Origin of the sequence: Pantoea sp. paga, from assembly GCF_007558755.1 — a bacterium.
Classification (GTDB): Bacteria; Pseudomonadota; Gammaproteobacteria; order Enterobacterales; family Enterobacteriaceae; genus Pantoea; species Pantoea agglomerans.
Genome location: NZ_VLTF01000001.1, coordinates 285,877 through 747,249 on the forward strand (window position 1 = coordinate 285,877; position 461,373 = coordinate 747,249).

Genomic DNA, 461,373 nt, shown 5'->3' on the forward strand with positions numbered 1-461,373 from the left:
AGATTATTCATATTCATGCCGACGATCAGCTGGTCATCCGGGGTCTTTGCCTGGATTGACGCGCTGCCCGTCAGCATCAGCAGCGTGATCAGCCACGCGCCACATCGTTGTGTCAGGGTCATAGGTAAAGTCCAGCAGGTCAGAGGTTTTCCCGTTTACGACTCTGCCTGCTGCTGACCACCGGGATGGCAGGCAGCAGGCGGGCGACGGGGTTATTATTGTTTGCCGTTCTTCGGTAGTGCGATTTACCAGCGGTTCAGCGTGTGCGTCTCAATCCAGCTGAAGTTAATATCCTCCCCCAGCCCGCTGCGGGCGGGCAGGGTGACAAATCCCTGATCGTCCATCGGGTCGATCAGGCTGTTGAGGTAGGCGGGCGGTGTTTCATAATCCAGGAAGGGATGCAGCAGGCCGCGCTCATACCAGCGGCAGTTACGGATCGCCCCGACCACCGCCAGGCTGGCCGCACCGTTGCCGTGCACTTCGCAATCCATGCCAAAGGCTTCAGCCAGGTTCGCCACTTTCAGGGTGGGCGAGATGCCGCCTACGCCGTTGGCTCCGGCTCGCAGAATGTCGCAGGCTCCGGCACGCACCCAGTCGGCGCGGCTGTGATGTTTACCGCCCAGGCTCTCCGGACCAAGCACGTCAATAGAGAGGTTTTCCGCCAGCCAGGCATAAGAGGCCATGCTCTCTTCCTCCATCGGCTCCTCGAACCAGGCGAAATTAAGCTTTTCCAGCGCCTTTCCGATGGTCAGCGCGTCACTGCGGCTGTACCAGTGATAGCCGTCCAGCATCAGCGCGATATCGGGTCCCACCGCTTCACGCACCGCCGCGCAGGCTTTGATATCCATCGCCGGGCTGGGTGCGAAGGAGACCGGCGGCATCCAGGTGTGCAGCTTGATCGCCTGATACCCGCGCGCCACCAGCTTTTCCGCGAACTGCGCATACTCATCCGGCGTTGATAATCCACCGCTCAGCTCGTCACCACACATGGTGCTGCCGTAAGCCGGGATCTTCTCGCGATAGCCGCCCAGCAGTTTGTGGACAGGCTGTTTCAGCTTCCGTCCAATCAGATCCCACAATGCCTGCTCCACAGCGGAGAGCGCCCGCTCGGTGAGCTGATGGGCGCTGCCGCGCTGCCAGTGCACCAGATCCTGCCACAGACGCTCCCGGTCAAAGGCGTTCTGACCGATCAGCACTTTGCGGAAAAAGGCATTAACCACATGGGATCGCACCACTTCCGGCGGCGCAAAGGCGTAACCACAGTCGCCTTCCTCGCTGGTCAGGGTCAGTAGCGCCATCTGCGCATCATTTTCCGGGCCAGGGTGGGAGTGTCCGGCGCTGTCGGCGCAGCGTTGGGTGGGATAGGTAAAAAGGGTGACATCAATGGCGCTGATCTTCACGGTTAAGCTCCTGTGGCAGTCTGTCCTGATGAATTATTAAAACGCTGTTTCATTTTCAATCTAGCCTTCACAATTCATTAACGCATTAGCCAAAACGATACGATTAATGGCTAATATGTGTGCAACTGCCCAGGGTGTTGTGAACATATTCACGAAAGCTGACCGTTTTGTGAGCAGCGACACGCTGCGCTTTTTCCTCTTTAGAGGATCGCTATGAGCGCAACTCCGACAGTTAACCCCGCCGCAAAAAACATTTAACCGGATGACTTCCCCTGACCCCTGTTTTAGGTGATAGTAACGTCGCTTTACATTAATAATTCTCATTATCATTTGTGCGGGCTTTTACAATGAAAAAATGGTTTTTAGCGCTGGGGCTGCTCACGCTGGCAGGGACGGCTTCGGCCAAAATGATTACCGATGTCGCAGGCCGTCAGGTCGAGGTGCCGCAGGAGGCAAAACGCATCATTCTGGGTGAGGGCCGTCAGATGTATCTGCTGGCGGCATTTGATACTGATGCCCCATTTAAACGGGTGATTGGCTGGCGTGACGACTTCCCGAAAGCGGACTGGGACGGCTATCAGGCTTACGAAAAACGCTATCCGGAAATTAAAAAATTACCGACCTTTGGCGGTGCGAAAGATGGCACTTTCAACGTCGAGCAGGCGTTAACTCTGAAGCCCGATCTGGTGCTGATGAATCTGGAATCCAAAGCCGCCACCGATGAAGGCAAGCTGATTGAAAAACTGCAGGCAGTAGGCGTGCCGGTGGTGTTTATCGATTTCCGCGAAGCGCCGATGGTGAATGCTGAGAAAAGTATCCGCATCATGGGCGAACTGGTGAACAAACCGGCGCGTGCCCAGGAAATTATCACCTTCCGCCAGCAGCAGATTGACCTTGTCACCTCGCGTCTGAAGAACTTTACCGGCTACCGCCCGAAAGTGATGATTGACCGTGCAGGCGGCTACAGCGACGAGTGCTGCATGTCGTTTGGCAATGAAAACTTTGGCCAGATGGTCGAGATTGCGGGCGGTCGTAACATCGCTAAAGATCTCATCCCTGGCACCTTCGGCACCGTTAACCCGGAACAGATTATCGCCAGCCAGCCGGATGTGGTGGTGGTGACCGGCGCTAACTGGAAGAATTACAACACCGTGGGCAAATGGGTCGGCGTCGGTCCGGGTGCCAATGTCACCGAGGCTACCGCGCGTCTTAAGGGACTGATGATGCGCGATGCCTTTAAAACCCTGCCGGTGGCGCACAACGGCAATGTTCACGCCATCTGGCATCAGTTCTACGACAGCCCTTACCAGTTTGTGGCTATCCAGGCGCTGGCGAAATGGCTGCATCCCGATCTGTTTGCCGATCTGGATCCGGACGCCACCTTCCGCGCGTTCCACGAGAAGTTCCTGCCGCTGCCTTATCAGCCAGGATACTGGGTCACTTTACCCGCTGATAAGCCCTGACTGACCGGCGATGACAGGGACGTCATTCGCCTGATTTGCAATTCCTCCCGAATAAACCCTCTGTTTCTCTTCAGATTTACTAATCTTTTACAGGCGCGGGGTCGGTTGCTCTGAGCAGCGCGACGTCTGACCTGGTCCGCATTCACGTTAAAAATGGAGAGAAACATGCGCAATACCCTGGGAAGATCGGCCTTTGCCGTGACGCTGTACGCTCTGCTGGAGCCGGTGCCGCTGGGCTTTTTTGTCGCGGCCTGGCTGTTCGATATTCTCTATAGCCAGACCTTTGTGCTGTTCTGGACGGATGCCGCAGGCTGGCTGATTGCGCTGGGGCTGATACTGGCGATTGTGCCGCGACTCATCGCGCTGGTTTATCTGTTCCGCGGCAGTGACAGTGCGGAAAAAAGTCATTTCTGGCTCTGGCTGGTGGCAATTGTGATCGCTATCGTCAATGCGTTTATTCACAGCCGTGATGCCGCCGCTGTCATCCCGCTGGGCGTGACGCTTTCGACGCTGGTGGTAGCGCTGCTGCTGCTGGCGAATGTGCAACTTGCGTTACGTCAGCGTAGCGCTTAAGGAGGAGCCACCATGAAGATACCGCATAAAACGTTGCTCGCGCTTACCCTGACAGCACTGCTGGCAGGCTGTGATGATGGTGCGCTGGTCGATCCGCAAAAGCAGATCGGACCGAATCCCGAACTGCCGCAGGCACAGAACTTCTTTATGCCGCCGATGCAGGTGCCGGAAGGCACGCCGTGGAAAGCGGGCGAAATGCCAAAAGTGGCTGACGGGCTGAAAATCGAAAAGATCGCGGACAATCTGCAGCATCCGCGTCAGGTTTATGTGCTGCCGAATAATGATGTGCTGGTGGCAGAATCCAATGGCCCGGCCAAACCCACCACCCGGCCTAAACAGCTGATCATGGGCATTGTGCAGAAAGCGTCAGGTAAGGGCGGCGCTGGCGGCAACCGGATTACGCTGCTGCGCAACGTCAATGGCAAATGGGAGCAGCACCGCTTTATTGAGAATCTGCACTCGCCGTTTGGCATGCAGCTGATTGGCAATACCCTTTATGTCGCGAATGCTGACAGCCTGGTGAAGTTCCCCTATCGCGAAGGGGACACAGAGATCCGCACCGCGCCTGAAGAGGTGACGGAACTGCCGGGCGGGCCGATTAACCATCACTGGACCAAATCGCTGTTAGCCAGCCCCGATGGCAGCAAGCTCTATGTGGGTGTCGGTTCCAACAGTAACGTCACCGAGAACGGCATTGGCGCAGAGTATCGCCGTGCCGCGGTGCTGGAAGTGGACGCGGCCAGCGGTGCCAGCCGGATCTACGCCAGCGGGTTGCGCAATCCGACCGGCTTACAGTGGGAACCGCAGAGCGGAAAACTGTGGGCCATCGTCAATGAGCGTGATGAAATCGGCTCCGATCTGGTGCCTGACTACATGACCTCAGTGCAGGACAAAGGTTTCTACGGCTGGCCCTACAGCTACTTTGGTCAGCATGTGGATACCCGTGCCGAACCGCAGCGTCCCGATCTGGTTGAGAAGGCGATTAAGCCTGATTATGCCCTGAGTTCGCATGTCGCTCCGCTGGGGCTGCTGTTCTACGGCGCAGATAACATGCCGCAATACCAGGGCGGTGCGTTTATCAGTGAACATGGCAGCTGGAACCGTACGCCGCTGAATGGCTACAAAGTGGTGTGGGTGAAATTTGAAAACGGCAAGCCGGTGGGTCAGCCGCAGACGGTGGTCTCGGGCTTCCTGACGGACGACGAAAAGCAGGTGCGTGGATTACCGGTCGGTCTGGCCAGCGACAAACAGGGCGGTGTCCTGATTGCTGATGATGCGGGTAATACCGTCTGGCGAATCAGCGCCGCGAAGTAAGTATTGCGCTGCTTTTTTAAGCAGAAAGCAGGCATAAAAAAAGGATTTGGCATTTCGCCAAATCCTTTATTTTTTGTTCGCTACCCGGCTGGTAACCGCGCTGCGAACGAGGTGCTCAGCACTCTCCACAAACAAGATTGTAAAATGTGCGGCTAAGGATTTCAAGTTTCGCCAAAATGCTGTATGTTTATACAGGTGTTGAGTGTTGAGTATCGCCTCATTGTCGACTGGCCGCTCCCAGGGGCACGGTTTTAAAATCCCGGCAGGCATCAGGTGGTGCTGGCCTGTGGCTTTAACCATGAGTGCCGCTCAGCTCTCTCCACAAAGATGTGCTTAGGCGCCCGGCGGGTAGAGTCAAAGCCCTGGTTGCCGAACAGCGCGCTCCTGTAAAAGGAGAAGGAAAGTGATGGAACTGACTAAGCTGATTCTGGATCTTATCCGGGTCATCTTGCAGATCATCGTTGCCCTTATGCAACTGACCGGTCACGCAGGTTAACCGGAACTTGAAACAAGGCGGAGCTAACCACTCCGCCTTTTTTCTTTGTCAATTCTCTGTCATCGGACGCGGGTAAGGTGGTGCGGCAAAAGCACGCCGCCGGGGCGCTGCTTATCCAGACCGGGAGTATTATGTCCATTGCCGCCGTTATGCCCGCCCGATTAGCGCACACCTGGATTGATGAGAGTGTGAAGATGCGCGAAACCACTGTGGGTCAGCAGTGTGAGATCCTGGCGCACAGCTCGCTGGAGTATAGCGTGCTGGGTGACTTCTCCTATGTCGGCGAACACTGCTGCCTGGCCGATACCCAGGTGGGGCGCTTCTGCGCCATTGCTAATCAGGTGCGCATTGGCGCGCCGAATCATCCTATGGACCGCGCCTCCCAGCATCGTTTTACCTACTGCCCGGAGTATTACCACCCCGACGCCCGACGCGATCAGGGCTTCTTTTCCGCCCGTCGCGCCGATCGGGTGATAATCGGTCACGATGTGTGGATAGGTCACGGCGTGATTGTGCTGCCTGGCGTCACCATTGGTGATGGTGCGGTGCTGGCCGCGGGTGCAGTCGTGACGAAAAACGTCGCGCCCTACAGCGTAGTGGGCGGGGTTCCGGCCAGGCCACTGCGGGTGCGCTTTACTCCGGCTATCGCCGCCCGTCTCCAGCGCATTGCCTGGTGGAACTGGCCGCTGGAGAAACTGCTGGCGAATCTGCCCGATTTTCAGCACGGTGACATCGAAACGTTCTGCCAGCGGCACGGTGCATAGTCACCCCACGGCGCCGTCAGCCGGTTTGTACGCCGAAATAGCGCACAACCCGCTGCCCATAGAGCCCGACGGCCAGTCCGGCGACGATCAGCAGCAGCGCCGCGATTTTCTGAGGTGAAACCGTTTCGCCAAATATCGCCACTGAACCCAGGATGCCGAAAACCGGCACCAGCAGCGACAGTGGCGCGACCGTTGAAACCGGATAGTGTTTCAGCAGCCAGTTCCACACCCAGTAGCCCAGCAGGGTATTGGGATAGACCTGAAACAGTATCGACAACACCGCCTTCACATCCAGCTGGGTGAAGAGTGCGTGATAGCCCGCGCTGCCATTGACCAGTCCATCCAGCAGGAAGAGCGGAATGGGTGCAAAGGCGCTCGACCAGACCAGAAAAGCAAAAACCTGCCGGGTGCCCGCTTTTTTATTGATGATATTGGCAATACTCCATGCGACCGCGCCTGCCAGCACCAGCAGCATGCCGGAAAACGTCACAGAGCCATCGGTAATGAAAAAAATGCTCAGCAGACCGGTGCAGGCCAGCCCACACCCGGCGAGCTGATAGCGGCTGAGGCGCTCTTTAAATACCCAGCCACCGAGCAGCAGCGTGAAGAAGGCGCTGAACTGCAGCAGCAGCGAGGCGATGCCCGCCGACAGTCCGGTTTTAATCCCCAGATTCACCAGACCCCACAGGCCAATCCCGAAGACCAGGCCATAGCTGATCAGGTAGCGCCACGGCACGTCCGGTTTCTTAATAAAGAACAGCGCTGGCAGGGCGCAGAGCGTAAAGCGGATGCCTGCCAGGATAAACGGGTCGACCGCCTGCAGGCCGAGTTTGATAACCGAAAAGTTAACCCCCCAGATGGCGGTGATCATGACGGCGAGCAGCAGATGCGTTAATTTCATGAGTGACGTACTCCGGACCAGCAGAGAAAGGCAGAGGCACTGACCGCTGCACCGGCATAGCAGACAGCCTGCCATCCCCAGTGCGTATAAAGCTGAGTGGCGGCTATAGCCCCCAGCGCACTGCCCAGCGAGTAAAAGCACATATAGGCGCCGACCAGACGACTTGCCGCCTCAGGTCGGGCGGCCACGATCAGGCTCTGATTAATCACATGTACCGTCTGGACGGCGAAATCGAGCAGGATCACCCCGAAAATCAGCAACAGTAACGAGGTCTGAAGCGCGGCTATCGGCAGCCAGGAGAAGGTTAGCAACGCCAGTGCCAGGCCGGTGGCACGCTGCCCCAGGCCCAGGTCAGCCCATGCACCTGCCCTGGAGGCTGCCAGCGCACCGGCAAGGCCGGCCAGGCCGAACATCCCGGTCTGGGTGTGTGACAGTGACAGGGCGGTAAGTGGCAGTACCATCGAAGACCAGAGCATACTGAAGGCCGCAAAAATCAGCAGCGCCAGGATCCCGCGTCTGCGCAGCTGCGGTTCCGTGAGGAAGAGACGGAAAACAGACAATAAGAGGTGAGGATAAGATGTGCGCTGCGTCTGACCGGCTGTGGCGGGCAGCACTTTCGCCAGGATGAGCGAGATCAGAAGTAACAGGCAGGCAGCCGTCAGATAGACCGCCCGCCAGCCCGCCAGGTCAGCAATCATCCCGGAAACAAACCGCGCCAGCAGGATGCCGATCACGATGCCGCTGGTCACGCTGCCCACCACCTGTCCGCGCTGCTCTGGCGATGCCAGCATGGCGGCCCACGCCACCATCAGCTGCGTGACCACCGCCATTAATCCCACCAGCAGCATTGCGCAGAGCAGCGTCATCAGGTCTGGCGCAACCGCAGCAATGATTAACGCCAGCACGGAAAGCAGCAACTGGGTAATTACCAGTTTTTTGCGGTTCACGCAGTCGCCCAGTGGCACCAGAAAGATCAGCCCGAGGGCATAGCCGCTCTGCGTGGCCGTTACCACTGTGCCAATGGTACCAGGGGAAACCTGCAGGCTGGCGGCTATCGACTCCAGCAGAGGCTGTGCCGAGTAAACATTGGCGACCGCCAGCGCAGAGGTGAGTGAGAACAAAAAGATCATCCGGGACGAGAGCACCGGGATCGCGGCTGGGGGCGAATCGGCTTCAGGATCACGCGCCTTGCCAGTCGTACAGGTCATGTTGCTTTCCTTTCTGGTTTTTATTTGAAACTGGATTGGCGATATCTTTAACCGGGCTGGTTTTTTTTTGCAACTTCTTTTCGGAGTGGCTAAACTGCCATCATGAGACAGGTAGCGTGAGAGAAGAGCATGGCTAAGCAGGAATCCCTGAGAAGCAGCGAGTGTCCGGTCGCCAGAACCCTGGAGTCGATAGGTGAGCGCTGGTGCATGATGATCGTGCGTGAAGCCTTTGATGACGTCCGCAGATTCAGTGACTTCCAGCGGAATTTAGGGCTGGCAAAAAATATCCTGGCGTCACGCCTGAAGCAGCTGGTGGAGATAGGGGTGTTTGAGATTGCGCCAGCCTCCGATGGCAGCGCCTACAGCGAATATGTCCTGACCGAAAGAGGCCGTTCGCTGTTTCCGGTTGTGGTCGCGATGCGCCAGTGGGGCGAGCGTTACCTGTTTGAGAAGGGCGAAACCCACTCCGTGCTGCTGGATAATGCGGAAGGAAAGCCGCTGCCGCGCCTGGAGGTTATCTCCTCACAGGGGCAAAAACTGGAACCGGCCGACTGTCATCGTCAGCGGGTAGTGGCTGAAGGGTAACCGTCAGGGTATTTTCTCCTCCGCACACTCTGAGACTGGCAGGCCTGACATCGCACGCGTTACCCGATCATCGCTGCCGCCTGTGGCGGTGATCGAACAAAATGCCTCACTCCCGTTTTACGCCTCCATTATGGCGTTATCCCCGGAAACAGGTCCGCGCGCTCCCTCATCTTTTCCTGCCCCGCATCATGACAGGCCTGTCGATATCATCACATTTTCCAATGACCGGTTGCCTTGTAACTTCCCGATGCGCATGACAATATCGCTGCTTGTATAGACATGTACTCTCAACCATAGATTGAGCAAATCACGCTTTCAGTCAAACACGTCTCTCACTGTTCCAGCGAGGAATCTATGTCGGTCAAATCATCTGTATCAGATTATTCAGGCTCAGAGAAACAGGGCCTGTCAGAAACCCGCTCCATTGATTACATCCCGTTGGGTGAACGTCATGGTCATCCCTTTAACCAGTTCACGCTCTGGTTTGGTGGCAATCTGCAAATCACGGCTATTGTCACGGGTGCGCTGGCCGTGGTGCTCGGTGGAGACGTCGTGTGGTCTCTTATCGGCTTACTGGTGGGGCAGATTCTGGGTGCAGCGATCATGTCTTTGCATGCTATCCAGGGCCCGCGCCTGGGTTTACCGCAGATGATCACCAGCCGTATGCAGTTTGGCGTGTTTGGTGCTGTTATTCCTCTGGTGCTGGTGTGCATTATGTATGTGGGATTTTCAGCCAGCGGGACAGTATTAGCGGGGCAGGCACTGGCTAAACTTATCCATGTCAGCCATTCAACCGGGATGATCCTGTTCAGCACCCTCATCGTGATCATTGCGGTGCTGGGCTATCGCGTGATTCATCAACTGGGCAAGCTGGCGAGCGTGATTGGCGTTTTAGCCTTTGCTTATCTGTTTATCACGCTGTTCTCTGCGCATGACTTATCAGCCGTGTGGCAGAATCAACACTTTACACCGGCAAATTTCCTGCTGGCGGTCTCCCTGTCTTCATCCTGGCAAATTGCCTTCTGTCCTTATGTCTCTGACTATTCACGCTATCTGCCAGCTGATGTCTCCGCGAAGAAACTGTTCAGCTCGGTCTTTTTTGGCACCGTACTTGGCACGCAGGCTTCAATGACGCTGGGGGTGATTGTCGCTGCCATTGCCGGAAGTGCATTTGCAGGCAATGAGGTCGGTTACATCGTGAGCATGGGCAGCACGGCGACTATGGCCATGGTGATTTATTTCGCCATTTGCTTTGGAAAAATCACGTTTACCACGCTGAACGCCTACGGCAGTTTTATGTCACTGACCACCATTGTCTCTGGCTTTCGTCAGCAAACCACGCTGAGTCGGAGCGGGCGCATTCTGTTTGTGGTGCTTATGGTTACGCTGGCCTGCGTCATTGCTCTGCTCAGTGAACCGGCCTTTCTGAAATCCTTCACCCACTTCCTGCTGTTTCTGCTGGCTTTCTTTGTGCCCTGGAGCGCGATCAGCCTGACCGATTTCTATCTGATCACCAGGGGCAGGGTTGATGTCCCGGCACTGTCGCAGCCGGACGGACGCTATGGACGCTGGAACCTGGCCGGTATTACCGTCTATTTTCTGGGCGTGCTGGTGCAACTGCCGTTTATCGATAATCCGCTGCACCATGGATCGCTGACCTGGATTTTTGCCGGTAATGATGTCTCGTGGATCGTCGGCTGGTTTGCGACGGCACTATTATGGCTGATCGCCAGCCGCTGGGATCGCCGGGGCAACCCCGAACAGCCAATCTATCCCGCCCAATGACAAGGTCAGGCCGCCTGAGCGGCTGTCGTTCAGGGGCTGTCACTCTTCGCGGGTGTGTGATCACCCGCGTGTCAGGAAATCCTCTTTTAAGATCAGGCGGCAGAAACGTCCGCTGCGCCGGTCTGCGCCTCGGCCACCAGCGGCTTCTCCGGTTGCAGCAGCGTCATTGCCAGCATACTGCCAAAGGCGATCAGTGCGGTGACGGTAAACATTGCGTTGTAGCCGTAATATTCCGCCAGCCAGCCGCAGAGCATCGGAGAGATAATCGCTGCCAGATTGGCTATCGCCAGCGTCATGCCGCTATAGGTGCCCACTGACGCTTTAGGGGTGACATCAATCACCACCGACCAGTAGACATTGTTCACCAGCGCATTCAGCGCATTGCCCAGCGTCATCAGTGCAATAATCCCGGCAGCCGACTGCACATAGGGGATCGCCATAAAGCAGCAGGCGGTGCCGCACAGCGTGACGGCGGCAAACAGATTGCGCGCCAGACGCAGATTACGGAAGCGGGCCAGCAGCGCGTCGGCAATGCGGCCGCCCAGCAGCACCGTGATACAGGCGCCGCTCCACGGGATCATCGCGACGTACCACAGTGAGTGCAGGTCGTAATGGAAATTATCCTGCAGATATTTCGGCATCCAGGTCACCAGGGTAAAGGTGATGTAGAGGAATGAGAAGTAGCCCAGCGCGTTGCAGACCAGGGTGCGGCTGGTAAAGAAGCACCACCAGGGCAGTGGTACGCTGTCGCCCGCACTGCGGCGCTGACCGGTCTGGATAAGCTGACGTTCTGCGGCGTTGGTATGTGGACTTTTCTCCGGGCTGTCGCTGAAGGTGCGGGCAAACAGCGCCATCGCCAGCAGGGAGAAAACACCGAGCAGGATAAACATCATGCGCCAGTCATGGGTCAGCAGCAGCAGGCCCACCGCAATCGGGGCGGTCAGCAGCGCGCCAACCTGGGTCGAAAGCAGGCCGATGCCCAGCGCAAAGCCGCGCTCATTATCGGGCGCCCAGTGGGCAATCGCCTTGTTCATCAGCGCATAGGCCGGGCCTTCGGAAAAACCAAACATGATGCGCAGGGCAGCAAAGCCCATAATGGCGGATCCGCCAAACAGCGCCATGCCCAGTTCCCCCGCCCAGGCGGTGGCGATCTCCAGCAGTGACCAGAGCCCGCCTGCCAGCAGCCAGACCTTTTTTGTGCCGATACGGTCGGCAAGAAAGCCGCCACACAGTGAACCAAACAGATAGCCAAAGCCAAAGTAGCCCAGCACGGCTCCGAGCTGGACTTTGCTGAAGTGGTATTCCGCCGCAATAGCGTTGGCCGCAAACGACAGGGCACCGCGATCGATATAGTTGATCAGAGCGATCAGGAACAGCAGTGAAAATATGGTGTAACGGTAACGGCTGGTTGTCATCTCACTTCTCCTGATTAAATGTCTCAGGAGAGCAGAAGCAAAATTGATGCCGGAAAGGGCATTTATCCGGCAAACAGGGGACGGGCACAGGATAGGGGCCGCTGATCGCGCCCCTGTAGGGTTAACTGATCCCGCTAATAATTCGCCTGCGCATCAATGCGGTGCAGACGCTGCCTGACGGTGGTGAGGCTCAGGCGGCGTTATGATGATCAGGGCTGACGTGTGGCAGCGGGATAACCACGGCTTCCGTGACTGCTTCTGCATCAGCTCTCACGGCCTGTGGCATTTCGCCAACGTGTTGTAAAATCTGCTGCTGATAAGTTGCATCTGCCACCGTAGTCTGTTCACTCAGCAGCACGCCCGCCTCATTGACGTTTTTTCCGTCCACTTTTATTTTCGTGGTGGCACTGGCCAGCATCCACTCATATTCAATATCGACATGTCCGCTATCAATACAGCGGATACCGTGCTGACTTAAGTCATAAGCCAGCACGGTTGCGGTCGGCCCTAATGAAATCAAGACCAGGTCAAAGTTGACGGCATTCTCTAAAACGGTATCAAACAGACGCTCATAAACGGAAAAGGCATTACGGTTCAGCGTCGTAATACGTTTCACTTCGCTGGCTCCCTCCAGTAAATCATTGCCTAATCCCAGACGCGTTCCACTGCCTTCCACAATTAATACCCGGCGGCCCTGATAGAGCTGTTTGAATTTATCAAATATCGTCCGGGATAATTGCTTGCCTTTATAATCGTGATAGGGACGGGTCACCGAAGTGTTTCCATACTGGTACTGTTTATTCAGCAGAGCCTCATAATATTTAAAATAAAATGATTTATGGAAGAACCAGAACAGGGCCGATCCGCTCCGCATATTATGGGTGGTACGAAAGGCATCCGGCAGACAGATCAGACAGTTCGGGTTGGCTCCTGAATCCTGCTGCAGCAAGGCTTTGAGCCGTGCAGAGAGATTGGGGTCAAATGGCTGAAAGCCGATGTTTTTATACCAGGTCATTTCCAGTTCACCGTCGCCGTAACGGGCCAGGGATAATTGTGGGTTACGTAATAACAGATCGACAGTCTCTTCTATCGACATGACGGAATAACGCTTTACCCGTGCCTGCGCAGCAGGATAGCGAATGGCAGCATTAAGAAACTTAAAAGGGAAACGAAACTTGCGATAAATAGCGTGAAGTGCGGACATAGTTAACCTGCCTGGGTCATTGCTGCCAGAAAAATCCCGCCTGCTGGCCGGATAAAAGAATATAAGAGAGCTGATATATATCACAGATAAAATAAGCGTCATGCTACGGAATATCTGAAATGGTTTTCATCAGCAAAATTCCTTTTTTCATTAATCTATTCCCTGTTTTTTATTTTCCTGAAAATTAATAAAATCGCGACATGCCCGGCACCATTAAATGATTTTAAAATTCATCACACCGCGTCGGCATTGATGATTATCCTGATAGAAACAGCAGGGCAATTACTTTCCTGATTTCAGCATTAAGAGTTATTGCAGGGCAAGGCGAATAAACCATTATGATTATTTGACACTAAAAATCTTTCGTCGTGCACACTTAAGCCGGCGTTACAGAAGCGCGGCTTGTCTGATAATTGATCGCCTTTGAACAAAAGGTGCGGTCGTTAGCAGCCTATGGTTAATTTTTTGTGATGGATATCCCGTATTTAACCCTTCAGAAAGTAAAAAAAGCGGCCTGACCGCCTGAACCGGTGACATTTATAATAAATATTTCTAATGATTAACGCTTATACACGTTTTTACATATTTCGTGTGTAAGTTAAAATCTCGTTGAATTTATGTTTCCAGCTTAACCTTTCACTTGCCGCTAATGACCCGAGGATGGCTCATGATCAATAAAATAACCAGTATAATCATGGTGATATTCGCTATCGCCCTGATTTATATGGGAGGACAACTCCTGCTTGCAGGAGGCAGCGCGTTCTATGCGCTGATGGGCGTGGGCGTCCTGCTCAGCGCGATTCTGCTGTTGATGAACAAACGCAGTGCGCTGACGCTTTATGCGCTGCTGATGTGGATCACTCTGTTCTGGACTATCTGGGAAGTGGGCTTCGACAAATGGCAGTGGATCCCGCGCGGCGACCTGTTTGGTGTGCTGGGTCTCTGGCTGGCACTGCCGTGGGTGGTGCGTCCGCTCTATCAGGGGCAGCGTCGCTTCCATCCTTTCCTCGGGGGTTCCGTCGTCCTGATGGTACTGCTGGTCATCGGTCTCTGCTTCTACGATCCGCTGCCGCAACAGGGCACCATTAATACGCCGCGCAACGCCTCTGCGACCGGCGGTGCCGCTGAAGAGTGGAGCGCCTATGGCGGAACCACAGATGGCCAGCGCTTCTCGGCGCTGAAGCAGATCACCAAAGATAACGTGAAAGATCTGGAAGTGGCCTGGACCTATCACACCGGCGACCTGCGTCAGGGTGATGATGCGACCGAATACACTTTTGAAGCGACACCGCTGAAAGCCAACGGCATGCTCTACTTCTGTACGCCGCACAACGAAGTCCATGCCCTCGACCCGGAAACCGGTGCGGTGAAGTGGAAAACAGCGCCGGATAAAAACCGCTCCTATCTGCAGCAGCACCAGACCTGTCGTGGCGTGAGCTACTTCGATGCCGGTCAGCAGGCGCAGCAGCAGACGGGCGCATCGCCGGCCATCTGCCGCAAGCGTATTTTCAATGCCACCACCGATGCCCGCCTGCTGGCGCTGGATGCCGATACCGGCAAAGCCTGTGCTGACTTTGGTGACAACGGTGTGGTGGATCTGCGCGCCAACATGGGCGAGGTGCGTCCGCACGCGCTGATGCAGACTGCCGCGCCACTGGTGGCGGGCAACCTGGTGATTGTCGGCGGTTCGGTGATGGATAACGGCTTCAACAGCGGTAACCCATCAGGTGTGATCCGTGCCTATGATGCCGTCAGCGGTCGTCTGGTGTGGAACTTCGATCCGGCTAACCCGGATAACACCGCACCGGTCGCTGAAGGGGCAACCTATCCGCAGGATACCCCGGTCGCCTGGGCCACCCTGAGCGCCGATCTGAAAAACGGCCTGGTCTATGTGCCGTTTGGTAACGCCTCGCCGGATGAAGTGGGACTTGAACGCGATCCTGCCAGCAACACTGAAAAATTCCGTGATGCGCTGGTAGCACTGGATCTGAAAACCGGTGCGTTCAAATGGCGTTATCAGAGTTCGAACCACGACCTGTGGGATCGCGATAACCCGTCACAGCCGTCGCTGGTGGACATCAACTATCAGGGCAAACCGCAACCGGCGGTGATCCTGCCGACCAAAACCGGCAACCTGTTTGTGCTGAACCGCCTGACCGGCGAACCGGTTTATCCGGTAGAGCAGGTTAAGGTCTCCACGGATGGCATTAAAGGCGAGCAGTATGCGGCGACCCAGCCGGTCTCCAGCCTGAACTTCATTCCGCAGCCGCTGACAGAGAAGTCAATGTGGGGCATTACGCCGTTTGACCAGATGGCCTGCCGCACCACGTTCCGTGAGCTGCGCTATGACGGTAATCCGTGGACGCCGCCAACGGAGAAAGGCTCGCTGATCTTCCCGGGCAACATCGGGGTGTTTAACTGGGGTTCAGTAGCGGTTGATCCACAGCGTCAGATGCTGATTGCGGCACCGGTGCGCCTGGCTTACAAATACAACCTCATCAGACGCACGCCGGAAACCGAAACCCAGCGTACCTTCACCAAAGATGGTACGCCGTACTGGAATGAGAACTTCCACGGTGACTACGCTATCCACATCCAGCAGATGGCATCGGGTCTGGGTATTCCCTGCATCGCGCCACCGTGGGGACGGATGGTCGGTGTGGATCTGACCACCGGCAAAACCGAATGGCTGCGTCGCGTCGGCACCACCAAAAACCTCAAGACCAGCTTCCTGCCTGGCCGTTTCCCGCTCGGTTTCCCGATGGGCATGGTGGCGCACGGCGGACCGCTGCTGACGGCGGGTGATCTGGTGTTCCACGGCGCAACGGCAGATAACTTCTTCCGTGCTTACGACAGCACCACCGGCGAACTGCTGTGGCAGACTGAACTGAGCGCGGGTGCGCAGGCCACGCCATCCACCTTTATGGGCAAAGATGGTAAGCAGTATGTGGTGATTGCCGCGGGCGGCCACGGCTCACTCGGCACCACGGCGGGTGACAGCGTTGTCGCTTTCCGTCTGAAGTAATTTTTTAAAAAACCGACCCGCTGAGCGCCGCCCTGGCGCTCAGCTTTTTTCACACCTCTGCCTGCCAGATCTCACGCCCGGCTTTGCGCGACAACCTGTTGTATTTCATCTCAATTCTTTCATCTTCGCATTCTCATTATCTGATAACGCATCGAAACCATTTCGTGACAGCGCTCCCGGTTTAATGATTTCTCCTGCCTGACAGACTTGCGCATTAAGCCGCGAGGCGTAGATTAATATATGACTTCACAATTAATCGTGAATACGAAAAGTACTTCACAATACGCACTCTGAAGGATTGATGCTCATGTCGGAACTGAAATTTGCTACCCGTCTTAACTCTTTCGCCTCGGGGGCACACCTCTACTGGCCCGATCAGCAGGGCAAGCCCTCTGTGCTGCAGATGGTTGCCCGTGCAGGCAAGGTCAAAGGCTTAACGCATCTCGACCTCAACTTTCCGCAGCATCTCACCAGCGATATCCCCACACTGCGCCAGGCGATCAGTGATGCGGGTCTGGCCGTCAACGGCATGCAGATGCGCTGGGACGCGCCGCAGTTCAAAATCGGCGCGTTTACCCATCCCGACGCGAAAGTGCGTCGCGAAGCGATTGAGCTGACCAAACGGGGCATTGACGCGGGTCGGGAATTTGGTTCACGGCTGATGACGCTGTGGATGGGGCAGGACGGTTTCGATTACTGCTTCCAGGCGGACTATAAGAAGATCTGGGAGGATGCGGTCAGCGCCGTGCGTGAAGTGGCGGAGTATGCACCGGACGTTGACGTCAGCATCGAATATAAACCCAATGAGCCGCGCGCCTACAGCATCTTTCCCAACGCCACCACCTGTCTGCTGGCCGTGGAAGAGGCGGGCTGCACCAACCTGGGGATCACCCTGGATTTTGCTCATGTACTGTTTGCCAATGAGATCCCGGCTTACGCCGCCGCCATGGTGGCGCGCCGCTCACGGCTGCTGGGGCTGGACCTCAATGACGGCTGGGGCAAGCGTGATGATGGCCTGATGGTTGGCTCAGTTAACCCACGCGCCACGCTGGAGTTTCTCTGGCAGATGCAGCGTGATGGCTACCGCGGTGCCTACTACTTCGATACCTTCCCGGATGCCAGCGGTCTTGACCCGATCCGTGAAGCAGAAAGCAATATTGCGACCGTGACCCGTCTGCTGAGGCTGTGTGACCAGCTGCACGACAACGCGGCGTTACTGGCGGCCATTGAGCGTCAGGATGCGGTGGCTTCTCAGCAGATCGTCAATGACATCATGCTGGCGCGCTGACAGCCGATTAATCATAAAAACATCACACCTCTACCCAACACCCTGAGAATAAAAAATGAAAAAACGCCTGCTTGCTCTTATCGCCTCCTCACTGCTCTGCAGCACGGTTTATGCGGCAGAACTGGCACCGCTGCAATCCGATACTGAACCGGATCGCACCGACTGGACCCAGCTCGACACCAAATATGGCGCACTGCCAAAAGTCGATAAGTCGCTGAAGATTGGCGGAGTATCGAAAACCCTGACCAATGAGTACTGGCGCTCACTCGGCCAGGGCTACCAGAACGCGGCGAAAAAGTATGGTTTCACTGTCGCTTATCAGGCGGCGGCCAATGAAGACGATCAGCTTGGTCAGCTCTCCATTGCGGAAACCCTGATCTCGCAGGGCTTTAACGGCCTGCTGGTTTCGCCGCAGACCGATATCAACCTGGAGCCTGCACTGGAGAGTGCCAACAGTAAAAATATCCCGGTGGTGAACGTTAATGATGCGGTAATGCCGAATGCGCGCTACTACGTCGGCAATGTCCAGAAAGACAATGGCGTGCGGGTGGCGAAATGGTTTATTCAGCACCATCCGCAGGGCGGCAAAGTGGCGGTAATTGAAGGGCAGCCAGGGGTTTATGCCGCCGGACAGCGCACCCGTGGCTTTAAAGAGACGCTGGACAACGCCGGTAAGTTCACCATCGTGGCCAGCGTACCCGCTAACTGGAGTCGTGAGCAGGCCTTTAACGCCGCATCAACCATTCTGCAGCAGCATCCCGATCTGATCGGCTTCTACGCCAACAACGACACCATGGCGCTGGGTGTGGTGGAGGCGGTACGCGCGCAGAACAAAGCATCACAGGTGGCCATCTTTGGCACTGACGGTATTTCCGATGCCTACGCCTCGATTAAGCGCGGCGAGCTGACCGGCACGGTCGACAGTTTCCCGGTGCTGACCGGTGAAGTGGCGATGGACGTCATTATCCGTCTGATCAACGGACAGAAACTGTCGCGCGTTGTCTCGACACCCCAGGCGCTGATCACTAAAGAGAATGTCGAGGCGTTCTCAACCAAAGACAACAACCGGTTGCGTCAGCTGCTGGCTCAACAATAAGTCAGCGGGAGCGGGTATGGAACAGTTTCGCTTAATGATGCGTGGCATCAGCAAAAGTTACGGTAACGCCGCCGCGCTGCAGGATGTCGATTTCTCAGTGCGTCCCGGCGAGGTACACGCGCTGATTGGGGAAAACGGCGCGGGTAAGTCGACGCTGCTGAATATCCTCTCCGGCGTTCGCGGTGCGGACAGCGGGGAGATCAGCGTCAACGGAAACCGGGTGCAGATCCGCAGTCCGCTCAGCGCCCGTCAGGCCGGGATCGCGATGATCCACCAGGAGTTACAGCATGTGCCTGAGCTTTCCGTGGCGCAGAACATGTTTCTGGGTCGCCCGCTGACCCGCGCCGGGGGCTGGTGGGTGGATAAAAAGGCCCAGCTGGCGCGGGCTACCCTGATACTGAAGACGCTGGATCCCACTATCGATCCCGATACGCCGATCAGGAACCTCAAGGTATCGCAGCAGCAGATTGTTGAGATTGCCCGGGCGCTGCTGGACGACGCCAAAATCATCGCCATGGATGAGCCGACCTCCAGCCTGACACCACGCGAATTCGACCGGCTGGCAGAGCTGATTGGCGATCTGAAGTCGACCGGCGTCTCGCTGATCTATGTCTCGCACAAGATGAATGAAATTTTCCGGGTCTGCGACCGCGCCACCATTATGCGTGACGGAAAGCAGGTGGGGGTGGTCAACATCAGTGATGAGGATGAGGAGAGCATCGTCGCCAAAATGGTTGGACGGAAGATCGACAAGCTTGACCATCAGGCATTTGTCACCGATCGCGAAGTACTGCGGGTAGAGGATCTGACGCGTGGCAATGAGGTGGTGGCGGCAAACTTCAGCGTGCGTGCGGGCGAAGTGCTGGGAATTGCCGGGCTGGTCGGCGCGGGACGCACCGAACTGCTGAAGCTGATTGCCGGTATCGACAGGCGCACCCGTGGCACGGTGAGCGTCAACGGTGCCGCGGTGAAGAACCACAACGTGCGTGCGGCGATCAAGGCGGGCATTGGCCTGGTACCAGAAGACCGCAAGAAAGAGGGCATTATCAAAGAGCGGGCGGTGAAGATGAATATGGCGCTGCCGTCGATGCACCGCTTCACGTCGGCGGGGCTGATGAACCAGGCCCGGCTGGACCGCGAGGCGCTGAAGGTCATGGGTGACCTGAAACTGCGCCCGCTCGACATCGAGAAAACCATCGGCACGCTGAGCGGTGGCAATCAGCAAAAAGTGATCATTGGCCGCTGGGTTGCGGCGGATGCCAATGTGTTTCTGTTTGATGAGCCGACGCGCGGTATCGATATTGGTGCCAAGTCTGAAATCTATCACCTGATTGAAAAACTGGCCCAGGCGGGCAAAGCCATTGTGGTGGTGTCGTCAGAAATGACCGAGATCATGCGCATCTCCGATCGGGTGCTGGTGATGCGCGAGGGCCGGATCACCAAAGAGTTGACCGGCAGCGCGATCACCGAAGAGAACATTGCCCGTTATGCCATTAAAGATATCGACCAGACCGCCTGACCGCTTACCTGACACTATTTAAGGTTATAACTATGACAACTCAGACATCTACCGGGCCGGGTACCCGACCTGCGCTGCGGCTTAAATTTAATCTGCGTGATGCCGGTACCTTAATTGGCTTACTGATTATCGTGGTGACATTTTCGTTTCTGTCGCCGGTCTTTTTCACCCTGCCTAATCTGCTGAATATTATGCAGCAGTCCTCAATCAACGCCCTGATCGCACTGGGCATGACGCTGGTGATTATCTCCGGCGGGATTGACCTCTCGGTCGGCCCCACGGCGGCGCTCTCTGCGGTGCTGGGTGCAACCCTGATGGCATCGGGCGTGCCGGTGCCGCTGGCGATCCTCGCGACGCTGGGTGTGGGCGCGATGTGCGGGCTGTTCAGCGGCACGCTGATCGCCTATGCCGGACTGCAGCCGTTTATTGTCACGCTGGGCGGCCTGTCGCTGTTCCGGGCTATTGCGCTGATCTACACCGGTGGCAATCCCATCTTTGGTATTCCGCTGGAATTTCGCAGCCTGATCAACAGTACGCTTTTCGGTATCCCCACGCCGATTGTGATTGTGGCAGTGATTGCGCTGCTGCTGTGGACGGTGATGAATAAGACCCCGCTGGGGGAATATATTCTGGCGATTGGCGGCAATGAAGAGGCGGCGCGGGTCGCGGGTGTGCCGGTTAAGCGCACCAAGGTCACGGTCTATATCTTCTCCGGCCTACTGGCTTCACTGGCCTCGCTGATTCTGATTGGTCGTCTGGGGGCTGCCGAACCGACCATCGGCAACCTGTGGGAACTGGATGCGATTGCGGCGGCGGCCATTGGCGGTGCGTCGTTAATGGGCGGCAAGGGCAGTATCTTCGGGACGCTGATCGGCGTGGTTATCCTCGGTGCGTTACGTAATGGCTTGACCTTACTGAACATTCAGGCCTTTTACCAATTGCTCGCTACCGGCCTTATTATTATCATAGCGATGTTGATTGACCGGGCGACCCGAGGCAAGTAATGAAGCAAGATCCGCGAGCCATTGGCGCTCAGATTCGTATGCGTTTGCCCCAGCTGACGCCGTTAGAACGTCGGGTAGCTGAGGCGATAATTGCCCGAACCGACATTACCGAGCAATCCTCATTAAAGGAGATTGCGCGGGAGAATAATGTCTCTGAAGCGATGATCGTTAAGATTACCAAAAAACTTAACTTTACCGGCTTCAGGCATTTCAGAAGTGGCCTGATCTATTACAACCAGTCTGAAGTGGCAGGGCTGCATGCGGAAATTGAGCCGGATGATTCGTCGGAGCAGTTGCTGGCCAAAGTTTTCAGAACCTCTATCCAGGCGATTGAAGAGACCTTATCGATTCTGGATGTTTCTGAATTCAATCGTGCGGCGGATATTATCTTTAAAGCGCGTCATATCGATCTCTATGCCGTGGGCGGTTCTGCCGCTGTGGCGCGGGACCTGTCACACAAGATGCTGAAGATTGGCATCAAGTCGACTGCCTATGACGACGCCCACATCATGCTGATGTCAGCCGCCGTGTTATCTGATGACGATGTGGTTATCGCCATCAGCCATTCGGGTGCTACGCGTGCGGTGAACGATCCGGTGAAACTGGCAGGAAGGAATGGTGCGAAGGTTATCGCCATTACCAACTACGCCGAATCCCCGATCGCGCAGAGTGCGCATGTGGTCCTCAATTCAACCTCTCAGGGATCGCATCTGCTGGGTGAAAACGCCGCGTCACGCATCGCCCAGCTCAATATTCTGGATGCGCTGTTTGTCGCTATCGCCAAGAAAGATCTGAAGCGGGCGGAGAAGAACCTGATGAAAACCCAGCATGCGGTTCAGGATCTGCGGGAATTCTAGCTATGAGCAAAATTGCAGTCACCGGCAGTCTTCACTACGACATTATGCTGGATGCACACCATCGCCCGGAAAAAGGCGAAACGGTGATGGGCAGCGCCTGTCACTATAAGTTTGGTGGCAAGGGTGGTAATCAGGCCGTCGCAGCGGCACAAGCGGGCGCTGCCGTGCGCTTTGCCGGTTCAGTGGGGCGCGATCAGCAGGGGCAATTCCTGCTGGATCATCTGCAGCAGGCCGGGGTCGATTGCACCGCCGTCAGCATCATTGATGCACTTCCCTCCGGGATGAGCGTGGCGATTACCGATGCCGAAGGAGATTACGGTGCGGTGGTGGTCTCCAATGCCAATCAGCAGATCCCGCTGGAGACCTTTGAACAGCCTGGCTTCTGGCAGGAGGTGTCGCTGCTGGTGCTGCAAAATGAAGTTCCGGAAGTGGTGAACCTCTGTGCTGCCCGGGCGGCACAGCAGCGGGGGATTAGGGTCTGTGTCAATGCCGCGCCCGCCCGGCCGTTGTCAGCCGCGTTTGAAAACTGTATCGATCTGCTGGTGGTGAACGCCATTGAAGCGCGCGATATGTGCGGGATTAGCGTGCAGGATCTGACATCGGCGCGCTCAGCGGCGGAATCGCTGGCCAGCCGGTTTGCCAGAGTGGTAGTTACCGCTGGTGAACATGGTGTTGCTTACAGCGAGGCGGGAGAGACTCATACACTGGCGGCGCAGAAGGTGACGCTGGTGAGCACCCACGGTGCCGGGGATTGTTTTGTCGGCGTGTTATGTCAGCGGCTGAGTAGCGGGGCAACGCTGGCAGAAGCGGTGAGTGCGGCAAATCGTGCAGCTGCCGAACACGTTTCCCGGCAGCCGCACTGATTAATGGCGTGCCACGTCAGTGACGCGGCACGCTAACGTCATCAGGCGCCGACGTTCACCACGGTTTTACCGAAGTTTTTGCCATTAAGCATATCGATAAACGCCTGTGGCGCGTTCTCTAATCCTTCAATCATGTGCTCGCGATAGTGGATTTTTTTGTTCTCCACCAGCGGACGCATCGCCTCCAGGAACTCAGGGTAACGGTCACCATAATCCTGGAAGATGATAAAGCCCTGCATACGGATACGGCGTTTCAGAATGCCCGCCATGATAAGAGAAGTTCTGTCCGGGCCTTGCGGCAGCTCACGCTGGCTGTAAGCCGAGACCAGACCACAGACCGGCACGCGCGCAGCGGTGTTCAGCAGCGGGAACACGGCATCAAACACTTTGCCACCGACGTTTTCGAAGTAGATATCGATGCCATCCGGGCAGGCATTTTTCAGCTGCTCTTCAAAGTCGGCGCTGTGGTGATCGAGGCAGGCATCAAAACCTAGCGTATCCACCGCGTAACGGCATTTCTCTTCACCGCCCGCCACACCAACGACACGGCAGCCTTTCTGTTTACCCAACTGACCGACCGTTGCGCCCACCGGACCGGTTGCGGCGGCAACGACCAGGGTTTCACCCGCTTTCGGCTGACCGATATCCATCAGACCCATGTAGGCGGTAAAGCCTGGCATACCGAGAATACCCAGCGCCCATGAGGGATGAGGCAGATCGTTGCCCAGCTTCGCAATCTCTTTGCCATCGGAGACGGCATATTCCTGCCAGCCGCTCTGCGCCAGCACCCAGTCACCGGTCTTGAAGTCACTGTTTTTCGATTCGGCGACCTGACAGACGGTGCCGCCCACCATCGGCTGATCCAGCTCTGCCGGCGCGGCGTAGGATTTACCCTCGTCCATCCGCCCACGCATGTAGGGGTCAAGCGAGAGATAGATGGTCTTCAGCAGTACTTCACCCTCTTTAATTTCCGGGACGGGCTGCGCCACATGGCGGAAATTCTCTTTGGTCGGCTCACCGTGTGGGCGTGAAGCCAGTAACCAGGCGTGGTTCTGGGTTGCTTGTTCAGTCATATTGTCATCCTTTTATAGCCGGGCAATGCTCAGGGCATCACCCTATGAATACCAGGAAAGTGTAGATGACCACGGCGGGAATGCGTTTAGCGCTGTGAGCGGTAAGCTGATTTACGGATAACAGGGCATAGGGAGCTAACCACGGGGACATAGCGGATGCAGGACCATTCGCGTCATGGATTCAGGCTGACGGCTGTTCACATCCGCTTGCAAAAAACGGGCAGGCGAGTCATCAGCAGTGCGGCATGACACGCACCCAGGTCAGAGGGTGGCGACTATCATTACGCTTCACCACAAGGCTTACAGGGCCAGGGCATATTTTGCGATTGCAGAAACAGAGAAGCTAAAACGCTTCTATGACCGGGTTTTACAGCATCCGCCCCGTGATGTAATGTATGAAGTGAATACCGCCATAGGCGAAGGAGGAAGAGGTTATGTACTCAACACACGATATTTCAACCCTGAAGAAAATGACAGTTGCAGAGCGTAAAGCGGAAGCAATGCGTCAGCTCAAAGAATCTTTTGATCTTGCGGAGCGCTCAGGCACAGTGCGTTCACGCGAAGCAAAGGCTGGTTGACTGTCAGCTTCCTCCCAAACCCGCTAAGGCGGGTTTTTTTATGCCTTCAATCTGTATCAGGGTTTAACAAAAGCAACACCGAAAGAGTTAATGGCTCCATGGATGACAGAGGATTCCTGCATTGAATCCTTACTGGGACCAACGGGGCGTGACATTTATCGACAGGGATGGTTATCGTGTTGTTATCCAGCATGCAGCCTGGCAATCCGCAATCTGACCTGTACCGGAGTTCACCCTGAACATTCTTTGCTTTCACACCGCGGCCAGTAATATCGCGATATTTGATGATGCCGCCCGCGCACTGGCGCGTGACAATCCACCGCTGAATCATCTGGTGATGCCTGCGCTGCTGGCAGAAGCGGAACGCAGCGGCGGGATGACGACTGCGTTACGCCGCCGTATTGCCCAAATGATTGAAACGCTGCTGCCGCAGTTCGATGCGGTGCTGATCACCTGCTCGACGCTGGGGCCGGTTGCCGGTGATTTCAGCGCGCAGGATCGGGTTATGCGCACCGACGGAATGCTGGCAGAGGCGCTGCAGCGGCAGGCAGGGCGCGCAGTCGCGCTCTGTGCGGCAGAATCAACGCTGGCGGCGACGCGGACACTTTTCTGTCAGCCCGGCAGCCAGGTGGAGGTTGCGCTGGTGGAGGGAGCGTGGGCGGCGTTTAAAGCGGGGGAGACAACACGCTATTTTGCGCTGATTGCAGCAGCAGCAGAGCAGGCTTATCAGCAGGGAGCCGTTGCGGTGGCCCTGGCGCAAAGCTCAATGACGCCAGTAGCACAGCAGTTTCCTGACACACAGCGACCCTTGAGCGGTCCGCATCTTGCGCTGCAGGCCTGCTACGAACTCAGATGATCGTCACACCCTGCTGACTCAGCGCCTGTCGCAGCGCCTCGTCCGGCTGCGTTTCCACGACCAGCGTGCTGGACAGCGACAGGTCGCCAATGGCAAATGCCGAGGCGGAGTTCAGCTTTTCCGCTGACGCCAGCACCACGGTTTCCGCTGCGCGTCCTGCCAGCGCACGCTTGACCGTCGCCTCTTCAAAATTACCGGTGGTCAGGCCCGCAGCCGGATGCACGCCGGTGACGCCCATAAAAAAGAGATCGGCATTGATGCGGTTGATCGACTCCAGCATCGCTGCGCCCACCGTCACCACTGAATGTTTATAGAGCTGCCCGCCAATCAGTATGATCTCCACGAGTGGATGATCGGCTAACGCCAGCGCCACGCTGGGACTGTGCGTCACCGCGGTAAAGCTCAGCGTGGCGGGTAACCGTCGCACCAGTTCCGCGCTGGTGGTCCCGCCATCAATCAGTACGATCTGTCCCGGCTGGATCAGTGAAACCGCTTTTTGCGCAATAACCTGTTTGGAAGCAGTCTGCACGCTTTTGCGTGTTTCAAAGGTTGCCAGCGCAGCGGAAACCGGCAGCGCGCCGCCATGTACCCGCTGCAATAATCCTTCTGCCGCCAGTTCACGCAGATCGCGGCGGATAGAATCTTCGGAGAGGCCAAAACGCTGGCTGAGTTCGCGCGACTGCACCTGTTTTTCCTGGGCGAGAAGGGCAAGAATCGTCTGTTTTCGCTGGCTGGATAGCATAACTGACCTTTGCATGTTTTTTCTTGAAGTTGCACGATTGTGCATGATAGCGTGATGGCTGTCTACCTATCCTGGAGAGCATCATGCAGCAGAACCATCCCCGCGTGCGCATCATCAATGAGCAGTTGCTGTCAGACAACTGGTATACCCTGAAGAAATATACGTTCTCACTGCTGCGCCGTGACGGTCGCTGGCAGGAGCAGAGCCGTGAAGCCTATGACCGCGGTAACGGCGCAGTGATCCTGCTTTACAACCGTGACAAACGAACGGTGGTACTGACCCGTCAGTTTCGCTTTCCGATTTTCCTGAACGGGCATGATGGCTTTCTGATTGAAGCGGCCGCCGGTCTGCTGGATAACGCTTCGCCGGAAGCGCGTATTGTTGCCGAAGCTGAAGAGGAAACCGGTTTTCGCGTCAGCCATGTGCAGAAGGTTTTTGAAGCCTTTATGAGCCCCGGTTCGGTTACTGAAAAACTCTACTTTTTTATTGCCGAGTATGGCGATCAGCAGCGTAGCGGTGAAGGCGGCGGAATAGCGGAAGAGGGTGAAGATATTGAGGTGCTTGAGATCGGTTTCGACCAGGCGTTACAGGCGATTGACCAGGGTGAGATTGTGGATGCCAAGACCATTATGCTGCTGCAGCATCTGCGGCTGAAAGGCATTTTATAAGATAACGGGCAGACCGACGTTAATGCGGCCTGCCCATTAAAGCTTACTGATCCTGCGTCAGGATGCCTTTTACATCGTGCGGTTCGGAACGCAGATATTGTGGCGGAACCTGGACTTTACCATCCAGCGCAGCGGCTGCGTGCCACGGCCAGCGCGGATCGTAGAGAATACCGCGCGCCAGCGCCACCAGGTCAGCTTCACCCTGTTGCAGCAGATCTTCTGCCTGCTGCGGCTCAGTGATTAAGCCGACCGCAATCACCGGAATCGACACCTGCTCACGAATATCGCGGGCGAACGGCACCTGATAATTGGGTCCGACACTGATTTTCTGATCTTCCGACAAACCACCACTTGAGACATGAATATAGGCACTGTTCAGCGCTTCCAGCTCACGCGAGAAGGCGATTGACTGATTGATCTCCCAGCCGCCTTCAACCCAGTCAGTGGCGGAAATGCGCACGCCTACCGGCACGGAAGCGGGTACGGCATCGCGAACGGCTTTGAAGACTTCCAGTGGGAAGCGCATACGGTTTTCCAGCGAGCCGCCATATTCATCACTGCGCTGATTCGACAGCGGCGACAGGAACTGATGCAGCAGGTAGCCGTGTGCGGCATGCACTTCGATAAGCTGAATTCCCAGACGCACCGCACGCAGGGCGCTGTCGACAAAGGCCTGTTTTACCCGCGCCAGATCGTCAGTGTTCATGGCAACCGGTTTCACTTCATCCGCGCTGTAGCTCAGTGCGGACGGAGCCACGGTTTGCCAGCCGCCGGCTTCAGGTGCAATCTGCTTACCGCCTTCCCAGGGTACGACACACGATGCTTTGCGTCCCGCATGGCCCAGCTGAATACCAACCGGAATAGAGGAGTAGCGTCGGACATCTTCCAGAACCGTTTTCAGCGCAGCTTCATTATCATCATTCCACAAACCGAGATCGCCGGGGGAGATGCGACCAATATCCTCTACGGCAGTGGCTTCAATAATCATCAGACCTGCGCCGGAAAAGGCCAGCTGGCCAAGATGGATCCTGTGCCAGGCGGTCGCATTGCCCGCTTCAGCGGAGTACTGGCACATCGGCGCAATCACAATGCGGTTATCCAGCGTAAGTTCGCCCAGCGAGACAGTGGAAAAAAGTTGGCTCATGTTATCTCCATGGTTTTATGACTGATGTGACAGGCAATAACTATAGCCGGGGATTTGCCAGGTGGGTGTTTCTTCAACGTGACATTTTATGACGGCGTGCCGGATTCAGGTTACAGATCAACGTAGCCTGCTGTCTCAGACAGGGATTGATCCGTTAACGGTTCAGCCTGGCGCGCTTTGCTGCACACGCCCGGCGAACCGGGATTCTGCGTAACGGATAATGGCAATCACCCGGGTCTGATATTCAGCTACAGGGTGACTGTCAGACCTGTGCGATTCCGACATCGACAAACAGTTCTGCGGCATTGAGTTTGGTGTGCCCGCCTATCCTGATGAACTGCGCAACGGTCACCGGCTGGTGAGTTATCTCTCGCCGCAAACCAGCAAGCCATTTCCGCTTCGGTTCGAACATCAGAGAGATAAAATTGAGATCACCTGTGCGCATCGCATTGGCGTCAATGAAAGCAACGCGCATCTGGCCGCGGGACTTGCAGGGCCTGGGATCATGCAGACATTTGATTATTCGCTGTCGTCGATTCTGCGGCAGGGAGAAAGGGTTGAGATCCTGCACGAATGGCGTCCTGCGGGTTATCCGTTTCATCTGGTTTATCCGCAAAACCGGCACGTTACGCAACGGTTTCGGGTATTTATCGACTGGCTGGTGGAGTGCTTTCCGGCACGGGTAGCGGGAGAGGGGAAATCCGGCACCTGAGTGCCGGATCGGAATCAGTTGCCGCGATAGGTAGAGTAACCAAACGGGCTCAGCAGCAACGGGATGTGGTAGTGCTCACCGCTGGCTTCCATGTTGAACTCAACCGGGATCTCCGGGAAGAAGGTTTTCTGGTTGTTCTTTTTATAGAAGTCACCGGTTTTAAACACCACGCGGTAGCTTCCCGCGCTGGCCATTTTGTCCTGCGGGAACAGGGCGCTGATGCGACCATTGTTATCGGTGACGCCTGACGCCAGTTTCACCCAGTTTTCCTGCTGCTTCTGATCCAGTTCAACTTCGATGCCTGCTGTTGGCTGGCCGGTTTGCAGGTTAAGAACGTGCACGCTCAGTGGGTTTTTAGCGGTAGCAGGCTGAGCTGCGATAGCGGATGCGCCAGAGGTCATCAGTAATGTTGCGATCAAGGCATATGAAGTTTTCATCAATGTTTCCTTTATTGATTGTCTGAAGTCGGGTGACAGTGCAAAGAGAGTAATGTGCCTGAGGGCAAAGAGATATTTAGCCGCAGGAAATGTGAAATTTCTGAGAAGAAAGAACATTGCGTTATTTAGTTACATCATACAAAAGCACTTTCAACAATAAGTCAGCCTTTGTGCGGCTATTGCTTATCAGCAGGAAAAAAGGCGTCAGCTTCGCCGATACTCAATTCAGTCACAAAAGCAGGGCAGTTACCTGCTTAACTCTGCTTTATATGAATTAAGTCAATAAGTTACAGGATCAGCTAATGAAAATAGCCAGAGCGGCGCTGCATCATAAGCAGCGCTGCGCTTTTTTGTCATCACTGTGGTCCTGCTCTGGCATTGCATTGCAGCGCAGACGATCCCTTACAGGCGCTGCCGGGAAGGAACATCAGGCAGCCAGGCTTCAGAGTGATGACCTCACATTCAGGACGACAAGTAATGAGAATGAATAAACTGGCGCTGGCCATTATGTTACTGGCTGGCGCTAACGGCGTTTCAACTGCAATGGCGGCAGAGTTGTCAGCTTCTGATTCCGCAGACAAAAGCGTCGTAAACACCCAACATGAACCTGCAGCATCCGCTGTTTCACAGCCGGACACGAGCTCGCAACCGCCAGCCAGTTCTGGTTCGCCATCCGCGTCAGAGGCACCAACCGCTCCGGCACTGCAGCAACCCGCTGATTCCGTAGCAACAGCGTCATCCGGACCCACAGCAGCAGAGCAAGAGTCTGTCGCGACTGCGCCAGTCGCTGCATCCGGTTCGGCTCCGGCACCCCAGGAAGCCACGATAGGTGCGCCGGTTCAGTCACAATCTGACAGTAATAAACCTTCACCGGCTGTTAATCCGACAGCTGATGCACCTTCCGCGGCAGAAAAGAGTGAGCCGCATCCGGCGGCAATAGCAGAGCAGCACAAAACGGATGGGGATATCCCGCAGAAACCTGCTGAGACTGCAGCCACCGCCGATGAACCGCTGTTTACACCTGAACAGGAAGCCCGTATTGGCGAAATAGCGAAAGCCTTGCTACTGAAGCACCCGGAATTCCTGATTGAAGTCGATCAGAAACTGCAGAAAATTCAGTATGACGAGCAGATGAAAGCGATGACCACTGCGGCAATTCAACATCAGGATGAATTGCTGAATGATAAAACGGTGCCTGCCATTGGGCCTGAGAACGCTAAAGTCGCGGTTATAGAATTCTTCGATTATCAGTGCAGCGTCTGTGCCCGTCAGGCACCCGTCATTCAGTCATTGATGAAAAATAACCCTCAGGTGCGCTTTATTTTTAAAGAGTGGCCGATTTTTGGCTATCGCTGGAAACCCTCTTTTGAAGCAGCCGAAACAGGTTTAAGAATCTGGCAGCAAAAGGGCGGCGATACCTATATGAATTACCACAATGCACTGTTTGCCAGTGGTCATATTGAAGGGGCGCTGACACACAAAGATGTCACTAAGGCGGTTTCTGCAGCGGGTGCCGGTAAGTTAAAAAACAACGATATGCTCGGCACATTGTCGCGCACGGATATCCTGGCGAAAAATTCAGGCTTTCAGGGCACGCCGGGAATCATTGTGATGCCTGTAGCGGGTGCGACCGCAGAGACCGTAACGGTATTCCCTGGTGGCGCAATGGAATCGATGCTGCAGGATGCGATCGATAAAGCTCAGGGTCAGGCCGGTGACTAACAGCGGCATATACAGAATTATCTCGTCAGTTATCAACTGCCGGACATCTATCGACTCGCAGGCGGGCTGTTTTCCGGCGCGAATGGCGTGAGAAAGTGAATCCGGCACGCCTGATCAGCGAGCCGGATGCGTTCAAAAAATTTACCGCGACAGGTTGTAATAAAACCAGACGGACTCAGCAGCGGCAGCGGGATAGGGTATCGATCACCGTTGGCGTCCATGCTGAACTTAACCAGAAAAGTACCATGCTTTTAACTTTTTTAGTCGTTCAGGCGTCGTGCTTAATTGCTGAAAATCGATACAGATAGCAGCAAAGTAGTTTGTTAATGGCGAAAATAGTCAGAAGGAGTAAAGGCATCACATAAATAGCGTGCTATTTAGTAGTTTACAATAAAGATTTGCCGTGTCATTGTCGCGCCAACCAGATAGCACACTACTTAATAGCAAGTTAATTGGAGTCCTGTGATGAAAATGAAACTGATCGCCAGTGCATTATTGTTAGCCAGCCAGATGAGTACCGCGTTTGCTGCACCCACTGAAAACAGTCCGCAACCGACCGCAGGCGTGGCCGCTTTCCTGAAGGCGCTCAACAGCGGAAGTGGTAAACCGATTGAGCAACTCCCCGTCAAAGATGCCCGAGCAGTGTTGACGGGTGCGCAGAAGGGCGCAGAACTGCCGCCGGCACAGATTTCACAGAAGATCATCACTATACAGGGCAAGCCTCTGACGCTGACCATCGTTAAGCCCGGGCACGCCAGCAGCACCTTGCCGGTGTTTATGTTCTTCCACGGCGGTGGCTGGGTGCTGGGTGATTTTCCGACCCATGAGCGACTGGTACGTGACATGGTGAATGCATCCGGCGCTGCTGCGGTATTTGTCAATTATCAACCATCACCAGAAGCCCATTTCCCGGTGGCAATTACTCAGGCCTATGAAGCCACTAAATGGGTCGCCGAACATGGCGCTGAAATTGGCGTTGACGGAAAACGTCTGGCGCTGGTTGGTAATAGCGTCGGCGGTAACATGGTGGCAGCGGTAGCCTTGCAGGCGAAACAATTTAAAACGCCGGCCATTCGTTATGATGTGATGCTGTGGCCGGTTACCGATGCGCGTTTCGACACCGCGTCGTATGATCAATTTGCTGACGGTCATTTTCTGACGAAAAACATGATGAAGTGGTTCTGGGATAACTACGCCGTTTCGGAAAAAGATCGTAATAACATCCTGGCATCACCGCTGCGCGCCACGACTGAACAGCTGAAGGGGCTGCCGCCAACGCTGATTCAGACTGCGGAGCTGGATGTGTTACGTGATGAAGGTGAAGCGTTCGGTCGTAAGCTGGATGCAGCAGGCGTGCCGGTTACCGTGACGCGTTACAATGGCATGATTCATGATTACGGTTTGCTCAACGCGTTAAGTCAGGAACCCACGGTCAGAACAGCTATTAATCAGGCGGGTGAAGAGTTGCGTTCGCATCTCAAATAACTGACCGGTCATGAAACCAACCCCGGACCGAATCGTCGTCCGGGGTTGGTTTCAGGCAGTAAGTTTGAAGGAATCAGTTCGAAAGCGCAGGGCAGTGCCATTGGTGGAATACCAGGAAAGAACGGAGCAGAATCCATGGCGATAAATGCGCTGTTAATATCTTATTTAACATAATATACATTATGCGCATATTGATTATGATCGGGAGCGTGATGCTCTATTGTATGGTCTGCTCACCATTTTGGGCTGATCCTGACTGTTTTCCTCTGTACAGCAAAATCTGTCAGAAACGATCACAATGTCTGCCTGACCTTGTTACTGTCGCTTACTCTGTTCCGAAACTGAAATAATGTGATGCTACGTTATTCAGCATGGCTTTCCCTGCGGGACATCTTCTTCAGCGACTCTACACGCTATCCTCTCATCAACAAACAGCCGGACGATGCAATGACGATCTCGCCCTTTGCGGCTGGCTGGAATGCACTGCTGCGCATTCTGACCGTTTCTCTAATCACTTAAGCAGTGACGTCGCTACGTGAAAATTAGCGCATTCATCAGGGCTGTCGGCCACAAAAATGCTGTAGAGGCGTCTATGCATCACCGCTTATGTTCATCCTCGTTGTCTGCCGTGCGTACCACTAAATTGTCGTAAACGCGTCCCCGTGTAACTACGCTTTCTTTACTCCGTTCCTTGCCAGGTTAATCCTGTAATGATCAAGAAAGCCTGAGTCAGCTTTCTGCTGGCTGTCTGGTCAGCCGGACTCATACCGGCTATTCGCATTGCGATTGCACGGCTGTCACCGTAACGCAGTGATGCTTTTGCCCTGAGCCCTGAAAATAAGAGTCAGTGACATCCGGTCGTTTTCAGCACTATCAGCGACACACAAAATGAGGTGTAACGTCCCTGCTCTGTCCTGTCATCCATTAACTACCTTGTCTTTTATTATAATCTGACAAAAAAGCAGAACGTAAATTTCGCACAGCAAGAATGATTCTTCGCATACAAAATCTGAATAATAATGCCCGGGAAAGAAATAAATATAGATCTCTTTTCTTTTAATGACACTGCCCAAAATAGTGATGTTCCCATACACTAAATAACTGATTTAGATCAATATTTATAGGAAGAGTGTCAATTAACATCTTTGTTACCAAGATTTTTCTTAATTAAATGTTATATGAACTATAAATATCGTCGCTAATTTTTTATTAAACCTCTTTAAAATACACATCATTTCAATGGAATTAGGGAGTAAGTACTAATAGATTCAGTAAAGAAATAACTTATCAAAGCCATTACAGTGATTCTTAAATACAAGATTTATTGCTGATCAAAATTCACTCATATTTAGCTTTGAGTGCGGAATTTTTATTGATCAAAGTGGCGATATTTGCGAAATATTCCTAACGGACGTAAAAAAATCCTGGTCTCTCAGTGTTGCTGTGGGAGTCATCGTCTTTTTTGTCCCGAATTTTCAACAAATATTACTCCCGCCCGTGGAGGTGGCTCCTTAAGAAAAATCCGAATGAAGGAAATAGCGGATAATTTTCATCGCCTTGAAATGCGGAGATTTTTATCGATAAAATAATCACAACTCTCGCAACAACGCCAAAATATTATGATAAAGATAACCAGAGAGGAAATTCGCTGCGCCAGTTGTAAATATGGCTGTGATCTCACCCATCGCGCATCAGACATTTATAGCAGATGTCCATTGCAAAAAATCACCACATGGCCGGGAGGAAATCATTTTTTCTCTTCATCCATACTCAGCATGGTCGCTGGAAAATATGAGAGTCTCTTTTGCAGAGGTTGTGTATTCGTTGACTTCTCCAGAGAAAATGTCAGGTATTTTACCAATAGCAACTGGATTGAGTATTTAAAACATACGGGATTAATGCTGATAATCGTCAGTGATCGCCATATGGAACCGCTTGCGGCGTACTGGCAAAAAGAGGACCTGCGTATACAAACTGTGATTTATGCCGATTTGTCTCTGGAGGAGATAAACAGACAAATTCAGGGCTGTTATTTCGGTTTGAAAGGCGAGGTCAGGAAGAAAGTGAATGCACTTAAACAGGATGAAGTTCGGTTCCTTGATCTGGCGATGAACGGGCTTTCACTGCCGATAATTGCCAGAGAAATGGGGGTCGAAATCAAGCGTGTATATAACATCAAAGATGCCATTCGCCGGAAAATGGGCATCAGCCTCAATCAGTTATTTTCCGCATAATTATGATAAAGGAGTATTAAATGAACACCAAATTCAGAACGCTTAATCTTGCTGTGTTAATCAGTGCCGGGCTGGTGTCAGCCAGTGTGTTTGCAGCTTCAGATAACACCATCAACTTTCAGGGAGAAGTGACCACTGAAACCTGTTCTGTTTCCGTAAATGGCAACAATGCGTCCCCTGTCGTGCTGCTGCCAACGGTCAGTACTACGGACCTTGCTGCCTCTGGTGCAACTGCGGGTGATACCACCTTCACCGTAGGCGTTAGCGGCTGCGCCGGGGACAGTACCTCTGCCACCAAAATCTCGACGGTGTTTGTGGGGAATAACGTTAGCGCTGCCGGTAATTTATCTAACACCGGAACCGCAAAAAATGTTGAGGTACAAATCCTCGATCCGAAAGATGCGGTGGTTAATCTGACCAGTGGTTATACCGGCAGCGGTGATCTGACACTTAAGACCGGTGAAACTTCTGGCTCTGCCACCTACTCTGCCCGTTATTACGCATCAGGCACGCCAACGGCGGGTACCGTTACCGCATCACTGCAATATGCCGTGACTTACCAGTAATATTTTTCGTGCGTATCTGGATAGCCAGATACGCACGCCACGCTTGAGATATCCGACATGTATTCGCGCATTATGCTGTTCCCATTAAAAATGGTAATACTGATTTTTTTGATGACGTTTATTTCGGATAACGTCCAGGCAAGCGTCACTATTCTTGGCAGCCGAATTATTTATCCGGGTAATGCTCTCTCCGTCGATGTTCAGTTAAAGAACAACGATAATATTCCTTATGTCATTCAGGCCTGGCTTGATAATGGCAATATGGATTCGCAACCTGGCGATAAGAGTGACGTACCTTTCATTATCACGCCACCGCTGTTTCGGATCCAGCCCCTGACCGGCCAGGTTTTAAGAATCCGATTCATACCTAATGTCTCATTACCACAGGATCGCGAGACGATTTACTGGTTCAACTCCCTGCAGATCCCCCCTGGTAATATTCAGGCGGAATCAGGCCGTAACAGTATTGTTTTAATGTTACGTAACCGCATGAAACTCTTTTATCGTCCTAAAGCGATTGGTCAGCCGGTTAATGTTTTCGACGGTGTAAAAGTAACGATGCAAAAAGAGGGAGTTGAAATCAACAACACTCAACCCTGGTATCTCTCACTTACAGAGGTTTCAATAAAAACAGCAGGCAAAAAAATAGCCTGCGAAGCCGAAATGATTGCGCCCTTTGCCAAAAAAGTAGTCAGGTGTAAACCGGCAACGCACTCTTTATCAGCTAATAGCGTGATTTCTCTTTCAGCAATGAATGACCAGGGAGCTAAAGTCAGTGAAGACTATCCGATTGCAGGCAGGTAATATCCGCATCTTTTTTTTGCCTCTCTGTGCATCATTTACTTTTTCAACGTATGGACACGCTGATGAATACTATTTCGATCCTTCGCTTTTTAAAGGTTCCGCCTTTGGCCAGAATATTGATCAGTTTAACCATCAGACTATCGCCCCCGGCAACTATTATGTCGATATCTATGTTAACAATAAGCTGGTTAAAAGCGGCGTCACCCTGAACTTTCTGTCAGCAGAGAAAGGTCAGCCGATAGAACCTTGTCTCCCGCTGAAGGTGGCTGAATCATTAAGCCTTAAGTCACTGAATAAATCCTCAGCCAGCGAGGGCTGTCAGCCCTTGCGTCACTGGTCATCAGCGGCTCGCTGGCAATTTGATCAGGCTTCACTGCGGCTGCAGTTCACCATTCCGGATGCGGAGTTAATTCATCTGCCCAGGGGAAATATTCCCGTCGCCGAATGGGATAAAGGGATCTCCGCCCTTTTCATCCGGCATAACACCAATTATAGCTGGACGGAAAATACCGCTTCCGGTTACAGATACCAGTATCTCTGGAGTGGCATCACGGCGGGCACTAATATTGATAACTGGCAGCTGCGCCATCAGGGCAATCTGCGGTTTATCGACAATAACGTTACCGGCAGCGATGTTCGCTACACAACGGTCAGAACCTGGCTTCAGCGCCCCATTGAACCGCTGAACAGTCTGCTGACACTGGGCGACAGCTATACAGAAAGTTCGCAGTTTGGCAGCCTTTCTTATAATGGTATTAAGCTCACTACCGATGAAAGGATGCGTCCGCAAAGCCGGCGTGGTTATGCGCCCGAAATTCGCGGTGTGGCCTCCTCCAGTGCCCGGGTTATCGTCAGGCAACTGAATCGCGTTATTTATGAGACCAGCGTGGCGCCTGGTCCCTTCGTTATCAACGATTTGTACAATACCCGTAGCCAGGGCGATCTCGATGTTGAGATTATTGAAGCCAATGGCAAAACGTCCTCGTTTACCGTTCCTTATGCCTCCGTTCCTGATTCGGTCAGGCCGGGAAACTGGCATTACTCGGTTGCACTGGGTCGGGTACGGCAATTCTACTCAGTTAATAACACCTTCTTCGAAGGGCTGTTGCAGCGCGGTATCAGTAACCGACTGACGGCTACGGCAGGATCGCGGCTGGCTCAGGACTATCAGGCCTGGCTGCTTGGCGGTGTCTGGACTTCGGCAGTGGGCGCAGTGGGATTAAACACCACCTTTTCTGATGCAAAGGTCGCACAGAACAGAAATGCTTCGGGATGGCGCGCCGAGCTGAGCTACAGCAAAACCTTTGCAACCGGCACCAACCTGGTCCTGGCCGCCTATCGTTACTCAACCAGCGGTTATCGCGACCTGCAGGATGTGCTGGGCGTTCGGCGCCAGCAGGACAATGGCATCAGTTACTATTCAGATACGCTGCATCAGCGTAATAATTTTTCTGTGACCCTGAGTCAGTCAATGGCCGATTATGGCTTAATCAGCCTGAGCGGCAGCACGGCAGATTACTATAATAACCGGTCACGTATTACTCAGCTTCAGTTAGGTTACAGCAACAGCTGGAATAACATCAGTTACAGTCTCAACGTTGCCCGTCAGCGTACTACCTGGAATTATGATCGTTTCGGGCTGAACCTGGACGATGGTGATAACTCATACCGCGAGAAATATACCGAAAATACCGTTTCACTGAATGTCTCGGTTCCGCTGAACTGGGGCAATCACACTACCTCAGTGGCCTATAACTACAACCAGTCTAAAGAAACGCGCAATTCGACTCTCTCACTGACCGGTTCATCTGGCGAGAACAATCAGCGATCCTGGTCCCTGTATGGCGGAACCGAAAATACGCAAAGTAACAGCGGCCACCGTGTCTCGTTCGGCGGAAATATTCAGCAGAATACGCGCGCAGGCGCGGTCAGAGCGAATTATGGTCAGGGGGATAATTATCGCCAGGCTGGATTAGGGCTTTCTGGTACGTTGTTGATTCATCGCGGCGGCATTACCGCCGGACCTTATACCAGCGACACTTTTGCGCTGATCCATGCGGATGGTGCCCAGGGCGCCAGCGTACGCAATGGACAGGGTGCCGTCATTGATCATTTTGGTTACGCTATCCTGCCGTCGCTGACGCCATATCAGGCCAACACCGTCAGCCTTGATACACGCTATATGAATGCTGATGCCGAATTAAGCGGCGGAAGCCAGCGCGTTGTGCCCTATGCCGGTTCCGTTACCCGAATTAATTTTGCCACGCTGCAGGGTAAGGCCGTCTTAATCGCGCTCAAAAATGAAGATCATGAAATCCCGCCAATGGGCACCGAGGTCCGTGATGCTGATAATACCGTGATAGGTATTGTGGGCCAGGGTGGGCAATTATATGCACGTGTACCGCATGACTCTGGAACCTTAAAGGTAAACTGGGAATATAAGGGCAATAAAACATGTTTTGTTGATTATCAAATAACCGGTCGCGTGAATGAGAATATTGTTCGCCTGGATGCTGTCTGCCATAAGGGTTAAACGTGTGAGAATCGAAAAATATTTCCTGTATATCTTATTATTGCTGTTCAATGTACCCGTCTGGGCTAATTGCAGCGTTGTTACCGCCACGTCCTCGTTGTCTCAAAGCGCGATTGCAGCAGGCTATACCGCCGCAAACTGGACCGGCGCCTGCGACACCTGCTCAGGGAATGTGGGCCTGCCATCTGTGATCAGCATCAATAGCGGAAAGACCTTTCAGCCCTCTGGCACACTGCTGGCCAGTTCGGTAGGCAGCTTTCTGTCATCGGCCAGCAATGTTCCCTATTCAGCTAACCAGATTCTGTATCGCTGCGCCGTGGCAGATGCAGACAGTTTGTATGAGATGTATGCCACCAATGGCGACAGCCCCTATGCCGGTCAATATATTACCTCTGAAGTGGACGGCGCCTATTATGATGTCGCTGCAAATGTGGCCGTCAGGCTAACTAACCTTACAACTGGCGAATATTACAGTCGCTACTGGAAAGCCCGACAGCTGACAGCCAGTGACTGGTATTCTGATGGCACCTATATTTATATTCCGGCCAGTGCTTTCAGCAATGTGCTGTATGAAATGTTTAAAATAGACTCTACGCGCTATTACGCCAGCAATAGCAATCGCTATGTGGACAACTGGACACAACCTCGCGGATATATTGCTTTTAAAGGACCAGGCCTGGATACCAATAATCTGAAAGTGGGCCAGGATAGTCTCTCTTACTGGTATGGTTTTTATCGTAACTGGCCCGCCGCCTGGAGCACCTTCTCAAATGTCACCTATGTGCGTGGCGCGCTATGCGAAGTGCAGGATTATCCTTCGGTGGTGCTGCTGCCTACCGTAAGCGTGAATACTCTTGCCGCGGGCGGGAAAAGTCAGGCTCCTTTTAATATCACTATCCAGTGTGAGTCCGGTGCTATCTCCGGCATCAGTACATCGACGATCACGTCAGCAAATGTTGCTATGGGCTTTCTCGTTAACCAGTCAAATGCGGTGACGCAGGCAAGAAATCTGGGGCTGACGACGGCTGGCGGCGGGTTAACCTGGCTGCTGGATAGCCGCTATGGTAGCAGCGCTGCCGCCTCCGGCGTCGGTATAAAAATTTATGACAGTCATAATATGGCGCTCAACTTACTGCCTGACAGAACAGTGACGGGCACGGGCAACAGCCGTGGCTGGTATGCCTATAAAGATTTAACGTCGCAAATCTCCTCAGGAGGCGCTGATATTTACAGCGGTGATTTCACCGCCTCTCTTGAAGCGCTCAGCGGGCAAACTATTACAGCAGGAACAGTCAATGCGCAGTTACAGGTTGTGGTCAGTTTTCAGTAACGTCGTAGTGCTATCTGGCGTCCTGCTCTCATTCAGCGTCTGGGCGGTGGTCAATGTGGATAAAACCCGGATCGTTTTCAATCAATCGGATCTGACTCAGTCGGTTAACGTCGTCAACAGCGGCGAAAACGAAACGTATTTGCAAATCTGGACAGATGACGGTGATCTGACTCTCTCACCCGACGCCAGCATTACGCCTGTCATAGTCATACCGCCGGTTGTAAAAATGTTTCCAGGAGAAATGCGATCGTTGCGTCTGGTACTCACTTCACGTCAGGCGCTGCCCGCGGACAAAGAGAGCCTCTACTGGTTAAATATTTATCAGATCCCTGCGCTGAAAAAAGAGCTTAACGCGGCTGAACGTAAAGTGGTGTTACCGCTGCGAATCCGGCTAAAAATCTTTATACGGCCTGAGGGACTAAACGCCCCGCTGACCACCGATCCGGAAAAGCTCCGTTTCGCGGTAAAGGGGAATAAAATCGCCATAACCAACCCTACTCCCTGGTTCATGAGCATGAATGTCTATTCTGAAGGTCAGCAATCAATAAAAAATCTCACTCTTGCCCCACAATCTGATGCTTACATTGACAGTCACACTCCGCCTAAACCCGGTGAGTCAGTGAATTATGCGGTGATCAATGACCAGGGGGTTCCGGTTAATTACACGACAACCTTGAAGTAACAGGACGTGAGTGCCATCAGCTGACAGGCAGATGGCACTTAAACCGACCTTTTGCGGCAGTCCAGGGCGTCGCTACATGAATTCTGCGCATCTGATGGGGCTGGCAGTACGCAGAATTTACCTACGCATGGCGTTTTGAGAAGCTGAAGAGGCAGTTCCGCAAGACAATCCATTTTTGTCACGTTAAAGTTGCTGGCTTCCACTGTTTCAACGACGAGAAAAAATGAAACGCTTATTTGTCTATGGCACGCTCTGTCCGGGCCGTGAGAATGCCCATATCCTGGAAAATATTGGCGGAGAATGGCTGGCCGGTTCGGTGAACGGCACCTTCTATCAGCGCGGCTGGGGCGCAGCGGCTGATTTTCCGGGCATCGTTCTGGATGAGCATGGCCCCGACGTGCCGGGTTATCTGTTTCTCTCCGACCAGTTGGATGCCCACTGGCCGATGCTGGATGCATTTGAAGATGGCTATGATCGCGTCGAGGTTTGTGTTTCTGCCGAGGATAATCGGCAATACAGTGCGTGGATTTATCAGCTCCAGCCGCAGGAAAACAGCTGAGTTATTACCGTTGAACGTTTCCTGCATGCACCCTGCTTTCGTGCATTGAGATGCGCGTGCCCTGCTCTTATTGCAGACTTCTGGCGCATCGGGACGCGTTTATGACCTGTATCAACCAGGCGTGTCTGGCTAGAGAATTGAAAATGCAACAGTCTGAATTAAAAGCGGTATAATGCCTGCGCTTCACGCTCAGCCCATTGCTGGCCATTTTTACCAACCAGCCTTTCCACTCAGCTGATCTTATTTTCCTGTAAGACAGGATAAACAGGCACATTGTCTGACTTCTTATCTAAATAAGAGTTAATGTATGATGTAACTAAAAAACTGTCATCCGCTTTTGTCCCGCTTTACGCTATCTTATCCCCACCAGCCAGCCCTGTTATACCGGGTTAATCTGGCCAGCGCTGATGTGGAAACAGTGATACCCGAATATTAAACAGATGGATTAAGGGCGCAACAGCCACACTCTCCTGTCGGGCGATCGGCTCCAGTCTTAGCAGCAACAGATCCAGCTCTTCCAGCAGATCCTGATGTGGCGCTAACTGCAGCGACTTCATCTTGCGCTTCAGGTATAGCGCCAGCTCGTGAAACATCTGACCACTATCAATCTGATGACTCTCCAGCACCTCACGATAACGTGCGTAGAAGTCATAACAGTTGGCGCCCAGCCAGGTTTCAGTAATCAGATAGCCCCCCACCACGATATCCGGCACCGGATCGAGCCTTTTACGCGGCAGAATGATATTCACCCGGTCGAGCATCCGCGCAATAAATTGCTGCCGTGACAGTAGCGTAGCGGAATTGCGCTCCACCATTTTAATAAACCCTAACAGATCGCGCAGCCCCCGTTGCACCGCTCTTCTGGCGATCCATGACGGCCGTTTGTTGCGAATCAACGCCGTCAGCACCACCGCAAACATAATCCCCACCATCGAGGAGATGGCCGCATTCAGCGTGACGATCAGATTGGGGACATAGTGATGGCTTAAGCCGATAAAACCGGGGATCTGAATGGCGACACTCAGCCCCACCAGATTGGTCGCCGGATTAGCAATGACCAGGCTCAGCAGCATCAGACCGGGCAGCAGTATGATCATCAGCGCCTGTAAGGTATTGGCCTGCGGGATCAGAAAAGCGATGTAGAACAGGCTGACCACCAGCGCAATCATCACCCCTTTCACGAACAGCTTCATTGGCGTTACCGGGGAATCGACACCAGCAAAAAATGAACTGATGATCGCCGCCATTAGAGGTGCATTCGCCCCATCGGCCCAGCCGCTGCCGATCCAGAACAGGCTGGAGAGGAAGGTCGCCAGAAATGCCGTCAGCGCGGACAGGCGTAACAGTCCCTTATCAATATGCCGGTGTTCCCGGATATTGCGTATCGCCGCCCCATCCCCGTGGCTGTAGAGATCCCCTGCGCGCGCACTGACATTCTCATAAGCATCGGCAATGCGCACAAAGTTAGCCAGCCGCTCCAGCAGCCCGATCAGCAGCAGGCTCTCTTCGGTTGCCAGCAGCCCTGCCCGCCATTCGTGTTCCAGGGTTGCCTGACTGGCAGCAATCGCTTCACGCAGTCCGGCAATATCGTTAATCCGGTCGTGATGCAGCCACAACAGAAACTGCTGAAACACGTCGGTGACGCACGGCGGAAAACGAATATTCAGTTCGGCCAGCACACCCAGCCGTGACTCAATCGCGGTCAGTGTCGGCAGCAGATAAGTCAGATGCTGATACTGTACGCTGACCAGACGGATGACATTACGCGCCGCTTCGCCCTCATAGACGCAGTGGGTCAGCAGCGTTTCAACATTCAACGGATAACCCGCCATCTGAATCAGGATATCTTCCCGCTCCAGCGATTTGTTCTTGGCCATTCCGCTGATGAGTTCATCACAGAGTTTGCGCGCGTTCTGAAACCAGAGATTAACGCTCTGCCCCAGCAGATGATGCATCGAGACCGGAAACACCAGCCGGTGAACCAGCGTGCTGCAAAGGATGCCCAGCGTAATCTCCTCAATACGTGAAACTACGGTGTTGATGATTGCCGACGGTGACTCCACGTCAGGAAAGCCCATAATCGCCGCGCTGTAGCCGGCCAGCATAAAGATATAGCTCTTCGGCGTGCGGTCATGCAGAGAGAGCCAGAGGCAAACCGTTACCCACAGCGATACGCCCAGGCTGAATAACACTGGCGACTGCACCGTTTCGGGGTAGATCAGCAGAATAAAGATGCCGCCCAGCAGCGTGCCCAGCAGGCGAAACAGCGATTTCGAGACGGTCGATGCTGCATAGAGTTGCGAGGTGACAAACACCGTGGTCAGCGCCCAGGCGGGTTTTTCGAAGTTAAGAATGAGCGCCACAGAGAGTGCGATAAACGCGGCAAGGGAGGTTTTGCAGGCAAACAAAACCGCGTTTTTGGTAAACCATTTCATCGAATGAGAGCAACCAGGAACTTTCTGAGGCGCGTATCCTGACAGAAGCGCCTGCGTTTTACTCTCAGTTAAATTTTACAAATTATTACCGGCCGCCTCAGGCCGGTTAATCCCCTGCTGGCGCACCAGCGCACGGCGCTTATCCAGTAAAAAAGGGCGCAGATAGCCTACCGTGTTCGACAGCAAAATCACCTCTTCAGCAAGCTTAATCCTCAGCACGTCTGTCAGGTACGCTTTGCGCTGAGTCATTCGCTGCCAGAGATCGGGAAAACGACACGCCAGCTCATCACGCAATGCCGCATCCGCCAGACCGACCGTATCCTCGATACTGCAGCCGCCATAACCCGGCACCGACGGGATAATATCGATCTGCAGCAACATACCGCTTTTCAGTGTCACGGCTGAATCGGGATAGATGGGCGAGCTTAGCCACTCCTCGTCAGCCACCAGATGCCCCGGATTAAGATGCCAGCCATACTGCGCTTTCGGCAGCACCGTTTCGATAAGCGAATAGAGTTCGCCGCCAGCGATCCCGATCCGCAACTGCTCCAGCCAGCTGACCACCGCGTGATAATAGGGGATTGCCAGCCGGGTCAGCAAGTCAGAGACGTTACACTGTAACTCAGAAGCGTCACTGACCACGTAAGCCGAGCGGCTGGTCAGCCCGCCTTTGTAGCCGGTGGTAAGAGAAAGCTTGTCGCCTGTTGCAATCCGTTTATCAGACGGATAGAGCCGGGCCTGGGCGAAACGATCGCCGGTCGCGGCAATCGTCACCACCGTGTTTGGCTGCCCTTCTGCGTTCAGACGTGCACCTAACGCCTTTTCTGTGACACCCGGCGCTACGCTATCCAGCGCAGCCAGCATCGCGGTTGAAGCAAGATTGGCCCCCGCCTCATAAAACGCCACTTCATCGGCGCAGTTAACGCAGCGTGCACCGTTGTCAGGCGAGATAAACAATCCCGTGGCGTTTACCAGTTGCGCATCGCCGCCCGCTGCCTGCGCCGCCGCGGCATAGATGAACTGCGGCAGATCAAACATCCCTTGCTGCCTGCCGGTAAATAACTTCCAGCCCACCAGCCCGGTGCATTCTCCCGCCACAATTCCCGCCTCTGTTAACAGCTGAGCCAGGGGCTGCTCCCCGCGCATAGGCTGGTTGGGCAGAGAAAAGACCGCCGCATGCAGGCAGCATCCCGGATTGCGGGCAAACGGCACCAGCTTGAGGTTCTCATTACCCATGATATAGGTGAGTTTGCCCTGCTGAGTCACCACCAGCAGCGCCTCCTCGAAGCGCGGAATGAATCCCGCCAGATATTCAAAATTGCTGCCGTGCTCTTTGTCGGCATAGATAATCAGTTGCGCAATCTGCTGCTGCTGCATCCGCTCAATAATGGCGGCCAGACGGCGATGCAGTGTTTCATCAGACATCACAGGGCTGGCAGCACCGGGAAATACTGGCGGTGACGGGATTGTTTCCAGGACATAGCGATTGGCATCCATAACGCACTCCGGTGGCCAGATTGACGGGGTTTGTTTCCGTTCCCAGGGTAAACCTGAGGATTACCCTGTAGGGTGCCACAATCACACAACTTACTCGTTGCGTGTTATCAAAAGATGGACATCCCCCTGTAACGATTTCGCCTGCCTTGTGCAGGCTTTTTTATTTGCGCTTCGTCGCGCGGCGTACAGTGATAGCAGAAACCCGCGACGGAAAATGGCCGAGATACCGAAACCTATATCTTGCCGGCAGGTGAATAATCAGACCCGGTTTGCAGACAATCGGTGAGCAGAGACAAGAAAGCCCGCGCTAAGCGGGCTCTCTATGTTATTTGATGGGCACGCCTGCATTCTCCAGCGCTTCAGCCTTTTCGGGATATAACTCCGACGTTCCGGCATTCATAATCACCGCTCCACAGCGGATGCAGTGATCGCCCTTTACATCTGGCACAACGTCCTCCGGATTACCCGTATTTAGACTGACGTCGCGCGTGGCGTACACAAACGCCTCTCCTTCACATCCCGGACACTTCATACCATCACTCTCCTGTTAAGCCTGTCAGATAAGCATAGCCGACAGGCTTTTAGCCATACACAGAAGGAGAGGTTTTTCAGGATATTGCCAGCTCATAAGCGCCATCACTCTTTGTGCCGCAGCCGCTCCAGCATAATCAGTGAATGACTGAAAATGGCGTCGGCGATGTGCTGCGGGAAATCTGGCGGCAAAGCATCGCGCACCGAGACCACCGCCTGGGGAAAGGCCTTAATAAAGAAGTCGAAGATCTGCTGCAAACTGTCACGATCAAAACTGACGCTTTTTGCCGTGGCGATAAAATGGCGCGGGAAGATTTTGTCGATCTCTGTCTTCTTCCCCTTAGTGGCACGCAGACCCATCGCCAGTTTCAGCGCTCGCTTGTTCAGACCGGTGCCGCCCAGTACCGGGTAAGCGGAGATCACATCATAAAAGGGAGTCAGTCGATAACTGCCGCCGCGCTCAATAAACAGTGAGAAGTTCTTGGCGTGACCGTCGGTTGCGCCAATCAGCCACTGAAACACCTGGAACATCATAAAGCGATAGCGATCTTCGATGGCGTTGCTCGATCCCATCAGTATCTGCATGATCTCCGCAATGCCCGGCCCGCCATCCGACTCATATTTGGTTGAAGATGGCAGTCCCAGCGCCTGACAGAAATCCTCCTGCGGCAGGCGGATCAACCGGGTTTTATCGCGTGACCAGCGGCGGTCGAAACGTTCTACCGCCAGGGCGCGCATCTGTCCGGCACGGATAATCGTTGCCTGCGGCACGTCGATACCGAGTGCACGGGCCAGCGCCAGACAGAGATACTCATTCTCCACACTTTCGCGCATATCCAGCGTCGCGGCCGGCTGTTTAATCTCTCCGATCGGCAGCTTAATGATGTGCGAGGTGGGCGTGGCACCGGCAGGAATGCTCCAGCCTTCATCGGTCAGCAGCAGTGCAGTTTTCTCCTGCGCCCCCGCGACCGAGATGCGGAAATCGGTCTCTTCACGCAGCATCCCCAGCGGGATATCTGACTGATAGGCCGACAGCACGCTTTCAAGCCGGGTTTCATCCAGCACTTCATAGCGGGCCTGCAGTGCGGGCAGTGGCATATCGGGCGGCAGCAGCATGGTTGCCCCGACGCTGTCACGTCCCACTTCCTGCAACAGATCAAACGGCTGACGGGATTTAATCTGGTAACGCGCCACGATTCTGTCGCGAATCAATGGGCTATCCGGCAGCAGGTTATCGAAGAAGTTAATCACGGCGTGTGAGGTGATCGCTTTAACCTGCAACGGCATCGAAAGTGACAGCGGCCTGGAGAGCGGATTACTCAGCCAGGCGGTATCATACTGAAACTCATGAGCGCCGTTTCGCTGGCGGGTGAGTACGCCTACCCGCTCGCCGTTCATCCACGCAATCAGCCTTTGCATTACCACTCATCCTCATCATGCAGCTGAGGCGCACTGGCCTCCTCTTTCTCCTGAACTTCCAGACTCAGCTCCAGCGACTGTAACAGCTTAAACAGCGTTGCCAGCGAGGTGCTGTCAGGGGCATTTTCAAAGTGAGAGATGGTAGCCTGTTTCAGGCCGACCTTTTTCGCCAGCTCACTCTGGGTCCAGCCATTGCGCTGACGAATGAGCTTTAGCCGGTTTGCCAGCTGTAGCGGGCTGTATATCATGGGGTGACTCCTTCTGGATCACAGGCTGTAAGCATAGCGCAGGTATATTATCCTCGATAGGGTATAAAATACCATTTATCCCCTGCAAAGGATAATAACCACTTTATACCCTTTAGCGGATAATTTGGTAATTATCCTTTGAAGGGGATAAACCGGAACCACAATTAAAAGAGGACGAGGATGAGCACATTTACCCTTACCCATCAGGTCAACGACGACGATAGGGAAGAACTGCTGGCAGGACTGGGGGCTTACAACCGGCAATTTATCAGCCGCGATAACTGGGGACCGCTGTCGGTTTCTCACAGGGACGAACAGGGAATGTTGCGCGGGGGAGTGATCGCCGCACGCAAAGGAAACTGGCTCTGTATCGATTATCTCTGGGTGGACGAAACGCTCCGTGGCAGTGGTCTGGGGAGCGCACTGCTGGAAGCCGCAGAGCAGGAGGCGGAAAAGATGGGATGTCTCTATGCGCTGGTGGATACCTTTAGTTTTCAGGCCCTGCCGTTTTATCAGAAACAGGGTTATCAGCCGCAGATGTCCCTGCCCGATTTTCCGCAAACCGGTATGCAGCGTCACTATCTGACCAAAACGCTACGGCCTGAGGCATCACGCTGACCGCAGCGCAATCAGCGTGACAGCGTCACATAATTATAAACCGGCAATGCGCCGCAGATCCGCTTCGGCACCCGGTGCCACGGCCAGTACCTGCGCGCCTTTAGTGATGCGATCGCCTTCGGTGTTAAACGGGTGGTACCAGCCGCCCGCCTCTTTCACCAGGCAGTAACCCGCCAGGCAATCCCAGGCGTGCATATAGGGTTCGTAGTAACCCACAACCCGACCGGCGGCAACCCAGGCCAGCATCAGTGCGCCGGAACCAATACGGATAAAGTTACCGCCTGCCGTCAGCAGCGCTGCCACAATCTCGCCTACCTGCTGCGGGCTGACATAGCTGTTGGCACCAAAACCGGTAACGTGGTTTTGCAGCGTGCGTGTGGGATCGACCTGCAGACGATGACCGTTGAGCGTCGCGCCCTGCCCCAGTGCCGCCATGTAGCACTCCTGATAGGTCGGCGCGAAAATCACCCCGATGACGGGCACATCGCCGCGCAGCACCGCGACGGAAACACACCAGCTCGGCATCCCATTGAGAAACGGGCTGGTGCCATCGATCGGATCAACCACCCAGGTGTAGTCAGACTCTCCTGCCTGCAGGCCTGACTCCTCACCCAGAAAGCCATCATCGGGAAACGCATCCCGTATACGGCTGGCGATCAGCTGCTCCACTTCACGGTCGGCAATCGACACCACATCCTGCAAATCGTACTTGGTCTCCACCACCAGCGTCTCGCGACGGTTGAAGTAAGATAACGCCGTCGCACCACCTTCACGGGCAACGGCTTCCGCTAAAGCCAGACGCGCCATTATTTCATCATGCGATTCCATGCGAACTCCTTGAGTTAGTCAGATTAACGGGCAATCAGGGCAAGGCCCTGCGGCTTGAAGTTGACGCCGACTGTGGCGGCAAGCGGCAGACGTTGTTCCATCTGCGGATCGATAATGAACAGCGCGCCCAGTTCGGTGGCGACTTCATATTCGATATGGTCGCCCAGCCAGGTGCTGTGAATGATCTCCCCCTGCAGCGCCCCCTGACCGTCACCGGACAATGTAATAAACTGCGGTCGTACCGCCAGCTGAGCACTGCCGGTTTTCGCACCGGCACCTCTTACCCGGAAGCGCTGATTACCCAGGCGGACCAGCGCGTCATCCGCATCCGCCTCTTCCACTTCACAGGGCAGAATATTCGCCTCCCCCATAAAGTCCGCGATAAAGACCGAATTGGGTGAATGGTAAAGCGTCTCCGGCGCACCCTGCTGGGCAATATCCCCCTCTTTCATGACAATAATCTTATCGGATACCGCCAGCGCCTCCTCCTGGTCATGAGTCACATAAACCGCCGTAAACCCGAGCCGCTGCTGCAAATCGCGGATGTCGGTGCGCACCCGACGGCGCAGACGCTCATCAAGGTTCGACAGCGGCTCATCGAGTAGCAGCACCTGTGGTTCCAGCACCAGCGCACGGGCGACCGCAATACGCTGCTGCTGTCCGCCAGAGAGCTCCGACGGCAGCCGCTGCCCCTGACTCTCCAGACCCACCAGCCTCAGCCCCTCGCGCGCTCTGTCCTGCGCCTCGCGTTTGTTCATGCCCGAGGAGAGCAGCCCGTAGAGAATATTGTCGATGGCGTTCATATGGGGAAACAGCGCGTAGGACTGAAACACCATCGCCACGTCGCGCTCGTTGGCGGGCAGATGGGTGACATCTTTGCCGCCAATCAGAATCCGCCCCGCGGTGGGATGCTCCAGCCCGGCCAGCAGTCGCAGCGTGGTGGTCTTGCCGCAGCCGGACGGCCCGAGCAGTGTCACCAGCGTACCCGGCTCTACGGTGAGCGACAGATCCGGCACGGCAGTAAAACCGGCAAAACGCTTTGCGACATGTTCAAACACCACCGATCCGGCGTTAATGGTCGTCATACGGCTCTCTCCTGAGTCAGAGTGGATGCAGAGGGTGCGGCAATAATCACTGCCGGTTGTGTTGCACGACGCAGGCGACGTTCGCCCACCAGCAGCTGGAAGAGGCCAATGATCAGCAGCATCACCACTATCAATACCGAGGAGTAGGCAATCGCCACGCCATACTCACCGTTCTCCACCAGCCCGACAATGTACGAGGTCGCCATGTTGTACTGGGCGCTGACCAGAAAAATCACCGCACTGATAGAGGTAATGGCCCGCACAAAGGCGTAAACCAGCGCGGCGCTGATAGCCGGTTTCAGCAGCGGCAGCACCACTTTGCGCAGGGTGCGGAAACTGTTTGCGCCCAGCGTCAGTGAAGCTTCATCCAGGCTTTTATCCAGCTGGCTCATCGCCGCAATACCACCACGCACGCCGACCGGCATATTACGGAAGACAAAGCAGGCGATCAGGATCATCGCGGTACCGGTGATCTCCAGCGGCGGCAGGTTATACGCCATCACATAGCTCACACCAATCACCGTGCCGGGAATGGCAAAGCTCAGCATCAGCATGAATTCAAAGGTCTGACGACCGGCAAACTTCTGTCGCACAATCAGCCAGGCGGTCAGCAGTCCGACAATGGCCGTGAGCGGCGCGGCAATCAGGGCGATCTCCAGCGTGGTCCAGAAAGAGCTCCAGGCGACGCCGCTCCAGACCAGTTGCCCCTGATTAACGCTGACGCTAAAGGCGCGGATGTAGTGATCCAGCGTCAGGTTGTTATTCAGCCCCCAGGACTGCACAAAGCCGCCAATCATGATCATGCCGTAGATCACCAGGGTGAACAGACCCCAGGGTATCACCATGCCATAGACGCTGTAGCGCACCGGACGCGGCAGCATCACATGACGGCCGCCATCGCCTTTGCCGGTGACAGTGGCGAAGCTTTTGCCGGAGAGCCAGACGCGCTGCACCAGAAAAGCGGCCAGGGTGAAGCCCAGCAGAATCATCGCCAGCACCGCCGCGCGACTCGGGTCGTTCTGTGCGCCAACCACGGAGAAGAAGATCTCCGTCGACAGCACGCCGTGACTGCCGCCCAGCACCATCGGGTTACCGAAATCGGCCATGCTTTCGATAAAGCTGATTAAGAAGGCGTTGGCCAGCCCCGGCGCCATCAGCGGCAGCGAGATGCGGGAGAAGGTGCGCCAGCGGCTGGCGCGCAGGGTCTGTGACGCCTCCTCCAGTGACGGACTGACGCCCTCAACCACGCCAATCAGCACCAGAAAGGCGATGGGGGTAAAGGAGAGCACCTGCGCAATCCAGATGCCGGTCATGCCATAGAGCCAGCGGCCCGGCTCGATGCCGAACAGCGTCGCCAGCGATTCGGTGACCACGCCAGAGCGGCCAAACAGCAGGATCAGCGCCAGACCGATGACAAACGGCGGCGTGATAATCGGCAGAATGGTCAGCATCCGCAGCGCTTTTTTACACGGCAGCGAGGTGCGCGTCGCCGCCAGTGCAAACGCCAGTCCCAGCAGCGTAGCGCCACTGGCCGTCATCAGCGCCAGTCCCAGCGTGCGCCAGGCGGTGCCGCAGGTGCCACCGGTAAAACAGCCGAGGCTCCAGATGGCGGGATCCTGCATATTGGCAATCAGTCCGTCCGGTCTGAAGCTGCCATCAATATCCTGCACCGAGGCGACAAACAGACTCAGCACCGGATAGAGCACAAAGGTCGTGACCAGCGCCACCAGCAGTACAATCGATGCCACCACAAAGGCATCGCCTTTCAGCACGCCGCGCTCCGCCAGGGAAAAGGCGAAAATCAGCAAAAATATGGTCAGCAGCAGCAGCGCACCCGCGCCCATCGCCGGTTGTCCCTGCGCCAGCGGGCCGGCGAGGTTCTCCAGCCATAACCAGTTCCAGCCACTGAAACCGATGGCATGCCCTTCCAGCACCAGAAACAGAATGCCGCAGGAGCTGAACAGCAGCAGCAGCGTGCTGCGGGTGCGACCCGGGGGCAGAAAGACGCTGGCAGCAGAGAGCAGCCACAGCGCCACGGCGATGCCCAGCCAGCTGTGTAACGCGAGCTGCCCCAGCGCAGGCGCATTGGTCTCATCACCCCATAAGCTGAACAGCCAGTCACCCGAGAAGAAGCCCTGCTCCAGGCTATACCAGGGCAGCAGCGTCAGCGCGATGGCTCCCGCCAGCAGCGCGCCGGTTAAGCGACGATTGTGCGCATTCATAAATCACCTCGATCAGGAAGCGGACATCAGGCTTACGCCACCGCGGTCTGGCACAGACCCGGCCCAGGTGGCCGGGGTGCACCGCCGTTATTGTGCGCTGGCACCAATCTCTTTATCCCAGCGGCCCAGCAGCGCTTTGCGTTTTGCTGAGTCACCATAGGTTTTAAAGTCATAATCGATCAGCCTGATGTTCTCGAAGCGCGGTGCATATTCAGAGATCTCCGCCTTGCGGTTAGAGGGCAGCTGGAACGATTTCGCCTCTTTCATATGCGACTGAGCTTCAGCGCTGAGCGCCCAGTCATACCAGGCTTTGGCATTGGCCAGGTTTCGTGCCCCTTTGATGATCGACATCGAACCAATTTCATAGCCGGTGCCTTCACAGGGCGCGACGGGCTTAATCGGGAAGCCATCCACTTCCATCGCGACGGCATCATGCATAAAGACAATGCCGATGGTGGTTTCACCGCGCGCGGCGGCTTTGACCGGTGCCGAGCCGGACTTGGTATATTGCGAGATGTTGGCGTTGAGCTTCTTCAGGTAGTCAAAGGCTTTGTCTTCGCCCATGATCTGCACCAGAGTCGCCAGGGTGTTATAGGCCGTGCCGGAAGAGTTGGGATTGGCGATCTGAATCTCGCCTTTAAAGCCAGGGTCGAGCAAATCCGCCCAGCAGGCAGGCACTTTCTGCTTTTTCTCCGCCAGCAGTCTGGTGTTATAGCCCCAGCCCAGCGCACCGGCATAGACCCCCACGGTGCGATAACCGGAGATCTCCGCCACTTTTTGTGACCAGGGCTGTTGCTGATCAAGCAGTGGCGATTTATAGGCCTGGGTCAGCCCCTCTTCGGCGGCCTGCATATGCGGATCGCCGGTACCGGCCCACCAGATATCGGTACGGGGATTGCGTGCCTCGCTGCGGATACGGGCATAGGCTTCACCGGCAGAGAGCCGCACCATGCTGAGTTTAATATCGGGATGGGACTGGCTGAACAGCGTGGTCATCTGTTCGCACACCACCACATCGGCTGAGCAGATCATATTAAGATTGCCCGCCGCCGAGGCAGCAAACGGCACTATAGGGCAGACGATTACAGCAGCGAGCAGAGAGGAATAACGCATGATGTTCTCCTGGGCTGGATGACGCAGGCGCGCCAGCTTTTGCACATGTGTGCAAACATGTGTGCAGATTAGTACGGCGGCCATGCTGCAGTGTCAATTCAGTTGTTAAGCAATTGTCAGTCGCTGTCACAAATTTGAAACCTTTCGCCCGCCCTGTATTTTTTGCACAGCCTTGCAACTTCAGGCAAACTCAGTGCAGACAATGTCAGGCGAGGAGAGAACATGCAGCAGCTTAAGGCGGTGGTGAGTGCACAGGATGTGGCTGACCGGGCGGGCGTCTCCCGCTCAGCGGTCTCCCGCACCTTTACACCAGGGGCCAGCGTGTCAGATGCTACCCGTCAGCGGGTAATGAAAGCGGCGGAGGAACTGGGCTATCACGTCAATCATCTGGCGCGCGGCCTGGTGCGCAACCGCAGCGGCATCGTCTGCTTAATTGCCTCCGAGGTGGACACGCCCTACCGTGCCAGCCTGGTGCGCTGGATGACCCAGTATCTGCAGGAAGCAGGAAAAGTGGCGATGCTGATTAACACTGACCGATCCGATGCGCGCGTTTCCGCCGCGCTGCAGCAGGCGATTAATTTTCGCGCCGACGCTTCGATTATTCTCTCCGGCATGCCGGACAGCGGCATTACCCGGCTCTGCTACAAACATGGTCAGCATCTGGTGCTGATTAACCGCGACGAGTCCCTGCCCGGCACGCTCAGTATCAATCTCGACTCCCGCCCCGCCGCAGAAATGGCGGTTAACGCGTTTGTGCGGGCGGGATGCAGCCGCATCGCCTTTGTCAATTCACTGGCGGGAACGCCGAGTCTGCTGAAGCGCGAAGCGGATTTCCTGGCCGCCGCGCAGAAAGTGGGCGTCACGGTCCAGGTGGAGCAGTTCGGCACCACCTCTTACGAAAGCGGCCAGATTCTGGCCCAGCGTCTGCTGACGCGTAAAGTTCGCCCTGACGCGGTTTACTGTGCCACCGACCTGCTCGCCTGCGGCTTTATGGATGAGGCGCGTCACCGCTTTGCGCTGCGTATTCCGGACGATCTCTGCATCATCGGACACGATAATATCGCGCAGTCGGGCTGGGCCTCTTACAACCTCACGACCTTTGCGCAGCCGGTGGAACAGTTCGCCCGCGACGCCATTGCCTGGCTGGTGGAGACGGAAGCGCAACCGGAGACACTGATGCCCAAAAATGAACAGCAGCAGGAGCGCAGAATATATCCGGTAGATGTGGTCTGGCGCGGTTCGGTACGCGGCGGTTAACCACCCTGCTTTATTTTCTGCCGCTATGTGATTACGCCCTGAAATAATCCACAACCGTTCTTACGCTTCGCTTTAAATATCTCACCCCTGCACTGAAAAATAATCGGACGCTACTGCACAGTGTGCCGATTTTCTGTCTACGCTTTATCTGCATTATTAAGTTCTTCTGGTTTTAACTGCTCAATGAATCAGCAGTCAGATGTGACAAATATCACATTTGTGCCAGGCTTAATGTCTCAGATAACTCTGTTCAAGGAGCATACAATGGCTACACCAACTAACAAGACGCTCGATCTGGATCAATTTCCTAAACCTCCTTTTGAGGACCAGCCACAACAGGCGCCAGGCCTGGCCAGCAAAATGATCCCGGTTCCCGATCACGGTGAAACCAGCTATCGCGGTACGGGCCGACTGACCGGCCGCAAGGCGCTGATCACCGGCGGCGACTCCGGTATTGGCCGCGCGGTGGCTATCGCTTATGCCCGTGAAGGCGCAGATGTGGTGATTAACTACCTGCCGGAAGAACAGCCCGACGCCGATGAAGTGATTAAATTAATCGAAGCGGAAGGCCGTAAAGTTTTTGCTATTCCGGGCGACATTCGTTCTGAAGAATTCTGTCAGCAACTGGTTAAAGAGGCAGCCGATAAATTAGGTGGCCTGGATATTCTGGTTAATAACGCCGGTCGTCAGCAATTTAATGAGTCCATCCGAACCCTGAGTACGGAAGATTTTGACGCGACGTTTAAAACCAACGTTTATGCGATGTTCTGGATCACCAAAGCGGCGCTGGAATATCTGCCACGTGGTGCGTCTATTATTAATACCTCGTCCGTACAGGCGTTTAAACCCAGCGATATTCTGCTCGACTATGCGCAGACCAAAGCGGCCATCGTCGCCTTTACCAAGTCCCTGGCGAAGCAGCTGGGTGGCGACGGCATCCGGGTTAACGCCGTCGCGCCAGGGCCATACTGGACCGTGCTGCAGTCCAGCGGCGGACAGCCGATGGAGAAAGTGAAGCAGTTTGGCGCCGACTCACCGATGGGTCGTCCGGGCCAGCCGGTTGAGATCGCCCCGCTCTACGTTACCCTGGCCTCAACCGAGAGCAGTTACTCCTCCGGGCAGGTCTGGTGTTCTGATGGCGGCACCGGCACGCTGTAATCTCACTCAGGTGGCCGCATAACGCGGCCATTTTTTTGCCCCGCTTAAGAACCCTCGCCACCGTGATATAAGGAAGCAGATTATGGAAAACCCGATCTTTCATTCGCCGGTCAGAAAAGAGGGCTTTGCGGGCCTGGGTGATTATGCCGCCATTGGTGAAGGCCGTTCAGTCGCGCTGATTGCGCCGGACGGTTCAATTGACTGGTGGTGCGCGCCCAATCTCGACGCAAAGCCCCTGTTTGATCGCCTGCTTGATGCAGGACTCGGTGGCTACTTCCAGATTGTCCCGCGTGCGCCTTATCAGGTCTCACGCCGCTACCGCGATAACAGCAACGTGCTGGAGACCCGCTTCGAAACCCGCGACGGCACCGTGCTGCTGACCGAATCGATTAACAGCACGCTGGCGGGCCGTCTGCCCTGGTGCGAACTGGCTCGCCGCATAGAGGGCGTCAGCGGTGAAGTGGAATTAGCGATCACCCTGCGCTTCGGCACCGCCGCCGAAACCCGTTCACCGTGGGTGGCCGATAATGAGAAAGGCAAGGTGTTTCACATCGCGGAGATCATGGCGATGTTGCGCACCAGTGAAGATATTCAGATCACAGAGCTGGATGACGAGCAGGTCTGCGCCACGCTGCGCACCGCTGCCGGTTCCCGCTCGCTCTGCGCGCTGCTGATTACCGAGAAAGAGCCGCTGGCGGTGCCGCCGCTGGAGGCTATCGATCAGCGGATTGAAACCAGCCACACCGGCTGGACCAGCTGGGTGGAGAGCCTGAGTTATGAGGGCAGCTACCCGGCGCTGGTGAAGCGCTCTGCCCTGTCGCTGAAGTTTCTCTGGTACTCCCCGACCGGCGCGCTGGCTGCTGCTGCCACCACCTCGCTGCCGGAGGGGATCGGCGGCGAGAAAAATTATGACTACCGCTACGCCTGGGTGCGCGACGCCTGCCTGATCATTAAAGCCTTCGTCTATCTCGGAGCGCTGGAAGATTGTAAGGCGGCCTTTTCCTGGCTGTCGCAGACCATCATGCGCCACGGCGTCAGGCTGCGCGCCTGCTATGCCCTGAATGGTGATGAGGTCCCCGCCGAGCGTTATCCGCCGCTGAGCGGCTATCAGAACTCTCAGCCGGTGCGGGTCGGCAATAATGCCCGTGACCAGCTGCAGCTCAGTATGTATGGCGACATGCTGGTCACCGCGCAGCATTTTATCGAGGCGGGACACGTGCTGGATATCACCACCTCGCGCATGCTGGGCGAGCTGGCGAACTGCTGCGCCGATCACTGGCGGCAGAAGGATTGTGGCATCTGGGAACTGCCGGAGCTGCAACACTACACCCACTCCAAAATGGCCTGCTGGATGGCGCTGGATCGGGCGGTGGCGCTGGCAGAAAGCCAGCATATCGAACCGACCTGGCTGGGGCGCTGGCAGCGGGAACGTGACCGTATCCGCGACTGGATTGAGTCGCACTGCTGGTCAGAGCAACAGCAGGCTTATCTCTTTTACGCCGGCAGTGACGATCGCCTCGACGCATCGCTGGCGCTGGTTCATGGCTACGGCAATGCGGTCAACCCGCAGCGGATGCTGTCGACCTACCGTGCGATCCGGCAAAAACTGGGTGACGGCAGTGCCATGCTCTATCGCTACAGCGGGGTCAGAGAAGAAGAGAGTACCTTTCTCGCCTGCGCCTTCTGGCTGGTGGAAGCCTGGGCAGAGATGGGTGAGACGGATGAGGCAGAACAGGCGATGCAGGAGATCCTGGCTACGCTGAACGGCCACGGTAACGTCGATATCTTCAATGAGATGTATGACGTCCGCAGCCAGAGCTGGCGCGGCAATATGCCGCAGGGGCTGAGTCATCTGGCGCTGATCTGTGCAGCGCAGGCGCTATCGGAATCGCAGGCACCAGCGTGATGTGAGATGTTGCGGTAAGAAAAGTGGCGAATTCGCGTCCTACTGCAGCCGGAAACGCGGATCGAAGAAAAATGGCTCCACCACCACCTTACTGATGATGCCAGCCGCTGCCGGATGACGGGGATTGAACAGTGCATTCCACTCACCGGTCAGCGTGCTGGGTACCTTCAGCACCAGGCCGTTATCCGGGCTGGCAAGCCAGTCGTCACCAATCTGCCGCGTGGACGATGGTGCAGGATCGGCCTGCCAGTCATCGGGGAGTGCCTCCAGCGAGAGCTCGGTAATCAGCGATTCAGGTACGCTAATCGACAGCATTGAATAGTCGTGTGACAGATCCTGAATGGTGAGATGAACCAGCGCCTCAAGTACACAGAGCGCCCGGCTTGATCCCATATAGACACAGACCGTTCCCACGGAATTCCAGCGCCCCCCGTAAGTACGGGCACCAAAACCATCAAAGGCGCTCATCGCATACTCACTCTTCACCAGGCGAAAGAAACGTACCGCCATCAGGTAATCACGCCATGCTCAAGCTGGCCAATCAGGTTAATTACCGCTTCTGCCCCCGCCACCGTGGTGGTCATCTCCGCCGGTTTCTTACCGCCCAGCGCTTTGGCGGGCGTTTCCAGCCACTGCACCAGACGCTGCCTGTCGTCGCGAAACAGTTTGCTGGCGGCAGAGAGGACGCGGATCAGCATGTAGATTCGTCCGCTCTGATCGGGCGAAAAAGTCTGCTGCGGATCTTTGACTTTGCGGTTGTAGGTGGTGCGATCAATGCCCGCCAGACGGCACAGCCAGCCCTCGTCAAAGGTGGACAGCGACGCCGTGCGTTTCAGCACGCCGCTGCTGAACCCGACCGCAATACGCTGGTGCGCATCCGGCAGTGTTTCCGGCAGATTAAGGGCATGCAGCAGCGAATTGTCGCGACGATGCTGAGCGGGTGTGTAGATGGCGATAGACATAGCAGCCTCCTGTTCATTTGATTTTTATTTTAGCGCAAATGAACAGGCGGTGCCAGCTTTACCCCGTCGCTGAGCAAGCGTGATGCCTGTTACTCAGACCTCTCCTGCTGTAACGCCTGCAGAATCTGCCACGCCGCCTTTATACGCAGCGGATTAGGGTAATTCTTGTTGGCGAGTATCACGACGCCGCTGTTCCTCTCAGGAATAAAGGCGATATAGGCACCAAATCCATTGGTTGCACCGGTTTTATGCACCCAGCTGGCGCTCTGCGACGGCCCGACCGGATTGAGCAGCGTCGCCGGGCGGGGTTGCAGCGCAACACCATTATCGCTGTCGCCCATCAGCGTATCGGCAGTAACCGGCCAGTCGTAGATCTCCCAGCCCAGTCCCTGAAACAGAGTGCCGACTTTGAAGTAGCGCGCCTGCGCGGTGCGAATGGCATTACGCAGCACGGCATTCCCCGAAGAGAGGCGGTTAGGATCCACATTCGCCTGCATAAAGGTGAGCATGTCACGCGCGGTGGATTTAACGCCGTAGGCTTCTGCATCCAGCATGCCGGGTGAAACCCGTACCGGCTGGCCATTTTTATAGCCCCAGGCGTAGTCCAGCATCATTGAGGGCGGCACGGTGATATAGGTGCGCGTCAGACGCAGTGGCTGAAACACATTTCGCTCCATCGCCTGCTCATAATCACCCTTCACCATCAGCGAACCAAACAGACCGATGCTGGCGTTAGAGTACTGCCGGAGCGTGCCGGGCGCTGCTTCTGGCTGCCATTCCTGATAGAAACGCAGCAGCGAAGCCTGATCGGTGACGTCATCCGGCAACTGTAAAGGCAGGCCGCCCGCGGTATAGGTAGCCAGATGCAGCATCCGCACCGGGCGCCACTGCTCACCGGTCAGCTGCGGCCAGTACTTCTGCACCGGATCGTTAAGGCGTATTTCGCCGTTGCGGATCATGACGCCGGCCAGGGTACCGGTAAAGGTTTTGCTCACTGAACCCAGCTCAAACAGCGTGTTTTCCGTGACCCGGCGGCGTGATTCGAGATCTGCCACGCCGAAGTTCACAAACTGCGCCCGGCCTTTGTAAAGCACCGCCACCGACATGCCGGGGATCTCCTGCTGCTCCATCAGCGGTTCGATCGCGGCTTTAACCAGAGAAGTAACCTGCTGTGAAGAGAGATCGGCGGCGACACAGCTGGCAGAAAGTGAGAACAACGCGAGATAAAACAAAGACTTTTTCATTGGCAACTAAGGGATTCTTCACTGAATTAAATTATTTACACTGGTCGGCACAGGCCTGCACGCACATCTGAGCCTGAGAACTGCAGCCTCCGTTGTCCCGGGTGTTGCAGTGCGATTGTTCTGTGTAGCAGTTGGTCTGACAGGCGGAGACATCGCAGCGGGCAGCGACGGGCGTCAGCTGTGCCAGGGGCGCGCGGGCCGGAAAAAGCGGTGCGGGCTGAGCGAAGGCGCTGCTGCCCAGTAATCCGGACAGCAGCAGGCTGATGATCATTTTCATAAGAGTTCTCCAGAGGGACGCTGCACTAAGTATGGCCAGTCTGGCGCGCCCCGTCAGAGAAATCTAATCAAATTGAGACCACAGGGGGATGTTGAGTGACATTAATCACGCCACGGCTGTAGATATCGTTGAGCCGGGCAATGTAACGCTGGGTGTCATGCTGATCTTTGATGCGCAGAATCGCCGCCTCACCTTTCTCCTGCAGCATCTCAGGACGTTCGATAATAGCGAGCAGTATCGATTTCAGCCCCTCCACCAGCGACTGGCGTAGCTGCGTTTTCTGCTCTGGCGAGGTTATACTGTATTCACGGTCAGCGTTAAGCGGACTCGCAATCACCCAGCCTGCGCTGGCAGGATTAATCTCTGGCAACGCGCGCACGTTGCTGGTGATCACCGGACAGCCGTTAGCCTGCATCTCCAGTACCGAGAAACCGTACGTCTCCTGCCAGGTTGGTAGCAGTCCGGCATCGCTCTGGCGGAACAGCTGCATCAGGGCGCCGTTATCCATCTGTGAATGATGCGTGAAGCAGCGATAGCGTTTAATGCGATTCTCAATGCCACTACAGAACGTCTCATCATCCTGGAACTGCCGGTGCGCCACGTTACGACGCTTGGCGAGATCGCCAATCAGCTGCACATCCAGCTGCGACTCTTCCAGTTTACGCTCTTCAATCAGCTCACTGATCGCCAGCACGACTTCAGCCCCGCCTTTGCGGTAAAACTCGTTACCGGCAAAAGTCAGTTTCAGAATACCGGGCTGACGCGGCGCTTTCTGCTGGATAAACAGCTTCTGCGGCGGATGCAGCACCAGGGTTTTACGGCGGATTTGCTGGGCAATATCCGGCCTGAACAGTTTCATCTGAATGTTCAGGGTGGCATCTGAGATGGCAATCAGCCCCAGGCAGTTATCTTTTAACAGATAAGGAATGAGGCGTTTCAGCTCGGGGTTATCCTGCTTGGCGACGCCCGCCACCGGCAACACACGCGGCAGCTCCGTTTCAAACGACGCGACCCACTTCTGAGGGGTTATCGCAACTTCATTGAACAGATGCAGGATGTCAGCCCGCGATGCCCCTGAAAAAGGCACAGGCTGAAAGACAAAGGTTTTATTTTTTTTGAGCAATCGGGTTCGTAGCGGATTAATAAAGTAGAACAGATTGCTCTTTTTCAGATTGATATATTCGTTATCCGGATTAACTAAGATATTACGCTGCTCCGGATACTGGTTATTCGTGATTCCAATTTTCATGTTCGCCTTCCAGAGTCCTTGTGTCCGGAGTGATCTATATCACGTGATCGTGACTGTCGGGTCTGAGCAATATCCTAAAAGCCCGTAATGACGCGGTCTTAACGCTTTTGCTAATGATTGCGCACGGTGCTAAAACAGTCATAGTTGTGTCTGGTTATGAATTTTCATTTTCTATTAACAGGTGTGTTTAACTGTGTCAGGCTAACCCCTTATTGAATATAACGATTATTTTCCGGGAAATATTTGCGCCATTTGTTATGTAAATGTTTAATTAATTGTCAGGAATATTAACCAGGCGGCTGAGGGCTTTAGTTAATAACTTTTAAAGTAATAATAATGACCATGCTGAAAAGTGCCCGGCGCGTTCCACTGGCTGATGATTATCACGGACACAGACGGGCGATAATGAAACAAATGATGCAGCACGGTTATAGCCGCACCCTTTTTGCACGCCCGTTTGCCACAATTCAGTGCATCAGCTTAAGAGGCAGACGGGTGCCAGATGCCCCATCTACGAATTAAACATATGATTTATATTATTATTTAAATCATAAACCCTACAGCCACCTCTCTGGTACAAAAGTTGCAGGAACTGACGTATGCAGACAGGAGAGCAATATGAAAGCAATCGTGATTGGTGGCGGTATTGGCGGCATGAGTAGTGCCATTGCGCTGGAGAAATCCGGAATTGACGTTGAGGTCTTTGAAGCCGTAAAGGAGATGAAGCCCGTCGGCGCGGCGATTTCCATCTGGCCCAACGGTGTTAAATGCCTGAATGCGCTGGGCATGAAAACCGCGCTGCGTGAGCTGGGCGGGAACATGGCCTATATGGCCTATCACGATGGCAACACCGGCGCGCCCCTGACCCGCTTCAGTATGGCGCCGCTGGTGCAGCAGGTTGGCGAATATCCCTGTCCGGTGGCGCGGGCTGAACTGCAGGCGATGCTGATTGATACCTTCGGGCGTGAACGGGTGCAGTTTGGTAAGCGGGTGATCCAGGTCGAGCAGACCGGCAGTGGCGTGATTGCCACCTTTTCCGACAACACTCAGGCCACCGGCGATTTCCTGATTGCCGCCGATGGCACCCATTCGGTGATCCGCGAGTATGTGCTGGAGCAGAAGCTGGAACGACGTTACGCCGGTTACGTTAACTGGAATGGCCTGGTCACTATAGATGAGAGGATTGCGCCCGCCGATCAGTGGACCACCTTTGTCGGTGACGGCAAGCGGGTGTCGCTGATGCCGGTCAGCGGCAATCGATTCTACTTTTTCTTTGATGTGCCGCTGCAGAAGGGACTGCCGCAGGATCGCAGCACGGTGAAAGCGGACTTAACCGGCTATTTCCAGGGCTGGGCGGAGCCGGTACAGCAGCTTATCGCGGCAATCAATCCTGACACCACCAATCGGGTTGAGATCCACGACATCGAACCTTTCAGCCGCTTTGTTAAAGGGCGCGTGGCCCTGCTGGGCGATGCTGCTCATAGCACCACGCCCGATATCGGCCAGGGCGGCTGCGCGGCGATGGAAGATGCCGTGGTACTGGCCTCGACGCTGGCTTCTCATTCACTGGGTATTGAAGATGCACTGTTGCGCTATCAGGCGCGACGCGTTGAACGGGTAAAAGATCTGGTGCTGAAAGCGCGCAAACGCTGTGACGTCACCCATGCGCGCGATCCGGCGATCACGGCAGAATGGTATGACTCTCTGAAAAGCGAAACCGGTGAACGGGTGCTGGCCGGAATGTGCGAAACTATTGAAGGTGGCCCGCTGGGTTAACACGAATAAAGCCGGGCTGTCAGCGCGACCAGCGCGTGACAGCCCGTTGTGCTATGACTCCGCCAGACCGCGATTTTTCAGCATGGGCTCAAGCTGCGGAGGCCCGCCCCGCCAGCTTTCATACAGTGTTTTGAGATCGCTGCTGTTCCCCCGCGACAGAATTTTCTGTCGGAAGAGGTCGCCATTCTCACGCGTCAGTCCGCCCTGTTCCGCAAACCACTGGTAGCCATCGTCGGCGAGCATCTGCGTCCAGATATAGGCGTAATAACCTGCTGCATAGCCACCGCCCCAGATGTGCTGGAAATAGCTGGAACGATAGCGCGGCGGCACCGCCGTCAGCGCCAGATTATCGCTCTGTAACGCCTGCTGCTCGAATCCCTCCACGCTTTGCGGCGCGGAATCACGGTTAAGGCTGTGCCAGTGCAGATCCAGCAGCGCGGCAGCCAGCAGCTCGCTCATCTCATAGCCTTTGTTGAACGTGGCGGCCCGGACGATCTTTTCATGCAGCTCAGCGGGCATCAGCGCCTGAGTCTGATAGTGGCGGGCGTAGTTGCGGAACACCGCTGGCTCACTGGCCCAGTGCTCGTTGATCTGCGAAGGAAACTCAACGAAATCGCGCGGGGTTTCCGTTCCCGACAGGCTCGGATAGCGCTGGCTGGCAAACAGACCGTGCAGCGTGTGACCGAACTCGTGAAACATCGTGATAACGTCGTCCCAGCTCAGCAGCGCCGGTTCACCGGCTGGCGGTTTGGTGTAGTTACAGACGTTGTAGATCACCGGTTTGCTGTCGAGCAGCGTGGACTGGTTGACGAAGTTGCTCATCCAGGCACCGCCGCCTTTGCTGTCGCGCTTAAAGAAGTCGGTGTAAAACAGCGCCAGAGCGGTCTCATCAGCGTCAAAAATCTCATAGACCTGGACGTCGGGATGGTAAACCGGCAGATCCTGTCGCGGCGTGAAACGGATGCCATAAAGCTGCGTCGCTGCCCAGAACACGCCATTCTGCAGCACCGAGTTCAGTTCAAAATAGGGCTTAATCTGGCTCTCATCCAGATCGTAACGGGCACGCCGCACCTGTTCGGCATAAAAACGCCAGTCCCAGGCCTGCAGGGTAAAGTCGCCCTGCTGCTGGTCAATGGTCTGCTGAATAGCCGCCGCTTCACGCTCCGCGCGACCGCGTGCGGCAGGCACGATGTTATGCATAAACGCCAGCGCCGCCTTAGGCGTTTTGGCCATCTGATCCTGTAACTTCCACTCGGCATAGCTGGCAAATCCCAGCAGCCGCGCCTGCTCGGCCCTGACCTGCGCCAGACGTAATACCAGCTCGCGGGTGTCGTTCTCATCGCCTTTTTCAGTGCGCGTGACGCCCGCCTTAAACAGCGCCTCACGGGTTGCGCGATCGGCCAGGCTCTGAAGTGCGGGTTGCTGGGTGGTGTTTTGCAGCACGAGCAGCCAGCGCTTTTCCAGTCCGCGTGCCTGCGCTTCCGCCTGCGCCACCGCCAGATCGGCTGGTGAGAGTCCCGCCAGCTTCTGCAGATCATCGACGACCAGCCCGCCCGCTTTAGTGGCGGCCAGCAATTTATTGGTGAAGCGGGTACCGAGGCGGGCCGCTTCCTGATTCAGTGTCTTAAGCTGCTGTTTCTGCGCTTCCGGCAGATTGGCCCCCGCCAGCTGAAAGCGCTGCCAGATCACCTCGACCAGCCGTTTTGATTCGGCATCCAGTTTAGCGCGCTGCAGATAGACCGCATCGAGCCGCGAAAACAGCGGGCGGTTAAGCATGATGTCATCATTGAGCGCGGTGAGCTGAGGCGCAATCTCCTCATCCACCTGCTGCAGATATGGGCTGGTATGCGCCGAGGTCATGGCACTGAACACCAGATTCACCCGGTTGAGCAGCTGTCCGCTCCTCTCCAGCGCCTCATAAGTGTTGAAAAAGCTGGGCGCGTCGCTGTTCAGTGCGATCGCCTCGATCTCCTGACGCTTCTCCTCAATGCCCGCCTGCAGTGCGGGCAGGAAATCCTGCTCCTCAATCTGATCAAAAGGAGGTGTCTGGTAAGGCAGTGTGCTGACGCTAAAGAAGGGATTCTGACGGGCGTTCATGGTTCGCTCCTGGTGGGCATCGCAAAGTCTTATCCTGACAGGTTGCCGCGCAGGCGACAACTCAGGCGACGTGCTGCTGATAAACGCTGATGATTTCACCGGCAATCGCCACCGCAATCTCGGCGGGCAGCTTGCCTTTGACGTCCGGCAGGCCAATCGGACAGCGCAGGCGCGCCAGCGGTTCGCTCGCCACACCCTTGCCCGCCAGCCTGTAGCGGAAACGCTGGTTTTTCGTTTCAGAACCGATCACCCCGGCATAGCGGAAATCGCCGCGCTTCAGCACCGCCTCGCACAGTTCGAAGTCGAGGGGATGATGATGGGTCATGATGATGAAGTAGCTGCCTGCGGGTGCCTGTGCTACGCAGTCGAGCGGATCGTCCGGCTGCAGTGTCACCACGCCAGCCGGAACGTAGCTGAACTGCGCCGGGCGACTGTCGATCCAGTTTATGTGACAGGGTAACGTTGCCAGCAGATTGACCAGCGCCTGTCCCACATGGCCTGCGCCAAAAAGGTAGATCTCAGGCTGCGCCTGCAGCAGCGGCTCAAACAGCAGCGTGGTTTTGCCGCCGCAGCACTGGCCAAGCCGTGCGCCCAGGCTGAAATCCTCGGTGTGTGGCGCGGTCGCCCCGCTCTGCAACATCGCTCTGGCCTGGGCGATGCACTCAAACTCCAGATGACCGCCACCGATGGTGAGATAACTCTCCTGCTGCGTCACCACCATTTTGCTGCCGCTGTCGCGCGGCACTGAACCGTGCTCACTGAGCACGGTGATTAATACGCAGCTCTGACGTTTTTCACGCAACTGATGCAGCACGCCAATCCAGTCATGATAAATCATCAACCCCTCCCGTCAGGCGCTGCACGCCCCAGAAGATGCGCTCCGGCGTGGCGGGCGCGTCCAGCAGCGGGTGCTGCCGGTAGTCGGAGACGCTGGCGACCGCATCCTGCAGGGCACACCAGGCGGCGATGCCCAGCATAAACGGCGGTTCACCTACGGCCTTGGAGTGGAACACCGTGTCTTTAGGGTTTTTACGGTTCTCTACCAGCGTGACCCGCAGGTCCGCCGGAACGTCGCTGATGGCGGGAATTTTGTAGCTCGCCGGGCCATCGGTCAGCAGCTGGCCTTTATCACTCCACACCAGCTCTTCGCAGGTAAGCCAGCCGACGCCCTGTACAAAGCCTCCTTCAACCTGGCCGATGTCGATGGCCGGATTCAGCGAGGCGCCGACGTCATGCAGAATGTCGGCACGCAGCAGGCGGGATTCGCCGGTCAGAGTATCAATCACCACTTCACAGCAGGCTGCACCGTAAGCGTAGTAATAGAACGGCGTCCCGCGTCCCGCGACCCGGTCGTAATGAATCCCCGGCACGCGGTAGTAGCCGGTGGCGGAGAGCGGCACCTGATTCAGCCACGCCAGCTTCGCCACCTCGGCGAAGGTGTAATGTTTATCCCCGGCGCGCACCACCCCGTTACGGAAGCTCACCGCCGACGCGTCGCACTGGTGTAGCTCGCAGAGCATGGCGGTCATGCGGTCGCGCAGGATCTCAGCACCATTCTGCGCCGCTTTGCCATTGAGGTCAGCCCCGCTGGAGGCCGCGGTTGGCGAGGTGTTGGGCACTTTGCCGGTGTCGGTGGCAGTGATCTGAATTTTATCGATCTCAATCTGCAGCACTTCGGCGACAATCTGAATCACCTTGGTGTTCAGGCCCTGGCCCATCTCGGTGCCGCCGTGGTTAAGCTGCACCGTGCCGTCGGTGTAGATCAGGATCAGCGCCCCCGCCTGATTGAGAAAGCTGGAGGTAAAGGAGATGCCGAATTTCACCGGCGTCAGCGCCAGACCGCGTTTCAGCAGCGGACTGCGGGCATTAAACGCCTTAATCTCTGCGCGGCGAGCCTGGTAGTCGCTGCTCTGCTCCAGCTGTTCGGTAATCTCATCCAGCAGGTTATCCTCTACCTGCTGGTGGTAATGAGTGATGTTGCGATCCTGCTTGCCATAGTAGTTACGCTTGCGCAGAGCCAGCGGATCCAGCCCGCGCTCACGGGCGATGTGATCCATGATCTGTTCAATCGCCACCATGCCCTGTGGCCCGCCAAAACCCCGATAGGCGGTGTTTGAGGCGGTGTTAGTGCGGCAGCGATAGCCGGTTACCCGCGCATCCCCGAGGTAATAGGCGTTATCAGCGTGGAACATGGCACGATCGACAATCGATCCGCTAAGATCCAGCGAATAACCGCAATTTCCGGCCAGATCGATTTTGATGCCGCACAGACGCCCATCCTCTTCAACGCCCGCTTCGTAGCGCACAAAGAACGGATGGCGTTTGCCGGTGACGCGCATATCATCGCGGCGTGAAAGCCGCATCTTCGCCGCCCGGCCGGTCTGGCGCGCTACGATAGCGCAGAGACAGGCGACACCGGCCGCCTGCGTCTCTTTACCACCAAAGCCACCACCCATCCGGCGCATATCTATCGTCACCTGATTCAGGCTAATGCCCATCACTTCCGCCACCAGTTTCTGCACTTCGGTGGGGTTCTGGGTTGAGGAGAAGACCTGCAACTGCTGATCTTCTCCGGGAATGACCATTGCCGTCTGGGTTTCCAGATAGAAATGCTCCTGGCCGCCAATGTGAAACGCCCCGCTGACCCGGTGCGGCGCACGCGCCAGGGCCGCTTCCACATCACCGCGCTGGTGAATGTGAGGTTCCTGCACAAAGCTGCCCTGAGCCAGCGCCTGTTCCACATCCAGCAGCGGTTCCAGCACCTCATATTCAATTACCGCAGCGGCCGCGCCAAGGCGGGCAGCCTCGGGGGAATCCGCCGCCACCGCGATCACGATCTGTCCCAGATACTCCACTTTGTCATGGGCCAGCAGCGGGTCGCCCGGCTCCAGCGGCCCGACATCATTGATGCCCGGCACATCCTGCCAGGTCAGGACGCTGACGACGCCGGGAATGGCATAACAGGGCTGCACATCAATATGCAGGATGCGCGCATGAGCATACTCACTCAGACGCGGACAGAGATGCAGCAGACCCGGCAGCTCTGGCTTGTCATCGATAAAACGCGCCTCGCCGGAGACATGTTTTTCCGCGCTCTCATGGCGGTTACTGCGACCGACGCCGCTCTGTAAATCAGCGGCATACTGCGCCTTAATGACCTCTTCGTTGAGTTCAGGACGGTTATGAGACATAGCGGGCCACCTCGATACAGGTTATTTCGCCGTTGTGGCGATGCCAGTAGCGGCGCAGCAGGTTGCGCGCGACCTGCAGACGATAGTCACTGCTGGCGCGAAAATCGGAGAGCGGCTGGAAGTCCTCTGCCAGCGCTGCGGCTGCACGTGACACCGTCACGGCATTCAGTTGCTGACCAATGAGTGCCTGTTCACAGTGACGGGCACGCTGCGGTGTGGCCGCCATGCCGCCAAAGGCGATGCGGGCACTGCTGACCACGCCCTGTTCAATCTGCAGATTAAAGGCGGCGAACACGGCGGAGATATCATCGTCCAGCCGTTTGGACACTTTCCAGGCTACAAAATCAGGTGACACCGTCACCTTATCGATGCGAATAGCACGAATAAACTCCCCTTTTTCGAGCCGGGTCTGGCGATAGCCGGTAAAGAACTGATCCAGCGGCAGGCTGCGCTGCTGCTCACCGCGCTGTAACAACAGGCTGGCGTTAAGGGCCAGTAGCACCGGCGAGGCGTCGCCAATGGGAGAAGCGTTGCCGATGTTGCCGCCCAATGTGCCCTGCAGACGGATTTGCAGCGAGGCAAAGCGTTGCAGCATCTCGCTGACGCCGGGAATGCGGCTGGCAAGAAATTCGCTGACCTGCTGCAGCGAAGCCCCTGCGCCCAGCAGGTAGTGGTCATCAAATTCGCTGCAGACTTTGAGCGCGGCAACCTGCTCCAGCGCAATCAGCAACGGTATTCTTTTATGCTGCTGGGTAATCTGCAGGCTGAGATCGGTGCCACCGGCAATCAGCCTCGCCTCGGGATGTGCCAGATAGATCGCTGCCAGCTGAGCCGGGGTTTTAGGCAGGAAGCAGCGGCGTCCCTCACTCCCTAATTCCTGCATCTCCGGGGTTGCCAGCGCCTCAAGCCGCTGCACGGTTGCGGCGGCAGCGTGATCGAACTGGTCGGTCACCGGCTGCGAGCAGAGCTGTTCGGCGGCCGCCATAATCGGCCGGTAGCCGGTGCAACGGCAGAGGTTGCCTGCCAGCGCAGTTTCCGCCTGATGGCGATCCCAGCCCGAAGCGGTTTTTTGCAGGCTGAACAGCGACATCACAAAGCCTGGCGTGCAGAATCCGCATTGCGAACCATGGCAGTCTACCATCGCCTGTTGCGCCGGATGCAGTGCGCGGCCGTGACGCAGATCCTCAACCGTGATCAGCTGCTTACCCTGTAACGCGGAGACCAGCGTCAGGCAGCTGTTGACCGTTTCATACTGCATCGTTCCCCCGACGGCTTTGCCCAGGGTCACGCTACAGGCGCCACAGTCGCCAGATGCACAGCCCTCTTTGGTGCCAGGGCGTTGCTGACGGGTGCGCAGGTAGTTGAGCACCGTGAGGTTGGGATCGAGCGTGTCCTCGCTGACCAGCTGGTTGTTTAACAGAAACTGGATCATGCGGCTTGCTCCTGTGCGTCGCGCTGCCAGACCGGACGACCGGCAACCCAGGTCTGGGCAATATTGCGGTCGTCGCCGAGCGTCATTAATACAAACAGTTTTTCCCAGATATCTTTGCTATTGCCGATGCGCAGTTGCTGCAGGGCAGAAACTGCCGGGTCCAGCACCACAAAATCCGCTTCTTTACCAATGTTGAAATTTCCGATGACGTGGTCGAGATCCAGCGCACGCGCCCCGCCCAGCGTGGCGTGATAAAAGGCTTCGGCCGCGCTGAGCCGGTAGTGCTGCAGCTGGCCCACCTTGTAGGCTTCGCCCAGGGTCTGCAGCATATTAAAGGTAGTGCCCGCCCCGACATCGGTGCCGATCCCCACTTTTACCCCCTGCTGCCAGCTGCGTTTCAGGTTAAACAGGCCGCTACCGAGAAACAGGTTTGAGGTGGGACAGAAAGCAATGGACGAATCGGTATCGTGCAGACACTGCCATTCGTTCTCTTCCAGATGCAGACAGTGAGCAAAGACGCTGCGGCGGCCGGTCAGCTGGTGATGATGATAAACATCCAGATAGCCTTCACGCTCCGGGAACAGTTCTTTGACCCAGGCGACCTCCTGCGGGTTTTCGCTGAGATGGGTATGCAGCCAGGTATCCGGAAACTCCTGACGCAGCTGCTGCACTTTTTCCAGCAGCTGTGGGGATGAGGTCGGCGCAAAGCGCGGCGTCAGGGCGTAGCTCAGGCGTCCACGCAGGTGCCAGCGCTCAATCAGCGCCCGGGTCTGCTGGTAGCTTTGTTCCGGCGTTTCGGTCAGGTTGTCGGGCGCATTACGATCCATCATCACTTTCCCGGCAATCAGCCGCATGTTCAGCGCTTCGGCGGCGCTGAACAGTGCCTCCACCGATTGCGGATGGACGGTGCCAAACACCAGCGCGCTGGTGGTGCCGTTGGAAAGCAGCTGATGCAGGAAAAAAGCGGACATCCGCGCAGCATGATCGGGACAGTGATACTGCGCTTCAACCGGGAAGGTGTAGTGATTCAGCCACTCCAGCAGCTGTTCGCCAAATGCGCCAATCATCTCTGTCTGCGGATAGTGAATGTGGGTATCGACAAAGCCCGGCACGATCAGTCTGCCGCGCAGGTCGATGACCGGATGCCCAGCCAGCATCGCCTCGCTATTCTCCCAGCTATCCAGCCCCACTACGCATCCATCACGCAGCAGCAGCACCGCATCCTCAAGATAGCGGGCCTGGCCGGCCAGGTCGTCGGGACGATCCACCACGCCGGTAAAGTCAAAGAAGCTGGCGCGTATCGCCGTGTCGGTTGCTGAAAGCATGGGTAGTCCTTTCTGAAAGCGCGATTTAATATCTGCAGATGATTATCTGAATAATTCTTTGCAACCTGCGTGCCAGAATTGAAATAGAACAAATTCCTTAAATATCAGTTAAATAAGTAAAAAAAGGAGTTTGCGCAACAAAAATAGCCTCAGCTTGCTTAGCAACCGTTTGCGGAACGGATGCAAACGGTTGCTACTCAATATTGCGCACCCTGATCATTTTGAGTATGGCGGGTTACCCGCAAACCTGCCCTTTAACGGTGCAATCCGCCCTGAAAAGGCGCAGCCGGCTACCCGTTAAAATCCGTTTACAGGTCAGGCCGTTTTTCCACGCGCAGAAGCGGAAATGAAATGCTATGGTGAAGCCATCGACTCTGAAAATGGCATAAGGAACAGTGAGATGATTATTTTTGTCACCGGTGCAACCGCCGGTTTTGGTCAAAGCATCACCCGCCGCTTTATTGAGAATGGTCACAAAGTGATTGCCACTGGACGACGGGCTGAACGTTTAAAAGCGCTGAAGGATGAACTGGGCGAGAATATTTATACGGTACAGCTCGATGTGCGTAACCGTGCCGCCATCGAAGAGGCGGTGGCGCAGTTACCGGCGGAATGGCGCAATATCGACGTGCTGGTCAACAACGCCGGTCTGGCGCTGGGCGTCGAACCGGCGCACAAGGCCAACGTCGAAGACTGGGAAAACATGATCGACACCAACACTAAAGGCCTGGTCTATATGACCCGCGCCCTGCTGCCACAGATGGTGGAGCGTGATGTCGGTCATATCATCAATATCGGATCGATTGCCGGCAGCTGGCCCTATGCCGGTGGCAACGTCTATGGCGCCACCAAAGCTTTTGTGCGCCAGTTCAGCCTGAACCTGCGCACCGACTTACACGGCACCGCGCTGCGCGTGACCGACATTGAGCCGGGTCTGGTCGGCGGCACAGAGTTTTCCAACGTGCGCTTTAAGGGCGATGATGACAAAGCGGGTCAGGTCTACGAAGGGGCTACCGCCTTAACGCCGGAAGATGTGACAGAAGCCGTATACTGGGTGGCCACATTGCCTAAGCATGTCAACATCAATAGCCTTGAGATGATGCCGGTCAGCCAGACGCTGGCGGGGCTGAAAGTGCATAAACCTTAAATCCCTGCAGCGCCAGCCCTCACGGCTGGCGTTACCCGCGTCCCCAGCCCATTACGATAATCAGCATGCCGCTGAATGCGATCAGTGCCCCGCTCCAGTCCCACACACTTAACTTCACGCCATCCACCACCCGCAACCAGAGCAGCGCGGTAAGCACATAGACGCCACCGTAGGCGGCATAAACCCGGCCGCTGGCAGCGGGATGCAGCGTCAGCAGCCAGACAAATAGCGCCAGACTTGCTGCCGCAGGGAGTAGCAACCAGGCTGAGCCGCCTTTTTTCAGCCATAACCACGGCAGAAAGCAGCCGGTGATCTCCGCCAGCGCGGTAATAAAAAACAGCACGGCGGTTTTAATCAGCATCCTTACCTCTCCTTAACGTAAACAAACGACTCACTGCTGGTGAGCAAAGAAACGGCGATGATATACTAAGAGCCAGGCCCATCAGGCTGTTTTATTTGTCCGTCTGAACCCTGGCAGTGCTTACCCCTCCTCACGTACACCCTGTACGCGCCGGTTGTTATGCACTGTCTGTGTCCGGACTCTCTGCATCAATGACCCCTGATGAGCCAGGCTCTAAGCATGCCCGCTGCAACCGCTGTCGCGGATGGCGATGTTTGCGTTAACTAAAGGATAGTGTGATGAAAAAAATGATCCCTGCCGTGCTGATGGTTCTCCTCTCCACTGCGGCATTCACTGCCACTGCGAATACTAATCGTCTGATTATCGAAGATGGCAGTTCCGCGCTGAGCAATGAAGCGGCGCGCCAGGATAAAGAGCAATGGAATGACACGCGCATGCTGCGCAATAAAGTGAACACCCGGGTCGAAAAAGAGTTTGATAAAACCGATCGCGCGTTTGATACCCGCGACAAGTGCGAGCAGAGCCTCAATCTCAACGCCTACTGGGAGCCCAACACCCTGCGTTGTCTGGATCGCCGTTCCGGTCGCCCGGTAGCGCCGTAAATTTGAGCTATAGTAATGACGGACGACTAACATAAGGAAGACGTGATGAAGCTACAGAGGGTTTTGTTAAGCGCGGCGTTATTTGCTCTGCCGCTGATGGCGCAGGCATCCTGTGAATCGGTAAAAACCGAAATCAGCCAGAAAATTATTCAGAACGGTGTGCCTGAGTCGGGTTTTAGTCTCGACATCGTCGCCAACGATCAGGTTGATCAGGCGGGTGGTCAGGTCGTCGGACATTGTGAGAACGACACACAAAAAATTGTTTATAAGCGCTCAGGCAGTGACAACGAAGCCAGCGTACCTGCCAGTGCCGGCAGTTCGCAGGACTCACCTGCTCAGTAGTTCTGTTCAAATCAGGGCGACATCCTGTCGCCCTGCCTGTTAGTCCGCCTGTTCCGGCCGCTGACGCGGCATCATCCATGCCACACCCACCGCAAACAACGCAATCACCAGTGCCACCACGAACACCCAGTGCAGTGAGGCGGCAATGGCTGCTGTCATCTGCTGCAGGGTTTCCGGCTGCAACTGCTGACGACTGGGTTCGGACATAATCTTCTGCACCGGATCCTCGACCTGCGGCAAACGCCACTGCAGATTGAGATTCAGCACTGCGCCCATGATCGCCGTCCCTACCGCCGACCCGATCATCCGACTGAACATAATTGAAGCGGTACAGATGCCGCGAATCTGGTAATCCGCCTGGTTTTGCACTGAAACCAGGAACGTGGTGCTGGTCATCCCCATGCCGGTACCGATCAGAAACGCCGTAAAGCCCGCCTGATAGAGTGAGCTTGCGGGCTGTAAAAACAGCAGCAAGGCACTGCCGGTCACCAGCAACAGCGCCCCGAGCTGGGCGGTGAAGCGGTAGGAGGTGTGCAGCATCAGTCTGCCGCTGAGGGTGCTGGCCAGCGGCCAGCCAATCGACATCATCGCCAGCACACTGCCCGCCTGTAACGGTGAACCGCCGCTTATCCCCTGAATCCAGGTGGGCAGAAAGGCGCTGATGCCCATCATGGCTGCCCCGATGATGAGGTTGCCCGCATTGCCCGCCACGATAAGCCGGCTGCGCCAGATTATCAGCGGAAACAGCGGTGCCGCTGAATGCAGCTCGTGGCGTCTGAGCTGCCAGCCAGCGAACAGTGAGAAGAGCAGAAACGGCACCAGCCAGACGCCCAGCTGTTCCGCCTGCAACAGCGCAATCAGCAATGCCGTCACGCAGAGCATCAGCCAGCCGCTGCCCGCCAGGTTCAGCGGCTGCGATTTCTCCTCCTTCTGGTGCGACGGTAGCCAGCGCCACAGCATCAGCATGCTGATCAGGCCGATGGGCAGATTGACCCAGAAAATCACCGACCAGCTAAAGTGCTGTACCAGCCACGCGCCGGTCAGCGGCCCCACTATCGCCGCTACCCCCCAGACGCTGGAGAGCCAGCCCTGCACGCTGGCGCGTTCGCGCGGCGAATAGATATCCGCCACGATGGTGGAGCTGAGCGGCATGATCGCCCCCGCCCCCAGGCCCTGAAACGCCCGGAACAGGATCAGCCAGATCATGGTATGGGCAAAGCCACACAGCACCGACCCCACCAGAAAAATCGACGTGCCGACAAAAAACATCGTTTTGCGACCCACCATATCCGCCAGCCGCCCATAGAGCGGCACGCTGACCGCCTGGGCCAGCAGATAGATCGAGAAGACCCAGCCAAACTGCGAAAAACCGCCGAGATCAGCAATGATGGTGGGCATTGCGGTGGCCACAATAGTGACTTCAATGGCCGCCATAAACATCGCCAGCATGCAGGCGATTAAGATCCAGTGGCGATGTCCGGTCTGGAGTTGTGCGCTTTCAGTCATAGGGTTCCTTTTTTAATCTGCAAGGCTAGCTGAAAAACAGACCATGCAGTTTCCCGCGCGTGCGCATTTTCCGCGTCCTCTGTGACAGTGTCACCAGAATTCGATGAAAATTTTTTATTGTTGCATTAGCCCAGCGGCTACGCGGCTTTAACACCATTTTAACCTGTTTCTATCTCTCTGATTTGTGGCTTAAAAGCTGGCTTGTGCAATAAAGGGCTGCTATAGCATTACACCATCTTATTCAGTATTCACTGAAAAAGAGTGGGTAAACAGTCATTTTATCTACATTTTATCGCAGTTTCGGTATTGGGCGCGGCGGCAATTTTTGCCGTACCTGTCGGGCTGTTTATGGTTGTTATAACAATTGAGATCGTAATCAGGGAGATTCTCCGATGCAAAATGCTTCACTGGCCCGACGCGCCGGTCTGGCACTGCTTGCAGTGGTCACGGTGATCGCAGTGCTGATCTGGGGCCTTGGCTGGGATCAGCTGGTCGCACGTAAAGTCGATCTGCTCTATCTCGGGCAACAACACCTCTTCTTAGTCTTCTGGTCAATGCTGTTCGCTCTGCTGGTCGGTATCCCCAGCGGCATCCTGCTAAGTCGCCCGTTTGCACGTCGCTGGGCAGAGTACGTGATGCAGATTTTCAATGTCGGTAACACCCTGCCACCGCTGGCGGTACTGGCTCTGGCGATGGTTATTATCGGGATTGGCGACCGTCCGGCGCTGATTGCGCTGTTTCTGGCTTCGCTGCTGCCTATCGTCCGCAATACCTTCTCTGGTCTGAGCGCGGTTCCCCCGTCGCTGATTGAGGCGGCCAACGGCATCGGTATGACCAAATGGCAGCGTCTGCGTCAGGTGGAGCTGCCGAATGCCTTGCCGGTCATCCTCTCTGGCGTGCGCATCGCCACCGCCATCAATGTCGGCACCGCCCCACTGGCGTTCCTGATTGGCGCCAGCAGCTTTGGCGAGCTGATCTTCCCGGGCATCTATCTGAATGACTTTCCGACGCTGATACTCGGCGCCGTCGCCACCGCACTGGTGGCACTGGTACTGGATATGATGCTGGCCGCGCTGGGCCGCTTTCTGAGTCCGCACGCCGCGGCCTGACCACAAGGAGCTTTGCAATGCTAACGCGTTGGATTAAGAAAAGCGTTGTCGCGCTGACCGCGACGCTGCTGTTAAGCCAGACGGCACAGGCTGCTGCACCGCTGGTGATGGCGACCAAAAGTTTTACCGAGCAGCATATCCTGTCAGCAATGACGGTGCTCTGGCTGCAGAAGAAAGGCTTCGAGGTGGTGCCTAAACGCAATATCGCCACCACCATTGGCCGTAATGCGCTGCTGAATAAGCAGATTGATATGGTCTGGGAATATACCGGTACCTCACTGATCATCTTTAACCATATCAACCAGCCGATGTCTTCACAGCAGGCGTATGAGACGGTGAAAAAGCTGGATGCCAGACTGGGGCTGGTCTGGCTTAACCCGGCACCGATGAACAATACCTATGCCTTTGCCATGACCCGTGAACGGGCCGAAAAAGAGGGCATCAGCACCATGTCGCAGCTGGTTGCGAAGATTGAGCAGGTGCGTAAAACCGACCCGGATCATAACTGGCGACTGGGTCTGGACCTGGAGTTCTCGGGTCGTTCAGACGGCATGAAGCCGCTGCAGAAAACCTACAACCTGGCGCTGGATCGCCCGCAGATCCGCCAGATGGACCCGGGCCTCGTCTATAACGCGATTCGCGATGGATTCGTGGATGCCGGTCTGATCTACACCACCGATGGCCGGGTTAAGGGCTTCGACATGAAAGTACTGGAGGATGATAAGCACTTCTTCCCAAGCTACAACGTGACGCCGGTTGTGCGTCAGGATGTGCTGGCGAGTCATCCGGGGCTGGATACCGCGCTTAATCAGCTTTCTGCGCAGATCACCGATGAGGCGATAACGGAGCTGAACAAGCGGGTCGATATCGATCATCAGTCACCGGAAACCGTGGCGCGTGATTTCCTTAAATCCAAAAACATGCTGTAAGGAGGCACTGTGGATACCCTTCACTACATCATGGATAACTGGAGCACCCTGCTCACCCTGAGCTGGCAGCACAGCTGGCTGGTGCTGGTCGCGGTCGGACTGGCAATTGTGATTGGTGTGCCGCTTGGCATTCTGATCGTGCGTGTAAGATGGCTGGCAACGCCGATTCTCGGTATCGCCACCGTGGTGCTGACAATTCCCACCATTGCGCTGTTTGGTCTGATGATCCCGCTGTTTTCACTCATCGGTCAGGGCATTGGCGCGCTGCCGGCGATTACCGCCGTGTTCCTCTACTCGCTGCTGCCGATTGTGCGCAACACCCACACCGCGCTGGAGAATCTGCCGGACGGTCTGCGTGAAGCGGGTCGTGGCATCGGCATGACGTTCTGGCAGCGCCTGCGCTGGGTTGAAATCCCGATGGCGCTGCCGGTGATCTTCGGTGGCATCCGTACCGCCGTGGTGATGAACGTTGGCGTCATGGCAATTGCCGCCGTGATTGGCGCGGGCGGTCTGGGCCAGCTGCTGCTGGATGGTATCAGCGGCAGTGATATTCGTATGTTGATTGCCGGGGCATTGATGATCTGTCTGCTGGCTATTTTTCTTGACTGGCTGCTGCACCGTTTGCAGCAGGCGCTGACTCCAAAGGGGATTCGATAATGATTACGCTGGAAAACCTGACGAAAACCTTTACCCAGAAAAACGGCACGACCAATAAAGCCGTTGATAACGTCAGCCTGCACGTGCCAGCCGGTGAGATGTGCGTGCTGCTGGGCCCCTCGGGCTGCGGGAAAACCACCACGCTGAAGATGATTAACCGTCTGATTCCCGCCACCAGTGGCCGGATCCTGATTAATGGTGAAGATACCAGTACACAGGACACCACCACCCTGCGCCGCAACATTGGCTATGTTATCCAGCAGATTGGTCTGTTTCCCAACATGACCATCGAGGAGAACATTACCGTGGTGCCACGCATGCTGGGCTGGAACAAAAAGCAGTGCCACGAGCGGGCTACCGAGCTGATGAGCATGGTTGCGCTGGATCCCACCAAATTCCTGCATCGCTATCCGCGTGAGATGTCAGGCGGTCAGCAGCAGCGTATCGGGGTGATTCGTGCCCTGGCGGCGGATCCACCGGTGCTGCTGATGGATGAGCCGTTTGGCGCCGTTGACCCGATTAACCGCGAAGTGATCCAGAACGAGTTTCTCGACATGCAGCGTCAGCTGAAAAAAACCGTGATGCTGGTGAGCCACGATATTGACGAGGCACTGAAGCTCGGCGATCGCATTGCGGTATTTGGTCAGGGTAAAATCGTGCAGTGCGCCAGCCCGGATGAACTGCTGGCAACTCCTGCCAATGAGTTCGTCGGCTCGTTTGTGGGTCAGGACCGTACGCTTAAGCGCCTGTTACTGGTGCAGGCGGGCGATGTGACCGACCAGCAGCCGACCATCACCGTCCGCCGCTCTACTCCGCTGGAAGAAGCCTTTGGCACCATGGATGAGAACGATATGCGATCGATTACCGTGGTCGATGAGGATGGCAAACCGCTGGGCTTCGTGAAGCGTCGCGAGGCGCGTAACGTCAGTGGCCGCTGTGAAGAGCGACTGCACACCTTTAAGGTCACCGGTAAAGCGGAAGAGAACCTGCGCGTGGTGCTGTCAAAACTCTATGAGCACAACACGGTCTGGATGCCGATTGTCGATGAAGAGGGTCGCTACAGCGGTGAGATTTCGCAGGATTATATTGCGGATTACCTCAGTTCCGGTCGTACCCGCCGTCGTCTGAATCCATAATTTCGTCACCTAAATGGGTCTTACCGGCCCATTAAAACAGCAGATATAAGCAGATATACCCAAGCCTGGGTAAATCAGACAGCAACAAACAAGCTTAACGCGCAGGGAACCGGGTCAGAGGAGGAAAGCGTCCCGCGCCAGGGATGGCGCGGGCCGAGCAGTCAGGGACGACGGCTTTTGCGTCTTTCCGATCTGACCCGGTTCCCTGAGCAGGCTCGATCTTAAAGCCATTCTGGCTAAAGTTGGTCCACATTCTCAAACAATCGCATCGGCCCCGTACTCTGTCAGTAAAGCAGTCGCTCAGGGAACACCCGCCCTTCGCAAAGACACAAATTCCGCCATTCATGGCATGCTCAGCGCGTGCTATTACGCGCCTCATCCCAGTGGTGCGTCCGTAGCCGGGCCAACGGTTTGCGTTGTTCAAAACACTCCCGCCCTTTTTGTCCACGGCCGCGATGTTTTGCTACAGGCGTATGCTCCCATTGCTTTAAATTTCTGAGCCGTCTGTCAGAACAACTTCAGCCCTTGTGCGTTATTCAGCTTTCAGTCAGCGTTTCCGCCTCAACCTCTTCCACCACAGGCGCCTCGTCCGGCAGCACCATGTTCAGCACAATCGCCAGAATACCGCCGGTCGTCACCGCATGACCAAACAGACTGTTAATCAGCGGCGGGAACTGCTTCAGCACATCCGGCACCGCCTCCACGCCCAGACCAATACCAAAAGCGATCGCCACAATCAGCATCTCGCGGCGACCCAGCGGCGTCTGGGTCATCACCCGGATGCCCGCGGCAACCACGCTGCCAAACATCACGATTGTCGCCCCGCCCAGCACCGGCGGCGGGATCTGCTGCAACAGGGAGCCAATAAAGGGAAACAGCCCCAGCAGCGCCAGCATGATTCCCAGCAGCATACCGACGTAACGGCTGGCGACGCCGGTCATCTGGATAACGCCATTGTTCTGCGCAAACGTGGTGTTGGGAAAGGCGGAGAAAACCGCTGCCAGCACACAGCTCAGGCCGTCGGCGACAATGCCACCCTGCAGCCTCTGCTGAAAAGGTTTGCCGGTGATCGGCTGCTGTGAAATCAGGCAGTTAGCGGTAAGGTCGCCGACGGCTTCAATTACCGCGATCACTGACACCAGCGCGATCGGCAGGAAAATAGTCCAGTCAAAGGCAAAACCAAACCGGAAGAACGCGGGCAGCACCAGCCAGTTGCTCTCCGGCGCAACATTAAGTTGCAGATGTCCGGTCAAGGCCGCGGCAACGCATCCCACCGCGATTCCGGCCACCACCGCCACCAGCCGCGCCCAGCGATTTCGCGAGCGGTTCAGCGCCACGATCACCAGCAACGTCAGCGCCCCCAGCGCCAGATTTCCCGGCGATCCAAAATCTGTGGCGTTGTGCCCGCCCGCCCAGTCGGTAATGCTGACTTTTATCAGGCTGATGCCAATCAGGGTGATCACCGTGCCGGTCACCACCGGCGTCAGCACTTTGCGCAGCGAGCCGACGCAGCGGCTAATCAGAATCGGAATCAACGCCGCCACCAGGTTACAGCCAAACAGCATCGCCATAATCTCTTCCGGCGAACCACCGCGCCCTTTCACCATCAGACCACCTGAGAGGATTACCCCCAGAAATGCGAAGCTGGTGCCCTGCAGACAGATCATGCCCGCCCCGATGCCATAAAAGCGTCTGGCCTGCATAAATGTGCCTAAGCCGGAAACGAACAATGACATGCTGATCAGATAAGGAATATAGGCCTGCAACCCCAGAACGGAGCCAATAATCAGCGGCGGGGTGATGATTCCTACCACGCTGGCCAGCAGATGTTGCAGTGCGGCGAAAAACGCCGGGGCGGGGCCAATGCGGGCTTCAAGCCCATATAACAAACCTTTCTCGTGCGAGTGCGACATGATGGGGCTCCAGCTCAGTGTGATAAGCGGAGTTAATGCATTTTCTGCGCCATGACGCCACGATTTCGCGATATCCGAGCCAGGTCTTTCAATTCTAAATAGAAATAGTTAAAGACAGCCGACAACAAGCCTGAAACTTTAGGCTCACTGCCGACTCAGATGACTTGGTTTGTTTCATAATCAGGCGATCTTTGCACTCACAGCGTGCAGACTGTTCTGCTCCAGCAGAGAAATATCGATGTAAGGCGTCAGATCGCGCTGTTCCGCTCGTGGCAGATAAGGCAGCTCGCCCAGCAGCGGCGCTGTAATTTTTTCACGCAGAATCTCAATAATGTCGCTGTACTGCGCCAGTCCCGGATTAATGCGGTTGGCTACCCAGCCCACCAGTGGCAGTCCATCCTGCGCTATCGCTTCTGCTGTTAACAGGGCGTGACTGATACAACCCGACTGGATACCGACCACCAGCACCACCGGCAGTTGCTGCTCAACGACCCAGCAGGAGAGCGGACGTCCGTCGTTCATCAGGCTGCGCCAGCCGCCAGTGCCCTCCACGACCACGCGATCGGCCTGCTGCGTCAGGCTGCTTAAGCCCTGTGTCAGCAATGCGTAATCAATAATCTGGCTCGGATGGGTGCAGATCTCCTCTTCCTGAAAGGCCAGCGGATTGATCGCCTGATAGGGTAAATCGATGGATGAAGCGCTTTGCAGAACCTGTGCATCTTTGTTACGCAGGCCGTCAGCGGTTTTGACCGCGCAGCGCGCGACGGGCTTGTACCCGACGGCACTGAGCCTGGCCTGGATAAAACTTTGTAACAGGGCGCGTGACACCACCGTTTTGCCCACTGCGGTGTCAGTGCCGGTAACAAATAGTCTGTTCACTCAACTTCTCCTCTCGAACCGTTGCGGTTAATCGGTGATTAACCTTGCTGCGAACCGGCATTTTAAGGAATGGAGGATGAGAACAGATTGCGTTAGCGCAAGATTAGGCCCGCTTAACCTTGCAACAGTTTCACTAACAGGTGTCCGTTATAGAGCGCGTCTTTGATCAGCGCTGCGCCGCCTAACGTTCCCGGCTCGCTAAATTCGGTAGGTGCCAGCTGGATACTCGCGCTATAGGCAGGGAGCGATTGCTGCAGAATGGTGTTGCTCACGGCCGGAAACAGTACATCCGCGGCGGCATTCAGGGGGGAACCGATAAGAATATGTTGAGGATTGAAAATGTTGACCATCATCGCCAGAATCCGGCCAACATGGTGACCCACGCTGGCGATGGTGTCGCGCGCCAGACGGTCGCCAGACTGCGCCGCTGCGCACAGCGACTCCAGCGTCAGCGGCTGATTATTGAGCAGGCTGTCGGGCTGGGCCGGCAGACGCTGCGCCGCCAGCGCCAGCAGACTGCCGGTGCTGGCCACGGTCTCCAGACAGCCATGATTACCGCAGTAGCACTGCTGACCATACGGGTCGATCTGAGTATGCCCGATCTCGACCAGCGCTCTGCCACTTTTATGCAACAGCTGACCGCCACTGATCACCCCGGCTCCCACGGTTTCATCAATCACAATCTGAATTACATCCTGCGCACCACGTGAGGCACCAAACAGCGACTCCGCCAGCGTCCAGGCTGAAATGTCGTGCTGCACAAACACCGGTAAGCCGGTTCGCGCCGCCAGCGCATCGCCCAGCGGCATATCGCGCACCTCATAACCCGGTAGCCGATGCACCACACCTGACGCGGCGTTGATCAGCCCTGGCAATGTAATGGCAATGGCCGTAAGGCGTTCCAGCTTCTTCTGATGACGAATAAAGAAGGCATCAACCTGTTCAATCAGCGCGGTAAGTAACGGCTGAGCAGACTCATCAGGCAGCGGCAGGCTCTCCTCCACCAGTTCCTTGCTGCTGAGGTCGCGCAGCGTAAACGTCATGGCGCCGCGATGCAGGCGAATAGCCAGATAGTGCCAGGCGTCGGTATCCAGTATCAGGCCTATCGCCGGACGTCCACGACTGCCGGGATCCTGAAACTCGGTCTCCTGCACTAAATGTGCGTCCAGCATTTCACGCACAATTTTGGTAATGCTGGCCGGAGCAAGCTGGGCACGGCGGGAAAGTTCGATACGCGAAATGGGACCATAACGGTCAATTAATCGATATACGACACCTGCATTAGTCTGCTTGATCTGGTCAATGTGGCCAGGTTGACTGTCCGGATTCACAACCCTGCTCCCGGTTATTTTCGCGCTTCTAAATAAACATGCGCCATGGTGAGCCAGATCCGGCGACAGCGTCAAATATTTGATTAGAAATGTGATTTATCGCACAGATTGATGCGGTGTTACCCGCGCTTCAGGGCCGGTTTCGCCGCAGCAACGCCATCATGTTTTCCATCTGCGCATTTATTTCGCGTCCGGCTGACCAGACCAGCCACAGCTCTGAAATGGCATCCTCTTCCGTTAATGGCAACCAGACCAGATCGGCCAGCCGCGCCCGACGAAATGAGGCAGGCAGGATGGAGACGCCTAACCCGGTTGCCACCAGCCCCAGTATGGTCATCGCCTCACCCACTTCCTGCGTAATAAAGGGCTTGATATGGTAGCGGTGCAGCAGCGCCAGAATATCGCTATAGAGCGCGGTTCCGCCCTGAGGATCAAAGAAGACAAAAGGTTCCGCCGCCAGGGCGGTGACTGAGATTTTATCAGCGTCAGCCAGCGGATGCGCCTTATGCACCACGGCATAAAGCGGCTCACTCAGCAGCAGCTGATGACGCAGATCGGCGGGCAGCGGCGTGTTGCGCATCACGCCGAGATCGAGCCGTCCATCATGAAGCGGTGCCAGCTGCTGGCGGGTATTAATCTCCTGCATCTGAATATGTACCTGCGGCCAGCGCTGACGAAACCGGAATAGCGCGTCAGAGACCACGGCGGTAAACGGGGCCGAGGAGGTAAAGCCAATCCGCAGCTCCCCCTCTTCACCTCGATGCAGCCGGGCGGCGCGATCGGCCGCCTGCTCAACCTGCAAAAGAATCGCGCGGGCGTCACTCAGCAGTTGCTGTCCGGCAGCGGTAAGCTGCACGCTGCGGTTAGTGCGATTGAACAGCCTTGCGCCCGTTTCTGTTTCCAGCTGAATAATCTGCTGGCTGAGCGGCGGCTGAGAAATGTTCAGACGCTGGGCCGCCCGCCCGAAATGTAACTCTTCCGCCACCGCAACAAAGTAGCGCAGATGACGCAGTTCGATATTCATATCTTAAACGTCTCATTTGAGATTATTAATATATTAGACATCATAATGCCGCTTTCCTAAGCTGACGACAGGTTTTCTAAATTTGAGGAAAATGTGTGAGTCGCTCAATACAGGCTGTCACAGTGGATGAGAATGCGGTCTCTGCGCCGCCAGAGTCTGTTGCCGCTTCAGGTCATATCCGCCGGGATTCGCCACAGTTTATGCGCGTGACGCTGGCGCTTTTCTCCGCCGGGCTGGCGACCTTTGCCCTGCTCTACTGTGTACAGCCGATTCTGCCGGTGCTGTCACAGCAGTTCGGTATCTCTCCGGCAACCAGCAGCCTGTCGCTCTCCATCTCGACCGGCCTGATGGCGCTGGGCCTGCTGGTAACCGGGCCGCTCTCTGATGCTATCGGTCGTAAATCGGTGATGGTCACAGCCCTGATGCTGGCCGCCATCTGCACGCTGATCTCGGCTACCATGAACAGCTGGCACGGCATTCTGATTATGCGGGCGCTGATGGGGTTGTCGCTGAGTGGCGTGGCGGCGGTCGGCATGACCTACCTCAGCGAGGAGATGGATGCACGCGTCGTCGCCTTTTCCATGGGGTTATATATCAGCGGTAACTCGATAGGCGGGATGAGCGGTCGACTGCTGAGCGGTGTACTGACTGACCTCTTCTCATGGCGACTCGCCGTGGCGGTAATCGGCTGTTTTTCGCTGGCCTCGGCGCTGATGTTCTGGAAGATTCTGCCTGCGTCGCGCCATTTCCGGCCCATTACGCTGCGTCCGCGTAATCTGCTGATTAACTTCCGGCTGCACTGGCGCGATCCGGGCCTTCCCTGGCTGTTTGCCGAAGGATTCCTGCTGATGGGAGCCTTTGTCACCCTGTTTAACTATATTGGCTACCGTTTACTGGATGCGCCCTGGCATCTCAGCCAGGCCGTGGTCGGACTGTTATCAGTGGTCTACCTCACCGGCTCCTGGAGTTCGCCTAAAGCGGGCGCGCTGACCAACCGGTTGGGGCGGGGACCGGTGATGCTGGGTGCTACCGCCATCATGCTGCTGGGTTTGCTGATTACCGCCTTCAACTCCCTCTGGCTGATCCTGCCTGGGATGATGCTGTTCACCGCCGGTTTTTTTGCCGCCCATGCGGTTGCCAGCGGCTGGATTGGCCCCCGGGCGCGCCGGGCAAGAGGCCAGGCCTCTTCACTCTATCTGTTCAGCTACTACGTGGGTTCCAGCGTCGCGGGTACGCTGGGAGGCGTGTTCTGGCATAATTTTGGCTGGTTCGGGATTACGCTGTTTATCAGCGTCCTGCTGATCCTGGCGTTACTGGTTGCCTGGCGTCTGCACAGTAAAAAACTCTGAGAATGTCTTCTCTTGCCAGGCCTGACTTCTCCTGCGGGCCTGGCGGTTTATCACAATAAACGCGCTATTCAGAGCCACAGCAAACAAAATGCAGGTTTCCCGCTATAATCGTTTTTATTGTAATAATTCATCTGCTTTGCCTTTTAACACGGCAACAAGGAACGCCTGTGGCTCTCTACTACTACGTCAATAAACAATCAGGATATAACAATAATCATGTGGTTCATGCCGCAGGCTGCCCCCATCTTCCCGACATCGATAACCGGATGTTTCTGGGCAGTTTTTACCATGTGAATGCCGCCATCCTGCAGGCTAAAAAATATTATGCTGGCGCAATCGGCTGTGAAAACTGTTGTCCTCTCAAAAATGTTGACCAGCAGGCCACCCAGCTCAGCGTGGCCCTGAAGCACACCCCGTCTTCGCGTTAATCTGATCCACCTGGTAAGGTAAAAAAATTTTTCCCGCTGCGCTAATTTGTTAAGAATTAGCGCTGTTTTCCGTTATGTTAATCTTCCTGATTCTCTTTAATGGAATGCACAATGCGGGATAAGTTTGCGCGCGCTCAGATAGCCCTTCACTGGCTCACCTTTTTACTGGTGGTGACGGCCTACGCCACCATTGAACTGCGCGGTTTTGCACAGCGCGGATCCTGGCAGGGTTATGCCATGATCATTACCCATTTCAGCGCCGGCGCGACCATTCTGGTATTGATGCTTGTTCGCCTCTTTTTACGCACCCGGCATCGCACACCGCCCATTACTCCCGCTCCGCCGCGCTGGCAAACCGGGCTGGCACATCTGACTCATACCCTGCTCTATGCCCTGTTTATCACTCTGCCGATCCTCGGCCTGACATCGCGTTATCTTAAAGGTCGGGAATGGTGGCTGTTTGGCATCAGCATGCCGGTCGCGCCTGAACCTGACTTTGATATGGCGGATATGCTGATTGGCTGGCATGAAACTCTGGCACCGCTGGGTTACTGGCTGATCGGACTGCATGCTGCTGCCGCACTGTTCCATCACTATCTGCTTAAAGACAATACTCTGCTGCGAATGATGCCCGCCCGTCGTCGCGGTCAATAACCTCAGGCTATCGCCCTGTGATGGGGCGATAAAAAAATTTCAGCATTAAAAGGCGTTTATAAGGTTTCTCTTCCCGCTTTATTCACTACAATGGTCAGTAATTTGTGACGCAGGTCACTTTCGCTGGATGTTTCTGCCACATCCGATTCGCTGTACTGACTGACTTGACTCCTCATGCAACCAACTACTGTTTCACGTAAAACTGCCTGGCTACGCGTGGTATTGCTGGCCATCGCCGCCTTTGTGTTTAATACCACCGAATTTGTGCCGGTTGGCCTGTTATCCGACATCGCTGCTGACTTTTCAATGCAGACGGCTGACGTCGGGATCATGCTGACCATCTATGCCTGGGTGGTCGCACTGCTCTCATTGCCGCTGATGCTGCTGACCCGCAATATTGAGCGTCGACTGCTGCTGGGCGTGCTGTTCCTGATCTTTATCGTCAGCCACGTACTTTCTACCGTTGCCTGGGATTTCCGGTCGCTGATGGTGTCACGGGTGGGTATCGCCCTGTCTCACGCGGTGTTCTGGTCGATCACCGCCTCGCTGGCGATTCGCGTCGCTCCGGCCGGTAAGAAAACTCAGGCGCTGAGTATGCTGGCAACCGGTACCGCGCTGGCGATGGTGCTGGGCGTGCCGATTGGCCGTGTGGTGGGTCAGTATCTTGGCTGGCGTACGACCTTCGGCGCGATTGGCCTTTCGGCGCTGGTGCTGATGATTATGCTGGTACGTATCCTGCCGCGTCTGCCGAGTGAACATACCGGCTCGCTGAGCAGTGTGCCGATGCTGTTTCGCCGTCCGGCGCTGGTCAGCATGTATCTGCTGGTGACGCTGGTCGTTACCGCGCATTACACCGCTTACAGCTATATCGAACCCTTTATGCAAACCGTGGCCCATTCCAGTGGCAACTTCACCACCCTGCTACTGCTGCTGTTTGGCTCTGCGGGCATTGTGGGTAGCGTACTGTTCAGCACACTCGGTAATAAATTTCCCTCCGGATTGCTGATTGCGGCCATCGCGCTGATCACCCTGTGCATGGGCCTGCTGATTTTTGCTGCCGTTCGCCCTGCGGCTATTTCAACGCTATGCGTTGTCTGGGGAATGGCGATGATGATGATCGGACTGGGTATGCAGGTGCGGGTGCTGTCGCTGGCACCGGATGCCACGGATGTGGCGATGTCGCTGATGTCCGGTATCTACAATATCGGTATCGGCGCGGGTGCGCTGCTGGGTAATCAGGTCAGCCTGCATCTGAGCATGGCGGAAGTCGGCAATGTCGGCGGGATGATTGGCCTGGTGGCGTTACTCTGGTGTGTTTATATCTTCCGTCGTTATCCACAGTTACGCAGTAACGGATAATAAAAAAAGGCTTCAGATAAGCGGGTTATCTGAAGCCTGTTCAGGGTTATTTACCGCTCACTTTATCTATAAAGAACGGCTGTGCCATGCAGGTTGTTGCTGCCAGAGGTCGAAGTGATGCGGAAAGACTTTGCTCCTGCATCGCTGGCCTTTTCTGACAGTTGCTGCTCCAGCGAAAGCAGATTAGTACTGCCCGTTGCGCTGATGACACCGATTTTTTGCTGATCCAGCGGTGTGCTGCTGACCTGCTGGGCCGCTACGCTGGCAAATGACAGACCGCTTAGCACCGCCGCCACGACCATCATATTGATACTTTTCATAACGAACCCCTTCTCACTTATTCTGTTGAAAACCAAAATTACTGATAAATCACAGCCGTGCCGTGCAGTTTGTTCTGGCCGCTGGTTGAGGTGATGCGGAACGATTTCGCACCCGCTTCATCCGCTTTAGCACTCAGCTGCGCTTCAACAGAAGACAGATTGGTGCCGCCCAGTACAGAAATGGTGCCAACTGGCTGCTGATTAACAGGTTCGCTGGTCACCAGGTCAGCGGCAGATGCGCCAAAAGTCAGAGTAGTCAGTGCTAGTGCTGCCAGGGTGGTTTTGATGTTTTTCATAATAATCTCTCTATTCAATATTGAAATTCGGTTGGTCTGAATGGGTTGTCACTATTTAATTAATGACCGTTAAACAAATGATAGACCCCGATACGGTTTGTCGTCAACATTTATTTAATGAGCGTTATTTTATTCTCCAAGTGGCGTGATTATGGGCTTCAGCCTCATTTCTGACTTAACCTAAGGGGCTGTAATAATGCGCTGACGCACAAAATGGCAACCCCTGTCGTCGGCATCCACGCCAGGCCTTGCACATTTTTATAATGATCGGTAATTTAATAGGGTGTTTTACTGTCAGTGAGGGTGTATGAGTCAGGTTCAGGATTGCGATGTAAAGAAATGCCGCGGCCGACCAAAAGTGTTCGATCGCGAAGCAGCGCTCGATAAAGCACTGACCCTGTTCTGGACGCACGGTTACGAGGGAACTTCTCTGGCCGATCTGGTGGCCGCAACCGGCGCGAAAGCACCGACCCTCTACGCCGAGTTTGTCAATAAAGAGGGGTTGTTTCGCGCGGCGATGGAGCGCTATGTGGAGAAGTTTAGTGCATGGCGTGAAGCGGCATTGGGCGATGACCAGTTACCGGTGGATCGGGCTATTGAAGCCTATTTCCGCGCCACCGCGGCCTGTTTTACCGAACGTGACTCTCCCGGCGGCTGTTTCTTTATCTGCACCTCGACCGCCCTGTCGGCGGCTTCAGCAGAGATTGCCACCATGCTGCAACAGCAGCATCAGTCGCAGGAGCAAGTGTTAAAAGATTTTCTGCTGGCGCGTCAGCAGCGTGGCGAACTGAGTGCGTCAGTAAATATTCCCGCGCTGTCACGTTATCTGAGTTGTATGCTGCAGGGCATGTCGGTGCGGGCGCGTGAAGGCGTTGAGCGTGACGATCTGGAGAGCATTATTGATACGCTGATGGCGATGTGGCCGACACTGACCGGCTTGTGTCAGGCTAAGCGTTAAAAATATCAGGGCGGCGATGCCGCCCTTTTCATCTTTTATTCCCGATTTTATTCCAGAAAGAAAACCGGTTTTAATGGCTCACTGATCGGGCTGTTATCTGCATTCGACGGCATCAGATCTTTCATTGATGCCCACCAGCGCTGACAGACCTCTGTTTCCGCCACCGCGTTCCAGCGCTCCTCAGATTCAATCTCAACGCTGGCGAACAGCAGATGCCGCTCGGCGTCCAGCCAGATGGCATAGTTGTGCGCGCCGTGCGCTTTCAGGGTTTCGGCCAGTTCAGGCCAGATCGGTGAGTGCCGACGCTCATACTCTGCATGGCAATAAGGATTCACCTGCATCACAAAGGCTTTACGCAGCATTAGCAGGCCCTGCATCCAGCGCCGGTTGCCACGGCGTCACACCAAAGCGCTCACCCAATGCAACCAGCTGTTCTGTGGTGATACTCTGACGAATCCCGCCCATCGACAGCACTTTGACGATCACTTCTGAGGATTTCTCCGCCGTATCAATCAGACCAAAAGTCTCATCGAGTGTCGGGCCCGTGCCAAAGACACCGTGGAATGGCCACATCACCAGGGTATGTGACTGCATCTGCCCGGCGGTCGCGGTGCCGATTTCATCGGTGCCGGGCACCATCCAGGGTAAAACACCCACACCATCCGGGAACACCACCAGACATTCGGTACTCCCTTCCCACAGCAGGCGGGTAAAGCGGGCGGAATCCATCTCAACCACATAGCTTAAGGCCATAAAGTTGGTAGCGTGACAGTGCATGATCACCCGGTCTGCCCCCTTGCTGACCGCTTTACGCACCGCATGAGACTGAAAGTGTGACGCCAGTTCAGAGGTCGGCAAACCGCCATTCGACAGGCCCCAGTGAATATTATAAGAGAGCCCTTTGTCATCGACCTGCAGCAGTGCCAGACAATCCGCCGGATCCAGCTGGACATTACGCATGAATTTTCCTGACCCGGTCACCAGAAACCAGTCATTCGCCAGCGCTGGCGCGGGTTGTGTCAGCTCAATACAGCGCGGTTCATGGCAGAAATCAGCGGCAAAAGGTTTAACCTCCTCTTCCAGCAGACGCAGGCTGACATTACCGCCGTTACGTTCGTCCCAGCCCTTCAGCCACATATCGCTGGTAGCTTTGACCATTCCCTTAACAAACCCTGAAGAAAGAATGCTTTGCATAGTGAAATCCTTAACGTTGGCTCAAAATCTGTTGTTCATAATGGCGGACGTCGCCTAACCAGCTGGCATCAGCCGGGACGTCATGGCGCAGGCACCAGGCTTCCCATACCGCCTGCCACGGCAATGATTTTTGCTCTTCCAGCAGCGTCAGCCGTGCGGTGTAATCGCCCTCGTTTTCGGCCTGGCGCAGACGGTCGGTTGGCTCCAGCAGAGCACGCAGCAGCGCTTTTTTGGTGTTGCGGGTGCCGATAACCCAGGCAGCAATCCGGTTGATAGAGGCGTCGAAGAAATCGAGTCCGATATGCACTTTGTCGAACAGTTGATGGCGGACGATCTCACTGGCGATCGCCTGAGTTTCATCATCCAGCAGCACCACATGGTCGCTGTCCCAGCGCACCGGGCGGCTGACGTGCAGCAGCAGACGCGGCACATAGAGCATCGCGGCGGAAATTTTGTCGGAGATCACTTCGGTGGGATGGAAATGTCCTGCATCCAGGCATAGTGCCGTCTGGCGGCTGGCGGCGTAACCAAGATAAAACTCATTGGAGCCCACGGTGTAGCTCTCTGCGCCAATGCCAAACAGCTTGCTCTCAACCGCGTCGATATGGTGCTGCGGGTTCAGTTTTTCTGAGATGACCTCATCCAGTGCGCTCATCAGACGCTGACGCGGGGCCAGGCGATCCACGGTAATATCTTTCATACCGTCCGGCACCCAGATATTCATCACTGACGGCGTGCCAAGCTGCTCACCAAACGAAGCGGAGATTCGGCGACTCGCTTTGCAGTGATCGATCCAGAACTGACGCACGGTTTTATCACTGTGCGACAGCGTAAAACCGTCGGCACTCATCGGATGCGAGAAGCAGCTGGGGTTAAAATCCAGCCCTACCTTGTGCTCTTTCGCCCAGGCGACCCAATTGGCGAAATGGGCAGGTTCAATGGCATCCCGCTCTACTGGCTTGTCGCTTTCCAGATAGATAGCGTGCAGGTTCAGACGTTTTGCGCCTGGGATCAGAGACATCGCCTTGTCGATATCGCTGCGTAATTCACTGGCATTCCGTGCCCGCCCCGGATAGTTGCCGGTCGCCTGGATACCGCCTGTTAATGCGCCCTGTGGGTTCTCAAACCCCCGGACATCATCCCCCTGCCAGCAGTGCATCGAGACAGGAATGCTGTCCAGCTGGCGAATGGCCTGTTCAACATCAACTCCATTGTCAGCGTAGCGTTGTTTAGCCAGTTCAAAAGCCTGTTCAATCTGCTTAGTCATAAGCGGGTTCCTTAGCGGGTTGACTCAGCGTCGCAAAGCGTGCCTGACTGGCACTGAAGACGCTGTGAGTTTGCGGTTCGAATTTTTCCAGTGGGAAGTTGTTGATGACGCTGCAGCGGAAATCAGCCACATCGATCAGTTCGCCAAGTGCAATCAGCTGGCAACCAACGTTACCCAGCGTAGAGGCTTCAACCGGACCTGCCAGCACCGGAATCTGGCAGGCATCGGCACAGAGCTGGTTAAGAAAACGGTTCTGACTGCCGCCCCCTACCACGTGAAGCTGACTGAAAGGTTTGCCTCGCAGCTCTGCAAGTTCCTGGATCACCTCGCGATAGAGCAGTGCCAGGCTGTCAAATATGCAGCGGGCCAGCGCGGCGGCAGATTGTGGCACCGGCATTCCCTGCTCTGCGCAGGCGTTCTGAATCTCGTTAACCATGCTGTCGGGATTGATGAAGCGCGCATCGTTGGGACTAATCAGTGAAACACAGGCGGGCTGGCGGGCCGTCTGATCAATCAGTGCGCTGAGATCGTCAATCTGCAGTTCGCCGCAGATGCGCTGCAACAGCCATAAGCCCATGATGTTTTTCAGTACGCGGTAGCCTTCTGCGCCGCCCTCATTGGTGATATTGGCGCGTAACGCGGCATCGCAGGCATAAGGCTGCAAACTTTCAAAGCCCATCAGCGACCAGGTTCCGGAACTAAGATAGGCCGCATCGTCCTGCATCAGCGGCGTTGCCAGAACCGCGCTGGCGGTGTCGTGAGTGGCGACAGCAATCACCGGGACCGGCACACCCGCGCTATTGACCCAGTGGCCGACGGTGTTGCCCGGTGCCTGCGGCTGACCGAACCATTCAGGAGCAACCCCCGCCCAGGCGAGCAGATCACGATCCCATTCGCCGCTGTGTATATTGAGCATTTGCGTGGTGGTGGCGTTGGTGTATTCCCAGTTGAGATTGCCGGTCAGCCGATAATGCAGGTAGTCCGGCATCATCAGCGCATGCGCCACGCGGGCCTGCCAGTCGGGCTGCTGCTGATGCAGGGCACGCATCTGATAGAGCGTATTGAATGGCAGAAACTGAATGCCGGTTCGGGCGTAGATGGCACTGCGGCTCAGTTCGTGCTGCGCCTGCTCCATCAGGCCGTGGGTGCGCGCATCGCGGTAGCTGACCGCCTCACCCACCGGCTCGCCCTCTGCATCCAGCAGCACCATATCAACGCCCCAGGTGTCGATACCGATACTGTCTGGCACAATCTTCTCTTCATCTAACTGAGCCAGCCCGGCGCGTATCTCCTGCTCAAGCATCGTCAGATCCCAGCAGTCATAACCGGCACGACGCTGGCGCTTATTTTTAAAGCGCCGGACCTCACGAAGCGCGAGCTGGCGCTGCGCTGCATCCCAGCTTGCGAGCATGACGCGCCCGCTGGATGCTCCGAGATCAATAGCAACAATGTTTCTCCTGGTCATGGCGACTTTTCCCTGTGATTGAGTGGTCACAGAGTAAAAACCTGGCCGGTTAAAGACCTTCCCCGGAGTGCCAGCGGCTGATAAGCCCTGGCAGACTTGCAAAGAACTTCGTGAGAGAGATCACATAGGCGAAAGGCAGGAGGATGTGACCCCTGCCGCAAATCTGTTAACTGCTGAGGATTTCTTGAAAAATCAGCATGATTCCTGCTGAGTCAGGCTGAAAATTCAAGGTAAGGTTAGCGCGTGCTGATTAGACTGCGTTACGGTTTTGTTAAGCAGCGAGAGATGACCATGACCATATTGCACAGTGCGGATTTTTTCCCTGAAGGCGATTACGCCATTGCGATTGAACCCCGCATACCCCAGGCAGCCTTCCCGGAACATCATCATGATTTCCATGAAATTGTGCTGGTTGAGCAAGGCTCTGGCATTCATGTGTTTAATGGTCAGCCACAAACGCTATGCGCCGGTTGCGTCTGCTTTGTGCGCGATCACGATCGTCATCTCTACGAACAGACCGACAACCTTTGCCTGACCAACGTGCTTTATCGCAGCCCCGGCGCGTTTCGCTTTCTCTCCGGGTTACAGGCTTTACTGCCCTGCGATCAGGACGGGCAATATGCTTCCCACTGGCGCATCAATCAAAAGGTGATGACGCAGGCGCTGAGTGTGGCGGCGCAGATGCAGCCGGATGATACCTGGTCGATGGAAAAACAGGCGCGTCAGGAACAGCTCTTTTTACAGTTGCTGGTGCTGTTGCGTGAGGCGTGCATTGATGGACAGAGTCAGGATCAGGAGGCGCGGCTGCATCGTCTGCTCGACTGGCTGGGTGAGCATTACAGTGATGAGATTATCTGGGATGAACTGGCTGATCGCTTCTCCCTGTCGCTGCGTACCCTGCATCGGCAAATGAAGCAGCAAACCGGCAGCACGCCGCAGCGCTACCTGAACCGTGTGCGGCTGTTGCAGGCCCGTCATCTGCTGCGTCACAGTGATATGCGAATTACCGATATCGCCTTCCAGTGTGGATTTGGTGACAGCAACCATTTCTCAACCCTGTTCAGGCGCGAATTTGGCTGCGCACCGCGAGCGGAGCGCCAGCAGATGATGTAAAGGAGCCAATCATGGCGTTGATACTCAGTCGGGATGACTATTTTCCCGCCACTACTCTACCGGTGGCGGTCGCCGAAAGGATGCCACAACCCTCTTTCCCGCCGCACCGACACGAGTTCAGTGAAATCGTGATTGTCTGGCGCGGCAATGGCCTGCACGTACTCAACGATCGGCCCTGGCTGATTACCTGTGGCGACGTTTTTTATATCCGCGACAGTGACTGCCACAGCTACGACAGCGTTAACGATCTGGTGCTGGATAACATCCTCTACTGCCCTGACCGCTTTGGTCTTGCTCTTGACTGGAATCAACTGCTGCCGCAACAGGGGCCGGATTCGCCAGGCGGCTGGCGGCTGACCACGCGAGGGATGGCGCTGGCCCGGGGAGTGATCAGCCAGCTGGAGCGTGAAAGCCGAAAAAGCGATCCCCTGTCAGTTCAGCTCTCAGAGGCGCTGTTTTTACAGCTGGCGCTGATTCTGCGCCGCCACGGCTACGCGGCCGACCGCCCCTGGGCGTTGCCGGAGGGCGAACAGCTCGATCTGCTGATGTCAGCGTTACAGGGTGCGATTGCCCGCCCCTTTGATCTCGCAGAGTTTTGTCAGCTGAACCAGCTCAGCGAACGGGCGCTGAGGCAGCTTTTCCGTCAGCAGACCGGGATGACTATCGGTCATTACCTGCGTCAGCTGCAGCTCTGTCAGGCAAAATATCTGCTGCGCACCCAGGATTGTCTGATTAGCGAGGTTGCCGCCCGCTGCGGCTTTGATGACAGTAACTATTTTTCGGTGGTCTTCACCCGTGACACCGGTTTACCTCCCAGCGCCTGGCGACAGCAATTTATCGCGCCACGCCAGGCGCTGAAAAGTTCCACGTCTTAATAAAACGGGCCTTCATTGAACGCTGTCGAGCAATTTACTGCACAAAAGTAGCAATAAATCAGCTAAAAGGCGCAGGGAACACGCTCAGAAGAGGAAAGCGTCCCACACCATGGATAAAACGCCGGGAGCGTTTTTGAACAACGCAACGCATTGGCCCGGCTACGGGCGCACCTCAGGGAGGAGGTCCGTAATCGTGCGGGCCGGGCATGATATGGATGGCGGCTTTTACGTCTTTCCGATCTGACCGGGTTCCCTGAGCGGGCACGATCTGACCGCCATTCTGCTAACCGCTAAGGGCCTGCATAGCAGGCCCTTTCTGTATTAAGACAGCGTCTCTGTATTCGCAATCAGGCTGCCATACCCAGACCAACAATATTGGCGGCAATGATAATCACCACACAGCCGATTGATAACACGCTGACCGGTCGGCGCCCCGCAGACTTCCACTCCTTCATCAGCAGCCCCACCAGACCACCACACAGGACATAAAGACTCATGTGCAGCATCCAGCTGACATAGTCATACTGCGCCGGGATTCTGGCATGGCCCCAGGCATAGAAGAAGAACTGCAGATACCACATGGTGCCGCCGAGCACCGCAAACGCGGTATTAGCAATCAGCAGCGACTTCCCGACCGAGAAGTCTTTACGCACCGACAGCTCTGGCCGGGTGGCCAGCCGCCAGAAACAGAAGGCCAGATTAACCAGTGCCCCGCCACCCATAATGATCACGTAGCTGGGCAGAGCCACATACAGCGGATCGATGCCAAGATTAGCGGCGGCCTGATGCATGGGTTTAGCCGCATCCATGGCAAAGGACATACCCGCCGAGAAGATGCCGCACATCACCGCCAGCACCAGTCCTTTTCTGAGATTAAACTCTTCTGCGTTAATCCCCAGCGCCCGCTCTTTTAACAGCCCGGCACGCGACACAATTCCGACGCCAATCAGTGCCACCAGTACGCCCAGCAGGGTTAACCGGCCACCCGCCGACGCGAAGAGCTCACCAAAGCGCCCCTGCAGAAGCGGTGTCATCAGCGTGCCGACCACCAGGGTAATGCCAATCGCGATACCGATACCCATCGACATGCCGAGATAACGCATGGTCAGGCCGTAGTTGATATTGCCTATGCCCCACATCGCGCCAAACAGAAATACCGGTGTCAGCTGCGAAAGCGAGAAGCTGCTGTAATAGGCCATAAAATCTGGCAGTAAAATGGCACTTACCGCCCACGGCAGGATCAGCCACGACATCAGGCCACCGATCGACCACATGGTTTCCCATGACCATCTTTTCACCTGTTTAAAAGGCGCGTAGAAACACGCGGCGCTGGCAGCTCCGACAAAATGCCAGAAGATACCCGCAATAATGGCACTGTTCATTGTTATTCCCCGGTTAGGTTGAGGCCTGTCGGAAACCTGTCTGCTTCCGCTCAGCAGGCAGTCTACGTTCAGCAGGAATTCCTCAGCCTTTGGATAAATGCCGGAAGCCACAGTGAAGTGGCAATATTTACCCGTTGTGCCCATCAGGGATCACAATTTCACCGTTGTCAGAAAACCGGACGATCAGTTAAGTAAGTAACTTATTATTCAATGTTTTTTTCATTTTTGCTGTGTGGCGCAGCACAATTCTGATCTGACTGCCATTCATAAGGGAAGGTTGGCAAATGTGCAAAGAAGCCTTTCATTAACGCGGGCAAGGCCGTATAAACTGGGGAAAATTGATCGGATCAGGGAATGGGATGACGACGAAGTGGTTAACACTGTTTCTTTCGCAGTCAGTCAGCCAGGTAATGCTGGATGATCTGCGCGCGATATTACCTGCAGATGCGATAAAGGTGTTTGTGAATGGCCTGGATGAAACCCACTATGCCACCCTTGAGTGTGTGCAGGCGGATCAGCATTGCGCCCTGATCGCCTCAGCGATAGTGGTCTGGCGTCAGCTCGGGCATGTCCACCATATTCTCTATAAAAAAGGTGAGGTGTTGCGGGAGGAAAATGATGCAACGCAGTTCCAGCTGTTCACTCTGCTGAAAACCCACCGCGCCGTATTGCAGATCTCATGATAAGATCGCAGCCCCTGAAATCGCTGTTTGCAGCAGGTAAATTATGAGAATTGGAATTCTGTTTCCGATCGCCATCATTGTGGCGGGCGTGGGCTTTCTGGCGTGGTTTATTGGCAGTGGCCTGGCGATGCCAGGCTCCTGAGGATCAGCGCAACTGACTGTCTTTACTGCCCCGACGGTTATATAAACTGCTGGTCTGCTGTTGCTTGTCGATTTTTTCCTGACACGCCACACAATAATGCACGCCTTTAAGCGCCTGACGACGCGCTTCGGGGATCGGCTCGCCGCAGAGCTCACATTCGGTGGCGCTTTCGCCCTGTCCGATCGACTGTCTTACCCGCTCAATGCCGTCATTGACGGTGCTATCGATCTGTTCCTGTACTGCGCCTTCTGACGCCCATCCATTTGCCATGATTTAACCCCTTTATTACCACTTCACTCCTTTAAATCTACAACATATTGACGTTTTTGCCGCAGAACTCACCGATATCTGTGATTGGCTGCCAGCCGCTCCCGGCAGCTGGCAATCAGCTAAAGGTAGCCCTGAGCAATCTGTTTCACCCTGCCATCACATTACTGCAACGTATCGATAGCGGAGAGCTAAGCGAATGACAACACATCATCAACATTTCATTAATGGCGAATTTGTAGCCCATCAGGGTGACCGTTGGATTGAAGTGATCAATCCGTCCACGGAGGCGTTGCTGTCCCGTATTCCCCAGGGCAGTCGTCAGGATGCCAGCCTTGCCATCAGCGCCGCAGAAGTGGCTCAGCCTGGATGGGAAGCGCTGCCTGCAGTAGAGCGCGGCGTCTGGCTGCACAAAATTGCCACCGCCATCCGCCAGCGTGAGCCTGAACTGACGGCAACCATTGTGGCTGAGGGTGGAAAAACCCAGGGACTGGCGAAGACCGAAGTGATGTTCACTGCCGACTACCTCGACTACATGGCGGAGTGGGCGCGGCGCTATGAAGGTGAGATCATCAACAGTGACCGCCCCAACGAAAACATCTTTCTGTTTAAAAAAGCGATCGGCGTCACTACCGGAATACTGCCGTGGAATTTCCCCTTCTTCCTCATTGCCCGCAAAGCGGCACCGGCCCTGATCACCGGAAACACCATCGTGATCAAACCCAGTGAGCTGACACCGAATAATGCGGCACTTTTTGCCGACATCATACAAACGCTGGGCCTGCCTGCTGGCGTCATTAACTTTGTTTATGGTCTGGGACCGGAAGTAGGACAGGAGCTGGCGGCAAATCCCAGGGTCGGTCTGGTGAGTCTGACCGGAAGCGTCGGTGCGGGCATTGCCACCATGGAAGCCGCGGCTAAAAATGTCACCAAAGTGTCGCTGGAACTGGGTGGCAAAGCCCCCGCCATCGTGATGGATGATGCCGATCTCGAGCTGGCTGTGCGGGCGATCGTCAGCTCGCGGATCATTAACAGCGGTCAGGTCTGCAATTGTGTAGAGCGGCTCTATGTGCAGGAAGGCATTTACGATCGTTTTATCAGCGCGCTGACCGCCGCGTTTCAGCAGGTGACATTTGGCGATCCGGCCGAACGTAATGATATCGATATGGGTCCGCTGATTAATGCCGCAGCACGGGATCGGGTTGAGCAGAAAGTAGCAGAGGCCGTCGCCGCAGGGGCAAAAGTGGCGCTGGGCGGCAAGCGCGCCGGAGATAAAGGCTTCTTCTTTCAACCCACCTTGCTGACTGAGGTGCGCCAGGAGATGGCGATTATGCAGGAGGAGATTTTTGGCCCGGTTCTGCCGGTGATGAGTTTTAAAACGCTGGATGAGGCGATTACGCTGGCCAACGACTGCGAGTATGGGCTGACCTCCTCGATTTATACGCAGAATCTGAATACCACCATGACCGCGCTGCGAAAGCTGAAGTTCGGCGAAACCTATGTTAACCGTGAAAACTTCGAAGCGATGCAGGGTTTTCATGCCGGATGGCGTAAATCGGGTGTCGGCGGTGCCGATGGAAAACATGGTCTGGAGGAGTATCTGCAGACCCATGTTGCCTATTTACAGTTCAGTTAATCACTGGCTCGATCTTACCGCCTCCCGTACCTGACGTTGTCAGTACCAGAGTGGGCCAGTAATCGGCCCACTCTTTTATGCCACCCGCTTACTGCAGCGCAGCAGCGCGATGCCACTCAGCACCGCCACGGCCATCAGGTAGTATCCAGGCGCCAGACTGCTGCCGGTGGCGGCTATCAGCATGCTGCAAATCAGCGGTGCAAACCCGCCAAATACCGTCACGGCCACGTTATAGCTGATCGCCATGCCGCTGGCGCGCGTGGTCGCCGGGAAGAGATCGGCCATCACCGACGGCACCGTGGAGAAATAGACCGACTTGAGTAACGCCATCCACGCCACCAGCAGGATCAGCGTGGTGGGCGTAGTGTGATCGACCATCCATTTGAAGGCGGGATAGATCGTGACCATCAACAGCAGCAGCGATCCCCACATCAGCGGCAATCGGCCTATCCGCTCCGCCCACAATCCCATTATGGGCGTCACCACCGTCAGGATAATCCCTGCGACCAGCGTGGCGGTAAAGGCTACCGACCCCGGCAGATGCAGCGTTTTGGTGGCGTAGGTCGGAATGTAATTGAGCATGTAGTTGACGGCGGTCGAGATCACCATCACCCCAATCGCCAGAGTGATCAGCGCTTTCTGCCGCCCGAACAGCGTTTTCAGCGGTGCGGCTTCCTTCTCCTGCGTCGCAAAGCTGGCGGACTCCTGCACGTGACGGCGAATGTAGATCCCCAGCGGCCCAATGAGTAAGCCGAAGGCAAACGGGATACGCCAGCCCCACGCCTGAATCTCGCTTTCGCTCAGCCAGTGTGTCAGCCCCAGGCCGAACGCCGATGCCATCAGAGTACTGGCGCCCTGGGTGGCGAACTGCCAGCTGGCGATAAAGGCTTTGCGCTCGGGAAAATGCTCTACCAGGAAAGCGGTGGAACTGCCAAACTCGCCCCCGGCAGAGAAGCCCTGTATCAGACGCGCCAGAATAATCAGCAGCGGCGCTGCCAGACCAATAGTGGCGTAACCCGGCATAAAGGTAATGATCGCCCCGCCCAGCATCATCAGATTGATTGAGAGCAGCAGCGCTTTTTTACGGCCATGGCGGTCGGCATAGTTGCCCAGCACGATGGCACCCAGCGGACGGATCAGGAATGAGATGCCGAAGCTGCCGAAGGTCAGCAGTAGCGACACCGACGGATCGCTGACCGGAAAGAAGACGTGCGCGATGTAGCTGGCGAAGAAGCCATACACCGCGATGTCGAACCACTCCAGCGCGTTACCAATGCAGGTAGCGAACAGCGTTTTGTGCAGGCTCGGTTTCACCTGCGGAGTACTCTGCGCGATGCTGCTCATTGTTCACCTCTCCGCCACTGATGGTGGCGTGACATCAGTTGTTCGCCCTCTTCACCCAGTTGCCAGAAAAGGCGGGTCATGATCGCCAGCCCTTCACGTGCAACAGAGGTGAGCATGTGTTCGTTAACGCCGTGCTGGCCGCAGGCCGGATAGGAATGGGGCACCCACAGCGTCGGGAGGCCGAGGATATTGGCAAATACCTCATTGGGCAGTGAACCGCCGAGATTGGGCAACAGCGCCGGTTTTTTACCGCTGCTGCGGGCCAGCGTGTCCAGCGCCCAGGCCACCAGCGGATCCTGCGGATCGAGCCGCGTTGCAGGTGAACCGCGCATAAATTCCACTCTGACGTTATCGAAGCCGTGCTGACGCAGGTGACTTTCGACATGCCGGACCAGATTTTCCCAGTCGGTGCCGACCACAAATCGCAGCTGACACACCGCCGTGGCGCTGCCGGGAATGGCGTTCATCGGACGTGCTGGGTTACCGGTTTCAAACGCCAGCACCTCCAGCGTGTTCCAGCCATAAAGACGCTCCGCAGGCGTCAGGCCCGGTTCTCCCCAGCCGTCGGCCAGCGCCGGATCGCCCGGCATTCCGCCCACCTCGATATCACTGAGGATGGCGCGCACCGCATCGGTAAGGGAGTCCGGTTTCAGCGCGGCGACCTGCAATACACCCTGTGCATTCACCAGGCAGGCGAGCGCATTGGCCAGCTGGGTGCCGGGATTACTCAGCAGTCCGCCCCAGTTGCCGGAGTGATAGGCGTTGTCGCGCGCCCTGATAGTCAGACGAAAGTTCGCCGCGCCACGCGAACCCAGGAACAGTGTCGGCCGCACCGCGTTCAGTCGCGGGCCATCAGAGGCGATGAAGAGGTCTGCCTGTAACAGCGCCCGCTGCTGCTGGCAAATCTCCGCCAGCCCCGGTGAACTGATCTCTTCACCCATTTCAAACAAAATTTTGCAGTTGAAGCCCAGTGCGCCACCGCGTGCCTGCCACACCTGCTCCAGCGCCGCGAGATTGATGCAGTGCTGGCCTTTGTTGTCCGCGCTGCCGCGTCCATACAGGCGGTCATCTTCAGCCATGAGTCGCCACGGTGATAAACCGTCGCGCCAGTTCTCATCGTCGCCGAACACCACATCGCCGTGGCCATAGCAGAGCAGCGTCGGCCTGGAGGGATCTTCAATAAGCGTGGCAATCAGAAACGGCGGGCTGCCGGGCTGCGGATTCTCAAACGGGTGCAGCGTAAAGCCCATCGCCGCCAGTTGCGGGCCAATCTCCTGCTGCAGATAGTTCTCCAGCTCCGCCTGCCTGCTGGCGTGCTGGCTTTCGGTCACGCAGGAAATTCGTCGTGCCAGCTGTTGCTGAAACTCGCCACTGTCGAAATAGTGCATCGCCTGGTCAACGGTCTGTTGCTCTGTCATGTTTGCCCTGTCTGTTCTTTTTATCGTGCTTTATCTTTGACAAACTTCTCTCTTTGCCACAATTATTAATTTATCGAGTGAGCCTTGCTTTTAAAGCAAGCCATGCCTGCCCTTTTATGATGCGTTTTGCCGGAGTGACCATGTTAAGCAGTGAGATCCGCTATTTCCTGGCGGTCGTACAGTGCGGATCGCTCAGCGCCGCCAGCGAGCAACTCTTTGTGGCGGTGTCGGCGATTAGTCGCCAGATTCAGCGCCTGGAGACGCAGGTCGGTGTACCGCTGTTTGAGCGGCATGCACGCGGCATGGTATTGAACGAAGCGGGTGAAATATTCGCGCATCATGTGCGTAAGAGTCAGCTCGATATGGAATATGCGCTGGCGGAGATTAAGGGGCTGAAAGCAATACGGCGCAGCCTGATTCGCATCGCCTGCACCGACGGAATGGCGTTCAGTCTGCTGCCGGGTCTGCTGGCGGAGTTCCGTCAGGCCAATCCCGGCGTGCTGTTTGCGCTTAATGTGACGCACTCGCAGGGCGTGGCGGCATGCGTCAGAGCTGGGGAATGCGATGTTGCGCTGCAGTTCAGTCTGCAGCCGGAGCGCAGCGTTGAGGTGCTCGGCTCGTGGCCGGCGCCGGTGTTACTGGCGATGCATCAGTCGCATCCGCTGGCATCGCGTCAGGTGACGCTGGCCGATCTGCATGGCTGGCCGCTGGCGTTGCCAGGTCAGCATACTACCGTGCGGCAGTTGTTTGACCTCTCCTGTCAGATGAACGACTGCGTGGTCGAGCCGGTGCTGACCTGCGACTATTTCGCTACGCTCTACCACTTTTTGCTGCATACCCCGCAGGCAGTAACCATTTGCAGTGCGTTTACCCTGTTGTTTGAGCGCGACACGCAAAATCTGGTGTTGCGTTCGATGGGGGTGGATCAGCTGAGTCAGCGTACGTTGCAGCTTCAGACGGTGTCCGGCCGCCAGCGGAATGCGGCGCTGACGCTGTTTCTGCAGTTTTTGCAGCAGCGGCTGACGGAGATGGACCAGCAGGTGAGGATGGGATGAGGGGTACAGGCTTAAAGGAGTTTGGTTGTTAAAGTCTGCGCTGGATGGCTGTCAGATAGTGCTGGCTTAGGGAACACGACCCGATCGGAAAGTCGCAAAAGCCGCCCTCCATGGCATGCTCGACCCGCGCGATTACGCACCTCATCCCTGAGGTGCGCCCGTAGCCGGGCCAACGCGTTGCGTTGTTCAAAAACGCTCCCGGCGTTTTTGTCCATGGCGCGGGACGCTTTCCTCTTCGGGTCATGTTCCCTTCGCATTGAGCTTTATCATTGCGGTCATATAAACCCTGACATTAGTACAGCTTTATCATTGCGGTCATATAAACCCTGACATTAGTGCAGCTTTATCGTTGCGGTCATATAAACCCTGACTTTAGTGCATAAGCTTAGCCCCACTCGTAAGTGGGGCTCTGGCTTTAGCGGCAATCACTTACTGCTTAATATCAACCTGATAGAAGATATGTTTGCCGAACGGATCGACCTGATAGCCGCTGACCGATTTGCGCACCGGCTCAAAGATGGTGGAGTGCGCAATCATCACCGCAGGCATCTGGTCATGCATCATCTGCTGTGCCTGCAGATAGAGCGCGGTGCGTTTGCCCTGATCCGGCTCGGCGCGGGCTTCGGTGATTAACTTCTCAAATGGCTGATAGCACCATTTTGAGGAGTTGGAACCGCCCTGTGCCGAGGTACAGCTGTAAAGCGGGCCAAAGAAGTTGTCCGGATCGCCGGTGGCGGTGGTCCAGCCCATCAGTGCCGCCTGATGCTCGCCGCTGCGCACGCGTTTCAGGTATTCGCCCCACTCATAGCTGACGATATTGGCTTTGATGCCGACTTTAGCCCAGTCCGACTGAATCATCTCCGCCATGCGGCGCGCATTCGGATTGTAAGGCCGCTGAACCGGCATCGCCCAGAGCGCAATTTCGGTACCCGGTTTCACACCCGCCTGTTGCAGCAGGGCTTTGGCCTTCTCTGGGTCGTAGTCGTAATCTTTCAGATCTTTGTCGGCGCTCCATACGCCCGGTGGCAGGATATTTTTCGCGACCGTGCCGGTGCCTTTAAATATCGCATCGATGATCGCCGGTTTGTTGATCGCCATCGCCAGCGCCTGGCGCACTTTGACGTTATCGGTTGGCGCTTTGGTGGTGTTAAACGCCAGGAAGCCGGTATTCAGACCCGCCTTCTGTTCCAGGGTGATATCCGGGTTAGCGCGCATCTTTTCAAGATCGGCGGGATTAGGGAATGGCATTACCTGACACTCATTCTTCTCCAGCTTGGCATAGCGCACGGAGGCATCCGGCGTGATGCTGAACACCAGCCGATCGAGCTTCGCCTTGCCCTGCCAGTAGTCCGGGAACGCTTTGTAGAGAATGCGGGAATCTTTCTGATACTGCACCAGCTCAAACGGGCCGGTGCCGATCGGGTTCATATCGACCTTCTCCGGCGTCCCCGCTTTCAGCATCGCGTCTGCATATTCCGCCGCGTGGATCGAGGCGAAGTACCAGGCGAGATCGGCAAGGAACGGCGCTTCCGGATGGGACAGCGTAAAACGTACGGTGTGGTCATCGACCCGGTCGATACTTTTAATCAGCGTGGAGAGCTCCAGGCTTTCGAAGTTGGAATAGGTGCCGCCAGAGACATTGTGGTAGGGATTTTTCGGGTCCATCTGGCGCATAAACGAGAAGATCACATCGTCGGCGTTGAAGTCGCGGCTGGGTTTGAAGGCTTTATTGCTCTGAAACTTCACGTTCTTGCGCAGATAGAAGGTGTAAACCGTGCCATCCGGGCTGATTTCCCAGCGTTCCGCCAGGCTGGGCACCAGATTGGTGGTGCCGGGCGTAAAGTCCACCAGCCGGTTAAAGACCGGCACCGCACTGGCGTCAACGCTGGTCCCGGAGGTATAGAGCTGCGGGTTAAAGTTCTCTGGCGATCCCTCAGAACAGAAGACCAGCGTTTTGGCGTTAACGCTGCCAGCCAGCGCTATCCCAGCCGTAACAAGCGCTAAGGTGGCTATCTTGATTTTCATTATTATCCTCGCTTTGTATTGACTTCCGGTGATCACAATATCTAAATGAATCATTCAGATGCTTCATTGATAGCACGATTCGGCACCATAACGAACCCCGCCGGTGGCTGACTAATAAGGAATAGTGATGACAGACAAACTTGAGTCGCAGCTCACAGAACGTTTTTTCCGTTACCTCGCCATCAGCAGTCAGAGCGATGCCAAATCCACCACCCTGCCCAGCACGCCGAGCCAGCACGCCATGGCGGAACTGCTGGCGGATGAGCTGCGCGCATCAGGGCTGGATAAGGTGGTGATTGATGAACATGCCACGGTGACAGCGGTGAAACGCGGCAACCGTCCTGACGCGCCGCGCATCGGGTTTATTACGCATATCGATACCGTTGATGTCGGTTTGTCGCCCGATATCCACCCGCAGATCCTCACCTGGCAGGGCGAAGATCTCTGTCTGAATGCACAGCAGGATATCTGGCTGCGCCGCGATGAACATCCGGAGATCGCGCCCTACGTCGGTCAGCAGGTGATCTTCAGCGACGGCACCAGCGTGCTGGGCGCGGACAACAAAGCGGCGGTCACCGTGGTGATGACGCTGATGCAGAACCTTAACGGCGACCACGGCGACATCGTGGTGGCCTTTGTGCCTGACGAAGAGATTGGCCTGCGCGGCGCGAAAGCGCTGGATCTGGAAACGCGCTTTAATGTCGATTTCGCCTGGACCATCGACTGCTGCGAACTGGGCGAAGTGGTCTATGAAAACTTCAACGGTGCTGCAGCAGAAATTGTGTTTACCGGCGTACCGGCCCATCCGATGTCGGGCAAAGGGGTGCTTGTCAATCCGCTGCTGATGGCCCATGACTACATCAGCCTGTTTGATCGGCTGCAGACCCCGGAGCACACCGAAGGCCGTGAAGGCTATATCTGGTTCAATGAGATTCAGGCCAACGCCAGCAAGGCGACGCTGAAGGCCTCCATCCGTGATTTTGATCTGACCAGCTTTGCGGCGCGCAAGCAGCAGTTGCAGCAGGCGGCAGAGGATCTCGCGGCGCGTTACCCCACCGGCAAGGTGAGCGTGAGTATCAGCGATACCTACAGCAATATCAGTAACGCACTGGGTGAGGATCGTCGGGCGATTGACCTGATCTTCAGTGCTTTTGCCGCACTGGAGATTGAGCCGAAGGTGATTCCGATGCGTGGCGGTACAGACGGTGCCGCGCTGTCAGCCAAAGGCCTGCTGACGCCGAACTTCTTTACCGGCGCGCACAACTTCCATTCACGCTTCGAATTTCTGCCGGTAACGTCGTTTGTGAAGTCCTATCAGGTGGCGGAAAAACTCTGTTATCTGGCAGCGAAATAAGCGGAGGAATCGGGCGCAGAACGCGCCCGATTGCGATTATGGCTTCGCGCTGACATCAATGCCTGGGAAATATTTTTCAGCCAGCTTTTTGATGGTGCCATCGCCCTGCACTTTAGCAATCGCCGCATCCAGTGACTGCTTCAGCTGCGCGTCATCCTTGCGCAGGCCGTAGCCGATGCCTGAACCAAGAATCGCGTCATCTTCTACTGGCTTGCCAACAAAACCAAAGCCTTTGCCCTGCGGTTTATCGAGGAAGCCAGACTGACCGGCAGCGGACATCACCAGTGTGCCATCCAGGCGGCCCGCGACCATGTCGTTGTAAACCTGGTTCTGATCCTGATACGAGGTCACGGTCACACCCTGCGGCTCCCAATGCTTCTTCGCATAGGTTTCCTGAATGGATCCCTGCAACACCCCGATGTTCTTGCCCTTCAGACCTTCGGCGGTCGGTGCCAGATTTTCACCGGTCTTCGCCACTAACATGGTGGGAATACGGTAGATCGGCTGCGTAAACGCAATGCTTCTGGCGCGCGCTTCGGTGATGTTCATCGCCGAGTTAATGGCGTCGAACTTTTTCGCCTGCAGTGCCGGGATCAGCGCATCAAAACTGCTCTCAACCCAGTGGCAGCTGAAGTTGCCCGCCTTACAGATGGCATTGCCCAGCTCGATATCAAAGCCTTCCAGCTCCCCTTTAGCATTGCGACTTTCAAAAGGCGGATATTGTGACTCCACGCCGTAGCGTAAATCCTGTGCCAGTGCCTGTACCGATGTCATCATGCCCAGAGCGAGAAAAAGCGCGTTCAGTTTCTTCATTATGTTATTTACCCCGAAAAGTCCTGGTTACCTGTTCCCCGAGCTGACTCACGCGGTGGCGTGAATCAGCGAGAAAAAGCACATAGCGCAGCCGCGCCAGCCTCAAGTGTCGCCTCGTCTTTAGCAAAAGAGAGCCGAATCAGTTTGTTATCTGTGCCATCCATATAAAACGCCGACAGCGGTATGGTCGCCACACCATGATCGACGATAAGACGTTTTACCATTTCACTGTCCGGTTCGTCACTGAAATGTCCATAGCTGGCGAGCATAAAGAATGAACCAGCACTCGGCAGCAGCCGGAACGGGGAGTTCTGCATCAGGGCGATCAGCCGATCCCGCTTCTGCTGATAGAAGGCGCTGAGCGACAGATAGTTCTCTGGCGTCTGCAGATAGTGTGCGAAACCGACCTGCATCGGCGTATCGGCGGCGTACATCATAAACTGATGCACTTTCACCAGCTCAGTCATCAGCTCTGCCGGTGCCAGACAGTAGCCTACCCGCCAGCCGGTGACGTGGAAGGTTTTGCCAAACGAAGAGACAATGACGCTGCGGGCTGCCAGCTCCGGATGCGTCGCCATCCCACAATGCGGTCGGCCATCAAACAGAATATGCTCGTAAACCTCATCGGAGAGCACCACGATATCGGTGTTGCGGATTAAGGCTGCCAGCTGATTCAGGTCGTCGGGGGTCAGCACCTGCGCGCTGGGGTTGTGCGGCGTATTAATAATAATCATCCGGGTGCGCGGCGTGATTGCTGCCCGCAACTGATCCCAGTCGATAGCAAATGACGGCACCTGCAACTTCAGGCCAATCGGTTTACCGCCCTGCAACCGCACCACCGGCGCGTAGCTGTCAAACGCCGGTTCAAAGAAGATCACCTCATCGCCCTGATGGACCAGTGCGGTGATCGCCATATAGAGCCCCTGGCTGGCGCTGCCGGTGATCAGCACTTCACTGGCGGCATCATATTGTTGTCCATAGAGCGCCTGAACTTTGCTGGCAAGCGCGTCGCGTAAGGCGGGCAAGCCCATCATGGCGGCATACTGATTATGTCCTTCCTGCATCGCGCGGCTGACTGAGTCGACCAGCGCCGGATCACAGGGGAAATTGGGCGCGCCCTGCGACAGGTTAATCGCCTGATGCTGCGCCGAAAGCTGGCCAATCACGCTGAAAATAGTGGTGCCGACGTCCGGCAATTTTGAGTGGATAGCGACAGGCGTTTTCAGGGACATACTCTCTCCGTCAGGGGCATAACCGATCAGATGCGGTAAATAGCTATTCAACGGGCTGCGACTTGAGTCGGCAAGCGAAATGTCGTCATAATAGCCATGACAAAAATGCATAGCTGAGGTTCACCGTGTCACGCTTATCGCTGCCGCTTAATGGCATTCACGCCTTTCTGGTGACCGCCCGACATCTCAATCTGACCCACGCTGCCCGCGAACTTTGCCTGACGCAGGGCGCCGTCAGTCGTAAAATTGCCGCGCTGGAGCAGTGGCTGGGCGTGACGCTGTTTGACCGCCACGCGCGCGGTCTGCGCCTGACCCCTCAGGGCGCGGCGCTGCTGCCCGACTTACAGCAGGGTTTTGAGCTGATGGTTAAGGCCAGCGAGAAGGTCCGCCGTAGTCAGGTCAGCATTCGCCTGAAAGCGCCAACCTGTGCGATGCGCTGGCTGGTGCCCCGGCTGATGGCGCTGGAGCAGCATCGTCCTGAACTGCATGTGGCCCTGACCACCACGCTGGATCATGCCGCGCAGCTGGAGAACTTCGATGTGGCGATTGTCTATGGTAAGCCGCACCCTGACGGAATTTGCCTGTTCAGTGAGTCGCTGACGCCGGTGATGGCGGGTGATCAACCCCGCCCGGACTCCCTGGCGGCACTGCCCACAATGACCTTCTTGCATCCAACGGCAGATACGCGTGACTGGCAGTGCTGGCTGCAGGCGCAGCAGGTGACGCTGAGCATGAAGCGGAACCAGCATTTTGCCACCATGGACTTAGCGATCAGTGCAGCGATTCAGGGGTTTGGTGTGGCAATTGCCGACAGCAATCTGGTGGAGAGTGATATTGCCAGCGGCAGGCTGATTAAGCCGTTCGCTGGCGAGGTAAAAACCGGTGCGGTTTACAGTTTACTGCAACGGCCCGCGCAGGATGCGCCTCCGTTCCTGGCGGAACTGGTGGCGTGGCTGTGCAGGGATCAGAAGGTAACCCAGTCGCCGTTATCCGCCGGTTTAGCCTGAGCCGCACTCAGCACGGGCGCTTTCGGCGCGGTCGGTTTACTGCTGATGACCGGTGCGATCTGGCTGTTGCTGGAGAGACGGAACTTCGACACAGAAGCCTGTAACGCTTCCGTCTGCAGTGCCAGCGCGCTCGCCGCGGCCGAGACCTCTTCAACCAGTGAGGCGTTCTGCTGGGTCACGCTATCCATTTCAGTCACCGCGGCACCGACCTGAGAGATGCCTTTGCTCTGCTCTTCCGAGGCGGAAGCGATCTGTTTCATGATCGCATCAACATCCTGCACCGATTTCAGAATATTGTTCATGGTGCCGCCGGTGGTGCTGACCAGCTCAGCGCCTTTACCTACACGCTGAACCGAATCTTCAATCAGCGTCGCAATCTCTTTTGCGGCGTTGGCGCTGCGCTGTGCAAGGTTACGCACTTCAGAGGCAACCACTGCAAAACCCCGACCCTGTTCGCCGGCACGTGCCGCTTCGACGGCGGCGTTCAGCGCCAGAATATTGGTCTGGAAAGCGATGCCGTTGATCACGTTAGTGATTTCAGCGATTTTCTTCGAGCTGCCGGAGATGCCATCCATAGTGCTGACGACTTCACTGACCAGCTGACCGCCACGTTGTGCCGTGGTGGTGGCGGTTTCTGCCAGCAGGCTGGCCTGGCGGGCATTATCGGCGTTGAATTTTACCGTGGCCGTCAACTGCTCCATGCTGGCCGCAGTCTGTTCCAGCGCAGCGGCCTGCTCTTCAGTACGTGAAGAGAGGTCATTGTTACCGGCAGAAATCTCTGCGGCACCGCGCGATATATTCTCGGTGCCGCTGCGAATGGCGCTGACCGCTTCACGCAGGCTATCCTGCATGGCGCTCAGCAGTGGCACCAGTTTACCGACGCAGTTGCGACCGAAATCGGATACCGGCTGACTCAGGTCGCCCGTGGCAATGACCGCGAAGTGGGTACGGATACTTTCCAGCGGACGGACCAGCATCGCTACCAGATAGCGGTCGGTAAACAGCAGAATAAACAGGCCGATAATTACCGTGATGGTAATTATCGTTTTGGTCATCGCCGTGAGGTGATCCACTTCAACCCGGGTTGCATCGAGCTTTTCAGCTGCGCCCTGGCTGAATTTCTCTGCGCTGATGCCAAAGGCACGACTGAGTGGGGGCGTGACGTTATTAGCCTGCTGACGATAAGCATCAGGCGACGCCTGACGGGCCAACTGCAATTGTGGCGTGACGCCCGCATCCAGCAGCTTTTGCCAGCTCTGAATCACTCCATCCACGACATCCGGGTTCATCGGGCCAGGTGCCAGTTGTTTAAAGCGCGCCAGTTGCTGGGTCATGCTGTCCAGCGCCTGCTGCACCGGTGCATAAGCCTCATCGTTCAGGGTCTGACCTGCGGCTTTGCTTTCCATCACACGAGATAAGCGCGTGATGACACGAAAATATTGATCGTTGCCTTTGCTCAGCACCGTCATTTGCTCAACCAGATGACGGTCCACATCATTCCCTTCGCTGAGTGCGCCAAGAGAGTGAATGCTATACAGCCCGACGCCGCTCCACAGTAAACAAAACATTCCCAGAATAGAGAGCATCACTGCGCGAATGGTAAAATTTTTGAGCATTCCCATACCAAAATCCTATACACGTTGACCCGCAAGCGTCGGGCATAGGAGATTTATCGGCATGCGATTGTGAAGATGTAACTGTTTTGTTACCTAATATTTTACAGCGTCCCTAAGCCAAATTTCACTTTGTAGCCTTTTTATTCAGCAGGTTAACCTTTAAAAAGCAGAGTAATTCCATTCGCATAATTTAATGGTTAGCACGCTAACCATGGCCCGCCACTTAAAGCCTGACCATACGGGTCATTAATAGCCGGAAAAGCCGCATACGGGCGCGCATAAAGTTCCGCTTCAAAAGCAGCCCGCTCTTCCGATCATCACCAAGTGACATTGTCACATCAGAGCCTGGATGCCAGGCTGGCCACATGACCTCCCCCTCCAGCTGATGCTTATATTCCGTAGCATCACGGGCAAAGGTAAACCAGTACTCGCTGACACGCGCCGCAAATGCCCGATCGGCCTCACTGAAGGGTCGTTCTTCGTTGGGATCCGGCATCTGACTCAGCGTATTCAGCACATAAGGCACTTCGTTGCCGTGCCAGGTGCCGTGCGGATAGAGGTCACGGGCATGTTCAGAGACATAATCAAACCAGTAGCGCCAGCCTGGCATTCCGGCATTGTGCTGCGCCCGCATCACCAGCCACGGCACCAGACTGAAAGCCATATCACGCGCCACGGCACGTCCCAGCCGCTGATCGTCATGAATGTCATACATCCATTTCAGCGTCCGGTAAGTGAGACGATTTTTATCGCGTAACTGATGCAACACCGCGGTGGCATCCACGCCAAAATATTCCAGCACGCTGGCTTCATCGCTGTTACTGCCCGCCATCAGCGGCAGACGGTGCTGTTTTGCAGCCATAAAGGTTTTCAGCATCGGCTCAGGCAGGACAGCATCACCCGCAATCGGCACCGGCGGGATCGCCAGCGGCCCTTCCAGCGACCAGAAGGCATCGGCGGGCAGTGCGCGCAGGTCATCAGCACTGGCATCGGGCGGCAGACCGAAATGGCGGGCCACCGCCATGCCCTGCTGACGCGCTTTTTTCAGCGGCGTGTCAGGCAGGCTGTAGGCGCTCTGCACAATCCCTTTATGAAACAGCCCTTCAGCCAGCGGCGAACAGCAGAGTGACAGCACGCTGCGTGCGCCTGAGGATTCACCGAAAAGTGTCACATTGCGGCGGTCGCCGCCAAAGGCAGGAATGTTGCGCTGCACCCACTGCAGTGCGGCAATCTGATCCAGCAGGCCAAAATTGTTCACCGTGCTGGCAACAGGGTATTCAGCATCCAGGGCCGGATGAGAGAAGAAACCGAGATGGCCGAGCCGGTAGTTGAGCGTCACCACCACCGCGCCGCGTGAAGCCATCGGCTTGCCGTTGTAAGGTGCCAGCCCGCCAGCACCAATGGTGTAGCCACCACCGTGCAGCCATACCATCACCGGCAGGGGTTTCACGGGCGCGACATCGGGCGTCCAGACATTAAGGTAGAGGCAATCTTCACTGAACTCACCCGGATCGCCACCGCCTACGGCCTGGCAGTAGGTGCGGTTTTGCCAGCCGGAAGCCCCAAACGCGGTGGCGTCGCGCACCTGCAGCCAGGGCGTAACCGGCTGTGGCGGGCGCCAGCGCAGCGCGCCAAGTGGTGCCGCCGCATAAGGTATGCCTTTGAATACGAAAAGGTCATCGTCCATGCATCCACGCAACTCCCCCTCAGCAGTCATGATCCTCAGACCTGTTTCGTTTTTCATTCCTGTTTCCCTGTTCAAACGTCCCTCCATTATTTGCAGGCCCGCCAGCATTGTCCAGGTACGGAAGGGATTTGCAGAATATGCCGAAGCGTGAGGGGCAGGCGTGAACATGCTCATCAACAGGTTCAGAGAGTCAATTACCATTGTGATTCAACGTTGTTTATCTTTTCGCAGTGGGTCAATGGCGCTGCCAGCGCCGGAGTGGCGCGTCGTTGCTCTGTTATCAGGTGCGGTTTTGCTGCTGTTAATCAGTCAGCCTGCTAATAGATTAAGATACTCACGCAGGTAAACCTGCGCTGAGCGGTAAAGCGTTGTTTTCCCCCAGTCCTGTCAGCACATTACGCGCGTTGCTCCACTTCAGGTCCATTGGCCTTAACAGGGCGGGTGCGGAGAAAACGTTGCGGGCAATGCGCCTGTTGCCCGCAGAGGCGTCAGTCTGGCCGCAAGCCGCACTGCGCCAGCGAGCGCTGCTGGCGCTCTTTGTATAATGCCATCTCATCCAGCACGACAGCGCCCAGCGCGGCTTCAAATGCCTGGCGGCTCGCCTGTCCCGCCGAACGAACCTGCGTCCGATCGCCGAGGTTGGACTGGAAAATGCCCGCCGCGCTAACGGGCAGAAAATCTTCATAGATGATGGGATCTGCCAGCACACGACCTTCTTCGATGAGGGTCTCCAGCGATTCACCCTGAGCCGGCGGCGTCGCGATGCCCTTTTCACTCAGGCGATAATGGAACCAGGCCAGCTCCTGCTGGCGCAGCGTGGTTTCGTCGTCGGGGAAGTCACGGAAAATCGCCGCCAGATGTTGCTGATGCTGCAGATTATCCTGACCGCTGCCCGCCTCGCTGAGCAGCCGATCGTAGAGCGCACGGCCCTGAGGCGTCAGCGCCACGCCGCGCTGCTCAATTTCACCGAAGCGTGCAGTATGGGTTCCCTGATGCCCATCCTGAAAGATGATCGGCTCTTCCAGCGCTTTAAAGCTGGTCTGACGTAACAGGATCGGTACCTGACGACGCGGTGGTCCCTCGATCAGGGTTTTCGGATCGATACCGCGCGACGGCATCAGTTGCTGTACGCGGTCGATATCCAGCGTGCGCGGTGTGAGATGGTTGATGTGGCAGCCAGGGAAGCAGACCACGTCAGCGATCAGCCGATGCTGCTGGTTCAGCGCCTGATAGGTCTGACTGTCCACGCTGCTATGGGCGTGCCAGCGGAAGGTTTCCAGTGCTTCGGTAACAAACTCAGTGGCCTGCTCGTCAGTTAAACCGCCCTGCTGCTGATGCAGTTCCAAAAGCGCCCGGCAACGGGGGGTGAAAATGTCGCGCGCGGCAAGAATCTCCGCCGCCTTTTCACGCAGTGCGTGGTCGTCGATCAGTTCAGGGCGTAACAGCGAGGTAAAGACCCGAAAGGGATTGCGCCGCAGCGCCGCATCGGTGACCGGCCGGAACGCCGTGGAGTGCACCGGCACACCAGCCTGAGAAAGATCGTAATAGCCAACCGGGTACATTCCCATCACCGCAAACAGCTGCCGCAGTGTGGCTAATTCGTCTGCCGTGCCCACACGGATTGCACCGTGACGTTCCAGGTTGAGTCGGCCGATCTCATCGGCTGCGGTGAGACGATCTTTCAGCGCGATATCCGCTTCCAGCGCGCGGTCGTTGACGGTCGCCACCAGCTGCATCAGCGTGCCATATTGCGGCACTTCCTGCTGATACATAGCTGACATCGCCTGAGAGAAACGGGTGCGGATGAGATCCGCACTGAGAAAGTTGTCCATCTTATCCACCTGACACCGTTAGCGTTGCTGCTAATGTAATGCAACGCGCTGGCCTCAGCGGAAAAAATCACGAATCTGTGATCGGCTTAAAGCCGTAGCGGTTTTTTAACAGCAGCATCAGGGTAGTGATCACAGCTGGTATTGCCAGCAGCAGAAAGATTACGCTGAAAGACCACCCGAGAGACATCATCTCTGCGCCAACGAAGGCGCTTAAAATCGCGCCGATGCGGCCCACACCATGCATCCAGCTGGAACCGGTAGCGCGGGCGTGGGTAGGATAATAACTGGCGGATAAGGCATTCATACCGGTATTAGCCCCGTTAAAACAGAAGCCACTGCAAAAGGCAATCGCACTCATCATCCCCACTTCCGCAGGTGATAAGCCCAGCGCCACAATAAACAGCCCGCCGCAGCCGTAGATCGCCGCCAGCGCCAGGTTAGCGTTGAAGCGGTCCATCATCCAGCCCGCAAACAGGGAGCCCAGCGTCCCGCCCGCCTGATACATCGCGGTGATAATCGCCGCTTCGGTCACTGACATGCCCAGGGTGTTGACCAGCGACGGCAGCCAGCTGCCAATCAGGTAAACCATGAACAGCCCCATAAAGTAGCCGCCCCACAGCATAGTGCTGCCAAACAGATAGCGGCGTGAAAGTACCGTGCCTATCGCGCCGCTCACCGGCACGGTGGCCTCAGGCGCGTGAAACGCACAGTCGGGCGCGGTTTTGCCCGGCATCATCCGGTCGAGGATGGCGTGAATGCGGGCAGCCGGTGCGCCACGGCTGATAAGAAATCGCACCGACTCCGGCAGGCCGCGGATCAGTAATGGCAACACCAGCAGCGGCAGAATGCCGCCCAGCAGCAGCACGGAGTGCCAGTCATAGCGCGGTAGCAGCCAGGAAGCAGCAAATCCCCCGCTGGCGGCACCAAAGGTAAAGCCGCAGAACACCACCGTGATGATAAAAGCCCGTCGCCGCTCAGGTGCATATTCCGCCACCAGCGTGCCGACGTTGGGCATCGCTGCACCCAGTCCCAGCCCGGTCAGGAAACGGAACAGCATCATCTGCTCAATGTTCTGTGACAGCGCCGTTGCCAGCGTCCAGAGACCGAAAAAGAAGACGCTGAGGATAATCATCATGCGACGGCCATAGCGGTCAGCCAGCGGCCCTGCCACCATGGCACCCAGCGCCAGCCCGATTAACGCTGCGCTGATGACGACCCCGAGCTGATGATTGCTCACCCCCCACGCGGCTTTCAGTGTCGGCGCAATAAATCCCATGATCGCAATGTCCATGCCATCGAGTGCCACCACGATAAAACAGAGCGCAATGAGCCGCTTTTGCCAGTGGCTCAGCCCCTGCTGGTTGATAAGCTGGCGGACATCTACCGCCTCGACGCTGGTCAATGAACACTCCTCTGGAGTAACGAAATCTGACATCAGTTTAAGTAAAAAAAACGGCGCTAATGATAGCCGATCGTTAACCTTAAGCGGTCAGATTTTTATATGATATTGAGAATTATTCAACATTAAGCAGTTAAGTTATTGATATACCGTAGACAGAGGATGGCGTATTTCAGCGGTATACCAGGCCGAGCGCTTTTTTATCAGAGAGTTAAAGGGTAACGCGGTCATTTCGACTCGTTTGTTAAAATAAATTTGCAGCAAAGTTAACAGAATTCATTTTAAACAGTTGCCTGAAGCCGGTCATTCTCATTAAGTTTAGGATATGGAAAAAAATATCCTTTTCAATCAGCGCATTCGCTTGCGCCATCTACATACCTTTGTTGCGGTTGCGCAGCAAGGCACGCTGGGCCGGGCGGCAGAGACGCTTAGCCTCAGTCAGCCTGCCCTCTCCAAAACCCTGAATGAGCTGGAGGAGCTGACTGGCGTTCGTCTGTTTGAACGTGGCCGGCTGGGCGCGCAGCTGACCACCATGGGAGAGCAGTTTCTGACCCATGCGGTGCGGGTGCTCGACGCGCTGAACCATGCCGGACAGAGTTTTAATGAGCAGCCGGGGGATGCGCCGGTGATTATCCGGCTGGGAGCATTGACCACTGCCGCGATGGGGATGCTGCCACGCATCCTGGATCGTTTTCATCAGTTACAACCCAATACCACCATTCAGGTGGCGACACTCCACAATAATGTGTTGCTGGCAGGCCTGCGCGGCGGTGAGTTCGATATCGGCATTGGCCGGATGGCGGACAGCGCCATGATGACCGGGCTGACCTATGAATTGCTGTTTCTGGAGTCACTCAAGCTGGTAGTCAGGCCGGAACATCCGCTGTTAAGTGACAATGTCACGCTTTCGCGTGCGATGCAGTGGCCGGTAGTGATTTCGCCCGAGGGCACGGCTCCGCGCCGGATTGCACAGCAGATGCTGGATGAACAGGGCTGCACCCTTCCGCCTCACTGCATTGAGACCTCATCAACTTCACTGGCGCGCCAGCTGGCTCTTCGCTACGACTACATCTGGTTCGTCCCTTCCGGGGCGATTAAAGAGGATCTGAGCCACAATGCCGTTTGCGCACTGCCGATCGCCTCTTCCGGACCGGGCGAACCGGTGGGCATCATTACCCGCACCGGCGCAGAACTGAGCCTGAGTGCCGAGGTGCTGATGTCCACCATCCGTAAGTTTCACAGTTAGCGGCTGCGTTTCGCATGCCGCTCGCGGTTTTCAAGGCGTGCTTTATCGGTTTTGCGCAATCCCACATAAAGCGCCCCGGCCCCGCCATGCCGGGTCTGGGCTACGCAAAAGGTCTGTACGTCATCAAACTGCTTTAGCCAGCGCGCGAGATAGCTGCGCACAATGTTGGCATGCGATTCATCATCACGACCTTTGCCGTGGATGATTAGCAGATTGCGCAATCCCTGTTTGTGCGCCTGCATCATAAAGTTAAAGAGCGCCTGACGACAGGTTTCAACCGGTTGCCGCAACAGGTTGAGGCTGGCATCCAGCTGATACTCTCCTCTGCGCAGTTTATCCAGAATACCCTGCTGAATGCCGTCGGCTTTGTATTCCAGCGGGGTATTGAGTGGAACGATCTCCAGATCGCCCCGGGTCAGGAAGTTCTCCAGCTCAGATTCACCTGGCGGTTTTCGTGGCGCCTTCGTTGAGGGTGCTTTGAGCCACAAGGTTGTGGTGGTGTCTTTTAACGGCGTGACATCGCCCATGGCATCCCGAAAGAGATCATTATCATCAAGGTTCATGGTTTTCTCACACCTGGTTAAAATTGATGGAATGTGCAAATCACGCTTTACCCGTTAGCGTAGCAAAAGCTGGAATCATCGGCCCACCCCACTTTTTCGAATGTCACTGCCAGCACAGAAGCGTGTGACAGATCACATAAGCGGAAACTTTTCGTGACAGTCGACCCTGTCGGGATTCTGAGAAGCCCGTCACATCAGCGTTTGTCGTTGTGTGCTTCGTCCATAATGTTTGTAGGTGTAAAACTGCTCGGATGAGTTCCCTTCAGCACAAAAAATGTTAAAATTGACCCCAGTCAATAATCGTCGAGCAAACCATTATGATCCCTGAAAAACGCAGCATTCGTCGTATTCAGTCGGGCGGTTGTGCCATTCACTGCCAGGATTGCAGCATCAGTCAGCTCTGCATCCCCTTTACGCTAAATGAACATGAGCTGGATCAGCTCGACAATATCATTGAGCGTAAAAAACCGATTCAGAAAGGGCAAACGCTTTTCAAAGCAGGCGATGAACTCAAGTCTCTGTATGCGATTCGCTCCGGTACTATTAAAAGCTACACAATCACTGAACAGGGTGATGAGCAGATCACCGGTTTCCATCTGGCGGGCGATTTAGTCGGCTTTGACGCGATTATGGGCTCCAGCCACCCCAGCTTTGCGCAGGCGCTGGAAACGGCAATGGTATGTGAGATCCCTTTTGAAACGCTGGATGATCTGTCGGGCAAAATGCCGGCCCTGCGTCAGCAGATGATGCGTCTGATGAGCGGTGAAATCAAAGGCGATCAGGACATGATCCTGCTGCTGTCAAAGAAAAATGCTGAAGAGCGCCTGGCGGCGTTTATCTGGAACCTTTCCCGTCGTTTTGGCCAGCGCGGCTTTTCACAGCGCGAATTCCGCCTCACCATGACGCGTGGCGATATCGGTAATTACCTGGGCCTGACGGTTGAAACCATCAGCCGCTTGCTGGGGCGTTTTCAGAAGTCCGGTATGCTGGCGGTGAAAGGCAAATATATCACGATTGAAAATCACGCCCTGCTGGAAGAGCTCGCGGGTCAGAGCCACCAGGCTGCCTGATACTCAGCCGGATTAATAAATCTTATTTTGTTGATCCGGCAGTAACTTTTTCACTTCTTCCGCTGTGCAACATAGGCTATCTTTATTCCAGTCGCTCTGGTTTAAGGAGAACGCCTCATGTCCCAGTACCAAAATGTTCTGGTCGCCATTGATGCCCAGCAAGACGATCAGCCCGCGCTGCGACGTGCGGTCTATCTGAATCAACGTCTTGGCGGAAGAATTAAAGCCTTCCTGCCTATCTATGACTTCTCATATGAGATGACCACCCTGCTTTCGCCGGATGAGCGCGCGTCGATGCGCCAGGGCGTGATCAGCCAGCGTACCGAATGGATCCGCGAGCAGGCCCGCGCTTATCTTGATGCCGGTGTCGAAATTGACATCAAAGTCATCTGGCACAACCGTCCCTATGAAGCCATTATTCAGGAAGTGCTAGCCCATCAGCATGACCTGGTGCTGAAGATGGCGCATCAGCATGATCGCCTTGAGTCAGTGATTTTCACTCCAACTGACTGGCACCTGCTGCGTAAATGCCCGTGTCCGGTGTGGATGGTCAAAGATCAGCCGTGGCCGGAAGGCGGTAAAGCGATTGTCGCGGTCAATCTTGCCAGCGAAGAGCCGCATCACGATGGCCTGAATCAGAAGCTGATTCGTGAAACGGTGATCCTGGCGGAAAAGGTGAATCAGACCGAAGTGCATCTGGTCGGCGCCTACCCGATTACCCCAATCAATATTGCTATCGAACTGCCCGATTTCGATCCCAGCGTCTACAACGACGCGATCCGTGGTCAGCATCTGGTGGCAATGAAAGCGCTACGGCAGAAGTTCTCGATTGGTGAAGAGTTCACCCATGTGGCTAAGGGCCTGCCGGAAGAGGTCATCCCCGATCTGGCGGCGCATCTGGGAGCCGGTGTGGTGGTGCTGGGAACGATTGGACGCACCGGACTGTCGGCGGCATTCCTCGGCAATACGGCGGAACAGGTGATTGATCATCTGCGTTGCGATCTGCTGGCACTTAAGCCTGACGATTTCAAATCGCCGATTGACCTGGATGATGAAGAGGATGAGGAGGATTAATCCTTCTCAGAAACAGAGAGGGCGGCTGATTAGCCGCCCTTTTTTATTACAGCGCTTTGAGAATCGCTTCCACGCTGGCTTTGGCATCGCCAAACAGCATCTGGCTATTCTCTTTGAAGAACAGCGGATTCTGCACCCCGGCATAGCCAGTGTTCATTGAGCGTTTGAACACTATCACGTTGTGCGCCTTCCACACTTCCAGCACCGGCATGCCCGCAATCGGACTGCGGGGATCATCCTGCGCCGCCGGGTTGACCGTGTCGTTAGCACCAATGACCAGCACCGTGTCGGTGTCACTGAAATCGTCGTTGATCTCCTCCATCTCCAGCACCACGTCATAAGGCACTTTCGCCTCTGCCAGCAGCACATTCATGTGACCCGGCAGACGCCCCGCCACCGGATGGATACCGAAACGCACTTTGATACCAAGCGCACGCAGTCGGGCAGTCATTTCCGCGACCGGATACTGCGCCTGCGCTACCGCCATGCCGTAGCCTGGGGTGATAATCACCGAGCTGGAAGCCTTAAGCATCTCAGCGGTCTCTTCAGCCGTAATCTCACGATGCTCGCCCGCTTCCTGACTTTCATCGCCACTGCTGGCTTCAGTACCAAAGCCGCCCGCGATCACGCTGATAAACGAACGGTTCATCGCTTTGCACATGATGTAGGAGAGGATCGCACCGGATGACCCCACCAGCGCACCGGTCACAATCAGCAGATCGTTGCTTAACATGAAACCGGCAGCGGCGGCGGCCCAGCCTGAATAGGAGTTAAGCATCGATACCACGACCGGCATATCCGCGCCGCCGATCGACGCGACCAGATGCCAGCCAAACGCCAGCGCAATCACCGTCATCAGCAAGAGTGCAAACACCTGCACAGCCGTGCTGCTGGTGTTAACAAACCACAGCAGCAGCAGGAACGAAACCACCAGCGCCAGCAGATTCAGCTTGTGACGATGCGGTAACGCTAACGGCCGTGAAGAGATTTTGCCGCACAGTTTGCCAAACGCCACCAGCGAGCCGGTGAAGGTGACGGCACCGATAAAGATACCGATAAACACTTCGCTGAGATGGATATTCTCCATCACCGCTGGCAGGCCAGGCGCATGGTCGATATAGCTGTTGATGCCCACCAGCACCGCGGCCAGGCCAACAAAGCTGTGCAGAATCGCCACCAGTTCCGGCATTTCCGTCATTTCGACTTTCTTCGCCAGACGAATGCCGATAGCGCCGCCAATGACCATCGCCAGCAGGATCCAGACCACATTACCGCTGTCCGGGCCAAATATGGTGGCGATCAGCGCAATCGCCATGCCGCTGATACCGAAAATATTACCCCGCTTAGAGGTCTCATGACGCGAAAGACCAGCAAGGCTACAGATGAACAGAATCGCAGCCACAATATAGGCTGCAGTGACTAATCCGCCAGACATGTATTACCCCTTACGAAACATTTTCAGCATGCGCTGGGTGACGGTGAAGCCACCAAAGATATTGATGCTGGCAATCAGCACGGCAATAAAGGAGATAAAGGTGACCCAGCCACCGTGGCCCATCTGTAAGACCGCACCGATAACGATGATGCCGGAAATAGCATTGGTTACCGACATCAGCGGTGTATGCAGCGCATGACTGACGTTCCAGACCACGTAATACCCCACCACGCAGGCGAGCGCGAACACGGTAAAGTGGGAGAGGAAGTCGGCCGGTGCCACGTTTGCCAGGCAGCCAAACAGCACGATAGCCAGGGCGATCAGCAGATATTTACGCCATGGTGAAACGGGCTTCGCCTCAATTTTTTCTGACGGCTTCGCGGCGGCAGCGGCAGCCTGTGGCGTGGCGGAGACCTGAATCGGCGGGGCCGGCCAGGTCACTTCGCCATCGCGTACCACGGTGACGCCACGCACCACCACATCTTCGAAATCGACCTGGATTTCGCCATTTTTCTCTTTACACAGCAGCTTGATCAGATTGACCAGATTGGTGCCGTAGAGCTGGGAGGATTGTGTCGCCAGACGGCTGGGCAGATCGGTGTAACCGATGATTTTCACACCATTCGGCGTGACGGTAACCTGGTCAGCGACGGTCAGCGCACAGTTGCCGCCGGTCTGCGCCGCCAGATCAACAATGACGCTGCCCGGCTTCATGCTGGCGACCATCTCTTCGGTGATCAGTTTCGGAGCCGGTTTGCCTGGGATCAACGCCGTGGTGACAATGATGTCCACGTCTCTGGCCTGACTGGCAAACAGTGCCATCTCAGCTTTGATGAAAGCCTCGGACATGACTTTGGCATAGCCGTCGCCGCTACCCGCTTCCTCTTCAAAGTCGAGCTCAAGGAATTCGGCGCCCATACTCTGCACCTGCTCTTTGACTTCGGGACGGGTATCAAACGCCCGCACAATCGCGCCCAGGCTGCCCGCTGCGCCAATCGCGGCCAGCCCGGCAACACCGGCCCCAATCACCATCACTTTTGCCGGTGGCACTTTACCGGCTGCCGTGATCTGACCGGTAAAGAAGCGGCCAAATTCATGGGCGGCTTCGACAATGGCGCGATAACCGGCAATGTTCGCCATAGAGCTCAGGGCATCCAGCGACTGCGCCCGTGAGATACGCGGCACTGAATCCATGGCCATTACCGTAACCTGACGTGCGGCCAGCTTTGACAGCAGGTCTGGATTCTGTGCGGGCCAGATAAAACTGACCAGCGTGCTGCCCGCACGCGTCAGCGCAATCTCTTCGTCATCCGGCGCATTCACCTTCAGCACGATATCGGACTGCCAGACCTGCTCTCTGTCGCTGAGTGTGGCACCGGCTGCGATATAGCTTTCATCATCGAAGCTGGCGCGTTTACCGGCGTCATGCTCAAGGGTGACGCTGAAACCCAGCTTGATGAGTTGTTCCACGGTCTTAGGCGTGGCGGCCACGCGCGACTCGTTTGGCAACCTTTCCTTGGGTATTCCAATTAACATAGTGTTTCCTTTCATCGGTTAAAGGATGATGGCCCGAACCTGCACCACAAGAGCGCGACTAAAACGAGGTTTCAGCCGCTTTTGGACGAAACGCAGGTATTTCAAAGTGTTTATAACCTACTGAAAATGTGACGAGCGATCTACAGCGACTACGCAGAGTGATGACATTCACCCAATTATGCAGTGTTCTGTTAAGAAACCTGCGTTATCCCACTGCAAAATAGTCTCACAGGCAGATAATCTGCCAGAGATAATTGTACCAGGACGAATTAATCAACAACAAAAACCTTTATTTAACAATGCATTAACTGTTTTAGCGCTAATAGTTACCGCTTTTAGTGGTAACTGTCACTAAAACTGGCCATAACTGCGTTTGATGACAAACAAATGAAAAAATCATGGTTGAATAACGCGATCTGACACAAAAAATCGCTGCGACAGTCTGTTTATAACATGCAATAATCAGCGGCTATTCTGTTATACATCAAGAGTCCAGCACGTTTTCGTACTCATTTTTGCGTAAGGCGAAGGATTATTTTTATGAAGCTGAAGAACACTATTCTGGCGACTACTCTGTTGTCCCTGCTGGCAGCCAACGCATTCGCTGCGCAGGAACTTACGCCAGAAAAAGCGGCCGCGTTGAAGCCATTCGAACGTATTAATATCACCGGCCGTTTCAACGCAATTGGCGACGCTGCCGATGCGGTATCTAAGCGTGCAGATCAGATGGGCGCTGCCTCTTATTACATTCAGGCGATCAACGACAGCAACGGCAACAGCGGTAACTGGCGCGTTACGGCTGACCTCTATAAAGCCGATGCCCCGGCAGCCACAGAGTCAACGACCTACCGTCGTTTCAACGGCGTAAACGAACTGCCAAAAGCAGAAGCGTATAAACTCGAACCCTTCGATACCGTTTCGGTCAGCGGCTTCTTTGCCAGCCAGCCGGATGTAAACGACGCAATTTCGAAAGCCGCAAAACAGAAAGGCGCAGCCTCCTTCTTTATCGTTCGCCAGATCGATGCCAACAGCGGCGGCAATCAGTATGTCACCGCCTATGTCTATAAAGCGGATGCTAAAGAGCGCGCGGTGCAGACACCAAATGCGATTCCTGCCGATTCAGAAGCGGGTAAAGCCGCACTGGCAACCGGTGGCGCTGCGGCGGCTAACGTAGAGATTCCAGGCGTGGCCTCGTCTGAAACGCCAAGCAACAAAGTGGGCCGTTTCTTCGAAACCCAAAGCTCTACCGGCAAGCGCTATACCGTCAATCTGCCAAACGGCAAATCGGTGCAGGAAGTGAATGCCATTACTGCTGCGCAGATGCAGCCGTTCGATACCGTAACCTTCACCGGTCACTTCGGTACGCCAACTGAGATTTCAGAAGAAGTGGCGAAGCGTGCGGCGGACAAAGGTGCTAAGTTCTACCACGTCACCCGCCAGTGGCAGAACCAGAGTGGCGGTAACCTGACCGTCACGGCTGACCTGTTTAAGTAATCCTCCTCAGGGCGGCGCCTGCCGCCCTGCTGTTTGCATAATTCCTGCGCTGTTTTGCATAGTCACGCATTGCCATCCCCTGCCACACTCCGTAAAATCCCTCGCCTGTTTTACCGGATATTGTCCCTGTATTGTGCCTTTGGTGTGACATAACCCAGCGACAAAATCCGATTTACCCAGCCATATATGTTAGCGGGAAGGTTGTTTTGGAGAAAAAATTAGGTCTCGGTGCGCTGACGGCGCTGGTGCTCAGCTCTATGCTGGGCGCAGGCGTGTTCAGTCTGCCGCAAAATATGGCTGCAGTGGCCGGTCCGGCGGCGCTGCTGCTGGGCTGGCTGATTACCGGTGTCGGCATCATCTTTCTGTCGCTGGCGATGCTGCTGCTGACCCGCCTTAAACCCGAGCTGGATGGCGGCATCTTTACCTATGCCCGTGCCGGTTTCGGCGAGCTGATGGGCTTCTGCTCCGCGTGGGGCTACTGGCTGTGCGCCGTGATCGCCAACGTCTCCTATCTGGTGATTGTCTTCTCTGCCCTGAGCTTCTTCACCGATACGCCGGACCGGATTATCTTTGGAGAGGGCAACACCTGGCAGGCGATGCTGGGTGCCTCCGTGCTGTTGTGGCTGGTTCACTGGCTGGTGCTGCGCGGCGTTCAGACCGCTGCCAGCATTAATCTGATGGCGACGCTCGGCAAGCTGGTGCCGCTGCTGCTGTTTATTGTGCTGGCGGTGATGGCGTTCAACTATGATCGCTTCCGCTTTGACTTTTCCGGCGTCACGCTGGGACAACCGCTATGGGAGCAGGTCAAGCAGACCATGCTGATTACCCTGTGGGTCTTTATCGGCGTCGAGGGAGCGGTGGTGGTCTCTGCACGCGCGCGCCAGAAAAAGGATGTGGGCCGGGCTACATTATTCGCCGTGCTGGCAGCGCTGCTGGTCTATCTGCTGGTGACACTGCTGTCGCTTGGCGTGGTTCCACGCGCTGAACTGGCTGAGATGCGTAACCCTTCCATGGCGGGGTTGATGACCCGACTGATGGGCAACTGGGGCGATGCGGTGATTGCGGTGGGTTTGGTTATCTCTGTGTGCGGTGCCTATCTGAGCTGGACGATTATGGCCGCTGAAGTGCCGCTGATTGCCGCGCAACAGGGTGCATTTCCACGCAGTATCGCCCGGCAAAACCGCCATAACGCGCCAGCCGCCTCACTGTGGCTGACCAACGGCAGTATTCAGCTCTGCCTGATCCTGATTGCCCTGACCGGTGCGAACTACAACAACCTGCTGACTATTGCCTCTGAGATGATTCTGGTGCCCTATCTGCTGGTGGGGTTATATCTGATCAAAGTGGTACGCGGACAGCATAAGCCGCTGGCGATGGCGACCGGTATCGGTGCCAGCCTGTATGGCATCTGGCTGCTTTACGCCTCGGGGCCATTGCACCTGATGATGTCAGTGGTGCTCTATACACCGGGCCTGCTGCTGTTTCTGTTTGCACGACGCGGTGGCCGCGCAGAGTTTGCGCTGACCTCGCTGGAGCGGATTGCAATGGGATTGCTGATTGCCGCGACGCTGCCCGCCGTATGGCAACTGACGACTTAGCGCCTGGCCCGGCAGGCGTAATGGTTGCAGACGGACAGCGCGGAGCAACCAGGCGTACAGATAGTCCGTGAGGATGGTGAGCACTGCCCAGGTTCAGACTGAGAAATCAGATAGCCTGATGGGAAAGGCTCTTAGTGCGACTGCACAGGTATTGAGACACACAGCAGGTCATCCTGCTGTGTCAGATTCAGCGGCCTGGAATATTCATGATGGATCGCGTCCAGTTGCTCCGCCGAAAGCGGATAAGGAAGCTGAATATCGAAGCGACTAATCTGCTGTTGTTCCGCAAGGGTAATCAGGCGCGCGATATTAATTTCGTCGCTGACCTGAGTAGAAATGATTTGTAATGCTAATTCTTTTAACGGGTCGTCACTGCCCTGTAAGCGGTGTGCCGATTTACGTGTCACCATGCCAAATATCGGCATCACACCATAAATAGCATCGACGAAGCTCCAGCGCTTTTTGCAGGAAGCGGAGAGAAAGTCACTGTAATTGAAGCAGATGCGGTCGGGGTATATGGCTGATGCCAGCTCTTTATCAGACACACTAACGCTCCTCATGGTAATCATCAATATCCCAAACCTGGCGCAAAAAGGCCGCGCTAATGATTGCACATTTTGCCGGTTATATACCAGCAAGCCACGGATATTTCGTGCGGTAACGTAGAGCTCAGGACCAGGAAAAGATATGCTTCCGTCCATCCCTGTCTCTGCTTTGTGAACTATGAACAAAATTGTTTATGTAGAAGATGAACCCGAAGTGGGCTCACTGATTGCGGCTTATCTGGGTCGTCATGATATTGAGGTGATTGTCGAGATGCGCGGCGACCGTGCTGAAGCGGTCATTGCCGAACAGCAGCCCGATCTGGTGATGCTGGATATCATGTTACCAGGCAAAGATGGCATGACTATCTGCCGTGACCTGCGGGCCAACTGGCAGGGGCCGATCGTGTTGCTCACCTCACTGGACAGTGACATGAACCATATTCTGGCCCTGGAGATGGGTGCGCAGGATTACATTCTGAAAACCACGCCGCCGGCGGTACTGCTGGCCCGCCTGCGCCTTCATCTGCGTCAGTCGCAGCAGGGACAGCCGGACGATGCGCCCAGCGCACCCGCCGCCAACCGTATGCTGCGTTTTGGCTCGCTGACCATCGATGCGCTGAACCGCCAGGTCACGCTGTTTGACGAGCAGATCGCCCTTTCCACCGCGGATTTCGATCTGCTGTGGGTACTCGCCAGCCATGCGGGCCAGACGCTTAACCGTGATGCGCTGCTGAAAACGTTGCGCGGGGTCAGCTATGACGGCCTTGACCGCAGCATCGACGTGGCCATCTCCCGCTTGCGCAAAAAGCTGCACGACAGCGCCACCGAGCCGTTCCGCATTAAAACCATTCGTAACAAAGGCTATCTGTTTGCGCCCCAGGCCTGGGATACCCGCGGACTATGAGAAAGCTTTTTATTCAGTTTTATCTGCTGCTGTTTGTCTGCTTTCTGGTGATGGCGCTGCTGGTGGGGCTGGTCTACAAGTTCACCGCTGAACGTGCGGGCCGCCAGTCGATGAATGACCTGATGGCCAGTTCGCTCTACCTGATCCGCAGCGAACTGCGCGAGATCCCGCCGCGTGACTGGAATAAAACCATCAAGAGTCTCGATCTCGGCCTGTCGTTCGACCTGCACATCGAGCCGATGAACAAATATCAGCTTGATGAAGGCAATATGCGTCGTTTGCGCGCCGGAGAGATCGTGGCGCTCGACGATCAATACACCTTTTTGCAGCACATTCCGCGCAGCCACTACGTATTGTCAGTCGGGCCGATTCCCTATCTCTTCTATCTGCATCAGATGCGACTGCTGGATATTGCCCTGCTGATCTTTATAGGTATGTCACTGGCGCTGCCGGTGTTTATCTGGCTGCGCCCCCACTGGCAGGAGATGCAGCGACTGGAAAAAGCGGCTCAGCGCTTTGGCCGTGGCGAGCTGGACGTGCGCACCCATTTTGACAGCACCTCCAGCCTGTTCCGGCTCGGCATCGCCTTTAACCAGATGGCCGAGAACATCAATACGCTGGTTGCCAGTAAGAAGCAGCTGATAGACGGTATTGCGCATGAGCTACGCACACCGCTGGTGCGCCTGCGTTACCGGCTGGAGATGAGCGACAACCTCACGGATGGCGAACGGGTGGCGTTGAATCGCGACATCGGCCAGCTCGAAAGCCTGATTGAGGAGCTGCTGACCTATGCGCGTCTTGATCGGCCGCGCGTCGATCTCAATCTGAAATCGCTGGATTTAGCCAACTGGCTGCGCGAGCGGCTTGACGATTTCCGCACCATTAATCCCGACGTGCGGCTCGACCTTGAGCTGCCGCAGCGTGAAAACATCGGCATTTCTGATACCCGCCTGATGGAGCGGGTACTGGATAACCTGGTAAACAATGCGCTGCGTTATGCGCAACAGCGGCTGCGCGTCAGTTTGTGGTTCGACGGTCCGATAGGGTGTCTGCAGGTGGAAGATGACGGTCCCGGCATTCCGCCTGAAGAGCGTGAACGGGTTTTCGAACCCTTTGTCCGGCTGGACCCCAGCCGCGATCGCGCTACAGGCGGCTGCGGACTGGGACTTGCGATTGTTCACTCTATTGCCCAGGCGCTGAGCGGCAATGTGACCATTGAGTCCAGTCCACTGGGCGGCGCCAGCGTTCGCTTTTGCTGGCCGGTTGATCTAACCTTGCGGGAAATTCCGCTGCGTTAAAAAACCACAAGGAGTCTTACGTGACCTCAGCGTATCAACAACTTACCAAGACGTTCCAGCGCCTTTCCCGTTTCAGCCACGTCACGGCCATCGCCGGATGTGACATGCAAACCACCATGCCGCCAGGCGGCAGTCAGGCGCGTGGTGAAGCGCTGGCCGAAATGAGCGTGTTGCAGCACCAGATCCTCACTGCCCCTCAGGTTGGTGAGTGGCTCAGGGCCGCGGAGCAGCAGTCACTGAACGATGTTGAGCGGGCCAATCTCAACGAGATGCAGCGCGCTTACCAGCAGGCCACTCTGCTGCCTGATGATTTTGTTGAAGCCAAATCAATTGCCGGTTCGGTATGTGAACATGCATGGCGCACTCAGCGTCCGGCCAACGACTGGCAGGGCTTCGCCGCCAATCTCAAAGAGGTGGTGCGTCTGAGCCGCGAAGAGGCCCAGCGCCGCGCCGACGCCACTGGCTGCTCGCGTTACGATGCGCTGCTGGATCTTTATGAACCGGGGATGACCCGCGCCCGGCTGGATGAAACTTTTGGCGAACTTAAAACCTGGCTGCCCGATCTGTTACAGCAGGTCGTGGAAAAACAGGCGCAGCAGACTGTTGTCACGCCGCAGGGGCCGTTTGCCCTGCCTGCTCAGCGTCAGCTCGGCCTGAGCATCATGGAAACGCTGGGTTTCGACTTTAACCATGGCCGGCTGGATATCAGTGCGCATCCCTTCTGCGGTGGCGTGCCGGAAGATGTGCGCATTACCACCCGTTACAACGAGAATGAGTTTCTCAGCGCGCTGATGGGCGTGATCCACGAAACCGGCCACGCCCGCTATGAGCAGAATCTGCCGCAGCAGTGGCGCGGGCAGCCGGTGGCGCTGGCGCGCTCCACCGCTATCCACGAATCACAAAGCCTGTTTATGGAGATGCAGCTTGGTCGCAGCCGCGAATTCCTGCAGCGCATTTTGCCGCAGGTGATCGCCACCTTTGGCGACCAGCCTGCCCTGCAGGCGGATAATTTTGTGCGCCTGACCCAGCAGGTTAAGCCTGGCCTGATCCGGGTTGACGCCGATGAGCTCAGCTATCCGGCGCATGTCATTCTGCGTTATGAAATCGAGCAGGCGCTGATTGAAGGCGAGATTGAGGTTGAGGATATTCCGGCGCTGTGGGATGAGAAAATGATGCAGTCGCTGGGTCTGGATACCCGGGGTAACTACCGTGATGGCTGTATGCAGGATATCCACTGGACCGACGGCGCCTTTGGCTACTTCCCGACCTATACGCTGGGCGCGATGTACGCCGCACAGCTGTTCCGCTCGGTACATCTTGCGATTCCTCAGCTCAGCGAGCTGATTCAGCACGGTGAGCTGCAGCCGGTATTCGACTGGCTGCAACAGAACATCTGGCAGCACGGCAGCCGTTTCTCTACCGATCAGCTGCTGATCAACGCCACCGGCGAAGCGCTGAATCCGGCTTTCTTCCGCCAGCACCTTGAACAACGTTACCTGAATAGCTAAGCTCTCGGGCGGTCTGCTGACCGCCCTTTCCCGCCTTTGTACAATCGGTTACACGCCGATACCAAACACCCACGGACACCGTTCATTGATATCCCTATAGTCTCTTCACCGGCCCCGCAGTGGGCTACACATGAAAAAATAGTCTTCGAGGGATTTGCAATGAAAAAATTATTTGCACTGGTTGTCGCCGCTGCTATGGGTATGTCTTCTGTTGCTTTCGCTGCTGACACCACAGCTGCTCCAGCTGCTGCGCCAGCCGCAACAACCACTACTACCGCTGCAGCACCGGCTAAAACCGTTCACAAAACTGCGCACAAGAAACACCATAAAGCGGCTCAGAAAGCCCAGGCCGCTAAGAAACACCACAAAAAAGCTGTGAAAAAAGATGCCGCGCAGAAAGCGCAGGCTGCTAAAAAAGTTCACCATAAAAAAGTAGCTAAACCTGCTGCACAGAAAGCCCAGGCCGCTAAAAAAGTTCACCACAAAAAAGCCACTAAACCAGCTGCTCAGAAAGCCCAGGCCGCTAAAAAAGTTCACCACAAAAAAGCCACTCAGGCAGCCGCTCAGAAAGCCCAGGCTGCTAAAAAAGTTCACCACAAAAAAGTAGCTAAACCAGCTGCACAGAAAGCTCAGGCTGCTAAAAAAGTTCACCACAAAAAAGTTGTGAAACCAGCAGCTAAAAACTAAGGTCGCCTTCAGCGCACGGCCACGAGATGATGATTAAAAACACCCGGTTCTGCCGGGTGTTTCTTTACTGGAGTCGATGATATGGTGCGTCGCTATCGCTTCGAAATTATTCTGCTGGTGATGATCCTGTGTGGCATTGTTGCAGCAAGCTTTTTTGTTTAACCGCTGTAGCGTACTGATTAACCAATAAAACTCCCTTTTTCAACGCTCACCGACTATAGTTACCGTACTTACGTAATAACAATAACGTTAATTTTTTCTCGCCATTGAGATTTCTATGCGCCTGGCTACCCTGTTAATGGTTGGACTCTTCAGCTTTGCCACCACGGTTCATGCCGATGATGACGATGACTCGCCTACTCCTGCTGAAATTAAGATGCTGTTTTTCGGTAAGGATCATCGCCAGGCAATCACCGATATTACCGCTGCCCCCTGGGATGCCATTGGTCAGCTTGAAACCGAAAGCGGCAACCTCTGTACTGCCACACTCATCTCTCCGCATCTGGCGCTGACCGCCGGACACTGTCTGCTTGCTCCGCCGGGTAATTTCGATAAGCCGGTTGCGCTGCGATTTATGGCCAGCGATAAAGGCTGGCGCTACGAGCTTCATGATATTGATGCGCGGGTTGAACCCTCGCTGGCGTCAAAGTTAAAAGCGGACGGTGAAGGCTGGATCGTGCCGAGCAGTGCAGCACCCTATGATTACGGCATCGTGATTTTACGCAATCCGCCCTCAGCGATTACGCCTATTCCGCTGTTCGATGGCTCACGCAGCGATCTCACTGCGGCGCTGAAGCTGACCGGACGCAAAGTGACGCAGGCGGGCTATCCGGCTGATCATCTGGACACGCTTTACTCTCACAGCGATTGCCTGATCACCGGCTGGGCGCAGCGCGCCGTGCTGTCGCATCAGTGTGACACCCTGCCAGGTGACAGTGGTTCGCCACTGCTGCTCAACAGCGATAAAGGCTGGCAGTTAATCGCGGTACAAAGCTCAGCACCGGCAGCGAAAGATCGCTACCTGGCTGATAACCGCGCGATTTCGGTCACCTCGTTTAAAGATAAGCTGGAATCCCTGGCGCAGTAGCCCGCACTCTTACCCTCATTATCGGATGCGCGCCGGTTACGGCGCGCATCCCGGCGTTTAACCCGCTATCTGCTCCATCATCTGCAGAATACGCTTATCTGAAATGGGATAAGGCGTACCCAGCTGCTGAGCAAAGTAACTGATTCGCAGCTCTTCGATCATCCAGCGGATATTTTGCACCTCTTCATCATCCTGACGCTGCGGCGGCAGCTTGTTGCGCCACGCCTGATAAGCCTGTTCCACTGCCTGCACTTTTAACATCCGCGCACGATCGCTGTGCGGATCGGCAGGCAGTTTTTCCAGTCGGCGCTCAATCCCATGCAGATAACGCAGGGTATCGGCCAGTCGCTGCCAGCCGTTGCCGGTGACAAAGCCGCGATAAACCAGACCACTTAACTGCGCTTTGATGTCAGATAACGCCAGCGCCATGGTCATATCGACCCGGCCCTTCAGACGCTTATTAATGTTGAAGACTGCCGTCAGGATCTGCTCGACCTGCTTCGCGATGGTCACCACGGTTTCATTGAGTTCGCCGCGCACTTTGTCACGCAACTGCTCAAAAGAGGTTTGATCCCAGGCCGGTCCGCCCGCTTCCCCCATCAGCTTGTCGATGCCACAGGCGATGCAGTCGTCAATCAGCTCCAGCACTTTGCCATAAGGGTTAAAGTAGAGTCCGAGCTTGGCTTTGTTCGGCAGCTTCTCGTGCAGATACTTAACCGGTGACGGCACATTCAGCAGCAGCAGGCGACGCTGACCGCGCCACATCATTTTTTGCTGCTCCTGCTCGCTGTCAAACAGACGAATGGCGACGCTCTCTTTCTCGTCGACCAGCGCAGGCCAGGCTTTAACCTGGTAGCTGCCGCGCTTCTGTTCATAACTGCGTGGCAGATCGCCAAAACTCCAGATATGCAGCCCGCTCTGCTCCAGCCCGTCATCCGCCACTTTCGACAGCGTTTCCTGCACTTTGTCTTTCAGCTGTGCCTTAAGCGCAGTGAGATCTTTACCTTCCAGCAGTTTACGGTTGTGCTCGTCGACTACCCGGAACGTCATTTTCAGATGATCGGGCACCTGTTCCCACTGCCAGTTTTCCCGCTCCAGCGTGACGCCGGTCATGCGGCGAAATTCCCGCGCCAGCGCATCAGGCAGCGGCATCTCCATCGCTTTCACTCTTCCTAAGAACGCCTCGGCGTAGTTGGGCGCAGGCACCAGGTTGCGTCGCAGCGGCTTTGGCAGCGACTTAATCAGTGCGATGATTAGTTCACGGCGTACACCGGGGATCTGCCACTCAAAACCGCTATCCTCTACCTGGTTCAGCAGCGGCAGCGGAATATGTACCGTCACGCCATCCGCATCTGCGCCCGGCTCAAACTGATAACTCAGCTTCAGTTTGAGGTTGCCCTGATGCCAGAAGTTGGGGTAGTCGAGCTGACTGACTTTATCCGCACCCTCTTTGATCAGCATCTGCTTGTCGAAATTCAGCAGTTCTGCGTTTTCGCGACTGGCCAGTTTCCACCAGCTGTCGAAATGCTTCGCCGAGACCACCTCTTTGCCAATGCGCTGGTCATAAAAAGCAAACAGCGTTTCGTCATCGACCAGAATGTCGCGACGACGGGATTTGTGTTCCAGGTCTTCCACTTCGCTGCGCAGCTTCTGGTTTGCACGGAAGAAGGCGTGTCGGGTCTGCCAGTCGCCCTCCACCAGCGCGTGACGAATAAACAGTTCACGGCTCAGGGTGGGATCGATGCTGCCATAGTTAACTTTACGGGCGGCGACAATCGGCAGGCCATAGAGCGTGACTTTTTCGCTGGCCATCACCGCGCCCTGCGATTTCTCCCAGTGCGGTTCACTGTAGCTGCGCTTGATCAGATGCTGTGCCAGCGGCTCAATCCACTCCGGTTCAATACGGCCTGCCGTGCGGCCCCACAGGCGGCTGGTCTCGACCAGTTCCGCCACCATGGTCCACTTCGGCGGCTTTTTAAACAGCCCGGAGCCAGGGAAGATCGCGAAGCGGGTATTGCGCGCGCCGGTATACTCCTGCTTATCGGTGTCTTTCTGCCCGATATGCGACAGCAGACCACTTAACAGCGCGCAGTGGACAGGCTGCAGCTCAGCCGGTTCACTGTTAACCGGAATGCCGAGTTCACGCACCACCTGCCGCAGCTGGGTGTAGATATCCTGCCATTCCCGCACGCGCAGATAGTTAAGGAAATCGCTTTTGCACTGGCGGCGGAAAACATTACCGGACAGCGCTTTCTGCTGCTCCGCCAGATAGTTCCAGAGGTTCACATAGGCGAGGAAGTCGGAGTCTTTGTCGGCAAAGCGCCGGTGCTTTTCATCGGACGCCTGTTTTTTATCTGCCGGACGCTCACGCGGATCCTGAATCGACAGGCCTGCGGTGATAATCATCACTTCACGCACGCAGCCAAATTTCTGCGCTTCCAGCACCATCCGCGCCAGGCGGGGATCCACCGGCAACTGCGCCAGCTGACGCCCGGAACCGGTGAGCTTATAGTGACCGGTCTCTTCGTTCAGGGTCAGCGCGCCCAGCTCTTCCAGCAGGCGGACGCCATCCTGGATATTGCGCTTATCGGGCGCTTCCACAAACGGGAAGGCAGCGATATCGCCGAGGCCCAGCGAGGTCATCTGCAGGATCACTGACGCCAGGTTGGTGCGCAGGATTTCAGGATCGGTAAAGGCCGGACGACTCAGGAAGTCATCTTCCGCGTAGAGACGGATACAGATACCGTCTGAAACGCGGCCGCAACGCCCTTTACGCTGGTTGGCAGACGCCTGTGATATCGGTTCAATCGGCAGGCGCTGTACTTTGGTACGGAAACTGTAACGACTGATACGCGCCGTACCGGGATCGATCACATATTTAATCCCCGGCACCGTCAGTGAGGTTTCCGCGACGTTGGTCGCCAGCACGATACGGCGGCCACTGTGCGACTGAAACACCCGGTTCTGTTCGGCGTTCGACAGCCGTGCATAGAGCGGCAGCACTTCGGTGTGCGGCAGATCGCGTTTGTTCAGCGCGTCGGCGGTATCACGTATTTCACGCTCACCACTCATGAAGATCAGGATATCGCCCCGGCTTTCGCGGCCCAGCTCATCTACGGCATCAAAAATCGCCTGCAGCTGGTCACGATCGCCATCATCCGCCTCTTCGATCACCGGCCGATAGCGCACTTCAACCGGATAGGTCCGGCCTGAGACTTCAATCACCGGCGCATTATTGAAATGACGCGAGAAACGCTGTGGATCGATGGTGGCTGAAGTGATAATCACTTTCAGATCGGGGCGACGCGGCAACAGCTCTCGCAGATAACCGAGCAGAAAATCGATATTCAGGCTGCGTTCGTGCGCTTCATCAATAATGATGGTGTCATATTGCATCAGCAGACGATCCTGCTGGATCTCCGCCAGCAGAATCCCGTCGGTCATCAGTTTAATCTGCGTCAGGTCGCTGACCTGGTCGTTAAACCGTACTTTATAGCCGACGCAGCCGCCCAGCGAAGTGCTGAGCTCATCGGCAATACGGTTCGCCACGGTACGCGCGGCCAGACGGCGCGGCTGCGTATGGCCAATCAGACCCGTCACACCACGTCCCAGCGCCAGACAGATTTTCGGCAGCTGCGTGGTTTTACCCGAGCCGGTTTCACCGGCGACAATCACTACCTGGTGATCGCGAATCGCCTCAGCAATATCCTGCTGCTTCTGACTGACCGGCAGATTGTCCGGGAAGGTAATGGCTGGCGTGGCCGCACGGCGCTGGGCCACGCGCTGCTCGGCAGCGATAAAGTCCTGCTCAAGCTCGCTGGCAATGCCCTGCTGTGCCTCGGGATTTTTAGCTTTTCTGGCACCCTGTAAACGGCGCTGTAACCGCTGGCGATCGCGCAGCATTACACCGTCGAGGCGTGACCAGAGCGCTGCCAGTGGGGATGTATCGGGAGATGACATAATAGTGACGTACCTTACTCAGACGGTGTCGCTGCGCGAAGCAGCGCCCTGCAAGCCGGGATAACCAGCTGATTCAATAAAAATAATTGCGCGCATCATAGCACATTCTGAACTGTTCCGGCGGCTGGCCCCGGTTACGCTTATTCAATAAATTCGAACATGGGTCTCGAAATATTGCGCTTTCACCGCGCCATCGATAACCGTAGAGTGTAAACCATTGAGCGGAAAGTCTTCCGCGTAACAGACAGGAAACCACCATGAGCAAAGTTTTAGTTCTGAAATCAAGCATTCTTGCAGGCTACTCACAATCAAGCCAGCTCGCTGACTTCTACATCGAACAGGCAAAGGCCCAGGGTAAAGAGGTTACCGTACGTGACCTGGCGGCTAACCCAATTCCGGTACTTGATGGCGAGTTAGTGGGTGCAATGCGTCCATCTGATACCCCGCTGTCACCTCGTCAGCAGGAGGCTCTGGACCTGTCTGATGAACTGATTGCAGAACTGCAGGCTCATGATGAAGTGGTGATTGCCGCGCCAATGTACAACTTCAACATCCCGACGCAGCTGAAAAACTATTTCGACCTGATTGCTCGTGCTGGCGTGACGTTCCGTTACACCGAAGCAGGCCCGGAAGGTCTGGTTAAAGGCAAAACGGCAGTCGTTATCTCCAGCCGTGGCGGCATTCACAAAGATACCCCAACTGACCTGCTGACCCCTTACGTCAAGCTGTTCCTGGGTTTCATCGGCATCACTGATGTTGAGTTCGTGTTTGCTGAAGGCATCGCTTACGGTCCGGAAGTGGCCAGCAAAGCGACCGCTGAAGCGAAAGACGCTATCAAGCAGATTGTGACTGCATAAGTCTCACTCATCTCAGGATGACGCTGTAAAAGACCGGGCCATGCGCCCGGTTTTTTTTCGCCGGTTACTGACTGCTCTCTGCCGCTTTTCTCAGCCACTGACCGTTAATGCCGCGCACATATTCCCCCGCTGCCGCACGGCTCACCAGCTTCTGTCCGGCAATACTGGCGACATCGGCCGTGGAGAGATTATTCTGTTCTGCCAGTCGCTGATACTCCTGCTGACGTCCGGCATTAATACGCTGCACCAGTGCCAGCGTTTCACTATCCTGCGCACGTGCCGCCAGATAGCCGGAGAGCGTTTCACCTGCCCGCCCCGATTGCCGCGCCTGATCCAGCGTCAGTGCCCAGGCAGGCTGCGCCATCGTAAGAGCGAGGAACAGCACCGCGCTTATGCGTTTCATCGTTGCTCTCCTCAGAACAGACCGCTCTGGTTTTTCAATAGCGCTTCCACGTCTTTATCGACTTTGATGTGGATCTCATGTTCGATTTTCACGTTCATGTTGATGGTGATGGGATCTTTAGGTGCCGTGACTTCAATGCGCGGCACGCAGCCGATGCTCAGCAGTCCGGCTGCCAGAACCAGTAGTGCCCTCAGGCTCATGGTGAAGTGTCCTTGTTGGATGGCAAATTCGCATGTTGCTCTAACCAGGATTGCAAATTATCGCCAAAGCGCAGGCTGCGCCAGAGCTGAAACAGGTTTTCCTGATGATGATAGTTGAGATTGACCGTCTGACGACGGTTACTGAACTGGCTGATGCCCTGTACCTGGGCCTCCATGGTGAGGTCGCCAAGATTATCCAGATTGATCGTGGCCCAGCTGCGGGAGACTTCCATATAACGTAACCAGTCCAGCGCGGCGCCCGTCGCCACGTTATTGCGGGTAATCGCATCCGCCATATCTTTATCCAGCCGGAAGGTCAGCGGACCGCTGTTGGCAATCCACCCTTTCTCCACCAGCCAGTGTGGATTATTGAGCCACAGCGGCAGTTCACCGTTGACCTTGCCCGACATGGCAAACTGTTTAGGTTTCAGCGCCGTCACCAGCTCGCTGAGGCTGATATTGCGCAGTGACACCCGGGCTGGATCATGCTGCGGCATGCGCAAAACGGGCAGCGTAATTTGTCCGCCCAGCAGATCAAGGCTGACATCCTGCAACGTCAGTGGCGCCTGTTCGGACCACGGCCAGTTACCCTGCAGGTCAGCGCGAATATTCTGCATCGCAAACTGGTTCTTAACCTCGGCAATGCGCAATGATACCGGGCCATGCTGACCAAACTGCCATTGCTGCTCATGGAATCTGAACGGCAACGAGAAATCGATACCGTTAACCTGGCTGTCAGGCGTCCAGATGCTGCCCTGTTTTACCGTCCAGTGGCCTCCCGCCTGGAAACCCTGCTCACTTGCGGCGGAAAAAGCGACCTGTGCCTGCAAACTGCCGCCCTGGATCTGCATTTTCATGTCGGGGCTGAGCAACGGCTGAAACACCGTCAGCGACTGTGCCGGCCACCAGGCCTGGCCGCGAAGCCGTTCGCCATCCCAGCGGCCATTAACCCGCAGCGGGCCAACCTTGCCCGCTTGTAAAGTGCCTCGCCAGATAAAATAACCGGGATCACGACCTTTCGCCTCAAAGTCGAGCGTGGAGTCTGCCAGATGTCCGCCATAGCTGAAGCGGGTCTCTCCCGCCTGCAGGCGGAAATGCCCATTGAACGCCGGATGCGCCGCATCACGCTGCCAGTTTACTGGTTTAGTCAGTGTCAGACGCGGTTTTGCAACGTTGACACTGCCATACGCCAGCTGATTAAAACCGGTGGACAAGGTATCCAGATGGATCAGGGTGTCGTGCCAGCCGCCCGTGCCTTTAACATCCCAGCGCGCCTGCAGCGGCAGCATCTCGCCATCTCCCCAGTAGCGCCAGTTCCATTCGCCCTTATCGGGCCAGAAATCAGTGGCGCGGCCATCGAGATGCAACCGGAAGCGGCCAAAACTGGCATCGTGCGCATTGAGAATGGCCTGCAGGCGGCCATCAATACCCTGCGAGGAGAGTCGTACGCCCGCCAAAGGCCAGCGCGCTTCGTCCACTTCCAGCGTTGACAGCAACCGGCCCCGCAGGCGGAGCAGCGATTTAGGTTGCAGCACCAGTTGAGGATCGAGCAGCGAGCCGCTGAGCACACCCGGAATCGAGCCATAAAGTTGAAGATCGGCCAGCTTGGTTTCGCCGGTTAGCTGAAACGGCAGGTTGCTGTTGGTCAGGCTGAGGTTGCCGGGACCGACGCCAAGCACCACATTGCCCTTGCCGCCGCGTCCCTGGGTCAGCAGGTTAACGCGACCGCTAATCTGGCTACTTTCAAGGCCCGACTGCCAGTTATCCAGCGTCAGGTTAACAAACCCTGATAGCGGCTGAGCCTCCAGCGGCCAGAAGTATTTGCCCTTTTCAATCCGAATCTGATCGCGGCTGATCTGCCAGGGCAGTCTGAGAAGCGGCCTAGTCACTTCGGCCATCGCCACGCGTAGCTCGCCCTGCTGCTGCTGCCAGTTAAGCGTCAGATGCAGGGGATGCGGCAGTGCGTTCAGCGCCAGCTGTCCGGTCACTTCGCCGTTCACCGGCAGATCAGTGGCAAAGGTGGGTAACGCCAGATGACCACTCAGTGTGACAGGTTCAGGAAGTGCGGGATGGGTGAGCGTCAGGCGACTGATAGCGAGCTGCTGACCGGTCAGCGTTGCCGCCAGTTGCAGATTATCGCCCTGATAACTGAGTTGCTGGCGATCTTTTTCCAGCGTCAGATCCAGCGCGCCCGCATACGTCTGCCACGGCGTAACGATTAATTTGCTCAGATGAACGTCGGCGCCAGGCAGCATTGCCTGCCATTCGGCCAGCGTTTTGGGGGCTGCCGTGCTGTCATCACTGGCCGGTAATTTTTGCAGGCAGGTGCTATCCAGCGTCAGCTCTGACGCATTCAGTTTCCAGCGCGACTGATGCCAGCCCAGCGACACCCCCTTTACCGTTGCCAGGGAGCAATCCCCTGCGAGATAACGAAGTTGTGGCAACCACAGGCCACCCTCCCGCCAGCGCGGTGCGCCCGACAGCTCAATGCGGGTATCTTCAGGTAGCCAGATGCCGACCAGCCGCGGCAGCCATTGCGTTACAGTCAAGATCAGGCCGAGCAGCAGCAGAATCAGCGCCAGAATGGCGGCCAGCCGTCGCCGGAACATCCGTGGCATAAAAGCCATAATCCTTTTCCTTACAGTATCCTGACAACGATGATGGCATGTAATCTGCCAGAGGTGAAGGTCTGCGCCGGACACAAGTCAGCTGTTTCAGCAAAGTCTGTCAGAAAACGTTATCCTTGCTCTATCACCTCTGCAGGAGCACAACGATGAAAATCGCGGTTTACAGCACCAAACATTACGATCAGAAATACCTTGAGCAGGTCAATCAGCAGTTCGGCTTTGAACTGGTGTTTTTTGACTTTTTACTCTCTGAAAGCACCGCCAAAACCGCTGTGGGTTGCGATGCTGTCTGTATCTTTGTAAACGATGACGGCAGTCGCCCGGTGCTGGAAGAGCTGGCCGGGCTGGGTGTGAAATATATCGCGCTGCGCTGTGCCGGTTTCAATAATGTTGATCTGGCTGCTGCAAAAGAGCTGGGTCTGGAGGTGGTGCGCGTGCCCGCCTACTCACCGGAAGCGGTCGCTGAACATACTATCGGCCTGATGATGACCCTGAATCGCCGTATTCATCGCGCTTATCAGCGTACCCGTGACGCAAACTTTTCGCTCGACGGCCTGACCGGTTTCAACATGCATAACAAAACCGCGGGTGTTATCGGTACCGGTAAAATCGGGATCGCGACTATGCGGATTCTGAAAGGTTTTGGTATGCGGCTGCTGGCGTATGATCCCTACCCGAGTGAGCAGGCGCTGGAACTGGGCGCGGAATATGTCGATCTGAAGACGCTGTTTGCTGAATCCCACGTCATTACGCTGCACTGTCCGCTGACGCCGGAGAATCATCATCTGCTCAACGCCGACGCGTTTAAACAGATGCGTGATGGGGTGATGGTTATCAACACCAGTCGTGGTGGTCTGATTGATTCACAGGCGGCGATTGACGCGCTGAAACAGCAGAAAATCGGCGCGCTCGGCATGGATGTTTATGAGAATGAACGTGATCTGTTCTTTGAAGATAAGTCGAATGATGTGATTCAGGACGATGTGTTCCGCCGTCTGTCGGCGTGCCATAACGTGTTGTTCACCGGCCATCAGGCGTTTTTAACCGCCGAAGCGCTGACCGCCATTTCTGAAACGACACTGAATAATCTCAGCCAGCTCGACCGCGGTGAAAACTGCCCGAACCGACTTTCTGCCTGACTGTGCGGGCCGGAGCAATCCGGCCTGATCATCAGCGCGCGCAATTCCCGCCAATTAACGCCTGCTCATCACAGCGACGGCCATTCACTAACTGACACATCCCCACTCTTGAGCCATCCAGCTGATGCGAAAATGCCAGCGTTCCACCCGCATTTGAACAGGTGCTTTCTGCCAGGGAAGACATCACCACCCGTGGCTGGATGTGGGCGGCGGTGGCTTGTTGCGGTGGCTCGTTATCATCACTGTTGCTGCTGCAGGCAGAGAGTAATAACGCGGCACCGGCCAGCAAAAAGGTGGCTGCTTTCATCAGTCGGACTCCGGGAAGTGGGGGAAAAGGCTGGCTCAGCATATGTCAGGCAGCACAACGGGTCGAGAGGTGAAACAGCTTTTTACAAAATTCTTCGGCGTCATTTGCAAGCAGAATTATCTTGTTTACCTGTTATCGCTGAACTGTCACCCTTTTTCAGCCCTTCTTAATTCGGAGTAAAGCCATGTTAATGGATATGTTAATTCGCATAGCGCTGGCCGGTATTCTTGGCGGCCTGATCGGCATGGAGCGCCAGATGCGGGCCAAAGAAGCGGGACTGCGTACCCATATTCTGGTCGGTATCGGTAGTGCGATGTTTATGCTGGTATCGAAATATGGCTTCGCCGATATGCTCAACAGCGAACATGTAGCACTGGATCCCAGCCGTATTGCGGCACAGGTGGTCAGCGGCATGGGTTTCCTTGGCGCGGGCACCATTATGATTCAGAAGCAGGTGGTGAAAGGCTTAACCACGGCGGCGGGATTATGGGTGACTGCGGCGATTGATCTGGTGATTGGTAGCGGCATGTATGAGATAGGCATTTATGGCACGGTGCTGGCGCTGGTGGTGCTGGAGGTCTTCCGCCGCCTGAGCCATTTTCTCATCGGTAAACATCATACGCTGCTGGTTTTCCTTAAGCCCAAAAGTGTGCCGCTGGTGCTGCTGGTCATGCAGCGGGAAGGCATTCGCTACGGCAATGTGACGGTGATTAACCGGGATGAGGAGAGTGGTCTGTGTGAGCTCAGTGTTCAGGTGACGCTGTCCCGCAAATCAAACGATGCTCACCTCTACGATAAGGTCATGGAGATCAAAGGAGTTCAGTCGCTGGAGATGATGTAAATCCCTCTCCATAAAAGCCATTCCTGCTGAACCCAGGCCGGTCAGCGGCAGGACGTTGCAGAAGGGAGTCATCCGAACTCACTGCCTTCTGCCCTCTCCATTAAATTCAACTATTACCAGAATCAGAAAATCATGCAGACTGACCTGAGAGATAGAGCCCGCCGGGAATTAATGTCATAATCCGTGATTGTTTATTAAGGTAACCATTTATCCGGGGAAAAATGCGCCAGAACTCTGACCATCGTGACGATACCCTGTCCGCTTCTGCACGTAAAAGTAGCTGGCCGGTATTGAGCATGTTTATCTTTACGCTGATTGCGGGCGCTGTGGCTATCATGATGATCCTGGATCATCGTAATTCCGTGAATAATGCGCTTGAGACCGGACAATGTCTGGCGGTGGAAGGCGCTGAAAGTTTGCTGGAAATGCTCAGACACTTTTTACATCATGCCTATCGCTGGATTTTTAAAGCCTGTGGCTAGCAATACTAAATTCAGTGCTGCAGAAAATGCAGTAATCCGTGTCGGTTTACCAGCAACAAAACGCCGCAATACATAACTGCAACATAGCAGAGTAAAAAGAGTATCAGCGTCAATATAAATCGAACACCATAATTTTTTATATCGTGCGTGTTTTCCTGATGCCTCATAGACTTTAAACTTTTCTCCGTCCTTATTCACATATATAGCCAGCAATTTAACGGTTTGTTACGCCGCCTGCATTGCCATGATGTGCGAAACGATAAAGTCACAGCAGGTCTCTCAGGAAAAACGCGTATAAGCGTAAAAATTAAAGCGACTCTCTTTAACTTTCATATTCATTTTAATGGCTTTTATTTTACCAATATTACATTGAAAGCCACGGTTTTGGCCATGGAGATATGGGTAAGTAAAATCGTTTCAGATTTAACGGGACACAAAAAAAGCTGATATTTGTGCAATTCAGGTGTTCTTAATTATAACCCGGCAGTGTCAACGCACATTCAACAGCAAGGTTTTTCAGATTCAGCCGATAATGAAATTAACAGTACATCATGATATTTAACTCCCTGCGAATTTATCGCAACAATTCAAATAGAGTTTTCAGATCAGATAAGCATAAACAGAACTCCGTTTAGGCATGATTGATTAATAGCGGTGCATGCTCTTTTTTTTGCTTAGTGGTCGCTCTGATGAAATCTCTGTTAATTATCTCAATCATTTTTATGACTGCGGGGTGTGCGGCAAATAAAGAGAATGCGCGGGCTGATGCTTACCAGGCATCACCGCCATCCTGTTCTGCGCACAATGATGAAATCGATTGCCAGTGGAAAGATGTGCCAGCCAGCTGACATCGCATAGTTGAACTCTGTTCGTGTTGTTTCATCCCACAGTTTTTGGGCAATGGCCTGGTAAGGCCTGCCCTCTTTGCTTCATTGAGTACCGCCGCATCGATTTACGTCGCTGCCCCCCTTAACGGGCAGCCTCTGCCGGATTCGCCGGGCGGCTATCCGCTGATTACTTCACTCCAGTACTGGCATTCGCGGCAACAATCCGTACCATACGCTGCATATTCGTGACACCGCAGTGAAGTGTCTGGCTGAACGCGCACGGCAATTTGCCCTTTAGCTACGCTTTCTGGATTTTGAGATAGGTAAAAATGCAAGATAATCAAACGGTTGACAAGAAAGAACAGTACAACCTCAATAAACTGCAAAAACGTCTGCGTCGTAACGTCGGCGAAGCCATTGCAGATTTTAATATGATTGAAGAAGGCGACCGCATCATGGTATGCCTGTCGGGCGGCAAAGACAGCTACACCATGCTGGAAATTTTGCGCAGTCTGCAAAAAAGCGCGCCGGTCAACTTCAGTCTGATTGCCGTTAACCTCGACCAGAAACAGCCGGGCTTCCCTGAGCATATCCTGCCGGAATATCTTGAGTCGCAGGGCGTTGAGTATCGGATTATCGAAGAAGATACCTACTCCATCGTCAAAGATAAGATCCCGGAAGGCAAAACCACCTGCTCACTCTGCTCGCGCCTGCGTCGTGGCATCCTCTATCGCGTCGCGACCGAGCTGGGCTGTACTAAAATTGCGCTGGGCCACCATCGCGATGACATTCTGCAGACGCTGTTCCTGAACATGTTTTACGGCGGAAAAATGAAAGGCATGCCGCCAAAGCTGATGAGCGACGATGGCAAGCAGATTGTGATCCGTCCGCTGGCTTACTGCCGTGAGAAAGATATCATCCGCTTCTCAGAAGCGCGTCAGTTCCCGATTATTCCGTGTAACCTCTGCGGTTCTCAGCCTAACCTGCAGCGTCAGGTGGTGGCCGATATGCTGCGAGACTGGGATAAGCGCTATCCTGGCCGTATCGAAACCATGTTTAGCGCGATGCAGAATGTGGTGCCGTCACATATGGCGGATATCAACCTGTTCGATTTTAAAGGCATTAAGCATGGCGATGCGGTGGTTGATGGCGGAGACCTCGCCTTTGACCGGGAAAGCCTGCCGCTACAGCCTGTTGGCTGGCGGGCTGATGAAGAGGATGCCCCGGATACCAGCGCGCGTCTGGATGTGATTCAGATTAAATAAGTGCTGGACAGATTAAGGGCGTGCTGCTGGCAGCACGCCCTTTTTTATATGTTGCGGTGCGGTGGTGGATCCATTATCGGTGGAAACTCCGGATCTGTCGGCGGATCAGGCTGGGGTTGTGGCTGAGGAATCGGCTCAGGAATCGGGGTCGGATCCGTGGGGATCGGCTCGCTGTTAAAAATCGCGCTCATGCCGTACTCCTTTTGTTGCGAATGGATTTTAAGCTTAGGTAAGGAACGGCGTTACAGCCAGGCGGGCAAAAAAAAAGCCGGCACACGGGCCGGCATGTTTCGAATTAAATGTGCTATGCATTAATTCTAAATTAGGAAGTAAGACAATATGGAGCGCAACGCCCATCGCTTGACGTTGCATTCACCTGCGGGAGAGAGTTTGCGTCAGCAGCGACAATGGGTTCTTGATGTCGATCAGCTTTTGCGTCCTTTACGGGATTTTCAGCGCAGATAACCGATACGCTACACATAACGTCAGAGCCAGCGCCGTTTGCGCAGGTACCCCGCTACCCCGACGGCCAGTGCCACCAGCAGCAGACAGAAGATAGAGAAACCGTATCGCCATTCGCCGCCCGGAATACCGCCCAGGTTGACGCCAAACAAGCCGGTCAGGAAGGTAGCTGGCAGAAAAATCATCGCCATCAGTGACATGGTATAGGTACGACGGTTCATCGACTCCGCCATCGCAGAAGCAACCTCATCAGCCAGAATCGCGGTACGCGCCACGCCCGCATCCAGATCATCCAGCCCGCGTCCCAGCCGATCGGCAATTTCCTGCATCCGGCGCCGTTCGCTGTCATCCATCCAGGCCAGTTTTTCACTGGCCAGCCGCGCATAGACATCCCGCTGCGGTGCCATATACCGCCGCATCACAATCAGCTGTTTGCGCAGCAGGCCGAGTTCGCCTCGTGCCGGCATCCGCTGGTCAAGCAGCGCATCTTCCAGCTCAATGATTTTGTCATGTAAATCTTCGATAAATTCGCTGGTGTGATCGGTCAGGGCATCACAGACATCGACCAGCCAGCTGCCGCAGTCAATCGGGCCATTACCATTCTGCAAATCCGTAAGGACTTCATCGACGGCAGAAACTTTACGCCGCCGGGTCGAGACGATGAGTTTATCGTTGATAAACACCCGCATCACCACCAGTTGGTCGCGACGCGCATCGCTGTTGTGGTTGACGCTGCGCAGCACGATCATAAAGCCGTCGCCCAGCCGGCTGACGCGTGGACGCATACTGTCGCCTGCTAAGGCGTCTCGCACGGCATCAGGGATTTGTGGCGTCGACTGCAGCCACTCCGCGCTCTTACGGTGGGTATAGTTCAGATGGAGCCAGCAGGGCTGCTCACACTGGATGACTTCATCTTCAGCAATCGGGATCATCCCGCCCTTGCCATCCAGCTGGCAGGAAATTATGGCATCTGAAACCTGTAACGCTTTTCCTTCAATTACGTCCACACCATCGCCTCACCACTAAAATCAATACGATACAGTCTAGCGTGACGGTGTTGAGTTGCAATCTCCGGGCTGTGTAGAAAGATGTCAGAGGGTGGCCGGTTGACCGGCCACCTGCACTCAGTGCTTTTCAATCCAAAGTTCACGACTATAGGCGACATCTTCAGGGTTAGTGATGGGATAGCCTTTAACCCAGGGCTTAATCAGGCGGCCATTGGTGTACTGATAGATGGGGGCGATCGGAGCCTGCTCAGCCAGGATCTGCTCGGCACGGTTGTAATCGCTGTTACGTACCTGATCGCTGGTCTCCCGGCTGGCTTTGGCGATAACCGCATCATAATCCGCGTTGTTAAAGCGCGCGATGTTGCTGCTGTTGCCCGACGTCAGCAGATTCAGGAAGGTGGAGGGTTCATTGTAGTCACCGACCCACGAGGCGCGTATCACATCGAAGTTTCCGCTGTTACGGCTGTCGATATAGGTTTTCCACTCCTGGTTCTCCAGCGTGACATCCACACCCAGGTTCTTTTTCCACATCGAGGCCACAGCAATCGCAATCTTCTGGTGGCTCTCAGAGGTGTTATAGAGCAGTTTGAGTTTCAGCGGCTTGCCGGGACCGTAACCGGCAGCAGCGAGCAGCGATTTGGCCTGTGCATTCAGGCTGTTCTGATCGTGCTGTTGCATAAATGTGGGCAATGGCTTAAAGCCTGCTGTCACATCTGGCGTAAAGTGCCACGCCGGTTTCTCACCGGTGCCCAGCACTTTTTCAGCAATCACTTTCCGATCGATAGACCAGGAGAGCGCTTTGCGAACCCGCACATCGGCCGTCGGCCCTTTCTGCGTGTTAAACGCGTAGTAGTAGGTGCCTAACTGGTCAGGTGTGTACACCTCTCCGGGCAGGGTTTTCTTCAGTAGCGCATACATGTTTTTAGGGAAGGATTCGGTGATATCAATATCGTTGGATCGATAACGTTTAGTGGCGCTCGACTCTTCATTAATCGGCACGAAAGTCACTTTCGTCAGCACCGAATGCGCATCATCCCAGTAGTGAGGATTACGTGTCAGTACGATTTTTTCGTTTACTACGCGTTCGCTGAGCTGATAAGCCCCGTTGCCCACCAGTTTGCCGGGTGACGTCCAGCTGTCACCCTGTTGCGCAATAATTTTCTGCGGCACCGGAAAAAGCGCCACGTTAGCCACCAGCGCCGGGAACCACGGCACCGGACGATCCAGCGTCACCTTAAGCTGGTTTTTACTCTGTGCGACCACCCCCAGCTTGTCGGGCGTCATTTCGCCTTTGGTAATCGCTGCCGCATTCTGAATACCGCTTAAGCCCGCGAACCAGGCAAAGGCTGAACTGTTTTTCGGATCGACCAGCCGCTGCCAGCTGTAGACAAAATCCTGAGCCGTGACCGGATCACCGTTCGACCAGCGCGCGTTATTACGCAGCGTAAAGACCCAGGTTTTGTTATCGCTGCTGCTCCAGCTCTGCGCCACGCCCGGCACGATTTTGCCCTGTGCATCCTGATTGGTCAGCCCTTCAAACAGATCGCGTATCACCTGAATTTCAGGCAGTCCTACCGCTTTAAGCGGATCGAGCGAAGAGGGTTCATCTTTAATATGGCGAACGATCTGCTGCTGTTCAGCCAGCTGTGCGCCAGCGGGTGGATTCGCCGCGATGGCGGGTGTGATGATGCTGCTCAGGCTGATTGCTGCCAGCGTCATGCGAAAGGTCTTGACCATTATCACTCCTTTACCCCAAAGAAGCGCTGCATCAGTCTGTTGCCGATGCAACTTGTGCAGGGCACTTTAGCGCAAATGGCTGACAGATAAATAGCTATTTTCCGCACACGGCTTTTCCGCTACTTTTAGTAAAACCCTTTGAGGAAATAACTATGTCGCCACTCCATCCACGTCCCCTGCGCGGCAAACTGGACGTCCCCTATCAGCAGTATGGCCGCTCAGTGCTGGGTGCGCCGCTGCTCTGGTTTCCGGCGCCGCTGGGCGATCCCGAGAGCGGGTTGATTCTGGCGGGTACCCACGGTGATGAGAATGCGGCCATCGCCACCCTCTCCGCCGCATTACGGACGCTGCCTGATGGAATGCGGCGGCACCACGTGGTGTTAGCGGTCAATCCTGATGGCTGTCAGCTCGGACTGCGCGCGAACGCAAACGGCGTCGATCTCAACCGCAACTTTCCGGCGGCGAACTGGCAGTCAGGCGAGACGGTGTATCGCTGGAACAGCGCTGCCGATGATCGTGATGTGGCGCTCTCGACCGGCACTCATCCGGCTTCTGAACCGGAAACCCAGGCGCTCTGTGCGCTGATTCATCAGCTGAAACCACGCTGGATCGTCTCATGGCATGAACCGCTGGGCTGTATTGACGACCCGCATCAGGCAGAGATTGGGGGCTGGCTGGCCAGCCACACCGGCCTTCCGCGGGTCAGTAGCGTTGGTTATGACACGCCAGGCTCATTCGGCAGCTGGTGTAAAGATCTCAGTCTGCCCTGCGTGACTGCTGAAATGCCGGTGATTTCAGTGGATGAAGCCACTGAAACCTACCTGGAGATGATGGTTAATCTGCTGCGCTGGCAGCAATGATCAGCTGACCGTTGCGCACTTTAATCGCCGGTTCTGCATCTACCGCCAGCCAGGTCGGCCCGTCGAGATCGGCAAAGCGGGTCTGCGGCACCAGCGGCAGTGCGGCGCGTATCGCCCGCGAGGTGCAGAGCATGCAGCCGAGCATTACCGCAAAACCCTGCTGCTGAGCCGCATCGGCCAGTGCCAGCGCCTCGGTCAGCCCGCCCGCTTTATCCAGCTTGATGTTGATCATCTCATAACGACCTCGCAGCGCCGCCAGACTTTCGCGGGTGTGACAGCTCTCATCGGCGCAGATCGGTAATGGATGGATAAAGTTCTCCAGCGCCGCATCCTCACCCGCTGGCAGGGGCTGTTCCAGCATCGCCACATTGATGTCCGCCAGCAGCTGACAGCGCGCCGCCAGACCTTCGGCGTGCCAGGATTCATTGGCATCCACAATCAGGGTCGCGTCCGGCACGGCGGCGCGAATCGCCATCAGCCGTTCGGTAATGAAATTATTATCCAGCTTAATCTTCAACAGGGTTGCACCATGCTGCCACAGCGCCAGCGCACTGCTGGCCATTGCCTCGGGGGTATCAATGCTGACGGTCTGCGCGGTCACCACATCCTCAGGTGCGGTCACGCCGCTAAGCTGCCAGAGGCTGCTCTGCTGCTGGTGTGCGGCGAGATCCCACAGTGCGCTGTCAATGGCGTTGCGCGCAGCCCCGGCGGGCAGCGCCTGTTGTAACGCCTCGCGCGTCATGCCTTGTTGCAGCGCGGGCAGCAGCGCGGCGATTTGCGCCAGCACCGAGGCCTCGCTTTCACCATAGCGCGCATAAGGCGTCGCTTCGCCAACGCCTTTTACTCCGTCTTCCTCAATTTCCACCACCACCACTTTGACTTCAGTCCGGGTTCCACGGGCAATGACAAACGGCGTATGCAACGGCCAGGCTTCGGGATAACTTTTTACCGTTCTCATTTCCACTCCACAATGTGCGACGCAGTGGCAGACCGCCACGTTAAATTCCACAATTGAACTCGTAAACCCTTAACATTTATGTCATAAACAACGGCTATCTTTAGCCGTTTTGTGTCAGATCTTTTTTATCATTAAAAGGAATCACTATGTCTCAGACTGTTCATTTTCAGGGTAACGCCGTACCGGTTGCGGGTCAGTTTCCTCAGGCTGGCGATAAAGCCAAAGCTTTCACGCTGGTAGCGAAAAACCTGGTCAACGTCGCGCTCTCTGAGTATGCAGGAAAACGCAAAATTCTGAACATTTTCCCGAGCGTAGATACCGGTGTCTGTGCTTCATCGGTGCGCAAATTCAATCAGGCCGCGAGCGAACTGAATAACACCGTGGTGTTATGCATCTCTGCCGATCTGCCGTTTGCCCAGTCGCGATTCTGTGGCGCAGAAAACCTGAACAACGTGGTGACGTTGTCGACCCTGCGCGGCTCAGAGTTTAAATATGATTATGGCGTGGAAATTGCCGATGGTGCGCTGGAAGGTCTGACCGCACGTGCCGTAATTGTGCTGGATGAGAACGATAAAGTGATCTACAGCCAGCTGGTTGATGAAATCACCACTGAGCCAGATTATGACGCTGCGCTGACCGCGCTGAAGTAATAAAAAAAGCGGATAACCAGGTTATCCGCTTCTCATCTTCTGTTTGCCGTTTACTCGCTTTCGGTGCGCTTCTGCCCCAGACCATACTCCCGCAATTTATTAGCAATCGCCGTATGCGACACACCAAGCCGTTTTGCCAGTTTTCGGGTGCTGGGATAGGAGAGATAGAGCCGCGTCAGAATCGACCGTTCGAAACGACTGGTGATCTGATCCAGCGTCCCTTCCAGCGCCTCATCGCCCAGTGACACATCCAGAGCCTGTTCAGGCAACACGATATCCTGCGGACGCAGTTCGTAACCTTCCAGTTGGGTTAACGCCCGATAAAGCGCATTTTTCAGCTGACGCACGTTGCCAGGCCAGGCGTAGCGGGTCAGAAAAGCGTTAAGCTGCGGTGAGAGTCGCGGACGCGCCATCCCCTGCTCATCCGCAAAGCGGGCAACAAACATCTCGGTCAGCGGCAGAATATCCTGCGGGCGATCGCGCAGAGGCGGCAGTTGCAGCGTCAGCACATTGAGCCGGTAAAAGAGATCCTCGCGGAACTCCCCGCGCTGCACCAGTTCAATCAGGTTTTTCTGCGTAGCGCAGATTACCCGCACATTGACATGCACTTCATGCTCTTCACCGACGCGGCGGAAGGTGCCATCATTGAGAAAACGCAGCAGCTTGGTCTGCATTCTCGGCGACATCTCACCAATCTCATCCAGCAGCACAGAGCCGCCATTAGCCTGCTCAAAAAAGCCCTTCTTGCCTTCCAGCGCATTCGGATAGGCTCCGGCGGCATGACCAAACAGCTCGCTTTCGGCGACGTCGTCGGGCAGAGAGGCACAGTTCAGCGCCAGGAAGGGATTCCTGCCACGGGCACTGCGCAGATGGCAGGCGCGTGCCAGCATATCTTTCCCGGTGCCGGTGTCGCCAACAATCAGTAAAGGCGCATCGAGCATCGCCAGTTTACGCGCCTGATCCACCACCTGACGCATCTTCGGCGTGACAGCAATGATATGGTCAAACTCCGATTCATCGGTGACCACCAGATTCTGCAACTGACGACCCATGCGGGCTGTCGACTTCAGCATCACCATCGCTCCCACCGGCCTGTCGTTCTGACCCTCTTCGCCCGGCAGATAAATAGGACGCGCTTCCATCAGAAAATCGCGGCCCTCAATGACCACATGCTGCGCCTGCGCTTCAACCCGATCGCTCTCCAGCCAGCGCATGAAGTTGAAGCCGTTAATCAGATTACCGGCGCTGAAGTTGCGCATCTTCTCTTCATCGAGATTAAACAGGTTCTGTGCGGCCGGATTAGCCAGTTCAACCTTGCTTTTCAGATCGATGGAGAAAACCGGATCCGGCATCGCCACCAGCAGCGCGCTCAGCGCACGATGCTCGCGTTCAGAGGGCATGTACGCTACCGTGCGCACATCTGTTACGCCCGGTGTACGCCGGATTTCAGCCATCAGATTGCTGAAGGCGTCAAATTCCAGTGCAGAAAAGTTCAGGTAGATGCGGCCCAGCGCCGTGATTTCGATACCGCGTAAATCAATGTTGCGTGCCACCAGCAGATCGAGCAGTTCACGCGTCAGACCGAGTCGGTCCTGACAGAACACTTCCAGACGCATTGCGTTCGCCTTAATCAGGTTCAGATAAGACAATAATACGCTAAGTCGCGCACCTGCAGAAAGGGATCTGTCAGGAAAAGTTGACAGCTCCGGCGCGTATGGCGGACTTTTGTACTGCCCTGCTGAATCATACGAGCCGCCACTGATTGTCAGCCTTTGTCAGCACCAGACTGTTGATTGCTGGCGGATTGCTGTATATTTTTCCCAACCGATTAGAAATGATTATAAAATGCTGACTTTCTTCGCAAAATATCTGACTGTGGGTCTGGTAAATACCCTGATTCATTGGGTGACCTTTTTTATCTGCCTCAGTCTGGGGCTGTTCCAGTCGACCGCGAACCTGATTGCTTTTTGCCTGGCCGTTACCTTCTCTTTCTTTGTTAATGCGCGATGGACATTTAAACAGCAGGCGACAGCGTGGCGATATATTCTTTACGTCTTTTTTATGGGCGCGATGGCATTCAGCGTCGGTTATCTGGCTGATCGATTCGGCCTCTATCCGATTATTACGCTGATCACCTCATCGGCTATCAGTCTGGCGTGTGGCTTTCTTTTTTCCCGCTTTATCGTATTTAAAGGAGAATAATGAAAATCTCTCTGGTGGTACCGGTATTTAATGAAGAGGAGGTCATCCCTCTTTTTTATGACGCGGTCAGAAAATATGAAGCGCTGGCAGCATGGCAGGTTGAGATTGTTTTTGTTGATGATGGCAGCACAGATGCAACGCATGCGCTGATTACCCAACTGAGTCAGAGCGATCCGCTGGTACGTAGCCTGTCGTTTATTCGTAATTTCGGCAAGGAACCCGCGCTGTTTGCCGGCCTGGAAGCCGCAACCGGCGATGCCGTTATCCCGATAGATGTGGACTTACAGGACCCCATCACTGTTATCCCTGAGATGATCAGCAAGTGGCTGGCGGGTGCTGATATTGTTCTTGCCAAGCGGATGGACAGAAGTGCCGATGGCCACCTCAAACGCAAAACCGCCCGCTGGTTTTACAAACTGCATAACAGCATCAGCCATCCGCAGATAGAAGAGAATGTCGGTGATTTCCGTCTGATGTCGCGTGAAGTCGTCGAAAATATTAAGCTGCTGCCCGAGAAGAATCTCTTTATGAAGGGGATTCTGAGCTGGGTCGGCGGAAAGACTGATATCGTGGAATATGTGCGTACTGAGCGGATCGCGGGCCATAGTAAATTCGGCGGCTGGAAGCTGTGGAATCTTGCGCTGGAGGGACTGACCTCATTCTCTACGGTTCCACTTCGCATCTGGTCATATCTGGGTTTTCTGGTGGCCTCGCTAGCTTTTCTATATGGACTCTGGATGATCCTGGATAAGCTGCTGTTTGGTAACCCGGTGCCAGGCTATCCCTCTATTCTGGTTTCCGTGCTGTTTCTTGGTGGCGTTCAGCTTATTGGGATTGGCGTGCTGGGTGAATATATCGGTCGCATTTACATGGAAACCAAGAATCGTCCTCGCTATATTTTGCGAAAATCCGCGCCGAAAAAAATTAACTCCCCTCAGAATACCGACTAAATGCCCACTCAGGGGCAGAGAAGATGGACAGATTAATAAGGATGACAGATGATCGCCACTGATACCGGCATAACCCGCCGTCAGGTCTTTTTGCTTTTTGTGACAGTTTTCCTGATTGCTTACAGTCCTGCTTATTTAACCCATTATGCCTACACCGATGACTGGACAAACCTCTACTGGGCTAATTTTGACAAGCTGAGTATTTTAAACTGGGACACGTTATCCGGCAGGCCGGTATATGGCATTATTCAGTACAGCGCCTCTTTTCTGGTGGAAAGCGTAGAACGCCTGGCGCTGCTGCGTTCTGTCGCAATTGTTCTGCTCATCTTTACCGGATACTACATCTATACCCTGTGTCAGAAATATGCGCTGCTGGAGAATCAGGCTCAGCGGATCACCTTTGCGTTATTGCTTAGTCTGCTGCCCTCCTTCCAGGTTTATATTGCATGGGCATCCTGCTTTCCCTATATCGCTGCAATTCTGCTGGCAGGTGCCAGCTACCGCTTCTCGATAAAACCGGGCATCACAGGTCGCATTATAGCGGTCTGCCTGCTGACCATAGCCTTCTGTCTTTATCAACCGGCAGCGATGAGCTTTACCTTCTTTGCCGCACTGGATTTGTGCCTTTCAGAGCGAAAAATCGATAAGAAGCGTGCGGTAATCTCTCTGATGGTGCTGGGCGCAGGAATGTTCGCAGCGCTCATTGCCTCGAAGGTACTGCCTGTCCAGATTTATGGTCATTCGCTGCCGCGTTCCGCATTCAGCTACGACGTCCCGGTTAAACTGAAATGGTTTTTCAGCGAATACCTTAAGAACGTAATCTGCAACTTTGACCTCGGCGCAAAATCCGTGTCGGTGATCATCTCATCGATCATTATTGGCTTTGGGCTTAAGAAAATTAAAGCAGCAGGCAACGACAAATTTTATCTGATGTTTATCTTACTGCTGATTGCCGCTCTGCCTAATCTGATTGTCAGTGAAAGTATGGCGGCCTACCGAACCCTGATTGCCGGTGCGCTGATCACCACCAGCGCGTTTATCCTGGGCCTGTTTGAAATCAGCAAAAAGTTAAAATGGAAAAAAACCTTTTATGCACTGCTGGTGATAGCTGCCGCCTCGCTGTCGATAAGCCACCTGATTAATGGCTACTCGGTGCCCGCCCGCAAAGAATTTGCCCTGCTTGAGCAGGCAATCACTCAGCAGGTACCTAAAGATTTTCAGGGTGCGCTCTATTATCGGCTGACCGGCGAGTATCTGCCGAAAGTTGCGACGTTAAGAAAATATGACGACTTCGGCGGACTGGGGTTAAGCATGTCATGGACATTTGCCGGGATGGCGCATTTTATCAGGGAGAAAAATGGAATGGCCTACACGCTGCCAGCGGATCCGGTGATCACTGATGAGTCGGGCTGTCCGGGTGAGTGTCTGGTCATCGACTCCCGACAGGTGCTGCGTCAGGCACACTAATGAATAAAGGCGGCAATGCCGCCTTTAATTTGTCACGAGCGCGTCAGGCTGACTTATTGCCGCCCTTCTGCAACGCCTCTTTTAACTGGCCCAGCAGCTCACGACGGAAATCGCCGAGCCGTGGTTTATCCTGATCCAGCCACGGCAGTGGACGGCACAGCTCCATCGCTTTGATGCCCAGCCTTGCGGTCAGCAAACCTGCGCCAATGCCCTGCGCGGCGCGCGTGGAAAGCCGGGCGGCGATATCCTGCGACATCCAGTCCATACCCACTTCCCGCACCAGTTCGGAAGCTCCGGCAAAGGCCATATTGAGCAGCACCAGTCGGAACAGCCGGATGCGGCTGAAGTAGCCTAGCTCAATGCCGTAAATAGCCGCGATGCGATTGACCAGCCGCAGATTACGCCAGGCGATAAACGCCATATCCACCAGCGCCAGCGGGCTGACCGCAATCATCAGCGTGGCTTCTGCAGCATGACGGCTGATTTCGCGCCGCGCCTGCCGATCCAGCACCGGCTGCACCAGTTGCGCATATAAGCGGACAATTTCACTGTCATTGTGGGTTTCGTGCAGCGAGGCATGCCAGCGCTGCAGGGCCGGATGCGCCTGATCCAGCTCTGCCTGCTGCGCCAGTTTTTCGCAGAATGCCCGGCCTTTGCCGATACCATGACTGTGCAGCAGCTCACGGCCCACATCCCGCTCCTCGGCGCGCTGACGCAGCTGATAGAGACGACGCCACTCGGTAGTCAGCGCACCCACACCCGCCAGGACGATCAGACCACCCGCCACGCCGCTACCCAGCAAAAACCAGTCGCGGGCCAGCCAGGCGTCATGTGTCCACTGGACACCCTGTGCAATCACGCTGACGCCAAACAGCAGCACGCCAGCGGTCACCAGTTTGCGCCACAGGCTGCGCTTAGGTTTCAGCGCAGCTTCCACCGCCCGTTCACCAGCGCCCTCCTCTTCGACAGCGACTTCTTCATCCTGCACCGCCAGAAACGCCGCCTGCGCTTCCGCTTCAAAAGTCTGCGCCGGGCGCAGCGGCGTGGCGCTGCTCTCATCCAGCGGACGGGCAAAATCGATACGCGGCTTCAGCGGATCACTCATCGCAATTTATCTCCCAATAAAAATTCCAGCGCGGCATCCATGCGGATATGTGGCAGCGGGCGATCGACATCAAGCTGCTGCGGCCGGAACTGTTCAAACTGAAAACCCTGCTGCTGCCAGAAGGCATTACCGGGCAGACGCGGCGGGACTTCGCCCGGATAGACGGTGAGCGGCTCACCATCATCCAGCCGGTTTCCGCGCAGGGCCGGGATCTTCTCGCCGCGGTGATCGACCAGCCCGCTCTGCGTCGCCTGAACTGACGCCAGCCCGATGCAATCCATGCTAATCCCTTCAAACGCCGCATTCTGCCAGGCATCCTGCACCAGTTGCTGCAGCAGTGACACCATATTGCCGTGCTGATCGCTGGTGATGTGATCCGCCTTAGTGGCGGCAAACAGCAATTTGTCGATTACCGGTGAAAAGAGCCGCCGAAACAGGGTTCGCTGACCGTAATGAAAACTCTGCATCAGCTGCGTCAGTGCCAGCCGCATATCGTTAAACGCCTGGGGTCCGCTATTAAGCGGTTGCAGGCAGTCAACCAGCACAATCTGGCGGTCAAAGCGCAGAAAATGATTTTTATAGAAACCTTTCACCACATGCTGACAGTAGTAGTTAAACCGCTGCTGCAGCATGCTGAAGTTACTGCCCTTGTCCGCCTGCGCCAGCTTAGTAAGTTGCGTTTCATCAGCCGTCGGCCAGGGGAAAAACTGCAGCGCGGGGGCGCCTGCCATATCGCCAGGCAGCACGAAGCGACCGGGCTGAATAAAGTGTAAGCCTTCAGATTTGCAGCGATGCAGATAGTCGGTCCAGGCAGCGGCAATCTCTGCCAGCTGGGTTTCATCGGCGGGTGCAAGCGGGTCGAGTTTTTCGCAGAGGGTACGCCAGGGCTTTGCCCACTCAGCCCGATCGCCCTGCAGCAGACCGTTCATCTGCCGGGACCAGGCGAGATAATCCTGCGCCAGCATCGGCAGATCCAGCAGCCATTCGCCGGGATAGTCGACAATCTCCAGATAGAGTGTCGCGGTCTCTTTCAGGTGACGCAGCAGCGAATCATTGGGACGATAACGCAGCGCCAGACGCATTTCGCTGACGCCGCGTGTGGGGGTGGGCCAGGCAGGCGGCGTGCTATAGAGCTGTGCCAGCCCTTCGTCATAGGTGAAACGGGCCGTGCCCATGTCACGCTGGGGCACCCGCTTTACGCCTAACAGGCGCTCATCCCGCACCACGGAAAACAGCGGCAAACGCGCGCCGCTGTGAACGGTTAAAAGCTGATTAACCAGTGAGGTGATGAAGGCGGTTTTGCCGCTGCGGCTTAATCCGGTTACCGCCAGCCGCAGGTGGCGATCAACGCCACGGTTCATCAACGCCATCAATTCAGTTTGCAGTCTTTTCATCTTTCTCCCTGATGAAGCGCGATGCCACCCGGTTCATCACGCGTTTCAGCAATGGCTCAAGCGCCACAGCCAGCAGCAGACGTAACGGGCGTCGCGCTACCGATTTCACTGCCCAGCCAGTGACACCGGCGGGACCGTAGGTAACAGCATTAATAATGATGAATTTAGCGGCCGACTTCAATGCAGGTGCCGCGCGGTGGCGAAAAGCAGTGGATCGCGAAAAAGACATCAACACCTCCATTGAGTGAGCGAACGGGCCTGAGACAGGCCCGGCAATAACAGTAGCAGAATCAAATCTGGCGGAAGCGGCTGCGCACGCTGAAGGTTTCAGACGTCACATAGCGTTCCAGGTCGCGCACGCTGCGCTCATCCCGTTGCAGGGTGCTCTCCAGCTGATCCAGCAGTTCACTGGCGCTGGGCTGGCGCTCAGTCCGGGAGGCAGAGGCGGGTTTCACATCCAGCACAAAACCCAGCACAAAGTAGGCGATCACCGTAAAGAGAAACAGGCCAAAGAACAGTGATAACACCACGATGACACGCAGCAGACGAACCGGAATATCGAGATACTCTGCCAGGCCTGCGCAGACACCCATAAATTTCCCTTCGTCTGGCTTGCGCCACAACTTGCGTCCTTTAATCATGGCTGCCTCCAGTTGGGATGTTCGGCGTCCAGAATCGCTTCCAGCGCGTCAATACGTTCGCGCATCCGCTGCGCGTCCTGGGTCACGCGCTGCAGGCGCTGGATTTCGCTTTGCGACAGTTCCGAACCGCCGTTGCGTTTGTTGTTGTAATGCAGCCATAACCAGATCGGTGCGACAAACAACACGAAGATCGTTAACGGTATGGCGAAAAAAAGTGCGCTCATTGACTCTCCTTAATCACTTATCGCAACGTCGATGATTACTCACTGCGGTTCATTTTGGCTTTCAGCGCATTAAGCTGCTGGCTGATTTCATCGTCCGCTTTCAGGTCAGTAAACTCCTGGTCCAGCGTTTTTGGTTTACCAAAACCGTGGCTTTCTGCTTCCGCTTCCATATGGTCGATACGACGTTCAAAAGATTCAAACCGTGCCATTGCTTCGTCGATCTTACCGCTGTCCAGCTGACGACGAACATCGCGTGATGAAGAGGCCGCCTGATGACGCAGCGTTAACGCCTGCTGACGGGCACGTGTCTCACTCAGTTTTTTCTCCAGCTCGCTGATTTCGCCTTTCATGCGCTCCAGCGTCTCTTCAACATGGCCCACTTCCTGTTTCAGAGAGGCGATAAGATCGGTGAGTTTCTGTTTTTCAATCAGCGCGGAACGGGCCAGATCATCTTTATCTTTGCGCAGCGCCAGCTCCGCTTTTTCCTGCCACTCAGCCTGCTGAATCTCCGCCTGCTCAATACGGCGTGACAACTGTTTCTTTTCAGCCAGTGCTCGTGCAGAGGTGGAGCGCACTTCAACTAAGGTGTCTTCCATTTCCTGAATCATCAGCCGGACCAGTTTCTGCGGATCTTCCGCACGCTCCAGCAGGGAATTAATGTTGGCATTAACGATGTCGGCGAAACGAGAAAAAATACCCATAATGATGTTCCTCTTTTAATGTTTTAAAACGTGAAGTCCTGCTGAGTTAATACAAAATGCGTGCCAATTTTATAATTTATTGATTTTTATAACATTTTAAATTTTACAGCCCTTCCCGCTTGTTTTAAGATAGTCAAAATGATTAAGGGATGGCGAAATTCATCATGACAGGCACTAGCGATAATCTCCTGGGGGAGTCGAACAATTTTCTTGAGGTGCTGGAGCAGGTTTCCAAACTGGCTCCCCTAGAGAAACCGGTACTGGTGATTGGCGAGCGTGGAACGGGCAAAGAGCTGATCGCCAGCCGACTGCACTATCTCTCTGACCGCTGGCAGGGGCCGTTTATCTCGCTGAACTGTGCCGCGCTGAATGAAAATCTGCTCGATTCTGAACTGTTTGGTCATGAGGCTGGCGCCTTTACCGGCGCGCAGAAGCGCCATCTTGGCCGTTTTGAACGTGCTGACGGCGGCACGCTGTTTCTGGATGAGCTGGCAACGGCACCGATGCTGGTTCAGGAAAAGCTGCTCAGGGTTATTGAATATGGACAGCTGGAGCGGGTCGGCGGCAATCACTCCCTGCAGGTAAATGTGCGGCTGGTCTGTGCGACCAACGAAGACCTGCCTTCGCTGGCGGCAGCGGGAAAATTCCGCGCCGATCTGCTGGATCGTCTGGCCTTTGATGTGGTGCAGTTACCGCCACTGCGCGAACGACGCAGCGATATACTGGTGATGGCCGAGCATTTCGCTATCCAGATGTGTCGCGAGCTTGGTCTGTTACTGTTTCCCGGCTTTACCCCACGGGCGCAGCAGGCTCTGCTTGATTACCACTGGCCCGGCAACGTTCGCGAACTTAAAAACGTGGTGGAGCGCTCGGTCTATCGTCATAACAGCAGCGAGCAGCCTCTGGATAATGTCATTATCAACCCGTTTGCTTCACGCCCTGAACCGATTGCTGTCATCCGGACCAGTCATGACGCGGATAGCAGCACGTTGCCTGCCCTGCCGCTGGATCTGCGTCAATGGCAGAATCAGCAGGAGCGGGATCTGGTGGAAGCCAGCCTGCAGCAGGCACGTTATAACCAACGCCGTGCGGCTGGCTTATTAGGTGTCACCTATCATCAGTTGCGCGCAATGATGAAGAAGCACGATATAAAAGCAGAGAGTTAATTAACGCCACCCCAACCTATGATTTTTTCCCGGCCTTATGAATTAACAACCCGGTATAAACCGGGCTGTTTTTCACGTTGAGCCGCCTGTCCATTACGAGTTGGGCGACTTAGTCCCCATTTTTTCAGGTTGCCGGATAGCAGGAACCAGACCGACGCCAGCGGTAGCCATCACCACGGCCAGTGCTGACATCAGCAATACAGCACTCATACCAAAGTGTGTTGCCAGCGGACCCGCGACAAGTTGTCCAAAGGGAATGGCGATAAAGGAACCCATCGCATCATAAGCATACACGCGAGCCAGTTTATCCGGTGGGATATGAGTCTGTAATGAGTGCGCCCAGGTTACGCCGAACAGGCCCAATGACATGCCAGCAATGAAGAACCCCACTATCAGCAGTGCTGCTGGCGCATTCTGGCTCAGCATAAATATTGGGAGTGCGCAAAGACCCGCCAGCATCGCGCCAATCAGAAGGTCACGACGTGGATGCCATTTCATGGCCAGAAATGAACCTGCAATTAAACCTACGCTATGAGCAGCCACAATAATTCCCCATCGCGCCCGCCCGAAAGAGGCGTCGGCAATCATCGGGCCAAATACCTCTACAATTCCATTGAACGCGACGTTGATAATGGCGAACTGAAGGACTATCGACCAAATCCAGCTTCGCCCGGCGAACTCTGCCCATCCCTCTTTGATATCGAGCAGGATATTGCCTTGCGAAGCCGCGGCTTTATTCGATTTCACACGGATCAGGAAATAGAGCGGCGCGGAAACAGCAAAACCCAGCGCATCAATTGCCAGCCCCCAGCCCGGCCCGACAGCGCTGGTGATAATTCCCCCCAGCGATGCCCCCATCACCGTACCGCCATAAATCCCCAGCTGGATTAATGCGTTAGCCTGACGCAAATTCGTTGCTGGAACCACCTGCGGAACCAGCGCAGACGATGCAGGCAGCGCGATGCCTGCCGCCGCACCATTCAGGGCACCCAGCAAAGTCAGGCTAATTACAGTTGCTGAGCCATCGAGTACAGACCAGGCGACGATAGCCTGTGAAACAGCGGCAACCACTGCCGATGAAACTAATACCCGACTGCGTGAGTAGCGATCGGCGACAACACCGCCCACCAGCAGGAAAAGCACGTTACACAGTGAACGGGACGCAACCACTATCCCTAAATCAGAAGCAGACCCGCCAATATCCAGTACCGCAAAAGCCAGCGCAATGGGTGCAATCCCATTGCCCAGCACGGTGAACAGGCGTCCAAAAAAGAGATAGCGAAAGGATGTATGCTGAAAAGCCTGAACGTTTTTTTGGAATTTATTCATTGCCAGGAAGTGGGTGACCAGAAGATGAGCTTATAGTACCTGCGTTTTTGTAATAGTTAAGTGCGGTTTAATTCAGGACCCGCTTAGCTAAACGGGAGGCCAGCAGAGATAACATCATCATTAACTCACTTTTCTCTCCCGTTTTTTCATCGCCACACCGCATTCAAAGCGCCGGCTCTTTCAGCAGCTTTCCCTTCCCCGTCCAGGCAGGCATGCCACTCTGCATAAGCCAAAAAAAGCCCGCCAAAAGGCGGGCAACAATACTGGAAGCAATGTGAGCAATGTCGTGCTCTTCTACGGCAGAGCCACCGTCGAAGCGCAGATGAATAATAATCATTCTTATTATCATCTGTAAACATGTTATTGAGAATTTTTCTCATTACCACACCTTCTGTACGCTCTTTATACCGCCGCGATGATGAAAATCAGTCTGGCAGCGGTTGCAGGTTTTGGGACAATGCCCGCTTTGCGATACACTCTGTTTAATGCCTCAAAATCGTTGAGTTCTATGTCAAAACTATTATGTTCGCTGTTGCTAAGTCTCAGCGTGTTGAGTGCCCCTGCGTGGTCAGCGCCTGCGGGTGATATCCGCCAGACCGGCTTCGTCTATTGCGTCAGCGGCACGCTGAACACCTTTAATCCGCAGATGGCCAGCAGCGGGCTGACTGTCGATACGCTGGCGGCACAACTCTATGACCGCCTGCTGGATGTCGATCCTTACACCTATCGTCTCAAGCCCGATCTGGCGTCCAGCTGGGAAGTGCGCGATAACGGCGCAACGTATCGCTTTCATCTGCGCAGCGGCGTGCAGTTCCAGCAGACGAATCAGTTCCGCCCCACCCGTGCACTGAACGCCGACGATGTCGTGTTCAGCTTCGCCCGAATGTTTGACCGCAATCACCCCTGGCACAACGTCAATGGCGGCAACTATCCCTACTTTGACAGTCTGCAATTCTCCGACTCCGTGCAGAGCGTGAAGAAAATTGATAACAGGACGGTTGAGTTCAGGTTAAACAGCCCGGATGCGTCGTTCCTGTGGCACATGGCGACCCACTATGCGCCAGTGCTGTCGAAAGAGTATGCCGACCAGCTTACCGCGCAGGGTCGGCAGGAAGAGATGGACAGACAACCGGTTGGCACCGGTCCTTATCAGCTCAGCGAATACCGCACCGGTCAGTACATCCGCCTGGCGCGCAATCCTCACTACTGGAAAGGGGTGCCGCGTCTGCAACAGGCGGTGATCGATCTCGGCTCGGGCGGCACCGGGCGGCTTTCCAAGCTTCTGACCGGTGAATGTGACGTGCTTGCCTATCCCGCGGCCAGCCAGCTCACCATCCTGCGCGATGACCCGCGCCTGCGGATGACACTGCGTCCCGGTATGAATATCGCCTATCTGGCCTTTAATACCCGCAAGCCGCCGCTCGACCGCCCTGAGGTACGGCACGCGCTGGCGCTGGCGATCAACAATGAGCGGTTGATGGAGTCCATCTATTACGGCACCGCCGAAACCGCCGCCTCGATATTACCTCGCGCCTCATGGGCATATGATAATGATGCCCGCATTACCAGCTATGATCCGGCGAAGTCCCGTGCCGCGCTGGCGGCTCTGGGCATCAGCGATCTGCATCTGCGGCTGGTGGTGCCTGCTGCGTCGCAGTCGTGGAATCCCAGCCCGCTGAAAACCGCCGAACTGTTGCAGGCGGATCTGGCGCAGGTCGGCGTCCGGCTGACCATAGTGCCGGTAGAGGGCCGTTTTCAGGAGGCGCAGCTGATGGCGATGAATCATGATCTGACACTGTCAGGCTGGGCCACCGACAGTAACGATCCCGACAGTTTCTTCCGGCCGCTGCTCAGTTGTGCAGCGATTCGCTCGCAGACCAATTACGCGCACTGGTGCTCGCCGGCCTTTGACGAAACGCTGCAGAATGCGCTGTTATCACAACAACTCTCTGGCCGCATCGACAGTTATGACAAAGCGCAGCAGATTCTGGCGCAGGAGTTGCCGGTGCTGCCGCTGGCATCCTCTCTGCGACTGCAGGCGTTTCGTCATGATATTAAAGGGCTGGTCCTGAGTCCGTTTGGCAACGCCTCGTTTGCCGGGGTTTATCGTGAACGCGATAAGGAAAAGTAAGTGATTATCTATATTTTGCGGCGCCTGCTGCTACTGATCATTACCCTGTTTCTGCTGTCGCTGGTGAGCTTCAGCCTGAGCTACTTTACGCCTGACGCCCCGCTGGAAGGCGCGGCGCTCTCGGACGCCTGGTGGTTCTGGTTTAAAGGGATGCTGCAGTTTGATTTCGGCGTCTCCAGCACCAACGGTCAGGAGATTGGCCTGCAGCTGCGTGAGGTTTTCCCGGCCACCATGGAGTTGTGCATTCTGGCGTTTCTGTTCGCGCTGCTGGTCGGGATCCCGCTGGGGATCTGTGCCGGCGTGATGCGCAATAAATGGCAGGACAAAACCATCAGTGCACTGGCGCTGATTGGCTTTTCTGCGCCAATTTTCTGGCTGGCGCTGTTGCTTACGCTGTTCTTCTCGCTGACGCTGGGCTGGCTGCCGGTGTCCGGTCGTCACGACCTGCTCTATCCGGTGCAGAGTGTCACTGGCTTTGCGCTGATTGATGCCTGGATGAGTCCTTCGCCCTGGCGACATGAGATGATAATCAGCGTCCTGAACCACCTGATTTTACCTGTGCTGGTGCTGGCGATGGCACCGACGACGGAAGTCATCCGCCTGCTGCGTAATAGCACCAGCGACGTGATGGACAAAAATTATGTCAAAGCGGCGGCTACGCGGGGTCTTTCGCCGTTTACCGTGATCCGCCGCCACGTGCTGCATAATGCGCTGCCGCCGGTGATCCCACGTCTGGGCCTGCAATTTTCCACCATGCTGACGCTGGCGATGATCACCGAGATGGTCTTTAACTGGCCGGGTCTGGGACGCTGGCTGATCAACGCGATTCGCCAGCAGGATTACGCGGCGATCTCCGCTGGCGTGATGGTGATTGGCGGGCTGGTGATTCTGGTCAATGTGATTTCTGACGTGATTGGTGCGGCCATGAATCCGCTGAAACATAAGGAATGGTATGCCCTGCGCTAACGCTCAGGGCACTTAGGCAAAACATAAAATAAACATATGAATTTTCTCTTTCAGAAGTCGTTCTGAAAGCAGGCATTGATGTACACAAATAATTGTCCTGCAGAAACCGATTTAAGTTCGAAGCGAAAAAATTGATGAGGTGATGAACATTTATGGATGAAGTTGATCTGGCACAGGAGCGTGAAGAAGCGCATCTCGCAGCCTCTCTGGCAGCTCGTAAGACCAGACTTAAAAGCCCAAACGGCTTATGCATCTGGTGTAAAGATGAGCCCGTAGTGGCTGAAACTGCTTTCTGTTCAAGCGAGTGTGATGAGGATTATCACAAGCATCGCCGGGAACAGAGCCAGCGGGTTGTCTGAGAGAAAATGAAGTCACCCGGTCAGGCTATTACGCGGGTAACTCAGATAAACTTGATATAAATGTCAGGCAGCCCTCACAAATATAAAGCAATTAAAACGACATCGCTTGATAGATTCTTGATATTTCCTTGCCTTTGCGTTGATAAAAAAAATGCATAATGCCCTGACTACAATGTCACAGCAGAGATATCTGTCCGGAGTTAGTGACAGAAAAAAATAGCCCAGGGCGGCTGACATTCAGGAGCCATCTTTTTAACTCGGTTTATCAGAACAACTATCAGGTTTAACATTTTATATGAGCCACTTCAAAAGAATACTTTACGGCTGGGAAAAATCCGACGCTGACATTTATGAGCACTGTTTTAACCGTTTTGGCGGGAGTGTTAATATGCATCCTGACGTGATCAGGTTTTTCTCATCTCGCACAGGTCATGAGACAACGTATTTTCATAAAGAAAAGCAAGGTGGCTATACTGCCGCGTATGCCCTGCTGGATCACTCACGGATAGGTGTCGATCAATGGAAACAATTCCCGCTATCCTATGATGAGATCATGGTGCCGGCGGCTAAAAATGCCTCGATGCTTTTCCCTGAAAAAACCAATAAAATGTCACATTTCAACAAGCACAACTTCATAAATTTTAACTTTTCTTTTGCCCGAAAAAATAAAGTATGCTTTGTAAAAGAGAGCTATTCAGTTAAAACAGAAAAAAATCGCCGCAACGAATACAACCGGTTCATACGTGCGGGTGGTCGCTGCTGTGATATGAATCAATTCAGCCCTGAAGAGCTGGCAGACTATTATATCTTCCTTTTTAAATCCCGTTTTTCTGACAGCGTAACCTGTTATTCCAGGGAGAACCTGATCACGCTTATCAATGCCATGAAAAGGATGCTCTTCGGCTATATTCTTTTTGTAGGGAACGAGCCCTGCGCGATGGATCTGCTCTTCATGGCTGAGAGTGAACACATCATCTATTTTGATGTGCCAAACGGCGGCGTTAACACGAAATATTCGGACCTTAGTCCGGGTAGTTTACTTATGTGGAAAAACATTGGTGCGGCAAGGGACTACTGTAAGCAGACGGGCAAGGAGATGAGGCTTTCCATCGGCTCACTTGATAAAGAGTGGACGTATAAGCTTCGCTGGGCGGATGCGCACTCCACGGGAAAAACAATTTTTTAATCTTTCAGTAGAGGCTGGCTTATTTTCTGCAACGGAGCGGCTGGAAATAAGCACAAAACCGCCGAATCATGAAATGCCAGGCACCAACGAAGGCTGTTTGAAGATAAAACGTTTAATCTCAGGGCCGATTTTAATTTTTATGCATCACTCTCCTTCCCAGCCGTCCTGTTGATAATACTTCTCTGAGGATGCAATCAGGTAAACCTACGGCATTATGTAAGCTATCAACCGCTGCCTCAAATGGCGTCATCGCTGGGGAAACAGAGAGATTTTTTATCTGATTTTTTTGCAGCATCAGTAATTCGCCAGATGCCAGGAGGCATACCAAAATGTCGTGAGAAGGCGCGAGTGAACGTTTGCTGTGAGTCGTAGTTGAACTGATCAGCCACCTCTGCAATAGTGGCTTCAGTAAACCTTAAGCTCAGCGAGGCCGCCTGCATTCTGGTGTTATTAATATATTTCCCGAGGCTGACTCCGCAATGTTTTGTGAACATTCTGTTGAGGTGCCATTTTGAATATCCACTTTTTTTAGCCACTTTATCCAGGCTTATTTTTTCATCCGCATGATCATCAATCCATTCTGTTAATGCATTAAAGAAGTTTTTATCTGTCATGCCATCCCCCTTTTGCGTTTTTTGCAGTACCTTTTAAAGGTAACTCATTGCCGCACTAAATTTAATTATAAACTGATCGTTTACACGTTTCTTTTCTAAGCTTTTTTACTCTATTCTCGCCACCGATTTATCTCCTTTAGTAAAGAGTTCCCACTCAGGACGCGACTATCCCACCAAGTCATCAATGAACAATCAGGAAATGATGAAGAATCTGTCAATGCTGCACAAAAAGTGATCTCTGTTAAGGCGAACCTCTTAGGTGTTGGATTATCCGTCTTCTGTGGGTGATCTACGGTGTATTACTCATGCAGCATCATGAACAATTTCCTGTGCAGGTTGCGGCAGGGTTTCAGTACTGAGCTAGTCGCGTAGAGCGTCTGCACCTGAAACCGCCAGGCGGGTATGCGTCCGCAGCGGTCTGAACACCGGGACACCTGAAGCCAGCCGGTAATCGCGGATAATATCGGCATGAAGTAATCCACTGAGATGCCTGATATTTTCAGGATAGGCTAAAATTCTTTATGTAAGCGTCAGCAACAAACCTCGCGGTAACGACGCGGTTTATCAGAAAGAGGACGAAAAATGAAATTCGCTGTAATTTTTGAAGATACCGGCGTTGAAGAGGAACATGAGTTTGACACCAAACCCGTTGCCGGAGATTTAGTGACGTTAACGCGCGATGGGATAGGTAAAGATTATATCGTTATCATTGAGCCGGATCCTGACCACACCCATGACGACGGGCCTGATGGACACCCGACAAAGGCCAGGGTCCGGCCAGCATAGCCTCCGCTAAGATCTAATCCGCCGCCCAACAGGGCGGTTTTTATTGCCTGTTATCCGGAGGTGAATATGACTTTTTTCACTCTGTTCAGGACGATGTGCCGACTCGGATCATAACCCTTTGCAATCCAGAGTCGAAATTGCTGACGCCGTTTCCTTGCCTGTAACAGGGATATCGACGGATAATCCCCTGTAGACAGCTGACGGGCTAAGCCTCCCAGCGATAACGGTAGAAAAATGTCACGTTGCCTCAAAGGGAGAGCCTGACATTCAGTCCGGACGAGTCGAAGATAACCTCTGCTTTGTCGCGGCGCTTACCCAGCGCTTTCCTGAGCTTAGTGTCTGTCTGCAATGTGGACATCTTCTTTGCGTCTACGCAGAGAAGCACACAAAACACATAAATTAACGCTACTCAGAGTCAGCCATGATAAAGAAAGATAAAGCATGCCATCAGGATAACCCTCTGATATGAATGATTTTTATAAAGAAACGTTGTCCGAACTCAAGCACAATAAAGTGAAAGCTTATGCCCTCCGATAATATCTACGCCGAAAAACGCCTGCCCAGCGCGTTTCGTCAGAGCTGGCACCATTTTTATGGCAACCCGATTTCGATGGTCGGGCTGTATGGCTTTGGCGCACTGCTGCTGCTCTGCCTGTTTGGCGGGCTGATAGCGCCATACGATATAGATCAGCAGTTCCTGGGTTATCAGTTGCTCCCACCGTCCTGGTCACACTACGGCGATGTCTCCTTCTTTCTCGGCACCGACGATCTGGGTCGGGATGTGCTGAGCCGCCTGCTGAGCGGTGCGGGCCCGACGGTGGGTTCGGCGATTCTGGTGACGCTGTTCGCCACGCTCGGCGCGCTGGTGCTGGGCGTACTGGCGGGCATGACGCATGGCATACGCTCGGCGGTGATGAACCACGTTCTGGACACCCTGCTCTCTATTCCGTCGCTGTTACTGGCGATTATCGTGGTGGCGTTTCTCGGGCCACGACTCGAGCACGCATTGCTGGCGGTCTGGCTGGCGCTGATTCCACGTCTGGTGCGCGAGATTTACAGTGCCGTGCATGATGAGCTGGAAAAAGAGTATGTGGTGGCGGCACGTCTGGACGGTGCCAGAGGCCGCAACATCCTGCGCTACGCCATTTTGCCTAATATTTTACCGTTGCTGATCACCGAAATTACCCGCGCGCTGTCGATGGCGATTCTGGATATTGCCGCCCTCGGATTTCTCGACCTGGGCGCGCAACTGCCTTCGCCCGAATGGGGAGCGATGCTGGGTGATTCGCTGGAGCTGATCTACGTCGCCCCCTGGACCGTTATGCTGCCGGGTGTGGCACTGATGGTCAGCGTATTAATTGTTAACCTGCTCGGTGACGGCATCCGTCGCGCCGTCGAAGCGGGAGTGGAATAAATGCCGTTACTCGATATCCGTAATCTGACCATTGAATTTATGACCGCTGACGGGCCGGTCAAAGCGGTCGATCGCGTCAATCTGACGCTGGGCGAAGGTGAAATCCGTGGTCTGGTCGGTGAGTCCGGCTCCGGTAAGAGCCTGGTTGCTAAGGCGATCTGCGGCGTGACTAACGATAACTGGCGTGTCACCGCCGATCGCATGGTGTTTGATGATGTGGATCTGCTGCGCCTGTCGTCGCGCGAGCGCCGCCGCATTATCGGGCATAACGTCTCGATGATTTTTCAGGAGCCGCAATCCTGTCTGGATCCCTCTGAAAGCATCGGTCGTCAGCTGATGCAGGTGATCCCGCGCTGGACGTATAAAGGTCCGTGGCTCAAACGCTTCTGGTTCTGGCGCAAAACCCGCGCCATCGAACTGCTGCATCGCGTCGGCATTAAAGATCACAAAGATATTATGCGCAGCTTCCCCTATGAGCTGACCGAAGGCGAATGCCAGAAAGTAATGATCGCGATTGCGCTGGCTAATCAGCCGCGTCTGCTGATTGCCGATGAGCCGACGAACGCCATGGAACCCACGACGCAGGCGCAGATTTTCCGCCTGCTGAGCCGTCTCAACCAGAACAACAACACCACCATTCTGCTGATCAGTCATGACCTGCGCACTATGAGCCAGTGGGCGGACCGCATCAACGTGATGTACTGTGGTCAGACGGTAGAAACCGCCCAGAGCGAAGATTTAATGAGTACGCCGCACCATCCTTATACTCAGGCGCTGATTCGGGCGATGCCCGATTTTGGACGATCCCTGCCGCACAAAAGCCGTCTCAATACCCTGTCAGGAGCGATCCCGTCGCTGGAGAGCCTGCCGATTGGCTGTCGTCTGGGGCCACGTTGTCCCTACGCGCAGCGCAAATGTATTGAAACGCCACGGCTCACCGGCAGCAAAACGCATCTCTACGCCTGTCATTTCCCGCTGAATATGGAGGGCCAGTAGCATGGAGACTCTGCTGGAAGTGCGCAACCTGAGTAAAACCTTCCGTTATCGTACGGGCCTGTTCCGCCGTCAGCACGTTGAGGCGGTGAAGTCGGTCAGTTTTACCCTACGCGAGAGGCAGACGCTGGCAATAATCGGCGAAAATGGCTCCGGCAAGTCCACGCTGGCGAAGATGCTCAGCGGCATGGTCGCCCCTACCGAAGGTGAGATTCTGATAGACGATCATCCGCTGACCTTTGGCGATTATGGTTATCGCAGTCAGCGCATCCGCATGATTTTCCAGGATCCCTCAACCTCACTGAATCCGCGTCAGCGTATCAGCCAGATTCTGGAGTTCCCGCTGCGGCTCAATACCGATCTTAGCGCGGAGGAACGCGAAAAGCGCATTATCGCCACCCTGCGTCAGGTGGGATTACTGCGCGATCACGCCGGCTATTATCCGCACATGCTGGCACCGGGTCAGAAGCAGCGACTGGGTCTGGCCCGCGCGTTGATTTTGCAACCCAAAGTGATTGTGGCTGATGAAGCGCTGGCCTCGCTGGATATGACGATGCGTTCCCAGTTGGTGAATCTGATGCTGGAACTGCAGGAGAAGCATGGGATCGCTTACATTTATGTTACCCAGCATCTGGGAATGATGAAGCACATCAGCGACAAAGTGCTGGTGATGCATCAGGGCGAAGTGGTCGAGCGCGGCGGCACCGCTGATGTGCTGGCCTCCCCGCTGCACGATCTGACCCGACGACTGATCAGCAGCCACTTTGGCGAAGCATTGAGTGCCGAAGCCTGGCGACGAGAGCGTTGATTTTTGCTGCATATCGCGGAAATTGCGGGGCGATTTACCTGATTTATGAGAGACGTGCTAGAATCCGCACGTCGATTAACGTCGGTCGCTTACTTTTTAACCATGCGGCCGCCAACTACAATGACCATAAGGATTACAGCTATGGGTTTTCTTTCCGGTAAGCGCATTCTGATTACTGGCGTTGCCAGTAAACTTTCCATCGCCTACGGTATTGCACAGGCGATGCACAAACAGGGCGCAGAACTGGGTTTCACCTACCAGAACGACAAATTAAAAGGTCGTGTGGAAGAGTTTGCCAAAGATTTGGGTTCAGACATCGTGCTGCCATGTGACGTAGCCGAAGATGAGAGCATCAAATCTCTGTTCACTGAACTGGCAAAAACCTGGCCGAAATTTGACGGTTTCGTTCACTCTATCGGTTTCGCCCCTGGCGAGCAGCTGGTTGGCGACTACGTGAACGCCGTTACCCGCGAAGGCTTTAAAATCGCGCATGACATCAGTGCTTACAGCTTCGTCGCGATGGCCAAAGAGTGCCGCGAGATGCTGAATCCACACTCTGCGCTGCTGACCCTCTCTTACCTGGGTGCTGAGCGCGCGATCCCGAACTACAACGTGATGGGTCTGGCGAAAGCGTCGCTGGAAGCCAACGTGCGTTACATGGCAAACGCCATGGGCCCGGAAGGCGTGCGTGTTAACGCCGTTTCTGCCGGTCCAATCCGCACCCTGGCAGCATCAGGCATCAAAGATTTCCGTAAGATGCTGGCACATTGCGAAGCGGTCACCCCGATTCGCCGTACTGTCACCATCGAAGATGTCGGCAACTCAGCAGCATTCCTCTGCTCTGACCTGGCTGGCGGCATCACCGGTGAAGTGGTACACGTTGATGGCGGCTTCAGCATCGCCGCAATGAACGAACTGGAACTGAAATAAGTTCTGTAAGGGCGAGCCTGACTCGCCCTTCTCTTTGCTCCCGCCTCGCCCTTCCTGCCTGATTTCGCTGCCGTTATACCGTAACGCTATTAATTATCACCGATCAATCTTTTGCCCCGGACTGGCCATCAGCGACGATAAGCCTGCCCTTCGGTTTATGCACATTTTCAGATTCTGCCGCCTGCATACCGAACCCGAATTTGCAAAAGGATTGATCATGGAACAACGCCGCTATCCGGGCCATAACCACTGGTTTTACGAGAGCCAGACCAGTCCACGTACCTCACAGGCCGCACCGCTGGTGCCAGAGGCCGCCCATATTGATGACCGCTTTTTGCTGGGATGTTACGCCGATGACAACGTGGTGCAGTCACTGCTGCGCACCAATCAGCCGGCCCTGCTGGCGGCGCGCGATCTGGCACAGCTGCTGTTTCCCGATCGCGTCGTCACCACGCTCACACACACCTTAACGCTTTACGATCGCCTCAGCACGGCGCTGACGGTGGCGCAGGTGGCGGGTGTACAGCGGCTGTGTAATCACTACTCTGCCCGTCTCAATCCGTTGCCCGGGCCCGACTCCTCACGTGAAAGTAATAATCGCCTGACCCAGATTACGCAGTATGCACGCCAGCTGGCGATGCAGCCTGAGCTGATCAGCGCCAGCGCAATCACCGCCCTGGATGCGGTCGGCCTGACAGAGCCTGATATTGTGACGCTGAATCAGGTGATCGGCTTTGTCAGTTATCAGGCGCGGGTGGTCGCCGGTTTACAGGCGCTGCAGGCCCAGCCGGTACGCTGGCTGCCCGGCAGCACTGCACCACCCGATGCTGAGGCCACAGGTTTTGATCAGCCTGCCCGCTGGCAGCCGGTGCTGAAACCACTGGAGTTGCGTTATGCCAGTGCTGAGCAGCTCGCTGCTATTACCCGCTGTCAGTCACTGCCGGGAATGCAGGACGCGGTATGGCTGCTGGCCCACGATCCCTCGGTGCTCTATGGCTGGGCGCAACTGCGTCAGCATCTCACTCAGGACAATACCCTGGCAGAAGCGACGGCCGCCCGGATTCTGGGCAGTCGCTGGGCGTTCCGGCTGCTGGCCGGAAATGAGATGTTAATAGAGGGCGTGGATGATGCGGGGGCAAAAGAGCAGGAGCAGCAGATTATTGCGCTGGCGGCGCAGCTGACCCGTTCGCCAGAGCGTTTCAGCGCGGCCCATCTGCAACCGCTAATGGAGGCGGGCTGGGAGGCTGATGCACTGTTCGCGCTGATGCAGAGTGTTGCCATAGGCAACTGGAACAGCCGCCTGTTTTACGCACTGGGCGAATCGCAGTAGCCGGCTAAACCGGCAGCAGACCGCGCGCTTCGTCGAAAAAGTGCTGTGCCAGCGGTGTGGCACGGCCAGGCTCAGCGATGACCAGCGCCGCCTGGCGCGCCATCGGCGGCAGCGTGATGGCGCGCTGCTGCAGCCCCTGTAATGAAGCGGCCAGCAGATGACCGACCGGCGACACCAGCAGCCCCAGGCCGACCTGCGCGCACTGCATCAGCTGCATGACAGAGGCGCTCTCCACGATCACCCGGGGCACCAGCGCCGCTTCACGAAACGCCATATCGAGATAACGCCGGAAATAACGCGTCGGCTCCGCCAGGCAGAGCGGCTGTTGTGCCACTTCATCAAGCGTTAGCGCGGTTTCCCCCACCAGCTCAGGAAAATGGTCGGGATGGAATATGGCTTCAACGCCCCGATCTGCCAGCATCTCGGTCTGAAAATGGAGTTCACGCAGTGTTGCCATCTCGAAAAAACCGATCCCGACATCCACGGTGTGGCTGTTGAGCGCTTCCAGCAACTGGTCAGCACTGAGTACCGCAATGCGATAGTCGAGCTGAGGATAACGCGCCTGCACCGCTTTCAGCAGCAGCGGCAGTGCCATGCTGCACTGCGGCACCACGCCAACCCGCAGCGTGCCGTTCACCCCATGCTTCAGCGATTCCACTTCCAGCTTCAGCCCCTGATAGACCGAAACGATCTCCCGCGCCCATGCCAGCACACGGTCGCCCTCTGGGGTAAATCCGGCAAAATTATTGCTGCGGTTAATCAGCGGCAGGCCCAGCTCGCGCTCAAGATTCTTCAGGCGCATAGAGAGGGTTGGCTGTGTAACAAAACTGGCTTCCGCGGCCCGCCCGAAATGGCGTTCACGCTCCAGGTTACATAAATAAATCAATTGTTTAATGTCGATGTTAATTATCCATCAGCAGGTTGAAGGCTGTTCGCATTACTGTCTCGTTCGCAGGATCAACCAGAGTATAAGGCTGAATGTTACCCCGCGCAGGCTCGGATGTTTTAACCGCACGGTTCATTTGCACAGGCGGATCGATGAAATCAGGACTCCGCGCCGCCCTGGTTTAAGCATCAGTGAGGGTTGCGCACTTAAATCATCGCGCCCTGTTGTTTTGCTGGCTTAGTAAAGATGGCATTCAGGGCCAGACAGATTAACCCAAACCCTACGGGCAGCAGGAAATCGTAGCTGAGCAGTCGGTAAAGCCCGATTCCGGCTATCCCTCCAGCAAGGAAAGAAAGCAGTGTCAGACAGTGCAGTCGCAGCCGGCTCAGATAGAGCGGCGCCTCTTTCGGTGACGCTTTACGCCGCAGCACCTCAAACAGCATTGCCAGCTCAATCCCGATATCGGTCGCCGTGCCGGAGATATGGGTGGTGCGAACGCGGGCATTGGAGATCCGCGTCACCACCGCATTCTGCAACCCCATTAAAAAACTCAGGCTCATGATTAACACGACACCAGGTGACCGCGGCGGAAAGTGATTTTCAATCACACCCAGTGCAATCAGCGCGCTGCCCTCAATCAGGATGACAAAGGCATAGATGGTGCGGATATTTCTGCGGTGCCCGGCATTAATGATCAGCGTTGAACACATGGAACCCGCAATAAACAGAAGAACGATCGACAGAAAAAACAGGCCAGGCCCCAGATTCGCTTTTGCCAGGTGATCGGACAGCAGCGAGACATTTCCGGTCATGTTGGCTGAAAAAAAACCGACGATCTCAAAGGCTGCGGTATTCAGTGCGCCTGCGGCAGCGGCAAGCGTACAGGCCAGTCGGGTATCCGCGCTGTTGCTGCGGGCACTTTCCGTGCTGATTAGCATGACTACCCCATTTTTACTGGAAAGCCTTATAATCCGCCGATTAGCCCTGCGCCACAAGGCACTGAATCAAACTCTCCCTTCTTTGCCGGGCATTACTCAGCATCGGGACTCAGGCCTCCGCGCTGGATAAACTCAGCGCGGAGTGCCCTGATTAACTGTTTGCCAGACGGAAGGTGGAGACCGACTGCGTCAGATACTGCACCTGCTCTTCCAGCGAGGCAGATGCCGCGGCAGACTCCTGCACCAGCGCCGAGTTCTGCTGTGTGACGCTGTCCATCTCGGTAACGGCCTGCTCAATCTGACCGATACCGCGACTCTGTTCATCAGAAGCGGTTGAGATGTGCTCCATCAGCAGATTCACGCGGCTGACTGAGGAGATAATGGCGCTCATCGCCTCACCGGTCCGGCTGACCTGATCGGAACCGGCATGAATGATCGAAACAGATTCCGCAATCAGCCCCTCAATCTCTTTGGCTGCGGTAGCGCTGCGCTGGGCCAGATTACGGACTTCCCCTGCCACCACAGCAAAACCGCGACCCTGCTCACCCGCCCTGGCGGCTTCGACTGCCGCGTTCAGCGCCAGAATATTGGTCTGGAAGGCGATGCTGTCGATCACGGTGGTGATCTCCTCGATCTTCTTCGAGCTGGCATTAATCAGCGCCATCGATGTCACCACTTCCTGCGAGACTTTTTCGCCACTTTCCGCGTTTTTCACCGCTTCACTGGTCAGGCGGCAGGCTTCAAAGACGTTTTCGGTGTTCTGTTTCACCGTTGCGCCCAGCTGCTCCATGCTGGCAGCGGTTTCCGTCAGCGCGGCAGCCTGCTGTTCGGTACGCGAGGCGAGGTCGATGTTGCCCGCCGCAATCTCCTGAGAGGCGGTGGAGACTGAGCGGGTTGAATCGCGCACCTGGAGAATAATGGCGGTGAGCGCGCTGCGCATCTGCTCCAGCGAGCCCATCAGCAACTGAATCTCACTGCGCGAACCGGCTTTGACCGGCACCGTGGTATCAAGGACGCCCGCTGCAATCAGCTTGCAGTGTTCCTGCGCATCATTGATCGGCGAAAGCACATAGCGCTTCATGAAGATGTAAATGGCGACGATGATGGCGAAAAACAGCACGCCAAACAGCCCCAGCAGAGTAATGCCGGAGGTGAAGTGACTCTGTGCATCGCTGTTAAGCTTTTTGGCGTAGGTTTCATGCTGAGCCAGCACCCGGTCCAGAATGATTTCATACTGACGGTCAAGGCGAACCACGGTGGCGATCTGATTTTTAAAGCGCACCTGATCGTGCGCTTCTGCCGCCTCAATCAACGGCTGTAAACCCTGCTGACGATAGGCCAGATAAGCCTGGCTATAGGCGTCGGCTTCCGCCTCTTCGCCCGGCAGACGCGGCGCGTTCATATAGGCCTGAAATGCAGCATCCGCTTTGCTGGCCACGGTACGAACGCTGTCCAGCGTGGCGGGATTGTTTGCGTCACTGCCCTCAATCTCCTTCATGTACTCCATCAGACGCACACGCAGCGTGCGGCTGTGGTTGATGGGGTCAATCACCGAGAGCACCACACGGATCTCTTTGTTAACCGCATTCAGCGAGTGATTGCTCTGGATCAGCAGCCAGGTACTGATTGCCACGCTGGTGAGAAACAGCGCCAGCAGAAAGGAGAAGATAATCAGGGAGGATTTTTTTAACGACATCGCGGTGTTCCGTAAAGTAAGAGGATTAGTCGCTATATCGGCAGAAAGGTACGGCCCATTAGGGCTGGGCTTTTTTTAGTTACAATAAGCGGGACGGCAGCGGGCGGAGCGCTCCGGGGAACAGGGGCTAACCGCCCACGGACGTCGGGCGGTTAGCGTCATGACTAAGAGTAAAACAGGCTGCCGTTAAGCGACGCCCAGCGCCATTTTTACCTCGTTGGCGATCTTCTCGACCTGCGGGCCGTAGATCACCTGAATGTCGTGCTCGCTGACGCGATTGACCCCATTGGCACCGGTGCTCATCAGCGTCTGATCGACCACCTGATTCATCTCTTTGACCCGTACGCGCAGCCGGGTAAAGCAGCAATCGACATCCTCGATATTGGCCTGCCCGCCCAGCCCGCTGATAATGACCTGAGTCCGTTCATCCGCGGTGACCTGTTGCGGTTTCTCATCCTCCGATTCACGGCCCGGCGTTTCAACATTCATCCGGGTAATCACCAGCCGGAAAGCGTAGTAGTAGATCGGCGCATAGATCACGCCCAGTGCCAGCGTCCACCACCAGTGGGTTTTTGCCCCACCCAGCATGCCGAACACCACCAGGTCGATAACACCGCCCTGCACGTTGCCAATCATCAGATGCAGCATCGACATCAGCATAAACGACAGGCCGGTCAGGAAAGCGTGCAGCAGATAGAGCACCGGAGAGACAAAGATAAAGCAGAACTCCAGCGGTTCGGTGATGCCGGTGGTGAAGGAGGTCAGCGCCCCTGCCATGACCAGTGCTTTGACCCGCTGTTTATGCTCGGGTCGGGCAGTGTGATAGATCGCCAGCGCCGCGGCGGGCAGGCCGAACATCATCACCGGAATCTTACCCTGCGCCAGAAACTGCGTGGCCGTGCGCAGCGTCTCATCGGGGATCGATCCCGGATGAGTCAGCGACGCGTTGAAGATGTTCAGTGCGCCAACCACGGTCTGACCATCGACCACCGCCATGCCGCCAATAGGCGTGAAACGCACGGTTTCGTTAAGGATGTGATGCAGGCCGGTGGGGATCAGGATGCGCTCAAAGGCCCCCAGCAGAAAAGCGCCATACTGCCCGCTTTTGCCAATCATCTGTCCAATCCAGGCGATACCGTCGCCAATGGTCGGCCAGATCAGCGCCAGCAATACTCCGATCAGTGGCAGACAGACCACGGTCACAATCGGCACAAAACGCCGTCCGCCAAAGAAGCTGATCGCGGTAGGCAGTTGCTGGGTATAAAAGCGATTGTGCAGCGCCACCGTTATCAGTCCGGCAATCACCCCGCCCAGTACGCTCATGTTGTAGGTAAAGACGCCCAGCATGTTGATATATTCCGCCGAGGTCATCATGGCGGTGGTCTGATCCATCCCCGCCTGCTGCAGGGCTGCTGGTGTGGTAGTAGCGGCGGTGATCCCTTTGGCCGCCAGCGTCGCGCTGATACCGACGTTCATCACGATATAGCCAATCACCGCGGCAAAGGCGGCGGTAGGTTTTTCCGCTTTCGCCAGTCCGATGGCACTCGCTACCGCAAAGAAGACCGGCAGATTAGCGAATAGCGCTCCGGCAACCTTGCGAATGAAGCCGATAATTAACTGCGGCACCTGCATCTGCGCAAAGGCATCGCCGGTGACCGCCGGGTTCTGCATGGCCGCCGCCAGCCCAAGGAAGATACCGGCGGCAGCGATGACCGAGATTGGCATCATCAACGCTTTGCCAAATGCATGAATCTGGCTGGTCAGCTGTTTCATGGAGTCGCGCCCTTTCTGATTGTGAACAGCAAGTATTAGCCTGTTGTCGGGAGAACTCCCGTTATCAGCAGGTTAAAGGCGGGTAAAATCTGACCAGCATCACATTTCTGGCTTATGCACGATAAACGCCAGCTATCGCACCATTAAGTCAATCAATTAGACAAGGTCTGAGGATAGCTGCAGACTTCCTTTCACCATCAGGCTATAACCTGATAACAAACACCAAACAATAATTCCTACTATAAAAAGCCTGCACTCAATATGAAATTTAAACGCCAAATCAAACCCTATCGCGCGGCAGCGGGCGGCTGGGGTTCACTGGAAGCCACCACGCGTTTCGTTCTTGACAGCAAAGCGGCCCTGAAAAATATGCGCAACCTGATGCGCATGAACAAAGCACGCGGTTTTGACTGTCCGGGCTGTGCCTGGGGTGATGACAATAAAAGTACCTTCAGCTTCTGCGAGAACGGCGCCAAAGCGGTGACCTGGGAAGCGACACGCCGGATGGTCGACACCGACTTTTTCGCCAAACACAGCGTGACCACGCTCTATACCCAGAGTGACTACTTCCTGGAGTATCAGGGACGTCTGACCCATCCGCTGCGCTACAACGCGGAAACCGACCACTACGAGCCCATCAGCTGGGAGGACGCGTTTGCGCTGATCGCGCAGCACATCAAGGCGATGGATCATCCGGATCAGATGGAGCTTTACACCTCCGGTCGCGCCAGCAATGAAGCCTCCTGGCTCTATCAGCTGTTTGGTCGCCTGATGGGGACCAATAACTTCCCTGACTGCTCCAATATGTGCCACGAAGCCAGCGGCACCGGCCTGAAGCGCAGCATTGGCGTCGGTAAAGGCACCATTCGTCTGGATGATTTCGACCACGCAGATGCCATTTTTGTCTTCGGTCAGAATCCCGGCACTAACCATCCGCGTATGCTGCACAGCCTGCGTCACGCTGCCGATCACGGTGCGAAAATCGTCACCTTTAATACCCTGCGTGAACGCGGTCTGGAACGTTTTGCCGATCCGCAGAAACCGCTGGAAGTGGTGACCTCGAAAGCAGGCAACATCAGCTCCTCCTATTACCAGCCGAACCTGGGCGGTGATATGGCGGCGGTGCGCGGCATGGTGAAATCCCTGCTGGAAACTCATCGCGCGCGTCTGGCGGCTGGTGAAAGCGGCCTGTTCGATCAAACCTTTATCAATGCTAAAACCAACGGCATTGAGGCGTATCTCGACGCCGTGGATAACACCAGCTGGATGCAGATTGTGGCGCAGTCGGGCCTGACGCAGGCGCAGATCCGTGAAGCCGCGGCGATCTACCAGAGCGCTGACCGGGTGATCTGTACCTGGGCGATGGGCATCACCCAGCACAAACACTCTGTCGACACGGTGCGCGAGATCACCAACCTGCAGTTGCTGTTTGGCCAGTTGGGTAAAAAAGGTGCAGGCCTCTGCCCGGTTCGCGGTCACAGTAATGTGCAGGGCAACCGCACCATGGGCATTGATGAGAAACCAGCGAAAGCCTTCCTGGATGCGCTGGGGAATCATTTCAATTTCGAGCCCCCGCGTGCGGCAGGCCACAACACCGTGGAAGCGCTGAACGCGATGCTGCGCGATGAAGTGAAAGTGCTGATCGCGCTGGGTGGCAACCTGGCAGCGGCCGCACCCGACTCACCACGCACCGAAGAGGCGATGTCACGCTGTGGTCTGACCGTGCATATCAGCACCAAACTGAACCGCAGCCATCTGGTGCCGGGTCACGAAGGGCTGATTCTGCCGACGCTGGGCCGCACCGAGCGCGATCTGCAGGCCACCGGCAATCAGTTTATTACCGTGGAAGACTCTTTCAGCATGGTGCACGCCTCTGAAGGGATCGGTATTCCGCTGGCGGAAACACAGCGTTCAGAGACCTGGATTGTTGCCGGTATCGCCGAGGCGGTGCTGGGTGATGAAAAAGTGAAATGGCGCGAGCTGGCGGGTGATTACAACCTGATCCGTGAGCACATTGCCGCGACGATCCCGGGCTTTGCCGACTTTAACGCCAAATGCGATATCCCGGGCGGTTTCTATCTGGGCAACGCAGCAGCCGAGTTGCGCTTCAATACCCCGAGCCAGAAAGCGGAGTTCAACGCCTCGGCGCTGCCGACCTCACTGTTCCCGAATCTTGATCAGGACGTGCCTTTTACCCTGCAGACGCTGCGTTCGCACGACCAGTACAACACCACCATTTACGGCCTTGATGACCGTTACCGTGGCGTGTTTGGTCAGCGTGAAGTGGTGTTCATCAACCCGGACGATATGGCAGACCTGGGCTTTACTGAAGGCCAGAATGTCGATATCGAAACGCTGTGGAATGATGGCATTACCCGTCGCGTCAGTGGATTCAAACTGGTTCCCTACAATATTCCGCGCGGTAACCTGGCGGCCTATTATCCGGAAACCAACCCGCTGGTGCCGCTGAACAGCTTTGGTGATGACAGTGGTACACCGACCTCAAAATCGGTGCCGGTGAAGCTGGAACTCTCTGAGGCACTGGCCGATCAGCGCATCGCCTGACAGCCCTTTCACTCCCCCCTAAAAAGCCGGCTCGTCCGGCTTTTTGCCTTGCCGCGCGACGTCGATTCGCGTAAAACTGTCAGCCGCAATCAGCCAACGAAACGTAAAAATTATGTTCCAGGATAACCCGCTGCTCGCGCAGCTGAAAGAGAAGCTCCATTCGCAAACGCCTCGTGCTGAAGGCGTCGTAAAAGGCACTGAAAAAGGCTTCGGCTTTCTGGAAGTCGATGCGCAAAAAAGTTACTTCATTCCGCCACCGCAGATGAAGAAAGTGATGCACGGCGATCGTATCACCGCCGTGATCCACAGCGATAAAGATCGCGAAAGCGCTGAGCCGGAAACCCTGGTTGAGCCGTTCCTGAGCCGCTTTGTTGGCCGGGTACAGAAGAAAGACGATCGCCTGTCGATTGTGCCGGATCATCCCCTGCTGAAGGATGCGATCCAGTGTCGCCCTGCGCGCGATGTCAGCCATGAGTTTGAAAATGGTGACTGGGCCGTGGCGGAGATGCGTCGCCATCCGCTGAAAGGCGATCGCGGCTTTTATGCCGAACTTACCGATTTTATTGTCAAAGCTGATGACCATCTGGCGCCGTGGTGGGTGACGCTGTCGCGTCATAACCTTGAGCGTGAAGCGCCCGATGTCAGTTTTGGCGAGATGCTGGATGAAAATCTGACGCGTGAAGATCTGACCGCGCTGGATTTCGTTACCATCGACAGCGCCAGCACCCAGGATATGGATGATGCGCTCTTTGCGGAAGCCCTGGACGATGGCGCCCTGCGTCTGACTATCGCTATCGCCGACCCTACCGCCTATGTGCCGGAAGGCAGTCAGCTCGATAAGCTGGCGGCGCAGCGTGCGTTTACCAACTACCTGCCGGGCTTTAACATCCCGATGCTGCCGCGCGAACTCTCTGATGATGTCTGCTCGCTGCGTCCGAATGTGCGCCGTCCGGCCCTGGCCTGCCGCGTAACCGTGGCAGCCGATGGCAGCTTAGGTGATGACGTTGAGTTCTTTGCCGCCTGGATCGAATCCAAAGCCAAGCTGGCATATGACGACGTCTCTGACTGGCTGGAAAACAGCGGCGCATGGCAGCCGGAAAGTGAAGCGATTGCTGAACAGATTCGCCTGCTGCATCGCCTCTGCCTGGCGCGCAGCGAATGGCGTCAGACCCACGCGCTGGTGTTTAAAGATCGCCCGGATTACCGCTTCCTGCTGGGTGAAAAAGGTGAAGTGCTGGAGATCGTGGCTGAACCGCGCCGCATCGCTAACCGCATTGTCGAAGAGTCTATGATTCTGGCCAACGTCTGCGCGGCGAAAGTGCTGCGTGACCGTCTCGGTTTTGGTATCTACAACGTCCATGCCGGTTTCGATGCCACCAATGCTGAACAGGCCGCCGCCGTGCTGGCCAACCATGGTATTACCGTGGATGCGCAGGCAATTACCACGCTGGAAGGCTTCCGGGTGCTGCGTCGTGAGCTTGATGCCCAGCCGACCCAGTTCCTCGACAGCCGGATCCGTCGCTTCCAGACCTTCGCTGAGATCAGCACCGAGCCTGGCCCGCACTTTGGCCTGGGACTTGAGGCTTACGCCACCTGGACCTCACCGATTCGTAAGTTCGGCGACATGATCAACCATCGTCTGCTGAAAGCGATTATTCGCGGTGAGCAGATCGCTCGTCCGGATGATGCGCTGACGGTGACAATGAGTGAACGCCGCCGCCTGAACCGCATGGCGGAACGCGATGTGGGCGACTGGCTCTACGCCCGTTATCTGGCGCCGTTTGCAGCCACCGACCGTCGCTTCAGCGCCGAGATTATCGATGTGTCCCGTGGTGGCATGCGTGTTCGCCTGCTGGAGTTTGGCGCGGTCGCCTTTATCCCGGCTCCGTTCATTCACGCGGTGCGTGATGAGCTGGTTTGCAGCCAGGAAAATGGCAGCGTACAGATCAAAGGCGAAGTGGTTTACCGTGTGACCGATGTGATTGATGTCACCATCGCCGAAGTCCGCATGGAAACCCGCAGCGTCGTGGCACGTCCTGCCGTCTGAGTAGTAATGTCCTGAGCAGTCAATCGGGCGGGATAACTCCGGTTATCCCGCCTGTTTCCGCCCCGCCCGCATTGCAAAAAAGTTAAATTTGTACCCCGCTTCACACTTCTCCACTGATTAACTTTCACTTACATTCCATTACATTAAGTTTGACTCGTTGTTTTCGATCGCTTTCCTCTCGGTCCTCACAAGGAGTTAGTCATGAAAAACGTCAAAACCAGTGCGATCTGGTTAGTGGTGGCGTTAATCGGCGCGGGCGCTTTCGCCATGCTGGCCCTCAGCCGCGGCGAACACGTCAACGCAGTCTGGCTGGTGATAGCCGCTGTCGCCTGTTACAGCATCGCTTATCGCTTCTACAGCCTGTTTATCGCCCGCAATATTTTCGAACTGGACGACCGCCGGATGACGCCTGCCGAGCGGCTGAGCGACGGGCTCGATTATGTCCCGACCAATAAATGGGTGCTGTTTGGCCATCACTTTGCGGCTATCGCTGGTGCCGGCCCGCTGGTGGGTCCGATTCTGGCGGCGCAGATGGGCTTTCTGCCGGGCACCATCTGGATCCTGGTCGGGGTGATGCTGGCGGGTGCAGTACAGGATTTCCTGATCCTGTTTATCTCGACCCGTCGTGATGGCCGTTCACTGGGCGAGATGGCGCGGCAGGAGCTGGGTGCGTTTGCCGGTGTGGTGACCATGCTCGGCGCGCTGGGTGTCATGATCATTATTCTGTCGGCGCTGGCGCTGGTAGTGGTCAAGGCGCTGGCGAACAGTCCGTGGGGACTCTTTACCATCGCGGCCACCATTCCGATTGCGCTGTTTATGGGCGTCTACATGCGCTTTATCCGGCCCGGTAAAATCGCCGAAGTTTCACTGATTGGCTTTGTGCTGATGATGGCGGCGATTATCTATGGCGGTGACGTAGCCCAGCATCCTTACTGGGGGCCCTTCTTTACCCTGAAAGGCACCTCACTGACCTGGGTGCTGGTGATCTACGGCTTTATTGCCTCCGTGCTGCCGGTCTGGCTGCTGCTGGCTCCGCGTGACTACCTTTCGACCTTTCTTAAAATCGGCGTGATTGTCGGGCTGGCGGTGGGGATTGTCTTTGCCATGCCAGAGATGAAAATGCCGGCGGTCACCAAATTTATCGACGGCACCGGCCCGGTCTTCTCCGGCGCGATGTTCCCGTTCCTGTTTATTACTATTGCCTGCGGTGCCATCTCCGGCTTCCATGCGCTGGTCTCCAGCGGCACCACGCCAAAACTGGTGGAGCGGGAAAGTCATATCCGCTTTATTGGCTATGGCGCGATGCTGATGGAATCCTTTGTGGCGATCATGGCGCTGATTTGTGCCTCGGTGCTCGATCCGGGCGTCTACTTTGCCATGAACTCCCCGGCTGCGCTGATTGGTACCACCGTTGAAAGCGCCTCTCAGGTGATCAACGGCTGGGGCTTTGTCGTCACGCCGGAAATGCTGAGCGGCATCGCCCGTGATGTGGGTGAAGGCTCGATCCTGTCCCGCGCAGGCGGCGCGCCAACCTTCGCGGTGGGGATGGCCCACATCATTACCGAGATCTTTAACAGTCGGGCGATGATGGCCTTCTGGTATCACTTCGCCATTCTGTTTGAAGCGCTGTTCATTCTGACGGCGGTCGATGCCGGTACCCGCGCCTGCCGTTTTATGGTGCAGGATCTGGTGGGCACCGTGGTGCCTTCTATGGCGAATAACCGCTCCTGGCTGGGCAATATGGCCGGCACGACCGTGGCGGTCGCGGGCTGGGGCTTCTTTGTCTATCAGGGTGTGGTCGATCCGCTGGGCGGCATTAACACCCTGTGGCCGCTGTTTGGTATCGGCAATCAGATGCTGGCGTCCATGGCGCTGATCCTCGGCACCGTAGTGCTGTTCAAAATGAAAAAGCAGCGTTACGCCTGGGTAACTATCCTGCCAACCGTCTGGCTGTTTATCACCTCGATGACTGCCGGCTGGCAGAAAATCTTCCATGAAAAACCGTCGATCGGCTTCCTGGCACAGGCGAATAAGTTCCGTAAAGGGCTGGATGAAGGGGTGATCATCGCCCCGGCAAAAAGCGTGGCGGATATGCAGACTATCGTCTTCAGCAATCAGATTAATGCAGCCCTGTGCGCCTTCTTTATGCTGGTGGCGGTCACGATGCTCATCTCTGCGTTCTTTGTCATTCGCCGGGCGCTGCGCAGCGATCTTCCTACTACGCATGAGTCCGTTGTGACGCTGCGCAACAAGGAGGTGCGTCATGTCTGATGCTGTTCATCAGTCCCAGCGTCCGCAGGGAGAGTGGCAGATTATCCGCTGCCAGCCTGCCGCCGCCCCACAGCCACAGGCATTCAGCTGGCGGGGATTCTGGCGCGGCCTGCAACAGTGTTTTCGCTTAATGGTCGGGGTGCAGGATTATCAAAAATATCTGCAGCATATGCGACTGCATCATCCCGCTCAGCCGCCGATGAATGAGCGCGATTTCCACCGTTATTGTCTGGATGCCCGCTTCCCCAGCCAGGCAGGCAAACTGGGTAAATGTCCCTGCTGACCGCACTAAACAGCCCCGCATAGTCGGGGCTTTTTTGTGCCATTCTTATCTGGATGGGAAAATATATTCGGTTTGCATCTTGTGCTGGCGTCAGATGATGAATACTGTTGCTAAAATAATGAGATAACGCCTGCAGAGCACTTCCCGGAGGAAGTTTCCATGACCGATGAACAAGGGCAAACGTTGTTGTACACCCTTTTCGGTACAACCAGCCCTCATTGGCGTCTGACCGCGGACAGCGATGCGTTGCATTTTGCCGAAGATGAGTCGTCACAAACTAATATCGCCCTGCCGTTAACCCCCGGCCAGGCAGCCATGATACGCGCGATGCCGGTCATCACTTCAAGCATCAATCTGACTATGACGCTGCAGGGCATTGATGTTCCGATGCATTTTGTCGGACGCAAAGTGAACCAGGCGACATGGGCAGGAACCGCTTCTGCCTGGGGCGATACCTCAGCGGTCGCCCGCGACTTAACCCTGGGTCTTTCATTCGCCGAACAGGTGGTTTCTGAAGCCAACTCGGTGATTGTGATCCTCGATCAGCGCGGCAATATTCAGCGTTTTAACCGTCTTAGTGAAGAATATACCGGTCTGAATGAGCATGAGGTTATTGGCCGTAACGTCTTTCAGCTCTTTATGACTAAACAGGAGGCTTCTCAGTCACGACGCAACATCGCGGGCTTCTTCCGTGACGGCAACTCCTATGAGGTTGAGCGCTGGGTTAAAACCAAAAAAGGTCAGCGACTGTTTCTGTTTCGTAATAAGTTTGTTCACAGCGGCAGTGGCAAAAATGAAATTTTCCTCATCTGTTCTGGCACCGACATAACCGAGGAGCGACGCGCCCAGGAACGCCTCCGGGTGCTGGCAAACACCGATACGGTGACCGGTTTGCCTAATCGCAACGCAATTCATCAACAGATTAGCCTGGCGCTGGAGCGATCTGAGCGCGATGAGACCGGCGTGGTCTACCTCGATCTCGATAATTTCAAAAAAGTGAACGACGCCTACGGTCATATGTTCGGCGATCAGTTACTGCAGGCGGTCTCACTGGCGATTCTTAGCTGTCTGGGTAAAGACCAGACCCTGGGCCGGCTGGGTGGCGATGAGTTTGTGGTGCTGGCTGAGCATACCAGCCAGGCTGCGCTGGAGGCGATGTCCTCCCGCATTCTTGAGCGGCTGCGTCAGCCTTTCCGTATCGGACTGATCGAAGTGTACAGCGGCTGCTCTATCGGGATCGCTTTCGCGCCGCTGCACGGTGAAGATCGCGAGAGCCTTATTCGCAATGCTGACACCGCGATGTATCACGCCAAAGAGAATGGTCGCGGCAAGTTCTGCGTTTTTGCGGCAGAGATGAACCAGCGGGTCTTTGAATACCTGTGGCTGGACACAAATCTGCGTAAGGCGCTGGAGCTGGATCACCTGCTGGTGCATTACCAGCCGAAAATCGACAGTGATGGTGAAGTCCGCAGTGCCGAAGCGCTGGTACGCTGGAACTCACCCGAGCGCGGCCTGGTCTCCCCCGCTGATTTCATTCCCTATGCCGAAGAGTCGGGGCTGATTGTGCCGCTTGGACGCTGGGTCATGCTCAATGTGCTGAAACAGATTATCGTCTGGCGCCAGCAGGGCATTTTTCTGCGCGTCGCCGTCAACGTGTCGGCACGTCAGCTGATTGATCAAAGCATCTATACTGACCTGAAACAGGCGCTGCATGAGGCGAATATCACCGACTGTCCTATCGATATTGAGCTCACAGAAAGCTGCCTGATAGAGAATGAAGCTGAAGCCCTGCGGCTGATGAAGCAGTTTCAGGAGCTGGGCGCACAGGTTCATCTGGATGACTTCGGCACCGGTTACTCGTCGCTTTCTCAGCTCGCACGTGTGCCGATCAATGCCATTAAGCTCGACCAAAGCTTTATCCGCGATATTAATAAACAGCCCGTCTCACAATCGCTGGTACGAGCTATCGTCGCCGTCGCCAAGGCGCTCGATTTGCAGGTGATTGCAGAGGGTATTGAAACCCCGGATGAAGAGAAGTTTGTCCTTAATAGTGGTGTCGATGGGCGTCAGGGCTACTACTACGCAAAACCAATGCCCGCGGAACAGTTTGGGCATTGGCTGGCTAAGCATCCTGCCCGCGTTTAACGCTAATTCAATTAACCCGCTTTACGCAGTGATGCGCTGTGGCGGTTTTGTAGCTGAACCAGGCGTTCCATGTAAGCAATGTCTTTAGGTTCGATGGTAAAGGCGTAATCGACCCAATCTTCGGTAATATCCATCAGCTCAGCGCGTGACAATTGCAGCACGCGCTGACGCGCTTTCAGCATAGCCCGCACGCCGTTGAGTTTAGGACGTAACGTATCGATAAAGGTGCGGGTGGCGCGGTAACTGTCGCCAGGCTGGAAGACTTTATCCACCAGTCCGCGCGTTTCATACCACTCAGCGCTGTGGGACTCCCCTTCACAAATTAACTCCTCTGCCAGTTTCATGCCGGAGCGACGCGCGACCAGTGAGTAGCCGCCCATGCCGGGAAAGAGGTTAAACGCAATTTCCGGAAAGCCCATCCGCGCGTTGTTCTGCGCCAGAATGAAGTGATGCGCCAGCGCCGCTTCGAATCCGCCGCCTAACGCACTGCCCTCAATCATCGCCAGCGTCACCGCGCCGGTATCAAATCCCCGTGCTGCCGAATGGATGCAGTCAACGCAGGCACGGGCATAGGCCCGCAGCGCCTCGCGGCGGTTGTTGCGAATGCACTCGACGAAGAAGCGCAGATCGCCACCGGCGTTGAACATCTGTGGCACCAGAGAGCCGGTAACCCAGAAGTCGATCGGCAGACCGGAACGCTGAGCGGCGTAGCTCAGATTCATGATCTCCTCAATCAGTTCATGGTTGAAGCTCGGACGGGGTTGTGCACGCAACATCATCCACATAGTACGACGCCCTTCTTCGTAATAGGCGACTAACTGCGTGGTGTTGCCGACTTCGGTAAATAATCTGCACGTTGCTTGGTTAATAACTGTCATTGTCTCATCCTCTGTTTATATTTGATGCGTTAAATACGCCACATCAGCGTAATGCAGAGTGAGGCCAGACCAAATGAGAGATTGATTTACAACACAAAATCCAGAGTGATCCCCGACTCGCGCGTCGGGGATTGATTAGGCGGGTTACTTAATAGCGGCACGCTGCTCCACGGCAACATGAAGACGCTTAACACGTTTTGAATAGATGGCCGTGATGATTGGCACCAGCACGGAGGTCACAATAACGGAAGTCGCCACCAGCGCCGTGGCAGCAGGGGCAATCGGTTTAAACTGCGGCAGCATTTCGGCAATCAGCACCGGTGTCGCCACCGCTGCACCTGCCGTACTGGATGCAGCCACGCCAGCCGTGCCATCTCCGCCACCAATCAGCCTATCGGTCAGAATGAGTGGGATACCGGTAATGATGATCACCGACACGCCCAGCATGATGCCCAGCAGCCCGGTTTCCGCAATGACCCCCAGGTTAATGGTGTTACCCAGAGCAAAGGCAAAGAAAGGAATCAGCGTATGGACCGCTTTTCCGAAGAAGTCACGCAGCTCCGGATCAAGATTCCCTAATGCAAATCCCACAATAAACGGCAGGACCGCCCCCACAAACACGTGCGGCTCGAATGAGGCGATGCCGGCAGTGCCCAGGATAACCATGGTCATTAATGGCCCGGACTCCAGAGACATCAGCACAAACGCACCTGCCTCCTCTTTGGAACCATATTGCTGCATGATCGAGGCATAAAGGCCGCCATTGGTCATATCCATGGCAGCCACCAGCGCCAGCGTCGACAACCCGGCAAACATCCCGACTTCTACGCCATTCTCCGGCATCACCCGTGAGGCGATGGCAGCCACAACCCAGGCGACGGCAATCTTGGTAAGCACCAGCGTGCCCGATTTTCGCAGTACCGTCCCGGTGGCGCTGAGTTTAATCGACGCGCCCATACAGAAAAACCAGACGGCCAGAATGGGCACCGTGCCGGTCATCAGGCCATTGGTGAAAGAACCGAAATATTTCCCGGCGCCCGGAGAAAACGTATGACAGAGTGCGCCGATAAAGAGCGGAATGAGCATCATACCGCCCGGAATTTTGTCTATTGCACGTTTGATATGCATATGGATGTCACCTTTGCTATGCCAGAGAGTGGAGCAGGAAGTGCCCGAAGGCGATGCAAGCAAAGTAGTGACTTGAGGTAACCAAAACAGTGATCGCTTCGATAAAATGAAACGCTGTTTTATTTTTAATAATCGGTTGTTTTGATAACTATGATGGAGATCGCCATACCAGTCTCAGATGAGACTGAAAAAAACGGGACGCCGTGGCGTCCCGCTTGCTATTTTTGCCCATACCAGGCGTTCTCGCCATGCTTTCGCAGGTAGTGCAAATCAAGCAGCGTCTGGTTAATCGGCGGCAGATTAGCGGTCAGTTGCTGACTGAACAGGCCCATATATGCCACCTCCTCCAGCACAACCGCGCTGTGTACCGCTGCATGGGCGTCTTTTCCCCAGGCAAACGGGCCATGAGAGTTGACAAGTACCGCCGGGATCGCCGAAGGAGACAACCCGCGTTGCGCAAAAGTCTCGATAATCACCTCACCGGTGTTCCACTCGTAGTCGTGCTGAATCTCTTCATTGCGCATCGACCGGGTACAGGGGATCTCACCATAGAAGTCATCGGCGTGGGTGGTTCCCCAGGCAGGAATCGGTCGTCCCGCCTGTGCCCATATGGTCGCATGCCGCGAATGGGTATGGACAATGCCACCCACCTCCGGCCAGGCGAGATAAAGCGCGCGGTGCGTCGCGGTGTCCGATGAGGGGCGTTTATCCCCTTCCACCACGTCGCCACTCGCCAGATCGACCACGACCATGTCGTCGCGCGTCATCACTTCATAGCGCACGCCGGAAGGTTTAATCACCAGCAAACCCTGTTCGCGATCAACAGCGCTGACATTGCCCCAGGTGAAGGTCACCAGGTTGTATTTGGGTAGATCCAGATTCGCTTCCAGAACCTGTTGTTTCAGGTGTTCCAGCATCTATTTTCTCCTGCTGACAATCGTCCCTGAATTTTGCGGAGTCGGACGCGAAAGAGTTATGGAGCAAATGGCTATAAACGCAGAAGGAATGGCTGTGAATGCAAAAATGTGTCGTGATTTCAGAATTTTCTATCTTCGGAATTTAACCAGAACGCTTAGAATCCTCTCAGGCAATGCGTGGCCCTGTCGGGTTTACATTGCGACTCTCCCGCTACAAACGGTTTGTCCATGGTGATCACATTTCCATGCCGACACGGATGCGGCAATGATGCGACACAAGCGGGCTGAGGAAATATCGGAGCTATACTAAGAGTGTTGCCTCTGTGAGCACATCAAAGGAGAAGTGTATGACAACAACAATGAAACGAATCACTGCCGTTGTACTGGCGACCACGTTAGCTGTTGCACTGAGCGGCTGTTCTAACTGGTCTAAACGTGACCGCAACACCGCTATTGGCGCGGGCGCGGGTGCGATTGGGGGTTCAGTATTGACCAATGGTAGCGCACTCGGCACAGTCGGTGGCGCCGCTGTCGGTGGTATTATCGGTCATCAGGTCCACTAAAGACCTTATTAAAAGAATAATCGGCTACGCTAAGCATCTACACGACAATCGGGCTACTTCGGTAGCCCGATTTTTTTATTCAGCCGCCCGCCAGTTTGACCTTCATGCCTTTGGCTTCCAGCAGGCTTTTCAGTAAATCGCGCTTATCCCCCTGAATCTCGATAACACCCTCTTTCACCGAACCCCCGCAGCCGCACTTTTTTTTGAGTTCGGCCGCCAGCAGCGTCAATGCCGCGTCGTCCAGGTCGATACCGGTAATCAGGCAGACGCCTTTTCCCTTGCGACCACTGGTCTGACGCTGGATGCGCACAATACCATCCCCTTTTGGCCGCTCCTTCGCCGGCTCCGGCTGGGTAATGCGCCCGCTGTCGGTTGAGTAAACCAGTGGATTATCCTTCGCCATTATTGTGTCTCCAGACTGTGCAGGATCGCCTGCAGAGTGGCGGCGGGATCGGCGGATTGGGTGATCGGACGCCCGATAACCATATAATCCACGCCCGCCTGCTTCGCCTGCTCAGGTGTCATGATGCGACGCTGATCGCCTGCATCACTGCCTGCCGGGCGAATCCCCGGCGTAACCAGTGCAAAGTCCTGACCTAAAACCTGTTTGAAGCGGACAGCCTCATGGGCGGAACAGACCACACCATCCAGCCCGCACGACAGGGTCAGCTTCGCCAGTCGCTCTGCCTGTTCGGCAGGCGAAAGCGTAATGCCCAGCCCTTTGAGATCCTCTGAATCCATACTGGTCAGTACAGTCACCGCAATAAGCAGAGGCGCATCCTTACCAAAGGGAAGCAGCGCCTCACGCGCCGCGTTCATCATCCGTGCCCCGCCACTGGCATGGACGTTGACCATCCAGACCCCGAGATCGGCAGCGGCCGCCACGGCATGAGCGGTGGTGTTGGGAATATCGTGGAATTTAAGATCGAGAAAGATTTCAAAGCCGCGCTGCTGCAGAGTGTTAACCAGCGAGGGGCCAAATAGCGTAAACATCTCTTTGCCCACTTTAAGGCGGCAACTGCGGGGATCGATCTGGTCGACAAAACGCAGTGCGCTGTCGAGGTCATGATAATCCAGCGCTACCAGAATCGGCGAAGCGGTCACGTTATGGGGTGAAGGCATGGCATTTCCTCTGCAACAGGCGCCCGCAGGCGCATTAGACAAACGGCAAGCATTCTACCTGCGGTGTCTGACCATCACAATCGCCATTGCCCTCCTGCCTGGCAAATTATGCTCTGTTGCTGAGGGCTGTAAGCTAACTTAACCTATAGTATGTTGTAACTACAATGGACTATTAACAGTGCGGCAGTAACGGCTGGTTTACTGGCCGTCGAGGCCGCGGATAGGCTTAACCGAAGACCAGGTGCGGCAGGATGGGCAATGCCAGTAGAGTGCGTGGGCGGTAAAGCCGCACTTCTGGCAGCGATAGCGCGGCTTGGTGCGGATTTGTTCGCCAACCATGTCGCGCAACACCATCAGGCTCTCTTTCGCGCGGCCATCTTCCGCCTCATGCAGATTCAAATCCATCAGGCGGTGGAACACACGCATGGTAGGATGACGCTGCAGCTGACGGCTGATGTAATTCTGGGCCGCTTCGGGTCCCTGTTGCTGCTCAAGGATGTCAGACAGATAGAGCTCCGCAGCCGCGCCGGTGTTCTCTTCAACACAGCGATGAAGAAACTCTGACCAGGCGTCTGGCTGATTGAGCTGCTGGAAACAGGTCTCCAGCATTCCCAGCGTTTCACTCACCAGCTCTTTATCCTGATCCAGCACCCGCTGCAGATGGCCCACCGCTTTGGCGTAATCCCCTTTTTCCATCAGGATACGGCCCATCATGATCGAGATACGTGCGCTGTTGCGATCGGCCGACTCCCCTTTCTTCAGCAGGTTCATGGCACGATCGAGATCGTCGCTGCTCATCGCCTGCAGAGCCAGCTCGCAGTAGAAGTGGGCTATTTCGCCTTTCTGCTTCTCTTTGCCAAGCTTAACCAGCCGCTCTGCGACCTCAATCGCCTGCTGCCAGTCGCTGGTTGCCTGGTGGATCAGCAGCAGTTGCTGCAGCGCACCCACCCGAAAGTCAGTTTCATCGGTGAGCTGCTTAAACATATCTTCCGCGCGGTCATATAAGCCCGCCGCCATATAGTCGCGGCCCAGTTGCTGTACGGCGAGCAGTCGCTGCTCATAGCTCAGGGAAGCGCTTTCCATTAAAGCCTGATGGATGCGGATAGCGCGGTCGACTTCCCCGCGCGAACGGAACAGATTGCCCAGCGTCAGGTGCGCTTCAACCGTGCCGCTGTCCTCTTTCAGCATATCAAGGAAGAGGTCGACCGCTTTGTCCTGCTGATTGGAGAGCAGGAAGTTTACGCCAGCGACATATTCACGTGACAGTCGGTTGGCTTCCTGTTGCTTATCCTGATGCGCGCTGCGACGGCCCATATACCAGCCGTACGCTGCCGCCACCGGCAGTAACAGAAACAGCAATTCATGCATCAGGGATTATTCCCGGCCAGCCGGAGAAGATGGCGTAGTCGCCAGGGCGGTACTCTGCTCGATTTGGGTCTGCATACGCTTAATTTTCCGGTTGGCATTCGCCAGGGAGACGCGGGTCCGTAACCAGAACAAACCGCAGATAATCCAGCCAAGCACGAAACCTGCGCCAAACAGGGATGCCAGTAAGGTCGAGATGCTGAACTCACCCTGCGCCAGCAGATAGTTAAAAGTAATGACCTGATCGTTATGCGCACCCAGGGTGACGGAAATAATGAAAATGACCAGTACCACTAAAAAAATCAGCAAATATTTCACAGTGCATCCTGTTGTGAGGTTGTCGGGTAGAATTATGCCAAAACTCCAGCAAAAATGCTGCTCCCAGCAGCATCGGGCGGGTCGCTTTTACGCAGACCCGTCTAATAATATGGGGTCTTACGGGTGAATTACAATCAGGGCTCCCGCTGCGCCATCTCTTTTTGCTCTTCCGGCGGCAGCGTCAGCGGGCCACAGAATCGCTGCGCCAGCCAGGTGGCAATGGTGACCAGTAGCCAGGAGAGTATGGTTGCCATCGCCAGATCCCGTGGCCAGTGCATACCCAGCAGCAGACGACTCGCCATCACGCCGGCGGCCCACAGAAAGATCACTACCACGGTTTTATAGTGCCGACGCGGCCAGAGCAGACCCAATGCCAGCAGCGCCCAGCTGGCGGCAAACATAGTATGTCCCGACGGGAAAGCGAAACCGGTTTCAAACGCCCAGTGCCGTTTCAGCCAGCCCGGGATCTGCGTCTCATCGGCAATCAGTGAGGTTACCATCTCGCCACGCTGTTTGCGCTTCAGCTCGTAGAAGGTCTTTTCATCCAGCCCGTGATGCTGTTCCAGCCAGATCACATAGGGACGCGGCTCCTGAATCTGCTCTTTGATATAGGATTTAGTGTATTGCCCGGCCAGAATGGTGGCGTTCATGATCAGCAGCAGCAGGATGGCTGGCTTCAGCCGAAAGCGCAGGCACCAGAGCATCCAGGCACTCAGCACGACGCTGGTAACAATGCCCCAGGGGTTGGTGACGGTCTCGGTCATCCAGAAGAGACCTTTCAGCAGCGCATTGCTTTCATCTGGTTGCCAGCGCCAGCCGCTCAGCCAGACCGCAACCGGCATAATCAGCAGCAGCAGCATTCCAAAGGTGGTACGACGTGAAATCTTAAACATCCTCTTCCCTTATCCCGGCGTCAAAAGACAACAATTGCATAACTTTAGCTTAAAAAAGAATAACATAACCGTTGCCGATTGGATAATTGTGCTTTATCACTGCAATTGGTATCAGAGATTACCAGCCCGCTTGCGGGTTGTGGCACAATATTGCACGTTTGTCGGGCCACACTGGCCTGTGCACTATCATGATGATAGTGCATCCTCTGAAGGTTCTGGAGAGTCACATGCAGCTTAAACGGGTGGCAGAAGCCAAACTGCCCACGCCATGGGGAGATTTCCTGATGGTTGGTTTTGAAGAACTGGCAACCGGACATGACCACGTTGCACTGGTTTTTGGCGATATTAATGATAATGAGCCGGTACTGGCGCGCGTTCACTCTGAATGCCTGACCGGCGATGCACTCTTCAGCCTGCGTTGCGACTGTGGTTTTCAGCTGGAAGCCGCCCTCAATGCCATCGCAGAAGAGGGTCGCGGCGCACTGCTCTATCACCGACAGGAAGGCCGTAACATCGGTCTGCTGAACAAAATCCGTGCCTATGCGTTGCAGGACAAAGGGTATGACACGGTAGAAGCGAACCATCAGCTGGGCTTTGCCGCCGATGAGCGCGACTTCACGCTGTGCGCCGATATGTTCAAACTGCTGGGCGTTAATGAAGTGCGACTGCTGACCAATAACCCGCGTAAAGTGGAGATCCTCAGTGAAGCCGGGATCAACATTGTTGAACGCGTGCCGCTGGTCGTGGGACGTAATCCGAAGAATGCGCACTATCTGGATACGAAAGCGGAAAAGATGGGGCATCTGCTGCCGAAGTCATAATTAAGCTGGGACTCACTGGCATCTGCCCCCTGAAGAAGCCAAATCTGAGAGAATCCTGAAGCAACGGATTAGCTCAACGCGCAGGATGCACAGTCAGAAGAGGAAAGCGTCCCGCCGCCCGGATAAAAACGCCGGGAGCGTTTTTGAACAACGCAAAGCGTTGGCCCGGTACGGGCGCCCCTCCGGGATGAGGTGCGTAATTGCACGGGCCGGGCATGTCATGGATGACGGCTTTTGCGTCTTTCCGCTCTGACCGTGTTCCTGTGCAGCCACGGTCTCACAGCTTCTTATTACAGACTTTGTAAGCTACATAAAAAAGCCGGGTCTCCCCGGCTTTTTTTTCAGTCCAGCATATTGCGGATAACGTAGTGCAGGATGCCGTCATTGCGGTAATAGGTCAGCTCATTACCGGTATCGATGCGACAGCGGGTGTCCAGCTCTTCCTTACTGCCGTCAGCTCGGGTCAGCGTCACTTTAACGCTGCAGCCTGGCGTCAGTGCCTGAAGATTTTCCACGTCAATGCGCTCCTCACCGGTCAGCCCAAGGCTTTTGCGAGTCACGCCCTGCGGAAACTCCAGTGGCAGGATGCCCATCCCAATCAGGTTTGAGCGGTGAATACGCTCAAAAGATTCCGCAATCACTACCCTGACCCCCTGCAGACGTGGTCCTTTCGCCGCCCAGTCGCGGCTTGAACCAGAGCCATACTCAAGACCAGCGATGACCGCCAGCGGCACGCCTTCCGCCTGATATTTCATTGCCGCATCATAGATGGCCAGCTGTTCGCCACTTGGGTAATGTCGGGTATAACCACCCTCCACGCCGGGCACCATTTCATTGCGGATACGGATGTTGGCGAACGTACCGCGCATCATCACTTCATGGTTACCGCGACGCGAACCATAGGAGTTAAAGTCTGTACGCTCCACGCCGTGTGACAGCAGATACCGGCCAGCCGGACTTTCCGCTTTGATGCTGCCCGCCGGTGAAATATGGTCAGTGGTGACCGAGTCGCCCAGCATGGCCAGCACCCGCGCACCGCGAATATCCTGCACCGGCTTAGGCTCTTTCTCCATATCGTCAAAGAAAGGCGACAGACGAATATAAGTCGATCCCTCATCCCAGTCGTAAGTCGCCGCTTCACTGACCTTAATCTCCTGCCACTCTGGCGTACCGTCGAAGACTTCAGCGTACTCTTTATGGAACATGTCGCTGGTGACCTGCTGCACGGCCGTAGCGATCTCTTCCGGCGAAGGCCAGATATCTTTCAGGTAGACCGGCTGGCCCTGACGATCGTGGCCCAGCGGCTCGGTCTGCAGGTTGATCTTCATGTTACCCGCCAGCGCGTAGGCCACCACCAGCGGCGGCGACGCCAGCCAGTTGGTTTTAATCAGCGGATGAATACGGCCTTCAAAGTTGCGGTTGCCGGACAGCACAGCACCTACTGTAAGGTCGCCTGCTTTAATTGCAGACTCGATCTCATCTTTCAGCGGGCCGGAGTTACCGATACAGGTGGTGCAGCCATAACCAACCAGATTAAAGCCCAGCTCGTCGAGATAGGAGGTCAGTTGCGCGACGGCCAGGTAGTCTGAGACAACTTTAGAACCGGGTGCCAGTGAGGCTTTGACCCAGGGCTGACGTTTCAGACCCCGCTCGACCGCTTTCTTCGCCAGTAAACCGGCCGCCATTAAGACGCTGGGATTGGAGGTGTTAGTACAGGAGGTAATCGCACTGATCACCACCGCCCCATCGGTCAGCTTATGCGTCAGCCCGGTATCACTGTCGGTATACTCAACGTTTTTATGGGGTTTCTGCGCCTGATTCACTTCCAGCTCGTTGCTGGCATCAAACGCGGCGGGCACATCGCCCAGTGACACCCGATCCTGCGGACGTTTTGGTCCTGCGAGACTCGATTCCACCTCGTTCATATCCAGCGCCAGAGTGCTGGTAAAACGCGGCTCATCGCCAGGATTGCGCCACAGCCCCTGCGCTTTGGCATAGGCTTCCACTAATGCTACCTGTTCGGCATCACGTCCGGTCAGGGTCATGTAGCTCAGCGTGACGTCATCAACCGGGAAGAATCCGCAGGTGGCGCCATATTCCGGTGCCATGTTGGCGATGGTCGCGCGGTCTGCCAGCGGCAGATCGGCCAGGCCATCACCGTAAAATTCAACGAATTTACCGACAACGCCGTGCTTACGCAGCATCTGGGTAACAGTCAACACGAGGTCGGTTGCCGTAATGCCCGCCCGCAGTTTGCCGGTGAGTTTGAAACCCACCACATCCGGGATAAGCATTGAGACAGGCTGACCGAGCATGGCGGCTTCGGCTTCGATTCCCCCTACTCCCCATCCCAGCACGCCAAGCGCGTTGATCATGGTAGTGTGAGAGTCCGTACCGACCAGGGTATCGGGCCAGGCATACTCTTCACCATTCACGGTTTCATGCCAGATCGCCTTGCCGAGATATTCCAGGTTCACCTGATGGCAAATACCGGTGCCCGGCGGCACCACGCGGAATTTATCAAACGCCTTCTGGCCCCAGCGGAGAAAGACGTAGCGCTCATGGTTTCGCTCCATCTCCAGCCGGACGTTCTCTTCAAAGGCGTCATCATCGCCAAAATGGTCAACCGTGACCGAGTGGTCGATGACCAGATCAACCGGGGACAGCGGATTAACTTTCGCCACATCGCCGCCTAGCCGATTCACTGCTTCTCGCATCGCAGCAAGGTCAACTACCGCAGGCACGCCAGTAAAGTCCTGCATTAATACACGGGCTGGCCGGTAGGCAATTTCACGATCGGCGTGGGCATCTTTTTGCCAGTCAACCAGCGCCTGGATGTCCTCCGTCGTAACAGAGTCACCATCCTGATAGCGCAGTAAATTTTCCAGCAGGACTTTAAGGGATTTTGGCAGGCGATCGATATTGCCAAGGTGTTGAGCAGCATGGGGAAGACTGAAGATGTGATATTTTTTGGTGTCGACCTGCAGTACTTCCTGACTCTGCTCGCGTAGGGTAGACGACATAGCTCCTCCTTTCATTCATGGTCTTTAAACCTCAGAGAGACAAAGGTTTATGTTAAAGATAGACCACAAATTCGTTAACGTTTTGATTACAACACAAATTGCTACAATCGCTCGCAAACGAAAATGCCCCGTGAAGTCACGAGGCATCATAAAAAGGTGTTTTAATTCAAATTACAGGGTTATCCACACCGCCGCAGACCAGAACGCAAAGGAGAATGCATACGCGCTGAGCCAGGACATTTTAATGATATTCATTTGGTTCACTCCTTCGCCGGAATCGGGCGTAAAAGTTTTTGCGGTCACCTTATAGAGGCGACACCCTTTGGTCGTACAGGATGTGGTGAAGGGCATTTAAACGCCCAGCGGAAAATCCGGCTATTAAAGAACAGTGACTATTAAATGGTCTGACAACGTTATTTGTTTTTAGGGTCCAGAAATGACTCAATAAAAAGTCGCTGGTTATCACTCAAATCCCACGAATCGGGGATAGACACTTTTTCGTCCTTTGCAAGGGGTTCTTTTCCTTTACAGGAGACCGTCTTGTGCTGACCCGAGGTCAGGGAACGTTTATGGCTGAGTGTATTTGCCCACATGGCTTTAGCCCCAGATACGCCAAATCATTAACGCGACAACTACCCAAAACAGCGCAGAGGCAGCGAATACGGTTAACCAGGCTTTGCGACGAGTGTTGCCGGTACGCTCAACCTTGGTGCTTTTTGCCGGGAAACCCGGTTGTACAGTCAGTCGTGTATTCATAGTTTTTGATAATCACTCTCAACAAAATGATTGATAACATCGATTAAGATTTAGGAGGAATCCTAAACGCGTTAAGGCCAAAAATCCAGTTATTTTTATTGAGTAAAACGATTAACGGTATTAATCAATGAGCTTAAGTAACGTAAGAAATCATTAATCCCGGAACCAATATTTAATTAAAAGACCCGCTTAAAAATTTGAGTTAATTTAAAAACAGATCCACTTAAAACTATAGAGACAACTTAAGAACCTTATGTTTAGTGGCTTCCCACATCAGCTCTTAACTGGAGTATGGGAATAATCCTGGCAAGCCGCAAAGTAACATAGTTAAAAATGTGTTGTAATTCGCATTTAAGAAAGACCGATGGAGAAACATGTGATCAATGTTTCATTTACAAAAAAATCATAAAAACTTTTGATTCTCATTTGGCGCTAAAGCCTGGAGACAGAAAAGGCTGCACCAGGCAGCCTTATGTTTACGCGGGGAGGTTAAATTCTATTTAAACGGCAGTTTGATATCTTTAAACATCGCCTCAATGTCTTCATTGGAGCGCAGCGCAACCGCGGTATCTACCACATCGCGCGTCAGGTGTGGCGCAAAACGTTGGATAAAATCATACATATAGCTACGCAGGAAGGTGCTGCGACGGAAACCAATCTTAGTGGTGCTATTGGTAAAGATATCGGCGGCTTCAATGCGAATCAGGTCAGGATCGGCTACCGGATCCACCGCCATGCTGGCGATGACGCCAACCCCCAGACCTAAGCGGACATAGGTTTTGATCACGTCGGCGTCGGTCGCGGTAAAGACGATGCGTGGCGTTAATCCTGCACGATTGAAGGCCGTATCCAGTTCTGAACGCCCGGTAAAGCCAAAGGTGTAGGTTACCAGCGGATATTCGGCCAGCTCCTCAATGGTGACCTGACCTTTTCCGGCCAGCGGATGGTCGGCAGTCACGACAATCGCCCGATTCCAGTGGTAGCACGGCAGCATGATTAAATCGTCATAGAGATGCAGGGCTTCGGTGGCGATGGCAAAATCCGCATTACCTTTGGAGACGGCTTCAGCGATCTGGGTCGGAGAGCCCTGATGCATGTGCAAAGAGACGCGAGGATAGCGCTCAATAAATCCTTTGATGACGCCAGGCAGCGCATAGCGAGCCTGGGTGTGCGTGGTTGCGACATAGAGCGAGCCTTTATCAGGCCAGGTGTGTTCACCGGCTACCGATTTTATCGCATCCACTTTGGAGAGAACTTCACGCGCTATACGGATAATCTCTTCCCCTGCAGGCGTGACCTGGGTGAGATGTTTACCGCTGCGGGCAAAGATTTGCACGCCCAGTTCATCTTCCAGCATACGCACCTGTTTACTGATGCCGGGTTGAGAGGTGTAGAGACCTTCCGCCGTCGAAGAGACGTTGAGATTGTGATTGACCACTTCAACGATATAGCGCAACTGCTGTAATTTCATATCTATTCCATCCCGGTAAGTTACAGAGTCGCATCCCCGGTTGACGTATAGTCGCGAGGGTAAAGAGATGCTATGCATCAGGAAAGGTCGGAAATGCTATAACAACTATATCAGTTTAAGTGAGAGAGTAGAACGGATTGATATAAGGCTCAGAAAAAGGCCAGCGAGCGCTGGCCTTCAGGGATTACTTTTTCGCTTCCTGCCATTTGCCATCTATATAGAAGGCGGACCAGCCGGTTGCCTTGCCCTCTTTTTCTGAGGAGACATACTGCTGTTTGGTCTTGCGGCTGAACCGCACCAGCGTTTTGTTGCCTTCCGGATCGGCTGCTGGCGCGTCGGCCAGATATTTCAGCTTCTCAGGCAGACGATCTTTGAAGCGCTGAAGCTCTTCCACCAGTGGCGCACGCGTCTCGCGTGATTTCGGGAAGGTGTTGGCCGCGAGGAAAACGCCCGCCGCACCGTCACGCAACACGAAGTAAGCATCTGACTTCTCACACGCCAGCTCTGGCAGCGGAACCGGATCCTCTTTCGGCGGTGCAACTTCACCACTGCGCAGGATCTTGCGGGTGTTTTTGCACTCTTCATTGGTACACGCCATGTACTTACCAAAGCGTCCCATCTTCAGGTGCATCTCCGAACCACACTTCTCGCACTCCACCACCGGGCCGTCATAGCCTTTGATGCGGAATTCGCCCTTCTCAATCTCGTAACCATCACACTCCGGGTTATTACCACAGACATGCAGCTTACGTTCGTTATCGATCAGGTAGCTGTCCATGGCCGTGCCACACTTCTGGCAGCGACGACGGGCACGCAGGGCGTTGGTTTCAGCATCATCCCCTTCCAGAATATTGAGAACTTCATTTTCCGGGATCAGGTTGATGGTCTGTTTGCAGCGCTCTTTAGGCGGCAGCGCATAGCCGGAACAGCCCAGGAAGACGCCGGTACTGGCAGTTCGAATCCCCATCGGACGGCTACAGGTCGGACAGTCAATCGAGGTCAGCACCATCTGGTTCGGCTGCATCCCGCCCTCTTCAGGATCTTTCTCAGCCAGTTCAAGCTGCTGGGTAAAATCGGTGAAGAAGTGGTCGAGTACCGCTTTCCATTGCGCCTGGTTATTGGCAACCTGGTCAAGGTTGCTTTCCATGCGGGCGGTAAAATCATAATTCATCAGTTCGCGGAAGTTCTCTTCCAGACGATCGGTGACGATTTCACCCATTTTTTCCGCATAAAAACGGCGGTTTTCAACCCGTACGTAGCCACGATCCTGAATCGTCGAGGTAATGGCGGCGTAGGTAGATGGACGACCAATTCCGCGCTTCTCCAGCTCACGCACCAGTGACGCTTCGCTGAAGCGCGCCGGTGGTTTAGTGAAGTGCTGACCGGGCAGCAGTTGTTGCAGGTCCAGAACATCGCCCACGCTTACCGCAGGTAGCGTACGATCTTCATCATTCTTACGCAGCGCAGGCATCACTTTGGTCCAGCCGTCGAAACGCAGAATACGGCCTTTCGCTTTGAGCCGGAAATCACCGGCGGCGGCAGTAATGGTGCTGGAGTCATATTTCGCTGGTGTCATCTGACAGGCAACAAACTGACGCCAGATCAGCTGATAGAGTTTCTGCGCATCCGCTTCCATATCTTTCAGCTTTTCCGCCACCACTTCCACATCAGAAGGACGAATCGCTTCGTGCGCTTCCTGGGAGTTCTCTTTGCTGGCGTAAGTAATGGCGTTTTCAGGCAGATACTTTTTACCGAAATTGCTTTCGATATAGCCACGCGCCATGGCGACCGCATCCTGACTCAGGTTGGTCGAATCGGTACGCATATAAGTAATGTGGCCCGCTTCATACAGCCGCTGGGCCATCATCATGGTCTTCTTAACGCCAAAGCCGAGACGGGTGCTGGCAGCCTGCTGCAGTGTCGAGGTGATATAAGGCGCGCCCGGCTTGCTGCTGGTCGGCTTATCTTCACGATCCACGATCTCATAGCGCGCTTTTTCCAGCAGCGCGACGGCAGCATACGTTTCTTCGCGGTTGACCGGACGGAAGGCTTTATCGCCTTTGTGCGTCACGTCCATCGACAGTTCATCGCCTTTCGGCGTGGTCAGCGCGGCATTAACTTCCCAGTACTCTTCGGGAACAAAAGCTTTAATCTCACGTTCACGTTCCACCACCAGACGAACGGCAACGGATTGCACACGTCCGGCAGAGAGACCACGGGCGATCTTTTTCCACAGCAGTGGCGAGACCATGTAGCCCACCACGCGGTCCATAAAGCGACGCGCCTGCTGAGCATTCACCCGATCAATATTCAGTTCGCCCGGCTTTTCAAACGCCTGACGAATCGCATTCTTGGTTATTTCGTTAAACACGACGCGACTGAAGCGCGAGTCATCACCACCAATCACTTCCCGCAGGTGCCAGGCGATGGCTTCCCCTTCGCGGTCAAGGTCAGTTGCGAGATAGATGTGGTCAGCATTGGCGGCTAACGCCTTCAGTTCGGCAACCACTTTCTCTTTGCCGGGCAGAATCTGATAGTCCGCTTCCCAGCCGTGGTAGGGGTCAACACCCATGCGGCTGACGAGTGCGGCCTTCTCATCTTTTTTAACTTTTTTGACTTTCTTGTCAGTCGAAGCGTCTTTGACTTTTTTATCTGTCGAGGCGTCAGCACTTTTCTTCGCGGTTGAACCACTGGTCGGCAGATCCCGGATATGACCAACGCTGGATTTAACCACGTAATCACTACCCAGGTATTTATTGATTGTTTTAGCCTTTGCCGGGGACTCAACAATAACGAGTGCTTTACCCATATTTACCTTTACCTAATGAAAACATCCTGCTTAACGGGAGAGGATTGGATGCCCAAAAACCCAATGGGTTCAATATTGCTGCGCCTGTTTAACATTTCAAGGCGGAGGGGTCAATCTCAGATCAGATGATGTGGCGTTATGCAACTGCATGATAAAGAGTGCTTTTTCTATCTGAACTCATCGCACATCCTGGTGCAAAATCCCTGAAATCGGAATCGCCCACACTCTACCTGATAAAATCTGTTACGCAACTTAATTAGCACTCAGCCCGGACTTACGCCAGGTTTTCATCGATTACACCGATTTGTCACACCGCGTGACTCGCCAGTAATATAGAAAGGATTAGAGTGCTGTCAAACAGGAGTGAATAAATGCAGAGTTCAACTCAGGCTATTTCCCGCCAGGCGTTGCTGGAAAAGGCCAATGCGCTGATCAAAGAACATGATGATTATTTAGCGGGAATGCAGGCGGATGAGGTGATTCAGCAGGGAGATGTGCTGGTATTTCGCGGACCGTTTTTTCTTGATGCCGATGGACTGCCGACGGCTAAAACCACGGCGGTGTTTAACGTGTTCAAACACCTTGCCGTGGTGCTGTCGCCGCTATACCACCTGGAATAAAAAAAACCCGGCGCAGGCCGGGTTTCGCATCATCAGAGCAGAGGCTTCTCGCCGCGCTGCCAGAGTTTCAGCAGCAGGCGCTCTGCCACCGAGCCGGCGCTCTGCGTAAAGCGATCCATCACCTTACGGCGGCGGGCATAATGCACGCCGAGCACGCTGAACTTGTCCATCTGACAGATGATCAGATCATCGCTGGTGCCGATTTCGTCAATCAGGCCGAGGTCCAGCGCCTGGCGGCCATACCAGTGTTCACCGGTTGCCACCTGATCGATGTCGAGTGACGGGCGCATCTGGTGGACAAACTGCTTGAACAGCAGGTGCGTTTCGTCGAGATCTTCCTGGAACTTCTCACGTCCCTCTTCGGTGTTTTCACCAAACAGCGTCAGCGTGCGCTTGTACTGTCCGGCGGTATGCAGCTCAATATCAATATCGTTCCGTTTCAGCAGGCGGTTGAAATTGGGGATCTGCGCAACCACGCCGATGGAGCCAATAATCGAGAAAGGTGCCGCCACAATGCGATCGGCCACGCAGGCCATCATGTAACCGCCGCTGGCAGCCACTTTATCCACGGCCGCCGTGATGCGCAGACCCTGATCGCGCAGACGCTGCAACTGCGAGGCTGCCAGGCCATAGCCATGAACCACGCCGCCCGGGCTTTCAAGACGCAGCAGCACTTCATCGCCAGGCTGCTTCACGGCCAGCACGGCTGAAATCTCTTCGCGCAGTGAGGTCACCTCATGGGCGTCCATGCTGCCTTTGAAATCGAGCACATAGAGCGTGGGCTTCGCACTGTCTGCCTGCCCCTGCTTCGCCGCCTGCTTTTCCGCTTTGGCTTTCAGTTTTTCACTTTTCTTATGATTTTTCAGCCAGACTTTTTGTGCCTGAGGCTTCATTTTTGCCAGCTGCAAATCCTCTTTCATCTGTTGATAATCATCATCCAGATGAGTCAGCCGAAGCTGACCGTTTTGTGCCCGTTTGCGTAACGCGGCATTCATCACAATCATGACAATCACAGCGACGGCAACCACCAGTGTCACCACTTTCGCTAAAAACAGTCCATACGTTGAAATAAAATCCATAGGTCGCCTTAGTAAACAGAGAATCAAAAACAGTCCGCCAGTTTAGCCGTTTTGCCCCGCTTCGTCGCCTGAAATGCCAGCAGCTGGCACAGAATGCGTGGGTTGGCGATTGCGCCCATTCGTAAATTCAGGCATAAAGCGGAATCATGCTGTTTTCGCTGGAGGACCCCGCTGTGCATTATCAACCGAAAAGCGACCTGCTCAATCATCGCATTATCCTGGTCACTGGCGCTTCAGATGGCATTGGCCGGGAAGCGGCGCTGACTTATGCCCGCTATGGCGCAGAAGTGATCCTGATGGGCCGTAACCCTGAGAAGCTTCAGCAGGTCGAACAGGCGATCAATCAACTCAATCTCTGCTCTGCTCACACTGTGGTGTTCGATCTGGCCGAAGCGACACCAGAACGTTGCCAGCAGGTGGCAGAACAGCTGGCACAGCAGTTCCCGCGTCTTGACGGCGTGCTGCATAACGCCGGTATCCTCGGTGAGATTGTGCCGCTGGCTGAACTTGACCCACAGGTCTGGCAGCAGGTGATGAACATCAACCTGGACGCCACCTTCTTCCTGACGCAGGCGCTGTTGCCGCTGCTGTTAAAATCGGATGCCGGTTCACTGGTGTTTACCACCTCCAGCGTGGGCCGCACCGGTCGCGCGGGCTGGGGGGCTTACGCCGTCTCTAAATTTGCTACCGAAGGCATGATGCAGGTACTGGCTGATGAGTATAAGAACCAGCCGCTGCGGGTGAACTGTATTAATCCAGGGGGGACGCGAACCAAAATGCGTGCCAGCGCGTTCCCGCAGGAAGATGCCAATAAGCTGAAAACCCCTGCCGATTTGATGCCGCTCTACCTTTATCTGATGGGTGATGACAGCCGTCGCAAAACCGGGATCAGCTTTGATGCCCAGCCAGGCAGAAAACCGGGAGCCGCTGAATAATGGCTGACGATCGTCATCAACAGCGTCAGCAGCGATTAAAAGAACAGGTTGACGCGCGTATTGCTGCAGCCACGGAGGTTCGTGGCATCCTGATGGTCTTTACCGGCAATGGCAAAGGCAAAACCACTGCGGCCTTTGGCACGGCACTCCGCGCCACCGGTCATGGCAAACGCGCGGCGGCTATCCAGTTTATTAAAGGTGACTGGCCGAATGGCGAGCGCAACCTGCTGGAACAGCACGGTGTTGAATTTCAGGTGATGGCAACCGGCTTTACCTGGGATACGCAGAACCGCGAAACGGATACCGCCGCCTGTCTTGCGGTATGGCAACATGCAAAACGGATGCTGGCCGATGAGCAGCTGGATCTGGTGGTGCTCGACGAAATCACTTATATGGTCAGCATGGATTATCTGCCACTGGAAGAGCTGATAGTGGCCCTGCAACAGCGCCCGGCGCATCAGAGCGTCATCATTACCGGACGTGGCTGTCATCGCAGCCTGACTGAGATGGCGGATACGGTGACTGAGATGCGGCCGGTTAAGCACGCTTTTGATGCCGGGATACAGGCTCAACAGGGAATTGACTGGTAACAGAAAAAGAAAACGCAGCCCTGGGGCTGCGTTTTTAGCGATCGGGCAACGTGCTTAACCGGAGTTACGTTTGCTGCCCGGATTGCGGCGTGGTGCACGTGGGGTGCTGCTCACTTTACTGTGACGTTTCACGGCACGACGAATCTGGTTCGCTTTGGTGCGACGACGATCTTTCTCGACGACCAGTTTGGTGACCGTTTCATCATCCATTTCCACCAGGTTACGCAGGTAGTTAACCGCAGGCAGATCCAGTTCGGTCCAGCCACCGCGTGGCAGGCCTTTTGGTAAGGTGATATCGCCGTAGCGAACACGCATCAGACGACTGACCTGCACGCCGACCGCTTCCCATAAACGACGCACTTCACGGTTACGTCCTTCGGTCAGGGTCACGTTGTACCACTGGTTGATCCCTTCTCCACCGCCAAATTTCAGGGTTTTAAAGGCAGCCGGGCCATCTTCCAGCTGAACGCCCTTGCTCAGCTGACGAATTTTATCATCGTCGACCTGACCAAAGACGCGCACCGCATATTCACGTTCCACTTCACGGCTCGGATGCATCAGGCGGTTCGCCAGTTCACCGTCAGTGGTGAAGAGCATCAGGCCACAGGTGTTCACATCCAGACGGCCAACGGCAATCCAGCGTGAACCGCGCAGACGAGGCAGGCGGTCAAATACCGTTGGGCGCCCTTCAGGATCGCTGCGGGTACAGAGTTCACCTTCTGGTTTGTAGTAAGCCAGCACGCGGCAAACTTCGGTTGCTGATTCAGCAATCGAGACCAGATGACCATCAATACGGATTTTCAGAGATTTGCTGCTTTCGACGCGGTCGCCCAGGGTGGCGATCTTGCCGTCGACGCTGACACGGCCAGCGGCAATCATTGATTCGATTTCACGACGCGAGCCATGACCGGCACGCGCTAAGACTTTCTGTAACTTTTCGCTCATTGAGCTTCCTCTTTGTCGCCTTCCCAGGCGTCACGGTAGGGTGATAATTCTTTCTGAATCAACAGGTTAACCTATTAATTCGGCCCCATTATACAGACATTTACCCCTGAAGTAACGCGCTTTATGAGTGGGTTAATAGCCAATAAAGAAGAGTTGGCCTCAAATAGTTTTAACTCTATTAATCCTTAATACGCTTCTGAATAATGTGCGATCATCTGACAAGACCTTTGATTAATAAAATGCATCTATTGAAAACTTTATAGCTGATGACAATTAAATTTTCTTACCACTCAGGGGTCATCAAAATGATGTTCTGGTGATGAAAACCATAACACTATCTTACACTTCTATGGATTCATCCTTGCCTTTAATCTTCTTCATAAAACATTAAAATCAGCACAAAAAACTGCCGGATTGATTTTATCCATTACAAATGGTCGGTAAATATAAAAATGTCAGATTATTCTTAAGGCAGATTTATTTAAAACCTTATTTTTCATAACATTTGATTCTTATTAGCTTTAATAAATTGCACGACACTATTAAGCTGATATAATTTATTCCTGTAGCACAATAAAAAGCAGGACTCACGATAGAGGGGTCTTGCAACAATGAAGTCCGGCTTTTGTTATTCGTTTATAAAAATAGTCTTTTTACATTAATCCAATAAACCGGCGCATCCGGAGTTGTTGCGTTAATACGGTTCAGTGATGAACCTTGCTTGCATGTCAAAAATCTTCACCAGGGATTTCCCGACATGCCTGAATAAAGAAACCCATCATGAAAAACCTGTTGCTGTGCCCGGTGCTTGCTGCACTGGTGCTGAGCGGGTGTTCTGTGGGCCACACTGAGTACAGTCGTACGGCGATGCAGCACGTAGATATGAGCGTGACTGGCATTCCGACGATCCTCGGTCTCGGCACACTGGGCACCAGCATTCCTCTGACGCCTGAATATAGCCTGACGGCTGCGCACGTCGCCAAAACTGCCGTGCAGCGCGTCAAGTCTTATCACCCTTATTGCGACCTTGCGATTATTTATCACAAGAATGACGCCAGCACGCTGACTAAGTTCCGCAACAGCGACATCGGCGATCCGGTTAAAATGTATGGCTACAGCTTTATTTCGGCGATGCCGGTTGAATCGACGGGAGTTAATTTAGCCCGCACGGCAATTCGGAATAACTGGAATAAAAGTCCCTGTATAGCCATGGCCTCCAATGCAGGTGTTGTTCAGGGGATGTCGGGCGGCGGCGTTTATAACCGTGATGATACGCTGGGCGGCGTGATTGTTGGCTATTCTGACTCAATTAAAAATGGGCGTAATAACAAAGTGATCCTGAAAGATGTATCACTTTATATTCCTTACGGCCAGTTTAAAAGCTGGTTAGAGTCGAATCTGGCCCAGACACCGACACGCGGTGCCTGAGCCTGAGGGCTTACAGGAACGGGCGGGTATCGCCCACCCCTTCACGCACAATTTCCGGCGCATCGGTGGTCAGATCGACCACCGTGGTCGGCTGCTGGCCCAGCGTGCCGCCGTCGATAATCAGATCGACCAGCTTGCCGATGCTGTGCTGGATCTCTTCCGGATCGGACTCGGTGAAATCGTTGCCCGGCAGAATTAATGAGGTCGACATCATCGGCTGATTCAGTGCTTCCAGCAGCGCCAGCGCCACGGGATTAGAGGGCACGCGCAGACCAATGGTCTTACGTTTTTCATTCATCAGGCGGCGCGGCACCTCTTTGGTCGCCTTGAGAATAAAGGTGTAGTTGCCTGGCGTGTTGTTTTTCAGCAGGCGAAACGCTGAGTTGCCCACCTGCGAGTAGACCGACAGCTCAGAGAGATCGCGGCACATCAGGGTAAAGTTGTGGTGCCCGTCGAGCTGACGGATACGACAGATACGCTCCATCGCGCCCTTCTCCTCCAGCCGACAGCCCAGCGCATAGCCGGAATCGGTTGGATAAACAATGACGCTGCCTTTGTTCAGGTAGTCTACCGCCTGATTAATCAGGCGAGGCTGCGGGTTGTCCGGATGAATATGAAACAATTGACTCATAGAAACCTCGTGTCACCTTTCCGTGATTGCCAGGCCGGGAGCCAGATCAGGGAAGCGTTCCCAGACCGGCTCAACCGCCGCGGGCAGCCAGAGTTTGCGGCCCAGTTCAATCCACGGACAGGGTTGATGAAAATCAGAACCTTGTGATGCGGCCAGTTCATTATCTCTGGCGTATTGCGCCAGCGTCGTGCGCTCATTGGGTGGCTGCTGGCACTGCGCAACTTCCATCGCATCGCCGCCCGCTTCGCGGAAATGGGCGACCAGCCGCTTGAGCCACTTTGCCGATAGACCGTAACGGCCAGGATGCGCCAGCACAGCGCAGCCACCAGAATGATGAATCGCATCAATAGCTTGTTTAATTGTACACCATTGTGGCGGCACGTAACCGGTTTTGCCACGCGCCAGATAATTTTTGAACACCTGCACCATATTCTCTGCTTTACCCTGTTCAATCAGGAAGCGGGCAAAGTGACCGCGGGTAATGATGCCGCCATCAGCCAGTCGCGTGGCTCCCGCCAGCGCATCCGGGATACGTGCCTTCGCCAGTCGCTCACCAATCTCTTCTGCACGTGCCTGCCGACAGGCATGTTGTCCGGCCAGAAACGCCACCATCGCCGGATGGCGGATATCAATGTTGAGTCCCACGATATGAATCTCATGGTTTTCCCACAGGGTGGAGATTTCTGCGCCCGCCAGCACTTTTATCGGTAAATCGTGATCGATTGCCGTTTGCTGCGCTTCATCTACCCCTGCAACGCTGTCGTGATCGGTGATCGCCAGTACGCCGACGCGCATCTCAACCGCTCGCTGCACCAGGGCTGCTGGCGTCAGTAAGCCGTCGGAGGCACGCGTGTGGCTGTGTAAATCATAAACCGGGAAACGGGCGATATCGCTCAAGAGAACTCCTGCAAAAACTAAACCGGCCAGCATGATAACGATTTTCACGGTCAGTGAAAAAGTGTATTGACATTTCCGCCCTGAACCCGTTAACTAGTACACAAGTTCACACGTAACGGGTATTCAATCATGGCTGTTGTAATCACGCATTTAAACGGTTGGCGCGATGTTCCCGAAAACGGGCGACAGGGCCGTGCACACTTTGCGTAAACGCTGTGCTAATACCTGAGCCCGCCACCGAGCGGGCTTTTTTTTGAGCGAAATTCAGAGAAATCATCATGCCAAATGCGAAACCTACAGTGAAGTTGATTACCGGCACCGCACCCTACCGCGAAGATCCGGCCGCAGTGTTTCACCAGCTGTGCGGCGCACGTCCGGCAACCCTGCTGCTTGAATCCGCTGACATCGACAGCAAGCGCAACTTAAAAAGCCTGCTGATTGTCGACAGCGCGCTGCGCGTCAGCGCAATGGGCAACAATGTCACCGTTCAGGCGTTGTCAGAAAATGGCCGCGCCCTGCTGCCGCTGCTGGATGAGGCCCTGCCTGCGTCGGTCAGCAATCAGGTTCGCCCCGATGGACGCGAGCTGACTTTCCCCCAGAGCACCGACCATCAGCAGGATGAAGATTCCCGCCTCAAGGCACTGTCGGTGTTTGATGCACTGCGTCTGATTCCACAACTGGTCAACTCTCCTGCCGATGAACGCGAAGCCGTGCTGCTGGGTGGCCTGTTTGCTTATGATCTGGTTGCCGGTTTTGAAACCCTGCCGGAGCTGGGTAATCAGCAACGCTGCCCCGACTACTGTTTTTACCTGGCAGAAACCTTACTGGTGATCGATCACCAGACCCGCAGTGCGCGTCTGCAGGCCAGCCTGTTCTGCCCGTCCACCAGCGAGTTCCAGCGCCTGCAGCGCCGCATCGAGCAGTTGCACGGCCAGATGCTGCAGCCGGCACCGGCTCTGCCGGTCCAGCCGGTTGAACAGATGACGCTGACCACCAGCCAGAGTGATGAAGAGTATTGCGACGTAGTACGCACCCTGCAGCAGGCAGTTCGCATCGGCGAAATTTTCCAGGTCGTACCGTCACGCCGCTTCTCGTTGCCGTGCCCGTCGCCGCTGGCTGCTTATGAGACACTGAAAAACAGCAATCCCAGCCCCTACATGTTTTTCATGCAGGATCAGGATTTCTCTCTGTTTGGCGCGTCGCCGGAGAGTTCGCTGAAGTATGACGCCACCTCCCGTCAGATTGAGATCTACCCGATTGCCGGTACCCGCCCGCGTGGCCGCCATGCTGATGGCTCACTGGACCGCGATCTCGACAGCCGCATTGAGCTGGAGATGCGTACCGACCATAAAGAGCTGGCTGAACATCTGATGCTGGTGGATCTGGCGCGTAACGATCTGGCGCGAATCTGCGTGCCCGGCAGCCGTTACGTGGCTGACCTGACCAAAGTTGACCGCTACTCATTTGTGATGCATCTGGTTTCCCGCGTGGTGGGCACGCTGCGCGCGGACCTCGATGTGCTGCACGCGTATCGTGCCTGTATGAACATGGGCACGCTGAGCGGAGCACCAAAAGTTCGCGCCATGCAGTTGATTGCCGGGGCTGAACGCACCCGTCGCGGCAGCTACGGCGGCGCGGTGGGCTACTTCACCGCCCAGGGCGATCTCGATACCTGTATCGTTATCCGCTCCGCCTATGTAGAAGATGGCGTCGCCACCGTTCAGGCGGGCGCAGGTGTGGTGCTGGATTCTAATCCGCAGGCTGAAGCTGATGAAAGCCGCAACAAAGCGCGCGCCGTACTGCGCGCTATCGCGACTGCCCATCACTGCAAGGAGATCTTCTGATGGCCGATATTCTGCTGCTCGATAACATCGACTCTTTTACCTATAACCTGGTTGATCAGCTGCGCACCTTTGGTCACAACGTGGTGATCTATCGCAACAACCTGCCTGCCGAACTGTTAATTGAACAGCTGCAGCGGATGGAGAACCCGGTGCTGATGCTCTCTCCTGGTCCCGGCGCGCCAAAAGATGCTGGCTGTATGCCGGAGCTGCTGCGGGTGCTGCGTGGTCGTCTGCCAATTATCGGCATCTGTCTGGGTCACCAGGCGATTGTCGAAGCTTATGGCGGCCATGTGGGCCAGGCAGGCGAGATCCTGCATGGCAAAGCCTCTTCAATCGACCATGACGGCGAGGCGATGTTTACCGGTCTGAGCAATCCGCTGCCGGTGGCGCGCTACCACTCGCTGGTGGGCAGCAACACGCCGGATGAGCTGACGGTAAATGCCAGTTACAACGGGATGGTGATGGCCGTTCGCCATGAAACCGATCGCGTATGCGGATTTCAGTTCCATCCTGAATCGATTTTGACTTCTCAGGGCGCGCGCCTGCTTGAGCAGACGCTGGCCTGGGCGCTGGCGAAGTAACAGGGAGAATAAATATGCAACAGACACTGGAAAAACTTTACCAGGCGCAGACGCTGAATCAGGCTGAGAGTCATCAGCTGTTCAGCGCCATCATTACCGGACAGCTGGAACCAACGCAGCTCGCTGCCGCGCTGATCGCCATGAAAGTGCGCGGTGAAACGCCGGAAGAGATTGCCGGAGCCGCCACCGCGCTGCTGGAAGATGCCAAACCTTTTCCCCGCCCTGATTATGCGTTTGCCGACATTGTGGGCACCGGCGGCGATGGCAGTAACAGCATTAATATCTCGACAGCCAGCGCCTTTGTCGCCGCGACCTGCGGTCTGAAAGTGGCGAAGCACGGCAACCGCAGTGTCTCCAGCAAATCGGGCTCCTCCGATCTGCTGGCCGCCTTTGGCATCAATCTCGATATGCCCGCTGAACGGGCGCGCCAGGCGCTGGACGATCTGAATGTCTGCTTCCTGTTTGCGCCGCAGTATCACACCGGATTTCGCCACGCGATGCCGGTCCGCCAGCAGCTTAAGACCCGTACGCTGTTTAACGTGCTGGGCCCGCTGATCAACCCGGCACGCCCGCCACTGGCAGTGATTGGCGTCTACAGCCCGGAACTGGTAATGCCGATTGCCCAGACGCTGAAAGTGCTGGGTTATCAGCGCGCGGCGGTGGTTCACGGTGGCGGGATGGATGAAGTGGCGCTGCACGATGTAACCCATGTGGCCGAGCTGCGTGAAGGTGAAATTACGCGCTATCAGCTCTCGCCAGAGGACTTTGGTTTTGGCTTCCATCCCAAAGAGGCGCTGGCGGGCGGCACGCCGGAAGAAAATCGTGACATTCTGACCTCTTTACTCCAGGGTAATGGCCAGCAGGCCCATGAGGAGGCCGTCGCCGTCAACGTGGCGATGTTGCTTAAAGTATTCGGTCAGGAAGATCTGCGTGAAAACGCACAGCAGGCGCTTAACGCCATCCGCAGCGGACAGGCTTATGAGCGTGTTGTCGCACTGGCAGCAAGAGGATAATCATGAAAGGCACCGTGTTAGAAAAAATTGTTCAGGACAAAGCGATTTGGGTTGAAGCCCGTCAGCAGCAGCAGCCTCTCTCTACCTTTCAGAACAGCATTGAACCCGCCAGCCGTCATTTCTACGACGCGCTGCAGGGTGCAAGAACCGCGTTTATCCTGGAGTGTAAAAAGGCCTCTCCCTCGAAAGGCATTATTCGCGAGGATTTCGATCCAGCCGCCATTGCCGGGGTCTACCGCCATTACGCTTCCGCGGTGTCTGTGCTGACCGATGAAAAATATTTTCAGGGCGACTTCGCCTTTCTGCCGATTGTCAGCGCGGCCATCACCCAGCCGGTGCTGTGCAAAGATTTTATCATCGACCCTTATCAGATCTATCTGGCACGTTACTACCAGGCTGATGCGATTCTGCTGATGCTGTCAGTGCTGGATGATGAGCAGTATCGTCAGCTGGCCACCGTGGCGCACAGCCTGAAGATGGGCATTCTGACTGAAGTGAGTAATGAAGAGGAACTGGAGCGGGCTATCGCGCTGCAGGCCAAAGTCGTGGGTATCAACAACCGCGATCTGCGTGACCTCTCTATCGATCTTAACCGCACCCGTCAGCTGGCACCGCGCCTGTCGCACGGCGTCACGGTAATCAGCGAATCAGGCATTAACAGCTATGCCGATATTCGCGAGCTGAGCCACTTTGCCAACGGTTTCCTGATTGGTTCTGCACTGATGGAAGAGGCCGACCTGACCGCAGCGGTGCGTCGGGTCACGCTGGGCAGCAATAAAGTGTGCGGCCTGACCCGTGCCGAAGATGCGCGCGCCGCCTATGAAGCCGGGGCAATCTATGGCGGTCTGATCTTCGCGGAAGGTTCTCCGCGCCAGATTGACACCGCTACGGCGCAGACCGTGATCGCTGCGGCGCCGCTACGCTACGTCGGCGTGTTCCGCAATGCCGCTGTAAGTGACGTTGTCACGCAAACCGGTGCGCTTTCACTCGCTGCGGTGCAGTTGCATGGCAACGAGACGCCGGAGTTTGTGGCTGAACTGCGCGCGGCTCTGCCAGCAGAGATTCAAATCTGGAAGGCGCTGCGCATAGAAGGCATCTTACCGGCGCGCGACTGGCCTCATGTTGACCGTTATGTGTTTGATAATGGCGACGGCGGAACCGGACAGCGTTTCGACTGGTCACTGTTGCAGGGACAGACGCTCAACAATGTGCTGCTGGCCGGTGGCCTGAGCGCGGATAACTGTGTTGAAGCCGCACAGCTCGGCTGTGCCGGACTGGACTTCAACTCTGGCGTGGAAAGCGCGACTGGCATCAAAGATGCCCGTAAAATTGCCGCTGTGTTTCAGACACTGCGAGCCTACTGATTTGCCTGGCCTGCTCAACGGCGGGCCCGAGAAAGGAAGATAAAAAATGACGTTACTTAATCCCTACTTTGGCGAATTTGGCGGAATGTATGTTCCGCAAATCCTGATGCCAGCCCTGCGCCAGCTGGAACAGGCGTTTGTCGACGCCCAGAAAGATCCTGAGTTTCAGGCCGAGTTTACCGACCTGCTGAAGAACTATGCGGGTCGCCCTACCGCCCTGACGCTGTGCAAAAACCTGACTAAAGGCACCAAAACCCGCCTCTATCTTAAGCGTGAAGATCTGCTGCACGGTGGCGCGCACAAGACCAACCAGGTGCTGGGTCAGGCGTTGTTAGCCAGACGCATGGGCAAAAACGAAATCATTGCCGAAACCGGTGCGGGTCAGCACGGCGTAGCTTCAGCGCTGGCCTGTGCGCTGCTGGGCATGAAATGCCGCATCTATATGGGCGCAAAAGATGTGGAGCGTCAGTCACCCAACGTCTTCCGTATGCGTCTGATGGGCGCAGAAGTGATCCCGGTGCACAGCGGCTCCGCCACGCTGAAAGATGCCTGTAACGAAGCGCTGCGCGACTGGTCTGGCAGCTACGAGACATCACACTATATGCTCGGCACCGCGGCGGGTCCGCATCCCTTCCCGACGATTGTGCGTGAGTTCCAGCGCATGATTGGCGAAGAGACTAAAAAGCAGATTCTGGAAAGAGAAGGTCGCCTGCCCGATGCGATCCTCGCCTGTGTGGGCGGCGGCTCCAATGCCATCGGCATGTTTGCCGACTTTATCGATGAGACCAGCGTGAAGCTGATCGGCGTAGAGCCTGCGGGCCACGGCATTGAGACCGGCGAGCATGGCGCGCCGCTCAAGCACGGTCGCGTCGGCATCTACTTCGGTATGAAATCGCCGATGATGCAGACCCATGATGGCCAGATTGAGGAGTCTTACTCGATCTCTGCCGGTCTCGACTTCCCGTCGGTAGGCCCGCAGCATGCGCACCTGAACAGCATCGGTCGTGCGGAATATGTCTCCATCACCGATAACGAAGCGCTGGCCGCCTTTAAACAGCTCTGTCGCGATGAAGGTATTATTCCGGCGCTGGAGTCATCCCACGCCCTGGCGCACGCGATGAAGATGATTCAGGCTGAGCCGGAAAAAGAGCAGTTGATTGTGGTCAACCTCTCTGGCCGCGGCGACAAAGATATTTTCACCGTTCATGACATTTTGACAGCGCAGGGAGAAATCTGATGGAACGTTACAATCAACTGTTTACGCGTCTGTCAGCGAATAACGAAGGGGCTTTCGTTCCTTTTGTTACGCTGGGCGATCCGTCACCGGAGCTTTCACTGCGCGTGATTGACGCCCTGGTTGAAGGAGGCGCGGATGCACTGGAGCTGGGTATTCCCTTCTCCGATCCCCTTGCAGATGGCCCGACCATCCAGAACGCGACGTTACGCGCCTTTGCGGCGGGCACTAACACCAGCCAATGCTTTGAAATGCTGGCCACTATCCGCCGTAAGTATCCGGATCTGCCGATTGGATTGCTGATGTACGCCAATCTGGTCTTCACCAACGGTGTGGATGAGTTCTATGCCCGTTGTGCAGAGGCGGGTGTGGATTCGGTGCTGGTGGCGGATGTGCCCGTTGAAGAGTCCGCGCCCTTCCGTCAGGCGGCGCTGCGTCATGGCGTGGCACCCATCTTCATCTGTCCGCCTAACGCCAGCGATGAGCTGCTGCGCGAGATCGCTTCACACGGACGGGGTTACACCTACCTGCTGTCGCGCGCGGGCGTGACCGGTGCTGAAAACCGCGCCAGCCTGCCGTTGCAGCATCTGATCGACAAGCTGCGTGAATACCATGCAGCCCCGCCGCTGCAGGGCTTTGGTATCTCTGAGCCTGAACAGGTGAAGGAAGCGATCGCTGCGGGCGCTGCGGGCGCGATCTCCGGTTCTGCGATTGTCAGAATCATCGAAAATCATCATTCAGAGCCTGAGGTGATGCTGAGCGAGCTGAAGAACTTTGTCAGCCGCCTTAAAGCCGCCAGCCGTTAATCCTGCCAGCATGCCTTATCGCGCGATAAGGCATGATTTGTTTCCTTTTTTTTCATTCCCCCATTTGCCCTTTTTGCAAAATCTGCACCACAATGACAATGCGCCGTTACGGTAACGTCGCATCCATTTTGTGACAGGGAGAGAAAGCAATGAAATTCGTTAAACTGCTGACAGGTGCTGTACTGGCGGGCGTGGTTGCGCTGACACTGAGCGCCTGTGCGCCAACCGCAACCAAAGAGGGAACCGGTGGCTATATTGATGACACCGTGGTGACCACAAAAGTTAAAGGTGAACTGCTGAAAGATGACTCACTGAAATCAACTGAAATCAACGTAGAAACCTTTAAAGGTAAAGTTCAGCTGAGCGGTTTTGTTTCATCACCACAGATGGCTAATCGTGCCGTTCAGGTTACGCGCAGCGTGGCGGGCGTGAAGTCCGTGGTAAACAATATGCAGATCAAATAACGTCTTAACAGACAAAAAAGGCCGCTGATTCAGCGGCCTTTTTATCGTCTTTATCATCAGAAACGGTAACCCGCACCGAAGAAGAAGACCCAGGGATCGATGCGCATATTGATATTCTGCTGCTCGCCACCCGCTTTAAACTTCACTTCCGTATCAATATCCATGTACCACACCGACGCATTCAGCATCCAGTCACGGTTAATCTGATAATCCAGACCGACCTGACCCGCCACACCCCAGGAATCCTTCACGCTGAGATCGGTCAGGCCCGCATCGCGGCCCGTTTGATTGAAATCGGCATCGTAAAAGGTGGTGTAGTTGATACCCACGCCAACGTAAGGACGCGCTTTGCTCTTGCTGTCAAAGAAGTAGTACTGCGCCATCAGCGTAGGCGGTAACTGGCGTACCGTTGCCAGTGTTCCGGTCGGGCCCAGGCCCACTTTGTGACGGAACGGTGTGGCGGCCAGTAATTCGACACCAATGTTGTCTGTTGCCATGTAAGTAAAGGTCAGGCCCAGCTGCGTATCGTTGGATGCGCTGAACTCGCCCATCCCTAACACATTATCGGAACCTTCGGTGGGCCGGACGGTGGCACTGCCGGCACGCATAAAGAAGTCGCCTGCTTCGTGGGCCATTGCCAGCTGGGGTAAAGCCAGAGCCAGCAGCATCGCGCATTTTGCCAGTTTCATCATCACTCCTTTGCTTAATGTTAATGTCGCGAACGTCATCGCTTTTTTGCTGGCAAATATTTAACGTGATTTACAGAAAATTGCACTCTGTACCTTTCAGATAAATTACTTAAAAAACAATGAATTGATTTAGATCAATTTCGGCTCAGGCTGGCGCAGCAAAATTCCCCTTGCTGAATAATTTCGCCGGGCCTATTTTGCTTATCTTCTCTGGTGATTTTGGTTCGATGCCCTGGGAGGGGCGGGTGATCAAATGAGTGAAATAACTAACCCTTGTGTCAGCTGTGGCGCCTGCTGCGCCCATTTCCGCGTCTCATTTTACTGGGCCGAAGCCGATGATGCCGGCGGCCCGGTGCCGACCGCATTAACCGAACCGCTCAGCCTGTTAATGCGCAATATGCGTGGAACGAACGATCGCGCGCCGCGCTGCGTTGCCCTTGAAGGCGACATTGGCGGCTGTGTCTCGTGCGGAATTTACGAACAACGTCCGACGCCCTGTCGGGAATTTTCGATGTCGGGCGAAGCGGGTATCCACAATGAAGCCTGCGATCGCGCCCGCGCCCGGTATGGCCTTCCCGCCCTTTTTTCTCCATCTTTACCTGTCATGACAGAAAGTTATGCCGCAGCGGGTGCCCGCGAGCTGCCAGAACATGTACAATCGCCGGGTTAATTAACCCGGTTCCTCAAAGGAGTGTACATGTCTATCACGGCAAGCTCGTTATACCGTGACACAGGAAATTTCGCGCGCCATCAACTGGCTACGGTGCTGTTGATGTCGCTGCTGGCCGCTTTTATCACCGTCATGCTGGTGCATGTGCTGACGCCGGGTGCCGATCAGATGGCCCTCCTGCAACAGGGTGACGATAGCGCCGGTTCGCTGTTTGAGATGGTGCAGAATATGTCACCGGAACAGCAGCAGGTGCTGCTGCGCGCCTCGGCGGCCAGCACCTTCGCTGCGCTGATGGGGAACACGCTGCTGCTCGGCGGAATGCTCTATCTGATCCCGATGGTCTCTTCCGGCCAGCGTGTCAGTGCGTTGCGGGCGATTGGTGCTTCAGCGCCGCTGCTGCCAAAGCTGCTGCTGCTCACCTTCCTGATGACGCTGGTGGCGCAACTGGGCTTTATGGTGCTGGTAGTGCCAGGCATTCTGCTGACGATTCTGCTGTCGCTGGCTCCGGTGATGGTGGCCAGTGAGAAGATGGGTGTCTTTGCCGCCATGCGGGCCAGCATGCGGATGGCGTGGAAGAATGTGAAGCTGATTGCCCCCGCTATTCTGCTCTGGCTGCTGGCCAAAGTGGTGGTGATGCTGTTCTTCTCTTCGCTGACGGTTTTACCGCTGAATGTCTCGTCGGTGATTTTCACCGCGGCAGGCAATGTGGTTTCGGCGATGTTGATTATCTATCTTTATCGGCTCTATATGCTGTTACGTTGATTGACGATGTGCCTTCGGGCACATTTGCAGCCAACTCTGAATGGAAAAACTATGAAGCAGCTACTCGACTTTCTTCCCCTGGTGGTCTTTTTCATCTTCTACAAGCTGTATGACATTTTTGTCGCCTCGGGCGCGCTGATTGTCGCGACCGGCCTGGCGCTGGTTGTCAGCTGGGTGCTCTATCGCAAGCTGGAAAAGATGACAATTTTCACCTTTGTGCTGGTGGCGGTCTTTGGCACCCTGACGCTGGTATTCCACAACGATGAGTTCATTAAGTGGAAAGTTACGGTTATCTACAGCCTGTTTGCCGCCGCCCTGCTCTACAGTCAGTGGTTTATGGAGCAGACGCTGATTCAGCGCATGCTGGGCAAAGAGTTACAACTGCCCGATGCGGTCTGGCGTCGGCTCAACGTTGCCTGGGCGCTGTTCTTCTTCATCTGCGGCCTGGTAAACATCTATGTCGCCTTTTGGTTATCTCAGGCGTTTTGGGTTAACTTTAAAGTGTTCGGTCTTTCCGGTCTGACCTTACTGTTTACGCTGCTCAGCGGGCTTTACATCTGGCGACAGATGCCGCAGCAGGAACAAAAATAATCATCTGCCCGGTCCGCCGGGCATTTTTTTAGCATTCACCTGCATAGAAGTGGAAGCAATGGGCGAAAAACATACATTGCCGAAAGGCGAAATGGTGCTGCGTACGCTCGCCATGCCAGCAGACACCAACGCCAACGGCGATATTTTTGGTGGCTGGCTGATGTCACAGATGGATATGGGTGGCGCTATCCTGGCGAAAGAGATCGCTGAAGGACGCGTGGTGACGGTTCGCGTTGACGGCATGTCATTTATGAAGCCCGTCGCGGTGGGCGATGTGGTGAGCTGCCATGCGAGCTGTCTTCGTACCGGCAACAGCTCCATGACGATCAATGTTGAAGTGTGGATCAAAAAAGTGTCGTCTGAGCCGATTGGACAAACTTACATTGCGACTGAAGCGGTGTTTATTTATGTGGCGGTCGACAATGAGGGCAATTCCCGTCCTCTGCCAGCCGGTCGCGCTAACCAGCAACCCGGCGAATGAAAAACAGGTCAGGCTGTTTCAGCCTGACCTGACGCATTATTCTATGCTGGCCCCACCATTAATCTTAAACACGATATTCATGGTCAGACCCTGCCCTGGCCGTCCGCTCTGATAGCGCCACTTTTTCATCGCCTGCTTAACTTCACGCTCAAACATATTGCGCGGCTCAGCAGAGAGGATCTGGATGTTATCCACCCGTCCCTCACTATCCACATCAAACTTCACCCGTACCCGCCCCTCTACACGCAGTGCAAATGCGCGTTGTGGATAGCCAGGTTTACTGACGTTCAGTGCTTTTGGGCCGGTTGAGGCCGATGAGGTGGGTGACGGCGTAGATTTTGGCGCCGTGGTCGGTTTGTTCTGCGTCGCCGGGGCTTCCTGCTTAAACGGATCGGCCTGCGGTTTGCTCTCCTGACGCGGCTTCACCTCGCGTTTAGGCTGCTCCCGCTTGTGCTCTGGTTTCGGTCTGGGCTTTGGCTTAGGCTCAGGTTTGGGAATCGGCACCGGCTCCGCTTTCGGCGGTTCGGGCACGGGCTGAGGTTCCGGCACCGGTTCAGGTTCTGGCTTAGGCTCGGGCTGTGGCGCAGGCGGCTCCACGATGGCCGGTGCAGGTTCAGGCTGGACTTCAGGGGCGACCATGGTAACGCTGATAGGCTGCGACGCTTTGGGCACCTCAATCACCTGCTGGAATGAAGCATACAGAATTCCGGCTATCACGGCCCCATGCAAAGCAACAGACAACAACATGGAGACAGGCGTGCGTTTAGGTAATGGCATAGTCAGCGTGGTCATAACAGTCGCAGTGATTGAATGAAGCAGCGATTTTAAATGCAAATAGCAATCAGTTTCAATAACTCCCGCCATCCGGCCTGAAGAAAAGCGCTTTTTAGCCCTTTATGCTGAGCCATTAACCACGCTGAGGTTTCGTTTGCACTCTGATGGGCAATCCCTTAACGTGTTGCGAAATTCTGGTTAATGGGAGTTCCTTAGTGCTTTACGTCATTTATGCAGAAGATACTGCAGATTCACTGGAAAAACGTAATGCCGTGCGCCCTGCCCATCTGGCACGGCTCAAACTGCTGCAGGAAGAGGGACGCCTGATCATTGCAGGCCCGATGCCTGCTGTCGACAGCAACGATCCTGGTGTAGCGGGCTTTACCGGCTCAACCGTGATTGCTGAATTCCCGTCATTAGAAGAAGCACAATCCTGGGCACAGGATGACCCCTACTTCGCGGCGGGCGTCTATAAGCAGGTTTCGGTTAAACCGTTTAAACGCGTCTTCTGATCGTGAGTCAGCAGTGAAAATGGCTTCTGTGCCTGGCACAGAAGCCATTTTTATTTTGATCGTTTAAGAGAGAAAAGATGCAGATAATCATTCTGGGGCTACTGGCCATTATCGCTTTACTGATCGGCAGCGCGGTTTATCTCTGGCGCACTCAGGGCTGGCGTAATAAAAAGCAGTGGATTGTCATGCTGATCGTGCTGGCGGCGGCACTGCAGCTTGTGAACGTGACGCTGGTGATGACGACACAACGTCTCGCTGGTTAATCAGCCTGAGATTTCATTGCGACAGAGCAGCACATAACGCTCTGTCGCAGCGACCGGCCGGTCTGAATATTCTGCCTCGCGAATAAACGCAGCGACCAACTGATCTTATTAAATTAAAGCGTTGTTCTGAACGACATTGATAATAAACCGGCAGTATACCGCCCTGGTCTTTCAGTAATACACGCTCTCTTTATTTTCCCGCCGCAGGCATATTTTCAGCGATGAGTTAACCGCGATCCAGAATCAGGCCAATCAGCGCATGATAGTGCTGTTCTTCTTCCGGACTGGTGACATGCTGTAAACGGCCGATCAATTTTGAGCAGATCGCTTTACGATTCAGACTACGACCCGAACTGATAATTTCCGTCACGACGGAGCCAAGAATGGCCTGTTGTGAGGGCTGCGCGGCGCTGTGTAAATAGGCGGAGATGTCAGAGACTGAAGCGGGAATACGAACGTTAGCCTGCATGGTTGACCCTCATAGAATTCATATAAGATTACTAACCGATGCAATAAAGTTACACAACAACGAGCTATCTGTACAGATATTTAGCTTAAAAAATCAGACTATCATGATTCAATGGCAACAAATTCATAAATAACAGCACATTACAATAATGCAAAGTTGTACAACTTCTTAGCCTGCCGTCTTTATCCTGTTAATACTCCCTCTTTTGTCCGCGCCTGAATGACCTGTTTTACTATTAAAAAATGATCGTTCCACCCTTTTTTTAGCATTTAAGAGGAATTATCTGGCAGAGCTGTCTACATTTATTCCTTGTGAGTTGAACCTCTGAATGGATGCACAGTACAGTCGCGGGCAAATTATGCATAAAACTTATTCTGGCCAGTCCCTTACATTGCTCGACCCGCTGTTATCCCGGCTTCTTTCTATTGTTGACCCCAAAATAGAAGTGATGAGTGGTTACCCTGCTAATTGCTCAGTGTGGCTCACTGTCTATTATCAGCGTAAATCGCGTAAGTGGTCTTACGAATGGTACGATCGTGTGGGTTACCACAGGCCGACTGAGCTGGGCAGCTCAATGGAATGTCTGATGCGCGAAGTCAGCGATCGTGGCGCGTCGCATCAGGAGCACCTGATAGCGCGACGGGCGATGGCAGAATCGGTTTTTTTTGAAGCCTGATTTGAAGTCTGAATAGCCTGCTTTGTCCCGCAGGCTGAATTCACCGGGCTTTCGCTATATTATCTGCGTAATAAACAGAATCGAACGACGCTGCTGTTGTGCCAGCTGATGGCGAATGCAGTGGATACGCTTATACCGCCGCGACTGCCCTTCCAGCCAGCGTGAGCGGCGGCGATGCACCTGCCGTAACATTCTCCAGCGCGCCACTTCATTTCTGCTTCGTTTCATCACTTCCTCTCTGACGTCATACACACGAGATATACGCGAGGGCATTATAGAGATCTCTGCGGTAATGCCAAATCGGATCCTTCATCGAGGATGTCCGGGATAAAGGGTTCCGTTAGCCGTCATCTGCACGTAAACTTGCCGGACGAAAGCGCGAACGGGATGTCCACTTTATGACCACTTTTTATACCCTGATCAGCTGGCTGCTGGTGTTTGGTTACTGGCTGCTGATCGCCGGGGTTACGCTGCGCGTGTTAATGAAGCGACGGGCTGTGACATCCGCGATGGCCTGGCTACTGGTGATCTATATTCTGCCGCTGGTAGGGATTATCGCTTATCTCTCTTTTGGCGAACTGCATCTGGGTAAACGTCGCGCGGAGCGCGCCCGCACCATGTGGCCATCCACTGCCCGCTGGCTTACTGACCTTAAGCAGTGCCGTGAAATTTTTGCCACCGAACACAGCGACGTTGCGCGTTCGCTGTTTGAGCTTTGCTACCATCGTCAGGGCATCGCCGGGGTCAAGGGCAACCAGCTGCAGCTGCTCACCAGCGCCGACGACGTGATGCAGGCGCTGATTCGGGATATCCAGTTGGCCCGCCACAACATTGAGATGGTGTTCTACATATGGCATCCCGGCGGTCTGGCGGATGAAGTGGCGGAATCGCTGATGGCGGCATCACGCCGTGGCGTTCATTGCCGTCTGCTGCTCGACTCTGCGGGCAGTGTTACCTTTTTCCGCAGTCCCTGGGTCGGCATGATGCGCAATGCCGGAATCGATGTGGTGGAAGCGTTGCAGGTCAGCCTGCTGCGCGTCTTCCTGCGACGGATGGATCTGCGTCAGCACCGCAAAATCGTACTCATTGATAACTACATCGCTTATACCGGCAGCATGAACCTGGTCGATCCGCGCTTCTTTAAGCAGAGCGCGGGTGTCGGTCAGTGGATTGACCTGATGGCGCGAATGGAAGGCCCGGTGGCGACGGCGATGGGGATTGTTTTCAGCTGCGACTGGGAGATAGAGACCGGCAAACGCATTTTACCGCCGCCGCCCGATCGCAACATTATGCCGTTTGAACAGGAGAGCGGCCACACCGTGCAGGTGATCGCCTCCGGCCCCGGCTTCCCGGAAGATATGATCCATCAGGCGCTGCTGACTGCGGTCTATTCGGCACGTGAACAGTTGATCATGACCACGCCCTACTTAGTGCCGAGCGACGATCTGCTGCATGCTATCTGTACGGCGGCGCAGCGTGGCGTCAATGTCAGCGTGATTGTGCCTCGTCACAATGACTCGCTGCTGGTTGGCTGGGCCAGCCGCTCCTTCTTCAGTGAGTTGCTGGAAGCGGGCGTGAAAATTTATCAGTTTGAAGATGGCCTGCTGCACACCAAAAGCGTGCTGGTCGACGGACAACTGAGCCTGGTGGGAACCGTGAACCTAGATATGCGCAGTTTATGGCTGAATTTTGAAGTGACGCTGGTGGTTGATGATGCGGGATTTGGCAGCGATCTCGCCTGTGTGCAGGATGACTATATCGCCCGTTCCCGCCTGCTGGATGGCAAGCGCTGGGCAAAACGTGCCTGGTGGCAACGCATCGTCGAACGACTGTTTTACTTCTTCAGTCCTTTACTGTAAAACGAGCCAGATTGTGTAAATGGCCGCAGGCCGACAGGACAGACTATGGATTTAAATAATCGCCTTACCGAAGATGAAACGCTGGAACAAGCCTACGATATTTTTCTCGAACTGGCCGTCGACAATCTTGATCCGGCAGACGTCATTCTCTTCAATCTGCAGTTCGAAGAGCGCGGTGGCGCAGAGCTGTTTGATCCGTCTGAAGACTGGAAAGATCATGTCGATTTCGACCTGAACCCGGACTTCTTCGCCGAGGTGGTGATTGGGCTGGGTGAAGCGGACGGTGAACCGATCACCGACGTCTTTGCTCGCGTGCTGCTGTGCCGCGAGAAAGACCACAAACTCTGTCATATCCTGTGGCGTGAGTAAGCGTCAGATTTGATAAGAAAACGCCGGGCGATTGCCCGGCGTTTTGCATTATAGCGGATCGACTTTCAGACAGGAGACCGCGTGGTTGAAACTGCCTTCCAGCAGCGGTCGGGTTTTCGCACACTCCGGACCGGCAATCGGACAACGGGTGCGGAACACGCAGCCTGATGGCGGCTTGATCGGCGACGGCAGCTCCCCCTCCAGCAGCTGAATCTGCTTGTTCTTCTCCTTGTCCGGATCGGGAATCGGCACCGCGGACATCAGCGCACGGGTGTAAGGATGCTGAGGATTGCTGTAGACCTCTTTGTAGGTACCCAGCTCCACCGCATGCCCCAGATACATTACCAGTACCCGGTCAGAGATATGTTTCACCACCGCCAGATCGTGCGCAATGAAGATCAGCGATAAGCCCATTTCGCGCTGCAGCTGCTGCAGCAGGTTAACCACCTGGGCCTGAATCGAGACGTCCAGTGCGGAGACCGGCTCATCACAGATAATCAGCTTAGGCTCCAGAATCAGCGCGCGGGCGATACCGATACGCTGACACTGACCGCCCGAGAACTCATGCGGATAGCGGTTAATCAGGTTAGGCAGCAGACCCACTTTCATCATCATATTTTTGACGCGGTCTTTCACTTCCTGACGCGCCATTTTTGGATGATAGGTTCGCAGTGGCTCTGCGATAATATCGCCGATGGTCATACGCGGGTTCAGTGATGCCAGCGGATCCTGGAATATCATCTGGATATCGCTTCGTGCCTTGCGCCACTCCTCTTCACTTTGCCCCAGCAGATCACGGCCTAACCAGGCGACCCGACCTTCGGTCGCCTTCACCAGCCCGATAATGGCGCGCGCCAGGGTCGATTTACCACAGCCAGACTCGCCTACCACGCCCAGGGTTTCCCCCTCATACAGACGCAGGCTGACACCATCGACTGCTTTCAGGGTTTTTGATGGCTGCCAGAACCACTGCCTGCCATCTTTGATGTCGAAATGCACCTTGAGGTCGGCGATTTCCAGTAACACTCTTTTTTCAGCTACGGTGCTCATACTAACTCCTCCACCGGCTTAAAGCAGGCGCGCAGACGGCCTTCGCCAAAGGGTTCCAGCGGTGGTGCCTGGGTGCAGATATCCATAGCGTGCGGGCAACGCGGCTGGAACGGGCAGCCCTGCGGCAGACGCAGCAGGTTGGGTGGATTACCCGGAATCGTCGTCAGGCTTTCCCCTTCCGCATCCAGACGCGGCACCGCATTAAGCAGACCAATCGAGTAAGGATGTGACGGCTGATAAAAGACATCGCGGGCACGGCCATACTCCATGGTGCGTCCGGCATACATCACCAGCACTTTGTCGCAGATCCCCGCCACCACACCCAGATCGTGGGTGATCATGATAATGGCGGTATTGAACTCGCGCTTCAGGTCGTTGAGCAGCGTCATAATCTGCGCCTGGACGGTAACATCCAGCGCGGTGGTCGGCTCGTCGGCAATCAGCAGTTTGGGACGGCACAGCAGCGCCATGGCGATCATGACGCGCTGACGCATACCGCCGGAGAACTCATGCGGGTACATCTTCATCCGCTTGCGCGCTTCCGGCATTTTCACCGCATCGAGCATTCTCACCGACTCTTCAAACGCCTGCGCGTTGTTCATCCCTTTATGCAGCTTAAGCACTTCCATCAGCTGCTCGCCCACCCGCATATAGGGGTTCAGCGAGGTCATCGGGTCCTGGAAGATCATCGCAATCTGTTCGGCGCGCAGTTTATTGAGCTTGTTCTCGGGCAGATTCAGGATCTCTTTGCCATTAAACATTGCCGATCCGCCAATGCGGCCATTTTTCGCCAGCAGCCCCATCAGGGCAAAGGCGGTTTGCGACTTGCCGGAACCGGACTCACCGACAATGCCCAGCGTCTCACCGGCGCGCAGCGAGAAGTTCAGGTCGTTAACGGCGGTAACATCACCATCGTGCGTGCCAAAGGTGACGCGTAAATCTTTGACCGTAAGTAGCTGTTCGCTTCCCGCGCGGGCCGCCATTGCTGGCTGGAATTCATGAATAGTCATCGGGAAACTCCTTAACGATCTTTCGGGTCGAGGGCATCACGCAGGCCATCGCCGATAAAGTTGAAACAGAACAGCGTGACGACCAGGAAGCCTGCCGGATAGAGCAGCAGCCACGGCGACACTTCCATCGAGTTTGCCCCGTCGCTGAGGAGTGCGCCCCAGCTGCTCAGCGGCTCCTGCGTACCCAGTCCCAGGAAGCTCAGGAAGGATTCAAACAGGATCATGCTCGGCACCAGCAGCGAGGCGTAAACCACCACCACGCCCAGCACGTTCGGCACGATGTGGCGCACCACGATTTTCCAGGTCGATACCCCGCCCACATGGGCCGCTTCGATAAACTCTTTGCGCTTCAGGCTCAGCGTCTGGCCACGCACAATACGCGCCATATCGAGCCAAGAAACCATGCCGATAGCAGCAAAAATCAGCAGGATATTGCGACCAAAGAAGGTCACCAGCAGGATCACGAAGAACATAAACGGGAAGGAGTTAAGGATTTCCAGAATACGCATCATCACCGAGTCTGTTTTGCCGCCGAGATAGCCAGCAATCGAGCCATAGAGCGTCCCGACAATCACCGCGATGAGCGCAGAAGCCACGCCCACCATCAGCGAGATGCGGCCACCGATAGCCACACGTACCAGCAGGTCACGACCCGAAGAATCGGTGCCGAACCAGTGACCAGAAGTGGTATCGGGCGGCGAGGACATCATGGCCCAGTCGGTATCGTCGTAGGTAAACTGCGCCAGCATCGGCGCAAAGATCACGAACAGGGTGATCAGGAACAGCACCAGCAGGCTGATGGAGGCAGCGCGGTTATGAATAAAACGACGACGCGCGTCCTGCCAGAGACTACGCCCTTCTACTTCCAGCTTCTCACTGAACGCATCAAGAGCTTCGCTGTTTTTCTTACTTAACATCATGGCGAACTCCGCAATCAGTAACGAATTTTGGGATCGATAACGGCATAGAGCACGTCAACAATCGCGTTGAATACGATGGTCAGCAAACCAACCAGAATGGTCAGGCTCATTACCAGCGAGTAGTCACGGTTCAGCGCGCCGTTCACAAACAGCTGACCGATGCCCGGCAGACCGTAGATCGACTCAATCACCATCGACCCGGTGATGATGCCGACAAACGCCGGTCCCATGTAGGAGATCACCGGCAGCAACGCGGGCTTCAGCGCATGACGCATTACAATGCGGCGCAGCGGTAACCCTTTGGCGCGCGCGGTGCGGATAAAGTTGGAGTGCATCACTTCAATCATCGACCCACGGGTGATACGCGCGATACTGGCGATGTAAGCCAGCGAGAGCGCCACCATCGGCAGCAGCATGTAGTTCCACTGCCCGCCATTCCAGCCGCCGCCCGGCAGCCACTTCAGGGTAATGGCGAACAGCAGAACCAGCAACGGCGCGACCACGAAACTGGGTATCACCACGCCGGTCATTGCCACCCCCATCACCGCAAAATCCCACAAGCTGTTCTGTTTGAGCGCAGCGATAACTCCGGCCGTGACGCCAAGTACCACCGCCAGCAGAAACGCGGCCAGGCCAAGTTTGGCCGAGACCGGGAACGCATGCGCGACCAGGTAGTTGACCGAATAATCTTTGTATTTAAAGGATGGGCCGAAGTCGCCGTGCGCCAGCTGCACCAGGTAATCGACATACTGCTTACCGATAGGATCGTTGAGGTGATATTTCGCCTCAATGTTGGCCATCACTTCCGGTGCCAGGGTGCGCTCGCCAGTAAACGGGCTGCCGGGTGCCAGTCGCATCATAAAGAAGGAGATGGTAATCAGGACGAACAGCGTCGGGAGCGCTTCAAGCAAGCGACGCAGGATGAATTTTAACATTGCCGTACCTACCAGGCTGTTGCTTCACAACATATAAAAAAAATTAAAAGGCGGCGCCAGACGCGCCGCCACTGCTGATAGCCTGAATGCTATTAGTGTTTGATGATGTAGAAGTTTTTATCCAGGGTTTTATCCAGTGGATCTTTACCGGTATAACCGCCGACATAAGGTTTCACCAGACGGGTATTCACGTAGTAGTAAACCGGGACGATGGTGCTGTCTTTATCCATGATCTGCTCAGCCTGCTGATAGTCAGCTGCACGGGCTTTAGCATCCGGGGCCTTAATCGCGTCGCGAATCACTTTGTCAAACGCATCGCTCTTATAGTGCGAGGTGTTACTGCTGCTGTTGGACAGCATGGTGTTCAGGAAGGAAGTCGGTTCATTGTAGTCCGCACACCATGCCGCACGGGAAACATCGTAGTTACCCTGATGACGGGTATCCAGGAAGGTTTTCCACTCCTGGTTTTCCAGCTTGATGTTCACGCCGATATTTTTCTTCCAGATCGAGGAGGCAGCAATCGCCAGCTTTTTGTGCAGATCGGAGGTGTTATAGAGCAGGTTAAAGGTCAGCGGTTTGTCGGCAGTGTAGCCCGCTTCGGCCAGCAGCTTTTTCGCCTCGGCATTACGCTTGTCCTGTGACCATTTGAACCAGTCTGGCGGCAGAATGTCCATGCCGTCGGTCGCTGGTGGCGTGTAGCTATAGGCAGGTTTCTGGCCCTGCGCCAGCACTTTATTCACCATGATGTCACGATCCAGACCCAGCTTCAGGGCAGCGCGCACGCGCGGATCGGTGAATGGCGCTTTCTGGTTGTTGATTTCGTAGTAATAGGTGCAGAGGTAAGGATCGACGTGCAGCTCTTTACCGTTGTCACGCTGCAGCTTTTTAAACAGCTCAATTGGCAGGTTGTTATAGGTCATGTCGCTGCCGTTCTCGGAGAAGTAACGGTTAACGTCGCTGACTTCTGAACTGATCGGCAGGAAGGTGACCTTGTTCAGCACGGTGTGTTCGTTGTCCCAGTAGTTTGGGTTACGCACCAGGGTGATACGCTCGTTAATCACGTGCGCGTCCAGCTTAAAGGCTCCGTTGCCGACCCAGTTCTGTGGCTGCGTCCACTGATCGCCAAACTTCTCAATCGCCGGTTTGTAGACCGGTGACATGACGGAGTTGATCAGCAGCTTATCAAAATAGGGAACCGGCTCACTCAGGGTGACTTCCAGCGTGTGATCATCAATGGCTTTGACGCCCAGATCGGTAATGGGCTTTTTACCGGCGATGATGTCATCGACGTTCAGGATATGACCATATTGCGGATAGCTGGCGTAAGGTGACGCGGTTTTAGGATCGACCAGGCGCTCCCAGCTGTAGACGAAGTCCTGCGCAGTGACCGGCTCGCCATTGGACCATTTCGCATTTTTGCGCAGGTGGAAAGTCCACACTTTGAAATCTTTATTTTCATAGCTTTCCGCTACGGCCGGGATCGGTTTACCGTTGCTGTCATTGACCAGCAGACCTTCGTAAAGATCACGCGCCACGTTATCTTCCGGAACACCTTCGATTTTGTGCGGATCCAGCGACTGGACTTCATCGCCATTGCCGCGAACCAGCTCCTGTTTTGCGGCCAGCTCAACGCCCGCAGGCACCGTTGCTGCGAAAGCCGCATTCCCTGCCAGCGCACTCACTGCGGCGAAAACGCCCGCTGCAATCAGGCTTTTTTTCGTGATGTTGTTCATTATTACACTCCAGTTTTATTATCGTCACCGTGGCGATGCTCTGCCCCGGCGTCCCCCGTCTGCGGGCTCCCTGGCCTGTTACCAGGGAGATTGACCCCAAAAAAAGGTCTGTTTGCTGATGCGCTTTCCGACTGTCTCGCCGAACGGGCGATCAGATCAGTATTTTTTGATGAAATAGTACTTCAGGTCTGTCATGTCCTGCGGGTCTTTGCCCGTGAAGCCGCCAACCCAGGGCTTCACCAGGCGCACACTTACGCGGTAGTAAACTGGCACAATTGGTGAGTCTTTGTCGAGTTGTGTTTCAGCCTGCTGATACAGGCCGGCACGCTGCGCCTCGCTGCCCGCCGTCAGCGTCTCCGCCATCAGACGATCAAAGATCGCGCTGCTGTAAAACGCGGTGTTGATCGAGGCGTTGCTGATCAGCATGTTCAGGAAGGTTGAGGGTTCGTTGTAGTCGGCACACCAGGTGGCGCGCACCACGTCATACTGCGCCTGATGCCGGGTCTCCAGCATGGTTTTCCACTCCTGATTCTGCAGCGTCACCTTAGCACCCAGGTTTTTTTGCCACATCGACGCGGCCGCAATCGCCTGCCGTTTGTTCTGATCGGAAGTGTTATAGAGCAGCGTAAAGGTCAGCGGATTGGCAGCATCAAAGCCGGCCTCTGCCAGCAGCTTTTTCGCGGCTTCATTACGCTGCGCCTGCGTCCAGGTAAACCAGGCAGGTGGAGTGAGTTTGATACCGGCGGTGAAAGGCGGCGTCAGGCTGTAAGCCGGAATCTGCCCCTGGGCCATGATCTTATTGGCTATCACCTCGCGATCGAGGGTCATTTTCAGCGCGGCACGCACCCGTGCATCGGTAAACGGCGGCTTTTTGTTATTAATCTCGTAGTAGAAGGTGCAGAGCAGCGGGCTGACCTTCACTTCATCGCCCAGCTCTTTGCGCAGCTTGCCAAACATCTCTGGTGGCACCGCACTGTTGGTAATATCCGTGCCGCCGCTGCGGTAGCGATTGATATCACTGTTTTCAGAAGCGATCGGCAGGAATGTGCCCTGCTCGATCACCGTGTGCGCATTATCCCAGTAGCGAGGATTGCGCTTCACGACAATTTTTTCATTCACTACCCAGTCGCTCAGCGTGTAGGCGCCGTTACCGATGTAATGACCCGGGCGGGTCCAGGCTTCGCCCCACTGCTTAATGGCAGGCGCATAAACCGGCTTCATCGCCGTATGCGCTAACATCGCCACCAGGTAAGGAACAGGCTCACTCAGGGTAATCTGCAGCCGATGGGCATCCAGCGCCTTCACGCCCAGCTGATCGGGTGACGCTTTACCGGTAAGGATGGCATCAATATTGGCAAAATGGGCGGCCTGCAGATAGCTGGAGTAAGGCGACGCGGTTTTCGGGTCCACCAGACGGCGCCAGCTGTAGACGAAATCAGCGGCGGTAACCGGCTCACCGTTGCTCCACTTCGCATCCTCCCGCAGATTAAAAATCCAGACGGTGGGTTGCGGGTTTTCCCAGCTTTTAGCGACGCCAGGGACGACCTGCCCGCTGTTATCGGTATTGACCAGGCCGTCCAGCAGGTTGTGAATAATATTGGATTCCGGCACGCCTTCGGTTTTATGCGGATCCAGCGAGGAGACTTCACTGCCGTTATTGATCACAATCTGTTGCTGCGCGGCCAGAGTTGTACCCGGCGGCACCGTGGCGGCATAGGCCGGCGAAAAAGCCATTAACAAAACGACTGCGAGTTTTGACCGCTGCTGCTGCAAGTTCTTCATCCCAATCATGCGAAACGCCAACCTTAAATTAAGTATCCCGACAGGCTTAAGCAAAAAGCGTTCTCACTTTGGGCTTTCGGAGAAAAAATTTTACGTTGGGCCAAAAATTATCAGAAGCCGCGAAGGCGCGCCAAAGCAAAATAGCTAAAATGTTAACTAATTCTCTTTTATCATGAGAAGTCAGGCAGCGGAAGTGTTAATTTTCGTCCTGAAAATATCATATCGATATGAAAAATAGACTATTTAGCTGGAAACCCCTCTTAAGAGCAGAAAGCAGCGGCAAACAGCCTCTTTTTTGGCACTTATATTGGGAAATCTGGCTTCAGCGTGATGAAATTTAAGATAGCGTGATTATTCTGGCAGTTTGTGAGGCTTACAAGAAAATAGAGAGCAGAATATCGTGTGAAAATAGTGACATTATTTCGCAGAAAAAAGTCTGTGAGCCAGCGCGCAGTAATGAAATTTATAATTGCCTGATTCTGTTAAGCACAACGAATAATTGCATCGTAATGGTGCATAAAATGCCCCTTCTGCACCATTACGGATCATTATTTCACTTCACTCTCTGAAATAAGTGAGCGTTTAATTGAGTAAGCCGGGAAAAATGGACTTCATGCCGGTGACAACAAATTCGATCCCCAGAGCCATCAGTAACAGACCCATAATACGCGTAATGACATTGATACCGGTCTGGCCAAGAATACGCACCATTAACGGCGCGGCCCGAAAGAGTAACCAGCAGCAGAATGCAAAGATGGCTATCGCCAGAGTGAACCCCAGCAGATTTATCCAGCTGTGGTAGCGGGTGCTCCAGACGATGGTCGAACTGATAGCACCCGGTCCCGCCATCAGAGGCAACGCAAGCGGCACAACCCCCACACTTTCACGAATCGCCGTTTCTGACTTCTCCTGCTTATTCTGCTTATCTTCGCCCAGCTTGCCGCTGATCATCGACATCGCAATGGTGACGACCAGGATCCCACCCGCGATGCGGAAGGAGTCAATCGAGATGCCAAACACATGCAGAATCGCATCACCAAGGAACAGTGACGTCCAGAGAATAATAGCAACCGCCAGATTGGCAGTGAGGTTGGTTTTGTTACGCTCAGCCACCCCCTGATAACGGGTCATGCTGATGAAGACCGGAATAATTCCCACCGGATTGACCAGCGCAAAGAGCCCGACAAAAAATTTTATATAGCCTGATAAATCTAACAGCGCAGGGTTCACGACTTTACTCCGTACCACAGGGGGGGAAAACGCGCCTAATGTATGTGAAAACAGGCACGGACGCCAGATGCTGACTCAGCTATTTATACTGTTGAATGACGGAGCATCCAGCGCTTTACCCCAGAGATTAAAAAGTGACTGGATTTAGCCGCTACCAGGCTGATGACGTGAAGAGGTAACCAATTTGATACACAAAGGGCGTAAAGGGGAGCTGAAAGGTGTCAGCTTGCGGTTAAATTGATCTGCATCAAAATTGCCCTACCCCAAACCAGGTAATCTTTTCGCAACGGAAGTATTAGCGGCAGCGAAGAAAATCTCACTGACTGCAACAGAAGACTAGTTCAGTAAACAGTTGAAAATCCGGGCGTTCTGACCCAGTCCAGCGCCTTATGGCAACGTGACTATACTCAGGGCGCAGGATTGTTTACTAAAAAAGTTTAACTTCCTTCAGGAGAACACCATGGCCGTAACCAATGTCGCCGAACTTAATGCACTGGTTGAACGTGTAAAAAAAGCCCAGCGTGAATATGCCAACTTTTCTCAACAACAGGTCGACGCTATCTTCCGTGCCGCCGCCCTCGCCGCCGCAGACGCCCGAATCCCGCTTGCCAAGATGGCCGTTGCCGAATCCGGTATGGGCATCGTCGAAGACAAAGTAATCAAAAACCATTTTGCTTCAGAATATATCTACAACGCTTATAAAGATGAAAAAACCTGTGGTGTGTTAGCCACGGATGATACTTTCGGCACCATTACCATCGCCGAACCTATTGGCCTGATTTGCGGTATCGTCCCGACGACCAACCCCACTTCAACCGCCATCTTCAAAGCATTAATCAGCCTTAAAACCCGTAACGGCATCATTTTCTCTCCCCATCCACGCGCCAAAGATGCGACCAACAAAGCTGCAGACATCGTATTGCAGGCGGCGGTGGCTGCCGGTGCGCCAAAAGATATTATCGGCTGGATCGACGCACCTTCCGTTGAGCTGTCAAATCAACTGATGCATCACCCTGACATCAACCTGATTCTCGCCACTGGCGGTCCGGGCATGGTGAAAGCGGCTTACAGCTCCGGTAAACCTGCGATTGGTGTCGGTGCGGGTAATACGCCGGTCGTGATTGATGAAACCGCCGATCTGAAACGTGCGGTTGCGTCGATTCTGATGTCGAAAACCTTTGATAACGGGGTTATCTGCGCCTCTGAACAATCGGTGATTGTGGTCGATTCAGTCTATGACGCGGTGCGTGAACGTTTCGCCAGCCACGGCGGTTATATGCTGCAGGGTGCCGAACTGAGTGCGGTGCAGAATATTATTCTGAAAAACGGCGGCCTGAATGCGGCCATCGTAGGCCAGCCAGCGTTCAAAATTGCGGAGATGGCCGGTATCAGCGTGCCACCGAGCACTAAGATTCTGATTGGCGAAGTTAAGCTGGTTGATGAGTCTGAGCCGTTCGCCCATGAGAAACTCTCACCAACCCTTGCGATGTATCGGGCGAAAGATTTCCAGGATGCGGTCGCGAAAGCAGAAAAACTGGTCGCCATGGGCGGTATCGGCCACACCTCCTGTCTCTATACCGATCAGGACAACCAGACCGAACGCGTTCACTACTTCGGCGACAAAATGAAAACCGCGCGTATTCTGATCAACACCCCCGCCTCGCAGGGCGGTATCGGCGACCTCTACAACTTTAAACTGGCACCGTCTCTGACGCTGGGTTGTGGTTCGTGGGGCGGAAACTCTATTTCTGAGAACGTCGGTCCAAAACATCTGATCAATACCAAAACTGTCGCCAAGCGAGCTGAGAATATGTTGTGGCATAAACTTCCTAAATCCATCTACTTCCGTCGGGGTTCACTGCCAATTGCGCTGGAAGAAGTGGCAACGGATGGCGCGAAACGTGCCTTTATCGTCACTGACCGCTTCCTGTTCAATAACGGCTATGCCGACCAGGTGACCCGCGTGCTGAAATCACACGGCATTGAAACGGAAGTGTTCTTCGAAGTTGAAGCTGACCCGACGCTGAGCATCGTGCGTAAAGGTGCTGAGCAGATGAACAGCTTCAAACCGGATGTCATCATCGCGCTGGGCGGTGGCTCACCGATGGATGCCGCGAAAATCATGTGGGTGATGTACGAACATCCGGAAACACACTTCGAAGAGCTGGCGTTACGTTTCATGGATATCCGTAAACGTATCTACAAGTTCCCGAAAATGGGTGTCAAAGCGCGCATGGTTGCCATTACCACCACGTCCGGTACCGGTTCTGAAGTCACGCCGTTTGCTGTAGTGACTGATGATGCGACGGGTCAGAAATATCCGCTCGCTGACTACGCGCTGACGCCTGATATGGCGATTGTCGATGCCAACCTGGTGATGGATATGCCGCGTTCACTCTGCGCCTTCGGCGGTCTGGATGCCGTGACGCATGCGCTGGAAGCTTATGTATCAGTGCTGGCGAATGAATACTCTGACGGACAGGCGCTGCAGGCACTGAAACTGCTGAAAGAGAATCTGCCAGCCAGCTATGCCGAAGGGGCTAAAAATCCGGTGGCGCGTGAGCGCGTACACAATGCCGCCACTATCGCCGGTATTGCGTTTGCCAACGCCTTCCTCGGGGTTTGTCACTCAATGGCGCATAAGCTGGGTTCAGAGTTCCATATCCCACACGGCCTGGCCAACGCCCTGTTAATCTCTAACGTTATTCGCTACAACGCGAATGACAACCCGACTAAACAGACCGCTTTCAGCCAGTACGATCGCCCTCAGGCGCGCCGTCGCTACGCCGAGATTGCTGACCATCTGGGTCTGAGCGCACCGGGCGACCGCACCGCGCAGAAAATTGAGAAGCTGCTCGCCTGGCTGGATGAGATTAAAACTGAACTTGGTATTCCGACCTCTATCCGTGAGGCGGGTGTGCAGGAAGCGGACTTCCTGGCGAAAGTCGATAAACTGGCCGATGATGCGTTTGATGACCAGTGTACCGGTGCTAACCCTCGTTATCCGCTGATTGCTGAACTGAAACAGATTATGCTCGATACCTACTACGGTCGTGAATTTGTCGAACCGTTCTCAAGCGTAGCCGAAGCCATTGCCGAGCAGCCGGTAAAAGGTATTAAGCTTGAGAAGAAAGCCAAAAAAGTCTGATAGTGCCGTTCTGACTGTCTGATAAAAAAACCCGCCCAGGCGGGTTTTTTTATTGCCTGAACAATAGGGTTAATTCAGCGGAGTCTGAGCGCCGTGGATCGCCTGCAACGATCCCTGCTCTATCGCCTGTTTATAATGCTTACGGCAGACTGAGATATAGCGTTCGTTACCGCCAATCACCACCTGCTCACCCTCACTGAAAGGTTTGCCCTCGCTATCCAGTCGCAGAACCATACTGGCCTTGCGCCCACAGTGACAAATAGTTTTGAGTTCAACCAGCTTATCTGCCCACGCCAGCAGATACTGACTGCCAACAAACAGTTCACCGCGAAAATCCGTTCGCAGGCCATAACAGAGCACCGGGATATCAAGGTCGTCTACGACATCTGACAGCGCTTTAACCTGCTCGCGGGTCAGGAACTGACTCTCATCAACCAGAACGCAGTGGACAGGCTGAACGGCATGTTCAGCAGCGATGTCCCTGTAGAGGGATGTCTCTGCGTTGTATAGCAAGGCCGGTGACGACAGTCCGATACGGGAGCTCACCTGCCCGGCACCAAAGCGGTTATCGATTTCAGCGGTGTAAACCAGCGAACGCATGCCGCGCTCATGATAGTTATATGAGGATTGTAGCAGTGCGGTCGATTTCCCTGCATTCATGGCAGAGTAATAGAAATAGAGTTGAGCCATCGGGGCGTATCTTCATCAGGACTGAATGGAATGGCGCGCATATTACCACAAAGCGGCGGCAATACGTTGCGGTTGATGAGTGAATAAAGTGTAACGGCTGGCCGTTTATTCCTCTGCATGCCGTTTCCAGCGCCTGTTATGTGCACTGCCGAACGGGATAAGTTTTGCTTATTTTAACCGCAACAAAAGCAATGACATTTTTGTAGCTGACCTGAATACATTAAATTTATTTGATATCGGACTAAAGGAAAATATTTTTATTCTGCATAACTGTGAAATCTTTTGGTAAAACTTGTTTTTAGTCACCTGTGTAATTAGTGATATACATATTTTTATGATTGCAGTTATTTTATGTCGCCACTACTATTAGCGGGCAACACAACTTTTCCCTTATTCAGAGACCAGGACAATGAGCGAAGCACTAAAAGTTCTTAATAATATCCGTACGCTGCGCGCCCAGGCCAGAGAGTATTCCGTTGAAATACTGGAAGAGATGCTGGAAAAGCTGGACGTAGTAGTAAAAGAGCGCCGCGAAGAAGAGTCACATTTTCAGGCAGAAAATGAAGAACGCACGCGTAAGCTTAACCAGTATCGTGAAATGCTACTGGCTGATGGTATTGACCCGAATGAACTGATTAACGCGCTGACCGACACACGGACTGCGGCAAAAGGTAAACGCTCAGTACGTCCGGCAAAATATGGTTACACCGATGAAAAAGGCGAGTCCAGAACGTGGACCGGTCAGGGCCGCACACCGGCCGTGATTAAAAAAGCGCTGGAAGAACAGGGTAAAAAGCTGGACGATTTTTTACTATAAAGACCCGCAGGGTGACTGCCTTTCTGGCAGCCTGATGCGCAATAAAAAAGGAAGCCGGAGCTTCCTTTTTTTCTTTTAATCAGTTACTCAGACGCGGTAAAAATCGCGGTACCAGTCCACAAAGTTTTTAACGCCCTCTTCGACCCCGGTCTGCGGTTTGAATCCAATTGCCTTAAACAAGGCTTCGGTGTCCGCACTGGTTTCCAGTACATCTCCAGGCTGCATTGGCATCAGATTCTTCCTGGCAGTAATACCCAGGGCTTTTTCAATCGCTTCGATATAGTTCATCAACGTGACAGGCTGACTGTTTCCAATATTATAAACGCGATAAGGCGCTGAACTGGTTGCCGGCGATCCGGTTTCAACCGTCCAGTTGTCGTCCTGTTGTGGAATAACATCCTGCAGGCGAACGATGGCTTCAGCAATATCGTCAATATAGGTAAAGTCGCGTTTCATCTGGCCCTGGTTATAAACGTCAATCGCTTTACCGGCAATCATTGCACGGGTGAATTTGAATAACGCCATATCCGGACGGCCCCACGGGCCATAGACCGTAAAGAAGCGCAATCCTGTGGTCGGCAGCTGATAGAGATGCGAGTAAGTGTGTGACATTAACTCGTTGGCTTTTTTGGTCGCTGCATATAAAGAAACCGGATGATCAACGCTATCTTCGGTTGAGAACGGCATCTTGCGATTCAGACCATAGACTGAACTGGATGAGGCGTAGAGCAGATGTTCAATTTTATGATGACGGCAACCTTCAAGGATATTGAGGTGACCAGTCAGATTGGAGTCTGCGTAGGCATGAGGATTTTCAATGGAATACCGGACACCAGCCTGAGCGCCAAGATGGATAACGCGCTGGAATTTTTGCTGATCGAACAGTGACGCCATTGCGTCACGGTCCGCCAGATCCATCTCAATAAAAGTAAAGCCAGGATCGGCCTTAATTAAATTGAGACGGGCATGCTTGAGATTTACGTCGTAATAATCATTCAGGTTGTCGATACCGACAACCTGGTGACCGGCGGCCAGCAGACGCTGGCTGACATGAAAACCAATAAAACCTGCGGCGCCGGTGACCAGAAAGTTCATAAATCCCTCGTTAATTATGCAGTTTGAATAGACGCTCCGCGGCCGATTGCATAATAAACGAAACCGCGTTTGCTGATACGCTCTGGATCATACAGGTTACGACCATCAAAAATCACGGCTTCTTTCAGTGCATTTTTGATGATGTCGAAGTCAGGCGCACGGAAGTTTTGCCACTCCGTACAGATGACCAGGCCGTCAGCGCCCTGCAGTGCGGCTTCTTTGGTACCCATCAGCTTAAGATCGCTGCGGTGACCGTAGATGCGCTGTGCTTCATCCATCGCTTCCGGGTCAAACGCCTGAACAGATGCGCCGGCTTCCCACAGCGTTTCCATCAGCACACGGCTGGAGGCTTCACGCATGTCGTCAGTGTTCGGCTTAAATGACAGGCCCCAGAGCGCAAACGTTTTACCTTTCAGATCGTCACCAAAATGACGCTTGATAAAGGTTGGCAGTTTGTTTTTCTGGTTGTCATTCACATCTTCCACGGCCTGCAACAGACGTGGCTGATAGCCAATTGACTCAGCGGTACGGATTAACGCCTGCACATCTTTCGGGAAGCAGGAGCCGCCATAACCACAGCCAGGATAGATAAAGTGGTAGCCAATGCGGGGATCGGAACCGATGCCCTGGCGTACTTTTTCAATATCCGCGCCTAAACGTTCAGCCAGGTTAGACATCTCATTCATAAAGCTGATTTTGGTGGCCAGCATGCAGTTTGCTGCATACTTGGTCAGCTCTGCGCTGCGGATATCCATCATGATCATACGATCGTGGTTACGGTTAAACGGCTCATAGAGCTCGCGTAACAGTTCTACCACGTCGTCGTTGTCAGTACCGACAACGATACGTTCTGGACGCATACAGTCATTAACTGCAGCACCTTCTTTGAGGAATTCCGGGTTAGATACCACATCAAAGGTGATGTTGGCGTCACGCGCTTTCAGCGCTTCCGTCATTACCGCACGAACTTTGTCTGCTGTGCCAACCGGAACGGTTGATTTGTCGATAACCACTTTGTGATCGTTCATATGCTGCGCAATGGTGCGCGCTACGGCGGTCACATATTTCAGATCGGCAGAGCCGTCTTCATCTGGTGGAGTACCAACTGCAATAAACTGCATAACACCATGGTTTACGCCCATCTCAGCATCAGTGCTGAACTTCAGACGACCCGCTTCGTAATTGGACATTACCAGCGGCGTTAAACCTGGTTCGAAAATAGGAATGATGCCTTTTTTCAGATTTTCGACTTTGTTTTCGTCGACATCAATGCAGAGAACGTCATGTCCGACTTCGGCTAACACCGCAGCCTGAACCAGACCGACATAGCCGATACCAAATACAGTGACTTTCATCGAGTTATCCTGTGTTTATGAATTACTTTTTGTTGCCAACTGCGCCATCGAGCCATTCAGAAAAATCTTTGCCCAATACCGGATGACGAACACCGTACTCAACGAAAGCCTGCATGTAGCCCAGTTTGTTACCACAGTCATGGCTGACGCCTTTCAGGTGATATGCTTCAACTGTCTCTTTTTCCATCAGCATCGCAATGGAGTCAGTCAGCTGAACTTCGCCGCCTGCACCTGGAGGCGTTTTAGCCAGCAGTGGCCAGATCGCTGAAGAGAGAACATAACGACCTACTACGGCCAGGTTTGATGGGGATTCTGACGCTTTAGGCTTCTCAACCACACCGACCATTGGTGCGCTGTCGCCTGGGTTCAGTTCTGCGCCCTGGCAATCGACAACACCGTAGGCAGTCACATCGGCAACCGGCTCAACCATGATCTGGCTGCGGCCAGACTCTTCATAACGGCTCAGCATCTCTGCCAGGTTATCTTTGGTTGGGTTAGATTCATATTCGTCGATGATGACGTCTGGCAGGATAACCGCAAACGGCTCATCGCCGATCAATGGGTGTGCACACATTACAGCGTGACCCAGACCTTTAGCGATACCCTGACGAACCTGCATGATGGTGACGTGTGGCGGGCAGATTGACTGGATTTCATCCAGCAGCTGACGCTTAACGCGTTTTTCCAGCATTGATTCCAGTTCGAAGCTGGTATCAAAGTGGTTTTCGATGGCATTTTTTGATGAATGCGTTACCAGCACAATTTCGTTGATGCCAGCAGCGATACACTCGTTAACGACATACTGGATTAACGGCTTATCAACCAGCGGTAACATTTCTTTAGGAATCGCTTTGGTAGCCGGGAGCATACGCGTACCCAAACCCGCTACCGGGATTACCGCTTTTTTTACTTTGGTATTATTGGCAGACATTAAGATACCTCTCTTATAGGCCGTTCAAGTTAATACTTGATATGTCGGTTTAAAATCGGAAATGAGTATATCAGTTAGTATCGAACGGATTTATCCTGGAAGGCATCAAACCGTCGAAATTAAGACTATTACCCAACAGTAAAGTTAAACTCTGGCCCTGTCCTCAGCGCCAGAATTCCTCTGTTTTTATGGCTTATTCTTCCGTCGATAGCATCAGCCGAATGCGCCCGCCCGCGCCCCAGACGTGGCATTGCCAGTTTTCTGCGCGCTGACTGATCTGATTAAGGTGGGTGCTGCCCATAGTGCCAAGTGGGACACCATTGCTGAGCTGAATCTGATGGGCATGAACATGGAGTGTGGCATTCAATCCGGCCGAAACCAGGATTAAGTTCTTTAATCCGCGATGATAGTACCCAACCAGTAACGGGAACTGGCCGCTCAGGTTAGCCTGGCGCAGTAACAGATTGACCTGTCTGAGCAGCCCATTGAGTTCCGGCAGACGCTGTTTTTGCCCGGTCAGTTGCTCCTGCAGCAGGCCATTGAACAGTGCCCGCAGCAGCAATGCTGCCAGCACGCCATTATCACCGGCACGGGTCACGTCCAGACAGTAGAACGCCAGATCTTTGTCGGAGAGCGCCGCGATATCAAGCACCAGCCCAGGCTGCTCGGCCATCGTCAGCTGACGATAGTTAACCCGGCAGTTGGCGATAGTCTGTTGCACCGGGGGCTGGAGTTGCTTGAGCAGCTTGGCAGCTGCTTTAGGATCACGAACCAGCGCATCCCAGTCCTGGAACAGTTGTTCATCCTCTTCCACTTTCGAAGTGAACATAGAGGGATAGAGACATTCATAGACCGCTTCACGGAAGCGCTCAAAGTTTTTCAGTGGCTTAAGCAGCACATCCTGCACCCCGAGACGCAATACATGCGCAATATCCGACATGTTCTCGGTGGCTGAGATGATTAAAATCGGCACAATGTTGCCGCGGGTACGAATGTGCTCAACGAACTGGATGCCGCTCATGCGGGGCATTTCCAGATCGCAGATAATCAGGTCGACAGTATGCTGTTGTAGTTGTGCAATTGCTTCCAGACCATCTTCCGCTTGTAACGTCACAGCACCCATCGATAACAAAAATTGGTCCAGCAACGAACGGAAAACAGCCTCATCTTCGACAATGAGTATCTTTTTGCCGAGTAGTGGTTTTTCCATTCTTTCCCCCTGCGTACCAGATATTTCAATAGTGGTTCATAAAACGCAGTTGCGCCTTTAAGAATTGGCTGAAGTCACCGCTTTGAATGAACAACCTGATTATCTGCCACGGACCAGTGGTAATAGTTCATCCATTTTCTTCTCTACGGCGGCCTTGCCTGCTTCAATGGCTTCCTCAGCACGGTGAAAATCCAGCGTCGAAATTTGCGGACAGACCGGCTGAATCAAAACATCGGGCGGATCGCCCGCCATGCGATTCCGCTTCAGGCGATTTTCCAGCACCTGGATAGAGGTGGACATAATCTCCATCGCGCCAGGTGACTGAGACGCACGGCGCTGGCTGAAATTCACCAGACGCTGACGCAGCTTCCCACCCCAGCTCAATGCCGCTGCGGCAGCTTCTTCTTCGCTATTCTGCGGTGTCACGGAAAAGAGATCCTGCTGCATTAAATGCGCGTCATGCTGTAAGTCAACGGCGATAACAATGTCTGCCCCCAGGGCGCGGGTAAGTGAAATCGGCACCGGATTGACCACGGCACCATCCACCAGCCAATACCCATTGTAGCCCACCGGCGGTAATAAACCTGGCATACTGCATGAAGCGCGTACTGCCTGATGCAGATCGCCCTCGGTCAGCCAGAGTTCACGACCGGTACTGAGGTTCGTCGCCACCACGCCAAAGGGTTTATGACAGTGCTCTATCGTGTCATTAGGGATCAGCTGACGAACATGGCTAAAGACCCGCTCACCGCGCAGCAGTCCGCCACGCTGCCAGGAGACATCCATCAGGCGAATAACATCCCAGTAGCGAAATGCACTGACCCATTTTTCCATCAGCGGCAGGCGGTTATTCACATAGGCAGATCCGACTAATGCCCCGACAGAGCAGCCCGCAACGACGTCGATCTCAATACCTGCACGCTCCAGCGCGTTGATCACGCCGATGTGCGCCCATCCTTTGGCCGCTCCAGAACCCAGAGCCAATCCAATTTTTACCTTTCTCATTTCTGTCTGGTCCTGCCGTCAATACGTAGCATCACAACACGGGGTCAGCTAACATAGCGCGCTTGTAAAATCGACCCATCATTCCCGGGAGATAATGTGTCAGAAACCTGCCCATGTTGTAGCGGAGAGCAGTATAGCGTATGTTGCGAGCCCTTTCTTCAGGGTAACCAGATTCCTGTTACCGCTGAACAACTTATGCGATCCCGTTATTGCGCTTATGTTCAGCATAATGCGGACTATCTGGTTGCGACCTGGCATCCTGAGAAGCGTCATCCGGCGCTGTCAGGGCTTTTATCTGAAAGTTTTCCAGGAACCGACTGGCTCAGCCTGAATGTAACCCGTTGTAATCATGGAAGCCATGAGAACGAAGCTTTCGTTACCTTTTTTGCGCGATACCGCGAGAAAACCAACATTCAGGCCATTCATGAATGTTCACGCTTTCTTCGCGAGGATCAACGCTGGTACTATGTTGACGGTACAGCACCGCCCGTGGGGCGTAACGATCGCTGCCCGTGCGGCAGTGAAAAAAAATACAAAAAATGTTGTGGTTAAGCTGACGGCTACCCCAGCGGTTTTACCCCTAATGCTTTGACAGGACTCTGATTGAGATGCAAGCGCAAACCATGCAAAGAAAAGTTTTACGAACCATTTGTCCCGATGCAAAAGGTCTGATCGCCAAAATCACCAATATTTGTTACAAGCACGAACTTAATATCGTGCAGAACAATGAGTTTGTTGATCATCGCACCGGGCGTTTTTTCATGCGTACCGAGCTGGAAGGGATTTTCAACGACAATACCCTGCTCGCCGACCTCGACAGCGCCCTGCCCCAGGGTTCAGTCCGGGAACTGCACAGCGCCGGTCGTCGTCGCGTGGTGATTCTGGTCACTAAAGAGGCGCATTGCCTGGGCGATCTGTTAATGAAGAGCGCGTTTGGCGGCCTGGATATGGAAATTGCGGCGGTAGTGGGTAACCACGATACCCTGCGTTCGCTGGTTGAGCGTTTCGATATTCCCTTTGTGCTGGTGAGCCATGAGGGACTGACGCGGGAAGAGCACGATAACCGCATGGTGGAAGAGATTGACCGCTATCAGCCCGATTACGTGGTGCTGGCGAAATATATGCGCGTCCTGACGCCCGCCTTTGTGCAGCGTTATCCGAACCAGATTATCAATATTCACCACTCCTTCCTGCCCGCCTTTATCGGTGCCCGTCCCTATCATCAGGCTTATGAACGCGGCGTGAAGATCATCGGTGCCACCGCGCACTATGTGAACGACAATCTCGATGAAGGCCCAATCATCATGCAGGATGTGATAAACGTTGATCACAGCTACACCGCCGATGAGATGATGCGCGCCGGTCGCGACGTAGAAAAGAATGTCCTTAGCAACGCACTGTACAAAGTGCTGGGTCAGCGCGTGTTCGTTTACGGCAACCGCACGATTATTCTTTAATCAGCCAGTGCGCTGAATTGTCTGCAGATTCAGCGCTACGCGTAAAAAGTGGGCAAACAGTTGCGGTTTTGCCAGTGGGCGCTTTACACCCTTATCGCATTTGGTATGATGCGCCCCGCTTTAAGAGAGAAAGATTCAGGCCATGGTGGGATTCCCGAGCGGCCAAAGGGAGCAGACTGTAAATCTGCCGTCACAGACTTCGAAGGTTCGAATCCTTCTCCCACCACCATCTGAATCTGAATCATCTTAAGCCACATCACTATCCCAGGTGGGATTCCCGAGCGGCCAAAGGGAGCAGACTGTAAATCTGCCGTCACAGACTTCGAAGGTTCGAATCCTTCTCCCACCACCATCTCGTATGCTGCACAAAATCCCAGACCGATACCTAAGCTTCCTGCTCTGCGGGGAGAGGGATGAGAACCTTCGATTAAGGTTCGGGTCGAGCATCGCGAGACAACGCGCTTCAGCGCGGCCCGCAGGGTGAGGCGCAACGCGCCGAATAATCCTTCTCCCACCACCATCTCGTATGCTGCACAAAATCCCAGACCAATACCCAAGCTTCCTGTTCGCCCCCACGTTCATGCCCGCTTTTGCACAATCTCAGCCTGTTCCGCCATGACTTTTTCAGCAAAAATCGCTACCATCTCCGCCTGACATTTCTGAACAACGGTCGATCTCATGAAATTTGTTTCATTTAACATCAATGGGTTGCGTGCCCGCCCGCATCAGCTTCAGGCACTTGTCGAACAGCATCAGCCCGATGTTATCGGTCTGCAGGAAACCAAGGTCCATGACGACATGTTCCCGCTGGAAGAGGTGTCAAAGCTCGGCTATCACGTCTTCTATCATGGACAGAAAGGTCACTACGGCGTTGCCCTGTTAACCAAAGCTGAGCCAGTGTCAGTGAGCCGGGGTTTCCCGGGTGATGACGAAGAATCCCAGCGCCGCCTGATCATCGCGGAACTTCCCAGCCCGATTGGCAACATCACGGTAATTAACGGCTATTTTCCGCAGGGCGAAAGCCGCGACCATCCCACCAAGTTTCCGGCTAAAGAGAAATTCTATCGCGATCTGCAACGTCTGCTGACCGAGGATCTGCCTTCTGATAAACCAGTTCTGATTATGGGCGACATGAATATCAGCAGCACCGATCGGGATATTGGTATTGGTGAGGAGAGCCGCAAGCGCTGGCTGCGCACCGGCAAATGCTCCTTCCTGCCGGAAGAGCGCGAGTGGATGGACCGCCTGCTGGGCTGGGGACTGGTTGATACCTGGCGTGAGCACAACCCGGAGGTGGCGGATCGCTTTTCCTGGTTCGATTACCGTTCGAAAGGGTTTGATGATAATCGCGGGTTACGCATCGATCTGGTGCTGGCGAGCAAAACCCTGGCGTCGCACTGCGTTGAGACCGGCATTGATTATGAGATCCGGAGTATGGAAAAACCGTCTGACCACGCGCCCATCTGGTCAACCTTCCGCTTTTAACTGACGGTCGCGTGGCAGAGCGCCACGCGACGGCTATTTCACTATTTTCCAGATCAGGTTATTGGTGCCGATGGAGTGTTCATCACGGGTACATTGCAGCAACACCCCCTCTGATTTCACCACCGCCCCTTCCGTGTAGTTACGGTTCTCAAAGATACAGCAGCGGAGACAGTCTGGCTGACGTCTCTCTGCCTGTGTCCATGCTTCGGGTGGCATATCCACCACGACATCGGTATTGCCACCGTTGCTGCCCTGCTGTGGCATCGACTGATAACGACTGTTGGCCTGCGCCACGCTGGTCGCCAGCGACAGGGTCACGAGCAGTAATACTGAATAACGCCTCATTCCGTCTCCTTCACTTTACGCCTGGTTTTGCGCACCGGACGTTTCTGTCCGGTGGACGGTAATCCCCGAAATGCATGCGCCGCAGGCTGCTGTCGCGCCTGCTGAATCAGACCGGTTAAGGTCTGCACCAGCGGCTGCATGAATTCATCATAGCGGCAGGCCTTTTCGCTGATACGCGTCAGTGTCGATTCCCACTGCGCCGTCATATCCGGGCGTGCTGCCAGATCGGGCAGAGAGTGGATCAGGGCGCGTCCGGCATCCGTAGAATTGATATAGCGGCCCTTCTTCACCAGGAAGCCACGACGAAACAGTAATTCGATAATGCCGGCGCGTGTGGCTTCCGTACCTAAACCATCGGTCGCACGCAGTACTTTCTTTAATTCTTTATCCTGAACAAAACGGGCAATGCCGGTCATCGCAGAAAGAATAGTGGCATCGGTAAACGGGCGAGGCGGCTGGGTTTGCTTCGCCAGCACCTCTCCACGCTCACACAGCAGCTCATCCCCTTTCGCCAGCACCGGCAACGGCATGCCGTCGTTCTCTTCATCCCGCTCTTTGTTGCCCAGCAGCGCGCGCCAGCCCGCCTCCGCCAGGAAGCGCGCTTTCGCCACGAATTTTCCGCCGGCAATATCAAGATCGATGACACATTTGCGGAATACCGCATCCGGGCAGAACTGCATCAGATACTGGCGCGCTACCAGTTCATAGATATGCTGCTCGTTTTCACTGAGCTTCACCGCGCTGGAACGGGCCGTTGGAATAATCGCATGGTGTGCATCCACTTTTTTATCATCCCAGCAGCGATTTCTGCGATCGGCATCGAAATCTGCCGGTGGGATCAGCTGTGACTGATGCGCCTGTATCGCCTTTAACACCGCATGACGACCGGCAAAATGCTCTTCAGGCAGATAGCGACTGTCCGAACGGGGATAGGTAATCAGTTTATGGGTTTCATAAAGCCGCTGGCAGGTATCCAGCACCGTCTGCGCACTCAGCCCGTAACGTTTAGCGGCCTCAATCTGCAGGCTGGATAAGGAAAAGGGCAGCGGCGCCACCTCATTTTCGCGCTTATCGCTGTAAGCAGTGACGATCGCTGGCTGGCCCGTAATACGCGCCACCACATGCTCGGCCAGCGCGCGTTTGAGCAGGCGGCCCTCTTCATCCTGCCACGGTTCACAGGCTTCACTGGGGATCCAGCTGGCGATAAATCGGGCGCCATCAGGCGTGAGGATGTGCGCCTTCACTTCGAAGTAATCTTTCGGCACGAAGTTTTCGATCTCTTCATCGCGCCGGACCACCAGCCCAAGCACCGGCGTCTGCACCCGGCCCACCGACAGTACGCCATCATAGCCTGCATTCCGCCCCAGCAGCGTCCAGGCGCGGGTCATGTTAATGCCATAGAGCCAGTCTGCACGGGCGCGGGCCAGCGCCGAAACGCACAATGGAATAAACTCGCGATTTTCACGCAGGCGGTTCACTGCCCGGTCCACCGCCTGAGGATTGAGGTCGTTAATCAGACAGCGCTGCACCTTGCTGCGTTTTTCAGCCGGCAGGTTCAGGTAGTCGAGCACCTCATCCACCAGCAACTGCCCTTCCCGATCCGGGTCACCGGCATGCACCACTTCATTCGCCTGCGCCAGCAAGCCCTCAACCACTTTCAGTTGCTTAGCGACCGAGGGACGCGGCTTTAGCTGCCATTTTTCCGGAATGATGGGTAAATCCGCCAGCGACCAGCGCGCATAACGGCTGTCATAACTGTCGGGTTGCGCCTGCTCCAGAAGATGGCCTACGCACCAGGTGACGATCTGATCGTTGCCGCAGGCAATGAATCCATCACCGCGTCGATGCGGTTTCGGCAGCACATCTGCGATAGCACGCCCCAGGCTCGGTTTTTCCGCAATAAACAAACGCATTGAATCAGGTAATCCTTAACATCAGGGGGAACGCAGTAATAACCGGTTGTCCGCTGTCGGTTTGAATACTGGGGCTATGTTAGCCTGGCAGGCCCGCTGGCGTAAGTGTGATGCGCGGCGTTAGCGATCGTTCGCACAGGAACCGTGCAAAAAGCAGGGCTGAAATGCACCCTGCCGGAACCGGACAAGCATTGTAGTCAGAAGTAACGGACGAAGGGCGCCGTGTCAGGTGGGAGCACCGTAGTGCTGGATTTCAGTTGCGGGGTGCCCAGATAGAGAAAGCCGACGATGGCATCCTGTTCGCGGCAGCCAAACCCCTGGCGTACCTGCTCGTCATCGGTCCAGGGACCACTGCGCCAGATACCGTTGTAACCCTGAGCGACGGCCGCCATCTGCATGGCCATCACTGCACAGCTTGCCGAGGCGATCTGCTCCCAGCGCGGCACTTTGTGGTGCTCTTCACAATGTGCCACCACCGTAATGATCATCGGTGCCCGAAAAGGTGACTGGCTCGCTTTGTTAATCGCCTTTTCATCCAGCTGTTTATCGCGAGCTGCCTGCTCCAGCAGCTGGCTCAGCCGGTCGCGACCTTCATTTTCCACAATGATAAAGCGCCAGGGTTGCAGCGTGCCGTGATCCGGGGCGCGCATGCCGGCCCGCAGGATATTTTCCAGTGCGTCACCCGCAGGTGCCGGCTCAGTCAGGCGTGAGGCCGAACGTCGGTTGACCAGTAATTCCAGTGCGTCCATGTTTCTCTCCCGATCTCTGTAATGTTGCAGTTATCCTGGCACAGGCAGATTTTTTGTAACAGTGCGCAGTGATTTCCTGCTGACTTTTAACACGCTGCTCTTTAGGATGAGCTCGTCGGGGAAGTCTGGTCCGCGCGGCGGCCACTTCCTGCTACATATTTATGGAGAGTCTGATGCGCACATTGTGGCGAATAATTGCAGGTCTGTTCCGCTGGAGCTGGCGGGTACTGAATTTTATCAGGGAATTTATTCTGAATATTTTCCTGATTTTGTTGATTGTGGTGGGTGTAGGGATCTGGCTGCAGGTCAGCGGGTCGGGCGGAAGTTCAGCGCCGATTCAGCAAGGCGCACTGAAAGTGGATCTCAGCGGCGTGCTGGTGGATAAACCGTCGGTAAGCAATCGTCTGAGCAAAATTGGCCGCCAGCTGCTGGGTGCCAGCAGTGATCGCTTACAGGAAAATTCGCTGTTTGATGTGGTCGACGCTATTCGTCAGGCAAAAGATGACAGCAACATTAAAGGCATGGTGCTCGATTTACGCGAATTTGCCGGTGGCGATCAGCCTTCACTGCAATATGTGGGTAAAGCGCTGCGCGAATTCCGCGACAGCGGCAAGCCGATTTATGCACTCGGCGACAGCTACAGCCAGGCGCAGTATTACCTTGCCAGCTACGCCACCAAAATCTATCTGTCGCCACAGGGCACCGTAGATCTGCATGGTTTCGCCACCAACGGACTCTATTACAAAACCCTGCTGGAGAAGCTGAAAGTCACCTCGCACGTCTTCCGTGTCGGAACCTACAAATCAGCGGTTGAGCCGTTCCTGCGTGACGACATGTCCCCTGCCGCACGGGATGCAGACAGCCGCTGGGTCGGTCAGCTGTGGCAGAACTACCTGAACACCGTGGCAGCGAATCGCCAGATTACGCCGGAACAACTCTTCCCCGGTGCTGCTGCGATTATTGCCGGATTAAACGCCGTGAAAGGCGATACCGCACAATATGCGCTGGATAACAAGCTGGTCGATGCCCTGGGTTCACGTGCGGCAGCCGATCAGGAGCTGGTAAAAACCTTTGGTCTGGATAAGCAGAGCAACGATTACCGTAGCGTCAGCATCTATGACTACAGCGTGAAAACCACCTCCACGCAGCAGGATGGCAACATCGCGGTAGTCATGGCCAGCGGTGCCATCATGGACGGTGAAGAGACGCCGGGCAACGTCGGTGGCGACACGACGGCGGCACAGATCCGCGATGCGCGTCTCGATCCGAAAATCAAAGCGATTATTCTGCGGGTGAACAGCCCGGGTGGCAGCGTCACCGCCTCGGAAGCGATTCGTGAAGAGCTGGCGGCAGCGCAGGCGGCCGGTAAGCCGATTGTGGTCTCGATGGGAGGCATGGCGGCGTCCGGCGGTTACTGGATCTCAACGCCTGCCAGCTACATTGTGGCGAACCCCAGCACGCTGACTGGCTCGATTGGCATCTTCGGCGTGATCAATACGCTGGAGAACAGCCTGGACAGTATCGGCGTGCACACCGACGGTGTTGCGACCTCACCGCTGGCGGATATCTCAACCACCAAAGCGCTGCCAACGGAAGTGCAGCAACTGATGCAGCTGACTATCGAAAATGGCTACCGCAACTTTGTCGGTCTGGTGGCGAAGTCACGTCATAAAACGCCAGAGCAGATTGATGCCATTGCACAGGGCCACGTCTGGACCGGCAGCGATGCGAAAGCCAATGGTCTGGTTGATGCACTGGGTGACTTCGATGATGCCGTGAAAAAGGCGGGCGAGCTGGGGAAAGTCAGTAAGCCGCAGCTGAGCTGGTATCAGGATGACCCGAGCTTCCTGGATATGATGCTGAGTCAGATGAACGCGTCGGTGCAGGCTGTCCTGCCTGATACGCTGAAAGCCTGGCTGCCAGCACCGATGCTGGATGTGATGAGTGCCATGAAAGCCCAGCCAGGTCTGTTCGACAAGCAGAACGATCCTCAGAACCGTTATGCATTCTGCCTGAACTGCGGCGAAGTGCGATAAACCTCGCAGCCCGGCCGCTGGTCGGGCTGCTTTTCCCCGCTATTCCCCTTATACTGCGCGTTTTATGGCGAGTCTGAGTTCTCTAATGCAAAAGAAAAACATCTACGTAGCCTACACTGGCGGGACGATCGGTATGCAGCGTTCGGCGCAGGGTTATATTCCCGTCTCCGGACACCTGCAGCAACAGCTGGCTAACATGCCGGAGTTCCACCGCCCTGAGATGCCTGATTTCACCATTCATGAATATCAGCCGCTGATCGACTCTTCCGACATGACCCCGCAGGACTGGCAGTCTATCGCAGAAGATATCCGTCAGAACTACGATCGCTATGATGGTTTTGTGATCCTGCATGGCACCGACACCATGGCATTTACCGCCTCAGCACTCTCCTTTATGCTGGAAAATCTGGCCAAGCCGGTTATCGTCACGGGCTCGCAGATTCCATTAGCGGAATTACGTTCAGATGGTCAGCAGAATCTCTTAAATTCGCTCTATGTGGCAGCCAACTATCCGATCAGCGAAGTGTCGCTGTTTTTCAATAACACGCTCTATCGCGGTAACCGGACCACCAAGGCACATGCAGATGGCTTCAACGCCTTTGCTTCGCCCAACCTCTCTGCGCTGCTGGAAGCGGGCATTCATATTCGTCGTCTCAATACACCGCCTGCCCCAGCCGGTCAGGGCGAACTGAAGGTTCACACCATTACGCCTCAGCCCATTGGCGTGGTCACCATCTATCCCGGGATTTCAGCCGACGTTGTGCGTAACTTTCTGCGTCAACCAGTCAAAGCATTGATCCTGCGCTCCTATGGTGTGGGTAATGCACCGCAGAACAAGGAATTTCTGGCAGAATTGCAGCAGGCCAGCGAGCGTGGCATCGTGGTGGTAAATCTCACCCAGTGTATTTCCGGCAAAGTGAATATGGGCGGATACGCTACCGGCAATGCGCTGGAACATGCTGGTGTCATCAGCGGATTTGACCTCACCGTGGAAGCGGCGCTGACAAAGCTACACTTTTTACTCAGCCAGGATCTTTCGGCCGATCAAATCCGTGCCAGAATGCAGCAGAATTTGCGCGGCGAACTGACTGAAGACTGAAACGGAGCGATATGTAATGAAGCGGGCACTCATCATTATTGATATTCAGAACGATTTTTGCCCCGGCGGCCCGATGGCAGTCCATGAGGGTGACCATACGGTCGAGGTGGCAAATCGTTATGCGCGACTGTTCCGTGAAAACGGGGAATGCGTACTGGCACTGCAGGACTGGCATCCGGCCGATCACGGCAGCTTTGCCTCAATTTCCGGCGAACCGGTCTACACGCTGGGCGAGTTAAATGGTCTGGCCCAGATCTGGTGGCCCGATCACGGCATTCAGGGCTCAGCTGGCGCTGATTTTCATCCGGGTCTGGATCGCTCACTGTTCGATGCGACGTTCCATAAGGGCCAGGATCAGGATGTCGACAGCTATAGCGCCTTTTTTGACAATGGTCATCGCCGTAAGACCGAGCTGGACAGCTGGCTGCGTGAGCGTGGGATCACCCATCTGGTGATGCTGGGGCTGGCGACGGATTACTGCGTAAAATATAGCGTGCTGGATGCGCTGGAGCTGGGTTATCACGTTGAGGTGGTTAAAGAGGGCTGCCGGGGGGTCAATCTGAATCCTGAAGACAGTGAAATTGCCTTTGCCCAGATGACCGCTCAGGGTGCCATTCTGATTTAAAATGGAGCTGGCATGACGCCAGCTCTTTTTAATGCAGATGGATGCGGGTCACGTCAGGGTCAATTCCAAACTCTTCTTTGAGCTCTTTTTTCGACTTCATCACCATTTCGCCACCTTTGCCGATGGTCATGTGCTGCGGCGCGTCGTTGTGCCGCGCCTGCCACATCATGACCAGCTGCAGGCAATTGTCACGCTGCTCCTGAGTCAGTGCCACGCCATCCGGCCACTTACCAATCTCAACCGCCGTGGCAAGACGCTGATAGACTTCAGGCGTCATCGATGCAAGCATTGCTTCAAGCTGTTCCTTCATCGCCTTTACCCTTTGGTCTGTTCGCCCTGCTCGTCGGTGAAATTCAGCGAGGCGGAGTTAACACAATAGCGTTCGCCGGTCGGCTGCGGGCCGTCAGGGAAGACATGTCCCAGGTGCGCATCGCAGCTGCCACAGCGGATCTCAATACGCTGCATACCGTGTGAATCATCTTCAATATAGCGAATCGCATCATCACTGACCGGCTGGTAGAAACTGGGCCAGCCACAGCCCGAGTCATACTTCGTCTCAGAGAGAAAAAGTGGCGCCTCACAGATCAGACAGTGGTAGATCCCTTCCTGCTTGTTGTGCAGCAGTGCGCCGCTGTAAGGCGGTTCCGTTCCGCGTTGCTGAGTGACGTAGCGTTGCATTTCGGTCAACTGTGCAATTTTTGCTTCGGGTGCGGTGTCTTTAGCCATTTTAGGATTCCGGGCAGTGCCATTCTGAAAAATTCGACTATTATTCTAACAAATGATCAACATAACCCGGGTCTTTTTTTGTGCTCACCCTTTCAGCCTGCTCTCTGCTAAGCGGATTTGTGACATCGATCACCTTTTATCCGGAGCATCCCTATATATTCGGCGATTGATTCAACGAAGCGCGATATCATTGGCGGCGCGCAAGCGGTTGCGCATCGAATAATTCCTTTCAGGCGAATTGATTTGTCGCAACAATTGACACGATTCCGCTTGACGCCTGGTAAGGTTTTTGTAATTTTACAGGCAACCTTTTATTCACTAACCAATAGCTGGTGGAATATATGACTATCAAAGTAGGTATCAACGGTTTCGGCCGTATCGGTCGCATCGTTTTCCGTGCTGCTCAAAAGCGTTCTGACATCGAAATCGTTGCTATCAACGACCTGCTGGACGCGGATTACATGGCGTACATGCTGAAGTATGACTCTACTCACGGTCGTTTCGACGGCACCGTAGAAGTTCAGGATGGCGCACTGGTGGTTAACGGTAAAAAAATCCGTGTTACCGCTGAACGTGATCCGGCCAACCTGAAGTGGGATGAAGTAGGCGTTGACGTTGTTGCTGAAGCAACCGGTATCTTCCTGACCGACGAAACCGCGCGTAAACACATCACCGCAGGTGCTAAGAAAGTCGTTCTGACCGGTCCATCTAAAGATGACACCCCAATGTTTGTTCGTGGTGCAAACTTCGACAAATATGATGGCCAGGATATCGTGTCTAACGCATCCTGTACCACTAACTGCCTGGCACCGCTGGCAAAAGTGATCAACGACAAGTTTGGCATCGTTGAAGGTCTGATGACGACCGTTCACGCCACCACTGCTACCCAGAAAACCGTTGATGGCCCGTCTCATAAAGACTGGCGCGGCGGCCGCGGCGCATCGCAGAACATCATTCCTTCATCAACTGGCGCAGCTAAAGCCGTTGGTAAAGTTCTGCCAGAGCTGAACGGCAAACTGACCGGTATGGCTTTCCGCGTACCAACCCCTAACGTTTCCGTTGTTGACCTGACCGTGCGTCTGGAAAAAGCGGCTTCTTACAAAGAAATCTGTGCTGCAATTAAAGCGGCTGCAGAAGGTGAGATGAAAGACGTTCTGGGCTACGTTGAAGATGACGTGGTTTCTACCGACTTCAACGGCGAAATCCTGACTTCAGTGTTTGACGCTAAAGCCGGTATCGCGCTGAACGACAACTTTGTGAAACTGGTTTCCTGGTACGACAACGAAACTGGCTACTCAAACAAAGTTCTCGACCTGATTGCACTGGTTTCTGCTAAATAAGGCAGCCAGACATCATTGAGAATAAGGGCGACTTCGGTCGCCCTTTTTTTGATCCGCTCAGGAAGGAATCGAACATGCAAGATAAACTGTTTTCTCTGCCGGTGGTCACGCAGATCTCCCCTTACCTCACCCAGCGCCAGATTGGCGAACTCCCCGCCATTGTTGTGAGTCACCCTAAAGTGCGGGCAGCCATTACGCTTCAGGGCGCGCACCTGATCGCCTGGCAACCCAGCGGCGAAAAGCCGGTACTCTGGCTGAGCGATAAGAGTCTCTTTGCACCGGGTAAGGCGATTCGAGGCGGCGTTCCGATCTGCTGGCCGTGGTTCGGCCCGGCGGGCGAACCGGCACACGGCTTTGCGCGGGTTCAGCCATGGAAGCTCACGGCGCATGATGAAAATGAAGATGGCGTCATGCTGACGCTGGTGCTGGAGAGCAACCCTCAGACGCTGAAGCTCTGGCCGCATGAGTTCACCCTGATTGCCCGCTTCCGGCTGGGCCAGCATTGTGAGATAGAGCTGGAAGCCTATGGTGACTTTGAAGCGACGGCGGCTCTGCACAGCTACTTTACCGTCAGCGACATCAACGGTGTGGAAGTCTCGGGCCTGGGCAACAGCTTTATCGACAAAGTGAATAACGGCGAGGTGGCCAGCAGCGACGGCAAACAGCGTTATCCTGGGCGTATCGACCGTATCTTTACCGCAGCAGAAGATTGCTCAGTGATTAATGATACTGCGGGCGAGCGGCAGATCGAGGTGTACCACCATCATCATAGTGACGTTGTCACGTGGAATCCGGGTGTGGAACTCTCCTGCAGCATGACGGATATGGCGAATGAGGGCTATAAGACCATGGTCTGTGTGGAGACGGCGCGTATCAGCAAACCGTTACGCAGCGCGGGAGAAAAACCGGCACGACTGGCCACGACGTTCCGCCTCAAAAAGAAAGCCGCAGCCAGCGACAACGTTAACGGCTAAACAATATCCAGCGGCAACTTATGCTGTGGCGCTGGCCAGGCACGATCGATGAGCTGCAAATCCTCATCGGTCAGTTCCACCTCCAGCGCCGCCGCATTTTCCTGAACGTGGGCCACGGAACTGGCTTTAGGAATGGCAATCACCCCTGGCTGACGAATCACCCCTGGCTGACGAATCACCCAGGCCAGCAGTAATTGCGCCACGCTGATGCCCTTCTGCTGTGCAATCTGAGTCAGCTGAGGATCGGTAAAGAGTGAGTCACGTAGCCGTCCGGCCTGGGCCAGCGGACAGTAGGCCATTACCGGTACGCCACGCTGCTGACATGCCGGCAGCAGATCAAATTCAATGCCGCGTGAAGCCAGATGATAGAGCACCTGATTGGTCGCGCAGGCCTCGCCCTTCTCTTCATCCCACAGTTCAGCCATATCGTCGGTATCAAAATTCGATACGCCCCAGTGACGAATTTTGCCCTGCTGCTGCAGGCGTTCCATAGCGCGCAGTGTCTCTTCCAGCGGAATATTGCCGCGCCAGTGCAACAGGTAGAGATCGAGATAATCGGTTTGCAGACGGCGCAGGCTGCGCTCACAGGCTGCAATGGCATCCACTTCGCCCGCATTCCACGGATAAACTTTGGAGACCAGCAGCGCCCGGTCGCGACGGCCCAGCAGTGCCTGCCCGACCACCTCTTCGGCTCCGCCATCTGCATACATTTCAGCGGTATCGATAAGCTGTAATCCGCACTCAAGACCCGCCTGCAGAGCAGCGACTTCATCAGCCCGCTGCGCCGGGTTTTCACCCATATACCAGGTGCCCTGACCGATCACAGGCAGATCGCTAAAACCGGCAAAGTTAATCGTTTTACGCATTCTGCTCTCCCGCCCCATTCTGAGGCCCTGTAAAAGAACAGAGGGCATTAAATGCCCTCTGTTGGTGCGTTATCAGAAGGTATAGCTGATACCCGTCCAGATTAACGCCTGCCCGCTTTTATCAATCATCGGGCTGTCTTTGATTTCGCTGTCGAAGCGGACGTAACGTCCCATGACGCTGGCATTCCACTGCGGCGCAATCTGATAGCTGGCGCTCAGTTCCACATAAGGCGACCAGCTGTCATCCGGGTTGTAACGGCTGATGCCTGTACGGGCGCTTTCATGCCCGGATACCCCATAGTAATAACGGTTTTGATTGGCGCTGTTCCATGTGGCCCCGATGCCCGGCGTCAGGCTGAAGTCACCCATCTGGAAGCGATAGAGGTATGTCAGGTCCCAGATTATCCCGTTGCTGTTATTGAGCACATCACCCAGTAATGAGGTACGGACAATCCCCCAGTCAGCGGTGTGACGATAGGTTGCGCCACCCATCAGCGTCATGCGGCGTTTATCCAGCCCTTTCATGTCGCCCAGGTCGTTGTCGCTGGGTTTGTACTCCTGCGGTGACCCCAGCAGGGTCAGAGACAGCTGGTTCTGGGGATCTTTCCACAGGTAGTAGCCACCCTGCAGGCTGCGGAACCAGAAGTCTTCACCCTCATAATTGATAACCGGAACCGGGATATACCGGTCCTGGCCGCCGCGATAAGGTGATTCGGCATAGATGACCGACGCACCAATGGAAAGCGGTGCGGCATTCACGTGTGTGGCCAGTAAATAACAGGGCAGAAGTGCAACAAGCGTCTTAAATTTGAATTGGTTCACAATTTATTCATTCCATAAATATAACAATCAAACAGGAAGTCTAACGTTTTTTCACGGCTGGATTAACTTATATCGAAATCCTTTAAGTGACTAACCGATGAAAGTGGCATTAAAGGTTAAAAACACGTTAAGTTAAAGCATCACCCATATGAACGCATCTCACAACAGACCCGCTGTACAGTTGATCTTCCCCTCATTAACCCAAACCCGTGGAGGAAATTTCCTAGAAGCCATCTACAGTTAGAAGTAACAGCAGACATTTTGTACGAGCAGAGTAACCACAAAAGTTGTGTATCCCGATAAGAAAGATCAGGTTGGCATAAGGGTTGCTGTACTCAACAGAGAATATCTTCCGGGAGCTGCTATAAGCCTCTAATTACGCTCCTTACCTGTGCTAAAAACGAAAGGACGGGCATCGCTATGAATATATTCGATCACTATCGTCAGCGTTATGAAGCTGCCAAGGACGAAGAGTTCACACTGCAGGAATTTCTTGCTATCTGTAAGCAGGATCGCAGTGCATACGCCAACGCTGCAGAGCGACTGTTAATGGCTATCGGAGAGCCGGTAATGGTCGATACTGCTCAGGAGCCACGCCTTTCCAGAATATTCTCCAACCGTGTGATGGGACGCTATCCGGCGTTCGAGGAGTTTTACGGCATGGAGGAAGCGATTGAACAGATCGTCTCCTATCTGAAACATGCCGCTCAGGGACTGGAAGAGAAGAAACAGATCCTCTATTTACTGGGGCCGGTAGGTGGCGGTAAATCCTCACTGGCGGAACGGCTTAAGTCGCTGATGCAGCGGGTGCCCATCTATGTACTGAGCGCCGACGGGGAACGCAGCCCGGTTAATGACCACCCTCTCTGCCTGTTTAATCCGCAGGAAGATGCGCATATTCTCGAAAAAGAGTATGGCGTGCCGCGCCGTTATCTCGGCACGATCATGTCGCCGTGGGCCGCTAAGCGACTGCACGACTTTGGCGGCGATATCTCGCGTTTCAAAGTGGTGAAAGTCTGGCCGTCAATCCTGGAACAGCTGGCGATTGCCAAAACTGAACCGGGTGATGAGAACAACCAGGATATCTCCGCGCTGGTTGGTAAAGTGGATATCCGTAAACTGGAAAACCACGCGCAGAACGATCCTGATGCTTACGGTTACTCCGGCGCACTCTGCCGTGCGAACCAGGGGATCATGGAATTCGTTGAGATGTTTAAAGCGCCTATCAAGGTGCTGCACCCCTTACTGACGGCGACGCAGGAGGGGAACTACAACGGCACCGAGGGGATTTCGGCGCTGCCGTTTAACGGCATTATTCTGGCGCACTCCAATGAATCAGAGTGGGTGACGTTCCGAAACAACAAGAATAATGAGGCGTTCCTTGACCGTGTTTATATCGTCAAGGTGCCCTACTGCCTGCGGGTCTCGGAAGAGATCAAAATCTACGATAAGTTACTTAATCACAGTGAGCTGGCGACCTCGCCCTGCGCACCGGGTACGCTGAAGACGCTGGCACGCTTCTCAATCCTGTCTCGTCTCAAGGATCCGGATAACTCCAGCATCTATTCCAAAATGCGGGTCTATGATGGTGAAAGCCTGAAAGATACCGACCCTAAGGCGAAGTCCTGGCAGGAGTATCATGATTACGCCGGTGTGGATGAGGGGATGAACGGCCTGTCGACCCGCTTTGCCTTTAAGATTCTGTCGCGGGTGTTTAACTTTGACCACGCCGAAGTGGCAGCCAACCCGGTGCACCTGTTCTATGTACTGGAACAGCAGATTGAGCGCGAACAGTTCCCTCAGGATCAGGCTGAGAAATACCTTGAGCATCTCAAAGGCTATCTGATCCCCAAATATGCTGAGTTTATTGGCAAAGAGATTCAGACCGCCTATCTGGAATCTTACTCTGAGTATGGTCAGAACATCTTTGACCGCTATGTGACCTATGCCGACTTCTGGATTCAGGATCAGGAGTATCGCGATCCTGACACCGGACAGCTGTTTGATCGTGAATCGCTCAACGCAGAACTGGAGAAAATCGAGAAGCCCGCAGGCATCAGTAACCCGAAAGATTTCCGTAACGAGATCGTCAACTTCGTGCTGCGCGCCAGGGCACACAATAACGGTCGCAACCCGAACTGGACCAGTTACGAGAAATTACGCACCGTGATCGAGAAGAAAATGTTCTCGAATACGGAAGAGTTGCTGCCGGTGATCTCGTTTAATACCAAGACCTCTACCGATGAGCAGAAAAAACATGATGATTTTGTCGATCGCATGATGGAAAAAGGCTATACCCGCAAACAGGTTCGCCTGCTGTGTGAATGGTATTTGCGTGTGCGTAAATCGTCCTGATAAGAGTCTGTAAGCTTGCCGGTAAGTGATACCGCTCTGACAAGGTCGGGTTCGCCCGGCCTGCTTACAATGTAGTTTGGGGGAATACCATGGCCTATTTCATCGATCGCCGACTTAACGGCAAAAACAAGAGCGCGGTAAACCGCCAGCGCTTCTTGCGCCGTTATAAGTCGCAAATTAAGCAGTCGATCTCCGAGGCCATCAATAAACGCTCGGTGACCGATGTAAGCAGCGGTGAGTCTGTCTCTATCCCGATTGACGACATCAATGAGCCGATTTTCCATCAGGGACGCGGTGGCAACCGCCATCGGGTCCATCCGGGCAACGACCATTTTGTGCAGAATGACCGGGTCGAGCGCCCGCAGGGTGGTGGCGGCGGCGGCAGTGGCCAGGGCAATGCCAGCCAGGATGGTGAAGGTCAGGATGAGTTTGTCTTCCAGATATCGAAAGATGAGTATCTGGACCTGCTGTTTGAAGATCTCGCCCTGCCTAACCTGCGCCGGAACCAGCATCGCCAGTTGAATGAGTATAAGACCCACCGTGCAGGTTTCACCTCCAACGGTGTACCTGCCAATATCAGCGTCGTACGTTCGCTGCAGAACTCGCTGGCGCGTCGTACGGCGATGACGGCGGGTAAACGCCGGATGCTGCACGAACTGGAAGAAACGCTGCGGGAGATTGAGAACTCAGAACCGGCTCAGCTTCTTGAAGAGGAGCGGCTGCGTAAAGAGATCGCCGAGTTGCGGGCGCGTATCGAACGGGTGCCTTTTATCGACACTTTCGACCTGCGCTACAAAAACTTTGAGAAACGGCCGGAGCCTTCCAGCCAGGCGGTGATGTTCTGTCTGATGGATGTATCCGGATCGATGGATCAGGCCACCAAGGATATGGCGAAACGCTTCTATATCCTGCTTTACCTGTTCCTGAGCCGCACCTACAAGAATGTCGATGTGGTTTATATTCGTCATCACACGCAGGCCAAAGAGGTGGATGAACAGGAGTTCTTCTACTCCCAGGAGACCGGTGGCACCATCGTTTCCAGTGCGCTGAAACTCATGGATGAGGTGGTGAAAGAGCGCTATGACCCGGCGCAGTGGAACATCTATGCTGCACAGGCGTCGGATGGCGATAACTGGGCCGACGATTCACCGCTCTGTCACGAGATCCTTGCGAAGCATATTCTGCCAGTAGTGCGTTATTACAGTTATATCGAGATTACCCGCCGTGCGCATCAGACGCTGTGGCGCGAGTATGAGCATCTGCAGGCGACGTTCGATAACTTTGCTATCGAACATATTCGTGAGCCGGAAGATATCTACCCGGTGTTCCGATCGCTGTTCCATAAACAGGCAACGGAAGCCTGATGCACTAAGCCGGCTCATCGCCGGCTTTTTTTATCTTCCGAATAACCTGCTAAAACAGTCTGTTTTCTTCCGCTTGCCTGCCAACCCCCTCATTCTTCACATTAATCTGATTCCATACGCTGTTAAGCAATTCGTATAATGATCATTTTCACAATGACAACTCCTTGATAAAACATTATCTTTCAGAGATAGCATGGATATTTGTCACCAGTCGCTGCACCGCACTGTCATATCTCAGGAGATCGGGTTTGAACCACACTATTGTCTACAGTCTGTTTATCATCGGTTCCGTGCTGGTCGCATCGAGCATTCTGCTCAGCTCTTTCTCATCCAGACTGGGTATCCCCATTCTGGTGATCTTCCTTGCTCTGGGCATGCTGACCGGGGTTGATGGCATCGGCGGCATCGCCTTTGATAACTATCCGGCGGCTTACTTAATCTCGAACCTGGCGCTGGCGATTATCCTGCTGGATGGCGGCATGCGGACCAAAGCCAGCTCATTTAAAGTCGCCCTGGGGCCAGCGCTGTCGCTGGCGACCGTCGGGGTCATGATTACCGCAGGCTTAACCGGTGTGGTCGCCGCCTGGTTGTTTAACCTGGATATGATGCAGGGCTTCCTGATTGGCGCGATTATCGGCTCCACGGATGCCGCCGCCGTCTTCTCACTGCTGGGTGACAAAGGCCTGAATGAGCGCGTCAGCTCCACGCTGGAGATTGAATCGGGCAGTAACGATCCGATGGCGGTGTTCCTGACTATTACGTTGATTGAGATGATCGAGCAGGGCCGCAGCGGCCTTGACTGGATGTTCCTGGTGCATCTGGTGCAACAGTTTGGTCTGGGTATTGTGCTTGGCCTGGGCGGCGGCTGGGCGCTGCAGCAGCTGATTAACCGTATCAGTCTGGCCGGTGGGCTCTATCCGCTGCTGGCGTTGAGTGGCGGCATTCTGGTGTTCGCCCTGACCACGGTATTAGAGGGCAGCGGCATCCTGGCGGTCTATCTGTGCGGCTTTTTACTGGGCAACAGCCCGATTCGCAACCGTCACGGCATTCTGCAGACCTTTGACGGCATGGCGTGGCTGAGTCAGATTGGCATGTTCATCGTGCTGGGACTGCTGGTAACCCCGTCTGATTTGTGGCATATCGCGGTTCCGGCGATGATCCTCTCACTGTGGCTGATTCTGGTAGCGCGCCCACTGTCGGTCTTTATTGGTCTGCTGCCGTTTCGCAGTTTTACCACCCGCGAACGCGTTTTTATCAGCTGGGTTGGTTTACGCGGCGCGGTACCGATTATCCTTGCGGTCTTCCCGATGATGGCCGGATTAGAAAACGCGTCGCTCTATTTTAATATCGCCTTCTTTGTGGTGCTGGTCTCTCTGATGTTGCAGGGCACCTCGCTGGGCTTTGCAGCGAAAAAAGCCAAAGTGGTGGTGCCGCCTACCGCATCGCCTATCAGCCGTATCGGCCTGGATATTCACCCCGAAAACCCATGGGAGCAGTTCGTCTACCAGCTCAGCGCTGACAAGTGGTGCGTCGGCGCCGCACTGCGTGACCTGAAGATGCCACGTGAGACCCGCATCGCCGCCCTGTTCCGTGACAATGTGCTGATGCATCCGAATGATGGAACGCGGCTCAGGGAGAACGACGTCATCTGCGTGATTGGCCGTGAGCGCGATCTGCCGGCGCTGGGTAAAATGTTCAGCCAGTCACCGCCCGTTTCCCTCGACCAGCGTTTCTTTGGTGACTTTATTCTGGATGCTGAAGCTCGCCTGCGCGATATTGCGCAGATTTACGGACTGGAACTGGATGAGAACACCAACGATCAGCAGTCGCTGGGACAACTGGTGCTGAGTATGCTGGGCGGCGCGCCGGTGGTTGGCGATCAGGTTGAGTGGAATCAGCTAACGTGGACCGTCGCGGAGAAAGAGGATAACCGTATTGTGAAGATTGGTGTCCGTCCGGCTGAAGAGAAGGAATAATCCTAATCATTCAGCCACGTTATTTTCTGTCGATACGCTAAGCTTAAATGTCTATGCCAGCAAAAACGGGAGAAATGAATGGGACACGTGGTTAAAATTGGTCGTTATGAGATTGTTGATGCCGATCTTGACAGTGAGAACCTCGACACCGTCAGCATCCCCTGTCACACCAATCCCGGCTTAATTACCCAACTTGATGGCTGGGATCGCGATACCAGCGTCCCGGCATGGATTGACGGAGAACCGGTGGATCTGCAGATTGGTCATTACGATAAACAGCAGGACCGCTGGATTTTAAAAAAACCTGCCTGAGTCCGTTATCACTACCGCCAGTCGTAAGATTTGGCGGTAATTCCTAAAAAGCGTCTTAAACAGTTTGGTTATAACCAACCCCCGCCTTATTTTATCCAGTAAAAACCAAAACTTAGCCATTTAAAACTTTAATCACTTTTGATGTTTTCAGATTTTTTCCGTATTAACTCTGTCAAATAACTCCTGCATACTCATTCTCAATGCTGCAACATTTCGTGAGTACTATCACGCTTTAGCCGTTATCTTTTTTGCAGCTGCACTGGCTTTACTGACTGCAACAGACTGAAAATTATTTTTTAATTTTTCAGAAGCCCACCCCTGAGCGCGTACATGATTCTGGTCAGGCCATCTTTTACTTGAGAAAGAGAGCAGGTTTTATGGCAAGTACATTGATAATGAATAGCCCGAGCCGCTCGTGGAGCGGCACGCGTAAAAATATCATCGTGAAATTCGCCCTGAGCTTTTCCGATCTGATTGCACTTAACCTCGCACTGTTTTTATCTGCCGCGACGATACAGGGTATTTGGGGCGAGCTGGATACCTTTATTCCACCCCATCAAATTGAATATCGTTTTGTGGCACAGTTTATTATGTCCGTCATGTGTACCGGCTGGTTCTGGGTGCGCCTGCGTCACTACACCTATCGCAAACCCTTCTGGTTTGAGCTGAAAGAGATCATTAAAACATTATTTGTTTTCTCGCTGCTCGACCTTGCGTTGATCGCCTTCTCTAAATGGGATTTCTCCCGCATGGTGTGGGTCTTCAGCTGGACATATGCCCTGCTGCTGCTGCCGCTGATGCGTGCTCTGGTTAAACGCGCCATTCACAAGGCGGGTCAGTGGCAGAAAGAGACCATCATTATTGGCTCCGGCAGAAACGCCACCGAAGCTTACGCGGCGCTGCAGAGTGAAGAGATTCTTGGCTACAACGTACAGGCCTTTATCTCGGTCGATGATGTCCCGGCTCAGCAGAGCGTGAATGGCGTGCCGGTGATCACCTGGAAAGATATCAACTGGCAGACCATTGACCGTGACAACGTGCAGTTTATTGTGGCTATGGAGTATGAGCAGCAGCCGATGCGCGATCGCTGGCTGAAATTCCTGTCGAAAATGAACTGCCGTTCAGTTTCAGTGATCCCGACGCTGCGCGGCGTGCCGCTTTACGGCACGGACATGTCCTTTATCTTCAGCCATGAAGTAATGATTCTGCGTGTCAGCAACAACCTGGCGAAACACTCCTCCCGTTTCATGAAGCGTGCCTTTGATATCGTGGTGGCGTCCATGCTGCTGCTGTTCCTCGGCCCAATCTTCGCCCTGCTCTGCTATATGGTGAAACGTGATGGCGGCAATGCCATTTATGGTCACGAGCGTGTGGGCCAGAATGGCAAAAAATTCAAATGTCTGAAATTCCGTTCCATGGTGACCAATTCCAAAGAGGTGCTGGAGAAATTACTGGCAACCAGCGAAGAGGCCCGGATTGAGTGGGACAAAGATTTTAAACTGAAGAATGACCCGCGCGTGACCCGGATTGGTAGTTTCCTGCGTAAAACCAGCCTCGACGAGTTGCCGCAGCTGTGGAACGTGATTCGTGGCGAGATGAGCCTGGTTGGCCCGCGTCCCGTGATTGAAGCTGAGCTGGAGCGTTATGCCGGTGATGTTGACTACTACCTGATGGCCAAGCCGGGTATGACCGGTCTGTGGCAGGTCAGCGGACGTAACGATATCGACTACGACACCCGCGTCTATTTTGACTCCTGGTATGTCAAAAACTGGGCGCTCTGGACCGATATTGCGATCCTGTTCAAAACCGCAGGCGTGGTGTTACGTCGCGACGGCGCTTACTAATCAGACCTCTGCGATGCCTGTTTACAGCAGGCATCGCACTTTCCGCACGACTTCCTCTATCTTTTTTGCCGCTGAATCATTACCCTCTGCGATCGTTTTTTAACAGAACGCTTACCCTCTGGTTGTTATGCAAAAATTTACTCTGCTGTTATTAAGCCTGGTGCTGCTGGCACCCTTAGGCATCGATCTCTATTTGCCCACGCTGCCCCAAATCGCAGAAGGGCTGGATACGCCGGTTAATCTGGTGCAGACCACCATTCCCCTGTTTCTGCTGGTCATGGGGCTGGGACAACTGGTGACCGGCCCGCTGGTGGACAACTATGGCCGTAAGCCGATTGCCCTGCTGGGCCTGGCGCTTTACATCACGGGGAGTGCCATCGCCGCCACCGCTACCTCATTCCCGCTGTTCGTCCTTGCCCGCCTGGTGCAGGGCTGTGGCGTCTGCTGCAGCGCGGTCGTGGCCTTTAGCGGCGTGCGTGACCGCCTGAGCGGTGATGATGCCGCCCGTGCGTATGGCTTCCTGAACGGCGCATTAAACATCGTTCCGGCTCTGGCTCCGCTGCTGGGCGGTTTGCTGGCCAGCGCCTTTGACTGGCGCGCGCCCTTCTGGTTTCTCTGCGCCTACGGCGTGCTGATTACGCTGCTGGTGATTATCTGGCTGCCAGAGACGCGTCCGGCGGATACCCTGCGGGTGAAAGGATTACCCATTAAACAGTATGCCGCGATCCTGCGTCAGCCGCGCTTTCTGGCGTTCGCGTTCGCCAATGCCGGTGCACTGGGCATGGTGCTGACCTACGTGTCGCTGGCACCGCAGGTATTAATGACCGAAGGCGGGCTGACGCCAATCCAGTTCTCTTTTGCTTTTGGCGCCAACGGTTTCTGGATCATGTTTGTCAGCATGTTCGTCAATAAAGCGATTCGCAAAGCGGGTCGCCCTTTCTGCCTGGCGATGGGATTCTTCACTATGCTGCTGGGCGCGGTGCTGCTGGTAGCGGGGATGCAGATCTTCCCGACGGAGATGCAGACGCACTGGGCGCTTTACATGTTCCCGGTGGCCGTTTCAGTTGCCGGGCTGGCCTTTACGGTGGGACCGGCCACCAGCTATGCGCTGGAACCCTATCAGCAACAGGCGGGCGTGGCGTCCGCCTTGCAGGGATTTATTCAGATGGCCGGTGGCGCGTCAGGCAGTCTTGTCATTGTGGCGCTGCCGGTGGCTGAGAAGCTGTCGCTGAGTCTGATGATGCTGCTGGGTGCAGCGCTGGCCTTTATCGCCTGGCGCTGCAGCAGAAAGATGCGCGGCAGCCTGACCGCGCTTAAATAACCGTGACCGGAACGCGGGGTGCCAGCGCGCACATCAGCTCGTACCCTACCGTTCCGGCCGCTTTTGCCACCTGATCGATTTTCACCTGCTCCCCCCACAGTTCCACGGCTGAGCCAATACCGGCCTGGGGACAGGGGGTTAAATCCACGGTGATCATATCCATCGAAACCGCGCCAACCACCTGAGTCATCACGCCATCGACACAGACGGCCGTACCCGTCGGGGCATGCCGTGGATAGCCATCCGCGTAGCCACAGGCCACCACGCCAATTCGCTGCGCCGTGCTGGCGTGATAGCGGTAGCCGTAGCCCACTCCATCGCCCGGCTGTAGCTGCTGGACCGCAATAATCTCACTGCTTAAGGTCATCACTGGTTTCAGGCCACTGCCTGCAATGTCCTGCCAGTCACCGCTGGGCGACGCGCCATACAGAATGATGCCGGGGCGGACCCAGTCAAAGTGTGCTTCAGGATGCCACAGGGTGCAGGCGGAGTTGGAGAGCGATCGCGGACAGTTCAGCCCCTCAGCCGCCTGCTCTACGCGCTGCAGTGGCGCAATCAGACCCTGCGGATTTTCCGCATCGGCAAAATGGGCCATCAGCGTCATCTCACCTACCGTGCTCAGCGCCCGCAGCTTTTGCCATGCACCGTTGACCTGTTCCGGGCGAAAACCCAGTCGGTTCATCCCGCTGTTCATTTTGAGATAGATATCCACCGGTGCTGCGAGTCTGGCACTGGCCAGCGCGTTGATTTGCCAGTTACTGTGTACGCTGGTGGTGAGACGATAACGGTCAATCAACTGCAGATCCTCTGGCTGGAAGAAACCCTCCAGCAGCAGAATCGGTTTTTTCCAGCCCTGCTCGCGCAGCTGGATCGCCTCTTCCATATTAAGAAGCGCGAAGCCGTCAGTGGCAGATAACGCCTCGCGCACGCGATCAATGCCATGGCCATAAGCATTAGCTTTCACCACTGACCAGACGCGAGAGGCGGGTGCCGCCTGGCGAACAACAGTCAGGTTATGACGTAACGCCTGCTGGTTGATGGTAGCGACAATCGGACGTGACATCCTCTCTCTCCCTGAATACTTAACGAGTTGCGTTGGCGTTACGCAGCGGCGATGAGGTCGCCGCGAAACCGGGTAAGTAGCGGAACACCGCTAAGTCATCCGCCGCAATGGCCGGCTTTTTACCGGAGATGAGATCGGCCAGCAACTGACCAGAACCACACGCCATCGTCCAGCCCAGCGTACCGTGACCGGTATTGAGCCAGAGATTAGAGATGGGTGTGGCACCCACAATCGGCGTACCGTCTGGCGTCATCGGACGCAGACCGGTCCAGAAACTCGCCTGCGCGAGATGACCGCCTTCAGGATAGAGATCACTGACCACCATCTCCAGCGTTTCCCGCCGCGCTTCGGTGAGTTTGGTGTTAAAACCAACTATTTCCGCCATCCCGCCGACACGAATACGATCGTCAAACCGCGTCACCGCCACTTTATAGGTCTCATCCAGGATAGTTGAAACCGGTGCGGCGTCAGGATTTTTAATCGGAATAGTGAGTGAATAGCCTTTCAGTGGATAGACCGGAATATCGATGACATTTTTCAACAGCGCGGTCGAGTAGGAACCAAAGGCCACCACATAGTGGTCTGCCTTTATGATCTCATCGCCGCACTTCACGCCATAGATGCGATTGCCATCGCGCAGCAGGTGGTCGACCGGAGTGTTAAAGCGGAAGACTACGCCCGCCTCTTCGGCCATTTTTGCCAGCCGCTGAGTAAAGAGCTGACAGTCGCCGGTTTCATCATTGGGCAGGCGTAATCCGCCGGTGAGTTTATGCTGAGTTGCCGCCAGTGCCGGTTCAACGCGAGACAGTTCATGCGCCTGCAGCAGCTCATAGGGCACACCCGCGTCGCGCAGCACCGCAATATCTTTGCTGGCGCTGTCGAACTGCTGCTGAGTACGGAACAGTTGTAGCGTACCGCCCTGACGGCCCTCATAGACGATGCCGGTTTCACTGCGCAACGCTTTCAGACAGTCACGACTATATTCGGCAATCCGCACCATGCGGCTTTTGTTCTGCTGATAGTGATTGATGTCGCAGTTGCGCAGCATGTGCCACATCCACTCCAGCTGAAAACTACTGCCATCCAGCCGGATAGCCAGCGGCGCGTGGCGCTGAAACATCCACTTCACCGCTTTCAATGGCACGCCGGGCGCAGCCCAGGGTGCGGCATAACCCGGTGAGATCTGACCGGCATTCCCCGCACTGGTCTCCATCGCTGCGGCGGGCTGACGATCAATGACCGTCACCTGATGTCCGGCACGCGCCAGATACCAGGCACTCGCCACCCCGACCACACCACTTCCAAGAATTACAACGTGCATAGCTCCCCCACCCGACCTGTAAAAGCATAATTCACTGTTCAACTGATGATAGTCAGCGGATTTACATAGCGGACACCACCACAGAATTTCACCATCCATTTCACATCTTTTTTACTTTTCAGGTAACTAAAATCTTGTCGCGCGGCCAATTTCAGCGCTTTATGCGTCTTAATCCTTAAACACAGAAATAAATGACAACGAAGGCAGTTAAATCTGCCTGTTGCAGGAGATTCATTCAACCCCATACATTCCGCTTATAAACAGGATTAGATTTTGATATTTATAATATAGTCAGAATTAAAGGCTGTTAAATCCCCTGCCACACGACTCTTAATGATTTTGTGCCAAAGAATTCGTTTGAGTTCGCATTTCGGATAAGCGACAGTGGGCTATCATTGTTGTGTTCGCTCAGTTTTTTTCGGGTTCCCTTTTTCAGGATGAAGCCTTAAATAACCAGAACGGGTTGTCTTTCGGGTCAGCCGGTTTGCAAAAAAGAGGTGCGCTATGACGACAATCTTTGACGAAGCCATCAGAGACAGCAAACGACTCAATGACGGACCAGACTGGACATTCGAACTGCTTGATGTCTACTTAGCCGAGATCGACCGGGTTGCTAAACTCTACCGGCTTGATACCTACCCGCACCAAATTGAAGTGATTACCTCTGAACAAATGATGGATGCCTACTCCAGCGTCGGCATGCCAATCAACTATTCACACTGGTCATTCGGCAAAAAGTTTATCGAGACCGAGCAGCGCTATAAGCATGGTCAGCAGGGTCTGGCCTATGAGATTGTCATCAACTCTAATCCCTGCATCGCCTACCTGATGGAAGAGAACACCATGACCATGCAGGCGCTGGTGATGGCGCATGCCTGCTATGGCCACAACTCTTTCTTTAAAAATAACTATCTGTTCCGCAGCTGGACGGATGCCGGGTCGATTGTCGATTACCTCTTGTTCGCCAAAAACTATATCAGTGACTGCGAAGAGCGCTATGGCGTCGAAGAGGTAGAGCGGCTGCTCGACTCCTGCCATGCCTTAATGAATTATGGCGTCGATCGCTATAAGCGCCCGCAGAAGATCTCTCTGCAGGAGGAGAAGGCGCGGCAGAAAAGCCGTGAGGAGTATCTGCAAAGTCAGGTGAACACCCTGTGGCGAACGCTGCCACGGCGTGAGAAAGAGACTGTGACCTTTGAAGCCGCGCGCTACCCCTCTGAGCCGCAGGAAAACCTGCTCTATTTTATGGAGAAAAACGCCCCGCTGCTGGAGTCATGGCAGCGTGAGATCCTGCGCATTGTGCGCAAGGTGAGCCAGTATTTCTATCCGCAGAAACAGACCCAGGTGATGAATGAAGGCTGGGCGACGTTCTGGCACTACACCATCCTCAATCACCTCTATGATGAAGGCAAAGTGTCGGAACGCTTTATGATGGAGTTCCTGCACAGCCACACCAACGTCGTGTTTCAGCCGCCCTATAACAGTCAGTGGTATAACGGCATCAACCCCTATGCCTTAGGGTTCGCGATGATGCAGGATATCAAACGTATCTGTCAGTCGCCGACCGAAGAGGATCGCTACTGGTTCCCGGATATCGCCGGTTCCGACTGGCTGGAAACGCTGCATTTTGCGATGCGCGAGTTCAAGGATGAGAGTTTTATCAGCCAGTTCCTGTCGCCGAAGGTCATGCGCGATTTCCGTCTGTTTACCGTACTGGATGATGACCGCAACAACTATCTCGAAATTGCCGCGATCCACGATGAAGCGGGCTACCGGGCGATTCGCCAGCAGCTCTCCGCGCAGTACAACCTGAGTAATCTCGAACCGAATATTCAGGTCTATAACGTCGATCTGCGCGGTGACCGTTCGCTGACCCTGCGCTATGTGCCGCAGAGCCGCACGCCGCTGGATAAGAGCCGTCGCGAGGTGCTGAAGCATGTGCATCGTCTGTGGGGATTTGATGTGATTCTGGAACAGCAGAACGAGGATGGCAGCGTAGAGTTGCTGGATCGTAATCCACCACGCGGTTCGTCACTCTGATGGGTTAAAACAAAAAACCGGACGCGATGTCCGGTTTTTTTAACGCTTACTGCCGAGATCCTCGGGCAAATTCTTCTGCATACTGTGCCAGATTTCACCACTGCGGCGGCCGTAGTTGCGCACCACGTCCACAATCTCATCCTGTCCGGGCTCTTTGTCGCACAGTTCCAGCAGTTTGAGATAGAAATCGCGTGCGACCTGCCGGGCTTCCGGATTAGAGAAGTAGTGGCGGCCAACGCGGGTATAGAGCCCTTTCAGGCCATTCAGGATCAGACCGTAAATCGGGTTACCTGACGCAAACGCCAGACCGCGGAACACCCGGTAGTCGAGTTCGGTATAGGCATCAGCCTGATCGGCAGCCGCACTGACGGTTTCCAGCACTTCGCGTGCTTTGTCCGGATGATGGCGCAGCGCACGGCTGATAAAGATCGATGAAATGTTGCTGCGTACCGACAGCAGGTTGTCGATCAGCACCGGAACGCTGTCGTGATCGAGACGGGCCAGCGTTTCCAGAATATTCAGGCCGGACGTCTCCCAGAAATCGTTCACCCGCGTCGGTTTACCGTGCTGAATAGTCAGCCAGCCATCGCGCGCCAGGCGCTGCAGCACTTCACGCAAGGTGGTGCGCGTCACCCCAATCAATTCAGAAAGCTCACGCTCAGCAGGAAGAATCGACCCTGGCGGAAAGCGACTGTTCCAGATGCTTTCAATAATATACTCTTCAGCAAATCCCGCTGGACTCTGAGCCTTTATAACCATAGCAATGTGTTCTCGTTGCTTTTCTAATCATGATGGGCACTCATCATACCAGACGCCCTATAGCGGATATAGCCTGAGTAACCATTAAAACCGGGCGCAGGCGCATATTTCAGCATGGCTGACCGCAGTATCAGCGGCTTCGTGATCACGGGCGGGCTGAATGGCTTTCTGCGCTGAAATGGCGCGTGCCACAGCACCGCTGAGTGTCAGCGTTCAGGCGCCCTGAAAGCGCAGAACGCTGGCAGCATATAACCCGCGCCTGCCGTTTCGCCTCCTGACCGCATGCGATCGCCTCTGTCGCCGCAGCGGATCTCCCCGCGCTTCACTGACGGTCGTTCTGCAGATAAGGTCCGGCTTATCCTCATTTAACCTGCTCTGGATCAGAATCAGGTCATGTTTGCACACGATTTTTCCCTGCCCCTGGCTGGTTTGCAAACGCTTTTGGTTTACACTGCGTGGCATTAACGTTTACAGGGAATGCAATATGTTGCGATATCTGAATCAATGCTCACGTGGTCGCGGAGCCTGGTTACTACTGGCACTGACTGCACTTGCACTGGAATTAACAGCACTCTTTTTTCAGCACGTAATGGGCCTGAAGCCCTGCGTGATGTGTATTTATGAGCGCAATGCGCTGTTTGGTGTGCTGGGCGCGGGTCTGGTCGGTGCGATTGCGCCGAAATCGCCGTTGCGTCTGGCGGCGCTGGCGTTGTGGATCTACAGTGCCTGGGAAGGTCTGCGTCTCTCTTATGAACATACCATGATTCAGCTGCACCCTAACCCCTTTACCACCTGTGATTTTGCTGCGCGATTCCCCAGCGGCTTACCGCTGGATAAGTGGCTGCCGTCGGTGTTTCTTGCCAGCGGTGACTGTGCAGAACGCAGCTGGACTTTCCTGACGCTCAGCATGCCGCAGTGGATGATTGTGGTGTTCGCCGGTTATCTGCTGGTCGCGGCGCTGGTGCTGATAGCCCAGCCGCTGAAACCTAAACGTCGCGATCTCTTTGGTCGCTGAGATCAAAAAAGGCTGCCAGTGGCATAATGCCAGTCAGTGATAACGCAGTCTGGTGCCGGGCAGGGGCTGGCGGTCCTCGCGCCGCTGCGCGGTTCCTTCACCTCATTCCTCTGCCTGACGGACCGCCGGGGATGGCACATCCTGTGCCGCCCCGCCTTTCGCCCGCGTCCTGCGGGCTCTCCTGGCAGACTCATTCTGTTCAGCGCTGCGGATTGCCTGCCCCTGCCCTGCACCGGCCTGCTCTGAAACTTCAGTGTGTCTTGTCAGAAAGGGCAAGAGAGTGAAGGCCTGTGCGCCTCTGCTGCTGAAAGGGCTATCCGCAGCGCTGAGGCGTGACGGTGGGCCAGAAGTCCACGCCGGGAAGCGTGGACAGTTCGGGGCCGGCCAGGGAGGGCCGATCCCCGAACGGTTCGTCGGCACGCCGTCAAAGCCGAAGGTACCGCGTGAGCGGCGCGAGGACGGCCCGGCAGCAGCAGAGGTGCGCTGGCCCGCACTGCGGCTCGCTCGCCCATAAAAAAAGCTGCCACGTTTGACCGTGACAGCCTTTACAAATCTCATCTTAACTGACTGGCATTATGCCACTGGCAGCCTTTTATCAATTCAGATTGATAGCGCGGCACTCAGCCGTTGCGATCGGGGCGATCAATGATGTGATCTTCCCAGTCCCGCACTTCACTCTCACGCACCGCAATATACCGCACCGAAATACGCTGCGCATGCATCGCTGTTTTCGAACCGGCCCGCAGCGGATGCCATACGGGTAAATCTTTGCCCTCACCCAGCAGCCGGTAAGCGCAGGTGCGCGGCAGCCAGTTGAAGGTCGTCAGATTTTCGCGCGTTAACTTGATGCAATCCTCTTCAAGCTCGAAGCGGCGCTCATAGTTACGGCACTGGCAGGTTTTAATATTGAGCTGATCACAGGCGACATTGGTGAAGTAGATCTCATCGGTGTCGGCGTCCTGCAATTTGTTCAGGCAACACTGTCCACAACCATCACACAAGGATTCCCATTCCTCATCGCTCATTTGTGCCAGGCGTTTTTGTTGCCAGAAAGGGGTGTCAGTCATGATGATTTGTCCGGATTGTGCCTAAACCGCACCTTATAAAGCCTATGCGGCGGTGATGCAAGTTTTTAGAGTACGCGCGTGCTGATGCCATGACCCGCCAGTGAAACTTCCAGCTGGTCACCCGAGCGCATCGGGCCTACCCCTTCTGGCGTACCGGTCAGAATCACATCGCCTGCCCGCAGGGTAAAGTAGTGGCTCATATGGGCAATCAGCGGCAGGATTTTATGAATCATATCCGCGGTGTTGCCCTGCTGACGTACCTCACCGTTCACCAGCAATTTAAGCTCGACGTTTTGCGGATCGCCACTGAATTCCGTCACCGGGATAAAACCGGAGACAGGACAGGCGTTATCAAAGCCTTTGGATTTTTCCCACGGCTGGCCCGCTTTTTTCAGCCCGGCCTGCAGGTCACGCAGTGTCAGATCCAGCGCCACACCATAACCTGCAATCGCCTTAGCCACATGCGCATCGGTCGCCTGCTTCAGTGTCGCGCCGATCAGAACCGCCAGTTCAACTTCATGATGGACCTCGCCGAACGCGTCGGGAATAGAGAGCGGCTGACGTAAATCACACAGCGCCGTTTCCGGCTTGATAAAGATCACCGGCTCGGTAGGGGTTGCGCTGCCCATCTCTTTAATGTGCTTTGCATAATTACTCCCGACGCAAACCACTTTGCTGACCGGAAAATCTAACAGAGCGCCTTGCCAGTTACGATGCTGATACATGCTCATCCCCTGTTCAGGTTAGGTGTGATGCCAGCGCTGCTGGCGGGTTGATGTTTGCTCATGCGTTGATCGAAATGCCAACCTCATAGCGTGATAATAAGATCCTTTTAACGGTCCGGGGTGCGTAATTTGTCAGAAAGCGTAAATGCAGGCGTTGAAGTGCTGAATAATCGTACAAATCAGGAGAAAAAATTGAGCAGGGAATTTAAAAAGGGGTCAAACAGATAAGCTGCGCCGTTAATTTTGCGCAGCATCAGAGCAATATTATCCTGCCTGGATCGCACCGACAGGATTTATATTTACAGAAGAATCCGAGTTAAAGTTTTTTATCGGCCTGTAAATGAATGTTGAGGAGACTTTCAATCGGCGGAGGGAGCTGTAAATAATAGCCCTGCTCGCTCAATCCCTGCTTAACTTTATTGATATCCGCATTAGCCAGCCTGTCCCGCCCCGCCAGCTTAAGCACCATCGCCAGCTGCGGCTTGCCAAAGCCTTTCAGCAATTCTTCCGGAACGCGCGAGAAATCGTCCTTTTTTTCAACATAGAGATAAGTCTGGTCACGTAACGGGCTTCTGTAGATCACACAAAACATATTTTTTACTCGAATTAACCGGCGTTGAGGCTTGTCTGAATATAGCTGTAACTATAACATGCTTGCAGAACTTCGAATATTCACCGTTAGCGCTTCAACGATGATTTTATCATCGCCAGGCTTTCGGTAGTGAAAACAGGACTGAGTCGGGACAGATGTCGCAAACGCCAATCGAATTCAAAGGTAGCAGTTTCACCCTGTCTGTCGTCCATTTGCATCACCATGACCCTGCGGTGATTCGCAAGGCACTCCAGGACAAGATTGACCAGGCTCCAGATTTCCTGAAAAACGCGCCGGTGGTACTTAACGTCTCGACATTAAGTGCCGATGTAAACTGGAAACAGTTGCAACAGGCGGTTCTCGCCACTGGTTTACGCATTGTCGGCGTAAGCGGCTGCAAAGATGAAGCGCTGAAACGTATGATCGCCCGTGCCGGCCTGCCCGTGCTGGCAGAAGGTAAAGAGGCCAGACCGCAAGCCGCCGCGCCGCAGCCGATACCAGAACCGCTGCCGGCTGTAACCGAAACGGTAGCAACGAAAACCCGCATCGTGAACACTCCGGTGCGCTCGGGCCAGCAGATTTATGCGCGTGACGCCGATTTGATCATCACCAGTAGCGTCAGCGCCGGCGCCGAACTGGTCGCCGATGGCAATATTCACATTTACGGCATGATGCGCGGTCGCGCCCTGGCGGGTGCCAGCGGTGACCGCAACTGCCAGATTTTCTGTACCAACCTGGCTGCCGAGCTGGTCTCGATTGCCGGAGAGTACTGGATCATGGATCAGATCCCGCAAGAATTTTTTGGTAAAGCTGCGCGTCTGTGCCTGCAGGATGGCGCGCTGACTATCCAGACACTTAATTAGGCCCCTTTTCTTTTGTTAAGGAAATCAACATTTATGGCACGCATTATTGTAGTTACATCCGGTAAAGGGGGCGTTGGTAAGACCACGTCAAGCGCGGCCATCGCCACCGGTTTAGCGCAGAAAGGCAAAAAGACAGTTGTGATCGATTTTGATATCGGTCTGCGTAACCTGGATTTGATCATGGGCTGTGAGCGCCGTGTGGTCTACGACTTCGTTAATGTGATCCAGGGCGATGCCACACTGAACCAGGCGCTGATTCGCGACAAACGCACAGAGCAGCTCTACATTCTGCCTGCGTCACAGACCCGTGATAAAGATGCGCTGACCCGTGAGGGTGTTGAAAAAGTTCTGAACGATTTGGCTAAGATGGAGTTCGATTTCATCGTCTGTGACTCACCGGCAGGGATTGAAACGGGCGCACTGATGGCGCTCTACTTTGCCGATGAAGCCATTATTACCACCAACCCGGAAGTCTCTTCTGTCCGCGACTCCGACCGCATCCTCGGCATCATCTCATCCAAATCCCGTCGCGCTGAAAACAGTCAGGACCCGGTGAAGGAGCATCTGCTGCTGACCCGCTATAACCCTGGCCGGGTGAACCGTGGCGATATGCTGAGCATGGAAGATGTGCTGGAGATCCTGCGCATTCCTCTGGTCGGCGTGATCCCTGAAGATCAATCGGTGTTACGTGCCTCTAACCAAGGCGAACCGGTGATTCTTGACGGCGAATCTGATGCTGGCAAAGCCTATGCCGATACCGTTGAACGGTTGCTCGGTGAAGTACGCCCCTTCCGCTTTATCGAAGAAGAGAAGAAGGGTTTCCTGAAACGCCTGTTCGGGGGATAAACCATGGCATTACTTGATTTCTTTTTATCCCGGAAGAAGAACACTGCCAACATAGCCAAGGAAAGGCTGCAGATTATCGTGGCAGAACGGAGAAGGGGCGACAGTGAGCCCCACTATCTTCCGCAACTTAAGCGCGACATTCTGGAAGTGATTTGCAGATATGTGAAGATCGATCCAGAAATGGTAACGGTTCAGCTCGACCAGAAAGGTGATGATATCTCGATTCTGGAGCTGAACGTGACGCTGCCGGAAACGGATGAAGTGACTAAATGACGCTGACCGTTTGCTGAATTTCCCCTGCGCTCTGGCAGGGGAAATTTAACCGGTTAACAACCCGCCAGAATTTCCTCAATGCCGGGTTTCAGCAGTTCGCCCCGCCATCCGGTAAGTAACTCCGGCTGACGTCCCTGCGGCTTCAGGCCCCAGTGCTGACTTAATACCTGATTAATCTGACGTCGTGACGCCAGTAGCTCCTGACTGAATCCACTCTGCTCGCTCACCTGCTGCACCAGCGCTTTCATCGCTTTAAACACTGGCTTGTAGTGCGGATGGTCAATCAGATTGCCCAGCGGAGCCGGCAGTTCGCTCTCATCCAGCGCCTCAGCTTCTGCCACCAGCGCCACCAGCGCTTTGCCGTGGAAACGAATCTCGTGGCCTGACAGCCCCAGATGATCCAGCTCGCCCAGTGAGCCTGGCATAAAGCGCGCTACTTTCCACAGGTGCTCTTCGCGCACCACAAAGTTAACGGCCATATCTTTTTCACGCGCCAGCTTCAGACGCCAGGCTGCCAGTCGCTGCAACGCCGCCAGTTGACGCGGACGCAACTGCCAGGCATTGGTAATATCCCGCCAGGCTTCATCCGGCGACAGGCTATCCAGACGACGCTGACACAGGTTATCGCACTCACTGAGGGCCGCCGCCATATTGCCGGCCTCTTCCGTATTGATCATCAGCTGGCGGGCAATCGGCAGCAGATAGTGAACGTCCGCCGCCGCATACTCGCACTGACGCTGGGTCAGAGGGCGCGCCAGCCAGTCCGTGCGTGATTCACTTTTATCGAGTTCGACCTGAGTGAAATGTGCCACCATTGAGGCAAAACCCCAGGAGAGCGGCTGGCCAGAGAATGCCGCCAGAATCTGGGTATCGATCATGGGCGTCGGCAGCACGCCGAAACGGTGCAGGAAGACTTCCAGATCTTCACCACCGGCATGCAGGAATTTGGTGACGCTGGTGTCGGTCAGCAAGGCAATAAAGGGTGACCAGTCACGGATATTCAGCGGGTCAATCAGCACCAGTTGCTGATCGTCGAACAGCTGGATCAGGCCAAGCTGAGGGTAGTAAGTGCGGGTGCGGACAAATTCGGTATCCAGGGCCACCGCCGCGTGCTGGCGCGCTTTCTGACACACGTCTGCCAGTTGATCATCCTGGTCGATAAGGGAATAGTTCACGTCTGATTTCCACCGCAGCCAACAACGCGCGGCGCTCCATGTTAAAAACAATAAAAACGCCGGACATGCCGGCGTTCAACCTCAATTTCTGCCCGGATTCAGCTCGCGCCGGGTTTCGCCTCGTCGCGCAGCTCACGCCGCAGGATCTTGCCGACATTGGTTTTAGGCAACTCATCACGAAACTCAATGATTTTCGGCACCTTGTAACCGGTGAGCTGACGGCGACAGTGATCGAGCACCTCTTCTTTGGTCAGCGACGCATCTTTTTTCACGATGCAGACTTTTACCGCTTCGCCAGAAAGATCGCTGGGAACACCGATAGCCGCGGCTTCACGCACTTTAGGATGCTGCATCAGCACGTCTTCGATTTCATTCGGATAGACATTAAAACCTGATACCAGAATCATATCTTTTTTGCGGTCAACGATGCGAATAAAGCCTTCCTGGTCAACGGTAACAATATCACCGCTGTGGAGCCAGCCATTTTTCAGCACTTCCGCTGTCGCTTCCGGATGCTGCCAGTAGCCCAGCATCACCTGCGGGCCGCTGATGCAAAGTTCGCCCGGTTCACCCGGAGCGACTTCATTGCCGTCATCATCCAGAATAAGCACATCTGTCGAGGGCACCGGCAGACCGATACTGCCGGTATGGCAGCTGATGTCATAGGGATTGACTGACACCAGCGGAGAACACTCTGTCAGGCCATAGCCTTCCAGCAGATAGTGTCCGGTCAGTTTTTCCCAGCGCTCGGCCACCACTTTCTGCACCGCCATTCCGCCACCGGCGGAAAGACGCAGCGTTGAAAAATCGAGTTTATTGAACTGCTCATCGTTGAGTAGCGCGTTAAACAGCGTGTTCACGCCGGTAATGGCGGTAAACGGAAATTTCCCCAGCTCTTTAACAAAGCCGGGGATATCGCGCGGATTGGTGATCAACAGATTCTGACCGCCCAGCTCCAGGAACAGCAGGCCATTCACCGTTAAGGCGAAAATGTGATAAAGCGGCAGCGCGGTAACGACACACTCTTTACCGTCGCGCAGCACTTTGCCGTAGGTTGCGCGGGTCTGTTCAAGATTCGCCTGCATGTTACGATGGGTCAGCATCGCCCCTTTGGCTACGCCAGTGGTGCCACCGGTGTATTGCAGGAAGGCGAGATCGTCATTGGAGACCGTCGGGCGTTGATAATTGAGCGTTTCGCCGACTTCCAGGACGTGGCGAAATGAGATTGCCCCCGGCAGATGGTATTTGGGCACCAGCTTCTTCACATACTTAACGACAAAGTTAACCAGCGTCGCTTTTATCGGCGCCAGCTGATCGCCCATCCGGGTCAGGATGACGTGCCGCACAGCGGTTTTCGCCACCACTTTTTCCAGCGTGTGCGCAAAATTCGAGACAATGACAATCGCACTGGCCCCACTGTCATTGAGCTGATGCTGCAGCTCGCGCGGCGTATAGAGCGGATTGACATTGACCACCACCATACCCGCACGCAGCACACCAAACAGGGCCACCGGATACTGCAGTAAATTAGGCATCATCAACGCCACCCGGTCACCCGCTTTCAGGCCCAGCTGTTGCTGAAGATAGGCGGCAAAAGCGCGGCTCTTCTCTTCCAGCTGACGATAACTCATCTTCTGACCCATGTTCAGGAACGCGGGTTGATCGGCGTAGCGTTTTGCGGCCTGCTCAAACAGATCCACCAGCGAGGTGTAACGATCTGCACTTATTTCGGCAGGCACATCTGCCGGGTAGCGTTTCAGCCAAACCTTATTCAAGGATCCACCCCGATAATTATGTTGTATTTCCATCGCTGCCTCAGCCAATCTGGTTTGTTAACAATATTTTAACTGATTGTACCAGTTTGCCTGTTTTGGCATGTTGAGGTTGCGAAGTGCATCACTAAATTTCGTGCTGATAAAACAGGCAAATAAAAAGCCCGGCAGCGAGCACCGCGACCGGGCTGATAATTAAATGTTTTTTCACTTACTCGGTCAGAATGGTCTGCACCTCTGCCGGCCCACTGTTCATCATTCCCCAGTAGGGATTCGGGCCCCAGTATCCGCCGCGATGGCGGGTCGGACCATACCAGATCCAGGGATCCATCGGCTGGGGTGGTGCTGTCACCTGCTGGGTAAGTCGCCAGCGCTGATAACCGCGCACATCGATGACCGCAAATTTGTAATCCGCTTCGCCAATTTTGCCCTGCTCCGTCCCCTTCAGGGTACCCAGCACCGTCACATACTGATTTCTGACATCCACCGGATCAACAAACCCGCGGATATCGGCATAAATCCGGCCGACCGAGGCCGCACCCAGACGCGGTCTGGCGCTATCATCCAGCGGCTGTGCAGCAATCTCAAGCCGGGTTTTGCCGTTCAGGTTAGTGACATTCACTACCTTGCCGCCAAAGCGCGATTCCTGCCCGACAAAGAGCGAAGGATCGCTCATAACGCGCAACAGATCCTGCTGCGGCTGAGGTGAGCTGCCCTGCAGCGTGTCAGGAATTGAGACACAACCGGTTAACGCCAGCACACAGGTCAGCAGCAGACCTGAAAGCCCTTTACCACACATTGACGACATAGACGTTCTCCCGTTAGGTAAAGAGTTAGACTGGACGCATAACAATAAGTTGCGTGCATTTTACCGGCCAGGTAATTTTTTCCAGGCGACTTCATTACGCAGATAAGTGGGCTCCGCCGTTTCCGGCAGCAGCGTCTTCCCCTGCGCCAGCGCAAGGGTCGCCAGCGGCAGCATATCTTCTGCGGCGGGCAGCGTAACCTCACTGGCATTCAGGGTTAGTTCGTGTCCCTGCTGCAGGGCAGGATAAGCCTGCCAGCCGGTGCCTGCGGTCATCCATTCGCCGGAGAGCGCCTGCATCCGTGCCAGTGCCGCTTCGGGCGACAGCACGCTTTCGCTGGCCTCACCCTGCCAGACACCCTGTTCATCACGTTGATATTCGGCCCAGTAGACCTCGCCCATCCGCGCATCAATAGCGGTTAATACACGGGTAGCACCGTGAAGACGCCATGCGCCTTCCGCCAGCGTTGCCAGCGTGGAAACCGCGATCATTGGCAGTGAAGCGCCCAGTGCCAGGCCCTGCGCAATGCCAATGCCAATCCGCACGCCGGTGAAACTGCCAGGGCCGCGACCAAAGGCGAGCGCGTCCAGATCGGTCAGTTCCAGCTGCTGTGCCAGCAGTAGCTCTTCGATCAGCGGTAAAATACGCTGGGTATGATCGCGCGGGGCAATTTCGAATCGGGCATCAATCTGTTGCTGATTCAGCAAGGCGGCTGAACAGGCTTCTGTCGCCGTATCCAGCGCTAAAATTCGGGCTGACATGACTACCTCAGAAGAAAGAAAACGGCGCGCATCTTAGCATAAAATTACGCGTCTGGTTCGGGTTGCTGGCGGATAAAGGCGATGGCGCGGGCAATGTCCCGGGTGCGCGGCGTCGGCGGCAGGCTATTGAGAAACAGCGCGCCATAAGGACGTGAAACCAGACGCTGATCGCAAATGACCAGTACGCCACGATCGTCGGTATCGCGGATTAAACGTCCCACGCCCTGCTTCAGGGTGATCACCGCATCCGGCAGCTGCACATCCGTAAAGGGATCGCCGCCACGAATCCGGCAATCTTCCATTCTGGCTTTCAACAGCGGATCTTCCGGTGAGGTGAACGGCAGTTTATCGATGATCACCAGCGACAGCGCATCACCCCGCACATCCACGCCTTCCCAGAAACTGCTGGTCGCCACCAGCAGCGCATTGCCCTTGTCGATGAACTGCTTCAGCAACTGACCCTTGCTGGTTTCACCCTGCACCAGCACGGGTAGCGTCATAGAGGCGCGAAATTCCGCGGCCAGCTCACGCATCATCAGGTGCGATGTGCACAGAAAGAAGCAGCGGCCTTTATTAGCATCAATCAGCGGCTTCATCATGGCGGCCAGCTGGCGTGCACCACCCGGACGGTTAGGCTCAGGAAGATTGCGCGGTACACAGAGCAGAGCCTGCTTCGCAAAGTCGAACGGGCTGTTCAGAATCAGGCTTTTTGCTGCATTCACACCCAGCCGTTCGGCGAAGTGTGCCATTTTCTCATCCACCGCCAGGGTGGCTGAGGTGAAGATCCAGGCAGCCTTACGATTGTCCATCACTTCACGGAAGCGTTCTGCCACCGAGAGCGGCGTCAGCGCCAGGATAAAGTGACGTGAGGTACATTCATACCAATAGCTGTAGCCCGGCTCGTTAATCGCCCGCAGCCGTTTTAACCGGCCACGGTAGAGAGCGGCCCGCTCGAAGGCAGCATCCAGCAGGGCTGAACGGCCCAGTGAGAGTTTGATAACGTCGTAACAGAGTTCAAGCGCATCATCCAGCAGCGTAAACATCCGCAGGATGTTGTTATCGCTCAGCAGTTCACGCAGGTTACCGCGATAGCCGGGATCGCCTAATGACAGGCGAAAATCCTGCGCGCACTGCGCCAGGCGGTCAGCGGATTTCTGCAACTGCTGGGCATCACGCACTTCGGTGCGGTAGGCGGTAATAATATCTTTGGCGAGATCGAGTAACTGGCGGCTGGAGAGCTGCTGACCAAAATACTGACTGGCGATATCGGGCAGCTGATGGGCTTCATCGAAGATCATCACATCAGCTTCGGGAATAAGTTCGCCAAAGCCGCCCTCTTTCACCACCAGGTCGGCAAGAAAGAGATGGTGGTTCACGACCACCACATCGGCGTCCATAGCGCGCTTACGCGCCCTGACCACAAAACACTCTTTATAGCGCGGGCAGTCAGTGCCGAGGCAGTTATCGTTGGTGCTGGTGACCAGCGGCCAGACCGGGCTGTCTTCGGTCACGCCCGCACAGCTGCTGATGTCGCCATCTTCCGTCTGCGATGACCAGCTGCGCAGCGTCACCAGATCGGTCAGCCCCTGCGCGGTGAGATCGCCGCCCGCCATCGATTGCTGTTCCATGCGTTCCAGGCAAAGGTAGTTGGAGCGCCCTTTCAGCAAGGCCGTTTTACCTTTGAAATCCAGCGCCTTGATCATCGTGGGCAGATCGCGACCATAGAGCTGATCCTGCAGCGCCTTGGATCCGGTGGAGACAATCACTTTTTTACCGGCCCGCAAAGCGGGAGCCAGGTAGGCATAGGTTTTTCCGGTGCCGGTACCGGCCTCGACCACCAGTTCACCCTGCTGTTTTACGGCTTCAGATACCGCCTGCGCCATCTCACGCTGTGCTTCACGCGGCTTAAAGCCTGCGATCGCCAGCGCCAGCGCGCCATCCACTGCAAAATCGTCTGCCACATACCCTCACTAAGAACGGCAAAAACACTGTAATTATGTCAGTATTGGATCAACAAAGCAAAATTGATAATTATCAATGGCTTGTCTATTTTTTTGCCGTTGGGAGTGTGGCAGCCAGTGGCTCAGGATCGCGTCTGAACGATGAGAAAAAGGCGGCACGGGGCCGCCTGAAGAGAAGCGCTCGCCGCACCGGTATGCCTGATGGAGAGTCGCACCGCGAGAGGAAGCAGAAATCGCTGTAACTACTCTACAATCATGCGCCCATTGAGATGCTGCAACGGACGATTGTTGGTGGTTTTCAACGCCTGTTTAAAGGCGTCGAGCTGCGCCTGAGATAGCGTAACCGGCTGTTTCATCACCAGCCAGCGGATCCCTTCGCTGCAGGGCGGCGTCGTCAGGGAGCCGCTGAAACGATAATAGTGCAGATCTTCCGGGAAGAGATCGCGTAAATTTACCTGGCGATTAATGGTTACCTGCTGGTTTTCCTTTTTCGGCATAGCGTCGATCAAGGGTGCCAGCGCCGGGTTCTCTTTACCGACCTCAAACATCACCGCGACCACGGCCAGATCGCCATCTTCTTTGCTGTGTACAAAGTGGGCTTCAAGGGGAAAGGTGTGCCCATTGATCTGGTTCTCACTCGGCGTATGGAAGTGATACTGACGCAGCGTGAACTTTTCACTATCCAGTACAAAATCATCTTCTTCATCAACGGTCACCTGAATCGTGTGGCCATTGTTGATCACCTTCTCAGCCGACGTATGGTAGGCCAGATCGAGTGCCTGTAAATGTCCCTCAATCGGATCTTTAATATTGATTGGCGACTGGGACTTACCTTCGTGACAGATGTGGAAGTCACTGGTCAGTTCGCTCCAGTGTTCCGGGCCAGCTTTGCCTTCGTACGTCCAGTGCGGTTCCGCCGCACCGGCTACGTTAAGGGTAGAAAGCGCCACAACCAGACTTAACATTTTTGGTAATTTCATTTTTATCCCTGCTTAATAAGCTTATTTGCGGCAGGGATACTATTCCGCTCACTGCGGGGTCAGCAAGGTGACTAAATGCGTTAAATCAAAATCAGAACGAATAAAGAGTTTATAATTTTTATTGATGTTAATTTAATTAACATCGTTGATTAAATTACTTTATCTAAGCGGATTATTTTCCAGGATTATCTGAATAAATCAAACTTTCTACGGGAACTTACCATGTCGCCATTTTTAGCGAGGGATTTATTAGCAGGCGTAAGCCTGAAACAGCACGGAGAGAGGCGACACGAAGAACCTGAGAAACCGCAAAACTGCACTTGCGGTTTTGCGGTATAAGCCAGCATTCAGAAGACCAGAACGTCGTCAGACAACCTTGTCAGACGGCTAAACATCCTTTTCTGACAGATCGTCTTCCTCATCCTCTTCTTCGTCTTCCGGATAGATCTCAGCATCATCTGGCAGCGGTTCATCGTAATCAGGACGTTCAGACATAATTACCTCCGGTGATAAATAGCAGTTCTGCTATTTCAACTGAGCATAGTTAACCGTCATACCGGTCGCATATTTTTCGCCTGAAGTGTGAGCCAAACGTAAAATTGCTGTAAGAGACTGAAAATGACCTCACCGCCCAGTGCTAATGGTGTATGTAAAGTGCGCCTGCCAGCATGATGATGAACAGCACCGCAAAGGTGATCACTCCCTGCTTAGTGCCTTTGGATAAACCCACAAAGGCCCCGATAACAATAAACAGCAGCGTCAGCGCGCCAGCCATAACCCAAAACAGATACTGCGTATTCGCCATTCTCTAATCCTCATCCTGTGGCGCGATTTCACGGCTGATTTATAACATTTTTAAGCCGGTTGCGCGCCCTGATTCGTTCTGGTGCCAGGCCGTTAACGTCAATTGCAGGCACGATCAATAACACTCACTCCACTCCAGAAGCGGCAAGCGTAACAGTGTGATGCAGTTAGCAAATGCAGAGGAACGCAGCGAGGAAATAAACGCGCGGATTATAATGATTAAATCAGCTTACCGTTGGGATGTGGCACCCGTAGGCTGACGTGCTGAGACTGGTTTAACATTGTCGTTCAGGCGGTGTTAAACAGATGGCCTTAACCCGACTGCCTGACTCAGGCGGAGGAATGTATGAACTATTTCCGCATCGGCTCTCTGGCTGGCGTGCTGCTGCTCTGCGGCTGCCAGGCACCCACGCCTGATCAGGCTCGTCAGCAGCAGCCTGTTTTTCAGGGTCAAAGCACCCGCACCGTCCCTCAGCTCAGCGACTGTATTTATCGCGGCTGGTCCACCACCAGCGTCATTGCCAGAGATAACACCACTCACACCCAGCCCAACGGCAGCGAGATCAGCGTTTTCACCTGGGAAGATTCGATTTTTGCGGATGTGTCGCCCCGCCGAAAAGGGTCTGATGTGAAATATTTCACGACTTTCCGGATGGCGCCACAGGTGATGGCGGACAGACAGGCGATTGTTGAGCGCTGCCTGTAAGGCGTAAGGGGTGACAGCGATGTCAGGAGTGTGCCAGGCTAATGCGCAATTAACCAGGGAGAAACCGATGAGTATTACCCGCATTGACCCGGAACACCGTATGTCCGAAGCCGTGATCCACAACGACACGATCTATTACACCAGTGTGCCTGAGAATCTGGATGCCGACGCAGAAGCGCAGACAGCCAATGCGCTGGCAGTGATTGATGCGATTCTGACACGGCTCGGTAGCGATAAAAGCAAAATCCTTGATGCGACGCTGTTTCTGGTAGATAAGGCCGATTTCCCTGCGATGAACCGCGCATGGGACGCATGGGTCTCTCCAGGTAATGCGCCGGTGCGCTGCACGGTACAGGCCGGGCTGTTGAATCCGAAGTACAAAATCGAAATTAAAATTATCGCTGCACGTTAAAAACGCCGGGCGTTATTCCTCTTCGTTTTCTTCATCTTCGTCTTCGAATAGCGCCCGAATCCGTTCGCCCTTGAAATTTTGACGGATCTCCTGCGCCACCTGGGTTATCGCTTCACCGCTCGACAAACCTCCCGCCATCAATTCCTGAATACGTTCGACGGCCTGCTGCTGCTGCTCATGAGAGAGAGCCGGTATTCCTATAAACATGTTTCACTCCTGCGTTGGGGCAGACAGTATCCCACGCGGAACTAACAGGTGCCAGTCAGGAAAAAATATGGCAGTCTGACCGCCTCTTTGCTCTCTGATTTCTCTGCCCGATGATTGTTGAAACCCTCAGTCTTGATTATACCCCGGATGCGCTGACTCAGCGTTTTGCCCCGATTGCCCATCTGCCCTGGGCGATGCTGCTCTCCTCCGCGCAGGCGAACCACAGTGATAACCGCTTTGATATTCTGACCGCCGATCCCCGCGCCACCCTGGTGACCCGCGGTACGATGACTACGCTCAGCGATCCGACCGGCACGACCGAATCGACCGCCGATCCCCTGCTGCTGGTGCAGCAGCAGTGTGATGCGCTGGGCGTGACGCCGGCTGCCTGTGATGCCCTGCCGTTTCAGGGCGGTGCGCTGGGCCTGTTTGGTTATGATCTGGGCCGCCGGTTTGAGTCGCTGCCTCAGCAGGCCGCAGCCGATCTCACCACGCCTGACATGGCGGTGGGTATCTATGACTGGGCATTGATTGCCGATCATCATCAGCAGACCCTGACGCTGGTGACGTTAAAGAGCGCGGAAGAACGCGCCGCCTGGCTGGCGCAATGGCCTGCGCGCGAAGCCGTGCCCTTTTCACTGACCAGCCGCTGGCGCTCCAACCTGAGCTATGCAGATTACGCTGCGCGTTTTGCGGCGGTTCAGGCCTATATTCAGGCGGGTGACTGTTATCAGGTTAATCTGGCGCAGCGTTTTCAGGCCAGTTACCAGGGTGATGAGTGGCAGGCGTTCAGTATACTCAATGCAGCTAACCGCGCGCCATTCAGCGCTTTTCTGCGTCTGCCGGAGAGCGCAATCCTCAGCCTGTCACCGGAGCGCTTTCTGTCGCTAAATAATAAACAGATCGAAACCCGACCGATTAAAGGTACCCGGCCACGCTGTGACGATCCGATTGCTGATGCGCAACAGGCTGAGTCGCTGCGCCATGCGGAAAAAGATCGGGCCGAAAACCTGATGATTGTCGATTTGCTGCGCAACGATATTGGCCGCGTGGCGGTACCCGGCTCGGTCACTGTGCCGCAACTGTTTGTGGTTGAACCCTTCCCCGCCGTGCACCACCTGGTGAGCACGGTGCGGGCGCAGCTGCCTGATACCCTGCAGGCCACCGATCTGCTGCGCGCCTGTTTTCCGGGCGGCTCGATTACCGGTGCACCCAAGATTCGGGCGATGGAGATTATTGATGAACTGGAGCCGCAGCGGCGCAATGCCTGGTGCGGCAGCATCGGTTATCTCAGCCTGTGTGGCCGGATGGATACCAGCATCACCATTCGCACGCTGATCGCTGAAGGTCAGCAGCTCTACTGTGCGGCGGGCGGCGGGCTTGTCGCAGACAGCGATCCCGAAGCGGAGTATCAGGAAACACTCGACAAAGTCAGCCGGATCTTACCGGCACTGGAACAAACCGGAGGTTCAGTTGGCCCTGACGCTTGATGATTTCCGCAGCCGTTTTCTGTTGCAGCAGCCTGCCCGCAGCACACAATTGCTATCCGGGCGCCATGCGGCGGTGCTGGTGCCGATTGTTGCACGGCCTGAACCCGGCCTGTTGCTGACGCAGCGCTCACATGCCCTGCGCAAACATGCCGGACAGGTCGCCTTTCCCGGCGGGATGCAGGATGATACTGACGCATCGCTCATCGCCACAGCACTGCGTGAAGCACAGGAAGAGGTTGGCATTGAGCCGCATCAGGTCGAGGTATTAGGCGCACTGCCCGCCGTGACCAGCAGCACCGGTTTTCAGGTGACGCCGGTACTGGGGATCATTCCTGCCGATCTGCGGTTAACGATTAATCCGGATGAGGTGAGCAGCGCCTTTGAGATGCCGCTGGCCGAGGCTTTGCAGCTCAGCCGCTACAGTGCGCTGGAAGTGCATCGGGCTGGCGTTCGCCATCCGGTCTGGCTGTCGCGCTATCAGGATTATCTGGTGTGGGGCATGACCGCGGGAATTATCCGATCACTGAGTGCTCAGATCGCATTCTGAGACCTTTCTCGTTTTTTCCTCTCTCCGGCCCGTCAGGTTACTGGCGCGCTGCGCTATAATTTTTTCTATCCGTTTTGATAAGTTTATTTCATGCGAAAAGCTGCTCTTTCCTGGTGCATGACCATTACTATGGGCGCCATAAACTGCCCCGGCAGACTGAGAATAATTGTGAGGAGTGTCACCTGTGATTAGTGTTTTCGACATGTTCAAAGTGGGCATCGGCCCCTCAAGTTCGCATACTGTCGGCCCGATGAAAGCAGGTAAACAGTTTGTGGATTTGCTGTGCGAACAGGAAAAGCTGCAGGAGGTCACCCGGATCGCCGTGGATGTTTACGGTTCTCTCTCTCTGACCGGCAAAGGCCATCACACTGATATCGCCATTATTATGGGTCTGGCGGGCGAATCGCCGGATACGGTGGATATCGATGCGATCCCCGCCTTTATTAAAGATGTTGAGCAGCGTGAGCGACTGCTGCTGGCGAAAGGCGCACACGAAGTGGATTTCCCGCGCGAAGGCGGCATGGTATTTCGCAGTGAGAACCTCTCGCTGCATGAAAATGGCCTGCGCCTGCTCGCGTTTGCGGGCGACCTGCTGATCCTGTCAAAAACCTATTACTCCGTTGGAGGCGGCTTCATTGTTGATGAAGAGCACTTCGGGCAGTCGGCACTGGATGAAGTCTCTGTGCCCTGGCCGTTCCACTCGGCCAAAGATCTGCTGGCTCACTGTCGTGAAACCGGCCTGTCACTCTCAGGTCTGGTGATGAAAAATGAGCTGGCGCTGCACAGCAGCGATGAGATCCATGCCTATTTCACAAACATCTGGCAGACGATGCAGGCCTGTATCGACCGCGGTCTCAATACCGAAGGCGTGTTGCCAGGGCCACTGCGCGTGCCGCGCCGTGCTGCCTCCCTGCGTCGCCTGCTGACCTCCTCTGACAAGCACTCCAGCGATCCAATGATAGTTATCGACTGGATCAATATGTATGCGCTGGCCGTCAACGAAGAGAACGCCGCGGGAGGCCGCGTGGTGACCGCGCCCACTAACGGTGCCTGCGGTATCGTGCCTGCGGTGCTGGCTTACTACGATCACTTCATTGAGCCGGTTACACCCGACATTTTCCTGCGCTATTTCCTCGCCTCTGGCGCTATCGGCGTGCTGTATAAAATGAACGCCTCTATTTCAGGCGCGGAAGTGGGCTGCCAGGGTGAAGTGGGTGTCGCCTGTTCTATGGCCGCGGCCGGTCTGGCTGAACTGCTGGGCGGCAGTCCGGAGCAGGTCTGCGTGGCGGCTGAAATCGGTATGGAACATAACCTTGGACTGACCTGTGACCCGGTAGCCGGTCAGGTTCAGGTGCCCTGCATTGAGCGCAATGCTATCGCCTCGGTTAAAGCAATTAACGCGGCGCGCATGGCACTTCGGCGCACCAGCGAGCCCCGCGTCTCGCTGGATAAGGTTATCGAGACAATGTATGAAACCGGCAAAGATATGAACGCCAAATACCGTGAAACTTCACGTGGCGGTCTGGCGATTAAAGTTCAGTGTGATTAAGCGAAACGATTAACTGAATAAAAAACGTGCAAACGTAATAAAATCCGCATCCTGCGCTATCTCAGCGCAGGTTTAACCGGTAGAGTGATTTCCGCGCAGCTGTCCGGCATACGCAACTTTCCAGACCCGCTTTTCTGCATTCCGGCCTCAATGTTGATCTGACCGTGCCGATACTCACCCCGTTGTGTTTTGCTTTTTACTGGCTTTTTGGGAAGGTGGATACAGATGTTTATGGCCCAGCAAAATGTTGGACAATTCAGACGCAAGCGTGTGCTGATAGCGCTGTCGATCGCCACCGTGGTGCTGATATTAACCCTGGCCTTTCGCTATATTGAAGAGAAGTCACGAATCGAGCAGCAGGCGATGGATTTCGCCGATAAAGCGATTATGCGGTTTGACCGGATGTTTTCACCGCTGGAGGTTTCAGCCAATAATACGCTGGGTCTGGTCGGCGTTCCCTGTCCGGATGTTCGCTTTCCACTCATCGAAAAAATTTCTTCCCTGCAGACGGTCCGGGCGATTCTGCTGGTGGATAACGACGTGCTCTACTGCTCCAGTATTTATGGGCCGCGCACCATCCCCTTTAGCCAGACTTACCCTGACTTAGCCTTTAACAGTCAGCGCATGACGCTGGCAACCGATGATTATCTGCTGAAAGGCTCGCCCATTTTACTGCTGTGGACGCCAAAGAGCCTGGATAACCGCTCCGGGATTTTGCAGGTGATCAACATCGAAATGATGAGCAATTATCTGCTGGAGCCGCAGTTGCCCTGGGTGGAGCGCGCCGTCTTTAATGTCAACGGGGAGAGCCTGGAGTATGGCAATCCGCTGATCGAGCCCACGGTGCCGTCAGAAGACGAAGTGAGCTATGAGCAGGGCTCGCTGCGCTATCCGTTTACGCTTACCCTTTATGGCCCCTCTCCGACCCGCCTGGCGCTGGCGACGCTTCCCTCACAGCTCCCGCTGGCGCTGCTGCTGAGCCTGCTTATGGGTTACATCGTCTGGCTGGCGACCGCAAATCGCATGAGCCTGAGCTGGCAAATCAGTTATGGCATTACGGCCCGTGAGTTTATGGTTTATTGCCAGCCGCTGATCAACACCAAAAGTGGTGAGTGCGACGGTATTGAGTTACTGCTGCGCTGGCATAATCCTCGTCAGGGCTGGATTGCACCTGACGTTTTTATTCCTCTGGCCGAGCGACAGAACCTGATCAAACCGCTGACGCGCTTTGTACTGAATGAAGTGGTGAGACAGTTACCGCAGCTGCCCGACGATCCCGCTTTCCATATCGCCATTAACGTTGCCGCCAGCCACTTCCGCGACCACGCCATTCTGGAAGATCTGCACAACCTGTGGTGGCCTGCCAATCCGGTGCCGAAACTGGTGGTGGAACTCACCGAACGCGATGCCCTGCCGGTTGTGGACCAGTCGGTGATTGCGCAACTGCACGACATCGGTGTCCTGCTGGCGATTGATGATTTTGGCACCGGTCACAGCTCGCTCTCCTATCTGAAAGATCTGCAGCCAGATGTGCTGAAAATCGACAAGATTTTCACCGCAGCCATCGGCACTGACGCGATTAATGCCACGGTGACGGATATGGTGATTTCGCTGGCCCAGCGCCTGAATATCAGTCTGGTGGCCGAAGGCGTGGAGACGGCTGAGCAGGCGGCCTATCTGCGCGAACGCGGTGTGGATCATCTGCAGGGCTACTATTTTGCCCGCCCGATGCCGCTACAGGACTTCCCGGCGTGGCTGGCGCAGCATCAGGCTGATGCCCGCAGGTGATAATAGCCTGAGCCTCGTTTCGCCCTGCATGATGACCTTACGCCACAGACAAAAAAACAGCCGCGGCAATGAGCCAGCGGCTGTCGGAGAATTCAGCGTGGCCGGTAAGCCCGGCAGCGCCTCTGCATCAACGAGAACGATTAGCCCTCTTCATCCTCGTCATGCGGTTTATCTTTAGTGACACGCACCAGATCGATACGGTAGTCGGTCGCTTCGATAATCTGGAAGTGCAGCGGAGTAATATCAATCACATCACCAGGAAGCGGTAACTGCCCTTTCTGCTCAATCAGCAGGCCCGCCAGCGAGGCGTGGTCTTCTGTCGGGTCGACCAGCTCATGGAAGTCGAGCAACTGCTGCAGCGAGTGCAGATCGGTCCCCCCTTTCACTAACCAGCCATCACCATCCGCAATGATATCGGGCGTTTCATCTTCATCCGGGAATTCACCCGCAATCGCTTCCAGCACGTCCAGCGGCGTAATCAGACCCTGAACCACACCAAACTCATTGGTGACAATCACGAAGCTGCCCTTGGCACGACGCAGCACGCCAAGCAGGTTGATCGGATCCAGCGTCTCCGGCACCACGATAGTCGGTGTATTGGCCGCAAAGGTCGCCACATCCACACCATGTTCCAGCGCCACCAGCAGCTCTTTGGCTCGCACTACGCCGACAATTTCATCCAGTTCACCCCGACAGACCGGGAACAGGCTGTGTGGCGTATCAAGCAGCTGACCGCGAATCTCATCAACCGGACGATTCGCATCGACCCAGGAGATTTCACCGCGCGGCGTCATGATGCTGCGAATCGAGCGGGAAGCCAGCGTCAGCACACCATTAATCATATAGCGCTCTTCATCTTTAAACGCTTCCTGCGGCATCGCTTCCGCCAGCGCAGCCTCTTCGCTGCTGCTGGTGTTGCCATTGCTGGCGCTCTGGGCACGGTTGCGGCCCCCCATCAGGCGTAAAATCGCTTCGGCGGTGCGTTCACGCATCGGGCGATTTGACTGATGGCGGATAAAGTTACGACGTGCAACCTGGTTGAACAGCTCAATCAGAATCGAGAAGCCAATCGCCGCATAGAGGTAGCCTTTAGGAATATGGAAACCAAAGCCTTCTGCCACCAGCGACAGACCGATCATCAGCAGGAAACTCAGGCAGAGCACCACTACCGTCGGATGCGCATTAACAAAGTTGGTTAACGGCTTAGATGCCAGCAGCATCACACCCATCGCAATCACCACGGCGGTCATCATCACCGGCAGGTGGTTCACCATACCCACGGCGGTAATCACAGCATCCAGCGAGAAGACCGCGTCCAGTACCACGATCTGCGTCACGACAGCCCAGAAACTGGCATATCCCCGATTACCGGATCCGTCGAGCTGCCGGTTCTCCAGCCGCTCGTGCAGCTCCATGGTCGCCTTAAACAACAGGAACAGACCACCCGCCAGCAGAATTAAATCACGACCGGCAAAGCTGAAACCGCCTACGCTAAAGAGAGGCGTCGTCAGCGTCACCATCCAGGAGATCAGCGACAGCAGACCCAGACGCATGACCAGCGCCAGTGACAGGCCAATCAGGCGAGCTTTATCACGCTGCTTCGGCGGCAGTTTGTCGGCCAGAATGGCAATAAACACCAGGTTATCAATGCCGAGTACGATTTCCAGCACCACGAGCGTCAGTAAACCCGCCCAGATTGAGGGGTCGAATAAAAATTCCATTATTTATGACTCCAGAACAGGGAACAGATCGCGGTGCTGCTTATCAGCGCAGCAAAGCGTGACATGCAGGTAGTCGGGAAAGCGGTGGAAACGCCGTGAGGCGAAGGGTGACGCGCCAGCAGGCGCAAAGAACAGATTAAGCGACGTCGGTGACGATCCATAAAGGTGGGCTGAAGCCCGTTACTCCTGAGTAATAAACAGAACGTTAATGTATCAGGTCGGCGAATTGCGTCAAAAAATTTTCTTATTTTTACAATCTGCCTGACGGATGATCAGGCGCATAAAAAGAGTTACTGGCCGCTTCACAGGATGAATAGCTGACAGACATCACATAATTTATTTTTTCGATCACTAAAATAAATCGCGACTTTACCGCCTTGACGTAGTTAACCCATGTTTTTTCGAGGCTATACCGATAATTCGAATCATCCGGTTAAACAGATCATCAAAGCAATTCAATACAGTTCATTGACTCAGATGAGCATCTCTAGCGAACGGAGGTAGCACGTGACCATTGCGATAGTAATTGGTACACACGGCTGGGCAGCGGAACAACTGCTGAAAACAGCAGAAATGCTGTTGGGCGAGCAGGACAATGTCGGCTGGATAGATTTTGTCCCCGGTGAAAATGCAGAAACGCTGATTGAAAAATATCAGGCACGACTGGCAGAACTTGATACGACGCAGGGAGTCCTGTTTTTAGTTGATACCTGGGGTGGCAGTCCGTTTAATGCGGCCAGTCGCATCGTGGTCGACAAACCGCAGTATGAGGTCATCGCCGGGGTCAATATCCCGATGCTGGTCGAAACGCTGATGGCGCGCGATGACAATCCCGGTTTTGACGAGCTGGTCGCCGTGGCGGTGGAGACCGGCCGTGAAGGGGTCAAAGCCCTGAAAGACAAAGAAGAAGCGCCGGCGCCAGCCGCGGCAAAACCGGCCGCTGTGGTGCAACCGGCTAAGCCGATGGCGCCCGGTGACCACATGAAAATCGGGCTGACACGCATTGATGACCGTCTGATTCATGGGCAGGTGGCGACGCGCTGGACAAAAGAGACCAACGTTCAGCGCATTATCGTCGTCAGCGATGAAGTGGCCAATGATCATGTGCGCAAAACCCTGCTGACACAGGTCGCTCCGCCCGGCGTCACGGCTCATGTGGTGGATGTCGATAAGATGGTGCGGGTGTGGAACAACCCGAAGTATGGTCAGGATCGCGTGATGCTGCTGTTTACCAACCCCACCGATGTACTGCGCGTGGTGGAACAGGGTGTTGATATTAAAACCGTCAACATCGGCGGTATGGCGTTCCGCCAGGGGAAAACCCAGGTCAATAATGCGGTCTCGGTCGATGAAAAAGATATTGCCGCATTCCGCAAACTCCATGAACGCAATATTGAACTGGAAGTGCGTAAAGTTTCCAGTGACCAGAAACTGAAAATGATGGATCTGATCGCGAAAGTTAACGCGTAACAGAAGCACTTATGCGCCTGTGTTTCCGGGCTCCTGGTTATCCTGCTGAGGACAAGAAGTATGATGGAAATAACCTCGCTACAAATTATTTTGATTTTTATTGTCGCCTGTATTGCCGGTATGGGGTCGATTCTGGATGAATTCCAGTTTCACCGCCCGCTGGTGGCCTGTACCCTGATTGGTATGGTGCTGGGTGACATGAAAACCGGCATTATTATCGGCGGTACGCTGGAGATGATTGCGCTGGGCTGGATGAACATCGGTGCCGCCGTTGCTCCTGATGCCGCCCTCGCCTCCATTATCTCGACCATCCTGGTTATCGCTGGCGGCCAAAGTGTGGGTGCCGGTATTGCGCTGGCGATTCCGCTGGCCGCCGCCGGACAGGTACTGACCATTATCGTGCGTACGCTGACCGTCGCCTTCCAGCATGCGGCTGACAAAGCCGCAGAGAAAGGTAACCTCACGGCCATCTCCTGGATCCACGTCTCTGCCCTGCTGTTACAGGCGATGCGTATCGCCATCCCGGCGCTGATTGTGGCGATTTCGGTCGGTACCAGTGCGGTCCACGCCTTGCTCAGCTCTATTCCGGACGTGGTTACCAACGGCCTGAATATCGCCGGTGGCATGATTGTGGTGGTCGGTTATGCGATGGTCATCAACATGATGCGCGCAGGCTACCTGATGCCGTTCTTTTACCTGGGCTTCGTCACCGCAGCCTTCACCAACTTTAACCTGGTGGCGCTGGGCGTCATTGGCGTGGTCATGGCGGTGCTCTACATTCAGCTCAGCCCGAAATACAACCGTGTGGCGGGAGCACCAACAGGTGCTGCGACCGCAAACGATCTTGATAACGAACTCGATTAAGGAACAGGTGAGCACATGGTTGATATTACGAAAGTCGAAAAGAAACTGACACCCGGTGATGTTCGCGCCGTCTTTCTGCGCTCTAACCTGTTCCAGGGTTCATGGAACTTTGAACGCATGCAGGCGCTGGGCTTCTGCTTCTCAATGGTGCCGGTGATCCGCCGTCTCTATCCTGAGAACAATGATGAGCGTAAGCAGGCGATCAAGCGTCATCTGGAGTTCTTTAATACCCATCCTTATGTGGCCGCGCCGGTTCTGGGCGTGACTATGGCGATGGAAGAGCAGCGTGCTAACGGCGCACCGATCGACGATGGCGCGATTAACGGCCTTAAAGTCGGCCTGATGGGACCGCTGGCCGGTGTCGGCGACCCGATCTTCTGGGGTACGGTGCGCCCGGTGTTTGCCGCGCTGGGAGCCGGTATCGCCATGAGTGGCAGTCTGCTGGGTCCGCTGCTCTTCTTTGTGCTGTTTAACCTGGCACGCCTGCTGACCCGCTACTACGGCGTGGCCTATGGCTATCGCAAAGGGATCGATATCGTCAGTGATATGGGCGGCGGTTTTCTGCAGAAACTCACGGAGGGCGCGTCGATTCTCGGCCTGTTTGTCATGGGGGCGCTGGTCAACAAGTGGACACACGTTAACATCCCGCTGGTGGTGTCACGTATTACCGACTCGACCGGCAAAACTACCGTCACCACCGTACAGTCGATCCTCGATCAGCTTATGCCGGGCGTGGTGCCGCTGCTGCTGACCTTTGGCTGTATGTGGCTGTTACGCCGTAAAGTGAACGCGCTGTGGATTATCGTTGGCTTCTTTGCTATCGGTATCTTTGGTTACTGGATCGGCCTGCTCGGTCTGTAATTTCACCCGGCCGGGAGCCTGTGCTCCCGGCTTTTAAGCGTGGTGAGCTGAGCCACAACCGGCTGAGCTCACCCTGTTTGAGGTAGATGTGATGTCATTAACCAACGCGCTGATTGCGTGTTGTATTGCCGCCCTGATGGGGTTTGCCATTTATCATGAGGCGATTCTGCCGCGTCGCCACGGCCCGACCCGCTTACGGGTTGCGCTGCGCAGGCAGCACAAGCTGGATAGCCTGATTTTCATCGGCCTGCTGCTGATCCTGCTGTGGAATAACGTCAGCCATCACGGCCCGCAGCTCACCACCTCACTGCTGATGGTGCTGAGTTTTCTGGCGTTCTGGCTATTCTGGCTGCGAAAGCCAACGCTGCTGATGAAAAGTGAGGGGTTGTTTTACGCCGGTGTCTGGATCGATTACCGGCGAATTCAGGGTATGAATCTCTCTGAGGATGGCATTCTGGTGATTCAGCTGGAACAGCGTCGGCTGCTGATCGCGGTGCAGCAACTCGACGATCTGGAGCGCATCTATAACACCCTGGTCGAGGCGCGCTAGTCGCGCTGCCACACAGTCAGGGTAAAGTCTGCGTCGCAGCTGAACTGCTCGCTCTGCTGCAGGGTCTGCCAGACCTCTTCACGCGCCCGCCAGGCGAACGGCGTCATCTGAAGCAGGGTCGTCGCGGCTGCGCCGGTTAATGCCATCGGGTAACGCAGCGCATGCTGCGCCACCTGCCGGAATCCGGGATACGCTTTCTGCTCCGGCACATGCAACTGCACTTCGCGGTAAATCAGCGCCTTGAACTGCTGCAGATGATGCGGGCCCGGTGTCACGGTCAGTACCAGGCCACCCGGCTTCAGCACGCGGGCCAGTTCCGCTTCATTGCAGGGTGCGTAAATTCGGACAACCGCATCCAGGACGTGATCGGCAAAGGGTAAGCGCTGGCTGGAGGCGACGCAGAAGCGTACGGCCGGATAGCGCTTTGCTGCCAGCCGGATCGCCATTCTGGCGACATCCAGTCCATAGACCTGCCCGGCCTCGCCTGCTGCGTCAGCCAGTGCGGCGGTGTAGTAACCTTCTCCACAGCCGATATCCAGGATTTTACACTCTGGCTGGCTCAGCGCGGGCGCAAGCAGGCTGACGACCCGATCACGCAGCGGCTGGTAGTAGCCTGCCTCAAGAAATTCGCGTCGTGCCTGCATCATCTCTGCACTGTCACCCGGCTCACGTGACCGTTTATGCTGAACGGGCAGCAGATTGACATACCCTTCTTTCGCCTGGTCAAACTGATGGCGATTCTCGCAGCACCAGCTGCGCGCAGTAAAGGCGAGAGGAGAGTGACAAAGAGGGCAAATCAGGGACATAGGGTGCTCCGGCATCAGATAACGCGGCGCAGTGTAACCTTAACGTTTACGCATCGGAAGCATAAAGAAAGCCCCGGCTGAGAAGCCAGGGCTTTGAGATTTCATGTCAGGGTGCAATGCACCGAGGCGGAGTTGAATCAGATAGCCGTAACGTTAACGGCTGCCGGGCCTTTCTGGCCGTCCTGAATTTCGAACTCAACGCTCTGGCCTTCAGCCAGGGTTTTGAAACCATTGCCCTGAATAGCTGAGAAGTGTACGAACACATCTTTGCTACCGTCAGCAGGGGTGATAAAACCAAAACCTTTAGACTCGTTGAACCACTTAACCTGACCTTTAATCTTTGCCATTTTGCAAATTCCTTTAGATGTTTATTTAGCCCGAAGGCTGTCGTACAGAAAAACCAGAGACATTACTGCATGAGGCACTAATTAAGGTTCGGCAAGGAAGCGGTATTCAACGTCAACGTCTTTACTCGTCCTTCTTTACAGAAGATGCCATGCATAAACAGAACTGTACCTCGTTTAACTCAGGATTTGTTATCACATATCCTAAAAATAATGGCAAGCCATTTTTAAGGGCCTCAGCCAGCCTGCGCACATAATTGCCAGAAGGCTCACATTGCCTGTTCTGTGGCGTTTACAAATGCCGATGCAAATTAAGCACGCTCTCTGGCTATCCCCCTCTCCGGCCTCTGTTGCCGGGTCTAACCCAATGGATACCATAAGAAATTAATATTTCACAAATATGGCAATAACAGAATGAATAAGCGAAGCGCGAAAAGTTGAAAATATCAATAATCCGGCTTCAATCCTGTACAGCGCCTTTTATTTCGTACAGATAACACTTTTCTTGCACCAAAAGCAGGAGCCAGACAGTCGTCCTGCTCCAAATAAAAGCATTGAGCCCGATTTTACTTATTAAGAATTTAACTTTTGATTTGAAAAATTGATATCAGATAATAAAAATCGGGCTTTTGTTTATCTTTGATGTTTTAGGATAATTCCTGGTTATCCTTATTCAGCCCGCGGCTTTCGCCTATTCGCCACGGTGCGAAACCACCCTTTTGCTCGTTTGCCCGCAGCAGCGCATCCGCCAGTTCTTTGGGTGGCGCATCCAGCGACTCATCGGCCAGTTCGAACACGCCCCAGTGGATGGGCAGCGTCAGCGGCCTGCCTGCTGCCTGCCACAGCGCCACCGCCTGATCGGGATTCATATGCTGTCCCGCCATGAACCATTCAGGTGCATAAGCGCCAATCGGCAAAGCCGCCAGGCTGAACGGGCCAAGTCGGGCCGCAATCTCCGGCAGGCTATCGCTATAGCCGCTGTCGCCCGAGAACCAGAAACGCACGGAGGCAGAACGCACGACCCAGCCACACCAGAGCGAACGGTTTCGATCGCGCGGCGTTCGCATACTCCAGTGACGTGCCGGCACCGCATCAAAACAGAGGTCGCTGACAGTAAACGGTTGCCACCAGTCGAGCTGATGGACCTGTTTCACGCCCTGCGCCCTGCACCATTTAGCCAGGCCCAGCGGCACGATAAAGGTCGCCTGCGGAAAACGCCGGACGATCGCTTTAACCGTCGGCCGATCAAGATGATCGTAATGGTTATGTGAAATCAGCACGACATCCAGACGCGGCAGATCAGCGATGCCAAGCGGTGCTGGCGTTTTTCGCTGCGGCCCGGCAAAAGAGAGTGGCGAGGCGCGTGACGAAAGTGCGGGATCGATCAGAATATATTGCTGGTTCAGTCGCAGTAGCACGGCTGCATGTCCCAGCCACCAGATGCGATCGTCACTGCCGCTGATATCGGCGGGCTGCCACCACTGTTCGGTGAAAGCCCCGTAGCCCTGCTGCGGTGGCAGCGGCAGCCCCTGTGCTTTGCGCTCCCTGCGCCAGCGCTGCAGATCGCCCGGCTTGCGCCGTTCCGGTTCAGGATTGCAGAATCCTTCTGGCGTGTGATGCGCTTTGCTGCTGTCATACCACGGATTTTTCCAGACCATCCCGTCTCTCTGCTGTGATTATCGTTCCGGAATCAACCGGATAAAGTCGCGTTTCTCGCGATCGTCATCGGTTTTTTTACTCTCTGCCCCTGGCTGCATCTCAATCAGACGGCGCAGCAGCTGATTCTGTTTCTTCTGCTCTTCCAGCAAAGATTCCAGTAAGCGGATTTGCTCACCGGCGCGCACGCTGGCGCGGTTAACAAAGAACCAGGCGATAAACGCCACAATCAAAATAATGACCAGCAGGCCATAGCTGACCAGTGGGCCCGAATTTGCGGCTAACTCATTCATAACTGCCTCGTAAAACTCAGTGGAAACGCCAGAACATGGCAACCGCCTATTCTACCTGTAGCCATCGCAAAAGATAATGGGGTTAACATCAATGCAGAATTTGCCGTTTCAGTTATCTCTGATCGATCCCACCAGAAAAGCGAGGCATGCTGATATCATCATAACCGGCGGCACCAGGTGGAGCGCTGAGTTATCTTTCACAAGGAGACATAATGAAACTGTTTATTCGTACGGTAGGCTTGCTGGCAGTGATCTGGCTGGCGATGCTGTTTACCGGCTATGGCGTATTAACCGGCAGTACTAAAAATGCAGCCGGCCTTGGCCTGCAGTGCAGCTATCTGACCGCTCGCGGTGTGATCAGTGCGCAGTATCTGCATACTGACAGTGGCGTGGTGGGTGTGACTGATTGTCCGTTGCTGAAGAAAAGCGGAGAAGTGATCGATAATTAACAAAACAGCGGGCCGCATGGCCCGCTGTTTTCAGAACGGGTAGTCGTGATAGCCCATCTCTGAGGAGAGCGTGCGCGCCGCCCGATGCAGCATAGCCACGTAATCCTGGCGGGCATCTTCTGAAAAGCGAATAGTGGGAAAAGAGATACTCAGTCCCGCAATCACCACGCCAAAACGGTCAAATACCGGCACGGCAAGGCAGCGTAAGCCCTCTTCCTGCTCTTCGTTATCTTCACCATAGCCCTGCGTTCTCACCTGATCCAGCGCCGTAATCAACGCCTCCGCGCTTAACAGCGTATTGGCCGTGCTCCGTTTGAATTCGACATCCCGCAGGATCTCCTCAACTTCGCTGCGATCGCGCCAGGCGAGCAGAACTTTTCCAATCGCGGTGGTATGCAGCGGATTACGGCGGCCAATGCGCGAATACATACGCAGGTTGTAGAGGGAGTCGATTTTGTGGATGTAGACAATACTGTCCTCTTCCAGCGCCCCCAGGTGAATGGTCTCTTTAGTCAGACGCGAAAGCTCACGCATCTGCACATCCGCACTGCGGATTAAATCGACATTCTGCAGCGCTTTAGCGCCCAGTTCAAACAGCTTCAGTGTCAGTGAGTACTTCTCGCTCTCACCTTCCTGCGTGACATAACCCAGCGACTTCATGGTCTGCAGGAAACGGTAAACGGTACTTTTTGACATCATCACGCGCTGCGCGAGCTCAGTAATACCGTGATCGCGCTCTTCACCCAGCGCCTGCAGAATGCCGAACACTTTAAGTACCGAAGAGACGGAATCGGGCTGTTTATCATTTTCAGCAGAGGACATCGCGCACCTTGTTAAACCTGTTTCAAAAAAAATGGAACGGACTGTCAGTATAGAGTGAGGCACACGAAGGCAGCAATGCTTTAACCATGACGTCATATTTAAAGACAGTTTTTATCCGTCCGATCGCTGTATTTCAGCGTTAATTTCATTAGCATGATGATATTCACCCTCTTTAGTAATTAATTTATGACACTCTCCCCTCCTCAGGATGGATTACCCGCGCGTCAGCGCTATATGGCAATCGTCACCATCGCGCTGGGTCTGACCATGGCGGTGCTGGATGGCGCGATAGCCAATGTCGCCCTGCCCACTATCTCGCGTGAACTGAATGCCAGCCCGGCGCAGTCGATCTGGATAGTGAACGCCTATCAGATTGCGATTATCGTCTCGCTGCTGTCGCTCTCCTTTCTGGGCGACATGCTGGGTTATCGCCGCGTCTATCAGGCGGGCCTGGCGCTGTTTATTGCCACTTCGCTGTTCTGCGCCTTCTCCACCACCCTGACCATGCTGACTTTCGCCCGCGTGCTGCAGGGGTTAGGGGGTGCAGCGCTGATGAGTGTGAATACCGCGCTGATACGCATTATCTATCCGCAGCGTCATCTGGGACGCGGCATGGCGATCAATTCGCTGGTCGTGGCGGTTTCAACCGCGGCAGGCCCGACGGTCGCAGCAGCGATTCTTTCGGTGGCAAGCTGGAAGTGGCTGTTTCTGATTAACGTCCCGCTGGGTGCCATTGCGCTCTGGCTGGCGCTGCGCACGCTGCCTGATAATCCGCAGAAAGCGACAGCGCAGAAATTTGATGTTCCCAGCGCGATCATGAACGCCCTGTTCTTTGGTCTGATCATCTCTGCGCTGAGCGGATTCGCACAGGGACAGAGTCATCTGCTGGTGCTGTCGGAGGTCATTGCTCTGCTGGTTGTGGGCTGGTTCTTTATTCGTCGTCAGTTAAACATGGCGGTGCCGCTGCTGCCGGTTGATCTGTTGCGTATCCCGATATTCAGCCTGTCGATGGGAACGTCGGTCTGTTCGTTCTGCGCGCAGATGCTGGCGATGGTGTCGCTGCCCTTCTTTCTGCAAAACGTCCTGCAGCGTGATGAGGTGGCAACCGGTTTACTGCTGACGCCCTGGCCGCTGGCAACCATGGTGTTTGCGCCGATTGCCGGTCGGCTGATTGAACGGGTGCATGCCGGGCTGCTGGGCGGCATCGGGCTGGCCATGTTCGCCCTGGGGCTGTTTCTGCTCGCCTGGCTTCCGGCCAACCCGGGTGATGGCGATATTATCTGGCGCATGATGCTGTGCGGTGCCGGTTTTGGGCTGTTTCAGTCACCCAACAACCACACTATCGTCACTTCCGCTCCGCGTCATCGCAGCGGCGGTGCCAGCGGTATGCTGGGCACCGCGCGCCTGCTGGGCCAGAGTATGGGTGCCGCGCTGGTCGCGCTGATGTTTAATCTGTTTGATGAACGCGGGACGCACGCTTCGCTGCTGCTGGCGGGCAGCTTTGCCGCCGTGGCCGCACTGGTCAGTGTGTCGAGGATGACGCAGACCCGCGCCTGATGGCAGAAACAGAAAAGGCGACCACCTGACAGAGTATGACCCGATTCGCTGTAAGGCCGAGCCTTCACAGGGAACCCGTTCAGATCGGAAAGACTTCTGTCATCCATGACGGTCGGCCCGCACCATCCATGGCGCGGGACGCTTTCCTCCTCTGCCCGGGTTCCCTGCATGTTGAGCTAAGATATTGCTGTCAGATTCAGTCTGATTATGGTTTCTAAACAGAAAAGGCGACCCAGGGTCGCCTTTTTTACTCTGCTGAACGCTACTTCAGATACTGGCCGCTGCGCAGTGCTTCAATACGCTTATCTAACGGCGGATGCGACATAAACAGCTCGCTGAATGATTTGCCTTTACCGTTGATACAGAACGCCATCATGCTGCTCGGCTCCTGCGGTTCGTAGCTGGTTTTCAGGCGCTGTAACGCCGCAATCATCTTCTCACGACCCACCAGCTTCGCTGAACCGGCATCGGCATGAAACTCACGGTGACGCGAGAACCACATGGTGATGATGCTGGCGAGAATACCAAACACCAGTTCCAGCACCATCGACACCGCAAAGTAGACCAGCGGGTTGCCGTTGCTGCTCTCCTCACCATCACGGTTGCCGGACATAAAGCCCGCCGCGATCTGCGCCAGAATACGTGAAACGAAAATCACAAAGGTGTTCACCACACCCTGGATCAGCGTCATGGTGATCATGTCGCCGTTGGCGATATGTGACACTTCGTGTGCCAGTACCGCTTCCGCTTCATCACGGCTCATGTTCTGCAGCAGACCGGTTGAGACAGCAACCAGTGAGGCGTTACGCCGTGCGCCAGTCGCAAAGGCGTTGATGTCAGGTGCGTGATAGATCGCCACCTGTGGCATCGCAATACCCGCCTGTTGTGCCTGACGGCCAATTGTATCCACCAGCCAGCGCTCGGTTTCGTTGCGTGGCTGTTCAATCACTTCACCGCCAACCGATCGCAGTGCCATCCACTTCGACATCAGCAGTGAAACAAACGCACCGCCGAAGCCAAACAGGCCTGCCATGATCATCAGGCCCTGAACACTGCTTGACTGGATCCCTGTCAGGCTGAGAATCAGCCCGAATACCAACATCACAGCCAGGTTGGTCATCAGGAAAAGAGCAATACGCATCATTTTTGTTAATCTTCCTCAGTAGTTCACGCGCCTATACGCGGATCCATATCCTATGGGCATTGGGCTGCTTTTCAAGCAACCTTAACGTTTAAGTGCCTAAAAAGACATAACTTTACATTCTGACACGCCTGATGAGGAGCCCAGCCTTCAGGCTCCTTCACCAGCGCTAATCATTGCTTACTGGAAACTTTTCTGAGTACAAAAAAAAGCACCGCTGAGCGGTGCTTTTTCTGGCAATAGCGGATTATTTAGCCGCTGGCGCCTCTGGCTGGGATTTCTCCAGTTGCGCAAGATCGTTAGCGATCTTCACCGTCTCATCAAGATAGGGATCCGGCTCTTTATAATCTTTCGGTAACTCATCCAGGTTTTTCAGCGGTTTTTTGCCTTCGGCCTGATAGCGCGCGTTGATCCGCTCCAGTCGAGACGCATCATCTTCGTGGTTCTCTTTCTCGCGCTGAGCGAGATTAAGCGACACGATGTTGCGCTTATCTTTCAGGGCATTGTAACGGGCAATGTCCTTCATGATGTACTGGAACTCGCGATCCTGAGCGATGCGGTCAGCATGCTGCTTAGTCAGCTGCACCACCAGCGGTTTCACATCACCGGTTTTGACATAGGTCGCCGCTTTGATGCTGTCCCACGGCAGTGCGTTATCTTCAAATTTCTCACCGGTTTCAGCCGCTTCAACGCCGGTTGGCATCAGCAGATCCGGCGTGACGCCTTTACGCTGTGTACTGCCGCCGTTAATGCGATAGAACTTCTGAATAGTGTAAGAAACGGAGCCTAACGCAGGCCACTCCGGACGCAGCATCTGATCGTAGATGCGGTTCAGTGAGCGATACTGCTGAACGGTGCCTTTACCAAAGGTTGGCTCGCCAACAATCACCGCGCGACCGTAATCCTGCATCGCGGCAGCAAAGATCTCAGAGGCTGAGGCGCTGAAGCGATCGACCAGCACCACCAGCGGTCCTTTGTAGTAGACAACGCCGTCATTATCGCTGTCTTCACGAATCCGACCATTGTTGTCGCGTACCTGAACCACCGGACCACTCGGAATAAACAGACCGGAAAGCGAGACAGCTTCGGTCAGCGCGCCGCCACCGTTGGTACGCAGATCGATCACCACACTGTCGACGTTCTGTTTCTGCAGTTTCTGCAGCTGTACTTTCACGTCGTCGGTGAGGCCGACATAGAAACCAGGAATATCGAGCACGCCCACTTTCTGCTTGCCGACATTTTTGATGGTCAATTTAACCGCGCGATCTTCCAGACGGATTTTCTCACGCGTCAGCGTCACGGTACGGGTTTTGGTGCCCTTACCGGCTGGCAGAACTTCCAGGCGCACTTTGCTGCCCTTTGGTCCTTTAATTTTTGCCACGACATCATCCAGACGCCAGCCGATCACATCTTCCATCGGCTTGCCTGGCTGACCAACGCCGACGATGCGATCGCCAACGGTAATGGCTTTGCTTTTCGCGGCCGGGCCGCCTGCGACCATCGAGTTAATCACCGTATAGTCGTCATCCATCTGCAGAACCGCACCGATGCCTTCCAGGGAAAGGCTCATCTCGGTGTTGAACTGCTCGGTGTTACGCGGCGACAGATAGCTGGTGTGCGGATCGATTTCGCGGGCAAAAGCGTTCATCACCAGCTGGAAAACATCTTCACCGTTGCTCTGGGCCAGACGACGGATAGCAAAGTTGTAACGCTTGGTCAGAACGTCGCGGATCTCGTTATCATCTTTGCCCGCCAGCTTCAGACTCAGCTGATCGTATTTGACCTTGGCATCCCACAGCGCATTCAGTTCAGACTGATCTTTCGGCCAGGGTGCTTTCGCGCGGTCAATGTCGATAGTGTCATTGCCGCTGAAATTCATCGGACGAGCCAGCACCGTCAGCGCATATTGATAGCGCTCAAAACGGCGTTTCTGCGCCAGATTATAAATATCGTAAAAGAGATCCAGCTTGCCACTGCGCAGCTCATCGCCGACGGTGGTTTTTTTGCTGGCAAACTGCGCCACATCTGACGCCAGCAGCACATTGTGGCTGTAGTCGAGCATGTTCAGATAGCGATCAAAAATTTTCGCTGAAAAGTTCTGATCCAGGTCGAACTGGCGATAGTGGGAACGGGTAAAGCGCGAGGTTACGCGCTCACTGACCGTCGGATCCTGCGGATCTTCGTGAAGCTGGGGAATCTGATCGGCGCGTGTAATGTTCTCCGCGCCGAAGGTTGGGCCTGCTAATAGCAGGCCCGCAATAAGTCCAACTTTAAAAAGGGTGTTCATGCCGGGGTTAGCCTCCGTTTCAGAACTGCAAGTGTTCTGCGCGCACAATCATTGCCATGCCGGAAGCGAGCTGGACCCGAACGCCGTCTTTTGATACTTCAAGAACGGTAGCGTCCATCGCACTTTTGCCTGCTTTAACTTTAATACTCTGGCCGGGTTGCAAAGTTGAGGTATCAGTGATGGGTCGGGCTTCCTGCTCCGGACGTGGGGCTGGCTTGCGATGCTGTGAGGCGGTCGCACGCGGTGCAGTGGTCTGCGGACGCGGTTTACGCGCGGCTTCGCCTTCTGCAGGCTTACGTGCCGCTGGCTTGCGTGGACGACGCGGTGCCGCGCCCTCTTCGCTTTCGCCTGCTTCACGACGCGCGGCGCGCTGCTGGTCACGCTGCGCCTGGACGCGTGCTTTCGCTTCTTCCAGTTGCTTGCGTGCATGCTCAACGTGTTGCTCATCCAGCACGCCACAGGCGTTACCGTCGAGATCGACACGGATAGCACCGGCTTTGATGCCGTACAGATAACGCCAGCTTGACGTATAGAGACGCAGCGCGGAACGCAGCTGTGTTTTGCTCAGACCCATTTCGCCCTGAACACGCTCGACCAGATCCTGAAAGATACCGATTTTGAGCGGACGCGCTTCACCTTCAGCGCTAAAGCAGTGCGGAAAGCGCTCCGCCAGAAAAGTGATGACTTCTTTACTGCTATTCAACTTAGGTTGATTTTCCATGAAATTTCCTGATTACAACGGGTTTGCCGACCAGCGCAGGCATGAACAGGCGACATTATAATGACAACATCGCTAAATGCCATGTGATCCAGTCGATTAGCTGCGCGTCAGCTGCAGATATTTTTCTAAGTCGCTGTTCGCAAGCACTTCACAAAGCCCATCAGTCAGTGTGACCAGCCCCGATTCGTCGTCGCTGTCAAAGCGATTGTACGCCACGCTGTCGATGTCCAGCACCCCAACCACAGTGCCGTTCACTTTCAGAGGAATCACAATCTCAGCATTGCTGGCAGCGTCACAGGCGATGTGACCCGGGAAGGCATGCACATCATCTACGCGTTGCACTTTTTCTTCTGCCAGCGCCGTGCCACACACACCTTTACCAACCGGAATGCGCACACAGGCGATTTTGCCCTGGAACGGGCCCAGCACCAGCGTATCCGCTTCCGTCAGCAGGTAGAAACCTGCCCAGTTCACGCCATCGAGACGTTCGTACAGCAGCGCGCTAAAGTTTCCCATCGCGGCGAGGAACGCCGTTTCTCCCGCCAGTAAGGCGCGCATATCGCGATTCAAATCGGCGTAAAAGGCAGTTTTGTTCATTATTCAACCGTTACCAATGACATCTGAACGGGCATTAGAGACCGTTCGTTAAAAATAAGTTTTAAATATCCAGAGCCACAAGGTGAATCATAGCGTTAGTTGCTATACCCTTAGCATTCTGTGGATCGAAGCGTGATGCCCGAGACAGGCACACAGACAATGTCTTTATGACCGATATCTGTTACTTCTGAAGAGCGAAGATTGCATCACCCTATGAAAATTCACGCTATCAGCCAGACATTGCCTCACGCACGTTATCAGCGTTGCCCGCAATGCGATACCCTTTTTTCCTTACCGGATGTGAAATCTCATCAGTCGGCACATTGCCCACGCTGTAACGCCGAAATTCTCAGTGGTCGCGACTGGCCGATGACCCGTCTTATGGCGATGGCCGCCACCATGATTGTGTTAATGCCCTTTGCTTTCTCCCTGCCGCTGGTAGATATCCGGCTGCTTGGCATGCGCATCAATGCCAGCGTACTGGAAGGCATCATCCAGATGACCCAGCAGGGTGATGTACTGACGGCCTCAATGGTGGCGTTCTGCACCATCGGCGCGCCGGTGACGCTGGTGGCGGGTATCTGTTATCTCGGTATCGGCCACCGGCTGGGCATGAACCTGCGTCCCGTGCTGCTGATGCTGGAGAAGCTGAAAGAGTGGGTGATGCTCGATATCTATCTGATCGGCATCGCCGTGGCGTCGATTAAAGTGCAGGACTATGCTTCGCTGGAGATTGGCTACGGGCTGGCGGCTTACATCTCCCTGACGGTGCTGAGCGTGCTGACACTGATCCATCTGAATATGGAGCAGCTGTGGGAACATTTCTACCCGCAGACGCCTGGCAATATGGCCCGTGACGATATGCAGGTCTGTCTGAACTGTCACAACACCAGCATACCCGATGAACGGGGCCGCTGCCCGCGCTGCCACACGCCGCTCGACTTCCGACGCCGCCACAGCCTGCAGAAATCCTGGGCCGCGCTCATCGCATCGATTGTGCTGTTAATCCCCGCGAATCTGATGCCGATCTCCGTGGTCTACCTTAATGGCTCACGGCGTGAGGACACCATCTTCTCCGGCATCCTGGGGCTGGGCGAAGGCAATATTCCGGTGGCGGCGATTGTTTTTATCGCCAGTATTCTGGTGCCGTTTATCAAGGTGCTGGTGATGCTGACTCTGCTGCTCAGCATTCATTTTCGCTGTGAACAGGGGCTGAGAACCCGCATCCGCTTGCTGCGGTTTGTCACCTGGGTTGGCCGCTGGTCAATGCTCGATCTGTTTGTCATTTCGTTAACCATGTCGCTGGTCAACCGTGATCAGCTGCTGGCTTTTACCATGGGACCGGCGGCGCTGTTTTTTGGCGCGGCCGTCATCCTGACCATTATGTCTGTTGAGTGGCTGGACAGCCGCCTGCTCTGGGATGCACATGCAACAGGAAACGCCGACTACACCGACTAACGCAACGCTGCGCAATAAGCGCAAAATTTCGCCCTTCTGGCTGCTGCCGATTATTGCGATGCTGATCGCCTGCTGGCTGCTCTGGACCAATTATCAGGAGCGCGGCACCACCATCACCATCAATTTCCAGACGGCGGATGGTATCGTGCCGGGTCGCACCCCGATCCGCTATCAGGGCGTGGAAGTGGGCACCGTGCAGGGCATTAATCTCAGTGATGATTATCGCAGTATTCAGATTAAAGCCAGCATCAAGAGCGACATGCGCGATGCGCTGCGTGAAGATACGCAGTTCTGGCTGGTGACGCCTAAAGCCTCGCTGGCGGGTGTGTCTGGGCTGGATGCGCTGGTCGGCGGTAACTACATCGGGATGATGCCGGGTAAAGGTAAACCCAGCGAGTCGTTTACCGCGCTGGATACGCAGCCCAAATATCGGGTAAATACCGGCGAATTGATGATCCATCTGCATGCGCCCGATCTCGGCTCGCTCAACACCGGCTCGCTGGTCTATTACCGCAAAATTCCGGTTGGTCGGGTCTATGACTACAGCATTAACAGCAAATCCGATGGCGTGTCGATTGATGTGCTGATTGACCGTCGCTTTATCAATCTGGTGAAAACCAACAGCCGTTTCTGGAACGTGTCAGGCATGAATGCTGACGTCAGTCTGAGCGGGGCTAAAGTGCAGCTGGAGAGTCTGGCGGCGCTGGTCAATGGTGCGATCGCGTTTGACTCACCACAGGGTGCGGAAACGGCCAAAGCTGAGCAGAATTACCGGCTCTACCCCGATCTGGCGCATAGTCAGCGCGGCGTGCAGATCACGCTGGATCTGCCCAACGGCAACAATCTCAAGGCGGGCAGCACCCCGCTGATGTATCAGGGACTGGAGGTCGGCACGCTGACCAAACTGAACCTGCAGGATGGCGGCAAGGTCACCGGCGAGCTGACCATCGATCCCTCTGTTGTCGGTCTGATGCGCAGCGGCACCCGCATTGAGATGCACAGTCCGAAAATCAGCCTGACGGATACCAGCCTCAGCGCGCTGCTGACCGGCAACACGCTGGAACTGGTGCCGGGCGAAGGCGAGCCGCAGCAGCACTACACCGTGCTGGCGTCCAATGAGACTCTGCTGCAGAAGCCCAATGTACTGACGGTAAAACTCAGCGCGCCAGAGAGCTATGGTATCGATCAGGGCCAGCCGCTGATGCTGCACGGCATGCAGATTGGTCAGGTGATGTCGCGTACGCTGGATGAAAATGGCGTGAATTTCGTGGTGGCAGTCAATCCTGAAAATCGCAATCTGGTGCACGGCGACAGCAAGTTTATCGTCAACAGTCGGCTGGATGTGAAGTTCGGCCTTGATGGCATGCAGGTATTAGGTGCCAGCGCCCGTGAATGGGTGGATGGCGGTATCCGGCTGGATCCGGGCAAAAAGGGTGAGCCAAAAAGTGCCTATCCGCTGTTTGCCGATGCTGAAAAAGCGGAAGAAGGCATCACCGGCGATGGCCCTTCTACCACGCTGATGCTGACCGCCACCAGTCTGCCTGATGTGCAGGCCGGCTCTGTCGTGCTTTACCGCAAATATCAGGTGGGTGAGATCGTCAAAGTCACGCCGCGCGCTGACGCCTTTGATATTGCGGTACATATTCAGCCGGAGTATCGCAAGCTGCTGACCAGCGAAAGCGTTTTCTGGGCTGAGGGTGGCGCACGCGTCAGCCTTAACGGCAGCGGCCTGACGGTGCAGGCTTCGCCGCTTAACCGCGCGCTGAAAGGCGCGATCAGTTTCGACAATATGAGTGGTGCGCAGTCGGCCAAAGGGGCCAAACGCGTCCTCTATCCGTCTGAAACCGCCGCCCGCGCGGTGGGTAGCCAGATTACACTGCACACCTATGACGCCAGCAAGCTCTCTGCCGGAATGCCGATTCGTTACCTGGGTATTAATGTCGGCCAGGTGGAGTCACTGTCGTTAAGCAAAGATAACAATCAGGTGGTAGCGAAAGCGGTACTCTATCCGGAGTATGTGAACGATTTCGCCCGTCTCGGCAGCCGTTTCTCGGTGGTTTCACCGGAGATTTCCGCTACCGGCGTGAATCATCTGGAAACCCTGTTGCAGCCTTACGTCAACGTGGATTCAGGTAAAGGTGGCGCCGCGCGCACGTTTGAGCTGCAGGAGAGCACCATTACCGATTCCCGCTACCTTAATGGCCTGAACATTTATGTTGATGCCACTGAGGCCGGTTCACTGTCGCTGGGTACGCCGGTGCTGTTCCGTGGTGTGGAAGTGGGTACCGTGACCGGCACCTCACTGGGTAATATGGCGGATCGTGTGCAGATTGCCCTGCGCATCAGTAAGAAGTACCAGCATCTGGTGCGTAATAACTCGGTGTTCTGGCTGGCATCCGGCTATAACCTGGACTTCGGTCTGGTGGGTGGCGTAGTGAAAACCGGGACATTCCAGCAGTTTATTCGCGGTGGCATTCAGTTTGCGACGCCGCCGACGGTGCCGCTGGCGCCACAGGCGAATCCGGATAAACACTTCCTGCTGCAGGATGAAGCGCCGAAAGATTGGCGTAACTGGGGAACGGCGATCCCGTCTCCGCGCTAAAGGCTATCTCAAACGGGCAGCCTGGCTGCCCGTTTCCTTTCCTCATGGTACACTGCCGCCTTTGTCTTAACTGGAATGTGCCCGTGTCAGATGCTTCTTCGCTTTTCCCCGCCGATTTTCTCTCATTAATGCGCCAGAGCCTGCCCGATGAGGCGAGCCTCGCGCAATTTATTGCGTACAGTCAGCAACCCCTGCGCCGCAGTATTCGCGTCAATACCCTGAAGATCAGCGTGGCTGACTTTCTGGGTCAGACCGCGGGTTACGGCTGGCAGCTGACGCCGGTGCCGTGGTGCGAAGAGGGATTCTGGATCAGTCGGGAAGATGAGAGCCTGCCACTGGGCAGCGTAGCTGAGCATCTCAGCGGCCTGTTCTACATTCAGGAGGCCAGCTCCATGCTGCCGGTGACCGCGCTATTTGATGCTCAGTCAGAGGTCAGCGCCGTGATAGATATGGCGGCGGCACCGGGTTCTAAAACGACCCAGATTGCTGCGCGGATGGGCAATCAGGGGGTTATCCTGGCTAACGAATTCTCCTCCAGCCGGGTAAAAGTATTGCACGCCAATATCAGCCGCTGCGGCGTCAGCAACAGTGCCTTAACGCACTTTGACGCACGGGTCTTCGGGCCAGCCCTGCCGGAACAGTTCGACGCCATCCTGCTCGACGCCCCCTGCTCCGGCGAAGGGGTGATTCGTAAAGATGCTGATGCGCTGAAAAACTGGTCGCTGGCAAGTACGCATGAGATCGCCGCGACCCAGCGCGATCTGCTCGACAGTGCCTTCCACGCACTCAAACCCGGCGGCACGCTGGTTTACTCCACCTGCACCCTGAATCAGATTGAGAATCAGCAGGTTATCGCCTGGCTGCTGGAGCGCTATCCGGACGCTGTTGAGGTTGTAGCGCTCGATGGGCTGTTTGAGGGTGCCGGACAGGCCGCGACGCCCGAGGGCTATCTGCATGTCTTCCCGCAGATGTTCGACAGCGAAGGCTTTTTCGTTGCCCGGCTGCGTAAAACCGCGTCGGTCGAGCCCTTACCGCTGCCGGGCTACAAAGTGGGTAAACTGCCCTTCTCCCACCTCAGCCGCAAGCTGGAAAGTGAGATAGCCCAGGCCGCCGCCGCTGTCTCTCTTAAATGGGATGCGTCGCTGGAGCTGTGGCAGCGTGACAAAGAGATCTGGCTTTTCCCGAAGGCCGTCACCCCGCTGCTGGGCAAAGTACGTTTCTCGCGCATCGGCCTGAAGCTGGCAGAAACCTTTGCTAAAGGTTATCGCTGGCAGCATGAAGCGGTGATTGCGCTGGCAAAACCCGATGCGGCGCAGACTTTTGAGCTCACCGCAGCAGAGGCGGAAGAGTGGTATCGCGGGCGGGATATCTACCCGGAAACGGAACCCACCCGTAATGAGATGATTGTCACTTATCAGCAGCAGCCGCTGGGGCTGGCTAAAAAAGTCGGCAGCCGTATCAAGAACAGCTATCCGCGGGAGCTGGTGCGCGACGGACGCCTGTTCCGCTGAGTCACTTTATTTGCAGCATCGTCAGATGATTGCCAAACACTGCGCCGGTATCGATGTAGTGCAGATTGGCAATCGTCAGCGACTGTTTCAGCGGCGTGTGTCCGAAGTAAAAGGCGTCAGCGCCACGGATGCCCGTCCGTTCGCCTGACTCCATCGCCTCCAGCCGCTGACGGCTCCAGACCACCTGCTGCCAGTCGAGTGGCTTATTCAACGCATATTCCCGGGCCGGATAATCAGCATGAGCAATCACAACAGTTCGCTCATCGAGTTGCAGATGGAGAATCAGCGGCAGCTCACGGCAACGCTGCAACGCGTGACGCGCCGCAATCAACGCTGCACCACGCAGCCGAAAGAACCAGTCTCCACCGTTCATCTGCCAGAGCGCCATTTCCTGCCCCTGTAATGCTGAAAGCGCCATCTCCTCATGATTCCCCCGCACGCAGTGAAACCAGGGCTCCTCCAGCAGTGTCAGACAGCCCAGGCTGTCGGGACCGCGATCGATGATGTCACCCACCGAAATCAGTAAGTCTTGCTGCGGGTCAAACTGATGCTGCTGCAACAGCGCATCCAGTTCGCGGCGGCAGCCATGCAGATCGCCGACCACCCAGATCCGTCGCCACGCTGCGCCATTCAGGGATTGGTAAAACATCGCTGCACCCGGCCTTTGTCTGCTGAAAACATCTTCAGAGTATAGTCAGGGCTGACCCTGTACTGGCATGACGAGCTGGAAAGCAGAATGCAAAGGAGGCTGGCAACAAGGGAGCAAGGAAGCAAGGAAGCAAGGAAGCAAGGAAGCAAGGAAGCAAGGAAGCAAGGAGGCCGGACAAAGCGATTAAAGAGAGGTGAAAGGAGCGTCCCTCCCGGCGCTTATCTCCGGCACTCAGTTAAGGTGGTAGCTCTGTCAGGGACGAAATACATCATAAAGCGATCAGGCGCGCCAGGCTATTCTGCCCCCATCATATCTGTAGTCATTTGGGATCAGCTACGCATTTTAGCCGGATATTTCTGCAGTTTCTCTGCCGGACGCACCGGACGGCGCACCAGCTCACCGCCGCAGTTGGGGCAAAGATGAGTGAGATGCTCAGCACAGTCAGCGCAGAAAGTGCATTCAAACGAGCAGATGCGTGCCGCCAGAGAAGATGGCGGCAGATCAACGTCGCAGCGTTCACAATTGGGGCGCAGTTCCAGCATGGTGTGACTCCTTAAAAAAAAACGGTATGCGCCAGCTTCGCGGTTGCTGACACGAATGTCGAGTCAGCAACCGGACAAGAGTGTGTCAGATCCGGACATCCTGCTTTAACGGTACAGTCAGCGGCGAACGGCATCCTGCTGTGCCGCTGTTATTTATGCCGCTGATCCTCAGGAAGGTCATCGGGCAAATCCTCTTCGTCAGCTGTGCCATCGAACTCAGCACTCTCCTCTTCCGGCTCCTGACCGCCCATCGACGCATGAATCACCTCCTCTTCCAGCGTCGGGATCAGCGCGGCACCCAGTGGCGAGGTCGCCAGACTGTCAGGCATCACCACATGCGGCAACGGCACTTCGGTCGTCGGAAGCGGACCCGGCGCACGCACATAACTCAGTCCGCCAATCACCAGCGCACAGAGCATAAAGAAGAGATAGAGCATATTGCTGCCCAGCGGCTGCATCAGCGCACCGACCACCAGCGGGCCGATACTGGCGCCAATACCAAACGCCATCAGCAGACAGGCAGTTAACGAGACACGACGATCGGCGGCGACCTGATCGTTGGCCAGCGCCACCTGCAACGGATAGAGCGCAAACTGCATCATGCTGGCGGCAAAGGCGATGCCAATCATCCAGTGGAAGGTGAGATGCGGCAGTACCACCAGCGGCACGCAGGCCACGGCAAAGAGCATGGCAATGATGAATAACAGCCGCTGGCGGTCATAGCGGTCAGAGAGCCAGCTCAGCGGAAACTGCGACACCAGTCCGGCAAAAATCGTGAGACTCATAAAATAACCGGTCTGGCTGGTGGTGAAGCCTTTGCTGCTGCCATAAACCGGTGCCAGGCCATAGAACGCGCCAATCGCCATGCCGGTCACCAGGGTGGTGCCGAGCAGTTTGGGAATAGTGCGGATAAAATAGCCCAGCTCCATCGGCGCCGGCGTCATGGGCCGGACATGAGTGCGGGTGGTCAGTGCAATCGGCACCAGACAGAGCGCGAAACAGAGCGCCACAATCAGCAGCGTGCTCACCCCAAACCCCGATTGCAGGCTCAGGATCACCTGTCCGCCACTGAGTCCAAGGTAGGTGGCGACCATATAGAGGCCGAAAATCATGCCGCGCTGGGAAGATTCCGCCTGATCGTTGAGCCAGCTCTCCAGCACCATGTACTGGCACATCATGCAGAGCCCGATAATCAGACGCAGAAAGACCCACAGCGGAATAAAGTCCGTCAGCCCGTGACCCACCACCGAGGCGGTAATAATTCCGGCACAGGCCACGTAGGCACGGATATGGCCGACGCGGGCAATCAGGTTGTGCCCCACCTTGCCGCCAATCACCAGCCCGATGTAGTTGGCCGCAATAATCGCGCCGATCAGCGCACCATTAACCTGCTCACTGGCCAGTCGTAACGAGACGTAGGTAGTCAGTAAACCGGAACCCAGCAGCATCAGAAGCGTAGTGGTATAGAGCGGCAGAAACGTACTGAATATTTTTCCCATATGACTCCCTGTCTACGCTTTTCAGGCATCAGGCCAGCAAAGCCCTAAAGATAGTCGATTTCGGCAGGTGAAGCGGTATTGTTGATGACGACGGTAGCGAAAAAAAAGCCCGCCAGCAATTGCTCACTGACGGGCCCTGAGTTAAGCGCTTGGGAAGCTGATGTTGCTGCCCGGCGCTTCACGGTTGAGATGGATGAAGTTCAGGTGTCGCTCATACTGATCCAGTATGTCGATGATCACCTGCTCTTTGCTGTAATCCATTAAGTCGTTACCCTGGCTGCCCTCCATCAGGAAGGTTTCCAGCCGGTAGTAGGTCGACTTACCGCTGCGGGCGCGATAGGTGAAGCCCGGAATCGAATATTGCTGCGGCCAGACCTGATAGATAAAGTCCTGCTCCTCGCCCAGATGGACGCGCAGATCCAGATAGCCAATCGGGTTGCTTTCATCCGGCTCAACGCTCTCCAGCGTGACCCGGCCATCCCGCAGCTCCAGCTCTTTCGCCACTTCCTGCATCGCCGGATAGATGGTTTTTTCCATCATCTGCTGGGTATAACGCGAGCCAGGGTAGTTCATCAGGCGCGAAAGACGCTTCTTCCAGGTCAGGCGATCGGTCGCATGAGCCAGATAGGGCGCGGTGTCGCGCGTGGCGCTGGCCCGACGGTGATCTTCAATCTTCAGCGATTTAAACAGCCCCGCCATCACAAAGAAGATAACAAAGCTGAACGGCAGCCCCATGATCACCGTAGTGTTCTGCAAGGCAGTGATACCGTTGGTCATCAGCATGCTCATGGTCAGTACCCCAATCGCCACAGACCAGAAGATACGCAGCCAGTTCGGTGCATCACTGTTGATGTCTTTCAGTCGCGAGGTGAAGTTACCCAGCACCAGCGAGCCGGAATCCGCCGAGGTGACGTAGAACAGCATACCGGTGATCGTCGCGACCGAGGCGCTGAGTTTAAACGCCGGATACTGCGCCAGCAGGCTATAGAAGCCGCGCTCCGCATGATTCATTACTTCCTGCGCAAACTCCGTATTGCCGTGGATGATCTGATACAGCGCGGCATTACCGAACACTGACAGCCACAACAGCGTAAAGGTAAACGGAATAATCAGCGTGCCCAGCACGAACTCACGGATGGTACGACCACGTGAGATACGCGCCAGGAACAGGCCGACGAATGGCGACCAGGCCACCCACCACGCCCAGAAGAAGAGCGTCCAGCTGTTCATCCACTGTGTCGGGCGATCAAATGCAAAGGTATTGAGCGTCATGCCCATAAAGCGGTTGATATAATCCCCGACGTTCAGCACCAGCGCATTCAGCAGGAACTCGGTGTTGCCGAAGAACAGCACAAACAGAATCAGTCCCAGCGCCATCACCACGTTCAGCTCAGAGAGAATACGGATCCCTTTATCGACGCCCGACGTGACAGAAATGGTGGCGATCACCACGGAGAGGACAATCAGCGCGGCCTGCGCGGTCAGGCCTTCCGGGATATCAAACAGCACTTTGAGGCCATAGTTCAGCTGCACGACCCCGATGCCGAGTGTGGTGGCGATACCAAAGATGGTGCCCACCACGGCCGCAATATCTACGGTGTGGCCAATCGGGCCATAGATGCGTTTACCAAAGATGGGATAGAGCGCGGAACGGATGGTCAGCGGCAGGTTATAGCGATAGCTGAAGTAGCCCAGCGCAATGCCCATCAACGCATACATTGACCAGCCGGTCAGTCCGTAGTGGAACAGCGTCCAGACCATCGCCTGGCGGGCCGCTTCCATCGTCTGCCCTGCCCCCTCCGGCGGCTGCATATACTGCGTCACCGGCTCGGCGACCGAGAAGAACATCAGGTCAATGCCGATCCCTGCGGCGAACAGCATGGCGGACCAGCTGAGCACGCTGAACTCGGGTTTGGAGTGCTCCGGCCCGAGCTTGATCGAACCAAAGCGTGAGCAGGCCATATAGAGCACAAAAACAATATAGAGCGTGGCAGCCAGCATGTAGTACCAGCCGAAGGTGGCGGAAACCCAGTTTACCGCCTTGAGGATCCAGCTCGCGGCCAGTTCACTGTAGAGAATCGTCACAAGTGAAAACGTCAGAATCAATCCGGCAGAGGTATAAAATACAACGGGATTGAGTCTGTCTTTTTCACCGGCAGGTGGATTATTCATCGGTTACCTCTGGTTAATGTCCTGAAAATACGCAATGGATAAGTCTTGCCGTCCACGGCTTTCCGGCCTTGCGGCCCTGTTTCGTTCTGTCACTTCCTGTTAATCACTCAGGCAAACCAGCCTATTTTAGCACTCATTGCCGTTTCGCTTTCGCTACATTTAAAGAACAGCATCCTAACAAAGTTTCTTTTTATATTGAACGTGCAATCAAAAAAAGTTTAAATAGGGGCTCGATTTGAGGGTGGAGCTGGAGCTATGCCAAAGGTAGGGATGCAGCCGATACGTCGTCGGCAACTGATTGATGCGACCCTGAGCACGATTAATGAAGTGGGGATTAATGATGCCACTATCGCCCAGATCGCCCGTCGGGCGGGGGTATCCACCGGCATCATCAGTCACTACTTCAAGGATAAGAACGGCTTACTGGAAGCCACGATGCGTGATGTAACGCGTCAACTGCGGGAGGCGGTATTGTCGCGGTTAGAACCGCTGGCCGGTGCCTCTGCAGAACAGCGGTTGTGTGCCATCGTTGAGGGTAATTTTGATGATACCCAAGTGCACACGGCAGTGATGAAAGCCTGGCTCGACTTCTGGTCGAGCAGCATGCATCAGCCCCAGCTTAATCGCCTGGAGCGGGTCAGCAGCCGGCGGCTCTACTCAACGCTGGTGGTCGAATTCCGGCGTGAACTGCCGCTGGAGAAGGCAAGGCTGGCCGCACACGGTCTGGCTGCCCTGATAGATGGTCTGTGGCTGCGCGCCGCGCTGAGCGGTAAGCCATTTAACCCGGTCATCGCCCTCACACTGACCACCCAATTCATCCGTCAGCAACTGGCTGGCGAGCACGAATAACGGAAGGAGAAAACATGTCCCGATTCACCGAGCAGAAACTCTACATCGATGGCGCTTATGTTGCCGCAGCGTCTGGCGAAACGTTCCAGACGATTAACCCGGTCAACGGCGAAGTGCTGGCAGAGGTTCATGCCGCCGGCCAGGAAGATGTCAATCGCGCCGTTGCTGCCGCCAGAAAAGGCCAGAAAGTCTGGGCCACGATGACCGCCATGGCGCGCTCACGTATCCTGCGTCGTGCCGTCGATATTCTGCGTGAGCGTAATGATGAGCTGGCAGAGCTGGAAATGCTCGATACCGGTAAGCCTTACAGCGAAACCTCAGCGGTCGATATTGTCACCGGCGCAGACGTGCTGGAGTATTACGCCGGTCTGGTTCCGGCGCTGGAAGGTCAGCAGATCCCACTGCGCGAAACCTCCTTTGTTTACACCCGCCGCGAACCGCTGGGCGTGGTAGCCGGTATCGGTGCCTGGAACTACCCGATTCAGATCGCCCTGTGGAAATCCGCGCCCGCGCTGGCGGCGGGTAACGCGATGATTTTCAAACCGAGTGAAATGACCCCGCTCACTGCCCTGAAGCTGGCGGAAATTTACACCGAAGCGGGCCTGCCGGATGGCGTGTTCAACGTGCTGCCGGGCATCGGTTCGGTTACCGGTCAGTTGCTCACTGAGCATCCTGGCATCGACAAAGTCTCCTTCACCGGTGGCGTCGTCAGCGGCAAAAAAGTGATGGCCAATGCAGCAGGTTCAACGCTGAAAGAGGTCACCATGGAACTGGGCGGTAAATCACCGCTGATCATCTTTGATGATGCCGATCTCGATCTGGCCGCCGACATCGCCATGATGGCGAACTTCTACAGCTCCGGTCAGGTCTGCACCAACGGCACCCGCGTCTTTATTCCTGCAAAACTGCAGGCCGCATTCGAGGCGAAAATCAGCGAGCGCGTTGCCCGCATTCAGGCAGGCGATCTGCGTGACCCGGCGACCAACTTTGGTCCGCTGGTCAGCTTCAGCCATCGCGACAATGTGATGCGTTATATCGAATCCGGCATCGCTGAAGGCGCACGCGTTCTGTGCGGCGGCAAACGTCTGACCGGTGGCGATTTCGACCAGGGTGCCTGGGTTGCACCCACCGTGTTCACCGACTGCCGTGATGAGATGAAGATTGTGCGTGAAGAGATCTTCGGACCGGTCATGTCGATCCTGAGCTATGAAAGTGAAGAAGAAGTGATTCGCCGCGCCAATGACACCGACTTTGGTCTGGCCGCCGGACTGGTGACGCAGGATCTCAATAAGGCGCACCGCGTGATTCATCAGATCGAAGCAGGTATCTGCTGGATTAATACCTGGGGCGAATCTGCCGCAGAGATGCCAGTGGGGGGTTACAAGCACTCCGGCATTGGCCGTGAGAATGGCCTGATGACGCTGCAGAGCTACACCCAGGTGAAGTCCGTGCAGGTTGAGCTGACGCGTTTTCAGTCAGTCTTTTAATCACTTAACCTGAGGAACGATGAATGGAATTTGATTACATTATTATTGGAGCCGGATCCGCAGGAAACGTTCTGGCTACCCGTCTGACCGAAGAGAGCAACGTGAGCGTCCTGTTGCTGGAAGCGGGCGGCCCGGATTACCGCTTTGATTTTCGCACCCAGATGCCTGCGGCCCTCGCTTTCCCGTTACAGGGCAAACGCTATAACTGGGCTTATGAAACTGAGCCAGAGCCTTACATGAACAATCGCCGCATGGAGTGTGGTCGCGGCAAAGGTCTGGGCGGTTCATCACTGATTAACGGCATGTGTTATATCCGCGGTAACGCGATGGATCTCGATAACTGGGCCAGCGAACCTGGACTGGAGAACTGGAGCTATCTGGACTGCCTGCCCTACTACCGTAAAGCGGAAACCCGCGATATCGGCCCGAACGATTTCCACGGCGGCGACGGCCCGGTGTGTGTTGCAACGCCTAAAGCGGGCAACAACGTGCTGTTTGAAGCGATGATTGAGGCGGGCGTACAGGCGGGTTATCCACGCACTGACGACCTTAATGGTTATCAGCAGGAAGGTTTCGGTCCAATGGATCGTACCGTGACGCCAAACGGTCGTCGTTCCAGCACTGCGCGTGGCTATCTCGATATGGCTAAAGGCCGCGCTAACCTGAAGATCATCACGCACGCCACTACCGATCGCATCATCTTCGATGGCAAGCGCGCGGTCGGTGTGGAGTATCTGCAGGGCGACAGCAACACCATCAACAAAGTAACCGCGCGTCGTGAAGTGCTGCTGTGTGCCGGCGCTATCGCTTCGCCACAGATCCTGCAGCGTTCTGGCGTGGGTTCTCCTGAGCTGCTGAAGCAGTTTGATATCCCGGTGGTTCACGACCTGCCGGGCGTGGGTGAAAACCTGCAGGACCATCTGGAGATGTATCTTCAGTATGAGTGTAAGGAACCGGTCTCAATCTATCCGGCTCTGAAGTGGTGGAATCAGCCGAAAATCGGTGCAGAGTGGATGTTTAACGGCACCGGTATCGGCGCCAGCAACCAGTTTGAAGCGGGTGGCTTTATCCGCAGCCGCGAAGAGTTCAGCTGGCCGAACATTCAGTATCACTTCCTGCCGGTGGCGATTAACTACAACGGTTCCAACGCGGTTGATGCCCACGGCTTCCAGTGTCACGTCGGCTCAATGCGTTCTCCAAGCCGCGGTCATGTACGCCTGAAGTCACGCGATCCGCGTCGTCATCCGGCCATTCTGTTTAACTACATGTCGCATGAGCAGGACTGGCATGAGTTCCGCGATGCGATTCGCATCACGCGCCAGATCATTAATCAGCCGGCGCTGGACAAGTACCGTGGCCGTGAAATCAGTCCGGGACTGGATTGCCAGACAGATGAGCAACTGGATGAGTTCGTGCGTAACCACGGCGAAACCGCCTATCACCCGTGCGGCACCTGTAAGATGGGTAACGACCCGATGTCCGTCGTTGATGGCGAAGGTCGTGTGCATGGACTGGAGGGCTTACGCGTGGTTGATGCGTCGATTATGCCGCTGATCATCACCGGTAACCTGAACGCCACCACTATCATGATTGGCGAGAAGATTGCCGATAAGATTCGTGGTCGCGATCCATTGCCGCGCAGCACCGCCGCTTATTATGTCGCGGGTGATGCACCCGTTCGCACGGTTCCGCAGCGCACTGAATAATACGTGACATCGTCACTTAATAGTAGTCGGGCACTTTTATTGCCCGGCTATTTTTTCATTACGGTTTACCACACATCCTTTTCCACATTTCACCATTTTCAAATCATCAAACCTTAACCGACATCAAACAAAGCAGCATCTGCTGTTGATTTGGTGATGTGCAGAATGCTATAAATCCAGCGTCTATTTAACCGGAGGCACTATCCGTCCACTGATGAGAAGCAACAATGTGGATGTGTTGTAAATTTTATGAGCAGAATGTTCATGTCAACCCCCCTGTTTTCCCCCATTTGCCTTTCTGGCTGGAATGCCGCCGATCAGCACTGGCGTAACGCCCTGTAGTCCCCTCACCACTTCGACACTGTTCTGAGTCTGCCCGCACGTTGTGCGTTGTTGCAGGTCGTCATTTATCGTTGCTGGAGAGCACCCATGCGCGCCTGGCTTTTATTATCACTCGCTATTGTTACTGAGATTATTGGTACCCTTTTTATGAAATGGTCCAGCCTCAATGGCAGCCATTCCGGCTACCTGATGATGCTGGGCATGATTGCCTGTTCTTATATTCTGCTGAGTTTCGCCATTAAACGTATCGCCCTGGGCGTGGCTTATGCCCTGTGGGAAGGTATCGGCATCATGCTGATTACGTTATTCAGCGTGCAACTGTTTGGTGAAACGTTGTCAGCGCTGAAAATCTGTGGGCTGGTGACGCTGATTGTCGGAATTGTGTTGATCAAAACCGGCACCCAATCATCAGCGGAGGTTAATCATGCTCATCGCTGATCTTGTTCATGCGTCCTGGCTGGCGCTGGCTATCGTGCTGGAGATTGCCGCCAACATATTCCTTAAATATTCTGATGGGTTTAAGAAACCGCTGTACGGTCTGCTTTCACTTTGTTGTGTCCTGCTCGCGTTCAGCGCACTCGCTCAGGCGGTCAAAGGTATCGATCTCTCGATCGCCTATGCGGTCTGGGGCGGTTTTGGGATTATCGCCACTGTCGCGGCCGGATGGGTGTTGTTTGGCCAGCGGCTGAACCGCAAAGGCTGGGCCGGCCTGACCCTGCTGCTGGCCGGTATGATCCTGTTAAAACTGGCCTGATCGGCCCTCTCATTCAGTGATATTGATTAAGGGTGTGCCACTGCACGCCCTTAACTTCCTGTGCTTTCCCGCCCTGTTTCGGTTGATTTTTCCCTCCTGCCTGTGCTCGGAATCTTCTTACTTTTGTAAAGGCCCGTTTACATATCTCTTGCCTTGAGGCTTAGTGAGCGCCGAAGGTCGGATAAAAACGAGGAATAGTTATGTCTGCAACACGAGGTTGGTCTACGGAGCTGGAGGGATTACGCGGCATCGCTTCTCTCTGGGTATTAGTTGGCCATATAAGCTTACTGGTTCATTGCCATATCACGCTTATTTCATCCCCTGGCATCGGGGTCGATCTGTTTATTCTGTTATCGGGTTATCTGATGGCGAAAAACTACGTCGAGCGTCAGCAGAAAGAGCCGTGGCAGAGCACAGAGACCATTAAGAAGTTCTGGATCCGGCGCTTCTTCCGCATCGCCCCGCTCTACTATCTGCTGCTAATCATCGCTCTGATTTATGGCCCGTGGTTTGGCGAGATGCGTGACACCATTGCTCATTTCTATTCCGGCACCGCCACTGAATCATCGCGTTACACCGACCAGTCGCTGGCAAACATCCTGACCCACTTCAGTTTCCTGTTCGGCCTGCTGCCCGAATATGGTTTTAATACCGTGCTGCCTGACTGGAGTATCGGGCTGGAGATGCAGTTCTATCTGCTGTTCCCGTTCATCATGCTGGTGACGCTGCGCTTTGGTTATGCCGCATCGCTGATTGGCATCATGGCGCTCTGCTGCGCTGGCCGGTATGTGCTGGCAGATTATTATGAGGCGTTTGAGATGCCTTCAATGATCCTGATAAAGCTGAATATGTTCCTGTCGGGCATGTTGCTGGCCGAGGCGATTCGCCGTAAATCCCTGCTCTACGTCGCCTTTGCGCTGCTCGGCCCGGTCGCCAGCGTGGCGATGGGCCTAGGCGCGATTAAGCTGCAGGTGATTATGGAGGCGCTGATGATCGTCGGTATGACAGCGATTCTGTGGCAATACCCGCAGGGCAGCCTGATGGCAACGCTGATTGCTCTGCCGCGTAAGCTGCTGAACAACCGTCTCAGCACCTGGCTGGGCGACGTGTCGTTCTCGGTCTACCTGCTGCATCTGCTGATTGTGCTCCCGATGATCGCACTGCTGCTCAATCACACCGACATTGAGTTTAAGAGCGACATGATGCGCTTCCTGATTGTCTGCGTCTCTGCCATCCCGGTGACCTATGCGCTGGCCTCTTTACTCTATAAGTATGTTGAGAAGCCCGGCATTCAGATTGGTAAGCGCGTGCTGAAGCCGAAGCTGGCCGATCAGACCAGTTAAGTTTTTAACGCAGCCCATCCCTTTCCTAAAAGCCCCTGACGGGGCTTTTTTATTGCCGCTTCACATGGCTTCTCCTGAGCGGAAGTCAGCACACCCGCCGAGGTGAACTACACTTTCCCGGTTAACAATCTGACGCAGAGGAGAGAACATGAGCATTCAGCATCTGCTGCTATCCAGTGACGGTGGCGCAGTGATCATTGAAGCAGAACAACTCGAAAGTGAGCTGGTTATCCCGCCCCACCTGCAGACCCTGACCGGCGGTGAAGCTGACAGCGATACCGGCCATCGGGTGGCGGTAACAAAGCACTACTGTAAGGGACGCTACTATGCGGTTGCCCTTGATCGCCATGCGGCCAGCAATGAAATTGATGACGTAATCGACCTGCTGCATCCGACCCCGCTTGATTAGTCTTTGTCGGACAGAACCAGTTATGTTCAGCTGAACTGCTGGCGGAAAAACTCAGTATTGCCGGTGCGCGGCATTTACCTATTCAGAAGAGGATAAGCATCATGCAAAAGAAGAAGTGGTTTGTTTCTTACGTGATTAAGCCTGAAGGTGAAAATCATGTCACGACTCACGCCTTTATCGAGGGTGACGATGTCGAGGAGGCGCTGGAAGCCTTTATGTTCGAAACCAAGAAAAGCCTGTCGCTGGAAACCGGAGAGCTGATTCTGCTTTCGGTGAGCCTGGTGTAACCTCTGATTAACCTCGCGATTGCGGGGTTTTTTATGTCCTGTATCAGGATCGGTTATCTATTTATATTATTTATAATTTCCCTGGTGCGGCACTCAGTTACTTACTGGGATAAGGCCAGGCGTGATCCACGCCAGTTGATGACAGCAGACCGGTAACAGCCAGATACGCCAGTATCAGGACAAATAGCACAATCGCTGCAATTTCAATGGATTTGAGTAAGTGATGCTTAGCCATAAATAACCCTCCTTCAGATGTGTGTAATCAGACTTCACCCCATAAACTATAATGTTACCGGTAAAGTTCAAGTGAAAATCACATCATGAAACATAAAGCTGCGCTTATTAATGCTTTAACCGAATGTGCTCTTACGCATTCAGAGGGAGAGAACTGGCCTTACAGGCATAAAAAAGCCCGCACGGCGCGGGCTTGTGCGATTATTGGCACGGATTATTCAGCAGGCTGACCGGTAAAGTCGATCACCATCCTGCCGCGGATCTTGCCCTGAATCATCTCATCGAAGATGGCATTGACCTCACCGATCTTCCTTTTGGTCACCTTCGGCACCACCTTCCCTTCTGCCGCAAACTGGAAAGCTTCCGCCAGATCGTTACGCGTTCCGACCAGCGATCCCACCACCTGTATGCCATCGAGCACCAGACGTGGAATATTCAGACTCATCGCTTCTGGCGGCAGTCCGACAGCCACTACCCGACCACCGGCCCTGACCGCATCGACAGCAGAGTTAAACGCCGCTTTAGCAACCGCTGTTACCACAGCCGCATGCGCCCCACCGGTTTGCTCCTGAATAAAGCGAGCCGCATCTTCGCTGGCAGAGTTTACGACCAGGTCGGCGCCCATCTCTTTCGCCAGTGCCAGTTGCCCATCACTCACGTCAACTGCGATCACTTTGGCGTTAAAGACATTTTTTGCATACTGCAGGGCGAGATTTCCCAGCCCGCCAAGACCGTAAATCGCCAGCCACTGACCCGGTTTTACCTCGGACACTTTCACCGCTTTATAGGTGGTGACACCAGCGCAGGTGACACTACTGGCGGCGTATGGGTCAAGCCCATCGGGGACTTTGACCGAGTAGTCTGCAACGACGATACACTCTTCAGCCATGCCGCCATCGACGGTATAACCGGCATTGACGACCTCTCTGCAGAGCGTTTCGTTACCGGAGTTACAGTATTGACAGTGCCCGCAGCCCTTAAAGAACCATGCCACGCTGGCACGATCGCCTGGCTTGAGTGAGGTGACATCTGGCGCGACTTCCTCAACAATACCGATACCTTCGTGGCCCAGCGTCACGCCGGTTTTATCACCGAAATCACCGTTCTTCACATGCAGATCGGTATGGCATACGCCACAGCATTCCATCCTGAGCCGTGCTTCGCCCGTTTTGAGAGGACGCAACGTCTTCTCAACCACTTCAACCTTGTGTTCACTGTTAGCAATTGCCGCTTTCATAAACGTTACTCCTTTTGATTGAAGACTTAAGGATAAGCCAAACCGCGGTGATGACAAGATGACAGGTAAGCTTTGGGTGCGAGGTTGCCGGGTTGTTTCTGCTTTTGCGAGTGGGGTGGGTTTTTGGGGTGAAGGCGTAGCGCGGGCGCTTAAGTGCGGCAAATTTAAGTTATTCGTGAAGGGATTTATTGGATAAGAGTGAAGCGCTTTTAACCGGAGGTTTAATTCAGTTTCTGCTTCGTAGGTGAACTTGTTGTTTCTCGCGTTTTCCAGGAATGATAATTTCTGTGTTGGTAAATGATTAGCATGACATTACGGAGAGCAAGTTACCCAGGTTTTCACTGGTATTGCGAGGGAGGTGAGATTGATAAAGAGCAACACAACTTTTGCAGCAGCATTTCTTCTGCCAGGTAAGGGCCAGCGCTCTGCTTCATGTACACATTTATCAGGAGGCGTGATTACGAAAATTTTCCGCACTACCCGTACTGCTTTACTGATTGCGGTCTGAGTCGGATAAACACAGATTACATCCGCGGCCTTCGACTGTCCTTTCTTCTTACGTAATCAACCCGGGTTAACTTATCTATTGGTTTTCTCAGAGTGACCCACAATAAAAAATACCGAAAGTATTGAAAATATAAATACATTCGGTACTTCTTTTTTAAGAACTTGAGTATTAGAATTCGGAGATGGAAAAGAAAAAAGAACTTACTCCAGAGCAGATGGCCGATGCTACTCGCCTGAAAGCTTTGTATGAGTCAAAGAAAAAGTCGCTGGGCATTACGCAGCAGCTTATAGCCGATGCTTTGGGTATAACCCAAGGCGGTGTTGGGCATTACCTGAACGGAAGAAACTCACTGAACGTGTCAGTGGCGTCTGTGTTTGCGAAGATGCTTCAATGCTCAATTGCTGATTTCAGCCCCACTCTTGCCAGAGAGGCAAGCAGTTACGCTTCAGCGGCTGATGCTAACGTATCAAACCCCAGAGACTACAACTCGACTGCACGCTACCCGGTACTAAGCAAGGTTCAGGCTGGCGCATGGGCAGAAGCCTGTGAACCCTATACCATTAAGGATGTCGATATGTGGCTTGAATCTGACGCACATATACAGGGAGATGCTTTCTGGTTACAGGTGGAAGGCGATTCGATGACAGCACCGATCGGACTAAGCATCCCGGCAGGAACGTATGTATTGTTCGATACAGGCCGCGAAGCGGTAAATGGGAGCCTGATCGTGGCAAAACTCACTGATGATAACGAAGCTACGTTTAAGAAGCTCATCATTGATGGCAGCCAGAAATATCTGAAGGGTTTAAACCCTCAGTGGCCTATGGTACCAGTGAACGGCAACTGCAGAGTATTGGGCGTGGCGATCGAGACGAAGATGAAGTTGGTGTAAAGCTCATTGGAAGGAAGAGGCTTTTGCTCAACTGGTACCCGACCCTTTCAGCCTTTACCAAAGCTTTAAAAACCGCTTACCCCGTAAGCCCGAAATTTGCGAAATACAAAAAGCCCGCCACTGAGCGGGCTTTTTTGTGTCGGTTCCCCTCTCCTGAAAAATAAATTCCCTTCTGAATCAAACAAATAATACCGTTGATATTATATTTAATACCAGGGGTATTGCCAATCACCAGTACCGCAAGTATTGTTTACACATCAGCAGGACGAACTCCTCACCAGGACGGTGATGCTCTTTAATAATATGACCTTTTGAATACACAAGCAGAGAAGAGCTTTTCAGGCTGATGCAATGAAGATGCTTGCTGATGTGGTAGTTCCCCAAAGCGAATAATCCTGAGTGGAAAGCTCCACACTTCAATACCCAGCAACCAGCGTCGCATGACAGCTGTTAACCCAGGAGAACATCAGAGGCCAGGTTTTCTGAAAGAGCGTAGTAAAGTTAATAATGGCACTACACTAAATTAATAACTTAAAAGCTGCATATACATACAGTAAATAACTGTCCACGGCAAAAATGAGATTAAGGTGTCTGAATAAATTCAGAGCCTAACTCACTCAACTAAAAGAGGATTGACCATGTCTTATACAGACCAGGAATTTGAAGATCTGCAAGACCTTAACACCTTGTATCGCTCCGCGATTCTGGATACCACCGAAGCTCTCGGCTGGGGTATCGAAATTCTCACCAAAGTGGTAGCGGCAAGTAATGCTGGCACGCTGGGTTCGTTCTCTGCGACCGATCAATACCAGGCTAAGCAGACCCTGATGTATCTGAAAAGCCGCAAAGACGATAACGCCCAGTTCCGTAAACCCGGCGACCCGTCACCTCGTTCGTTTGCGCAGTTCGACAAAGGCTAACTCAATTAATTGAGTATTACATAGGCCGATCTCAAATCGGCCTGCTCAACCTAATTGAATTATCTGTATTAATCCTTGTTTAAAGGACTCTAAATTATGACTACTGCTACAGACCTTGCACAACAGGCAATAGAGAACATCAACGCTCTCAAAGCGCTGGCTGAAAGAACAGGTGAAGTCCCGACTGATGTTCAGGCTCAACTGGACGCTTATGCCAATCAGGTCGATAAACTAACCAGGCAGTTAGGCAGCGAGCAAGAGACCCGTGAGGGTTATCGCGTTAATATTTTGATGGATGCTGAGCAAATTGGCCTGGCTCTCGAAATCATGAATAAAATCGAGGATGGACTCGGCGATAAAAGCATTCCTCAAATGCCTGTTACTTTGCGACGTCAGCTTACTGAAACACTAATGTATGTTACGAATCGGCAGAGTGATCTCCTTGTTTATCGCAAAGAGGGTGACTCTGAACCTCGTTCGTACGAAGAGTACCGCATGGGAATTTAACTTGTAGTAAACAGCCGCCTGCGGGCGGTTTTTTTTTACCTGGCTTTGTTCGCAGCAGCAATGAGCACGAACGCAGCAAAAAATAAATTTTGAAAAGTGCTATAAAGTGCGTATGAAACCGAATAATCTTATAATTATTCTTTAATGCTCACAGTATGGATTCTGCATGCTTAGATCTGGGATTTTATTCGCTGCTTTTATTATTTCTGGGGCCGCCATCGCAGAGCCTGGAAGTTTTACCTTTGACATTAATGACAGTCAAGAGCCGTACCAGCAGCATCATAGAATCAATCTATTATGTAGCCAGGGATGAAGTTGAGTCTGAGAATGTAATCTTCAACCTAACCAACGTGTGTGGTAAAAGGTTATATAAAGTTACGAGGCAAAATATTGGCAAGAGCCTTTCTATCTATTACAAAGGCAATCTGCTTTCCAGCGCTATGATAGCCTCTGCGCTCAACAACAATTTCAGCCTATCAAGTAAAGAGATGCCTCGTGTGATCCTAATGCAGCTTCTTAATAATTACGGGCTAAGCATGGTTAGCGAAAAACCTGGCGGCGCACAGTAGAGATGAGCGCGATAGGGCTAACGTGGATTTTACCACATCAGGAGTCGCTTACAGGAATGTTGCGCTGCAGAATCCGTGTGGCACTGACCCGGCTTACCAGAAGGATGAGAAGTGACTATCGTTTTCATTCCCTCACTTATCAGCTTACTTGTTTTTAAAGCCGAGGAGAAAGGCTCTCCTTTGACTGAAGAGGAAGTATTAGATATTCGTGATAATGCTACCGCCATTAGCCTGCATACTGAAGGGGTCTTAAGCATGATTGAGAGTCGTGGATGTCAGGATATAGATTCGGAAAGTTGCTGGGACGAATGGCTGAATTACAATAAGTAGAGCTCAAGTTTTACCACGAAGAGTCGATGAAGTTTCCACGGGGATAAGACCCGATTTATCAAAAGGAGGAGAAGCTTTGAGGTGGATTTTTTTATCTGGAATGTTGCTTTCTATGACAGCAATAGCGGATGACAGGTCATTCGAAACGCCAGAGGTTAAATGCCTGAATCACCACACTATCCCGTTCATAAAGTCCGATATTCAGCCAAAAAAAATCGTTGATGAGGCTTATGTCATTTGCAAGCCTGAACTGGAGGAGTGGAAGAAAACGCAGGAACCGTTGCCTGCTGAAATGAAGCAGCGCATGCACAAAGAGCTTTATGACTTCTACATCAGGATGATTGAAAAACGACGAGATTATGAGACCAGTAAATCCGCAGAAGTCACCCACTGAGGCGGTTTTTTTAAAATGCAGCCGCTTACTGCACGGGCTATACCCTGACAGTGGCGGCATCGCTTACGGTATGGATGAACTGCATGCAGGCAGTACAGGTATTGATACTGATACTGCCGCATCGAATAGTACATAGACGGAAAGGACTGAATTAAAATCCATTCTATGCCCGAATTTTTCAATTAAAAACTTTCAATTAAAAAATCTTTAATTCTGCCATTGAATCATTTCATCCAGCCTCTTCAGAATGTCGGGGAAATAGCTTTCATTAAGGCCAAAGCTGCCTTTAACCTGAACGCTGTCGGCATGAGGCTCCGGTCGAAGGATAAAATCAATAGTTACGCTATCAATAGTATTTTCATTTGTCAGTATCATATCAAGCTGATGAATATCGCTCTGATATTTAAACGACTTTAACTTTTTCTGAGCAATTATCGCCTGATGAAAAGCTGAAAATTCTTTCTTCAACATTTTCAACTCTCCAACAGTGAACTTAGTCTTAAACGCCACCTTCAGGCCGCTTACCGAGAATTCGATCCAGGACTGTATCCAATCCCAGTGATGATTAACCGGATCGACTTCGTTATCGACAACCCGTTCAAAAGGCGATACCGCAAAAACGAATTCTTCATCTCTGATATCAAACATATGTACGTTCCTGTCGGTTAATCAAAAATACTTAAAATGAGTTATCGTCCAATCTGATACCCTTACCACAACCTCAAGAGTGTACTTCTTATACTCAGTGATATTTTTCTTACGGTGTAATTTATACATTTCCGTTTCATAACGATACATACCCTCTCCGTTGCGAGGATCGGCCATGCGTCTGCCATAGCGGATAGCTCTTTCCTGAATATGTAACGGAACATAGCGACCCGGCTCATACATGTGCCTCGCCGCTGTTTCGGTCATTTTCAGGTTACACGCCGATAAACCCGTTTTTAACCTGGCACGCAGGAACATTATTGTTGCCTGGCTGAGTCTGGCACTTATAGCAGCTCGTGTACCAGCCTCCAATAATGCGCGGCCAGCGCGGAAAATTCGAAATACACCAAACGCAAGAAGCGCTATGTCTGTAGGATCAATCAGTGGCGTTTCGAGAGGTGTCTCTTCAAGTCGAACAAAATGCCCCTGCACATCGTATATCTGCCACAGACCGGGAGCCTGAGCCACAGAATAACCAATGCACATGCCGCTGGACTCATCCAGCACCGGCTGTGCGTTTCGTGGCAGCACACGTGGTCTCAATTCAAAAAATACGTTGCCCGATAATGGTGACTGAAATGTGTAATATCTGCCAGGTTCTGTGATTGCATTCCCTGCATTCATTATCGTTCCCTCATTTTCATGTGACTTAATAGAGTGCCACAGGATAGTAGAGCGGTCATTACCGAGTACTGCAACGCCGTTCACTCAGCAAACTTCTCTCGCACGGGCTGTACAGCCTATACCTGATGCTCCTGACAGAGCTTCAACCATGAGTAAAACAGCTGGCAGATTATCGCCACGGTGTCCCTTTCATAAAGAGGTAGTAAAGCAGGGTTGTAACTTATATGAATAGGAAAAATGGCAATGACATAATGGAATGGCGTCTTGCAGAAGAACACAACGGAAAAGACTAAGTTATTGATTGAAAATCATTAACTGATGGGCGGCATCTGACAAAAAAAGACCGAATACGATTCCTATATTCGGTCCAGGGAAATGGCTCTCAAGGAGCCGTGCGCTAAAAGTTGGCATTTATGAAGGCGATGTCGCCTTGCCATTTAACATTAGAACAGCGCGGTGGAATTGCCAGCAAACGTGAGGCGCAGGACCATAAACCGGATCAGTTTGTGATCGCAACGGCAAAAAAGAGGGGTTGGGCGCAGCGCGGTGCTGCACCCGACAGGTTTATTTACCGCACAACGCCTGGGTGCGCTCAACAATCGGCTGCAGACTCATCATCTGGCCCGGATGCGCTTTATCTTCGGCCTGGATCACGCTGATCGGCTGCGCTTTCACCTGTTTGTTTTTGAACAGTGTGTCGGCGATATCGTTCAGGGGGTATGTCATCAGCGTGCTCGGGTTGATGGCAAACATCGCACCATCTTTCTCACAGGTCAGCATCACCTCTTCACGGTTAAACGGCCACTTCTCTTTACCGATCTCAAAGCGGCTGACGGTAATGATTTGTGCCGCCAGCGCCTGGCCGCATACGGATAACAACAGGATTGCGGGGATCACTTTCTTCAGCAACATAACTACCCTTTTCTCTCTTAAACCACATTCAGGCTGGCGACAGCGTGGCAAATACGCTGACCAGCCCAACCACTCCGCACGCCAGCAGCAGTTCAAGCTGCGTCATGCGAATAAATTTTTGCTGCGTCCCGCTGCCCGCCAGGCGGAATCGCGGCACCAGCCAGTATCGGTTAATCAGCGCCACCAGCACCATCAGGGCAACCAGCAGCACTTTGCACAACAACAATACAATGTAGCGTGAATCGTGCCACGTGAGCGGCCAGCCCACGATCATCACGCTGTTTATCAGGCCACTCAGCAGCGTTAACGCCACCGCCAGATGACCATAGCGCGAAAAGCGCATCATGGTGCGGATAGCGTCGGTACGGCGATCGATCTGGCGCGCCTCCCGCATCAACAGCAACAGAGGCAGTAATCCGCCCGTCCAGAACGCCGCGGCAATCAGATGCAGTGCATGATTGAGCTGCTGAAGCAATCCCGGCCAGCCATCGCGCATCGCGGCATGACCTATCAGAGCCATGCAGGCCAGTTGCAGTACGCCTGCCAGCAGTAACACGGGCTGACGCAGCCGCCCGGTCAGTAACAAACCGGCAACAGCCAGCAGGCTAAACAGGATTTCCCACAGCCACACGCCACCGAAGTGCGTGCCAATCACCGCCAGCCAGACATCAACATCGGCCAGATTGGTGCTGTCGCCGCTCATCAACACATTCTGGCAGGCCAGCATCGCCAGTGCACTCAGCAGCGCCAGCCAGGCGCTCCCTTTCACCAGCGGGTTTAATCGTCGCGCCAGTAGGGGTCGATAGCGTTTGGGTGCCAGCAGCGCACTGTAACAGGCGCTGCCGGTCAGCAGCATCACGGCGGCAAAATGCAGCGCGCGTAACAGGATCCAGAGGGTGGTCACCGGCGTTACTTCACGCTAAAGCGATAGCTTCCTGCGGTTTTGTGTCCATCCACCGACAGCACATGCCAGTTAACCTGATAGCTGCCCGCTTGCAGCGGCTGAGACAGGCCCACAATCAGCCGGTTTTTCTGGCCAGATTCAACGCGGGCTTTAGCGGTGGCGACAGGCTTCTGTGCACTATCCAGCAGCGTGACGCCGCTGAATGCCGCTTCAATATCTTCACTGAAGTTCAGCGTCAGCGCATCGGTGGATGTCGTTACCTGCGCTTTGGCCGCCGGGATAGAAGACTGGAGATGCGCATGCGCCGCTGCCAGCGAACTGAATGTCATCAGTCCGGCTGCCGCCAGCGCAATAAATATGCGGGAAATCAGTTTTTTATGCATAAGATCATCCTTTTAACCGCCGCAAGGGCGATAAACGTGGAAAAAGGATACGCTGCTGTATTTGCACTGTCGAGGCCAGCGATGCGATCCTTTATCCTTGATTCAGACCGCCGAAAACATTACTTTTGCCCGCTATCGTCAGGAGAATATTATGAGCCATAACCTTGCCCTGCTGTCCCAGGAAGAGAAAGACAAGATTAATGTCGATTTGGCGGCAGCGGGTGTGGCGTTTAAAGAGCGCTATAACATGCCTATCGTCGCCGAAATGGTGGCGCAGGAGCAGCCCGAAGCGCTGCGTGACTGGTTTCGTCAGCGTCTGATGCACTATCGCCAGGCGTCGCTCAGCCTGTCGCGCCTTCCTTATGAACCGAAGATGAAACAATGATATTTCGCGTTATTGATACCGAAACCTGCGGTCTGCAGGGTGGCGTAGTCGAAGTGGCGTCCGTGGATGTGGTCAACGGCCAGATTGTGAATCCGATGAGCGATCTCACCCTGCCCGACCGCCCTATCAGCCGTCAGGCGATGGCCGTGCATCGCATCACCGAAGCGATGGTCGCCGGTAAGCCGACCATTGAAGAGGCGATCCCGCGCTATCACGGCAGTGCTTTTTATGTGGCGCACAACGCCAGTTTTGATCGCCGGATGCTGCCGGAGATGTACGGAGAGTGGATCTGCACCATGCAGCTGGCGCGTCAGCTCTGGCCGGGCATTAAATATGGCAACCAGGCACTGCGTCATTCGCTGAAGCTGGATGTTATACCGCCCGCCGACCTGCATGCCCACCGCGCGCTCTATGACTGCTATGTTACGGCGGCACTGCTGATCCGTATTATGGAGACCTCCGGCTGGAGTGCCTCCGAGATGATTGTGCGGTCACAACCGGCGGCCCAGCGCGACGACGTTCTGCCGTTTGGCAAATACCGCGGTCAGGCGATTGCGGTGGTTGCGCGTAAGGATCCGGGCTATCTGAAGTGGATGCTGGATAACGTCAGCGATCTGCGCCCGCCATTGCGGCAGGCGCTGCGTAAGTACCTGACCGAGTCTCAGTAATCCTGGGCTGGCGGTAAGGTGCCCTGCGCCAGCCCCAGCAGGAAGCTGTATTCCATCGCGATCCCTTCATAGGCTTTATAGCGCCCCGACTTGCCGCCGTGGCCCGCATCCATGTCGGTGCAGAGCAGCAGCAGGTTATTGTCGGTTTTCATCGATCTCAGCTTCGCCACCCACTTGGCCGGTTCCCAGTACTGCACCTGCGAATCGTGCAGGCCGGTGGTGACCAGCAGGTGGGGATAGGCTTTCGCCTCGATATTGTCATAAGGGCTGTACTGCCGGATATAACGGTAGTACTCCGGATCATTGGGGTTGCCCCACTCGTCATACTCGCCGGTGGTCAGCGGAATCGACTCATCCAGCATTGTGGTAACCACATCCACAAACGGCACCTGGGCAACCACGCCGTGGAACCGCTGCGGTGCCAGGTTAATCACCCCGCCCATGAGCAAGCCACCCGCGCTGCCACCCATAGCATAGAGTCGTTCCGGGTGTCCGATGCCACGCGCCACCAGCGCGTTAGTAACATCGATAAAATCAGTGAAGCTGTTCATTTTGTTCAGCAGGCGACCGCCGTCATACCATTGCTGCCCCAGCTCACCGCCGCCGCGCACCTGTATCAGCGCATAGACAAAGCCGCGATCCAGCAGGCTCAGGCGGCTGACGCTGAAATCGGCATCCATACTGCTGCCGTAGGCACCGTAGCCATACACCAGCATCGGATTCTGCCTGGGCTGATAATGTTTGCGGTGATAGACCAGCGATACCGGCACTTCGGTGCCATCGCTGACTTTGATCCAGTGATGTTCGCTTCTGTAATCTTCCGCGTTAAAGCCTTTCACCGCGCTCTGCTTCAGGATGCGGCGTTCGCCGGTATCCATATCCAGTTCAAACAGCGTGGTCGGCGTGGTCATCGACGAATAGCCATAGCGCAGTTTGCTGGTGCGCGGCGTCGGATTGTAGGCCAGCCAGGTCACATAGGTCGGGTCGTCAAAGGCGATGCCGCTGGTTTCACCGCTGGCCCAGTTTATCTGCCGCAGGCTGGTTAAGCCGCGCTGGCGCTCCTCGACCACCAGCCAGTCCCGAAACAGCTGAAAATCTTCCATCACTACCTGTTCCCGTGCCGGGATCAGGGTTTCCCAGCGTGACTCGTCCAGATAGCGGCTGCGGTACAGCCCGAAGTTTTCGCCCTCCCGGTTGGATCGAATGAAGAACTGATGATCGTAGTGGTCGATGCTGTACTCATGATCGCGGCGGCGTGGCAGAAACACATGGGGCTGCGCGTCGGGGAAGTTCGCATCAATCAGCTGAATTTCGCTGGTGTTGGTGCTGTAGAGCGCAATCATGATGAACTGCTTGGAGGTAGTCTTATGCACGCTGAGATGATAAGTATCATCCTGCTCTTCATATACCAGCTGATCATCAGACTGAGGTGAACCGAGTTCGTGTCGCCATACCTGATAGGAGAGCAGCGTCTGCGGGTGTTTTCGTACATAGTAGAGGGTGCGCGAGTCGTTACCCCATGCGAAGCTGGAAGAGGCATTGCTCAGCACTTCAGGGTACCAGCTGCCACTCTCCAGGTTACGGAAGCGGATGCCATATTGCCGGCGAGACAGGAAATCTTCAGCCAGCGCCATGACAAGGTTATCCGGACTGATATGCAGCGCGCCCATGGTGTAGAAATCGCTGTGCGAGGCGCGCTGGTTGGCATCCAGTAGCAGGCTCCACTCGCCAGACTCATCGCTCGCGGCGGGCTGGCGGTAATAGGCCGGATATTCGTTACCGCTCTGGTAGCGGCTCTGATAACGGTAGCCATTTTTCACATAGGGCACCGAGTGATCTTCAGGCGGCAGCCGATCGATAATCTCTTTTAATACCCGGTCCTGCAGTGGCTGCTGTGACGACATGATTTTTTTGCCGTAGTTGTTTTCGGCACGCAGGTAATCAAGAACCTCGCTGTTTTCGCGCTTGTCGTCGCGCAGCCAGTAGTAGTCGTCAACGCGCGTCTCGCCGTGCAACGTCATCTCATGGGGTATTTTTTTTGCGATGGGTGCTTTCATCCATCCGTCTCCGTGAACGTAATGATCTGTAAGCGTAACACTTCAGCAGCGGGAAGCCAGGTATAGGTTGAGAAGCAGCCGCTGGCGGATCACATCCTGTGTCCCGCCAGCGGAAGATCAGAGGAATTAACTGGCGGGTAAACGGGCTTTTTCAGCCTCAAGATCCTGCTGGATGCCGTCGCGAACATCCTGAGGGATTTTCAGCGCGTCGCCCAGCGCGGAGAGGTAGCTGCGCTCCATGAAGTGATCAACGTCGATAGCGGCACAGCTCAGGAAGTAGAGCTCCAGCGCCTCTTCCTCGTTTTTCACATCGGCGGCCAGCCACTGCGGATCCAGCGGGCGGTTCATCGCTTTCTGGATCAGCTGTTCCGCTTCCTGACCGTAGCCGGACTGATGAATATTCTGCTCAATGGCTGCCCGTTCCTGATCGTCAATGTGCCCGTCGCTTTTGGCGGCAAACACCAGCGCCGTCACCAGACGTTCGGCCCGCAGGTTAACCGGCGTCTGCGCCACGCCAAAGTCAGGTTCATTCTGGTGCGCTTCGCTGACCCGCTGCTTGTATTTGTTCCATAACACCGCGCCCGCAGCCGCACCGCCACCGATAATCAGCGCCTTGCCGCCATATTTAGTCAGCAGTTTGCGCGACGATTTACTGGCAATCAGCATACCGGCCAGCCCGCCCAGCGCACCCGGCGCCAGCATGTCGCTTAAGCCGCCGCCCGATTTGCCCTCACCGCCCTTCTTCGTGAGTACCGACTGAATTTGTTGCAACCAGTTATTCATCATCCACTCCTTTTAAGATGTCAGTCCGCTATCCTGACGTAAGGGGTGTCAGGAAACGTCAGAGCGGGAAAAGTAAGGCAAAAGGTTGTGTCAGATGGACGAAAGATGAGAACGCAAACGTTTTCGTTTATACTTGCGCGCGAATTTTGACTGCTTAGGTGAAGAAATGACGACTCTCGGAACAGCGCTGCGTCCGGCAGCAACGCGTGTGATGCTATTGGGTTCAGGTGAACTGGGTAAAGAGGTGGCGCTGGAGTGTCAGCGTCTGGGTGTGGAAGTGATCGCGGTCGATCGTTACGCCGATGCCCCGGCGATGCACGTCGCCCATCGCAGCCATGTGATTAACATGCTGGATGGCGCGGCACTGGCAGCGTTAATCGCTGAAGAGAAGCCTGATTTTGTCGTACCGGAAATCGAAGCCATCGCCACGGAGACCCTCGTTGAGCTGGAGCAGCAAGGCCAGCGCGTGGTGCCGACTGCCCGTGCCGCGCGGCTGACCATGAACCGCGAAGGCATTCGGCGGCTGGCGGCTGAAGAGCTCTCTCTGCCGACCTCCCGCTATCGCTTTGCCGACAGCAAGGCGCGCTTTGATGAAGCGGCTACCGAAATCGGCTTTCCCTGCATTGTGAAGCCGGTGATGAGTTCATCCGGCAAAGGCCAGAGCTTTATCCGCGATGCCAGCCAGCTCGATAACGCCTGGGACTATGCGCAACAGGGTGGCCGCGCGGGTGCCGGACGCGTCATTGTCGAAGGCGTTGTCGACTTCGATTTCGAGATCACCCTGCTGACCATCAGCGCAGTCGATGGCATTCACTTCTGTGCGCCGATTGGTCACCGCCAGGAGGATGGCGATTACCGTGAATCCTGGCAGCCGCAGCAGATGAGTGATGTGGCGCTGCAGCGGGCGCAGGAGGTTGCCGCGCAGGTGGTTAAGGCGCTGGGCGGCTATGGCTTGTTTGGCGTTGAGCTGTTTGTCTGCGGTGATGAGGTGATATTCAGCGAAGTTTCGCCGCGTCCTCACGACACCGGCATGGTGACGCTGATTTCGCAGGATCTGTCAGAGTTTGCGCTGCACGTGCGGGCGTTTCTCGGTCTGCCGATTGGCGCGATTCGCCAGTATGGTCCGTCAGCGTCCGCCGTTATTCTGCCGCAACTGACCAGCCAGAATGTGCAGTTTGTGAATGTCGAAGCGGCGCTGGGTGCCGGTCTGCAACTGCGTCTGTTCGGCAAGCCGGAAATCAGCGGTCAGCGTCGCCTGGGCGTGGCGCTCGCCAGCGGTGACAGCACCGATCAGGCGATTACGCGTGCCGTTGCCAGCGCAGCAGCGGTCACGGTTCAGGGATAAAGGTGTGCGGTGAGCAGACGCTCACCGCCATAACTTACTTCGCGCCTTCAACAGCTTCGCGTGCCAGGCGGGTGATGCGATCCCAGTCGCCCGCTTCCAGCGCGTCGTTGGGCACCAGCCAGGAACCGCCGATGCACAGCACGCTTTTCAGCGCCAGATAGTCACGGTAGTTCGCCGGAGAGATGCCGCCGGTCGGGCAGAATCGCACCTGAGGGAAGGGTCCGCCAATCGCCTGCAGCGCTTTAACGCCGCCGTTCGCTTCTGCCGGGAAAAACTTGAACTCACGCAGACCGTAGTCCATACCGGTCATTAACTCAGAAACGGTGCTGATGCCGGGAATCAACGGTACCGGCCCTTCAACCGCCGCTTTCAGCAGCGACTCGGTGACGCCAGGGCTGATCACAAACTGCGCACCGGCATCGGTCACTTCCTGTAACTGCTGCGGGTTGATCACCGTTCCCGCACCGACGATCGCATCCGGCACTTCTTTAATCATCGCACGTAAAGCGTCCATCGCCACTGGCGTGCGCAGCGTTACTTCCAGCACTCTGACACCGCCTGCCACCAGCGCTTTTGCCATCGGCACGGCGTGTTCCAGTTTATTCACAACGATGACCGGCACCACAGGTCCGGTGGTCAGAATCTGTTCTGCACTCGTTTTCCAGTTTTTCATCAGTTCCCCTTGCTTGATAACACCGGGATTGCGACCCGGTCATGGAGCATCGGCTCCTGCCCTGTAAATTGCGTCACTACCATACATGATCAGCTTCCTGAGCGTCTATCATCCTGCGACCATTTTGAAACGGCAGTTCAATTTTATTCGTGTCGGCTGGCCCGGTTTAAGGGCGAAAAAAAAGCCCGCGTTGCGGGCTTCATCATCACTTTCGTTATTCGAACTCGTTCCACGAGCGGCCATCGCGGGTAATCATCGCCACTGAGGCCACCGGGCCCCAGGTGCCCGCCTGATACGGCTTGGAAGAGTCACCATCCGCAGCCCAGGCGTCGATAATGGAATCGACATAGGTCCACGCGGCTTCAACTTCATCGCGGCGCACAAACAGCGCCTGGATACCACGCATGCTCTCCAGCAGCAGACGCTCGTAAGCATCGGCAAGGTGCGACTGGTTAAAGGTCTCGGAGTAGCTCAGATCCAGCTTGGTGGTCTGCAGTTTGTGCTTGTGATCGAGGCCTGGCACTTTGTTCAGGATCTCGATATCCACCCCTTCGTCCGGCTGCAGACGAATCGTCAGCTTGTTCTGCGGCAGCTCTGAGTAGGAGTCTTTAAACAGGTTCATTTCCGGGTTTTTGAAGTAGACCACGACTTCTGAACACTTGGTCGGCAAACGCTTACCGGTACGCAGGTAGAACGGCACGCCCGCCCAGCGCCAGTTGTCGATATCGACACGAATTGCCACGAAGGTCTCTGTGGCGCTCGACTTATTGGCACCCTCTTCTTCCAGGTAGCCCGGCACTTTTTTGCCCTGCACAAAGCCAGCGGTGTACTGGCCGCGAACGGTTTTCTCACGCACGTTGGTCTGATCGATGCGGCGCAGCGAGCGCAGCACTTTAACTTTTTCGTCACGGATGCTGTCGGCGCTGAGGTCTGACGGCGGCGACATGGCGATCATGGTCAGAATCTGCAGCAGGTGGTTCTGGATCATGTCGCGCATCTGGCCCGCTTTATCGAAGTAACCCCAGCGGCCTTCGATACCCACCTCTTCGGCCACGGTAATCTGGACGTGATCGATGGTACGGTTATCCCAGTTATTCACGAAGATAGAGTTAGCAAAGCGCAGCGCCAGCAGGTTAAGCACGGTCTCTTTACCAAGGTAGTGGTCAATACGGAACACCTGGCTTTCATCAAAGTACTCACCAACGCTGTCGTTGATCTCCTGTGAGGTTTCCAGTGAGGTGCCCAGCGGCTTCTCCATCACTACGCGCGCCGGTTTAGCATTCAGCTTCGCGGTGCCCAGCCCCTGGCAGATGGCGCCAAAGGTGCTGGGTGGCATGGCGAAGTAGTTGATGGTGGTGCGATTTTTCTGGTCCAGCATCTTGCCCAGTTTCGGGAAGTGCGTGGTGTCGTTGACATCGAGGTTGCAGAAGTCGAGACGATTGCTGAGTTTGTCCCACAGCGCTTCGTCAATCTTCTCCTTCATGAAGGTTTCCAGCGCTTCACGTACCACTTTGGTGTATTCCGCTTTATCCCACTCGGCACGGCCGACACCAATAATGCGGGTTTCCTCGTGGATCTGCCCCGCTTTCTCTAACTGGTACAGTGAAGGCAACAGTTTACGGCGTGCAAGATCGCCTTTGGCACCGAAAATCACCAGATCGCATGCCTGGGCTGTTTGTGTTACCGCCATTTTCCTCTCCTCGTTGCAGGATAGTCCGGTGGTGATGCATCCTCTGCCACCGGGTCCAGGTTATTATTTTCTTTGAGCACAATGTACTTTTTTCCCCGCGCCAGGTAAACCGACTCGCCGGGTTAACCGCATTAACTCTGTACCGGATGTGCTAAGCGCGTGTGATGACACGTGCGGATTGCCGGTTTTTTCTGTGTCTGTTGGTGTCAGGAAAATCAGGCACCGGTCAAAGTATCCCAAAAAAAAGGGCAATCGACTTGTCCGCCGTTGCGCCTGGCAGGTGCTGACACGATATAGTCTCTGTTAATCGGCTCTGACGACAGGGATAATTGAAATTGGTAAAAGTGATTATGGTCATCGGCTTATGAATATGCTGGAAAAAATTGAGGTGCAGTTCGCCGCGCTCAGCAATGCGGAACAGAAAGTCGCCCGGCAGATTCTGGCTGCGCCACAGGCGGCGATGCACTCCAGCATCGCGACCCTGGCGCGCGAAGCCTGCGTCAGTGAACCCACGGTGAATCGCTTCTGTCATCGACTGGGCGCGCGCGGTTTTCCCGACTTTAAGCTGCAACTGGCCCAGAGCCTGGTGAAAAGCAGCAACTGGGTCAGCCGGGGCGTGGAGGACGATGACAGTGTGGAGAACTACAGCCACAAAATCTTTGACTCGGCGCTGGCAGGGCTGCAGCGGGTACGGGATCAACTGGATAGCACCCAACTGCAGCAGGCCGTCACCCTGCTCACTCAGGCTGACAAACTCGCCTTTTTCGGGCTGGGTGCTTCCGCTGTGGTGGCGCATGACGCCTTTACCAAATTTCTGCGCTTTAATCTGCCGGTCATCTGGTCAGACGATATTGTGATCCAGCGCATGAGTTGCATAAATAGTCGAGCCGGTGACGTTTTTGTTCTCATTTCGCATACTGGACGCACAAAAAATATGGTAGAACTGGCTCGCCTGGCCCGTGTAAACGGTTCCACCGTTATAGCCATCACCTCTGCCGATTCTCCCCTTGCCCATGAAGCAGCGATAGCTTTAGTGCTTGATGTACCGGAAGATACGGATATCTATTTGCCGATGGTATCGCGCCTGGCGCAGTTGACCGTGATCGATGTGTTGGCGACCGGTTTCACCCTGGAACGGGGTGCGCCCTTCCGGGAAAACCTGAAACGCGTGAAAGAGGCGTTGAAAGCGTCGCGTTACGAAAAGCACACCATTCGGGAAAAGGATGATCAGTAAAAAATTAACATCACATTTACAATGTGAGTCGTATCACAACCCGTCGATCATATAGAATAGATAACCATGCTGTGTCCACAGTCCAGGGCACGCTTAAATGTTTACGGAGTCCTCGATGTCAAGACGTCTCAGAAGAACCAAAATCGTTACAACCCTCGGCCCCGCCACCGATCGTGATAATAATTTAGAAAAAATCATCGCTGCCGGCGCGAACGTTGTACGACTCAACTTCTCTCACGGCACGCCAGAAGATCACCAGATCCGTGCCGATAAAGTGCGTGAGATTGCCGCAAAACTGGGTCGCCACGTGGCCATCCTCGGTGACCTCCAGGGTCCAAAAATTCGTGTTTCAACCTTCAAAGAAGGCAAAGTTTTCCTGAATATCGGTGACCGTTTCCTGCTGGATGCCAATCTGGGTAAAGGCGAAGGCGATAAAGAGCGCGTCGGTATCGACTACAAAGGCCTGCCGGCAGATGTGGTGCCGGGCGATATCCTGCTGCTGGATGATGGCCGCGTGCAGCTGAAAGTGCTGGAAGTTCAGGAGATGAAAGTGTTCACCGAAGTCACCGTGGGTGGCCCGCTGTCGAACAACAAAGGCATTAACAAACTGGGCGGCGGACTCTCAGCTGAAGCGCTGACCGAAAAAGATAAAGCGGATATCATCACTGCCGCCAAAATCCGGGTCGACTATCTGGCCGTCTCTTTCCCACGCTGTGGTGAAGATATGAATCTGGCACGTCGTCTGGCGCGCGAAGCGGGTTGTGACGCCAAACTGGTCGCAAAAGTGGAACGTGCCGAAGCGGTCGCCAGCCAGGAAGCGATGGATGACATCATTCTGGCCTCTGATGTGGTGATGGTGGCGCGTGGCGATCTGGGCGTTGAGATTGGCGATCCGGAACTGGTCGGCATTCAGAAAGCATTGATTCGTCGTGCCCGCCAGCTTAACCGCACCATCATTACCGCGACGCAGATGATGGAGTCGATGATCACTAACCCGATGCCGACCCGCGCAGAAGTGATGGACGTGGCGAACGCCGTGCTGGATGGTACCGATGCTGTGATGCTCTCTGCGGAAACCGCAGCGGGTCAGTATCCGGCTGAAACTGTCTCAGCGATGGCGAAGGTCTGTCTGGGCGCGGAGAAGATCCCGAGCGTCAACGTCTCCAAGCATCGTCTGGACGTGCAGTTCGACAATGTCGAAGAAGCGATTGCTATGTCATCCATGTACGCCGCGAACCACCTGCAGGGCGTCACCGCGATCATCACCATGACCGAGTCGGGCCGTACCCCGCTGATGACCTCACGTATCACCTCGGGCCTGCCGATTTTTGCCATGTCACGCCATGAACGCACGCTGAATCTCACCGCGCTCTATCGCGGCGTAACGCCAGTGTTCTTCGACAGCAATAACGACGGTGTGGCTGCTGCGCACGATGCCGTTAACCTGCTGCGCGACAAAGGCTTCCTGGTCTCTGGCGATCTGGTCATTGTGACGCAGGGCGATGTGATGGGCGCCACCGGCACCACCAATACCACACGTGTGCTGCGCGTGGATTAATTGAGTCCGGGTTTACAATGTCGGTGTAGAATAAACAACGCGACTGCCTGGCAGTCGCGTTTTCTTTTCTGACAAGGAGGCCAGATGGCCCGTTTCCACCCCATCAGCCAGCTTACCGGCCGAATTTTACTCTTTCCTCTGGCGTTAGTGCTGTTCGAGTTTGCCACCTATATTGCTCATGACATGATCCAGCCTGGCATGCTGATCGTCACCAGCGAATTTTCCGTCGGCCCTGAATGGGTCTCCACCTCCCTGACCGCCTACCTGATTGGCGGCGTGGTGCTGCAATGGCTGCTGGGTCCTCTTTCTGATAAGTTTGGCCGGCGACCGGTGATGCTCTTCGGCATCCTGTTTTTTGCCGTCGCCTGCATGCTGATGCACTGGGTCAGCTCAATTGAAGAATTTGTCAGCCTGCGCTTTATTCAGGGCATCAGCCTCTGCTTTATCGGCGCGGTCGGCTATGCCGCAATTCAGGAAGCCTTTGATGAGGCGCTGGCGGTGCGCATGATGGCGCTGATGGCCAACGTGGCGCTGCTGGCTCCGCTGGCGGGTCCGCTTGCCGGTGCAGCCTGGCTCACCATTGGCAGCTGGCGCAGCATGTTCTGGCTGTTTGCCGCCTGCAGCCTGGTCGCCTTTGTGGTGCTGTGGCGTGTGATGCCCGAAACCGCAGGTGACCGCAGTCACTCCATCGCCCTGCCCAATCTGGCACGCAACTATGGCCGGCTGATGAAAGACCGGCTGGTAATGTTTGGTTCCTTCGCTATCGGGCTGGTGTTTATCCCGATCCTCACCTGGGTTGCCCTTTCGCCGGTGATCCTGATGCACGACGAAGGTCTGTCGCGTATGCAGTACGCCCTGCTGCAGCTGCCGGTGTTTCTGGCGATGATCGCCGGTAACCTGACGCTGAGTAAGCTGGCGGGACGCGTGCCGATTGAACAACCGGTGAAGTTCGCCGCCTGGCCGATTCTGATTGGTCTGAGCCTGGCGCTGGTGGCGAGCCTGATGAACAGCCACGGTTATCTGCTGATAACCGCTGGTCTGAGCCTCTACGCCTTTGGCGCTGGCATGGTCAATGCCGGACTGTATCGCCTGACGCTCTACGCCAGCAACGAAGGCAAAGGCAGCGTGGCTGCGATGCTGGGAATGATCAGTATTATGACGCTGGCGGTGGGAATTGAGCTGGCGAAAAGCGGCTACTTCAGCGGCGGCACGCTGTGGTTCTGCCTGGTCAACTTTATCAGCGGCGTGCTCTGGTTTGGCCTGGTGATCCTGTTTATGCGCGAGCGTAAACGTCGCAGCAGGCTGGAAGCGTTATAAACAGGCAGCGCAGCCACAGGTTTGCCCTGAGCAGGCAGCTCAGAAGCTCAAAGCGATGGAAGTATATGCCTGTAGCCAAACAGCGCGGGCCAGGGAGGGCCAGGGAGGGCCAGGGAGGGCGTATTATACGTCTTTGCGAAAGGCGACTGCGACCTGAGCCAGCTCTTTTCCCCTCATCATAAAAAGGCCGCTTTCGCGGCCTTTTTGCTATTTGCGCGGATAAAGCTCTTTGCGCGAATAGGGCTCGATGTCACCCTCTTTGCGGGTCTTCAGCAGCTTGAGGATCCAGGTGTACTGCTCGGGATGCGGGCGGACAAACACTTCCACCTCTTCATTCATACGGCGAGCCAGTTGGTGATCGTCGGCTTCCAGCAGATCGTCCATCGGCGGACGCACATAAATTTCAAGCTTGTGCGATTTGCTGTTATAAACCGGGAACAGCGGCACCACACGCGCGCGGCAGACTTTCATCAGTCGCCCTACCGCAGGCAGCGTCGCTTTATAGGTGGCAAAGAAATCGACGAACTCACTCTGCTCCGGGCCATGATCCTGATCGGGCAGGTAGTAGCCCCAGTAGCCCTGGCGGATTGAGCTGATAAAGGGTTTGATACCGTCGTTGCGCGCATGCAGCCGTCCGCCATAACCCCGGCGTGCGGTATTCCAGGCATAGTCCATCAGCGGATCGCTCTGGTTATGGAACATCGCCGCCATCTTTTGACCTTCTGACGCCAGCAGCATAGCGGGAATATCCACCGCCCAGCCGTGCGGCACCAGAAAAATCACATTCTGCTGCTCCGCTTTCATCTGATCGATAATTTCACGACCATGCCACTCTACACGTTCACGGATACGTGCCGGATCGCGCAGCACCAGCTCGGTCATCATTGCCATCGCCTGCGGTGCCGTCGCAAACATCTCATCGACCAGCGTGGCACGCTGCGCCTCGCTGAGTTCCGGCAGACAGTAATAGAGGTTAATCAGCGCACGGCGACGTGCGCCCTTTGCCAGCTTACCGGCAAATTTGCCTAACCGACCCAGCAGCGGATCACGCACTTTTGGCGGTAACATCGCCATCGCGGCCAGACCACCAATCGCCAGCCAGCTGCCCCAGTATTTAGGTTTGAGAAAAGAACGTTCAAAAACGGGAATAAATTCAGTGTTATTTTTTTTACGGGTTTCCATGCACTCGCCTCAAGCAATGACCGGCTAATGATAGTGACGACCTGAAAATTTGCAATCATCCTGCGCCAGATAGCAAAAAACCGACGGGAAAACCGTCGGTTTTTGCGCGATTTGACGAAATTCGCTTACTTCAGACCCAGCTGAGGCAGCCAGGATTTAACCTGTGCCATGTAATCGCTGCGATCTTTACCCGTCAGGCCTTCCATGCGCGGCAGTTTCGCCGTTAATGGGTTGACCGCCTGATTATTGATCCAGATTTCGAAATGCAGATGCGGCCCGGTAGATCGTCCGGTGTTACCTGACAGTCCAATACGGTCGCCACGTTTCACTTTCTGACCTGGCTTCACCAGCACTTTCTTCATGTGCATATAGCGCGTCATATACTGGCGGCCATGACGAATGGCGACGTAGTTACCCGCCGCACCGCCGTTCTTCGCCACGACGATCTCACCATCACCCACTGCCAGCACCGGCGTACCGATCGGCAGCGCAAAGTCGACGCCTTTATGAGGCGCAATGCGGCCGGTAACCGGGTTGAGACGACGCGGATTAAAGTTAGAGGAGACACGATACTGCTTAACCGTCGGGAAGCGCATAAAGCCGCGCGCCAGACCGGAGCCGCTGCGATCGTAGAACTTGCCATCTTCGGCGCGGAAAGCGTAATAGTCTTTACCCCCGCTACGCAGGCGCACACCCAGCAACTGACTTTGCGCACTCTTGCCATCCAGCATTTCGCGTGACATCAGTACGCTGAACTGGTCACCCGCACGCAGCTTACGGAAATCCATCTGCCACTGCAGCGCTTTGATCACGGCGCTGGATTCGGCACTGCTCAACCCGGCACGCTGGGCACTGGCGGCGAAACTGCCGCGCACTTCGCCCTGCATCACGCTGTTGCGCCATTCACCCTTCTGCATCTCCGCATCCATCTTAAAGCCGCCTTTAGGGGTGCGCTCATAGGTGCGGGTTTCACGGCGGGAAATTTCCCAGCTCAGGGTTTTCAGGCCGCCATCATCATCCAGCGTCCAGCTCAGCTGCTGACCAACCTGCAGATTACGCAGGTCGCGATCGCTCATCACCAGCGCATTAATGTCACTGATGTCGATGCCATACTGATTCAGGGCACTGCTCAGGGTATCGCCGGATGAAACGGTGTAGTCGTGAACCCCGGCCGTTTCGGGCACGTCGGTGTCCACATCGTCCGCAGGCAGTTCTTCGTCAGGTTCCGGTGTGCTCTGATCGATAGGCTCACTGGCTTCCGGCAACAGCGTGCGGAACGTGTTCTTATCCAGTTCGATGTTTTTGACGATGGGCGTCACATCATCCGAAGGATGATAAACGTAAGGCCGCCAGACAGCGACGGCCAGAGTGACTACAGTTAAAGAACCCAGCATTACGCGGTGGGGGCGCGGCAAATTATTAAATGCGAGGGCGACAGAGCGGGCTATCTGCTGCACTTTTACCTATTCCTCATGCTCCATTCAGGCAGCTTTCATACTGGCTCGACAGTTGTGAGAGGAATTTCACATAGCTGTCTTTGGCTAAGCTGATGTCTGTTCCCAGGGGATCGAGCGTGCCTTTACGCACCTGCGTTCCGCGGGCGACAGCATCGATGACTGCTGGCCTGAATTGTGGCTCAGCAAAGACGCAGACCGCCTTTTGCTCAACCAACTGTGTTCGTATCTGATGTAAACGCTGAGCGCCCGGTTGAATTTCAGGATTGACGGTAAAGTGCCCGGTGGGCGAGAGACCGTATTGTTTTTCAAAGTACGTGTAAGCGTCGTGAAAAACGAAATATCCTTTATTTCTGACCGGAGCGAGTTGTGCGCTAACGCGTTTGTCCGTGTCCGCCAAAGCTACCTCAAACTGCTGGAGGTTGGCGTCAAGTTTGGCTTTATCTTGCGGCATAAGTTCCAATAATTTTCCATGGATTGCAACCGCGGTCTTGCGCGCAATCTCTGGCGACAACCACAGGTGCATATTAAACTCGCCGTGATGATGGTGATGAGCATCGGCGTCCTGTTCTTCGGATTTTTCCGCTGTGTGTTCATCTTCATCTTCACCACCGCTAATCAATAACGGTTTTACCCCGTCGATGTTCACCATCGCGAGGTTTTTCTGAGCCGGAAGTTCAGCCGCAGACTTCGCCATAAAGGCTTCCATTTCAGGCCCGACCCAGACGACTAAGTCCGCGTTTTTTAAGCGTTTTGCATCAGAGGGCCGCAGGGAATAATCGTGCTCAGAGGCACCGTCCGGTAGCAGAACGTCAACCGGTGTGACACCATCTGCAATGGCCGCAGCGATAAACCCTACCGGTTTGAGTGAAGCCACGACATTCGCCTGAGCTGGAAGGGTTAACGAAGCTGTAACGGAGAAGGTAGTTAAGGCGAAAATTGCGCCCTTTTTATTATGTAACATATTGCGTCATTCCATCGTGACCATGAGGTGGAATGTGATATTATAACATTCGAAATTCTGTGCAACCTGTAAATACTATGACCTCACTTGTCACACTCGATAATGTTTCGATAAAGTTCAGCCAGCGCAATGTGTTATCCGGTGTCAGCCTGGCACTGCAGCCTGGCCGCATCCTCACCCTGCTGGGTCCTAACGGTGCCGGAAAATCAACGCTGGTGCGTGTGGTGCTGGGGCTGCTCGCCCCCACCACCGGTTCCGTTCAGCGTGATCCCGGTCTGCGAATTGGCTATGTGCCACAGAAGCTGCACATCGATCCGACCCTGCCGGTGACGGTTGAACGCTTTATGCGTCTGACCCGTGGTAGCAAAAACGCCGAGATCCTGCCGGCACTGAAACGCGTGCAGGCGGGTCACCTGCTCAACGCCCCGCTGCAAAAGCTTTCCGGTGGTGAAACCCAGCGTGTGCTGCTGGCGCGCGCCCTGCTGAATCAGCCTCAGTTGCTGGTGCTCGATGAGCCTACGCAGGGGGTGGATGTGAATGGTCAGGTGTCACTCTATGACCTTATCAATCAGTTACGCGTTGAACTGAACTGCGGCGTACTGATGGTCTCCCACGATCTGCATCTGGTGATGGCCAAAACCGACGAAGTGCTGTGCCTTAACCATCACATCTGTTGTTCCGGCACCCCGGAAGCGGTATCGCAGCATCCGGAATTTATCGCCATGTTTGGTCCGCGCGGCGCGGAGGAGCTGGCAATTTATCGTCATCATCATAATCACCGTCACGACCTTCAGGGACGTATCGTTTTACGCAAAGGACAGGGTCCATCATGATTGAGTTGTTATTACCGGGCTGGATAGGCGGTGTGATGTTAGCGCTGGCTGCCGGTCCGCTGGGATCGTTTGTTGTCTGGCGCAAGATGTCCTATTTCGGCGATACCCTGGCGCATGCCTCCCTGCTGGGCGTGGCATTTGGCCTGCTGTTTAATGTGAATCCTTACTACGCGGTGATTCTGGTTACGGTCTGCCTGGCGCTGGGACTGGTCTGGCTGGAGCGTCGTCCACATCTGGCTATCGATACCCTGCTGGGGATTATGGCACACAGCGCGCTGTCGCTGGGCCTGGTGGTGGTCAGCCTGATGAAGAACGTTCGCGTCGATCTGATGGCTTATCTGTTTGGCGATCTGCTGGCGGTGACGCCAGACGACCTCTGGATGATGGGTGGCGGCGTGGTGATCGTGCTGCTGGTGATGGCGTGGCAGTGGCGGTCGCTGCTGTCGATGACCATCAGCCCGGAACTGGCACAGGTGGATGGCGTCAATATCCAGCGTACCCGACTGATTCTGATGCTGGTCACGGCCCTGACGATTGGGGTGGCGATGAAGTTCGTGGGTGCGCTGATCATCACCTCACTGCTGATTATCCCCGCTGCAACCGCTCGTCGCTTTGTGCGTTCACCGGAAGGCATGGCGGCCGTGGCCGTGGTCATCGGAGTGATTGCCGTCACCGGCGGCCTGACCTTCTCCGCCTTCTACGACACCCCTGCCGGGCCGTCAGTGGTGCTCTGCGCCGCTATCCTGTTTATTTTCAGTATGGTCCGGAAACCAGCAGTCTAGTTACTCTTCACGCGTAATGCCGAAGTGACGATAAGCGTGCTGCGTGGCCATCCGGCCACGCGGTGTGCGCTGAATGAAGCCCTGCTGAATCAGGAAGGGTTCAATCACATCTTCGATGGTTTCGCGCTCTTCACCAATAGCCGCAGCCAGGTTATCCAGCCCCACCGGCCCACCCATAAATTTGTCGATGATTGCCAGCAGCAGTTTACGGTCCATATAATCGAACCCTTCGCTGTCTACGTTAAGCATATCCAGCGCGCTGCAGGAGACTTCACCGCTCAAATCACCATTTGCCCGCACTTCGGCGAAGTCACGAACGCGGCGCAGCAGGCGGTTGGCGATACGCGGTGTGCCGCGTGCGCGACGGGCGATCTCTAACGCCCCTTCGTCACTCAGCGCCAGACCCAGACAGGCGGCGCTGCGGCCTACGATGTGCTGCAAATCTTTAACCTGGTAGAACTCAAGCCGCTGAACAATGCCGAAACGATCGCGCAGCGGCGAGGTCAGCGAGCCAGCACGCGTGGTGGCGCCAATCAGGGTAAACGGCGGCAGATCGAGCTTGATTGAGCGCGCAGCCGGGCCTTCGCCGATCATGATATCCAGCTGATAATCTTCCATCGCCGGGTAGAGTATCTCTTCCACCACCGGTGAGAGACGATGGATTTCATCGATAAACAGGACGTCATGCGGTTCAAGGTTGGTCAGCATCGCTGCCAGGTCGCCCGCCTTTTCCAGCACCGGACCTGAAGTAGTGCGAAGATTAACGCCCATCTCGTTGGCCACGATGTTCGCCAGGGTGGTTTTACCCAGTCCCGGCGGACCGAAGATCAGCAGATGATCGAGCGCATCGCCGCGCAGTTGCGCTGCCTTGATGAAAATCTCCATCTGCTCTCGCACCTGCGGCTGACCGACATACTCGGTCAGCATCTTCGGGCGAATAGCGCGGTCAATAACCTCTTCTTCGCTGATACTGGCAGCGGAGATCAGGCGGTCGGCTTCTATCATGAATTACCTCAAATGGCGGCGCGTAGCGCTTCGCGGATCAGGGTTTCGCAATCCGCATCCGGTCGACCGACTTTACTGATCATACGGCTCGCTTCCTGCGGTTTATAACCCAGTGATACCAGCGCTGCAACCGCTTCGGCTTCCGCATCATTGGTTTCCGGCTCGGCGCTCGGCGTGGTCAGCGTAAAGGCAGAATCGCCGCCAAACAGGTCGCCGTGCATTCCTTTGAAGCGGTCCTTCATTTCGACCACCAGACGCTCAGCCGTTTTTTTGCCCACGCCTGGCAGTTTCACCAGTGACGCGATCTCCTCTTTCTCAACAGCGGTCACAAACTGCTGCGCCGACATGCCGGAGAGGATCGCCAGCGCCAGCTTAGGTCCGACGCCATTCACTTTAATCAGTTCGCGAAACAGCGCGCGCTCCTGCTTGCTGTTAAAACCAAACAGCAGCTGCGCATCTTCACGCACCACAAAGTGGGTAAAAATCACCGCTTCGTGCTGAAGTTCAGGCAACTCATAAAAACAGGTCATGGGCATATAAATTTCATAGCCGACGCCGTGTGCCTCAAGCAGCACCAGTGGCGGCTGCTTTTCCAGAATATTGCCCCGTAAACGACCTATCACCTGAACGCTTCCTTAACTAACGAATGTGGCGGATTTTATAACATAAAAAAGGCTGGATGAATATCCAGCCTGTGAGTGCGACCTGAGCGATGACGGCTAACCTGAGCGTAACCGTCCGCGCGTCAGCACCAGCTTGCTGTCACTCATGCGAGCCGCATTCTGAGCCACATGACAGTGCGTAATGGCAATCGCCAGCGCATCGGCGGCATCTGCCTGTGGGTTCGCCGGCAGCTTCAGCAGGGTTCGCACCATGTGCTGCACCTGACTTTTCTCGGCGCTGCCGATGCCAACGACGGTCTGTTTTACCTGACGGGCGGCATACTCAAACACCGGCAGATCGTGGTTAACCGCGGCAACAATCGCGGCACCGCGTGCCTGGCCGAGCTTCAGCGCGGAGTCTGCATTCTTCGCCATAAACACCTGTTCAATGGCGAAGAAGTCGGGTGAAAACTGCGTAATGATTTCACAGACGCCCGCATAAATCAGCTTCAGACGGGCGGGCAACTCGGTGGTATTAGTGCGGATACAGCCGCTGCCCAGATATGTGAGCTGGCGACCAGTCTGACGAATAACACCATAACCGGTGATGCGTGAGCCGGGATCGATACCCAGGATAATCGACATTACGCCTCTTTGGTTAAAGTGATTACGGTAGACGCCATTACAGCGTTTCCGCTACCTCGTCGGAGATTTCACCGTTGTGATAGACCTCCTGCACATCGTCGCAATCTTCCAGCATGTCGATCAGACGCAGCAGTTTAGGTGCGGTTTCCGCATCCATCTCTGCTTTGGTGGTCGGGATCATTGCCACTTCTGCAGTGTCCGCTTTCAGGCCGAGCGCTTCCAGTGCATCACGCACCGTGCCCATCTCTTCCCATGCGGTGAAGACATCAATCGCGCCGTCGTCATAGCTGACCACATCTTCTGCGCCCGCTTCCAGAGCCGCTTCCATCACCGCATCTTCATCCTGACCCGGCGCATAGGAGATCACGCCTTTTTTGTTGAACAGGTAAGCCACGGAGCCGTCGGTGCCCAGATTCCCGCCGGTTTTGGTGAAGGCGTGACGCACTTCGCCCACGGTACGGTTACGGTTGTCACTCAGGCATTCAATCATGATGGCCGAGCCGCCAGGACCGTAGCCTTCATAGATGATGGTTTCCATGTTGGCATTGTCATCGCCGCCTACACCGCGCGCGATAGCGCGATCCATGGTGTCACGCGTCATATTGTTCGCCAGCGCTTTATCCATCGCTGCACGCAGGCGCGGGTTTGAGCCCGGATCGCCGCCGCCCAGCTTGGCCGCTGTCACCAGTTCACGAATGATTTTGGTGAAGATTTTGCCGCGCTTGGCATCCTGCGCCGCCTTACGGTGTTTGGTATTTGCCCACTTACTGTGTCCTGCCATTTTAAATTTTCTCCGATCTTTTACAGGGTGCAGGCTATCCTGCCTGCGAGCCTGTTTACCGTCCGTACGCATACAGGTGACTGACAACCTGAATGCCCCGAGGGCGAGCTTCGCGAAGCATCCTCACGTACAAGCGTACGCTGACGACGTCGCGCGGGCGGTGAACAACCTCACGGTGCCGATTACGCCTGACTGTTCAATATGTTGGTGAAGTCCTGTTAAAACTCACCAGATTCATAAAATTAATCTATCCGCCGCCGGAATACCGGGCGATGGCGAGCATTCAGATAAATTCTTCAATTGCCTGGCGGTTACTCCATGATCGGGTTAATGCTGCAGCGTCAGCGGGTGCCAGCCAGCGAAACGCCAGATGCTCGGTGAGCATCACATTGCGCTCCGTCGGCAGTTGCAGGCGAAACCAGTGCTCGTGATTATGGGTGACATCAGGGGCGTAGCGATGGCGGAAATGGGGAAAGATTTCAAAGTCGATCTGACGCTGACAATCCTCCACCTCCAGCCGCTCGGCCAGCACGTCGATGCCGATTTCCTCATTCACTTCACGACACGCGGTCGCCAGCGGTGACTCTCCCGCCTCCAGGCTGCCGGTGACCGACTGCCAGAACGTGGGATCGTCACGCCGCTGCAGCATCAACACCCGGCCAGTATCGCGCGCCGAAATGACGACCAGCACTGAAACCGGGTGTTTATAGCCCATTATTTATTCTCAGGCTTTTCTTTTTTAACGACCTGAATGCCGAGCTCCAGCAGTGAAGCCGGATTGGCTTCGCTTGGCGCTTCGGTCATCATGCAGGCGGCCGCCGTGGTTTTCGGGAACGCAATAACGTCACGAATATTATCAGTGCCGGTCAGCAGCATGGTCAGGCGATCCAGACCAAAGGCCAGGCCCGCATGCGGTGGCGTACCGAACTTCAGCGCATCCAGCAGGAAGCCAAACTTCTCACGCTGCTCATGCTCTTCGATACCCAGAATGCTGAACACCGTCTGCTGCATTTTGCCGTTGTGGATACGCACTGAACCGCCGCCCACTTCGTAACCGTTGATCACCATGTCGTAGGCATTCGCCACGGCACGGGTTGGATCGGCGGCCAGCTCTTCTGCGCTCATCTCTTTTGGCGCCGTGAAAGGATGGTGCATCGCAGCCAGACCGCCCTCTTCATCCTCTTCGAACATCGGGAAGTCGATCACCCACAGCGGTGCCCAGGCTTTCTCATCAGTGATGTTCAGCTCGCGACCCACTTTCAGACGCAGCGCACCCAGTGCATCAGCGACTACTTTGGCGCGATCGGCACCAAAGAAGATAATGTCGCCATCCTGTGCGCCGGTGCGGCTCAGAATGCCTTCTACGATCTCTGCATTCAGGAATTTGGCAACCGGGCTCTGCACGCCTTCCAGGCCGTCAGCACGGACGTTAACCTTCATCCACGCCAGACCTTTGGCACCGTAAATTTCCACGAACTTGCCATATTCATCAATCTGCTTACGGCTCAGCTGTGCGCCGGTCGGCACGCGCAGCGCGGCAACACGGCCCTTTTCATCGTTAGCCGGGCCAGAGAAGACCTGGAACTCCACGTTTTTAAGCAGGTCGCCGACGTCCACCAGCTCCATCGGGTTACGCAGATCCGGTTTATCAGAACCGTAGCGATGCATCGCTTCCGCAAAGGTCATCTGCGGGAACTCACCGAGATCAACGCCCTGCACGTCCTGCCACAGATTGCGGATTAAACGCTCCATGATTTCACGCACCTGTGGCGCGGTCATAAAGGAGGTTTCCACGTCGATCTGGGTAAATTCTGGCTGACGATCGGCACGTAAATCTTCGTCGCGGAAGCATTTAACGATCTGATAGTAGCGGTCAAAACCGGACATCATCAGCAGCTGTTTGAACAGCTGAGGTGACTGCGGCAGCGCATAGAATTTGCCTTTATGTACCCGGCTTGGCACCAGATAGTCACGCGCGCCTTCCGGCGTCGCTTTGGTCAGCATCGGGGTTTCGATATCCAGGAAACCTTCGTCATCCATAAAGCGACGAACAAAGCTGGTGATTTTTGCGCGGGTTTTCAGACGCGTCACCATCTCAGGGCGACGCAGATCCAGATAGCGGTACTTCAGGCGCGCTTCTTCGCTGTTGGTCTGATTCGAGTCCAGCGGCAGTGGCTCAGAGCGGTTAATGATGGTCAGTGCCTGGGCAAACACCTCCACTTCGCCGGTCGCCATGTCGCTGTTTTTGTTCTTCTCATCACGCGCACGCACGGTACCGGTGATCTGGATACAGAATTCGTTACGCAGTTCAGAAGCCAGCTTAAATGCGTCCTGGCGATCGGGATCAAAAAACACCTGCACGATGCCTTCACGGTCGCGCATATCGATAAAAATCAAACTGCCCAGATCGCGACGGCGGTTTACCCAGCCGCAAAGCGTGACTTGCTGACCCACATGAGACAGATTGAGCTGTCCGCAATATTCTGTACGCATAACACTATCCTTTTAACTTCGCCGCTGCATCTGACAGCATCCGGCCGCGTTACCTGTTGCGATGCTGTCGCAAAAATGGCGGTCATTATAATGGAAAAAGCCAGACAGGATAAGCAGATCCGCGCCAAAGCGCCGATTTCCTGTGTGCATTTGCCCCCCAGCCTGACCATAGCGGATAATGGGGTATCTTAATCTGCAGCCAGGAGCGCGCGTGACACTTCGTATTGGTCTGCCCCAGTGGCAGCATTCACACTGGAAACGCTGGGGCATCGAAAGCCTGGCGGACTATGCCCGCTATTTCCATTGTGTAGAGGGAAATACCACGCTCTATGCGCTGCCGAATCCGGAAACGGTGATGCGCTGGCGCGATATGACGCACGATGCGTTTCGCTTCTGCTTTAAGTTTCCCAATACCATCAGCCATCAGGCGGCGCTGCAGCACAGCGATGACCTGCTGACCGATTTCCTGCGGCTGATGGAGCCGCTGGCCGATCGCATCGGCCAGTACTGGCTGCAACTGCCTGCCAGCTTCTCCCCGACGCAGCTCGACGACCTGTGGCGCTTTCTCGACAGTCTGCCGCGCCGTTTTCACTATGGCGTCGAAGTCCGCCATCCCGCTTTCTTCGCTAAAGGGGATGCCGAACGGGCGCTGAATCGCGGCCTGCTGGCGCGCGGCATTAATCGCGTGATGCTCGACAGCCGTCCGGTTCACGCCTCCACCTCGCAAAGTCCGGCCGCGCTGGTGGCCCGCGCGCAGAAGCCCCGGGTGCCGCCTCATGCATTGCGAACCGGCTCGCAGCCGATGGTGCGATTTATCGGCAGCGACAGTGTGGAAGAGAGCGTACCGCTGTTTCAGATCTGGCGAGACAAGCTGACGGCGTGGCAGCAACAGGGCGACGCCATGCTGTTTCTGCACACGCCCGATATGGGCCAGGTCTTTCCGCTGGTGCAGGCGCTCTGGCCGCAGCTGCAGCAGATCGATCCGGCTATTGGCAGTGGACCGGACTGGCCGCAGCAGACGTCACTGTTTTGATTCCTGCCCAGGACAGCGGGCTGTGCGCCCGTTAGAATAGAAGCATTATGGACAGTCGCAGGGGTGGCAATGGTTAGCGCGTTATATGTGGTGATGGGTGCATTACTGGTGATGAAATTCACGCTGGACGTGGTTCGCTACCGCCGTTTCTATCGCGTGGCGTATGGTGATGGCGGCTACCACGACCTGAAAATGGCGATTCGCATTCACGGCAACGCCATCGAAACCATTCCGCTGGCGCTGTTTCTGCTGGTGATGATGGAGATGAACGGCGCCGATATCTGGATGGTGCATCTCACGGGTCTGCTGTTCTTTATCAGTCGCCTGCTGCACGCCTGGGGTTTGCGCAGCAGCGCAATGGCAGGCCGCAAATATGGCATGCTGCTGACGCTGTTTTCCCTGTGCGGCATGGTGATTTTTAACCTGATCTATATGCCGTGGGAACTGGTGCTGACGCTGCATTAAGCTGACCTGGGTTAAGGGGTGCAGCCCGCCCCACTTTCTGCGAGAATAGCGCCCTTTCCGTCGTCTCTTCGGATTTTCGATATGTCTGACCGCGATCAACTCTTCTCAGCGCCCATTGCAAAACTGGGCGACTGGACTTTTGACGAGCGTGTAGCTGAAGTCTTTCCTGACATGATTCAGCGCTCGGTGCCGGGCTACTCCAACATCATTTCGATGATTGGCATGCTGGCAGAACGTTTTGTTACCCCGGACAGCAAGGTTTATGACCTGGGCTGCTCGCTGGGCGCGGCCACCCTGTCGGTGCGCCGCAATATTCAGGTGCCGGGTTGCCAGATCATCGCAGTGGATAACTCCCCGGCGATGGTGGAGCGCTGCCGTCGCCATCTTGATGCGTTTCGCGCGGACACACCGGTAACGGTGCTGGAAGCGGATATCCGCGACATTGAGATTGAGAACGCCTCTCTGGTGGTACTCAACTTTACGCTGCAGTTTCTGGAACCGCCTGCGCGTCTGGCGCTGCTGGAAAAGATCTGGCACGGACTGAAACCGGGCGGTGCGCTGGTACTGTCAGAGAAGTTCAGTTTTGAAGATGCCGAAGTCGGTGAGCTGCTGTTTAACATGCATCACGACTTCAAGCGCGCCAACGGCTACAGCGAACTGGAAATCAGCCAGAAACGCAGCATGCTGGAAAATGTGATGCTGACTGACAGCGTTGAAGCTCATAAAGCCCGTCTGAAACAGGCCGGTTTCTCGCACGCCGAACTCTGGTTCCAGTGCTTTAATTTTGGATCTCTGGTGGCGTTGAAATGATCGACTTTGGCCGTTTTTATCAGCAAATTGCGGTGGGACCACTGGCGAAGTGGCTGGAAGTGTTACCGGCGCAAATCAGCGAGTGGCAGCGTGAAAACCTGCATGGGCACTTCCGCGACTGGTACAAGTCGCTGGAGTATCTGCCGCTGCTGGAGCCTCAAAAGCTTGACCTGCTGCACAGCGTTACCGCTGACCGCGATGACATCAGCGATCGCCATCGTCAGGGTATTGAGAAATTACTGCGCAACCTGATGCCGTGGCGCAAGGGGCCCTATTTCCTTTATGGCACCCACATCAACACCGAATGGCGTTCGGACTGGAAGTGGGAGCGCGTACTACCGCACATCTCTCCGCTGGCCGGCCGCACAGTGCTCGATGTGGGCTGTGGCAGCGGCTATCACATGTGGCGGATGATTGGCGCGGGTGCCCATCTGGTGGTCGGTATCGATCCAATGCAGCTGTTCCTGGTGCAGTTCGAAGCGGTGCGTAAGCTGCTGAACGACGATCGCCGGGCGCATATGCTGCCGCTGGGCATTGAGCAGTTACCGGTGTTGCAGGCGTTCGATACCGTGTTCTCGATGGGCGTGCTCTATCATCGCCGTTCGCCACTGGATCACCTGTTACAGCTTAAGAATCAGCTGGTCAGCGGTGGCGAACTGGTGCTGGAGACGCTGGTGATTGAGGGCGATGTGAATCAGGTGCTTGTGCCTGGTGAGCGATATGCGCAGATGCGCAATGTCTTCTTCATTCCGTCAGCTGAAGCGTTGAAAAGCTGGCTGGAAAAAAGCGGCTTTGTCGATGTCCGGATTGTCGATTTCGCCCTCACTACCACTGAAGAGCAACGCCGTACTGACTGGATGACCAGCGAGTCTCTGGCTGAATTCCTCGATCCCGATGACCCCAGCAAAACGGTCGAGGGCTATCCGGCGCCTCTGCGCGCCGTACTGGTCGCCACCAAACCGTAATGCCCTAGCGGCGAGACAACGCCAGTTTCGCCGCAAATCCAATAAACACGCAGCCAGTCAGGCGATCCATCACCTTCAGCACTCGCGGTTTGCGCAAATGACCGGCGAAATAGTGGCTGCCGCCAATCAGTACCGCATTCCAGATCAGCCCCAGCAGCATGTGTGCCAGCGCCATCAGACTACACCAGAGCGCCACCGACGCCCCCGCCGGGATAAACTGTGGCAAAAAACTCACATAGAAGATCCCCACTTTGGGGTTTAGCAGATTGCCCAGCAGCCCACGGCTGAAGCAGGCAAGATAGCCCTGCTGCAGCGCCGGTTGTTGCGTGTCGACTGCTGTCTGGCGGGGTTTCAGCAACAATTTCAGCCCCAGCCAGAGTAACCAGGCGGCACCCAGCCACTTAAGCAGGTTATAGGCCATTTCGGAGGCCAGCAGCAGCGCGCCTAAACCGAATCCCACCGCGACACCCCAGACCAGACAGCCGAGCGTGATACCCAGTGCCGTCACGCTGGCGCGCTTTGCGCCCTGAGCGACTGCTGAGCGCAGTACCAGCGCAGTATCAAATCCCGGCGTCAGCGTCAGTATGGTGATGGCAAACAGAAATGAAAACAGCGTGGTGGTCATGGCGTTCTCCCTGGAGGTAACAGCCGGTCAGCAGCGTATGGGTGTCCTGCCAGCGTAACAGGCCCGTCGAATTATCTCACCCTGAACACTCTCCCTGTTCGTCAGCGTGTGCCAGGCTAAGGGCGGTTTAACTTCATATTAAGGAGCTGTGATTATGAGTAAATTTATCTTCTCTTCACCCCGTAAATATGTGCAGGGCGCGGGCGTGCTGGATGAGCTGGGTCCCTATGTGGCCGAACTGGGTGATAACGCTTTCCTGGTTGCGGATGATGTCGTCTGGAAATTGATCGGCGAACGCGCCCAACAGGCGCTGCAAAAGGCGGGCGTTACCTTCAACTGGCACCAGTTCAACGGCGAGGCGTCGAGCAATGAGATCACCCGTCTGAGCCAGCTGGCGAAAAGTCAGGGCTGTAATGTAGTTGTCGGGCTGGGCGGTGGCAAAACGCTGGATACGGTTAAAGCGGTGGCGGATGAGCTGAAGCAGCCGGTAGCCATCGTGCCTACGATCGCCTCCACCGACGCCCCCTGTAGCGCGCTGTCGGTCATCTATTCTGATAGCGGCGTATTTGAGAGCTATCGCTTCTACAGTAAAAATCCTGATTTGGTGCTGGTGGACACCGCCGTCTGCGCCAGTGCGCCAGCACGACTCTTTGCCTCCGGCATTGCAGATGGCCTGGCGACCTGGGTTGAAGCGCAGGCGGTGGCGCGTTCGCATTCAAAATCGATGGTTAATGGTGATCCGACAATTGCCGGACTGGCGATTGCCCGCGCCTGCGAAGAAACGCTGCTTACCTGGGGTTACAGCGCCTACGTTGCCGTCACCCAAAAACGAGTGACACCCGCAGTGGAAGCGGTGGTTGAGGCGAATACGCTGTTATCGGGGCTGGGCTTTGAAAACGGAGGGCTGGCAGCTGCGCATGCTATTCATAATGGGTTCACCGCGATTGATGGTGATATCCACCATCTGACCCATGGCGAGAAAGTCGCCTACGGCACACTGACGCAGATGGTCCTTGAGAAGCGTCCGGATGAGGAAATTGCGCGCTATATCCGCTTCTATCGCTCGATCAACATGCCGACCACGCTCCGGGAGCTGCATCTGGAAAATGAGAGCTGGGAGAATCTGGTCAAAGTGGGTGCACTGGCGAACAGTGAGGGCGACACGCTGAAAAACCTTAATCCAAACCTTTCACCGGAAGATATTGCAAACGCACTGCTGGCGCTGGATGCCTTTAGTCAGACGGTTAAATAACCACCCGACAGGCGATCATCCGATCGCCTTTTACTCCGCCGCCGCCGGCTGGTCCCAGTACTCATATTTGTAGGCGGAACTGAGATGGCGCTCAATAGTGCCGCGCGTGAAGATTTCGGTCTCGTGAAGATAGCTCAGGGTACAGTTACCCACCTGATCCCAGGACTGACACTCATCTACTGACCGGATGGTGCTCAGCGGTGTGGTCGCCGTGCCGTTCAGCCGCACTTCACGCCATTGGGGATCGTAGGTATAACTGTCGGTGCTGCGGGCCGATGTGGTGCGGGTCACCAGACCCTGCGGGTTCCAGTGGTAATGATTTTCACCGTTGGTCAGGGGATCGCTGCCGCGTGCCACGCTCTTCTCCAGCCGGAACTGCCGATCATAGCGATAAGTCGTGTCGGTAAAGCCGCTTTTACCCATGCTGGTAAACCTGTCTGAGGCGCTGGTGATGTTGCCATGCTGACCTTTCTGCCAGTTAATCGTCCCCTGTCGGTTATCGACCACCACCTCTTTGCCCTCTTTCAGCACTTTTACCATATAGGCATATTCCGCCACCCAGCCGCCCTGCACCCGGGCAATGTGTTGCTCCATGCTGAGAATAACGTTGCGCTCACTTTTGTCATAGCTGACGTCGGCAACCGTCAGATCGCCACAGGCGTCAAACTGCCCCAGCACCCGCTTTTGCGAGTTCACATCTTTGCCAAACTCACCCGCAACCACCTGCTTCACCGCGCCTTTCGCATTCCCGCCCAGCAAAATCAGGTTATTGCTGTTAGCCACAGCAACGTTGTTCGGGCTGCATGCGCTGGCGGCAGCGCTGCCACTGCAGAGAGCAGTCAGGATCAGAGTCAGGACAGCAATCGGATTGGGTTTCATAGGATCTTTTCCAGGCGACGTTGCTTTCAGTGTAAACGCTACGGTGATGAACAGCGGCAATCTGTGAAGATTTCAGCCTGCATCGCCTTTTAGGACCGAAGAGGCGACACGGCATCAGCATAACGAATAAAGCGAGTGATTACGTTGCTGCCGCGCCTGAAAGTCCTGGATGACATGTAATGATTAATATGGGGCAGGTGATTTTTATCGAGCCAGGCGAAAGAGTGATAACTTCGCTGCAGCCAGATTTCAGATCTCTCTGACATCAATAGCTTGCCAGAGAAGCGCAAAACAATTTAGCCGGTAAGGAGTGTGCTTTGCACAAAAAGAACCCCAGCAAGAATACTGGGGTTTGGTACTTGCAAACACCACGTCAATGATCGGCGTGCTGCGCGGCAAAATCTGTTGTGGTTCAGGCGACCCGAACGGTGCTCATCTGCATCACGCTTTTCATCGCCTCAACCACATCGCCGTCTACACAGTAGCGGCTGAACTCGTCAGTCTCGGCTTCTGAACACATGGAGACCCCCGCTTTGCGGTAGCGCATCGGCGACGCGACAAGGCGGCTGGCCGAGCTGTGAACTTCATCAATCCCCATGTCGAGAAACTTTTGCAGGTTGCTGAGACGTACCCCGGCACCCGCCATAATGATAGGACCGGTGCTGGCCTCATTTAGTTCCCTGAGTAATGCAATTCCGTTTTCAGCGCTCTGCTGCTGACCGGATGTCAGAATACGCGCCACTCCCAAATCCGTCAGCTCTTCCAGCGCACGCTTTGGGCTGTGACAGAGATCGAAGGCGCGATGAAAGGTTACGGCCAGCCCGTCACACAGCGCCATAATCTGCCGCATCTGACCATGATGAATGTGAGCATCTTCATCCAGCATCCCAATCACCAGACCAGGAAAACCAAGTTCACGGATTAACGCCACATCCGATTTCATCGCTTCAAATTCGCGTGCGGTGTAACAAAAATCTCCACCACGTGGCCGGACAATAGGATGAACCGGAATCGAAACTTCTTGCCGGGCGGCATTCAGCATCCCCGCTGACGGGGTCAGCCCGCCTTCACGCGGTGCGGCACAGAGTTCAACCCGATCGGCGCCCGCCTGTTGTGCGGTCACAGCGCAATCCACGCCATAGCAGCAAATTTCCAGTGTGGTCATTCTCTTCTCCTTTACATGACTCTGGTTCAAGGCAGATTCATCAGTTAGTCTGGCTGCTGGAATGAGTTTACCGGGAAAGTTAACTATGGCATTCAATTTCGACCAACGGATAGACCGTCGTCACAGCGATAGCCTTAAATGGAACAAATATGCGGACCAGGACATTCTGCCGTTGTGGGTGGCAGACACCGATTTCCGATCGCCTGACTGCGTCATCAATGCGATTAAAACCCGTGCCGAACATGGGATTTTTGGCTATGGCGACACGCCTGTTGAATTTATCGATAGCGCGATAGCCTGGCTCGCCTCACGCTATCAGTGGCACGTTAATCCGGAATGGATTGTGGTTTTGCCGGGTGTCGTGAGCGGTCTGAATCTGGCAGTGCGCGCTTTTACCGCGCCTGACGAGCTGACGATTACGCCAACACCCATCTATCCGCCGTTTCGCGGTGCAGCAAAACTGGCAGAGCGCGGTCAGATCACGCTGCCGCTGACGCTGCAAGAGGGACGCTGGCTGCTGGATCTGGATGCGCCGGAAGGTCAGCTGGACGATAAAGCGCGGCTGTTAATGCTGTGCAACCCGCAGAATCCGGGCGGCACCGTCTATCGCCGCGAGGAACTGCAGGCGCAGCTGGCATTTGCGCAGAAGCACGATTTGATTGTCTGTTCCGACGAGATCCACAGCGATCTGCTGCTGGAACCCGACGTTAAGCACATACCCTTTGCTTCACTGAGCGAAGATGCAGCCCAGCGTAGCGTGACGCTGATGTCGCCCTCAAAGTCCTTTAATATTGCCGGTCTGGGAGCTTCCATCGCCATCATTCCCAACGCCGGGCTGCGCGCGCGCTTTAACCGGGTACGACGCGGCATTGTGCCGGATGTTGATATTCTGGCACTTACGGCAGCAGCAGCGGCATGGCGCGAGGGTGAGCCCTGGCTGAATGCGCAGAATGCCTATCTGCGCAGTAACCGTGACTGGCTGGTGTCGCAGGTCAATAAGATGGCCGGCCTGTCACTCGCCTCGCCCGAAGCGACCTACCTGGCCTGGATCGACGCCAGCGCGCTGGGTGTAGCCAGCCCGGCGCTCTATTTTGAAAAGCACGGGCTGGGCTTAACCGCCGGACGTGAGTTTGGCAATGACCAGTTTGTCCGGCTCAATTTCGGCTGTACCCGCGCGCTGCTCGACGAAGCCGTTGCGCGCCTGAAGCGTGCGTTAGCCGCCCGCCTTTAGTTCTGTTCGCTGGCGACAATCTCCTCCAGTCGCCACGGATGGAACTTGATTGTCGTCTGCCCATCCGTTACCGCCAGGGTCGGATTGGGCAGGCGCTCATTCTCCCCCTGCGGTGAACTGGTTTTAAATGAAATACCCGGCTGCGTCAGCGCTTCATCTGACAGCAAGGCCATCGCGCGCACGCCCAGCGTCTGATGGTCGCCCCGTAACACCACCTCAATATGCTCCCAGCCTTCATGGCGATAACGCTTTTCACCCGGCCATGGCAGTTCAACCACATCAATCTGCCTGCCTGCGACAAACAGCGGGTCATGGAGTTTAAACAGGCAAATCTGCCTGCCGTTGATCATCGCCGATGAAAACTGCGTGCCAATCTGCTGCAAACCTTGCTGCCAGCGCATCGCCGTCGTGTCCTGGTGGCAACGCACCGCGATATGGTCCATCTCCAGATCGGTAAGACGCAAACCGAGCCGCTGCGCAAAACTTTGCAACGATTCTTCAAAACGTTCTAAATCTGTCTTTAAATCATCCAATTCTGCCGGAAAAGATCTCTTCACTACCCCAGTTCCTCTCAATTTGTTTAGCATTTATAACCCGCATGGCTTTTGGCGCGCCGCGTGCTGAGCATCACATAATGATAAGATTCATCTTATTTGGCCCGAAATTTAACGCTAATCCTTATAATAACATCTTTCATTTCGGATTTATCTCCTGTTTAGGACCATGAGTTCCTTGATGAAAGCATGTTAAACATATGATTATTATAAACTTCTTTAATACAATAAGATAACTCTCATTTACCTGGCAAACAATTGCAGCCCACCCCGCCTTCCTATAAATTTGACCTAACACAACCAAAAGGAATGGCTCTATGTCTATGCTCATCGTTGTCGCTGTCCTGATCGCACTGATGGGATTTGCAATCTCCCGCCATTGGAAGGTGCGTGAAGATAAAAGCGTAAAGAACCCACGCCGTCATCTGCGACGTCGTTAATGCCTCAGGGAAACATCTTATTCAGCTCTGTTTCCCCGCTTCATCCAACTGCTGACGCCCACTGACATTTCACGTATACTTTTCCCCTCATTTTTTTCCGTTTTGTCTGCCCCATCCGTTTCTGCCTCTCCGTGACGCGATGCGCTCAGGCAAGATGATGACAGCCCGGCTTTCTGGTCCGGGCGTTGCTCAGCACATGAAGGTAACTCGGTGAATATTCAGGCACTTCTTTCCGCAAAAGTCAGTCAGGCAATGGTTTTAGCCGGCGCACCCGCCGATTGCGAACCCCAGGTTCGTCAATCCGCCCGGGTTCAGTTTGGAGACTATCAGGCCAACGGCATTATGGCCGTGGCGAAAAAGCTGGGACAGGCACCGCGACAATTAGCGGAAACGGTGATTCAGCACCTCGACCTGACCGGTATCGCCAGCAAAGTCGAAATTGCCGGGCCGGGCTTCATCAATATCTTCCTTGACCACAACTGGCTGGCCAGCCATGCCCGGGAAGCGCTGCGTCTGCCGCGCCTTGGCGTGCAGCTGGCCGAACCCCAGACTATCGTTGTCGACTACTCTGCGCCTAACGTTGCGAAAGAGATGCATGTGGGCCACGTCCGCTCCACCATCATTGGTGATGCGGCGGTGCGTACGCTGGAGTTTCTCGGCCATAAAGTGATCCGAGCGAACCACGTTGGCGACTGGGGAACGCAATTCGGTATGCTGATCGCGTTCCTGGAAAAACAGCAGAATGAAGATCATGCAGAGATGGCGCTGGCCGATCTCGAAGGCTTCTACCGTGAAGCCAAACGCACCTATGATGAAGATCCTGAGTTTGCCGAGCGCGCGCGCAGTTATGTGGTGAAATTGCAGGGCGGCGATGCCTATTGCCGCCAGATGTGGAAGAAGCTGGTCGACATCACCATGAGTCAGAACCAGAAAATCTATGACCGCATGAACGTCACCCTGACGCGCAACGATGTTATGGGTGAAAGTCTCTATAACGATATGCTGCCTGGCATCGTCTCCGATCTGAAACAGAAAGGCTTAGCGGTAGAGAGTGAAGGGGCGACCGTGGTGTTCCTGGATGAATTCCAGAACAAAGAGGGTGAACCGATGGGCGTCATCATCCAGAAAAAGGATGGCGGCTACCTCTACACCACCACCGATATCGCCTGTGCGAAATATCGTTACGAAACGCTGAAAGCCGATCGCGTACTCTATTACATCGACTCACGTCAGCATCAGCATCTGGTTCAGGCCTGGACTATCGTCCGTAAAGCGGGTTATGTGCCGGAATCAGTGCCGCTGGAGCACCATGCGTTCGGCATGATGCTGGGCAAAGATGGCCGTCCGTTCAAAACCCGCAGCGGCGGCACCATCAAGCTCTCCGATCTGCTGGATGAAGCCTATCAGCGTGCCTACACGCTGGTGCGTGAGAAGAACCCTGAGATGAGCGAAGCGGAAGTGAAAACGCTGGCGGAAGTGGTTGGCATCAGCGCGGTAAAATACGCCGATTTGTCAAAAAGCCGTACCACCGATTACATTTTCGACTGGGACAACATGCTGGCGTTCGAAGGCAACACCGCGCCTTACATGCAGTATGCCTATACCCGCGTACTCTCCGTGTTCCGCAAGGCGGGCATTGATGTTGATTCGCTGGATGCGGAGATTGTGATCAGCGAAGAGCGTGAAGCGCAGCTGGCCACCCGTCTGCTGCAGTTCGAAGAGGTCATTACGCAGGTCGCTCGTGACGGCACGCCACACGTGATGTGTGCCTATCTCTACGATCTGGCCGGTCTGTTCTCCGGATTCTACGAACACTGCCCGATTCTCACCGCAGAATCAGACACAACCCGTCTGAGTCGACTGCAACTGGCCGCGCTGACCGCGAAGACGCTGAAGCAGGGCCTGGATACGCTGGGCATCGACACCGTCGAGCGCATGTAATCTCTGAAACGGAGAGGGGTTTCCCTCTCCGTTGCTGAATTCGTATATCCGCTCTGATCCCCCAAATCTTTGCAGCAGGATGGTGTTATGTCTGTAGCCGCGCACCTCATCAGCAGCCACCTTCCCACGATAAAACAGTTACAGTGCTTTCTGGCTGTTGCGCACGAGCTTAATTTTCGCCGGGCCGCAGAACGTCTCAGCATGACGCAACCGCCGCTTACCCGTCAGATTCAGAGTCTGGAAGATCTGCTGGGCCACTCGCTGTTCAGCCGCACGACCCATGAGGTAACGCTCACCAATTCTGGCCGTGCGCTGGTCGCGAAGGCGGAAGCGATCCTGACTGCGCTGAATGCCCTGAAGCAGGATGCGCAGCCCGCCGCGGCCCGGCTACGCATCGGGCTGACCCGCACGCTGAACTTTGAACTGATTTCGCCACTTAACCGGCAGCTCGCCGCTTTTCATGCCAGCGATGAGATGGAGATGCCCCGCCTGACCTCCCCTCAGCTTTTGCAAAGCCTGGCCAAAAACAGCCTGGATTTAATACTCACCGGAGAAAAGGGGTCGGATGCGGAAGACACCGTTCAGTACGCCTGGGTTTACCGTGAGCCGCTGCTGATTGCCATACCGTCGTCGCATCCTGCCAGTGTGGCGGAGCAGGTCTCGCTTGAAGCGCTGGCCGATCTGCCGCTGTTCTGGTTTGCGCGCAGCGCCAATCCGCTGTTTTACGATAAATGCGAGCGCTACTTCGCCACACTCAGCGTCACGCTGAACCGGGTGAGAGAGCCGGACGATTCCCTGCTGATGCTGTCGCACATCGCCAGAGGAAAAGGATTCGCCCTGATGCCGCAGTCAAAATGCACCTTTAATCAGGCAGGTCTCTGTTACCGTCCGCTGACAGAAGATGCGGCACAGTCGCTGGTGATAGATGTTTACGCGGCGATTCGCGCCGATGAAAAAAATGAGGCGGTTCTCAATGCGCTGAGAGAACTCTCTGATCCCGGGGATGCGATAAAGTCCGCATGATGCTGCATCGCTGAAACGCAGTGAAGCATCCCCCTCTTCTGACTTCTTAATCCCCGCTCAGCCTGTTGCTGAGAGCTTACTGAGTAGGCATGCCGGATGTATGTCTTAAGCCCTTTCATTCGCCTGATACCTTTTTTGCATGACGGAAAGAGCAATTCATTGCTTTCACGCGGAGTGAAACAATCGCGTCTCACATACGAGGAGCGACAATGAAAAAGCGAACGTTAACTCAGGGTCTGGACGTCAGCGCAATCGGCTATGGTGCGATGGGGCTCAGCGAATTTTATGGTCAGACCGATGACCGTCATTCCCTGCAACTGCTCAGCCAGCTGCGCAATCTGGATATCACCTTTATCGATACCGCCGATCTTTACGGTCGCGGTCACAACGAGCAGTTGATAGGTCAGTTTCTTGCCGGGCTCAATCGGGCCGAACGGCTGAAGTTCACCGTTGCCACCAAATGTGGCATTGAACGTCCGGCGGATGCGGCCTATGCCCGCACCATCAACAATCAGCCGGACTACATTACCCGCTGCTGCCATGAATCACTGAAACGGCTGGGCGTTGAGCGTATCGATCTCTTTTATCTGCACCGGATCAGTCCGGCGACACCGATTGAGGAGAGCATGCAGTGTCTCAGCCGTCTGGTGCAGGAGGGAAAGATCGCCCGGATTGGGTTGTGTGAAGCGTCGGCTTCGACGCTGAATCGGGCGCAGGCGATCCATCCGCTGGCCGCGCTGCAGACGGAGTATTCACTCTGGACGCGTGACATCGAAGAGGAGATTCTCCCTATGGTGAAAAAGCTCGGTATCGGACTGGTGCCCTATTCGCCGCTGGGCAGAGGATTCCTGACGGGTAAATACCGTAAAAACAGCGATTTTGCCGAGGGTGATTTCCGCAAAAATAATGACCGTTTCCAGCAGGAAAATATCGATCACAATCTCCAGCTTCTTAACGCGGTGACACCACTGGCTGAGAAATATCACGCCACCACCGGGCAGATTGCGCTGGCCTGGCTACTGGCACAGTATGAAAAAATTGTGCCGATACCAGGCACCAAACAGATCGCTTACCTTACTGAAAACGCGCAGGCCGCGGATATCGAGCTGGAAGAGGAAGATATCGGGATGCTGAACGCTGTTCATCAGCAGATTGAAGTTAAAGGCGGTCGCTACTCTGAGGAGGGAATGAAGGGGGTTAACGCCTGAACACAAACTATGCACTTGCGCACTGTGCATTGGTGCGCTAAACTGTTTTCAGTGTGATACAGGGAGGTAATGAGGTGGCGACGCTAAGGAATATTGAAAGTTTCAGGGATGACTGGCTTAAGGATTATTTTTTATATGGCAAATTTTCTAAAAGAATACCGTCAAGCCTCTCATCAGCGCTGGCGCGTAAGCTCGACATCATCAATGCGGCGATTAACTATAAGGATTTAAGGTCGCCGCCTGGCAATCGTTATGAGGAGCTAAACCCGCCTCTCGAGGGATATGCTTCAATCAGGGTCAATGAGCAATATCGGCTGATCTTTAAATGGATAGAAGGTAAGGCCGTTGACCTTTATCTGGATGCTCATAGCTATAAAATGCACAAGCGATGAAAACTGAGCCTGGCTGCATCAGGCGTAGTAAGACAGCATAAAACACATCAACCTCTGTCAGTAATAAAGAGAGCAAGACTATGAACCAGGCGACCCGCAAACCGACCACTGTCGGTGACGTATTACTTTACGAATATCTGGAGCCAACCGGCCTGAAGATTCTCGACTTAGCGGAGATGCTCAAAGTGCACCGCAACACGGTCAGCGCCCTGGTCAACAATAACCGGAAGCTGACGCCGGATATGGCTTTCAGGCTGGCTGCAGCCTTCGAAACCAGCGTTGAGTTCTGGCTTAATCTGCAAAACAGTGTCGATATCTGGGAAGTGATGCATGATGCCAGGGCACAGGAGGAGATCAGTCGCGTAACACCGTTGAAGGATTTTCTGGCGCAGAAAGAGAATCAGCTGGCGTGAAAAGCTTTATAACGCACTGGTCATGACGGGATTTGAAACGGGCCGATTATCTGTCAGCGGCTGGGTCAGGGTTAGCATCGGTTTACAGCCAGGGTCATCACGTAACAAAGGAGCCAGGAGGCGATCTCTGGCTCGCCTTCAGTCAATTCAGCAACAATACCCTTACTCGTAATTGACCATCACTTCACTGCTCACCACCCGCAATCCAGGTGGCAGCGCCCCGCTTCCGGCAAAACCAAACACCATGTGCAAAGTCTCACCGGCGCTCAGATGTGCCAGCCCGCGCGTGGTGCCGCTGGCCCCCTCCAGGGAAGTGCAGCGCTGTTCGCCGCACAGCCGCACCTGCAGGCCGGACGGAGCCGGTCTGCTCAGCTGATAACGCCAGTTAACGACGCTGACCTCCCCGCCAATGTCGGCGGGCGGCGTCAGCGGCTGCGCCCGTTGCCAGCTGCCGCGGTTAGCCAGCAGCGGCCCATTGGCCGAAGCACTCCAGGCACCACCGGCCGCCTGCGCCATCAGTGGCAGTATCACGAATGCCATCACCAGCCAGCGCATTATTTGCCTCCGATGGTGGCAGTCATGCGGATCTGACGGTTGTCGCTCAGCTCCAGGTTAGAGAGCACCACCAGCTGTGGCAGATTGCGGCGCAGGAAGCGCGCCAGCAGCGCACGCAGCGGATGATTGACCAGCAGTACCGGCGGCGCGCCCAGCATCTCCTGACGTTGCAATGCTGCCTGTGCCTGACTTAACAGCCGATCGGCCAGACCCGGCTCCAGTCCGCCACCGCCCTGCAACGCCTGTAACAGCAGGCGCTCCAGCGTGGAATCGAGCCCGATAACCTGCACTTCGTCATTACCGGGGAACCACTGCTGAGTAATCGCACGGCCCAGCGCCACACGCACCACACTGGTCAGCTCCTGCGGATCGCTCTGCACCGGCGCATGTTCCGCCAGCGTTTCGATAATAGTGCGCATATCGCGAATCGACACCCGCTCCACCAGCAGGTTCTGCAGTACCTTGTGCAGGGTGGTCAGCGAGATCACACCCGGCACCAGATCTTCGGTCAGCTTCGGCATCTCCTGAGTCACACGATCCAGCAGCTGCTGCGCTTCCTGACGGCCAAACAGCTCGCTGGCGAACTGGCCAATCAGATGGTTCAGGTGGGTTGCCACTACGGTACTGGCTTCAACTACGGTAAAGCCCTGAATCTGCGCCTGCTCTTTCAGCGCGCTATCAATCCAGACCGCCGCCAGTCCAAAGGCGGGATCAACGGTCGCTTCGCCTGGCAGACTTCCGGCAGCCGTGCCCGGGTTAATCGCCATCCAGCGGCCAGGATAGGCATCACCGCTGCCAATCTCCACTCCTTTCATCAGGATGCGATAGCGTGCCGGTGGCAGCTCCATGTTGTCGCGGATATGCACTACTGGCGGCAGGAAACCGACATCCTGGGCGACTTTCTTACGGATACTGCGGATACGTCCCAGCAGCTCACCGTTTTGCTGATGATCGACCATCGGAATCAGGCGATAGCCCACTTCCATGCCCAGCGTATCTTCCAGCTGCACATCGGTCCACGACGCTTCGGTGGCGGCTGGCGTGTCCGCCGTTTTGGCGATGCCGCCCGTGACTTCCACTTTCTTCTTCGGCTGCATTTCGCGGCCGCGCAGCCACCAGGCCAGACCCAGTAAGGCGGCGGTGAACAGCAGGAAGACGAAGTTCGGCATGCCAGGCACCAGACCGAGCAGACCAATCACGCCGGCACTCAGCATCAGCACGCGCGGATCTTTGAACAGCTGGGTGACCATCTGCTCGCCGACATCCTGATCGGTGGCAACGCGCGTCACGATAACACCGGCTGCGGTAGAGATAACCAGCGCCGGGATCTGCGCGACCAGACCATCACCGATGGTCAGCAGCGTATAGGTCTCTGCGGCATGACCCACATCCATACCGTGCTGCACCACGCCCACCAGCAGGCCGCCGATGACGTTGATCACCATGATCATAATACCGGCGACGGCATCACCACGAACGAACTTACTGGCACCGTCCATCGAACCGTAGAAGTCCGCTTCCTGGGTCACTTCGGCACGGCGGCGTTTGGCGTCATCTTCACCGATCAGACCGGCGTTGAGGTCGGCATCGATCGCCATCTGCTTACCGGGCATCCCGTCCAGCACAAAGCGCGCACCCACTTCGGCGATACGGCCGGCACCTTTGGTGATAACCATAAAGTTGATGATGACGAGGATGATAAACACCACGATACCGATGGCGAAGTTACCGCCCACCAGGAAGTGACCGAACGCTTCAACCACCTGTCCTGCCGCGGCGGCACCCGTATGCCCTTCCATCAGGATGATACGGGTTGAGGCCACGTTCAGCGCCAGACGCAGCAAGGTAGAGAACAGCAGAATGGTCGGGAACGCCGCAAACTCCAGGGTTCGCTGGGTGAACATTGCCACCAGCAGGACCATGATTGACAGCGCAATGTTAAAGGTGAACAGCAGATCAAGGATGAACGGCGGTAATGGCAGAACCATCATCGACAGGATCATCAGGATCAGTACCGGCCCGGCCAGCACCTGCCACTGCATATCTTTAAAGTTGCCCGGTAAACGTAGTTTTGCGGCCAGGTTATTAGCCATCGTTTTTGCTCTCTCCTGCAAAGTCCATCTCTGCCGGAACCGGCAGGTCTTTTGGTTTGGTTGGGATCAGGCCGCCTTCGCGCTTCCAGCGACGCGACTGCCAGACCCACGCCAGCACCTCGGCCACAGCGGCATAGAGCGCGCCGGGAATGTGCTGACCAATTTCAGTATGTCGGTATAACGCACGCGCCAGCGGCGGTGCTTCCAGAACCGGGATGCGGTGTTCAGCAGCCAGTTCACGAATTCTCAGGGCGATCTCACCTGCGCCTTTCGCCACGACTTTCGGCGCACTCATCTTCTTCTCGTTGTACTGCAGTGCCACCGAGTAGTGCGTCGGGTTGGTGACGATGACATCGGCTTTCGGCACATCCGCCATCATTCGGCGTCGTGCTGCGGCACGCATCTGCTGGCGGATGCGCCCTTTAACGTGCGGGTCACCTTCCTGCTGCTTATGCTCGTCGCGGATCTCCTGCATCGACATCTTCAGCTTTTTGAAGTGGCTGTGTAGCTGCCAGAAGACGTCATACCCGACCATCGGGATCAGCCCCAGCATCACCAGTGAACAGCAGACCGCGATCATCTCCATGCCGTGAATCAGCGCGGTGACGGGCGCTTCGCTGATCAACCGCAGCATCTCGGGCCAGTGGCTCCAGATGTACCACCAGCCCACCGATCCTACTAAGATGGTCTTGAGGATGCCTTTAAACAGTTCGGTCCAGGCCTGCGCCGCAAACATTCGCTTGAACCCAGCCATCGGGCTCATCTTCTTCAGGTCGAACTTGATCGATTTACCGCTGAAAACGATACCGCCCAGCAGCATGGGCGCGGCGATTGCCACCAGCACCAGACCGCCCATCAATGGCAGCAGCGCCATCAGTGCCTGCGTGATCAGGCTGCCGATGTGGCTGACGATAATTTTGTCATCTCTGACCATGCCGTGATCAAAACGGAGTCCGGTGGCGACCATCGCCGCCAGCCGGTGCGCCATCATGTTGCCGCCCATCCACAGGATCATGATGCCGGCCAGCAGCATCAGTACGGATGTGAGTTCGCGCGAACGCGGAATCTGGCCCTCTTCACGCGCTTTCTCAAGTCGGTGGGCCGTGGGCGATTCTGTTTTGTCTTCGTCGCTATCTTCAGCCACGACAAACCTCGGTTGGCAGGAATTCTGAGCATAGGATGCCAAATCTGGCTTAAGTTAAAGCGGAGATAAGATGAAGAAAACAGGCGTTCTTTCGGGGATGGGTCTGACAATGCGGAACGGGGCCACCCGAAGGTGACCCTGTTTATTATAACCTGCAGCTGTTTTGCCCGCCCGCAGGCGGACGAAACCTAGAACCCTAAGCTGTCCAGCAGGTCATCAACCTGATCCTGGTTCGCCACCACGCCCGGTGCATCGGCGTGAATCTGCGGCCCGTTCAGCAGGCTGGTGCCTTCCTGACGCTTCTCAGCGCTGACTTCTGGCATATTCTCCAGCAGCACCATTAACAGCTGGCGCTCAATTTCCTGGATCACATCCATCATGCGCTTGATCACCTGACCGGTCAGGTCCTGGAAATCCTGCGCCATCATGATTTCAAGCAGCTGCTTGTTGGTAAAGGCGGTATGCTCTGGCACAGCGGTGAGGAATGCGCGCGTATCCGTCACCAACTCCCGCGCATCACCCAGTTCAATCGGGTTCTCAAACCACTCATCCCAACGCCCTTTCAGCTGGGTTGCCCCGGCTTCCATCTTATCCTGATGGGGTTGTGCTGCTTCAACACAGTTCAACGCACGGTCGGCGGCCTGCGCCGTCATCTGCACAACATAATCCAGACGGTCGCGGGCATCAGGAATGGCTTCAGCCGCATCGGCTATGGCTTTATCCAGCCCCAGCTCGCGCAGGCTGTCGCGCAGCATGCGCGTCAGAGAGCCAATACGTGAAATGATGTCGTGTGCCGCGGCATCCTCAGTTGGTTTCGGAAAGTCGCTCATCACATCCCCTTACATGCCCAGTTTTTCGAAAATTTTACCCAGCTTTTCTTCCAGGGTTGCCGCAGTGAATGGCTTCACGACATATCCGCTGGCACCGGCCTGGGCGGCGGCGATAATGTTCTCTTTCTTCGCTTCCGCGGTCACCATCAACACCGGCAGCGAACTCATTGCCGCGTCGGCACGAATGGTCTGCAGCAGCTGCAGGCCATCCATGTTTGGCATGTTCCAGTCGGAAATCACGAAGTCGAAACCACCCGCTTTCAGTTTGCCGAGGGCATCCACACCATCTTCCGCTTCTTCTACGTTATTGAAGCCCAGCTCTTTCAGCAGGTTACGCACAATACGACGCATCGTATTGAAGTCGTCTACTACCAAAAAGCGCATGTTTTTATCAGCCATATCTACTCCTGAGTTGTCTCGCCCGGCGGGACGGGCCTGTTAAATACGCAATGCCTGTCCGGCGCTAATTTTCGCCAGCATATGCTGGCTGATGTTGCTTAAATCCACGACTTCGCTCACGCCGCCTGTGGCAATGGCCTCACGCGGCATGCCAAATACCACACAGCTGGCTTCGTTCTGGGCGATAGTCCAGGCGCCTGCCCGATGCATTTCCAGCATCCCGGCGGCACCGTCGTTGCCCATGCCGGTGAGGATCACCCCCACCGCATTTCGTCCGGCGTAAGTTGCCACCGATTTAAACAGCACATCCACGGAGGGTTTGTGCCGTTTAACCGGTGGCCCTTCATTCAGTTTCACCACATAGTTGGCGCCACTTCGGGCCAGCTCCATGTGCATTGCGCCTGGCGCGATGTAAGCATGGCCCGGCAGAATACGCTCACCATCTTCAGCTTCCTTCACCGTGATCTGACACAGCTTGTTCAGACGCTCGGCAAAAGAGCGGGTAAAGCCTGGCGGCATATGCTGGGTAATCAGCAGTGCCGGGCTGGTCGCCGGTAACGGCTGCAGCACATGGCGAATCGCCTCGGTGCCGCCGGTTGAGGAGCCAATCGCAATCAGCTTCTCACTACTCAGCAGCGGACCCGCTTTCAGCGTCGCCGGCACCGGCATCGCTGCACGGTTGTGCAGTCGGGCCCGGGAGGCTGCACGAATTTTGTCGCCAATCATCTGGCTGTAAGACAGCATCCCTTCACGGATACCGAGCTGTGGTTTGGTGACGAAATCCACCGCTCCCAGCTCCAGCGCGCGCAGGGTAATTTCAGAGCCTTTACCGGTCAGCGATGAAACCATCACCACCGGCATTGGCCGTAACCGCATCAGTTTTTCCAGGAAATCGAGGCCATCCATGCGCGGCATTTCCACATCCAGCGTCAGCACCTGCGGATTGAACTGCTTAATCAAATCGCGGGCGACCAGCGGATCGGGCGCCGTAGCGACCATCTCCATATCCGGATGGCTGTTGATGATTTCAGTCATCAACTGCCGCATCAGCGCAGAGTCATCTACGCACATCACGGTGATTTTGCTCATCATCTTTCCTTCGTCAGTCCATAGACGGTTTGCCCGCGCAGCCAGAACTCTTTACTGATCTGACTGAAGTTTTCTGAGTGACCGGCGAACAGAATGCCGCCCGGCTTCAGAAGCGGGACAAACCGACGCAGAATCTTCTCCTGCGTCTCTTTATCGAAATAGATCATCACGTTGCGACAGAAAATAGCGTCGAACTGACCCGGCAGTGCCCAGTCATTGGCCAGCAGGTTAAGCTGCGCGTAAGTGACCATATTGGTCAGCTCGGGACGCGCCCGCACCATACCGGCATGAGGACCGGTGCCGCGCAGGAAGTAGCGCTGCATTTGCGCGGGTGACAGCGTGCGCAGCTCCTCCTGGCGATAAACACCCGCCACCGCTTTTTCCAGCACCTGGGTGTCGATATCGCTGGCATGAACCTGGAACTTGCCCGGTCCGGTACCCAGCGCTTCCGCCAGCGTCATGGCGATGGAGTAAGGCTCTTCGCCGGTTGACGCTGCGGTACTCCAGACGCTGAAGTTGCCCTGTCGCTTACGTGCATGCTCCGCCAGAATCGGGAAGTGATGCGCTTCGCGGAAGAACGCGGTCAGGTTAGTGGTCAGGGCATTGATAAACGCCTGCCACTCGGCACTGTTCGGATCGGATTCCAGCAGCGCCAGGTAGCGACCGAAATCATCGATGTTCAGCGTACGCAGGCGACGAACCAGACGGTTGTAAACCATCTCACGCTTGTGATCGGCCAGTACGATACCGGCACGCTGATAGATCAGCTGGCTGATACGACGAAAATGCGTATCGGAGAGCGGTAAACGCTGCACCATCTGCGACAGCAGCGTTGTCGTCTCATTTTGATCTAAAATTGTCGATTTTTTCATCTCTGCACCTGGCCCGAACTCAATACATTATTTGTCTGCTGCGATGCCCGGCGGCTCAATGGCGGCCGGGCCACGGGCGTTTAAAAGGTTTCCCAGTTGTCGTCACTGCGGGTAGCAGGCGAACGACCAACGGCTAACGGTGCATCTGACTGGAGAGTTTTCATCGCCGTTGTCTTGTTAACGGCCTGAGCGACAAATTCTTTACCAATATTGAACACTGATACCGCTTGTTTTAAGTGACTTGCCTGATCTTCGAGCGCTGCAGCCGCTGCCGCTGACTCTTCGACCAGTGAGGCGTTCTGCTGGGTGACGCGATCCATCTCGGTCACGGCAAGGCCCACCTGGTCAATGCCACGGCTCTGCTCGTCTGACGCTGAGGCGATCTCACCCATGATGTCGGTGACGCGGGTGACCGCGCTGACGATGTTGCTCATGGTGTCACCGGCGCTCTCTACCAGCACCGAGCCGGTATTAACGCGGCTAACCGAATCTTCAATCAGACCTTTAATCTCTTTGGCGGCCTGGGCGCTGCGCTGCGCCAGGCTGCGCACTTCACCGGCAACGACCGCAAAGCCGCGACCCTGTTCACCGGCACGCGCCGCTTCAACGGCCGCATTCAGCGCCAGGATGTTGGTCTGGAAGGCGATGCCATCAATCACACTGGTGATATCGGCAATCTTCTTGGAACTGCCCGCAATTTCTTTCATGGTGGTGACCACGCCATCCACCACTTTGCCGCCCTGCTGCGCGGTTTCAGAGGCGGTCAGCGCCAGCTTGGACGCCTGACGGGCGTTTTCGGCATTCTGCTTCACGGTCGCGGTGAGCTGCTCCATGCTGGCAGCGGTCTGCTCCAGCGAAGCGGCCTGCTGTTCGGTACGCGAAGAGAGATCGTTATTGCCGATGGAGATTTCGCTGGCACCGGTATAGATGGCATCAGAGCCGTCTCGTACGGTACGCACGGTACGGACCAGCTCCTGCTGCATGTGCTGCAGCGAAGTCAGTAACTCACCGATTTCGTTACGCACGCTAATCTCAACCGGCTGGGTCAGATCGCCCCGTGCGATGTGCTGGATATGCTCAATGCTCTGACGCAGCGGACGGATCAGCACCGAGCGCATCACGTTCCACACCAGGATAATCATCAGCAAGGTCACTGCCAGCGTGGTGATAACGATAGTGATGGAGCGGGTATACGCATGCTGGTTAGCTTCCACACCCTGCTGAGACAGCGCTTTATTGTGCTCAAGCCACTCGCTGTAATCTTTCTGGAACTTGTCCTGATAGCTCTGGGTCGGCTGATCCACAAAACCTTTGAAGTTGCCGGCGGTGAAGAAGACCATCAGTTCCGCCAGCGCATCGTGATAGGCCTTGTAGTTCGCCTGTAACGCCCGGACGTTTTCGGCCGTTTTGCCTTGTTCTGACAGGTTATCGTTGAATATCTGATAGCTGACTTCAGCCTGCTTCAGCTCCTCACCCGCCAGGGCGACCAGCTCTTTCACGCTGGCACCCGATCCCGACATCTGTGCATCCTGCAGAAAACGGATACCGGCGCGGTTAAGGGTGTTGCGCGCCTGAACCAGCGAAACCCATGAGGTGCCCATCGCCTGTTGCAGAGTATTCAGGCGTTGGTTGTAGGCAAAATTCTCTTTATCTGAACTGACAGTTTTGAAAAACATTCCGCCGGAAAACAGCTGCAGCAGCGCAAACAGCGCCAGCACACACAGCAGGCCGGAAACGACTCGTACTCGACTAAACATAAACACCTCATTGGTTGGCGATTCGTGTGTATTTATCGGCGGAGACGGGGGGAACTTTATGCATGGCGACGGCTTTACGCCGCCGCCATGTTGAAAGAGGAAAAAATCAGGCGCGGGAAATTTTGAAAACGGAGACAGCCTGGGTCAGGACGCTGGCCTGCTGCTCCAGTGCGGCCGCCGCGGCGGCAGACTCCTCAACCAGCGAGGCGTTCTGCTGAGTTACGCGATCCATTTCGGTGACGGCCAGACCGACCTGCTCAATACCACGGCTCTGCTCATCGGAAGCCGAGGCGATCTCACCCATGATGTCGGTAACGCGGGTCACGGCACCCACAATCTCATTCATGGTGCTGCCGGCGCTTTCAACCTGCAGTGAACCGCTGTTGACTCGTGACACTGAGTCTTCAATCAGGCCTTTAATCTCTTTCGCGGCCTGGGCGCTGCGCTGGGCCAGACTGCGCACTTCACCGGCCACTACCGCAAAACCGCGACCCTGTTCACCGGCACGCGCCGCTTCAACCGCCGCATTCAGCGCCAGGATATTAGTCTGGAAGGCGATGCCGTCGATCACGCTGATAATGTCCGCGATCTTCTTCGAGCTGCCGGCGATCTCTTTCATGGTTGTGACCACGCCATTCACCACTTTACCGCCCTGCTGCGCGGTTTCGGAGGCGGTCAGCGCCAGCTGGGATGCCTGACGGGCGTTGTCAGCATTCTGCTTCACCGTGGCGGTGAGCTGTTCCATGCTGGCGGCGGTCTGCTCCAGCGAAGCGGCCTGCTCTTCAGTGCGGGCCGACAGGTCGTTGTTTCCGGCGGCGATTTCGCTGGCACCGGTAAAGATGGCATCAGAGCCGTCACGCACATTCCCCACCGTCATTACCAGCGACTGCTGCATCTCATGGATGCCTGCTGCCAGCTGGCTCATCTCATTACGCCCCTCAACCACAATCGGCTGGGTCAAATCGCCGGAGGCGATAGATCGGATATGCGCCAGCAGCTGTTGCAGCGGCTGAATTAACACCTGCCGCAGGCCAAACCAGCAGGTAATAATCACCGCAAGCACCGCAACACCAATCGCGGCCAGCAGCCACATCATCTGTTTAAAGGCTTTCTGGTTCTGCGCCATTCCCTGATCGGAAAGCTCGGTCTGACGCGCACGCCATTTGTTGTAACTCTCCTGCATCGCGACCTGTTTCTGCTCAATGTTCTGTTTGAACATCCCTTCCAGGTCACGCGCCTGCAGACTTTTTACCATCGCCTTCAGGCCGTTTTCGTAATTAGCGTAATCGGCTTCAAGCGTATCGCCCATCGTTTCGTCAAGACCTGCCGTGGTTGGCAGATGGTAATAGATTTTAAAGTGGCGCTCGGCTTCCACTAACTGCTTATTGGCTTTGTTGATCAGCTCATCAAGCTGACCGCCGTTCATCTGCGAAGCCATGCTGGTCTGTAAGCGCAGCATGCCGCGGTTCAGCGTGGTACGGCTGTTGTTCAGTGAAATATAGGCGTCAGTCATCTCGGTGACATTGCGATTAGAGACCTGCGACAGCGCAAAGGACTCTTTGTCTTTGTTGAGGGCTGACCAGAAAAGGCTGCCAGCGACTAACTGGAGCGCGCCAAAGATGACCAGGACTGCGATTAAACTGGTCACCACTTTTATTTTTTTTAACATCTTGTTCCCCTGCAGGTTAATTTAGGTGCAGCGGCTATATCGGCGATGTAACAGGATTAATTAACGCTATTCAGCGCTTTCAGGAGAGAAGTGGCTTTTGTAATTATTTTTATCAGCATGAGCTGCTGAGTTTGGCTTTACGCAGAGGAATCGCGAGGGGTTGCTGCGCATCCCGCAGGATGCGCAGCGTGACATCAGAAGGTTTCCCAGTGAGTATCACTGACTGGCGCCGTCAGGGCTTTGCGTGGTGCCAGCGCCGCCGTGGCGGGTGCGGCAATCGGCAGATGCTTTGTCAGCGTCTGCTGCAACGCGCCGCGTTGAATTTTAAAAACCGACACTGACTGACTTAACCGGCTGGCCTGATCTTCCAGCGAGGCGGCTGCCGCAGCGGACTCTTCCACCAGCGAGGCGTTCTGCTGGGTAACGCGATCCATCTCGGTGACCGCCTGCCCGACCTGATCGATTCCGCGACTCTGCTCGTCCGACGCCGAGGCAATTTCGCCCATGATGTCAGTGACGCGCGTGACCGCACTGACGATATCGCTCATGGTTTCCCCGGCGGTACCGACCAGTTGCGAACCAACATTGACCCGGTTCACTGAATCATCGATCAACCCTTTGATCTCTTTTGCCGCCTGGGCGCTGCGCTGTGCCAGATTACGCACCTCGCCCGCGACCACGGCAAAGCCGCGACCCTGCTCGCCGGCACGCGCCGCTTCAACGGCGGCGTTAAGCGCCAGAATATTAGTCTGGAAAGCAATGCCATCAATCACGCTGGTGATATCGGCAATCTTCTTCGAGCTGCCGGCGATTTCGCTCATGGTTTTCACGACACCCGCCACCACGTTGCCGCCTTTTTCTGCGGTTTCTGAGGCGCTGAGTGCCAGCTGTGACGCCTGGCGGGCGTTTTCGGCGTTCTGTTTCACCGTGGCAGTGAGCTGCTCCATGCTGGCCGCCGTCTGCTCCAGTGACGCCGCCTGCTGTTCTGTGCGGGCAGAAAGATCATTGTTTCCGGCGGAGATCTCGCTGGCACCGGTGAAAATCGCATCCGATCCGTCACGCACATTGGTCACCGTGCGCACCAGTGACTGCTGCATGTCATGCAGACTGGCCGCGAGCTGAGTCATCTCGTTGCGCCCTTCCACCACGATCGGCTGGGTTAAATCGCCCTGGGCGATATGCTGGATGTGATTAATGCTGCTGTTGAGGGGTGTCATCACGATTTTGCGCAGGCCAAACCAGCAGAGCACGATCACGGCGACTACGACGGCCATGATGGTGGAGAGGATCCACATCATACGGCTGTAAGCAGAACTGTTCTCTTCAACACCAAGCGTAGTCAGGCGATTCAGATCGGCTCGCCATTCGCGGTAAAGTGTCAGAAACGCACTCTGGCTTGGCGCCACCGGGGCTTTACCGGCCGCAATCAGATCGTTTGCCTGTAGCGCGGTCTGCAACTGATCCAGCGCAGCGCCATAGTCGCTGTAGCGCTGCTCCAGCTGGTTGTTTAACTCACGATTCTGTCCCGGCGTATCGGGTGTCTCTTTAAAGATTTTGAAAAAACCGGCGGCCGCCTGCTGGAAGTTTTTGCTGTCGTCAAACAGCGTGGCGACATCGGCCGTTTTGCCTTCCAGCTTACTGGTGGCGAAACGCAGCTGAATACGGGTCAGCAGCACCCGGCTCTGGTTAAGACTCATATAAGCGTCGTTGAGCGCCTGTGTATTTTGCATCGCCAGCTGCGCCACAGCGAAGCTTTGCTTATCGTGGCTTAATGCGGAGTAGAAAACAGAACCGGAGAAGGCCTGTAACAGCCCAAACACCAGCAACACCAGTAACAGGCTGGTGACAACACGGATTTTCGTTAACATGAGTAACCCTGAAGAAAGTAGGTAATTAAAGTGACTGAGGGATTATCGGCAGGTGACAGCGGGAAATTAGAGTGCAATGCGGCTTTATTCTATGAATAGAAAGGAATTATCGCTCAGTGAAACTATCACGGGCCAGCCATAACCGGCCCGTGATGATTCAATTACGCGCTACGCAGGTTATCCACCAGCGCCATCTCGTCGCTGCTCAGCAGCTTCTCAATGTCGACCAGAATCAGCATGCGATCGCCCAGCGCACCCAGACCGGTCAGGTACTCGGTGGACATGGTCACAGCGAACTCTGGTGAAGGACGGATCTGATCCTGGGTCAGTGACAGCACATCAGAGACGCCGTCAACCACGATACCGACCACGCGATTTTCCAGATTCAGCACGATAACCACGGTGTTTTCATTGTACTCAACATCGGGCTGCGCAAACTTCACGCGCAGATCGATAATTGGCACGATAACGCCGCGCAGGTTAGTGACGCCGCGAATAAATTCAGGGGTATTTGCGATACGCGTTACCTGATCGTAACCGCGAATTTCCTGAACTTTGAGGATATCGATGCCGTACTCTTCGTCACCCAGCGTGAAGACCAGAAACTCCTGACCCACGGTTTCGCCAGCGATTTTTGTCACGGTTGCCATTCCATTCATGTTATTTACCCTTTCGTTATCAATCAGGCGGCAGCGCCAGCCACACGTTTTTCACGGTTAAGTGATTGCAGAGCTGAAACATCAACAATCAGCGCCACGCTACCATCGCCAAGAATGGTGGCGGCGGAGATGCCCGGCACTTTGCGATAGTTACTTTCCAGGTTCTTCACCACCACCTGATGCTGGCCAATCAGTTGATCGACCAGTAGCGCGTAACGTTTGCCTGCGCTTTGCAGGATCACCACGATGCCCTGAGTGGCCTCGGTTTTGGCATCCTGCACATCAAAGACGTTCCACAGCTCGACCAGTGGCAGATATTCGCCACGCACTTCCAGCACGCACTCGCCACCGGCCAGCGGTTTCAGCTCTTCGGCGCGCGGTTGCAGCGACTCCATCACCGCATTCAGCGGCAGAATAAACACTTCATCGGCCACACGAACGGACATCCCATCAAGAATGGCCAGGGTCAGCGGCAGCAGGATACGAATGGTGGTGCCTTTGCCCTGCTTAGAGGCGATTTCAACGTGACCGCCCATCTCCTGAATATTCCGTTTCACCACGTCCATACCGACGCCGCGTCCTGAAACATCCGTCACCTGCTCTGCGGTGGAGAAGCCCGGTGCGAAGATCAGCATGCCGACCTCTTCGTCGCTCATGTTCTCGTGAACCGGCAGGCCCGATGAGAGGGCTTTAGCCAGAATACGTTCACGGTTCAGACCGGCACCATCATCTGAAACTTCAATGCAGATGTTGCCGCCCTGATGTTCCGCTGAAAGCGTCAGGTTACCGGTTGCCACTTTACCGGCCACCAGACGTTTTTCTGGCGTTTCGATACCGTGGTCAAGACTGTTACGCACCAGGTGCGTTAATGGATCGATGATGCGTTCAATCAGGCTCTTATCGAGTTCGGTTGAGCTGCCCAGCAGCGTCAGTTCGACCTCTTTGCCGAGTTTGCTGGCCAGGTCACGCACCAGACGCGGGAAGCGGCTGAAGACATATTCCATTGGCATCATACGAATCGACATCACCGATTCCTGCAGATCGCGGGCGTTACGCTCCAGCTGACCCATGCTGTTCAGCAGGTCACCGTGCGCGACCGGATCGAGTTCGCCGGAACGCTGAGCGAGCATTGACTGGGTAATCACCAGTTCGCCCACCAGGTTGATCAGCTGATCGACTTTCTCCACCGCAACACGGATGCTGGTGGATTCGCTCGATTTGGCAGGTGCCGCGACGCGCTTACTTTCACGCTTCACTGCGGCCACCGGCAGTTCGGTGACGGTGGCGGTGTGAACGTCTTCCACCACCGGTTCGGCCTCGGCTGCAACAGCAGCTGGCGCGGCAACGGCTTCGTCTGCTGCCGGGAAGCGGATCTGTGCTTCGTCGATGACGAAGCAGAGCACCGCCACGATGTCATCTTTACCGACGCCATCAATGCAGACATCCAGCGTGGTGCTGCCTTTCTGTACGTTGGTCAGGGTGCCGAGATTACTCATCTCTTCCAGCATCAGATCGACCTCTTTCTCTTTGAGATCGATCAGCTGTACACGCAGGCCGCTGGTGCTGGCCGGTTCTGCGCTGGCAGTGGCAACACTGGCCGGAACATCAACCGGCAGACCTTTGGCCTCTAGCGCCAGCTGGCGCAGCGCTTCACAGATATATTTGAAGCTCTCCGCGTTAGGCTCCTGCGCGGTTTTATAAGCATCGAGCTGTTCCTGCATAATATCTTTGGTTTCCAAAAACAGGTTGATGATGTCGGTGCTGAGCTGCATCTCGCCGCGACGAGCACCATCCAGAATGTTTTCCAGGATATGAGTCGTTTCCTGTAATACCGTAAAACCAAAGGTTCCGGCCCCACCCTTAATGGAGTGAGCGGCACGGAAGATGGCGTTAAGCTGTTCCGAATCTGGCTCCTGCGGGTCTAAGCCCAACAGGTGTTGTTCCATATCCGCTAATAGCTCATCGGCTTCATCAAAAAACGTCTGGTAAAAATCGCTGATGTCCATACTCACGGGAATCACCTCGGCTGTGAGGGGGCTGCTGTATTCACCGCGCCGCCTGGTGTTGCAGGTGCGGTAATCTGTTCAATGGCCGCCGGATCGCTGATCTGGACGGCATCACTTTCTGCGTTCTCTTTTTCTATTGCCGCTTCGGTGTCGTGGTTCAACACCAGCAGGCTGATGCGGCGGTTAACGGCGTCATTACCGCCACGATTTTTCAGGCGCATGGTGTCGGCCATACCCAACACCCGTAAAATTTTTCCGCTGTCTAAGCCGCCCATCACCAGTTCACGGCGTGAGGCGTTAGCACGGTCTGTCGACAGTTCCCAGTTGCTGTAGCCTTTGTCACCGCTGGCATACTGAAAATCATCGGTATGTCCGGCCAGGCTGATGCGGTTCGGAATGTCGTTAAGGACTGGCGCTATCGCACGCAGAATATCGCGCATATAGGGCTCAACCTCGGCCCGACCGGTCTTAAACATCGGGCGATTCTGGCTGTCGATAATCTGAATACGCAGCCCCTCTTCCACCATGTTGATGATCAGATGCGGGCGCAGCGCTTTCAGACGCGGATCCGCTTCAATCAGCTGGTCGAGCTTTTCACGCAGCCGGTTAAGACGAATCTCATCCAGCTTGCGTTTCTGGGCGTCCATATCGACGACTTTGTTCACTTCGCCTATCTTTTTAGTCGGATCATCACCGCCGCCGGGGATCGGGCTCTCGCTGTCGCTGCTGCGCGCCCCGCCGGTAATCGCTACCTTCAGCGGTGTTTTGAAGTAGTCTGCTATCTGCACCAGCTCCTGCGGGTTGGCGATTGAGAGCAGCCACATCACCATAAAAAAGGCCATCATCGCCGTCATAAAGTCGGCGTAGGCAATCTTCCACGATCCGTGGCTGCCTTCATGGCCTTTATGTTTGCGCTTTTTGATCAGCACAATTGGGCGATTGCCGTGTTTCATGAAGCCTCGTCTGAAGTCTGTTTAGCCGGGTTCTTGGCGTTACGTACGTGCTCTTCCAGTTCGCTGAACGACGGACGCTCGGCGGAATAGAGCGTCTTACGACCAAATTCCACCGCAATCTGCGGCGCGTAACCATTCAGGCTCGACAGCAATGTGACCTTAATGCACTGCATCATCTTGGTGGTTTCCGCACATTTCTGACGCAGTACTGACGAGAGTGGAGAGACAAACCCGTACGCCAGCAAGATGCCCAGGAAGGTGCCCACCATCGCATGTGCGACCAGCGCACCGAGTTCAGCGGCCGGACGATCGGCCGAAGCCAGTGCATGGACCACGCCCATTACCGCGGCGACGATACCGAATGCCGGAAGACCATCACCCACTGCAGCAATACTTTGCGCTGGTACGTCACATTCGTGTTCGTAGGTCTCAATCTCTTCATCCATCAACGCTTCGATTTCAAAGGCGTTCATGTTGCCGCTCACCATCAGGCGCAAATAGTCAGTAATAAAATCCACTAACTGTTTATCGGCAAGAATGCGGGGATAATTAGCAAAAATTTCACTCTGGCTCGGATCTTCAATATCGCTTTCCAGCGATAACATGCCCTGCTGACGCGACTTCGCCATCAGGCGATAAAGCAGCGCCATTAAATCCATGTAAATGGCTTTATTGTATTTGGAGCCGCGAAATAACTTAGGCAGCGCCTTAAGCGTTTTTTTAATCGATTTACCGTTGTTGCCGACTAAAAAAGCACCGGCACCGGCACCGCCGATCATTAATAATTCGGCTGGCTGATAAAGCGCGCCCAGATGGCCACCTACCAGCGCATATCCGCCCAACACGGAGCCTAAAACAATCAGGTAACCTATAATTATCAGCACAAAAAAATCCTTACGTCCGTAACGTGTTGGTGGAAGTTAAGCCAGAGAGCCGCAGATGTTATTCCTGAACCGCAAGCAAAAAAAAAGCAGCGGTATTAACCGCTGCTGGATGGCTTCCACAGTGCGAACAAACTTAAACGGCGTGTTTAACCTGTTCATCCAGCAGTTGTGGAAACATATCGGCAGGTTCTGCAGAAAGTTTACGTCTTTTTACTGCCCGTGATGGTGGCTGGCACAGGCTGCAGGTAAAGCTGCCAACCGGCTGATGCGCATGATTAATAAAGCTGCCGTTGCAGCTTTTACAATCTGCCAGTTCCAGCATACCGCTATCAACGAATCGGACCAGGGTCCAGGCACGAGTCAGCGCCAACAGCGGGCCCTCGTCCGATTGAGGACACTGTTCAAGATACAGGCGGTAAGCTTTAATCACGGCATCGACGCCGCTGCACAACCCGGTTTTCAGTAAAAACTTCCAGGCGTTACAGAACATAGAAGCATGAATGTTCTGCTCCCACGTCATAAACCAGTCCGTAGAGAACGGCAGCATGCCTTTCGGTGGCGGACTGCCACGTAATTCTTTATAGAGCTTGATCAGACGACCGCGGCTCAGCTGGGTTTCGCTCTCAAGCATCTGTAAGCGGGCACCTAATGTGATGAGCTCCATCGCGAGATGAATATCACGTGCTTCCTGAACAATACTTTTCTCACTCATGACATTGCTCTCTTTTTAGCAGGTGCATCATCTTTAGACGCATTACGCAGTAAACGGCTCGATAATAAAATGCCGGTGTGGATTTGTTGTAAATCATCCACGCGTGATTCCTGCGTCAGGCGATTAATGGTGCTGCTATCGGTAAAACGAAACTGGCAAACCAGTTGATTGGTTTCCGCCATTTTTACCATCTCAGGCAATGTTAATTCAGATAATGCGTTCGCCATTTTCTCGTCAATTCCGAGGCGAAACATTGCAGAAGCTTTATCCTGGTTAATTAAACGCTGCGCAAGCAGTAAATAAGACAAGTTGAGATCGTAGATATGTTTCAGTACTTCAGAGGTGCCCATTATTTTTCCATCCTGAGAGATGCGACGTAACTGTATCGCAGAATAAATCTGCGGTTCGAGCTGCTGTTTGTTAAATCAAAAGATGGCAAAAAAAACTTCATGTAACTTTAATGTCACCGTTTTCGCCTTCCATTTTTGTGTGGGTTTCAGACCCACCGAAGGTCGAAAATCCATGCCATTTTATTTTCGAGTTCTGGACATCTTCCGTGACGTCTTCTTACATTTTTTAGGACTATTCCGAAAACAACGCAAATCTATATCGTCTGATTTCCACATACAACGACAGTAATGTGAAATTTTAGATAAAGTGTGACGCAGATCACACTTTTAACGCAAATTTCTTCAGCAACCCTTTACCATTACTTACCGACTGGTCATTTTTTGATCAAAAAAGCCCGGTTTTAAGTCCAATTGGTCCTGAGAAAGGTTTAATAGGGGGTAAAAGCATCTCTATTCGACGCTTTGCGCGGTCCGGAATGAATATCGGGTGTTAATCGTTTTAACACCCTATTTAGAACCACCCAAAGAAAGGTTATCAGCATATTATGCTGCCGCACCGTGCGGGTATTTGCTGTGAAATTAGTTACTTAAGGGGAGTATCGCAGAGGGTGAGTAATGAAACCGTTAAGGTTTATACGGCAGCAGGGAAGATTTCTGACAACCTGGCGTTAACAGTGTTGGCGGGGTGTACAGCCTATGATACCCAATGTAACAAGGGGTTATATAAGAAAGTCGAATGAATTAACGAGGGGTTATACGTTGGCACTATTACTATCGGCAGCCTGAAGAGAAACTTGAGTAAAGAAGGTAAAGAAAGCGGCAGAGGCTGATTTGACGGGGCTTTCGGGCTTCCCTGCATTTATCGGGCCACTCCGGGCAGCCACTGACGTCATCAGCGTAGAATCGTAGCAAAGGGTCATTAACAGATAGCGGGCGAGTTTTCTGTGAGCTGGGCCGAAAAAAAGCAGCGACGCCGTAAAGGCGCCGCTGCTTTCATAACCTGAGTCAGAACAGATATCAGGCGAGTTTTGGGAAGGTCGCGACCTTGTTAACCGTGTTGTGGTCAACGCTGCGCGGTTCAATGCGTTCCAGGTCTTTCAGGAAGCCTTCACGCCAGGCGGTAATATCATTTTTACGCAATACCGCCATCATGTCGTTGTAGCGTGAAATCCTTTCGGTACGCGGCATAGTAATCGCCTTATCCAGCGCGGCGGCCACTTCATCACGGTCATACGGATTTACAATCAGCGCGGAGGTGAGCTCGTTGGCCGCACCCGCAAAGCGCGACAGCACCAGTACACCAGGATCATCCGGGTCCTGCGCAGCCACATATTCTTTCGCCACCAGGTTCATACCATCACGCAGCGGCGTGACCAGACCGACATCGGTCAGGCGGAAAATTTTCATCAGCAGGCGACGGTCAAAATGCTGGTTAAGATAGTAGAGCGGGGTCCAGCCCAGCGTACCGTATTTACCGTTGATGCGCCCTGCTTCGGTCTCCAGCTGATGACGGATATCCTGATACGCCTGCACATCGCCGCGCGAGGTCGGTGCAATCTGCGAGTAGCGGATTTTGCCGCGATGCTGCGGGAAGTTCTCCAGCAGCGCTTCATAAGCAAGAAAACGCTCAGGCAGACCTTTGGAATAGTCGAGACGTTCACAGGCAATAATATTGCGTGCATCGCCCAGCTCTTTCTTCATAGCGGCCATTTTCGGTGGCAGCGGCCCTTCGGCCATCTCTTTAATACTGTCTGGCTCAATCCCGATGGGATACACCTCAGTCATAAAGGTGTTGCCAAAGGCGCGATGTTTTTTGTCGCCCTTATTATGCAGCTGCGTGAGCTGGCTGACGCTGTCGAGGAAGGCCACCCGATCCGATTCGGTCTGGAAACCCAGCAGGTCATATTCACACAGCATTTCCAGCAACTCTTTGTGCGGCGGCAGCGCATTAAATATTTCAGGCGTCGGGAAGGGAATATGCAGGAAGAAGCCGATGCGGTTATTAATGCCCGCCCGACGCAGCGCGGCTGCAAACGGTAAAAAGTGATAATCGTGGATCCAGACAATATCATCCGGCTTAATCAGCGGTTTTAAACGCTGTGCCACCGCATCGTTAACGTCGCAATACCCTTCCCACGCTTCCCGCTGGAACTGTACCAGGTCAAGGCGATAATGGAATGCGGGCCAGATGACAGTGTTTGAGAACTGGCAATAGTAGAGATCGTAATCGTTCTGGCTCAGCGGGAACGAGGCATACTCAATACCTTCATATTCCTGAACCGTGACATCTTCTACCTCTTCGCCTGTGTACTCGCTGATTTCACCGTTCCAGCCAAACCACAGTCCACCGGTGCTTTTCAGTGCATCGAGAATACCGACGGCCAAACCGCCAGCGCTGGTTTTTGACCCATCGGGCATGGCGACACGGTTAGATACAACCACTAAACGACTCATAACCTAAACTCCTTACCGACGTTGTCTTGATCTGATAGTAATAATGTTCTTTCCAGCCAGCCGTAAACCGCATCGACATCATGAAGCCGATAATGGGCCTGGGTGGAACCTTCTCCGACTTTGATCGAGACGCCCTGCCGTGCGTTCACGGCCAGAAAGCCCTTCTCATCCGTCAGATCGTCGCCAATAAAGACCGGCGTACGTCCGGCAAAAGGGGGCTGCTCCATAAAATCGCTAATCGCGGCGCCTTTATCGATACCCGCCGGTTTAATCTCAACCACACATTTCCCCGGCTGAAGCGCCAGTCCGGGAAAACGTTTCACTGATTGTTCAGCCAGTCGCATCACATCCTGCTCATGCTGCATCGCCTGGCGATAGTGAAGTGCGAAAGCCATGCCTTTTACCTCCAGCTGGGTGCCCGGCCAGGATGCCATGGCATCCTGCAACTCCGTCCTGAGCGATTGCTCCACCTCGACCGGCAGGCTGATGCGTTGCAGATTACCCTCTGCATCACGGCGCTCTGCACCATGTACGCCCGCAGCCGGACCGTACCAGGGAGCGGCCAGCGCATCGAGTTGTTCTATGGATCTGCCGGAGACCAGCGCCAGCGCGCCCTGCGAGAGTGCAGAGAGCCGCTGCAGTTGCGCGATGACCTGCTCAGGAATAAATACCGCTTCGGGACGGGACTGAATCGCTGCCAGCGTGCCGTCGACATCAAAAAAGAAGGCGTACTGCCCGCTGCTTAATGTCGGGTACCTGGCATGGGTGTCTGCCGCTTGGGTCACGTTACTTCTCCTGAAAATCGAATTTTAATAAAACATTGAGTTAAAACAAGAATGTCCTGACGCAGTCAGGTCAGCAAGCGGGAAATTCTGATAAAGCGGTGATTGAGGCATAAAACGCGGTAACTGGATAGGTCACTCTCCTCAAACTTGCAAGCGCATTGCTGACAATACTGGCTAACTGAGAACATCTTCACAGTAAGTGTAGTCATTAACAGGGGTTATGCCAGAAAGATGCAGGTTTCATGCCAGCCGCTGCGGTTAAGTCAGCATAAAAGCACCATCCCATTCTGCTGCGCTTCCGATGATCGGGCCGGACGCGATCCACTGCTGACTGGAGTCACACACGTATTCCACCCGGCTGAGTCGGCACTCCCCAAAGCTTAAGCTTCTTAAGGTATTCCTAATATTGAAAGCGCATTCTCGTGACACTTTTATTACTCTGGTTCCTGCTCACATGGCGTTTAACCTGAAGAGGCCGCTGATTAGCCGCCTTACGTTGCTGATTCTGGCTGCGATTTACATCGCGGTTTTCCTTAACGTTGCCTATTACCGTCAGGTGCTGGCAGTGATGCCACTGAACGACCTGCACACCACGCTGGTCTTTTTATCGATGCCGCTGGTCGCCTTTAGCGTGATCAATATCGTGATTACGCTGGCCTCGTTTATCTGGCTGGATCGGCTGCTGGCCGCGCTGTTTATTCTGCTCTCCGCCTCGGCACAGTTCTTTATTCACACCTATAACATCGTGGTCGATCGCTCAATGATCACCAACATGATGGATACCACCGCCTCGGAATCCTTTGCGCTGATTACGCCACAGCTGCTCGTAACCCTGCTCACCTCCGGCGTACTGATGGCGTTGCTGCTGTTCTGGCCGCGAATCAAAAAGCAGCAGTGGCGCGGCGTGCTGGCGCGACTGCTCAGCGTATTGCTGTCAGCAGCGCTGATTGTGCTGATCGCCCTGCTCTTCTATAAAGATTACGCTTCGCTGTTCCGTAACAACCGCGAACTGGTAAAAGCGCTGAGCCCCTCTAACAGCATCGCGGCGACGCTCTCCTGGTATAAGCATGAGCAGTTACAGAACGCGCCGCTGATTCGTATCGGTGAAGATGCGCACCTGCAGCCCAGCCGCAGCAGTGGCAAGCCGAATCTGACGATTCTGGTGCTGGGCGAAACCTCACGCGCGCAAAATTTCTCGCTGGGCGGTTACGGTCGCCTGACCAACCCCTTACTGGCGAAAGATAATGTGATCTATTTCCCGCACACCACCTCATGCGGAACGGCGACGGCGGTCTCCGTGCCCTGCATGTTCTCCAACATGCCGCGCGCCCACTATGATGATGTGCTGGCTGCCCATCAGGAGGGATTGCTGGATATTATTCAGCGCGCCGGGATCAGCGTGTTGTGGAATGAGAACGATGGGGGTTGTAAAGGGGCCTGCGATCGCGTTCCGCATCAGGACATGACCAGCCTGAACCTGCCCGGCATGTGTATTGATGGTGAGTGTTACGACGACGTGCTGTTCCACGGTCTGGATGATTACATCAGCCAGTTAAAAGGCAACGCGGTGATTGTGTTGCACACCATTGGCAGTCATGGCCCGACTTACAGCCATCGCTATCCGCCACAGTTTCGTCAGTTTGAACCGACCTGCGACACCAACCAGATCCAGGACTGTTCGCAACAACAGTTGATCGACACCTATGACAACACGCTGGTCAATGTGGATCACATCGTCGATAAAGCCATTAACGTACTGCGTGCGCATCAGGACCGCTTCACCACCAGCCTGGTCTATCTGTCTGACCATGGCGAATCCCTGGGTGAAAATGGTGCTTACCTGCATGGCCTGCCCTATGCTATCGCGCCAGACACCCAGAAACATGTGCCGTTGCTGATCTGGCTTTCCGATGATTATCAGAAACGTTATGCGGTTAATCGCGGCTGCCTGAATAAACTGGCGGCGACAGACGATTTTTCACAGGATAATCTGTTTTCAACCATGCTGGGATTAACCGGCACCGCGACCCACGAATATGTGCCTGCGGATGATATTTTGACGTCGTGTCGGAGCCAACCTTAATGAAGATACTGATTGTTGAAGATGACGCCCTGCTGCTGCAGGGGCTGATGCTGGCGCTGGAAGGTGAAGGCTACGTCTGTGATGGCGTTACGCGGGTGCGGGATGCTGAAGCGCATTTCGCCAGCGGCCTGTATAGTCTGGTGGTGCTGGATCTTGGCCTGCCGGATGAAGATGGACTGCATTTTCTGATACGACTGCGGCGGCAGAAGAAGATGACACCCGTGCTGATCCTGACCGCACGCGACACCATCAGCGAACGCATTGCCGGACTCGACGCAGGCGCGGACGACTATCTGATCAAACCGTTCTCGCTGGATGAGTTGCTGGCGCGTATCCGCGCGCTGATCCGCCGCCACGTCAATCAGGGCGACAGTCATGTCAGAGTAGGTGCGCTGGCGCTGGATATGACCCATCGCCAGATTACGCTCAGCGACGTACTGCTGGATCTGACACCCAAAGAGTTTGCGATTCTGTCACGGCTGATGCTCAAGGCCGGGAATCCGGTTCACCGTGAGATTCTCTACCAGGATATCTATAACTGGGAGACCGAGCCTTCTACTAATACCCTGGAAGTGCATATCCATAATCTGCGCGACAAAATCGGCAAAAGCGCTATCCGCACCGTGCGCGGTTTTGGCTATGCGCTGGTGACGCAGGATGGCGTTCGTGAGGCAACATGATAAGACGTTTCGATCATCGCAGTATGCGCTTTCGCCTCATCCTGACCATCGGTCTGATCCTGCTGGTTTTCCAGGTGATCAGCGTGGTCTGGCTTTGGCATGAGAGCAAAGAGCAGATTCAGTTTCTGGTGGAAGCGCAGTTGCAGAAGCGCAACATGGACAGTCACGTTAAGCGTGAAGTGCATGAAGCGGTAGCCAGCCTGGCAGTGCCAAGTCTGGTGATGATTACCCTGACGCTGCTGCTCTGCTATCAGGCGGTGAAATGGATTACCCGGCCGCTTTATCAGCTGCAGCGCGAACTGGAGAGTCGCAGCGAAGAGAATCTTGATCCCGTCGCCTGCCACAGCCAGGTTCAGGAGATCGATGCGGTGACGCAGGCGATAAACCAGCTGGTCGCGCGTCTGAACAGCAGTCTGGAGCGCGAACGGTTGTTCACCGCCGACGTGGCACATGAGCTGCGCACGCCGCTGGCGGGATTGCGGCTGCATCTGGAGCTAATCGAACGTAACAGTGATGTCAAAGTTCAGCCGCTGGTGCAGCGCCTGGATCAGATGACGCACAGTGTGTCGCAACTGCTGAATCTGGCGCGCGCCGGACAGTCCTTTACCTCTGGCACCTATCAGAACGTGGGGCTGATTGAAGATGTGATCCTGCCAATGGAGTCGGAGCTGAGTATCATGCTGGAAGCGCATCAACAGAGGCTGATCCTCGATCTGCCGCAGGAGCAGTTTGTGCGCGGTGATGCCACGCTGCTGAAGATGTTGCTGCGTAACCTGGTTGAGAACGCCCATCGCTACAGCCCGGATAACAGCACCATCAGTGTGCAGCTGGTGTTAACTCCTCAGCTGATGCTGGTGGTGGAAGATCAGGGTCCGGGAATTGATGAGAGTAAAAGTGGCGAGCTGAGTAAAGCGTTTATCCGGATGGACAGTCGCTATGGCGGTATCGGACTCGGGCTGAGCATTGTCAGCCGCATCGTCCAGTTACACCGGTTTCAGTTTTTCTTAGAGAACCTCCGCGACCGAAGCGGTTGTCGTGCCGTGGTGAAGTTTTAAGCGCTGAACCAGGCGGAGAGGAACATAACGACCGTGGCTGCGGCAATCAGCAGTGCAGCATATTCACTCATCGGACGCGGAGCAGTCACAGGCAGAGCAACAGGAGCAGTTTTCATAGCATCATCCTCAGTTAAAGCAGGCAGTATCGCGATTGCATATTAAGGAAACCTTAAGCTCGCGATACTGCCGCTAAAAATGTCCGCGCTGCCGCACGCCGCCATCAACCTCGCATTTCTGCCCGCTGTCACCCCTGCTGCATCCGCCCGGTGCTCTACACTTAATGGCTACGTTCCGTTACAGGAGTTACGCCATGAGCCAACGCATGCACAAATATGCTTTTCCGGTCAGCAAAGCCCGCAAATACCTTGAACCCGGACCGGTGCTGCTGCTCAGTTCGCAGTACGGAGATCAACATGACATCATGACGCTCGGCTGGCACACGGTGCTGGAGTTTTCTCCGTCACTGGTCGGCTGTATGATTGCCGGTATGAACCACAGCCATGAGCTGATCCGCAACAGCGGTCAGTGCGTGCTGAACATTCCTTCTGCCTCGCTGATTGATGAAGTTGTGGCAATCGGCAACAGCCACGGCGACAGCATTGATAAGTTTGAGGCATTTGGCCTGACGCCGGAACCCGCTCAGGTGGTTGGCGCGCCGATGATTGCCGAATGTTTTGCCAGCTTTGAGTGTCAGCTTTATGACGATTCGATGGTCGCCAACTACAACCTGTTTATTTTTGAGATTGTTAAAGCGCACGTTGCCGAGCAGCCGGAATATCCCACTACCCTGCACTACACTGGCGAAGGCCGGTTCAGCGTGATGAGCGACAAAATACTGGATAAGAGCGGCGATTTTAAACCGGAGATGCTGATCTAGTTGAAAGCGGTCTGCCGCGCCCCCATTCACCTCTTTCGACCTGACAGGAGTAAATTATTATGGCAATCGAATACGCAGTTATCGCTGGCGGCTGTTTCTGGTGTACCGAAGCGGTATTTAAGGATGTGATCGGCGTTGAGTCGGTGGAAAGCGGTTATACCGGTGGTGCCCGTCCTAATCCGACTTATGAGCAGGTCTGCAGCGGTGCGACCGGTCATGCAGAAGCGATCCGCATTGGCTTCGACCCGGAGAAAGTCAGCTTTGGCGATCTGCTGGATATCAGCTTTGTGACGCATGATCCGACCCAGCTTAACCGTCAGGGTAATGATATTGGCACCCAGTATCGTTCCGCCATTTTCCCGGCCAATACAGAGCAGGAAGCGGAGGCACGCGCCGCCATTGCCCGCGCTCAGGCTGACCATGATGTGCCGGTGGTGACCACCATTGAGCCGCTGAAAGAGTGGTATCCCGCTGAAGCTTATCATCAGGATTACTGGGAAGGCGCGGGCCAGCGCAACGGCTACTGCATGGCGGTCATTCCACCGAAACTGCAGAAGCTGCGGAAAAGTTTCGCTAACAGAGTGAAGAGCTGATTCCGGCATCAGTCGGGGTAGCGTCTGACCAGTAACAAGGTTGAGAACGCCGCCCCGGTTTATTTGCTGCCATAAAACTCACCTGACCGGGCTCATCAGTATGGCGGGATGTGGCCGGTAAAACGGCGGGTTTTATGCCGCAGTAAATCGATTCGTTCAGAGCTTAAGCGAATAGATCAAAAGAGAAAAATAGTACTTGACCGTTTTCAACCGACTCCCTATAGTACCGCCCCGTTGACCCATCGCGGTCAGCGAAGTAAATCTGGTGAGGTGTCCGAGTGGCTGAAGGAGCACGCCTGGAAAGTGTGTATACGGCAACGTATCGAGGGTTCGAACCCCTCTCTCACCGCCATCTTCAAAGAAGAGCCTGAACTTTTGTTCAGGCTCTTTTTTTTGCATATTGCACTCTGAGAGGGGTGTGAGAAACCCCCGCCGGGGAACGACCACGGGCGCAGCCCTGCCCCACAATAAGAAAACCCGGCCGGAGCCGGGTTTGGGCGCTACACTTCTACTCAATCAAACGCTAGCTATACGCGTGCAGGGTGCGCTGACACAGCGCAGAACGCACACAATCTTCTTTGCCGAAGCGTACAATGCCAACCATCTCGTCCTCTTCGAAACGCGCCAGCGCGTCTGCGAGACCGGAAGGCACCCCAGCGGGCAAGTCGCACTGGGTAATATCGCCGTTAACAATGACCGTGACGTTTTCGCCCAGTCGGGTCAGGAACATTTTCATCTGCGCGGCGGTGACGTTCTGCGCCTCGTCCAGAATTACCACAGCATTTTCGAAGGTGCGACCACGCATATAGGCGAACGGTGCAATCTCTACCTTGGCAATTTCAGGACGCAGACAATATTGCATAAAGGATGCGCCAAGACGTTTAACCAGAATGTCATAAACCGGGCGGAAATAAGGCGCGAATTTCTCAGAAATATCGCCGGGAAGGAATCCCAGATCCTCATCTGCCTGCAGTACCGGGCGCGTAACGATAATCCTGTCGATATCCTTATTAATCAGGGCCTCAGCCGCTTTTGCGGCACTGATCCAGGTTTTACCGCAGCCGGCTTCACCGGTTGCGAAGATCAGCTGTTTTCTCTCTATGGCGTTAAGATAGTGCGACTGAGCTTCATTACGGGCTTCAATCGGCAAGCGGTCACGCGTATCGCGCGCCATGCCAATGGCATCCAGTCCACTCATATGCACCAGCGAAGTGACCGACTCTTCTTCACGCTGACGATGACTTCTTGAGTCACTACGAAGCACTCTTCTTGCTTCACGACGCGCTTTGATCACTGCTTTCTGTCTTCCCATAGTGGCACCTTTCAGTTGGTTTCATTTCCTGCGTCAGGCCGGTGGCCCGTTGCGATAACGTGAACGCTTTAGAGGTTTCAGTTGGCTTCCTTTTGAGCCATGACAGGACAGGATAGTGGGTATGCAGCAGCGCAATAGCGTAGCTGAACACCGGATAAAACAGGATGCGATAAGACAAAAGAGATGGTTGAAGGAAGGAAGAAATAACGAGGCAGAATTGCCCTCGCGGTCAGGCGCAATTTATTTACTGACAGTGACTTTCCATTAAAGACTCGACCCATGCGCGAACTCCAGTGTGATACATCAACACATCCGATTACGCCTGTTTAATAAAGTGCACCATTTTGTTGGGCCTTTGCAATAGTAATTTTACCTGCTGGCAAAAGAATTGCTAATCACCTGTATGCATTTCTTTTAAGGCAAAATGTAAAAGCTTTTAATTTCAGTTAATTAGCTTATTTGATATACATCAAACAACCGCTAAAACTCAGTTTAACCTCAGCCAGCAAAGCACGAAAACCGTAAAACGTGGGCGACCAGAACAGGTTCGCCCACAGTGGTTGAAATTTAATCAGGCCTCCAGCAACGACTGCCCTAAATAATGGCTGGCGTCTGGTACACCGGGCAAAACAAAAAAGTAACCGCCGCCAAAAGGCCGGATATATTCTTCCAGCGCTTCGCCGTTCAGGCGCCGCTGCACCGTAAGAAAGCCGCGTTCCAGATCGTGCTGATAGCAGACGAACAGCAATCCCATCTCCAGCTGTCCCGATGCAGAGATACCCGCGGAGTAACTGTAGCCGCGCCGCAGCATCAGGCTGCTTGCCGTCTCTGGTGTGCGGGGATTGGCAAGACGTATATGCGCATCCAGCGCAATCACTTCCCCGTCCGGATCACGGGCGTAATCCGGAACGTCGCGTTCATGCTGCATCCCCAGCGGGGCGCCACTTAATTTCTCGCGACCAAAGATAGTCTGTTGCTCGCCCAGCGGCGTGCGATCCCACATTTCGACGTGAAAGCGGATTAACCGTACAGCCTGATAGCTGCCATTGCGCGCCCAGACCGGTTCGTCCTGATCGTCTGTCACCCACAGCAGCTGATTCATCAGAGCAGGATTGTGGGTATCGGGATTGGCGGTGCCATCTTTGAAACCCAGCAGGTTGATCGGGGTCTCCTGCCCCTGACTGCGCGCGGCATGATCGGAGATAAAGCCTTCACGCCGCCAGCGTACGCCAAGCAGGTCAGGCGTATGCTTGATGATATCCCGCAGGGCATGAATCACCGTATCCTGAGTGTTGGCACAGAGCTGCAACAGCAGATCGCCATGACACTGACTGGCATCCAGCGAATCATTGGGAAAGCGAGTCATCGGCTGCAATTTTTTCGGCTTGTGCGGCGCCAGACCAAAGCGTTCATCAAACAGTGAATTGCCGACCGACACAGTAATCGTCAGATTATCAGGCGCGATAGTCGCCCCAAGAATGCCGGAATCCATCGGCGGCAGCTGCGGATTGGTAACTACCGGTGCCGGACCGCCCGTGGTCAGGAAGGCGATACGCTGGGTCAGCAACCGGAACAGACGCACCAGCTCCGCTTTATCGCTGCTGAGCAGATCAAACGCCACCAGCATCATCGATGCCTGCTGTGGGGTCGTGATACCCGCCTGATGCTGACCATAAAACGGCTGCATCTGCTGTCGGGCCTGCGGCGTAACCGTCCCCGGCGAAAAGCTGTCGGCGGCGGCGGCATGGAACGGACAGCCGCCGCCCAGCGTTGCCGCGCCACCCAGCAGCCCCAGTCCTTTCAGTAAACGACGACGCGCAGGCTGCGCGTCATCTTCCTTACGACTCATGATTAATCCAGACCCAGGGTGCCACGAAGTAATGAAAGATCTTCCGCCAGTGCGGTGATCGGTCCTTTCAGCGCGTTACGGTCGGCGCTGGTCAGTTTCTCATAGGATTCAAAACCGGTTTTGGTGCGGTATTTACTCAGGATCGCATCCACTTTTTTGAAGTTGGCGTCAACTTTAGCCAGCAACTGCGGATTGGCTTTGCTTACCATGGGTCGCAGCAGCTCAACGATTTTCTGCGCGCCATCAATGTTCGCCTGGAAGTCCCACAGGTCAGTCCGGCTGTAGCGATCTTCTTCACCGGAAATTTTGCTGGAAGCGACCTCTTCAATCAGACCGGCTGCGCCGCCGACCACTTTAGCTGGCGGGAAGGCCAGTTCGCTGATGCGCACCTGCAAATCTTTCACATCTTTATTCAGCTGCTCAGCGTAGTCCGCCATGCCTTTCGTGCTGTTATCAGCAAACAGCGCTTTCTCCAGACGGTGGAAACCGGTGAACTTAGGATCGGCCGCTTTCTTCTCATAGTCATCTTCACGGGCGTCAATGCTGCCGTCGAGATCGGAGAAGAGCTCCGCAATCGGCTCAATGCGCTCATAATACTGACGGGTCGGAGCAAACAGCGCTTTGGCTTTTTCAACATCACCCGCTTTGACGGCATCAGTAAAGGCCTGGGTGTTGCTCACCAGCTGTTTCACCTGGTCGGTCACATAGGCTTTATATTCGGTGATCGGGCCTTCCAGCTGCAGGCGTGCTGAGGTGCCACTTTTCTCTGCGCCCTCACCGGCCTGCACGATCAGCTTGCCTTTTGGATTGCTCAGCAGGCCACAGGTCATCTCATATTCGCCCGCCTCCAGATTGGCGGTCAGTTTCTGACTAAAGCCCGGCGCGATATTCTCACGCTCTTCAACCACCAGCACCCCTTTGAGGATCTCCCACTCCAGCGCTTTCTGGCTGTTGTTTTTAATCAGGAACTGGGTCTTACCGGCCTTGACCGTTAAGCTCATCGGCTCGCACTGCTTGTCGGTGACGCTTACGGTAACCTGAGGAACCGCCGCGGCCGCCGTTGCGGAGATCGCCAGCAGAGGAAGCAGCAGTGCCTTGCGGCGGAAACGCATTGTCATCTCTCTTTCCCTATCATGTTGCAGGCGTAAGATGCGCCCGTTAAATGTCAAATTACACAGTGGCCGACGCAGCAGAACGTGCAGGCATAAAGAACAGAATCAGCGCCGGGATCAGGTAGGCGAAGTAAACGGTCACTTCACTGACGCTTGGGGTCTCCTGATAACCCAGCACCCCTTCCAGCAGGGTGCCGAACAGCGAGTGGGTCGATAAGGTATTGCTGAGATCGAAGGCAACGTCCTGAAAGCGATTCCACAAACCCGCTTCGTGGAAGGCGCGGATGGCGCCCGCTGCCAGACCTGCGGCGACAAACAGGATGAATACGCTGGTCCAGCGGAAGAAATGGGCCATGTTAAGACGGATTCCGCCCCAGTAGAGCAGCATGCCCAGCACGACCGCGGTTGCCAGACCCAGCACCGCGCCAATCGGCGGTGCGTAACCGACATCCTGGGTAAACGCCGCCAGCAGGAAGAACACCGACTCCAGCCCTTCGCGCGCCACGGCAAGAAACACCATCAGCACCAGCGCCAGACCGCCACGACCTGAGCGTTGCAGCGCCTGATCGACCGCCTGTTCAAGCTCGACCCTGATGTTACGGGCGACTTTGCGCATCCAGAAGACCATTGAGGTGAGGATCACCACCGCAATCAGCGCCACGATGCCCTCAAACAGCTCCTGCTCTTTCTGCGGAAACTCACCGGTGGTGGCATTGATGAACAGACCCAGGCCCAGACAGAGCCCGGCGGCAATAAACACGCCTGCCCACATCGCGGGAAACCATTGGGTGCGCTGGGTGCGTTTGAGATAGCTGGCTATCAGGCTGACTATCAGCGCGGCTTCAAGCCCTTCGCGCAGCATGATGAGAAAAGGAACAAACATCGCCAACCTCTTGAATGTTAAGCAGCGTCAATAAACAGTAAAATCAGGTAAAATGTAAACGATACCGATTATCATTATCGCTGAGAAAAAAACAAGTTGCCGGTGGAGATAATTTCATCTTTGAGTGGTTTATCTTTGTAACAAAAAAGCCCGCCCCTTTCGGGACGGGCCAGGCGATTAACGCCTCGCTTATTTTGTCCGGAACTCCGCCTCTGCAGCGGCAAAGCGCTGCTGCGCTTCCGCTGAAGGCTCACGTCCCATCAGCGTGAACACCACAATGGCGATGCTGGCGAAAATGAAGCCCGGGATGATTTCATACAGTCCCAGCCAGCCATACTGTTTCCACACCAGCACGGTCAGCGCACCGACGATCATGCCCGCCAGCGCACCGTTGCGGTTCATCCGCTTCCAGCAGACACCAAACAGCACAACCGGACCAAATGCTGCACCGAAGCCCGCCCAGGCGTAGCTCACCAGGCCCAGCACGCGGTTTTCCGGATTAGCCGCCAGCGCAATCGCAATCAGCGCCACCAGCAGCACCATCAGACGCCCTACCCATACCAGCTCTTTCTGGCTGGCATTTTTACGCAGGAGGCCTTTGTAGAGATCTTCGGTCAGGGCGCTGGAGCAGACCAGCAGCTGACAGCTCAGCGTTGACATCACGGCTGCCAGGATCGCTGACAGCAGAATACCGGCAATCCATGGGTTGAACAGGATACGCGCCAGCTCAATAAAGACCCGCTCCGCATTGGCGTTAACGCCAACCGCCAGCGTCGGGTTGTTCTGGAAGTAGGCGATACCGAAGAAGCCCACCGCCACGGCACCGGCCAGACAGAGCACCATCCAGGTCATACCGATACGGCGAGCGGTACGGATTGAACGATGCGAATCTGCCGCCATAAAGCGCGCCAGAATATGGGGCTGCCCGAAGTAGCCCAGGCCCCAGCCGAGCAGGGAGATCACCGCGACAAAGTTCAGTCCCTTCAGCATGTCGAGGTTTTCCAGGCTCTTCGCTTCAATCACCGCCAGCGAATCAGACCAGCCGCCGACCGCGATAATCACAAACACCGGCGTCAGAATCAGCGCAAAAAACATCAGGCTCGCCTGAACGGTATCGGTCCAGCTCACCGCCAGGAAACCACCCACCAGCGTATAGAGAATGGTCGCCGCTGCGCCCGCCCACAGAGCGGTCTGGTAACTCATACCAAAGGTGCTTTCAAACAGACGCGCACCGGCCACCACGCCCGAGGCGCAATAGATGGTAAAGAACACCAGGATGACAATGGCGGAGATCACGCGCAGGATTTTACTGTGATCTTCAAAACGGCTGGTGAAGAAGTCCGGCAGCGTCAGCGCGTTGTTGTGATGCTCGGTCTGAACCCGCAGGCGACCGGCCACGATTTTCCAGTTCAGCCAGGCACCAATAATCAGGCCAATCGCAATCCAGCTTTCAGAGATACCGGAGATGAAGATCGCACCCGGTAAGCCCATCAGCAGCCAGCCGCTCATATCGGATGCACCGGCAGAGAGTGCCGTAACCACGCTACCCAGACTGCGGCCACCGAGGATATAATCATCAAAGTTTTTGGTTGAGCGATAAGCCACAAACCCGATTAATACCATCCCAAGAATATAAACCAAAAAGGTCACCAGCAAAGGTGTACTTACACTCATCTGTCTCTCCACTTATTATTTGATATCCCAGAGAAATCGCCAGCTACCCGCCTGCCGGAACGGGGCAAAGCGGGCCGATTTTCTTCGTCAGGGCGTCACTCATTTCCCAGCGGCGCGGTATCCTGCCGGAAAGGCGTTGTGCGCACAATGGATTTAACACAGGCGTTACAGTGATTTCACTAACCGTTTGTGAAAACGTGCTCATAGGTTGCACTCGCTCACAGTTATCCGGTTGCACCATCGTATTACCTGCCTGAAACCCGCTTTTCATCGGGTCTGCCAGACTGGCGAGGATCTTGCAGCAATATCCGTGCCGCATTGCGGGATTTAACAATCGTCGACGTTAAAAGGGTGTTAACTGGCTCACATTTAACACGGTTGCACAAAGTTGCAACTTAAGTGATAGTGCAGCCAACGCCGTATCGAACCACTATCAAGGAGCTCTGGAGTCATGGCTACAACCACCATGGGTGTAAAACTGGATGACGCGACACGCGAGCGCATCAAACTGGCTGCGCAGCGCATCGATCGCACGCCGCACTGGCTGATTAAACAGGCGATCTTTAACTACCTGGGCCAGCTGGAAACCGGCAATACCGTGCCGGAGATCCCGCTTTCTACCCAGGCGGCCGCGGAGTCCGACGACACCCAGCCAGAGGAGACGCACCAGCCGTTCCTTGATTTTGCAGAGCAGATTTTACCTCAGTCCGTGACCCGTTCAGCGGTGACCGCCGCATGGCGTCGTCCGGAGACCGATGCGGTGCCAATGATGCTGGAACAGGCACGTTTACCGGCGGCGCTGGCAGAGAAAACCCATCAGCTGGCTTACCAGCTCGCCGACAAGCTACGGCACCAGAAAGGGGCAACCGGACGCGCTGGCATGGTGCAGAGCCTGCTGCAGGAGTTCTCTCTCTCCTCCCATGAAGGTGTGGCGCTGATGTGTCTGGCTGAAGCGCTACTGCGTATTCCCGATAAGCCAACGCGCGATGCGCTGATCCGCGACAAGATCAGCAACGGCAACTGGCAGTCACATCTGGGACGCAGCCCGTCACTGTTTGTCAACGCGGCGACCTGGGGCCTGCTGTTTACCGGCCGTCTGGTCTCGACCCATAACGAGTCGAATCTCTCAAGCTCGCTTAACCGCATTATCGGCAAGGGTGGCGAACCGCTGATCCGCAAAGGCGTGGATATGGCGATGCGTCTGATGGGCGAGCAGTTCGTCACCGGTGAAACCATTGCCGAAGCGCTGGCTAACGCCCGCAAGCTGGAAGAGAAAGGCTTCCGCTACTCCTATGACATGCTGGGCGAAGCGGCCCTGACGGCAGGCGATGCCAAAGCCTATCTGCTCTCTTATCAGCAGGCGATCCATGCCATTGGTAAAGCGTCGAATGGTCGCGGCATCTATGAAGGTCCCGGCATCTCTATCAAGCTCTCAGCACTGCATCCCCGCTACAGCCGCGCGCAGTATGAGCGCGTGATGGAAGAGCTCTACCCTATTCTGAAATCGCTGACGCTGCTGGCCCGCTCCTATGACATCGGCATCAACATCGATGCGGAAGAGGCGGACCGGCTGGAACTGTCGCTGGATTTACTGGAGAAACTCTGTTTCGAGCCAGAGCTGGAAGGCTGGAACGGCATCGGTTTCGTTATTCAGGCCTACATGAAACGCTGTCCGTTTGTGATTGATGAGCTGATCGATCTGGCGCAGCGCAGCCGCCGTCGCCTGATGATTCGTCTGGTGAAAGGCGCGTACTGGGACAGCGAAATCAAGCGCGCCCAGATGGAAGGACTGGAAGGCTATCCGGTCTACACCCGCAAGGTTTACACCGATATCTCTTATCTGGCCTGTGCCCGCAAACTGCTGGCCGTGCCAAGCCTGATCTATCCGCAGTTCGCCACCCACAACGCCCACACCCTGGCGGCGATTTATCAGCTGGCGGGCAACAACTACTATCCGGGTCAGTATGAGTTCCAGTGCCTGCACGGCATGGGCGAACCGCTGTATGAGCAGGTGGTCGGCAAAGTAGCGGACGGCAAGCTTAACCGTCCCTGCCGTATCTATGCGCCGGTCGGTACCCATGAAACCCTGCTGGCCTATCTGGTGCGCCGCCTGCTGGAAAACGGGGCCAACACCTCCTTTGTTAACCGCATTGCCGATACCTCGCTGCCGATTGATGAACTGGTGGCCGATCCGGTGAGCGCGGTGGAGAAGCTGGGTGCCAGCGAAGGTGCCATTGGTCTGCCGCATCCGAAAATCCCCCTGCCGCGCGAGCTGTATGGCGATAACCGCATCAACTCTGCGGGTCTGGATATGGCCAACGAACACCGTCTTGCCTCACTCTCCAGCGCCCTGCTGAGCAGCGCCGTACAGCCCTGCCTGGCCGAGCCGATGATCGACGGTGAAGCGGGTGCGGGCGAGTTGAGCGACATTCTGAACCCGGCAGCGCCTGGCGACCGTGTAGGTCAGGTCCGTGAAGCCACAGAGCAGGAAGTTTCTGTGGCGCTGGATGCCGCGGTGAACAGTGGGCCGATCTGGTTTGCAACACCGCCGCAGGAGCGTGCCGCCATTCTGGAACGCGCCGCACAGATCATGGAAGGCCAGATGCAGCAGCTGCTCGGCATCCTGGTGCGTGAAGCGGGCAAAACCTACAACAACGCTATCGCGGAAGTGCGCGAAGCGGTTGATTTCCTCTATTACTACGCCGGAATGGTGCGTGACGATTTCGACAACGAAACTCATCGTCCGCTGGGCCCGGTGGTCTGCATCAGTCCATGGAACTTCCCGCTGGCAATCTTTACCGGTCAGATTGCGGCTGCACTGGCAGCGGGCAATAGCGTGCTGGCCAAACCGGCCGAGCAGACACCGCTGATTGCCGCACAGGCGGTTCAGATCCTGCTGGATGCGGGTGTGCCGCCTGGCGTGCTGCAACTGCTGCCTGGTCAGGGTGAAACCGTTGGTGCACAGCTGACCGGTGACGTTCGGGTACGTGGCGTGATGTTTACCGGTTCAACTGCGGTGGCGACACTGCTGCAGCGTAATCTGGCGGGTCGCCTTGACCAGCACGGTCGTCCTGTACCGCTGATTGCTGAGACCGGCGGGATGAATGCGATGATCGTCGACTCTTCTGCGCTGACTGAGCAGGTGGTGATCGATATCGTCGCCTCTGCCTTCGACAGTGCCGGACAGCGCTGTTCTGCCCTGCGCCTGCTCTGCATTCAGGAGGATGTCGCCGACCATACCCTGAAGATGCTGCGTGGCGCGATGGCGGAGTGCCGCATGGGCAATCCGGAACGCTTCTCGACCGACATCGGCCCGGTCATTGATGCCGAAGCGAAAGCCAATATCGATCGCCATATTCAGGCGATGCGTAATAAAGGCTTCACGGTCTATCAGGCGGTGCAGGATAACCCGCAGGACAGCAAAGAGTGGAATAGCGGCACCTTTGTTAAACCGACACTGATTGAGCTGGGTCAGGTCAGCGATCTGGATAAAGAGATCTTTGGGCCGGTACTGCATGTGGTGCGTTTCACCCGTACTAACCTGCCGCAGCTGGTTGAGCAGATCAATGCATCCGGCTATGGCCTGACGCTGGGCGTACATACCCGCATCGACGAAACGATTGCACAGGTTACGGCGAACGCCCGAGTCGGCAATCTTTATGTCAACCGCAATATGGTGGGCGCGGTGGTCGGCGTACAGCCGTTTGGTGGCGAGGGCTTATCCGGCACCGGTCCGAAAGCGGGCGGTCCGCTCTATCTTTACCGCTTGCTGGCGCATCGTCCGGATAGTGCGCTGCGTCTGACTTTTGATCGTCAGGATGCAGAACGCCCGGCGGACAGCACGCTGCGTCAGTCACTGCTGGCACCGCATCTGGCGCTCAGCAACTGGGCTAAGGATAAGCCTGAACTGGCTGAACTCTGCCAGCACTATGGCGATCTGGCCCAGGCGGGCGTGGTCCGTCTGCTGCCAGGCCCGACAGGCGAGCGCAATACCTTCTCACTGTTACCACGTGATCAGGTGCTCTGTCTGGCTGATAACGAGCAGGATGCGTTAATCCAGCTGGCCGCGGTGACCAGCGTCGGCAGTAAAGCACTGTGGCAGGATGATGAGCTGCATCGCGCCCTGCTGGCTTCGCTACCTGAGGCAGTGAAAGCGCGCATCACGCTGGCGCGTGATCCGTTAGCGGCAGAGTTTGATGCGGTGATATATCACGGTGATGCCGATCAGCTGCGTACCCTGTGTGAACAGATTGCCGCACGTGAAGGCGCGATTGTCTCGGTGCAGGGCTTTGCCCGCGGCGAGACCAATCTGCTGCTGGAGCGTCTGCTGATTGAGCGTTCGCTGAGTGTGAATACCGCTGCGGCAGGCGGTAATGCGAGCCTGATGACCATAGGGTAAGGGCGTTCGCAGGGATTGTTCGCTGCGCGAACGGGCTGGGGTGCAGCGCTGAAGCTGGGATTGTTCGCTGCGCGAACCGGCTGGGGTGCTGCGCTAAGGCTGGAGTTGTTCGCTGCGCGAACGGGGCTGGGGTGCTGCGCTAAGGCTGGGGTTGTTCGCTGCGCGAACGGGCTATGAGAAGGTTTCGTTCGCCTGGTAAGCCAGGCAGTTTCAGATTCGCCGCTGCAGGCGACCGACAAGGGGGCGCCAGTCGCCGCGCCCCCTTGACCCCGGGCTCCGGCCTGCTTCACCGCCGCTTCGCGGTTCCTTCGCTACTTCAGGATTTCTCACGGACCAGCGGGACGCGCCATCCCTGGCGCGAACCCGCCTCTTCGCGACATCCCTGTCGCTCGTCCTGAAATCCCTCATCCGCTCAGCGGTTCTGACGGCCTCCCCACCCCCTCGCTGTTATCTCTTCTCTTAATGTTGAGTACTTAACTGCTGTGAGTTTCAAAGATTGTCTTTGGCTATCAAACCAGAAGACAACACTATATCTGCGAAAAACAAAGATATTAAAGGCGGGGGTTGGTGAGAGGCGTCCGAAGCGCTGAGGAACAACCGGAGGCCAGGATGAACCGACAGGACGTCGGCGAAAGGACGGCACGAGCCAGGGATGGCGAGTCCGGACGGTCCGTCGGCCGCAGGGCGTGACGAAGGCACCCCGCACAGCGGGGCGCGCAGGCAGCCGGACGCCGGGATTGTTAAGGGGCGGGCGTCCGCCCCTTGACGCGTCCGCCTGCACAGGCAATCTGAAACTCCCCATCGCCTGGCGGGCGTAACCCGCTCAGCGTCAGCCCGCTGCAAAGCGAAACCTTATGAATCTTTCCCCCCTTCAGCGGCCTGAGCCCTGCCCGTCCGGGTAACAAACCCACCGGCAGGGGTTTGCCAGAGGCGTCCGAAGCGCTGAGGAACAACCGCAGGCCAGGATGAGCCGACAGGACGTCGGCGAAAGGACGGCACGAGCCAGGGATGGCGAGTCCGGACGGTCCGTCGGCCGCAGGGCGTGACGAAGGCACCCCGCACAGCGGGGCGCGCAGGCAGCCGGACGCCGGGATTGTTAAGGGGCGGGCGTCCGCCCCTTGACGCGTCCGCCTGCACAGGCAATCTGAAACTCCCCATCGCCTGGCGGGCGTAATCCGCTCAGTGCTAACGCGCGGCTAAGTGACCTGAAACTCCCCATCGCCTGGCGGGCGAAACCCGCTCAGTGCTAACGCGCGGCTAAGTAACCTGAAACTCCCCATCGCCTTGCAGGCGTAACCCGCTCAGTGCAAGCCCGCTGCAAAGCGTAACTTCCCCGCTGCCAGGCGTAACTTACCCACTGCTCGCGCCGCCAGGCGCCCTTTTCATTAACGTCGGGAACACAAACAGCGACTGCCCCACCCCGCGATTGGTCAGCGACCAGATTGCCACTGAACAGAGCGAGCAAAGCCCCACGATAGCCACCGGATAGAAACAGGCCCAGAGAAACGAAAACCACGTCTGCCCGAACAGATGATGCCGCTGCGCGAACAGAATCGCAGACATACCAAAAAACTCGATAAAGATACGGTGGATAACGTAAATCTGCAGCGTATTGCGGCCAACCCAGTTCAGATAACGCATGCTGAAGTGCTGATTCAGCCAGCGACAGGCCGCGATACTGAATAACACCGCCAGTACACACAGGAACAGACTCTTATCCAGACCGAATAGCACATGAATCCCGGCGGCTGCCGCCAGAAGCGCCCAGGGCATCAGATTCTCCCGCCGCCATTCACTCAGGCGCAGCATCGTCTGGCTCCAGAATGCCCCTAACAGGAAGAACACAAAATATTGGGCCAGGCTCTGTGGTCCCCAGAACGGGATCACTTTTTCTGCCGCCAGATAATTCAGCAGGATCGCCACCGCCACCAGGGCCAGCTTATATTGACGGAAAACTTTGGCACAGAGGAAATAGAGTCCCAGCCCATACAGATACCACGAGGTACTCATGGCCATAAAGGTCAGCTTGAGAAACTCGACTAGCGAACCCGCATAGGCGGCATTCAGATTCTGCGAAATACGCTGGCCGGTAATTTCAGTGGAAATACCGATAATTGACCACCACTGAATAAACCCCCACAGAATATAGAGATAAAAAAGATTGGTGATGCGACTGGTAAATACCTGCTTCCATGGCCGGTTCAGAATGCCATTGGTCGCCAGTAATCCCGAGACAAAGAAGAAGGCGGGCATACGCAGCGGCGACAGTACCGTATTAAACTGTATCCATATTTCGGCGGGGATCCATCCGGCAGAGAGATATTTCATCGTCCCTTCAAAGCCGGGTAAAACCGTGTGGTACAGGACCACCAGTAATATGCAGGCGCCCTTCAGGGTATCTACCCACAATATCTGATCTGACTTAGTCTGGTTCATTCAATGACTCCTGCTGTGTAGGTCAGAATGCTGGAAAGTAAAAGCGAGGAAATCAGTATTGCTTTTATGATTATCCGGCAATTATTCGCCATTGAACCGGTGATGAATGTAGCGAAACTCTTAAAAGCCGCTGCGTGGCCCTGTTACCACAGTTATTTACTTAGCAGAACGTTTCCTTACACTTATTAATATCGACGCAATACGCTAATTAGCAGTGCCGCAGCCTGCTTAAAGGATAATATTGCTTCATAATTCAGAAAATATAATTAAGAGAAAGTGGCAACGGGAAAAGCCAATATATCCCCGATGAAAAGAAAAGATTTGTCAGATGTGCCAAAAGGTTTAACTGCGGCAGAGTTATTTATGATATTGCGCCTGCTAATAGCGTGACCATAGCCAGTGGCAGCTTAAAAAATGAGGGTTTTAAACGGGTTAAAACTGCCTTCCGGGGAAGGCAGTGTGGATTACTGATTCAGAAATTTATCAAGGAACTGACGGGTACGCGGCTGCTGAGGGTTACTGAACAACGCTTTCGCTTCGCCCTGCTCCACAATCCGTCCCTGATCCATAAAAATGGCGCGGTCAGCCACATCACGGGCAAAGCTCATCTCATGCGTGACGATGACCATGGTGCGTTTCTCTTCGGCCAGCGCGCGAATGGTGCTGAGCACCTCACCCACCAGCTCCGGATCCAGCGCCGAGGTCGGTTCATCGAACAGGATCACTTCCGGCCGCATCGCCAGCGCACGCGCAATCGCCACGCGCTGTTGCTGCCCGCCAGACAGACGGCGCGGATAGCTCTCTTCTTTGCCGTGCAGCCCGACCTTCTCCAGCAGCGTGCGGGCGCGGGCTACCGCATCCGCTTTCGCTTCGCCTTTAACGATAACCGGCCCTTCAATAATGTTCTCCATCACTGAACGATGCGGAAACAGATTGAAGTTCTGAAAGACAAACCCGACCTGCTGACGCAGACGACGCACCTGCTCTTTCTGCTTACTCTGTGCCAGCGCCGCATCAACGGTAATCTCCCCGACCCGGATGGTGCCGCTATCCGGCACTTCCAGCAGATTGATACTGCGCAGCAGCGTGGTTTTACCTGATCCGCTGGGGCCGATAATGGCCACCACTTCACCGGCGGCCACATCAAGGTCGATGTCGTGCAGCACCGTCTGGCCGTTAAAAGACTTCACCAGCTTTCTGACTTCGATGGCACTCATTTCGACTCCGAATCCTGACGATTAACATGCTGTTCCAGCCGGTTCTGCAACGCAGATAACACCGTTGCCATCACCCAGTAGATCAGCGACGCTGCCAGATACATAGTAAAGACTTCCAGCGTGCGTGAGGTGATCAACTGTGCCTGACGGAACAGCTCCGGCACCTGAATGGTCGCCGCCAGCGAGGTATCTTTCACCAGGCTGATAAAGCTGTTGCCCAGCGGGGGCAGCGCGGTGCGGGCTGCCTGGGGCAGGATCACCCGGCGCAGGGTTTGCCAGCGCGTCATGCCGATACTTGCCGCCGCTTCCCACTGCCCGCGCTCAATTGATGAAATCGCGCCGCGCAGTGACTCTGAGGCATAAGCCGCCGTATTCAGGGAAAGACCAATCATCGCGGAGGGGATCGGATCCAGCTCAATGCCAAACTGCGGCAGGCCGTAATAGATCATAAACAGCTGGGCGATCAGCGGCGTGCCACGAAAGATCGAGACATAGATCCGCGCCAGCCAGCGAACCGGCCAGAAGCGCGACAGACGCATCAGCGCCAGAATAAAGCCCAGCAGCAGGCCAAAGAACATGCCGCCGATGCTGAGCTGCAGCGTAAACAGCGCGCCTTTTAATAAAAAAGGTGCTGAATCCAGCACCAGTTGAAGACTTTCCTGCATTATTTCGTCACGTCCGCGCCAAACCATTTCTGAGACAGCTTGCTCAGCGAGCCATCTTTCTGCATGTCAGCAATAGCCTGGTCGATCGCTTTCAGCAGGTCGTCGTTGCCTTTACGTACCGCCACGCCCGATTCCTGACGGGAGAACGCATCACCCGCGACCGCCATGGTATTGCCCGTTTTCTTCACCAGATCCAGCGCAGCCAGACGGTCAACCAGAATGGCATTCAGACGGCCAGAGCGCAGATCCTGATATTTCGTCGGGTCATCATCATAGGTACGGATGTCCACGCCCTTCACATTCTCACGCAGCCACTGCTCGTAGTTAGTGCCCAGACCGACGCCCACCTTTTTACCGGCAAGATCAGCAGGTTTGGTGATGGTGTTCGCATTGGCTTTCATGGTCAGCGCCTGAATACCGGAGACCGTGTATGGCGTGGAGAAGTCATACTTCTTCTTACGCTCATCAGAGATGGTGACCTGGTTGATGACCACATCGATGCGCTTCGCGTCGAGTGAGGCCAGCATGCCGTCCCATTTGGTCGGTTTCAGGCTCGCCTTGACGCCCATGTGCTGTGCCAGTTGTTCCGCGAATTCCACTTCAAAGCCGGTCAGCTTGCCCTTTTCATCCTGGAAACTGAATGGCGGATAGGTGCCTTCCAGACCCACCAGCAGCGTGCCGCGCTCTTTAATTTTGTTCAGCAGATTTTCCGCAGCAAAGGTTTTAACGTTGACGCCAGCAATCAGCGCCACGGCCATGACGCCCATCACCATCTGACGACCTGCACGAGAAAAGGACATATTCACCCCATTATTGACAGTATTGTGTGTGTGTTTTTATAAGGGCAGCACGGCTTGTCGCTGCCAGTCCGGAAGGATAACCCACGGAGTATAAACTGTTTTATTCGCTTGTCTCAGACCGAAGAATGATAAGCAAATAACGCCGGTGCGCCGCCCGTATGAATAAACAGCAACGGACCTTCACGGCGGAAACGATTCTGGCCCACGCCATCCAGCAGTCCGGCCATCGCCTTACCGGTGTAGACCGGGTCCAGCAGGATCCCTTCCAGCCGCGCCAGCAGTTTCACCGCAGCCATGCCTTCATCATTAGGTTCACCGTAGCGTGGCGCAAAGTAATCATCCCACAGGGTAATCGGTGCCTTAGCCTGCACTTCCAGTGTTTCCGCCAGCGACTGACGCAGCCGCTCCACCAGCGGCAACTGCGCCTCAACCTGCCGTGAAACGGTGACGCCCACCAGCTCGGTCTCCGGCAGCAGATGCTCCAGACCCACCGCCAGTCCGGCATGGGTGCCGGCACTGCCCGAGGCCACGACCACGGCGGCGAAATCGACCACACCTTCGCTCTGATGAGCAATCTCCTGCGCGCACTCTACATAGCCTAGTGCACCCAGCGCATTTGAGCCGCCGACCGGCACGATGTAAGGGCGGAAACCCTGAGCTTCCAGACGCGCGGCCTGTTCAGCCAGCTGTTCCGCAGGGTTAGTCAGCGCATCCACCATGACCACTTCAGCGTCCATCAGATCCAGTAACAGTCGGTTGCCGTTGCTCAGGTAGTTTTCTGCGTGGGTGCCAATCGGGTTTTCCAGCAATGCCACGCACTTCAGGCCAAGCCGGGCCGCGACTGCCGCCGTCTGACGCACATGATTAGACTGGATTGCGCCCGCGGTCAGCAGCACATCGGCGCCTTCACGCAGCGCGTCCGCCGCCAGAAATTCCAGCTTGCGCAGCTTATTACCGCCCATCGCCACAGGCGTGAAATCATCGCGTTTGATGAAAATATCGCGACCCAGATAGTCAGAGAGCCGTGGCAGATGTTCTAACGGTGTGGGTGCGCCCAGCAGTTCAAGACGCGGGAATTGGTGTAACAGATGTAAAGACAATGCTGCCTCCGTTCGGGCATTCAATTTATCCTTACAGTGTTGCAGAAGATGCGAAAAGGATCACCCTGATTCAGGTGTCAGCAGATGCGATGAGACAGATGTGTAGTGAAAGTTGCAGGAGAAAGAAGCGCCGTGCTCCCCCTTCCCTTTTACCCGGCTGGCGGGCAAAAGGGGAACGTGCCGCAGGCACGCGGGGGAGCAATCGGTGCAGATCAGGGTTAACCCTGCTGCCAGCCTAAGAACTGATCGTACTTGCGCAGCGCGATGCGGTAATTGTTATTACCGGCATCGGGCAGATCGCTTTCCAGACACTGATGCCAGCTATTTCCCTGAAGCCTGTCGGCCGGGAAATTTCTGGCTTTCAGCATCTCATCCAGACGACGCAGCCGCACCACATATTCACGAATCGTGCTGGGGCTCATCTCTGTCTGTTCAAACAGATACTGTTTAAACGCCATTATGTCGAAGTAATTAGGATGGGTATTACAAAAAATATCACTGCAAAAACGACAAAGCGCGGTCAGTTCGGGCTGAAGTTTCAGCCACAGCTGCTCATCAATCATCTGGTCCATCCGAGCGATGGCCTCTTTATTGATGATCTGGCCACGAAAAACGAGCGCCATTCGATCTAATACCTTGCCACAGTGTGAACAGTTGCTCTGGCTGTGTTTATAGTCTTTAAGATAACGACTTAACGGTCTGGCCTTGGTCTTGGCTCCCATTACTGAGTCCCCGGTTTTTTATAATTTTGAATCGCCAGGAACTGATACTGCTAGCGCGCTCCCGCAAGTCGGGCACGCAGGCGTTTAATCGCCTGACTGTGCAGCTGGCTGACACGGGATTCACCCACGTCAAGCACCGCCCCAATCTCTTTCAGGTTCAGTTCTTCCTGGTAGTACAGTGTCAGCACCATCTTTTCACGATCGGGTAACGCTTCGATCGCTTCAATGACGCGCTCACGCAGACTCCCTTCAAGCAACTGATGAAGCGGATTAGCCTCTTCATGGCCTTCCGTCACCAGCTCCGCGCTGTCGCCGTGCTCTTCCCGATACTCGTCGTAGGAGAAAAGTTGACTGTTGTTGGTGTCCAGCAGGATCTGCCGGTACTCCTCCATGGAAACATTCAGCTGCTGCGCCACTTCCTGCTCAGAGGCAGAACGCCCCAGCGACTGTTCCACTCTGTGCATTGCTCCGGCCACCTCGCGTGCATTACGACGCACACTGCGCGGTGCCCAGTCCCGACTACGAAGCTCGTCGAGCATGGCGCCACGAATACGCTGCACGGCATAGGTGGTAAAGGCTGTACCCTGGAGCGCGTCATAACGCTCTACGGCATTTAACAGCCCTATCCCACCCGCCTGCAGCAAGTCGTCAAGCTCAACACTGGCCGGCAGGCGAACCTGCAGACGCAACGCTTCATGGCGCACCAGCGGCACGTAGCGCTGCCAGAGCGAATGCTTGTCCATCACGCCTTCGGCGGTATAGAAATCGTTCACGTTGACTACCCTGCGTTAATGAAGTTATCGGCATGATTATCCAATTCTGTAGCGTTTTCGATTGGCTGAATAGGCGGGGTAAAACGAGGCTATTTCATTTTTGTTACGTCAGAGTGCAGATCCTTCTGCACCCTTCAGCAGGGATTAACGACGGGCGCGCAGACGTTGCCGGGTGGCGGGCGGCACTGCAGCCCACAGGCTGCAGACGCGACCTTCCAGTTCCTGATACCAGGGCGCAAGATGCTGCTGCGCCTCCTCGCCAGGATGCACCAGAATCTCGCCCGATTCACCATCAATGCTAATCAGTCGATTAATAAACAGCCGCTGCAAATCACTGCGTAAAAACAGGCCGTTATCGATGCTGTTATCTGCCAGTACACCGTCATCCCCTTCCTGCGTGTCGATATGACAGGCTTCCACCCACGGCCAGTTATGCCGTTCGGTCAGCTCGGTGCCGGTCATCACACAGGCGCCGTAGCGGGCTTTGACACCGGCGCTGAATTCCGCCTGGCTGGCGCGCTGCAGCACCCGGGCTTTGACACGACGCCCGACCTCAGTTCCCGGCATCACTGCCGCCGGGACTTTATGCTGCGGCGTACTCAGCACCACGATGAACTGAATGCGCTGCGACTGCGGAAAACAGGGATCCGCCTGTGGATTGAAAAGCTGCCAGTAAGCGTCTTCATCATCCTGATGCATCAGGACCAGTTTATAGCCGCGACTGTTCAGCAGATTCTGTGCCGTGGCGGATTGCGGATCGATCATCGCGAAGACCTGGCTGCTGCCCATCACTTTCCACAGGTTGTCGCGCTTCTCGCTATCGCTGCGACGGAAATAGAGGAAGGAGAGATTCTGCTTAAGGTAGTGCTCAAAGCGACGCAGGTAATTTTTACGTTCGTTGTCATGGGAGATGAACAGCAGATCCTCCAGCGGACTGTTGCTCTCTTCCTGCGCGAACACCGCGCGGATTTTCAGCGTGCGCAGTCCGGTTGACGGACTCAGCAAGGCGCGCGCCGTCAGCTCTTTATCATCAGGGTATTGCAGAGCATAACGCCGGGCGATCTCTTCAAAGGTCAGCCGCTCACCCGGTAACAGGTCATAATTGAAGCGCATAGACACTCCACAAAGTGAAAATCATTAATGATGTTGTTCTGTAGAGGGTTATCGGCAGGCTGAGGGGGAACTGTAACGGGTCAGGGGATCATCATTACCTGGCTAATATAAGCCATGAGCTGCGAAAAATCATGAGCAGGATGAATACGCTAACGTACCCACCCTCCTCTTTTAATGAACTTTGCGGGTCAGCCATGCGGGCAGTTCACCTGGCTGATAAATCCACTCTGCATTAACTTCATGATAGATATTTTCACCCAGGCTGCGTAACAAAAGGGGATTACTGATCATTTTGTTGATCATAAATCGCCACTGCGACGTTTTATTTTTAATGCGCTCAACGCTCATTATCTCTTTATAAGCATCATGATCGCTGGCAAGCACCGGGTAACCACAGGCACCTAACTGTGCAATAACCCGATGCCCTTCCGCCTGATTCAGTAAAGAATCTGAAAGGGGGGCAAGTGCAAGATTTAACCTGAGCGACTGAAACATCTCCGGCAATCTGTTTTGCGGCACTTTACGATGATATTCATGAATAGCCGTTTTCCATGCGTCAGGACAGGCACCGTAAATAATCCAGCAGATATCTTCACTCATCTCTTTGATAAGCACCTCAATATGTCGCCAGTCTTCCGGTAGCAGATCCGACAGCACGATACCCACTCTGGGCTTATCGTGATTTTCGGGCGGAACCGGGCGGGCCCGGATTAAATGCTGCCAGTCTGTACCGAGTTTGTCAGCCTGAAGGACTACATTTTTGTGGCTGAACAATTTCAGCGCAGCGGTGTTTCTCACTACCAGTAGGTCAGTGTTCCGCAGGATCTCATCACGACCATACGCAGGACGGTTCACGCTGAACCTCAACAATAAAACGGGTGTCAGGGAAAAGATGTCTGTTTCTGAACAGCCGCCCGTTTTTATGGGCAATGACATCGCTCAGAACAACACAAGCAGGCTTCATTCTGTAAAGCTCAGCAACAGATAAATGCTGACACATTAAGTTATGTATGCCATTACCGGCTTGCGAAACTGACAGCGAGCGTTCTTTAACGCGCTGCACTTCCGTAGAGTCTTCGGCATTAAATAAAAATAACACATCAGGTTTTAAACCCTGCCGTGCTGCTATCAGCGAACGATTATTCTCCCGGACTAAATGCTCACCTTTCCAGGAGAGGTTAGGATTAACAACAGGATCGCGGGATAAGCGGTCGATCCATTTTTCATAAAAGAGAGAATCAACAGGGATGCGTTCTGCGTCAGAAACGATGTCATCGCAGCATATCCGCGACTGAGGCACCGCTAATATTACCGTTTCTTTGTCAGACGCCCTCAGCAGCAGATCGCTGATCGCCTCATTTATCGTCGGGAAGTGTTCATCCAGTCCTCCCGCCTCATGGCACGCCGCGGTTCTTAGCATGATACATTCACTGCTGAGTAGTAAATGTTGTCGGGGAACGCTCAGTTCCGGTGCGTACATCCCGTTCAGCGGGTCCGCTGTGCAGGACGGACTGTAGCAGCAGCGCATATCTCCTTCCAGCACGCCTGGGGAATAGAGATAGCTGCGTTTATCTGTTAAAAAGGGTGCGCAGGCTAAAAGTTCAGGTCGGCTGCAGTGATTCAATAAGGCGTTAAGCCACAATTTATTGTTAAAATAAATCCCGCATGAAAGATAAAGCGTAAAATCGCCTCTTGCCTCTGATAGAGCATAATTCAGCGCACTAACGATATTGATTTTTTCCTGAACAAAATAGACTCTGAAGACATCCTCATTGATATCAGACAGTGAGGATAGCCATGATCTGACGTTCTCGCCCGCTGAATAGTTATCAATGAAAATAATTTCGTAGTCAATATCGGCGACAGTATCCACAAAGGTCGACAGAAGCCGCTTAACATTAAGAATTTCATCTTCTACGACAATGATGACGGTAAGCTTTTTAATGTCTGACGCATTAAAATCTATATTAAAAGCATTATTCTTTCTTTCAATCAGCGCATTGCTGCATCCTCTAAGGGTCAGATGCTCTGCCAGCAAAGATTGCTTCAACAGGTGATTGTCATTTTCTGTTAATGATAACGCCAGTAAAGGTAGCGGGACATGCTGAATATCAGCGCTAAGCCCTGCATTAACCAACTGCAACATAAAATCCATCTCTACAGTCTGGTGTGAGATGTCGCGCGATTTAATGACCTCTATGCATAATTCACGTCTGAAGAAAGCCCCCCTGGTAAAGCGTTCCGGTAGCGCTAAAAAGTAATCCAGATCGAAATCAGGCAGAAAATGTGACTCAATGATTTCTTCCTTATGCAAGACGATCCTGTCTGAATAAAATGCCAAGGATGTACATATTTTTTCCCTGAAAACAGAGAGTCCAGAGAATATATCCGGGTAAATCCGATCACCGGCACGCAGGAAAAGTATCCATTCATTCTGGTCTTCAACAAGCAGGTGACTCAGCCAGCGGCTGAAATTTTCCGGTTTAAGGCTCTCATCGCCTGTTGCCACAACCGAGTAGATCTGAATATCCACGCCCAGCGTATGAAGCAAGGAGAGTGTTGTGTCGAGTGCCTGCGGTGATTTTTTGTCATCCACAACCACAACGCTGAGAGATAAAGCGCCATTCGTTCCGGCCAGAGATCGTTCAGGCACGGGATAGCGGACCAGCCAGTTTTCCGTTGCTACGAACTTCTCTTCACTTTTCTTCTGTGCAGCCTTCTGCGTTTTACTGAAAAAATGCATAAGTTGCTGTGAGAAATTTGCTTCAAACGTTCTCATATGGTCACGGACTTTATAAAGCCCGGAACGCGTGCGCTGCAATTCTGCAGGGTCGTCACTAAAGCAAACGCCCGCCCCGCCCATATCGCGAATCGACGCGTCAGAGATTGCGAGTTTTTCATAACCCCGGGCGACCAAAGAAACTACAGGCACCCCGCACAGCGCGGCCAGGTTGCAGGTACCGGACCATTCGAAGGTATACATCACGGTGGCTGACTTTAAAATCTCTGCCAGTTCCGCCAGAGGACGAGGATTTCTAACAGAAATAATAGTGATATCGTCCGGAAAGGCAGAAAAATCAACTTTCTCTTCGGGTACCCGATTGAGATAAAGCAATTTTGTCGTTTTTTCTCTGCCGTCATCCGAGAACATCTCTAAATCCGGGCCTACCATCGTTAAAAAATCAACGTGGGGCTCTTTGACAATCAGCTGAGAGCTATACCAGAAAAAGAGATCTTCTTCTGTTTCATTGAGACGATTACCATTGAGCAGTGCTTCATGATTTAACATGTAACGTACGCAGACTTCGGCGTTAATTGGATTGCCTGAATAGATTTCGGAATAAACCGCGACGGGGATCAGCTCTGCTTTTTTATGCTCATTATAAATTCCCACATCCAGTATGGGCGTATTCCAGGAAGGATTGATGATATCGCAGCTTACCATCCACGCGTGGCCGCCATGCAGATTGATCTGGTGGCAAAGTTTGTGCAAAGCCTGAATACCCCCGGATGACTCCCGATAGTCAGGTGAATAAATATAATAAGGGTGCTTCAATTCAGACATTGCCACTCCGGCCTGCTACATTAGTGAAATTACTCAACCGATATGCGCTATCTATTCGCAGGTTATTGACAAGTCAGACCCGATAGCCTGAAAAGTTAATCCTGGGAAAGGGATCAAGGCTGCCACGCTTTTGCCCATAAGCGCAGGTTTTCACCTGTCAGCATCCAGTTGCGTCGGATCTCAGCCTGCAATTCCATACCCATTTTTTCGCTCGCATCTTGATCAGCGAGGTGCATCCGAATAGCATCCCGCCAGTCAATGAACCGGTTATTAACTCGGGTAACCGGAAGATTGTCATCCCGATAACATGCAACGTTACTGCAAATAACCGGTACACCACAGGCACCATATTCCAGTAATCTCAGATTACTTTTACAGGCGTTAAAGATATTGTCTTCAACCGGTGCCAGTGCCAGATCGAGATTTAACGACGCAAGCGCGGCAGGATAAAGGCTCAGGTCAACGCCAGTGTGGATTTCATGCACATAAGGCCGGAGTTTATCCGGACACATCCCCATAAAGACCCATTCCACGTCATTCGAGAATTCCCGAACGATATCGAAAATCATTTCAAGATCACCGCGATGGCTTACTCCACCGGCCCAGCCAACACGTGGTTTTTTCCCCTGCTGACGCAGTGATCGAAGGCTGCCCCATGCCTCTGAAGGAAGGCGATTTTTCATCACAACGATATCCGGATGCATATCACGCATCGCGTCGGCCAGTGGTGCGGTAGAAACCACAAAGCGGTCAAAAAAGCTCAGGCTTTTACGTATTAATTTTGCCGTCTCCTGCTTATAAACGTGACGGCCATGATGTTTCATGGGCAGATTGATGATGTAATCGTCCAGCTCAAACACTTTAAATACGTTGTGAAGTTTACTGACCCGCTCCATCCAGTTATGAAATGCCGGCGCATACCGGCGCTGGATAATCAGACTATCGGGTCTGTACTGCCCCATTTCACTGAATGTCAGCAGTGTCATGCCGCTTTTTCCCTGAGCAACGCCTTCCGATATCATCGCCTCAAGCGGTTGAGTAATACGGTAATGTCCGCAACCGTAAATATCGGCATTATGCGCAAGGAAAGTGGGCAGATTTTCTGCTCTGACCGGCAGCCAGTTAACATCGTCATTTCGTAGTTCGAAGTGACGACTTCGCATTGAAAGGTTTTGGTTATATGCAGGATCACTGGCGACAACCGGCATCCATTCAGCATAAATTTTGTCTTCTTCCAGCTGTTTTAATTTACTGGACGTGTGCACGGTTTCATCCGGGAACGGGCTGGTGCGAGCTGCGGGACGATGCAGGCGGGCATAAGGTGTCCAGACCGTCAGATAGCCCTGCTCCCGTGCCTTCAGGCACAGATCAACATCAGCATATAAGCGCTTGTCCTGATCAAATCCACCCAGCTCGTCGAATACCGATTTGCGCATCAGCACCAGATCACCCGAAACGGCACTGTAGTTCTGATCGACATTCATGCGCCCCAGATAGTTGGCGTCTTTGTCATCATTACCCCTGAAGACTTCCCCCACTGCACCGTTTACACCCAGGACGTAACCCGCATGCCTGATCTTATTGTCAGATGAGAGATGCTTTCCACCCACAGCAAAAACTTCGGGTCGTAGTCCATGATTCAGGAGATTATCGAGCCATTCACCGTCGGTGACCGCCATTTCACAATGCATGAAAAGCAGATAGTCTCCTGTGGCCTGTTCAGCGGCGAGATTAGCCATAGCACTGTGGCTGAATGCGCCGTTAAAGCTTGCCGTTTTAATGCGGACAGGATCAACTATTGCGATATCTGACAACCATTTGTCCCGCTCAGGCGTACCCTGGTTATCAGAGATGATTATCATTTCGTACTGGTGCCAGGTGGTTTTTTCCAGCACGGTCGTGACGCAACTAATCAGCGAGGCGAGATCCCAGTTAGCCAGAATGATGATTGAGACAACCGGCTTATCGGGATGGTTGTATCGTAAACGGTAATTGAAGAATTTATCTAATGCCGCCCGTCCATCCGGGTAGCCGCGGTTATGCAAATGCCGCTCAATGATCGCCACATCTTCAAGGATATCTCTGCTTTGCAGGTGGCCTGTTAACAACGGCTCAGCGAGGTGTCCGATACTCTCAAACCCCTGAGATTCAATCAGCTTAACAATGAGATCAAACTCTGCTGAATTGGGATAATCGGCATCCAGTCCTTCCGCCGCTAACAGCAACTCTCGTCGGAATAACCAGTGTTGCGCCATCGTTTTGGGCGAACTGAGCAGTAAATCAAGATTAAAATCGGGCCTGAAAGCGGCACCGAGTGGTGCATTATCGATATAAAAAAATTCATCCGCATAGAGTGCTAAATAATGGTTTTGAACGAGTAACAGTTTGCTCAATGCGATCATACCGGAGGCGTGTAGAATAGTGGTCGCCTCAAGAAACATGGCCCAATGGTCTTCACGTTCATGGATGATTTGATTGATGACACTGATTCGGCTCTGCTCTGTTGCGGCATAGCATTCAGCGTCCGTGTCAGGCGCTACGTCGATGGTAACGATAACCGGTTCAAACCGAATGCCCACTGTCGCTGTCTGGCCGATCGATTTTAAAAGTGTATCCAGACCGGTGACGGTCTCTTCTGTAACAGTAATCACGATCAGCACGCTGACGGGATGCGTGTGCGTCGCGGCAAGATCCACCAACATATTATGCTGCAACGGATTCAGGGTGCGTAAAGCTCTCCACGTCGCGAGCGTGTCTAAGGTAAAGTTCTTTTGCTGCTCTTCAGAAAGATTTTTAAGGCCAAACAGATCAGGTCGATCCGTGGAAGCTACGCGCGCCCGATGTGGCTCATAGTCGACATCATTAAACCAGCTTTCGTTACGTATCTTTTTATATAACACCTCTCGCCCGTCTCTGAAAATATCGTTACCTTCACGCTGATGAGGCTGAAATTCCACATCTGAAGCACGAATGCTACACAGCGGCGTGGCAAACCAGAGAAGGTGACTGTGCCTCAATAAATCGTGAAAAATAACCAGCGCCGGAACCGCCTGCAATGCCGGATCTCCGGTGGTGAGCAGTGAGTGATCGATAAGGCTGCTGGTAAGATCTTCGCGGTAAAACAGCGCGGCGGTCATTTCTCCCGGCAGACTGTACGCTTTCAGTGTCTGATTACGCAGAAAATCCTGGCCGTTGATAATGCTGTTTTCACTGTTCAGTGCCGATGTTGAGATAAGCTCAGGCAGCACTTCATCCTGTGGACCTACCCGCTCCCGACGGGAGACCGCCACACGGCACTCAGGATGTGCAATCAGGCCGGAGACTAAAGTAGAGACGCAGACAGGTTTCAGGAGATCGGCATCTGACAGGAATTTAATATATTTTCCGCGCGCTGCGCTGACGGCAGCCTGATAAGCCGGTACCGTCCCGTCATCGATTTTTAAATAGCGGAGAAGATGGCCGTATCGGACAAGATAACCCTGTAGCTTCTTATGAACAAAAAAAGCGTCACTGTAATCAGCCACAATGATTTCAATATGTGGGTAATCCTGACTGAGCGCGCTGTCGAGTGCGTTTGTAAACCAGGTTGAAGCGCCGGCGGTAATGATGATGCTGACAAGATCATGTTGATGCATTTTACTCTCTCTCACTGACTCCTCTGAGTCATGACAGACTGAGAGCAGCGCACATTTTGCTTTAGCATAATCTTTGTGTCTGGGTTCAATCGGAGAAGTAAAACAGCAAAGAGGGCCTAATCTGCCAGAACGATAGCCAGGTCCTGTTTTTAAGCCATAAAAAAACCCCGCCGAGGCGGGGTTTTTGCGTGGATTCCGAGGGAACCGATTAGCCCTGCAGCAGAGACAGAACCTGCTGTGGAACCTGGTTAGCTTTCGCCAACACTGAGTTACCAGCCTGCTGTACGATCTGCGCTTTAGACATGTTTGAAACTTCAGTTGCGTAATCAGCATCCTGAATACGAGACTGTGCAGCTGACAGGTTTGTGGTGGTGTTGCTCAGGTTAGTCACGGCTGAGTTCAGACGGTTCTGAATCGCACCCAGTGAAGAACGAAACTTATCCACGCTTGCAATCGCTTCATCCAGTTTAGCCAGTGGGCTAGCTGATGCGCCAGTGGTCAGGCTCGACAGGCTCATGTTAGAGGTGTCAAGTTTGAATGCTGCGGTACCCGCAGTTGTTGCTGTATCAGCTGACTGTGGATCAACAGCTACGAAGAAGCTTTTCGCACCTGCTGCGCCGCTGGCGATATCAAAGCCATTAGCTTTCAGGTTGTTAGTTTCAGCATCGCTGCCTGAAGTCACGGTGACTTTAGCAAACATCTTGCCGTTGTCATCTTTGTATACGGTACCGCTGTCTACAGCAACGCCAGATGTAGCCACACCCAGACGGGTAGACAGTGCATCAGCAGTTGTTTCGGCAACAGTTGCGCCAGTTACGTTGGTAGTTGAACCGTAAGCGGCTTTGAATTCAGTTGCGCCAGCTGCAGTTGGGGTGCCAGCAGGACCGTTAACGTTGAAGCTATCCAGACCCAGGGTCTTAGAGTCGATTTTTTTCAGGTCGATAGTGATGGTTTCGCCATCGTTTGCACCAACCTGGATGTTCATTTTGCCATCTTTAGCCAGCACGTTCACGCCGTTGAACTGAGTCTGACCAGATACGCGGTCAATCTCGTCCAGACGTGATTTAATTTCGTCCTGGATTGAAGATTTGTCAGAATCAGAGTTAGTACCGCTTGAAGCCTGTACAGTCAACTCACGGATACGCTGTAAGTTGTTGTTGATTTCTGACAGCGCGCCTTCAGTAGTCTGCGCAGCAGAGATACCGTCGTTAGCGTTACGAGCAGCCTGAGTCAGGCCCTTGATGTTAGAGGTGAAACGGTTGGCAATTGCCTGACCAGCAGCGTCATCTTTCGCGCTGTTGATACGTAAACCAGAAGACAGACGCTCCATTGAAGTAGACAGAGCTGACTGGTTCTTGTTGATGTTGTTCTGAGTGATCAGCGAGAGGCTGTTGGTATTAATGACTTGGGCCATGATGAATTTTCCTGTTAATCAAGTCTTTCGGTTAAGGTGTGGGCTTCAACCCGCCGGCTTCAGCGCCGTCAAAGTTGTTATCGTCTGCCGTTTAACAACCTTTAGAATTTTTTTAGTACCAGGCGAATTTTTCTGCTTCAACCTGTCACGTTTTAAGTTATCGCCACCCGCCCGAACTTCTTTAGACTTAATTCATTAATTTTCTAGCCGCTGAATTACCCTTCTCTATAGTGCTTATTTACCTCATTACCCTAAGGCAAATAACCTTAAACTTTCCTTATTCAAGGCCGATAACCCAGGTATCAATTTCTCTGTCGACCTTATAAAGGAATTAACATGGCTAGTATAAGCAACCTCGGTGTGGGCTCCGGCCTGCCACTCAGTACCATGCTTGACAGTTTGACCACCGCTGAAAAAGCGTCACTCACACCAATTTCAAAACAGCAGTCGGCTTACACGTCCAAGCTCAGTGCCTATGCCACCCTGAAAAGCTCACTGACGACTTTCCAGACCGCAAACACCAAGCTGAACAGTGCAGACCTGTTTACCTCTACCACCGCGGCCAGCAGTTCGACGGCATTCAGCGCCACTACCTCTGGCAGCACCGTGGCCGGTAAATATGCGATTAATGTGACTCAGCTGGCACAGGCGCAGGTCCTGACCTCATCGGTGCAGAGCAGCAACACTGCCGCACTGGGCGACAGCTCTGTGGCCAGCCGCAGCATTGCGATTACCTTAAAAGATGGATCAAGCAAAAGCGTAACGCTTTCCAGCGATCAGACCTCGCTGACCGGTATGCGTGACGCCATCAACGGCGCCAATGCCGGCGTCACCGCCACCATTATTAAGGTGTCAGACGGCAGCTTCCGTCTCTCTATGAGCGCCAACAAAACCGGCAGCGACAATGCCGTGGCAACCATTGCCGTCACCGGCGACAGCACGTTGCAGGGCGTTGTGGGCTTTGACGCCAGCGCCAGCAGCAATGTGATGACAGAAAGCGTGAAAGCGCAGAATGCCCAGCTCACGGTTAACAACGTTGCGATTGAGAACAGCAGCAACCAGATCAGTGATGCGCTGGAAGGCATTACCTTAAATCTGACCGCGCAGACAACTGGCGCTCAGACGCTGACGATTACCAAAGACACCTCAAAAGCCTCCAGCGCGATCAGCGGCTGGGTGGATGCCTACAATTCGTTGCTGGATCAGTTCAATACCCTGACCAAATTCACCAAAGTCGATACCAACAGCGACGCGCAGGACTCCAGTAATGGTGCCCTGCTGGGTGACAGTACGTTACGCACGATTGAGACGCAGCTGAAGAGCATGCTCACCAATGCACAGAGCACTTCTACCTTTAAATCACTGAGTCAGATTGGTGTTACCACCGATCCCACGACCGGTTCATTAAAACTGGATTCGACCAAGCTGAGCACCGCACTGGATAAAGATGCTGCGGGCGTGAAAGCGATGATCGTAGGTGACGGTAAAACCGGTATCGCCGCTAAAATCGACAGCAAGCTGACTGACTGGCTGGCTACTAAAGGGATTATTCAGTCTGCCACCGATGGCGTGAGTAAAACACTGAATACACTGACCGCCCTCTACAACACCACCAGCGATCGCATTGATGCGGATATCGCACGCTATAAAACGCAATTTACTCAGCTGGATATGGCCATCAGTAAACTCAACTCGACCAGCACCTATCTGACGCAGCAGTTCGACACGTCCGATTCGTCTAAAAAATAACAGGAGTGTCCATGTACAGCGCTACAGGCACCAAAGCCTATGCAAAAATTGGCGTAGAAAGCGCCGTGATGAGCGCCAGCCAGCAGCAGCTGGTGGTGATGCTGTTCGACGGTGCACTGAGTGCGTTAATCCGCGCCCGTCTGTTTATGCAGGATAGCAATATTGAAGGCAAAGGCAGCTCCATCTCCAAAGCCATCAATATTATCGAAGCGGGCCTGAAAGAGGGCCTGACTGAAAACCGTGGTGATGAGCTGGCCGATAATCTGCTGGATCTTTACAACTACATGACGCGTCGCCTGTTGCATGCCAACCTGAACAATGATGTTGCAGCGGTTGAGGAGGTCGAAGGCCTGCTGCGCAACATTGCTGACGCGTGGAAAGAAGTGGTTCAACCTAACCTGATTCAGGACGCCGTTTAATGACTACTGCACCGCATCTGATTACCGTTTACCAACAGTTACTCGATCTCAGCCAGGGAATGCTGCGTCATGCAGCACAAGGCGAATGGGATGAATTGATCAGCAGGGAGATGGAGTATGTCAGTGCGGTGCAGAACTTAGCCCAATCGACAGAAGCCGTGTCGCCGTCGGCACAGACTCAGGAGCAGTTACGTCCGGTGCTGCGCCGTATTCTCGATAACGAATGTGAAGTGAAACGTCTGCTGCAGGAGCGGATGGATGAGCTGGCCTCACTGGTGGGTCAGAACAGCCGCCAGAAATCGGTGATGTCCGCTTATAGCAATCAAGGCGGCGTTGTTATGGTGCCGCACGAAACCCTCTCCTGATCCCCTGCTCTGTCACGCCGCCAGATTTATTTTTCTGCGCGGCGTCTCTTTTTTGCCGCTTACTCCATACTTGATTTTCATCATCCCCTGGAGTGTGGTACATGCAAAACCCAACGTTATTACAGTTTTTCCATTGGTATTACCCGGATGGCAGCAAACTGTGGCCGGAAGTCGCCGATCGTGCGGCCTGGCTCAGCGAAATCGGTATCACCATGGCGTGGTTGCCACCGTGCTACAAAGGGGATTCGGGGGGCTATTCTGTCGGTTACGACAGCTACGATCTGTTTGACCTGGGTGAATTTGATCAGAAAGGTAGTGTTGCCACCAAATATGGCGACAAACAGCAGTTACTGGCGGCAACAGAAGCCCTGCGCAGTCACAACGTTGGGGTGCTGCTGGATGTGGTGCTCAACCACAAAATGGGTGCCGACGAGAAAGAGGCGATCAGCGTTAACCGCGTCAATCCCGATAACCGCGATGAAATCTACGACGAGGTGGTCGGGTGCGAGGCCTGGACGAAATTTACGTTTCCGGCGCGCGCCGGGGAGTTTTCGAAATTTGTCTGGGATCACAAATGCTTTAGCGGCGTAGACCACATCGAAAATCCGGACGAAAACGGCGTATTCAAAATCATCAATGACTACACCGCTGAAGGCTGGAACGACCAGGTTGATAACGAACTGGGTAATTTCGACTATCTGATGGGTGCCAACATCGATTTTCGCAACAACGCGGTCAGGGAAGAGCTCAAATACTGGGCGCGCTGGGTGATGGAACAGGTGCCCTGCACCGGCTTTCGTCTCGATGCGGTAAAACATATCCCGGCCTGGTTCTACAAAGAGTGGATCGATCATATTCAGGAAGTTGCTGAAGAGCCGATGTTTATCGTCGCGGAATACTGGTCGTTTGAAACGGAGAAGCTGCAGGAGTATGTGCATCAGGTGGAAGGCAAAACCATGCTGTTTGATGCGCCACTGCACATGAACTTTCACCAGGCCTCAACCGCGGGCAGCGCCTACGATATGAGCCAGATCTTTGCTAACTCGCTGGTGGTCGCTGATCCGTGGCATGCCGTGACGATCGTGGCAAACCACGACACCCAGCCGCTGCAGTCGCTGGAAGCACCGGTAGAAGCCTGGTTCAAACCGCTGGCCTATGCGCTGATCCTGTTGCGTGAACAGGGTGTGCCCACCATCTTCTATCCCGACCTGTTCGGGGCGACCTATGAAGATGAAGGCGGCGACGGCGAGAAGCACAAAATTGAGATGCCGGTGATCCCTGAACTGGAAGGATTGATCCGGGCGCGCCAGCAGTATGGCTGGGGCGTGCAGACCGACTATTTTGATCACCCAAATTGCGTGGCCTTCAGCCGCAGCGGCACCGAAACACAGCCAGGCTGTGTGGTGATCATGTCGAACGGCGATGCCGGTGAGAAAAGCGTGCCGATGGGAGAAGGTTTTGCCGGTAAGGTCTGGCGCGATCATCTGGGTAACCGTGAAGAGACCATTACTGCCGACGAGCACGGCACGGCGGTCTTTGTCTGTAACGGTGGCAGTGTCAGCGTCTGGGTGGTTGCAGAATAAGCTCGTTGCAGAAGAAATGACTCAAAACTAAAACCGCCCCGGCAGACAGAAGCGTAAAGTGCGCTCTGCCCGTCGGGGCGGTTTTGTTATGGGTCGGCTGTTACGACTTCGCGTTATTTTCTGTAATCGGTGTGCGCAGCAGTTGCGGTTCGATGTTCTGAATCACCGCGGCTTTCGGCTGCTTCGCCACCTCGTCAAGTGCCTGCTGACACTCAACGGTCGGACGCGCCACTTTACGCAGGGTCATCCTGTCATAGCTCAGCTCGCCATTCTCCACGACCAGCGGCATCACCCGCACCTGACGCGTTACGTTGACATAATCGCCGCTTAACCGGGTCAGTTTGCCCGGCTTCGCAATCACTCGCATCCACTGACGGCAGTCCAGCGTGCTGCCATCCGCATTGATGATCACACTGGCTATCGCCTTATCGCTGATCAGGCTGCTCTGTGGGCCGACGGTTTGCCAGGTTCCCTGCAGTTCAGCGGGCGCCGGTGTTTGCACCGCATTCTCATAATCGTTGATTTGTGCACAGCCACTCAGTGCCAGCGCGGCAATCAGCATCCACTTTTTCATGTTTAATCCCTAAGATCCCATCAATGGCGGCTACGTTATAATTTTTCCACCGCGTTGCGCAAGGTATCTGGGTGTTCAAACACCACGCAGACCCTGATTGCGCCAGAATTTAACCCGCAGCGAGGCTCACGGTCAGGTTTTTGACCGGAAGTTCAGAGGCTGAACTGATGCAAAGCCCCGCCTTTGTCACGCCTGACAAGCGGAAGACAACCCGCTACACTGACGCGCTGCAACAGACTTTCAGGAATATGAATATGAAAACGCCAGAAGCCTACTATGCCCAGGCGCGCGAGATGTTTTTTACCGCGCATCCCGACTTTCAGTCTGCACTTGATGAATTAACAGAGAGCGACGCCCGTGCAGCTAATCTGTCACTGCGACAGCTGCGCGAATGGCATGCCGAGCGCATCTATGCGGCCTTTTTGCGGCAGAAGAATCTGGATGGAATGATCTTTTCTATTCAGCTCGCTGAGCCGGATAAAGCGGTGGCGGCTGAGGCTATCGAGACTTATCTCAAATCTCATGCTGAGTCACTGGGGATGAGCTGGGAAGAGTTTTGCATCAAAAACGAGCTGTAATCAGGGCCGCGTTGAAGTTGCATTTGTCAAACACCTCCAACCAGTTCAGGCACTGCAGATAAAGTTGTACTAACCGGGGGAAAGTGTATAACTTCGGCGTGCGACTAAGGTCGTGATTGTCCTTTAACGAATAGTGCTTATGCACTGCCTCTGCAGGTGTTGTCTCAATTCCACCTCCAGAGGCGAATTTTTTATCCGCCCCTACCCCTCACCTTCCGTCGCCTTACCCTTTACTTCAACATAACTTGCTACCGCCAGCAGACGATTAATATGCGTCAGCAGCAGATCCACATCAGACTGCAGAAAATCGGTCGAAGATTTCGACGCGGTAATAATGGCATCCTGCACCGTTTCTGAAATGGTCAGCGAGTTGTCCTGTTTCGCCTGCACCAGCAGCGCTGCAACCAGCAGAGACTGCGCTTCAAGTTGCGCCGTCAACTCTTTTGCATCGACGTCCATCTTTGCCAGTTTTAGCAGAATATCAATTACCAGTTGTCGCATCGCGGACCTCCTAAAAGTAAGCCGCCATTATGTCGCGATGCGTGCGCATTTTGCTAGTCGAAGATTGAGGTTTATGCGAGATAAAAATTTACGCGAAATCGGGCACGCCGCCTTGCCACTGTTTTTATTTACAGTATTATATGTCAGCGATTTTGCCCTGAATGGATTGCCATCATGTTTGTTGAGTTGATTTATGACAAGCGCAACGTTGCCGGTTTACCGGGTGCCCGCGAGATGATTCGTGAGGAGCTGGAAAAGCGGGTGCATCGGGTGTTTCCTGACATTGAAGTTAAGGTCAAGCCGATGGAACGTAATGCGATTGATACTGATTTGAGTAAGAACGATAAAGCGACGGTTGCGCGGATTGTTGAAGAGATGTTCGACGAAGCGGAAATGTGGCTGGTGGCCGATTAATCCCTTAACGGCCACCACATCAGTTAGCGGGAGATGACTTAGCTCTCCTGCTCGCTGTGATTAATTTCAATCTCGATGTCCTGAATCGCGACATCCAGATCTTCCAGCAGTTTACCCTGCTTATTGAGCAGCGCATCGATTCGGTCGGCGTTGGTCTTGTCTTTATACTCACCGGCATCAAACGCTAACCATTGGCTGGAAAGGGTTTCGGTGTTGGTCTGAGCATAGTGACGCATCTCTTTTAGCTGAGAAGTCACGTCACGCAGATATTCAGTTTTGGTCTTGGTTTCTGTTGAATCGCTCATGCTAAATTTCCTTCTGGTCATTTATCCAAAGTGAGTAGGCTTAGCGGTTCATCAACCGGCCAATCAGCGGGCCTGCATTCAGGTACAAAATGTTGCCCGGATATTTAAAACTAGTCGATAATAGCGAAACCGCATTAAGAATAATCGGAAGTTATGGTTTCTGACCGGATTTCCCGGTTGGTACCTCACTCTCAGTGACGACTTCTTTGACTTTGATGACCGTTTTGTCGGCTATGCGATCCGGTATTGCATCCAGCTTATGCTGTATTACTGCAACCTGATCGGTCAGCAACTCCACTCTGTCATCACGCCGCGCCGCAATTAAGCGATAATCCGCCCGAATCTCCTCGACCCGCTTGTTTGCCGTGTTACTGACGTAGAGAAAAATGATCGTCATCAGGATGCAAATCATCGAACAGCTCAGCAATACGCAGCCGAGGATAACTTTGCGCCGGTAAGACATAGGTGCCTTAGTGCTATTAATCATGGCCATCACTGCGATCCTCCAGAGTTGAGATAAGCCGATCAATCTCATTACGAAATTTATCGTTCTGATCGGTTTCGGTCATTGCCAGTAAAATCCCTACCGCATTCTTGATTAACCGAAGATCCGTTTCGAGTGTCGAGATACGCCGCAGATTCCTGTCGTGCCGTTCGCGTAATTCATCGTTCTCCTCCCGTATCAGCACGTTGCTCTCTTTCAGCAACACCACCTGCTCTTTGTAGCTGGTAATAATTTCGCCGCCGGCTCGATTACTGGTTACGATTGACGCTATTCCCGCCAATAACGGTTTCCAGAACAGTGCTGCTGCCCCCCCACCCAGAACTAACGCACCCATACTGGTAATCAGACTACTTTCCATGCCACACCCCTTTGTACGGTAAGGTCTCTGGAACTTACTGCGTGCTGCTTAGCCACGTCCCCCGCATGAAATTTAAGATTGCTTAAATACCAGGCTTAAGTATACTTAAGTCACTCTCAACCAAAAAGTCAAGCTTATGAAAAACGAAACGCTGGGTGACCGCATCCGACTCCGACGAAAATCACTGCAGTTAACGCAGAAGCAATTGGCGCAACAGGTAAAAGTGTCCCATGTGGCGATTTCGCAATGGGAAAAAGAAGAGACGCTGCCGCGCGGTGAGAACCTGCTGCGGCTCGCTGAAGCGCTGGGCTGCGCACCGGCTTTTCTGATAGATGGGGATGGACCTGTTTTCAGCGAAAGCGCCTGGAGTGGTCTGCACCAGATCCCACTGCTTGCACAGCGCGACGTGCCGCAATGGCTGAACGAGGCCGGTTCCGTCCGGCATGAATTGCTGATGCACAACGACATGGCGCTTTCGCAGCAGAGCTTTGCCTTCCGGGTGGAAGAACAGGCGATGACGCCCGCGATTCTGCGGAATGATGTGGTGATCATCGATCCCAGGCAGTCACCTCAGCCCAGCGACTGCGTGTTGGTATTGCAGCAACAGGCGGCGCTGCTACGCACCTGGCGTCAGCGCGGCAGTGAAAATGGCGTCATGCAGTTTGAACTGGCACCAGTCAATATCAACTTCCCTGAGCTGCATTCCAGCCGGGACAGCGTGAAGCTGATTGGTACGCTGGTGGAACTGCGGCGCTACCGCCAGCTATAAAAAAAACCCGCCGGGCGCGGGTTCACTTTTCATTGTACAACGGTGGCTGAGATTATCGCCGGGCAACTACAGGGCATCGGTCAGTTGATCTACCACCACATTGCCCTGCAGATCGGTCTGCATAATGCGGTAATTGACGGGCCATGAGCGGCGGGTACTGAGTTTATCGAACAGGGTTACGCCGCCTTTTTTAACACCCTGGCGGTTGACAATAATCCATTCGGTGACCTCTTCCTGGCCACGATTTTTCAGGCTCAGCGAGCGTTGTTCGATTAACTGATCTTCAGCTTCAATCTTTAAATAGTCTCTTAACATAATTTCTATCTCCTGGTAACGCAGGACACTATATGCCTTTTGTTAATCCGTTCAATCGAATATATTTATCGATCTGTTTATCGACGGGAATGTGACCTGCCGCAAGCGACATGACAGATTTGTCCATTACTGCATCAGGGATTCCCGGTTAGCATGAACCTGCTGTACACACCCAAACATCGAAAAATGACGTGTTCAGTATGAGAGAAACTCCGATTAGCCCGCCTCTGGCGGGCTTTTTTTTCTTCTTTAATCCACCGCGCATGCGGGATGTCAGTGCTGGTCTAAACTTAAGAGACTGGAATAAAAGGAGAGAGTTATGTTTAAACACAATACGAATGAAGAACGTAAGAAAGAAGGTGATGTCAGCAAAAGCCTGCCGGAAGCCGCGCCAAACGCTGGTAATGCATACGAGGAAGATGATCATCCCGCTACTGATGCGCCGAAAGATCATGGCGAAGTGCCGCGCAAAAATGATGACAGCCAGGATGACAAAAAAGATCCTTACAAAGCAAGCTGATGTGCGAGATGCGCGCCCGATGGGCGCGCTGGTCAGCGTTATGATTTAATGAGATCGGCAAGCTGATGCTGATTTTCAACCAGCCAGGCTGGAAAATGTTCGGATGTCACCGGCACTATCTCCATCCTTCGCGGACGGTTCCAGATATCAATATTGTTCTCAACGCAGCGCCGTATATGATCCGGATTGTTAAATTCGGGGCAGTTACGTTCGGTATGAGAAATCGAAGACATTTTTTCACTGATGCGCTCATCGCTCATTACCCAGGAAAAATGCCACCCTGCGTTCTTAACGGTTTTTGTCCGGATATTTAGCCACTTCCAGCGCAACCAGTTCTCGCGTATCGGTGTACCACGACGCTTAACATTGCGAAGCAATTCCGGTTGCCCCATAAAAAAGTCTCGCAGCGTTTTACAGGTCACCATTTTCGCCAGTGTGGCACAGCGCGGTGTGCCGTCGTCATTTAAAACCCGGACATTAAATTTAAAATTGAAATATTGCTGATGTAGCGTCGTGCAAAGATGTTGATGACTGAATGCTTTTATCGCCTCGGGTCGGGGAATTTCATCAACGTCTGACACAATAACAATATCATCATCCTGCGCACCGGCCAGCCCTTGCATAATCTGATTACGTGCAGTGGCTTCATTTTCCCAGGGATCTGTCTCTCCCGCATTAACCAGAGAACTATTCGATTTAAAGGCTTGCTGATAAAATCTGGGCGCAATATCGTTAACAATATAAATAATTTTATCGCGGAAACGATCGAACTTCTCAATATCAAAATGAAGCTTTTCCCTGCGTTTACCGGTAAAGGTATAGCGTGATTCCACAATGACAAACCGATCAACAACATGCTCAAGCGTGTTCAGACGCATCTCAAGCAAGATATCTTCATCGTAGTATAAAAAACAGTCATAAATCATAGTATTCAGAGGCACTTAAGTAGTAAGTATTTCATCAGGACACCTCAACATGCGTAACACAACCGAGGTATAACGCCTTTTATTGGGCCGGTTTAAAGTGAACCTGATGTGTGTGTAATATACTGCGTAAAACTTTCCGTGTTTATAATAAGCTGGCTAACAAACGCTTCAGGCAATGAGTTTCGGGCATCCGTCTCAAAGCAGACTAAAGATATAATGAGCAACGGTTTTGAATGATAATTTACCTGCCATTCATCTGACAACGGTTAACACCAGCAGGCAGCATGAGTCACCTGATGCGGGCTACTAAGTTCCTGTCCGTTGCTAACATCATAATGCGTTGCGAAGAATGTTACATTTAGTCCGTAACGCCAGCAATATTAAGCGCAGATTTTTGATTAAAATGAGCGATACGATCAATATCCGGATATTATTGGTCTACAAAATAACCATGATGGTTTCGTTCATGAAGAAGATCATTATTGCCCTGAGCATAAGTCTGTTGGGCGGATGCGTAGATATGGGACGGCTAGGATTACACCCGACAACAAAAACCGCTTATTTCGACGGTCATCCTTTTCAGGTTGAATCCTGCCTTAGCGTAGCGGCACAGGATCAAAGACTCTATCTGGAGCAGGATGAACCTCTGCCGGATGGCACAAGGCGATATAACCTTGAGCAGGATGATGAAACCGTGGCCTGGGTTGAAATTGCTAAGTTCAGCCATCATCAGACCAGTGCGACATTTTACTATGATCCAAAAGCATCAGATATCAGCACAGAAGTTTCAGGGATGATCGCGCGGTGCAAAACATCACGTTAAATGCAGCGTCGGCATGTGCGTGATGCAGGATGGATGATGAGGAGACGGCATACGTTGTCAGGCCAGCCAGAGCTCAAGCGCTTGCCTGACAATCTTTCGCACTCTTCTCAAAAGCTTTTATCAGGCCCGCTTCCGGGCTGTGACATACACACGAGTGGGCAGTCGAAGTTCAGCCTATTTTGCCGGTTCGCAATCATAGGCACCTCGTATGCGGATCTGACTCTGGCTGGTACGGACGATTTCAGCTCTTAACAGCCCTTTGCCCTCACGGTTCGTCAACTCCATATCCACCATCCCTGGCGCTTTGCTGTTTTTCACCAGCAGTTTGACCGTCGCGTTGTCGTAGTCGCCCTTCTCTTTCGCAAAGGTGACTTTCTGCGTTTTTGCGCGTTCTCCATTCACCGAGAACCAGCCGCTCTTATCAGGTTTAAGAGAGAACGGCCCGCACTGCGTGGCAGCAAAGGCTGGGAGAGATATGCTGATTAACGATGCGATAAGGATAAGTTTTTTTAGCATTGGGCTGGCGTCCTGCTGATGGGTGATGAGGTGTCGGGTCGCCTGCACCGAAGAGTGAGTTCCCTGCTGCACGGCTCGTCATAAAGAGCAGTATAGTCAATGACACCTGCATTATCGCCAGTACAGGGTCATAGACTCAGCAAAGTGATCCGCCTTGATGCGGGCATCCCACTCCCCTCATCGCCTCCACGCAGGCGTGCCTTGTTCAGCGGAATCAGCTCACTAAACCTGCATATTCATAATTTCACTTTGAATATTTAGCCAGTCAGGTTGATGTGCGTTGAAGCGTGGTTTTACAGAGACATACCGCAAGTCACAAACTGCCGTAGTGGTGGTTTTGAGGTGATTTGCGGTATTTTTTTGTGCTACATGTGTGCTACGGCTAAATCGTAGGCCGGAGAGGCTCGTACACAGACGCGACCTCGGACGTTACCTTCCCCAGCACGATAATCCCTTCCATTCCCTCTCCGTCGATCGTCTCGCCGTCTGAGGTGATAATCCCTGTACTGAACAATCTACCCAGTTGCGGGAACTCGCCTATCTGGAATGCTATCTTGTCGCCTGGCGCGGGCTTGAGTGATTTGTCCGCCAGCACGAACCCGTCAGGCGTCTCAATCAGGATCATGTTGTTGCGGTGAGGCATCAGCACATCGTTCAGATCGATGCGCCGCTCGATGTAATCGGACGCCGGTGATGGAAATCCCATAATTACCTCACGTATCCCATATTGCGTAACGACCAGGTCTTATTCTCGCTTTCCTCTGTGACCAGCTCGAAGAAGAAGTTCTGGTAGTAGCGTATCCACCGATTGCACTCTGCCAGCGTCCAGACGTGATTCAGGTCATCCAGCCGCTTCTGGAACGCCGCAGTGGTGACAATCTGACGCCCCCTGCCGTCCTTCGTTATTGCGCCAGTGAACGCCGCGTGTATGTCACTCTCTCTCGCCATGATAAATCCTCCTTTGATAAATACTGTATGGATAAACAGTAATATCGATCGGTGCTTTTGATCAAGGCGGAGCGGTGGACAGATTTGTAAAGGGTTTGAGGTGAAAGGGTTTTTAGTTGGCGCTGGCGGTGATGGGTGACTAATCTCAAATGACCCACCCCGCAGCCTGCTCAGACAGGAGCGGCTGAGTCATTGCCCGGTCGCCGGGCTTTTTTATGAAGGCCATCAATGGACGCACTAAAGATGGCTTAGGGCGTTTAGGATAATGGAATTCAGGTATTTTTAATGTATTGAAGATAAGAATTCATGACATAGATATTGAGATTGATGATCCACTGGCTTACCATTCACTCAGTACATAATATATCCGTTGGAACAATAATGAATCGCATTTTTACTGATTATAAAAGAGAAATATACATTTTCTGCCTATCTTACTTATCATGCCTGATAATGTATGGCCAGGAACTTGCAAATTTCTCTCTTTCGATTGATGAAGAGTTAAGCGACAACTTCCTTAAAACAATAGCTTTTAGCCGGTGGGGGCATGCCTACTTAAAAGAGTACTTACTTCCTGAGCCATACACCCCATTTTTCACCACGCTTATGTCTATATTATTTCTATCACTAACAGTGGTGGTAATTTCTAGAATAATTAAAGCAAAAGGCTTAACATGCTTTATATTGCCAATATCGTTTATTGGGTTCCCTCAGTACGCATATCAAATTGAGTTTTCCAACCAATCAGATACTATGTCTATCGGATTGCTGCTATCCTCTCTTTCAGTGCTATTTTTTCAAAAAGCAACCAACGGCAGATTATGGGTTAATTTAATAGCCGGAGTATTGCTCTCAACGGCATCACTTTCAATATATCAATCTGCAATCATTTTCACACTGTCATTATTTTTGATGCAGATGTGTTGTGTTCTTTTTAATGGTAATCATGCTGAGCGTAGATTTTACAATGTATTAAATTTTGGCGCAGGTATTACTTTATCCGTTTTAATATACTTTTCTTTATCTGCGTTGATAAGAGAACATTATCAAGTAGACAACTCTGGATACTTATTGAACCAGGTTGGCTGGTTAGTCAATGGCTCATCCTCTATGATTCCCATGATAGAGTCCATAACAAATTATTTCACATTTAAATCATATTATGGTTTGAATATATACTTTTTGACTCTGCCTTTGTATTTGCTATGCATGCTGAAGATTTTTTTAGGGAACTTAAGTAACAGAAAGGAGTTGGCATTATGGCTAACATTGTTCATGCTTTCTCCTTTTGCTCTTACAGTACTGTTTGGTAGCGACCTTGCCCCGCGTACCATGCTAGCACTTCCTGTCACGTTTGCTGGCATGATTGTCATTGCGTTTCTGCTGATGAATCGCGCTTTACCTTTTGCCGCCCTATCTGTTGTATCGCTACTGATTTCGTCTAATGCAGCAAGTCAGCTTTCATATTCTGACCATATGGCTAGAGAGCAAGATAGTAAAATAGCTAACCGAATGATTTCCATCATATACGAAAAATACCCATCTTTTGATGAGTCGAAAACACCTGTTTATTTTTATGGCGCGTATCAACCAGATAACTTCTGGCGAAAAAACAACTCCGATGTATTTGGAAGTTCATACTTTGCTTGGGACGGCGGCAGCAATAAGAGACTATTTTATTTCTTTAAAACAACAAATACCGCAAATTTCGTTAGGCCTGATGTTGCTTGCGTAAAAAAAATGCAGGAGAGAGCCGCAGAGATTAATCCATGGCCTTCTCCAGAAAGCATTGAAATGGTGGATGGATGTTTGATAATCAAACTAGGGTCTACTCCTAGTCCATATATTTTCTAAATTTTGATATATGCCCCATCCCGGGGCATTTCTAGCCGTCCAAACCGTCGATATCTTTAAGCCTTACGCCCATAGCTTTGATAATCTCAGACTGTTCGTCGATCAGCTTTTGCTGGGCCTGTAGTGCCTGAGCCAACTTGGCAATCATCGGGATTTGGTTAAGATAGTATGCTGAGTCGTTGTTAGGATCAGCCTCAATATCATAATCATCCGGCAACCCTTTTCCGCTGACACATTCAGGAGATACCTTAACCAGGTCATTAGCAATGAACCCCAACTGCTCTGCTGTCTCCGGAATAATGCCACGAGCCTTCATTTTAAAATCAGCTGGTCGCCACTTAAGAACTTCCGCAAGAGCCTTGCTCGCGTCTTCACGGTAGGTGATGTCTTTCTTCAGTCCTTTATCTGATGTGCTCGATACCGTTACGTTACCTATTTTTACGTTATCAACCCAAGTCTCTAATTGTGCGGATGAGTTCCAGTAGAACTGCCATGAATTAGCCTGATACGCCCCGCCAGAACCCTGCTTACCCCTCACCCCTCTCACTTGATCAAGAAGAGAGTCGCCGAGTGCCATTAAACTACCTGCTGCAGAACCTCTAACAATATTCAAGTTTCCGTCGCTACAGTTAAACCCCCACAGAGCATTAGCATCACCATTCCCTCGGTACAGATTAATTCCACCGCTGTAGTTGGCACCACCGACGCGCATACCACCGTTAATGCGGAATGAAATGCTTCCTGTTCCAGCACTGACCTCAATTGCCTGCGCCTCTGTGTGAATAATCCTTGCTGTATAGTCAGCTGAAGAATTGTTGTGATGAAAGTCGATAAAAGGCGTAGCTGCAGATATCTCGATGGCTGGCAGGAATAAAGGGCCGGTCATTGTTCCACCGGTCTTGTCGAGTTTTCCTCCTACAGAGTTAACAACTGAGTTCCATGACGGACCAGTGTAGGTGGATCCATCTGGAAGAGTTACAGTGATATTGCCGCTTGCACTATAAACCTGCTGCCAGTTGGCCTTGTCGAGATTGAGCCCACGTATTGCCTTAGCAACATCCGCGGCTACCTGAGCAGTAATCCCAACCAGTGCCGCATTAGGCACGGCTGTCCACGCCACACCTGTCGCTGTAGGTCCATTGTAAGCAGTGATCAGCGTGAGGCCTGTGGCCGAATTAACTGACTGCACGCCAAGCGTATAAGTCACGCCGCCAACAATTGCCACCAGGAAATCATTAGCCTTCAGCTCGGATGAAAAATTAGTTCCTGAGCCGGTTACTGCTGTTGAGTTGTTTGTTAGTGCAATAGTGCCCGCTGGCATAGCTTTCTCCTGGCAATAAAAAACCCGGCGCAAGGCCGGGTTCATTGGGTTGTGGGTTTATTTAGAAGTAATAACTGGCGTCGATACATGGCAACTGGCAGGACGCCTGAATTGCCTTGGGATATTGGTATACCGCAATCTCCCGGCCTGTTGATTTTGCTCTGGCAGTCGTAACAGCGTTGCCGTTCATCTTCAGCCCGGACTCAAGGCATATGCGGAAGGTGTAGTTATTGTTGTTCCGACTGTAATCGCCTCTCTGGGTGCCGAGACTGCATAAAGGCACCATCGGCTGCGACACCGAGCCAGTCGGATTCACCCAGGATTGAACCTCGCCGGTAGACCCATCAAAGTTCTCATACCCTCCGATATCGTAATAAGCATCAGTCCACATGACAGGAGGATATTTGCTGGAGTAAGTGACCTGATTCGATGCGTTGCGAATAACCATTCCATAACCGGAAACAGGCAGCGATGGAGAAAAGCCGCATGACACAACGACGACCTGAACGCTGTTTACTGTTCCGCCTTCCTTTGAGCCTTCTGTGCTGCCAAAAGCTGTATATGTCTTTATTGAGTTTGTTCCCCTGTCTAGATAAAGGGGGTTATCCGTATTGGACCACCTGGCAAACACAATATAATTTCCGAGATTCACAACATCTGATGGGATACTCCACGACCCGTTTATATTTATCACTGCCCTGTATGTTACAAATCCAAGATACGATACGTCGCCGACCTCCATAAAATTTGAGCCGTTTGTAATTCTAACTCCGTATTCAACAGCAGGGTTGGCGGCATAAGAGACTGAAAACACGTCTGCAAAACCAGCCTCTACAGCAGGTGGGTTATTGCCATCCGGACTCCTATATTTAGCATTATAAATAAGTGAGCTTCCGTTGAATGAAAGGCTGCTGATATATGCCATCGGCGGCCCTGCAGGGTTGGTTCCGAGGTATACTTTCACCAGATTTCGGGGAACTATGAGGGCCTTGCTGTTTGCTGGCTGGGCTTTAAATCCGCCAACAGAACCAGAATTTGCCATCATTGAAGCATTTCCAAGGTAAGATGCGTAGCGCATTGATGCATCCAGTATGATGGGCTTCCCCCCATCATCTGGCACTATGCGGACGCCATAAATATCAGCCATCAGTTAAGTTTCCCCGCCTTAAACCTCTCCACCCCATTGGCATCGTAAACAGCCATTCCCGTTTCGTTGAACACGCTTCCGCCAGACCGACCGGATCCGCCGTACAATTCGAAAGAGCCATCATTTCTCATGATTGTTCCCGAACGACCCGCGACATAGTTTGCTGAGTACCATGAGCCAACCTTGGCAAGCGTAATCGAGGCATAGTTAATGAACGCGTCACGCATAAAGACCTGACCGTTTACGGCCGTAAATGCGAGTTGATATGTGCCGTTTGTGGTGTTGTAGATGCCAAAGTTATCGGCACTGAACAGGGCAAATGACTGAGTTGTGCCACCATTCCCTTCAATGCCCAGCTGCATGCCAGCAACGAATTTGTTGCCGTTATTGTCTATCTGTACCTTCACGCCCCATTGGGCCGAAAGTTTGCCGCTTAGGTCAGAATAGGCGCTGGAAACCTGTTGCACAGATGCTGTGTTCTGGTCTGACTGCGCCTGAATTTGCTCAAACTTCTGAGCGTAGGCGCTGTTGTTGTCGGCAACCGTCTGGCGTACAGAGATGATATCAGCGCGGTTGAGCCCATACGCTTCGAACTGGTGATCGACAGATGCATCAAGGTTCAGGGCGTTCTGCAGTATCCCCTCAATGTTAGTATCGATATTGGACGTAAGCCTATCGAAAGCCTCCGACTCTCTTATAGCTTTATCGATGTAATCAATCATTCCCGGGATGTCGGAAGATGCTTGGCCTGATACCTGCACAAAGGACGACACGCCAAAAGCATTTTTTGTCCTGACGTACATGTAGTAGGTGTGGTCAGCCTTCAGGCCATGAAGAGTCCACTGTGAAGCCCTGCCGAGAAACTGCGCCTCCGTCTCCACGGCACCGATTGAGCTGGCCGGCACCTCCCCTGTGTACCAGAACTCAAATGTCGTATCTGTTGTTGCGCTGACATTCATCACCGGCACGATATCGGCCGAGAAGATGCCTGGTGTCCACTGTATGAACGAAGGTGCAGAAGGCGCGCCAATCACCAGGCTGACCTGAGTTTCGGCACCCTTCATGCCGTTTTCATTGCGGCCACGCACGCCCAGCGTATAGATACCGGCATCCAGACCATAGAAGTCATATCGGAACTGGTCTGTTTCGTACTGAGCAACAACCTTCCCGTCTGCGTTATAAACGTAGAGTTCGAACACGATCTTCTTGGTCAGCGTCGCCGTCTGCCAGGTTGCCGTGACCTGTATAGTCTCGCTGTTGACGTTGATGATCCGCAGGTTTTCGATGTTCGGGACACGATATCCATTGAGGGTATCGTTAGGCGTTTCGAATACCGCGCCATCATCCACGATAGCCTGCTTGTTAGGGTCGAATAGCGTTGCTGAAATGCTATAGACAGAGTTATTTTCGTCTTCAGATATCCCCATGACGCGAAACAGGCGTGTAGCAACGTCACCCGTTGAAATGACGAATATCGTTCCGTCTTTAACCCAGTTCGGAGAAGTTCGCAGTGTGATGATTCGACCCGAAACTGATGCGATCGGATAGCGTGTGAACTTACCATTCGAGCCCATAAGCGACATCGTATCGCCGCCACCGGCCATAGATGAAACATCGGCATCCACAGTTATCACGGCGCCGCTGTGAGAAATGATGCGGCCGCCAAGTCTTGTGGCAGCGTAATCATTATCCATGACCTCAATGACATCGCCTGGCATGAAAGCGATAGCATCGCGCGCCATCTTGAAGGTGACTTTCTTTGTTTCCCGCTTGCAGGTTTCAAGCAGCCATTTACCGGCGCGGAAAGCCTGCCCGCGGGAGGTGCATCCGAAGGCCTCCAGCGTCGTTTCGTTGTAGCCGTACCGGTCAATCATCTGGTCATCAGAGACGTATTCTTTGACCTGTTCCCATCCATTGTTTGGGTCAGTCCAGGACACCACAACAGCGTTGAAGCGCTCTGAGCGTTTCATGGAGCTGTAAGTAAACAGCCCGTCTACAACGCTGGCATTGGTAACGGCTGCAACAGGGTCCTGCGGGTTGTCCAGCATGATTGAGAATCGCATGCCGTCCCACAGCGCAATGCCGCGGAACATGCCTGCAATCTTGTCGAGAATATCGCGGGCGCTGGATTGCTCAGTGATATAAGCATTCAGGGTGAAGCGTGGTTCTTTGCCGCCATAACCATCATCAACAAGCTGATCGCAGAACTGAGACAGGATATACAGGCTGCCATCATCAACGTCGATGTAGCCTGCCCGACGCGCCAGTCCATAGCGCGTATTTTTCACTAAAGCGCGAAACAGCCATGCGGGGTTATTGGTCCATGCTGACTTGAACCCGCCAGTCCAGATTCCAGTGTATGTTCTGGCTATCGGGTCATAGTTATCTGGCACATCGACAATGAGTCCTCGCAGATGATAGGTGCGAGTAGGCGTGTCGGTGTACTGGTCTCGGTCAATCACTGCGCCTGCCACAGCCGCATAAGGGTATGAAAGGCGGTCATCAGTGATTTCAGTAAAGCTGTTCCAGATGGTGCCATTAGTCATCAGGTCGCTTGAGCTGTCCGGAGTAACGCGGCGCAGGCGGATATCAAACGGCTTCTGCAGGGGCGCATCAATGATATGAGCCTCAAGGTACTCGCCTGATATTTTGCCGCTTATTGTGACGGTCTTCTGAATATTCCATGAGCCGGACGTTCCATTGCGCGTCTCAATGACCATGGTTACCGCTGTTTCGTGCTGGTTGCCCTTGGTATCCTGCTCCACCAGGCCAGTTACGCCGATGTTCATTCGCACCCGGGTCACATCAGTGTCGGTTACCGTGCGCACCAGAGGGGTGCTCTGGGTTACGTCTGTATTGACGACCGTGGTCGCTTCAATCGCGTCAAAGCCGGTGATCGGTGACTGATTTGAAGAGCCGGGACGCCATGCCACGCTGACGCCGTTAATCGTAACGTTACCGCCTGCATCAGTGACTGGCGTTTTATTCAGCATGAATGAGGAAAGGTGGTTCTGGTCTACCGGGCCGTAAATCGGACCTTCTGAAATGAGATCGAGGACTTTCAGATACTGCTTTGATTTGAGGTTGTCGTCGATAAGTTTGGGAGTGCTTCCGCCACCGCCGCCTGAGCTCATGCTTTCACCTTAACTGATGGAAATATCCCAGTCCTGATTGTTGCTGGTATCAATACCGAGAGAGATAACGTTGCTGCCAACCACCATTTCGCCAATCAGTAACGGAACCGGCCTGCCCTGCCCGATTCGGTTCTCTGCACTGGTGAATGAGTTGTTGGTAATGGAATTTGTGTCCTGGTCTGCTGCACTCCGCGTCTTCATGTGTGAGGACATATAGAGCGAGTAAGCAACCGAGGCGACCGTGACGGCCACCATGATCCAGACCGCAGCAACGGCGCTGATTGCCCCTTCAACAATCGGCACGAAGAGGACTGTTGCGCCGTCTTTCAGGTGCCTGTTCATGTGGAATTCGAGGTTATCCTCTGACACGTCACCGCCATCAATGCGAAGGCGCAAGCGGGTTTTATAGAAATCGCGTTTGAATTCGGGGCATTGAGCAAGGAGAAGGCGCAGGCCTTGCGAAGGTGTATCGACGTTCAGAGTGATTTGGCGGAAATGTCGTCGGAGATTCCCCGCAAATCTAAAGATGAGCATTGTTCATGCCTCCATATAGAGTGCGTCAGGCTTACATAGGATTGCCGGTAGGGCTCGCGGCGGCTGAGGCGCCCGCCCAGTTCGTGATGAAGCACTGTGTTGTCTCCTAGCCATAACATTGCGTGGCAAGGGTCTGATTCAGGGAAGGCGCGCCGGATAATCACATCCCCCGGCAGAATGTCGGCCGGAGTAACTTCGTAAAATCCGTTGGCAGCCATATTCTTCAGGTAGAGGTTTTCACCCCTCACCCACCATCCGTTAGTGCGCTCGAAGTCTGGCAGGTCGATACCGCACAGGTGGTAGGCGTCCCGAAAAAGCGTGTAGCAATCCATCACACCATGTTCGAAACGGCGGCCCAGCAAATGCGGCACCGGTCGGAACTTTCGAAGCCTGCCAGCGCTCGCCAGCCACCAATCAATTCCGGTAGAAATCTGCGCAACCCTGTCGGCAGCCGAAAGAGCGAGTTTTGGCTCAGGATGGGAATGAAAAACGGCGGTGATTTCTCCCGCCGCTTCCGCTCTCATCCAGTCTGTATCGCTTATGCGAAAGTTCCGCCCCGGGTCGGGGTGATGGTTGTCACAGCGCATGAACCGATCGCCATCAACAATCAGGCCACATACTTCATCACGGGATAAAGCCGCATATGCCAGGCATTCATCTTCAATCATCAGGACACCTTTGAAGAGCCGGGATAGCCACCATAGGGAAGCGGTTCAGGTTTAGGGAATCTCATCCGGCAACCGGTGAGGTGCTTTGAGCACTTATCCCGTGACATGTCCGTGGTTGGGTTATCTTTCTCATCAGCAACCGGCCCGCCCGAATAACCACAGCCGTCGCCGCGGTACACCCATTGGCAAACATCCGCCAGGATGGTTCGCGCCGGTATGATGGCGTTATCGCAGTCAACCGGTGTCGCCAGGTTATAGGTCACGGTCTCGAATGTCTCTTCAACCATCTCCTCGATAACGTAACGAGATACAGCTTCCATGGTCGGGTCTGCATCTGCATTACCATTCGGGAAATTGACCGCGTCGAGGTGTTTTACCAGTACCTGCCGGCGCGTCACCACAGCCCCTAATGCATCATCGAAATCATGGTTGATGCCAGTGATAAGGCCGGTGATGTTAGCCACCTTCATCGTCGGGCGAGAATAGGTACCCTCTGACTTGGTTTCAAAACCCTCAACCGCGATCGGATAGGCTGAGTACTGTCGGCCCTGCCAGATTACGTCACCGTAATAGCCGTTCGTGCCTGCATGGAAGCGGATGACATCGCCGCCGAATGATTGCAGATCCACTTCGAACAGGTCGAGCATCGCGCCAACGCCGGAATCAGTGCTTTCGATGATCAGTTCTGCTGGTATATCTCTCATCTCGGCACCTGCTCAAACGTGGCGGTCAGCTCATGCTGATTGCCTGTCTTCTTCAGTGACCATGACCGGCACACATAGAGACTCTGCACGCCGGTATCCGATGGCGTCCAGTAGAACGCTTCAACAGCCATCCTTCCTTTCAGGAACGCATCGGCGGCTTTAGCCGCGTTAGGTCGTGAGCATTTGGCATCGTCGAAGCCAACGAAAGTCAGCTGGTACCGCCCCATTAACGGGTTGATACCCTTAACCTGCCGCTGCTCATAACCATCGCCCAGCTTAACTACGGCTACATCAGGCGTACGGTCGCCCGTGAAGCCCTTTTGAGGGCTCCATGTGAAAGTTTCTGGCATGGGTTATCTACCTTTACTGAGTAAACCTGAAGGCCGCTGCTGGTCTTTGATAGTGCGAAGGGCCACGGTCTGCATCATTTGCGCCATCTGCTTCTGCGTGGCTTCGTCAACGCCGCCAGTGGTTTGAATGTCGAAGTTGAAATTCATCACAAGCCCACCACCGGCACCGCCCCCACCGCTAATATCCCGGTTGCTGATTACCGATCCATTGTCGCCGGGAATCATGTACTGGCTGCCATTGCTGGCTTTGAAGATTTCAGGCTTACCGCCTTCACCTACCCGATACATGCTGCTGGCGTTGACGGGCCCGCCGTGCTCGCGTGCGCCAGCGATTGCCAGTCCCTTTGATGCCGCCAATGCTGTGGTATAGGCTGTAGTCCCTACTGCTGAAGCGCTGCCAAGTGTTGCTATTGATGCGCTCATGGCTGCAGGAGCCCATGCGGCGGTTGCTGCCGTTGCCTGAGCTGCCGTTGATGCCAGAGCGGCTGTTGCGGCCGCCTGTCCCATGATCATGTTCTTGACGTACTGCAGGCCCATTTCAACAAGGCCACTCACGACGCTATTCAGGATGGTCGTCCCAATGTTAGCGAACGATTCAGCCAGGCTTTGTGTCCCATTAAGAAGGCCGGTGATCGCATTTGTTGCTCCACCCTGAAGTGAGTCGATTGCATCGCCCAGCATCTGATTTGCCTGGCTCTGGTTTTCCCATATCTTCCACGCAGCATCGATTCGGGCCTGCTCGTACTCGGTATTGGCTGCGTTTATAAGCGCCAGTCCGTTAGCTGTAATGGCGCCTTTCTCAGTTTCGAACTCCTGAATCAGCGCCAGTTTGCGGGCGTTCTCGTTTGCCAGCGCCTGAACGGGATCGATAGCTCCTTGCGCGTCCTGAGTGGGCGAAACCCTTGCAGCTGTCTCAGCACGGATTTTTGCGAGGTTGACCTGATGTTGCGCTTCAAGCTGTTCAGATGTTGCGTTGTACTGCTGCTGACTAATCTTTTTTGCGGAAAGGGCCGTTTGCAGGTCGCTTACATCTTGCTTATAACTTGCATTCTCTTTTGCTTCGGGCAGAAGCTTCTCGGCAGCGGCTTGGGCTTTAATGGCGTTAGCCTTATCCCATGCTGTTGCCGCGTCTTTCTCGACTTGAGCAATTTGCGCTGGCGTAGGGTTCGTTAGCTTTTGGCGAGCCTGCAACAAATAATTAGCACGTGAAAGATCACTGGTGGAATCAGCGGCCATCTCTGATTTTTGTCTGTATTGATCAAGCACCTGTGAATTATGCTCAGCTTGAGTTTCGGCCTTTTTACCGGCAGCTATGCCCGCCCGAGTTTCTTTATTTCGCTTCTCTTCCGCCTGCTGCAAGTCATATTGCGCTCCAGCAAGTTCTCCTGCTGCGATTACCTGATTCGGGTTGCCACCTTTATCGCCGGCTTCCATTTGGGCTTTAGTGACCGCCCGAAGGCGCTTATCGGTGATAGCCAGCAACTTGTTTTCATCTGCCAGATCTTTGTTATAGGCATCTGCCTTGTCGCTGCGAAGGATTTGCAGGCTTGTAGAGTTAAACTTGTCCTTTGCGCGGCTGGCGAAGTCGATTGCATGACCGAACTGATTCATCAGACCGCTAGCCACGCCAGCAGCGTCGCCGTCACGTTTTAGCAAATCGATCCCTTGAGCAAATGTGCCATTCATCTGTGCGCGAAGAATGCCGGTTTTACTGACGGTCTGACTGAGCTTTTCTTGCGCAGTTTCGTTCTGCGCAAGCAGCTGGGTATGTTCGCTCTGTGCATCTGCAAGTTCAGAAAGGGCCACCTTATAAAGCAGGCTTCCTTCCTGAAGCGAGCTAAGGGTGCGGCGCAGGCGAGCCTGCTGGAGTTCATTTGCCTCAATTGTGGATTGATTATCTTTTAAAGCGTCAACCTGAGCGCGGATTGACTTGCTGGCATTATCAATTTCAGCAGCAAGCTGAACCTGGCTCATGCTCTTCATTTTGGCGATCACGCCATCAAGCTTGTCGGCGAAGTCGATACTCTCCTGCCGGGCCTGTTGCATCTTCTGGTAAAAGTAAAAAATACCCGCTGCAGCGATAACAGCCGCACCAACAGGGCCGCCGATAAGAGCGAGCGCGCCACTGGCAAGTGATTTTATCGTTGTTGTTGCCGTCACTGCTGCCGCAGTAGCTGTTCGCGTTGCGGCAGCCTGCGCAATCTGGGCCTCTGCATATGAGGCAGAGCGCTGGATAGCCACTGACTTTGCAGCATTGAGGTTCTGCAGAGCAAATGCCTCTGCCGAAGAACCTTTGGCAACGTTATACTCAGCCTGCGCAAGTGCCAGCGACGACAGAGCAGCTTCTTTATCCAGCAACGCCTTTCTGGCGACAACGGTAGCTGAAGTGGCAGTGGCTGCAGTGGATTGCGCGGTAGCTACCGCTTGCGCTCTGGCTGCCAGAGCGTCATCTACTCTCGCTTTCGTTGCCATAGCCAGAGCGCCAGTAAATCTCCCGCCAAAGATTACTGCGGCAGCTGCAACTACGTTAGCGACAATATCTAAATTCTCGCTGAGAGAGATAACACCCTGATTGAAGATTTTTATAGATGTGCTGACGCTTGAGCTCTCACCTACAAATTTGGTGATATTGTTTGTTGCAACAGTAAATGCTTGCCCCATGGTTAGCGCAGTGTTAGCGAACTCTTTTGCGATCGCATCGCTTTGCTTTAGCAGACCATTAACCACAACCTCTGTGGTGAGCTTTCCCTGCGCTGCCATCGATCTCAGTTGGCCGATTGTTACACCAAGGGAATCAGCCAGCGCAACAGCAAGGCGGCTTCCGTTTTCAGAGATAGAGTTAAACTCTTCGCCACGCAGAACGCCGGAGGCGAGAGCCTGAGAAAGCTGGGTCATTGTCGAGCTAGCTTCTTCAGTTGTTGCGCCAGATACAGCAAGGCCTTTATTGATGGTTGTTGTTAGCTTAATGAGGTCGGCAGTGCTGGTGCCGGCGCTTCTCGTAGAACGCTCCAGCCGACCATACAATGTGGCGGTAGCCTCAATACTTGACCGGGTGTTCTGTGAGATATCGAAAACGCGCTGGGTTACATCAGCAAGCTGCTCATTAGCCCGGACGGAGTTCGCCAGTTTATTGCTAACCGTTACCCAGGCATTTCCATACTCTGCAACCTGCTGCACCGAGATAGCTGCTGAAAGCGCGGTTGCCACCCTAGTTAATGATGAAAAAGACTTTTCAGCATTCCCAGCCGATTTAGCTGTGCTATTGAAGCCTTGGTCTAATTTGTTTAGACGATCATTTACCTGCCGCTGCCCTTCGATAAGCCTGGCGACATTCATTTCAATCTCATAAACGATGTTGCCAACCTGCTGCTCGCCTGCCATTCGCTTTTCTCCGGGCATAAAAAAACCCCGCCGGGGCGAGGTATATTTGGGTGGTAAAGAATTACTTGTACTGCGTCTTTCCTGGGTTTGTTAGTGCGTAGTTGACAACAACACCATTTCGCACAAGTACCTCAAGTGTTTTTTTGGTAACGTCCACTTTAGGCTTAAAACTGAAAACTCTGACGGCCGCGTTAGAGGTGACATACTCATAAATCCATTTAACGTCAGTTTCACTTACCACTTCTTTTTTCATTGGCTCACCAAGCAGGCCAACAAGGTCGTTCTGAGTCGTTTTCCCGGAAACTATTTGAGTCGATTTGTTCTCATCAAAATCCCGTCCACTATGAGCTGTACTTCTGTAAACGCAGCCTGATGTAATGCAGGCAATTATTAAAACCAATGCAATTTTTTTCATATCACCACCACCATTCATAAGTATGGCGATAATCCTAAAGGGAAGCTGATGCAATGGGAAGCAAGAAAGCTTCGCGTGATTTTTATGCTGCCTTAGCCAGCCTTTTCGCCTTTTTAGCAAGGTAATCATCTGCAACCTGATCGTACTCTTCCCGAGTGAATCCCTTCTGGTCAGGGTATTTGGCTGCAAGCATGTGCTGAAACTCGGTCATCGTTAATTGCTCGGCTTCTGAGCGCGTCATATTGAAATGATTGCGGGCCGCGCTGACGTAATCAAAGGCATTAAACTCTGTCGTTGCCTTGCCGCTTTCGTGGCGCTGTAACTGGCGAACCTTTGCCTTACCGATGATGCCATGAGTTATCAGGGACTGAGCAATTAGCAGCATCTCAAAGTCACCCATCAGACCCATCCGCCGCTTAAATGCCCTGCCTTTCGCTCTGGCCGGGCGGAGCTCGCCGATAAGATCAGACAAATCATCCTCACAGCAGGCCTGCATCACAGTCATGGCAGCCATAAGCGCCCGCTTGCCATAACTGCAGCTGCGGATGTGCTCGATTATCTGAATCCGTTCTAATGACTATCACCGGCATGAAGAAAAACACCATCAAAACTGCCCGCGAAGTGTCATGGATGGAGGGGCGTGAATATAAGCACGTATCGCCCGATGGCGCGCCGCGTGATAACAGCATGTGCTTTTACGACTGGAAGGCGATCGAGAAGTGGATTGATAACCAGCCAGCAGCGATTGCCAGGAAGAAATCTGCTTAAATACAGATCCATTTCATCAGGAGAAGGCGTATGTCTGGATATCCGACAGGAGTGGCTCCCAATAAGAACCACCTTCGAATCTGGTTCATGTATGAGGGGCAAAGACGGTGGGAGGCGATCGGCGTTCCCGATACACCCAAAAACAGGAAGATGGCTGGCGAGCTGCGTAGCAACATCGTTTACCGCATTAAGACAGGGACGTTTGATTACAGGAGTGAGTTTCCGGATTCACCACTATTTAAGAACCAGGCTGGCTCATCAAAGGCGGTGCCTATCAGGGAAGTTGCGGATTTATGGCTGAAGCTCAAAAAGCCTGACTGGGCCAATAGCTCTTACATCACGACAGAACGCCGCGTCAGGGTGACTCTGGATATCATCGGCAACGGAAAGGACATCCGGTCAGTCATGCAGAAAGATATTCTCAACCTTCGAATTGAGCTTCTGAATGGCAGTTACTTTACCGGCAGGAAGATGAATATAGAAAAGAAAGGCAGGACGGCGGCCACGGTTAACTCCAGCATGGCAGACCTGAAAGCCATTTTCGCCTTTGCTCATGGCAATGGGTATATAGAAGCAAACCCGATGACGGGCATCAAGCCTTTGAAGAAGTCCAATAAGCGGCCGGATCCGATAACGCGCGAGGAGTACCCTCGCCTCATCACAGCATGCTCAACACGTCAGACGGCAAACATGTGGTCTCTTGCCATCCTGACGGGATTGCGTCACGGAGAGATATGCGCTCTGGCATGGGAGGATATTGACCTCGAAGCGAAGAAGCTGAAAGTCAGCCGTAACCTCACACCACAGGGCTTATTCACGCCGCCGAAGACTGAAGCGGGAAACCGTGTCATATGCCTGATGGATGCAGCGGTCGATATCCTGCGTGACCAGCGAGAGCTGACAAGAATGTATCCTCAGACCTCATTCACTTTTCATACCAGGGAGTATGGCGAGCGAATTGAGGAGCAGAAGACGTTCGTGTTCAACCCCAGCGTGAACGCTGTCAATGGCCGATCGGGAGCATATTACTCAACAGAGTCACTCGGACAGATATGGACCGGCGCACTGAGGCGTGCAGGCCTGCGTCACCGGAAAGCATATCAGTCACGTCATACGTTCGCATGCTGGGCTCTTTCAGCAGGCGCAAACCCGAACTACGTCGCTTCGCAAATGGGTCACTCCGATGCGCAGATGGTGTACCGGGTTTATGGCGCCTGGATGTCAGAGAACAATAACGACCAGCTATCACTCATCAACACGAAAATGAGCGATCTTGTGCTACATACGTGCTCCACTAAAGTGGCAGTATGATAAACCTAAACAACTTCAGACAGTTACCCGCCTAAACCTGCATATTCATAATTTCGCTATACGCCGACACCAGCTTGTTCCTGACCTGAATACCCATCTGCATTGAGATTGATGATTTCTGCAGATCGACCATCACATCATTAAGCGCGATACCGGGTTTACCCATCTCAAAATCCTGCGCCTGGGTGCGGGCGGTGGTCTGCGTCTCGCTGATCTTATCCAGCGCCGCTTTCATAGTTGCACCGAAATCGATCTGATTAGGGGCTTCACTGCTGCGGTTGCTGGCCTGCAGTGAGGTCGCCTGAAGCTGCTGCAGTACGCCGTCAATTGCCTGAATGGACATGAACGATACCTTATAAAGGAGGATGATATTTTTTCTGTGGGGAAAAGTTAGCACGTTGTCAATGAGACAAAGCCGCTAAATGACAGCAAAAAACCTACCTTATCCAGCCATCGAATTTTCCTTATCACCTAATAATGCCTGGCATTGAAGTGGAAATTTTATCTACGCAGGTCAGGGAGTCTGTTTTGCCATCTCAACTTACCCGGTCAATTACGTCAGGCAGGAATCGGTCATGAATGCGAGTACAGCCGCCACAACAGAACAAGAAAAGAAAGGCTTCGGTGACCTGCTCGCTCGCCTGCGCGCAAATCCGCGTATTCCTTTAATCGTCGCTGCCGCCGCCGTTGTGGCGATAGTGATCGCAATGGTGCTCTGGGCGAAGCAGCCCAGCTATAGCGTCCTTTATAACAACCTTACAGATGAAGATGGCGGTGCCATCGTCACGCAGCTGACGCAGATGAACATCCCTTATAGCTTCGCCGAAAATGGCGGCGCGCTGATGGTGCCGGAAGCGAACGTGCATGAGCTGCGTCTGCGTCTGGCTCAGCAGGGTCTGCCGAAAGGCGGCTCGGTGGGTTTTGAGCTGCTGGATAAAGAGAAGTTCGGTATCAGCCAGTTCAGCGAGCAGGTTAACTACCAGCGCGCGCTGGAAGGCGAACTGGCTCGTACCATCGAATCACTCGGCCCGGTTAAAAGCGCCCGCGTTCATCTGGCGATGCCAAAACCAACCTTATTTGTGCGTGAGCAGAAAGCGCCATCCGCTTCTGTCACCTTAACCCTGCAGCCTGGCCGTGCGCTGGATGAAGGCCAGATTCAGGCCATCGCCCACATGGTCTCAAGCAGCGTCGCCGGTTTACCGCCGGGCAACGTCACCGTGGTCGATCAGACCGGTCGCCTGCTGACCCGCTCTGATTCCGCCGGTCGCGACCTGAATGATGCGCAACTCAAGTATGCCTCTGAAGTTGAAGCACGCTACCAGCAACGTATTGAAGCGATCCTGAATCCGATTCTCGGTCAGGGCAATGTGCATGCGCAGGTTACCGCGCAGATTAACTTCGACACCGCCGAGCAGACCGACGAGAAATATCAGCCTAACGCTAATCCGTCGAACTCAGCGATTCGTTCGCGTCAGACCAGCACCAGCGACCAGTCAGGCAGCCCTTATCCGGGCGGCGTGCCGGGCGCGCTCTCTAACCAGCCTGCGCCAGCTAACACTGCGCCGGTGACGACGCCGAACAACAATGCCGCCAATGGCCAGAACGCCAATGGTCAGAATGCTAACGGTCAGAACAACGCGGCGAATAACGCTAACCAGACCACCAGTACCGCAGCGGCCAGTGCCGGACCGACCAACTCGCGTCGTGACGACACGGTGAACTACGAGCTGGATCGCACCATTCGTCATACCAAGGTCAACGTTGGCGATGTACAGCGTCTGTCGGTTGCGGTCGTGGTGAACTTCCGTGCAGATGATAAAGGCAAAGCGGTTGCGCTGAACGAACAGCAGCTGAAGCAGATTGAAGATCTGACCCGCGAAGCGATGGGTTACTCCCAGAACCGTGGCGACAGCATCAACGTGGTGAACTCGCAGTTCAACACCACTGAACCGGTGACCACCGATCTGCCCTTCTGGCAACAGCAGTCGTTCTTTGATCAGCTGATGAACGCCGGTAAGTGGCTGTTGATTGCTCTGGTAGCCTTCATCCTCTACCGCAAACTGGTTCGTCCGCATCTGGTTCGCAAGCAGGCCGCAGAGAAAGCCGCCGCGGAAGCCGTTGCTGCCCGAGCGACTGAGCAGCCGGCAGAAGAAGCCTTTAATGTGCAGCTCAGTAAAGATGAGCTGGATCAGGAACGTAAGTCTAACAACCGCATGAGCGCAGAAGTGATGAGTCAACGCATCCGCGACATGTCAGAAAACGATCCGCGCGTTGTAGCGCTGGTAATTCGCGAATGGATGAGTAAAGAGCTATGAGTCTGACCGGAACCGAAAAAAGCGCCATCCTGATGATGACCATTGGCGAAGAGCGCGCTGCGGAAGTTTTCAAACACCTGAACCAGCGTGAGGTCCAGCACCTGAGCGGCGCGATGGCCAATATGCGTCAGGTGTCGCATAAGCAGCTGACTGAAGTGCTGCGTGAGTTCGAAGCGGATGCTGAGCAGTTCGCGGCGCTGAGCCTGAACTCCAACGAATACCTGCGTTCTGTGCTGACCCGTGCGCTGGGCGAAGAGCGCGCCTCCAGCCTGCTGGAGGACATTCTCGAAACGCGCGATACCACCAGCGGCATGGAAACGCTCAACTTTATGGAGCCGCAGGCTGCTGCCGACCTTATTCGCGACGAGCATCCACAGATCATCGCCACCATCCTGGTCCACCTCAAGCGTGCCCAGGCCGCCGATATTGTGGCGCTGTTCGACGAGCGTCTGCGTCACGACGTGATGTTGCGTATCGCCACTTTCGGTGGTGTCCAGCCAGCCGCGCTGGCCGAACTGACCGAAGTACTGAACGGACTGCTGGATGGCACCAACCTCAAGCGTGCGAAGATGGGCGGCGTGAGAACCGCAGCCGAAATTATCAACCTGATGAAAACGCAGCAGGAAGAGGCGGTTATCGAAGCCGTACGCGACTTCGATGGCGAACTGGCGCAGAAAATTATCGACGAGATGTTCCTGTTCGAAAACCTGGTGGCAGTGGACGACCGCAGCATCCAGCGTCTGTTGCAGGAAGTGGAGTCCGAGCAGCTGCTGGTTGCACTGAAAGGTGCCGAACAGCCACTGCGCGAGAAGTTCCTCAAAAACATGTCAGCCCGTGCGGCCGACATCCTGCGCGACGATCTGGCCAACCGTGGTCCGGTGCGTATGTCCGCAGTGGAAAACGAACAGAAAGCGATCCTGCTGGTGGTACGCCGCCTGGCCGAGTCAGGCGAGATGGTGATTGGTGGTGGCGAGGAAACTTATGTCTGATGCATTTTCTGCGCGCCCCTGGCAGCTGTGGCAGCCCACTGATTTAGGCCGTTTCGATGAGCCTGCTGAACCGGAGCTGCAGCCAGAAATTTACGAAGCTGAAGATGGCGTTGATGAGCAGCAACAGCAGCTCGAACGCCTGCAGCAGCAGATGCGCAAAGAGGCACAGGGCCAGGGTTACAACGAAGGCTATCAGCAGGGTGTGACCGAAGGCCAGAAAGCCGGTTACGACGCCGGTTTTCAGCAGGGTCTGGCCGATGCCCAGCAGCAGCAGGCGCCACTTCAGGCGCGTATGCAGCAGCTGGTAACCGAGTTCCAGAACACGCTGGAATCCCTGGACAGCGTGATTGCGGCTCGTCTGATGCAACTGGCGCTGGAAGCGGCACGTTCGGTGATTGGTCAGGCAACCACGGTGGATGGCACTGCCCTGCTGCGTCAGATTCAGGGTTTACTGCAGCAGGAACCGATGTTCAGCGGCAAACCGCAACTGCGCGTTCACCCGGATGACTTACAACGCATTGAGCAGACCCTGGGTCCGACGCTGGATCTGCACGGCTGGCGGCTGATCGCTGACAGCACCCTGCATCCTGGCGGCTGTAAACTCAGCGCGGAAGATGGCGACCTGGATGCCAGCGTCGCGACGCGCTGGCAGGAACTCTGCCGCCTTGCCGCACCGGGAGAACTGTAATGACCACTCGTCTGAATCGCTGGCTCGGCTCGCTCGACGCCTTTGAGAAACGCATCGCTCAGGTGCAGCCGGTGCGCCGTTATGGCCGCCTGACCCGCGCCACCGGCCTGGTGCTGGAAGCGACCGGCTTACAGCTACCGCTGGGTGCGACCTGCGTAATCGAACGCAACGATGGCAAAACCATCAGTGAAATCGAAAGCGAAGTGGTGGGATTCAACGGTCAGAAGCTGCTGATGATGCCACTGGAAGAAGTGGACGGCATTTTACCAGGAGCGCGGGTCTATGCGCGCCAGAACGGAGAGAACCCGCAGGCAGGCAAACAGATGATGCTGGGCCCGGAACTGCTGGGCCGCGTACTCGATGGCAGCGGGCGACCGCTGGACGGCCTGCCGTCTCCGGATACCGGCTATCGCGCGCCGCTGAACACCCCGC

At 54.7% G+C, this 461,373-nt stretch carries 425 protein-coding genes, 3 tRNA genes, 1 other RNA gene, 5 pseudogenes and 1 other annotated feature (2 of these 435 cut by a window edge); of the genes and pseudogenes, 206 read left to right on the forward strand and 228 right to left on the reverse strand.

The annotated features are described in order from the left end of the window. Both FOV68_RS01390 and FOV68_RS01395 read right to left on the reverse strand, forming a co-directional pair. Positions 1 to 77, reverse strand: partial view of an ABC transporter substrate-binding protein gene (locus FOV68_RS01390; protein WP_255473630.1) — the start only. It extends 1,510 nt beyond the left edge of the window; only the first 77 of its 1,587 coding nucleotides appear in the window; it begins with the start codon at positions 75 to 77; the stop codon falls past the left edge of the window. 168 nt (positions 78 to 245) lie between these two features. Beyond that, positions 246 to 1,400 (reverse strand): mandelate racemase family protein, encoded by a 1,155-nt coding sequence (locus tag FOV68_RS01395; protein ID WP_031592340.1) that lies wholly within the window; start codon positions 1,398 to 1,400, stop codon positions 246 to 248. Between the two features lie 347 nt (positions 1,401 to 1,747). On the opposite strand from FOV68_RS01395, the gene FOV68_RS01400 reads away from it, so the two are divergent. The 4 genes from FOV68_RS01400 to FOV68_RS01420 all read left to right on the forward strand — a co-directional run bounded on the left by FOV68_RS01400 (position 1,748) and on the right by FOV68_RS01420 (position 6,010). Then, positions 1,748 to 2,863 carry an ABC transporter substrate-binding protein gene (locus FOV68_RS01400; protein ID WP_115064784.1) on the forward strand — a complete coding sequence of 372 codons (1,116 nt, stop codon included), beginning with the start codon at positions 1,748 to 1,750 and terminating at the stop codon, positions 2,861 to 2,863. Positions 2,864 to 3,028: 165 nt separating this feature from the next. Further along, positions 3,029 to 3,436 (forward strand): hypothetical protein, encoded by a 408-nt coding sequence (locus FOV68_RS01405; protein ID WP_010244987.1) that lies wholly within the window; start codon positions 3,029 to 3,031, stop codon positions 3,434 to 3,436. A 12-nt stretch (positions 3,437 to 3,448) separates the two neighbouring features. After that, entirely contained in the window at positions 3,449 to 4,750 is a 1,302-nt protein-coding gene (locus FOV68_RS01410) for a sorbosone dehydrogenase family protein (protein ID WP_031592338.1), read from the forward strand. A gap of 627 nt (positions 4,751 to 5,377) precedes the next feature. After that, complete coding sequence (locus tag FOV68_RS01420) at positions 5,378 to 6,010, forward strand: DapH/DapD/GlmU-related protein (RefSeq protein ID WP_039386658.1); 633 nt, start codon at positions 5,378 to 5,380, stop codon at positions 6,008 to 6,010. Positions 6,011 to 6,026: 16 nt separating this feature from the next. On the opposite strand, the gene FOV68_RS01425 is transcribed toward FOV68_RS01420, so the two are convergent. Together FOV68_RS01425 and FOV68_RS01430 are read right to left on the reverse strand one after the other, a co-directional pair. Beyond that, complete coding sequence (locus FOV68_RS01425) at positions 6,027 to 6,911, reverse strand: EamA family transporter (RefSeq protein WP_039386654.1); 885 nt, start codon at positions 6,909 to 6,911, stop codon at positions 6,027 to 6,029. Next, complete coding sequence (locus tag FOV68_RS01430) at positions 6,908 to 8,119, reverse strand: MFS transporter (protein WP_143990209.1); 1,212 nt, start codon at positions 8,117 to 8,119, stop codon at positions 6,908 to 6,910. Before FOV68_RS01430 ends, FOV68_RS01425 begins: the two co-directional genes overlap by 4 nt. A 129-nt stretch (positions 8,120 to 8,248) precedes the next feature. On the opposite strand from FOV68_RS01430, the gene FOV68_RS01435 reads away from it, so the two are divergent. Together FOV68_RS01435 and FOV68_RS01440 are read left to right on the forward strand one after the other, a co-directional pair. Further along, a complete protein-coding gene (locus FOV68_RS01435; protein ID WP_143990210.1) occupies positions 8,249 to 8,704 on the forward strand; it encodes a helix-turn-helix domain-containing protein in 456 nt (151 codons plus the stop codon). 354 nt (positions 8,705 to 9,058) lie between these two features. Then, positions 9,059 to 10,489, forward strand: a complete 1,431-nt coding sequence (locus tag FOV68_RS01440; RefSeq protein ID WP_064704341.1) for a cytosine permease — start codon at positions 9,059 to 9,061, stop codon at positions 10,487 to 10,489. A gap of 92 nt (positions 10,490 to 10,581) precedes the next feature. Here the strand turns inward: FOV68_RS01440 and FOV68_RS01445 are convergent, their stop codons facing one another. Continuing rightward, the gene (locus FOV68_RS01445; RefSeq protein WP_143990211.1) at positions 10,582 to 11,904 is read right to left on the reverse strand and encodes an MFS transporter; all 1,323 of its coding nucleotides are present in this window, start codon (positions 11,902 to 11,904) and stop codon (positions 10,582 to 10,584) included. 190 nt (positions 11,905 to 12,094) lie between these two features. Then, complete coding sequence (locus tag FOV68_RS01450) at positions 12,095 to 13,108, reverse strand: GT-D fold domain-containing glycosyltransferase (RefSeq protein ID WP_143990212.1); 1,014 nt, start codon at positions 13,106 to 13,108, stop codon at positions 12,095 to 12,097. A 667-nt stretch (positions 13,109 to 13,775) separates the two neighbouring features. On the opposite strand from FOV68_RS01450, the gene FOV68_RS01455 reads away from it, so the two are divergent. From FOV68_RS01455 to FOV68_RS01485, 7 genes are all read left to right on the forward strand, one after another. After that, complete coding sequence (locus FOV68_RS01455; protein WP_064704338.1) at positions 13,776 to 16,133, forward strand: membrane-bound PQQ-dependent dehydrogenase, glucose/quinate/shikimate family; 2,358 nt, start codon at positions 13,776 to 13,778, stop codon at positions 16,131 to 16,133. Positions 16,134 to 16,440: 307 nt separating this feature from the next. After that, the gene (locus FOV68_RS01460; protein ID WP_143990213.1) at positions 16,441 to 17,421 is read left to right on the forward strand and encodes a TIM barrel protein; all 981 of its coding nucleotides are present in this window, start codon (positions 16,441 to 16,443) and stop codon (positions 17,419 to 17,421) included. 55 nt (positions 17,422 to 17,476) lie between these two features. After that, on the forward strand, positions 17,477 to 18,517 hold the full coding sequence (locus FOV68_RS01465) for a substrate-binding domain-containing protein (RefSeq protein ID WP_143990214.1): 1,041 nt from the start codon (positions 17,477 to 17,479) through the stop codon (positions 18,515 to 18,517). Between the two features lie 16 nt (positions 18,518 to 18,533). Beyond that, on the forward strand, positions 18,534 to 20,036 hold the full coding sequence (locus FOV68_RS01470; protein ID WP_031592323.1) for a sugar ABC transporter ATP-binding protein: 1,503 nt from the start codon (positions 18,534 to 18,536) through the stop codon (positions 20,034 to 20,036). A 32-nt stretch (positions 20,037 to 20,068) separates the two neighbouring features. Then, positions 20,069 to 21,040 (forward strand): ABC transporter permease, encoded by a 972-nt coding sequence (locus FOV68_RS01475; RefSeq protein ID WP_143990215.1) that lies wholly within the window; start codon positions 20,069 to 20,071, stop codon positions 21,038 to 21,040. Continuing rightward, positions 21,040 to 21,897 (forward strand): MurR/RpiR family transcriptional regulator, encoded by an 858-nt coding sequence (locus FOV68_RS01480; protein WP_099257399.1) that lies wholly within the window; start codon positions 21,040 to 21,042, stop codon positions 21,895 to 21,897. The genes FOV68_RS01475 and FOV68_RS01480 overlap by 1 nt, the downstream gene beginning before the upstream one ends. A 2-nt stretch (positions 21,898 to 21,899) precedes the next feature. Further along, positions 21,900 to 22,760, forward strand: coding sequence for a PfkB family carbohydrate kinase (locus FOV68_RS01485; protein ID WP_143990216.1), 861 nt, complete (start codon positions 21,900 to 21,902; stop codon positions 22,758 to 22,760). A 41-nt stretch (positions 22,761 to 22,801) separates the two neighbouring features. On the opposite strand, the gene FOV68_RS01490 is transcribed toward FOV68_RS01485, so the two are convergent. Then, positions 22,802 to 23,833, reverse strand: a complete 1,032-nt coding sequence (locus tag FOV68_RS01490) for an NADP-dependent oxidoreductase (protein ID WP_010244937.1) — start codon at positions 23,831 to 23,833, stop codon at positions 22,802 to 22,804. 434 nt (positions 23,834 to 24,267) lie between these two features. Between FOV68_RS01490 and FOV68_RS23940 the strand changes: the two genes are divergently transcribed. From FOV68_RS23940 to FOV68_RS01500, 3 genes and pseudogenes are all read left to right on the forward strand, one after another. Further along, entirely contained in the window at positions 24,268 to 24,411 is a 144-nt protein-coding gene (locus FOV68_RS23940) for a hypothetical protein (protein ID WP_166672977.1), read from the forward strand. Positions 24,412 to 24,520: 109 nt separating this feature from the next. Further along, a pseudogene (locus tag FOV68_RS24235) lies at positions 24,521 to 24,628 on the forward strand (VOC family protein); the annotation flags it as partial. Between the two features lie 120 nt (positions 24,629 to 24,748). After that, positions 24,749 to 25,267: a glutamate racemase gene (locus FOV68_RS01500; RefSeq protein WP_143990457.1), complete on the forward strand. Its 519-nt coding sequence runs from the start codon at positions 24,749 to 24,751 to the stop codon at positions 25,265 to 25,267. Here FOV68_RS01500 and FOV68_RS01505 read toward each other — a convergent pair. Then, positions 25,260 to 26,009, reverse strand: a complete 750-nt coding sequence (locus FOV68_RS01505; RefSeq protein ID WP_031592315.1) for a DeoR/GlpR family DNA-binding transcription regulator — start codon at positions 26,007 to 26,009, stop codon at positions 25,260 to 25,262. The genes FOV68_RS01500 and FOV68_RS01505 overlap by 8 nt on opposite strands. Before the next feature lie 83 nt (positions 26,010 to 26,092). On the opposite strand from FOV68_RS01505, the gene FOV68_RS01510 reads away from it, so the two are divergent. Beyond that, positions 26,093 to 26,677 carry an NUDIX domain-containing protein gene (locus FOV68_RS01510; RefSeq protein ID WP_010670144.1) on the forward strand — a complete coding sequence of 195 codons (585 nt, stop codon included), beginning with the start codon at positions 26,093 to 26,095 and terminating at the stop codon, positions 26,675 to 26,677. 43 nt (positions 26,678 to 26,720) lie between these two features. Here FOV68_RS01510 and FOV68_RS01515 read toward each other — a convergent pair whose 3' ends face one another. Beyond that, positions 26,721 to 27,821: an NADH:flavin oxidoreductase/NADH oxidase gene (locus tag FOV68_RS01515; RefSeq protein ID WP_143990217.1), complete on the reverse strand. Its 1,101-nt coding sequence runs from the start codon at positions 27,819 to 27,821 to the stop codon at positions 26,721 to 26,723. Positions 27,822 to 28,131: 310 nt separating this feature from the next. Here FOV68_RS01515 and FOV68_RS01520 point away from each other — a divergent pair. Then, a pseudogene (locus FOV68_RS01520) lies at positions 28,132 to 28,533 on the forward strand (LysR substrate-binding domain-containing protein); the annotation flags it as partial. A 14-nt stretch (positions 28,534 to 28,547) separates the two neighbouring features. Here FOV68_RS01520 and uraH read toward each other — a convergent pair. Next, positions 28,548 to 28,970 carry a hydroxyisourate hydrolase gene (gene uraH, locus FOV68_RS01525; protein WP_115387541.1) on the reverse strand — a complete coding sequence of 141 codons (423 nt, stop codon included), beginning with the start codon at positions 28,968 to 28,970 and terminating at the stop codon, positions 28,548 to 28,550. A 477-nt stretch (positions 28,971 to 29,447) separates the two neighbouring features. On the opposite strand from uraH, the gene FOV68_RS01530 reads away from it, so the two are divergent. The 10 genes from FOV68_RS01530 (at position 29,448) to FOV68_RS01570 (ending at position 40,885) form a co-directional block, all read left to right on the forward strand. Next, entirely contained in the window at positions 29,448 to 30,692 is a 1,245-nt protein-coding gene (locus tag FOV68_RS01530; protein WP_186289706.1) for a thioredoxin domain-containing protein, read from the forward strand. Positions 30,693 to 31,157: 465 nt separating this feature from the next. Then, positions 31,158 to 32,177, forward strand: a complete 1,020-nt coding sequence (locus FOV68_RS01535) for an alpha/beta hydrolase (RefSeq protein ID WP_083068026.1) — start codon at positions 31,158 to 31,160, stop codon at positions 32,175 to 32,177. A gap of 354 nt (positions 32,178 to 32,531) precedes the next feature. Continuing rightward, positions 32,532 to 32,696, forward strand: coding sequence for a hypothetical protein (locus FOV68_RS23945; RefSeq protein ID WP_186289707.1), 165 nt, complete (start codon positions 32,532 to 32,534; stop codon positions 32,694 to 32,696). Between the two features lie 1,196 nt (positions 32,697 to 33,892). Further along, complete coding sequence (locus tag FOV68_RS24240; protein WP_227024282.1) at positions 33,893 to 34,411, forward strand: LuxR family transcriptional regulator; 519 nt, start codon at positions 33,893 to 33,895, stop codon at positions 34,409 to 34,411. A gap of 20 nt (positions 34,412 to 34,431) precedes the next feature. Then, a complete protein-coding gene (locus FOV68_RS01545; RefSeq protein WP_064704327.1) occupies positions 34,432 to 34,977 on the forward strand; it encodes a fimbrial protein in 546 nt (181 codons plus the stop codon). A gap of 57 nt (positions 34,978 to 35,034) precedes the next feature. Further along, positions 35,035 to 35,781 (forward strand): fimbria/pilus periplasmic chaperone, encoded by a 747-nt coding sequence (locus FOV68_RS01550; RefSeq protein ID WP_064704326.1) that lies wholly within the window; start codon positions 35,035 to 35,037, stop codon positions 35,779 to 35,781. Beyond that, complete coding sequence (locus FOV68_RS01555) at positions 35,753 to 38,314, forward strand: fimbrial outer membrane usher protein (protein ID WP_255473577.1); 2,562 nt, start codon at positions 35,753 to 35,755, stop codon at positions 38,312 to 38,314. Before FOV68_RS01550 ends, FOV68_RS01555 begins: the two co-directional genes overlap by 29 nt. Continuing rightward, complete coding sequence (gene stbD / locus FOV68_RS01560; RefSeq protein ID WP_052259202.1) at positions 38,292 to 39,644, forward strand: fimbrial usher protein StbD; 1,353 nt, start codon at positions 38,292 to 38,294, stop codon at positions 39,642 to 39,644. Before FOV68_RS01555 ends, stbD begins: the two co-directional genes overlap by 23 nt. Continuing rightward, positions 39,610 to 40,326 carry a fimbrial assembly chaperone gene (locus FOV68_RS01565; RefSeq protein ID WP_143990219.1) on the forward strand — a complete coding sequence of 239 codons (717 nt, stop codon included), beginning with the start codon at positions 39,610 to 39,612 and terminating at the stop codon, positions 40,324 to 40,326. Before stbD ends, FOV68_RS01565 begins: the two co-directional genes overlap by 35 nt. A 223-nt stretch (positions 40,327 to 40,549) precedes the next feature. Further along, positions 40,550 to 40,885: a gamma-glutamylcyclotransferase family protein gene (locus FOV68_RS01570; RefSeq protein WP_115387536.1), complete on the forward strand. Its 336-nt coding sequence runs from the start codon at positions 40,550 to 40,552 to the stop codon at positions 40,883 to 40,885. 389 nt (positions 40,886 to 41,274) lie between these two features. Here FOV68_RS01570 and FOV68_RS01575 read toward each other — a convergent pair whose 3' ends face one another. The 5 genes from FOV68_RS01575 to hipB form a co-directional block, all read right to left on the reverse strand. Continuing rightward, positions 41,275 to 43,320, reverse strand: a complete 2,046-nt coding sequence (locus tag FOV68_RS01575) for an FUSC family protein (protein ID WP_031592300.1) — start codon at positions 43,318 to 43,320, stop codon at positions 41,275 to 41,277. A 75-nt stretch (positions 43,321 to 43,395) separates the two neighbouring features. Then, entirely contained in the window at positions 43,396 to 44,817 is a 1,422-nt protein-coding gene (locus tag FOV68_RS01580; protein ID WP_143990220.1) for a Xaa-Pro peptidase family protein, read from the reverse strand. A gap of 325 nt (positions 44,818 to 45,142) precedes the next feature. After that, complete coding sequence (locus FOV68_RS01585) at positions 45,143 to 45,349, reverse strand: type II toxin-antitoxin system MqsA family antitoxin (RefSeq protein ID WP_010244885.1); 207 nt, start codon at positions 45,347 to 45,349, stop codon at positions 45,143 to 45,145. 104 nt (positions 45,350 to 45,453) lie between these two features. Beyond that, positions 45,454 to 46,767, reverse strand: coding sequence for a type II toxin-antitoxin system HipA family toxin (locus tag FOV68_RS01590; RefSeq protein WP_115387534.1), 1,314 nt, complete (start codon positions 46,765 to 46,767; stop codon positions 45,454 to 45,456). After that, complete coding sequence (gene hipB, locus FOV68_RS01595) at positions 46,767 to 47,015, reverse strand: type II toxin-antitoxin system antitoxin HipB (protein ID WP_022625644.1); 249 nt, start codon at positions 47,013 to 47,015, stop codon at positions 46,767 to 46,769. The genes FOV68_RS01590 and hipB overlap by 1 nt, the downstream gene beginning before the upstream one ends. 180 nt (positions 47,016 to 47,195) lie before the next feature. Here hipB and FOV68_RS01600 point away from each other — a divergent pair, with 180 nt between their 5' ends. After that, a complete protein-coding gene (locus FOV68_RS01600) occupies positions 47,196 to 47,633 on the forward strand; it encodes a GNAT family N-acetyltransferase (protein WP_031592296.1) in 438 nt (145 codons plus the stop codon). Positions 47,634 to 47,666: 33 nt separating this feature from the next. On the opposite strand, the gene FOV68_RS01605 is transcribed toward FOV68_RS01600, so the two are convergent. The 4 genes from FOV68_RS01605 to FOV68_RS01620 all read right to left on the reverse strand — a co-directional run bounded on the left by FOV68_RS01605 (position 47,667) and on the right by FOV68_RS01620 (position 52,881). After that, positions 47,667 to 48,461, reverse strand: a complete 795-nt coding sequence (locus FOV68_RS01605) for an inositol monophosphatase (RefSeq protein ID WP_143990221.1) — start codon at positions 48,459 to 48,461, stop codon at positions 47,667 to 47,669. Between the two features lie 23 nt (positions 48,462 to 48,484). Further along, the gene (locus FOV68_RS01610; RefSeq protein ID WP_031592294.1) at positions 48,485 to 49,546 is read right to left on the reverse strand and encodes an ABC transporter ATP-binding protein; all 1,062 of its coding nucleotides are present in this window, start codon (positions 49,544 to 49,546) and stop codon (positions 48,485 to 48,487) included. Continuing rightward, positions 49,543 to 51,768, reverse strand: coding sequence for an iron ABC transporter permease (locus FOV68_RS01615; RefSeq protein WP_143990222.1), 2,226 nt, complete (start codon positions 51,766 to 51,768; stop codon positions 49,543 to 49,545). Before FOV68_RS01615 ends, FOV68_RS01610 begins: the two co-directional genes overlap by 4 nt. An 87-nt stretch (positions 51,769 to 51,855) precedes the next feature. Then, on the reverse strand, positions 51,856 to 52,881 hold the full coding sequence (locus FOV68_RS01620; protein WP_033757674.1) for an ABC transporter substrate-binding protein: 1,026 nt from the start codon (positions 52,879 to 52,881) through the stop codon (positions 51,856 to 51,858). Between the two features lie 222 nt (positions 52,882 to 53,103). Here FOV68_RS01620 and FOV68_RS01625 point away from each other — a divergent pair, with 222 nt between their 5' ends. From FOV68_RS01625 to FOV68_RS01635, 3 genes are all read left to right on the forward strand, one after another. Next, positions 53,104 to 54,138, forward strand: a complete 1,035-nt coding sequence (locus tag FOV68_RS01625) for a LacI family DNA-binding transcriptional regulator (RefSeq protein WP_069026289.1) — start codon at positions 53,104 to 53,106, stop codon at positions 54,136 to 54,138. A gap of 264 nt (positions 54,139 to 54,402) precedes the next feature. Further along, positions 54,403 to 55,296, forward strand: a complete 894-nt coding sequence (locus FOV68_RS01630; protein ID WP_010670164.1) for an SDR family oxidoreductase — start codon at positions 54,403 to 54,405, stop codon at positions 55,294 to 55,296. Between the two features lie 82 nt (positions 55,297 to 55,378). Continuing rightward, positions 55,379 to 57,202, forward strand: a complete 1,824-nt coding sequence (locus FOV68_RS01635; RefSeq protein WP_031592363.1) for a glycoside hydrolase family 15 protein — start codon at positions 55,379 to 55,381, stop codon at positions 57,200 to 57,202. Between the two features lie 39 nt (positions 57,203 to 57,241). On the opposite strand, the gene FOV68_RS01640 is transcribed toward FOV68_RS01635, so the two are convergent. The 5 genes from FOV68_RS01640 to FOV68_RS01660 all read right to left on the reverse strand — a co-directional run bounded on the left by FOV68_RS01640 (position 57,242) and on the right by FOV68_RS01660 (position 60,934). Continuing rightward, positions 57,242 to 57,712 carry an RES family NAD+ phosphorylase gene (locus tag FOV68_RS01640; protein WP_031592364.1) on the reverse strand — a complete coding sequence of 157 codons (471 nt, stop codon included), beginning with the start codon at positions 57,710 to 57,712 and terminating at the stop codon, positions 57,242 to 57,244. Continuing rightward, positions 57,712 to 58,164, reverse strand: coding sequence for an antitoxin Xre/MbcA/ParS toxin-binding domain-containing protein (locus FOV68_RS01645; RefSeq protein ID WP_010244850.1), 453 nt, complete (start codon positions 58,162 to 58,164; stop codon positions 57,712 to 57,714). The genes FOV68_RS01640 and FOV68_RS01645 overlap by 1 nt, the downstream gene beginning before the upstream one ends. 89 nt (positions 58,165 to 58,253) lie before the next feature. Continuing rightward, a complete protein-coding gene (ampC, locus tag FOV68_RS01650; protein ID WP_143990223.1) occupies positions 58,254 to 59,408 on the reverse strand; it encodes a class C beta-lactamase in 1,155 nt (384 codons plus the stop codon). 31 nt (positions 59,409 to 59,439) lie between these two features. Continuing rightward, on the reverse strand, positions 59,440 to 59,685 hold the full coding sequence (locus FOV68_RS01655; RefSeq protein WP_022625634.1) for a hypothetical protein: 246 nt from the start codon (positions 59,683 to 59,685) through the stop codon (positions 59,440 to 59,442). 67 nt (positions 59,686 to 59,752) lie between these two features. Next, positions 59,753 to 60,934, reverse strand: coding sequence for a glycosyltransferase family 4 protein (locus FOV68_RS01660; protein WP_109650398.1), 1,182 nt, complete (start codon positions 60,932 to 60,934; stop codon positions 59,753 to 59,755). A 618-nt stretch (positions 60,935 to 61,552) separates the two neighbouring features. Between FOV68_RS01660 and hpxO the strand changes: the two genes are divergently transcribed. Continuing rightward, positions 61,553 to 62,710, forward strand: a complete 1,158-nt coding sequence (gene hpxO, locus FOV68_RS01665) for an FAD-dependent urate hydroxylase HpxO (RefSeq protein ID WP_039388653.1) — start codon at positions 61,553 to 61,555, stop codon at positions 62,708 to 62,710. A gap of 51 nt (positions 62,711 to 62,761) precedes the next feature. Here the strand turns inward: hpxO and dcp are convergent, their stop codons facing one another. The 5 genes from dcp to guaD all read right to left on the reverse strand — a co-directional run bounded on the left by dcp (position 62,762) and on the right by guaD (position 70,755). Continuing rightward, positions 62,762 to 64,807 carry a peptidyl-dipeptidase Dcp gene (dcp, locus tag FOV68_RS01670; protein WP_143990224.1) on the reverse strand — a complete coding sequence of 682 codons (2,046 nt, stop codon included), beginning with the start codon at positions 64,805 to 64,807 and terminating at the stop codon, positions 62,762 to 62,764. Between the two features lie 61 nt (positions 64,808 to 64,868). Further along, positions 64,869 to 65,645, reverse strand: a complete 777-nt coding sequence (xdhC, locus tag FOV68_RS01675; RefSeq protein ID WP_143788925.1) for a xanthine dehydrogenase accessory protein XdhC — start codon at positions 65,643 to 65,645, stop codon at positions 64,869 to 64,871. Next, complete coding sequence (xdhB, locus tag FOV68_RS01680) at positions 65,632 to 67,998, reverse strand: xanthine dehydrogenase molybdopterin binding subunit (RefSeq protein ID WP_039388661.1); 2,367 nt, start codon at positions 67,996 to 67,998, stop codon at positions 65,632 to 65,634. The genes xdhC and xdhB overlap by 14 nt, the downstream gene beginning before the upstream one ends. Continuing rightward, positions 67,988 to 69,430: a xanthine dehydrogenase small subunit gene (gene xdhA, locus FOV68_RS01685; RefSeq protein ID WP_143990225.1), complete on the reverse strand. Its 1,443-nt coding sequence runs from the start codon at positions 69,428 to 69,430 to the stop codon at positions 67,988 to 67,990. Before xdhA ends, xdhB begins: the two co-directional genes overlap by 11 nt. Beyond that, positions 69,427 to 70,755 carry a guanine deaminase gene (gene guaD / locus FOV68_RS01690; RefSeq protein ID WP_143990226.1) on the reverse strand — a complete coding sequence of 443 codons (1,329 nt, stop codon included), beginning with the start codon at positions 70,753 to 70,755 and terminating at the stop codon, positions 69,427 to 69,429. The genes xdhA and guaD overlap by 4 nt, the downstream gene beginning before the upstream one ends. 400 nt (positions 70,756 to 71,155) lie before the next feature. Between guaD and ydfG the strand changes: the two genes are divergently transcribed. Next, positions 71,156 to 71,902, forward strand: a complete 747-nt coding sequence (gene ydfG, locus FOV68_RS01695) for a bifunctional NADP-dependent 3-hydroxy acid dehydrogenase/3-hydroxypropionate dehydrogenase YdfG (RefSeq protein ID WP_010244822.1) — start codon at positions 71,156 to 71,158, stop codon at positions 71,900 to 71,902. Between the two features lie 31 nt (positions 71,903 to 71,933). Here the strand turns inward: ydfG and FOV68_RS01700 are convergent, their stop codons facing one another. Further along, positions 71,934 to 72,260, reverse strand: a complete 327-nt coding sequence (locus FOV68_RS01700) for a YnfA family protein (protein WP_031592374.1) — start codon at positions 72,258 to 72,260, stop codon at positions 71,934 to 71,936. Positions 72,261 to 72,541: 281 nt separating this feature from the next. Here FOV68_RS01700 and FOV68_RS01705 point away from each other — a divergent pair, with 281 nt between their 5' ends. Both FOV68_RS01705 and FOV68_RS01710 read left to right on the forward strand, forming a co-directional pair. Continuing rightward, positions 72,542 to 72,865 carry a DUF1283 family protein gene (locus FOV68_RS01705; protein ID WP_010244816.1) on the forward strand — a complete coding sequence of 108 codons (324 nt, stop codon included), beginning with the start codon at positions 72,542 to 72,544 and terminating at the stop codon, positions 72,863 to 72,865. 45 nt (positions 72,866 to 72,910) lie between these two features. Then, complete coding sequence (locus FOV68_RS01710) at positions 72,911 to 73,207, forward strand: DUF1161 domain-containing protein (protein ID WP_010244813.1); 297 nt, start codon at positions 72,911 to 72,913, stop codon at positions 73,205 to 73,207. 39 nt (positions 73,208 to 73,246) lie between these two features. Here FOV68_RS01710 and FOV68_RS01715 read toward each other — a convergent pair whose 3' ends face one another. Beyond that, the gene (locus tag FOV68_RS01715; RefSeq protein ID WP_143990227.1) at positions 73,247 to 74,713 is read right to left on the reverse strand and encodes an MDR family MFS transporter; all 1,467 of its coding nucleotides are present in this window, start codon (positions 74,711 to 74,713) and stop codon (positions 73,247 to 73,249) included. A 392-nt stretch (positions 74,714 to 75,105) separates the two neighbouring features. Here FOV68_RS01715 and FOV68_RS01720 point away from each other — a divergent pair, with 392 nt between their 5' ends. From FOV68_RS01720 to osmV, 4 genes are read left to right on the forward strand one after another with little or no spacing between them, the layout of a single operon-like run. Beyond that, positions 75,106 to 75,822 (forward strand): ABC transporter permease, encoded by a 717-nt coding sequence (locus FOV68_RS01720; RefSeq protein WP_031592378.1) that lies wholly within the window; start codon positions 75,106 to 75,108, stop codon positions 75,820 to 75,822. 17 nt (positions 75,823 to 75,839) lie between these two features. Continuing rightward, positions 75,840 to 76,751, forward strand: a complete 912-nt coding sequence (locus tag FOV68_RS01725; protein WP_083068001.1) for a glycine betaine ABC transporter substrate-binding protein — start codon at positions 75,840 to 75,842, stop codon at positions 76,749 to 76,751. A gap of 9 nt (positions 76,752 to 76,760) precedes the next feature. Further along, the gene (osmW, locus tag FOV68_RS01730) at positions 76,761 to 77,408 is read left to right on the forward strand and encodes an osmoprotectant ABC transporter permease OsmW (protein WP_010244802.1); all 648 of its coding nucleotides are present in this window, start codon (positions 76,761 to 76,763) and stop codon (positions 77,406 to 77,408) included. Further along, positions 77,408 to 78,544, forward strand: a complete 1,137-nt coding sequence (gene osmV, locus FOV68_RS01735) for an osmoprotectant ABC transporter ATP-binding protein OsmV (protein ID WP_010244799.1) — start codon at positions 77,408 to 77,410, stop codon at positions 78,542 to 78,544. The genes osmW and osmV overlap by 1 nt, the downstream gene beginning before the upstream one ends. Positions 78,545 to 79,080: 536 nt before the next feature. Here the strand turns inward: osmV and FOV68_RS01740 are convergent. The 4 genes from FOV68_RS01740 to FOV68_RS01755 all read right to left on the reverse strand — a co-directional run bounded on the left by FOV68_RS01740 (position 79,081) and on the right by FOV68_RS01755 (position 83,691). Beyond that, complete coding sequence (locus FOV68_RS01740; RefSeq protein ID WP_010670178.1) at positions 79,081 to 80,457, reverse strand: nucleobase:cation symporter-2 family protein; 1,377 nt, start codon at positions 80,455 to 80,457, stop codon at positions 79,081 to 79,083. 180 nt (positions 80,458 to 80,637) lie between these two features. Continuing rightward, positions 80,638 to 81,336, reverse strand: coding sequence for a dethiobiotin synthase (bioD, locus tag FOV68_RS01745; protein ID WP_039388680.1), 699 nt, complete (start codon positions 81,334 to 81,336; stop codon positions 80,638 to 80,640). A gap of 113 nt (positions 81,337 to 81,449) precedes the next feature. Further along, a complete protein-coding gene (locus FOV68_RS01750; protein ID WP_010244790.1) occupies positions 81,450 to 82,667 on the reverse strand; it encodes an ROK family transcriptional regulator in 1,218 nt (405 codons plus the stop codon). 130 nt (positions 82,668 to 82,797) lie between these two features. Beyond that, on the reverse strand, positions 82,798 to 83,691 hold the full coding sequence (locus FOV68_RS01755; RefSeq protein WP_010670180.1) for a LysR family transcriptional regulator: 894 nt from the start codon (positions 83,689 to 83,691) through the stop codon (positions 82,798 to 82,800). 95 nt (positions 83,692 to 83,786) lie between these two features. Here FOV68_RS01755 and FOV68_RS01760 point away from each other — a divergent pair, with 95 nt between their 5' ends. The 4 genes from FOV68_RS01760 to FOV68_RS01775 all read left to right on the forward strand — a co-directional run bounded on the left by FOV68_RS01760 (position 83,787) and on the right by FOV68_RS01775 (position 87,481). Next, positions 83,787 to 85,040, forward strand: a complete 1,254-nt coding sequence (locus tag FOV68_RS01760; protein WP_143990228.1) for an MFS transporter — start codon at positions 83,787 to 83,789, stop codon at positions 85,038 to 85,040. 167 nt (positions 85,041 to 85,207) lie between these two features. Continuing rightward, positions 85,208 to 85,468 (forward strand): hypothetical protein, encoded by a 261-nt coding sequence (locus FOV68_RS01765; protein WP_031592383.1) that lies wholly within the window; start codon positions 85,208 to 85,210, stop codon positions 85,466 to 85,468. 111 nt (positions 85,469 to 85,579) lie between these two features. Continuing rightward, complete coding sequence (gene cybB, locus FOV68_RS01770) at positions 85,580 to 86,122, forward strand: cytochrome b561 (protein ID WP_031592384.1); 543 nt, start codon at positions 85,580 to 85,582, stop codon at positions 86,120 to 86,122. A 174-nt stretch (positions 86,123 to 86,296) separates the two neighbouring features. After that, on the forward strand, positions 86,297 to 87,481 hold the full coding sequence (locus tag FOV68_RS01775; protein WP_010244774.1) for a sugar transporter: 1,185 nt from the start codon (positions 86,297 to 86,299) through the stop codon (positions 87,479 to 87,481). A 62-nt stretch (positions 87,482 to 87,543) separates the two neighbouring features. Here the strand turns inward: FOV68_RS01775 and FOV68_RS01780 are convergent, their stop codons facing one another. Then, positions 87,544 to 87,801: a YdgH/BhsA/McbA-like domain containing protein gene (locus FOV68_RS01780; RefSeq protein ID WP_010670183.1), complete on the reverse strand. Its 258-nt coding sequence runs from the start codon at positions 87,799 to 87,801 to the stop codon at positions 87,544 to 87,546. 38 nt (positions 87,802 to 87,839) lie between these two features. After that, complete coding sequence (locus FOV68_RS01785; RefSeq protein ID WP_031592385.1) at positions 87,840 to 88,097, reverse strand: DUF1471 domain-containing protein; 258 nt, start codon at positions 88,095 to 88,097, stop codon at positions 87,840 to 87,842. A gap of 307 nt (positions 88,098 to 88,404) precedes the next feature. Here FOV68_RS01785 and FOV68_RS01790 point away from each other — a divergent pair, with 307 nt between their 5' ends. Next, positions 88,405 to 89,055: a TetR/AcrR family transcriptional regulator gene (locus FOV68_RS01790; protein WP_031592386.1), complete on the forward strand. Its 651-nt coding sequence runs from the start codon at positions 88,405 to 88,407 to the stop codon at positions 89,053 to 89,055. 47 nt (positions 89,056 to 89,102) lie between these two features. On the opposite strand, the gene rhaM is transcribed toward FOV68_RS01790, so the two are convergent. The 4 genes from rhaM to rhaB are packed head-to-tail and all read right to left on the reverse strand — an operon-like array spanning position 89,103 to position 92,981. Then, positions 89,103 to 89,417 (reverse strand): L-rhamnose mutarotase, encoded by a 315-nt coding sequence (rhaM, locus tag FOV68_RS01795; RefSeq protein ID WP_010670186.1) that lies wholly within the window; start codon positions 89,415 to 89,417, stop codon positions 89,103 to 89,105. Beyond that, positions 89,407 to 90,249: a rhamnulose-1-phosphate aldolase gene (gene rhaD, locus FOV68_RS01800; RefSeq protein ID WP_143990229.1), complete on the reverse strand. Its 843-nt coding sequence runs from the start codon at positions 90,247 to 90,249 to the stop codon at positions 89,407 to 89,409. The genes rhaM and rhaD overlap by 11 nt, the downstream gene beginning before the upstream one ends. 10 nt (positions 90,250 to 90,259) lie before the next feature. Further along, on the reverse strand, positions 90,260 to 91,516 hold the full coding sequence (locus tag FOV68_RS01805) for an L-rhamnose isomerase (RefSeq protein WP_069026303.1): 1,257 nt from the start codon (positions 91,514 to 91,516) through the stop codon (positions 90,260 to 90,262). Further along, positions 91,509 to 92,981 carry a rhamnulokinase gene (rhaB, locus tag FOV68_RS01810; protein WP_031592391.1) on the reverse strand — a complete coding sequence of 491 codons (1,473 nt, stop codon included), beginning with the start codon at positions 92,979 to 92,981 and terminating at the stop codon, positions 91,509 to 91,511. Before rhaB ends, FOV68_RS01805 begins: the two co-directional genes overlap by 8 nt. A 291-nt stretch (positions 92,982 to 93,272) precedes the next feature. Here rhaB and rhaS point away from each other — a divergent pair, with 291 nt between their 5' ends. Continuing rightward, complete coding sequence (gene rhaS, locus FOV68_RS01815; protein ID WP_029519076.1) at positions 93,273 to 94,094, forward strand: HTH-type transcriptional activator RhaS; 822 nt, start codon at positions 93,273 to 93,275, stop codon at positions 94,092 to 94,094. An 11-nt stretch (positions 94,095 to 94,105) separates the two neighbouring features. Continuing rightward, positions 94,106 to 94,969, forward strand: a complete 864-nt coding sequence (gene rhaR / locus FOV68_RS01820) for an HTH-type transcriptional activator RhaR (RefSeq protein WP_143990230.1) — start codon at positions 94,106 to 94,108, stop codon at positions 94,967 to 94,969. Between the two features lie 347 nt (positions 94,970 to 95,316). On the opposite strand, the gene rhaT is transcribed toward rhaR, so the two are convergent. Continuing rightward, the gene (gene rhaT, locus FOV68_RS01825) at positions 95,317 to 96,351 is read right to left on the reverse strand and encodes an L-rhamnose/proton symporter RhaT (RefSeq protein WP_033787799.1); all 1,035 of its coding nucleotides are present in this window, start codon (positions 96,349 to 96,351) and stop codon (positions 95,317 to 95,319) included. Between the two features lie 359 nt (positions 96,352 to 96,710). On the opposite strand from rhaT, the gene FOV68_RS01830 reads away from it, so the two are divergent. Further along, entirely contained in the window at positions 96,711 to 97,034 is a 324-nt protein-coding gene (locus FOV68_RS01830; protein WP_010244743.1) for a hypothetical protein, read from the forward strand. Between the two features lie 43 nt (positions 97,035 to 97,077). Then, entirely contained in the window at positions 97,078 to 97,176 is a 99-nt protein-coding gene (locus FOV68_RS01835) for a YoaK family small membrane protein (RefSeq protein WP_008925225.1), read from the forward strand. Between the two features lie 3 nt (positions 97,177 to 97,179). On the opposite strand, the gene FOV68_RS01840 is transcribed toward FOV68_RS01835, so the two are convergent. Continuing rightward, a complete protein-coding gene (locus FOV68_RS01840) occupies positions 97,180 to 97,446 on the reverse strand; it encodes a DksA/TraR family C4-type zinc finger protein (RefSeq protein ID WP_010244737.1) in 267 nt (88 codons plus the stop codon). Positions 97,447 to 97,642: 196 nt separating this feature from the next. Between FOV68_RS01840 and aldA the strand changes: the two genes are divergently transcribed. After that, on the forward strand, positions 97,643 to 99,079 hold the full coding sequence (aldA, locus tag FOV68_RS01845) for an aldehyde dehydrogenase (RefSeq protein ID WP_143788934.1): 1,437 nt from the start codon (positions 97,643 to 97,645) through the stop codon (positions 99,077 to 99,079). A gap of 75 nt (positions 99,080 to 99,154) precedes the next feature. On the opposite strand, the gene FOV68_RS01850 is transcribed toward aldA, so the two are convergent. Next, positions 99,155 to 100,423, reverse strand: coding sequence for an MFS transporter (locus FOV68_RS01850; protein WP_143788935.1), 1,269 nt, complete (start codon positions 100,421 to 100,423; stop codon positions 99,155 to 99,157). Further along, positions 100,420 to 101,841, reverse strand: a complete 1,422-nt coding sequence (locus tag FOV68_RS01855; protein WP_143990231.1) for a M20 family metallopeptidase — start codon at positions 101,839 to 101,841, stop codon at positions 100,420 to 100,422. Before FOV68_RS01855 ends, FOV68_RS01850 begins: the two co-directional genes overlap by 4 nt. A 140-nt stretch (positions 101,842 to 101,981) precedes the next feature. Here FOV68_RS01855 and FOV68_RS01860 point away from each other — a divergent pair, with 140 nt between their 5' ends. Continuing rightward, on the forward strand, positions 101,982 to 102,896 hold the full coding sequence (locus FOV68_RS01860) for a LysR family transcriptional regulator (protein WP_010244726.1): 915 nt from the start codon (positions 101,982 to 101,984) through the stop codon (positions 102,894 to 102,896). Between the two features lie 429 nt (positions 102,897 to 103,325). Here FOV68_RS01860 and FOV68_RS01870 read toward each other — a convergent pair whose 3' ends face one another. Further along, positions 103,326 to 104,921 carry an ABC transporter substrate-binding protein gene (locus tag FOV68_RS01870; RefSeq protein WP_143990233.1) on the reverse strand — a complete coding sequence of 532 codons (1,596 nt, stop codon included), beginning with the start codon at positions 104,919 to 104,921 and terminating at the stop codon, positions 103,326 to 103,328. 127 nt (positions 104,922 to 105,048) lie between these two features. Here FOV68_RS01870 and pepT point away from each other — a divergent pair, with 127 nt between their 5' ends. Beyond that, a complete protein-coding gene (gene pepT / locus FOV68_RS01875) occupies positions 105,049 to 106,275 on the forward strand; it encodes a peptidase T (RefSeq protein WP_143990234.1) in 1,227 nt (408 codons plus the stop codon). A gap of 36 nt (positions 106,276 to 106,311) precedes the next feature. On the opposite strand, the gene FOV68_RS01880 is transcribed toward pepT, so the two are convergent. Next, positions 106,312 to 107,088, reverse strand: coding sequence for a transporter substrate-binding domain-containing protein (locus tag FOV68_RS01880; RefSeq protein WP_010670199.1), 777 nt, complete (start codon positions 107,086 to 107,088; stop codon positions 106,312 to 106,314). A 65-nt stretch (positions 107,089 to 107,153) separates the two neighbouring features. Continuing rightward, positions 107,154 to 108,320 carry a methionine aminotransferase gene (locus FOV68_RS01885; protein WP_033757747.1) on the reverse strand — a complete coding sequence of 389 codons (1,167 nt, stop codon included), beginning with the start codon at positions 108,318 to 108,320 and terminating at the stop codon, positions 107,154 to 107,156. A 125-nt stretch (positions 108,321 to 108,445) separates the two neighbouring features. On the opposite strand from FOV68_RS01885, the gene FOV68_RS01890 reads away from it, so the two are divergent. Then, positions 108,446 to 109,327 carry a LysR substrate-binding domain-containing protein gene (locus tag FOV68_RS01890; protein WP_031594037.1) on the forward strand — a complete coding sequence of 294 codons (882 nt, stop codon included), beginning with the start codon at positions 108,446 to 108,448 and terminating at the stop codon, positions 109,325 to 109,327. Here FOV68_RS01890 and FOV68_RS01895 read toward each other — a convergent pair. From FOV68_RS01895 to FOV68_RS01910, 4 genes are all read right to left on the reverse strand, one after another. Further along, positions 109,285 to 110,949 (reverse strand): methyl-accepting chemotaxis protein, encoded by a 1,665-nt coding sequence (locus FOV68_RS01895; protein WP_064704296.1) that lies wholly within the window; start codon positions 110,947 to 110,949, stop codon positions 109,285 to 109,287. The genes FOV68_RS01890 and FOV68_RS01895 overlap by 43 nt on opposite strands. 217 nt (positions 110,950 to 111,166) lie before the next feature. After that, on the reverse strand, positions 111,167 to 112,687 hold the full coding sequence (locus FOV68_RS01900) for a carboxylesterase/lipase family protein (RefSeq protein ID WP_143990235.1): 1,521 nt from the start codon (positions 112,685 to 112,687) through the stop codon (positions 111,167 to 111,169). A 431-nt stretch (positions 112,688 to 113,118) separates the two neighbouring features. Then, the gene (locus FOV68_RS01905; protein ID WP_143990236.1) at positions 113,119 to 114,462 is read right to left on the reverse strand and encodes a VOC family protein; all 1,344 of its coding nucleotides are present in this window, start codon (positions 114,460 to 114,462) and stop codon (positions 113,119 to 113,121) included. Positions 114,463 to 114,529: 67 nt separating this feature from the next. Continuing rightward, complete coding sequence (locus FOV68_RS01910; RefSeq protein ID WP_143990237.1) at positions 114,530 to 115,864, reverse strand: aromatic acid/H+ symport family MFS transporter; 1,335 nt, start codon at positions 115,862 to 115,864, stop codon at positions 114,530 to 114,532. A gap of 322 nt (positions 115,865 to 116,186) precedes the next feature. On the opposite strand from FOV68_RS01910, the gene FOV68_RS01915 reads away from it, so the two are divergent. Beyond that, positions 116,187 to 117,107: a LysR substrate-binding domain-containing protein gene (locus FOV68_RS01915; protein WP_010670205.1), complete on the forward strand. Its 921-nt coding sequence runs from the start codon at positions 116,187 to 116,189 to the stop codon at positions 117,105 to 117,107. Here FOV68_RS01915 and smrA read toward each other — a convergent pair. Continuing rightward, entirely contained in the window at positions 117,104 to 117,670 is a 567-nt protein-coding gene (gene smrA / locus FOV68_RS01920) for a DNA endonuclease SmrA (protein WP_010244689.1), read from the reverse strand. The genes FOV68_RS01915 and smrA overlap by 4 nt on opposite strands. Before the next feature lie 317 nt (positions 117,671 to 117,987). Here smrA and FOV68_RS01925 point away from each other — a divergent pair, with 317 nt between their 5' ends. Both FOV68_RS01925 and uspE read left to right on the forward strand, forming a co-directional pair. After that, positions 117,988 to 118,740: an FNR family transcription factor gene (locus FOV68_RS01925; protein WP_010244686.1), complete on the forward strand. Its 753-nt coding sequence runs from the start codon at positions 117,988 to 117,990 to the stop codon at positions 118,738 to 118,740. Positions 118,741 to 118,857: 117 nt separating this feature from the next. Continuing rightward, a complete protein-coding gene (uspE, locus tag FOV68_RS01930; RefSeq protein WP_010244683.1) occupies positions 118,858 to 119,814 on the forward strand; it encodes a universal stress protein UspE in 957 nt (318 codons plus the stop codon). A gap of 46 nt (positions 119,815 to 119,860) precedes the next feature. Here the strand turns inward: uspE and pntB are convergent, their stop codons facing one another. Both pntB and pntA read right to left on the reverse strand, forming a co-directional pair. Continuing rightward, a complete protein-coding gene (gene pntB, locus FOV68_RS01935) occupies positions 119,861 to 121,249 on the reverse strand; it encodes a Re/Si-specific NAD(P)(+) transhydrogenase subunit beta (RefSeq protein WP_143990238.1) in 1,389 nt (462 codons plus the stop codon). Between the two features lie 3 nt (positions 121,250 to 121,252). Further along, positions 121,253 to 122,785: a Re/Si-specific NAD(P)(+) transhydrogenase subunit alpha gene (gene pntA, locus FOV68_RS01940; protein ID WP_143990239.1), complete on the reverse strand. Its 1,533-nt coding sequence runs from the start codon at positions 122,783 to 122,785 to the stop codon at positions 121,253 to 121,255. 540 nt (positions 122,786 to 123,325) lie between these two features. Between pntA and ydgH the strand changes: the two genes are divergently transcribed. After that, on the forward strand, positions 123,326 to 124,279 hold the full coding sequence (gene ydgH / locus FOV68_RS01945; RefSeq protein WP_010244673.1) for a DUF1471 family protein YdgH: 954 nt from the start codon (positions 123,326 to 123,328) through the stop codon (positions 124,277 to 124,279). 206 nt (positions 124,280 to 124,485) lie between these two features. Next, positions 124,486 to 125,877 carry a basic amino acid/polyamine antiporter gene (locus FOV68_RS01950; RefSeq protein ID WP_086905885.1) on the forward strand — a complete coding sequence of 464 codons (1,392 nt, stop codon included), beginning with the start codon at positions 124,486 to 124,488 and terminating at the stop codon, positions 125,875 to 125,877. A gap of 131 nt (positions 125,878 to 126,008) precedes the next feature. On the opposite strand, the gene FOV68_RS01955 is transcribed toward FOV68_RS01950, so the two are convergent. Next, positions 126,009 to 126,422 (reverse strand): hypothetical protein, encoded by a 414-nt coding sequence (locus FOV68_RS01955; RefSeq protein ID WP_010244668.1) that lies wholly within the window; start codon positions 126,420 to 126,422, stop codon positions 126,009 to 126,011. Between the two features lie 178 nt (positions 126,423 to 126,600). Here FOV68_RS01955 and rstA point away from each other — a divergent pair, with 178 nt between their 5' ends. From rstA to FOV68_RS01980, 5 genes are all read left to right on the forward strand, one after another. Beyond that, a complete protein-coding gene (gene rstA, locus FOV68_RS01960) occupies positions 126,601 to 127,326 on the forward strand; it encodes a two-component system response regulator RstA (RefSeq protein WP_010244666.1) in 726 nt (241 codons plus the stop codon). Continuing rightward, entirely contained in the window at positions 127,323 to 128,624 is a 1,302-nt protein-coding gene (gene rstB, locus FOV68_RS01965; protein ID WP_064691342.1) for a two-component system sensor histidine kinase RstB, read from the forward strand. Before rstA ends, rstB begins: the two co-directional genes overlap by 4 nt. Before the next feature lie 20 nt (positions 128,625 to 128,644). After that, complete coding sequence (locus FOV68_RS01970) at positions 128,645 to 130,132, forward strand: carboxypeptidase M32 (RefSeq protein WP_039392257.1); 1,488 nt, start codon at positions 128,645 to 128,647, stop codon at positions 130,130 to 130,132. Between the two features lie 159 nt (positions 130,133 to 130,291). Continuing rightward, positions 130,292 to 130,819 carry an acid resistance repetitive basic protein Asr gene (gene asr, locus FOV68_RS01975; protein ID WP_143990240.1) on the forward strand — a complete coding sequence of 176 codons (528 nt, stop codon included), beginning with the start codon at positions 130,292 to 130,294 and terminating at the stop codon, positions 130,817 to 130,819. A gap of 277 nt (positions 130,820 to 131,096) precedes the next feature. Further along, positions 131,097 to 131,906 carry a serine protease gene (locus tag FOV68_RS01980; protein WP_010670211.1) on the forward strand — a complete coding sequence of 270 codons (810 nt, stop codon included), beginning with the start codon at positions 131,097 to 131,099 and terminating at the stop codon, positions 131,904 to 131,906. A gap of 57 nt (positions 131,907 to 131,963) precedes the next feature. Here FOV68_RS01980 and hrpA read toward each other — a convergent pair whose 3' ends face one another. Further along, a complete protein-coding gene (gene hrpA / locus FOV68_RS01985; protein WP_143990241.1) occupies positions 131,964 to 135,866 on the reverse strand; it encodes an ATP-dependent RNA helicase HrpA in 3,903 nt (1,300 codons plus the stop codon). Positions 135,867 to 136,123: 257 nt separating this feature from the next. Here hrpA and azoR point away from each other — a divergent pair, with 257 nt between their 5' ends. Then, positions 136,124 to 136,723 carry an FMN-dependent NADH-azoreductase gene (azoR, locus tag FOV68_RS01990; protein ID WP_010244651.1) on the forward strand — a complete coding sequence of 200 codons (600 nt, stop codon included), beginning with the start codon at positions 136,124 to 136,126 and terminating at the stop codon, positions 136,721 to 136,723. A gap of 64 nt (positions 136,724 to 136,787) precedes the next feature. Here the strand turns inward: azoR and FOV68_RS01995 are convergent, their stop codons facing one another. The 3 genes from FOV68_RS01995 to FOV68_RS02005 are packed head-to-tail and all read right to left on the reverse strand — an operon-like array spanning position 136,788 to position 139,953. Then, entirely contained in the window at positions 136,788 to 137,126 is a 339-nt protein-coding gene (locus FOV68_RS01995) for a YdbL family protein (RefSeq protein WP_033779117.1), read from the reverse strand. Positions 137,127 to 137,137: 11 nt separating this feature from the next. Beyond that, positions 137,138 to 137,326 carry a YnbE family lipoprotein gene (locus tag FOV68_RS02000; protein WP_009090058.1) on the reverse strand — a complete coding sequence of 63 codons (189 nt, stop codon included), beginning with the start codon at positions 137,324 to 137,326 and terminating at the stop codon, positions 137,138 to 137,140. After that, on the reverse strand, positions 137,323 to 139,953 hold the full coding sequence (locus tag FOV68_RS02005; RefSeq protein WP_143990242.1) for a YdbH family protein: 2,631 nt from the start codon (positions 139,951 to 139,953) through the stop codon (positions 137,323 to 137,325). Before FOV68_RS02005 ends, FOV68_RS02000 begins: the two co-directional genes overlap by 4 nt. Positions 139,954 to 140,099: 146 nt before the next feature. Here FOV68_RS02005 and FOV68_RS02010 point away from each other — a divergent pair, with 146 nt between their 5' ends. Next, a complete protein-coding gene (locus FOV68_RS02010) occupies positions 140,100 to 141,092 on the forward strand; it encodes a 2-hydroxyacid dehydrogenase (RefSeq protein ID WP_010244644.1) in 993 nt (330 codons plus the stop codon). Between the two features lie 31 nt (positions 141,093 to 141,123). On the opposite strand, the gene FOV68_RS02015 is transcribed toward FOV68_RS02010, so the two are convergent. After that, the gene (locus FOV68_RS02015; RefSeq protein WP_003853763.1) at positions 141,124 to 141,399 is read right to left on the reverse strand and encodes a DUF333 domain-containing protein; all 276 of its coding nucleotides are present in this window, start codon (positions 141,397 to 141,399) and stop codon (positions 141,124 to 141,126) included. 184 nt (positions 141,400 to 141,583) lie between these two features. Between FOV68_RS02015 and FOV68_RS02020 the strand changes: the two genes are divergently transcribed. The 3 genes from FOV68_RS02020 to ttcA all read left to right on the forward strand — a co-directional run bounded on the left by FOV68_RS02020 (position 141,584) and on the right by ttcA (position 144,814). Beyond that, positions 141,584 to 142,240: an MgtC/SapB family protein gene (locus FOV68_RS02020; RefSeq protein ID WP_143990243.1), complete on the forward strand. Its 657-nt coding sequence runs from the start codon at positions 141,584 to 141,586 to the stop codon at positions 142,238 to 142,240. 221 nt (positions 142,241 to 142,461) lie between these two features. Continuing rightward, positions 142,462 to 142,722 carry a hypothetical protein gene (locus FOV68_RS02025; protein ID WP_064704284.1) on the forward strand — a complete coding sequence of 87 codons (261 nt, stop codon included), beginning with the start codon at positions 142,462 to 142,464 and terminating at the stop codon, positions 142,720 to 142,722. A 1,156-nt stretch (positions 142,723 to 143,878) separates the two neighbouring features. Beyond that, the gene (gene ttcA, locus FOV68_RS02030) at positions 143,879 to 144,814 is read left to right on the forward strand and encodes a tRNA 2-thiocytidine(32) synthetase TtcA (protein ID WP_039386354.1); all 936 of its coding nucleotides are present in this window, start codon (positions 143,879 to 143,881) and stop codon (positions 144,812 to 144,814) included. Positions 144,815 to 145,299: 485 nt separating this feature from the next. On the opposite strand, the gene zntB is transcribed toward ttcA, so the two are convergent. Together zntB and FOV68_RS02040 are read right to left on the reverse strand one after the other, a co-directional pair. Continuing rightward, positions 145,300 to 146,283 (reverse strand): zinc transporter ZntB, encoded by a 984-nt coding sequence (gene zntB / locus FOV68_RS02035; protein WP_064704283.1) that lies wholly within the window; start codon positions 146,281 to 146,283, stop codon positions 145,300 to 145,302. Between the two features lie 117 nt (positions 146,284 to 146,400). Then, on the reverse strand, positions 146,401 to 148,020 hold the full coding sequence (locus tag FOV68_RS02040) for an ABC transporter substrate-binding protein (protein WP_143990244.1): 1,620 nt from the start codon (positions 148,018 to 148,020) through the stop codon (positions 146,401 to 146,403). Positions 148,021 to 148,172: 152 nt separating this feature from the next. Here FOV68_RS02040 and mpaA point away from each other — a divergent pair, with 152 nt between their 5' ends. Then, positions 148,173 to 148,880: a murein tripeptide amidase MpaA gene (gene mpaA, locus FOV68_RS02045; RefSeq protein ID WP_033757784.1), complete on the forward strand. Its 708-nt coding sequence runs from the start codon at positions 148,173 to 148,175 to the stop codon at positions 148,878 to 148,880. Here the strand turns inward: mpaA and ycjG are convergent. Next, positions 148,855 to 149,838: an L-Ala-D/L-Glu epimerase gene (ycjG, locus tag FOV68_RS02050; RefSeq protein WP_143990245.1), complete on the reverse strand. Its 984-nt coding sequence runs from the start codon at positions 149,836 to 149,838 to the stop codon at positions 148,855 to 148,857. The genes mpaA and ycjG overlap by 26 nt on opposite strands. 146 nt (positions 149,839 to 149,984) lie before the next feature. Between ycjG and tpx the strand changes: the two genes are divergently transcribed. Continuing rightward, the gene (gene tpx / locus FOV68_RS02055; RefSeq protein ID WP_010244619.1) at positions 149,985 to 150,488 is read left to right on the forward strand and encodes a thiol peroxidase; all 504 of its coding nucleotides are present in this window, start codon (positions 149,985 to 149,987) and stop codon (positions 150,486 to 150,488) included. Positions 150,489 to 150,538: 50 nt separating this feature from the next. Here tpx and tyrR read toward each other — a convergent pair whose 3' ends face one another. Further along, complete coding sequence (tyrR, locus tag FOV68_RS02060) at positions 150,539 to 152,104, reverse strand: transcriptional regulator TyrR (protein ID WP_143990246.1); 1,566 nt, start codon at positions 152,102 to 152,104, stop codon at positions 150,539 to 150,541. Positions 152,105 to 152,333: 229 nt separating this feature from the next. On the opposite strand from tyrR, the gene FOV68_RS02065 reads away from it, so the two are divergent. From FOV68_RS02065 to FOV68_RS02075, 3 genes are read left to right on the forward strand one after another with little or no spacing between them, the layout of a single operon-like run. Continuing rightward, on the forward strand, positions 152,334 to 152,690 hold the full coding sequence (locus FOV68_RS02065; protein ID WP_039386343.1) for a GtrA family protein: 357 nt from the start codon (positions 152,334 to 152,336) through the stop codon (positions 152,688 to 152,690). Then, entirely contained in the window at positions 152,690 to 153,640 is a 951-nt protein-coding gene (locus tag FOV68_RS02070; protein ID WP_022625598.1) for a glycosyltransferase family 2 protein, read from the forward strand. The genes FOV68_RS02065 and FOV68_RS02070 overlap by 1 nt, the downstream gene beginning before the upstream one ends. Before the next feature lie 48 nt (positions 153,641 to 153,688). Beyond that, positions 153,689 to 155,107 carry a hypothetical protein gene (locus FOV68_RS02075; protein ID WP_143990247.1) on the forward strand — a complete coding sequence of 473 codons (1,419 nt, stop codon included), beginning with the start codon at positions 153,689 to 153,691 and terminating at the stop codon, positions 155,105 to 155,107. A 43-nt stretch (positions 155,108 to 155,150) separates the two neighbouring features. Here FOV68_RS02075 and FOV68_RS02080 read toward each other — a convergent pair whose 3' ends face one another. The 6 genes from FOV68_RS02080 to pspA all read right to left on the reverse strand — a co-directional run bounded on the left by FOV68_RS02080 (position 155,151) and on the right by pspA (position 159,172). Further along, the gene (locus FOV68_RS02080) at positions 155,151 to 156,212 is read right to left on the reverse strand and encodes a YcjF family protein (protein ID WP_143990248.1); all 1,062 of its coding nucleotides are present in this window, start codon (positions 156,210 to 156,212) and stop codon (positions 155,151 to 155,153) included. Next, positions 156,209 to 157,606: a YcjX family protein gene (locus tag FOV68_RS02085; RefSeq protein WP_069026332.1), complete on the reverse strand. Its 1,398-nt coding sequence runs from the start codon at positions 157,604 to 157,606 to the stop codon at positions 156,209 to 156,211. The genes FOV68_RS02080 and FOV68_RS02085 overlap by 4 nt, the downstream gene beginning before the upstream one ends. Next, entirely contained in the window at positions 157,587 to 157,835 is a 249-nt protein-coding gene (gene pspD / locus FOV68_RS02090) for a phage shock protein PspD (protein WP_010670225.1), read from the reverse strand. The genes FOV68_RS02085 and pspD overlap by 20 nt, the downstream gene beginning before the upstream one ends. A 61-nt stretch (positions 157,836 to 157,896) precedes the next feature. Further along, positions 157,897 to 158,247 (reverse strand): envelope stress response membrane protein PspC, encoded by a 351-nt coding sequence (gene pspC, locus FOV68_RS02095; RefSeq protein ID WP_039386333.1) that lies wholly within the window; start codon positions 158,245 to 158,247, stop codon positions 157,897 to 157,899. After that, positions 158,244 to 158,471: an envelope stress response membrane protein PspB gene (gene pspB, locus FOV68_RS02100; RefSeq protein WP_010244592.1), complete on the reverse strand. Its 228-nt coding sequence runs from the start codon at positions 158,469 to 158,471 to the stop codon at positions 158,244 to 158,246. The genes pspC and pspB overlap by 4 nt, the downstream gene beginning before the upstream one ends. Positions 158,472 to 158,506: 35 nt before the next feature. Further along, complete coding sequence (gene pspA, locus FOV68_RS02105) at positions 158,507 to 159,172, reverse strand: phage shock protein PspA (RefSeq protein WP_031591548.1); 666 nt, start codon at positions 159,170 to 159,172, stop codon at positions 158,507 to 158,509. Between the two features lie 164 nt (positions 159,173 to 159,336). Here pspA and pspF point away from each other — a divergent pair, with 164 nt between their 5' ends. After that, positions 159,337 to 160,338 (forward strand): phage shock protein operon transcriptional activator, encoded by a 1,002-nt coding sequence (pspF, locus tag FOV68_RS02110; RefSeq protein ID WP_143990249.1) that lies wholly within the window; start codon positions 159,337 to 159,339, stop codon positions 160,336 to 160,338. A gap of 93 nt (positions 160,339 to 160,431) precedes the next feature. Here pspF and FOV68_RS02115 read toward each other — a convergent pair whose 3' ends face one another. Beyond that, on the reverse strand, positions 160,432 to 161,667 hold the full coding sequence (locus FOV68_RS02115) for an MFS transporter (protein ID WP_143990250.1): 1,236 nt from the start codon (positions 161,665 to 161,667) through the stop codon (positions 160,432 to 160,434). Positions 161,668 to 161,830: 163 nt separating this feature from the next. After that, complete coding sequence (locus FOV68_RS02120) at positions 161,831 to 162,004, reverse strand: hypothetical protein (protein WP_162828786.1); 174 nt, start codon at positions 162,002 to 162,004, stop codon at positions 161,831 to 161,833. Between the two features lie 171 nt (positions 162,005 to 162,175). On the opposite strand from FOV68_RS02120, the gene sapA reads away from it, so the two are divergent. The 4 genes from sapA to FOV68_RS02140 all read left to right on the forward strand — a co-directional run bounded on the left by sapA (position 162,176) and on the right by FOV68_RS02140 (position 166,309). Next, entirely contained in the window at positions 162,176 to 163,798 is a 1,623-nt protein-coding gene (gene sapA / locus FOV68_RS02125) for an ABC transporter substrate-binding protein SapA (RefSeq protein WP_143990251.1), read from the forward strand. Next, complete coding sequence (gene sapB / locus FOV68_RS02130) at positions 163,799 to 164,764, forward strand: putrescine export ABC transporter permease SapB (RefSeq protein WP_010244573.1); 966 nt, start codon at positions 163,799 to 163,801, stop codon at positions 164,762 to 164,764. Positions 164,765 to 164,916: 152 nt separating this feature from the next. Continuing rightward, the gene (locus FOV68_RS02135; protein WP_061703915.1) at positions 164,917 to 165,123 is read left to right on the forward strand and encodes a hypothetical protein; all 207 of its coding nucleotides are present in this window, start codon (positions 164,917 to 164,919) and stop codon (positions 165,121 to 165,123) included. A gap of 295 nt (positions 165,124 to 165,418) precedes the next feature. Continuing rightward, the gene (locus tag FOV68_RS02140) at positions 165,419 to 166,309 is read left to right on the forward strand and encodes a hypothetical protein (RefSeq protein WP_143990252.1); all 891 of its coding nucleotides are present in this window, start codon (positions 165,419 to 165,421) and stop codon (positions 166,307 to 166,309) included. 236 nt (positions 166,310 to 166,545) lie between these two features. Here the strand turns inward: FOV68_RS02140 and FOV68_RS02145 are convergent, their stop codons facing one another. Next, positions 166,546 to 166,923, reverse strand: coding sequence for a helix-turn-helix domain-containing protein (locus FOV68_RS02145; protein ID WP_255473578.1), 378 nt, complete (start codon positions 166,921 to 166,923; stop codon positions 166,546 to 166,548). Positions 166,924 to 167,505: 582 nt separating this feature from the next. Between FOV68_RS02145 and FOV68_RS02150 the strand changes: the two genes are divergently transcribed. Then, positions 167,506 to 167,709 (forward strand): hypothetical protein, encoded by a 204-nt coding sequence (locus FOV68_RS02150; protein WP_010244562.1) that lies wholly within the window; start codon positions 167,506 to 167,508, stop codon positions 167,707 to 167,709. Between the two features lie 68 nt (positions 167,710 to 167,777). Here FOV68_RS02150 and FOV68_RS02155 read toward each other — a convergent pair. Next, a pseudogene (locus FOV68_RS02155) lies at positions 167,778 to 168,058 on the reverse strand (Arm DNA-binding domain-containing protein); the annotation flags it as partial. A gap of 174 nt (positions 168,059 to 168,232) precedes the next feature. Between FOV68_RS02155 and sapC the strand changes: the two are divergent. The 5 genes from sapC (at position 168,233) to FOV68_RS02180 (ending at position 173,184) form a co-directional block, all read left to right on the forward strand. Further along, a complete protein-coding gene (sapC, locus tag FOV68_RS02160) occupies positions 168,233 to 169,123 on the forward strand; it encodes a putrescine export ABC transporter permease SapC (RefSeq protein WP_010670235.1) in 891 nt (296 codons plus the stop codon). Further along, on the forward strand, positions 169,124 to 170,119 hold the full coding sequence (sapD, locus tag FOV68_RS02165; protein ID WP_010244553.1) for a putrescine export ABC transporter ATP-binding protein SapD: 996 nt from the start codon (positions 169,124 to 169,126) through the stop codon (positions 170,117 to 170,119). A 1-nt stretch (position 170,120) separates the two neighbouring features. Then, positions 170,121 to 170,924 (forward strand): putrescine export ABC transporter ATP-binding protein SapF, encoded by an 804-nt coding sequence (gene sapF, locus FOV68_RS02170; RefSeq protein ID WP_031591565.1) that lies wholly within the window; start codon positions 170,121 to 170,123, stop codon positions 170,922 to 170,924. 141 nt (positions 170,925 to 171,065) lie between these two features. Continuing rightward, positions 171,066 to 171,854 (forward strand): enoyl-ACP reductase FabI, encoded by a 789-nt coding sequence (gene fabI / locus FOV68_RS02175; RefSeq protein ID WP_143990253.1) that lies wholly within the window; start codon positions 171,066 to 171,068, stop codon positions 171,852 to 171,854. 217 nt (positions 171,855 to 172,071) lie between these two features. Then, the gene (locus tag FOV68_RS02180; RefSeq protein WP_143788955.1) at positions 172,072 to 173,184 is read left to right on the forward strand and encodes an oxidoreductase; all 1,113 of its coding nucleotides are present in this window, start codon (positions 172,072 to 172,074) and stop codon (positions 173,182 to 173,184) included. Between the two features lie 4 nt (positions 173,185 to 173,188). On the opposite strand, the gene FOV68_RS02185 is transcribed toward FOV68_RS02180, so the two are convergent. The 4 genes from FOV68_RS02185 to FOV68_RS02200 form a co-directional block, all read right to left on the reverse strand. After that, on the reverse strand, positions 173,189 to 174,085 hold the full coding sequence (locus tag FOV68_RS02185; protein WP_031591567.1) for a LysR family transcriptional regulator: 897 nt from the start codon (positions 174,083 to 174,085) through the stop codon (positions 173,189 to 173,191). Between the two features lie 191 nt (positions 174,086 to 174,276). Beyond that, positions 174,277 to 175,008: a YoaK family protein gene (locus FOV68_RS02190; protein WP_031591569.1), complete on the reverse strand. Its 732-nt coding sequence runs from the start codon at positions 175,006 to 175,008 to the stop codon at positions 174,277 to 174,279. A 151-nt stretch (positions 175,009 to 175,159) separates the two neighbouring features. After that, the gene (locus FOV68_RS02195) at positions 175,160 to 176,704 is read right to left on the reverse strand and encodes a methyl-accepting chemotaxis protein (protein ID WP_039386313.1); all 1,545 of its coding nucleotides are present in this window, start codon (positions 176,702 to 176,704) and stop codon (positions 175,160 to 175,162) included. Between the two features lie 186 nt (positions 176,705 to 176,890). Next, positions 176,891 to 178,477 carry a PTS transporter subunit EIIC gene (locus FOV68_RS02200; protein WP_083067936.1) on the reverse strand — a complete coding sequence of 529 codons (1,587 nt, stop codon included), beginning with the start codon at positions 178,475 to 178,477 and terminating at the stop codon, positions 176,891 to 176,893. Between the two features lie 261 nt (positions 178,478 to 178,738). Between FOV68_RS02200 and FOV68_RS02205 the strand changes: the two genes are divergently transcribed. From FOV68_RS02205 to pdeR, 5 genes are all read left to right on the forward strand, one after another. Beyond that, positions 178,739 to 181,042, forward strand: a complete 2,304-nt coding sequence (locus FOV68_RS02205) for an FdhF/YdeP family oxidoreductase (protein WP_143990254.1) — start codon at positions 178,739 to 178,741, stop codon at positions 181,040 to 181,042. A gap of 112 nt (positions 181,043 to 181,154) precedes the next feature. Next, the gene (locus tag FOV68_RS02210) at positions 181,155 to 183,089 is read left to right on the forward strand and encodes an exoribonuclease II (protein WP_039386307.1); all 1,935 of its coding nucleotides are present in this window, start codon (positions 181,155 to 181,157) and stop codon (positions 183,087 to 183,089) included. A gap of 201 nt (positions 183,090 to 183,290) precedes the next feature. After that, entirely contained in the window at positions 183,291 to 185,360 is a 2,070-nt protein-coding gene (locus FOV68_RS02215; RefSeq protein WP_039386305.1) for a carbon starvation CstA family protein, read from the forward strand. Beyond that, on the forward strand, positions 185,353 to 185,643 hold the full coding sequence (locus FOV68_RS02220; protein WP_143990255.1) for a YbdD/YjiX family protein: 291 nt from the start codon (positions 185,353 to 185,355) through the stop codon (positions 185,641 to 185,643). Before FOV68_RS02215 ends, FOV68_RS02220 begins: the two co-directional genes overlap by 8 nt. Before the next feature lie 159 nt (positions 185,644 to 185,802). Beyond that, positions 185,803 to 187,788, forward strand: coding sequence for a cyclic di-GMP phosphodiesterase (pdeR, locus tag FOV68_RS02225; protein WP_010244518.1), 1,986 nt, complete (start codon positions 185,803 to 185,805; stop codon positions 187,786 to 187,788). 11 nt (positions 187,789 to 187,799) lie between these two features. Here the strand turns inward: pdeR and FOV68_RS02230 are convergent, their stop codons facing one another. The 3 genes from FOV68_RS02230 to araD all read right to left on the reverse strand — a co-directional run bounded on the left by FOV68_RS02230 (position 187,800) and on the right by araD (position 190,711). Then, a complete protein-coding gene (locus FOV68_RS02230; protein WP_003853843.1) occupies positions 187,800 to 188,666 on the reverse strand; it encodes a crotonase/enoyl-CoA hydratase family protein in 867 nt (288 codons plus the stop codon). Positions 188,667 to 188,810: 144 nt separating this feature from the next. Then, positions 188,811 to 189,794: a 2-keto-3-deoxygluconate transporter gene (gene kdgT, locus FOV68_RS02235; RefSeq protein WP_031591580.1), complete on the reverse strand. Its 984-nt coding sequence runs from the start codon at positions 189,792 to 189,794 to the stop codon at positions 188,811 to 188,813. A gap of 218 nt (positions 189,795 to 190,012) precedes the next feature. Beyond that, the gene (gene araD, locus FOV68_RS02240; protein WP_031591582.1) at positions 190,013 to 190,711 is read right to left on the reverse strand and encodes an L-ribulose-5-phosphate 4-epimerase; all 699 of its coding nucleotides are present in this window, start codon (positions 190,709 to 190,711) and stop codon (positions 190,013 to 190,015) included. 347 nt (positions 190,712 to 191,058) lie between these two features. On the opposite strand from araD, the gene osmB reads away from it, so the two are divergent. Continuing rightward, positions 191,059 to 191,274 carry an osmotically-inducible lipoprotein OsmB gene (osmB, locus tag FOV68_RS02245; RefSeq protein ID WP_003853848.1) on the forward strand — a complete coding sequence of 72 codons (216 nt, stop codon included), beginning with the start codon at positions 191,059 to 191,061 and terminating at the stop codon, positions 191,272 to 191,274. Between the two features lie 79 nt (positions 191,275 to 191,353). On the opposite strand, the gene yciH is transcribed toward osmB, so the two are convergent. From yciH to pgpB, 5 genes are all read right to left on the reverse strand, one after another. Beyond that, complete coding sequence (yciH, locus tag FOV68_RS02250) at positions 191,354 to 191,677, reverse strand: stress response translation initiation inhibitor YciH (RefSeq protein ID WP_010244495.1); 324 nt, start codon at positions 191,675 to 191,677, stop codon at positions 191,354 to 191,356. Beyond that, positions 191,677 to 192,396 (reverse strand): orotidine-5'-phosphate decarboxylase, encoded by a 720-nt coding sequence (gene pyrF / locus FOV68_RS02255; RefSeq protein WP_182685780.1) that lies wholly within the window; start codon positions 192,394 to 192,396, stop codon positions 191,677 to 191,679. The genes yciH and pyrF overlap by 1 nt, the downstream gene beginning before the upstream one ends. 198 nt (positions 192,397 to 192,594) lie before the next feature. Beyond that, positions 192,595 to 193,764, reverse strand: a complete 1,170-nt coding sequence (lapB, locus tag FOV68_RS02260) for a lipopolysaccharide assembly protein LapB (RefSeq protein ID WP_031591586.1) — start codon at positions 193,762 to 193,764, stop codon at positions 192,595 to 192,597. Positions 193,765 to 193,770: 6 nt separating this feature from the next. Next, a complete protein-coding gene (locus tag FOV68_RS02265; protein ID WP_010244487.1) occupies positions 193,771 to 194,079 on the reverse strand; it encodes a LapA family protein in 309 nt (102 codons plus the stop codon). 134 nt (positions 194,080 to 194,213) lie between these two features. Further along, positions 194,214 to 194,972, reverse strand: a complete 759-nt coding sequence (gene pgpB, locus FOV68_RS02270; RefSeq protein WP_064704260.1) for a phosphatidylglycerophosphatase B — start codon at positions 194,970 to 194,972, stop codon at positions 194,214 to 194,216. Positions 194,973 to 195,199: 227 nt separating this feature from the next. On the opposite strand from pgpB, the gene ribA reads away from it, so the two are divergent. Beyond that, complete coding sequence (gene ribA / locus FOV68_RS02275; RefSeq protein ID WP_010244482.1) at positions 195,200 to 195,793, forward strand: GTP cyclohydrolase II; 594 nt, start codon at positions 195,200 to 195,202, stop codon at positions 195,791 to 195,793. Positions 195,794 to 196,134: 341 nt separating this feature from the next. Here ribA and acnA read toward each other — a convergent pair whose 3' ends face one another. The 4 genes from acnA to topA all read right to left on the reverse strand — a co-directional run bounded on the left by acnA (position 196,135) and on the right by topA (position 203,852). After that, complete coding sequence (acnA, locus tag FOV68_RS02280) at positions 196,135 to 198,816, reverse strand: aconitate hydratase AcnA (RefSeq protein ID WP_069026343.1); 2,682 nt, start codon at positions 198,814 to 198,816, stop codon at positions 196,135 to 196,137. A 597-nt stretch (positions 198,817 to 199,413) separates the two neighbouring features. Then, complete coding sequence (locus tag FOV68_RS02290; RefSeq protein WP_071778593.1) at positions 199,414 to 199,572, reverse strand: YmiA family putative membrane protein; 159 nt, start codon at positions 199,570 to 199,572, stop codon at positions 199,414 to 199,416. 496 nt (positions 199,573 to 200,068) lie between these two features. Next, on the reverse strand, positions 200,069 to 201,043 hold the full coding sequence (gene cysB / locus FOV68_RS02295; protein ID WP_003853865.1) for an HTH-type transcriptional regulator CysB: 975 nt from the start codon (positions 201,041 to 201,043) through the stop codon (positions 200,069 to 200,071). A gap of 184 nt (positions 201,044 to 201,227) precedes the next feature. Beyond that, a complete protein-coding gene (gene topA, locus FOV68_RS02300; protein WP_031591590.1) occupies positions 201,228 to 203,852 on the reverse strand; it encodes a type I DNA topoisomerase in 2,625 nt (874 codons plus the stop codon). A gap of 371 nt (positions 203,853 to 204,223) precedes the next feature. On the opposite strand from topA, the gene FOV68_RS02305 reads away from it, so the two are divergent. After that, a complete protein-coding gene (locus FOV68_RS02305; protein WP_031591591.1) occupies positions 204,224 to 204,472 on the forward strand; it encodes a YciN family protein in 249 nt (82 codons plus the stop codon). A gap of 32 nt (positions 204,473 to 204,504) precedes the next feature. On the opposite strand, the gene sohB is transcribed toward FOV68_RS02305, so the two are convergent. Beyond that, positions 204,505 to 205,551, reverse strand: a complete 1,047-nt coding sequence (sohB, locus tag FOV68_RS02310; RefSeq protein ID WP_143990256.1) for a protease SohB — start codon at positions 205,549 to 205,551, stop codon at positions 204,505 to 204,507. A 173-nt stretch (positions 205,552 to 205,724) separates the two neighbouring features. On the opposite strand from sohB, the gene FOV68_RS02315 reads away from it, so the two are divergent. Both FOV68_RS02315 and cobO read left to right on the forward strand, forming a co-directional pair. Next, positions 205,725 to 206,486, forward strand: a complete 762-nt coding sequence (locus tag FOV68_RS02315) for a YciK family oxidoreductase (protein WP_143990257.1) — start codon at positions 205,725 to 205,727, stop codon at positions 206,484 to 206,486. Beyond that, positions 206,486 to 207,076, forward strand: coding sequence for a cob(I)yrinic acid a,c-diamide adenosyltransferase (cobO, locus tag FOV68_RS02320; protein ID WP_031591595.1), 591 nt, complete (start codon positions 206,486 to 206,488; stop codon positions 207,074 to 207,076). The genes FOV68_RS02315 and cobO overlap by 1 nt, the downstream gene beginning before the upstream one ends. Before the next feature lie 54 nt (positions 207,077 to 207,130). On the opposite strand, the gene rluB is transcribed toward cobO, so the two are convergent. Beyond that, entirely contained in the window at positions 207,131 to 208,021 is an 891-nt protein-coding gene (rluB, locus tag FOV68_RS02325) for a 23S rRNA pseudouridine(2605) synthase RluB (protein ID WP_010670251.1), read from the reverse strand. 780 nt (positions 208,022 to 208,801) lie between these two features. Between rluB and FOV68_RS02330 the strand changes: the two genes are divergently transcribed. Then, a complete protein-coding gene (locus tag FOV68_RS02330; protein ID WP_039386281.1) occupies positions 208,802 to 209,449 on the forward strand; it encodes a serine protease in 648 nt (215 codons plus the stop codon). A gap of 10 nt (positions 209,450 to 209,459) precedes the next feature. Here the strand turns inward: FOV68_RS02330 and FOV68_RS02335 are convergent, their stop codons facing one another. Both FOV68_RS02335 and FOV68_RS02340 read right to left on the reverse strand, forming a co-directional pair. Next, positions 209,460 to 210,080 carry an L-threonylcarbamoyladenylate synthase gene (locus FOV68_RS02335; RefSeq protein ID WP_003853883.1) on the reverse strand — a complete coding sequence of 207 codons (621 nt, stop codon included), beginning with the start codon at positions 210,078 to 210,080 and terminating at the stop codon, positions 209,460 to 209,462. A 12-nt stretch (positions 210,081 to 210,092) separates the two neighbouring features. Further along, positions 210,093 to 211,010, reverse strand: coding sequence for a PHP domain-containing protein (locus FOV68_RS02340; RefSeq protein ID WP_168769777.1), 918 nt, complete (start codon positions 211,008 to 211,010; stop codon positions 210,093 to 210,095). A 120-nt stretch (positions 211,011 to 211,130) separates the two neighbouring features. After that, positions 211,131 to 211,232 (forward strand) — a sequence feature (Trp leader region). Positions 211,233 to 211,255: 23 nt separating this feature from the next. Between FOV68_RS02340 and FOV68_RS02345 the strand changes: the two genes are divergently transcribed. The 6 genes and pseudogenes from FOV68_RS02345 (at position 211,256) to FOV68_RS02375 (ending at position 218,283) form a co-directional block, all read left to right on the forward strand. Beyond that, positions 211,256 to 212,821 (forward strand): anthranilate synthase component 1, encoded by a 1,566-nt coding sequence (locus FOV68_RS02345; protein ID WP_143990258.1) that lies wholly within the window; start codon positions 211,256 to 211,258, stop codon positions 212,819 to 212,821. Then, positions 212,821 to 214,415 (forward strand): annotated as a pseudogene (gene trpD / locus FOV68_RS24245) (bifunctional anthranilate synthase glutamate amidotransferase component TrpG/anthranilate phosphoribosyltransferase TrpD). The gene FOV68_RS02345 and the pseudogene trpD overlap by 1 nt, the downstream one beginning before the upstream one ends. 2 nt (positions 214,416 to 214,417) lie before the next feature. Then, positions 214,418 to 215,779, forward strand: coding sequence for a bifunctional indole-3-glycerol-phosphate synthase TrpC/phosphoribosylanthranilate isomerase TrpF (trpCF, locus tag FOV68_RS02360; protein ID WP_143990259.1), 1,362 nt, complete (start codon positions 214,418 to 214,420; stop codon positions 215,777 to 215,779). A gap of 46 nt (positions 215,780 to 215,825) precedes the next feature. Beyond that, positions 215,826 to 217,016 (forward strand): tryptophan synthase subunit beta, encoded by a 1,191-nt coding sequence (gene trpB / locus FOV68_RS02365; RefSeq protein WP_083067927.1) that lies wholly within the window; start codon positions 215,826 to 215,828, stop codon positions 217,014 to 217,016. Continuing rightward, positions 217,016 to 217,819: a tryptophan synthase subunit alpha gene (gene trpA, locus FOV68_RS02370; protein WP_143990260.1), complete on the forward strand. Its 804-nt coding sequence runs from the start codon at positions 217,016 to 217,018 to the stop codon at positions 217,817 to 217,819. Before trpB ends, trpA begins: the two co-directional genes overlap by 1 nt. Before the next feature lie 149 nt (positions 217,820 to 217,968). Continuing rightward, positions 217,969 to 218,283 carry a BON domain-containing protein gene (locus FOV68_RS02375; RefSeq protein ID WP_010244430.1) on the forward strand — a complete coding sequence of 105 codons (315 nt, stop codon included), beginning with the start codon at positions 217,969 to 217,971 and terminating at the stop codon, positions 218,281 to 218,283. 56 nt (positions 218,284 to 218,339) lie between these two features. Here FOV68_RS02375 and ompW read toward each other — a convergent pair whose 3' ends face one another. Then, positions 218,340 to 218,975 carry an outer membrane protein OmpW gene (gene ompW / locus FOV68_RS02380; RefSeq protein ID WP_031593125.1) on the reverse strand — a complete coding sequence of 212 codons (636 nt, stop codon included), beginning with the start codon at positions 218,973 to 218,975 and terminating at the stop codon, positions 218,340 to 218,342. 250 nt (positions 218,976 to 219,225) lie between these two features. On the opposite strand from ompW, the gene FOV68_RS02385 reads away from it, so the two are divergent. The 4 genes from FOV68_RS02385 to yciA are packed head-to-tail and all read left to right on the forward strand — an operon-like array spanning position 219,226 to position 221,476. Beyond that, on the forward strand, positions 219,226 to 219,642 hold the full coding sequence (locus tag FOV68_RS02385) for a YkgJ family cysteine cluster protein (protein WP_086905917.1): 417 nt from the start codon (positions 219,226 to 219,228) through the stop codon (positions 219,640 to 219,642). Between the two features lie 27 nt (positions 219,643 to 219,669). Beyond that, positions 219,670 to 220,404 (forward strand): YciC family protein, encoded by a 735-nt coding sequence (locus FOV68_RS02390; RefSeq protein ID WP_010244420.1) that lies wholly within the window; start codon positions 219,670 to 219,672, stop codon positions 220,402 to 220,404. Positions 220,405 to 220,455: 51 nt separating this feature from the next. Continuing rightward, the gene (locus FOV68_RS02395; RefSeq protein ID WP_010244416.1) at positions 220,456 to 220,995 is read left to right on the forward strand and encodes a septation protein A; all 540 of its coding nucleotides are present in this window, start codon (positions 220,456 to 220,458) and stop codon (positions 220,993 to 220,995) included. A gap of 58 nt (positions 220,996 to 221,053) precedes the next feature. Further along, a complete protein-coding gene (gene yciA, locus FOV68_RS02400) occupies positions 221,054 to 221,476 on the forward strand; it encodes an acyl-CoA thioester hydrolase YciA (protein ID WP_010244413.1) in 423 nt (140 codons plus the stop codon). A 36-nt stretch (positions 221,477 to 221,512) separates the two neighbouring features. Here the strand turns inward: yciA and tonB are convergent, their stop codons facing one another. Then, positions 221,513 to 222,268: a TonB system transport protein TonB gene (gene tonB / locus FOV68_RS02405; protein WP_069026349.1), complete on the reverse strand. Its 756-nt coding sequence runs from the start codon at positions 222,266 to 222,268 to the stop codon at positions 221,513 to 221,515. Positions 222,269 to 222,465: 197 nt separating this feature from the next. Here tonB and FOV68_RS02410 point away from each other — a divergent pair, with 197 nt between their 5' ends. Both FOV68_RS02410 and FOV68_RS02415 read left to right on the forward strand, forming a co-directional pair. Continuing rightward, positions 222,466 to 222,762, forward strand: coding sequence for a YciI family protein (locus FOV68_RS02410; RefSeq protein WP_010244407.1), 297 nt, complete (start codon positions 222,466 to 222,468; stop codon positions 222,760 to 222,762). A gap of 77 nt (positions 222,763 to 222,839) precedes the next feature. Further along, on the forward strand, positions 222,840 to 223,025 hold the full coding sequence (locus tag FOV68_RS02415) for a hypothetical protein (RefSeq protein WP_039386262.1): 186 nt from the start codon (positions 222,840 to 222,842) through the stop codon (positions 223,023 to 223,025). Between the two features lie 226 nt (positions 223,026 to 223,251). Here the strand turns inward: FOV68_RS02415 and ycgZ are convergent, their stop codons facing one another. After that, complete coding sequence (ycgZ, locus tag FOV68_RS02420; RefSeq protein WP_031593131.1) at positions 223,252 to 223,494, reverse strand: regulatory protein YcgZ; 243 nt, start codon at positions 223,492 to 223,494, stop codon at positions 223,252 to 223,254. A gap of 358 nt (positions 223,495 to 223,852) precedes the next feature. Here ycgZ and FOV68_RS02425 point away from each other — a divergent pair, with 358 nt between their 5' ends. After that, positions 223,853 to 224,170, forward strand: coding sequence for a hypothetical protein (locus FOV68_RS02425; RefSeq protein WP_031593132.1), 318 nt, complete (start codon positions 223,853 to 223,855; stop codon positions 224,168 to 224,170). A 54-nt stretch (positions 224,171 to 224,224) separates the two neighbouring features. On the opposite strand, the gene FOV68_RS02430 is transcribed toward FOV68_RS02425, so the two are convergent. Continuing rightward, complete coding sequence (locus FOV68_RS02430) at positions 224,225 to 224,398, reverse strand: YciY family protein (RefSeq protein ID WP_003853917.1); 174 nt, start codon at positions 224,396 to 224,398, stop codon at positions 224,225 to 224,227. 170 nt (positions 224,399 to 224,568) lie between these two features. On the opposite strand from FOV68_RS02430, the gene cls reads away from it, so the two are divergent. Beyond that, the gene (gene cls, locus FOV68_RS02435; protein WP_010244396.1) at positions 224,569 to 226,029 is read left to right on the forward strand and encodes a cardiolipin synthase; all 1,461 of its coding nucleotides are present in this window, start codon (positions 224,569 to 224,571) and stop codon (positions 226,027 to 226,029) included. A gap of 45 nt (positions 226,030 to 226,074) precedes the next feature. Next, a complete protein-coding gene (locus FOV68_RS02440) occupies positions 226,075 to 226,398 on the forward strand; it encodes an HI1450 family dsDNA-mimic protein (RefSeq protein WP_003853921.1) in 324 nt (107 codons plus the stop codon). A 48-nt stretch (positions 226,399 to 226,446) separates the two neighbouring features. Here the strand turns inward: FOV68_RS02440 and oppF are convergent, their stop codons facing one another. The 7 genes from oppF to FOV68_RS02475 all read right to left on the reverse strand — a co-directional run bounded on the left by oppF (position 226,447) and on the right by FOV68_RS02475 (position 235,058). After that, on the reverse strand, positions 226,447 to 227,448 hold the full coding sequence (gene oppF, locus FOV68_RS02445) for a murein tripeptide/oligopeptide ABC transporter ATP binding protein OppF (RefSeq protein ID WP_143990261.1): 1,002 nt from the start codon (positions 227,446 to 227,448) through the stop codon (positions 226,447 to 226,449). Next, positions 227,445 to 228,458 (reverse strand): ABC transporter ATP-binding protein, encoded by a 1,014-nt coding sequence (locus FOV68_RS02450; RefSeq protein ID WP_010244386.1) that lies wholly within the window; start codon positions 228,456 to 228,458, stop codon positions 227,445 to 227,447. The genes oppF and FOV68_RS02450 overlap by 4 nt, the downstream gene beginning before the upstream one ends. A gap of 11 nt (positions 228,459 to 228,469) precedes the next feature. Then, positions 228,470 to 229,378 (reverse strand): oligopeptide ABC transporter permease OppC, encoded by a 909-nt coding sequence (gene oppC, locus FOV68_RS02455; protein ID WP_010244382.1) that lies wholly within the window; start codon positions 229,376 to 229,378, stop codon positions 228,470 to 228,472. Between the two features lie 14 nt (positions 229,379 to 229,392). Then, positions 229,393 to 230,313, reverse strand: coding sequence for an oligopeptide ABC transporter permease OppB (gene oppB / locus FOV68_RS02460; RefSeq protein ID WP_010244379.1), 921 nt, complete (start codon positions 230,311 to 230,313; stop codon positions 229,393 to 229,395). Positions 230,314 to 230,405: 92 nt separating this feature from the next. Continuing rightward, positions 230,406 to 232,046: an oligopeptide ABC transporter substrate-binding protein OppA gene (oppA, locus tag FOV68_RS02465; RefSeq protein WP_031593134.1), complete on the reverse strand. Its 1,641-nt coding sequence runs from the start codon at positions 232,044 to 232,046 to the stop codon at positions 230,406 to 230,408. Between the two features lie 156 nt (positions 232,047 to 232,202). Continuing rightward, positions 232,203 to 233,828, reverse strand: coding sequence for an ABC transporter substrate-binding protein (locus FOV68_RS02470; protein WP_143990262.1), 1,626 nt, complete (start codon positions 233,826 to 233,828; stop codon positions 232,203 to 232,205). Positions 233,829 to 234,410: 582 nt separating this feature from the next. Beyond that, a complete protein-coding gene (locus tag FOV68_RS02475; protein WP_010244367.1) occupies positions 234,411 to 235,058 on the reverse strand; it encodes a YchE family NAAT transporter in 648 nt (215 codons plus the stop codon). A 460-nt stretch (positions 235,059 to 235,518) separates the two neighbouring features. On the opposite strand from FOV68_RS02475, the gene adhE reads away from it, so the two are divergent. Further along, complete coding sequence (adhE, locus tag FOV68_RS02480) at positions 235,519 to 238,206, forward strand: bifunctional acetaldehyde-CoA/alcohol dehydrogenase (RefSeq protein ID WP_039386255.1); 2,688 nt, start codon at positions 235,519 to 235,521, stop codon at positions 238,204 to 238,206. A 69-nt stretch (positions 238,207 to 238,275) separates the two neighbouring features. On the opposite strand, the gene tdk is transcribed toward adhE, so the two are convergent. Further along, positions 238,276 to 238,896 carry a thymidine kinase gene (tdk, locus tag FOV68_RS02485; RefSeq protein ID WP_031593137.1) on the reverse strand — a complete coding sequence of 207 codons (621 nt, stop codon included), beginning with the start codon at positions 238,894 to 238,896 and terminating at the stop codon, positions 238,276 to 238,278. Positions 238,897 to 239,305: 409 nt separating this feature from the next. Here tdk and hns point away from each other — a divergent pair, with 409 nt between their 5' ends. Then, a complete protein-coding gene (gene hns, locus FOV68_RS02490; RefSeq protein WP_031593138.1) occupies positions 239,306 to 239,713 on the forward strand; it encodes a histone-like nucleoid-structuring protein H-NS in 408 nt (135 codons plus the stop codon). A gap of 87 nt (positions 239,714 to 239,800) precedes the next feature. Here hns and FOV68_RS02495 read toward each other — a convergent pair whose 3' ends face one another. From FOV68_RS02495 to rssA, 5 genes are all read right to left on the reverse strand, one after another. After that, on the reverse strand, positions 239,801 to 240,808 hold the full coding sequence (locus FOV68_RS02495) for an NAD-dependent epimerase (RefSeq protein WP_143990263.1): 1,008 nt from the start codon (positions 240,806 to 240,808) through the stop codon (positions 239,801 to 239,803). Between the two features lie 14 nt (positions 240,809 to 240,822). Continuing rightward, positions 240,823 to 242,163 (reverse strand): UDP-glucose/GDP-mannose dehydrogenase family protein, encoded by a 1,341-nt coding sequence (locus FOV68_RS02500; RefSeq protein WP_031593141.1) that lies wholly within the window; start codon positions 242,161 to 242,163, stop codon positions 240,823 to 240,825. A 22-nt stretch (positions 242,164 to 242,185) separates the two neighbouring features. Then, positions 242,186 to 243,094: a UTP--glucose-1-phosphate uridylyltransferase GalU gene (gene galU / locus FOV68_RS02505; protein ID WP_031593142.1), complete on the reverse strand. Its 909-nt coding sequence runs from the start codon at positions 243,092 to 243,094 to the stop codon at positions 242,186 to 242,188. A gap of 193 nt (positions 243,095 to 243,287) precedes the next feature. Next, positions 243,288 to 244,304 (reverse strand): two-component system response regulator RssB, encoded by a 1,017-nt coding sequence (gene rssB, locus FOV68_RS02510; RefSeq protein WP_010244345.1) that lies wholly within the window; start codon positions 244,302 to 244,304, stop codon positions 243,288 to 243,290. A 99-nt stretch (positions 244,305 to 244,403) separates the two neighbouring features. Then, positions 244,404 to 245,309: a patatin-like phospholipase RssA gene (rssA, locus tag FOV68_RS02515; protein ID WP_010244341.1), complete on the reverse strand. Its 906-nt coding sequence runs from the start codon at positions 245,307 to 245,309 to the stop codon at positions 244,404 to 244,406. 96 nt (positions 245,310 to 245,405) lie between these two features. Between rssA and FOV68_RS02520 the strand changes: the two genes are divergently transcribed. From FOV68_RS02520 to xthA, 6 genes are all read left to right on the forward strand, one after another. Then, on the forward strand, positions 245,406 to 245,861 hold the full coding sequence (locus tag FOV68_RS02520) for a YchJ family protein (protein WP_029519106.1): 456 nt from the start codon (positions 245,406 to 245,408) through the stop codon (positions 245,859 to 245,861). Positions 245,862 to 245,917: 56 nt separating this feature from the next. Continuing rightward, positions 245,918 to 246,766: a formyltetrahydrofolate deformylase gene (purU, locus tag FOV68_RS02525; RefSeq protein ID WP_003852258.1), complete on the forward strand. Its 849-nt coding sequence runs from the start codon at positions 245,918 to 245,920 to the stop codon at positions 246,764 to 246,766. Between the two features lie 144 nt (positions 246,767 to 246,910). Next, positions 246,911 to 246,995 (forward strand) — tRNA-Tyr (locus FOV68_RS02530). 38 nt (positions 246,996 to 247,033) lie between these two features. After that, positions 247,034 to 247,118, forward strand: a tRNA-Tyr gene (locus tag FOV68_RS02535). Between the two features lie 40 nt (positions 247,119 to 247,158). Continuing rightward, positions 247,159 to 247,286: non-coding RNA, RtT sRNA (locus FOV68_RS02540), on the forward strand. A 158-nt stretch (positions 247,287 to 247,444) separates the two neighbouring features. After that, positions 247,445 to 248,251, forward strand: coding sequence for an exodeoxyribonuclease III (gene xthA / locus FOV68_RS02545; RefSeq protein WP_143990264.1), 807 nt, complete (start codon positions 247,445 to 247,447; stop codon positions 248,249 to 248,251). Positions 248,252 to 248,284: 33 nt separating this feature from the next. Here xthA and FOV68_RS02550 read toward each other — a convergent pair whose 3' ends face one another. The 3 genes from FOV68_RS02550 to FOV68_RS02560 all read right to left on the reverse strand — a co-directional run bounded on the left by FOV68_RS02550 (position 248,285) and on the right by FOV68_RS02560 (position 251,258). Then, on the reverse strand, positions 248,285 to 248,596 hold the full coding sequence (locus FOV68_RS02550; protein ID WP_069026352.1) for a DUF1496 domain-containing protein: 312 nt from the start codon (positions 248,594 to 248,596) through the stop codon (positions 248,285 to 248,287). Next, positions 248,593 to 250,509, reverse strand: coding sequence for a DNA topoisomerase III (locus tag FOV68_RS02555; protein ID WP_143990265.1), 1,917 nt, complete (start codon positions 250,507 to 250,509; stop codon positions 248,593 to 248,595). The genes FOV68_RS02550 and FOV68_RS02555 overlap by 4 nt, the downstream gene beginning before the upstream one ends. 197 nt (positions 250,510 to 250,706) lie before the next feature. Beyond that, positions 250,707 to 251,258: an NAD(P)H nitroreductase gene (locus tag FOV68_RS02560; protein ID WP_031592757.1), complete on the reverse strand. Its 552-nt coding sequence runs from the start codon at positions 251,256 to 251,258 to the stop codon at positions 250,707 to 250,709. 173 nt (positions 251,259 to 251,431) lie between these two features. Here FOV68_RS02560 and sppA point away from each other — a divergent pair, with 173 nt between their 5' ends. From sppA to pncA, 3 genes are all read left to right on the forward strand, one after another. Continuing rightward, the gene (sppA, locus tag FOV68_RS02565) at positions 251,432 to 253,294 is read left to right on the forward strand and encodes a signal peptide peptidase SppA (protein ID WP_143990266.1); all 1,863 of its coding nucleotides are present in this window, start codon (positions 251,432 to 251,434) and stop codon (positions 253,292 to 253,294) included. 85 nt (positions 253,295 to 253,379) lie between these two features. Continuing rightward, entirely contained in the window at positions 253,380 to 254,393 is a 1,014-nt protein-coding gene (gene ansA / locus FOV68_RS02570; RefSeq protein WP_010260629.1) for an asparaginase, read from the forward strand. A 16-nt stretch (positions 254,394 to 254,409) separates the two neighbouring features. Beyond that, on the forward strand, positions 254,410 to 255,018 hold the full coding sequence (gene pncA, locus FOV68_RS02575; protein ID WP_031592761.1) for a bifunctional nicotinamidase/pyrazinamidase: 609 nt from the start codon (positions 254,410 to 254,412) through the stop codon (positions 255,016 to 255,018). A 28-nt stretch (positions 255,019 to 255,046) separates the two neighbouring features. On the opposite strand, the gene FOV68_RS02580 is transcribed toward pncA, so the two are convergent. Then, the gene (locus FOV68_RS02580; protein ID WP_003852750.1) at positions 255,047 to 255,328 is read right to left on the reverse strand and encodes a YeaC family protein; all 282 of its coding nucleotides are present in this window, start codon (positions 255,326 to 255,328) and stop codon (positions 255,047 to 255,049) included. 5 nt (positions 255,329 to 255,333) lie between these two features. Next, the gene (msrB, locus tag FOV68_RS02585; protein WP_010670269.1) at positions 255,334 to 255,744 is read right to left on the reverse strand and encodes a peptide-methionine (R)-S-oxide reductase MsrB; all 411 of its coding nucleotides are present in this window, start codon (positions 255,742 to 255,744) and stop codon (positions 255,334 to 255,336) included. A 341-nt stretch (positions 255,745 to 256,085) separates the two neighbouring features. On the opposite strand from msrB, the gene gapA reads away from it, so the two are divergent. Beyond that, complete coding sequence (gene gapA / locus FOV68_RS02590; protein WP_003852747.1) at positions 256,086 to 257,084, forward strand: glyceraldehyde-3-phosphate dehydrogenase; 999 nt, start codon at positions 256,086 to 256,088, stop codon at positions 257,082 to 257,084. Between the two features lie 74 nt (positions 257,085 to 257,158). Then, a complete protein-coding gene (locus tag FOV68_RS02595) occupies positions 257,159 to 258,058 on the forward strand; it encodes a D-hexose-6-phosphate mutarotase (RefSeq protein WP_143990267.1) in 900 nt (299 codons plus the stop codon). Here FOV68_RS02595 and FOV68_RS02600 read toward each other — a convergent pair. After that, complete coding sequence (locus tag FOV68_RS02600; RefSeq protein WP_143990268.1) at positions 258,055 to 258,924, reverse strand: aldo/keto reductase; 870 nt, start codon at positions 258,922 to 258,924, stop codon at positions 258,055 to 258,057. The two genes, FOV68_RS02595 and FOV68_RS02600, sit on opposite strands and share 4 nt — an antisense overlap. Before the next feature lie 72 nt (positions 258,925 to 258,996). After that, positions 258,997 to 259,746: a MipA/OmpV family protein gene (locus tag FOV68_RS02605; protein ID WP_083067911.1), complete on the reverse strand. Its 750-nt coding sequence runs from the start codon at positions 259,744 to 259,746 to the stop codon at positions 258,997 to 258,999. Positions 259,747 to 260,166: 420 nt separating this feature from the next. Between FOV68_RS02605 and yeaG the strand changes: the two genes are divergently transcribed. The 6 genes from yeaG (at position 260,167) to FOV68_RS02635 (ending at position 268,918) form a co-directional block, all read left to right on the forward strand. After that, on the forward strand, positions 260,167 to 262,101 hold the full coding sequence (gene yeaG / locus FOV68_RS02610; RefSeq protein WP_143990269.1) for a protein kinase YeaG: 1,935 nt from the start codon (positions 260,167 to 260,169) through the stop codon (positions 262,099 to 262,101). A gap of 89 nt (positions 262,102 to 262,190) precedes the next feature. Next, on the forward strand, positions 262,191 to 263,465 hold the full coding sequence (locus FOV68_RS02615) for a YeaH/YhbH family protein (RefSeq protein ID WP_031592767.1): 1,275 nt from the start codon (positions 262,191 to 262,193) through the stop codon (positions 263,463 to 263,465). 248 nt (positions 263,466 to 263,713) lie between these two features. Next, positions 263,714 to 265,441, forward strand: a complete 1,728-nt coding sequence (locus FOV68_RS02620; protein ID WP_069026356.1) for a potassium/proton antiporter — start codon at positions 263,714 to 263,716, stop codon at positions 265,439 to 265,441. A gap of 78 nt (positions 265,442 to 265,519) precedes the next feature. Beyond that, on the forward strand, positions 265,520 to 265,753 hold the full coding sequence (locus FOV68_RS02625; RefSeq protein ID WP_010260598.1) for a DUF1480 family protein: 234 nt from the start codon (positions 265,520 to 265,522) through the stop codon (positions 265,751 to 265,753). 377 nt (positions 265,754 to 266,130) lie between these two features. Further along, the gene (gene wbaP, locus FOV68_RS02630; RefSeq protein WP_029519111.1) at positions 266,131 to 267,597 is read left to right on the forward strand and encodes an undecaprenyl-phosphate galactose phosphotransferase WbaP; all 1,467 of its coding nucleotides are present in this window, start codon (positions 266,131 to 266,133) and stop codon (positions 267,595 to 267,597) included. A gap of 127 nt (positions 267,598 to 267,724) precedes the next feature. After that, the gene (locus tag FOV68_RS02635; RefSeq protein ID WP_039386211.1) at positions 267,725 to 268,918 is read left to right on the forward strand and encodes a multidrug effflux MFS transporter; all 1,194 of its coding nucleotides are present in this window, start codon (positions 267,725 to 267,727) and stop codon (positions 268,916 to 268,918) included. Here FOV68_RS02635 and dadX read toward each other — a convergent pair. Then, on the reverse strand, positions 268,911 to 269,981 hold the full coding sequence (dadX, locus tag FOV68_RS02640) for a catabolic alanine racemase DadX (protein WP_143990270.1): 1,071 nt from the start codon (positions 269,979 to 269,981) through the stop codon (positions 268,911 to 268,913). The genes FOV68_RS02635 and dadX overlap by 8 nt on opposite strands. Before the next feature lie 19 nt (positions 269,982 to 270,000). Further along, positions 270,001 to 271,302: a D-amino acid dehydrogenase gene (locus FOV68_RS02645; protein WP_143990271.1), complete on the reverse strand. Its 1,302-nt coding sequence runs from the start codon at positions 271,300 to 271,302 to the stop codon at positions 270,001 to 270,003. 504 nt (positions 271,303 to 271,806) lie between these two features. On the opposite strand from FOV68_RS02645, the gene FOV68_RS02650 reads away from it, so the two are divergent. Next, positions 271,807 to 273,342, forward strand: a complete 1,536-nt coding sequence (locus FOV68_RS02650; RefSeq protein ID WP_010260586.1) for a SpoVR family protein — start codon at positions 271,807 to 271,809, stop codon at positions 273,340 to 273,342. 39 nt (positions 273,343 to 273,381) lie between these two features. On the opposite strand, the gene fadR is transcribed toward FOV68_RS02650, so the two are convergent. Next, complete coding sequence (gene fadR, locus FOV68_RS02655) at positions 273,382 to 274,101, reverse strand: fatty acid metabolism transcriptional regulator FadR (RefSeq protein ID WP_039386204.1); 720 nt, start codon at positions 274,099 to 274,101, stop codon at positions 273,382 to 273,384. A 484-nt stretch (positions 274,102 to 274,585) separates the two neighbouring features. Here fadR and dsbB point away from each other — a divergent pair, with 484 nt between their 5' ends. Next, positions 274,586 to 275,116: a disulfide bond formation protein DsbB gene (dsbB, locus tag FOV68_RS02660; RefSeq protein ID WP_010260580.1), complete on the forward strand. Its 531-nt coding sequence runs from the start codon at positions 274,586 to 274,588 to the stop codon at positions 275,114 to 275,116. A gap of 620 nt (positions 275,117 to 275,736) precedes the next feature. Here the strand turns inward: dsbB and FOV68_RS02670 are convergent. From FOV68_RS02670 to FOV68_RS02680, 3 genes are all read right to left on the reverse strand, one after another. Further along, positions 275,737 to 276,183, reverse strand: coding sequence for a YcgN family cysteine cluster protein (locus FOV68_RS02670; RefSeq protein ID WP_010260578.1), 447 nt, complete (start codon positions 276,181 to 276,183; stop codon positions 275,737 to 275,739). Between the two features lie 65 nt (positions 276,184 to 276,248). Further along, positions 276,249 to 276,908, reverse strand: a complete 660-nt coding sequence (locus FOV68_RS02675) for a fumarylacetoacetate hydrolase family protein (protein WP_031592773.1) — start codon at positions 276,906 to 276,908, stop codon at positions 276,249 to 276,251. A 316-nt stretch (positions 276,909 to 277,224) separates the two neighbouring features. After that, positions 277,225 to 277,500 carry a YcgL domain-containing protein gene (locus FOV68_RS02680; protein ID WP_010260572.1) on the reverse strand — a complete coding sequence of 92 codons (276 nt, stop codon included), beginning with the start codon at positions 277,498 to 277,500 and terminating at the stop codon, positions 277,225 to 277,227. A gap of 155 nt (positions 277,501 to 277,655) precedes the next feature. On the opposite strand from FOV68_RS02680, the gene minC reads away from it, so the two are divergent. The 3 genes from minC to minE are packed head-to-tail and all read left to right on the forward strand — an operon-like array spanning position 277,656 to position 279,482. Continuing rightward, positions 277,656 to 278,363, forward strand: a complete 708-nt coding sequence (gene minC, locus FOV68_RS02685) for a septum site-determining protein MinC (protein WP_031592776.1) — start codon at positions 277,656 to 277,658, stop codon at positions 278,361 to 278,363. A 33-nt stretch (positions 278,364 to 278,396) separates the two neighbouring features. After that, positions 278,397 to 279,209 carry a septum site-determining protein MinD gene (gene minD, locus FOV68_RS02690; protein WP_010260569.1) on the forward strand — a complete coding sequence of 271 codons (813 nt, stop codon included), beginning with the start codon at positions 278,397 to 278,399 and terminating at the stop codon, positions 279,207 to 279,209. A gap of 3 nt (positions 279,210 to 279,212) precedes the next feature. Beyond that, positions 279,213 to 279,482, forward strand: a complete 270-nt coding sequence (gene minE, locus FOV68_RS02695) for a cell division topological specificity factor MinE (RefSeq protein WP_008925314.1) — start codon at positions 279,213 to 279,215, stop codon at positions 279,480 to 279,482. 53 nt (positions 279,483 to 279,535) lie between these two features. Here minE and rnd read toward each other — a convergent pair whose 3' ends face one another. The 7 genes from rnd to FOV68_RS23950 all read right to left on the reverse strand — a co-directional run bounded on the left by rnd (position 279,536) and on the right by FOV68_RS23950 (position 287,742). Beyond that, entirely contained in the window at positions 279,536 to 280,657 is a 1,122-nt protein-coding gene (rnd, locus tag FOV68_RS02700; protein WP_010670757.1) for a ribonuclease D, read from the reverse strand. Positions 280,658 to 280,755: 98 nt separating this feature from the next. Further along, positions 280,756 to 282,432, reverse strand: coding sequence for a long-chain-fatty-acid--CoA ligase FadD (fadD, locus tag FOV68_RS02705; RefSeq protein WP_124890019.1), 1,677 nt, complete (start codon positions 282,430 to 282,432; stop codon positions 280,756 to 280,758). Between the two features lie 208 nt (positions 282,433 to 282,640). Further along, the gene (locus FOV68_RS02710; RefSeq protein WP_031592781.1) at positions 282,641 to 283,237 is read right to left on the reverse strand and encodes a Slp family lipoprotein; all 597 of its coding nucleotides are present in this window, start codon (positions 283,235 to 283,237) and stop codon (positions 282,641 to 282,643) included. A gap of 60 nt (positions 283,238 to 283,297) precedes the next feature. Then, on the reverse strand, positions 283,298 to 283,996 hold the full coding sequence (tsaB, locus tag FOV68_RS02715; RefSeq protein WP_143990272.1) for a tRNA (adenosine(37)-N6)-threonylcarbamoyltransferase complex dimerization subunit type 1 TsaB: 699 nt from the start codon (positions 283,994 to 283,996) through the stop codon (positions 283,298 to 283,300). A 44-nt stretch (positions 283,997 to 284,040) separates the two neighbouring features. After that, entirely contained in the window at positions 284,041 to 285,957 is a 1,917-nt protein-coding gene (locus tag FOV68_RS02720) for an ATP-dependent DNA helicase (RefSeq protein ID WP_031592783.1), read from the reverse strand. A 242-nt stretch (positions 285,958 to 286,199) separates the two neighbouring features. Continuing rightward, positions 286,200 to 286,937 (reverse strand): carbonic anhydrase, encoded by a 738-nt coding sequence (locus tag FOV68_RS02725; protein ID WP_069026362.1) that lies wholly within the window; start codon positions 286,935 to 286,937, stop codon positions 286,200 to 286,202. Positions 286,938 to 287,574: 637 nt separating this feature from the next. Next, positions 287,575 to 287,742, reverse strand: a complete 168-nt coding sequence (locus FOV68_RS23950; protein WP_167620267.1) for a hypothetical protein — start codon at positions 287,740 to 287,742, stop codon at positions 287,575 to 287,577. A 345-nt stretch (positions 287,743 to 288,087) separates the two neighbouring features. Here FOV68_RS23950 and FOV68_RS02730 point away from each other — a divergent pair, with 345 nt between their 5' ends. Further along, complete coding sequence (locus FOV68_RS02730; RefSeq protein WP_069026363.1) at positions 288,088 to 288,447, forward strand: hypothetical protein; 360 nt, start codon at positions 288,088 to 288,090, stop codon at positions 288,445 to 288,447. 67 nt (positions 288,448 to 288,514) lie between these two features. Continuing rightward, positions 288,515 to 288,859, forward strand: coding sequence for a RidA family protein (locus FOV68_RS02735; RefSeq protein WP_003852699.1), 345 nt, complete (start codon positions 288,515 to 288,517; stop codon positions 288,857 to 288,859). Positions 288,860 to 288,871: 12 nt separating this feature from the next. Here FOV68_RS02735 and FOV68_RS02740 read toward each other — a convergent pair whose 3' ends face one another. Further along, positions 288,872 to 289,066, reverse strand: coding sequence for a YoaH family protein (locus FOV68_RS02740; RefSeq protein WP_010260545.1), 195 nt, complete (start codon positions 289,064 to 289,066; stop codon positions 288,872 to 288,874). Positions 289,067 to 289,176: 110 nt separating this feature from the next. On the opposite strand from FOV68_RS02740, the gene pabB reads away from it, so the two are divergent. From pabB to FOV68_RS02760, 4 genes are all read left to right on the forward strand, one after another. Continuing rightward, the gene (gene pabB / locus FOV68_RS02745; protein ID WP_143990273.1) at positions 289,177 to 290,556 is read left to right on the forward strand and encodes an aminodeoxychorismate synthase component 1; all 1,380 of its coding nucleotides are present in this window, start codon (positions 289,177 to 289,179) and stop codon (positions 290,554 to 290,556) included. Continuing rightward, positions 290,540 to 291,103, forward strand: coding sequence for a CoA pyrophosphatase (locus FOV68_RS02750; protein ID WP_022625545.1), 564 nt, complete (start codon positions 290,540 to 290,542; stop codon positions 291,101 to 291,103). Before pabB ends, FOV68_RS02750 begins: the two co-directional genes overlap by 17 nt. Before the next feature lie 184 nt (positions 291,104 to 291,287). After that, positions 291,288 to 292,652, forward strand: a complete 1,365-nt coding sequence (locus FOV68_RS02755) for an L-serine ammonia-lyase (protein ID WP_143990274.1) — start codon at positions 291,288 to 291,290, stop codon at positions 292,650 to 292,652. A 225-nt stretch (positions 292,653 to 292,877) separates the two neighbouring features. Then, positions 292,878 to 294,440 carry an EAL domain-containing protein gene (locus tag FOV68_RS02760; RefSeq protein ID WP_031591376.1) on the forward strand — a complete coding sequence of 521 codons (1,563 nt, stop codon included), beginning with the start codon at positions 292,878 to 292,880 and terminating at the stop codon, positions 294,438 to 294,440. Positions 294,441 to 294,580: 140 nt separating this feature from the next. On the opposite strand, the gene FOV68_RS02765 is transcribed toward FOV68_RS02760, so the two are convergent. Beyond that, on the reverse strand, positions 294,581 to 296,161 hold the full coding sequence (locus FOV68_RS02765; RefSeq protein WP_031591377.1) for a TerC family protein: 1,581 nt from the start codon (positions 296,159 to 296,161) through the stop codon (positions 294,581 to 294,583). Between the two features lie 507 nt (positions 296,162 to 296,668). On the opposite strand from FOV68_RS02765, the gene manX reads away from it, so the two are divergent. The 4 genes from manX to FOV68_RS02785 all read left to right on the forward strand — a co-directional run bounded on the left by manX (position 296,669) and on the right by FOV68_RS02785 (position 299,906). Beyond that, positions 296,669 to 297,631, forward strand: a complete 963-nt coding sequence (gene manX / locus FOV68_RS02770; protein WP_143990275.1) for a PTS mannose transporter subunit IIAB — start codon at positions 296,669 to 296,671, stop codon at positions 297,629 to 297,631. Positions 297,632 to 297,694: 63 nt separating this feature from the next. Then, positions 297,695 to 298,495, forward strand: coding sequence for a PTS mannose/fructose/sorbose transporter subunit IIC (locus FOV68_RS02775; protein WP_010670765.1), 801 nt, complete (start codon positions 297,695 to 297,697; stop codon positions 298,493 to 298,495). Between the two features lie 15 nt (positions 298,496 to 298,510). Then, a complete protein-coding gene (locus FOV68_RS02780) occupies positions 298,511 to 299,356 on the forward strand; it encodes a PTS mannose transporter subunit IID (protein WP_031591381.1) in 846 nt (281 codons plus the stop codon). Positions 299,357 to 299,447: 91 nt separating this feature from the next. Then, entirely contained in the window at positions 299,448 to 299,906 is a 459-nt protein-coding gene (locus FOV68_RS02785; protein WP_143990276.1) for a DUF986 family protein, read from the forward strand. Here the strand turns inward: FOV68_RS02785 and rlmA are convergent. From rlmA to FOV68_RS02810, 5 genes and pseudogenes are all read right to left on the reverse strand, one after another. Continuing rightward, positions 299,903 to 300,712 (reverse strand): 23S rRNA (guanine(745)-N(1))-methyltransferase, encoded by an 810-nt coding sequence (gene rlmA, locus FOV68_RS02790; RefSeq protein ID WP_143990277.1) that lies wholly within the window; start codon positions 300,710 to 300,712, stop codon positions 299,903 to 299,905. The genes FOV68_RS02785 and rlmA overlap by 4 nt on opposite strands. Positions 300,713 to 300,849: 137 nt before the next feature. Next, positions 300,850 to 301,059, reverse strand: coding sequence for a transcription antiterminator/RNA stability regulator CspE (gene cspE / locus FOV68_RS02795; RefSeq protein ID WP_003852684.1), 210 nt, complete (start codon positions 301,057 to 301,059; stop codon positions 300,850 to 300,852). Between the two features lie 81 nt (positions 301,060 to 301,140). Then, positions 301,141 to 301,185 (reverse strand): annotated as a pseudogene (locus tag FOV68_RS24530) (DUF2627 domain-containing protein); the annotation flags it as partial. A 518-nt stretch (positions 301,186 to 301,703) separates the two neighbouring features. Then, the gene (locus FOV68_RS02805; RefSeq protein WP_143990278.1) at positions 301,704 to 302,714 is read right to left on the reverse strand and encodes an MBL fold metallo-hydrolase; all 1,011 of its coding nucleotides are present in this window, start codon (positions 302,712 to 302,714) and stop codon (positions 301,704 to 301,706) included. Positions 302,715 to 302,732: 18 nt separating this feature from the next. Continuing rightward, positions 302,733 to 303,005, reverse strand: a complete 273-nt coding sequence (locus FOV68_RS02810) for a YebO family protein (RefSeq protein ID WP_010258793.1) — start codon at positions 303,003 to 303,005, stop codon at positions 302,733 to 302,735. A 212-nt stretch (positions 303,006 to 303,217) separates the two neighbouring features. Here FOV68_RS02810 and FOV68_RS02815 point away from each other — a divergent pair, with 212 nt between their 5' ends. Next, a complete protein-coding gene (locus FOV68_RS02815; RefSeq protein WP_010258788.1) occupies positions 303,218 to 303,454 on the forward strand; it encodes a YobH family protein in 237 nt (78 codons plus the stop codon). 30 nt (positions 303,455 to 303,484) lie between these two features. Here FOV68_RS02815 and kdgR read toward each other — a convergent pair whose 3' ends face one another. Beyond that, entirely contained in the window at positions 303,485 to 304,276 is a 792-nt protein-coding gene (gene kdgR / locus FOV68_RS02820; RefSeq protein WP_010670769.1) for a DNA-binding transcriptional regulator KdgR, read from the reverse strand. A gap of 186 nt (positions 304,277 to 304,462) precedes the next feature. Here kdgR and FOV68_RS02825 point away from each other — a divergent pair, with 186 nt between their 5' ends. Further along, positions 304,463 to 305,833, forward strand: a complete 1,371-nt coding sequence (locus tag FOV68_RS02825; RefSeq protein ID WP_022625538.1) for an MFS transporter — start codon at positions 304,463 to 304,465, stop codon at positions 305,831 to 305,833. A 262-nt stretch (positions 305,834 to 306,095) separates the two neighbouring features. Here the strand turns inward: FOV68_RS02825 and htpX are convergent, their stop codons facing one another. From htpX to FOV68_RS02845, 4 genes are all read right to left on the reverse strand, one after another. After that, positions 306,096 to 306,977 (reverse strand): protease HtpX, encoded by an 882-nt coding sequence (htpX, locus tag FOV68_RS02830; RefSeq protein WP_003852678.1) that lies wholly within the window; start codon positions 306,975 to 306,977, stop codon positions 306,096 to 306,098. Positions 306,978 to 307,221: 244 nt separating this feature from the next. Further along, complete coding sequence (gene prc / locus FOV68_RS02835) at positions 307,222 to 309,261, reverse strand: carboxy terminal-processing peptidase (protein ID WP_031591391.1); 2,040 nt, start codon at positions 309,259 to 309,261, stop codon at positions 307,222 to 307,224. A gap of 19 nt (positions 309,262 to 309,280) precedes the next feature. Then, positions 309,281 to 309,982 (reverse strand): RNA chaperone ProQ, encoded by a 702-nt coding sequence (proQ, locus tag FOV68_RS02840; protein ID WP_010258776.1) that lies wholly within the window; start codon positions 309,980 to 309,982, stop codon positions 309,281 to 309,283. Positions 309,983 to 310,078: 96 nt separating this feature from the next. Continuing rightward, positions 310,079 to 310,579: a GAF domain-containing protein gene (locus FOV68_RS02845; protein WP_010258773.1), complete on the reverse strand. Its 501-nt coding sequence runs from the start codon at positions 310,577 to 310,579 to the stop codon at positions 310,079 to 310,081. A gap of 213 nt (positions 310,580 to 310,792) precedes the next feature. Between FOV68_RS02845 and yebS the strand changes: the two genes are divergently transcribed. From yebS to rsmF, 3 genes are all read left to right on the forward strand, one after another. Beyond that, the gene (yebS, locus tag FOV68_RS02850) at positions 310,793 to 312,037 is read left to right on the forward strand and encodes a membrane integrity lipid transport subunit YebS (RefSeq protein ID WP_031591392.1); all 1,245 of its coding nucleotides are present in this window, start codon (positions 310,793 to 310,795) and stop codon (positions 312,035 to 312,037) included. Next, positions 312,006 to 314,639: a PqiB family protein gene (locus FOV68_RS02855; RefSeq protein WP_143990279.1), complete on the forward strand. Its 2,634-nt coding sequence runs from the start codon at positions 312,006 to 312,008 to the stop codon at positions 314,637 to 314,639. Before yebS ends, FOV68_RS02855 begins: the two co-directional genes overlap by 32 nt. Positions 314,640 to 314,722: 83 nt before the next feature. Then, complete coding sequence (rsmF, locus tag FOV68_RS02860; RefSeq protein ID WP_222104186.1) at positions 314,723 to 316,150, forward strand: 16S rRNA (cytosine(1407)-C(5))-methyltransferase RsmF; 1,428 nt, start codon at positions 314,723 to 314,725, stop codon at positions 316,148 to 316,150. A 1-nt stretch (position 316,151) separates the two neighbouring features. Here the strand turns inward: rsmF and FOV68_RS02865 are convergent, their stop codons facing one another. The 4 genes from FOV68_RS02865 to FOV68_RS02880 form a co-directional block, all read right to left on the reverse strand. Then, positions 316,152 to 316,799 (reverse strand): metallophosphoesterase, encoded by a 648-nt coding sequence (locus FOV68_RS02865; RefSeq protein WP_143990281.1) that lies wholly within the window; start codon positions 316,797 to 316,799, stop codon positions 316,152 to 316,154. A gap of 329 nt (positions 316,800 to 317,128) precedes the next feature. Next, on the reverse strand, positions 317,129 to 317,341 hold the full coding sequence (locus FOV68_RS02870) for a DUF1272 domain-containing protein (protein WP_010258758.1): 213 nt from the start codon (positions 317,339 to 317,341) through the stop codon (positions 317,129 to 317,131). Positions 317,342 to 317,490: 149 nt separating this feature from the next. Continuing rightward, complete coding sequence (locus FOV68_RS02875; RefSeq protein ID WP_033757897.1) at positions 317,491 to 318,840, reverse strand: MFS transporter; 1,350 nt, start codon at positions 318,838 to 318,840, stop codon at positions 317,491 to 317,493. A gap of 141 nt (positions 318,841 to 318,981) precedes the next feature. Next, positions 318,982 to 321,012 carry a choline transporter gene (locus tag FOV68_RS02880; protein ID WP_031591398.1) on the reverse strand — a complete coding sequence of 677 codons (2,031 nt, stop codon included), beginning with the start codon at positions 321,010 to 321,012 and terminating at the stop codon, positions 318,982 to 318,984. A gap of 255 nt (positions 321,013 to 321,267) precedes the next feature. Here FOV68_RS02880 and betI point away from each other — a divergent pair, with 255 nt between their 5' ends. From betI to FOV68_RS02920, 8 genes are all read left to right on the forward strand, one after another. Then, positions 321,268 to 321,861 (forward strand): transcriptional regulator BetI, encoded by a 594-nt coding sequence (betI, locus tag FOV68_RS02885; protein WP_010258750.1) that lies wholly within the window; start codon positions 321,268 to 321,270, stop codon positions 321,859 to 321,861. Positions 321,862 to 321,875: 14 nt separating this feature from the next. After that, on the forward strand, positions 321,876 to 323,348 hold the full coding sequence (gene betB, locus FOV68_RS02890) for a betaine-aldehyde dehydrogenase (protein ID WP_143990282.1): 1,473 nt from the start codon (positions 321,876 to 321,878) through the stop codon (positions 323,346 to 323,348). A gap of 23 nt (positions 323,349 to 323,371) precedes the next feature. Continuing rightward, positions 323,372 to 325,054 carry a choline dehydrogenase gene (gene betA, locus FOV68_RS02895; RefSeq protein WP_031591401.1) on the forward strand — a complete coding sequence of 561 codons (1,683 nt, stop codon included), beginning with the start codon at positions 323,372 to 323,374 and terminating at the stop codon, positions 325,052 to 325,054. Between the two features lie 429 nt (positions 325,055 to 325,483). Continuing rightward, a complete protein-coding gene (mdtJ, locus tag FOV68_RS02900) occupies positions 325,484 to 325,834 on the forward strand; it encodes a multidrug/spermidine efflux SMR transporter subunit MdtJ (RefSeq protein ID WP_143990283.1) in 351 nt (116 codons plus the stop codon). Further along, entirely contained in the window at positions 325,821 to 326,150 is a 330-nt protein-coding gene (gene mdtI, locus FOV68_RS02905; RefSeq protein ID WP_010258739.1) for a multidrug/spermidine efflux SMR transporter subunit MdtI, read from the forward strand. Before mdtJ ends, mdtI begins: the two co-directional genes overlap by 14 nt. A gap of 200 nt (positions 326,151 to 326,350) precedes the next feature. Further along, positions 326,351 to 327,493 carry an acyltransferase gene (locus FOV68_RS02910; protein WP_083067877.1) on the forward strand — a complete coding sequence of 381 codons (1,143 nt, stop codon included), beginning with the start codon at positions 326,351 to 326,353 and terminating at the stop codon, positions 327,491 to 327,493. A gap of 148 nt (positions 327,494 to 327,641) precedes the next feature. Beyond that, the gene (locus tag FOV68_RS02915; protein ID WP_115387466.1) at positions 327,642 to 327,902 is read left to right on the forward strand and encodes a hypothetical protein; all 261 of its coding nucleotides are present in this window, start codon (positions 327,642 to 327,644) and stop codon (positions 327,900 to 327,902) included. A 101-nt stretch (positions 327,903 to 328,003) separates the two neighbouring features. Next, a complete protein-coding gene (locus FOV68_RS02920) occupies positions 328,004 to 328,189 on the forward strand; it encodes a hypothetical protein (RefSeq protein WP_031591405.1) in 186 nt (61 codons plus the stop codon). A 97-nt stretch (positions 328,190 to 328,286) separates the two neighbouring features. Here the strand turns inward: FOV68_RS02920 and FOV68_RS23955 are convergent, their stop codons facing one another. Both FOV68_RS23955 and adhP read right to left on the reverse strand, forming a co-directional pair. Further along, a complete protein-coding gene (locus tag FOV68_RS23955; RefSeq protein ID WP_010258717.1) occupies positions 328,287 to 328,424 on the reverse strand; it encodes a hypothetical protein in 138 nt (45 codons plus the stop codon). Positions 328,425 to 328,637: 213 nt separating this feature from the next. Then, positions 328,638 to 329,660: an alcohol dehydrogenase AdhP gene (gene adhP / locus FOV68_RS02925; protein WP_031591406.1), complete on the reverse strand. Its 1,023-nt coding sequence runs from the start codon at positions 329,658 to 329,660 to the stop codon at positions 328,638 to 328,640. Positions 329,661 to 330,349: 689 nt separating this feature from the next. Between adhP and FOV68_RS02935 the strand changes: the two genes are divergently transcribed. The 6 genes from FOV68_RS02935 (at position 330,350) to FOV68_RS02960 (ending at position 333,780) form a co-directional block, all read left to right on the forward strand. Continuing rightward, complete coding sequence (locus FOV68_RS02935) at positions 330,350 to 331,060, forward strand: LexA family transcriptional regulator (RefSeq protein ID WP_143990284.1); 711 nt, start codon at positions 330,350 to 330,352, stop codon at positions 331,058 to 331,060. A gap of 638 nt (positions 331,061 to 331,698) precedes the next feature. Next, positions 331,699 to 331,980, forward strand: coding sequence for a hypothetical protein (locus FOV68_RS02940; protein WP_143990285.1), 282 nt, complete (start codon positions 331,699 to 331,701; stop codon positions 331,978 to 331,980). A gap of 96 nt (positions 331,981 to 332,076) precedes the next feature. After that, positions 332,077 to 332,487, forward strand: coding sequence for a hypothetical protein (locus tag FOV68_RS02945; protein WP_143990286.1), 411 nt, complete (start codon positions 332,077 to 332,079; stop codon positions 332,485 to 332,487). Between the two features lie 155 nt (positions 332,488 to 332,642). After that, entirely contained in the window at positions 332,643 to 333,056 is a 414-nt protein-coding gene (locus FOV68_RS02950; RefSeq protein WP_143990287.1) for a hypothetical protein, read from the forward strand. Positions 333,057 to 333,167: 111 nt separating this feature from the next. Further along, positions 333,168 to 333,386 carry a hypothetical protein gene (locus FOV68_RS02955; RefSeq protein WP_143990288.1) on the forward strand — a complete coding sequence of 73 codons (219 nt, stop codon included), beginning with the start codon at positions 333,168 to 333,170 and terminating at the stop codon, positions 333,384 to 333,386. 112 nt (positions 333,387 to 333,498) lie between these two features. Beyond that, the gene (locus tag FOV68_RS02960) at positions 333,499 to 333,780 is read left to right on the forward strand and encodes a hypothetical protein (RefSeq protein WP_143990289.1); all 282 of its coding nucleotides are present in this window, start codon (positions 333,499 to 333,501) and stop codon (positions 333,778 to 333,780) included. 207 nt (positions 333,781 to 333,987) lie between these two features. Here FOV68_RS02960 and FOV68_RS02965 read toward each other — a convergent pair whose 3' ends face one another. The 5 genes from FOV68_RS02965 to copC form a co-directional block, all read right to left on the reverse strand. Next, positions 333,988 to 334,428: a hypothetical protein gene (locus FOV68_RS02965; RefSeq protein WP_143990290.1), complete on the reverse strand. Its 441-nt coding sequence runs from the start codon at positions 334,426 to 334,428 to the stop codon at positions 333,988 to 333,990. A 21-nt stretch (positions 334,429 to 334,449) separates the two neighbouring features. After that, a complete protein-coding gene (locus FOV68_RS02970; protein WP_255473589.1) occupies positions 334,450 to 335,112 on the reverse strand; it encodes a hypothetical protein in 663 nt (220 codons plus the stop codon). 564 nt (positions 335,113 to 335,676) lie between these two features. Then, positions 335,677 to 336,024, reverse strand: a complete 348-nt coding sequence (locus FOV68_RS02975; RefSeq protein ID WP_010670792.1) for a YebY family protein — start codon at positions 336,022 to 336,024, stop codon at positions 335,677 to 335,679. A gap of 28 nt (positions 336,025 to 336,052) precedes the next feature. Then, a complete protein-coding gene (copD, locus tag FOV68_RS02980) occupies positions 336,053 to 336,928 on the reverse strand; it encodes a copper homeostasis membrane protein CopD (RefSeq protein WP_143990291.1) in 876 nt (291 codons plus the stop codon). Positions 336,929 to 336,933: 5 nt separating this feature from the next. Further along, positions 336,934 to 337,311: a copper homeostasis periplasmic binding protein CopC gene (gene copC, locus FOV68_RS02985; protein WP_064705025.1), complete on the reverse strand. Its 378-nt coding sequence runs from the start codon at positions 337,309 to 337,311 to the stop codon at positions 336,934 to 336,936. Positions 337,312 to 337,462: 151 nt separating this feature from the next. On the opposite strand from copC, the gene FOV68_RS02990 reads away from it, so the two are divergent. Further along, entirely contained in the window at positions 337,463 to 337,696 is a 234-nt protein-coding gene (locus tag FOV68_RS02990) for a DNA polymerase III subunit theta (RefSeq protein ID WP_010258692.1), read from the forward strand. Further along, entirely contained in the window at positions 337,693 to 338,364 is a 672-nt protein-coding gene (exoX, locus tag FOV68_RS02995) for an exodeoxyribonuclease X (RefSeq protein ID WP_031591420.1), read from the forward strand. Before FOV68_RS02990 ends, exoX begins: the two co-directional genes overlap by 4 nt. Here exoX and FOV68_RS03000 read toward each other — a convergent pair. Further along, the gene (locus FOV68_RS03000) at positions 338,358 to 340,421 is read right to left on the reverse strand and encodes a prolyl oligopeptidase family serine peptidase (protein WP_143990292.1); all 2,064 of its coding nucleotides are present in this window, start codon (positions 340,419 to 340,421) and stop codon (positions 338,358 to 338,360) included. The genes exoX and FOV68_RS03000 overlap by 7 nt on opposite strands. A gap of 126 nt (positions 340,422 to 340,547) precedes the next feature. Next, positions 340,548 to 341,204, reverse strand: coding sequence for a tellurite resistance TerB family protein (locus FOV68_RS03005; protein WP_010258682.1), 657 nt, complete (start codon positions 341,202 to 341,204; stop codon positions 340,548 to 340,550). A gap of 166 nt (positions 341,205 to 341,370) precedes the next feature. On the opposite strand from FOV68_RS03005, the gene purT reads away from it, so the two are divergent. Continuing rightward, complete coding sequence (gene purT, locus FOV68_RS03010) at positions 341,371 to 342,549, forward strand: formate-dependent phosphoribosylglycinamide formyltransferase (RefSeq protein WP_143990293.1); 1,179 nt, start codon at positions 341,371 to 341,373, stop codon at positions 342,547 to 342,549. A 34-nt stretch (positions 342,550 to 342,583) separates the two neighbouring features. Here purT and FOV68_RS03015 read toward each other — a convergent pair whose 3' ends face one another. Beyond that, complete coding sequence (locus FOV68_RS03015) at positions 342,584 to 343,222, reverse strand: bifunctional 4-hydroxy-2-oxoglutarate aldolase/2-dehydro-3-deoxy-phosphogluconate aldolase (protein WP_010258674.1); 639 nt, start codon at positions 343,220 to 343,222, stop codon at positions 342,584 to 342,586. Positions 343,223 to 343,436: 214 nt separating this feature from the next. Then, on the reverse strand, positions 343,437 to 344,912 hold the full coding sequence (gene zwf, locus FOV68_RS03020) for a glucose-6-phosphate dehydrogenase (protein WP_010258671.1): 1,476 nt from the start codon (positions 344,910 to 344,912) through the stop codon (positions 343,437 to 343,439). A 364-nt stretch (positions 344,913 to 345,276) separates the two neighbouring features. Between zwf and FOV68_RS03025 the strand changes: the two genes are divergently transcribed. The 3 genes from FOV68_RS03025 (at position 345,277) to FOV68_RS03035 (ending at position 349,021) form a co-directional block, all read left to right on the forward strand. Further along, positions 345,277 to 346,146: a MurR/RpiR family transcriptional regulator gene (locus tag FOV68_RS03025; RefSeq protein WP_186289709.1), complete on the forward strand. Its 870-nt coding sequence runs from the start codon at positions 345,277 to 345,279 to the stop codon at positions 346,144 to 346,146. Between the two features lie 115 nt (positions 346,147 to 346,261). Beyond that, positions 346,262 to 347,704 (forward strand): pyruvate kinase, encoded by a 1,443-nt coding sequence (pyk, locus tag FOV68_RS03030; protein WP_031591426.1) that lies wholly within the window; start codon positions 346,262 to 346,264, stop codon positions 347,702 to 347,704. A gap of 84 nt (positions 347,705 to 347,788) precedes the next feature. Further along, positions 347,789 to 349,021, forward strand: coding sequence for an MFS transporter (locus FOV68_RS03035; protein WP_022625519.1), 1,233 nt, complete (start codon positions 347,789 to 347,791; stop codon positions 349,019 to 349,021). 207 nt (positions 349,022 to 349,228) lie between these two features. Here FOV68_RS03035 and lpxM read toward each other — a convergent pair whose 3' ends face one another. The 3 genes from lpxM to znuA all read right to left on the reverse strand — a co-directional run bounded on the left by lpxM (position 349,229) and on the right by znuA (position 352,621). Further along, positions 349,229 to 350,203, reverse strand: a complete 975-nt coding sequence (gene lpxM / locus FOV68_RS03040; protein WP_039391085.1) for a lauroyl-Kdo(2)-lipid IV(A) myristoyltransferase — start codon at positions 350,201 to 350,203, stop codon at positions 349,229 to 349,231. A gap of 125 nt (positions 350,204 to 350,328) precedes the next feature. Continuing rightward, the gene (gene mepM / locus FOV68_RS03045) at positions 350,329 to 351,660 is read right to left on the reverse strand and encodes a murein DD-endopeptidase MepM (RefSeq protein ID WP_069026418.1); all 1,332 of its coding nucleotides are present in this window, start codon (positions 351,658 to 351,660) and stop codon (positions 350,329 to 350,331) included. A 13-nt stretch (positions 351,661 to 351,673) separates the two neighbouring features. Next, entirely contained in the window at positions 351,674 to 352,621 is a 948-nt protein-coding gene (gene znuA, locus FOV68_RS03050) for a zinc ABC transporter substrate-binding protein ZnuA (RefSeq protein ID WP_143990294.1), read from the reverse strand. A gap of 77 nt (positions 352,622 to 352,698) precedes the next feature. On the opposite strand from znuA, the gene znuC reads away from it, so the two are divergent. Both znuC and znuB read left to right on the forward strand, forming a co-directional pair. Next, positions 352,699 to 353,454 carry a zinc ABC transporter ATP-binding protein ZnuC gene (gene znuC, locus FOV68_RS03055; protein WP_031591429.1) on the forward strand — a complete coding sequence of 252 codons (756 nt, stop codon included), beginning with the start codon at positions 352,699 to 352,701 and terminating at the stop codon, positions 353,452 to 353,454. Next, on the forward strand, positions 353,451 to 354,236 hold the full coding sequence (znuB, locus tag FOV68_RS03060; RefSeq protein WP_010258643.1) for a zinc ABC transporter permease subunit ZnuB: 786 nt from the start codon (positions 353,451 to 353,453) through the stop codon (positions 354,234 to 354,236). Before znuC ends, znuB begins: the two co-directional genes overlap by 4 nt. On the opposite strand, the gene ruvB is transcribed toward znuB, so the two are convergent. From ruvB to aspS, 6 genes are all read right to left on the reverse strand, one after another. Next, positions 354,237 to 355,241, reverse strand: a complete 1,005-nt coding sequence (gene ruvB / locus FOV68_RS03065; protein WP_010258640.1) for a Holliday junction branch migration DNA helicase RuvB — start codon at positions 355,239 to 355,241, stop codon at positions 354,237 to 354,239. Between the two features lie 8 nt (positions 355,242 to 355,249). Further along, a complete protein-coding gene (ruvA, locus tag FOV68_RS03070) occupies positions 355,250 to 355,864 on the reverse strand; it encodes a Holliday junction branch migration protein RuvA (RefSeq protein ID WP_010670803.1) in 615 nt (204 codons plus the stop codon). 96 nt (positions 355,865 to 355,960) lie between these two features. Then, positions 355,961 to 356,488, reverse strand: a complete 528-nt coding sequence (gene ruvC / locus FOV68_RS03075) for a crossover junction endodeoxyribonuclease RuvC (RefSeq protein WP_003849205.1) — start codon at positions 356,486 to 356,488, stop codon at positions 355,961 to 355,963. 37 nt (positions 356,489 to 356,525) lie between these two features. Next, positions 356,526 to 357,269 carry a YebC/PmpR family DNA-binding transcriptional regulator gene (locus FOV68_RS03080; protein WP_010258633.1) on the reverse strand — a complete coding sequence of 248 codons (744 nt, stop codon included), beginning with the start codon at positions 357,267 to 357,269 and terminating at the stop codon, positions 356,526 to 356,528. Positions 357,270 to 357,552: 283 nt separating this feature from the next. Then, positions 357,553 to 357,984: a dihydroneopterin triphosphate diphosphatase gene (gene nudB, locus FOV68_RS03085; RefSeq protein WP_031591430.1), complete on the reverse strand. Its 432-nt coding sequence runs from the start codon at positions 357,982 to 357,984 to the stop codon at positions 357,553 to 357,555. Further along, positions 357,984 to 359,762, reverse strand: coding sequence for an aspartate--tRNA ligase (gene aspS / locus FOV68_RS03090; RefSeq protein ID WP_010258624.1), 1,779 nt, complete (start codon positions 359,760 to 359,762; stop codon positions 357,984 to 357,986). The genes nudB and aspS overlap by 1 nt, the downstream gene beginning before the upstream one ends. Before the next feature lie 211 nt (positions 359,763 to 359,973). On the opposite strand from aspS, the gene FOV68_RS03095 reads away from it, so the two are divergent. From FOV68_RS03095 to cmoB, 4 genes are all read left to right on the forward strand, one after another. Next, the gene (locus FOV68_RS03095; RefSeq protein ID WP_031591431.1) at positions 359,974 to 360,795 is read left to right on the forward strand and encodes a DUF72 domain-containing protein; all 822 of its coding nucleotides are present in this window, start codon (positions 359,974 to 359,976) and stop codon (positions 360,793 to 360,795) included. 69 nt (positions 360,796 to 360,864) lie between these two features. Beyond that, positions 360,865 to 361,260 carry an MAPEG family protein gene (locus FOV68_RS03100; RefSeq protein ID WP_010258617.1) on the forward strand — a complete coding sequence of 132 codons (396 nt, stop codon included), beginning with the start codon at positions 360,865 to 360,867 and terminating at the stop codon, positions 361,258 to 361,260. Between the two features lie 81 nt (positions 361,261 to 361,341). Then, a complete protein-coding gene (gene cmoA / locus FOV68_RS03105; RefSeq protein WP_033757922.1) occupies positions 361,342 to 362,070 on the forward strand; it encodes a carboxy-S-adenosyl-L-methionine synthase CmoA in 729 nt (242 codons plus the stop codon). Beyond that, complete coding sequence (gene cmoB, locus FOV68_RS03110) at positions 362,067 to 363,035, forward strand: tRNA 5-methoxyuridine(34)/uridine 5-oxyacetic acid(34) synthase CmoB (RefSeq protein WP_010258611.1); 969 nt, start codon at positions 362,067 to 362,069, stop codon at positions 363,033 to 363,035. The genes cmoA and cmoB overlap by 4 nt, the downstream gene beginning before the upstream one ends. Before the next feature lie 4 nt (positions 363,036 to 363,039). On the opposite strand, the gene FOV68_RS03115 is transcribed toward cmoB, so the two are convergent. Further along, the gene (locus FOV68_RS03115; RefSeq protein WP_064705019.1) at positions 363,040 to 363,660 is read right to left on the reverse strand and encodes a LysE family translocator; all 621 of its coding nucleotides are present in this window, start codon (positions 363,658 to 363,660) and stop codon (positions 363,040 to 363,042) included. Positions 363,661 to 363,814: 154 nt separating this feature from the next. Between FOV68_RS03115 and FOV68_RS03120 the strand changes: the two genes are divergently transcribed. After that, positions 363,815 to 364,912, forward strand: coding sequence for a glycerol dehydrogenase (locus tag FOV68_RS03120; RefSeq protein WP_031591434.1), 1,098 nt, complete (start codon positions 363,815 to 363,817; stop codon positions 364,910 to 364,912). Positions 364,913 to 364,942: 30 nt separating this feature from the next. Here FOV68_RS03120 and FOV68_RS03125 read toward each other — a convergent pair whose 3' ends face one another. Beyond that, complete coding sequence (locus FOV68_RS03125) at positions 364,943 to 365,791, reverse strand: hypothetical protein (RefSeq protein WP_115387458.1); 849 nt, start codon at positions 365,789 to 365,791, stop codon at positions 364,943 to 364,945. Positions 365,792 to 366,203: 412 nt separating this feature from the next. Further along, positions 366,204 to 366,956 (reverse strand): copper homeostasis protein CutC, encoded by a 753-nt coding sequence (gene cutC, locus FOV68_RS03130; RefSeq protein WP_010258601.1) that lies wholly within the window; start codon positions 366,954 to 366,956, stop codon positions 366,204 to 366,206. An 85-nt stretch (positions 366,957 to 367,041) separates the two neighbouring features. Here cutC and FOV68_RS03135 point away from each other — a divergent pair, with 85 nt between their 5' ends. Continuing rightward, positions 367,042 to 368,187 (forward strand): MalY/PatB family protein, encoded by a 1,146-nt coding sequence (locus tag FOV68_RS03135; protein WP_143990295.1) that lies wholly within the window; start codon positions 367,042 to 367,044, stop codon positions 368,185 to 368,187. On the opposite strand, the gene FOV68_RS03140 is transcribed toward FOV68_RS03135, so the two are convergent. Continuing rightward, positions 368,184 to 368,774 (reverse strand): VOC family protein, encoded by a 591-nt coding sequence (locus FOV68_RS03140; protein WP_194716311.1) that lies wholly within the window; start codon positions 368,772 to 368,774, stop codon positions 368,184 to 368,186. The genes FOV68_RS03135 and FOV68_RS03140 overlap by 4 nt on opposite strands. A 284-nt stretch (positions 368,775 to 369,058) precedes the next feature. On the opposite strand from FOV68_RS03140, the gene FOV68_RS24255 reads away from it, so the two are divergent. The 6 genes from FOV68_RS24255 to FOV68_RS03165 all read left to right on the forward strand — a co-directional run bounded on the left by FOV68_RS24255 (position 369,059) and on the right by FOV68_RS03165 (position 374,158). Beyond that, a complete protein-coding gene (locus FOV68_RS24255) occupies positions 369,059 to 369,181 on the forward strand; it encodes a hypothetical protein (protein WP_009089698.1) in 123 nt (40 codons plus the stop codon). Between the two features lie 210 nt (positions 369,182 to 369,391). Next, positions 369,392 to 371,122, forward strand: a complete 1,731-nt coding sequence (argS, locus tag FOV68_RS03145; protein ID WP_143990296.1) for an arginine--tRNA ligase — start codon at positions 369,392 to 369,394, stop codon at positions 371,120 to 371,122. 87 nt (positions 371,123 to 371,209) lie between these two features. Then, on the forward strand, positions 371,210 to 372,145 hold the full coding sequence (locus FOV68_RS03150) for a LysR family transcriptional regulator (protein ID WP_143990297.1): 936 nt from the start codon (positions 371,210 to 371,212) through the stop codon (positions 372,143 to 372,145). A gap of 209 nt (positions 372,146 to 372,354) precedes the next feature. Then, positions 372,355 to 373,353 carry an aldo/keto reductase gene (locus tag FOV68_RS03155; protein ID WP_143990298.1) on the forward strand — a complete coding sequence of 333 codons (999 nt, stop codon included), beginning with the start codon at positions 372,355 to 372,357 and terminating at the stop codon, positions 373,351 to 373,353. 74 nt (positions 373,354 to 373,427) lie between these two features. Then, positions 373,428 to 373,745, forward strand: a complete 318-nt coding sequence (locus tag FOV68_RS03160; protein WP_143990299.1) for a type II toxin-antitoxin system RelE/ParE family toxin — start codon at positions 373,428 to 373,430, stop codon at positions 373,743 to 373,745. Positions 373,746 to 373,825: 80 nt separating this feature from the next. Beyond that, positions 373,826 to 374,158 carry a HigA family addiction module antitoxin gene (locus FOV68_RS03165; RefSeq protein WP_039391120.1) on the forward strand — a complete coding sequence of 111 codons (333 nt, stop codon included), beginning with the start codon at positions 373,826 to 373,828 and terminating at the stop codon, positions 374,156 to 374,158. A 162-nt stretch (positions 374,159 to 374,320) separates the two neighbouring features. On the opposite strand, the gene FOV68_RS03170 is transcribed toward FOV68_RS03165, so the two are convergent. The 18 genes from FOV68_RS03170 to otsB form a co-directional block, all read right to left on the reverse strand. Beyond that, entirely contained in the window at positions 374,321 to 374,713 is a 393-nt protein-coding gene (locus tag FOV68_RS03170; protein WP_143990300.1) for a flagellar protein FlhE, read from the reverse strand. Next, positions 374,713 to 376,806 (reverse strand): flagellar biosynthesis protein FlhA, encoded by a 2,094-nt coding sequence (gene flhA, locus FOV68_RS03175; protein WP_010670817.1) that lies wholly within the window; start codon positions 376,804 to 376,806, stop codon positions 374,713 to 374,715. The genes FOV68_RS03170 and flhA overlap by 1 nt, the downstream gene beginning before the upstream one ends. Next, positions 376,799 to 377,950, reverse strand: coding sequence for a flagellar biosynthesis protein FlhB (gene flhB / locus FOV68_RS03180; RefSeq protein ID WP_031591448.1), 1,152 nt, complete (start codon positions 377,948 to 377,950; stop codon positions 376,799 to 376,801). The genes flhA and flhB overlap by 8 nt, the downstream gene beginning before the upstream one ends. Before the next feature lie 188 nt (positions 377,951 to 378,138). Continuing rightward, a complete protein-coding gene (gene cheZ / locus FOV68_RS03185; RefSeq protein ID WP_003849160.1) occupies positions 378,139 to 378,780 on the reverse strand; it encodes a protein phosphatase CheZ in 642 nt (213 codons plus the stop codon). Positions 378,781 to 378,789: 9 nt separating this feature from the next. After that, a complete protein-coding gene (gene cheY, locus FOV68_RS03190) occupies positions 378,790 to 379,179 on the reverse strand; it encodes a chemotaxis response regulator CheY (RefSeq protein WP_010258559.1) in 390 nt (129 codons plus the stop codon). 39 nt (positions 379,180 to 379,218) lie between these two features. Further along, positions 379,219 to 380,268, reverse strand: a complete 1,050-nt coding sequence (locus FOV68_RS03195; protein ID WP_143990301.1) for a chemotaxis response regulator protein-glutamate methylesterase — start codon at positions 380,266 to 380,268, stop codon at positions 379,219 to 379,221. Then, positions 380,268 to 381,140, reverse strand: a complete 873-nt coding sequence (gene cheR, locus FOV68_RS03200; RefSeq protein ID WP_010258551.1) for a protein-glutamate O-methyltransferase CheR — start codon at positions 381,138 to 381,140, stop codon at positions 380,268 to 380,270. Before cheR ends, FOV68_RS03195 begins: the two co-directional genes overlap by 1 nt. Before the next feature lie 80 nt (positions 381,141 to 381,220). Beyond that, the gene (locus tag FOV68_RS03205) at positions 381,221 to 382,897 is read right to left on the reverse strand and encodes a methyl-accepting chemotaxis protein (RefSeq protein WP_143990302.1); all 1,677 of its coding nucleotides are present in this window, start codon (positions 382,895 to 382,897) and stop codon (positions 381,221 to 381,223) included. A gap of 106 nt (positions 382,898 to 383,003) precedes the next feature. Beyond that, a complete protein-coding gene (locus FOV68_RS03210) occupies positions 383,004 to 384,566 on the reverse strand; it encodes a methyl-accepting chemotaxis protein (RefSeq protein WP_039391129.1) in 1,563 nt (520 codons plus the stop codon). 194 nt (positions 384,567 to 384,760) lie between these two features. Continuing rightward, on the reverse strand, positions 384,761 to 386,434 hold the full coding sequence (locus tag FOV68_RS03215) for a methyl-accepting chemotaxis protein (RefSeq protein ID WP_143990303.1): 1,674 nt from the start codon (positions 386,432 to 386,434) through the stop codon (positions 384,761 to 384,763). A gap of 161 nt (positions 386,435 to 386,595) precedes the next feature. Further along, positions 386,596 to 387,093 carry a chemotaxis protein CheW gene (gene cheW, locus FOV68_RS03220; RefSeq protein ID WP_010258541.1) on the reverse strand — a complete coding sequence of 166 codons (498 nt, stop codon included), beginning with the start codon at positions 387,091 to 387,093 and terminating at the stop codon, positions 386,596 to 386,598. Between the two features lie 23 nt (positions 387,094 to 387,116). After that, positions 387,117 to 389,099, reverse strand: a complete 1,983-nt coding sequence (gene cheA, locus FOV68_RS03225) for a chemotaxis protein CheA (protein ID WP_022625500.1) — start codon at positions 389,097 to 389,099, stop codon at positions 387,117 to 387,119. A gap of 11 nt (positions 389,100 to 389,110) precedes the next feature. Continuing rightward, on the reverse strand, positions 389,111 to 390,052 hold the full coding sequence (gene motB, locus FOV68_RS03230) for a flagellar motor protein MotB (protein ID WP_010258536.1): 942 nt from the start codon (positions 390,050 to 390,052) through the stop codon (positions 389,111 to 389,113). Further along, on the reverse strand, positions 390,049 to 390,936 hold the full coding sequence (motA, locus tag FOV68_RS03235) for a flagellar motor stator protein MotA (protein ID WP_031591454.1): 888 nt from the start codon (positions 390,934 to 390,936) through the stop codon (positions 390,049 to 390,051). Before motA ends, motB begins: the two co-directional genes overlap by 4 nt. 133 nt (positions 390,937 to 391,069) lie before the next feature. Beyond that, the gene (flhC, locus tag FOV68_RS03240; protein WP_010258532.1) at positions 391,070 to 391,648 is read right to left on the reverse strand and encodes a flagellar transcriptional regulator FlhC; all 579 of its coding nucleotides are present in this window, start codon (positions 391,646 to 391,648) and stop codon (positions 391,070 to 391,072) included. Further along, the gene (gene flhD, locus FOV68_RS03245; RefSeq protein WP_010258528.1) at positions 391,645 to 391,998 is read right to left on the reverse strand and encodes a flagellar transcriptional regulator FlhD; all 354 of its coding nucleotides are present in this window, start codon (positions 391,996 to 391,998) and stop codon (positions 391,645 to 391,647) included. Before flhD ends, flhC begins: the two co-directional genes overlap by 4 nt. 1,017 nt (positions 391,999 to 393,015) lie before the next feature. Next, positions 393,016 to 394,452, reverse strand: coding sequence for an alpha,alpha-trehalose-phosphate synthase (otsA, locus tag FOV68_RS03250; RefSeq protein ID WP_143990304.1), 1,437 nt, complete (start codon positions 394,450 to 394,452; stop codon positions 393,016 to 393,018). Next, the gene (gene otsB, locus FOV68_RS03255) at positions 394,449 to 395,237 is read right to left on the reverse strand and encodes a trehalose-phosphatase (RefSeq protein ID WP_143990305.1); all 789 of its coding nucleotides are present in this window, start codon (positions 395,235 to 395,237) and stop codon (positions 394,449 to 394,451) included. The genes otsA and otsB overlap by 4 nt, the downstream gene beginning before the upstream one ends. A 454-nt stretch (positions 395,238 to 395,691) precedes the next feature. On the opposite strand from otsB, the gene eptA reads away from it, so the two are divergent. The 6 genes from eptA to FOV68_RS03285 all read left to right on the forward strand — a co-directional run bounded on the left by eptA (position 395,692) and on the right by FOV68_RS03285 (position 400,877). Then, positions 395,692 to 397,320: a phosphoethanolamine transferase EptA gene (eptA, locus tag FOV68_RS03260; protein WP_143990462.1), complete on the forward strand. Its 1,629-nt coding sequence runs from the start codon at positions 395,692 to 395,694 to the stop codon at positions 397,318 to 397,320. Then, complete coding sequence (pmrA, locus tag FOV68_RS03265; protein WP_010670822.1) at positions 397,320 to 398,000, forward strand: two-component system response regulator PmrA; 681 nt, start codon at positions 397,320 to 397,322, stop codon at positions 397,998 to 398,000. Before eptA ends, pmrA begins: the two co-directional genes overlap by 1 nt. Next, a complete protein-coding gene (pmrB, locus tag FOV68_RS03270; protein ID WP_143990306.1) occupies positions 397,997 to 399,055 on the forward strand; it encodes a two-component system sensor histidine kinase PmrB in 1,059 nt (352 codons plus the stop codon). The genes pmrA and pmrB overlap by 4 nt, the downstream gene beginning before the upstream one ends. Before the next feature lie 310 nt (positions 399,056 to 399,365). Beyond that, a complete protein-coding gene (locus FOV68_RS03275; protein WP_031594590.1) occupies positions 399,366 to 399,932 on the forward strand; it encodes a flavin reductase family protein in 567 nt (188 codons plus the stop codon). A 59-nt stretch (positions 399,933 to 399,991) separates the two neighbouring features. Beyond that, entirely contained in the window at positions 399,992 to 400,525 is a 534-nt protein-coding gene (msrA, locus tag FOV68_RS03280; RefSeq protein ID WP_064705007.1) for a peptide-methionine (S)-S-oxide reductase MsrA, read from the forward strand. A 264-nt stretch (positions 400,526 to 400,789) separates the two neighbouring features. Next, positions 400,790 to 400,877, forward strand: a tRNA-Ser gene (locus tag FOV68_RS03285). 171 nt (positions 400,878 to 401,048) lie between these two features. Here the strand turns inward: FOV68_RS03285 and phoH are convergent. The 5 genes from phoH to putP form a co-directional block, all read right to left on the reverse strand. Next, positions 401,049 to 401,837 carry a phosphate starvation-inducible protein PhoH gene (gene phoH / locus FOV68_RS03290; protein WP_039391138.1) on the reverse strand — a complete coding sequence of 263 codons (789 nt, stop codon included), beginning with the start codon at positions 401,835 to 401,837 and terminating at the stop codon, positions 401,049 to 401,051. Positions 401,838 to 402,408: 571 nt separating this feature from the next. After that, positions 402,409 to 403,686, reverse strand: a complete 1,278-nt coding sequence (gene efeB / locus FOV68_RS03295; protein WP_143990307.1) for an iron uptake transporter deferrochelatase/peroxidase subunit — start codon at positions 403,684 to 403,686, stop codon at positions 402,409 to 402,411. A 2-nt stretch (positions 403,687 to 403,688) separates the two neighbouring features. Beyond that, positions 403,689 to 404,804 (reverse strand): iron uptake system protein EfeO, encoded by a 1,116-nt coding sequence (gene efeO, locus FOV68_RS03300; protein ID WP_115758683.1) that lies wholly within the window; start codon positions 404,802 to 404,804, stop codon positions 403,689 to 403,691. A gap of 52 nt (positions 404,805 to 404,856) precedes the next feature. After that, positions 404,857 to 405,681, reverse strand: coding sequence for an iron uptake transporter permease EfeU (gene efeU / locus FOV68_RS03305; RefSeq protein WP_031593440.1), 825 nt, complete (start codon positions 405,679 to 405,681; stop codon positions 404,857 to 404,859). Between the two features lie 189 nt (positions 405,682 to 405,870). Then, positions 405,871 to 407,355, reverse strand: a complete 1,485-nt coding sequence (putP, locus tag FOV68_RS03310; RefSeq protein WP_083067804.1) for a sodium/proline symporter PutP — start codon at positions 407,353 to 407,355, stop codon at positions 405,871 to 405,873. Between the two features lie 451 nt (positions 407,356 to 407,806). Between putP and putA the strand changes: the two genes are divergently transcribed. Continuing rightward, positions 407,807 to 411,754 (forward strand): trifunctional transcriptional regulator/proline dehydrogenase/L-glutamate gamma-semialdehyde dehydrogenase, encoded by a 3,948-nt coding sequence (gene putA / locus FOV68_RS03315; protein WP_143990308.1) that lies wholly within the window; start codon positions 407,807 to 407,809, stop codon positions 411,752 to 411,754. 1,350 nt (positions 411,755 to 413,104) lie between these two features. Here putA and FOV68_RS03320 read toward each other — a convergent pair. The 12 genes from FOV68_RS03320 to FOV68_RS03370 all read right to left on the reverse strand — a co-directional run bounded on the left by FOV68_RS03320 (position 413,105) and on the right by FOV68_RS03370 (position 429,194). Further along, positions 413,105 to 414,190 carry an acyltransferase family protein gene (locus FOV68_RS03320; RefSeq protein WP_143990309.1) on the reverse strand — a complete coding sequence of 362 codons (1,086 nt, stop codon included), beginning with the start codon at positions 414,188 to 414,190 and terminating at the stop codon, positions 413,105 to 413,107. Between the two features lie 464 nt (positions 414,191 to 414,654). Next, positions 414,655 to 415,407 carry an L-cystine ABC transporter ATP-binding protein TcyN gene (gene tcyN, locus FOV68_RS03325; RefSeq protein ID WP_010247571.1) on the reverse strand — a complete coding sequence of 251 codons (753 nt, stop codon included), beginning with the start codon at positions 415,405 to 415,407 and terminating at the stop codon, positions 414,655 to 414,657. Continuing rightward, positions 415,404 to 416,072 (reverse strand): cystine ABC transporter permease, encoded by a 669-nt coding sequence (gene tcyL / locus FOV68_RS03330; RefSeq protein WP_003854540.1) that lies wholly within the window; start codon positions 416,070 to 416,072, stop codon positions 415,404 to 415,406. Before tcyL ends, tcyN begins: the two co-directional genes overlap by 4 nt. Beyond that, on the reverse strand, positions 416,072 to 416,872 hold the full coding sequence (gene tcyJ, locus FOV68_RS03335) for a cystine ABC transporter substrate-binding protein (protein WP_033787602.1): 801 nt from the start codon (positions 416,870 to 416,872) through the stop codon (positions 416,072 to 416,074). Before tcyJ ends, tcyL begins: the two co-directional genes overlap by 1 nt. Positions 416,873 to 416,985: 113 nt before the next feature. After that, positions 416,986 to 417,972, reverse strand: coding sequence for a D-cysteine desulfhydrase (locus FOV68_RS03340; protein ID WP_143990310.1), 987 nt, complete (start codon positions 417,970 to 417,972; stop codon positions 416,986 to 416,988). Positions 417,973 to 418,190: 218 nt separating this feature from the next. Further along, positions 418,191 to 418,694, reverse strand: a complete 504-nt coding sequence (gene fliZ, locus FOV68_RS03345) for a flagella biosynthesis regulatory protein FliZ (protein ID WP_010247591.1) — start codon at positions 418,692 to 418,694, stop codon at positions 418,191 to 418,193. A gap of 50 nt (positions 418,695 to 418,744) precedes the next feature. Next, positions 418,745 to 419,467, reverse strand: a complete 723-nt coding sequence (locus FOV68_RS03350; protein WP_003854529.1) for an RNA polymerase sigma factor FliA — start codon at positions 419,465 to 419,467, stop codon at positions 418,745 to 418,747. 144 nt (positions 419,468 to 419,611) lie between these two features. Next, the gene (locus FOV68_RS03355) at positions 419,612 to 420,580 is read right to left on the reverse strand and encodes an HNH endonuclease signature motif containing protein (RefSeq protein WP_010247595.1); all 969 of its coding nucleotides are present in this window, start codon (positions 420,578 to 420,580) and stop codon (positions 419,612 to 419,614) included. 171 nt (positions 420,581 to 420,751) lie between these two features. Then, positions 420,752 to 421,435, reverse strand: a complete 684-nt coding sequence (locus tag FOV68_RS24260) for a hypothetical protein (protein ID WP_255473590.1) — start codon at positions 421,433 to 421,435, stop codon at positions 420,752 to 420,754. Further along, positions 421,410 to 424,145 (reverse strand): glycosyltransferase family A protein, encoded by a 2,736-nt coding sequence (locus FOV68_RS03360; RefSeq protein ID WP_255473591.1) that lies wholly within the window; start codon positions 424,143 to 424,145, stop codon positions 421,410 to 421,412. Before FOV68_RS03360 ends, FOV68_RS24260 begins: the two co-directional genes overlap by 26 nt. A 113-nt stretch (positions 424,146 to 424,258) precedes the next feature. Next, positions 424,259 to 427,780, reverse strand: a complete 3,522-nt coding sequence (locus FOV68_RS03365; RefSeq protein WP_143990463.1) for a glycosyltransferase — start codon at positions 427,778 to 427,780, stop codon at positions 424,259 to 424,261. 208 nt (positions 427,781 to 427,988) lie between these two features. Further along, positions 427,989 to 429,194, reverse strand: coding sequence for a FliC/FljB family flagellin (locus tag FOV68_RS03370; protein WP_069026443.1), 1,206 nt, complete (start codon positions 429,192 to 429,194; stop codon positions 427,989 to 427,991). A gap of 336 nt (positions 429,195 to 429,530) precedes the next feature. On the opposite strand from FOV68_RS03370, the gene fliD reads away from it, so the two are divergent. The 4 genes from fliD to amyA all read left to right on the forward strand — a co-directional run bounded on the left by fliD (position 429,531) and on the right by amyA (position 433,310). Then, positions 429,531 to 430,943 (forward strand): flagellar filament capping protein FliD, encoded by a 1,413-nt coding sequence (fliD, locus tag FOV68_RS03375; RefSeq protein WP_134160628.1) that lies wholly within the window; start codon positions 429,531 to 429,533, stop codon positions 430,941 to 430,943. An 11-nt stretch (positions 430,944 to 430,954) separates the two neighbouring features. Further along, positions 430,955 to 431,362, forward strand: a complete 408-nt coding sequence (gene fliS / locus FOV68_RS03380) for a flagellar export chaperone FliS (RefSeq protein ID WP_039388762.1) — start codon at positions 430,955 to 430,957, stop codon at positions 431,360 to 431,362. Continuing rightward, complete coding sequence (gene fliT / locus FOV68_RS03385) at positions 431,362 to 431,727, forward strand: flagella biosynthesis regulatory protein FliT (protein ID WP_064703578.1); 366 nt, start codon at positions 431,362 to 431,364, stop codon at positions 431,725 to 431,727. The genes fliS and fliT overlap by 1 nt, the downstream gene beginning before the upstream one ends. A gap of 101 nt (positions 431,728 to 431,828) precedes the next feature. Next, positions 431,829 to 433,310, forward strand: a complete 1,482-nt coding sequence (amyA, locus tag FOV68_RS03390; RefSeq protein ID WP_010247614.1) for an alpha-amylase — start codon at positions 431,829 to 431,831, stop codon at positions 433,308 to 433,310. A 100-nt stretch (positions 433,311 to 433,410) separates the two neighbouring features. On the opposite strand, the gene yedD is transcribed toward amyA, so the two are convergent. Beyond that, positions 433,411 to 433,884, reverse strand: coding sequence for a lipoprotein YedD (gene yedD, locus FOV68_RS03395; RefSeq protein ID WP_039388770.1), 474 nt, complete (start codon positions 433,882 to 433,884; stop codon positions 433,411 to 433,413). Between the two features lie 254 nt (positions 433,885 to 434,138). Here yedD and FOV68_RS03400 point away from each other — a divergent pair, with 254 nt between their 5' ends. Then, the gene (locus tag FOV68_RS03400) at positions 434,139 to 434,462 is read left to right on the forward strand and encodes a DUF6388 family protein (protein WP_008926858.1); all 324 of its coding nucleotides are present in this window, start codon (positions 434,139 to 434,141) and stop codon (positions 434,460 to 434,462) included. A 201-nt stretch (positions 434,463 to 434,663) separates the two neighbouring features. Here the strand turns inward: FOV68_RS03400 and iraP are convergent, their stop codons facing one another. Continuing rightward, positions 434,664 to 434,963: an anti-adapter protein IraP gene (gene iraP, locus FOV68_RS03405; protein WP_031593419.1), complete on the reverse strand. Its 300-nt coding sequence runs from the start codon at positions 434,961 to 434,963 to the stop codon at positions 434,664 to 434,666. 174 nt (positions 434,964 to 435,137) lie between these two features. Between iraP and FOV68_RS03410 the strand changes: the two genes are divergently transcribed. Further along, positions 435,138 to 435,377, forward strand: a complete 240-nt coding sequence (locus FOV68_RS03410; protein ID WP_003854508.1) for a DinI-like family protein — start codon at positions 435,138 to 435,140, stop codon at positions 435,375 to 435,377. A gap of 38 nt (positions 435,378 to 435,415) precedes the next feature. Here the strand turns inward: FOV68_RS03410 and FOV68_RS03415 are convergent, their stop codons facing one another. From FOV68_RS03415 to FOV68_RS03425, 3 genes are all read right to left on the reverse strand, one after another. Further along, complete coding sequence (locus tag FOV68_RS03415) at positions 435,416 to 435,682, reverse strand: hypothetical protein (protein WP_143990311.1); 267 nt, start codon at positions 435,680 to 435,682, stop codon at positions 435,416 to 435,418. A gap of 151 nt (positions 435,683 to 435,833) precedes the next feature. Next, on the reverse strand, positions 435,834 to 436,175 hold the full coding sequence (locus FOV68_RS03420; protein WP_143990312.1) for a hypothetical protein: 342 nt from the start codon (positions 436,173 to 436,175) through the stop codon (positions 435,834 to 435,836). After that, positions 436,162 to 436,545, reverse strand: a complete 384-nt coding sequence (locus tag FOV68_RS03425) for a hypothetical protein (protein ID WP_031593416.1) — start codon at positions 436,543 to 436,545, stop codon at positions 436,162 to 436,164. The genes FOV68_RS03420 and FOV68_RS03425 overlap by 14 nt, the downstream gene beginning before the upstream one ends. A gap of 136 nt (positions 436,546 to 436,681) precedes the next feature. Between FOV68_RS03425 and FOV68_RS03430 the strand changes: the two genes are divergently transcribed. Further along, positions 436,682 to 437,314, forward strand: coding sequence for a helix-turn-helix domain-containing protein (locus tag FOV68_RS03430; protein ID WP_143990313.1), 633 nt, complete (start codon positions 436,682 to 436,684; stop codon positions 437,312 to 437,314). Positions 437,315 to 437,380: 66 nt separating this feature from the next. Here FOV68_RS03430 and FOV68_RS03435 read toward each other — a convergent pair whose 3' ends face one another. Further along, positions 437,381 to 437,629, reverse strand: a complete 249-nt coding sequence (locus FOV68_RS03435) for a hypothetical protein (RefSeq protein WP_031593414.1) — start codon at positions 437,627 to 437,629, stop codon at positions 437,381 to 437,383. 319 nt (positions 437,630 to 437,948) lie between these two features. Here FOV68_RS03435 and FOV68_RS03440 point away from each other — a divergent pair, with 319 nt between their 5' ends. Beyond that, positions 437,949 to 438,149: a hypothetical protein gene (locus FOV68_RS03440; protein WP_010247636.1), complete on the forward strand. Its 201-nt coding sequence runs from the start codon at positions 437,949 to 437,951 to the stop codon at positions 438,147 to 438,149. Positions 438,150 to 438,187: 38 nt separating this feature from the next. Here FOV68_RS03440 and FOV68_RS03445 read toward each other — a convergent pair whose 3' ends face one another. After that, a complete protein-coding gene (locus FOV68_RS03445) occupies positions 438,188 to 439,075 on the reverse strand; it encodes a benzoate transporter (protein WP_143990314.1) in 888 nt (295 codons plus the stop codon). A gap of 466 nt (positions 439,076 to 439,541) precedes the next feature. Between FOV68_RS03445 and FOV68_RS03450 the strand changes: the two genes are divergently transcribed. Beyond that, positions 439,542 to 439,898 (forward strand): hypothetical protein, encoded by a 357-nt coding sequence (locus FOV68_RS03450; RefSeq protein WP_143990315.1) that lies wholly within the window; start codon positions 439,542 to 439,544, stop codon positions 439,896 to 439,898. Positions 439,899 to 440,072: 174 nt separating this feature from the next. On the opposite strand, the gene FOV68_RS03455 is transcribed toward FOV68_RS03450, so the two are convergent. The 3 genes from FOV68_RS03455 to FOV68_RS03465 form a co-directional block, all read right to left on the reverse strand. Next, a complete protein-coding gene (locus FOV68_RS03455) occupies positions 440,073 to 440,462 on the reverse strand; it encodes a hypothetical protein (protein ID WP_255473593.1) in 390 nt (129 codons plus the stop codon). Between the two features lie 334 nt (positions 440,463 to 440,796). Next, positions 440,797 to 441,120 (reverse strand): phage repressor protein, encoded by a 324-nt coding sequence (locus tag FOV68_RS03460; RefSeq protein WP_143990316.1) that lies wholly within the window; start codon positions 441,118 to 441,120, stop codon positions 440,797 to 440,799. Between the two features lie 2 nt (positions 441,121 to 441,122). Beyond that, positions 441,123 to 441,362 carry a hypothetical protein gene (locus FOV68_RS03465; protein ID WP_143990317.1) on the reverse strand — a complete coding sequence of 80 codons (240 nt, stop codon included), beginning with the start codon at positions 441,360 to 441,362 and terminating at the stop codon, positions 441,123 to 441,125. 381 nt (positions 441,363 to 441,743) lie between these two features. On the opposite strand from FOV68_RS03465, the gene FOV68_RS03470 reads away from it, so the two are divergent. Beyond that, positions 441,744 to 443,216, forward strand: a complete 1,473-nt coding sequence (locus FOV68_RS03470; protein ID WP_186289710.1) for a glucosyltransferase domain-containing protein — start codon at positions 441,744 to 441,746, stop codon at positions 443,214 to 443,216. Between the two features lie 31 nt (positions 443,217 to 443,247). Here the strand turns inward: FOV68_RS03470 and FOV68_RS03475 are convergent, their stop codons facing one another. The 10 genes from FOV68_RS03475 to FOV68_RS03520 all read right to left on the reverse strand — a co-directional run bounded on the left by FOV68_RS03475 (position 443,248) and on the right by FOV68_RS03520 (position 455,384). Continuing rightward, positions 443,248 to 444,537 carry a tail fiber domain-containing protein gene (locus FOV68_RS03475; protein ID WP_143990319.1) on the reverse strand — a complete coding sequence of 430 codons (1,290 nt, stop codon included), beginning with the start codon at positions 444,535 to 444,537 and terminating at the stop codon, positions 443,248 to 443,250. Between the two features lie 61 nt (positions 444,538 to 444,598). Further along, positions 444,599 to 445,684: a DUF6453 family protein gene (locus tag FOV68_RS03480; protein ID WP_143990320.1), complete on the reverse strand. Its 1,086-nt coding sequence runs from the start codon at positions 445,682 to 445,684 to the stop codon at positions 444,599 to 444,601. Continuing rightward, positions 445,684 to 448,818 carry a host specificity protein J gene (locus tag FOV68_RS03485; RefSeq protein WP_143990321.1) on the reverse strand — a complete coding sequence of 1,045 codons (3,135 nt, stop codon included), beginning with the start codon at positions 448,816 to 448,818 and terminating at the stop codon, positions 445,684 to 445,686. The genes FOV68_RS03480 and FOV68_RS03485 overlap by 1 nt, the downstream gene beginning before the upstream one ends. A gap of 9 nt (positions 448,819 to 448,827) precedes the next feature. After that, complete coding sequence (locus FOV68_RS03490; RefSeq protein ID WP_143990322.1) at positions 448,828 to 449,352, reverse strand: tail assembly protein; 525 nt, start codon at positions 449,350 to 449,352, stop codon at positions 448,828 to 448,830. Next, complete coding sequence (locus tag FOV68_RS03495; RefSeq protein ID WP_143990323.1) at positions 449,295 to 450,020, reverse strand: C40 family peptidase; 726 nt, start codon at positions 450,018 to 450,020, stop codon at positions 449,295 to 449,297. Before FOV68_RS03495 ends, FOV68_RS03490 begins: the two co-directional genes overlap by 58 nt. After that, a complete protein-coding gene (locus FOV68_RS03500; RefSeq protein WP_143990324.1) occupies positions 450,020 to 450,724 on the reverse strand; it encodes a phage minor tail protein L in 705 nt (234 codons plus the stop codon). Before FOV68_RS03500 ends, FOV68_RS03495 begins: the two co-directional genes overlap by 1 nt. Further along, positions 450,721 to 451,074: a phage tail protein gene (locus FOV68_RS03505; protein WP_143990325.1), complete on the reverse strand. Its 354-nt coding sequence runs from the start codon at positions 451,072 to 451,074 to the stop codon at positions 450,721 to 450,723. Before FOV68_RS03505 ends, FOV68_RS03500 begins: the two co-directional genes overlap by 4 nt. 3 nt (positions 451,075 to 451,077) lie before the next feature. Further along, a complete protein-coding gene (locus FOV68_RS03510) occupies positions 451,078 to 454,455 on the reverse strand; it encodes a tape measure protein (RefSeq protein WP_143990326.1) in 3,378 nt (1,125 codons plus the stop codon). 61 nt (positions 454,456 to 454,516) lie between these two features. Beyond that, complete coding sequence (locus tag FOV68_RS03515) at positions 454,517 to 454,999, reverse strand: hypothetical protein (protein WP_186289711.1); 483 nt, start codon at positions 454,997 to 454,999, stop codon at positions 454,517 to 454,519. Further along, positions 454,953 to 455,384: a DUF6246 family protein gene (locus tag FOV68_RS03520; RefSeq protein WP_370513262.1), complete on the reverse strand. Its 432-nt coding sequence runs from the start codon at positions 455,382 to 455,384 to the stop codon at positions 454,953 to 454,955. The genes FOV68_RS03515 and FOV68_RS03520 overlap by 47 nt, the downstream gene beginning before the upstream one ends. 59 nt (positions 455,385 to 455,443) lie before the next feature. Here FOV68_RS03520 and xisR point away from each other — a divergent pair, with 59 nt between their 5' ends. Further along, positions 455,444 to 455,638 carry an excisionase family protein gene (xisR, locus tag FOV68_RS03525; protein WP_143990328.1) on the forward strand — a complete coding sequence of 65 codons (195 nt, stop codon included), beginning with the start codon at positions 455,444 to 455,446 and terminating at the stop codon, positions 455,636 to 455,638. 30 nt (positions 455,639 to 455,668) lie between these two features. After that, positions 455,669 to 456,949 carry a site-specific integrase gene (locus tag FOV68_RS03530; protein ID WP_143990329.1) on the forward strand — a complete coding sequence of 427 codons (1,281 nt, stop codon included), beginning with the start codon at positions 455,669 to 455,671 and terminating at the stop codon, positions 456,947 to 456,949. 31 nt (positions 456,950 to 456,980) lie between these two features. Here the strand turns inward: FOV68_RS03530 and fliE are convergent, their stop codons facing one another. Further along, on the reverse strand, positions 456,981 to 457,292 hold the full coding sequence (gene fliE, locus FOV68_RS03535) for a flagellar hook-basal body complex protein FliE (protein ID WP_003854485.1): 312 nt from the start codon (positions 457,290 to 457,292) through the stop codon (positions 456,981 to 456,983). Between the two features lie 232 nt (positions 457,293 to 457,524). Between fliE and fliF the strand changes: the two genes are divergently transcribed. The 4 genes in view from fliF to fliI are tightly spaced (each overlapping or abutting the next) and all read left to right on the forward strand, a layout consistent with a single transcriptional unit that may run on beyond the window. Beyond that, positions 457,525 to 459,264: a flagellar basal-body MS-ring/collar protein FliF gene (fliF, locus tag FOV68_RS03540; protein WP_143990330.1), complete on the forward strand. Its 1,740-nt coding sequence runs from the start codon at positions 457,525 to 457,527 to the stop codon at positions 459,262 to 459,264. Next, a complete protein-coding gene (gene fliG / locus FOV68_RS03545; protein ID WP_010670853.1) occupies positions 459,261 to 460,253 on the forward strand; it encodes a flagellar motor switch protein FliG in 993 nt (330 codons plus the stop codon). Before fliF ends, fliG begins: the two co-directional genes overlap by 4 nt. Then, on the forward strand, positions 460,246 to 460,941 hold the full coding sequence (gene fliH, locus FOV68_RS03550; protein WP_010247652.1) for a flagellar assembly protein FliH: 696 nt from the start codon (positions 460,246 to 460,248) through the stop codon (positions 460,939 to 460,941). Before fliG ends, fliH begins: the two co-directional genes overlap by 8 nt. Then, positions 460,941 to 461,373: the 5' portion of a flagellar protein export ATPase FliI gene (gene fliI, locus FOV68_RS03555; RefSeq protein WP_031593205.1), read on the forward strand. The gene runs 929 nt beyond the window's last position; the window shows 433 of its 1,362 coding nt (coding positions 1-433); its start codon is at positions 460,941 to 460,943; its stop codon lies beyond the right edge, outside the window. The genes fliH and fliI overlap by 1 nt, the downstream gene beginning before the upstream one ends.

Bases quoted from the DNA above. Each gene is read 5' to 3' on its own strand.
- FOV68_RS01400 (WP_115064784.1), top strand. From the start codon at position 1,748: ATGAAAAAATGGTTTTTAGCGCTGGGGCTGCTCACGCTGGCAGGGACG.
- FOV68_RS01405 (WP_010244987.1), top strand. From the start codon at position 3,029: ATGCGCAATACCCTGGGAAGATCGGCCTTTGCCGTGACGCTGTACGCT.
- FOV68_RS01410 (WP_031592338.1), top strand. From the start codon at position 3,449: ATGAAGATACCGCATAAAACGTTGCTCGCGCTTACCCTGACAGCACTG.
- FOV68_RS01420 (WP_039386658.1), top strand. From the start codon at position 5,378: ATGTCCATTGCCGCCGTTATGCCCGCCCGATTAGCGCACACCTGGATT.
- FOV68_RS01425 (WP_039386654.1), bottom strand. From the start codon at position 6,911: ATGAAATTAACGCATCTGCTGCTCGCCGTCATGATCACCGCCATCTGG.
- FOV68_RS01430 (WP_143990209.1), bottom strand. From the start codon at position 8,119: ATGACCTGTACGACTGGCAAGGCGCGTGATCCTGAAGCCGATTCGCCC.
- FOV68_RS01435 (WP_143990210.1), top strand. From the start codon at position 8,249: ATGGCTAAGCAGGAATCCCTGAGAAGCAGCGAGTGTCCGGTCGCCAGA.
- FOV68_RS01440 (WP_064704341.1), top strand. From the start codon at position 9,059: ATGTCGGTCAAATCATCTGTATCAGATTATTCAGGCTCAGAGAAACAG.
- FOV68_RS01445 (WP_143990211.1), bottom strand. From the start codon at position 11,904: ATGACAACCAGCCGTTACCGTTACACCATATTTTCACTGCTGTTCCTG.
- FOV68_RS01450 (WP_143990212.1), bottom strand. From the start codon at position 13,108: ATGTCCGCACTTCACGCTATTTATCGCAAGTTTCGTTTCCCTTTTAAG.
- FOV68_RS01455 (WP_064704338.1), top strand. From the start codon at position 13,776: ATGATCAATAAAATAACCAGTATAATCATGGTGATATTCGCTATCGCC.
- FOV68_RS01460 (WP_143990213.1), top strand. From the start codon at position 16,441: ATGTCGGAACTGAAATTTGCTACCCGTCTTAACTCTTTCGCCTCGGGG.
- FOV68_RS01465 (WP_143990214.1), top strand. From the start codon at position 17,477: ATGAAAAAACGCCTGCTTGCTCTTATCGCCTCCTCACTGCTCTGCAGC.
- FOV68_RS01470 (WP_031592323.1), top strand. From the start codon at position 18,534: ATGGAACAGTTTCGCTTAATGATGCGTGGCATCAGCAAAAGTTACGGT.
- FOV68_RS01475 (WP_143990215.1), top strand. From the start codon at position 20,069: ATGACAACTCAGACATCTACCGGGCCGGGTACCCGACCTGCGCTGCGG.
- FOV68_RS01480 (WP_099257399.1), top strand. From the start codon at position 21,040: ATGAAGCAAGATCCGCGAGCCATTGGCGCTCAGATTCGTATGCGTTTG.
- FOV68_RS01485 (WP_143990216.1), top strand. From the start codon at position 21,900: ATGAGCAAAATTGCAGTCACCGGCAGTCTTCACTACGACATTATGCTG.
- FOV68_RS01490 (WP_010244937.1), bottom strand. From the start codon at position 23,833: ATGACTGAACAAGCAACCCAGAACCACGCCTGGTTACTGGCTTCACGC.
- FOV68_RS23940 (WP_166672977.1), top strand. From the start codon at position 24,268: ATGTACTCAACACACGATATTTCAACCCTGAAGAAAATGACAGTTGCA.
- FOV68_RS01500 (WP_143990457.1), top strand. From the start codon at position 24,749: ATGCCTGCGCTGCTGGCAGAAGCGGAACGCAGCGGCGGGATGACGACT.
- FOV68_RS01505 (WP_031592315.1), bottom strand. From the start codon at position 26,009: ATGCTATCCAGCCAGCGAAAACAGACGATTCTTGCCCTTCTCGCCCAG.
- FOV68_RS01510 (WP_010670144.1), top strand. From the start codon at position 26,093: ATGCAGCAGAACCATCCCCGCGTGCGCATCATCAATGAGCAGTTGCTG.
- FOV68_RS01515 (WP_143990217.1), bottom strand. From the start codon at position 27,821: ATGAGCCAACTTTTTTCCACTGTCTCGCTGGGCGAACTTACGCTGGAT.
- uraH (WP_115387541.1), bottom strand. From the start codon at position 28,970: ATGAAAACTTCATATGCCTTGATCGCAACATTACTGATGACCTCTGGC.
- FOV68_RS01530 (WP_186289706.1), top strand. From the start codon at position 29,448: ATGAGAATGAATAAACTGGCGCTGGCCATTATGTTACTGGCTGGCGCT.
- FOV68_RS01535 (WP_083068026.1), top strand. From the start codon at position 31,158: ATGAAAATGAAACTGATCGCCAGTGCATTATTGTTAGCCAGCCAGATG.
- FOV68_RS23945 (WP_186289707.1), top strand. From the start codon at position 32,532: ATGCTACGTTATTCAGCATGGCTTTCCCTGCGGGACATCTTCTTCAGC.
- FOV68_RS01545 (WP_064704327.1), top strand. From the start codon at position 34,432: ATGAACACCAAATTCAGAACGCTTAATCTTGCTGTGTTAATCAGTGCC.
- FOV68_RS01550 (WP_064704326.1), top strand. From the start codon at position 35,035: ATGTATTCGCGCATTATGCTGTTCCCATTAAAAATGGTAATACTGATT.
- stbD (WP_052259202.1), top strand. From the start codon at position 38,292: ATGCTGTCTGCCATAAGGGTTAAACGTGTGAGAATCGAAAAATATTTC.
- FOV68_RS01565 (WP_143990219.1), top strand. From the start codon at position 39,610: ATGCGCAGTTACAGGTTGTGGTCAGTTTTCAGTAACGTCGTAGTGCTA.
- FOV68_RS01570 (WP_115387536.1), top strand. From the start codon at position 40,550: ATGAAACGCTTATTTGTCTATGGCACGCTCTGTCCGGGCCGTGAGAAT.
- FOV68_RS01575 (WP_031592300.1), bottom strand. From the start codon at position 43,320: ATGAAATGGTTTACCAAAAACGCGGTTTTGTTTGCCTGCAAAACCTCC.
- FOV68_RS01580 (WP_143990220.1), bottom strand. From the start codon at position 44,817: ATGGATGCCAATCGCTATGTCCTGGAAACAATCCCGTCACCGCCAGTA.
- FOV68_RS01585 (WP_010244885.1), bottom strand. From the start codon at position 45,349: ATGAAGTGTCCGGGATGTGAAGGAGAGGCGTTTGTGTACGCCACGCGC.
- FOV68_RS01590 (WP_115387534.1), bottom strand. From the start codon at position 46,767: ATGCAAAGGCTGATTGCGTGGATGAACGGCGAGCGGGTAGGCGTACTC.
- hipB (WP_022625644.1), bottom strand. From the start codon at position 47,015: ATGATATACAGCCCGCTACAGCTGGCAAACCGGCTAAAGCTCATTCGT.
- FOV68_RS01600 (WP_031592296.1), top strand. From the start codon at position 47,196: ATGAGCACATTTACCCTTACCCATCAGGTCAACGACGACGATAGGGAA.
- FOV68_RS01605 (WP_143990221.1), bottom strand. From the start codon at position 48,461: ATGGAATCGCATGATGAAATAATGGCGCGTCTGGCTTTAGCGGAAGCC.
- FOV68_RS01610 (WP_031592294.1), bottom strand. From the start codon at position 49,546: ATGACGACCATTAACGCCGGATCGGTGGTGTTTGAACATGTCGCAAAG.
- FOV68_RS01615 (WP_143990222.1), bottom strand. From the start codon at position 51,768: ATGAATGCGCACAATCGTCGCTTAACCGGCGCGCTGCTGGCGGGAGCC.
- FOV68_RS01620 (WP_033757674.1), bottom strand. From the start codon at position 52,881: ATGCGTTATTCCTCTCTGCTCGCTGCTGTAATCGTCTGCCCTATAGTG.
- FOV68_RS01625 (WP_069026289.1), top strand. From the start codon at position 53,104: ATGCAGCAGCTTAAGGCGGTGGTGAGTGCACAGGATGTGGCTGACCGG.
- FOV68_RS01630 (WP_010670164.1), top strand. From the start codon at position 54,403: ATGGCTACACCAACTAACAAGACGCTCGATCTGGATCAATTTCCTAAA.
- FOV68_RS01635 (WP_031592363.1), top strand. From the start codon at position 55,379: ATGGAAAACCCGATCTTTCATTCGCCGGTCAGAAAAGAGGGCTTTGCG.
- FOV68_RS01640 (WP_031592364.1), bottom strand. From the start codon at position 57,712: ATGGCGGTACGTTTCTTTCGCCTGGTGAAGAGTGAGTATGCGATGAGC.
- FOV68_RS01645 (WP_010244850.1), bottom strand. From the start codon at position 58,164: ATGTCTATCGCCATCTACACACCCGCTCAGCATCGTCGCGACAATTCG.
- ampC (WP_143990223.1), bottom strand. From the start codon at position 59,408: ATGAAAAAGTCTTTGTTTTATCTCGCGTTGTTCTCACTTTCTGCCAGC.
- FOV68_RS01655 (WP_022625634.1), bottom strand. From the start codon at position 59,685: ATGAAAATGATCATCAGCCTGCTGCTGTCCGGATTACTGGGCAGCAGC.
- FOV68_RS01660 (WP_109650398.1), bottom strand. From the start codon at position 60,934: ATGAAAATTGGAATCACGAATAACCAGTATCCGGAGCAGCGTAATATC.
- hpxO (WP_039388653.1), top strand. From the start codon at position 61,553: ATGAAAGCAATCGTGATTGGTGGCGGTATTGGCGGCATGAGTAGTGCC.
- dcp (WP_143990224.1), bottom strand. From the start codon at position 64,807: ATGAACGCCCGTCAGAATCCCTTCTTTAGCGTCAGCACACTGCCTTAC.
- xdhC (WP_143788925.1), bottom strand. From the start codon at position 65,645: ATGATTTATCATGACTGGATTGGCGTGCTGCATCAGTTGCGTGAAAAA.
- xdhB (WP_039388661.1), bottom strand. From the start codon at position 67,998: ATGTCTCATAACCGTCCTGAACTCAACGAAGAGGTCATTAAGGCGCAG.
- xdhA (WP_143990225.1), bottom strand. From the start codon at position 69,430: ATGATCCAGTTTCTGTTAAACAACCAGCTGGTCAGCGAGGACACGCTC.
- guaD (WP_143990226.1), bottom strand. From the start codon at position 70,755: ATGCTTTCAGCAACCGACACGGCGATACGCGCCAGCTTCTTTGACTTT.
- ydfG (WP_010244822.1), top strand. From the start codon at position 71,156: ATGATTATTTTTGTCACCGGTGCAACCGCCGGTTTTGGTCAAAGCATC.
- FOV68_RS01705 (WP_010244816.1), top strand. From the start codon at position 72,542: ATGAAAAAAATGATCCCTGCCGTGCTGATGGTTCTCCTCTCCACTGCG.
- FOV68_RS01710 (WP_010244813.1), top strand. From the start codon at position 72,911: ATGAAGCTACAGAGGGTTTTGTTAAGCGCGGCGTTATTTGCTCTGCCG.
- FOV68_RS01715 (WP_143990227.1), bottom strand. From the start codon at position 74,713: ATGACTGAAAGCGCACAACTCCAGACCGGACATCGCCACTGGATCTTA.
- FOV68_RS01720 (WP_031592378.1), top strand. From the start codon at position 75,106: ATGCAAAATGCTTCACTGGCCCGACGCGCCGGTCTGGCACTGCTTGCA.
- FOV68_RS01725 (WP_083068001.1), top strand. From the start codon at position 75,840: ATGCTAACGCGTTGGATTAAGAAAAGCGTTGTCGCGCTGACCGCGACG.
- osmV (WP_010244799.1), top strand. From the start codon at position 77,408: ATGATTACGCTGGAAAACCTGACGAAAACCTTTACCCAGAAAAACGGC.
- FOV68_RS01740 (WP_010670178.1), bottom strand. From the start codon at position 80,457: ATGTCGCACTCGCACGAGAAAGGTTTGTTATATGGGCTTGAAGCCCGC.
- FOV68_RS01755 (WP_010670180.1), bottom strand. From the start codon at position 83,691: ATGAATATCGAACTGCGTCATCTGCGCTACTTTGTTGCGGTGGCGGAA.
- cybB (WP_031592384.1), top strand. From the start codon at position 85,580: ATGCGGGATAAGTTTGCGCGCGCTCAGATAGCCCTTCACTGGCTCACC.
- FOV68_RS01775 (WP_010244774.1), top strand. From the start codon at position 86,297: ATGCAACCAACTACTGTTTCACGTAAAACTGCCTGGCTACGCGTGGTA.
- FOV68_RS01780 (WP_010670183.1), bottom strand. From the start codon at position 87,801: ATGAAAAGTATCAATATGATGGTCGTGGCGGCGGTGCTAAGCGGTCTG.
- FOV68_RS01785 (WP_031592385.1), bottom strand. From the start codon at position 88,097: ATGAAAAACATCAAAACCACCCTGGCAGCACTAGCACTGACTACTCTG.
- FOV68_RS01790 (WP_031592386.1), top strand. From the start codon at position 88,405: ATGAGTCAGGTTCAGGATTGCGATGTAAAGAAATGCCGCGGCCGACCA.
- rhaM (WP_010670186.1), bottom strand. From the start codon at position 89,417: ATGCTGCGTAAAGCCTTTGTGATGCAGGTGAATCCTTATTGCCATGCA.
- rhaD (WP_143990229.1), bottom strand. From the start codon at position 90,249: ATGCAAAGCATTCTTTCTTCAGGGTTTGTTAAGGGAATGGTCAAAGCT.
- FOV68_RS01805 (WP_069026303.1), bottom strand. From the start codon at position 91,516: ATGACTAAGCAGATTGAACAGGCTTTTGAACTGGCTAAACAACGCTAC.
- rhaB (WP_031592391.1), bottom strand. From the start codon at position 92,981: ATGACCAGGAGAAACATTGTTGCTATTGATCTCGGAGCATCCAGCGGG.
- rhaS (WP_029519076.1), top strand. From the start codon at position 93,273: ATGACCATATTGCACAGTGCGGATTTTTTCCCTGAAGGCGATTACGCC.
- rhaR (WP_143990230.1), top strand. From the start codon at position 94,106: ATGGCGTTGATACTCAGTCGGGATGACTATTTTCCCGCCACTACTCTA.
- rhaT (WP_033787799.1), bottom strand. From the start codon at position 96,351: ATGAACAGTGCCATTATTGCGGGTATCTTCTGGCATTTTGTCGGAGCT.
- FOV68_RS01830 (WP_010244743.1), top strand. From the start codon at position 96,711: ATGACGACGAAGTGGTTAACACTGTTTCTTTCGCAGTCAGTCAGCCAG.
- FOV68_RS01835 (WP_008925225.1), top strand. From the start codon at position 97,078: ATGAGAATTGGAATTCTGTTTCCGATCGCCATCATTGTGGCGGGCGTG.
- FOV68_RS01840 (WP_010244737.1), bottom strand. From the start codon at position 97,446: ATGGCAAATGGATGGGCGTCAGAAGGCGCAGTACAGGAACAGATCGAT.
- aldA (WP_143788934.1), top strand. From the start codon at position 97,643: ATGACAACACATCATCAACATTTCATTAATGGCGAATTTGTAGCCCAT.
- FOV68_RS01850 (WP_143788935.1), bottom strand. From the start codon at position 100,423: ATGAGCAGCATCGCGCAGAGTACTCCGCAGGTGAAACCGAGCCTGCAC.
- FOV68_RS01855 (WP_143990231.1), bottom strand. From the start codon at position 101,841: ATGACAGAGCAACAGACCGTTGACCAGGCGATGCACTATTTCGACAGT.
- FOV68_RS01860 (WP_010244726.1), top strand. From the start codon at position 101,982: ATGTTAAGCAGTGAGATCCGCTATTTCCTGGCGGTCGTACAGTGCGGA.
- FOV68_RS01870 (WP_143990233.1), bottom strand. From the start codon at position 104,921: ATGAAAATCAAGATAGCCACCTTAGCGCTTGTTACGGCTGGGATAGCG.
- pepT (WP_143990234.1), top strand. From the start codon at position 105,049: ATGACAGACAAACTTGAGTCGCAGCTCACAGAACGTTTTTTCCGTTAC.
- FOV68_RS01880 (WP_010670199.1), bottom strand. From the start codon at position 107,088: ATGAAGAAACTGAACGCGCTTTTTCTCGCTCTGGGCATGATGACATCG.
- FOV68_RS01885 (WP_033757747.1), bottom strand. From the start codon at position 108,320: ATGTCCCTGAAAACGCCTGTCGCTATCCACTCAAAATTGCCGGACGTC.
- FOV68_RS01895 (WP_064704296.1), bottom strand. From the start codon at position 110,949: ATGGGAATGCTCAAAAATTTTACCATTCGCGCAGTGATGCTCTCTATT.
- FOV68_RS01900 (WP_143990235.1), bottom strand. From the start codon at position 112,687: ATGAAAAACGAAACAGGTCTGAGGATCATGACTGCTGAGGGGGAGTTG.
- FOV68_RS01905 (WP_143990236.1), bottom strand. From the start codon at position 114,462: ATGGACAACTTTCTCAGTGCGGATCTCATCCGCACCCGTTTCTCTCAG.
- FOV68_RS01915 (WP_010670205.1), top strand. From the start codon at position 116,187: ATGGAAAAAAATATCCTTTTCAATCAGCGCATTCGCTTGCGCCATCTA.
- smrA (WP_010244689.1), bottom strand. From the start codon at position 117,670: ATGAACCTTGATGATAATGATCTCTTTCGGGATGCCATGGGCGATGTC.
- FOV68_RS01925 (WP_010244686.1), top strand. From the start codon at position 117,988: ATGATCCCTGAAAAACGCAGCATTCGTCGTATTCAGTCGGGCGGTTGT.
- uspE (WP_010244683.1), top strand. From the start codon at position 118,858: ATGTCCCAGTACCAAAATGTTCTGGTCGCCATTGATGCCCAGCAAGAC.
- pntB (WP_143990238.1), bottom strand. From the start codon at position 121,249: ATGTCTGGCGGATTAGTCACTGCAGCCTATATTGTGGCTGCGATTCTG.
- pntA (WP_143990239.1), bottom strand. From the start codon at position 122,785: ATGTTAATTGGAATACCCAAGGAAAGGTTGCCAAACGAGTCGCGCGTG.
- ydgH (WP_010244673.1), top strand. From the start codon at position 123,326: ATGAAGCTGAAGAACACTATTCTGGCGACTACTCTGTTGTCCCTGCTG.
- rstA (WP_010244666.1), top strand. From the start codon at position 126,601: ATGAACAAAATTGTTTATGTAGAAGATGAACCCGAAGTGGGCTCACTG.
- rstB (WP_064691342.1), top strand. From the start codon at position 127,323: ATGAGAAAGCTTTTTATTCAGTTTTATCTGCTGCTGTTTGTCTGCTTT.
- asr (WP_143990240.1), top strand. From the start codon at position 130,292: ATGAAAAAATTATTTGCACTGGTTGTCGCCGCTGCTATGGGTATGTCT.
- FOV68_RS01980 (WP_010670211.1), top strand. From the start codon at position 131,097: ATGCGCCTGGCTACCCTGTTAATGGTTGGACTCTTCAGCTTTGCCACC.
- hrpA (WP_143990241.1), bottom strand. From the start codon at position 135,866: ATGTCATCTCCCGATACATCCCCACTGGCAGCGCTCTGGTCACGCCTC.
- azoR (WP_010244651.1), top strand. From the start codon at position 136,124: ATGAGCAAAGTTTTAGTTCTGAAATCAAGCATTCTTGCAGGCTACTCA.
- FOV68_RS01995 (WP_033779117.1), bottom strand. From the start codon at position 137,126: ATGAAACGCATAAGCGCGGTGCTGTTCCTCGCTCTTACGATGGCGCAG.
- FOV68_RS02000 (WP_009090058.1), bottom strand. From the start codon at position 137,326: ATGAGCCTGAGGGCACTACTGGTTCTGGCAGCCGGACTGCTGAGCATC.
- FOV68_RS02005 (WP_143990242.1), bottom strand. From the start codon at position 139,953: ATGGCTTTTATGCCACGGATGTTCCGGCGACGGCTGGCCGCCATTCTG.
- FOV68_RS02010 (WP_010244644.1), top strand. From the start codon at position 140,100: ATGAAAATCGCGGTTTACAGCACCAAACATTACGATCAGAAATACCTT.
- FOV68_RS02015 (WP_003853763.1), bottom strand. From the start codon at position 141,399: ATGAAAGCAGCCACCTTTTTGCTGGCCGGTGCCGCGTTATTACTCTCT.
- FOV68_RS02020 (WP_143990243.1), top strand. From the start codon at position 141,584: ATGTTAATGGATATGTTAATTCGCATAGCGCTGGCCGGTATTCTTGGC.
- FOV68_RS02025 (WP_064704284.1), top strand. From the start codon at position 142,462: ATGCGCCAGAACTCTGACCATCGTGACGATACCCTGTCCGCTTCTGCA.
- ttcA (WP_039386354.1), top strand. From the start codon at position 143,879: ATGCAAGATAATCAAACGGTTGACAAGAAAGAACAGTACAACCTCAAT.
- FOV68_RS02040 (WP_143990244.1), bottom strand. From the start codon at position 148,020: ATGGTCAAGACCTTTCGCATGACGCTGGCAGCAATCAGCCTGAGCAGC.
- mpaA (WP_033757784.1), top strand. From the start codon at position 148,173: ATGTCGCCACTCCATCCACGTCCCCTGCGCGGCAAACTGGACGTCCCC.
- ycjG (WP_143990245.1), bottom strand. From the start codon at position 149,838: ATGAGAACGGTAAAAAGTTATCCCGAAGCCTGGCCGTTGCATACGCCG.
- tpx (WP_010244619.1), top strand. From the start codon at position 149,985: ATGTCTCAGACTGTTCATTTTCAGGGTAACGCCGTACCGGTTGCGGGT.
- tyrR (WP_143990246.1), bottom strand. From the start codon at position 152,104: ATGCGTCTGGAAGTGTTCTGTCAGGACCGACTCGGTCTGACGCGTGAA.
- FOV68_RS02065 (WP_039386343.1), top strand. From the start codon at position 152,334: ATGCTGACTTTCTTCGCAAAATATCTGACTGTGGGTCTGGTAAATACC.
- FOV68_RS02070 (WP_022625598.1), top strand. From the start codon at position 152,690: ATGAAAATCTCTCTGGTGGTACCGGTATTTAATGAAGAGGAGGTCATC.
- FOV68_RS02075 (WP_143990247.1), top strand. From the start codon at position 153,689: ATGATCGCCACTGATACCGGCATAACCCGCCGTCAGGTCTTTTTGCTT.
- FOV68_RS02080 (WP_143990248.1), bottom strand. From the start codon at position 156,212: ATGAGTGATCCGCTGAAGCCGCGTATCGATTTTGCCCGTCCGCTGGAT.
- FOV68_RS02085 (WP_069026332.1), bottom strand. From the start codon at position 157,606: ATGAAAAGACTGCAAACTGAATTGATGGCGTTGATGAACCGTGGCGTT.
- pspD (WP_010670225.1), bottom strand. From the start codon at position 157,835: ATGTCTTTTTCGCGATCCACTGCTTTTCGCCACCGCGCGGCACCTGCA.
- pspC (WP_039386333.1), bottom strand. From the start codon at position 158,247: ATGATTAAAGGACGCAAGTTGTGGCGCAAGCCAGACGAAGGGAAATTT.
- pspB (WP_010244592.1), bottom strand. From the start codon at position 158,471: ATGAGCGCACTTTTTTTCGCCATACCGTTAACGATCTTCGTGTTGTTT.
- pspA (WP_031591548.1), bottom strand. From the start codon at position 159,172: ATGGGTATTTTTTCTCGTTTCGCCGACATCGTTAATGCCAACATTAAT.
- pspF (WP_143990249.1), top strand. From the start codon at position 159,337: ATGACAGGCACTAGCGATAATCTCCTGGGGGAGTCGAACAATTTTCTT.
- FOV68_RS02115 (WP_143990250.1), bottom strand. From the start codon at position 161,667: ATGAATAAATTCCAAAAAAACGTTCAGGCTTTTCAGCATACATCCTTT.
- FOV68_RS02120 (WP_162828786.1), bottom strand. From the start codon at position 162,004: ATGATTATTATTCATCTGCGCTTCGACGGTGGCTCTGCCGTAGAAGAG.
- sapA (WP_143990251.1), top strand. From the start codon at position 162,176: ATGTCAAAACTATTATGTTCGCTGTTGCTAAGTCTCAGCGTGTTGAGT.
- FOV68_RS02135 (WP_061703915.1), top strand. From the start codon at position 164,917: ATGGATGAAGTTGATCTGGCACAGGAGCGTGAAGAAGCGCATCTCGCA.
- FOV68_RS02140 (WP_143990252.1), top strand. From the start codon at position 165,419: ATGAGCCACTTCAAAAGAATACTTTACGGCTGGGAAAAATCCGACGCT.
- FOV68_RS02145 (WP_255473578.1), bottom strand. From the start codon at position 166,923: ATGACAGATAAAAACTTCTTTAATGCATTAACAGAATGGATTGATGAT.
- FOV68_RS02150 (WP_010244562.1), top strand. From the start codon at position 167,506: ATGAAATTCGCTGTAATTTTTGAAGATACCGGCGTTGAAGAGGAACAT.
- sapC (WP_010670235.1), top strand. From the start codon at position 168,233: ATGCCCTCCGATAATATCTACGCCGAAAAACGCCTGCCCAGCGCGTTT.
- sapD (WP_010244553.1), top strand. From the start codon at position 169,124: ATGCCGTTACTCGATATCCGTAATCTGACCATTGAATTTATGACCGCT.
- sapF (WP_031591565.1), top strand. From the start codon at position 170,121: ATGGAGACTCTGCTGGAAGTGCGCAACCTGAGTAAAACCTTCCGTTAT.
- fabI (WP_143990253.1), top strand. From the start codon at position 171,066: ATGGGTTTTCTTTCCGGTAAGCGCATTCTGATTACTGGCGTTGCCAGT.
- FOV68_RS02180 (WP_143788955.1), top strand. From the start codon at position 172,072: ATGGAACAACGCCGCTATCCGGGCCATAACCACTGGTTTTACGAGAGC.
- FOV68_RS02190 (WP_031591569.1), bottom strand. From the start codon at position 175,008: ATGCTAATCAGCACGGAAAGTGCCCGCAGCAACAGCGCGGATACCCGA.
- FOV68_RS02195 (WP_039386313.1), bottom strand. From the start codon at position 176,704: ATGTCGTTAAAAAAATCCTCCCTGATTATCTTCTCCTTTCTGCTGGCG.
- FOV68_RS02200 (WP_083067936.1), bottom strand. From the start codon at position 178,477: ATGAAACAGCTGACCAGCCAGATTCATGCATTTGGCAAAGCGTTGATG.
- FOV68_RS02205 (WP_143990254.1), top strand. From the start codon at position 178,739: ATGAAATTTAAACGCCAAATCAAACCCTATCGCGCGGCAGCGGGCGGC.
- FOV68_RS02210 (WP_039386307.1), top strand. From the start codon at position 181,155: ATGTTCCAGGATAACCCGCTGCTCGCGCAGCTGAAAGAGAAGCTCCAT.
- FOV68_RS02215 (WP_039386305.1), top strand. From the start codon at position 183,291: ATGAAAAACGTCAAAACCAGTGCGATCTGGTTAGTGGTGGCGTTAATC.
- FOV68_RS02220 (WP_143990255.1), top strand. From the start codon at position 185,353: ATGTCTGATGCTGTTCATCAGTCCCAGCGTCCGCAGGGAGAGTGGCAG.
- pdeR (WP_010244518.1), top strand. From the start codon at position 185,803: ATGACCGATGAACAAGGGCAAACGTTGTTGTACACCCTTTTCGGTACA.
- FOV68_RS02230 (WP_003853843.1), bottom strand. From the start codon at position 188,666: ATGACAGTTATTAACCAAGCAACGTGCAGATTATTTACCGAAGTCGGC.
- kdgT (WP_031591580.1), bottom strand. From the start codon at position 189,794: ATGCATATCAAACGTGCAATAGACAAAATTCCGGGCGGTATGATGCTC.
- araD (WP_031591582.1), bottom strand. From the start codon at position 190,711: ATGCTGGAACACCTGAAACAACAGGTTCTGGAAGCGAATCTGGATCTA.
- osmB (WP_003853848.1), top strand. From the start codon at position 191,059: ATGACAACAACAATGAAACGAATCACTGCCGTTGTACTGGCGACCACG.
- yciH (WP_010244495.1), bottom strand. From the start codon at position 191,677: ATGGCGAAGGATAATCCACTGGTTTACTCAACCGACAGCGGGCGCATT.
- pyrF (WP_182685780.1), bottom strand. From the start codon at position 192,396: ATGCCTTCACCCCATAACGTGACCGCTTCGCCGATTCTGGTAGCGCTG.
- lapB (WP_031591586.1), bottom strand. From the start codon at position 193,764: ATGCATGAATTGCTGTTTCTGTTACTGCCGGTGGCGGCAGCGTACGGC.
- pgpB (WP_064704260.1), bottom strand. From the start codon at position 194,972: ATGTTTAAGATTTCACGTCGTACCACCTTTGGAATGCTGCTGCTGCTG.
- ribA (WP_010244482.1), top strand. From the start codon at position 195,200: ATGCAGCTTAAACGGGTGGCAGAAGCCAAACTGCCCACGCCATGGGGA.
- acnA (WP_069026343.1), bottom strand. From the start codon at position 198,816: ATGTCGTCTACCCTACGCGAGCAGAGTCAGGAAGTACTGCAGGTCGAC.
- FOV68_RS02290 (WP_071778593.1), bottom strand. From the start codon at position 199,572: ATGAATACACGACTGACTGTACAACCGGGTTTCCCGGCAAAAAGCACC.
- cysB (WP_003853865.1), bottom strand. From the start codon at position 201,043: ATGAAATTACAGCAGTTGCGCTATATCGTTGAAGTGGTCAATCACAAT.
- topA (WP_031591590.1), bottom strand. From the start codon at position 203,852: ATGGGTAAAGCACTCGTTATTGTTGAGTCCCCGGCAAAGGCTAAAACA.
- FOV68_RS02305 (WP_031591591.1), top strand. From the start codon at position 204,224: ATGCAGAGTTCAACTCAGGCTATTTCCCGCCAGGCGTTGCTGGAAAAG.
- sohB (WP_143990256.1), bottom strand. From the start codon at position 205,551: ATGGATTTTATTTCAACGTATGGACTGTTTTTAGCGAAAGTGGTGACA.
- cobO (WP_031591595.1), top strand. From the start codon at position 206,486: ATGGCTGACGATCGTCATCAACAGCGTCAGCAGCGATTAAAAGAACAG.
- rluB (WP_010670251.1), bottom strand. From the start codon at position 208,021: ATGAGCGAAAAGTTACAGAAAGTCTTAGCGCGTGCCGGTCATGGCTCG.
- FOV68_RS02330 (WP_039386281.1), top strand. From the start codon at position 208,802: ATGAAAAACCTGTTGCTGTGCCCGGTGCTTGCTGCACTGGTGCTGAGC.
- FOV68_RS02335 (WP_003853883.1), bottom strand. From the start codon at position 210,080: ATGAGTCAATTGTTTCATATTCATCCGGACAACCCGCAGCCTCGCCTG.
- FOV68_RS02340 (WP_168769777.1), bottom strand. From the start codon at position 211,010: ATGCTGGCCGGTTTAGTTTTTGCAGGAGTTCTCTTGAGCGATATCGCC.
- FOV68_RS02345 (WP_143990258.1), top strand. From the start codon at position 211,256: ATGCCAAATGCGAAACCTACAGTGAAGTTGATTACCGGCACCGCACCC.
- trpCF (WP_143990259.1), top strand. From the start codon at position 214,418: ATGAAAGGCACCGTGTTAGAAAAAATTGTTCAGGACAAAGCGATTTGG.
- trpB (WP_083067927.1), top strand. From the start codon at position 215,826: ATGACGTTACTTAATCCCTACTTTGGCGAATTTGGCGGAATGTATGTT.
- trpA (WP_143990260.1), top strand. From the start codon at position 217,016: ATGGAACGTTACAATCAACTGTTTACGCGTCTGTCAGCGAATAACGAA.
- FOV68_RS02375 (WP_010244430.1), top strand. From the start codon at position 217,969: ATGAAATTCGTTAAACTGCTGACAGGTGCTGTACTGGCGGGCGTGGTT.
- ompW (WP_031593125.1), bottom strand. From the start codon at position 218,975: ATGATGAAACTGGCAAAATGCGCGATGCTGCTGGCTCTGGCTTTACCC.
- FOV68_RS02385 (WP_086905917.1), top strand. From the start codon at position 219,226: ATGAGTGAAATAACTAACCCTTGTGTCAGCTGTGGCGCCTGCTGCGCC.
- FOV68_RS02390 (WP_010244420.1), top strand. From the start codon at position 219,670: ATGTCTATCACGGCAAGCTCGTTATACCGTGACACAGGAAATTTCGCG.
- FOV68_RS02395 (WP_010244416.1), top strand. From the start codon at position 220,456: ATGAAGCAGCTACTCGACTTTCTTCCCCTGGTGGTCTTTTTCATCTTC.
- yciA (WP_010244413.1), top strand. From the start codon at position 221,054: ATGGGCGAAAAACATACATTGCCGAAAGGCGAAATGGTGCTGCGTACG.
- tonB (WP_069026349.1), bottom strand. From the start codon at position 222,268: ATGACCACGCTGACTATGCCATTACCTAAACGCACGCCTGTCTCCATG.
- FOV68_RS02415 (WP_039386262.1), top strand. From the start codon at position 222,840: ATGCAGATAATCATTCTGGGGCTACTGGCCATTATCGCTTTACTGATC.
- ycgZ (WP_031593131.1), bottom strand. From the start codon at position 223,494: ATGCAGGCTAACGTTCGTATTCCCGCTTCAGTCTCTGACATCTCCGCC.
- FOV68_RS02425 (WP_031593132.1), top strand. From the start codon at position 223,853: ATGCATAAAACTTATTCTGGCCAGTCCCTTACATTGCTCGACCCGCTG.
- FOV68_RS02430 (WP_003853917.1), bottom strand. From the start codon at position 224,398: ATGAAACGAAGCAGAAATGAAGTGGCGCGCTGGAGAATGTTACGGCAG.
- cls (WP_010244396.1), top strand. From the start codon at position 224,569: ATGACCACTTTTTATACCCTGATCAGCTGGCTGCTGGTGTTTGGTTAC.
- FOV68_RS02440 (WP_003853921.1), top strand. From the start codon at position 226,075: ATGGATTTAAATAATCGCCTTACCGAAGATGAAACGCTGGAACAAGCC.
- oppF (WP_143990261.1), bottom strand. From the start codon at position 227,448: ATGAGCACCGTAGCTGAAAAAAGAGTGTTACTGGAAATCGCCGACCTC.
- FOV68_RS02450 (WP_010244386.1), bottom strand. From the start codon at position 228,458: ATGACTATTCATGAATTCCAGCCAGCAATGGCGGCCCGCGCGGGAAGC.
- oppC (WP_010244382.1), bottom strand. From the start codon at position 229,378: ATGATGTTAAGTAAGAAAAACAGCGAAGCTCTTGATGCGTTCAGTGAG.
- oppB (WP_010244379.1), bottom strand. From the start codon at position 230,313: ATGTTAAAATTCATCCTGCGTCGCTTGCTTGAAGCGCTCCCGACGCTG.
- oppA (WP_031593134.1), bottom strand. From the start codon at position 232,046: ATGAACAACATCACGAAAAAAAGCCTGATTGCAGCGGGCGTTTTCGCC.
- FOV68_RS02470 (WP_143990262.1), bottom strand. From the start codon at position 233,828: ATGAAGAACTTGCAGCAGCAGCGGTCAAAACTCGCAGTCGTTTTGTTA.
- adhE (WP_039386255.1), top strand. From the start codon at position 235,519: ATGGCCGTAACCAATGTCGCCGAACTTAATGCACTGGTTGAACGTGTA.
- tdk (WP_031593137.1), bottom strand. From the start codon at position 238,896: ATGGCTCAACTCTATTTCTATTACTCTGCCATGAATGCAGGGAAATCG.
- hns (WP_031593138.1), top strand. From the start codon at position 239,306: ATGAGCGAAGCACTAAAAGTTCTTAATAATATCCGTACGCTGCGCGCC.
- FOV68_RS02495 (WP_143990263.1), bottom strand. From the start codon at position 240,808: ATGAACTTTCTGGTCACCGGCGCCGCAGGTTTTATTGGTTTTCATGTC.
- FOV68_RS02500 (WP_031593141.1), bottom strand. From the start codon at position 242,163: ATGAAAGTCACTGTATTTGGTATCGGCTATGTCGGTCTGGTTCAGGCT.
- galU (WP_031593142.1), bottom strand. From the start codon at position 243,094: ATGTCTGCCAATAATACCAAAGTAAAAAAAGCGGTAATCCCGGTAGCG.
- rssB (WP_010244345.1), bottom strand. From the start codon at position 244,304: ATGGAAAAACCACTACTCGGCAAAAAGATACTCATTGTCGAAGATGAG.
- rssA (WP_010244341.1), bottom strand. From the start codon at position 245,309: ATGAGAAAGGTAAAAATTGGATTGGCTCTGGGTTCTGGAGCGGCCAAA.
- purU (WP_003852258.1), top strand. From the start codon at position 245,918: ATGCAAGCGCAAACCATGCAAAGAAAAGTTTTACGAACCATTTGTCCC.
- xthA (WP_143990264.1), top strand. From the start codon at position 247,445: ATGAAATTTGTTTCATTTAACATCAATGGGTTGCGTGCCCGCCCGCAT.
- FOV68_RS02550 (WP_069026352.1), bottom strand. From the start codon at position 248,596: ATGAGGCGTTATTCAGTATTACTGCTCGTGACCCTGTCGCTGGCGACC.
- FOV68_RS02555 (WP_143990265.1), bottom strand. From the start codon at position 250,509: ATGCGTTTGTTTATTGCGGAAAAACCGAGCCTGGGGCGTGCTATCGCA.
- FOV68_RS02560 (WP_031592757.1), bottom strand. From the start codon at position 251,258: ATGGACGCACTGGAATTACTGGTCAACCGACGTTCGGCCTCACGCCTG.
- sppA (WP_143990266.1), top strand. From the start codon at position 251,432: ATGCGCACATTGTGGCGAATAATTGCAGGTCTGTTCCGCTGGAGCTGG.
- ansA (WP_010260629.1), top strand. From the start codon at position 253,380: ATGCAAAAGAAAAACATCTACGTAGCCTACACTGGCGGGACGATCGGT.
- pncA (WP_031592761.1), top strand. From the start codon at position 254,410: ATGAAGCGGGCACTCATCATTATTGATATTCAGAACGATTTTTGCCCC.
- FOV68_RS02580 (WP_003852750.1), bottom strand. From the start codon at position 255,328: ATGAAGGAACAGCTTGAAGCAATGCTTGCATCGATGACGCCTGAAGTC.
- msrB (WP_010670269.1), bottom strand. From the start codon at position 255,744: ATGGCTAAAGACACCGCACCCGAAGCAAAAATTGCACAGTTGACCGAA.
- gapA (WP_003852747.1), top strand. From the start codon at position 256,086: ATGACTATCAAAGTAGGTATCAACGGTTTCGGCCGTATCGGTCGCATC.
- FOV68_RS02595 (WP_143990267.1), top strand. From the start codon at position 257,159: ATGCAAGATAAACTGTTTTCTCTGCCGGTGGTCACGCAGATCTCCCCT.
- FOV68_RS02600 (WP_143990268.1), bottom strand. From the start codon at position 258,924: ATGCGTAAAACGATTAACTTTGCCGGTTTTAGCGATCTGCCTGTGATC.
- yeaG (WP_143990269.1), top strand. From the start codon at position 260,167: ATGAATATATTCGATCACTATCGTCAGCGTTATGAAGCTGCCAAGGAC.
- FOV68_RS02615 (WP_031592767.1), top strand. From the start codon at position 262,191: ATGGCCTATTTCATCGATCGCCGACTTAACGGCAAAAACAAGAGCGCG.
- FOV68_RS02625 (WP_010260598.1), top strand. From the start codon at position 265,520: ATGGGACACGTGGTTAAAATTGGTCGTTATGAGATTGTTGATGCCGAT.
- wbaP (WP_029519111.1), top strand. From the start codon at position 266,131: ATGGCAAGTACATTGATAATGAATAGCCCGAGCCGCTCGTGGAGCGGC.
- FOV68_RS02635 (WP_039386211.1), top strand. From the start codon at position 267,725: ATGCAAAAATTTACTCTGCTGTTATTAAGCCTGGTGCTGCTGGCACCC.
- dadX (WP_143990270.1), bottom strand. From the start codon at position 269,981: ATGTCACGTCCGATTGTCGCTACCATCAACCAGCAGGCGTTACGTCAT.
- FOV68_RS02645 (WP_143990271.1), bottom strand. From the start codon at position 271,302: ATGCACGTTGTAATTCTTGGAAGTGGTGTGGTCGGGGTGGCGAGTGCC.
- FOV68_RS02650 (WP_010260586.1), top strand. From the start codon at position 271,807: ATGACGACAATCTTTGACGAAGCCATCAGAGACAGCAAACGACTCAAT.
- fadR (WP_039386204.1), bottom strand. From the start codon at position 274,101: ATGGTTATAAAGGCTCAGAGTCCAGCGGGATTTGCTGAAGAGTATATT.
- dsbB (WP_010260580.1), top strand. From the start codon at position 274,586: ATGTTGCGATATCTGAATCAATGCTCACGTGGTCGCGGAGCCTGGTTA.
- FOV68_RS02670 (WP_010260578.1), bottom strand. From the start codon at position 276,183: ATGACTGACACCCCTTTCTGGCAACAAAAACGCCTGGCACAAATGAGC.
- FOV68_RS02675 (WP_031592773.1), bottom strand. From the start codon at position 276,908: ATGTATCAGCATCGTAACTGGCAAGGCGCTCTGTTAGATTTTCCGGTC.
- FOV68_RS02680 (WP_010260572.1), bottom strand. From the start codon at position 277,500: ATGTTTTGTGTGATCTACAGAAGCCCGTTACGTGACCAGACTTATCTC.
- minC (WP_031592776.1), top strand. From the start codon at position 277,656: ATGTCGCAAACGCCAATCGAATTCAAAGGTAGCAGTTTCACCCTGTCT.
- minD (WP_010260569.1), top strand. From the start codon at position 278,397: ATGGCACGCATTATTGTAGTTACATCCGGTAAAGGGGGCGTTGGTAAG.
- minE (WP_008925314.1), top strand. From the start codon at position 279,213: ATGGCATTACTTGATTTCTTTTTATCCCGGAAGAAGAACACTGCCAAC.
- FOV68_RS02710 (WP_031592781.1), bottom strand. From the start codon at position 283,237: ATGTCGTCAATGTGTGGTAAAGGGCTTTCAGGTCTGCTGCTGACCTGT.
- tsaB (WP_143990272.1), bottom strand. From the start codon at position 283,996: ATGTCAGCCCGAATTTTAGCGCTGGATACGGCGACAGAAGCCTGTTCA.
- FOV68_RS02725 (WP_069026362.1), bottom strand. From the start codon at position 286,937: ATGAAATTACCAAAAATGTTAAGTCTGGTTGTGGCGCTTTCTACCCTT.
- FOV68_RS23950 (WP_167620267.1), bottom strand. From the start codon at position 287,742: ATGGCGAATACGCAGTATCTGTTTTGGGTTATGGCTGGCGCGCTGACG.
- FOV68_RS02730 (WP_069026363.1), top strand. From the start codon at position 288,088: ATGAACTATTTCCGCATCGGCTCTCTGGCTGGCGTGCTGCTGCTCTGC.
- FOV68_RS02735 (WP_003852699.1), top strand. From the start codon at position 288,515: ATGAGTATTACCCGCATTGACCCGGAACACCGTATGTCCGAAGCCGTG.
- FOV68_RS02740 (WP_010260545.1), bottom strand. From the start codon at position 289,066: ATGTTTATAGGAATACCGGCTCTCTCTCATGAGCAGCAGCAGCAGGCC.
- pabB (WP_143990273.1), top strand. From the start codon at position 289,177: ATGATTGTTGAAACCCTCAGTCTTGATTATACCCCGGATGCGCTGACT.
- FOV68_RS02760 (WP_031591376.1), top strand. From the start codon at position 292,878: ATGTTTATGGCCCAGCAAAATGTTGGACAATTCAGACGCAAGCGTGTG.
- FOV68_RS02765 (WP_031591377.1), bottom strand. From the start codon at position 296,161: ATGGAATTTTTATTCGACCCCTCAATCTGGGCGGGTTTACTGACGCTC.
- FOV68_RS02775 (WP_010670765.1), top strand. From the start codon at position 297,695: ATGGAAATAACCTCGCTACAAATTATTTTGATTTTTATTGTCGCCTGT.
- FOV68_RS02780 (WP_031591381.1), top strand. From the start codon at position 298,511: ATGGTTGATATTACGAAAGTCGAAAAGAAACTGACACCCGGTGATGTT.
- FOV68_RS02785 (WP_143990276.1), top strand. From the start codon at position 299,448: ATGTCATTAACCAACGCGCTGATTGCGTGTTGTATTGCCGCCCTGATG.
- rlmA (WP_143990277.1), bottom strand. From the start codon at position 300,712: ATGTCCCTGATTTGCCCTCTTTGTCACTCTCCTCTCGCCTTTACTGCG.
- cspE (WP_003852684.1), bottom strand. From the start codon at position 301,059: ATGGCAAAGATTAAAGGTCAGGTTAAGTGGTTCAACGAGTCTAAAGGT.
- FOV68_RS02805 (WP_143990278.1), bottom strand. From the start codon at position 302,714: ATGGTCTGGAAAAATCCGTGGTATGACAGCAGCAAAGCGCATCACACG.
- FOV68_RS02810 (WP_010258793.1), bottom strand. From the start codon at position 303,005: ATGAATGAGTTAGCCGCAAATTCGGGCCCACTGGTCAGCTATGGCCTG.
- FOV68_RS02815 (WP_010258788.1), top strand. From the start codon at position 303,218: ATGAAACTGTTTATTCGTACGGTAGGCTTGCTGGCAGTGATCTGGCTG.
- kdgR (WP_010670769.1), bottom strand. From the start codon at position 304,276: ATGTCCTCTGCTGAAAATGATAAACAGCCCGATTCCGTCTCTTCGGTA.
- FOV68_RS02825 (WP_022625538.1), top strand. From the start codon at position 304,463: ATGACACTCTCCCCTCCTCAGGATGGATTACCCGCGCGTCAGCGCTAT.
- htpX (WP_003852678.1), bottom strand. From the start codon at position 306,977: ATGATGCGTATTGCTCTTTTCCTGATGACCAACCTGGCTGTGATGTTG.
- prc (WP_031591391.1), bottom strand. From the start codon at position 309,261: ATGAACACCCTTTTTAAAGTTGGACTTATTGCGGGCCTGCTATTAGCA.
- proQ (WP_010258776.1), bottom strand. From the start codon at position 309,982: ATGGAAAATCAACCTAAGTTGAATAGCAGTAAAGAAGTCATCACTTTT.
- FOV68_RS02845 (WP_010258773.1), bottom strand. From the start codon at position 310,579: ATGAACAAAACTGCCTTTTACGCCGATTTGAATCGCGATATGCGCGCC.
- yebS (WP_031591392.1), top strand. From the start codon at position 310,793: ATGAAAATTCACGCTATCAGCCAGACATTGCCTCACGCACGTTATCAG.
- FOV68_RS02855 (WP_143990279.1), top strand. From the start codon at position 312,006: ATGCAACAGGAAACGCCGACTACACCGACTAACGCAACGCTGCGCAAT.
- FOV68_RS02865 (WP_143990281.1), bottom strand. From the start codon at position 316,799: ATGTTTTACCAATCCCTGAATGGCGCAGCGTGGCGACGGATCTGGGTG.
- FOV68_RS02870 (WP_010258758.1), bottom strand. From the start codon at position 317,341: ATGCTGGAACTGCGCCCCAATTGTGAACGCTGCGACGTTGATCTGCCG.
- FOV68_RS02875 (WP_033757897.1), bottom strand. From the start codon at position 318,840: ATGGGAAAAATATTCAGTACGTTTCTGCCGCTCTATACCACTACGCTT.
- FOV68_RS02880 (WP_031591398.1), bottom strand. From the start codon at position 321,012: ATGAATAATCCACCTGCCGGTGAAAAAGACAGACTCAATCCCGTTGTA.
- betI (WP_010258750.1), top strand. From the start codon at position 321,268: ATGCCAAAGGTAGGGATGCAGCCGATACGTCGTCGGCAACTGATTGAT.
- betB (WP_143990282.1), top strand. From the start codon at position 321,876: ATGTCCCGATTCACCGAGCAGAAACTCTACATCGATGGCGCTTATGTT.
- betA (WP_031591401.1), top strand. From the start codon at position 323,372: ATGGAATTTGATTACATTATTATTGGAGCCGGATCCGCAGGAAACGTT.
- mdtJ (WP_143990283.1), top strand. From the start codon at position 325,484: ATGCGCGCCTGGCTTTTATTATCACTCGCTATTGTTACTGAGATTATT.
- mdtI (WP_010258739.1), top strand. From the start codon at position 325,821: ATGCTCATCGCTGATCTTGTTCATGCGTCCTGGCTGGCGCTGGCTATC.
- FOV68_RS02910 (WP_083067877.1), top strand. From the start codon at position 326,351: ATGTCTGCAACACGAGGTTGGTCTACGGAGCTGGAGGGATTACGCGGC.
- FOV68_RS02915 (WP_115387466.1), top strand. From the start codon at position 327,642: ATGAGCATTCAGCATCTGCTGCTATCCAGTGACGGTGGCGCAGTGATC.
- FOV68_RS02920 (WP_031591405.1), top strand. From the start codon at position 328,004: ATGCAAAAGAAGAAGTGGTTTGTTTCTTACGTGATTAAGCCTGAAGGT.
- FOV68_RS23955 (WP_010258717.1), bottom strand. From the start codon at position 328,424: ATGGCTAAGCATCACTTACTCAAATCCATTGAAATTGCAGCGATTGTG.
- adhP (WP_031591406.1), bottom strand. From the start codon at position 329,660: ATGAAAGCGGCAATTGCTAACAGTGAACACAAGGTTGAAGTGGTTGAG.
- FOV68_RS02935 (WP_143990284.1), top strand. From the start codon at position 330,350: ATGGAAAAGAAAAAAGAACTTACTCCAGAGCAGATGGCCGATGCTACT.
- FOV68_RS02940 (WP_143990285.1), top strand. From the start codon at position 331,699: ATGTCTTATACAGACCAGGAATTTGAAGATCTGCAAGACCTTAACACC.
- FOV68_RS02945 (WP_143990286.1), top strand. From the start codon at position 332,077: ATGACTACTGCTACAGACCTTGCACAACAGGCAATAGAGAACATCAAC.
- FOV68_RS02950 (WP_143990287.1), top strand. From the start codon at position 332,643: ATGGATTCTGCATGCTTAGATCTGGGATTTTATTCGCTGCTTTTATTA.
- FOV68_RS02960 (WP_143990289.1), top strand. From the start codon at position 333,499: ATGACAGCAATAGCGGATGACAGGTCATTCGAAACGCCAGAGGTTAAA.
- FOV68_RS02965 (WP_143990290.1), bottom strand. From the start codon at position 334,428: ATGTTTGATATCAGAGATGAAGAATTCGTTTTTGCGGTATCGCCTTTT.
- FOV68_RS02970 (WP_255473589.1), bottom strand. From the start codon at position 335,112: ATGAATGCAGGGAATGCAATCACAGAACCTGGCAGATATTACACATTT.
- FOV68_RS02975 (WP_010670792.1), bottom strand. From the start codon at position 336,024: ATGTTGCTGAAGAAAGTGATCCCCGCAATCCTGTTGTTATCCGTATGC.
- copC (WP_064705025.1), bottom strand. From the start codon at position 337,311: ATGCATAAAAAACTGATTTCCCGCATATTTATTGCGCTGGCGGCAGCC.
- FOV68_RS02990 (WP_010258692.1), top strand. From the start codon at position 337,463: ATGAGCCATAACCTTGCCCTGCTGTCCCAGGAAGAGAAAGACAAGATT.
- exoX (WP_031591420.1), top strand. From the start codon at position 337,693: ATGATATTTCGCGTTATTGATACCGAAACCTGCGGTCTGCAGGGTGGC.
- FOV68_RS03000 (WP_143990292.1), bottom strand. From the start codon at position 340,421: ATGAAAGCACCCATCGCAAAAAAAATACCCCATGAGATGACGTTGCAC.
- FOV68_RS03005 (WP_010258682.1), bottom strand. From the start codon at position 341,204: ATGAATAACTGGTTGCAACAAATTCAGTCGGTACTCACGAAGAAGGGC.
- purT (WP_143990293.1), top strand. From the start codon at position 341,371: ATGACGACTCTCGGAACAGCGCTGCGTCCGGCAGCAACGCGTGTGATG.
- FOV68_RS03015 (WP_010258674.1), bottom strand. From the start codon at position 343,222: ATGAAAAACTGGAAAACGAGTGCAGAACAGATTCTGACCACCGGACCT.
- zwf (WP_010258671.1), bottom strand. From the start codon at position 344,912: ATGGCGGTAACACAAACAGCCCAGGCATGCGATCTGGTGATTTTCGGT.
- FOV68_RS03025 (WP_186289709.1), top strand. From the start codon at position 345,277: ATGAATATGCTGGAAAAAATTGAGGTGCAGTTCGCCGCGCTCAGCAAT.
- pyk (WP_031591426.1), top strand. From the start codon at position 346,262: ATGTCAAGACGTCTCAGAAGAACCAAAATCGTTACAACCCTCGGCCCC.
- FOV68_RS03035 (WP_022625519.1), top strand. From the start codon at position 347,789: ATGGCCCGTTTCCACCCCATCAGCCAGCTTACCGGCCGAATTTTACTC.
- lpxM (WP_039391085.1), bottom strand. From the start codon at position 350,203: ATGGAAACCCGTAAAAAAAATAACACTGAATTTATTCCCGTTTTTGAA.
- znuA (WP_143990294.1), bottom strand. From the start codon at position 352,621: ATGTTACATAATAAAAAGGGCGCAATTTTCGCCTTAACTACCTTCTCC.
- znuC (WP_031591429.1), top strand. From the start codon at position 352,699: ATGACCTCACTTGTCACACTCGATAATGTTTCGATAAAGTTCAGCCAG.
- znuB (WP_010258643.1), top strand. From the start codon at position 353,451: ATGATTGAGTTGTTATTACCGGGCTGGATAGGCGGTGTGATGTTAGCG.
- ruvB (WP_010258640.1), bottom strand. From the start codon at position 355,241: ATGATAGAAGCCGACCGCCTGATCTCCGCTGCCAGTATCAGCGAAGAA.
- ruvC (WP_003849205.1), bottom strand. From the start codon at position 356,488: ATGTCGATTATCCTGGGTATCGATCCCGGCTCACGCATCACCGGTTAT.
- FOV68_RS03080 (WP_010258633.1), bottom strand. From the start codon at position 357,269: ATGGCAGGACACAGTAAGTGGGCAAATACCAAACACCGTAAGGCGGCG.
- nudB (WP_031591430.1), bottom strand. From the start codon at position 357,984: ATGGGCTATAAACACCCGGTTTCAGTGCTGGTCGTCATTTCGGCGCGC.
- aspS (WP_010258624.1), bottom strand. From the start codon at position 359,762: ATGCGTACAGAATATTGCGGACAGCTCAATCTGTCTCATGTGGGTCAG.
- FOV68_RS03100 (WP_010258617.1), top strand. From the start codon at position 360,865: ATGGTTAGCGCGTTATATGTGGTGATGGGTGCATTACTGGTGATGAAA.
- cmoA (WP_033757922.1), top strand. From the start codon at position 361,342: ATGTCTGACCGCGATCAACTCTTCTCAGCGCCCATTGCAAAACTGGGC.
- cmoB (WP_010258611.1), top strand. From the start codon at position 362,067: ATGATCGACTTTGGCCGTTTTTATCAGCAAATTGCGGTGGGACCACTG.
- FOV68_RS03115 (WP_064705019.1), bottom strand. From the start codon at position 363,660: ATGACCACCACGCTGTTTTCATTTCTGTTTGCCATCACCATACTGACG.
- FOV68_RS03120 (WP_031591434.1), top strand. From the start codon at position 363,815: ATGAGTAAATTTATCTTCTCTTCACCCCGTAAATATGTGCAGGGCGCG.
- FOV68_RS03125 (WP_115387458.1), bottom strand. From the start codon at position 365,791: ATGAAACCCAATCCGATTGCTGTCCTGACTCTGATCCTGACTGCTCTC.
- cutC (WP_010258601.1), bottom strand. From the start codon at position 366,956: ATGACCACACTGGAAATTTGCTGCTATGGCGTGGATTGCGCTGTGACC.
- FOV68_RS03135 (WP_143990295.1), top strand. From the start codon at position 367,042: ATGGCATTCAATTTCGACCAACGGATAGACCGTCGTCACAGCGATAGC.
- FOV68_RS03140 (WP_194716311.1), bottom strand. From the start codon at position 368,774: ATGCTAAACAAATTGAGAGGAACTGGGGTAGTGAAGAGATCTTTTCCG.
- FOV68_RS24255 (WP_009089698.1), top strand. From the start codon at position 369,059: ATGTCTATGCTCATCGTTGTCGCTGTCCTGATCGCACTGATGGGATTT.
- FOV68_RS03150 (WP_143990297.1), top strand. From the start codon at position 371,210: ATGTCTGTAGCCGCGCACCTCATCAGCAGCCACCTTCCCACGATAAAA.
- FOV68_RS03155 (WP_143990298.1), top strand. From the start codon at position 372,355: ATGAAAAAGCGAACGTTAACTCAGGGTCTGGACGTCAGCGCAATCGGC.
- FOV68_RS03165 (WP_039391120.1), top strand. From the start codon at position 373,826: ATGAACCAGGCGACCCGCAAACCGACCACTGTCGGTGACGTATTACTT.
- FOV68_RS03170 (WP_143990300.1), bottom strand. From the start codon at position 374,713: ATGCGCTGGCTGGTGATGGCATTCGTGATACTGCCACTGATGGCGCAG.
- flhA (WP_010670817.1), bottom strand. From the start codon at position 376,806: ATGGCTAATAACCTGGCCGCAAAACTACGTTTACCGGGCAACTTTAAA.
- cheZ (WP_003849160.1), bottom strand. From the start codon at position 378,780: ATGAGCGACTTTCCGAAACCAACTGAGGATGCCGCGGCACACGACATC.
- cheY (WP_010258559.1), bottom strand. From the start codon at position 379,179: ATGGCTGATAAAAACATGCGCTTTTTGGTAGTAGACGACTTCAATACG.
- FOV68_RS03195 (WP_143990301.1), bottom strand. From the start codon at position 380,268: ATGAGCAAAATCACCGTGATGTGCGTAGATGACTCTGCGCTGATGCGG.
- cheR (WP_010258551.1), bottom strand. From the start codon at position 381,140: ATGAAAAAATCGACAATTTTAGATCAAAATGAGACGACAACGCTGCTG.
- FOV68_RS03205 (WP_143990302.1), bottom strand. From the start codon at position 382,897: ATGTTTAGTCGAGTACGAGTCGTTTCCGGCCTGCTGTGTGTGCTGGCG.
- FOV68_RS03210 (WP_039391129.1), bottom strand. From the start codon at position 384,566: ATGTTAAAAAAAATAAAAGTGGTGACCAGTTTAATCGCAGTCCTGGTC.
- FOV68_RS03215 (WP_143990303.1), bottom strand. From the start codon at position 386,434: ATGTTAACGAAAATCCGTGTTGTCACCAGCCTGTTACTGGTGTTGCTG.
- cheW (WP_010258541.1), bottom strand. From the start codon at position 387,093: ATGAATGGAATGGCAACCGTGACAAAAATCGCTGGCGAAACCGTGGGT.
- cheA (WP_022625500.1), bottom strand. From the start codon at position 389,099: ATGGACATCAGCGATTTTTACCAGACGTTTTTTGATGAAGCCGATGAG.
- motB (WP_010258536.1), bottom strand. From the start codon at position 390,052: ATGAAACACGGCAATCGCCCAATTGTGCTGATCAAAAAGCGCAAACAT.
- flhC (WP_010258532.1), bottom strand. From the start codon at position 391,648: ATGAGTGAGAAAAGTATTGTTCAGGAAGCACGTGATATTCATCTCGCG.
- flhD (WP_010258528.1), bottom strand. From the start codon at position 391,998: ATGGGCACCTCTGAAGTACTGAAACATATCTACGATCTCAACTTGTCT.
- otsA (WP_143990304.1), bottom strand. From the start codon at position 394,452: ATGAGTCGTTTAGTGGTTGTATCTAACCGTGTCGCCATGCCCGATGGG.
- eptA (WP_143990462.1), top strand. From the start codon at position 395,692: ATGGCGTTTAACCTGAAGAGGCCGCTGATTAGCCGCCTTACGTTGCTG.
- pmrA (WP_010670822.1), top strand. From the start codon at position 397,320: ATGAAGATACTGATTGTTGAAGATGACGCCCTGCTGCTGCAGGGGCTG.
- pmrB (WP_143990306.1), top strand. From the start codon at position 397,997: ATGATAAGACGTTTCGATCATCGCAGTATGCGCTTTCGCCTCATCCTG.
- FOV68_RS03275 (WP_031594590.1), top strand. From the start codon at position 399,366: ATGAGCCAACGCATGCACAAATATGCTTTTCCGGTCAGCAAAGCCCGC.
- msrA (WP_064705007.1), top strand. From the start codon at position 399,992: ATGGCAATCGAATACGCAGTTATCGCTGGCGGCTGTTTCTGGTGTACC.
- phoH (WP_039391138.1), bottom strand. From the start codon at position 401,837: ATGGGAAGACAGAAAGCAGTGATCAAAGCGCGTCGTGAAGCAAGAAGA.
- efeB (WP_143990307.1), bottom strand. From the start codon at position 403,686: ATGAGTCGTAAGGAAGATGACGCGCAGCCTGCGCGTCGTCGTTTACTG.
- efeO (WP_115758683.1), bottom strand. From the start codon at position 404,804: ATGACAATGCGTTTCCGCCGCAAGGCACTGCTGCTTCCTCTGCTGGCG.
- efeU (WP_031593440.1), bottom strand. From the start codon at position 405,681: ATGTTTGTTCCTTTTCTCATCATGCTGCGCGAAGGGCTTGAAGCCGCG.
- putP (WP_083067804.1), bottom strand. From the start codon at position 407,355: ATGAGTGTAAGTACACCTTTGCTGGTGACCTTTTTGGTTTATATTCTT.
- putA (WP_143990308.1), top strand. From the start codon at position 407,807: ATGGCTACAACCACCATGGGTGTAAAACTGGATGACGCGACACGCGAG.
- FOV68_RS03320 (WP_143990309.1), bottom strand. From the start codon at position 414,190: ATGAACCAGACTAAGTCAGATCAGATATTGTGGGTAGATACCCTGAAG.
- tcyN (WP_010247571.1), bottom strand. From the start codon at position 415,407: ATGAGTGCCATCGAAGTCAGAAAGCTGGTGAAGTCTTTTAACGGCCAG.
- tcyL (WP_003854540.1), bottom strand. From the start codon at position 416,072: ATGCAGGAAAGTCTTCAACTGGTGCTGGATTCAGCACCTTTTTTATTA.
- tcyJ (WP_033787602.1), bottom strand. From the start codon at position 416,872: ATGTCCTTTTCTCGTGCAGGTCGTCAGATGGTGATGGGCGTCATGGCC.
- fliZ (WP_010247591.1), bottom strand. From the start codon at position 418,694: ATGGGAGCCAAGACCAAGGCCAGACCGTTAAGTCGTTATCTTAAAGAC.
- FOV68_RS03355 (WP_010247595.1), bottom strand. From the start codon at position 420,580: ATGCGCTTCAATTATGACCTGTTACCGGGTGAGCGGCTGACCTTTGAA.
- FOV68_RS03360 (WP_255473591.1), bottom strand. From the start codon at position 424,145: ATGTCTGAATTGAAGCACCCTTATTATATTTATTCACCTGACTATCGG.
- FOV68_RS03365 (WP_143990463.1), bottom strand. From the start codon at position 427,780: ATGCATCAACATGATCTTGTCAGCATCATCATTACCGCCGGCGCTTCA.
- FOV68_RS03370 (WP_069026443.1), bottom strand. From the start codon at position 429,194: ATGGCCCAAGTCATTAATACCAACAGCCTCTCGCTGATCACTCAGAAC.
- fliD (WP_134160628.1), top strand. From the start codon at position 429,531: ATGGCTAGTATAAGCAACCTCGGTGTGGGCTCCGGCCTGCCACTCAGT.
- fliS (WP_039388762.1), top strand. From the start codon at position 430,955: ATGTACAGCGCTACAGGCACCAAAGCCTATGCAAAAATTGGCGTAGAA.
- fliT (WP_064703578.1), top strand. From the start codon at position 431,362: ATGACTACTGCACCGCATCTGATTACCGTTTACCAACAGTTACTCGAT.
- amyA (WP_010247614.1), top strand. From the start codon at position 431,829: ATGCAAAACCCAACGTTATTACAGTTTTTCCATTGGTATTACCCGGAT.
- yedD (WP_039388770.1), bottom strand. From the start codon at position 433,884: ATGAAAAAGTGGATGCTGATTGCCGCGCTGGCACTGAGTGGCTGTGCA.
- FOV68_RS03400 (WP_008926858.1), top strand. From the start codon at position 434,139: ATGAAAACGCCAGAAGCCTACTATGCCCAGGCGCGCGAGATGTTTTTT.
- iraP (WP_031593419.1), bottom strand. From the start codon at position 434,963: ATGCGACAACTGGTAATTGATATTCTGCTAAAACTGGCAAAGATGGAC.
- FOV68_RS03410 (WP_003854508.1), top strand. From the start codon at position 435,138: ATGTTTGTTGAGTTGATTTATGACAAGCGCAACGTTGCCGGTTTACCG.
- FOV68_RS03415 (WP_143990311.1), bottom strand. From the start codon at position 435,682: ATGAGCGATTCAACAGAAACCAAGACCAAAACTGAATATCTGCGTGAC.
- FOV68_RS03420 (WP_143990312.1), bottom strand. From the start codon at position 436,175: ATGGCCATGATTAATAGCACTAAGGCACCTATGTCTTACCGGCGCAAA.
- FOV68_RS03425 (WP_031593416.1), bottom strand. From the start codon at position 436,545: ATGGAAAGTAGTCTGATTACCAGTATGGGTGCGTTAGTTCTGGGTGGG.
- FOV68_RS03430 (WP_143990313.1), top strand. From the start codon at position 436,682: ATGAAAAACGAAACGCTGGGTGACCGCATCCGACTCCGACGAAAATCA.
- FOV68_RS03435 (WP_031593414.1), bottom strand. From the start codon at position 437,629: ATGTTAAGAGACTATTTAAAGATTGAAGCTGAAGATCAGTTAATCGAA.
- FOV68_RS03440 (WP_010247636.1), top strand. From the start codon at position 437,949: ATGTTTAAACACAATACGAATGAAGAACGTAAGAAAGAAGGTGATGTC.
- FOV68_RS03445 (WP_143990314.1), bottom strand. From the start codon at position 439,075: ATGATTTATGACTGTTTTTTATACTACGATGAAGATATCTTGCTTGAG.
- FOV68_RS03450 (WP_143990315.1), top strand. From the start codon at position 439,542: ATGAAGAAGATCATTATTGCCCTGAGCATAAGTCTGTTGGGCGGATGC.
- FOV68_RS03460 (WP_143990316.1), bottom strand. From the start codon at position 441,120: ATGGGATTTCCATCACCGGCGTCCGATTACATCGAGCGGCGCATCGAT.
- FOV68_RS03465 (WP_143990317.1), bottom strand. From the start codon at position 441,362: ATGGCGAGAGAGAGTGACATACACGCGGCGTTCACTGGCGCAATAACG.
- FOV68_RS03470 (WP_186289710.1), top strand. From the start codon at position 441,744: ATGAATCGCATTTTTACTGATTATAAAAGAGAAATATACATTTTCTGC.
- FOV68_RS03475 (WP_143990319.1), bottom strand. From the start codon at position 444,537: ATGCCAGCGGGCACTATTGCACTAACAAACAACTCAACAGCAGTAACC.
- FOV68_RS03480 (WP_143990320.1), bottom strand. From the start codon at position 445,684: ATGGCTGATATTTATGGCGTCCGCATAGTGCCAGATGATGGGGGGAAG.
- FOV68_RS03485 (WP_143990321.1), bottom strand. From the start codon at position 448,818: ATGAGCTCAGGCGGCGGTGGCGGAAGCACTCCCAAACTTATCGACGAC.
- FOV68_RS03490 (WP_143990322.1), bottom strand. From the start codon at position 449,352: ATGCTCATCTTTAGATTTGCGGGGAATCTCCGACGACATTTCCGCCAA.
- FOV68_RS03495 (WP_143990323.1), bottom strand. From the start codon at position 450,020: ATGATTGAAGATGAATGCCTGGCATATGCGGCTTTATCCCGTGATGAA.
- FOV68_RS03500 (WP_143990324.1), bottom strand. From the start codon at position 450,724: ATGAGAGATATACCAGCAGAACTGATCATCGAAAGCACTGATTCCGGC.
- FOV68_RS03505 (WP_143990325.1), bottom strand. From the start codon at position 451,074: ATGCCAGAAACTTTCACATGGAGCCCTCAAAAGGGCTTCACGGGCGAC.
- FOV68_RS03510 (WP_143990326.1), bottom strand. From the start codon at position 454,455: ATGGCAGGCGAGCAGCAGGTTGGCAACATCGTTTATGAGATTGAAATG.
- FOV68_RS03515 (WP_186289711.1), bottom strand. From the start codon at position 454,999: ATGATTACCTTGCTAAAAAGGCGAAAAGGCTGGCTAAGGCAGCATAAA.
- FOV68_RS03520 (WP_370513262.1), bottom strand. From the start codon at position 455,384: ATGGCTGCCATGACTGTGATGCAGGCCTGCTGTGAGGATGATTTGTCT.
- xisR (WP_143990328.1), top strand. From the start codon at position 455,444: ATGACTATCACCGGCATGAAGAAAAACACCATCAAAACTGCCCGCGAA.
- FOV68_RS03530 (WP_143990329.1), top strand. From the start codon at position 455,669: ATGTCTGGATATCCGACAGGAGTGGCTCCCAATAAGAACCACCTTCGA.
- fliE (WP_003854485.1), bottom strand. From the start codon at position 457,292: ATGTCCATTCAGGCAATTGACGGCGTACTGCAGCAGCTTCAGGCGACC.
- fliF (WP_143990330.1), top strand. From the start codon at position 457,525: ATGAATGCGAGTACAGCCGCCACAACAGAACAAGAAAAGAAAGGCTTC.
- fliG (WP_010670853.1), top strand. From the start codon at position 459,261: ATGAGTCTGACCGGAACCGAAAAAAGCGCCATCCTGATGATGACCATT.
- fliH (WP_010247652.1), top strand. From the start codon at position 460,246: ATGTCTGATGCATTTTCTGCGCGCCCCTGGCAGCTGTGGCAGCCCACT.